407 protein-coding genes, 1 tRNA gene, 2 other RNA genes and 11 pseudogenes (2 of these 421 only partly in view) are annotated in these 457,419 nt (G+C 63.4%); 231 read left to right on the top strand and 190 right to left on the bottom strand.

Annotated elements, in window-relative coordinates:
- From IVB54_RS09760 to IVB54_RS09780, 5 genes are all read right to left on the bottom strand, one after another.
- On the bottom strand, positions 1-758 hold the 5' portion of the coding sequence (locus IVB54_RS09760; RefSeq protein ID WP_085385377.1) for an ABC transporter substrate-binding protein. 292 nt of this gene lie to the left of the window's left edge; the window shows 758 of its 1,050 coding nt (coding positions 1-758); its start codon is at positions 756-758; the stop codon falls past the left edge of the window.
- Positions 759-845: 87 nt separating this feature from the next.
- Positions 846-1,985 (bottom strand): ABC transporter ATP-binding protein, encoded by a 1,140-nt coding sequence (locus IVB54_RS09765; protein WP_085385378.1) that lies wholly within the window; start codon positions 1,983-1,985, stop codon positions 846-848.
- Positions 1,986-2,120: 135 nt separating this feature from the next.
- Positions 2,121-3,689 carry a DUF4403 family protein gene (locus IVB54_RS09770; protein WP_085349121.1) on the bottom strand — a complete coding sequence of 523 codons (1,569 nt, stop codon included), beginning with the start codon at positions 3,687-3,689 and terminating at the stop codon, positions 2,121-2,123.
- Between the two features lie 137 nt (positions 3,690-3,826).
- A complete protein-coding gene (locus IVB54_RS09775; RefSeq protein WP_247777176.1) occupies positions 3,827-4,465 on the bottom strand; it encodes a PQQ-binding-like beta-propeller repeat protein in 639 nt (212 codons plus the stop codon).
- A 30-nt stretch (positions 4,466-4,495) separates the two neighbouring features.
- A complete protein-coding gene (locus tag IVB54_RS09780) occupies positions 4,496-5,716 on the bottom strand; it encodes a helix-turn-helix domain-containing protein (protein WP_085385380.1) in 1,221 nt (406 codons plus the stop codon).
- A 147-nt stretch (positions 5,717-5,863) separates the two neighbouring features.
- Here IVB54_RS09780 and IVB54_RS09785 point away from each other — a divergent pair, with 147 nt between their 5' ends.
- Positions 5,864-6,658, top strand: coding sequence for a DUF899 domain-containing protein (locus tag IVB54_RS09785; RefSeq protein ID WP_085385381.1), 795 nt, complete (start codon positions 5,864-5,866; stop codon positions 6,656-6,658).
- Complete coding sequence (locus IVB54_RS09790) at positions 6,651-6,944, top strand: hypothetical protein (protein WP_039798961.1); 294 nt, start codon at positions 6,651-6,653, stop codon at positions 6,942-6,944. Before IVB54_RS09785 ends, IVB54_RS09790 begins: the two co-directional genes overlap by 8 nt.
- On the opposite strand, the gene IVB54_RS09795 is transcribed toward IVB54_RS09790, so the two are convergent.
- Entirely contained in the window at positions 6,920-7,330 is a 411-nt protein-coding gene (locus IVB54_RS09795) for a c-type cytochrome (protein WP_039799008.1), read from the bottom strand. The genes IVB54_RS09790 and IVB54_RS09795 overlap by 25 nt on opposite strands.
- 113 nt (positions 7,331-7,443) lie before the next feature.
- Entirely contained in the window at positions 7,444-8,151 is a 708-nt protein-coding gene (locus tag IVB54_RS09800; RefSeq protein ID WP_085385382.1) for a L,D-transpeptidase, read from the bottom strand.
- 273 nt (positions 8,152-8,424) lie between these two features.
- Between IVB54_RS09800 and IVB54_RS09805 the strand changes: the two genes are divergently transcribed.
- The 3 genes from IVB54_RS09805 to IVB54_RS09815 all read left to right on the top strand — a co-directional run bounded on the left by IVB54_RS09805 (position 8,425) and on the right by IVB54_RS09815 (position 10,981).
- A complete protein-coding gene (locus tag IVB54_RS09805; protein ID WP_247777177.1) occupies positions 8,425-9,477 on the top strand; it encodes a glycosyltransferase family 1 protein in 1,053 nt (350 codons plus the stop codon).
- Positions 9,478-9,507: 30 nt separating this feature from the next.
- The gene (locus tag IVB54_RS09810; RefSeq protein WP_085349115.1) at positions 9,508-10,197 is read left to right on the top strand and encodes a methyltransferase domain-containing protein; all 690 of its coding nucleotides are present in this window, start codon (positions 9,508-9,510) and stop codon (positions 10,195-10,197) included.
- A gap of 124 nt (positions 10,198-10,321) precedes the next feature.
- Positions 10,322-10,981 (top strand): hypothetical protein, encoded by a 660-nt coding sequence (locus tag IVB54_RS09815; protein ID WP_085349114.1) that lies wholly within the window; start codon positions 10,322-10,324, stop codon positions 10,979-10,981.
- A 221-nt stretch (positions 10,982-11,202) separates the two neighbouring features.
- Here the strand turns inward: IVB54_RS09815 and IVB54_RS09820 are convergent, their stop codons facing one another.
- Positions 11,203-12,867 carry an aminotransferase class III-fold pyridoxal phosphate-dependent enzyme gene (locus tag IVB54_RS09820; RefSeq protein ID WP_026232679.1) on the bottom strand — a complete coding sequence of 555 codons (1,665 nt, stop codon included), beginning with the start codon at positions 12,865-12,867 and terminating at the stop codon, positions 11,203-11,205.
- 35 nt (positions 12,868-12,902) lie between these two features.
- On the opposite strand from IVB54_RS09820, the gene asd reads away from it, so the two are divergent.
- The 11 genes from asd to IVB54_RS09875 all read left to right on the top strand — a co-directional run bounded on the left by asd (position 12,903) and on the right by IVB54_RS09875 (position 20,176).
- A complete protein-coding gene (gene asd / locus IVB54_RS09825; RefSeq protein WP_247294936.1) occupies positions 12,903-13,766 on the top strand; it encodes an archaetidylserine decarboxylase in 864 nt (287 codons plus the stop codon).
- A gap of 67 nt (positions 13,767-13,833) precedes the next feature.
- Positions 13,834-14,400 carry an NUDIX hydrolase gene (locus IVB54_RS09830; RefSeq protein ID WP_247294934.1) on the top strand — a complete coding sequence of 189 codons (567 nt, stop codon included), beginning with the start codon at positions 13,834-13,836 and terminating at the stop codon, positions 14,398-14,400.
- Positions 14,401-14,714: 314 nt separating this feature from the next.
- Positions 14,715-15,581 (top strand): hypothetical protein, encoded by an 867-nt coding sequence (locus IVB54_RS09835; protein ID WP_247777178.1) that lies wholly within the window; start codon positions 14,715-14,717, stop codon positions 15,579-15,581.
- Positions 15,562-15,912: a hypothetical protein gene (locus tag IVB54_RS09840; RefSeq protein WP_247777179.1), complete on the top strand. Its 351-nt coding sequence runs from the start codon at positions 15,562-15,564 to the stop codon at positions 15,910-15,912. The genes IVB54_RS09835 and IVB54_RS09840 overlap by 20 nt, the downstream gene beginning before the upstream one ends.
- 182 nt (positions 15,913-16,094) lie before the next feature.
- Positions 16,095-16,409: a hypothetical protein gene (locus tag IVB54_RS09845; protein WP_247563867.1), complete on the top strand. Its 315-nt coding sequence runs from the start codon at positions 16,095-16,097 to the stop codon at positions 16,407-16,409.
- 95 nt (positions 16,410-16,504) lie between these two features.
- Complete coding sequence (locus IVB54_RS09850) at positions 16,505-16,744, top strand: hypothetical protein (RefSeq protein ID WP_247563866.1); 240 nt, start codon at positions 16,505-16,507, stop codon at positions 16,742-16,744.
- 147 nt (positions 16,745-16,891) lie between these two features.
- Positions 16,892-17,140, top strand: coding sequence for a hypothetical protein (locus IVB54_RS09855; protein ID WP_247563865.1), 249 nt, complete (start codon positions 16,892-16,894; stop codon positions 17,138-17,140).
- Positions 17,141-17,195: 55 nt separating this feature from the next.
- On the top strand, positions 17,196-18,068 hold the full coding sequence (locus IVB54_RS09860) for a toprim domain-containing protein (protein ID WP_247777180.1): 873 nt from the start codon (positions 17,196-17,198) through the stop codon (positions 18,066-18,068).
- Positions 17,972-19,420, top strand: coding sequence for a phage/plasmid primase, P4 family (locus IVB54_RS09865; RefSeq protein ID WP_247777181.1), 1,449 nt, complete (start codon positions 17,972-17,974; stop codon positions 19,418-19,420). Before IVB54_RS09860 ends, IVB54_RS09865 begins: the two co-directional genes overlap by 97 nt.
- 268 nt (positions 19,421-19,688) lie before the next feature.
- Positions 19,689-19,832 carry a hypothetical protein gene (locus IVB54_RS09870; RefSeq protein WP_247777182.1) on the top strand — a complete coding sequence of 48 codons (144 nt, stop codon included), beginning with the start codon at positions 19,689-19,691 and terminating at the stop codon, positions 19,830-19,832.
- Positions 19,829-20,176, top strand: coding sequence for a hypothetical protein (locus tag IVB54_RS09875; protein WP_247457363.1), 348 nt, complete (start codon positions 19,829-19,831; stop codon positions 20,174-20,176). The genes IVB54_RS09870 and IVB54_RS09875 overlap by 4 nt, the downstream gene beginning before the upstream one ends.
- A 65-nt stretch (positions 20,177-20,241) precedes the next feature.
- Here IVB54_RS09875 and IVB54_RS09880 read toward each other — a convergent pair whose 3' ends face one another.
- Entirely contained in the window at positions 20,242-20,796 is a 555-nt protein-coding gene (locus IVB54_RS09880) for a pilus assembly protein N-terminal domain-containing protein (protein ID WP_247777183.1), read from the bottom strand.
- A 299-nt stretch (positions 20,797-21,095) separates the two neighbouring features.
- Here IVB54_RS09880 and IVB54_RS09885 point away from each other — a divergent pair, with 299 nt between their 5' ends.
- The 3 genes from IVB54_RS09885 to IVB54_RS09895 are packed head-to-tail and all read left to right on the top strand — an operon-like array spanning position 21,096 to position 22,691.
- A complete protein-coding gene (locus tag IVB54_RS09885) occupies positions 21,096-21,659 on the top strand; it encodes a hypothetical protein (protein ID WP_247777184.1) in 564 nt (187 codons plus the stop codon).
- Positions 21,656-21,868 carry a hypothetical protein gene (locus IVB54_RS09890; protein ID WP_247563728.1) on the top strand — a complete coding sequence of 71 codons (213 nt, stop codon included), beginning with the start codon at positions 21,656-21,658 and terminating at the stop codon, positions 21,866-21,868. Before IVB54_RS09885 ends, IVB54_RS09890 begins: the two co-directional genes overlap by 4 nt.
- Positions 21,834-22,691, top strand: coding sequence for a hypothetical protein (locus IVB54_RS09895; protein WP_247563727.1), 858 nt, complete (start codon positions 21,834-21,836; stop codon positions 22,689-22,691). The genes IVB54_RS09890 and IVB54_RS09895 overlap by 35 nt, the downstream gene beginning before the upstream one ends.
- 233 nt (positions 22,692-22,924) lie before the next feature.
- Here the strand turns inward: IVB54_RS09895 and IVB54_RS09900 are convergent, their stop codons facing one another.
- From IVB54_RS09900 to IVB54_RS09910, 3 genes are read right to left on the bottom strand one after another with little or no spacing between them, the layout of a single operon-like run.
- Entirely contained in the window at positions 22,925-23,785 is an 861-nt protein-coding gene (locus tag IVB54_RS09900; protein WP_247777185.1) for a hypothetical protein, read from the bottom strand.
- A gap of 49 nt (positions 23,786-23,834) precedes the next feature.
- The gene (locus IVB54_RS09905) at positions 23,835-24,008 is read right to left on the bottom strand and encodes a hypothetical protein (RefSeq protein WP_247563166.1); all 174 of its coding nucleotides are present in this window, start codon (positions 24,006-24,008) and stop codon (positions 23,835-23,837) included.
- An 18-nt stretch (positions 24,009-24,026) separates the two neighbouring features.
- Positions 24,027-24,446, bottom strand: a complete 420-nt coding sequence (locus IVB54_RS09910) for a hypothetical protein (RefSeq protein WP_247563165.1) — start codon at positions 24,444-24,446, stop codon at positions 24,027-24,029.
- Between the two features lie 294 nt (positions 24,447-24,740).
- On the opposite strand from IVB54_RS09910, the gene IVB54_RS09915 reads away from it, so the two are divergent.
- Positions 24,741-25,745 (top strand): DUF4268 domain-containing protein, encoded by a 1,005-nt coding sequence (locus IVB54_RS09915; protein WP_247563164.1) that lies wholly within the window; start codon positions 24,741-24,743, stop codon positions 25,743-25,745.
- Positions 25,746-25,777: 32 nt separating this feature from the next.
- Here the strand turns inward: IVB54_RS09915 and IVB54_RS41600 are convergent, their stop codons facing one another.
- The 4 genes from IVB54_RS41600 to IVB54_RS09930 form a co-directional block, all read right to left on the bottom strand.
- The gene (locus IVB54_RS41600) at positions 25,778-26,161 is read right to left on the bottom strand and encodes a hypothetical protein (RefSeq protein WP_346658846.1); all 384 of its coding nucleotides are present in this window, start codon (positions 26,159-26,161) and stop codon (positions 25,778-25,780) included.
- Positions 26,148-26,357 (bottom strand): hypothetical protein, encoded by a 210-nt coding sequence (locus IVB54_RS41605; protein WP_346658847.1) that lies wholly within the window; start codon positions 26,355-26,357, stop codon positions 26,148-26,150. The genes IVB54_RS41600 and IVB54_RS41605 overlap by 14 nt, the downstream gene beginning before the upstream one ends.
- A gap of 152 nt (positions 26,358-26,509) precedes the next feature.
- Entirely contained in the window at positions 26,510-27,019 is a 510-nt protein-coding gene (locus IVB54_RS09925; RefSeq protein ID WP_247563163.1) for a DUF4411 family protein, read from the bottom strand.
- Positions 27,020-27,022: 3 nt separating this feature from the next.
- Positions 27,023-28,225: an ImmA/IrrE family metallo-endopeptidase gene (locus tag IVB54_RS09930; protein ID WP_247563162.1), complete on the bottom strand. Its 1,203-nt coding sequence runs from the start codon at positions 28,223-28,225 to the stop codon at positions 27,023-27,025.
- Between the two features lie 1,446 nt (positions 28,226-29,671).
- On the opposite strand from IVB54_RS09930, the gene IVB54_RS09935 reads away from it, so the two are divergent.
- On the top strand, positions 29,672-31,486 hold the full coding sequence (locus IVB54_RS09935; protein WP_247777186.1) for an Ig-like domain-containing protein: 1,815 nt from the start codon (positions 29,672-29,674) through the stop codon (positions 31,484-31,486).
- Between the two features lie 390 nt (positions 31,487-31,876).
- Positions 31,877-33,910 carry a hypothetical protein gene (locus IVB54_RS09940; protein ID WP_247777187.1) on the top strand — a complete coding sequence of 678 codons (2,034 nt, stop codon included), beginning with the start codon at positions 31,877-31,879 and terminating at the stop codon, positions 33,908-33,910.
- Between the two features lie 296 nt (positions 33,911-34,206).
- On the opposite strand, the gene IVB54_RS09945 is transcribed toward IVB54_RS09940, so the two are convergent.
- Together IVB54_RS09945 and IVB54_RS09950 are read right to left on the bottom strand one after the other, a co-directional pair.
- Positions 34,207-35,592: a FecR domain-containing protein gene (locus IVB54_RS09945; protein WP_094183504.1), complete on the bottom strand. Its 1,386-nt coding sequence runs from the start codon at positions 35,590-35,592 to the stop codon at positions 34,207-34,209.
- A 289-nt stretch (positions 35,593-35,881) separates the two neighbouring features.
- The gene (locus tag IVB54_RS09950) at positions 35,882-36,652 is read right to left on the bottom strand and encodes a DUF2147 domain-containing protein (RefSeq protein WP_247294890.1); all 771 of its coding nucleotides are present in this window, start codon (positions 36,650-36,652) and stop codon (positions 35,882-35,884) included.
- Between the two features lie 193 nt (positions 36,653-36,845).
- On the opposite strand from IVB54_RS09950, the gene IVB54_RS09955 reads away from it, so the two are divergent.
- From IVB54_RS09955 to IVB54_RS09995, 9 genes are all read left to right on the top strand, one after another.
- Positions 36,846-37,694 carry a DUF2147 domain-containing protein gene (locus IVB54_RS09955; protein ID WP_247294888.1) on the top strand — a complete coding sequence of 283 codons (849 nt, stop codon included), beginning with the start codon at positions 36,846-36,848 and terminating at the stop codon, positions 37,692-37,694.
- A 305-nt stretch (positions 37,695-37,999) separates the two neighbouring features.
- Positions 38,000-39,205 carry an extensin family protein gene (locus IVB54_RS09960; RefSeq protein WP_247294886.1) on the top strand — a complete coding sequence of 402 codons (1,206 nt, stop codon included), beginning with the start codon at positions 38,000-38,002 and terminating at the stop codon, positions 39,203-39,205.
- A 320-nt stretch (positions 39,206-39,525) separates the two neighbouring features.
- Complete coding sequence (locus IVB54_RS09965; protein WP_085361423.1) at positions 39,526-40,824, top strand: M20 family metallopeptidase; 1,299 nt, start codon at positions 39,526-39,528, stop codon at positions 40,822-40,824.
- On the top strand, positions 40,821-41,660 hold the full coding sequence (locus tag IVB54_RS09970) for an ABC transporter permease subunit (RefSeq protein WP_085361422.1): 840 nt from the start codon (positions 40,821-40,823) through the stop codon (positions 41,658-41,660). Before IVB54_RS09965 ends, IVB54_RS09970 begins: the two co-directional genes overlap by 4 nt.
- A 29-nt stretch (positions 41,661-41,689) precedes the next feature.
- Complete coding sequence (locus IVB54_RS09975; protein WP_085361535.1) at positions 41,690-42,700, top strand: ABC transporter substrate-binding protein; 1,011 nt, start codon at positions 41,690-41,692, stop codon at positions 42,698-42,700.
- A 62-nt stretch (positions 42,701-42,762) separates the two neighbouring features.
- Entirely contained in the window at positions 42,763-44,157 is a 1,395-nt protein-coding gene (locus IVB54_RS09980; protein ID WP_247294884.1) for an amidase family protein, read from the top strand.
- A gap of 32 nt (positions 44,158-44,189) precedes the next feature.
- Positions 44,190-44,918 carry a Crp/Fnr family transcriptional regulator gene (locus tag IVB54_RS09985; protein ID WP_018454215.1) on the top strand — a complete coding sequence of 243 codons (729 nt, stop codon included), beginning with the start codon at positions 44,190-44,192 and terminating at the stop codon, positions 44,916-44,918.
- A gap of 285 nt (positions 44,919-45,203) precedes the next feature.
- On the top strand, positions 45,204-45,392 hold the full coding sequence (locus tag IVB54_RS09990) for a hypothetical protein (protein ID WP_085385390.1): 189 nt from the start codon (positions 45,204-45,206) through the stop codon (positions 45,390-45,392).
- 227 nt (positions 45,393-45,619) lie between these two features.
- The gene (locus tag IVB54_RS09995; protein WP_085361420.1) at positions 45,620-46,405 is read left to right on the top strand and encodes a potassium channel family protein; all 786 of its coding nucleotides are present in this window, start codon (positions 45,620-45,622) and stop codon (positions 46,403-46,405) included.
- 152 nt (positions 46,406-46,557) lie between these two features.
- On the opposite strand, the gene IVB54_RS10000 is transcribed toward IVB54_RS09995, so the two are convergent.
- Positions 46,558-46,893, bottom strand: coding sequence for a DUF6665 family protein (locus IVB54_RS10000; protein ID WP_247777188.1), 336 nt, complete (start codon positions 46,891-46,893; stop codon positions 46,558-46,560).
- A gap of 53 nt (positions 46,894-46,946) precedes the next feature.
- Complete coding sequence (locus IVB54_RS10005; protein WP_085361418.1) at positions 46,947-47,582, bottom strand: TetR/AcrR family transcriptional regulator; 636 nt, start codon at positions 47,580-47,582, stop codon at positions 46,947-46,949.
- Positions 47,583-47,775: 193 nt separating this feature from the next.
- On the opposite strand from IVB54_RS10005, the gene IVB54_RS10010 reads away from it, so the two are divergent.
- The 5 genes from IVB54_RS10010 (at position 47,776) to IVB54_RS10030 (ending at position 55,732) form a co-directional block, all read left to right on the top strand.
- On the top strand, positions 47,776-49,092 hold the full coding sequence (locus tag IVB54_RS10010) for an HlyD family secretion protein (protein ID WP_085361417.1): 1,317 nt from the start codon (positions 47,776-47,778) through the stop codon (positions 49,090-49,092).
- A 25-nt stretch (positions 49,093-49,117) separates the two neighbouring features.
- Complete coding sequence (locus IVB54_RS10015; protein WP_085349098.1) at positions 49,118-50,704, top strand: DHA2 family efflux MFS transporter permease subunit; 1,587 nt, start codon at positions 49,118-49,120, stop codon at positions 50,702-50,704.
- A 326-nt stretch (positions 50,705-51,030) separates the two neighbouring features.
- Positions 51,031-52,830: an ABC transporter ATP-binding protein gene (locus IVB54_RS10020; protein WP_247294880.1), complete on the top strand. Its 1,800-nt coding sequence runs from the start codon at positions 51,031-51,033 to the stop codon at positions 52,828-52,830.
- 64 nt (positions 52,831-52,894) lie between these two features.
- Positions 52,895-54,301 (top strand): MATE family efflux transporter, encoded by a 1,407-nt coding sequence (locus tag IVB54_RS10025; RefSeq protein WP_247294878.1) that lies wholly within the window; start codon positions 52,895-52,897, stop codon positions 54,299-54,301.
- Between the two features lie 69 nt (positions 54,302-54,370).
- Complete coding sequence (locus tag IVB54_RS10030) at positions 54,371-55,732, top strand: O-antigen ligase family protein (protein ID WP_247777189.1); 1,362 nt, start codon at positions 54,371-54,373, stop codon at positions 55,730-55,732.
- Here IVB54_RS10030 and IVB54_RS10035 read toward each other — a convergent pair.
- Positions 55,636-56,379 (bottom strand): sulfite exporter TauE/SafE family protein, encoded by a 744-nt coding sequence (locus IVB54_RS10035; protein WP_085349094.1) that lies wholly within the window; start codon positions 56,377-56,379, stop codon positions 55,636-55,638. The two genes, IVB54_RS10030 and IVB54_RS10035, sit on opposite strands and share 97 nt — an antisense overlap.
- A gap of 230 nt (positions 56,380-56,609) precedes the next feature.
- Between IVB54_RS10035 and IVB54_RS10040 the strand changes: the two genes are divergently transcribed.
- Positions 56,610-56,867, top strand: coding sequence for a hypothetical protein (locus IVB54_RS10040; protein WP_018454225.1), 258 nt, complete (start codon positions 56,610-56,612; stop codon positions 56,865-56,867).
- 7 nt (positions 56,868-56,874) lie between these two features.
- Here the strand turns inward: IVB54_RS10040 and IVB54_RS10045 are convergent, their stop codons facing one another.
- Positions 56,875-58,245, bottom strand: coding sequence for a PLP-dependent aminotransferase family protein (locus tag IVB54_RS10045; protein ID WP_247294875.1), 1,371 nt, complete (start codon positions 58,243-58,245; stop codon positions 56,875-56,877).
- A gap of 79 nt (positions 58,246-58,324) precedes the next feature.
- On the opposite strand from IVB54_RS10045, the gene IVB54_RS10050 reads away from it, so the two are divergent.
- Positions 58,325-58,759 (top strand): DUF983 domain-containing protein, encoded by a 435-nt coding sequence (locus IVB54_RS10050; RefSeq protein WP_231190417.1) that lies wholly within the window; start codon positions 58,325-58,327, stop codon positions 58,757-58,759.
- Positions 58,760-58,831: 72 nt separating this feature from the next.
- Positions 58,832-59,545: an alpha/beta hydrolase gene (locus IVB54_RS10055; protein ID WP_247294873.1), complete on the top strand. Its 714-nt coding sequence runs from the start codon at positions 58,832-58,834 to the stop codon at positions 59,543-59,545.
- A gap of 55 nt (positions 59,546-59,600) precedes the next feature.
- Here the strand turns inward: IVB54_RS10055 and rnpB are convergent.
- An RNA gene (gene rnpB / locus IVB54_RS10060) (RNase P RNA component class A) lies at positions 59,601-60,080 on the bottom strand.
- A gap of 149 nt (positions 60,081-60,229) precedes the next feature.
- Here rnpB and IVB54_RS10065 point away from each other — a divergent pair.
- Both IVB54_RS10065 and IVB54_RS10070 read left to right on the top strand, forming a co-directional pair.
- Complete coding sequence (locus IVB54_RS10065) at positions 60,230-60,583, top strand: YciI family protein (RefSeq protein WP_018454229.1); 354 nt, start codon at positions 60,230-60,232, stop codon at positions 60,581-60,583.
- 22 nt (positions 60,584-60,605) lie between these two features.
- Entirely contained in the window at positions 60,606-61,838 is a 1,233-nt protein-coding gene (locus tag IVB54_RS10070) for an RNA polymerase sigma factor (RefSeq protein WP_247294871.1), read from the top strand.
- Positions 61,839-61,958: 120 nt separating this feature from the next.
- Here IVB54_RS10070 and IVB54_RS10075 read toward each other — a convergent pair whose 3' ends face one another.
- Positions 61,959-62,741, bottom strand: a complete 783-nt coding sequence (locus tag IVB54_RS10075; RefSeq protein WP_085349089.1) for an N-acetylmuramoyl-L-alanine amidase — start codon at positions 62,739-62,741, stop codon at positions 61,959-61,961.
- A 523-nt stretch (positions 62,742-63,264) separates the two neighbouring features.
- Between IVB54_RS10075 and rsmH the strand changes: the two genes are divergently transcribed.
- The 19 genes from rsmH to ligA all read left to right on the top strand — a co-directional run bounded on the left by rsmH (position 63,265) and on the right by ligA (position 89,146).
- Complete coding sequence (gene rsmH / locus IVB54_RS10080; protein WP_162496556.1) at positions 63,265-64,254, top strand: 16S rRNA (cytosine(1402)-N(4))-methyltransferase RsmH; 990 nt, start codon at positions 63,265-63,267, stop codon at positions 64,252-64,254.
- 3 nt (positions 64,255-64,257) lie between these two features.
- Positions 64,258-64,650 (top strand): hypothetical protein, encoded by a 393-nt coding sequence (locus IVB54_RS10085; protein ID WP_247294869.1) that lies wholly within the window; start codon positions 64,258-64,260, stop codon positions 64,648-64,650.
- Positions 64,647-66,401, top strand: a complete 1,755-nt coding sequence (locus IVB54_RS10090) for a penicillin-binding protein 2 (RefSeq protein ID WP_166517606.1) — start codon at positions 64,647-64,649, stop codon at positions 66,399-66,401. The genes IVB54_RS10085 and IVB54_RS10090 overlap by 4 nt, the downstream gene beginning before the upstream one ends.
- 84 nt (positions 66,402-66,485) lie before the next feature.
- Entirely contained in the window at positions 66,486-67,958 is a 1,473-nt protein-coding gene (locus IVB54_RS10095; RefSeq protein WP_247337756.1) for a UDP-N-acetylmuramoyl-L-alanyl-D-glutamate--2,6-diaminopimelate ligase, read from the top strand.
- Positions 67,955-69,334 (top strand): UDP-N-acetylmuramoyl-tripeptide--D-alanyl-D-alanine ligase, encoded by a 1,380-nt coding sequence (murF, locus tag IVB54_RS10100; protein ID WP_204512073.1) that lies wholly within the window; start codon positions 67,955-67,957, stop codon positions 69,332-69,334. Before IVB54_RS10095 ends, murF begins: the two co-directional genes overlap by 4 nt.
- Positions 69,335-69,497: 163 nt before the next feature.
- Positions 69,498-70,601: a phospho-N-acetylmuramoyl-pentapeptide-transferase gene (gene mraY, locus IVB54_RS10105; protein WP_007600847.1), complete on the top strand. Its 1,104-nt coding sequence runs from the start codon at positions 69,498-69,500 to the stop codon at positions 70,599-70,601.
- 7 nt (positions 70,602-70,608) lie between these two features.
- Positions 70,609-72,009, top strand: a complete 1,401-nt coding sequence (murD, locus tag IVB54_RS10110) for a UDP-N-acetylmuramoyl-L-alanine--D-glutamate ligase (protein ID WP_018454237.1) — start codon at positions 70,609-70,611, stop codon at positions 72,007-72,009.
- 238 nt (positions 72,010-72,247) lie between these two features.
- The gene (gene ftsW, locus IVB54_RS10115) at positions 72,248-73,399 is read left to right on the top strand and encodes a putative lipid II flippase FtsW (protein WP_018454238.1); all 1,152 of its coding nucleotides are present in this window, start codon (positions 72,248-72,250) and stop codon (positions 73,397-73,399) included.
- Between the two features lie 111 nt (positions 73,400-73,510).
- Entirely contained in the window at positions 73,511-74,611 is a 1,101-nt protein-coding gene (murG, locus tag IVB54_RS10120) for an undecaprenyldiphospho-muramoylpentapeptide beta-N-acetylglucosaminyltransferase (protein WP_085349085.1), read from the top strand.
- Positions 74,612-74,749: 138 nt separating this feature from the next.
- Positions 74,750-76,153 (top strand): UDP-N-acetylmuramate--L-alanine ligase, encoded by a 1,404-nt coding sequence (gene murC / locus IVB54_RS10125; protein WP_204513990.1) that lies wholly within the window; start codon positions 74,750-74,752, stop codon positions 76,151-76,153.
- Between the two features lie 4 nt (positions 76,154-76,157).
- Positions 76,158-77,078 (top strand): UDP-N-acetylmuramate dehydrogenase, encoded by a 921-nt coding sequence (murB, locus tag IVB54_RS10130; protein WP_247294863.1) that lies wholly within the window; start codon positions 76,158-76,160, stop codon positions 77,076-77,078.
- Positions 77,079-77,100: 22 nt separating this feature from the next.
- Positions 77,101-78,087 (top strand): D-alanine--D-alanine ligase, encoded by a 987-nt coding sequence (locus IVB54_RS10135; protein WP_085349138.1) that lies wholly within the window; start codon positions 77,101-77,103, stop codon positions 78,085-78,087.
- Between the two features lie 350 nt (positions 78,088-78,437).
- Entirely contained in the window at positions 78,438-79,466 is a 1,029-nt protein-coding gene (locus IVB54_RS10140; protein WP_026232695.1) for a cell division protein FtsQ/DivIB, read from the top strand.
- Entirely contained in the window at positions 79,463-80,785 is a 1,323-nt protein-coding gene (gene ftsA / locus IVB54_RS10145; RefSeq protein WP_018454244.1) for a cell division protein FtsA, read from the top strand. Before IVB54_RS10140 ends, ftsA begins: the two co-directional genes overlap by 4 nt.
- 87 nt (positions 80,786-80,872) lie before the next feature.
- Positions 80,873-82,678 carry a cell division protein FtsZ gene (gene ftsZ / locus IVB54_RS10150; RefSeq protein WP_018454245.1) on the top strand — a complete coding sequence of 602 codons (1,806 nt, stop codon included), beginning with the start codon at positions 80,873-80,875 and terminating at the stop codon, positions 82,676-82,678.
- 357 nt (positions 82,679-83,035) lie between these two features.
- The gene (lpxC, locus tag IVB54_RS10155; protein ID WP_247294861.1) at positions 83,036-83,998 is read left to right on the top strand and encodes a UDP-3-O-acyl-N-acetylglucosamine deacetylase; all 963 of its coding nucleotides are present in this window, start codon (positions 83,036-83,038) and stop codon (positions 83,996-83,998) included.
- A gap of 295 nt (positions 83,999-84,293) precedes the next feature.
- The gene (locus IVB54_RS10160) at positions 84,294-85,199 is read left to right on the top strand and encodes an outer membrane protein assembly factor BamD (RefSeq protein ID WP_026232697.1); all 906 of its coding nucleotides are present in this window, start codon (positions 84,294-84,296) and stop codon (positions 85,197-85,199) included.
- Between the two features lie 13 nt (positions 85,200-85,212).
- The gene (gene recN, locus IVB54_RS10165) at positions 85,213-86,886 is read left to right on the top strand and encodes a DNA repair protein RecN (RefSeq protein ID WP_247294859.1); all 1,674 of its coding nucleotides are present in this window, start codon (positions 85,213-85,215) and stop codon (positions 86,884-86,886) included.
- Between the two features lie 106 nt (positions 86,887-86,992).
- On the top strand, positions 86,993-89,146 hold the full coding sequence (gene ligA, locus IVB54_RS10170) for an NAD-dependent DNA ligase LigA (protein WP_247361177.1): 2,154 nt from the start codon (positions 86,993-86,995) through the stop codon (positions 89,144-89,146).
- 174 nt (positions 89,147-89,320) lie between these two features.
- Here ligA and IVB54_RS10175 read toward each other — a convergent pair whose 3' ends face one another.
- Complete coding sequence (locus IVB54_RS10175; protein ID WP_247361203.1) at positions 89,321-90,595, bottom strand: multidrug effflux MFS transporter; 1,275 nt, start codon at positions 90,593-90,595, stop codon at positions 89,321-89,323.
- Between the two features lie 382 nt (positions 90,596-90,977).
- Positions 90,978-92,807, bottom strand: a complete 1,830-nt coding sequence (locus tag IVB54_RS10180) for an aminopeptidase P family protein (RefSeq protein WP_247361205.1) — start codon at positions 92,805-92,807, stop codon at positions 90,978-90,980.
- 188 nt (positions 92,808-92,995) lie between these two features.
- Here IVB54_RS10180 and IVB54_RS10185 point away from each other — a divergent pair, with 188 nt between their 5' ends.
- Positions 92,996-93,175: a hypothetical protein gene (locus tag IVB54_RS10185; protein WP_018454252.1), complete on the top strand. Its 180-nt coding sequence runs from the start codon at positions 92,996-92,998 to the stop codon at positions 93,173-93,175.
- A gap of 24 nt (positions 93,176-93,199) precedes the next feature.
- Here IVB54_RS10185 and IVB54_RS10190 read toward each other — a convergent pair whose 3' ends face one another.
- On the bottom strand, positions 93,200-94,087 hold the full coding sequence (locus tag IVB54_RS10190) for a 50S ribosomal protein L11 methyltransferase (RefSeq protein ID WP_018454253.1): 888 nt from the start codon (positions 94,085-94,087) through the stop codon (positions 93,200-93,202).
- Between the two features lie 153 nt (positions 94,088-94,240).
- On the opposite strand from IVB54_RS10190, the gene IVB54_RS10195 reads away from it, so the two are divergent.
- Complete coding sequence (locus IVB54_RS10195; protein ID WP_018454254.1) at positions 94,241-94,405, top strand: Flp family type IVb pilin; 165 nt, start codon at positions 94,241-94,243, stop codon at positions 94,403-94,405.
- 275 nt (positions 94,406-94,680) lie between these two features.
- On the opposite strand, the gene IVB54_RS10200 is transcribed toward IVB54_RS10195, so the two are convergent.
- On the bottom strand, positions 94,681-96,291 hold the full coding sequence (locus IVB54_RS10200; RefSeq protein ID WP_085385411.1) for an NAD(P)/FAD-dependent oxidoreductase: 1,611 nt from the start codon (positions 96,289-96,291) through the stop codon (positions 94,681-94,683).
- Positions 96,292-96,459: 168 nt separating this feature from the next.
- Between IVB54_RS10200 and IVB54_RS10205 the strand changes: the two genes are divergently transcribed.
- Entirely contained in the window at positions 96,460-98,739 is a 2,280-nt protein-coding gene (locus IVB54_RS10205) for a fused MFS/spermidine synthase (protein ID WP_018454256.1), read from the top strand.
- A 9-nt stretch (positions 98,740-98,748) separates the two neighbouring features.
- Here the strand turns inward: IVB54_RS10205 and IVB54_RS10210 are convergent, their stop codons facing one another.
- On the bottom strand, positions 98,749-99,696 hold the full coding sequence (locus tag IVB54_RS10210) for a glycerophosphodiester phosphodiesterase (protein WP_247294849.1): 948 nt from the start codon (positions 99,694-99,696) through the stop codon (positions 98,749-98,751).
- Between the two features lie 220 nt (positions 99,697-99,916).
- On the opposite strand from IVB54_RS10210, the gene IVB54_RS10215 reads away from it, so the two are divergent.
- The 3 genes from IVB54_RS10215 to IVB54_RS10225 are packed head-to-tail and all read left to right on the top strand — an operon-like array spanning position 99,917 to position 103,292.
- A complete protein-coding gene (locus IVB54_RS10215; RefSeq protein WP_244561297.1) occupies positions 99,917-100,876 on the top strand; it encodes a fatty acid desaturase in 960 nt (319 codons plus the stop codon).
- Positions 100,877-100,921: 45 nt separating this feature from the next.
- Positions 100,922-102,304: an MBOAT family O-acyltransferase gene (locus IVB54_RS10220; protein WP_247294845.1), complete on the top strand. Its 1,383-nt coding sequence runs from the start codon at positions 100,922-100,924 to the stop codon at positions 102,302-102,304.
- Between the two features lie 25 nt (positions 102,305-102,329).
- Positions 102,330-103,292, top strand: a complete 963-nt coding sequence (locus IVB54_RS10225) for a hypothetical protein (RefSeq protein ID WP_018454260.1) — start codon at positions 102,330-102,332, stop codon at positions 103,290-103,292.
- A gap of 6 nt (positions 103,293-103,298) precedes the next feature.
- On the opposite strand, the gene IVB54_RS10230 is transcribed toward IVB54_RS10225, so the two are convergent.
- Genes IVB54_RS10230 through IVB54_RS10240 form a run of 3 tightly spaced genes read right to left on the bottom strand, consistent with a single transcriptional unit; the run spans position 103,299 to position 106,310 of the window.
- Positions 103,299-104,999 (bottom strand): fatty acyl-AMP ligase, encoded by a 1,701-nt coding sequence (locus IVB54_RS10230; protein ID WP_247337760.1) that lies wholly within the window; start codon positions 104,997-104,999, stop codon positions 103,299-103,301.
- Positions 105,000-105,023: 24 nt separating this feature from the next.
- On the bottom strand, positions 105,024-105,443 hold the full coding sequence (locus tag IVB54_RS10235) for an acyl carrier protein (RefSeq protein WP_247777190.1): 420 nt from the start codon (positions 105,441-105,443) through the stop codon (positions 105,024-105,026).
- Between the two features lie 60 nt (positions 105,444-105,503).
- Positions 105,504-106,310: a L,D-transpeptidase gene (locus tag IVB54_RS10240; RefSeq protein ID WP_085349071.1), complete on the bottom strand. Its 807-nt coding sequence runs from the start codon at positions 106,308-106,310 to the stop codon at positions 105,504-105,506.
- 305 nt (positions 106,311-106,615) lie between these two features.
- Between IVB54_RS10240 and IVB54_RS10245 the strand changes: the two genes are divergently transcribed.
- Positions 106,616-106,939, top strand: a complete 324-nt coding sequence (locus IVB54_RS10245; protein ID WP_085349135.1) for a hypothetical protein — start codon at positions 106,616-106,618, stop codon at positions 106,937-106,939.
- Positions 106,940-106,987: 48 nt separating this feature from the next.
- Here IVB54_RS10245 and IVB54_RS10250 read toward each other — a convergent pair whose 3' ends face one another.
- Both IVB54_RS10250 and IVB54_RS10255 read right to left on the bottom strand, forming a co-directional pair.
- Positions 106,988-107,749: an ABC transporter permease gene (locus tag IVB54_RS10250; protein ID WP_018454266.1), complete on the bottom strand. Its 762-nt coding sequence runs from the start codon at positions 107,747-107,749 to the stop codon at positions 106,988-106,990.
- On the bottom strand, positions 107,746-108,669 hold the full coding sequence (locus IVB54_RS10255; RefSeq protein WP_018454267.1) for an ABC transporter ATP-binding protein: 924 nt from the start codon (positions 108,667-108,669) through the stop codon (positions 107,746-107,748). Before IVB54_RS10255 ends, IVB54_RS10250 begins: the two co-directional genes overlap by 4 nt.
- Before the next feature lie 280 nt (positions 108,670-108,949).
- On the opposite strand from IVB54_RS10255, the gene IVB54_RS10260 reads away from it, so the two are divergent.
- Both IVB54_RS10260 and IVB54_RS10265 read left to right on the top strand, forming a co-directional pair.
- Positions 108,950-109,663, top strand: a complete 714-nt coding sequence (locus IVB54_RS10260) for a hypothetical protein (RefSeq protein WP_247361207.1) — start codon at positions 108,950-108,952, stop codon at positions 109,661-109,663.
- 413 nt (positions 109,664-110,076) lie between these two features.
- Positions 110,077-111,066 (top strand): putative zinc-binding metallopeptidase, encoded by a 990-nt coding sequence (locus IVB54_RS10265; protein ID WP_204512061.1) that lies wholly within the window; start codon positions 110,077-110,079, stop codon positions 111,064-111,066.
- Positions 111,067-111,088: 22 nt separating this feature from the next.
- Here IVB54_RS10265 and IVB54_RS10270 read toward each other — a convergent pair whose 3' ends face one another.
- Positions 111,089-111,940 carry an alpha/beta hydrolase gene (locus IVB54_RS10270; RefSeq protein ID WP_247777191.1) on the bottom strand — a complete coding sequence of 284 codons (852 nt, stop codon included), beginning with the start codon at positions 111,938-111,940 and terminating at the stop codon, positions 111,089-111,091.
- 124 nt (positions 111,941-112,064) lie between these two features.
- Between IVB54_RS10270 and IVB54_RS10275 the strand changes: the two genes are divergently transcribed.
- The gene (locus IVB54_RS10275) at positions 112,065-112,682 is read left to right on the top strand and encodes an ABATE domain-containing protein (protein ID WP_247777502.1); all 618 of its coding nucleotides are present in this window, start codon (positions 112,065-112,067) and stop codon (positions 112,680-112,682) included.
- A 128-nt stretch (positions 112,683-112,810) separates the two neighbouring features.
- Positions 112,811-113,743: a LysM peptidoglycan-binding domain-containing protein gene (locus tag IVB54_RS10280; protein ID WP_247294832.1), complete on the top strand. Its 933-nt coding sequence runs from the start codon at positions 112,811-112,813 to the stop codon at positions 113,741-113,743.
- Positions 113,744-114,079: 336 nt separating this feature from the next.
- On the opposite strand, the gene IVB54_RS10285 is transcribed toward IVB54_RS10280, so the two are convergent.
- The 4 genes from IVB54_RS10285 to IVB54_RS10300 form a co-directional block, all read right to left on the bottom strand.
- Complete coding sequence (locus IVB54_RS10285) at positions 114,080-114,319, bottom strand: hypothetical protein (RefSeq protein WP_018454273.1); 240 nt, start codon at positions 114,317-114,319, stop codon at positions 114,080-114,082.
- 26 nt (positions 114,320-114,345) lie between these two features.
- A complete protein-coding gene (locus tag IVB54_RS10290; RefSeq protein ID WP_018454274.1) occupies positions 114,346-114,663 on the bottom strand; it encodes a hypothetical protein in 318 nt (105 codons plus the stop codon).
- Between the two features lie 117 nt (positions 114,664-114,780).
- Positions 114,781-115,236 carry an Hsp20 family protein gene (locus tag IVB54_RS10295; RefSeq protein WP_247295145.1) on the bottom strand — a complete coding sequence of 152 codons (456 nt, stop codon included), beginning with the start codon at positions 115,234-115,236 and terminating at the stop codon, positions 114,781-114,783.
- A gap of 199 nt (positions 115,237-115,435) precedes the next feature.
- The gene (locus IVB54_RS10300) at positions 115,436-116,509 is read right to left on the bottom strand and encodes a tartrate dehydrogenase (RefSeq protein WP_247294829.1); all 1,074 of its coding nucleotides are present in this window, start codon (positions 116,507-116,509) and stop codon (positions 115,436-115,438) included.
- A gap of 133 nt (positions 116,510-116,642) precedes the next feature.
- On the opposite strand from IVB54_RS10300, the gene IVB54_RS10305 reads away from it, so the two are divergent.
- Both IVB54_RS10305 and IVB54_RS10310 read left to right on the top strand, forming a co-directional pair.
- Positions 116,643-117,560, top strand: a complete 918-nt coding sequence (locus IVB54_RS10305) for a LysR family transcriptional regulator (protein ID WP_018454277.1) — start codon at positions 116,643-116,645, stop codon at positions 117,558-117,560.
- Positions 117,561-117,597: 37 nt separating this feature from the next.
- On the top strand, positions 117,598-118,422 hold the full coding sequence (locus IVB54_RS10310; protein WP_247294827.1) for an aspartate dehydrogenase: 825 nt from the start codon (positions 117,598-117,600) through the stop codon (positions 118,420-118,422).
- Between the two features lie 3 nt (positions 118,423-118,425).
- On the opposite strand, the gene IVB54_RS10315 is transcribed toward IVB54_RS10310, so the two are convergent.
- From IVB54_RS10315 to IVB54_RS10355, 9 genes are all read right to left on the bottom strand, one after another.
- Positions 118,426-119,730 (bottom strand): sorbosone dehydrogenase family protein, encoded by a 1,305-nt coding sequence (locus IVB54_RS10315; RefSeq protein ID WP_018454279.1) that lies wholly within the window; start codon positions 119,728-119,730, stop codon positions 118,426-118,428.
- Positions 119,731-119,872: 142 nt separating this feature from the next.
- Positions 119,873-120,082 (bottom strand): hypothetical protein, encoded by a 210-nt coding sequence (locus tag IVB54_RS10320; protein ID WP_018454280.1) that lies wholly within the window; start codon positions 120,080-120,082, stop codon positions 119,873-119,875.
- Positions 120,083-120,206: 124 nt separating this feature from the next.
- Positions 120,207-120,833 carry an isoprenylcysteine carboxylmethyltransferase family protein gene (locus tag IVB54_RS10325; protein WP_007600907.1) on the bottom strand — a complete coding sequence of 209 codons (627 nt, stop codon included), beginning with the start codon at positions 120,831-120,833 and terminating at the stop codon, positions 120,207-120,209.
- Between the two features lie 30 nt (positions 120,834-120,863).
- Positions 120,864-121,895 carry an NAD-dependent epimerase/dehydratase family protein gene (locus IVB54_RS10330; protein ID WP_018454281.1) on the bottom strand — a complete coding sequence of 344 codons (1,032 nt, stop codon included), beginning with the start codon at positions 121,893-121,895 and terminating at the stop codon, positions 120,864-120,866.
- 29 nt (positions 121,896-121,924) lie between these two features.
- The gene (locus IVB54_RS10335; protein WP_018454282.1) at positions 121,925-122,461 is read right to left on the bottom strand and encodes an Mpo1-like protein; all 537 of its coding nucleotides are present in this window, start codon (positions 122,459-122,461) and stop codon (positions 121,925-121,927) included.
- Positions 122,462-122,615: 154 nt separating this feature from the next.
- Complete coding sequence (locus IVB54_RS10340) at positions 122,616-123,287, bottom strand: OmpA family protein (RefSeq protein ID WP_018454283.1); 672 nt, start codon at positions 123,285-123,287, stop codon at positions 122,616-122,618.
- A complete protein-coding gene (locus IVB54_RS10345) occupies positions 123,287-123,703 on the bottom strand; it encodes a hypothetical protein (protein WP_018454284.1) in 417 nt (138 codons plus the stop codon). Before IVB54_RS10345 ends, IVB54_RS10340 begins: the two co-directional genes overlap by 1 nt.
- Before the next feature lie 88 nt (positions 123,704-123,791).
- Positions 123,792-124,082, bottom strand: a complete 291-nt coding sequence (locus IVB54_RS10350) for a type II toxin-antitoxin system HicB family antitoxin (RefSeq protein ID WP_018454285.1) — start codon at positions 124,080-124,082, stop codon at positions 123,792-123,794.
- A 7-nt stretch (positions 124,083-124,089) separates the two neighbouring features.
- On the bottom strand, positions 124,090-126,729 hold the full coding sequence (locus tag IVB54_RS10355) for a UvrD-helicase domain-containing protein (RefSeq protein WP_085385100.1): 2,640 nt from the start codon (positions 126,727-126,729) through the stop codon (positions 124,090-124,092).
- Positions 126,730-126,970: 241 nt separating this feature from the next.
- Here IVB54_RS10355 and IVB54_RS10360 point away from each other — a divergent pair, with 241 nt between their 5' ends.
- A complete protein-coding gene (locus IVB54_RS10360; RefSeq protein ID WP_007600914.1) occupies positions 126,971-127,144 on the top strand; it encodes a DUF1328 domain-containing protein in 174 nt (57 codons plus the stop codon).
- A gap of 5 nt (positions 127,145-127,149) precedes the next feature.
- On the opposite strand, the gene IVB54_RS10365 is transcribed toward IVB54_RS10360, so the two are convergent.
- The gene (locus tag IVB54_RS10365; RefSeq protein ID WP_085385101.1) at positions 127,150-127,656 is read right to left on the bottom strand and encodes a thioesterase family protein; all 507 of its coding nucleotides are present in this window, start codon (positions 127,654-127,656) and stop codon (positions 127,150-127,152) included.
- A gap of 87 nt (positions 127,657-127,743) precedes the next feature.
- On the opposite strand from IVB54_RS10365, the gene IVB54_RS10370 reads away from it, so the two are divergent.
- Positions 127,744-129,168 (top strand): FAD-linked oxidase C-terminal domain-containing protein, encoded by a 1,425-nt coding sequence (locus IVB54_RS10370; protein ID WP_085350292.1) that lies wholly within the window; start codon positions 127,744-127,746, stop codon positions 129,166-129,168.
- Between the two features lie 50 nt (positions 129,169-129,218).
- Entirely contained in the window at positions 129,219-129,581 is a 363-nt protein-coding gene (locus tag IVB54_RS10375; RefSeq protein ID WP_026232706.1) for a hypothetical protein, read from the top strand.
- A gap of 6 nt (positions 129,582-129,587) precedes the next feature.
- On the opposite strand, the gene IVB54_RS10380 is transcribed toward IVB54_RS10375, so the two are convergent.
- The 4 genes from IVB54_RS10380 to IVB54_RS10395 form a co-directional block, all read right to left on the bottom strand.
- The gene (locus IVB54_RS10380; RefSeq protein ID WP_018454290.1) at positions 129,588-131,255 is read right to left on the bottom strand and encodes a SulP family inorganic anion transporter; all 1,668 of its coding nucleotides are present in this window, start codon (positions 131,253-131,255) and stop codon (positions 129,588-129,590) included.
- Positions 131,256-131,417: 162 nt separating this feature from the next.
- Positions 131,418-131,684: a hypothetical protein gene (locus IVB54_RS10385; RefSeq protein WP_018454291.1), complete on the bottom strand. Its 267-nt coding sequence runs from the start codon at positions 131,682-131,684 to the stop codon at positions 131,418-131,420.
- Positions 131,678-131,959 carry a hypothetical protein gene (locus tag IVB54_RS10390; protein WP_143273231.1) on the bottom strand — a complete coding sequence of 94 codons (282 nt, stop codon included), beginning with the start codon at positions 131,957-131,959 and terminating at the stop codon, positions 131,678-131,680. The genes IVB54_RS10385 and IVB54_RS10390 overlap by 7 nt, the downstream gene beginning before the upstream one ends.
- A 90-nt stretch (positions 131,960-132,049) precedes the next feature.
- Complete coding sequence (locus IVB54_RS10395) at positions 132,050-132,379, bottom strand: hypothetical protein (protein WP_018454292.1); 330 nt, start codon at positions 132,377-132,379, stop codon at positions 132,050-132,052.
- Between the two features lie 171 nt (positions 132,380-132,550).
- On the opposite strand from IVB54_RS10395, the gene IVB54_RS10400 reads away from it, so the two are divergent.
- Both IVB54_RS10400 and IVB54_RS10405 read left to right on the top strand, forming a co-directional pair.
- On the top strand, positions 132,551-133,261 hold the full coding sequence (locus IVB54_RS10400; RefSeq protein WP_018454293.1) for a response regulator: 711 nt from the start codon (positions 132,551-132,553) through the stop codon (positions 133,259-133,261).
- A gap of 18 nt (positions 133,262-133,279) precedes the next feature.
- The gene (locus IVB54_RS10405) at positions 133,280-134,626 is read left to right on the top strand and encodes an ATP-binding protein (RefSeq protein WP_018454294.1); all 1,347 of its coding nucleotides are present in this window, start codon (positions 133,280-133,282) and stop codon (positions 134,624-134,626) included.
- On the opposite strand, the gene IVB54_RS10410 is transcribed toward IVB54_RS10405, so the two are convergent.
- Positions 134,620-136,116 (bottom strand): caspase family protein, encoded by a 1,497-nt coding sequence (locus IVB54_RS10410; protein ID WP_018454295.1) that lies wholly within the window; start codon positions 136,114-136,116, stop codon positions 134,620-134,622. The two genes, IVB54_RS10405 and IVB54_RS10410, sit on opposite strands and share 7 nt — an antisense overlap.
- A 43-nt stretch (positions 136,117-136,159) precedes the next feature.
- A complete protein-coding gene (locus tag IVB54_RS10415; protein WP_026232707.1) occupies positions 136,160-136,474 on the bottom strand; it encodes a hypothetical protein in 315 nt (104 codons plus the stop codon).
- 68 nt (positions 136,475-136,542) lie between these two features.
- Between IVB54_RS10415 and IVB54_RS10420 the strand changes: the two genes are divergently transcribed.
- From IVB54_RS10420 to IVB54_RS10430, 3 genes are read left to right on the top strand one after another with little or no spacing between them, the layout of a single operon-like run.
- The gene (locus IVB54_RS10420) at positions 136,543-137,574 is read left to right on the top strand and encodes a TRAP transporter substrate-binding protein (RefSeq protein ID WP_085350285.1); all 1,032 of its coding nucleotides are present in this window, start codon (positions 136,543-136,545) and stop codon (positions 137,572-137,574) included.
- Positions 137,575-137,581: 7 nt separating this feature from the next.
- Complete coding sequence (locus IVB54_RS10425) at positions 137,582-139,459, top strand: TRAP transporter large permease subunit (RefSeq protein WP_018454298.1); 1,878 nt, start codon at positions 137,582-137,584, stop codon at positions 139,457-139,459.
- Positions 139,460-139,471: 12 nt separating this feature from the next.
- The gene (locus IVB54_RS10430) at positions 139,472-140,449 is read left to right on the top strand and encodes a hydroxyacid dehydrogenase (protein ID WP_018454299.1); all 978 of its coding nucleotides are present in this window, start codon (positions 139,472-139,474) and stop codon (positions 140,447-140,449) included.
- Positions 140,450-140,455: 6 nt separating this feature from the next.
- Here IVB54_RS10430 and IVB54_RS10435 read toward each other — a convergent pair whose 3' ends face one another.
- Positions 140,456-141,589, bottom strand: coding sequence for an ABC transporter substrate-binding protein (locus IVB54_RS10435; RefSeq protein WP_018454300.1), 1,134 nt, complete (start codon positions 141,587-141,589; stop codon positions 140,456-140,458).
- Positions 141,590-141,938: 349 nt separating this feature from the next.
- Between IVB54_RS10435 and IVB54_RS10440 the strand changes: the two genes are divergently transcribed.
- The 3 genes and pseudogenes from IVB54_RS10440 (at position 141,939) to IVB54_RS10450 (ending at position 148,458) form a co-directional block, all read left to right on the top strand.
- On the top strand, positions 141,939-144,329 hold the full coding sequence (locus IVB54_RS10440) for an EAL domain-containing protein (protein ID WP_247376513.1): 2,391 nt from the start codon (positions 141,939-141,941) through the stop codon (positions 144,327-144,329).
- Positions 144,330-144,429: 100 nt separating this feature from the next.
- Positions 144,430-145,722, top strand: a complete 1,293-nt coding sequence (locus tag IVB54_RS10445) for an MFS transporter (RefSeq protein ID WP_018454302.1) — start codon at positions 144,430-144,432, stop codon at positions 145,720-145,722.
- A gap of 151 nt (positions 145,723-145,873) precedes the next feature.
- Positions 145,874-148,458 (top strand): annotated as a pseudogene (locus IVB54_RS10450) (EAL domain-containing protein).
- A 65-nt stretch (positions 148,459-148,523) separates the two neighbouring features.
- Here IVB54_RS10450 and IVB54_RS10455 read toward each other — a convergent pair.
- Positions 148,524-148,808 (bottom strand): hypothetical protein, encoded by a 285-nt coding sequence (locus IVB54_RS10455; RefSeq protein ID WP_143273233.1) that lies wholly within the window; start codon positions 148,806-148,808, stop codon positions 148,524-148,526.
- Between the two features lie 417 nt (positions 148,809-149,225).
- Between IVB54_RS10455 and IVB54_RS10460 the strand changes: the two genes are divergently transcribed.
- From IVB54_RS10460 to IVB54_RS10475, 4 genes are read left to right on the top strand one after another with little or no spacing between them, the layout of a single operon-like run.
- On the top strand, positions 149,226-149,417 hold the full coding sequence (locus tag IVB54_RS10460) for a hypothetical protein (RefSeq protein ID WP_018454304.1): 192 nt from the start codon (positions 149,226-149,228) through the stop codon (positions 149,415-149,417).
- A 24-nt stretch (positions 149,418-149,441) separates the two neighbouring features.
- Positions 149,442-150,407, top strand: a complete 966-nt coding sequence (locus IVB54_RS10465; RefSeq protein WP_018454305.1) for a class I mannose-6-phosphate isomerase — start codon at positions 149,442-149,444, stop codon at positions 150,405-150,407.
- Positions 150,395-152,671 carry a glycosyltransferase family 4 protein gene (locus IVB54_RS10470; protein WP_018454306.1) on the top strand — a complete coding sequence of 759 codons (2,277 nt, stop codon included), beginning with the start codon at positions 150,395-150,397 and terminating at the stop codon, positions 152,669-152,671. Before IVB54_RS10465 ends, IVB54_RS10470 begins: the two co-directional genes overlap by 13 nt.
- Before the next feature lie 44 nt (positions 152,672-152,715).
- Positions 152,716-154,020, top strand: coding sequence for a glycoside hydrolase family 130 protein (locus IVB54_RS10475; RefSeq protein WP_026232711.1), 1,305 nt, complete (start codon positions 152,716-152,718; stop codon positions 154,018-154,020).
- A gap of 95 nt (positions 154,021-154,115) precedes the next feature.
- On the opposite strand, the gene IVB54_RS10480 is transcribed toward IVB54_RS10475, so the two are convergent.
- Entirely contained in the window at positions 154,116-154,919 is an 804-nt protein-coding gene (locus IVB54_RS10480; RefSeq protein ID WP_247777192.1) for an isocitrate lyase/phosphoenolpyruvate mutase family protein, read from the bottom strand.
- Positions 154,920-154,975: 56 nt separating this feature from the next.
- A complete protein-coding gene (locus tag IVB54_RS10485) occupies positions 154,976-155,884 on the bottom strand; it encodes an alpha/beta hydrolase (protein ID WP_026232712.1) in 909 nt (302 codons plus the stop codon).
- Between the two features lie 120 nt (positions 155,885-156,004).
- Between IVB54_RS10485 and IVB54_RS10490 the strand changes: the two genes are divergently transcribed.
- Both IVB54_RS10490 and IVB54_RS10495 read left to right on the top strand, forming a co-directional pair.
- Positions 156,005-156,493 (top strand): MarR family winged helix-turn-helix transcriptional regulator, encoded by a 489-nt coding sequence (locus IVB54_RS10490; protein ID WP_231190451.1) that lies wholly within the window; start codon positions 156,005-156,007, stop codon positions 156,491-156,493.
- Between the two features lie 114 nt (positions 156,494-156,607).
- Positions 156,608-157,063 (top strand): hypothetical protein, encoded by a 456-nt coding sequence (locus IVB54_RS10495; RefSeq protein WP_026232713.1) that lies wholly within the window; start codon positions 156,608-156,610, stop codon positions 157,061-157,063.
- A 76-nt stretch (positions 157,064-157,139) separates the two neighbouring features.
- On the opposite strand, the gene IVB54_RS10500 is transcribed toward IVB54_RS10495, so the two are convergent.
- From IVB54_RS10500 to IVB54_RS10515, 4 genes are all read right to left on the bottom strand, one after another.
- Entirely contained in the window at positions 157,140-157,562 is a 423-nt protein-coding gene (locus tag IVB54_RS10500; protein ID WP_018454312.1) for a hypothetical protein, read from the bottom strand.
- A gap of 22 nt (positions 157,563-157,584) precedes the next feature.
- The gene (locus IVB54_RS10505; protein ID WP_026232714.1) at positions 157,585-157,938 is read right to left on the bottom strand and encodes a hypothetical protein; all 354 of its coding nucleotides are present in this window, start codon (positions 157,936-157,938) and stop codon (positions 157,585-157,587) included.
- A 59-nt stretch (positions 157,939-157,997) separates the two neighbouring features.
- Complete coding sequence (locus tag IVB54_RS10510) at positions 157,998-158,522, bottom strand: hypothetical protein (protein WP_247777193.1); 525 nt, start codon at positions 158,520-158,522, stop codon at positions 157,998-158,000.
- A 187-nt stretch (positions 158,523-158,709) separates the two neighbouring features.
- Positions 158,710-159,321, bottom strand: a complete 612-nt coding sequence (locus IVB54_RS10515; RefSeq protein WP_018454315.1) for a TetR/AcrR family transcriptional regulator — start codon at positions 159,319-159,321, stop codon at positions 158,710-158,712.
- A gap of 127 nt (positions 159,322-159,448) precedes the next feature.
- Between IVB54_RS10515 and IVB54_RS10520 the strand changes: the two genes are divergently transcribed.
- The 5 genes from IVB54_RS10520 to IVB54_RS10540 all read left to right on the top strand — a co-directional run bounded on the left by IVB54_RS10520 (position 159,449) and on the right by IVB54_RS10540 (position 166,942).
- A complete protein-coding gene (locus tag IVB54_RS10520; RefSeq protein ID WP_018454316.1) occupies positions 159,449-160,678 on the top strand; it encodes a cytochrome P450 in 1,230 nt (409 codons plus the stop codon).
- 139 nt (positions 160,679-160,817) lie between these two features.
- Entirely contained in the window at positions 160,818-164,441 is a 3,624-nt protein-coding gene (locus tag IVB54_RS10525; protein WP_247777194.1) for an AsmA-like C-terminal region-containing protein, read from the top strand.
- Positions 164,442-164,767: 326 nt separating this feature from the next.
- On the top strand, positions 164,768-165,886 hold the full coding sequence (locus tag IVB54_RS10530) for a DUF2336 domain-containing protein (protein WP_247777195.1): 1,119 nt from the start codon (positions 164,768-164,770) through the stop codon (positions 165,884-165,886).
- Between the two features lie 58 nt (positions 165,887-165,944).
- Complete coding sequence (locus IVB54_RS10535; protein ID WP_018454319.1) at positions 165,945-166,187, top strand: hypothetical protein; 243 nt, start codon at positions 165,945-165,947, stop codon at positions 166,185-166,187.
- A gap of 269 nt (positions 166,188-166,456) precedes the next feature.
- The gene (locus tag IVB54_RS10540; protein WP_085360657.1) at positions 166,457-166,942 is read left to right on the top strand and encodes a DUF417 family protein; all 486 of its coding nucleotides are present in this window, start codon (positions 166,457-166,459) and stop codon (positions 166,940-166,942) included.
- Between the two features lie 15 nt (positions 166,943-166,957).
- Here IVB54_RS10540 and IVB54_RS10545 read toward each other — a convergent pair whose 3' ends face one another.
- The gene (locus tag IVB54_RS10545; protein ID WP_018454321.1) at positions 166,958-167,455 is read right to left on the bottom strand and encodes a GNAT family N-acetyltransferase; all 498 of its coding nucleotides are present in this window, start codon (positions 167,453-167,455) and stop codon (positions 166,958-166,960) included.
- A 143-nt stretch (positions 167,456-167,598) separates the two neighbouring features.
- Here IVB54_RS10545 and IVB54_RS41610 point away from each other — a divergent pair, with 143 nt between their 5' ends.
- The 3 genes from IVB54_RS41610 (at position 167,599) to IVB54_RS10555 (ending at position 170,754) form a co-directional block, all read left to right on the top strand.
- On the top strand, positions 167,599-167,763 hold the full coding sequence (locus IVB54_RS41610; protein WP_346658848.1) for a hypothetical protein: 165 nt from the start codon (positions 167,599-167,601) through the stop codon (positions 167,761-167,763).
- Between the two features lie 29 nt (positions 167,764-167,792).
- Entirely contained in the window at positions 167,793-168,773 is a 981-nt protein-coding gene (locus IVB54_RS10550; RefSeq protein ID WP_346658849.1) for a GAF domain-containing sensor histidine kinase, read from the top strand.
- Between the two features lie 319 nt (positions 168,774-169,092).
- Positions 169,093-170,754 carry a hypothetical protein gene (locus tag IVB54_RS10555; protein WP_247777196.1) on the top strand — a complete coding sequence of 554 codons (1,662 nt, stop codon included), beginning with the start codon at positions 169,093-169,095 and terminating at the stop codon, positions 170,752-170,754.
- Between the two features lie 169 nt (positions 170,755-170,923).
- Here the strand turns inward: IVB54_RS10555 and IVB54_RS10560 are convergent, their stop codons facing one another.
- The 7 genes from IVB54_RS10560 to ssrA form a co-directional block, all read right to left on the bottom strand.
- Complete coding sequence (locus tag IVB54_RS10560; protein ID WP_018454324.1) at positions 170,924-172,795, bottom strand: ferrous iron transporter B; 1,872 nt, start codon at positions 172,793-172,795, stop codon at positions 170,924-170,926.
- 20 nt (positions 172,796-172,815) lie between these two features.
- Positions 172,816-173,091, bottom strand: a complete 276-nt coding sequence (locus IVB54_RS10565) for a FeoA family protein (RefSeq protein WP_018454325.1) — start codon at positions 173,089-173,091, stop codon at positions 172,816-172,818.
- Between the two features lie 140 nt (positions 173,092-173,231).
- Positions 173,232-173,486: a ribbon-helix-helix domain-containing protein gene (locus tag IVB54_RS10570; RefSeq protein WP_018454326.1), complete on the bottom strand. Its 255-nt coding sequence runs from the start codon at positions 173,484-173,486 to the stop codon at positions 173,232-173,234.
- Positions 173,483-173,671 (bottom strand): DUF4169 family protein, encoded by a 189-nt coding sequence (locus IVB54_RS10575; RefSeq protein WP_018454327.1) that lies wholly within the window; start codon positions 173,669-173,671, stop codon positions 173,483-173,485. The genes IVB54_RS10570 and IVB54_RS10575 overlap by 4 nt, the downstream gene beginning before the upstream one ends.
- Positions 173,672-173,947: 276 nt before the next feature.
- Positions 173,948-175,393, bottom strand: coding sequence for a class II fumarate hydratase (gene fumC / locus IVB54_RS10580; RefSeq protein WP_244561280.1), 1,446 nt, complete (start codon positions 175,391-175,393; stop codon positions 173,948-173,950).
- A gap of 99 nt (positions 175,394-175,492) precedes the next feature.
- Complete coding sequence (locus tag IVB54_RS10585; protein WP_018454329.1) at positions 175,493-176,008, bottom strand: ClpXP protease specificity-enhancing factor SspB; 516 nt, start codon at positions 176,006-176,008, stop codon at positions 175,493-175,495.
- A 114-nt stretch (positions 176,009-176,122) separates the two neighbouring features.
- Positions 176,123-176,489, bottom strand: a transfer-messenger RNA (tmRNA) gene (ssrA, locus tag IVB54_RS10590).
- Between the two features lie 84 nt (positions 176,490-176,573).
- On the opposite strand from ssrA, the gene IVB54_RS10595 reads away from it, so the two are divergent.
- The 11 genes from IVB54_RS10595 to IVB54_RS10645 all read left to right on the top strand — a co-directional run bounded on the left by IVB54_RS10595 (position 176,574) and on the right by IVB54_RS10645 (position 186,272).
- Entirely contained in the window at positions 176,574-177,191 is a 618-nt protein-coding gene (locus IVB54_RS10595; protein ID WP_018454330.1) for a chromate transporter, read from the top strand.
- Positions 177,188-177,718: a chromate transporter gene (locus IVB54_RS10600; RefSeq protein ID WP_018454331.1), complete on the top strand. Its 531-nt coding sequence runs from the start codon at positions 177,188-177,190 to the stop codon at positions 177,716-177,718. Before IVB54_RS10595 ends, IVB54_RS10600 begins: the two co-directional genes overlap by 4 nt.
- Before the next feature lie 95 nt (positions 177,719-177,813).
- Positions 177,814-178,575, top strand: a complete 762-nt coding sequence (locus tag IVB54_RS10605; protein ID WP_018454332.1) for a tripartite tricarboxylate transporter TctB family protein — start codon at positions 177,814-177,816, stop codon at positions 178,573-178,575.
- A gap of 7 nt (positions 178,576-178,582) precedes the next feature.
- Positions 178,583-180,148: a tripartite tricarboxylate transporter permease gene (locus IVB54_RS10610; RefSeq protein WP_247777197.1), complete on the top strand. Its 1,566-nt coding sequence runs from the start codon at positions 178,583-178,585 to the stop codon at positions 180,146-180,148.
- Positions 180,149-180,369: 221 nt separating this feature from the next.
- The gene (locus IVB54_RS10615) at positions 180,370-181,164 is read left to right on the top strand and encodes a thymidylate synthase (protein WP_007613362.1); all 795 of its coding nucleotides are present in this window, start codon (positions 180,370-180,372) and stop codon (positions 181,162-181,164) included.
- Between the two features lie 5 nt (positions 181,165-181,169).
- Positions 181,170-181,655, top strand: a complete 486-nt coding sequence (locus IVB54_RS10620) for a GNAT family N-acetyltransferase (RefSeq protein WP_018454334.1) — start codon at positions 181,170-181,172, stop codon at positions 181,653-181,655.
- Positions 181,655-182,164, top strand: coding sequence for a dihydrofolate reductase (locus tag IVB54_RS10625; protein ID WP_018454335.1), 510 nt, complete (start codon positions 181,655-181,657; stop codon positions 182,162-182,164). Before IVB54_RS10620 ends, IVB54_RS10625 begins: the two co-directional genes overlap by 1 nt.
- A 153-nt stretch (positions 182,165-182,317) precedes the next feature.
- Positions 182,318-183,454 carry an FtsH protease activity modulator HflK gene (hflK, locus tag IVB54_RS10630; RefSeq protein ID WP_007600977.1) on the top strand — a complete coding sequence of 379 codons (1,137 nt, stop codon included), beginning with the start codon at positions 182,318-182,320 and terminating at the stop codon, positions 183,452-183,454.
- Positions 183,451-184,347 (top strand): protease modulator HflC, encoded by an 897-nt coding sequence (locus tag IVB54_RS10635; RefSeq protein ID WP_018454336.1) that lies wholly within the window; start codon positions 183,451-183,453, stop codon positions 184,345-184,347. The genes hflK and IVB54_RS10635 overlap by 4 nt, the downstream gene beginning before the upstream one ends.
- A 71-nt stretch (positions 184,348-184,418) precedes the next feature.
- Complete coding sequence (locus IVB54_RS10640) at positions 184,419-184,625, top strand: DUF2065 domain-containing protein (RefSeq protein ID WP_018454337.1); 207 nt, start codon at positions 184,419-184,421, stop codon at positions 184,623-184,625.
- Between the two features lie 144 nt (positions 184,626-184,769).
- Positions 184,770-186,272 carry a Do family serine endopeptidase gene (locus IVB54_RS10645; protein WP_018454338.1) on the top strand — a complete coding sequence of 501 codons (1,503 nt, stop codon included), beginning with the start codon at positions 184,770-184,772 and terminating at the stop codon, positions 186,270-186,272.
- A gap of 122 nt (positions 186,273-186,394) precedes the next feature.
- On the opposite strand, the gene serB is transcribed toward IVB54_RS10645, so the two are convergent.
- Complete coding sequence (gene serB, locus IVB54_RS10650; RefSeq protein WP_247777198.1) at positions 186,395-187,300, bottom strand: phosphoserine phosphatase SerB; 906 nt, start codon at positions 187,298-187,300, stop codon at positions 186,395-186,397.
- Between the two features lie 11 nt (positions 187,301-187,311).
- Here serB and miaA point away from each other — a divergent pair, with 11 nt between their 5' ends.
- The 11 genes from miaA to IVB54_RS10705 all read left to right on the top strand — a co-directional run bounded on the left by miaA (position 187,312) and on the right by IVB54_RS10705 (position 198,966).
- Positions 187,312-188,268, top strand: a complete 957-nt coding sequence (miaA, locus tag IVB54_RS10655) for a tRNA (adenosine(37)-N6)-dimethylallyltransferase MiaA (RefSeq protein ID WP_018454340.1) — start codon at positions 187,312-187,314, stop codon at positions 188,266-188,268.
- A gap of 330 nt (positions 188,269-188,598) precedes the next feature.
- A complete protein-coding gene (locus tag IVB54_RS10660; protein ID WP_018454341.1) occupies positions 188,599-190,374 on the top strand; it encodes an acetolactate synthase 3 large subunit in 1,776 nt (591 codons plus the stop codon).
- A 5-nt stretch (positions 190,375-190,379) separates the two neighbouring features.
- Complete coding sequence (locus IVB54_RS10665) at positions 190,380-191,363, top strand: threonine dehydratase (RefSeq protein ID WP_026232715.1); 984 nt, start codon at positions 190,380-190,382, stop codon at positions 191,361-191,363.
- Positions 191,364-191,386: 23 nt separating this feature from the next.
- Entirely contained in the window at positions 191,387-191,929 is a 543-nt protein-coding gene (gene ilvN, locus IVB54_RS10670) for an acetolactate synthase small subunit (RefSeq protein ID WP_007613340.1), read from the top strand.
- A gap of 3 nt (positions 191,930-191,932) precedes the next feature.
- Positions 191,933-192,622: a class I SAM-dependent methyltransferase gene (locus tag IVB54_RS10675; protein WP_007613338.1), complete on the top strand. Its 690-nt coding sequence runs from the start codon at positions 191,933-191,935 to the stop codon at positions 192,620-192,622.
- A 69-nt stretch (positions 192,623-192,691) separates the two neighbouring features.
- Positions 192,692-193,567, top strand: a complete 876-nt coding sequence (locus tag IVB54_RS10680) for an EamA family transporter (protein ID WP_247777199.1) — start codon at positions 192,692-192,694, stop codon at positions 193,565-193,567.
- 7 nt (positions 193,568-193,574) lie between these two features.
- Positions 193,575-194,177: a LysE family translocator gene (locus IVB54_RS10685; protein ID WP_018454344.1), complete on the top strand. Its 603-nt coding sequence runs from the start codon at positions 193,575-193,577 to the stop codon at positions 194,175-194,177.
- A 147-nt stretch (positions 194,178-194,324) separates the two neighbouring features.
- Entirely contained in the window at positions 194,325-195,344 is a 1,020-nt protein-coding gene (gene ilvC, locus IVB54_RS10690) for a ketol-acid reductoisomerase (protein ID WP_007600992.1), read from the top strand.
- Between the two features lie 472 nt (positions 195,345-195,816).
- Positions 195,817-196,668: an SDR family oxidoreductase gene (locus tag IVB54_RS10695; RefSeq protein ID WP_018454345.1), complete on the top strand. Its 852-nt coding sequence runs from the start codon at positions 195,817-195,819 to the stop codon at positions 196,666-196,668.
- 62 nt (positions 196,669-196,730) lie between these two features.
- Positions 196,731-197,021, top strand: a complete 291-nt coding sequence (locus IVB54_RS10700; RefSeq protein WP_018454346.1) for a DUF1330 domain-containing protein — start codon at positions 196,731-196,733, stop codon at positions 197,019-197,021.
- A 232-nt stretch (positions 197,022-197,253) separates the two neighbouring features.
- Positions 197,254-198,966 (top strand): sulfatase-like hydrolase/transferase, encoded by a 1,713-nt coding sequence (locus IVB54_RS10705; protein WP_018454347.1) that lies wholly within the window; start codon positions 197,254-197,256, stop codon positions 198,964-198,966.
- A gap of 56 nt (positions 198,967-199,022) precedes the next feature.
- Here IVB54_RS10705 and IVB54_RS10710 read toward each other — a convergent pair whose 3' ends face one another.
- Positions 199,023-200,582 (bottom strand): glycine betaine ABC transporter substrate-binding protein, encoded by a 1,560-nt coding sequence (locus tag IVB54_RS10710; RefSeq protein ID WP_018454348.1) that lies wholly within the window; start codon positions 200,580-200,582, stop codon positions 199,023-199,025.
- Positions 200,579-201,361 carry an ABC transporter ATP-binding protein gene (locus IVB54_RS10715; RefSeq protein WP_018454349.1) on the bottom strand — a complete coding sequence of 261 codons (783 nt, stop codon included), beginning with the start codon at positions 201,359-201,361 and terminating at the stop codon, positions 200,579-200,581. Before IVB54_RS10715 ends, IVB54_RS10710 begins: the two co-directional genes overlap by 4 nt.
- A gap of 146 nt (positions 201,362-201,507) precedes the next feature.
- On the opposite strand from IVB54_RS10715, the gene IVB54_RS10720 reads away from it, so the two are divergent.
- Positions 201,508-202,326, top strand: coding sequence for an ABC transporter ATP-binding protein (locus IVB54_RS10720; RefSeq protein WP_026232716.1), 819 nt, complete (start codon positions 201,508-201,510; stop codon positions 202,324-202,326).
- Positions 202,326-203,111 (top strand): ABC transporter permease, encoded by a 786-nt coding sequence (locus IVB54_RS10725; RefSeq protein WP_018454351.1) that lies wholly within the window; start codon positions 202,326-202,328, stop codon positions 203,109-203,111. The genes IVB54_RS10720 and IVB54_RS10725 overlap by 1 nt, the downstream gene beginning before the upstream one ends.
- Before the next feature lie 45 nt (positions 203,112-203,156).
- Here IVB54_RS10725 and IVB54_RS10730 read toward each other — a convergent pair whose 3' ends face one another.
- Positions 203,157-203,606, bottom strand: coding sequence for a cupin domain-containing protein (locus IVB54_RS10730; RefSeq protein WP_247777200.1), 450 nt, complete (start codon positions 203,604-203,606; stop codon positions 203,157-203,159).
- Between the two features lie 138 nt (positions 203,607-203,744).
- Here IVB54_RS10730 and IVB54_RS10735 point away from each other — a divergent pair, with 138 nt between their 5' ends.
- From IVB54_RS10735 to IVB54_RS10775, 9 genes are all read left to right on the top strand, one after another.
- Positions 203,745-204,770, top strand: a complete 1,026-nt coding sequence (locus tag IVB54_RS10735) for an ABC transporter substrate-binding protein (RefSeq protein ID WP_018454353.1) — start codon at positions 203,745-203,747, stop codon at positions 204,768-204,770.
- Positions 204,771-204,799: 29 nt separating this feature from the next.
- A complete protein-coding gene (locus IVB54_RS10740) occupies positions 204,800-205,504 on the top strand; it encodes a hypothetical protein (protein WP_018454354.1) in 705 nt (234 codons plus the stop codon).
- A gap of 95 nt (positions 205,505-205,599) precedes the next feature.
- The gene (locus tag IVB54_RS10745; protein WP_247777201.1) at positions 205,600-206,922 is read left to right on the top strand and encodes an ABC transporter substrate-binding protein; all 1,323 of its coding nucleotides are present in this window, start codon (positions 205,600-205,602) and stop codon (positions 206,920-206,922) included.
- A gap of 31 nt (positions 206,923-206,953) precedes the next feature.
- Positions 206,954-207,724: an ABC transporter ATP-binding protein gene (locus IVB54_RS10750; RefSeq protein ID WP_018454356.1), complete on the top strand. Its 771-nt coding sequence runs from the start codon at positions 206,954-206,956 to the stop codon at positions 207,722-207,724.
- The gene (locus IVB54_RS10755) at positions 207,724-208,428 is read left to right on the top strand and encodes an ABC transporter ATP-binding protein (protein WP_247777202.1); all 705 of its coding nucleotides are present in this window, start codon (positions 207,724-207,726) and stop codon (positions 208,426-208,428) included. The genes IVB54_RS10750 and IVB54_RS10755 overlap by 1 nt, the downstream gene beginning before the upstream one ends.
- A 13-nt stretch (positions 208,429-208,441) precedes the next feature.
- Entirely contained in the window at positions 208,442-209,323 is an 882-nt protein-coding gene (locus tag IVB54_RS10760; RefSeq protein WP_018454358.1) for a branched-chain amino acid ABC transporter permease, read from the top strand.
- Positions 209,320-210,339: a branched-chain amino acid ABC transporter permease gene (locus IVB54_RS10765; RefSeq protein ID WP_026232717.1), complete on the top strand. Its 1,020-nt coding sequence runs from the start codon at positions 209,320-209,322 to the stop codon at positions 210,337-210,339. Before IVB54_RS10760 ends, IVB54_RS10765 begins: the two co-directional genes overlap by 4 nt.
- Positions 210,299-211,258, top strand: coding sequence for a polyphosphate kinase 2 family protein (locus IVB54_RS10770; protein ID WP_018454360.1), 960 nt, complete (start codon positions 210,299-210,301; stop codon positions 211,256-211,258). Before IVB54_RS10765 ends, IVB54_RS10770 begins: the two co-directional genes overlap by 41 nt.
- Positions 211,259-212,298: 1,040 nt before the next feature.
- Positions 212,299-214,620 carry a mechanosensitive ion channel domain-containing protein gene (locus tag IVB54_RS10775; protein WP_018454361.1) on the top strand — a complete coding sequence of 774 codons (2,322 nt, stop codon included), beginning with the start codon at positions 212,299-212,301 and terminating at the stop codon, positions 214,618-214,620.
- A gap of 334 nt (positions 214,621-214,954) precedes the next feature.
- Here IVB54_RS10775 and IVB54_RS10780 read toward each other — a convergent pair whose 3' ends face one another.
- Complete coding sequence (locus IVB54_RS10780; protein WP_018454362.1) at positions 214,955-215,674, bottom strand: hypothetical protein; 720 nt, start codon at positions 215,672-215,674, stop codon at positions 214,955-214,957.
- A gap of 106 nt (positions 215,675-215,780) precedes the next feature.
- Positions 215,781-216,755, bottom strand: a complete 975-nt coding sequence (locus tag IVB54_RS10785; RefSeq protein WP_247361229.1) for a zinc-dependent alcohol dehydrogenase family protein — start codon at positions 216,753-216,755, stop codon at positions 215,781-215,783.
- A gap of 126 nt (positions 216,756-216,881) precedes the next feature.
- On the opposite strand from IVB54_RS10785, the gene IVB54_RS10790 reads away from it, so the two are divergent.
- A complete protein-coding gene (locus IVB54_RS10790) occupies positions 216,882-217,355 on the top strand; it encodes a helix-turn-helix domain-containing protein (RefSeq protein ID WP_018454364.1) in 474 nt (157 codons plus the stop codon).
- A 316-nt stretch (positions 217,356-217,671) separates the two neighbouring features.
- Here IVB54_RS10790 and IVB54_RS10795 read toward each other — a convergent pair whose 3' ends face one another.
- The gene (locus IVB54_RS10795) at positions 217,672-219,021 is read right to left on the bottom strand and encodes an IS701 family transposase (RefSeq protein ID WP_247767993.1); all 1,350 of its coding nucleotides are present in this window, start codon (positions 219,019-219,021) and stop codon (positions 217,672-217,674) included.
- A gap of 170 nt (positions 219,022-219,191) precedes the next feature.
- Here IVB54_RS10795 and IVB54_RS10800 point away from each other — a divergent pair, with 170 nt between their 5' ends.
- The 9 genes from IVB54_RS10800 to IVB54_RS10840 all read left to right on the top strand — a co-directional run bounded on the left by IVB54_RS10800 (position 219,192) and on the right by IVB54_RS10840 (position 229,324).
- Positions 219,192-220,187 carry a tripartite tricarboxylate transporter substrate-binding protein gene (locus tag IVB54_RS10800; protein ID WP_085350245.1) on the top strand — a complete coding sequence of 332 codons (996 nt, stop codon included), beginning with the start codon at positions 219,192-219,194 and terminating at the stop codon, positions 220,185-220,187.
- A gap of 313 nt (positions 220,188-220,500) precedes the next feature.
- Positions 220,501-222,153 (top strand): NAD-dependent malic enzyme, encoded by a 1,653-nt coding sequence (locus tag IVB54_RS10805; RefSeq protein ID WP_083926483.1) that lies wholly within the window; start codon positions 220,501-220,503, stop codon positions 222,151-222,153.
- A gap of 261 nt (positions 222,154-222,414) precedes the next feature.
- The gene (locus IVB54_RS10810; RefSeq protein ID WP_018457458.1) at positions 222,415-222,807 is read left to right on the top strand and encodes a BlaI/MecI/CopY family transcriptional regulator; all 393 of its coding nucleotides are present in this window, start codon (positions 222,415-222,417) and stop codon (positions 222,805-222,807) included.
- Positions 222,804-225,320, top strand: a complete 2,517-nt coding sequence (locus IVB54_RS10815) for a M56 family metallopeptidase (RefSeq protein WP_018457459.1) — start codon at positions 222,804-222,806, stop codon at positions 225,318-225,320. The genes IVB54_RS10810 and IVB54_RS10815 overlap by 4 nt, the downstream gene beginning before the upstream one ends.
- A 171-nt stretch (positions 225,321-225,491) precedes the next feature.
- Complete coding sequence (locus tag IVB54_RS10820; protein WP_247777203.1) at positions 225,492-226,943, top strand: DUF1800 family protein; 1,452 nt, start codon at positions 225,492-225,494, stop codon at positions 226,941-226,943.
- A 2-nt stretch (positions 226,944-226,945) separates the two neighbouring features.
- The gene (locus IVB54_RS10825) at positions 226,946-228,196 is read left to right on the top strand and encodes a DUF1501 domain-containing protein (RefSeq protein ID WP_247777204.1); all 1,251 of its coding nucleotides are present in this window, start codon (positions 226,946-226,948) and stop codon (positions 228,194-228,196) included.
- Between the two features lie 30 nt (positions 228,197-228,226).
- Positions 228,227-228,448: a hypothetical protein gene (locus IVB54_RS10830; RefSeq protein WP_026233375.1), complete on the top strand. Its 222-nt coding sequence runs from the start codon at positions 228,227-228,229 to the stop codon at positions 228,446-228,448.
- A 93-nt stretch (positions 228,449-228,541) separates the two neighbouring features.
- A complete protein-coding gene (locus IVB54_RS10835) occupies positions 228,542-229,057 on the top strand; it encodes a septal ring lytic transglycosylase RlpA family protein (protein ID WP_018457463.1) in 516 nt (171 codons plus the stop codon).
- A gap of 111 nt (positions 229,058-229,168) precedes the next feature.
- On the top strand, positions 229,169-229,324 hold the full coding sequence (locus IVB54_RS10840) for a hypothetical protein (RefSeq protein ID WP_018457464.1): 156 nt from the start codon (positions 229,169-229,171) through the stop codon (positions 229,322-229,324).
- Positions 229,325-229,343: 19 nt separating this feature from the next.
- On the opposite strand, the gene IVB54_RS10845 is transcribed toward IVB54_RS10840, so the two are convergent.
- The 3 genes from IVB54_RS10845 to IVB54_RS10855 form a co-directional block, all read right to left on the bottom strand.
- Complete coding sequence (locus IVB54_RS10845) at positions 229,344-229,649, bottom strand: hypothetical protein (RefSeq protein WP_018457465.1); 306 nt, start codon at positions 229,647-229,649, stop codon at positions 229,344-229,346.
- A gap of 88 nt (positions 229,650-229,737) precedes the next feature.
- Positions 229,738-230,010, bottom strand: a complete 273-nt coding sequence (locus IVB54_RS10850) for a hypothetical protein (RefSeq protein WP_018457466.1) — start codon at positions 230,008-230,010, stop codon at positions 229,738-229,740.
- Between the two features lie 128 nt (positions 230,011-230,138).
- Positions 230,139-232,829, bottom strand: coding sequence for an alpha/beta hydrolase fold domain-containing protein (locus IVB54_RS10855; protein ID WP_026233376.1), 2,691 nt, complete (start codon positions 232,827-232,829; stop codon positions 230,139-230,141).
- A 191-nt stretch (positions 232,830-233,020) separates the two neighbouring features.
- On the opposite strand from IVB54_RS10855, the gene IVB54_RS10860 reads away from it, so the two are divergent.
- Positions 233,021-233,266 (top strand): hypothetical protein, encoded by a 246-nt coding sequence (locus IVB54_RS10860; RefSeq protein WP_018457468.1) that lies wholly within the window; start codon positions 233,021-233,023, stop codon positions 233,264-233,266.
- A gap of 81 nt (positions 233,267-233,347) precedes the next feature.
- Positions 233,348-234,808 (top strand): carboxylesterase family protein, encoded by a 1,461-nt coding sequence (locus IVB54_RS10865; protein ID WP_247361233.1) that lies wholly within the window; start codon positions 233,348-233,350, stop codon positions 234,806-234,808.
- Between the two features lie 15 nt (positions 234,809-234,823).
- Here IVB54_RS10865 and IVB54_RS10870 read toward each other — a convergent pair whose 3' ends face one another.
- A complete protein-coding gene (locus IVB54_RS10870) occupies positions 234,824-235,003 on the bottom strand; it encodes a hypothetical protein (RefSeq protein ID WP_007601069.1) in 180 nt (59 codons plus the stop codon).
- 158 nt (positions 235,004-235,161) lie between these two features.
- On the opposite strand from IVB54_RS10870, the gene IVB54_RS10875 reads away from it, so the two are divergent.
- A complete protein-coding gene (locus tag IVB54_RS10875) occupies positions 235,162-235,959 on the top strand; it encodes a class III extradiol ring-cleavage dioxygenase (protein WP_247294809.1) in 798 nt (265 codons plus the stop codon).
- Between the two features lie 44 nt (positions 235,960-236,003).
- On the opposite strand, the gene IVB54_RS10880 is transcribed toward IVB54_RS10875, so the two are convergent.
- Genes IVB54_RS10880 through glgC form a run of 3 tightly spaced genes read right to left on the bottom strand, consistent with a single transcriptional unit; the run spans position 236,004 to position 239,015 of the window.
- Positions 236,004-236,264, bottom strand: a complete 261-nt coding sequence (locus IVB54_RS10880) for a SemiSWEET transporter (protein WP_018457471.1) — start codon at positions 236,262-236,264, stop codon at positions 236,004-236,006.
- A 37-nt stretch (positions 236,265-236,301) separates the two neighbouring features.
- The gene (glgA, locus tag IVB54_RS10885) at positions 236,302-237,756 is read right to left on the bottom strand and encodes a glycogen synthase GlgA (protein ID WP_018457472.1); all 1,455 of its coding nucleotides are present in this window, start codon (positions 237,754-237,756) and stop codon (positions 236,302-236,304) included.
- The gene (gene glgC / locus IVB54_RS10890) at positions 237,753-239,015 is read right to left on the bottom strand and encodes a glucose-1-phosphate adenylyltransferase (protein ID WP_007613273.1); all 1,263 of its coding nucleotides are present in this window, start codon (positions 239,013-239,015) and stop codon (positions 237,753-237,755) included. Before glgC ends, glgA begins: the two co-directional genes overlap by 4 nt.
- Positions 239,016-239,350: 335 nt before the next feature.
- On the opposite strand from glgC, the gene IVB54_RS10895 reads away from it, so the two are divergent.
- A complete protein-coding gene (locus IVB54_RS10895; RefSeq protein WP_018457473.1) occupies positions 239,351-239,782 on the top strand; it encodes a hypothetical protein in 432 nt (143 codons plus the stop codon).
- A gap of 204 nt (positions 239,783-239,986) precedes the next feature.
- On the opposite strand, the gene IVB54_RS10900 is transcribed toward IVB54_RS10895, so the two are convergent.
- Positions 239,987-240,166 (bottom strand): hypothetical protein, encoded by a 180-nt coding sequence (locus IVB54_RS10900; RefSeq protein WP_018457475.1) that lies wholly within the window; start codon positions 240,164-240,166, stop codon positions 239,987-239,989.
- Positions 240,167-240,368: 202 nt separating this feature from the next.
- Between IVB54_RS10900 and IVB54_RS10905 the strand changes: the two genes are divergently transcribed.
- Entirely contained in the window at positions 240,369-243,440 is a 3,072-nt protein-coding gene (locus IVB54_RS10905) for an AAA family ATPase (protein WP_247294805.1), read from the top strand.
- A gap of 5 nt (positions 243,441-243,445) precedes the next feature.
- On the opposite strand, the gene IVB54_RS10910 is transcribed toward IVB54_RS10905, so the two are convergent.
- Both IVB54_RS10910 and IVB54_RS10915 read right to left on the bottom strand, forming a co-directional pair.
- Complete coding sequence (locus tag IVB54_RS10910) at positions 243,446-244,540, bottom strand: catalase family protein (protein WP_026233377.1); 1,095 nt, start codon at positions 244,538-244,540, stop codon at positions 243,446-243,448.
- Between the two features lie 381 nt (positions 244,541-244,921).
- Positions 244,922-245,902 carry an ABC transporter substrate-binding protein gene (locus tag IVB54_RS10915; RefSeq protein ID WP_247777205.1) on the bottom strand — a complete coding sequence of 327 codons (981 nt, stop codon included), beginning with the start codon at positions 245,900-245,902 and terminating at the stop codon, positions 244,922-244,924.
- 475 nt (positions 245,903-246,377) lie between these two features.
- Here IVB54_RS10915 and IVB54_RS10920 point away from each other — a divergent pair, with 475 nt between their 5' ends.
- The 8 genes from IVB54_RS10920 to IVB54_RS10955 all read left to right on the top strand — a co-directional run bounded on the left by IVB54_RS10920 (position 246,378) and on the right by IVB54_RS10955 (position 254,449).
- Positions 246,378-247,481, top strand: coding sequence for an ABC transporter substrate-binding protein (locus IVB54_RS10920; protein ID WP_085360713.1), 1,104 nt, complete (start codon positions 246,378-246,380; stop codon positions 247,479-247,481).
- Complete coding sequence (locus IVB54_RS10925) at positions 247,459-248,481, top strand: ABC transporter permease subunit (protein WP_247777206.1); 1,023 nt, start codon at positions 247,459-247,461, stop codon at positions 248,479-248,481. The genes IVB54_RS10920 and IVB54_RS10925 overlap by 23 nt, the downstream gene beginning before the upstream one ends.
- Positions 248,475-249,275: an ABC transporter ATP-binding protein gene (locus tag IVB54_RS10930; RefSeq protein WP_018457482.1), complete on the top strand. Its 801-nt coding sequence runs from the start codon at positions 248,475-248,477 to the stop codon at positions 249,273-249,275. Before IVB54_RS10925 ends, IVB54_RS10930 begins: the two co-directional genes overlap by 7 nt.
- Positions 249,269-250,441: an acyl-CoA dehydrogenase family protein gene (locus IVB54_RS10935; RefSeq protein WP_247777207.1), complete on the top strand. Its 1,173-nt coding sequence runs from the start codon at positions 249,269-249,271 to the stop codon at positions 250,439-250,441. Before IVB54_RS10930 ends, IVB54_RS10935 begins: the two co-directional genes overlap by 7 nt.
- Positions 250,442-250,470: 29 nt before the next feature.
- Entirely contained in the window at positions 250,471-251,571 is a 1,101-nt protein-coding gene (locus IVB54_RS10940) for an LLM class flavin-dependent oxidoreductase (RefSeq protein ID WP_018457484.1), read from the top strand.
- 405 nt (positions 251,572-251,976) lie between these two features.
- Positions 251,977-252,822 carry a CmcJ/NvfI family oxidoreductase gene (locus IVB54_RS10945; protein WP_247294798.1) on the top strand — a complete coding sequence of 282 codons (846 nt, stop codon included), beginning with the start codon at positions 251,977-251,979 and terminating at the stop codon, positions 252,820-252,822.
- A 103-nt stretch (positions 252,823-252,925) separates the two neighbouring features.
- The gene (locus tag IVB54_RS10950) at positions 252,926-253,237 is read left to right on the top strand and encodes a septal ring lytic transglycosylase RlpA family protein (protein WP_026233379.1); all 312 of its coding nucleotides are present in this window, start codon (positions 252,926-252,928) and stop codon (positions 253,235-253,237) included.
- Between the two features lie 42 nt (positions 253,238-253,279).
- Positions 253,280-254,449, top strand: a complete 1,170-nt coding sequence (locus IVB54_RS10955; RefSeq protein ID WP_247777208.1) for a Gfo/Idh/MocA family oxidoreductase — start codon at positions 253,280-253,282, stop codon at positions 254,447-254,449.
- Positions 254,450-254,719: 270 nt separating this feature from the next.
- Here the strand turns inward: IVB54_RS10955 and IVB54_RS10960 are convergent, their stop codons facing one another.
- The 10 genes from IVB54_RS10960 to IVB54_RS11005 form a co-directional block, all read right to left on the bottom strand.
- Positions 254,720-256,030, bottom strand: coding sequence for an ABC transporter substrate-binding protein (locus tag IVB54_RS10960; RefSeq protein ID WP_018457488.1), 1,311 nt, complete (start codon positions 256,028-256,030; stop codon positions 254,720-254,722).
- 153 nt (positions 256,031-256,183) lie between these two features.
- Positions 256,184-258,697 carry an excinuclease ABC subunit UvrA gene (uvrA, locus tag IVB54_RS10965; protein ID WP_026233381.1) on the bottom strand — a complete coding sequence of 838 codons (2,514 nt, stop codon included), beginning with the start codon at positions 258,695-258,697 and terminating at the stop codon, positions 256,184-256,186.
- Positions 258,698-258,872: 175 nt separating this feature from the next.
- A complete protein-coding gene (locus IVB54_RS10970) occupies positions 258,873-260,114 on the bottom strand; it encodes an ABC transporter substrate-binding protein (protein ID WP_026233382.1) in 1,242 nt (413 codons plus the stop codon).
- Positions 260,115-260,155: 41 nt separating this feature from the next.
- Positions 260,156-261,637: an ATP-binding cassette domain-containing protein gene (locus IVB54_RS10975; RefSeq protein WP_026233383.1), complete on the bottom strand. Its 1,482-nt coding sequence runs from the start codon at positions 261,635-261,637 to the stop codon at positions 260,156-260,158.
- The gene (locus IVB54_RS10980) at positions 261,637-262,563 is read right to left on the bottom strand and encodes a branched-chain amino acid ABC transporter permease (protein WP_018457492.1); all 927 of its coding nucleotides are present in this window, start codon (positions 262,561-262,563) and stop codon (positions 261,637-261,639) included. Before IVB54_RS10980 ends, IVB54_RS10975 begins: the two co-directional genes overlap by 1 nt.
- Position 262,564: 1 nt before the next feature.
- Positions 262,565-263,440 (bottom strand): branched-chain amino acid ABC transporter permease, encoded by an 876-nt coding sequence (locus tag IVB54_RS10985; RefSeq protein ID WP_018457493.1) that lies wholly within the window; start codon positions 263,438-263,440, stop codon positions 262,565-262,567.
- A 104-nt stretch (positions 263,441-263,544) separates the two neighbouring features.
- The gene (locus IVB54_RS10990; RefSeq protein WP_026233384.1) at positions 263,545-264,786 is read right to left on the bottom strand and encodes an ABC transporter substrate-binding protein; all 1,242 of its coding nucleotides are present in this window, start codon (positions 264,784-264,786) and stop codon (positions 263,545-263,547) included.
- A 250-nt stretch (positions 264,787-265,036) separates the two neighbouring features.
- Positions 265,037-266,140 (bottom strand): FAD-dependent oxidoreductase, encoded by a 1,104-nt coding sequence (locus IVB54_RS10995; protein ID WP_018457495.1) that lies wholly within the window; start codon positions 266,138-266,140, stop codon positions 265,037-265,039.
- Between the two features lie 10 nt (positions 266,141-266,150).
- A complete protein-coding gene (locus IVB54_RS11000) occupies positions 266,151-267,335 on the bottom strand; it encodes a hypothetical protein (protein ID WP_247294795.1) in 1,185 nt (394 codons plus the stop codon).
- Between the two features lie 198 nt (positions 267,336-267,533).
- The gene (locus tag IVB54_RS11005) at positions 267,534-268,754 is read right to left on the bottom strand and encodes an SMP-30/gluconolactonase/LRE family protein (RefSeq protein WP_018457497.1); all 1,221 of its coding nucleotides are present in this window, start codon (positions 268,752-268,754) and stop codon (positions 267,534-267,536) included.
- Between the two features lie 276 nt (positions 268,755-269,030).
- On the opposite strand from IVB54_RS11005, the gene IVB54_RS11010 reads away from it, so the two are divergent.
- The 5 genes from IVB54_RS11010 (at position 269,031) to IVB54_RS11030 (ending at position 273,554) form a co-directional block, all read left to right on the top strand.
- On the top strand, positions 269,031-269,294 hold the full coding sequence (locus tag IVB54_RS11010; protein WP_018457498.1) for a hypothetical protein: 264 nt from the start codon (positions 269,031-269,033) through the stop codon (positions 269,292-269,294).
- Positions 269,295-269,723: 429 nt separating this feature from the next.
- Complete coding sequence (locus IVB54_RS11015) at positions 269,724-271,286, top strand: 2-isopropylmalate synthase (protein ID WP_018457500.1); 1,563 nt, start codon at positions 269,724-269,726, stop codon at positions 271,284-271,286.
- A 170-nt stretch (positions 271,287-271,456) separates the two neighbouring features.
- Positions 271,457-272,461, top strand: a complete 1,005-nt coding sequence (locus IVB54_RS11020) for a TRAP transporter substrate-binding protein (RefSeq protein WP_018457501.1) — start codon at positions 271,457-271,459, stop codon at positions 272,459-272,461.
- Between the two features lie 193 nt (positions 272,462-272,654).
- Positions 272,655-273,278 carry a Spy/CpxP family protein refolding chaperone gene (locus IVB54_RS11025; protein ID WP_018457502.1) on the top strand — a complete coding sequence of 208 codons (624 nt, stop codon included), beginning with the start codon at positions 272,655-272,657 and terminating at the stop codon, positions 273,276-273,278.
- A gap of 200 nt (positions 273,279-273,478) precedes the next feature.
- Positions 273,479-273,554: transfer RNA gene (locus tag IVB54_RS11030), tRNA-Lys, on the top strand.
- Positions 273,555-273,615: 61 nt separating this feature from the next.
- Here IVB54_RS11030 and IVB54_RS11035 read toward each other — a convergent pair.
- Positions 273,616-274,638, bottom strand: coding sequence for a tyrosine-type recombinase/integrase (locus tag IVB54_RS11035; RefSeq protein WP_247294793.1), 1,023 nt, complete (start codon positions 274,636-274,638; stop codon positions 273,616-273,618).
- 706 nt (positions 274,639-275,344) lie between these two features.
- Between IVB54_RS11035 and IVB54_RS41615 the strand changes: the two are divergent.
- A pseudogene (locus tag IVB54_RS41615) lies at positions 275,345-276,724 on the top strand (adenylate/guanylate cyclase domain-containing protein); the annotation flags it as partial.
- A 971-nt stretch (positions 276,725-277,695) separates the two neighbouring features.
- Here IVB54_RS41615 and istB read toward each other — a convergent pair.
- The 4 genes and pseudogenes from istB to IVB54_RS11065 all read right to left on the bottom strand — a co-directional run bounded on the left by istB (position 277,696) and on the right by IVB54_RS11065 (position 283,120).
- A complete protein-coding gene (gene istB, locus IVB54_RS11045) occupies positions 277,696-278,559 on the bottom strand; it encodes an IS21-like element helper ATPase IstB (protein ID WP_346658833.1) in 864 nt (287 codons plus the stop codon).
- Between the two features lie 8 nt (positions 278,560-278,567).
- Positions 278,568-280,058: pseudogene (gene istA / locus IVB54_RS11050) on the bottom strand (IS21 family transposase); the annotation flags it as partial.
- Positions 280,059-281,121: 1,063 nt separating this feature from the next.
- Positions 281,122-281,337, bottom strand: a complete 216-nt coding sequence (locus IVB54_RS11055; RefSeq protein WP_247294782.1) for a hypothetical protein — start codon at positions 281,335-281,337, stop codon at positions 281,122-281,124.
- 1,384 nt (positions 281,338-282,721) lie between these two features.
- Positions 282,722-283,120, bottom strand: a complete 399-nt coding sequence (locus IVB54_RS11065) for a hypothetical protein (RefSeq protein ID WP_247777210.1) — start codon at positions 283,118-283,120, stop codon at positions 282,722-282,724.
- 1,080 nt (positions 283,121-284,200) lie between these two features.
- Here IVB54_RS11065 and IVB54_RS11070 point away from each other — a divergent pair.
- A complete protein-coding gene (locus IVB54_RS11070) occupies positions 284,201-284,371 on the top strand; it encodes a hypothetical protein (RefSeq protein ID WP_018460462.1) in 171 nt (56 codons plus the stop codon).
- Positions 284,372-285,089: 718 nt separating this feature from the next.
- Here IVB54_RS11070 and IVB54_RS11075 read toward each other — a convergent pair.
- From IVB54_RS11075 to IVB54_RS11095, 5 genes and pseudogenes are all read right to left on the bottom strand, one after another.
- Positions 285,090-285,336 (bottom strand): annotated as a pseudogene (locus tag IVB54_RS11075) (DNA polymerase IV); the annotation flags it as partial.
- A 471-nt stretch (positions 285,337-285,807) separates the two neighbouring features.
- Positions 285,808-286,020, bottom strand: a complete 213-nt coding sequence (locus tag IVB54_RS11080) for a hypothetical protein (protein WP_204512002.1) — start codon at positions 286,018-286,020, stop codon at positions 285,808-285,810.
- Between the two features lie 480 nt (positions 286,021-286,500).
- Positions 286,501-287,112, bottom strand: a complete 612-nt coding sequence (locus IVB54_RS11085) for a response regulator (RefSeq protein WP_276577066.1) — start codon at positions 287,110-287,112, stop codon at positions 286,501-286,503.
- Positions 287,031-288,245: a hypothetical protein gene (locus IVB54_RS11090; RefSeq protein WP_247777211.1), complete on the bottom strand. Its 1,215-nt coding sequence runs from the start codon at positions 288,243-288,245 to the stop codon at positions 287,031-287,033. The genes IVB54_RS11085 and IVB54_RS11090 overlap by 82 nt, the downstream gene beginning before the upstream one ends.
- A gap of 5 nt (positions 288,246-288,250) precedes the next feature.
- Positions 288,251-289,408, bottom strand: coding sequence for an FIST N-terminal domain-containing protein (locus IVB54_RS11095; RefSeq protein ID WP_247299815.1), 1,158 nt, complete (start codon positions 289,406-289,408; stop codon positions 288,251-288,253).
- A 414-nt stretch (positions 289,409-289,822) separates the two neighbouring features.
- On the opposite strand from IVB54_RS11095, the gene IVB54_RS11100 reads away from it, so the two are divergent.
- Positions 289,823-291,268, top strand: coding sequence for an IS1182 family transposase (locus IVB54_RS11100; RefSeq protein WP_085348205.1), 1,446 nt, complete (start codon positions 289,823-289,825; stop codon positions 291,266-291,268).
- Between the two features lie 406 nt (positions 291,269-291,674).
- Here IVB54_RS11100 and IVB54_RS11105 read toward each other — a convergent pair whose 3' ends face one another.
- A complete protein-coding gene (locus IVB54_RS11105; protein ID WP_247299817.1) occupies positions 291,675-293,888 on the bottom strand; it encodes a VCBS domain-containing protein in 2,214 nt (737 codons plus the stop codon).
- 295 nt (positions 293,889-294,183) lie between these two features.
- On the opposite strand from IVB54_RS11105, the gene IVB54_RS11110 reads away from it, so the two are divergent.
- The gene (locus IVB54_RS11110) at positions 294,184-294,804 is read left to right on the top strand and encodes a FecR family protein (RefSeq protein WP_026234035.1); all 621 of its coding nucleotides are present in this window, start codon (positions 294,184-294,186) and stop codon (positions 294,802-294,804) included.
- Between the two features lie 23 nt (positions 294,805-294,827).
- Entirely contained in the window at positions 294,828-295,625 is a 798-nt protein-coding gene (locus IVB54_RS11115) for a tetratricopeptide repeat protein (protein ID WP_247777212.1), read from the top strand.
- 749 nt (positions 295,626-296,374) lie between these two features.
- Here IVB54_RS11115 and IVB54_RS11120 read toward each other — a convergent pair.
- The 4 genes from IVB54_RS11120 to IVB54_RS11140 form a co-directional block, all read right to left on the bottom strand.
- Complete coding sequence (locus IVB54_RS11120) at positions 296,375-297,514, bottom strand: FAD-dependent oxidoreductase (RefSeq protein ID WP_083926610.1); 1,140 nt, start codon at positions 297,512-297,514, stop codon at positions 296,375-296,377.
- Positions 297,515-297,716: 202 nt separating this feature from the next.
- On the bottom strand, positions 297,717-298,502 hold the full coding sequence (locus tag IVB54_RS11125) for a hypothetical protein (protein WP_026234034.1): 786 nt from the start codon (positions 298,500-298,502) through the stop codon (positions 297,717-297,719).
- A gap of 1,301 nt (positions 298,503-299,803) precedes the next feature.
- On the bottom strand, positions 299,804-300,043 hold the full coding sequence (locus IVB54_RS11135) for a hypothetical protein (RefSeq protein WP_143274137.1): 240 nt from the start codon (positions 300,041-300,043) through the stop codon (positions 299,804-299,806).
- Between the two features lie 184 nt (positions 300,044-300,227).
- Positions 300,228-300,740: a septal ring lytic transglycosylase RlpA family protein gene (locus IVB54_RS11140; protein WP_083926609.1), complete on the bottom strand. Its 513-nt coding sequence runs from the start codon at positions 300,738-300,740 to the stop codon at positions 300,228-300,230.
- Positions 300,741-303,316: 2,576 nt separating this feature from the next.
- Between IVB54_RS11140 and IVB54_RS11145 the strand changes: the two genes are divergently transcribed.
- Positions 303,317-303,856, top strand: a complete 540-nt coding sequence (locus IVB54_RS11145) for a hypothetical protein (RefSeq protein ID WP_198293420.1) — start codon at positions 303,317-303,319, stop codon at positions 303,854-303,856.
- A gap of 298 nt (positions 303,857-304,154) precedes the next feature.
- Here the strand turns inward: IVB54_RS11145 and IVB54_RS11150 are convergent, their stop codons facing one another.
- Positions 304,155-304,607, bottom strand: coding sequence for a lipocalin-like domain-containing protein (locus tag IVB54_RS11150; RefSeq protein ID WP_247777213.1), 453 nt, complete (start codon positions 304,605-304,607; stop codon positions 304,155-304,157).
- A 775-nt stretch (positions 304,608-305,382) separates the two neighbouring features.
- Entirely contained in the window at positions 305,383-305,688 is a 306-nt protein-coding gene (locus IVB54_RS11155; RefSeq protein WP_018460443.1) for a phage integrase N-terminal SAM-like domain-containing protein, read from the bottom strand.
- 831 nt (positions 305,689-306,519) lie between these two features.
- Between IVB54_RS11155 and IVB54_RS11160 the strand changes: the two genes are divergently transcribed.
- Positions 306,520-307,530 carry a PAS domain-containing protein gene (locus IVB54_RS11160; RefSeq protein WP_039801407.1) on the top strand — a complete coding sequence of 337 codons (1,011 nt, stop codon included), beginning with the start codon at positions 306,520-306,522 and terminating at the stop codon, positions 307,528-307,530.
- 70 nt (positions 307,531-307,600) lie between these two features.
- On the opposite strand, the gene IVB54_RS11165 is transcribed toward IVB54_RS11160, so the two are convergent.
- Positions 307,601-307,828 carry a hypothetical protein gene (locus tag IVB54_RS11165; protein WP_143273025.1) on the bottom strand — a complete coding sequence of 76 codons (228 nt, stop codon included), beginning with the start codon at positions 307,826-307,828 and terminating at the stop codon, positions 307,601-307,603.
- 119 nt (positions 307,829-307,947) lie between these two features.
- Between IVB54_RS11165 and IVB54_RS11170 the strand changes: the two genes are divergently transcribed.
- On the top strand, positions 307,948-310,056 hold the full coding sequence (locus tag IVB54_RS11170) for a methyl-accepting chemotaxis protein (RefSeq protein ID WP_018460439.1): 2,109 nt from the start codon (positions 307,948-307,950) through the stop codon (positions 310,054-310,056).
- 1,655 nt (positions 310,057-311,711) lie between these two features.
- Here IVB54_RS11170 and IVB54_RS11180 read toward each other — a convergent pair.
- Together IVB54_RS11180 and IVB54_RS11185 are read right to left on the bottom strand one after the other, a co-directional pair.
- Entirely contained in the window at positions 311,712-314,111 is a 2,400-nt protein-coding gene (locus IVB54_RS11180; RefSeq protein ID WP_247777504.1) for an EAL domain-containing protein, read from the bottom strand.
- An 846-nt stretch (positions 314,112-314,957) separates the two neighbouring features.
- Positions 314,958-315,716, bottom strand: a pseudogene (locus tag IVB54_RS11185) (IS110 family transposase); the annotation flags it as partial.
- 253 nt (positions 315,717-315,969) lie between these two features.
- Between IVB54_RS11185 and IVB54_RS11190 the strand changes: the two are divergent.
- Positions 315,970-316,626, top strand: a complete 657-nt coding sequence (locus IVB54_RS11190) for a Crp/Fnr family transcriptional regulator (protein ID WP_240543263.1) — start codon at positions 315,970-315,972, stop codon at positions 316,624-316,626.
- A 1,575-nt stretch (positions 316,627-318,201) separates the two neighbouring features.
- On the opposite strand, the gene ligD is transcribed toward IVB54_RS11190, so the two are convergent.
- From ligD to IVB54_RS11215, 5 genes and pseudogenes are all read right to left on the bottom strand, one after another.
- Positions 318,202-320,019, bottom strand: a complete 1,818-nt coding sequence (ligD, locus tag IVB54_RS11195; RefSeq protein ID WP_018460435.1) for a DNA ligase D — start codon at positions 320,017-320,019, stop codon at positions 318,202-318,204.
- Positions 320,020-320,251: 232 nt separating this feature from the next.
- Positions 320,252-320,878 carry an NYN domain-containing protein gene (locus IVB54_RS11200; RefSeq protein ID WP_018460434.1) on the bottom strand — a complete coding sequence of 209 codons (627 nt, stop codon included), beginning with the start codon at positions 320,876-320,878 and terminating at the stop codon, positions 320,252-320,254.
- 514 nt (positions 320,879-321,392) lie between these two features.
- Positions 321,393-321,770 carry an ATP-binding protein gene (locus IVB54_RS11205; protein ID WP_051113081.1) on the bottom strand — a complete coding sequence of 126 codons (378 nt, stop codon included), beginning with the start codon at positions 321,768-321,770 and terminating at the stop codon, positions 321,393-321,395.
- The gene (locus tag IVB54_RS11210) at positions 321,767-322,354 is read right to left on the bottom strand and encodes a histidine kinase dimerization/phosphoacceptor domain -containing protein (protein WP_051113080.1); all 588 of its coding nucleotides are present in this window, start codon (positions 322,352-322,354) and stop codon (positions 321,767-321,769) included. The genes IVB54_RS11205 and IVB54_RS11210 overlap by 4 nt, the downstream gene beginning before the upstream one ends.
- Positions 322,355-322,445: 91 nt before the next feature.
- Positions 322,446-323,135 (bottom strand): annotated as a pseudogene (locus tag IVB54_RS11215) (Hsp70 family protein); the annotation flags it as partial.
- Between IVB54_RS11215 and IVB54_RS11220 the strand changes: the two are divergent.
- Positions 323,131-323,637, top strand: a complete 507-nt coding sequence (locus IVB54_RS11220) for a hypothetical protein (protein ID WP_083926605.1) — start codon at positions 323,131-323,133, stop codon at positions 323,635-323,637. The pseudogene IVB54_RS11215 and the gene IVB54_RS11220 overlap by 5 nt on opposite strands.
- Before the next feature lie 1,446 nt (positions 323,638-325,083).
- On the opposite strand, the gene IVB54_RS11225 is transcribed toward IVB54_RS11220, so the two are convergent.
- Positions 325,084-326,064, bottom strand: a complete 981-nt coding sequence (locus IVB54_RS11225; protein WP_247777215.1) for a LysR family transcriptional regulator — start codon at positions 326,062-326,064, stop codon at positions 325,084-325,086.
- Positions 326,065-326,166: 102 nt separating this feature from the next.
- Between IVB54_RS11225 and IVB54_RS11230 the strand changes: the two genes are divergently transcribed.
- From IVB54_RS11230 to IVB54_RS11285, 12 genes and pseudogenes are all read left to right on the top strand, one after another.
- Positions 326,167-327,111 carry a ketopantoate reductase family protein gene (locus IVB54_RS11230; RefSeq protein WP_026234030.1) on the top strand — a complete coding sequence of 315 codons (945 nt, stop codon included), beginning with the start codon at positions 326,167-326,169 and terminating at the stop codon, positions 327,109-327,111.
- A 4-nt stretch (positions 327,112-327,115) separates the two neighbouring features.
- A complete protein-coding gene (locus IVB54_RS11235; RefSeq protein ID WP_026234029.1) occupies positions 327,116-327,502 on the top strand; it encodes a VOC family protein in 387 nt (128 codons plus the stop codon).
- Positions 327,503-327,515: 13 nt separating this feature from the next.
- The gene (locus tag IVB54_RS11240; protein ID WP_018460428.1) at positions 327,516-327,986 is read left to right on the top strand and encodes a MaoC/PaaZ C-terminal domain-containing protein; all 471 of its coding nucleotides are present in this window, start codon (positions 327,516-327,518) and stop codon (positions 327,984-327,986) included.
- Entirely contained in the window at positions 327,983-329,209 is a 1,227-nt protein-coding gene (locus IVB54_RS11245) for a CoA transferase (protein WP_018460427.1), read from the top strand. The genes IVB54_RS11240 and IVB54_RS11245 overlap by 4 nt, the downstream gene beginning before the upstream one ends.
- A 3-nt stretch (positions 329,210-329,212) precedes the next feature.
- Positions 329,213-330,040, top strand: a complete 828-nt coding sequence (aroE, locus tag IVB54_RS11250) for a shikimate dehydrogenase (RefSeq protein WP_018460426.1) — start codon at positions 329,213-329,215, stop codon at positions 330,038-330,040.
- Between the two features lie 15 nt (positions 330,041-330,055).
- Complete coding sequence (locus IVB54_RS11255) at positions 330,056-330,910, top strand: shikimate dehydrogenase (RefSeq protein WP_247777216.1); 855 nt, start codon at positions 330,056-330,058, stop codon at positions 330,908-330,910.
- 51 nt (positions 330,911-330,961) lie between these two features.
- Complete coding sequence (locus tag IVB54_RS11260) at positions 330,962-331,630, top strand: amino acid ABC transporter permease (RefSeq protein ID WP_007601261.1); 669 nt, start codon at positions 330,962-330,964, stop codon at positions 331,628-331,630.
- A 12-nt stretch (positions 331,631-331,642) separates the two neighbouring features.
- Entirely contained in the window at positions 331,643-332,299 is a 657-nt protein-coding gene (locus tag IVB54_RS11265) for an amino acid ABC transporter permease (RefSeq protein ID WP_018460423.1), read from the top strand.
- Between the two features lie 51 nt (positions 332,300-332,350).
- Entirely contained in the window at positions 332,351-333,178 is an 828-nt protein-coding gene (locus IVB54_RS11270; protein ID WP_247777217.1) for a transporter substrate-binding domain-containing protein, read from the top strand.
- A 62-nt stretch (positions 333,179-333,240) separates the two neighbouring features.
- Positions 333,241-333,987: an amino acid ABC transporter ATP-binding protein gene (locus tag IVB54_RS11275; RefSeq protein WP_247361252.1), complete on the top strand. Its 747-nt coding sequence runs from the start codon at positions 333,241-333,243 to the stop codon at positions 333,985-333,987.
- 13 nt (positions 333,988-334,000) lie between these two features.
- On the top strand, positions 334,001-334,447 hold the full coding sequence (gene aroQ, locus IVB54_RS11280) for a type II 3-dehydroquinate dehydratase (protein ID WP_018460420.1): 447 nt from the start codon (positions 334,001-334,003) through the stop codon (positions 334,445-334,447).
- Positions 334,448-334,453: 6 nt separating this feature from the next.
- Positions 334,454-335,482, top strand: a pseudogene (locus tag IVB54_RS11285) (Gfo/Idh/MocA family oxidoreductase).
- 1,319 nt (positions 335,483-336,801) lie between these two features.
- On the opposite strand, the pseudogene IVB54_RS11290 reads toward IVB54_RS11285, so the two are convergent.
- Positions 336,802-337,995: pseudogene (locus IVB54_RS11290) on the bottom strand (IS256 family transposase).
- A gap of 265 nt (positions 337,996-338,260) precedes the next feature.
- On the opposite strand from IVB54_RS11290, the gene IVB54_RS11295 reads away from it, so the two are divergent.
- The 5 genes from IVB54_RS11295 to IVB54_RS11315 are packed head-to-tail and all read left to right on the top strand — an operon-like array spanning position 338,261 to position 342,884.
- Complete coding sequence (locus tag IVB54_RS11295; protein WP_018460419.1) at positions 338,261-339,562, top strand: ABC transporter substrate-binding protein; 1,302 nt, start codon at positions 338,261-338,263, stop codon at positions 339,560-339,562.
- Positions 339,563-339,617: 55 nt separating this feature from the next.
- A complete protein-coding gene (locus tag IVB54_RS11300) occupies positions 339,618-340,517 on the top strand; it encodes a branched-chain amino acid ABC transporter permease (RefSeq protein ID WP_018460418.1) in 900 nt (299 codons plus the stop codon).
- On the top strand, positions 340,517-341,473 hold the full coding sequence (locus IVB54_RS11305) for a branched-chain amino acid ABC transporter permease (RefSeq protein ID WP_085359164.1): 957 nt from the start codon (positions 340,517-340,519) through the stop codon (positions 341,471-341,473). Before IVB54_RS11300 ends, IVB54_RS11305 begins: the two co-directional genes overlap by 1 nt.
- Positions 341,473-342,216, top strand: coding sequence for an ATP-binding cassette domain-containing protein (locus tag IVB54_RS11310; protein WP_018460416.1), 744 nt, complete (start codon positions 341,473-341,475; stop codon positions 342,214-342,216). Before IVB54_RS11305 ends, IVB54_RS11310 begins: the two co-directional genes overlap by 1 nt.
- Before the next feature lie 5 nt (positions 342,217-342,221).
- The gene (locus IVB54_RS11315) at positions 342,222-342,884 is read left to right on the top strand and encodes an ATP-binding cassette domain-containing protein (RefSeq protein WP_039801403.1); all 663 of its coding nucleotides are present in this window, start codon (positions 342,222-342,224) and stop codon (positions 342,882-342,884) included.
- Positions 342,885-342,935: 51 nt separating this feature from the next.
- On the opposite strand, the gene IVB54_RS11320 is transcribed toward IVB54_RS11315, so the two are convergent.
- The gene (locus IVB54_RS11320) at positions 342,936-343,412 is read right to left on the bottom strand and encodes a hypothetical protein (RefSeq protein WP_247361257.1); all 477 of its coding nucleotides are present in this window, start codon (positions 343,410-343,412) and stop codon (positions 342,936-342,938) included.
- A 1,185-nt stretch (positions 343,413-344,597) separates the two neighbouring features.
- Positions 344,598-346,004: a DHA2 family efflux MFS transporter permease subunit gene (locus IVB54_RS11325; RefSeq protein WP_018460412.1), complete on the bottom strand. Its 1,407-nt coding sequence runs from the start codon at positions 346,002-346,004 to the stop codon at positions 344,598-344,600.
- Between the two features lie 197 nt (positions 346,005-346,201).
- On the opposite strand from IVB54_RS11325, the gene IVB54_RS11330 reads away from it, so the two are divergent.
- The 5 genes from IVB54_RS11330 (at position 346,202) to IVB54_RS11350 (ending at position 350,932) form a co-directional block, all read left to right on the top strand.
- Positions 346,202-346,510: a hypothetical protein gene (locus IVB54_RS11330; RefSeq protein ID WP_026234026.1), complete on the top strand. Its 309-nt coding sequence runs from the start codon at positions 346,202-346,204 to the stop codon at positions 346,508-346,510.
- Between the two features lie 20 nt (positions 346,511-346,530).
- Positions 346,531-347,418 carry a sigma-70 family RNA polymerase sigma factor gene (locus tag IVB54_RS11335; protein ID WP_018460410.1) on the top strand — a complete coding sequence of 296 codons (888 nt, stop codon included), beginning with the start codon at positions 346,531-346,533 and terminating at the stop codon, positions 347,416-347,418.
- Between the two features lie 1,011 nt (positions 347,419-348,429).
- Positions 348,430-348,624 carry a hypothetical protein gene (locus IVB54_RS11340; protein WP_018460409.1) on the top strand — a complete coding sequence of 65 codons (195 nt, stop codon included), beginning with the start codon at positions 348,430-348,432 and terminating at the stop codon, positions 348,622-348,624.
- Complete coding sequence (locus IVB54_RS11345) at positions 348,596-349,048, top strand: hypothetical protein (protein ID WP_051113078.1); 453 nt, start codon at positions 348,596-348,598, stop codon at positions 349,046-349,048. The genes IVB54_RS11340 and IVB54_RS11345 overlap by 29 nt, the downstream gene beginning before the upstream one ends.
- Positions 349,049-349,105: 57 nt before the next feature.
- Positions 349,106-350,932, top strand: a complete 1,827-nt coding sequence (locus IVB54_RS11350; RefSeq protein WP_026234024.1) for an SDR family oxidoreductase — start codon at positions 349,106-349,108, stop codon at positions 350,930-350,932.
- On the opposite strand, the gene IVB54_RS11355 is transcribed toward IVB54_RS11350, so the two are convergent.
- The 12 genes from IVB54_RS11355 to IVB54_RS41440 form a co-directional block, all read right to left on the bottom strand.
- Complete coding sequence (locus IVB54_RS11355) at positions 350,892-353,270, bottom strand: glucose/quinate/shikimate family membrane-bound PQQ-dependent dehydrogenase (RefSeq protein ID WP_018460406.1); 2,379 nt, start codon at positions 353,268-353,270, stop codon at positions 350,892-350,894. The genes IVB54_RS11350 and IVB54_RS11355 overlap by 41 nt on opposite strands.
- A gap of 26 nt (positions 353,271-353,296) precedes the next feature.
- On the bottom strand, positions 353,297-353,665 hold the full coding sequence (locus IVB54_RS11360; RefSeq protein ID WP_018460405.1) for a c-type cytochrome: 369 nt from the start codon (positions 353,663-353,665) through the stop codon (positions 353,297-353,299).
- A 16-nt stretch (positions 353,666-353,681) separates the two neighbouring features.
- Positions 353,682-354,317: a cytochrome c gene (locus tag IVB54_RS11365; protein ID WP_026234023.1), complete on the bottom strand. Its 636-nt coding sequence runs from the start codon at positions 354,315-354,317 to the stop codon at positions 353,682-353,684.
- Positions 354,317-355,156, bottom strand: a complete 840-nt coding sequence (locus tag IVB54_RS11370) for a substrate-binding domain-containing protein (RefSeq protein WP_018460403.1) — start codon at positions 355,154-355,156, stop codon at positions 354,317-354,319. The genes IVB54_RS11365 and IVB54_RS11370 overlap by 1 nt, the downstream gene beginning before the upstream one ends.
- Positions 355,140-356,996 carry a PQQ-dependent dehydrogenase, methanol/ethanol family gene (locus IVB54_RS11375; protein ID WP_256465322.1) on the bottom strand — a complete coding sequence of 619 codons (1,857 nt, stop codon included), beginning with the start codon at positions 356,994-356,996 and terminating at the stop codon, positions 355,140-355,142. The genes IVB54_RS11370 and IVB54_RS11375 overlap by 17 nt, the downstream gene beginning before the upstream one ends.
- A 111-nt stretch (positions 356,997-357,107) precedes the next feature.
- On the bottom strand, positions 357,108-357,896 hold the full coding sequence (locus IVB54_RS11380; protein ID WP_026234021.1) for a heme-binding protein: 789 nt from the start codon (positions 357,894-357,896) through the stop codon (positions 357,108-357,110).
- Positions 357,897-357,954: 58 nt separating this feature from the next.
- Positions 357,955-358,893: a cytochrome c oxidase assembly protein gene (locus IVB54_RS11385; RefSeq protein WP_018460400.1), complete on the bottom strand. Its 939-nt coding sequence runs from the start codon at positions 358,891-358,893 to the stop codon at positions 357,955-357,957.
- On the bottom strand, positions 358,881-359,234 hold the full coding sequence (locus IVB54_RS11390; protein ID WP_018460399.1) for a hypothetical protein: 354 nt from the start codon (positions 359,232-359,234) through the stop codon (positions 358,881-358,883). Before IVB54_RS11390 ends, IVB54_RS11385 begins: the two co-directional genes overlap by 13 nt.
- Positions 359,231-359,830 carry a cytochrome c oxidase subunit 3 gene (locus IVB54_RS11395; RefSeq protein ID WP_018460398.1) on the bottom strand — a complete coding sequence of 200 codons (600 nt, stop codon included), beginning with the start codon at positions 359,828-359,830 and terminating at the stop codon, positions 359,231-359,233. The genes IVB54_RS11390 and IVB54_RS11395 overlap by 4 nt, the downstream gene beginning before the upstream one ends.
- Entirely contained in the window at positions 359,827-361,740 is a 1,914-nt protein-coding gene (gene ctaD / locus IVB54_RS11400) for a cytochrome c oxidase subunit I (protein ID WP_018460397.1), read from the bottom strand. The genes IVB54_RS11395 and ctaD overlap by 4 nt, the downstream gene beginning before the upstream one ends.
- On the bottom strand, positions 361,737-362,747 hold the full coding sequence (gene coxB, locus IVB54_RS11405; RefSeq protein WP_018460396.1) for a cytochrome c oxidase subunit II: 1,011 nt from the start codon (positions 362,745-362,747) through the stop codon (positions 361,737-361,739). Before coxB ends, ctaD begins: the two co-directional genes overlap by 4 nt.
- A gap of 112 nt (positions 362,748-362,859) precedes the next feature.
- Positions 362,860-362,982, bottom strand: a complete 123-nt coding sequence (locus tag IVB54_RS41440; RefSeq protein ID WP_018460395.1) for a hypothetical protein — start codon at positions 362,980-362,982, stop codon at positions 362,860-362,862.
- A 129-nt stretch (positions 362,983-363,111) separates the two neighbouring features.
- Here IVB54_RS41440 and IVB54_RS11410 point away from each other — a divergent pair, with 129 nt between their 5' ends.
- Both IVB54_RS11410 and IVB54_RS11415 read left to right on the top strand, forming a co-directional pair.
- Complete coding sequence (locus tag IVB54_RS11410) at positions 363,112-363,330, top strand: hypothetical protein (RefSeq protein ID WP_247777218.1); 219 nt, start codon at positions 363,112-363,114, stop codon at positions 363,328-363,330.
- Between the two features lie 14 nt (positions 363,331-363,344).
- Positions 363,345-363,812, top strand: a complete 468-nt coding sequence (locus tag IVB54_RS11415) for a metallophosphoesterase family protein (RefSeq protein WP_026234020.1) — start codon at positions 363,345-363,347, stop codon at positions 363,810-363,812.
- A 20-nt stretch (positions 363,813-363,832) separates the two neighbouring features.
- On the opposite strand, the gene IVB54_RS11420 is transcribed toward IVB54_RS11415, so the two are convergent.
- Entirely contained in the window at positions 363,833-364,021 is a 189-nt protein-coding gene (locus tag IVB54_RS11420; protein WP_083926604.1) for a hypothetical protein, read from the bottom strand.
- A 270-nt stretch (positions 364,022-364,291) separates the two neighbouring features.
- Between IVB54_RS11420 and IVB54_RS11425 the strand changes: the two genes are divergently transcribed.
- Positions 364,292-364,465, top strand: coding sequence for a hypothetical protein (locus IVB54_RS11425; protein ID WP_162847264.1), 174 nt, complete (start codon positions 364,292-364,294; stop codon positions 364,463-364,465).
- Positions 364,466-364,666, top strand: a complete 201-nt coding sequence (locus IVB54_RS11430) for a hypothetical protein (RefSeq protein ID WP_083926603.1) — start codon at positions 364,466-364,468, stop codon at positions 364,664-364,666.
- A 503-nt stretch (positions 364,667-365,169) separates the two neighbouring features.
- On the opposite strand, the gene IVB54_RS11435 is transcribed toward IVB54_RS11430, so the two are convergent.
- On the bottom strand, positions 365,170-365,385 hold the full coding sequence (locus tag IVB54_RS11435) for a hypothetical protein (protein WP_018460391.1): 216 nt from the start codon (positions 365,383-365,385) through the stop codon (positions 365,170-365,172).
- A gap of 423 nt (positions 365,386-365,808) precedes the next feature.
- Here IVB54_RS11435 and IVB54_RS11440 point away from each other — a divergent pair, with 423 nt between their 5' ends.
- The 5 genes from IVB54_RS11440 (at position 365,809) to IVB54_RS11460 (ending at position 368,692) form a co-directional block, all read left to right on the top strand.
- Positions 365,809-366,318: a DUF2243 domain-containing protein gene (locus tag IVB54_RS11440; protein ID WP_204511969.1), complete on the top strand. Its 510-nt coding sequence runs from the start codon at positions 365,809-365,811 to the stop codon at positions 366,316-366,318.
- Positions 366,290-366,454 carry a hypothetical protein gene (locus IVB54_RS11445; RefSeq protein WP_157643156.1) on the top strand — a complete coding sequence of 55 codons (165 nt, stop codon included), beginning with the start codon at positions 366,290-366,292 and terminating at the stop codon, positions 366,452-366,454. Before IVB54_RS11440 ends, IVB54_RS11445 begins: the two co-directional genes overlap by 29 nt.
- A gap of 38 nt (positions 366,455-366,492) precedes the next feature.
- Positions 366,493-367,278 (top strand): succinate dehydrogenase iron-sulfur subunit, encoded by a 786-nt coding sequence (locus tag IVB54_RS11450; RefSeq protein ID WP_018460386.1) that lies wholly within the window; start codon positions 366,493-366,495, stop codon positions 367,276-367,278.
- Between the two features lie 73 nt (positions 367,279-367,351).
- The gene (locus IVB54_RS11455) at positions 367,352-367,831 is read left to right on the top strand and encodes an NUDIX hydrolase (protein ID WP_018460385.1); all 480 of its coding nucleotides are present in this window, start codon (positions 367,352-367,354) and stop codon (positions 367,829-367,831) included.
- On the top strand, positions 367,832-368,692 hold the full coding sequence (locus IVB54_RS11460; protein WP_018460384.1) for an SIR2 family protein: 861 nt from the start codon (positions 367,832-367,834) through the stop codon (positions 368,690-368,692).
- Positions 368,693-368,801: 109 nt separating this feature from the next.
- Here the strand turns inward: IVB54_RS11460 and IVB54_RS11465 are convergent, their stop codons facing one another.
- The 4 genes from IVB54_RS11465 to IVB54_RS11480 all read right to left on the bottom strand — a co-directional run bounded on the left by IVB54_RS11465 (position 368,802) and on the right by IVB54_RS11480 (position 371,116).
- Positions 368,802-369,038 (bottom strand): DUF3551 domain-containing protein, encoded by a 237-nt coding sequence (locus IVB54_RS11465; protein WP_083926601.1) that lies wholly within the window; start codon positions 369,036-369,038, stop codon positions 368,802-368,804.
- A 182-nt stretch (positions 369,039-369,220) separates the two neighbouring features.
- Positions 369,221-369,556, bottom strand: a complete 336-nt coding sequence (locus tag IVB54_RS11470) for a hypothetical protein (RefSeq protein ID WP_143273835.1) — start codon at positions 369,554-369,556, stop codon at positions 369,221-369,223.
- Positions 369,557-369,629: 73 nt separating this feature from the next.
- A complete protein-coding gene (locus tag IVB54_RS11475) occupies positions 369,630-370,499 on the bottom strand; it encodes an MBL fold metallo-hydrolase (RefSeq protein WP_026234018.1) in 870 nt (289 codons plus the stop codon).
- A 29-nt stretch (positions 370,500-370,528) separates the two neighbouring features.
- Positions 370,529-371,116: an NADH-quinone oxidoreductase subunit B gene (locus IVB54_RS11480; RefSeq protein ID WP_088930861.1), complete on the bottom strand. Its 588-nt coding sequence runs from the start codon at positions 371,114-371,116 to the stop codon at positions 370,529-370,531.
- 224 nt (positions 371,117-371,340) lie between these two features.
- Here IVB54_RS11480 and IVB54_RS11485 point away from each other — a divergent pair, with 224 nt between their 5' ends.
- Positions 371,341-371,838 (top strand): ferritin-like domain-containing protein, encoded by a 498-nt coding sequence (locus IVB54_RS11485; RefSeq protein ID WP_026234016.1) that lies wholly within the window; start codon positions 371,341-371,343, stop codon positions 371,836-371,838.
- 107 nt (positions 371,839-371,945) lie between these two features.
- Positions 371,946-372,206: a hypothetical protein gene (locus IVB54_RS11490; protein ID WP_018460379.1), complete on the top strand. Its 261-nt coding sequence runs from the start codon at positions 371,946-371,948 to the stop codon at positions 372,204-372,206.
- Between the two features lie 43 nt (positions 372,207-372,249).
- Here the strand turns inward: IVB54_RS11490 and IVB54_RS11495 are convergent, their stop codons facing one another.
- The 15 genes from IVB54_RS11495 to IVB54_RS11565 form a co-directional block, all read right to left on the bottom strand.
- A complete protein-coding gene (locus IVB54_RS11495) occupies positions 372,250-373,317 on the bottom strand; it encodes a UDP-glucuronic acid decarboxylase family protein (protein ID WP_018460378.1) in 1,068 nt (355 codons plus the stop codon).
- A 10-nt stretch (positions 373,318-373,327) separates the two neighbouring features.
- Positions 373,328-374,452 carry a glycosyltransferase gene (locus tag IVB54_RS11500; RefSeq protein WP_018460377.1) on the bottom strand — a complete coding sequence of 375 codons (1,125 nt, stop codon included), beginning with the start codon at positions 374,450-374,452 and terminating at the stop codon, positions 373,328-373,330.
- A complete protein-coding gene (locus tag IVB54_RS11505; protein WP_204511967.1) occupies positions 374,449-375,537 on the bottom strand; it encodes a glycosyltransferase in 1,089 nt (362 codons plus the stop codon). Before IVB54_RS11505 ends, IVB54_RS11500 begins: the two co-directional genes overlap by 4 nt.
- Positions 375,534-376,664, bottom strand: coding sequence for a glycosyltransferase (locus tag IVB54_RS11510; protein WP_247777219.1), 1,131 nt, complete (start codon positions 376,662-376,664; stop codon positions 375,534-375,536). The genes IVB54_RS11505 and IVB54_RS11510 overlap by 4 nt, the downstream gene beginning before the upstream one ends.
- Positions 376,661-377,764, bottom strand: a complete 1,104-nt coding sequence (locus IVB54_RS11515; RefSeq protein WP_018460374.1) for a glycosyltransferase family 4 protein — start codon at positions 377,762-377,764, stop codon at positions 376,661-376,663. Before IVB54_RS11515 ends, IVB54_RS11510 begins: the two co-directional genes overlap by 4 nt.
- Entirely contained in the window at positions 377,761-379,047 is a 1,287-nt protein-coding gene (locus IVB54_RS11520) for a TIGR04295 family B12-binding domain-containing radical SAM protein (RefSeq protein WP_018460373.1), read from the bottom strand. The genes IVB54_RS11515 and IVB54_RS11520 overlap by 4 nt, the downstream gene beginning before the upstream one ends.
- The gene (locus IVB54_RS11525) at positions 379,044-380,108 is read right to left on the bottom strand and encodes a GDP-mannose 4,6-dehydratase (RefSeq protein ID WP_018460372.1); all 1,065 of its coding nucleotides are present in this window, start codon (positions 380,106-380,108) and stop codon (positions 379,044-379,046) included. Before IVB54_RS11525 ends, IVB54_RS11520 begins: the two co-directional genes overlap by 4 nt.
- The gene (locus tag IVB54_RS11530) at positions 380,108-381,220 is read right to left on the bottom strand and encodes an NAD-dependent epimerase/dehydratase family protein (RefSeq protein WP_026234015.1); all 1,113 of its coding nucleotides are present in this window, start codon (positions 381,218-381,220) and stop codon (positions 380,108-380,110) included. The genes IVB54_RS11525 and IVB54_RS11530 overlap by 1 nt, the downstream gene beginning before the upstream one ends.
- A gap of 209 nt (positions 381,221-381,429) precedes the next feature.
- Positions 381,430-382,635, bottom strand: a complete 1,206-nt coding sequence (locus IVB54_RS11535; protein ID WP_204511965.1) for a phosphopentomutase — start codon at positions 382,633-382,635, stop codon at positions 381,430-381,432.
- The gene (locus tag IVB54_RS11540; RefSeq protein ID WP_018460369.1) at positions 382,623-383,576 is read right to left on the bottom strand and encodes a beta-xylosidase; all 954 of its coding nucleotides are present in this window, start codon (positions 383,574-383,576) and stop codon (positions 382,623-382,625) included. The genes IVB54_RS11535 and IVB54_RS11540 overlap by 13 nt, the downstream gene beginning before the upstream one ends.
- Positions 383,573-384,340 carry a TIGR04290 family methyltransferase gene (locus tag IVB54_RS11545; protein ID WP_018460368.1) on the bottom strand — a complete coding sequence of 256 codons (768 nt, stop codon included), beginning with the start codon at positions 384,338-384,340 and terminating at the stop codon, positions 383,573-383,575. The genes IVB54_RS11540 and IVB54_RS11545 overlap by 4 nt, the downstream gene beginning before the upstream one ends.
- A complete protein-coding gene (locus tag IVB54_RS11550; protein ID WP_018460367.1) occupies positions 384,337-385,146 on the bottom strand; it encodes a nucleotidyltransferase family protein in 810 nt (269 codons plus the stop codon). The genes IVB54_RS11545 and IVB54_RS11550 overlap by 4 nt, the downstream gene beginning before the upstream one ends.
- Positions 385,147-385,148: 2 nt before the next feature.
- A complete protein-coding gene (locus tag IVB54_RS11555) occupies positions 385,149-386,252 on the bottom strand; it encodes a glycosyltransferase (RefSeq protein ID WP_018460366.1) in 1,104 nt (367 codons plus the stop codon).
- Complete coding sequence (locus tag IVB54_RS11560) at positions 386,249-386,848, bottom strand: histidine phosphatase family protein (RefSeq protein WP_247777220.1); 600 nt, start codon at positions 386,846-386,848, stop codon at positions 386,249-386,251. The genes IVB54_RS11555 and IVB54_RS11560 overlap by 4 nt, the downstream gene beginning before the upstream one ends.
- A complete protein-coding gene (locus tag IVB54_RS11565) occupies positions 386,848-387,948 on the bottom strand; it encodes an inositol-3-phosphate synthase (RefSeq protein WP_026234013.1) in 1,101 nt (366 codons plus the stop codon). The genes IVB54_RS11560 and IVB54_RS11565 overlap by 1 nt, the downstream gene beginning before the upstream one ends.
- A 354-nt stretch (positions 387,949-388,302) precedes the next feature.
- On the opposite strand from IVB54_RS11565, the gene IVB54_RS11570 reads away from it, so the two are divergent.
- Together IVB54_RS11570 and IVB54_RS11575 are read left to right on the top strand one after the other, a co-directional pair.
- Entirely contained in the window at positions 388,303-388,590 is a 288-nt protein-coding gene (locus tag IVB54_RS11570) for a hypothetical protein (protein ID WP_018460363.1), read from the top strand.
- 12 nt (positions 388,591-388,602) lie between these two features.
- Entirely contained in the window at positions 388,603-389,565 is a 963-nt protein-coding gene (locus IVB54_RS11575; protein ID WP_245288576.1) for a hypothetical protein, read from the top strand.
- Here IVB54_RS11575 and IVB54_RS11580 read toward each other — a convergent pair.
- Positions 389,540-390,322 (bottom strand): Crp/Fnr family transcriptional regulator, encoded by a 783-nt coding sequence (locus IVB54_RS11580; RefSeq protein ID WP_085348983.1) that lies wholly within the window; start codon positions 390,320-390,322, stop codon positions 389,540-389,542. The genes IVB54_RS11575 and IVB54_RS11580 overlap by 26 nt on opposite strands.
- Before the next feature lie 574 nt (positions 390,323-390,896).
- Positions 390,897-391,904 (bottom strand): cupin domain-containing protein, encoded by a 1,008-nt coding sequence (locus IVB54_RS11585; RefSeq protein WP_198293418.1) that lies wholly within the window; start codon positions 391,902-391,904, stop codon positions 390,897-390,899.
- A 209-nt stretch (positions 391,905-392,113) separates the two neighbouring features.
- Between IVB54_RS11585 and IVB54_RS11590 the strand changes: the two genes are divergently transcribed.
- The 5 genes from IVB54_RS11590 to IVB54_RS11610 all read left to right on the top strand — a co-directional run bounded on the left by IVB54_RS11590 (position 392,114) and on the right by IVB54_RS11610 (position 396,786).
- Complete coding sequence (locus tag IVB54_RS11590) at positions 392,114-392,671, top strand: methyltransferase domain-containing protein (protein ID WP_247295128.1); 558 nt, start codon at positions 392,114-392,116, stop codon at positions 392,669-392,671.
- Between the two features lie 51 nt (positions 392,672-392,722).
- Positions 392,723-393,313 (top strand): hypothetical protein, encoded by a 591-nt coding sequence (locus IVB54_RS11595; protein WP_247777221.1) that lies wholly within the window; start codon positions 392,723-392,725, stop codon positions 393,311-393,313.
- A complete protein-coding gene (gene mddA, locus IVB54_RS11600; RefSeq protein WP_345946484.1) occupies positions 393,304-393,906 on the top strand; it encodes a methanethiol S-methyltransferase in 603 nt (200 codons plus the stop codon). Before IVB54_RS11595 ends, mddA begins: the two co-directional genes overlap by 10 nt.
- Before the next feature lie 316 nt (positions 393,907-394,222).
- Positions 394,223-395,398, top strand: a complete 1,176-nt coding sequence (locus IVB54_RS11605; RefSeq protein WP_018460355.1) for a helix-turn-helix transcriptional regulator — start codon at positions 394,223-394,225, stop codon at positions 395,396-395,398.
- Positions 395,399-395,577: 179 nt separating this feature from the next.
- Positions 395,578-396,786, top strand: coding sequence for a multidrug effflux MFS transporter (locus tag IVB54_RS11610; protein WP_026234011.1), 1,209 nt, complete (start codon positions 395,578-395,580; stop codon positions 396,784-396,786).
- A 69-nt stretch (positions 396,787-396,855) separates the two neighbouring features.
- On the opposite strand, the gene IVB54_RS11615 is transcribed toward IVB54_RS11610, so the two are convergent.
- On the bottom strand, positions 396,856-397,248 hold the full coding sequence (locus IVB54_RS11615; protein WP_018460353.1) for a RidA family protein: 393 nt from the start codon (positions 397,246-397,248) through the stop codon (positions 396,856-396,858).
- A gap of 285 nt (positions 397,249-397,533) precedes the next feature.
- Here IVB54_RS11615 and IVB54_RS11620 point away from each other — a divergent pair, with 285 nt between their 5' ends.
- Positions 397,534-399,855, top strand: coding sequence for a molybdopterin guanine dinucleotide-containing S/N-oxide reductase (locus tag IVB54_RS11620; RefSeq protein ID WP_018460352.1), 2,322 nt, complete (start codon positions 397,534-397,536; stop codon positions 399,853-399,855).
- An 83-nt stretch (positions 399,856-399,938) separates the two neighbouring features.
- Here IVB54_RS11620 and IVB54_RS11625 read toward each other — a convergent pair whose 3' ends face one another.
- Positions 399,939-400,922 carry an AraC family transcriptional regulator gene (locus tag IVB54_RS11625; RefSeq protein WP_018460351.1) on the bottom strand — a complete coding sequence of 328 codons (984 nt, stop codon included), beginning with the start codon at positions 400,920-400,922 and terminating at the stop codon, positions 399,939-399,941.
- A gap of 354 nt (positions 400,923-401,276) precedes the next feature.
- Here IVB54_RS11625 and IVB54_RS11630 point away from each other — a divergent pair, with 354 nt between their 5' ends.
- A complete protein-coding gene (locus IVB54_RS11630) occupies positions 401,277-404,159 on the top strand; it encodes a winged helix-turn-helix domain-containing protein (protein WP_247375515.1) in 2,883 nt (960 codons plus the stop codon).
- A gap of 49 nt (positions 404,160-404,208) precedes the next feature.
- Here the strand turns inward: IVB54_RS11630 and IVB54_RS11635 are convergent, their stop codons facing one another.
- From IVB54_RS11635 to IVB54_RS11650, 4 genes are all read right to left on the bottom strand, one after another.
- Positions 404,209-405,165 (bottom strand): alpha/beta fold hydrolase, encoded by a 957-nt coding sequence (locus tag IVB54_RS11635; protein WP_026234009.1) that lies wholly within the window; start codon positions 405,163-405,165, stop codon positions 404,209-404,211.
- 122 nt (positions 405,166-405,287) lie between these two features.
- Complete coding sequence (locus IVB54_RS11640; protein ID WP_085384006.1) at positions 405,288-405,989, bottom strand: type 1 glutamine amidotransferase domain-containing protein; 702 nt, start codon at positions 405,987-405,989, stop codon at positions 405,288-405,290.
- 184 nt (positions 405,990-406,173) lie between these two features.
- The gene (locus IVB54_RS11645; protein ID WP_085348991.1) at positions 406,174-406,881 is read right to left on the bottom strand and encodes a hypothetical protein; all 708 of its coding nucleotides are present in this window, start codon (positions 406,879-406,881) and stop codon (positions 406,174-406,176) included.
- 118 nt (positions 406,882-406,999) lie between these two features.
- Positions 407,000-409,843, bottom strand: a complete 2,844-nt coding sequence (locus IVB54_RS11650) for a winged helix-turn-helix domain-containing protein (RefSeq protein ID WP_018460345.1) — start codon at positions 409,841-409,843, stop codon at positions 407,000-407,002.
- A gap of 331 nt (positions 409,844-410,174) precedes the next feature.
- On the opposite strand from IVB54_RS11650, the pseudogene IVB54_RS11655 reads away from it, so the two are divergent.
- The 6 genes and pseudogenes from IVB54_RS11655 (at position 410,175) to msrA (ending at position 415,410) form a co-directional block, all read left to right on the top strand.
- Positions 410,175-410,845: pseudogene (locus tag IVB54_RS11655) on the top strand (sensor histidine kinase).
- Positions 410,846-410,878: 33 nt separating this feature from the next.
- Positions 410,879-411,604, top strand: a complete 726-nt coding sequence (locus tag IVB54_RS11660; protein ID WP_018460343.1) for a VOC family protein — start codon at positions 410,879-410,881, stop codon at positions 411,602-411,604.
- A 264-nt stretch (positions 411,605-411,868) separates the two neighbouring features.
- Positions 411,869-413,182: an epoxide hydrolase family protein gene (locus IVB54_RS11665; RefSeq protein WP_018460342.1), complete on the top strand. Its 1,314-nt coding sequence runs from the start codon at positions 411,869-411,871 to the stop codon at positions 413,180-413,182.
- Positions 413,183-413,244: 62 nt separating this feature from the next.
- Positions 413,245-414,092: pseudogene (locus tag IVB54_RS11670) on the top strand (enoyl-CoA hydratase/isomerase family protein).
- Between the two features lie 207 nt (positions 414,093-414,299).
- Entirely contained in the window at positions 414,300-414,722 is a 423-nt protein-coding gene (locus tag IVB54_RS11675; RefSeq protein ID WP_018460340.1) for an OsmC family protein, read from the top strand.
- Positions 414,723-414,894: 172 nt separating this feature from the next.
- Positions 414,895-415,410, top strand: a complete 516-nt coding sequence (gene msrA / locus IVB54_RS11680) for a peptide-methionine (S)-S-oxide reductase MsrA (RefSeq protein ID WP_026234007.1) — start codon at positions 414,895-414,897, stop codon at positions 415,408-415,410.
- 49 nt (positions 415,411-415,459) lie between these two features.
- Here the strand turns inward: msrA and IVB54_RS11685 are convergent, their stop codons facing one another.
- Positions 415,460-416,188 (bottom strand): TetR/AcrR family transcriptional regulator, encoded by a 729-nt coding sequence (locus IVB54_RS11685; protein WP_245288575.1) that lies wholly within the window; start codon positions 416,186-416,188, stop codon positions 415,460-415,462.
- Between the two features lie 47 nt (positions 416,189-416,235).
- Here IVB54_RS11685 and IVB54_RS11690 point away from each other — a divergent pair, with 47 nt between their 5' ends.
- The 3 genes from IVB54_RS11690 to IVB54_RS11700 all read left to right on the top strand — a co-directional run bounded on the left by IVB54_RS11690 (position 416,236) and on the right by IVB54_RS11700 (position 419,906).
- Positions 416,236-417,381: an HlyD family secretion protein gene (locus IVB54_RS11690; protein WP_247777222.1), complete on the top strand. Its 1,146-nt coding sequence runs from the start codon at positions 416,236-416,238 to the stop codon at positions 417,379-417,381.
- Positions 417,378-418,874 carry an MDR family MFS transporter gene (locus IVB54_RS11695; RefSeq protein ID WP_085361028.1) on the top strand — a complete coding sequence of 499 codons (1,497 nt, stop codon included), beginning with the start codon at positions 417,378-417,380 and terminating at the stop codon, positions 418,872-418,874. Before IVB54_RS11690 ends, IVB54_RS11695 begins: the two co-directional genes overlap by 4 nt.
- A 93-nt stretch (positions 418,875-418,967) precedes the next feature.
- On the top strand, positions 418,968-419,906 hold the full coding sequence (locus IVB54_RS11700; RefSeq protein ID WP_026234005.1) for an aldo/keto reductase: 939 nt from the start codon (positions 418,968-418,970) through the stop codon (positions 419,904-419,906).
- Between the two features lie 23 nt (positions 419,907-419,929).
- Here IVB54_RS11700 and IVB54_RS11705 read toward each other — a convergent pair whose 3' ends face one another.
- A complete protein-coding gene (locus IVB54_RS11705) occupies positions 419,930-422,770 on the bottom strand; it encodes a winged helix-turn-helix domain-containing protein (RefSeq protein ID WP_247295119.1) in 2,841 nt (946 codons plus the stop codon).
- A 287-nt stretch (positions 422,771-423,057) separates the two neighbouring features.
- Here IVB54_RS11705 and IVB54_RS11710 point away from each other — a divergent pair, with 287 nt between their 5' ends.
- A complete protein-coding gene (locus IVB54_RS11710; RefSeq protein WP_018460333.1) occupies positions 423,058-424,047 on the top strand; it encodes a tripartite tricarboxylate transporter substrate binding protein in 990 nt (329 codons plus the stop codon).
- A 6-nt stretch (positions 424,048-424,053) separates the two neighbouring features.
- Here IVB54_RS11710 and IVB54_RS11715 read toward each other — a convergent pair whose 3' ends face one another.
- The 7 genes from IVB54_RS11715 to IVB54_RS11745 form a co-directional block, all read right to left on the bottom strand.
- On the bottom strand, positions 424,054-425,193 hold the full coding sequence (locus IVB54_RS11715; protein ID WP_247777223.1) for an MFS transporter: 1,140 nt from the start codon (positions 425,191-425,193) through the stop codon (positions 424,054-424,056).
- Positions 425,194-426,054: 861 nt separating this feature from the next.
- Complete coding sequence (locus IVB54_RS11720; RefSeq protein WP_018460331.1) at positions 426,055-427,287, bottom strand: Zn-dependent hydrolase; 1,233 nt, start codon at positions 427,285-427,287, stop codon at positions 426,055-426,057.
- Complete coding sequence (locus IVB54_RS11725) at positions 427,280-428,065, bottom strand: ABC transporter ATP-binding protein (RefSeq protein ID WP_018460330.1); 786 nt, start codon at positions 428,063-428,065, stop codon at positions 427,280-427,282. The genes IVB54_RS11720 and IVB54_RS11725 overlap by 8 nt, the downstream gene beginning before the upstream one ends.
- On the bottom strand, positions 428,062-428,835 hold the full coding sequence (locus IVB54_RS11730; protein ID WP_007601313.1) for an ABC transporter permease: 774 nt from the start codon (positions 428,833-428,835) through the stop codon (positions 428,062-428,064). The genes IVB54_RS11725 and IVB54_RS11730 overlap by 4 nt, the downstream gene beginning before the upstream one ends.
- A gap of 73 nt (positions 428,836-428,908) precedes the next feature.
- A complete protein-coding gene (locus tag IVB54_RS11735) occupies positions 428,909-429,853 on the bottom strand; it encodes an ABC transporter substrate-binding protein (RefSeq protein ID WP_026234003.1) in 945 nt (314 codons plus the stop codon).
- 106 nt (positions 429,854-429,959) lie between these two features.
- Complete coding sequence (gene hutC / locus IVB54_RS11740; protein WP_018460328.1) at positions 429,960-430,688, bottom strand: histidine utilization repressor; 729 nt, start codon at positions 430,686-430,688, stop codon at positions 429,960-429,962.
- A complete protein-coding gene (locus tag IVB54_RS11745) occupies positions 430,685-432,043 on the bottom strand; it encodes a formimidoylglutamate deiminase (protein WP_247777224.1) in 1,359 nt (452 codons plus the stop codon). Before IVB54_RS11745 ends, hutC begins: the two co-directional genes overlap by 4 nt.
- 84 nt (positions 432,044-432,127) lie before the next feature.
- On the opposite strand from IVB54_RS11745, the gene hutI reads away from it, so the two are divergent.
- From hutI to hutU, 3 genes are read left to right on the top strand one after another with little or no spacing between them, the layout of a single operon-like run.
- The gene (hutI, locus tag IVB54_RS11750) at positions 432,128-433,342 is read left to right on the top strand and encodes an imidazolonepropionase (protein WP_018460326.1); all 1,215 of its coding nucleotides are present in this window, start codon (positions 432,128-432,130) and stop codon (positions 433,340-433,342) included.
- Positions 433,342-434,898 carry a histidine ammonia-lyase gene (gene hutH / locus IVB54_RS11755; RefSeq protein WP_247777225.1) on the top strand — a complete coding sequence of 519 codons (1,557 nt, stop codon included), beginning with the start codon at positions 433,342-433,344 and terminating at the stop codon, positions 434,896-434,898. The genes hutI and hutH overlap by 1 nt, the downstream gene beginning before the upstream one ends.
- A gap of 13 nt (positions 434,899-434,911) precedes the next feature.
- Positions 434,912-436,579, top strand: a complete 1,668-nt coding sequence (hutU, locus tag IVB54_RS11760; protein WP_026234001.1) for a urocanate hydratase — start codon at positions 434,912-434,914, stop codon at positions 436,577-436,579.
- A gap of 7 nt (positions 436,580-436,586) precedes the next feature.
- Here hutU and IVB54_RS11765 read toward each other — a convergent pair whose 3' ends face one another.
- On the bottom strand, positions 436,587-436,862 hold the full coding sequence (locus IVB54_RS11765; RefSeq protein ID WP_083926599.1) for a hypothetical protein: 276 nt from the start codon (positions 436,860-436,862) through the stop codon (positions 436,587-436,589).
- On the opposite strand from IVB54_RS11765, the gene IVB54_RS11770 reads away from it, so the two are divergent.
- Positions 436,855-438,171: an alpha/beta hydrolase-fold protein gene (locus tag IVB54_RS11770; protein WP_247295114.1), complete on the top strand. Its 1,317-nt coding sequence runs from the start codon at positions 436,855-436,857 to the stop codon at positions 438,169-438,171. The genes IVB54_RS11765 and IVB54_RS11770 overlap by 8 nt on opposite strands.
- 11 nt (positions 438,172-438,182) lie before the next feature.
- Here IVB54_RS11770 and IVB54_RS11775 read toward each other — a convergent pair.
- From IVB54_RS11775 to IVB54_RS11785, 3 genes and pseudogenes are all read right to left on the bottom strand, one after another.
- Positions 438,183-438,447, bottom strand: a pseudogene (locus tag IVB54_RS11775) (TonB-dependent receptor plug domain-containing protein).
- A 62-nt stretch (positions 438,448-438,509) separates the two neighbouring features.
- Positions 438,510-439,556: a hypothetical protein gene (locus IVB54_RS11780; RefSeq protein WP_247777226.1), complete on the bottom strand. Its 1,047-nt coding sequence runs from the start codon at positions 439,554-439,556 to the stop codon at positions 438,510-438,512.
- A 313-nt stretch (positions 439,557-439,869) separates the two neighbouring features.
- The gene (locus IVB54_RS11785; RefSeq protein WP_018460320.1) at positions 439,870-440,154 is read right to left on the bottom strand and encodes a hypothetical protein; all 285 of its coding nucleotides are present in this window, start codon (positions 440,152-440,154) and stop codon (positions 439,870-439,872) included.
- A 172-nt stretch (positions 440,155-440,326) separates the two neighbouring features.
- On the opposite strand from IVB54_RS11785, the gene IVB54_RS11790 reads away from it, so the two are divergent.
- Positions 440,327-441,136, top strand: coding sequence for a substrate-binding domain-containing protein (locus IVB54_RS11790; protein WP_026234000.1), 810 nt, complete (start codon positions 440,327-440,329; stop codon positions 441,134-441,136).
- On the opposite strand, the gene IVB54_RS11795 is transcribed toward IVB54_RS11790, so the two are convergent.
- Both IVB54_RS11795 and hisC read right to left on the bottom strand, forming a co-directional pair.
- On the bottom strand, positions 441,110-441,808 hold the full coding sequence (locus IVB54_RS11795) for an ABC transporter permease (protein ID WP_018460318.1): 699 nt from the start codon (positions 441,806-441,808) through the stop codon (positions 441,110-441,112). The two genes, IVB54_RS11790 and IVB54_RS11795, sit on opposite strands and share 27 nt — an antisense overlap.
- A 217-nt stretch (positions 441,809-442,025) precedes the next feature.
- The gene (hisC, locus tag IVB54_RS11800) at positions 442,026-443,078 is read right to left on the bottom strand and encodes a histidinol-phosphate transaminase (protein ID WP_026233999.1); all 1,053 of its coding nucleotides are present in this window, start codon (positions 443,076-443,078) and stop codon (positions 442,026-442,028) included.
- Positions 443,079-443,300: 222 nt separating this feature from the next.
- On the opposite strand from hisC, the gene IVB54_RS11805 reads away from it, so the two are divergent.
- The 5 genes from IVB54_RS11805 (at position 443,301) to IVB54_RS11825 (ending at position 449,255) form a co-directional block, all read left to right on the top strand.
- Entirely contained in the window at positions 443,301-444,779 is a 1,479-nt protein-coding gene (locus IVB54_RS11805; RefSeq protein ID WP_026233998.1) for an FAD-binding oxidoreductase, read from the top strand.
- A gap of 258 nt (positions 444,780-445,037) precedes the next feature.
- Positions 445,038-445,889: a 3-hydroxybutyryl-CoA dehydrogenase gene (locus IVB54_RS11810; protein ID WP_018460315.1), complete on the top strand. Its 852-nt coding sequence runs from the start codon at positions 445,038-445,040 to the stop codon at positions 445,887-445,889.
- Positions 445,890-446,028: 139 nt separating this feature from the next.
- The gene (locus IVB54_RS11815) at positions 446,029-446,493 is read left to right on the top strand and encodes a group III truncated hemoglobin (RefSeq protein WP_247295107.1); all 465 of its coding nucleotides are present in this window, start codon (positions 446,029-446,031) and stop codon (positions 446,491-446,493) included.
- A 264-nt stretch (positions 446,494-446,757) separates the two neighbouring features.
- Entirely contained in the window at positions 446,758-447,411 is a 654-nt protein-coding gene (locus tag IVB54_RS11820; RefSeq protein ID WP_018460312.1) for a Rieske (2Fe-2S) protein, read from the top strand.
- Positions 447,412-447,527: 116 nt separating this feature from the next.
- Positions 447,528-449,255: a methanol/ethanol family PQQ-dependent dehydrogenase gene (locus IVB54_RS11825; RefSeq protein ID WP_018460311.1), complete on the top strand. Its 1,728-nt coding sequence runs from the start codon at positions 447,528-447,530 to the stop codon at positions 449,253-449,255.
- Between the two features lie 306 nt (positions 449,256-449,561).
- Here the strand turns inward: IVB54_RS11825 and IVB54_RS11830 are convergent, their stop codons facing one another.
- From IVB54_RS11830 to xoxF5, 7 genes are all read right to left on the bottom strand, one after another.
- A complete protein-coding gene (locus IVB54_RS11830) occupies positions 449,562-449,822 on the bottom strand; it encodes a hypothetical protein (protein ID WP_018460310.1) in 261 nt (86 codons plus the stop codon).
- Between the two features lie 57 nt (positions 449,823-449,879).
- Positions 449,880-452,192 carry a molybdopterin cofactor-binding domain-containing protein gene (locus tag IVB54_RS11835; RefSeq protein ID WP_085384846.1) on the bottom strand — a complete coding sequence of 771 codons (2,313 nt, stop codon included), beginning with the start codon at positions 452,190-452,192 and terminating at the stop codon, positions 449,880-449,882.
- A 1-nt stretch (position 452,193) separates the two neighbouring features.
- Positions 452,194-452,646, bottom strand: a complete 453-nt coding sequence (locus tag IVB54_RS11840; protein WP_007601363.1) for a (2Fe-2S)-binding protein — start codon at positions 452,644-452,646, stop codon at positions 452,194-452,196.
- Positions 452,647-453,288: 642 nt separating this feature from the next.
- Complete coding sequence (gene gfa / locus IVB54_RS11845; protein ID WP_018460308.1) at positions 453,289-453,852, bottom strand: S-(hydroxymethyl)glutathione synthase; 564 nt, start codon at positions 453,850-453,852, stop codon at positions 453,289-453,291.
- 33 nt (positions 453,853-453,885) lie between these two features.
- Positions 453,886-454,995, bottom strand: a complete 1,110-nt coding sequence (locus IVB54_RS11850; RefSeq protein ID WP_018460307.1) for an S-(hydroxymethyl)glutathione dehydrogenase/class III alcohol dehydrogenase — start codon at positions 454,993-454,995, stop codon at positions 453,886-453,888.
- A gap of 61 nt (positions 454,996-455,056) precedes the next feature.
- Positions 455,057-455,545, bottom strand: coding sequence for a c-type cytochrome, methanol metabolism-related (locus IVB54_RS11855; protein WP_007601366.1), 489 nt, complete (start codon positions 455,543-455,545; stop codon positions 455,057-455,059).
- A gap of 109 nt (positions 455,546-455,654) precedes the next feature.
- A protein-coding gene (gene xoxF5, locus IVB54_RS11860; RefSeq protein ID WP_018460306.1) for a lanthanide-dependent methanol dehydrogenase XoxF5 crosses the window boundary here: on the bottom strand, positions 455,655-457,419 show its 3' portion. It continues 41 nt past the right edge of the window; the window shows 1,765 of its 1,806 coding nt (coding positions 42-1,806); its start codon lies off the right edge, out of view; the stop codon is at positions 455,655-455,657.

Here is a 457,419-nt window from a genome sequence, read left to right on the forward strand (position 1 = left end):
CCGTCCCAGACCATGCCAAAATTCTTCTTCTCGTTCTTGTTCGCGGTGTCGATGCGGCCATTGTAGACCGAGGTCATTGCCACCTCGCCGGAGGCGAGCAATTGCGGCGGCTGAGCGCCGGCCTTCCACCAGACGATGTCGCCCTTGATGGTGTCCAGCTTCTTGAACGCGCGCTCGACGCCCTCGTCGGTCGCCAGCACCTTGTAGACGTCCTTTGGCGCGACGCCGTCGGCCATGAGGGCGATCTCCAGCGTGGTCTTCGGCCCCTGACGCAGGGCACGCTTGCCCGGGATCTTCTTGGTGTCGAAGAAGTCGGCCCAGCCCTTCGGGGCCTCCTTGAGCTTGTCCTTGTCGTAGCCGAGAACGAAATCGTAGAGGATGGCGCCGACGCCGCAAGGATTGACCGACGGTGGGATATAGGCGGCCTCGCCGCCGATCTTCGAATAGTCGAGCTTTTCGAACAGGCCTTCCTCGCAGCCAACCGCCAGCTCGTCGCTCTCGACCTGGACGACGTCCCAGGTGGCGGCACCACCCTGCACCTTGGCGCGCAACACGCCGACGCCGCCGTCCCAGGACTCGTCATTCAAGGGAACACCGGTCGCTTTCTTGAACGGCTCGAAATAGACCTTCTTCTGGGCATCCTGATAGGCGCCGCCCCACGACACAACGGTGAGGTCACGCGCCTGCGCGACCGTGGCCAGCGTCGCGCTGGCGGTGAATGCCGCGGCCAAACCCAGAATAATCTTGCGCTTCAGCATGGTCTTTGTTCCTTCTTCTTCACGTGACTTGCGTTGAGCTTGGTTGGTCCAGGTCCGCCCACCTTGGAGCGATGCTGCATGGTCGGATCAGACGGGATCGAGGGCCAGGCAGTCCTCCGGGCGGAAGGTGATGAACACGTCATCGCCAGGTCTCAGGCTGCCAGCTGTAAGGCTGCCAGCTCTCAGGCTGTCGTGTGTCCCCGGCTGAAGCTTGACCATGAACTCCTTGTTGTCGGCGACGTCGAGCACGGCCAGCGCGTGGTCGCCGAGGTAGATGGTGTTCTGCACCTTGGCCGGCAGTCGGTTCGGTTCGTCGCTGGAGATGCCATCCGGGATGATGGCGATCCGCTCCGGCCGCACCGACAGCGAGGTCGATGCGCCCGCGCCTGATACGTTGACCGCTCGTGCGGTCACGGCGCCGCCGCCCGCCAGCACAACGCGGCAATATTGTTTCTCGACCGTCTCGACGGTGCCGGACAGCACGTTGTTCTCGCCGATGAAATGGGCGACGAAGCTGTTCACCGGATGCTCATACAGCGCGTCGGGCCTGTCGATCTGCTGCACGATGCCATCGTTGAACACGGCGATGCGGTCCGACATGGTGAGCGCTTCACTTTGATCGTGGGTGACATAGACGACGGTGATGCCCATGGTCTCGTGCAGCTGCTTGATCTCCAGTTGCATCTGCTCCCGCAGGCGCTTGTCTAGGGCGCCCAGCGGCTCGTCCATCAGCACGAGTTGCGGATTGAAAACCAGCGCGCGGGCCAGCGCCACGCGCTGCTGTTGACCGCCGGACAGCTGCCCGGGCCGCCGCTGCGCCAGAGTTTCCATCTTGATCATGCGCAATGCCGCTTTGACACGATCCTGCGCTTCGGCCTTGTTCGTGTTGCGAACGGAGAGCGGGAAGGCGATATTCTCCGCAATCGTCAGGTGCGGAAACAGGGCATAATTCTGGAACACCATGCCGATGTCGCGCTTGTGTGCCGGCACGTTCTTGATCGGTCGGTCCGCGAGGAAGATCTCGCCATGGGTCGGAACCTCGAAACCCGCCAGCATCATCAGGGTGGTCGTCTTGCCCGAGCCCGACGGACCAAGCAGGGTGACGAACTCGCCCTTCCTGATGTCGAGATCGAGGTTTTTCACCACGAGGTGCTCGCCATCATAGGTCTTCTGAATGCCGGAAAAGCGCACCAGCGCCGGCGCAGGCGTAACCATGCCGGCTTCCATGTCGTCCTCGCGTTGTCAGCCACAGTGCTGTCAGCACCCCGTCCCCGGGGTGCGAGGAACAGCTTAGCATCGTCCGACCAGATTGCCAGCGGCGCAAGCGACTGCGCGCACGGACCCGTCGGGAAAAGGGGCGCGCTACATCCCCGACAGCTTCGTCACGGATACATTCAGCGAGCCCCCGGCTTCCGCGATCACGCGCAGCGTCTTGGAGTCGAAGGCGATGTCGGCGAGGCTCAGGCTGTCGATCTTCGCTTCGACCTTGATGCCATCCTCGTTCTTCTGATAGTCGGCGATCGCGGCGGCGATCTTCTCGCGTGCGTTGGCGGCAATCGGCTTCAGATCGACCGTCGCTTTCTGCACCAGCGCCTGCTGCATCTGCGGCACCACCGCGCGCGCCGCGGCACCCAGCAGGCCGAAGGCCGCCTCGGATTCCACGGCGAGCTGGATGTCGGCGAGCCGCAGCGTCTGCTGCGCCTGGTCGAGCATCGGCCGGCCCCAGATGTGCACGGTCGCTTCGGCGCCGAGACCAAGCCAGCTCTTCTTCTCCTTGGCGCGCACCAGCAGCGAGATCAGGAGGCGCTCGCCCGACGGGATCACGTTGACGCTCTTGACGGTGACATCGACCGGGCCGGAGCCGTCCTCGGGATAGGTGTGGCCGACCATCTGCGCCGCGATGAGCTTGTTGATCTCGGTGAAGGGCACGTCGATCGGCACGCCAATGTTCACACCGGTGCCGGTCGGCGGCACGATCGAGATCTTGTCGGGGAACGGGCAGTCGGGCTTGGTCGGCGTCGAGATCACGCGCGTCTCGAGCTCGAGGCCAAGCAGCAGCGTCACGTTCTGTGCGTCGACGCGCGGCTGTGCCGCGATGGCGCGGGTCGGCTTCATCTCGAGCCAAAGCGGCGGCAGCGCGGCGGAAGACCCCGAGCCTTGCAGCGGGATCGAGCGGCAGGCCTTGGCCCATTGCAGCTTCGCGTTGTCCCGCAAGGTCGGATCGTTGCGCATGCGTTCGGAGACGGCGTTGATCTGTTCGCCGACGGTCTTGTCGATCAGCGGCTTCACCTGGGCAGGCACGTTGACCTTGGCGCCCGAAATGTTGAGGTTGGTATCGCCAAGATTGACCTGGGCGCCGAGATTGGGCTCGAGATGCCAGTTGGCGGCGAGCTTCGGCCGCGAGGTAACGACGACGTTGCCCTTGATCTCGGCGCTGGCGTTCAAATTCTTGATGTTGACCGCGCCGATCTGTTTCGCGGCATTGCCGCCGAGCACGCTGCCGAGCGCCTCGCCGAGCGCGCCGGTGGCTTTCGACGACAGCGAGCCCGTCACGTTCAGCTTGCCCGTGAGCGGCGTCGAGATCGTCAGCACGTCCTTGTCGCCGGCAGTCGCCATCGGTCCGCGTACCGCCGACCAGCCGATGTCGGCGTTCTCCAGGATTTGCGAGATCGGGTTCTCGGCCTTGCCGGCGAAATTGCGCGGAGCGGCCTTCTCGGCCTGCTCGCGGATCGCCGACAGCGCGATGGCGACCGGCGCCACCACGATCGAGCTCTTCGAGACCGGCGGCAGCGGCGGCAATTGCGCGACCGGCGGCGCGGAATTCGTCGCCCGCGGCGACAGCCAGTCCATCGCCTTCAGGCTGATGAAAAACGACGCCGCGAGCACCGCGACGGCGATCAGGACAGTTTTCAAGTTCAGCGTCAGTCGCATCAATCCCCCAGGCCGCCCCGGGGCAGAAGTCTACAGGGCAGGCAAGGAGGGCGCTAGAGCCCACCGATGGGGTGGAATTGGGGCAAACATATTAACGGCCGCGAACGCACCGTTGCCGCGCATTCGTCCTCGCGTACCTAGCCGCGCTTCGGACGGCGCACCGCCCTCACATTGCCGCGATCTCCGCCACCGCAGAAGAAACGGTCGCCGCCATCGGACTCCAATCCTGACACCATCGTCCCGGCGGGCAGGTCGAGCTGCTCCAGCACCTTGCCCGTCTCGGGGTCGATCCGCCTGATGTCGCTGTCCTCGCCTTCCCAGGTGCCGTGCCAGAGCTCGCCGTCGACCCAGGTCACGCCGGTGACGAAGCGCTTGCTTTCGATGGTGCGGAGAATTTTTCCCGTCTGGGGATCGACCTGATGGATCTTGCGCTCCCGATACTGTCCGACCCAGAGCGAGCCCTCGGCCCAGGCCAGTCCGGAATCGCCGCCGCCGCCGGGTGCCGGGATGGTGGCGAGCACCTTGCCGGTCACAGCGTCGATCTTCTGGATGCGGTCCTCGGCGATCTGGAACAGGTGGCGGCCGTCGAACGCCGTTCCCGCATGCGCGGCGACATCGATGGAGCGGGTGATCTTGCCATCGCCCGGGTCGACCGCGTTCAATCTGTCGCCGGATGCGAACCACATAAGGCTGCCGTCATAGGTGACGCCGTGCACGGCTTCGACGCCTGCATAGGGCCCGTATTCCCTGACGATCTCGGCGGCTGAACGTTTCATCTGCTCGGTCCCTGCGGTGTGAATCCCACTTTACGTCTTCATGAGCGGTCCGGGGAGTAACAAGCCTGTCGGGAAACCCGGCACGGGCGGCGTCATCCAGCGCCGCGCCCGTCCGTGTCCGAAGGACTGCACCTTGTTCGATCGCGCCAGCTCTTCGAGGGCCCGTTGCACGGTGCGCGCGCTCGTTCCCAGCGCCAGCGCGAGCGCCGAACTCGACCAGGGCTCGCCATCAGAGAGGAAGGCGAGCACATTGGCGTGCTTCTCCTCGACGGGCCGTGCGAGGACGAGAACCTGCCGCGTGTTGCGCGGCGTCAGCGCAAAACCTTGCCTGGTCGCGCTGACGTCGGCCAGAGGCTTGAGCTTGGTGCGGAGCCGCCCGATTTCGACGCGCAGCCGGGCGCGATGCGATTCATCGACGTGCCTTGCCTGAAACGCTCCCGTGATCAACCCTTCCCGCGAGACATCGGCCGGCCAGGCCTGCGCCAGGATGCGCGCGAGTGCGAACAGCACCGGCCGCGTTCCGAGCGGCACGAGGATGCCTCGCCTGCGAACCGCGTGATGGAACGTGTCCACCACGAGCGCCTCCGATGTCACGAGGTCCTCGACCTCCTCGAGCAGTAGCGGCCGTTCGTGCCCGCGCGTGATCAAGCGCGCTGCGGGCGTGTCGAGCACGCGGCTCGTGCCTTCGACCTCGGCCGCAAGCGCGGGAATGCCGGCCTGTCGTGCTGCGCTCGCCGCGCGCCCGAGCGCCGCGCGCGCGTCTTTCGTTCTGAGCCGCCGGATCGCGATGCCGGCAATCACGAGTTCGCGGCCGACCTGCGCAGCCGGGGGCAGCGGCGTGGACTTGATGTCGGCCAGCGTGCGTTCGGCCTCGTCAAGGCGCCCGAGAAGGAGAAGTCGGCGCGCCTCGATGTGACCCGCATGGGCCGCGTTGGCGAGGTCACCGTGGCTTGCGAGCGTCGCCCGCGCGGCCACGAGCGTGTTGGCCGGCCAATTCAGGTCGCGCGAGACGAGTGCGATCTCGGCCTCCGCGACGACGCATCTTGCCCGCGCGACCGCCTCTCTCGGGCCGAAGGCACGTGCGGCGCTGCGCAGCAGCGTCTTCGCCTTGGCGAGATCGCCGAGTTGCGCCATCGCGATGCCGCGCAGCGCCAGCGAAGGTGCATCGTTGCGCAGCGCAACGCGGTTCAGCGCGCCGAGCGGATCGCCGGCTTGGAGCGCGCGCGCCGCGGCCGTGATCAGCGACTCCATTCAAATCCCGCCACACTTGTTACTCCCACCACGCAACCGTCCGGTGCGAGAGATCGTTGACGGCCGACAATGTGCGGCGAGGGGCGAGCGGTTCCGCATCTTGCATAGCGAGATACGGAACGGCCGCCCGGGAAAAGTTGGAGAGCCATGATGACATCAGCTGACAACGCAGGAAATAACGGACAAGCCGCCATGCAAACACCGCCGGTGGTGTCGCCGCAGGACTGGGAGGCCGCCCGTCAGCAACTGCTCGTGAAGGAAAAGGCGCATACCCGTGCCCGCGATGCCCTGGCGGCCGAGCGCCGGCGCATGCCGTGGATGGAAGTGACCAAAACCTATGCGTTCGAGGGGCCGGGCGGCAAGGTCAGTCTGCACGACCTGTTCCAGGGCCGGCGGCAGCTGATCGTCTACCGTGCGTTCTTCGAGCCGGGCGTGTTCGGCTGGCCGGATCATGCCTGCCGCGGCTGCTCCATGGTGGCCGACCAGGTCGCGCATGTCGCGCACCTCAATGCCCGCGACACCACGCTGGTGTTCGCCTCGCGCGCACCGCAGGCCGATATCAGCAGGCTGAAGCAGCGGATGGGCTGGACCATGCCATGGGTCACCGTCACCGACAGTTTCGATGCGGATTTCGGCGTCGACGAGTGGCACGGGACCAACGTGTTCTTCCGCGACGGCGACCGGATCTTCCGCACCTATTTCGTCAAGAGCCGGGGCGACGAGCAGATGGGCGGCACCTGGAATTACCTCGACATCACGCCGCTGGGACGGCAGGAGGTCTGGGAGGATTCGCCGAAAGGCTATCCGCAGACGCCGACCTACAAATGGTGGAACTGGCACGACAGCTACACCGAAGGTGCGGCGCCCGACAAGAGATGGGTCGAGATCTCGACCGCGGGCGAGAAGGCTTTTCGCGAGGAGGCGGCTGAAGGACGTGACTAGTCCCGTCAGCGCAATGGCCGGCGCGAGCCGCAACGGTGTGGTGGCTGCGCGCCACCTCGCCAGATGGTTGGGGCTGGCGGCGACGCCGACCTTCGCGATCATGGCCGTACTGACGGCCATGCTTGATGGCCCGGCGGACATGCTGTGTGGCTCCGGACATGGGGCGATGCTCGGCGGGATGGTGCCGATGTATCTGCTGATGAGCGCGTTTCATTCGGCGGCGTGGCTGAGGCTGATCGCAGATCGGCGGGGCCGGTGGCCCTACTGCGAAGCCGCCTGCAAATAGGCAACGATCTTGCCCGCTTCCTCCGCCGAGACGCCGCCATAGGGCTGCATCTTGTTGCCGGAGACGACCTCGTCCGGCTTGAGCATGAAGCGGGTGAGTTTGTCCTGGTCCCAGACGAAGCCGGCTTCCTTCATCGACGAAGAATAGTTGTAGTTCGGCAGCGCGCCGGCCTTGCGTCCGACGATTTTGTTGAGGTTGGGGCCCAGACGATTGTCGCCCTCTTTCACCGAGTGGCAGGTGCGGCAGGAATTGTTGAAGGCTTGCTGGGCTGCATCGTCGCTCCCCGGCTGCTGTGCGCGCGAGGTGGGCACGGTCAGCAGCAGTGCCACGGCGGCAGCGATCGCGCGCAGGCATTTGCCTTGCGGCGTTTGCGGACGTGATTGCATTCGCGCCGCCATCGGGGATCGCGCCGCAGCACGCGCGCGCATCGGTATGCAGAGGGCCAACGAAAACGGCCCCGGTGGGTTCCGGGGCCGCTTGCGTCACAATGTCCTGTCGCTTACCGCGTTGCGGCTCCGAGTTCTGCGCGGCGCTCCGTCATCGGCAGCACGATCACCTTGGTGCCGACGTTGACGCGGGAGTACAGGTCCGCGACATCGTCATTGGTCAGGCGGATGCAGCCGGAGGAGACGTGCTTGCCGATGGTGTCGGGTGCGTTGGTGCCGTGGATGCGGTAGATGGTGCCGCCGAGATACATGGCGCGGGCGCCGAGCGGATTGCCGGGACCGCCGGCCATGTGGCGCGGCAGATAGGGTTGGCGGGCGATCATCTCCGGCGGCGGGGTCCAATCCGGCCACTCCGCCTTCTTGGTCACCGACTGGGTGCCGGACCAGGTGAAACCGTCGCGGCCGACGCCGATGCCGTAGCGCATCGCCTGGCCATTGCCGAGCACGAGATAGAGATAGGTGTTGGGCGTATCGATGATGATGGTGCCCGGCGCCTCACGCGTCGCATAGGAGACGGTCTGGCGGCGGAAGCGGGCCGGCGTTTCGACCGCGTCCTGCTCCTCGGACGGCGCGGCCCGATAGGGCGTCGCTTGATAAGGCTGGTACGGCTGCGGCGCTGCGATCGGCGGCAGCGGCTGGAAGAAGGGGAAGAGCTGCACAGGCGCGGCCTTGGCCGGGCCGGCGAACGCGATCGCGGTGACAGCCACTGCGCCAAACGCAACGGCGCGCGAATAAGTCTTCAACGTCTCCAGATTGATCATCGGTCGCCCCTGTTTGCGCGGTGTTTCTTGGTCACCCGGCACCGTTGCGGTGCTCTGTTGCCTAGATCACTAACGGCAAGAAGTTTCGGGACGTTTGCGCGGAAAACCGAAAACGGTTTCATGGCGGAAAGGATTGTTTCATGACGGTTTCGTGGCTGCGCGGACCCGTTAACGAACAAAACAGCGGGCCGACACTTCCATGACGTCACACGCCTGAAATATCCGTGGTTGATGGTCCTAAGCCGAGAATCATAAAAATCTCGGGATTTCCCCATGCGGGTATTAATCGCGACTGACGCCTGGCATCCGCAGGTCAACGGTGTGGTGCGGACGCTGACCTCGCTGGCTGGCGCGGCCAAGGCATTGGATGTCGAGATCGACTTCCTGACGCCGGACGGCTTTCGGTCATGGCCGTTGCCGACCTATCCGGGGCTGCGCATTGCGCTGCCGAGCGGCAGGGAGATTGGGCGGCGGATCGAGAGGGCGGCGCCGGAGGCGCTGCACATCGCGACCGAAGGGCCGATCGGCTGGGCGGCGCGGGCTTATTGCCGTCGCAACCGGCTCGCCTTCACCACCTCCTACACCACGCGCTTTCCCGAATACGTCTCGGTGCGAACCGGCATCCCCGCGAGCGTCGGCTACGCCGTGCTGCGCCACTTCCACGATGCCGCCGCCATGACGATGGTCGCGACGCCCTCGCTGCGGCAGGAGCTGTCCGAGCGCGGTTTCAAGCGGCTCGGCTTCTGGACCCGCGGCGTGAACACCGAGCTGTTTCATCCGGACTCTCCAGCCAAGCTCGATCTGCCCGGGCCGATCTTCATGACGATGGGCCGCGTGGCGGTGGAGAAGAACCTCGAGGCTTTCCTCTCGCTCGACCTGCCCGGCACCAAGGTCGTCATCGGCGACGGTCCGCAGAAGGCCGGCCTTGAAAAGAAATTTCCCGACGTGGTCTTCCTCGGCGAGAAGAAGGGCGCTGACCTCACCGCGCACCTCGCCGCCGCTGACGTGTTCGTGTTTCCGAGCCTGACCGACACGTTCGGCGTGGTGCAGCTCAAAGCGCTCGCCTGCGGCACGCCGGTTGCGGCGTTTCCGGTGACGGGACCGAAGGACGTCATCGCAGATCATCCGATCGGCGCGATCGACCACGATTTGCGCGAAGCGTGCCTGCGCGCACTGACCATGTCGCGCGAGACCTGCCGCAACTTCGCGCTGGAGCGCTCCTGGGAAAACAGCGCGCGCCAATTCGTCGGCAACCTCACTTCACTTCAGCCCAGCCGCGTCTTGCGCGCCTCGCCTCGCATGGCGCGGCGGCCGGTGCGCGGCTGATCCCGTTCGACCACAGCGAGAACCTCATCGATGGCTAAGATCATGAACCTTGACGGCACCCAGCAGCTCGACCTCACCCGTGGCACGGTCGAGCAGGCCTATGATCGTTGGGCACCGGTCTACGACCTCGTGTTCGGAGGCGTGTTCGCAAAAGGCCGGCAGGCCGCGATCGCGGCCACCAACAAGATCGGCGGCCGGGTGCTCGAGGTCGGCGTCGGCACCGGCATCTCGCTGCCGCTCTACGCGCCGCATCTGCGCATCTTCGGCACCGACATCTCGGAGGCGATGCTCGACAAGGCGCGCCAGCGCGTCGTCGAGGGCGGCCTAGAGAACGTCGAAGGCCTCGCGGTGATGGATGCCGAGAAGCTCGAATTCCCCGACAACTCCTTCGACGTCGTGATGGCGCAATACGTCGTCACCGCCGTGCCGAATCCGGAAGTTGCGCTTGACGAATTCGCCCGCGTGCTGCGCCCGGGCGGGGAGCTGATCATCCTCACCCGCGTCAGCGCCGATACCGGCATGCGCCGCTTCATCGAGCAGAAGCTGCAGCCGGTGGTACGTCCGCTCGGTTTCCGCACCGCCGAGTTCGCCTGGTCGCGTTATGCCAAATGGCTGGCCGGTGCCGACGGCATCGAGCTCGCCGAGCGCCGCCTGATCCCGCCGCTCGGTCATTTCTCGCTGGTGCGATTCCGCAAGATCGACGTCGCCAAGGCGGCTTGATCCAAGCTCACGTAACCCGTGCGTCATCGCGCCGCTGCGCATCGTCACATGACAAAATGATGATGTCACACGGCCTACATCGAATCCCTGTAAATCCTGAACCCGAAAGCATTTGGGGGAGAGCATGATCAAGAACTATCTCGAGCAGCTGCGGATCCAGCGCTGGGACGACCATCGCTACTATCACCACAGCCGCATCAATCAGAGCCTGCACTTTGTCAGCGCGCTGAGCTTCCTGTTCGCCTATGTCTGGCTGTTCGTCGACCCCATGGTCTCCGCGCTGGTGGGCTGGCTGGTCTCGATGACCTCGCGCCAGGCCGGCCACTTCTTCTTCGAGCCGCATGGCTACGACCAGATCAACCAGGCGACGCACGAGCACAAGGAAGAGATCAAGGTCGGCTACAACCTTCGGCGCAAGGTGGTGCTGATGTCGATCTGGGCGCTGTCGCCGGTGGTGCTGTTGGTCGATCCGACTCTGTTCGGACTGTTCACGCCTTGGGCGGGCGCGACCGACTTCATGCGGCAAGTGGCCAAGATCTGGCTCGTCGTCGGCGGCGGCGGTCTCATGTTCCGCACGGTGCACCTGTTCTTCATCCGCGACGTCGAGACCGGTCTCGTCTGGATGACGAAGATCCTGACCGACCCCTTCCACGATTTGATGCTCTACCGCAACGCGCCGCTGGCGCTGATGCGTGGCGAGCTGATGGATCCCGGCCTGCATCTCAAGCCCGAGCACACGCTGGGCCTCATCGGTGAGCCCACGCTCGAAGAGCAGCACGCCTGAGCGCGCCGTTCTCACCAAGGCCTCCGATGTCTGATGGTTGCGTCATGCCCGGGCTCGTCCCGCCTGCGCGGCCGAAGCCGCTTCGGCGAGGCGAAGGCCCGGGCATCCACGTCTTGGAGGTCTCGCGCGGAGACGCGTGGCTGGCCGGGCATAGGCGAGCGGAAGCGACGCCGTCCTTCGGACGGCTGTGCCCGGCCATGACGCCGTTGGAGGAACCAGCCTCAGCGCCCGAAGCGCTTGGCCAGCATCTCTTTCAGGATCTGCCGCTTGATGGTCTTGTTGGTGAGGACGCCATCGTGCCACCAGAAGCCGTCGGCCTTCATCTTCTCGGCCGCGCGGACGAAACGCTCGGCGACCTCGGTGAAATCGGCGTCGGTGTAGTTCAGGCTGAAGATCAGCCTGCCGGTGCCGACCCAGCTCAAGGACAGGCCTTCAGCGCGCAGGTAATATTGCAGCATCCAGTTGTAGCGGGACGGCGTGGTGTATTTCACCGTCCAGATCGACGAGAAGTTTGCGAACCGCACCGGCAGGTCGGCATCGCTCATCATTTGGTTGAGCTTTTGCGCGCGGCCGTTCCAGGTCTCGTCCAGTCCGTCATAGACGGCGCGGAAATTCGGGCTGGCGAGCCGGCTCAGAAACTCGTCCATCGCCGTCATGACGTAGGGGTGCGAGTTGAAGGTGCCGCGGGCGAAGCAGACGTCGGCGGGGCGGTCGTCGCGGAAGCGGCGCATCAGCTCGCGTTTGCCGCAGACCACGCCGACCGGCAGGCCGCCGGCGAGGCTCTTGCCGTAGGTCACCATGTCGGCCTTGACGCCAAAGTATTCCTGGGCGCCGCCGGCAGCGAGACGGAAGCCGACGAAGACCTCGTCGAAGATCAGCACGATGTCGCGCTCAGTGCAGACCTCGCGCAGCTGCTTGAGCCATTCGGTGTAGGCCGCGCGGTCGAAATTACCGCCCCGGGAGGAATCGACCAGCGAGGAATCGCCGGGCGCGTTGCCGTTCGGATGCAGGCCCTGCAGTGGATTGACCAGCACGCAGGCGATGTCCTTGCGCGTGCGCAGCACGTGCAGCGTCTTCTCCGACATCTCGGCGAGGGTGTAGGTCTCGTGCGCGGGAATCGGATTGCCGACGCCGGGCTGCACGTCGCCCCACCAGCCGTGATAGGCGCCGGCGAAACGGACCAGATGCGTGCGCCTGGTGTGGTAGCGCGCGAGCCGCACTGCCTGCATCACGGCCTCGGTGCCGGACATATGGAAGGACACTTCGTCGAGGCCCGAGATCTGGCACAGCCGCGCCACGTTCTCGAGGATGACGGGATGGTAGGGTCCGAGTACCGGTCCGAGCGCGTGCGCCCGCTTCTCGGAGCCTTCGATGCACTCCTTGTAGAAGTCGTTGCCGAAGATGTTGACACCGTAGGACCCCGTGAGGTCGTAGGAGGTGTTGCCGTCGACATCCGTGACGGTGACGCCGCGCGAGGACTCCACGAAGGTCGAGGTGCCCAAATGCTCGCGAACGAGACGCGAGAACTGGAAAGGCACGCGGTAGGTCTCGGTGAAGTGCAGGTCGGAGATCTTTTCCGCCGCTTCCTTCGTCATCGCGCGGCCCTTGGGGTAGCGCTCGGCGTAAAGGCTTGCGAGGCGGAAGAAGCCGTCCCTGCGCAGGCCTGCGATGTTCGCCGGCGCGCCGTCGCAGGCAAAGTAGGCATCGCCTTCGAATTCGTAGAACGGAAGCAGCTTTGCCACCCGGCGCGACATCTTGGAGTGTCCGGCGAGCGAGCGGTGCTTGGCGCGGGACAATTCGATCCGCGCCTTGATCTTCGGGAAGGCGGCGGCAGCAGACGCTGCGGCGGCCACGGACAAAGAAAGAATCGGGAGTGTCGTTTCCATGACAACAAGCGCTAATACTGCGAGCTGACAGATTCATGACAGTCAAAGCCCTCATCGCCTCTTTCACCCAGCAGGAAGACCTCAACTTCCTGTTGACCAACCGCATCCCGCGCGCCGCGTTGACCCGGTTCATGGGCTGGTTCTCCAAGATCGAGAACCCGCTGGTGCGGGACGGCTCCATCGCGCTGTGGAAGCTGTTCTCCGACCTCGATCTGTCGGAGGCACGCAAAACCCATTTCCGGAGCCTGCACGACTGCTTCACCCGGGAGCTCAAGCCGGGCCTGCGGCCCTTTGATCCGGACCCGTCCATTGTCGCGAGTCCGTCCGACGGCATCGTCGGCGCCCATGGCCGGATCGCCGATACCGAGCTGTTCCAGGTCAAGGGCGCGCCGTACTCGCTGCTCGATTTGCTCGGCGATTCCGTGCTGGTCGACCAGCACCGCAACGGGTCCTTCGTCACGCTGCGGCTGACCTCAAGCATGTATCACCGCTTCCACGCGCCTTATGACGCACATATCGAGCGCGTCACGCTGATCCATGGCGATGTCTGGAACGTCAACCCGATCGCGCTGAAGCGCGTCGAGCGCCTGTTCTGCAAGAACGAGCGCGCGGTGATCCGCACGCATCTATCAACTGGCGAGGCCGTGACGCTGGTGCCGGTCGCCGCGATCCTGGTGGCAAGCATCCGCCTGCACTTCCTCGACATGGTGCTGAATGCGCAGGCCAGGGGGCCGGTCAATTTTCCCTGCGACGTCAACGTGAGCAAGGGCGAGGAGCTCGGCTGGTTCGAGCACGGCTCGACCATCATCATTCTCGCGCCCGGCGATTTCACCTTCTGCGACGGCATCGCCGAAGGCACGCGCATTCGCGCAGGTCAAGCGTTGCTGAGAAAAAACTAGCCTTCAATCCGCCGCGGCGGCCGCTTATATCGTCGGTGGGGACGTTTCTACGACGACGGATTGGGTGATGGCACGGGCGCCGGTCATGGCGGCGGGTGGTATTGTGCTGCAGCGAGGTGCGTCGCCGCTGATTGCCGTCGTGCGCCAGCGCAAGCGCAACGAATGGGTTTTGCCCAAGGGCAAGCTCGACGACGGCGAGACGCCGAAGCAAGCTGCGCATCGCGAAGTGCGGGAAGAGACCGGCCACGACGTCGCCATCCACGAATTTTTGGGTACGCTCGTCTATCAGTCAGGTGGCCGCTCCAAGGTCGTGCATTTCTGGCGCATGGAGGCCGGGGGCGGTCCCGTCCGCAAGCTGATGAACGACATCAAGGCGGTCGACTGGCTGCCCCTGGAAGACGCGCTCGCGCGCCTGTCGCGCGAGTATGAGCGCGTGTTCCTGACCCAGGTTGGCCCGATCGCGCTCGCGGCGGCGGGGCTTGCATCTTCGCCTGCGCCCGAGCCGCCACCGCTGGCGACCGACGATGTCGATGCGGCTTTGCAGACACTGACACCGGCTGAAGCAGCCTCGGTGGGCGAGTTGCGGCACGGCCTGTTGCAGAAGATGAAAGCCTGGCTACGCGGAGAGGCGTGAGTTTTCTTCACCTCGCCCCGCGTTGACGGTGCACCCTCGCCCCTTGTGGGAGAGGGTGGCTCGCCGCGAAGCGGCGAGGCGGGTGAGGGGTCTCTCTCCACGCGTGAAGCTGTCGATGAGTTTTCGCCGATAGAACCCCTCATCCGGCGCTTCGCGCCACCTTCTCCCACAAGGGGAGAAAATGCACTCCATACAGCTCTATACAGCTCCACGCAACTCCACTAAGTGATTGTTATTGCTGATTTTATACCTACTGAGCTACAGTGGGCGCCATACTCCTCCACCCCCACCGTGGGGACATTTTGAGGGACACCATGGCCCGCCGGACACGTTCTGCATTTCTGGAAAACCGTACTGCACGCCTGAAGCTCGCGACACGTAAGAAGCCGTATACGGCGCAGATAGCGCCTGGCATCTTTCTCGCCTATCGCCGTAACGCAGGCCCCGGCACATGGTCAGTGAAGTGCAGCCGCTGGCTGAAGCGCTTCGCGCTCGCCGACGACCACGAGGATGCCAACGGCGAAAGCGTCATGACCTATTGGCAGGCGCTGGAGCGAGCCAAGAGGTTGGCGCGCGCAGGCGAAGGCAACAGCGAACAGCCGATCAGTGTTGCCGCGGCTATTGACGCCTATGAGGCCGACCTCGAAATGCGTGGTGGACGCAAATACAATGCGACCCAACTCCGCTTGCACCTGACCGATGCCTTCAAGAGCAAGACCGTTGCATTGCTGGCGGAGCGCGAGTTGCGCGACTGGCGTGCCGGTCTGGTGAAGATGGGAATGAAGCCGTCGTCAGCCGATCGCATCGGGCGTTCGCTGAAGGCCGCGCTCGCGCTTGCCGCGCGCAACGACAAGCGCATCAGTAACACGACCCCGTGGCAGAACGGATTGAAGAAGCTGCCCGACAGCGAGGTCGCGCGCAATGTCATTCTGCCGGATCACACAGTCGCGGCATTGGTTCGCGCGTCCTATGATGAGGACGCCGACTACGGCCTCCTGATTGACGTTTTGGCCGAGACCGGCGCTCGCGAAAGTCAGGTGTTCAAGCTAACGCCGGCCGATTTGCAGGATCATCTGACGGCGCCGCGGCTGATGATGCCAACCAGCCGCAAGGGTAAGAGCCGCAAGATCGAGCACCGGCCCTTTGGCGATCTCGCTTCGCTTGGCGGAGGTGCTGCGTAAGCAGGCGACCGGTCGCCCGGCGAATGGGCCGCTGTTCGATAAGATATGGAACTTGGCGACGACGTTCCGTCCGATTGTCGAACGTCTCGGACTTGGTCCGGAGACGACGCCGTATGCCTTGAGGCATTCATCGATCGTCCGGCAGCTGCTGAAAGGCGTGCCGACCCGCGTGGTCGCCGCGCACCATGACACGAGCGTCCAGATGGTCGAGAAGAACTACAGCCGCTACATTATCGGCGATCCGAGCGAGGCGCTTACGCGAGCAACGCTGATCGATTTTGGGGCGTGGTCTGGCTCGGTAGTGGTCGATCCGACTATCCGATTGGCGTAATAACGCGCGCTGCTGACCAACTCACGAAGTGTTTTCAAACCACCTACACGGGCGAAATACAACTGCCATAGGTAGGAACGGTTCCGCTCTAGCTTTGGTGTGTCTGGACTTCGCTCTGCTAATGAATTTACCATTGCCGGAGGCCCTGTACATGCGGCCCTCGAATTTGGTGGATCGGCCTTATGTCGAAGAAGGTTGTAACGATAGATGCTGCGCGTTTGGCGCCGCACAGAGACCTGACTAGTACCGCAGAGGCGTGGTTGCGCGCTGACGACGACATCACAACGAAACCCCAACAGCGCAGCAAGGACGGCAGGCAAGTCAAGGTCGTCAAAGAATTGCTACCGAAAGCATTTCCGCCCGATGGCTATCCGCCAGACAAAACGACGCTCCAAGCAATTCAAAACCGTTTGCGACCTTTGGTGAAAAAAGGCTCAAACGTGCCCTCAACTGACAGCATCGCACGCGCGCTCGGCCGCCGAAACCGCCGCGACTGACAATACGCAAACACGCATGCGTGTTTGCGTGCTCGCTTGGAAGCCCACGCCCGCTCATTGTCCTCCATATCGCTTCTCGATCATGGAGGACAAGGATGGCTCGCCCTGAAGTTATTGGCCGCAAGGCCGATCCCACGCCGCACCCGGACGCTTACAGCGTGCGTGAATTCTGCGCGCGTCATCGCATCAGCTCCCAGCTGTTCTACAAGTTGAAGCCTTTGGGTCTTATGCCCGTCACGTTCAACGTCGGCACGCGCGTGTTGGTTTCGCGCGAAGCGGCTGCGGCGTGGCGTCGTGCGCGCGAGCAGGCGTCAGAAGTGACCGCAATCGCCTAGCCAGAATTGAAAAACGGCCCGTTGCCGCGGGCCGCTCTCATCTCCAACCAAGCAATCAACCAGCCAAGGTAAATCCTCGGAAAGGAAGCCACATCTATGCCGACCACCCCCTTCAAAGTCAATCGCAGCCTGCATCGGTAGCGCCGTATGAGGTCGCATGGGAACGAAATTCTTCGCGGCGCCGTCGCGCTCCTGAAGGCTGAGGGCGCGACCAACATCTCGCATCGCCTGGGCGGCAAGCACATCAAGCTCACCGCGAACTATCGCGGTTCGCCCATCCGCACGACGTTGGCCGTGACACCGAGCGATTGGCGTGCCGGTCGTAACACTATGGCTGTTCTGAAGCGGCAGCTCCGCGCTGCCGAGGCGGCCAACAGCATGAACGGACCGAACTAGCACACAACGCATCCGCCGCCCACTGAGGGCGGCGCTTTTCGCGAAGGCAACAGGCGTGAAACCTGACATCCGTTATATCGCGCACGTCTTGGGTGGCGACGTCACCGGGCGCAACAAATGCAATGTGCCTGGCCCCGGTCACAGCAAGCAGGACCGCTCGCTGTCGATCGCGCTCAAGTCGAGCGCGCCCGGCGGCTTCGTGGTGTTCAGCCACGCCGGTGATGGCTGGAAGGAATGCCGGGACTACGTGGGCAGCATGCTCGGCCTCGCTGATGACTGGCGCCACGACCACTCGCGCTCGCGCGCTTCCGTCACGTCCGACGATCACGAGCGCAAGAAGAAGCTGGCTCTGAAAATCTGGTCGGAGGCGCGCGATCCGCGTGGGACCATCGTTGAGCGCTATCTGCGCGAACACCGCGGGCTTATCCTGCCCGACGGTGTCGCTGGTTCAGCCATCCGGTACCACGCTGGGCTCTATTTCGATGCCGACACACGCCATTGCGGCATGGTCTGTCTGCTCCGCGACATCCTGAGCAATGAACCCTGCGGGATCCATCGCACCTTCTTGAACCAACAGACTGGCGAAAAGATCGACCGCAAGATGCTCGGTATCGCCAAGGGTGCAGCCATCAAGCTCGATGCAGAGGCTTCAACAACGTTGACCATCGGCGAAGGCGTCGAAACCGCGCTGGCCGCGCGTGACGCCGGCTTCGCGCCCGCATGGGCATTGGGATCGAGCGGCGCCGTGCGGCACTTCCCGGTGCTGCCGCATCTGCGCGAGTTGACCATTTTGCAGGAGAACGATGCGACCAGCCGTCGTGACGTGAAAAGTTGCGCTCGCTCCTATCTCCAGCGTGGCCGCGCAGTCAACCTCGTCGAGCCCACGGTCGGCAACGACTTCAACGATTGCTGGAAAGCGCGCGCATGAATTCCCCCTACGTCGTGCGTCACCTGACACCCAACGACACCGTCACCGAAGATAGCGCTGCCCAGCAGTTCGTTGCACTGCATGGCGACAAGCTGCGCTACTGCCATTCTCACGGCAAGTGGCTCCGCTGGAATGGCTCTTATTGGGAAATCAACAACACTAGCCTTGCCTTCCACTGGGCGCGTGAACTGGCACGGCAGCTTGCCGAGGACCAGGATGCGCGCAAGCGCTACAAGCTCAGCGCGACCGGCTTCACCGGTGGCGTCGAACGGTTTGCAAGGTGCGATCCCAACATCGCGGTCACCCAGGATTTTTGGGATCGCGACCCGTGGCTTCTCGGCACACCGGGCGGCACGGTTGATCTGCGCACCGGGGTGTTGCGCCCGGCCGCGCCCGATAACGGCATCACCAAGGTCACGGCGGTGACGCCGCACTCCAGCGGCTGTCCGCGTTGGCTCCGCTTTCTCGTCGAGACGACCGGAGACGACGGCGAGCTGATCCGCTTTCTCCAGCAGTGGTGCGGCTATTGTCTGACTGGCATCACGCGCGAGCACGCGCTGGTCTTCGTGTACGGCCCCGGCGGCAACGGTAAGTCTGTCTATCTCAACACCATCACCACGATCTTGAAGGACTACTCGGCCACGTCCGCTATGGAGACGTTCACCGCCTCGACCAGCGACAAGCACCCGACCGACCTCGCCATGCTGGCCGGATCACGACTTGTCACCGCGAGCGAGACCGAGGAGGGCCGCGCATGGGCTGAGGCGCGTATCAAGGCACTGACCGGCGGTGATCCGATCACCGCACGGTTCATGCGGCGCGACTTCTTCACCTACGTGCCGACGTTCAAACTGATCGTGATCGGAAATCACAAGCCCGTCCTGCACAATGTTGATGAGGCGGCCAAGCGCCGCTTCAACATCGTGCCGTTCACCTTGAAGCCCGCCAAGCCGGATCGTGAGCTTGAGCAGAAGCTCATGCAGGAGGCCCCTGGCATCCTCCAGTGGATGATCGAGGGCTGCCTGGACTGGCAGCAGAACGGGCTGATCCGCCCGAAGTGCGTGATCGACGCCACCGCGGAATATTTCAGTGATCAGGACCTGTTCGATCATTGGAGGCAGGAGGAATGCATCTGCGAGCCGGGTAACATGGACAGGTCCGTGGCCAGCAGCATTCTCTTCAAGTCGTGGTCCGACTACGCCAAGGCGGCGGGTCACAAGCCCGGCACCAGCTCGACCTTCAAGGACAACCTGACGGCCGCTGGGTTCAAGTTCTACCGCGGCGAGAAAGCGCGAGAATTCTTCGGGATCAGCTTGCGCCCGAAGCCGGCGTTCGGTGGGGACTACGCATGAGGAAATGGGCGGCTGACGCGGCTGACGGCGCTGACGCATTTTTCGGTTCAACGCTTACGCGCGCGCGCGTGTGGAGGGCTAATCCGAAAAATGCGTCAGCCCCGTCAGAGCCGTCAGGAGGGCTCGCTTACTTCATGGAGAAGCAATGAATGCCGCCGAGCGCCGGGTCCTTCTGCCGCCCGCGCACCATGCGGGTGGCGCCCGCGCTCGGGGGGTAGCTAGGGCCAGCAATTTTCAAGGGGGTTACAACAACAAAGGATGCAAATGCATGGAACTCCCGTTCATCGGGGCGGCTGATCTGCTGGAATTCGACCGGACAACGCCCGTCCGCGCCCTCCGGGACCTTCTGGCCGCGATTGGGGGTCGCGTGATCGACGGCACCCCGTTGCTTCGTCCCGGATACGACCAATGATCGCCGACATCGAACACGCCGCCTTGCTTGAACAGATTGCTGCTGAGCTGCGCGAGCGCCCCCATCAACGCAACTGGATTGCTCAATTCCGCGATTGCGACGCGCTGCCGCTGTCGAGAGCTGCTGACATGGCAGGCGCCGACCCCGAGACCATCCGCCGCTGGTGTATCGCGACAGAGTACACCGACCACCCCCTCGGCTACTTGGTCGGCGGGATGTGGCTGGTGGACATGCCAGAGCTGATGCGCCAGCTTGAGACCCGCCGTGGCAAGCGTGCGCGCGAGGCCGCCGAGGCTCGCTTAGAGAAGTATAGGGAAGAGCAGACCACCAAATTGCTGGGGTGAGCGATTACGGCGATCAGGGCACGTAGCGCCCTTTGAGCTGTCTGGGTTAGGGCGACGCGTTCAGATCAACGGTTTCGCTGTTCGATGATCTGATCCGGCTCTCTTTGCCTGTTTATCAGTGAAGGATAACAACCGGGTGCGCAGTCCATAACTTCGCGAACACCCTTAGCACGTAATATAACCACCTGGTTACCGATAGCGACGTTAGCGTCGTATAGCAGCCTTTTCTTAGAGGCCAACTCGCCGTCCGACCGAACAGCTTGCAAATCCGCCGCCGCTAGACCTTCCAAGACCCCATAAACGATCACCCGCGTTATGCCCGCTTGCTTCGGCCGCAGAATAACGGTCGTGGGATCATCCCGGTTAGGCATCGCATCAAGTACATTCGGATCATCAACCTTGATTTCCGCTACCCGTATATCAAACCGGAGGTAACTATCCTGCCCGGCGGGGAGGAGCGCATAGTCTGCCGGACTTCCAGCGTGGGGGGTCGGCGACTTAGGCGCCTCTCTGATATTTGTCTCCGACAGGTTCGGCTTTGCAAGTTCTTGTGCCTGACTTGTCGAGCTGAAGAGAACTGATGCGATGGCAAGCGCAGAGAATGCGGGCAAGCGGATCATTGCACACCTAAAATATATAACCAAAGTTAAACTATAAAATTAGAATATCTATTTAATTTGTCAGAAGTCAATTCATTAATTCGCGCCAACCCGATTTCCGAAGTCAAAGGGTTAATCGCTCTCGCCGATTTCGCTCAGCGCTGTCCGTATCTCGGCGACACCGCTCTGCAACAGTTGCCGAACCGCGCCAAGTACAGCCCCGAGACGTGGAGCACGCCGCACCGAATGTGGCGCGCGCCGCACCTGAGTGACCCCAAATCACTTAGTATCTCACCATGACATTCTTCAAGCGAAAGACAATGATCGAACAACTCGAAGCCGAACTGGCGGCGCTGCGCGCACGCGAGGATAGCTTGACCAATCGCCATGCTGCTGCCGAAACGGCACTCAGTGGCGCCAAAGCAACGCTCCAGCGTCACCATCTCGACGCCCATCTCGACGCCGACGAGAAGGCTCGCGCGAAGCTGGAGACCGCCATCGCCGCCTGCGTTTTGACGTGTGACGGCTACTCCGATGCACTCGCGGAGGTGCAGACGATGATCGCTGCCGCCGAGCAGAAGCTCGCGAGGGAGCGCGCTATCGTCGAACGCAAGGCCGCGAGCGAAAACTTGATGCGTGATCTCGATGCGGTTGAGCGGGCTCTGCCGGATTATCTGGCGGCTGGCAAGCGCTTTACTGACGCCTTGGAGAGAGTTCACTTTCACTACGAGAGCGGCGCAATGGCGCTGTTTATCGGCAACACAGCGACGCAGGTCGAAGTCGCGGCTGGTTTCGCGCTCGTTGAGCTGCGCGGCATGGTGGACGCGATCCGCGACGGCGTTGCGCCTATCCCGGCGGCCAAGCCTGAGGTGCCGCGCCTGTGACCGTGAAAGCCGCACCTCCCGGCTGGGAGCCTCACCAGATCACCCATCGAATTGATGGCTGGGTCATCGATCCACAAAATAAGGATCGCATCCTGGCCGCCGTCGCCGAGATGATCGCCCGCGCGATGCCGCAGCGTGGTGACGGCGTTGTCGCCGCCAGCCGAGCGCGTATGCTTGCGCGTCATAAGAAGGTTCTCGGCTATGTCTAAAGGAAATCCGGCCCTGGGAGGCAACGCGCAACCTGCGACCTCCCCCGGCGGCACGGGCGTCGCTGCTAACGTCGAGGTCGGCGACAATGGCGGCGAGCCCGATGCGGAAGGCGACGAGTATGACAGGCTCCTCGTCGTGCTCGGCCGCACTTACGACCAGGACTGCCGGATTGCCATTCACGAGAGCGGCCACATCGTCGCTGCGCGCTTGCTCGGGCATCCGTTGGGTGGTGCGACGGTGGACCCGGGTTCGGACTATGAAGGTCGCGTCTGGGGCGAGCATCACATGGAAGCATTTGCGGAAGATCCCTACGATGCCTTCGATGTTCGGGAGGCCATCGCTCCTGCGATGCCCAAGCCGGGCGAGAATATCAGTTCGGTTTCGGATGTCTTTGCGAGCGTGTACGGCCATTGTATCGAGCTGACAGCCGGCCGGGCTGCTGAGCGTATGTTGCTGGGTGATAACGAGAGCCGGTCTGCTCTCGATGACCTCCGGCAGGCGCGTGAGCTGGCCCTGCTGTTCTGCAAGAGCGAGGAGGCCATCGAGACATTCATCGCGCATTGCGACGTCGCCGCGCGCGACTTGCTGATGCCCTATGGCGATGTCGTGATCGCGCTCTCCCTCGTGTTGCGGATCAAACGCACACTCGATGGCGCCGAGATCGACAAGATCATTTGGGATGTGGAGACGCGCAAGGCATTGGCGATTGAGCATCGGCGGCGTGCCGAGTGGCGCAAGGCCGAGGTGGAGGCCGAGCGGTTTCGGGCGCAATGTGTTCCGATCGCTGCCGCGGCCGCGCCACTTTCTGCACCGGATCAGTAGCGGTAGTCAGTGACACCAACGATCAGATGGCACGGCGGATGTAACCGGCCTGACGATCTTGAAGGCCCCGACGCGCAACATCGTCGGGGCCTTTGTTGTTGTGCTGATTGCGGGGGCGATCGATGCGGATAGAGCCGGATCGCATCTGGCAGTGCGCTGGCGCCGTCAGGCAGGGGGATGTTGCTCTTGATCCACGCCGACAATTGCAAGCCCGGCGCCGGAGGCGGCGTTTATTAGAATTTGGGTTGCGGGTTGATCGCGCGCTGAGCATCGAGCCCGGCGTCGCGTTTAGCGTTTGCTACGACGGTATCTCTCTTCTTTAATTCCTCATCCACGAGTTTCAAGATGTATTCGTTTGGAGCATTCGGTATAGTCGGATAATTCAGTGTAAGTTCGAGCGCGAGCCCATCGCTACGCCATTGCGCTATTAAACCGCCAACGGCCACAACCATTTTTGTGGTGCCCCACATCGTGGTGAATGGTTCGAGCCGTGAAGTTGATGCATGAGCTATTTCCGCGGACCAGTCCGCCTTGATTGGTGTCATCTTGAATTGCTCGGACACGATCGAGATCATTTCGCGCGGGGGAGTACCGCTTTGAAATTTATGCTCGATCTCGCAAATGAGCGGAGGCTCCAAGGCTTTAGTAAATACTAGCGATGGCCGTTTGCCCGGTGTGATTACGACATTCGCCTCTCTCTCAGTCATTCCTAGTCTAATGCCTTGGATGTCGGTTTTTCTGGATGGTTCTTGAGGCACGACGCTCATTTTGACGCGACAAGATATATAGGCGTCGCGGGTTGGACGGGTTATCACCTCAGGTTTCGTGCTTTGAATGTCCGCAGCCGAAATTTCACCAAGAACGGTATCGGATACGCACTTGCAAATATTATCGGTGTCGGTTTGTGCCATTGAGCCGGTCTGTTGTGCGACGGCCGCTCTACACGCGTTTTGAATTACTAGTGAAACCTCCGACGATTGCGCCATGGTTGAAATTGTAAGCGTGATGGTGCCCGCCAGAGCGGCCGCCCGGACCGGGCACGCAAGTTTTGCAATTCGTCGCGCCTCGGGTTGGTTGCGCTTTCTCTCGGTCATGTCCGTTCCCTTTAAGCGAGCCTCCAAGGACGTGCGCGCATGGCCGGGGCTATGGCTCCCGTTTGTCGGCGAATTCCCGCGCGGCTAAGCAAAGTTCCAGCTCTCTTAGCTGCTCGATCAGCAGTTCTACAATCTCATGGCAGTCAGATTGCGTCAGTGAAAGCACGCCGCGCCGCGTCAGTTGGTCTTGGAGGATCGTCGCCATCATGGCTTTAACGCTCATGGGGACCTCGACCGAAAATCAGATCGTCATCAAATTCAATCCGGAGTAGATGCTAAAGGTAGCGGACGCGCAATGTCCGTAAGAGTACGGCAACGCGAGACGGCAAATCCTTTCGCGCTGCACAAACGGATAATGTGTCGTGGGCGCGCTTTTTCGCCGCGCCAGTGGCGTGAGCTGGCGCTGCTGTCTGCCGCAACAGGGAAGCCAGAAACCTTCATCGCACGTGTCGCCGCACGCGACCTGTTGATGCCCTATGGTGACGTTTGTGATGGTGCTGTCGATCGTGCTGCGGATCAAGCGCACGCTGGACGGCGCTGAGATCGACAAGTCCTCTGGGACCTTGAGAACCGCAAGGCGGTGGCAGCCGAGCATCGGCGGCGTGCTGAGCGGCGCAAGGCCGAGGTGGCTGCCAGCCGCTTTCGGGCTGAATGTGATCACACCAATGTCTGAGACGCTGACGGCGCTTAGCTAGAGCAAAGCGCATGATGCTGGCGCCGTAGGCCGATGCCTGCGGCTGCACACAATACGTTTTACCACCTTTCTCACTTTCGCGTCTTTTTGTATAAGCTGCCGGTGTTGAATTCCAGCAGGCGGCGCGCAATGTTTAAAGTTAATAAGAGCAAGAATTCTATCGAGCCTCTTAGGTCCGAGACATTCGCCGAGTTGGGGTTTCGAGAAAGGCAACACTTACAAGAATGGATCGCAAAGGAGCCTTCGTGCCTAGGCGAAGAGTTGCTGATCATTCAGAAAGAGTTCGGCGGGTTTACCGATACTAACGAGCGTCTGGACCTTCTCGCCATTGATAAGCAGGGCTCGCTCGTTCTGATCGAGAACAAGTTGGACGACACGGGCCGCGATGTAACGTGGCAAGCGCTTAAATATGCCTCCTACTGCTCAAGCCTCTCTAAAGAGAATATTAGATCAGTCTTCCAAGCGTATCTCGACCGGAGCAGTCCTGGAGAGGATGCGAAAGAGGTCCTGACCGAGTTTCTTGATGCTGATGAATACGATGAGATTACGGTCAACAAAGGATCTACCCAGCGCATCATTCTCATAGCAGCAAATTTCCGCAAGGAGGTCACATCGACAATTCTGTGGCTGCTGAACTTCAAGATGCGCCTCCAGTGTTTCCGAGTTACACCATGGCAATCAGGTGAAGACATATTCTTGGACGTCGATCAGATCATTCCGACCAAGGATGCCGAAGAGTACATGATCGGCCTTGCCGGTAAGTCACTGGATGAGGTCGAGGCTACTGTCGGTGTCAAAGAGCGCAACAAAGCTAGGCGGCAATTTTGGACAGAATTGCTTAGGGCTGCCGGATTAACGATACCGCGTTTTGTGAACATCTCGCCTAATGATGCCCACTACGTATCCGCCGGCTCCGGATTGGGTGGGGTGCCGTACAACTTCGTGATCGCTAGGTCGTTTGGGCGGGTAGAGCTTTATATTGATCACGGTGAAAGAGAGCAGAACAAGGCGATATTTGACGAGCTGCACGCGCAAAAAGCCGCGATCGACAGTGCTTTCGGCGGGACCCTCGTATGGGAAAGACTAGATAAAAAGCGCGCATCGAGGATCAAGTGGGAAACCCCAGGCGATCCGTTCGATGCGGCGCAACGTCCTGCACTCATGTCTTTGATGATCGATGCGATGGGCCGCTTGGAGAATGCTCTCGGACAGCCGCTCGCGCGAGTTCAAGCGCGGCTCCGTGCTAAATCGGCAAGAGACGAGTAGTCGAGCCGCCGACCGTGGTGCGGGCTGTCGACTCAAAATAGGTCGCACCGATCCATCGCCGGGTGACTACGGTTCTTCACTTTGACCCAGTACTTGCTCCGGCCGGCCTGATAAGGCCGATCGCGACGCTTTGACACCAATCCCTCAAGTCCAAGATTGCAGGCCGCTCGAAAAAGATCAGGCCCAAGCTCACCGCGTTCGAAGGGATTGACGAACACACCTTCGGGACGGCGTGCCAACAGGCGCTCCAAGTTCGCCTTCCGCATGGACAAGGGGAGCATGCGGAGATCGTCACCGCCTTCGGCGAGAGTATCGAAGGCGCAGAACTGCACTTCGTGATCGTGCTTGCGTGAGTGCAACGCGTTGAAGTCGGACACGCCATCGACGCCGAGCACCACCGCCTCACCATCGATCACAAAGTGGCGTTGCCGGATCTGGCGCGCCGTTTCCGCCGATCCAGGGGAAGCGCTTCGTCCAGTCCTGGCCATTTTTGGTGAGCAGGCGCACGCGATCGCCGTCCCGGATGATTTGCAAGCGGTAGCCGTCATACTTGATCTCGTGGATCCAATCATGCCCGGCGGGAACCAGCTTGGCCTTGGTCGGCAGGGCCAATTCTGAAAACATGCCCGCCCATCTATGTCGGGGTCGGAAAAACTACGAGTCCTTGACGGCCAGCTCCGCGCGGCGGCTTGGATCTCCCAGCTCTTCGCGGAGGCGCCGTTATGCGTTTCTCCCCGTCGATTGTTCCGTATCGGACGAGGACGTCAGACCCCTAACGCGACACGCCAAGACGTTGAGAAATCCAGCGCTCTGATCAACCCGAAGCTGTCCATCGGGCGAACGCCCAATTGATTGCAAACGTCCGGCACCTTCCGGTTGGCGCGCTGTTTGCTAGCTTTGGAGACTTCGCCTGTCACCACGCATCGTTGGTCGGGCGCTCGTAGCGCGTGAGCGATGAGGAAAGGGTCTCTGCCGATTATCTCGATTTCCTGATCGGACAGATCGGGCGCATAGCCTTCCTCGATCACGCGACGCAGCAAATCCACATCGACGTCTTCATCCAACGTGAGCGCATCCAGATGGTCCCTCTGTGAGATCCACTCAGAAACGTGGTCGGTGCCCTCTCTGATCTCTTCGACCACTTCGATTGGTATCTTCAAGTTACCTTGCGCGGCTTGGTGCAGCAGCCAATCCCAAAACTCGGGGACGCGATCTAGCGGGTAGTAATCGCGATTGGCTGTGATGAGGGTGTTGGCGTCGAGCAGGTGTAACAATCGTCACCCCTGCGCCGCGTTGATACCTGCCCCGACCACTCCATAGACGTTGGATGCTTTGACGCCGAGAACCTTCCCCGCCTTTGTGGGAGATAGGACCCGTTCGGCAAGCATGCGGCCCGTGAAGTTTACGAGAGCTTCGCCAAGTCTATGTCGTCGCACCACATAATAATTCGGACCGCCTTCGCGCTCGCGATTGCGCTCGCGTTCGTTCGCACGAGCGGCCTTCCATTGACTTCGAAAGAACGCGGTCAGGCGGCTCCACAGTTCGCGGTCGATGATGCCTTCTCGCAGAAGCTTGTAGGATACCATGGACCGGCTGATATTTCGCAGTTCTGCGAAGTCGCCTATTCTTGCCACGACCGTCTCGAAACGTTCGCCTCGCAGGTTCAACGCCTCGAGTTCGCCGGAAGGAAGCAGGAAGCGGCCTGCAACGTCGTTGCAAAACTGCTCGACGGCGCTTTCTGCGAAGGCGCCGCTCACGCCGGTCGCTCCCAGCCAGATGTGGCAGAGTTCGTGAAGGAGGGTGAACGCCCACGCCGTTGTCGCATCTTGATCGTTGATCACGACAAAGGGCGCGATGTCGTCGGCCAGGGCAAAGCCACGGAAGGTCTCGACGTCGAGGCTCGTGTGGTGGCTGCCGAGATTGCCGATCAATAAGACGTAGATGCCTGCCTGCTCGGCTTGGTCGCGCAGATAGGTGAAGCCGCCCGGCTGCCGGTTGGTGCCGCGTCGATAGCGATCCAGATCGAGGTGGAGCGTTTCGACAATCGAGCGCAGAACGGCTTCGGCACCTTGGCGCATCGTCATCGAACCGACGAAGGGCAGGGGGACGGCTTCCTCTTCGTCTACCAAAGCCTCGCGGACTATCTGCTGCCGAGCACGGACGTCCCGGATGAGGGCGTCGACCAAGGCGTCTTGAGCGATCGAGTGCTCGGGAGGGAGCGTTCGAAAGTCTTCGCCCCGCTCAGCCCGCCTCGGCGGCTCGGCCATGTAGAACGAAAGCAAGGGTCGGCGATATTGCTTGGCCATGCGGACAAGAAGGGGCCGGGTCGGCTCGCGTTCACCGGCCTCGTACTCAGCCAGACGATCTGCCCCCGTCAAACCACGCGCGTCGGCGAGGGCGAGCTTTGCAGCCGCCTCTTCCGTCGAGAGACCGGCGGTCTCTCGCGCCCATTTGAGGATTTCTGGGTTCACGCTCGGCATGGTCTCGACAATGACAGATTTCCGGTCGCTTTGGGATCAAAATCCAAGCATCGGCAACGAAAGCTGCGCCCCGGTCCCAGGAGGGGACGACCCCGCCGAGCCAGCCCTATAGAGGCCAGCCATCAAGCATTCGCGTCGCCTGCTGGTCGTTCAAGGACAAGGAGCGGCCGTTCAAGCTGCGCCCCAGCCTGAACCTGCAGTCATCAGCGGGTATAAGCGCTCACTCGTCAGATTCTGGAAGCGTAAGGGCGATGGGATTTTCACGGCGAAGGAAGCCAAGGCTCTAGCTGGTCCTGCGAGAGTCGCTATCCATTGAACGGCATATTTGTGTGGGAGCAATTTGAATCCGTGCATTTGCCAAGGTTGGTGCTGCCTGCGTCGAATGAACGTTTTTCAGCTGAGGGAACGCCGGACTGGTACGGGAAGTTCTAGCGCCGGCCGCGCGCGAGCATCATCTCTGTTCTTGGTGGTAAGATTCCATGCACATCATGAAGACAAACAGGAGCGCCGGCCTTGTGCTCTTCCGGTCGCTGTTCTGGTACGACCAGGGCAAGCACCACTAGCTTCGCCAGCAGCCACGACTGTCACGATCACCAATGCGCAAAAAGCGGTGACTCTCATTTGCTTCCTCCCTCTTCTTCGTCAGCTGTCGCAGCCTTGTACTTTGTCGCCCGAAGGACATCCCTGCTCGTGGTTCTGAGACCTTGGACAGCGCGATGCATCTTTATCGGCCATTCGCACCTCCTCTCACCCAAAACAATAGTGGACTACTCCCTTGCGCCCCAGGCCGAAAGAGAGTCAATATGGGACAAGCGCGAGATGAGCGCCCGAGAGCTGCCCACAAAACGGCGAGGCACCGAACTCCCCGTTCCCTCAACTGGCAGCATCGATGCCATCGGCAGGCTCGCAGAGTCGGCGCTGGATTTTGCGCCGCTGCGGCTAAATCAACATTAGGTATTCGTTAGGGCGGCTTTTCCTCAGAGCGGCAACGACCCTGTGCGGCTCAATGAGAGCGAGCAACTTTCTATGTAAACTTGGAAGAAACGCCGGTGTGAACGAGGACCCCCCCCTAGAGATGCGGCTTCAACGATAGCACGAAGCAGTAGTCTCGCTGAAGTTTCTCGGCAACGAAACTCAAAATTTCATTCTGGGAGGAGATCCGAAAGAGCGTGAGGATAATTACTGCCGAAGTAGCACTCGCAGCAGTAATCGTGCTTCTGGAAAATGGCCAAGTCTGGGCACAAAAAAAGGATCAGAGTTTGCCGCGAATGCGTTAGCCACCCGCAACCAAGAACCCGTAAAGCTGCGCAGGAGCTAAGGCGCCGTGCATGAAAACGGGCAGGTACGTCGGCCCAGAGAGCGGCAGCGACTACGGGTCTGCGGCGAAGAGATAGCGGGGCTTGGTACATTGCTTCGGTGCTCCCTGTGAGGTCTTTGGAGGGCAAGATGTCAATCAACTACACTCTCACAATCTCCGATCCCAACAACTCATTGGGCGCTAATTCGTCACTAGTGGCCAAAGACATCGACTATGTCATGTCTTACCTGGGCCAGTACATTGTCTTTCAAGCGCCCCTTGATTTACAGATTGTCGTAAAGCCGTCATCCGAAAATCCGTTCAACACGGATGGCCTGTTGCCAAGCATACCTGCTTGGGTGACGTTTAACGGACAAGAGACCCTCGCGGCGATGGTGAAGGGGCAAACCGGCATCGATCCGAATGAGGGGTTGCCAGACGGCGGCTTCACGATCTACCTGGGCAACGATGGAACAATTAGAAATTATGGCGACCCCGTATGGTTCGACCCAAACCCGCAGCTCGGAATCGTCCCCGATATTCCAAATGGCAGCGATGACTTTATATCCATCGCGACACATGAAATCATTCATTGTTTAGGATTTGCAACTTGGCCTGAGGTAAACGCGCCCTGGAATCAACACACGGTTCAGCAGAACGGTGTCTGGTATTACTCAAGTCCAACAGTAGACCATATACTCGGCGGAAAGCTTCCGCTTGATCCCAATGAGATTCCCGGAAAAGCTGGCGACCACATTGGAAACACGTCAATTGCCTATCAGCCCATCACATCGGATCTAATGTACGAATGGGGAAATTACCAAAACAATCGTTTTGATATAGGACAGCTTGATCTTTCGGTCCTCCAGGATCTTGGATGGACAATCCAACACTATCAAACATTACCGCTTGTTGATCCTTTAGATAACTATAACCACCTCGGCACTAAGGAAAACGACACTATTTTTCCTACCAAATTTTCCAGCACGATAGCCGCGTGCGCTGGAGATGACACTGTTATTTTGCCATTTGGCTCAGGGAATGGAAATTACGTTATCGATGGCGGGCCGGGGGCCGATACGGTGGTATTGCCGGCACCATCGACGCAATTCAATGTTGTGAGTTACCAAGGCGACTTTTTGTTACAAAGCAAAGATGGTTCGGACGGAGTTTCCCTTCTCCACGACGTCGAGTGCATCCAGTTCAGCGACCAGATTATAAGCTTGCAAAGTCCCGTCGTCGCGGTAGCCGACGAGATCGGCGTTGCCAAGGGTTCAACGCTTTCGGTCGCGGCCGCGGCTGGCGTGCTTGCCAACGACACCGATCCCGATATTCACGACTACTTGGTCGTCAGTGCGGTGAATGGATCGGCAGAGGGCGTTGGGCATGCAGTCAAAGGAGCCTATGGCTCCCTGACCCTCAATGCCGACGGAAGCTATATATACGCCGCCAATAAGGGTGCTCTGCCCTCACATATAGTGGCTCAGGAAACTTTCACTTTCGTGGTCTCTGACGGACAGGGTGAATCCGATACCTCCACACTGAGTGTCGTCGTGTTTAACCCAGGCGTAATCTATCAGTCGGGCACGAACACCACGCTCATTGGAGCCGCCGACAGTAAAAACGTACTCGATGGATCAGCCGGGCATGATGTGCTGATCGGCGGCAGTGCGCCGGACGTCTTGATCGGAGGCAACGGCGACACGCTGACAGGCGGCCCAGGTCCGGATACGTTCCTTTTCCGCCCCAACTTCGGAACGAATGTTGTTACGGACTTCAATATCAACAATGAGTCTCTTCAGTTCGAGAAATCGATCTTCGCGAGCGTCAGCGATTTACTAAATCACTCCGCCGTTGGCAGCGCCGGCGTTATCATAAATGACGGACATGGAGACACGATCACGCTCACTGGTGTGACGCTCTCAGAGATGCAGGCACATCACAACAATTTCCATTTGGTATGAGTATTCTAGCATCGCTAAAGCGACCGGTCCCGCGCCTGTTCCGTCATGGTCTGGCTCTTAAGTGCCAGCTGAACTTGCGTGATATATTCGCCACTGGTCTCACCTATGCACGTGGTTGGTATCTTCTGAGTTTTAGATTCAGCACAGGAGGCGACCATATTTTCTGAGTCGTTGCGCGCCATGCAATCCTTCGTCAATGATGAGAATCTTGTGCGATATCGCAAACTCAACATCGTTGCCGAGGCTGATCCGTCGCGCAACGAGGCACGATACCAAAGTCAAAACCAATGAGAGCACCATATCGGTTGGCGAGCCGAAGAGGCGGGATAGCATCAGAGTGAACGAGCGAAGTCGCAACGAGGCGTTTTTTATTTGAACAGGAGATTGGCTATGGCTAAACTCATTACGAAGCTTGAGAAGCTGATCGACAAACTGCAAAATGAAATCGATGACCTTATTGATTCGCCCCGGCTTCAGAAAGTAATCGATCACGCGCAAGTCAAAATCGACAATGTTGTCGCGAAGATCGAAAATACAAAACCGCTTCCGCTTTCTCTAGCAGACAACATTTCCTTGGCAGAGGCGCTCATTCAAGAGCAATATATCGTCGGCAATCGTACTGCGGACTCTAAACATCTTACTGATCATGATTCCTTGGTTTACGACATTGCCAGAGCGGTGGCAGGACTGACTTCGACGTTCAACTATACGATTGATCAATCACCGGGAGACATCACCTTCGGCTTTGTCAACAAAGCATTTCCAACACTTCCCGAAAACTCTCTGTTTCTCGATCAATGCGTGGCGCTTGTACAAGCGCTGGACAAAGAAGTCGGACCAGCAACACACATAGAGAATCCGGTAACACACGCAGTGATTCAAGAAGGATGGCATCCTTCTACACCAGTCGTTAAGGACGGTACAGTCGTTGCCAATCTTCATTCGGGCGATCCAATCGCCACATTCGACGCCGATGGCCACTACGACTCAAATCATGCCGCCATCTTTTTGGGCACTGGAACATTGAGCTATCCTGGCAGTGCTCCGGTCAATGGATTTTTCGTTCTTGATCAGTACAACGTGGAGCATGGTACGTCTCCAAACATTGTTCTGTATCCAGAAGGGACAGATTTAAACGTTAGAGTGTACGAACCGGCAGAGATACGCTTCATCGAAAATTCTGCGGCGTCACATTATTTTTTAATCGACACGAAATACGTAGCACCACCGCCTCCACCGCCGCCGCCTCCATCACTCCATGCTGGGAATCTTCTGTTCTCCGACAATTTCGACAACTACACGTATACGCTTTACTCGATTCCAATCAGTTCTCTCGAAAGCAATCGTCTACAATCCAATCCTTGGGGTGGGAATGCAATCGGTCAGGTGTTCAATGACGACATCACTGTCGGGTCTACGCACGCCACCAGTGGAGATTATTATCTGAACACCACGTCAATTTCTCTCAAAGCTGGCGAGCCTTTTTATCCATTTGATATGGATATGGGGAAAGCGTTCTCCGATCCAACAGGTGGTCAGGCCGTACTGACGGTCGATGTTGCTTCGCAAAGCGTCTTCGGTGATTACGTGGGCCAATCGATTCACTATCAAACTGATCCTTTGGACACGTTGATCTTCAAGATCGACGGTCACAAGATCGGCGAGGTTCATCCGACCGATGACACCAATTTTCACCCGTATCAGTTTGTGTTTGATACTGGATCACCCGGTTCACCACACACTCTCGAAATTCAGCATGTGTCCAACACGCCGGGTGTCAATCACGTCGGCTTTGCGGTGGACACACTCCACATCAACGATTGGACGACGGACCCCGCCAATCTTCCACCACCGCCGCCACCACCCCCATCTTCACCTGCTCTGTTGTTCTCAGAAAACTTCGACAACTTTGGTCAGACGGTATCTGCGCCTTATGTGGCCGATCTTGCTGGGAACGAATGGCGGGGTTTTGCTAGCTCTACAGCCGTATTAACTGAAACCGTACTACAGCCGAAGGATTCGTCTTTGGATTTTTATTTGAACACCAGAGACGCTCAAGACCACGAGATAAACATTTGGCACGACTTTGTAGACCCGACTCTTGGCAAGGCTCTGCTGAGTTTTGATTTCGCGGTTCAACCGGGTATGGATACAAGCATCATTCGCAATCTAGAAGTCTTTATTGACGGCAATGAGGTTGCTGACCGTATAGCGATGATTCCTGCTGCGGGTCAGCCAAGCGGCTGGCAGCATATGGATATCATCATCGATATCGACGCTGCCAATTCCAGATATGTTGGACGTGACCCTGCCAATACCGAACATGCCATTACCATTTGGGATCGCAGCCACGTTCCGGCTAACACCGTCATGCCGGTTGGCTTTGCCATCGACAACATTCAGATTCACGATTTGATCGTTTAGGACGGCACACGCTCCCGGTGCTGGCTTCGGTCAGCACCGTCTTACTCAACCCGGCGCGATACGCTGACCGGGCCGCTTGCGCCGGAGCTGGGCATTACACACTTATTTTTTTGGCGGTGCGGCGGCGACCCCCTCGCACATTCCGAAGTGCGCGCCGGCTGGCGAGCAATAGACATTGAGAGGCGCGCAGGGAACCTCGTGCCAGGGACACTATACAGACACCGGCTTCCGTTTCCCCTGCTGTCTCAATAGGTTATACAGAGCTACCTTCTCCCACAAGGGGAGAAGGAAGAAAGTCACCGCCGCTCCTTCTCCTTCGGAACTGGCGCTGGCCGTCGCGGCGCTGCGGGGCGTTGTGCGGCGGGGAGGCGCTGCTGGAATCCGCCCGGGCGTTGCAGGCCCGGCTGTTGAGCAGCGGGCGGCTGGCCGGGTTGCATGCCGGTGCGCGGCAGTTGCGGCTGCGGACCGGGCTGCTGTTGCGTTCCGCCCGGCTGCGGCGGCGCGACTCCGCCGGGCTGCGTCGGACTCTGTCCACCGCGTCGCGGCCGGGTTTGCGGGGTGCCGTCAGGCTGCGTGCCTTGACCGGCGCGCGGTGGGCCTGCCGGACGTCCCGCGCCTTGTTTCTGGCCTTGTTGCTGCTGACCCTGACCTACGCGCGGCGTACCGGGCTGCACGGCGCCACCTTGGCCCGGCGCTTGGCCCTGCCGCTGCGGCTGTTGCGGCTGTTGTCCTGGCGCCGTGTTCGGCCGCAATTGTTGCTGTTGCGGCGGCTGGAACGGCCGCGGAATGCGCGGGCTCGCGGTCGGATTGGCGCGGCGGAAGTCGCGCTGCTCGGTGACGATCTGCCGGCCCGTGGTTTGCGCCAGATGCACCTGGCTGACGAAGCCGCGGTCGCGCGCGATCTGCTGTGCGGGAATCGTGATCGGCACCGCGGCAAAGCGCATGACGCCGGCCGCGGCTGCGCCCGGCCGGATCGCAAAACCGCTCGCGCCTTGCGTCAGCGCGCCGAGCCGGGTCCCACTTGTGCGGTCGTCGACGTCGATGTGTCCGACCCGGCCATCGGCGTCGGGATAGAGCTTGATGTTGACGTTGTTGGTCTTGTTCGCGGCCGCGCCTTCCGGCACCTCGACCACGCCCGTGGTGCCGCGGATGCCGAGCGTGGCCGTCGGCGTCGTGATCTTCATGTCGCCGGTCTTTGCCACCGCCGCCGCGACGAAGGCGACCGTGCCCTTGCCGATGTCGAAGATGCCTGCGTTGTGCTTGCCGCCGTCCTCATAGACGTAAGTGTCGATGGTGATCTTCGTGCTGGCGGAGAGGTTGAACGTGGTCGCGTCGTCGAAGGTGATGCCGAGCGATGAGTTCGACGAAGTCTGCACGACGTCGTTGAGATAGATGTCGTCGCGCACGCGCAGCGGATAGGAATTTTTGTCGCGGATCACGGTCGCGATGCCCGTCACCGTCGCAACGTTGCCGATCGGCTCGACGGCAGCGGGCTGCGCCTCGGTCGCGGGAGCGGGTGAAGCCGATGGCGTCGGCGAAGGGGCGGGCGACGGCTGCGCTTCTGGCTGCGCCTGCGCAAGCTCGATCGCATCGAATCCGAACGCAACGCTCGCGCCGGCCGGCGGCGACGCCAGCAGCACAAGCGCGAACATGAAGCGGCGCCAGGCCACGGTAAGAGTCACGAAGAATCCCGGTGAGAGATCGACCGATATCAGCCGCGTACAGCTGAACGGCGGATGAATGTCTATCGCACGGAGGCGGTGAACGTTCAAACGGTACGCGATGCTAGCTTGCGGCCAAGCCTCTCCACCGTCATGGCCGGGCTTGCCCCGGCCATCCACGCCTTGAAGCGCGGGACTAAGAACGTGGATGCCCGGGCCTTCGCCTCGCCGAAGCGGCTTCGGCCGCGCAGGCGGGACAAGCCCGGGCATGACGAAGAATGTGCATGTGTTGGAGACGACGCCTGCGGCGTCAGCTCACGCGCTTCCAGGTCTGGCCGCCGCAGAACATGCCGCCGAAGGCGCAGCCCTGCACGCGCATTGCATTCGGGCCCTTCATCGCGATCGTCGAGTCGTAATTGCGGCCGGAGTCGGGATCGTGGATACGGCCGCTCCACTTCGCGCCGTCGGGCTTCATGTTGATCAGGATGCGCTCGTTGGTCTTTGCGGCGTAGCCGCAGAGATTGACGCCGCACTGTTCGACGCGGACATTGCCCTTGTTCTCTTCGGTGGCCCAGACGCCGATCGGTGTGTTGGCAACCGCGACAGGCGCGGCGGGCACCGGGGCCGGAGCAACCGCGACCGGCGCGGGCGCAGGAGTGGGAGCCGCAACGGGCGCGGTCTGCGTCGTGGCGTCGTAACCGACGGACGGAACAGCGGCAACCGTCGTGCTCGGTGCTGCGATAGCGGGCGCTGCCGGCGCAGTCGCCTGCACCGGGGGCTGCTGCACGGGATGCTGCTGCACCGGAGCCGGCGCGGGCTGCGCGGTCGTGGCAGGAGCCGGCGTGGTGTCGACGTCATCGTCTTTGGAGCCAAGGCCCTTGAGGTTGATGTTGTTCAGCTTGATCGGCTTGTCCGAGAGGCCCGGCGCGATGATGGTCACGCAATTGAGCGAGGCGCAGTTGCGTGGCGTCTCGATGCGGATGTTCTGGCCTTCGATCTGGAACGAGATCGCATTGCCGGCATGCGCGGCGGCGGTGGACGCGAGGAAGAGGGCGGTGGCGGCGATGGTGAGCTTGTTCATGACAACCTCCGAAGATGTGTGGTCCCGATGGGACTGAAGTCGCGGGTGGATGAAGCGTGGTTCGACCCTACGCCGGGCTGGCCGGACGTTCTGTGATAGACGTCACAACGGCTCGCCGCGGCTGGGTGACGCAGCGCACATTCGGTCGCGATTCCATTTGCGTAACGTCGTCGCCACACAGAGGGAGGCGCCGATGACGCGGCTTGTGACTTCGCTTGGCACATTGATCGCGCTGCTGGCGATTGCGCCCGCAGCCGAGGCCGGGTCTTACGCGTTCTCGATTGCCGGTCATCGATTTCAGGTCGAGGCGCCCAGGAATTGCCGATCGGCTTCCTGTGTCTCGGTTTCCTCCCATCGCAGCTTTCGGCCTGACGTCGACACGACGCCAGCCCCTGCGCCGGTGCTTCCGCCGCCGCAGCCGCTCTATCCCGTGGCTCCGGTCAGGCCAGCGCAAGCGATTGCGGTCGCGCCTGCGACGGCGCAGACGGCTCCTGTCCTTGCCTCAACGACCTCGCAGCCAATTGTCCTGCCGCAGGCGCCAAGCTCCAATCCGCCACGGGTGGAGCTACCGCAGACGGATCCGCCGAAGACCGTCGCGCTCGATCCGCCGCGCATGGAGGCACTCGTCGTCGCGCCAAGGCCGCAGCTCGAGCAGGCCGTGACGAGCCCTGAGCGCGGCGACGACGAACTCTCCTATTTGCCGCTCGGCGAATGGGAGAGCGCAGGCGCCAAGGGCACGGTCCGCATCGAACGCTGCGGTCCTGCACTGTGCGGCTTCGCGCTGACTGAAGCATCGACCAGGGGCGAGAGCGTGCTCGTCAACATGAAGCCGAAAACGCACGACGTCTGGACCGGCAACATCTACAGCCGCTCCAGCGGCAGTACCTATTATGCGAGGATGACGCTGAAGAGCTCCGGCAAGCTTCACGTCGAAGCCTGCGCACTGGGCCATTTCTGGTGTTCCGGCAACGACTGGACGCGAGCCGAAGAGCGGCCGGAGAAGCTGATCACGACGTCGCGGCAGTGGAGCGCGCGGTCGTAAGGGAAGCGTTCGATACCTCCGGCTGAAGCCGCTAGATCATGCCTAGCACGATGGCACCGACAAAGGCCATGGCGAGGTACGCGGTGATAACGCTCAGTCTCCCGGCGAACGTCATGAGGTCGCTCCCGCTGTCGCGCCGCCTTGCGCGAGAGGATCACGGTTAACAGAGAGTCTCTTTTCGAAAAAGTCAGCCTTGCTGTCGCTCGTCACCGGCAGCGCTCCTGCTGGCGCCGGCCGACATGGTTAAAGAACACTGAAATCAACACGTTGAAGAGTCTTTAAGTAAATTCACCGAACGTGCGTGCATGACGCGCGGAGTTCGTTTGTATCTCGTCGGCTCCATCGTCCTTGTTTCGTTAGCGGGTTGCGGACGCGGCGTCTTCCAGGCCGAACGTGAACCGTGGCGGGCCGAGGCCGAAGCCGCATGCCTGAAATCAGGCGCGGTGAAAGAAGGGCCGGATCTCGTCCGTATCGAGCCGATTTCCGGGCCGGGCATGTGCGGCGCGGAGTTTCCGCTCAAAGTCGCCGCCCTCGGCGAAGGCTCGAGCAGCTACGGCTTTGCCGACGAGGAATTGCGACCGCCCGGTAGCGTCGGCAACCAGCCGCGCTGGCCGGTGACGCAGCCCCGATCGAATTACCCGCAGAGCCAGAACTATCCGGCATCGTCCTATCCACAACGCTCAAACTATCCCGAGACCGCGGTGCGCCAGCCCTCCGGCTATGGCGCTTCCCCTGGTCCAATGCCTCTGAATGCGCCCGGTGTGGCGCAGCAGGAAGACGAGATCGATCTGCCGCCTGAGGGCACCGATGCCGCGGGCGCGTCGCGCTACATGAATGCACCGAGCTATCCGGCGCGGCCGGCGCCGTACTCGCAGGCGCCTGCGCAGCAACCGCTGCCGCGTCTTGGTCCGGCACAGGGCAATCCCGTCACCGCCGTCGGCCCTGTTGCGATCAAGCCGGTTGCGACGCTGGCCTGTCCGATCGTATCCGAGCTCGACCGCTGGCTTGCCGATACCGTGCAGCCCTCGGCGATGCGCTGGTTCGGCACCCGCGTCGCGGAGATCAAGCAGATCTCCGCCTATTCCTGCCGCGGCATGAACGGCAATTCGCATGCCCATATTTCAGAGCACGCCTTCGGCAACGCGCTCGACATCGCCGCCTTCGTGCTCGCCGACGGCCGCCGCGTCACCGTGAAGGATGGCTGGCGCGGCATGCCGGAAGAGCAGGGCTTCCTGCGCGACGTGCAGTCGGGCGCGTGCGTGCATTTCACCACGGTGCTGGCGCCGGGCTCGAACGTCTATCATTACGATCACATCCACGTCGATCTGATGCGCCGCGCCAACCGCCGGCTGATCTGCCAGCCCGCCGCCGTCTCCGGCGAAGAGGTCGCCGGGCGGGCGCAGCAGCGCAACCCTTACGCCAGCAGGCGCGATCCCACCATCACCGGCTCGCTGGGTACGCGCAAGAGCACGCTGCGCAAGCACGAAGAGGACGAGTACGCCGACGATTGAGGCGCGCGTGCGACCCGTAGCCTGGATGGAGCTAAGCGCATTCCGGGGACGGCGTTCCCGCATCCCGCTGCGCTCCATGCGGGCTACGACCCCAGGCCGGCCCGCCTCGCGCTGAGCCCTGCCTGTTCAGTCGACGCCGCGTCTTTGGCAGAGCGCATCTCGGGCGCAAAAATTTGCGCACGCGCAAACCTCGCCTAAGCCATTGAAATCATCGATACAATCCTGCCGCGACGGGCTTTTCCCGCAGTTGGCACGGTCGCTGCAATGAGGAGGCCGCCACGAAGCGGCGCTGCCGGCGCCGTGAGCCAGCGGATCCCGTCATGCAGATGCCTGTCAGCCCTCCTTATTCGGATCTCGAACAGCGCGTGCTGTCGCGCATCACGGAGGAGCGCTGGCTTGAACTGGCATCCGAGCTGATCCGCACCGGCCAGCCCCGTTCCGGCAATCCGCTGGATCCCGATTTGCCGCCCGCCGAGGAAGAGGCGATCTCGATGCTGGTCGCGGGCAAGCTCGAAGCGCTCGGCATGGAGGTCACCAAGCACAGCGCGCAGCCGCACCGGCCGAACGTGCTGGGCGTGCTCAAGGGACGGGACGGCGCCCCCTCGCTCATTCTCAACGACCATCTCGACACCTATCCGGCCGTCGAGCCCGAGAAATGGCACATGACGGATTTCGATCCGTTCAAGGCGACGCGCCACGGCGATCTGCTCTATGCGCGCGGCACGTCCGACACGCGCGGAAACCTCGCGGCATCGTTGCTGGCAGTGCAGGCCCTGACCGAAGCGGGCGTGAAGTTCGATGGCACCCTGATGTGCTGCTACACCGTCGATGAGGAGCGGAACGGCACCGAAGGCTCCATCTACATGCTCAACAAGGTTGGCCTGACCGCCGACTACGAGATCACCGCCGAGCCGACCGCCTGGGGCGACGTCAACAAGGATTGGGGCATGAACCTATCGGTGGCCAATTCCGGCCACTGCCTGATCGAGCTCACCGTTCACGGCATCAAGTCGCACATCTGGCGACCGGACATCAGCGTCAACGCCATCATGGAAGCGGCAAAGCTGTTGCCGAGGTTGAAGGACATGGCGTTCACCCATGTCCACAGCAAGTTCATGGGGCATACGCCGCCCTGCTGCGCCGTGGTGCGGATTCGGTCCGGCCTGCCCGGCGAGATGCAGTTCTCCCCGGATGCCTGCACCATCACGCTCGCCGTGGTCGGCATCGTGCCGGGCATGACGCTATCGAGCGTGATTGCGGACATCGAGCGTCTCGGACGGGACACTTTTGCGGGCGTGAACGACGTCAAGGTCGAGGTGCGCCAGGTGCCGGGCTCGCTGTTCGTCAACGCGACCGAACCGGTGCCGGTCGAGGAGGAGCCCTGCCGCTCCTTGCGCGCGGTTTACCGGCGTCTGATGGGCCGCGAGCCCGGGGTCAACCGCAAGAATGCCTTCAACGACACGATCCGCTTCCGCGAAGCCGGAATCAATGCGGTGACGTTCGGTCCCGGAGAAGACGGTTGGGCCGTCGACAACGAGAACATCTCGATCACCAAGTCGGTGATGGCGACGCGGATCTACGCGCTGACCATCATGCAGATCCTAGGAGTGCGGACATGAGCGTCGAGGCGACCCACATGACGATTCCAATCTCGCCGGATCGCACCCGACGCGGCAGCTTCCGGCTGCGGCTTCCGAAGGTCTCGCGATCGGTGCTGCTCTCGACGCTGACCGTGGCCGTGCTGCTGGCCGGCTGGGCCATCGTCACGGAGATGGGCTGGGCCAACGAGCTGTTCCTGCCGAAGCCGCAGGCGGTCTGGGCCGCGTTCGTCAAGACGATGACGAAGGGATATCAGGGCGCGACCCTGCTTCAGCATCTCGGCGCAAGCCTCTATCGCATCCTCACGGCCTTCACGCTGGCCTGCCTGATCGGCATCCCGCTCGGCGTCCTCATGGGCGTGTCGCGCAACGCGCGCGCGCTGCTCAATCCGCTGATCGAGTTCTACCGGCCACTGCCGCCGCTCGGACTTTATACGCTGCTGGTGATGTGGCTCGGCATCGGTGAGAGCTCGAAGCTGTCGCTGCTGTTTCTTGCCGGCTTGCCGGGCATCGTCATCTCGACGATCCAGGCCGTCACCAGCGTGGACCCGGTCTATGTGCGCGCCGCCCAGTCGCTCGGCGCGACCCGGCGCCATTTGCTGTTTCACGTCTATTTGCCGGCGGCGGGACCGCTGATTCTGGCCGGCATGCGCATCTCGCTTGGATTCACCTACACCGTTCTCGTCGCCGCCGAAATCGTCGCGGCCTCCGCCGGCATCGGCTGGATGATCTGGGACGCGGCAAAATTCCTGCTCTCCGACGTCGTGATCATGGGGCTGATCGTCCTCGGTCTCACCGGCGTCGTGCTCGACCTCTTTATGCGCGGCATCGCGAAACTGTTGATGCCGTGGGCCTGAATCCAATTCTGATCGTAGGGGAGACCTCCATGATGAAGAGACTGATTGCGACGCTCGCGGTTACCACGTTGGCGCTCACGGCCGCAGTCCGCGCCGAGGACAAGCCGGCGAAGGTGACCGTCGGCTATCTGAACCTGGTCAATGCGCAGCTGGTCACCAAGCATCTTGGCCTGCTCGCCAAGGAGATGCCGGGCGTCGACATCAAATACGTCAAGATCGGTGGCGGCGGTGACATGCTGCGCGCGATCGCCGGCAGCGACGTCGATTTCGGCGGTCTTGGCAACCCGCCGACCGCGATCGGCGCGACCCGCGCCCTGCCGATCAAGGGCATCCTGGTGATCAACATGCTTGACTACGTCGAGTCGATGGTGGTTCGCGCCGACAAGAACATCACCTCGCTCAAGGACCTCAAGGGCAAGACGGTGGCGGCGCCGTTCGGCTCCACGACGCACTACCTCCTGCTCCAGGCGCTCAAGGAGGAGGGTGTCGATCCCGCCTCGATGAAGATTCTGGACCTCGCGCCGGCGGACATCGCGGCGGCCTGGCTTCGCGGCGACATCGACGCGGCCTGGTTCTGGGAGCCGAATCTCGGCAAGGCCGTGAAGAACGGCGGCAAGATCCTCGTCACCTCGGGCGAGATGGCCAAGCGCGGCTACCCGACCTGGGACATCGGCGTCGTCATGAACGCGTTCGCGGAGAAGTATCCGTCCTACGTCGACAAATTCATCAAGGCCGAATGCGAAGGCATCGATTTCTGGCTGAAGAACCCGGAGAAGACTGCCGAAATGATCGCGGAAGAGCTTTCGCTGCCTCTCGAGGACGCGCAGCGAATGATGAAGGGCACCGGGATGATCCCCTGCAGCACGCAGCTCACGGAGGAGTATCTCGGCACATCCGCGAAAAAGGGCAAGTTCGTCGACACGCTGATCTCGACCGCCGATTTCCTGGTGAAGCAGGAGCGCCTGCCGAAGCTGCTGCCGCGCGCCGACTTCGAAGCCTTCATCCAGCCCGCCTATCTGGAGAAGGTGATCGGCCGCTAGGGTCGGTGCCGGCGGGCTTGCCTCGCCGGCACATTGTCAATTCCTGCAAGCACGTGACCGACATGAATCTCGCACCTCGCCACCTCCGCGCCGCCTATCGCAGCGGCGAGCTCAAGCCGTCCGATGTCGCCGCGCACGTGTTGTCGCGCCTCGATGACGCCGACCAGAGCGGCGTCTGGATCTCGACGGCAAATCCGCAAGGCGTCATGGCGAAGGCCCGCGCGCTCGATGCCCGCATTGGCGAGATCGGCGAGCTGCCGCTCTACGGCCTTGTGTTCTCGGTCAAGGATTGTATCGATGTGGCCGACGAGCAAACCACCTCGGCCTGCCCGGAATTCGCCTACACCGCGAAAGACACGAGCCCGGTTGTCGCCGACGCCATCGCCGCCGGCGCGATCTATCTCGGCAAAACCAATATGGATCAGTTCGCGACCGGCCTCGTCGGCGTGCGCTCGCCCTATGGCATCGCCCGCAACCCGCACAACCCCGACTACATCCCCGGCGGCTCCAGCTCGGGCGCAGCGGTATCGGTCGCGACGGGCACCTCGTCCTTTGCGTTCGGCACCGATACCGGCGGATCGGGCAGGGTGCCGGCGTCCTATTGTGGCGTGACCGGCTTCAAGCCGGCGCCCGGCGCCTTCAGTCAGCGCGGCATGGTCTACGCGTGCCGTAGTTTCGATACCATCTCGCTCTACACGTGCGATCCCCGCGATGGCCACGAGATCTATCGCGTGTTGGCGCGGCGCGATGTCGAGGACTGTTTTTCACCGGTGGATTCCGCCGGATGGACGGAGCAGGCATCTCCGGCGCGGCCGCTCAACATCGCAACGCCGCGTCCGGATCAGCTCAGGTTCTTCGGCAATGCGGAAACGGAGGCGCTGTTCGGCGATGGACTCCGCAAGCTGCGGCAGCTCGATCTGTCGGTCGCATTGGTCGATTTCGCGCCGTTCATCTCGGTCAACGATTTGATGTTTTTCGGACCTTTCCTCGCCGAGCGGGACGTGTCGGTCGGCGCATTCCTCGACGCCAACCCGGAGGCGGGCGTGAAGATCGTGCGCGACCTCGTCATCGGCAGCCGCAAGTTCACGGCGGCCGACGCCTATCGTGCGCTCTACAAGGTCAAGGAGGTCCAGCGGTCGCTGCGCGATTTCTGGCAAGTTCATGATGCGCTGGTCGTGCCGACGGTCGGCACCGTGCTGAGCATCGACGACGTCGCGCGCGATCCGCTGACGGCCAACTTCAACAACGGCTATTACACCAACTACGCCAACCCGCTTGGGCTGGCCGCCATCGCCGTTCCGAACGCCGTCACCGCAGCCGGCGTGCCCTATGGCATCACGTTCCTGGCGCCGGCCGGCCGGGAGCGCCTGCTCACCGATCTGGCTTGCGCTTTCATGGGGGCTTCGGCCGAGCCAGAACATCTGCGCCGCGTTGCAATCCGAGCGGAGACCTCCTAGCCTTCGAGCCGTCACTCGAAGGGAGACCGATCGTGGGGCGCAGCGATGCGCATGAGGTGGCCGATCCAGTTGAGCCGCGCGCCGACCTGCCACGGCCCGGGACCGGACGTTATGTGCTGAAGGCGTTGGACAAGCCCGATCTGGAGCTGGTGATGCGAACCGGCAGGCTCGCGACCTACCAGAACCGCGAATATCTGCTGCGGGAGGGCGAGCCCGCAAACGGCATCCACATCATCCTGAACGGGATCGTCGAAAGCACCCATGCCGGCACGCAGGGGCGCGAACTGATGCTGTCGACCTGGGAGGCCGACGACTTCGTCGGCGCGCCCTATATCCTCGGCGATCACCGCCACAGCTGGTCGGCCCGCGCGCTCGGGCGCGTCGAAGCACTGCATCTCGACCAGGATGCGGTCCGCCGGTTGATCGCGCAGTCGCCGCCGTTCGCAGTCGCGCTGATCGAGTGCCTCGGCTTCAAGGGCGAGACCTATTCGATGCTGGCGCAGACGCTGGCCGGGCAGAAGGCGGCGGAACGGTTGGTGCTGCTGCTGGTCAAGCTGTGCGAGAACGCAGCCCAGGACGAGAGCGGCCCGATCTCGCTCGGTCGCATCACGCAGGCCAATCTCGCGCGCATGATCGGCGCGACGCGCCAATCGATCAGCCTGATCCTCAGCCGCCTCCAGAACGACGGCATCATCTGGACCGGCCCGACCAAGATGGTCGTCAACGATCTCGCTGCGTTGAGGAAGCAGGTGGCGGACTAGGCGTGAACCAATAAGGTCAGCTTACCGACGCAACGGAAGTCTCCGCCTTGAGCATGATGGGCGCTTGTGACCGGAGCGCACATGCTGTTTGTAATCTTCGATAGTCCTTTAGCGCACAGGGACTGCGCGGCTCGTCTGACATCAGCTTTGGGCCAGCAAACGCACTAGCTTCAACCGAACTGGAACAATCTCCAAGCGATCCGGTTGAAGTTTATTATGGCCAATCTGGGACAGGCACGGATTAGTCCTGGAGAAGCGTGTTGTTTATCAGGAAAGGTGCTTCACATGGATGACGAACGAAAATCATCAAAAGCTGGGGAACGCGCCGCTGAAGGCCTGCGCGAGGCGGCTGCTAAGGACGAAGCGAAAAACGAGAGCAAGACGGGACACGATTTAGCGAAGGGCGCTGACCGCTTCGAAGAACGCTCCAAAAGCTCGGATGGAAGAAGCGCGGAAGAGAAACAAAAAGGGTGAATGTCTACAGCAGATCCGGCGCTGCGTTTCAGTGGAAGAAAGCAGGCGAACTTGGAGCCGATAGCATCGAGGTTGTGCCGACGACAATCCATCCCGGTAACAGCCACCTGACGCTGGTGCTGCGGACTGTCACGGAAGCGTCAACTAGCTCGAACTCGTCGCACTGACTTAGATCTCCCAGGGTGCGAGGGTTGTCCCAGCTGCAATCATCTGTGCAAACTGCGAGCATGGCAGCTGTGAACCACACCTCCCTGAGAAGCCGCGTCCGTCGCCTCTACGAGGGTACAACGCCCAGCGCCGTTGGTTTCCGCTATGCTTTGCTCGCGTTTGATGTTGTGACCATACTGTTCATCATCGGAACGTCGTTCCTGCACCCCAGTGAGATCATCGAAACCTTCGACCTGCTATTCGGCGCAATGATATTGGCCGATTTTTCAGCACGGCTACTCGCCCACCGGCATCCGCTTCGAAAGTTCGGCCGCCTCTCGACATGGGCTGACATGGTCGCCATCGTTTCATTCCTGGCGCCCCTCGCTGGCGAGGCTGGCGGCTTTCTGCGGATTTTGCGGACGCTGGGAATGCTCCGTGACTACCAGATGCTCGCCAGGTTGCGCATGGATTCGTCGTTCTTCCGTCGCAACGAGGAGGTCATCTTTGCCGTCACCAATCTTGCGGTTTTCATATTTGTCATGACGGGGATAGTTTACGAGACCCAGAAGTTTCGCAACGATCAGATTCGGAATTATGCTGACGCCCTGTATTTCACTGTGACCGCGCTGACGACGACTGGCTTTGGCGATATCACCCTGCCAGGCACAATAGGTCGTTTGATAACCGTCGTGATCATGATTTTCGGCGTAACCCTGTTCTTCAATCTTGCGCGCGCATTGTTGAGTCCGAACAAGGTCAGATTTCCTTGCCCAACTTGCGGACTGCAGCGGCATGAGAGCGATGCCGTGCATTGCAAAGCATGCGGCGCAGTTCTCAATATTCCCGATGAAGGTTTGGCGTAGCTGTTGCTACCTCGGCGATCGAAACGTATTGCCATCATCAGAATCTGTGCCCAAGCGGCCATTCGACCATGGCCTCTTTCTAGGCGCTCGCAGCCATCGCAATCGTTGCCGTGGTAACGGCCGGCCTTGTCTAGCGCCCCGTAGAAATCATTTCAGGCCGGCTTCGACGCTGCCGGCACCAGCCCCATGCAGCACTGCACCTCGGCCGGGACATTGTAGGTCCGCATGATGTGGCGGCTGTCGCGCAAGCCGGATGCCTCACGCTGCACCACCAACATCCAGAGCGCGTGGCCGGCTTCCATCACCAGCTTGCGTCGGGCCGGCTGCATCGCGGCCGGCACCTCGGGGAGGGCATGGGCGGCGTCGAACTCGCGCAGGCGCTCCAGCGCCTGTTCGAGCGTGCGGCCCATCCGTCCGAGCGCGGAGGCCTGTTCCTGGACAATCTCGTAATGGAGGATATCGACGGGCGGGCGGAGATCACGGGACATGAGCCCGAATATAATGCCGCCGGAGCGGCCTGCAACGCAGGCCCGCCTTGCCGCTACTTCGCCCGATACGCTGCCAGGAACATCCGCGTCGCGCTGTCGACGACTTCGCTCATGCGCTCTTCCGACGGTGCGGGCGCGGCCTGGAAGACGAAGGGCAGGAACAGCGAGGCCTTGCACAGTTCCATGAACTGCGACGCCGCCAGATCGCAATCGTCGATATCGAGATCGCCGGCGGCGGCGTGGGCTTTGAGATAGTCGGAGAGGCGGTTGATCGACTTGTCCAGCACCCGCGCATAGTAGCGGCGGCCGAGATCGGGCATGCGCTCGGCGATCGCCATCACGGTGCGGATCGCCGATCCGCCGCCGGGCCGGCACAGCAGACGGTTGTAGGCCCGGCCGAAATCCTTCAGCGTGGTTTCAACATCGCGTGCCGGATCGAAATTGAACGCGACCTGCCCGTGCTGGAGCGCCTCCTGCTCGAGGATGGCTTCGAACAGCGCGCATTTGTCGGCGAAGTAGACGTAAAGCGTGCCCTTGGAGACCTGCGCAGCGCGGGCGATCTCGCCCATGCTGGCACCGTCAAACCCGAGATCCATGAACACCTTGCGGGCCCCGTCCAGGATCTGGCGGCGTTTGGAGCTGTCCTCCTCCTGGACGACGTGGAGATGTTCGCGGCCGGGTACAATCATTGGTTCAGGGTCTCGGAAAGTTTTTGCATCGGTCCAGGGTGATGAAACCGAAATAAAGGATTCGGGCCGGTAGGGTCCGTTCGGGTATTATCTATATTGACCGAACCGTTCGGTCAATGATATTTGGGATGGGTGAGAGGGAACCGGCCGTAGGGCGGGTTGTCCCTCATCGCGCTTTTTTGGGGAGGCCTCCATGGCCGTAGTGAGAGACCAGGCTGCGCGCGTCCTTCGCCCGGACGCCGTGGAGACGCCGGCGCCCGCGGGTGGTGACGCTGCCACCGAGACGTCTGTGGCTCTCGCCGAGCAGTTGCGCTCTCATGTGGCCGAGGAAACCAAGCGCCGTCCCAGCGAGGCGCCGGAGAAGCCCGTGACCGACAAGCCGGCCGCAGCCCCAGACGCGCCCGCCGCCGGCGCGCCGAAGTCCGGCAAGCGCAAATTCGTGATGATGGGAGTAGGGCTCGTGCTGGCGCTCGCGGCCGCGAGCTATGCCGGCTATTACACGCTGGTCGGCCGCTTCTACGTCGCGACCGACGACGCCTATGTCCGCGCCAACAACACCATGCTGGGCGCGCGCGTTGCTGGCCACGTCTCCTCGATCCTCGCCGGCGACAACACGACGGTGCGCGCCGGCGACATCGTCTTCCGCGTCGACGACGGCGACTACAAGATCGCCGTCGACGCCGCCGCGACCAGGATCGCGACCCAGCAGGCCACCATCGATCGCATCGGCCGCCAGGTCGCGGCGCTCGACAGCCAGGTCGCGCAGGCCAGGGCGCAACTCGTCTCCGCCGAAGCCGGCCTCAAGCGCGCCGACCTCGATTATGAGCGCCAGCAGGCGCTGAGCAACAAGGGTTTTGCCTCGCGCGCCACCTTCGAGAGCTCCGAAGCCGGACGCGACCAGGGCGCCGCCGCGGTCAAGGCTGCGCAGGCCGCCTACGACGTCGCGCTCAGCAATGTCGACGTCGCCAAGGCGCAGCAGGCCGAAGCGCAGGCGCAACTCGCCGAGCTCAAGACCACGCTGGCCAAGGCCGAGCGCGATCTCGCCTTCACCGCGGTGCGCGCGCCGGTCGACGGCACGTTCTCGAACCGCCTCGTCAGTGCCGGCGATTTCGTCGCGGTTGGCCAGCGGCTCGGCAACGTCGTGCCGCTCGATAACGTCTATATCGACGCCAATTTCAAGGAGACCCAGCTCAAGCGCATCCGCCCCGGCCAGCCTGTGACGATCAAGGTCGATGCCTACGGCATGCGCAAGTTCTCCGGTGTCGTCGACAGCATCGCAGCGGGCGCGGGCTCGGTGTTCACGCTGCTGCCGCCTGACAATGCCACCGGCAACTTCACCAAGATCGTGCAGCGCGTGCCGGTCCGCATCCGCGTGCCGAAGTCGGTCGCGAAGCAAAACCTGCTCCGCGCCGGCATGTCGGTCACTGCAACGGTCGACACCAACAAGGGCGCGGCCGACGCCGACAGCGAGGTCGATCTCGACGACGCCACCATGATCCATCCGCAGTAGCGCGCCTGCGCCGCGAGGTCAGACCATGGCGAACGCCACGACCGCTTCACCTGCCATGATGGCGGACCCCGCTTCGGAGCGCATCGCGCCGAAGCGGCTGTTCGCTTTCATCATCATGGTGTTCGGGATGTTCATGTCGATCCTGGACATCCAGATCGTCTCGGCGTCCCTGAGTGAAATCCAGGCCGGCCTGTCGGCAAGCTCTAGCGAGGTCTCCTGGGTCCAGACCGCCTATCTGATCGCCGAAGTGATCGCGATCCCGCTGTCGGGATTCTTGTCGCGCGCCTTCGGCACGCGGCTGTTGTTCGCAATCTCGGCGGCAGGCTTTACCGCATCGAGCCTGCTCTGCGGCTTCGCCACCACCATCGAGGAGATGATCCTCTGGCGCGCGCTGCAAGGTTTTCTCGGCGCCGGCATGATCCCGACGGTGTTCGCCTCGGCCTACACCGTTTTCCCACGCACCAAATTCCACATCGTCGGTCCCATCATCGGGCTCGTCGCAACGCTGGCTCCGACCATCGGGCCAACTGTCGGCGGCTACATCACCGACCTGATGTCCTGGAACTGGCTGTTCTTCATCAACATCGTGCCTGGCATCGGCATCACCATCGGCGTGCTGGCGCTGGTCGATTTCGACGAGCCGCATTTCGAGTTGCTCGACCGTTTCGACTGGTGGGGGCTGCTGTTCATGGCCGGCTTCCTCGGCACGCTGGAATACGTGCTGGAGGAAGGCCCGCAATATGAATGGATGCAGGACCCCTCGGTCGCGATCTGCGCCTGGATCTGCGGCATCTCGGCGATCGCCTTCTTCTGGCGCGTCTTCACGGCGGCCGAGCCGATCGTCAATCTACGCACCTTTTCCAACCGCAATTTCGCGATCGGCTGCGTCCTTCAGTTCTGCATCGGCATCGGCCTCTACGGCCTGACCTACATCTATCCGCGCTACCTCGCCGAAGTGCGTGGCTACAGCGCACTGATGATCGGCGAGACCATGTTCGTCTCGGGCATCACCATGTTCCTGATCGCGCCGGTGGTCGGGCGTCTCATGGCGAAGTACGACATGCGCTACATGATCGCGTTCGGGCTCGTCGTGTTCGCGCTCGGCTCCTACCAGATGACCTGGATCACGCGCGACTACGATTTCTATGAGTTGCTGATTCCGCAGATCCTGCGCGGCATCGGCATGATGTTCGCGATGGTGCCGACCAACAACATCGCGCTCGGCACGCTGGCGCCCGACCGGGTGAAGAACGCCTCGGGCCTCTTCAACCTGATGCGCAATCTCGGCGGTGCCGTAGGTCTCGCCGTCATCAACACCGTGCTCAATGACCGCACCGATCTGCACATTACGCGCCTGCAGGAGCGTGTGACCTGGGGCAACGCGACCGCGACCGAAACCCTGACCATGTTCATGCAGAAGTTTCAGGGGCTTGGCGATTCCACGCTGATGGCGATGAAGCAGCTCAGCCAGCTCGTGCATCGCCAGGCCGTGGTGATGGGCTTCGGCGATGCTTTCTTCATCCTGACGCTGTTCTATCTCGGCCTCACCCTGCTCGTCACACTGTTGAAGAGGCCGGCCTCGCCGTTCGGCGCCAGCGGCGACGCGCACTAATTTGCAACACTCGTGCGTGATCTCGCGCGAGCCCCGTTGCAAATCACCACTGACACATCTATAAAGCGCACCTCATTCCATCGAACCGGGAGGATTTGCATGATTTCGTCGCATTCGCAGATCGCACGCCCGCGCTCGATGATGTTCTGGCTCGGTATGTGCTCGGCCTCCTAGAGGCCTCTTCCGCCAGCTTCGATTGGGCTCCTGGTCCCGATCGCCCCGCTTCCCAAGTCAAAACCAACTTTAAGTGACGCCGTCTCGGCCCTCGCGGCCGGCCTGCGTCCATCAATGGAGCCGGCCCGCGCCATAAGCGGCCGGATGATGCCATGACCGCTCTGTCAAAAAGGCCCGCGGCGATACGCGTGGTGCTGCCCTTCGTGTTCCGGCACTGGCTGAAGCAGCCGGGGCGTACCCTCATCGTCGCCGGCGGCTTGTTGGGTGCGACCATCGCCGACCTGTTCATGCCGGTCTTCTCCGGACATCTGGTCGACGCCCTGACGCGCGGCCCATCCGATTCCGCCGCGCGGCACGCGGCGCTGATGGCATTGGGCGGTATCGTGGCGCTGGGCGCAGCCTCCATGGTGCTGCGGCTGACCGGCCTCCAGGCCATCGTGCCGTTCTCGCTGAAGATCATGTCCGAGGTCGCGCAGGAAGCCTTCATGCGCGTGCAACGGTTCTCGACCGACTGGCACGCCAACTCCTTTGCGGGATCCACGGTGCGCAAGGTCACCCGCGGCATGTGGGCGCTCGACCTGTTGAACGACACCATCTTGATGGCGCTGGCGCCGTCGCTGCTGGTGCTGATCGGGTCGATGATCCTGCTCGGCCTGCACTGGGCCTCGCTTGGCGCGGTGATCGCGCTGGGCGCGCTGGCCTATGTCACGATGACGGTGCTGTTCTCGACGCGCTACATCGCGCCGGCCGCGCGCATCTCCAATGCCTGGGACACCAAGGTCGGCGGCACGCTGGCGGATGCGTTGACCTGCAACGCGGTGGTGAAATCGTTCGGCGCGGAAGCGCGCGAGGATGCGCGGCTTGCCCGTGTCGTCAACCGCTGGCGCGTGCGCGTGCGGCGGACCTGGCTGCGCTACAACTACACCAATCTGGCGCAGCTCTCGGTGCTGCTGGCCCTGCGTGCCTCCGTGATCGGCGGCGCCGTGCTGCTGTGGATGTCGGGGCGAGCCTCGCCCGGCGACGTCACCTATGTGCTGACGAGCTACTACGTCATCCATGCCTATTTGCGCGACGTCGGAATGCACATCAACAACCTGCAGCGCTCGGTCAATGACATGGAGGAGCTGGTGGCGATCCACGACGAGCCGATCGGGATTACGGATGCGACGGACGCGCGGCCGATTGCGATCGAGCGCGGCGAGCTCGTGTTCGACGACGTCACGTTCCATTATGGCGGCCATCATGCGCCGCTCTATGATGGACTGTCGGTCACGATCCGCGCCGGCGAACGCGTCGGTCTCGTCGGCCGCTCCGGCTCCGGCAAGACCACCTTCGTCAAGCTGGTGCAGCGGCTCTACGACGTCACCGGCGGCCGCGTTCTGATCGATGGGCAAGACATCGCCAAGGCCACGCAGCATTCGCTGCGCAGCCAGATCGCGGTCGTGCAGCAGGACCCGATCCTGTTCCACCGCTCGCTCGCCGAGAACATCGCCTATGGCCGGCCCGGCGCCAGCCTGGAGGCGATCGAGCAGGCGGCACGGCTGGCCAACGCGCATGACTTCATCCTGCGCCTGCCCAAGGGCTACGGCACGCTGGTCGGTGAACGCGGCGTCAAGCTCTCCGGCGGCGAGCGGCAGCGCGTGGCGCTGGCGCGCGCCTTCCTGGCGGACGCGCCGGTGCTGATCCTGGACGAAGCGACCTCGAGCCTCGATTCGGAATCCGAGGCGCTGATCCAGCAGGCGATGGAGCGGCTGATGCGAGGCCGCACCTCGATCGTGATCGCGCACCGGCTCTCGACGGTGAAGAGCCTCGATCGCATCCTGGTGTTCGACCGCGGCGAGATCGTCGAGCAAGGCACGCATGCCAAGCTCGCGGCCAGGCCCGGCGGCATCTATCGCGGCCTGTTCGAGCGCCAGGTGGTGGAGCTCGGACAGATCGCAGCAGCGGAATGAGTGGCGCGCGGCCGGCGGACCAATGTCGGCCGCGTCGCCAAGGAATCGGTCAAGGATGGGTGAAATGAAAGACCTGACCAACGGCTCCGTCGCGAAGCACATTCTGGGCATGGCACCGCCGATCATGGTCGGTATGGTCACGATCATGCTTTGCCAGCTGGTCGATCTGTACTTCGTCTCGGGCTTGGGCGATGCCGCGGTCGCGGGCGTGGCGGCGGCCGGCAATGCCGGCTTTCTCATCAACGCGCTGATGCAGGTGCTCGGCGTCGGCGCGGTGTCGTTGATCGCGCATGCCGTGGGACGCAAGGATCGGCCGGATGCCAATTTGATCTTCAATCAGGCGATCGTGCTGTCGGTGCTGTTCGGACTGTTGACCCTGGTCGCAGGCGCGGCGCTGTCGCGCGCCTACATGCATGCGATCGCCGCGGACGAAGCCACGATCGAGGCGGGGGCCACGTATCTGCTGTGGTTCATGCCGGCGCTCGCGTTGCAATTCGCGAGCCAGGTGATGGGATCCGCGCTGCGCGCTACCGGCATCGTGCGTCCCACGATGCTGGTGCAGGCGCTTGCGGTGGCCATCAACATCGCGCTGGCGCCGGTTCTGATCGCGGGCTTGGGCACGGGCCATGCGCTCGGCGTTGCCGGTGCGGGGCTGGCGAGCTCGATCGCGGTGTTGATCGGCGTCGTGACGCTGCTTGCGCATTTTCGTAAGGTCGAACGCTATGTCGCCTTCAATCCGGCGCAGTGGCGTCCGCAGGCGCAGCATCTGAGGCGCATCCTCAATGTCGGCCTGCCTGCCGGCGGCGAGTTCGCGATGATGTTCATCCTCATGGCGGTGGTCTATTTCGTGCTGCGCGATTTCGGTGCGGCGGCGCAGGCCGGTTTCGGGATCGGACAACGGGTCCTGGGCCTGATCCAGATGCCGGCGCTTGCAGTTGCGCTCGCCGCTGGGCCAATCGCCGGCCAGAACATGGGCGCCGGAAAAGGCGAGCGCGTGCGCGAAACCTTCGTCAAGGCGGCGCTGATCACCAGTGTCGTGATGATAGGCTTCATGTGCCTCGCGCAGTTGAAGCCGCAGCTCCTGCTCTCGGGGTTCTCGAACGACCGGGAAACCATGGAGATCGCGTTCCTGTTCCTGCGGATCATCTCGCTCAACATGGTGGCGCAGGGCGTGATCTTCACCTGCTCGAGCATGTTCCAGGGCCTCGGCAATACCAAGCCGGTGCTGTGGAGTTCGGCAACGCGCGTGCTCACCTATTCGCTGCCGGCGATCTGGCTGTCGACGCGGCCGGGCTTCCGGATCGAGCACGTCTGGTACCTGTCGATCGCGACAACCACGCTGCAGGCGGCCCTGAGCTTGTGGCTGCTACGGCGTGAATTCAGGAAGCGCCTTGCCACGCTCCGGCATGAGAAGTCCCCGGAGCCGGCTGCGCCCAAGCGCGTGGCGTCTCCTGTACGCGCGCCAGCGTAGCGATCGCTTGTCCCCGCCCCACGGCTCCGGCAAACTTGCCGCGCCGTGGGGATCGGCTGCAGGGGCCAAATGACCGAGGTGTTGAACGAGCAGCGGCCCAATTCCTGGCTCGCCGCGATCTGGGCGGCACGCTATCGCACGCCAGCCCGCTCCGTCGCGCTGATCGCGTTGCTGTTGCCGTGGACCACGACCGGGCTCATTTTCGCGCTCATTCCCTGGCTGATCGCGTTCGCGTTCCTCGACCTTCGCGAATTTCCGCGTTCGCTGCTTCGGGCAATCTGCCTGCTGCCGATTGCGCTGGTCCTACTCGCCGCCATCGGCACGCTCTGGTCGGATGCGCCGTGGCCGGACCGAATCCATGCGATCGGCCCGGCGGCGAAGCTGCTGGTAATTCCGCTTCTGATCTACCAGTTCGAGCGTTGGCCGTTTGGCGGCTGGGTGTTTTCCGCGTTCCTGGTATCCTGCACGGCACTGATGCTCTATTCCTTCGCCGTCGCCGTCGATCCCGCATTGTCGCTGAAACTCTATCTGTCGCGCGGGCCCTACAAGGTCGAAAGCGGGATCGCGGTGCGCAATTATATCGACCAGAGCCAGGAGTTCGCGCTCTGTGCGATCGCGCTGGTCTACCCGATCGTGTCGCTGCTGCGACGAGGCCGCTACCGCGTCGCGGCGCTGTTCGTGGCGCTCGCGATCGGATTCCTCGCCAACATGATGTTCGTCGTGGTCTCGCGGACAGCGCTGGTGACGCTGCCGATCCTGATCGTGGTCTTCGCGCTTTTGCATTTGCGCCGCCGCACCGCACTCTTCGCCGTCGGCGCGATGGGGCTGTTGGCCGTGCTGCTGTGGACCGCCTCGCCGCGTCTGCGCGCAACAGTCGCCAAATTCAACGGAGACTATGAGGTCAGCATCGCCGGCAATGATGTCAGCGGCATGGGGTCACGACTGGAGTTTTGGCGCAAATCGCTGGCGTTCACCGCGGACGCGCCGCTGCTCGGTCACGGCACCGGGGCGATCCGCGGCCTGTTCGCGCGCGCGGCTGTCGGCGAGAGCGGGGTTCGAGCGGAAATCGTCGGTGATCCGCACAACCAGACGCTCAATGTCGCCGTGCAGTGGGGCGCGTCGGGCGTCGTGATCCTCTATGCGCTCTGGTTCACGCACCTCTCGCTGTTTCGCGGAGAGGGGCTGGCCTGCTGGGTCGGCCTTCTGGTCGTGGTGCAGAACATGCTGTCCTCGCTGCTCAACTCGCATCTGTTCGATTTCGCCGAGGGCTGGATCTACGTGCTTGGCGTCGGCATTGCCGGCGGCATGGCGCTCGCCGCGAAGACAATACGGAGTCAGTGCGTGCCCAAACTGTTCCAGACCAGGCCGAGGCCCGACAGGAACAACAGACCGAGCACGACATCGCCGAAATGCTTGTCGCTCAGCGCATGATAGACGCGCGCGCCGGCCCATGCGCCGATCAGCGTGCCCGGAAATGCGATCACTGCGAGCCAGACCACCTTGAACGCGACGAGGCCCGAGGCGGTCTGCAACACCAAGGCGGCGCCGAGCACGGTGAAATTGAAGAGCTGGAAGATGCCGCGCCGCTCGTGCTTGTTCCAGCCTCGGATGTTTGCCCACAGGATCGGAAGTGGCCCCGACAGTCCGGCAAGGCCACCCAAGATGCCGCCGGCAAAACCGATCGCGCCGTCGGCAATGCGGCCGCCGAACGTGACGGCGAGCGGCCGCTTGTTCAGATAGAGAGCCGTCGAAAAAACAAGGATCAGCACGCCGACGCTCAGCTTGAACACTTTTGGATCGGCGGAGGCGACCAGCATGGTGCCCAGCGGCACGCCGATCAGTCCTCCAATCAGGAACGGCCAGACCAGCGAGAGATCAAAACTCTTCCACATCGACGGCAGCGTCGAGCTCTGCGCGATCACCGAGCAGATCAGCACCAGGGGCACCGCGAGAGAGGGCGGCAGCACGTAGAGCCAGATGCCGAGCGCCATCAGCGCCGTGCCGAAACCGGCAAGGCCCGAGACGAAGCCCCCGGCCAGTGCGCCGAGCAGCAGCAGCCCGTAGGTGAGTATTTCCAACAGATTGTCCCTGTTATCTTGACGATCCCGAACTGTTGATCGCCATCGCTCGCATAGCACAGCTGCGGCCATGCAGGTCAATTTCAAAACCGCACGCAAGCGTGATCCCCAGCAGCGGGCGTTCGCGAAAGACAGGCCTACATGACGCTCGTACTTCAAACTGGGGGCCCGCTCGACGCCATCATGCGGTTCGATCGGCCAGTCTCCCGAATGAGATATGGAGAAGGACGATGACCCGCACGAAGATTGCCGTCGCGGCCGCACTAGTGTCGGCGGCGGCCTTGATGCCGACCATGGCGCAGGCCCAGTTTTCCGAGCCTGCGGCCTATCAGGCTGCCCATCCCGACCGCGACGTTCTGAATGGCGGCCAGCTCACGCCCGCCGCGCGCGGGGCTCTCGGCCAGCCGAGCGATGCCTACGCATCGCAAGCTTATCCATCGGCTGTTGCGCCGGTCGTGCGCTCCCACCATCGCCGGCAGCATCGATAGGTATTTGCTAGACGATCTGCCGGGTGTCGGCGGGCCTGTGCAGCGCGCTCATGAGGATGCGCAGCGCCTCCGTCAATTCCGCCCGGTTGCGCGCCGCGCCTAGCGAGACGCGTGCCGCGTGTGGTGCGGTCCCGTCGACGGTGAAGGCCTCGCCGGCGACGACTGCCAGTCCATTCCGCAGCAGATGCGCCGCGACATCGGGACGGTCCTCCGGCAGCCGCAGCCACAGATGATGCGCGGCGGGCTTGGCCTGGAACTCAAATCCCTTGAGCGCCCGTTGCGCGAGCTGCTGGCGGCCGATCGCCTCGCTTCTGATGGCGGTGATGATGCGGTCGGCGATCCCGGTCTCGATCCAATGCGTCACCAGCGCGACCATCAGCGGCGCCGGCATCTGCACCGTCGCCTGCAAAGAGCTACGCATCTCCCGCTGCGAGCTGCCGTCGGGCGTCACCAGATAGGCGACCCGTAGTGCGGGCGCCATACATTTTGACAGCGTGGTCGCGAGATATGTCTGATCCGGAATGAGATTGGCGATCGGCGATGCCGAGCGATCGAGCAGCCCGTAGGCATCGTCCTCGATCAGAATCGTATCGGCATCGTTGATGATTTTGGCGATGGCGCTGCGGCGCTCGGGGAGAAGCGTCGCGGTGGTCGGATTGTGCAGCGTCGGAATGAGATAGACCGCTTTCGGTCTATGCGTGCGGCAAGCCTTTGCCAGCGCCTCTGGCAGGATGCCGCCGTCATCCATCGCGACGCCGACGAGTCTGACGCCGAGGCGCGCGGCGGCGGCCCTGATGCCGGGGAAGGTGAGGGCTTCCGTCAGCACGATGTCGCCGGGCCGGGCGACGTGGGCGAGCAGGTTGAACAGGATCGTCTGTGCGCCGGGAAAGATCACGAGCCTGTCGGCATGCGCATGCGGCACGCGGGGGCGCATCCATCGCGCCGCGACCTCGCGCTCGTGTGCGCTGCCGCCGGGCGGCTGGTAGTTGAGATGCGCGGTCAGGCCCGATTGCGCGCGGATGGCTTCCATCCCGGCGATGATGCGCTCGTCGAGCTGCGCTTCGAGAGGTTGCGGCGGCACGTTCATCGAGAGGTCGATCGCGACGGGATGCGGCAGATCGACCACGCGGCGCGCGCTGGTCTCCGACACGAACGAGCCCTGGCCGACCCGGGCCTCCATGATGCCGCGGCGCCGCGCCTCGGTGTAGGCGCGTGTCACCGTGGTGAGGTCGATGCCGAGCGCCTTTGCCAGCGCCCGCTGCGTCGGCAATTGCTGGCCGCGCACCAGCCGGCCGGCGGCGATGTCGGCCTCCATGGCTTCGACGATGCGCTGATAGCGCGGCCCGCTCAGCTCCGAAATTGTAGGGGTCCAATCCATGCAATGAAGGCCCATATCCTTTGAATGTATGGATACAAGATATTATTGTATGGATCCTAGAAAAGGAAGAGGTGGGGTCATGGCAACCGGTTCAGTCTCTCTGGCAAAGGCGATGTGGCGCGGATTTCGCGGCAAGTGCCCGAACTGCGGCGAAGGCCATGCGTTCGGCCGTTTCCTGAAGGTGGCAGATACCTGCGACCATTGCGGCGAGGAGCTGTTCCACCAGCGCGCCGACGATTTCCCGGCCTATCTCGTGATGGTCGTCGTCGGCCATCTCGTGGTGCCGGCAATCCTCGCGGTCGAAACCGCCTATGCGCCGGCCGTCTGGCTGCAACTGGTGGTGTGGCTGCCGGTGACGTTGTTCGCTTCGCTCGCGCTGTTGCAGCCGACCAAGGGTGCCATCGTCGGGCTGCAATGGCAGATCGGCATGCATGGTTTTGAGGCGGGCAAGCTGCGGCGCGAAGCTGGTCGGCCTGCAGCCGTCCTCGTGAAGGTGAACGCGCGCGCGGCTTAAGGGGCCGTAGCGTTTACATCGCGGGACCGGCCGCTACACTCCATCGTACAAACAAGAACGATGGAAACGCCGATGGCCGCACGCTCAAAAACCTTCCTGCTTTGTCACGGCGCGTGGTCCGGCGGGTGGGCCTGGAAGAAGATGCATCCGTTGACGGCAAAGGCCGGCCATCGCCTCATTGCGCCGACCTATACCGGGCTCGGCGAGCGCGCGCATCTGGCCAGTCCCGCGATCGATCTCGACACGCACATCCAGGACATTCTCAACGTCATCAGGTTCGAGGATCTCGAGGACATCGTGCTCCTCGGCCACAGCTATGGCGGCATGGTCGCCACCGGTGTCGCCGATCGCGCGCGCGAGCGGGTGACGCAATTGATCTATCTCGACGCCTTCGTGCCGCGTGACGGCCAATCGCTGTTCGATCTCCACGAGGGCGGGCGCGAGCCGATGCGCAAGGCTGCAAGCTCAGGCGACGGCTACCGCATCCCGCCGAACCCGCCGCCGCCGGACACGCCGCCGGCCGATCTCGACTGGCTCAACGCCCGCCGGATCAACATGCCGATCAAATGTTTCGAGACGAAGCTGAAACTCGAACATGGCGAGCCGGCGATGCCGCGCAGCTACATCTATTGCACGCGCATTCCGCCGGGCGACGTGTTCGGGCAGTTCGCGAAGCGCACCAAGACCGAGGATGGCTGGCGCACTTTCGAACTCGATGCGAGCCATGCGCCGAATGTGACAGCGCCGGAGGCGCTGATGGGTGTGTTGCAAGAGATCGTCGGATAGCAAGCCCCCAAATGGTGAGGGGCCCGATGCAGTCAGCATCGAACCCCTCGTTGAAGATATCAGCCGGCCTCTAAGCCGGGTTCTGTAGGGCACCGTCCGCTTGCGCGAACGATACGTGACGGCCATTCCTCTGGGACCATGTTTGCACATGGCCTCGAGCAACCTACCCGGACGGCGGGCCTGACATCGCCCCGCGGCGTTATCGCTTTCGCGAACACTCCGCTATGCCGTCCCTATTCGGTTTTGCTCCCGGTGGGGTTTACCATGCCGGCTCCGTTGCCGCAGCCGCGGTGCGCTCTTACCGCACCTTTTCACCCTTACCTGCCTACGCAGCTTGCGCTGCTACGGCACGGCAGGCCCGAGGGCTTGCCGCGCCAAAGCCCCGAAGGGGCGACGGCGGGCGGTTCGTTCTCTGTGGCACTTTCCCTGGGGTCGCCCCCGCCGGACGTTATCCGGCACCGTATGTCAAGGGAGCCCGGACTTTCCTCCCCGGCGGCCTTTCGGCACTTGCCGGAGCGGCCGTCCGGCCGACTGACGGCTTACGCATGAAGCATTTGTGTCGGTTCCGCAAGCCGATATCGCCATGCACGGTTCGCCCGAAATAATTTATCCTGAAGATGTCGTTGGGCGCGTGTCCCGTTCGACTGGATGTCGGCGATCCAGCCGTGCAGCAGGAGTTAAGCGATGCAGTATTTGCTGATGATCTACCAGAACGAAGCCGAGTACGCGAATATGCGTCCGGCGGCCGGCCAGCAGATGACGGCGGAATATCAGACCTTCACGCAAGGCATCATCCAGAGCGGCAATTTCAAGGCCGGCGACCGTTTGCAGCCGACCACGACTGCAACGACCGTCCGCGTGCGCGACGGCAAGACGCTGACGACCGACGGCCCGTTTGCCGAAACACGCGAGCAGCTCGGCGGCTATTACCTGGTGGAGGCCAAGGATCTCGATGCTGCGATCGAGATCGCGTCGCGGATTCCGTCGGCGCGTATCGGCTCGATCGAGGTGCGGCCGATCTGGGTCTACGACAAGTGACGGCGCCGTCGCGCATCGGCGCATGACGCTGTCCGAGATCGACAAGATCTTCCGCGACGAGGCGGGGCGGGCGCTGGCCACGCTGATCCGCCTCGTCGGCGATTTCGATCTCGCCGAGGACGCGCTCCAGGACGCCTTTGCGGTGGCACTGGCGCGCTGGCCGGCGTGCGAGGTCCCCGACAATCCGCGTGCCTGGCTGGTCAATGTCGCCAGGCACAAGGCGATCGACCGTATCAGGCGCCAGGCCGTTTTCCGCGGCAAGGAGCAGGCGCTCGTGCACGAGCTCGAGCTGAACGCGCAGGCGCCCGCCGAGCCGCCGGCAATGCTCGACGACGACATGCTGCGGCTGATCTTCACCTGCTGCCATCCTGCGTTCGCGCCCGAAGTCCAGGTCGCGCTGACACTGCGCACCGTCTGCGGGCTCTCCACGGCGCAGGTCGCGCGCGCCTTCCTCGTCAGCGAGGAGGCGATGGCGCAGCGTCTCGTCCGCGCCAAGCAGAAGATCAGGCTCGCCGGCATTCCCTATGAGGTCCCCGAGCGCGACACGCTGGTGCCGCGGCTCGATGGTGTGCTTGCCGTGATCTATCTCGTCTTCACCGAAGGCTACGTGGCGACGTCCGGTGCGGATTTGATGCGACCCGATCTTGCCGCCGAGGCGATCCGGCTTGGCCGCTTGCTCGACCGGCTGCTACCCGATCGAGCCGGGATCAAGGGCCTGCTGGCGCTGATGCTGCTGCACGATGCGCGCCGCGCAGGGCGCCAGACCGCCGCCGGCGACATCGTGCTGCTGGAAGAGCAGGATCGTTCGCAGTGGGACCATGCACAGATCGAGGAGGGTCTGCGCCTGGTGGACGACGCACTGCGCGTGCCCGGCCGGCCGCAGCCGTATGCAGTACAAGCCGCGATCGCTGCGCTGCATGCGCGTGCGCCGAGCTACGAGCAGACAGACTGGCCGCAGATTGCCGGGCTCTATGAAGTGCTGCTGCGGATCAATCCGTCGCCGGTGATCGAACTCAACCACGCGGCGGCGGTGTCGATGGTCGATGGGCCCGCGCGCGCGCTCGATCTCGTGGATGCGACCGCCGCACGCGGCGCGCTTCATGGCTATGAGCTGCTGCCAGCGGTGCGGGCGGATTTGTTGCGGCGGCTTGGCCGGAAGGAGGAGGCGCGCGAGGCCTATCGCGCTGCGACGGAGGCGACGCAGTTAGAGCCGCTGCGACGGCTTTATGCGCGAAGGATGAGGGAGATGAACTGAGTTTCCGTCATGGCGGGGCTTGTCCCGGCCATCCACGTTCTTCCGGCGCGACAAAGACGTGGATGCCCGGGACAAGCCCGGGCATGACGGAGCAAGAGGTCACGTTCTCGAAGACGTCAGCTACTTCGTCACGATGGTCGTTGTCTCCTGAGGGAGACTCCCCAACAGCGCCTGCAAGGTCGAGAGCGTCGAGTGATCCGCGACCCCATCCAGTCGCGCCGGGCGGAAATGGCGCTGGAACGCGGTGACGACTTCCATGGTCGCGGCGTCGTATTTGCCGGTGAGGGGAACGCCGTAGCCGTATCTGGCGAGCGCTTGCTGCAGGCTCAGCACCTCATCGCTGATGGTGCCGAGCATCAGGCTTTCGCCGCGCACCACCGGCGCGGGCGTGACCCAGTGTCCGACGCCGGAATTGGCCAGCGAATGCCACGGAAATTTTTCGCCGGGATCTTTCTTGCGCGCCGGCGCCACGTCGGAATGGCCGAGCACCCGGTGCGCGGGCACCTTGCGGCGGAGCATGATGCCGCGGCACAGCGCGATCACGGCGGCGATCTGGCGCAGCGGAAACTCCGGATAGCCCCAATCGTGGCCGCGATTGACGATCTCGATCCCGATCGAGCAGGAATTGATGTCGTCCTCGCCGGACCAGGACGAGACGCCGGCATGCCAGGCGCGCCTGGCCTCCGGCACGCATTGCACGATGCGGCCGTCTTCCAGCACGACATAATGTGCCGATACCTCTGTGCCCGCGGAGCAGAGCCGCGCCAGCGCACCTTCGACGTCGGGCATGCCGGTGTAGTGCAGCACAATCATATCGGGTTGGCGGCCCTTGTTGCGGTCGCCATGGTTCGGTGAGGGGATGATGTCGGAGACGATCGAGGAATCCGGCTCGAACGTCCGCATGTTCGCGGCCGCTTTGGGAACCGGCAGAACGCGTTGACGCTTCGAATCAGATCCAGACGGCGTGGACGAACCGGACGACATAAATAGCTCGAGACAGACAGAGAGTGGGCCAAGCCCTTTTCTTTACTATTCCTTTACCCTCCACCGTGCGCAACCGCGCGACGAGGTTAACGGATGCATTTTGGCGCATGTGTGTGGATGAAGCATCACCGCCGCGTCAGCTTTTCGACTTGTCGCGAGCCGATCAACGCTTTCTTAACGCTAAGGGCCGTTACTGAGAGATGAAGAGCCGACCCGCGTCCGGAGGCGGCCAAAGCGTATTTTGGCTCGAAATCCCATGGCTGCCCGACAAATTCCAAGGGGAATACTGGGTTGGTGGCCCGGGACGACCGGGCACGGTAACCATATCGGACGGGGGTTGGGTCGTGGAACCGCCGCGACGCGGAATCATTCGAGGCGTTATGAGCTTGTTCGTCCCCGATCTCACTTGGGAGTCCGGCGGGGCGATCGGCAGGCCTGGCGCATGAGCTCGGCTCCGCACATCCCCGTTCTTGGCCGCGAGGCCATCGACCACCTCGCCCCGCGCGAAGGCGGCCTTTATATCGACGCGACCTTTGGTGCCGGCGGCTACAGCCGCGCGATCCTCGACGTGCCGGGAACTCAGGTGATTGCCATTGATCGCGACCGTACTGCGATCGAGGGCGGCGCCGAGCTCGTCGCATGCTCGGCGGGCAGGCTGACCCTCGTTGAAGATCGTTTCTCCAACCTCGCCGAGGTCTGCGCGGCTCAAGGCATCGATGGCGTCGACGGCGTCGTGATGGACGTCGGGGTATCCTCGATGCAGCTCGACCAGGCCGGCCGCGGCTTCTCGTTCCGCCTCGATGGTCCGCTCGACATGCGGATGGGGCAGGCAGGCCCGACTGCGGCCGATGTCGTGGCGCGCGCCTCGGAAGGCGATCTCGCCGACATCATTTATCTTCTCGGCGAAGAGCGGCAGTCGCGCCGGATCGCCCGCGCTATCGTCGCGGACCGTCAGGAGACGCCGTTCACGACCACGCGCGCGCTCGCCGAGCTCGTCGGCAGGGTGGTTCGGTCCAAGCCCGGCGATATTCACCCGGCGACGCGGACGTTCCAGGCCCTGCGCATCTTCGTCAACGAAGAGCTCGAGGAACTCCAGAGCGCGCTCATCGCTGCCGAGCGCGTGCTCAAGCCCGGTGGTCGCCTCGTTGTCGTCTCGTTCCATTCGCTGGAAGACCGCATCGTCAAGAATTTCCTTAGCCTGCGCAGCAAGACGGGTGGCGGCTCACGCCATTTGCCGGAAGTGTCGCAGGCGGTGCCGAGCTTCCAGCTGCTGACGCGGCGGCCGGTGATCGCGGGCGAAGACGAGGTCGCGCATAACCCGCGCGCGCGGTCGGCAAAACTGCGCGCCGGCGAGCGCACCTCGGCGCCTGCGCATGATGATCGCGAGCAATCGTCATGGCCAAAACTCTCCGACGTCATGAGGGGTGGCTAGCGCATGCGCTTCATCCACCTCCTCGTCATCGGCGCGCTGATCTTCGCGGCAGCCTATGTCTATAGGATCAAGATGGACTCCACGGCGCGCACCGAAAAGGTGCTGCGGCTGCATGCGGAGATCCGCGAGCAGCGCGATGCGATCGCGGCGCTGCGCTCCGAATGGGCCAAGCTCGATGCGCCCCTGCGCCTGCAAGGCCTGTCCGACCGGCATCTGCAGCTCAAGCCGGTCAACGGCACGCAATATGATTCACTGAAGAATTTGCCCGAGCGTCCGCTGCGGATGTTCAGGCCGGGCGAGCCGGATCCGATCGGCGCCATGCTCAACACCATCGAAGCCGCCAGCGATCCCGATAATGTGACGGGCTCCGTGCCTCAGCCCGAGGACAAGCCATGAGTGCTGTGACCCCGGCCAAACCTGCAGAAAAGCCCGCTGAGCCCTGGCGGCAGCGGCTGATCCGCAGCCTGCTGTACGGGCGCAACGTCGATCGCGCGGCCAAGGCGCGGGCGCGCGTCGGCCTGGCGATGCTCGCCTTCGGCGCGGTCTACGCCCTGATCGGCGGCCGGCTCGTGATGTTCGCGATCGGCGCCGACGCCCATGGCGCACGCCGCGCCGCGGCGCAGGAGGTGGTCGCGACCGCGCGGCCCGACATCGTCGACCGCAACGGCGCGATTCTCGCGACCGACGTCAAGGCCTCGAGCCTGTTCGGCGAGCCGCGCCGCATCATCGACAAGGACGAGGCAATCGAACTTCTGACCGCCACGGTGCCCGACCTCGACGAGGCCGAGGTGCGCGAGCGCCTGAAGACGCGCAAGGGCTTCGTCTGGCTCAAGCGCGAGATTACGGCGAAGCAGCAGCAGGACATCCACAAGCTCGGCATTCCCGGCATCGGTTTCCTGCGCGAGAACAAGCGCGTCTATCCGACCGGCAACGAGGTCGCCCACCTCATTGGTCTCGTCAACATCGACAACCAGGGCATCGCCGGCATGGAGAAGTGGCTCGACAATCAGGGGCTCGCCGATCTCCACCGCGCGGGCTTTGCCACCGACCGGCTGCAAAAGCCGATCGAGCTATCGGTGGATCTGCGGGTCGAGCACGCACTGCGTGACGAGCTGCTGAAGGCCAAGGAGAAATACCACACCAAGGCTGCCTCCGGCATCGTCTCCAACGTCAAGACCGGCGAGATCGTGGCGATGGTCTCCCTTCCGGACTTCGATCCCAACAATCCGAAGGAAGCGCACGATCCCGACCGCATCAATCGCCTGACCACCGGCGTTTACGAGATGGGCTCGACCTTCAAGGCGTTCACGCTGGCGATGGCGCTCGATTCCGGCAAGATCAATCTGAACACATCGTGGGATGCACGCGGAAACCTGCACTACGGCAAGTTCACCATCCACGACAGCCATCCGCTCGGACGCTTCATCAACACCAAGGAAGTGTTCACCTTCTCGTCCAACATCGGCGCGGCGCGGATCGCGCTCGGCCAGGGCGTCGAGGCCCACAAGGCATTCCTCGGCAAGATGGGCCAGTTGACGCGGCTGCGCACCGAACTGCCGGAAAGCGCGGCTCCGCTGATTCCGCGCCGCTGGGGCGAGCTGAACACGGTCACCATCGCTTTCGGCCAGGGCATGTCGGTGGCGCCGCTGCAGGCGGTGATGGGCATCAACGCGCTGGTGAACGGCGGCTATTTGATTCCGCCGACCTTCATGAAGCGCAGCGAGTCCGAAGCGGCGGCGATGGCCAAGCGCGTCATCAGGACGGAGACCAGCGACAAGATGCGGTTCCTGATGCGGCTCAATGCCGAAATCGGCACCGCCAAGACCGCCGACGTCAAGGGTTACTATGTTGGCGGCAAGACCGGCACGTCGGAGAAGGTCATCAACGGCCGCTATGCCAAGAAGCGCGTGCTCAACTCCTTCACCGCGATCATGCCCTGCGACGATCCGAAATATCAGATCCTGATCATGCTGGACGAGCCCCAGGCGATTCCCGAAACGAAAGGTTTCATCACCTCGGGCTGGAACGCGGTGCCGACCGGCGGCAAGGTGATCGAGCGGATCGCGCCGCTATTGGGCGTCGAACCGCGGTTCGACCTGCCGCCGTCCGAGCGCCTTATTCTTGCAGCATCCAGGACAACCCAGTAATCAACCGGGTGGGCCGTTGCCGCTGCTGAGTCGGGATTTCCCTGCAGATTCGGCAATCCGGTCCGGCATGTCGACTGGAAGACCATGAAGCTGCGCGACCTCCTCGATCAGGACGTTCAGGGCAATGATGCCGCAATCGAGCCCGCGGTCGCGGCGCTCGACGTGACCGGCGGCGCCCTCGACAGCCGCGCGGTCAAGCCCGGCGATCTCTTCTTCGCACTTGCGGGCAGCAAGACCGACGGTGCGCGCTTCATCGATGCCGCGATTGCCGCCGGCGCGGTGGCGGTCGTCGGCGACCATGCCCCTGATGGCTGCAAGGTGCCGTTCATCACAGTCGCGAATCCGCGCCGCGCGCTGGCGCTGGCCGCGGCAAAATTTTTTCCCGCGCAGCCCGCGACAATTGCGGCGGTGACCGGCACCAGCGGCAAGACCTCGGTCGCCGCATTCACCCGGCAGATCTGGGAGCGGCTCGGGCACGCCTCCGCCAGCATCGGAACCATCGGGCTCGTTTCCCCGAAGCGTACCGTCTACGGCTCGCTGACGACGCCCGATCCGATCGCACTGCACCGGCAGCTCGACGAGATCGCACGCGAGGGCGTCACGCATCTCGCCTTCGAGGCCTCTTCTCACGGGCTCGACCAATATCGCCTCGACGGCGTGCGCGTGTCCGCGGGCGGCTTCACCAATCTCTCGCGCGACCATATGGATTACCATCCGACCGTCGCGCATTACCTCGCGGCCAAGCTCAGGCTGTTCCGCGAACTTGTCCCGCCGGGGGGCGCGGCCGTGATCTCCGCCGATCATGATTGCTCGGCGGAGGCGATCAGTGCTGCGAATTCGCGCGGCTTGCGCGTGATGGCAGTCGGTCGCAACGGCGACGGGGCGGGCGAGGGCATTCGTCTCGCCGGTGCGGAGGTCGAAGGATTTTCGCAAGTGCTCGCGCTCGAACATCGCGGCAAGCGGTATACGATCCGGCTGCCGCTGGTCGGCGAGTTCCAGATCGAGAATGCGCTGGTGTCAGCTGGCCTCGCCATCGGCACCGGCGGCGACGCCGCGGACGTGTTCGCGAGCCTCGAACATCTCGAAGGCGCCAAAGGTCGGTTGGAGCGCGTCGGCGAGCGCAACGGTGCGCCGATCTTCGTCGACTATGCGCACAAGCCCGATGCGCTGGCGAAGGCGCTGCAGGCGCTGCGTCCCTACGCCAGGCGCAGGCTGGTCGTCGTGTTCGGCGCCGGCGGCGACCGCGATGCCGGCAAGCGTCCGATCATGGGCGAGATCGCCGCCGGCAACGCCGACGGTGTCATCATCACCGACGACAATCCGCGCAGCGAGAAGCCGGAATCGATCCGCGCCGAAATTCTCGCCGCCGCCAAGGGCGCCCGCGAAATCGGCGACCGGGCCGCGGCGATCCGCACCGCGATCGCCGAATTGGAAGATGGCGATGCGCTGCTCATCGCCGGCAAGGGCCACGAGACCGGGCAGATCGTCGGCGGAGAGGTTTTGCCCTTCAGTGATCACGAGGCGGTCGCCGCCGCATTAGCGTCGAGGATTGCATGAGCGCGCCCATATGGACGGTGGCCGAAGTGGCGCGCGCGCTGGGCGCCGCCGGATCGTTCCCGGACACGCCGATCGACTTCGTCACCCAGGACAGCCGGCTGGCGAAGCCGGGCAGCCTGTTCGTCGCGCTGAGCGGCACGCCAAGCGGCGGCTTCATTTCGGCCTTCGCCAGCGCGCGTGACGGCTGGGAGTTCGCGGACAAGGCGGAAGCCTCGGGCGCGGTCGCGATGATCGTGCCGCACGAGATCGCGGGCATCCGCATTCCCCAGATCGTCGTCAAGGACACGCTGATCGACGGCCTCTGGGGCCTTGCGCGCGCGGCACGCGCGCGCTTCAACGGGCCGGTGATCGGGCTCACCGGCAGCGCGGGCAAAACCAGCACCAAGGAATTCCTCGCGGCCTATCCCAATGCCTATGCCAGCCCGTCGAGCTTCAATAATTTCTGGGGCGTGCCGCTGACGCTGTGCAATGCGCGCCCCGATGCCAGTCTCTGGGTCGTCGAGATGGGCATGAACCAGGCGGGCGAAATCGCGCGGCTTAGCGAACTGACGCGGCCGACGGTGGCGCTCGTCGTCAACGTCCAGCCGGTGCATCTGGAGAAGCTCGGCTCGCTCGAAGCCATCCGTCGCGAGAAGGTGTCGATTGCACTCGGCCTGCCCGCGGAAGGCGTGCTGGTGCTGCCCGCCGGGATCAAGGCGCCGGACTGGAAGGGCAAGGTCATACGCTTCGGCGAGAAAGCCGAGGTGCATGAAGTCGCGCACGCGCCGCACGGCGACAGCTGGCAGGTCGTGGCCGCGCTCGGCAAGAAGGAGATCGCGTTCAGCCTGACGCCGGGCGCGCCGCATCGCGTTCAGAATGCGCTGGCCGCGCTCGCATCGATCCGTGCGACCAACCTCGATGCGGCGACGCTTGCGATCAAGCTCGACCGGGTCGGTATCATGAGCGGCCGTGGCGTCGAGCAGGCGGCCGGTGGCGTCACCGTGATCGACGACAGCTTCAACGGTAATCCGGCCAGCGTGGCTGCCGCGCTGCAAAGCTTGCAGGCGCGCAACACGACCGGTGGCCGCCGCATTGCCGTGCTCGGCGACATGCTGGAGCTGGGCGACGGCGCACCAACCTATCACATCGACCTCGCCAGGCATCTCGACGGCATCGACGGCGTCTATTGCGTCGGACCCCTGATGCGTCACCTGTTCGAGGTGCTTCCAGCCGGCAAGGGTCTCGGTTGGCACGACGACCCCGTCACGCTGAAGCCGGGGGAGGTCGCAAATCTGCTGAGGGCAGGCGATGTCGTGGTTGTCAAGGGCAGCAAGAAGATGTTCTGGGTCAACAAGTTTGTGCCGGGCCTAGTGGCCGCCTTGCAGGCAAGGGCGTAAACTGCTTGGAAGGCGCTGTTCCCGAATCCCCCCTTTCCGGCGCGAAGCCGTTCGTTTTCTTTAGAGGTCGCCCGACCCGATGATGAAGACCAGCGAATGCGCGTGAGGCAGGTTGACAAGGCCAAGATCAAGGCGCGTGCAAAGGCGCCATAGGACCGTCTGAATGTTTTACTGGCTGATCGAGCTCTCCAACACATTTCCGGGCTTCGGTGCCGTTCGCACCTTCCTGAACGTCTTCCGCTACATCACCTTCCGCACCGGCGGCGCCGTCGTCACCGGCGCGCTGTTCGTATTCCTGTTCGGACCCTGGATCATCGACCATCTGCGCATCCGGCAAGGCAAGGGCCAGCCGATCCGGGCCGATGGTCCGCAATCGCATCTCGCCAAGAAAGGCACGCCCACCATGGGCGGGCTGATGATCTTGTCCGGTCTCACGGTCGGCACGGTGCTGTGGGCCAATCCGCTCAACCCTTACGTCTGGATCGTGCTGGCGGTGACGCTTGGCTTCGGCTTCGTCGGCTTCTATGACGATTATCTCAAGGTGACGAAGCAGACCACGACCGGGTTCGGCAGCAAGCTTCGCCTGCTGATCGAGGCGGCGATCGCGCTGGTGGCCTGCTACGCGCTGGTGCGGCTGAACCGCGATCCCGCGTCGACCGCGCTGACGATTCCTTTCCTGAAGGACACCGTGCTGCATTTCGGCTGGTTCTTCGTCGTGTTCGGCGCCTTCGTCATCGTTGGCGCCGGCAACGCGGTGAACCTGACCGACGGTCTCGACGGCCTTGCCATCGTGCCGGTGATGATCGCGACTGCGAGCTTTGCCATGATCGCCTATCTCGCCGGCAACGCGGTGTTCGCCGATTATCTCCAGATCAAATATGTCGCCGGCACCGGCGAGCTCGCCGTGCTCTGCGGCGCGCTGCTGGGTGCGGGCCTGGGCTTCCTCTGGTTCAACGCGCCGCCGGCCTCGATCTTCATGGGCGACACCGGCTCGCTCGCGCTCGGCGGCATGCTGGGCGCGATCGCAGTGGCGGTGAAGCACGAGATCGTGCTCGCGGTGATCGGCGGCCTGTTCGTGCTGGAGGCAGTCTCCGTCATCGTGCAGGTGGTGTCGTTCAAGATGACGGGAAAACGCATCTTCCGGATGGCGCCGATCCATCACCATTTCGAGCAACTCGGCTGGACCGAGCCCCAGATCGTGATCCGGTTCTGGATCATCTCGGTGATGCTGGCGCTCGCTGGCCTATCCACGCTGAAGCTGCGGTGAACGATCGATGATCCCCGTCACGTCCTTTGCCGGCAAGACGGTCGCGGTGTTCGGCCTCGGCGGCTCGGGACTCGCCTCCTGTCACGCGTTGAAAGCGGGCGGCGCCGAGGTGATCGCCGCCGACGACAGCGCCGAGAATGTCGCCAAGGCCGCGCAAGCGGGCTTCATCACGGCTGATTTGCGCAACGTCTCATGGGCGAATTTCGCCGCGCTGGTGCTCGCGCCCGGTGTGCCGATGACCCACCCAGTCCCGCATTGGAGCGTGCTGAAGGCGCGCGAGGCCGCTATCGAGGTGATCGGCGACATCGAGCTGTTCTGCCGCGAAAGGCGCCGGCACGCGCCGGATGCGCCGTTCGTCGCCATCACCGGCACCAATGGCAAATCGACGACGACGGCTTTGATCGCGCATCTCACCAAGGTCGCCGGCTATGACACCCAGATGGGCGGAAATATCGGCACCGCAATCCTGTCGCTGGAGCCGCCGGGCATGGGCCGCGTCCACGTCATCGAGATGTCGTCCTATCAGATCGACCTCACGCCTTCACTCGATCCCTCCGTCGGCATTCTGCTCAATGTCAGCGAAGACCACATCGATCGCCACGGCACCATCGCGCATTACGCCGCGGTGAAGGAGCGACTCGTTGCCGGTGTGCAGGCCGGCGGCACCGCGATCGTCGGCGTCGACGACGGCTTTTGCCGCGATATCGCCGACCGGCTCGATCGCGCCGGCAAGAACGTGGTGCGGATCTCCGTCAAGAATCCGCTGGCCAGCGGCATCCATGTCGAGCACGGCCATATCGTGCGCAATTCGGGCGGCGCGCGCAGTGAAATCGCGGCGCTCGGCGGCATCGGTTCTCTGCGCGGCTTGCACAATGCGCAGAACGCGGCGTGCGCGGCAGCCGCCGCGCTCGCGATGGGCATCGGCCTCGACGTCTTGCAGAACGGCCTGCGCAGCTTCCCCGGCCTTGCGCATCGCATGGAGCAGGTCGGCCGCCGCGGCAACGTGCTGTTCGTCAACGATTCCAAGGGCACCAATGCCGACGCCACCGCGCATGCGCTGTCGTCCTTTTCGGACATCTTCTGGATCGCGGGCGGCAAGCCGAAGGCCGGCGGAATCACCGGCCTCACCGGCTACTTCCCGCGCATCCGAAAAGCCTATCTGATCGGCGAGGCCGCGCAGGAATTTTCGGGCACGCTCGGCACGAAGGTGCCGCACGAGATCAGCCAGACCCTCGACGTCGCCGTCGAGCAAGCCGCATGCGATGCGGAGGCGTCAGGCATCGCTGACGCGGTCGTCCTGCTGTCGCCCGCCTGCGCCTCCTTCGACCAGTATCGCAACTTCGAAATTCGCGGCACCAGGTTCCGCGAGCTGGTGCAGGCGCTGCCGGGCATGAAGCCGGTGGTGTAGGGACGCTGCTGGTTGTTGCTCCGCTGTCGTCGCCCGGCTTGACCGGGTGATCCAGTACGCCGCGGCTGTGGTTATGAACCCTCGACGTCTCTGGAATACTGGATGCCCCGCTTTCGCGGGGCATGACGGGCATTTGAGGTAAGCGCTCGCCTTCATCTCCAATCATCCCCGTTTCCTTAACCCCCCGGTAACCAACCTCGGCGACCAATGGACCGACCTCTGTCCGAAAGCGGCCGCCATGCTCTCCCGTGAAGAACGCACCCCCTTTTCCGAGTGGTGGTGGACCGTCGACAAGCCGCTGATGGGTGCCATCCTGGCGCTGATGCTGACCGGCGTGATCCTGTCGCTGGCGGCGAGCCCGCCGGTTGCGACCCGCATCGGGCTCGATCCCTTCCACTTCTTCAGCCGGCACGTGCTATTCCTGGTGCCGTCCTGCATCGTGCTGCTCGGGGTGTCCTTCCTGTCGCCGCGGGCGATCCGTCGCTCGGCGCTGATCATCTTTGCGGTCAGCATCGTCCTGATCGTGCTGACGCTCGCGATCGGCCCCGAAGTAAAGGGCTCGCGGCGCTGGATCACGCTACTCGGCCTCAATATCCAGGCCTCCGAGATCGCAAAACCGTCGTTCGTCGTCATGGCCGCCTGGCTGTTCGCGGAATCCACTAGGCGGCCAGAAATGCCGGCGACCTCGATGGCGCTGGTGCTGCTCTTGATGCTGGTCTCGCTGCTGGTGATGGAGCCCGACTTCGGCCAGACCATGCTGATCCTGATGGTGTGGGGCTCGCTGTTCTTCATCGCGGGCATGCGGATGATCTGGGTGTTCGGGCTCGCCGGCCTCGGCGCCGCCGGACTGTTCAGCGCCTATCTTTTTGTTCCCCACGTCGCCGGCCGCATCAAGCGCTTCATGAATCCGGCCTCGGGCGACACCTTCCAGGTCGATACCGCCATGGAGGCCTTCTACAATGGCGGCTGGTTCGGCCTCGGACCGGGCGAGGGCATCGCCAAGCGCAGCCTGCCCGACAGCCACACCGATTTCGTGTTCGCGGTTGCCGCCGAAGAGTTCGGCATCATCCTGTGCCTCGCGATGCTGGCACTGTTTGCTTTCGTCGTCATCCGGACGCTGTCGCGCGCCTATGCCAACGAGGACATGTTCTCGCGCTTCGCGGCCTCGGGCTTGGCGATCCTGTTCGGCGTGCAGGCCGCCATCAACATGTCGGTCAATCTCCAGCTCATCCCCGCCAAGGGCATGACGCTGCCCTTCATCTCCTATGGTGGCTCCTCGATCGTGTCGCTGGCCTATGGTGTCGGCATGATGCTCGCGCTGACGCGGCTGCGCCCGCGCACCGAAGTCGAGGCGAGCGGCCACGCCGAGGCGATGCGCAGCTACGCATAGTTTTTCGTCATTGCGAGCGAAGCGAAGCAATCCAGAATCTCTCCGCGGTGGCAGTCTGGATTGCTTCGCTGCGCTCGCAATGACGAAAGAGTCCTTGTAAAACTCGCCACCATGGACACCTCCCCCCTGATTCTTCTCGCCGCGGGCGGCACCGGCGGCCATCTGTTTCCGGCCGAGGCGCTCGGCGTCGAGCTGATCCGGCGCGGCTTCCGCGTCCGCCTCGTCACGGACGAGCGCGCGCTGCGCTACAGCGGACTGTTCACCAAGGACATGATCGACGTCGTCTCGAGCGAGACTGCGCGCGGACGCAATCCGCTGCAGCTCGCCTATGCCGGCCTGACGCTCGCGGCCGGCACGCTGTCCGCCTACAGCCTGATCAAGCGACTGAAGCCGGTCGCCGTCGTCGGCTTCGGCGGCTATCCGACGCTGCCGCCGCTGGTCGCCGCAAAATTCGCCGGCGTGCCCGGCATCATCCATGACGCCAATGCGGTGCTCGGCCGCGCCAACCGGTTCCTGTCGAGCCGCGTCCAAGCCATCGCGACGTCGTTGCCCGGCGTGCTCGATCGCGATCCGGCGCTATCAGGCAAGACCACGACGGTCGGCACGCCGATGCGTCCGGCGATCCTCGCCGCAGCTGGCGTGCCATATGCTGCGCCTGAAGTGAACGGTCCGCTGCGCCTGCTCGTCGTCGGCGGCAGCCAGGGCGCGCGCATCATGGCCGACATCGTGCCGGGCGCGATCGAGCGCCTCGAGCCTGCGCTGTGGAGCCGGCTCGTCCTCACCCAGCAGGTGCGCGACGAGGATATGGCGCGCGTGCGTGCGGTCTACGACAGACTGAAGATCAAGGCCGAGCTCGCGCCGTTTTTCACCGATCTTCCGGCACGGCTGGCCTCCAACCATCTGGTGGTGTCGCGCTCAGGCGCCGGCACCGTGGCGGAACTTGCCGCGATCGGGCGGCCCTCGATCCTGGTGCCGCTGCCGGGCGCGATCGACCAGGACCAGTTCGCCAATGCCGGCGTGCTGGCCAAGGTCGACGGTGCGATCCGCATTCCGCAGACCGAGTTTTCCTCCGATCGCCTCGCCGCCGAGATCTCCGCCTTCGCCGCCGAGCCCGCGCGTCTTGCCGCCATGGCGCAGGCCGCCCGCGGCGCCGGCCGGCTCGACGCAGCGGAGCGGCTGGCCGATCTGGTGGCCAAAATCGCGGGAATCTGACGCGAAATCGGCCGGAATTCCTACTTTTGCCGTCATGGCCGGGCTTGTCCCGGCCATCCACGTCTTGCAAGAAGTGGTAAGGATTCGTGGATGCCCGGGACGAGCCCGGGCATGACGAAGGGAACTGCGGGATACACCATGAGACTGCCGCGCGAGATCGGACCTATCCACTTCGTCGGGATCGGCGGGATAGGCATGAGCGGAATCGCCGAGGTGCTGCTCAATCTCGGCTATTCCGTGCAGGGTTCGGACGCCTCCGACAATTACAATCTCGACCGCCTGCGCAAGAACGGTGCGAGGGTCTCGGTCGGCCACAAGGCGGAGAACGTCGACGGGGCCGAGGTCGTCGTGGTTTCTACCGCGATCAAGCGCGACAATCCGGAACTGACGGCGGCGCGCGAACGGCGCATCCCCGTGGTGCGCCGCGCCGAGATGCTGGCCGAGCTCATGCGGCTGAAGAGCTGCGTCGCCATCGCCGGCACCCACGGCAAGACCACCACGACCACGATGGTCGCGACGCTGCTCGACGCCGGCGGCCTCGATCCCACCGTGATCAACGGCGGCATCATCAATGCCTACGGCTCCAATGCGCGTCTCGGTGCGGGTGACTGGATGGTGGTCGAAGCGGACGAGAGCGACGGCACGTTCCTGAAGCTGCCGACCGAGGTCGCGATCGTCACCAATGTCGATCCCGAGCATCTCGATCACTTCAAGACCTTCGAGGCGGTGCAGGACGCCTTCCGCCATTTCGTCGAGAACCTGCCGTTCTATGGCTTCGCCGTGATGTGCATCGATCATCCCGTGGTGCAAACCCTTGTCGGCAAGATCGAGGATCGACGCATCATCACCTATGGTGAGAATCCGCAGGCCGATGTGCGCTTCGTCGACCTGACCCCGGCGGGCGGCGGATCGAAGTTCAAGGTTGCCTTCCGCGATCGCAAGACGGGCGCCGTGCACGAGATCTCCGATCTCATGCTGCCGATGCCGGGGCGCCACAATGCCTCCAACGCGACCGCCGCGATTGCGGTCGCGCGCGAGCTCGGCGTGTCGGACGAGGCGATCCGCAAGGCGATCGCCGGCTTCGGCGGCGTCAAGCGCCGCTTCACCAAGACCGGCGAGTGGAACGGCGTCACCGTCATCGACGACTACGGCCATCATCCGGTCGAGATCGCGGCGGTGCTGAAGGCGGCGCGGGAATCCACCAACGGTAAGATCGTCGCGGTGGTGCAGCCGCATCGCTACACCCGCCTGCAGTCGCTGTTCGAGGAATTCTGCACCTGCTTCAACGATGCGGATGCGGTGATCGTCGCCGAGGTCTATGCTGCGGGCGAGACGCCGATCGAAGGCATCGATCGCGACCATTTCGCCGCGGGCCTGCGCGCCCACGGCCACCGCGAGGTGATCCCGCTGCCCGCGGCGTCCGATCTCGCTGGCATCGTCAAGGGCGTGGCGAAGTCCGGCGATCTCGTCGTGTGTCTGGGCGCCGGCAACATCACGCAATGGGCGTATGCCTTGCCCGGCGAATTGAAGGCGCTGGGGTAGCGCAGTGAGCTTCCCCGACATCACACCCGACCTCAAAGCCGTGATGCCCGATCTTCGCGGCCGGCTGCTGGCGAACCAGTCGCTCGCCGAGCTCACCTGGTTTCGCGTCGGAGGTCCCGCGCAGGTGCTGTTCACGCCGACGGATGAGGACGATCTCTCTTATTTCCTCGCGCATCTCGCAAGCGACATTCCCGTCTATGTCGTCGGCGTCGGCTCCAACCTGATCGTGCGCGACGGCGGCATGGCGGGCGTGGTGATCCGGCTTGCGCCGCGCGCCTTTGGCGAGGCGAGCGCGAGCGGCGATGTCGTCACCGCGGGCGCAGCCGCGCTCGACAAGCGCGTGGCGGAAGTCGCCGCGTCGGCCAATATCGGCGGGCTCGAATTTTACTTCGGCATTCCCGGCACGATCGGCGGCGCGCTGCGCATGAATGCGGGCGCCAATGGCGGCGAGACCAAGGACGTGTTGATCGAGGCGCGTGGCGTCGGGCGCGACGGCACGAAGCACATCTTCTCCAATGCCGACATGAAGTTTGTCTACCGCAACAGCGGCGTCGATGCCTCCATCATCTTCACCTCCGCGCGGTTCTGCGGCGAGCTCAGGGATGCCGAGGCGATCCGCGCGCGCATGGCGGAAGTGCAAACCCATCGCGAGACCGCGCAGCCGATCCGCGAAAAGACCGGCGGCTCGACCTTCAAGAATCCGCCCGGCCATTCCGCCTGGAAGCTGGTCGATGCCGCCGGCTGCCGCGGTTTGCGCGTCGGCGGTGCAGAAGTCTCCGAGATGCACTGCAATTTCCTGATCAACACGGGCAATGCCACCGCGCACGATATCGAGACGCTGGGCGAGACCGTACGTGAACGGGTGAAGGCAAATTCCGGAATTGAGCTACACTGGGAAATCAAGCGGATCGGAATTCCCGGCTAATTTGGACAAGCGACGAGAGAACATGCGCATCACCATCCTCTTCGGCGGCTCCAACCGCGAACGTCTGGTTTCCGTCGCCTCAGCCCAGGCGCTGCATCAGGCGCTGCCCGAGGCCGATCTCTGGTGGTGGGACGTCGAGGACAAGGTGCATGTCGTGCAGTCCAAACAGCTGCTCGAACATGCCCGCCCGTTCGAGGACGAGTTCAAGCCGGGCACGTCGGGCATTCCGTTGGAGCAGGCGCTCGACCAGGCCAGGGCGGAGGACCGCGTGCTGGTGCTCGGCCTGCATGGCGGGCGTGCCGAGAACGGCGAATTGCAGGTGATGTGCGAAGCGCGCGGCGTGCCGTTCACCGGATCGGGCTCGGCCTCCTCGCATCTCGCGTTCGACAAGATCGCGGCCAAGCATTTCGCCGCGCTCGGCGGCGTGACGCCGCCGGCCAACATTGCGCTGGACCAGATCGACGAGGCCTTCGCCGAATACGGCCGGCTGATCGCAAAGCCCGCCAGGGATGGCTCGAGCTACGGCCTGATCTTCGTCAACGCCAAGCAGGATCTCGTCGCCGTTCGCAATGCGGCCAAGCACGAAGAGTACGTGATCGAGCCCTACATCTCCGGCGTCGAGGCGACCTGCGGCGTGCTGGAGCGGCCGGACGGCTCGATCATCTCGCTGCCGCCGATCGAGATCATTCCGGGCGAGGGCAGTTTCGACTACGCGGCGAAATATCTTTTGAAGTCGACCCAAGAGATCTGTCCCGGCCGTTTCGCACCCGAAATCACCGCGGCGCTGAAGCACCAGGCGATGCTGGCGCACCGGGCGATGTCGTGTACCGGCTATTCCCGTTCGGACTTCATCGTCTCGGACAAGGGGCTGGTCTATCTCGAAACCAACACGCTGCCCGGCCTGACCAAGTCCTCGCTCTACCCCAAGGCGCTGAAGGCCGAGAGCATCGAGTTCGTCGACTTCCTGCGCGGCCTGATCGAGCTCGCTGTGGCCGGTGTGCGAAAATAATTAGGACTGGTTAACGGCCGAACTGGCGAAACGGCCGGTTTTGGAACCCAAAACCGGTAAAATGCCGGATATTGCGGCATAAATGCCTCACAGGCCTGGGCAAAAAGCTCACGTCGTTAACGAACTTTACCTTTTGTTTACCAGGACGTCCGAAGGTTAACGCTGGCGGCGCATATGACGCTTTGGCTGCCGGCGCGTGGACCGTTGCGGGTGTTGTCACCCCCAGCGAACGCTCTGAAGGGGAGAGGTTTTCTTCTGCTGAAGACCAGCACCCGGCCCGGCAAGTCCGAGACGTCATGTTCGCCAGGACCCGCGCGATGTCGCGGGCAAACTGTTGACGAGCTCGTGCAATGGATGGAGCAGGAAGCCTCACTCGGTCGCTTTTCAGATCGCTGAGGCCCCAAGCTGACCTGAAGGCGGCCGCTATCGGAGCGGTCGTGCTTCTGCGCGAGTGGGTGCAGGACAAGCGTCAGGAAAGAGTTCTCGGCGCCCGTGCTGCCGCCAAGGAAAAGACCAGGGCCAAAGCCATCGTCGAGCGCGAGCCGCCGCCGCGGTTGGTCGCGCTGGTCGAGCGCTATCTGCCGCGCCGGGTCGGGATCAGCATGACGGTGCTGCTCCTGATCGGAAGCTGCGGCTTCGGTATCGTCAAGGGCGGCCATCTCCAGGATTTCATCACGGCGGTCAACGACACCCGCAACGCGCTGGCCAATTCCGCCGGCTTCCGCATCACCTCCGTCGTGATCAACGGTCGCAAGCAGCTCAGCCAGGACGAGATCCTCGCGATCGGCGGCGTCAGCGGCCGATCCTCGCTGCTGTTTCTCGACGCCGACGCCGTGCGCGACAAGCTCAAGGCCAATCCCTGGATCGCGGATGCGACCGTGCTGAAGCTCTATCCGGGCCAGCTCATGATCGAGCTCACCGAGCGCAAGGCGTTCGCGCTGTGGCAGGAGGCCGGCCGGCTCTCCGTCATCGCCGATGACGGCGCCGTGCTCGAACCCTACGTCTCGCGCCGCTTCCTGTCGCTGCCGCTCGTGGTCGGCAAGGGCGCCGAGACGCAGGCCCGCGATTTCCTCGCTTTGCTGGCGCGCTATCCGCAGGTCAATTCCATTACCAAGGCCGCGATCTTCGTCGGTGAGCGGCGCTGGAACCTGAGGCTCAAGGACGGCCTCGACATCCGCCTGCCCGAACAGGACGTCGGCAACGCGCTTGCGATGCTGTCCAGGCTCGACAAGGAGGATAGGCTGTTCTCCCGCGACATCGTCGCCGTCGACCTGCGCCTGCCCGATCGGCTCGTCGTGCAGCTGTCCGAGGACGCCGCCAAGGCGCGCGACGATTTGTTCAAGGACAAGAAGAAGAAAAAGGCCGGGGACGCTGCATGACCGGTCTTGATCGCACCCAGACACCGAAGACACGCCCGATGCCGCACAAGCGCGGCGGCCTCGTCGCCTGCCTCGACATCGGCACCAGCAAGATCGCCTGCATGATCGCGCGGCTGAAGCCGTCGGCGCCGAGCGAAGCCCTGCGCGACCGGACCCATGCGGTGGAGCTGATCGGCTACAGCCAGATTCAGTCGCGCGGCATGAAGGCCGGCGCCGTGATCGATCTCGGCGAATGCGAGCAGGCGGTGCGACAGGCCGTCGGGCTTGCAGAGAAAATGGCCAAGGTGCGGGTCGAGTCCGTGCTGCTGTCGGTCTCCGGCGGCCGGCTCTCCGGTCAGCTGGTCGAAGCTGCGGCCGACATCCGCGGCGGCGCCGTGACACCGGCCGATGTCAGCCGCGTCACCTCCACCGGCATGCGCCACGCCACCGGCGAAGGCCGCACCGTGCTGCACGCGCTGCCGGTCGGCTACACGCTTGACGGCGTCAAAGGTATCCGCGACCCCCGCGGCATGGTTGCGCATCAGTTCGGCATCGACATGAATGTCGTCACCTGCGACGCCACGGTGGCGCGGAACCTGATGCTGGCGGTCGAACGCTGCCACATCAACGTCGAAGCAATGGCGGCAAGCCCCTATGTGGCAGGCCTGTCGGTGCTGACCGACGACGAGGCCGATCTCGGCGCCGCCGTGGTCGAAATGGGCGCGGGCACCACCACGATCGCGGTCTTTTCCGGCGGCCACTTCGTGCATGCCGCGGGTTTTGCGGTCGGCGGGCAACACATCACGATGGATCTGGCGCGCGGACTCTCCGCGACCATTGCCGATGCCGAGCGAATCAAGACGTTATACGGGACCGTCATCACCGGCGGATCGGACTCGCGTGAGCTGATGTCTGTACCGACAGCCGGTGACGAGCAGGATCTGCCGCAGATCGTCTCCCGCGCTACCATCGCCAACATCGTCAAGCATCGTGCCGAGGAAGTCTTCGAAATGGTTCGGGACAAGCTGAAGGACTCGCCCTTCGCCTCGGAGCCGAACGGCCGCGTCGTGCTCTCGGGCGGGGCCTCGCAGCTCACGGGTCTCGTTGAGCTCGGAACGCAGATTCTCGGCCGGCCCGTGCGGGTCGGACGTCCGCTCGGTTTCGGCCGGCTGCCCAACGAGGCGAAGAACGCCGCCTTCGCGGTGCCGGCCGGACTGCTCGTCTACCCGCAATATGTTCACCACGAACATGTCGAACCGCGGCATACGCGGCAGCAGGTCAGGACGGGGACCGGCGGGTATTTCGGAAAGGTCGGACGATGGCTACGCGAGGGCTTCTGATGACTCCTTCCCGCAATATTCGATTTTCACCAACTCCCGCGGCCGCCGGCCGGGGCGAACCCACGCGCGCGTGATCGAGAGGCAAACATGACCATCAGCATCAATGTTCCTGATATTCACGAACTGAAGCCCCGCATCACCGTGTTCGGCGTCGGCGGCGCCGGTGGTAACGCCGTCAACAACATGATCACGGCGGGCCTCCAGGGCGTCGACTTCGTGGTCGCCAACACCGACGCGCAGGCGCTGACGATGTCGAAGGCGCAGCGCATCGTGCAGATGGGCACGGCGGCCACGCAAGGGTTGGGCGCAGGTTCGCAGCCGGTGGTCGGCGCGGCCGCGGCCGAAGAAGTCATGGACGAACTCCGTGACCATCTCTCGGGCGCCAACATGGTGTTCGTCACCGCCGGCATGGGCGGCGGCACCGGCACCGGCGCAGCTCCCGTGATCGCCAAGATCGCGCGCGAGATGGGCATCCTCACCGTCGGCGTCGTGACCAAGCCCTTCCACTTCGAGGGCGGCCGCCGCATGCGCACCGCGGAAGCGGGCATCAATGAGCTGCACAAGGTCGTTGATACGCTGCTGATCATCCCGAACCAGAACCTGTTCCGGGTCGCGAACGAGAAGACCACCTTCGCCGACGCCTTCGCGATGGCCGACCAGGTGCTCTATTCGGGCGTTGCCTGCATCACCGACCTGATGGTCAAGGAAGGCCTGATCAATCTCGACTTCGCCGACGTCCGCGCCGTCATGCGCGAGATGGGCAAGGCGATGATGGGCACGGGCGAAGCCTCCGGCGACAAGCGCGCGCTGACCGCCGCCGAAGCCGCGATCGCCAACCCGCTGATCGACGATAGCTCGATGAAGGGCGCCAAGGGCCTCCTGATCTCCATCACCGGCGGCAAGGATCTCACCCTGTTCGAGGTCGACGAAGCTGCGACCCGCATCCGCGAGGAAGTCGACCAGGACGCCAACATCATCGTCGGCGCCACCTTCGACGAGGCCCTCGATGGCCTGATCCGCGTCTCGGTCGTCGCCACCGGCATCGAACAGGCCGCGATCGCGCGCAACAGCCAGGCCACCAGCGCTCCCGTGGCGAATCCTGCTCCGCAGGCGCAGCAGGCTCCCGCCGCTCCCGCCGCGGCTGCCGAGAGCCGTCTTGCCGATCTGACCGCGCGGCTGCGCGCTGACAATCAGCGCATGGCCGAGCGCGCCCAGAAGTTCGAAGGACAGACCCCGGCCACAGGAACGGGCCAATTTGCCGCCGCTCCCACGGCTCCGCGTCCGAACGTCGAGCGCGCTGCGCTTGCCGCCATCGCCGCCGCCGTTGCGGACGTTCCGCAGGCTCCCGCGCCGATGCAGACCTATGGCGACGTTACCGTGCGCCCGATCGCGCAGAAGCCCACGCTGTTCCCCGAGCCCGAGCAGGCGCCGATGGCCATGCAAGAGCCGATGACGCCGGAAACCTTCATCCCTCCGCAGGCCGAGCGTGCACCGGTCCGCACACCGCGGATGCCGCGGATCGAGGAACTTCCGATGCCCGCCCAGGCCGAGCTTCGCCAGGCCCGCGGCGAGGTCGAGGAGGAGACCCCGCAAAAGACCCGGCTGTCGCTGCTGCAGCGCCTCGCCAATGTCGGCCTCGGCCGTCGTGACGAGGAGACCGAGGCGCCGATCGCGGCCCGCACCGCCGGTCCCGCGATGCCGCCACTGCCCGATCGCCGCCCCCAGAAGACCGTGGCGCAGCAAATCGCTTCTACCGAGCCGGTGTCTGAGTATGCCCGTCGTCCCGCGCCGCAGGGCCTGGACATGCACGGCCGTCCCGCGCCTGTTGCCCCAGCGCCACAGGGAGATGACCATCTTGATATCCCGGCCTTCCTGCGGCGGCAGGCGACCTGAGGATTGTTACAATAAGGCAGACGAAAAAAGGTCCCGGGGGGAAGCTTGCCGGGACCTTTTCTTTTGCCCCGTGCATATCCGGATTGCGTGGCCAAGCAACTGATTTTAAATCATTAATTACGTATTCGATGGTTCAGTAAAACTACCGAAAACGGTCCCGAACTCCGGTCCAATTTGGTTAAGCCTTGGCGCGAATACGGCGGGTTTGGGGTAACAATCAGTAAAAAAGCGTGAGTTGGCGCTGTTTGGGGCAGTGACTATGGTTTGCCGTGACTTGGGGATACGGATTCGGAACAGCGGTCTAGGCCGCAGTCGGGTTCAGTATAAGTCGCGATGGTCGTAGTGGGGCGGTTCCTGATGAAATTTAGCCGGCAAACAACGCTTCGTGCGCAAGCCAGTGTGGCAGGCGTCGGCGTTCATTCCGGTCTTCCTGTCACGCTCGCGCTTGGACCCGCGCCTGTCGACGCGGGATTTGTTTTTATCCGCACCGGGCTCGAGGGAAGCGACCGCGAAGTTCAGGCCACCGCCGAGCAGGTGATCGCGACGGATTTCGCCACCGTCCTCGGTGATCGCAACGGTCCGCTGGTTTCCACCGCCGAGCATGTCCTTGCTGCGCTGCGGGGAATGGGCGTCGACAACGCCATCATCGAGATCGATGGGCCGGAAGTGCCGATCATGGACGGCAGCGCGGCAGCCTTCGTTGCGGCGATCGACCAGGCCGGCATCGTGACCCAGCCGGCGCAGCGCCGCTTCATCCAGGTTTTGAAGCCGATCTCGGTCAAGATCGGCGACTCCTTCGGTGAGATCAGGCCCTATGCCGACGGGTTCCGCGCCGAGGTCGAGATCGACTTCACCAATCCTGTCATCGGCCAGCAGAGCTATGCCTTCGACCTCAACCCGGAGCGTTTCCGCCGCGAAGTCGGCCGGGCCCGGACTTTCGGTCTGATGTGCGACGTCGCGCGGCTCTGGAGCGCCGGCTACGCGCTCGGTGCCTCATTCGACAACACCGTCGTGTTCGACGAGGAGCGGCTGCTCAACACCGAGGGCCTGCGCTACGCCGACGAATGCGCCCGCCACAAGGTGCTGGACGTGATCGGCGACCTCGCGCTGGCGGGTCTGCCGCTGCTCGGCGCCTACCGCTCGGTACGTGGCGGCCACAAGCTCAACCACGCCGTTCTGACCGCGCTGCTCGCCGACCGCACCGCTTGGCGGGTGGTCGAGGGCGAGGCAGCCCGCCGCACCACGCGTCCGGTGGCCGAAACCGGTCGCGGCATCGTCGGTGGCCGGATCGCCGCGGTCTACGGGCCGGACGTTTCCTGAAGAGAGACGTTTCCTGCAGCGGACGTTTCCTAGACGAGAGACGCGTCCTGAAGAGACCCGTCGCCGCGGGCGTTTGGCGGCGGCTTTCCCCGGGAAACTCCTGGTAACGATGATCGGCTAGGATTGCGGCGCCTCGCCTTAATCCGGGCGGAATGCCTGCCTATCCGGTTGGTTGAAGATCGTTTTTCGGTTACACCGGCGTGGTCGCACGGCAGGCACCACGGCTATATTTCGCGCCCAGGACGGGGTTCATGGGCTGGCGGACACCGCACCACAGGGCGTCAGGGCAATACTCATGTCGGCACAGCGTATGACGCGCGGATATCTTCAAGTCCCGTCTCGAGAAGTCTCGTCTCGAGCCCGTGGGCTGCTTCAGGTTGTCGCCCTCTTCGTGCTCGCGCTGCCGCTGGCCGGCTGCGGCACCGGCGCGCTTTGGGACAAGTTCACCGCCAAGGACGACACCTTCGTCGAGGAGCCCGCCGACAAGATCTACAATGAGGGCCTGTACCTCATGAACGAGAAGAAGGACATGAAGGCGGCGAACAAGAAGTTCGAAGAGGTCGACCGCCAGCATCCTTATTCCGACTGGGCCCGCAAATCATTGCTGATGTCGGCCTACGCGTCCTACCAGGGCGGGGATTATGACAATTGTATCGGCGCGGCCACCCGCTACGTCACGCTGCATCCCGGCAGCCCGGATGCGGCCTACGCGCAATATCTGATCGCCGCCTCGCATTACGACCAGATTCCGGACATCAGCCGCGACCAGACCCGCACCGAGAAGGCGATCGCCTCGCTGGAAGAGGTGGTGCGCAAATATCCGACCTCCGAATATGCGACCTCGGCCAAGGCCAAGATCGAAGGTGCGCGCGACCAGCTCGCCGGCAAGGAAATGAACGTCGGCCGCTATTACGCGCAGAAGCGCGACTACACGGCGGCGATCAACCGGTACAAGGCCGTGGTGACGCAGTACCAGACCACCCGCCATGTCGAGGAGGCGCTGTACCGCCTGACCGAGGCCTATATGGCGATCGGCATCGTTGGCGAGGCCCAGACGGCCGCCGCCGTGCTCGGGCACAATTTTCCTGATAGTCGCTGGTACAAGGACGCCTATAATCTTGTAAAATCAGGCGGTCTCGAACCGAGCGAGAATCAGGGGTCCTGGATTAGCAAGACCTTCAAGAAAATGGGTCTCGGCTAGGAAATAGAATTCCATGCTGGCGCGTCTGTCGATCCGTGACATCGTCCTGATCGAACGGCTCGATATCGAATTCGCACCGGGCCTCGCGGTTTTGACCGGCGAGACCGGTGCGGGCAAATCCATCCTGCTCGATGCCTTTGCGTTGGCGCTCGGCGGCCGCGGCGATGCCGGCCTCGTGCGGCATGGGGCGGAGCAGGGGCAGGTCACTGCCGTATTCGATATCCCAAAAAACCATCCCGCGGCCAAAATCCTCGCGGAGAACGGGCTGGACGATACCGGCGAGATGATTCTCCGCCGGGTCCAGCTCGCCGACGGCCGCACCCGCGCCTTCATCAACGACCAGGCGATCAGCGTGCAGACGCTGAAGGCGGTCGGGGCTGCCCTGGTCGAGATCCACGGCCAGCACGACGAGCGCGCGCTGGTCGATGCCGCCACCCACCGCCGCCTGCTCGACGCCTTCGCCGGTCTCGAAAAGGACGTCTCGGCGGTCGAGGCGCTCTGGGACGCACGCCGCACCGCCAACACCGCGCTGGAGGAGCATCGCGCCGGCATGGAGCGCGCCGCGCGCGAAGCCGATTACCTCCGCCACGCCTCCGACGAATTGAAGCAGCTCGCGCCCAAGGACGGCGAGGAGACCTCGCTGGCCTCCCGTCGGACCACGATGATGCAGGGCGAGAAGATCGCCTCCGACCTGCGCGAGGCGCAGGAGGCGGTCGGCGGCCACCATTCGCCGGTCGCCTCGCTGTCGGCCGCCGTGCGGCGGCTGGAGCGTCGCGGCGTCAACTCGCCGGCGCTGGTCGAACCCGCGGTGAGGGCGATCGACATCGCCATCAACGCGCTGGAGGAAGCCGACCAGCATCTTCAGGCGGCGCTTGCCGCAACCGATTTTGATCCCTCGGAGCTCGAACGCATCGAGGAGCGCCTGTTCGCGTTGCGCGCCGCCTCGCGCAAATATTCGACGCCGGTCGACGGGCTCGCCGCGCTGGCCGCAAGATACGCCGCCGATGTCGTTCTGATCGATGCCGGCGCCTCACGGCTGAAGAAGCTGGAGCAGGCCGCGATCGAGGCCGATGCGCGCTATGCGGCGGCTGCGAAGAAGCTGTCGATGGCGCGGCAGAAATCGGCGGAGAAGCTCAACAAGGCCGTCAATGCCGAGCTCGCGCCGCTCAAGCTCGAGCGCGCAAAGTTCATGACCCAGGTCGAGACCGACGAGGCAGCTCCGGGCCCGCAAGGGTTCGACCGCGTCGAGTTCTGGGTGCAGACCAACCCGGGCACCAAGCCGGGGCCGCTGATGAAGGTCGCCTCCGGCGGCGAGCTGTCGCGTTTCCTGCTGGCGCTGAAGGTCGTGCTGTCCGACCGCGGTTCGGCGCCGACCTTGGTCTTCGACGAGATCGACACCGGTGTCGGCGGCGCGGTCGCGGACGCCATCGGCGGACGGCTGGCGCGGCTCGCCGGCAAGGTCCAGGTGATGGCCGTCACCCACGCCCCGCAGGTCGCCGCCCGTGCCGACCAGCATTTGCTGATCTCAAAGGACGCACTGGACAAGGGCAAGCGCGTTGCGACCCGCGTCAATGCGCTTGCCGCCGACCACCGCCGCGAGGAGATCGCGCGGATGCTCGCCGGTGCCGAGATCACCGCCGAGGCGAGGGCTGCCGCGGACCGTCTGCTCAAGGCGGCGACGGCTTGATTTCGTGTCCCGGACGCGCGCAACCGCAGGGCCCTAAACGTTGAGTCCGGGGTACGAAACTGTAACCGCCTTTACCCTCCTGCCCGCTCCATCGTATCCAAGCACCATGGCCAGAGCAGCAAAATCGAAACCAACACCGCTTCGCGAAGTCGCCGACCTCACCAAGGCGCAGGCCAAGGTCGAGCACATGCGGCTCGCGCTCGAGATCGAGGGGCATAACGAACGCTACTACCAGGACGACGCGCCCACCGTCACCGACGCCGAGTATGACGCGCTACGCCAGCGCTTCAACGCGATCGAGAAGCGCTTTCCGGAATTCGTCAGCGCGGACTCTCCGTCGCAGAAAGTCGGTGCTGCACCATCAGGCCGCTTCAAGAAGGTGCGGCATGCCGTCCCCATGTTGTCGCTCGACAACGCCTTTGCGGAAGAGGATCTGCGCGACTTCGTCGGCCGCATCGTGCGCTTCCTGAAGCTCGACGACGACAAGATCGATTTTTCCGCCGAGCCGAAGATCGACGGCCTCTCGATGTCGCTGCGCTACGAGGGCGGTGAACTCGTCACCGCGGCGACTCGCGGCGACGGCGCGGTCGGCGAGGACGTCACCGCCAACATCCGCACGCTCGAAGACGTGCCGAAGAGGCTGAAGGGCCGCAACGTCCCCGACATCTGCGAGGTGCGCGGCGAGGTCTACATGACCAAGAAGGCGTTTCTGGCGCTCAACGAGCGGCAGAAGGCGGAAGGCAGCACCATCTTCGCCAATCCACGCAACTCGGCCGCGGGCTCGCTCCGGCAGAAGGATCCGACCATCACCGCCTCGCGCCCCCTCGGCTTCTTCGCCTATGCCTGGGGCGAGATGAGCGCGATGCCAGAGGGCACGCAGAGCGGCATGATCGGCTGGTTCGAGCGCTGCGGCTTCAGGACTAACCCGCTGACCAAGCTCTGTCACTCCGTCGAGGAACTGCTGGCGTTTCATCGTGCGATCGAGGAACAGCGCGCAAAACTCGACTACGACATCGACGGCGTCGTCTACAAGGTTGACCGCATCGATTGGCAGGAACGGCTCGGCTTCGTCTCGCGCACGCCGCGCTGGGGCATCGCGCACAAATTCCCGGCCGAGCGCGCCACGACGGTGCTGCGCGACATCGAGATCCAGGTCGGCCGCACCGGCTCGTTCACGCCGGTGGGCAAGCTCGAACCGGTCGGCGTCGGCGGCGTGATCGTGCAGAACGTCACGCTGCACAACGAGGACTACATCAAGGGCATCGGCAACAAGGGCGAAGTGCTGCGCGAGGGCCGCGACATCAGGATCGGCGACACCGTCGTGATCCAGCGCGCCGGCGACGTCATCCCGCAGGTGGTCGACGTCGTCCTCGACAAGCGGCCGAAGGCTGCCAGGGAATTCCAGTTTCCGAAGAAGTGCCCGTGCCCGTTGCACACCGATGTCACGCGCGAGGAGACGGCGGCGGGCGAAGAGGGCTCACGCGCTCGCTGCACCGGCGAGTTCGCCTGCCCCTATCAGAAGATCGAGCATCTGAAGCTGTTCGTGTCGCGGCGCGCCTTCGACATCGACGGTCTTGGCGAGAAGCAGCTCCAGTACTTCTTCGACGAAGGTTTTGTGAAGGAGCCAGCCGACATCTTCACGCTGGAAAAGCGCAACGCAAAGCTCAAGCTGGAGGACATCGAGGGTTACGGCGCAACCTCGGTGCGCAATCTGTTCGGCGCGATCGAGAGCCGTCGCAAGATCGCGCTGGAGCGTTTTATCTACGCGCTCGGCATGCGCCATATCGGCGAGACCACGGCGCTGGCGCTGGCCCGCGGCTACGGCTCCTGGGACGCCTTCCACGATGCCAGCCTGAAGGTCGCCAAGGGCGACGAGGAGGCGATGGCCGAGATGGACGCGCTCGACCAGATCGGCGAGACCGTGATCAAGAGCATCGCCGATTATTTCGGCGAGAGCCACAATCGCGGCATCGTCGAGCGGCTCACCAGGGAGGTCGAGATCATCGACGCGGAGAAGCCGAAGAGCAACTCCGCCGTCGCCGGCAAGACCGTGGTGTTCACGGGCTCGCTGGAGAAGATGACGCGCGACGAGGCCAAGGCCACCGCTGAGCGGTTAGGCGCAAAAGTGTCCGGCTCGGTGTCCAAGAAAACCGATCTCGTCGTCGCAGGCCCCGGCGCAGGTTCGAAGCTCGCGGAGGCCAACAAGCATGGCGTCAAGGTGCTGACCGAGGACGAGTGGCTGCAGCTGATCGGGGAGTGACTCTTCCCTTCTCCCCTTGTGGGAGAAGGTGGCGCGTAGCGCCGGATGAGGGGTTCTATTCTCGAGTTCAAGCTTTGAGAGGGGACCCGCGCGGAGAGAGACCCCTCATCCGGCGCGCTACGCGCGCCACCTTCTCCCACAAGGGGAGAAGGAAGAAGGCCTCACCGCGCCCGATCACATCATCCCGCTCTCTTCCTCTTCCGCCTGCTCGATCAGCGTCTCGCTCATCATGACCTCGCGGCGGGGGACGACGAAGATCATCGTGCAGGCGCAGAGCAGGGAGATCGCCAGTACCGCGGCGGTGAGCGGCAGCGTGGTCGCGGAATGGCCGCCGAGATAGGCGGCGAATTGCGACATCAGCGCGCCGATGCCTTGCTGGAGAAAGCCCATCGCACCTGATGCGGTGCCGGCGGCCTCGGGACGGATGCTGATCGCGCCGGCGGCCGAGTTCGCCATCACGAAGGCATTGCCGACCATCACGATCATCTGCGTGCCGAACAGCCAGGCGGGCGCCTCGTTCCAGCCGGTGAAGCTCCAGAGCAGGTTCAACAGGCTGCCGCAAAGCTGAAGCGCGAGGCCGAACCAGATCAACTTCTCCAGCGAGTGCCTGGGCGCGAAGCGCACGCAGAGCAGATTGCCGACGAGATAGGCAAAACCCGTCGTCGCGAACCACGCGCCGTATTCGGCGCTCGTCCTGCCCATCTGCGTCACCACGATATAGGGGCCGCCGCCGGCGAAGGTGAAGATGATCTGCGAGGCCAGCACCTGGCACATCACGTAGCCGACGAAGGCGCGGTTGCGGATCAGGATGCCGACATCGCCGCGAAAGCCGCTGCCGGCGGCGCGATCTCGGCGCGTCTCGGGCAGCGCGAATGCGATGCCGACGGCGACAATGATCGCGGCGACGGTGATGGCGTAGAAGATCGCGCGCCAGCCGAACGCTGTCTCGATCAGGCCGCCGCTGAGCGGAGAGACCATCTGCCCGATCATCAGCGCCGCGACCACGAGGCTGATCATCGAGGCGACGCGGTCGCGCTCGTAGATGTCGCGGATGATGGCGCGGCTCACCACCATGCCCGCGGCGCCGCCCAACGCCTGGAAAAAGCGCGCGGCGATCAGCTGCGGCAGGGTTTCCGCGAAGATGCAGGCGGCGCTGGCGACCACCATCAGCGCCAGTCCTCCGAGCAGCACCGGTCGCCGCCCGAAACGGTCCGACAGCGGGCCCATGATGAGTTGCGACAGCGCGATGCCGACCATGTACAGCGACACCGTCATCTGCGCGACCGAGATGTCGCTGCCAAAGGTCGTCGCCAGCACCGGCAGCGCCGGAACCAGCATGTAAAGCGAGATCGGCGCGATGCCGGTCATGACGACGAGCAGCAGCAACACCACGCGCGAGGTCGCGAGGTTCTTCGCCGTGTCCGGCGGCTTGCTGATCATGCCGTGCATGCGTGTCCGTCTCGTAGAAATTCGAATCGGACTGTAGCGCGCTCGCGCAAGACGCATATCGGCGTTTCGGAATGCGGCTATACGGATTCCGGGACGGTTATGATGAGGGCGCCATAGCGCCGCTTGGGCGCGTTGCTCGCGTCAAAAAGTCGGTGTCATCGCCGGCTTGACCGGGCGATCCAGTACGCCGCGGCTTCTTCGCATGCGTTTCCTGTCTCTGGAATGCTGGATTCCCCGCCTGCCGCCTTCGCTAAAGCTTCGGCGCCCCTAGACCTCACCCCGGCGAAGCCTTGGCGTAGCCGGGTCGCGGGGCATGACAGCTGTGGTGGAGAAGCAGCCTTGCGCAAAGCGCGTGGAGCCATGCGGCTTTGCGACGACGCGCTTACGCCTTCAACTCCGCCGTGGCCTGGTCCAGCCAGGCCTTGGTCGTCTCGTCCAGCGCCGGCCGCACCTCGGCCCTGACGCGCGCGTGGTAGGCGTTGAGCCAGTCGAGCTCGTCCTTGCTGAGCATGCCGACATCGATCAGCCGGCGGTCGATCGGCGCCAGGGTCAGCGTCTCGAACGCGTTCATCGATTTTTCCGCGCCCTTGATATCGGCTTCGACCACCAGTTCGAGGTTCTCGATGCGGATGCCGAAACCGTCTGTCTTGTAGTAGCCGGGCTCGTTGGACAGGATCATGCCGCGCTTCAGCGGCGTAGTGCCGAGCTTCGAGATTCGCGCCGGCCCCTCATGCACGCTCAGATAGCTGCCGACGCCGTGGCCGGTGCCATGCTCGAAATCGACGCCGGCGGCCCAGAGATATTGCCGTGCGAGTGTGTCGAGCTGCGCGCCGGTGGCGCCGTCGGGAAAGATCGCCCGCGCAATCGCGATGTGGCCGCGCAGCACACGCGTGAAGCGGTCGCGCATCTCGTCGGTCGGCTCGCCCACGGCCATGGTGCGGGTGACGTCGGTGGTGCCGTCTTCGTATTGTGCACCTGAATCGATCAGCAGCAGATCGCCGTGGACGATCCGCCGGTTGCTCTTGCGGGTGACGCGGTAGTGCACGATCGCGCCATTCGGGCCGGTGCCCGATATGGTCGGGAACGACACATCTTTGAGCGCGCCGGTGTCGCGGCGGAATGTCTCCAGCGCCTCGACCGCGTCGATCTCGGTGAGCTTGCCGCTTGCCGCCTCGCGGTCGATAAAGGCGAGGAAGCGTGCCAGCGCCACGGCGTCGCGCCGGTGCGCCGATTGCGTGCCCTTGATCTCGGTCGTGTTCTTGACCGCCTTGAGCAGCGCGATCGGATCGCTGCCGCGCACCGGCTTGCCGCCGGCGCCCGTGATCAGCCGGCTGAGGGCGTCGGCCGCGGTCGCATTGTCGAGCGCGATCGATCCGCCGCTCTTGGCGAGCGCCATCAGCGTCGGCGCCATCGCATCGGGCTCGCGCACGTCGGCGGACTGCTCGAGATGGTCGCGGGTCAGATTTGAGAGCTTGCGGTGATCGATGAAGATGGTGGGACGGCCGTCCTTCGGCACCAGCGCATAGGACAGCGGCAGCGGCGTATGCGCGACGTCGGCGCCGCGGATGTTGAAGGTCCAGGCCACGGCATGGCTGTCGGACAGCACCAACGCATCGACGCCGAGCTTGCCGATCTCGCTCCTGATCTGCGTCAGCTTCTCGGCTTCAGTCACGCCGGCATGTTGCATTCCGTGCACCGTGACCGGCGCAATCGGCGGCTGTGGCCGGTCTTGCCAGATCGCATCGACCGGATTGCTGTCGACGGCGACCAGTTCGGCACCGGCCTTGGTGCAGGCGGCGGCCAAACGCTCGGCTGCTGCAAAAGTGTGCAGCCACGGATCAAATCCTAGGCGGTCGCCGGCCTTCAGGTGTGCCGACATCCAGCTTTCCGGCGGGGGATCGATCAGAGATTCCACGGCCCAGGCCCTTGAATCGACCTGCTTGGCCGCCTGGATCGTGTAGCGGCCGTCGACGAAGACCGCGGCCTCGTGCGTCAGCACCACCGCCAGTCCCGCCGAGCCCGTAAAACCGGTCAGCCAGGCGAGACGTTCTTCGGACGGCGGCACGTACTCATTCTGCTGCTGATCGGCGCGTGGAATCACGAAACCGGTCAGCTTGCGGCGGGCGAGTTCTTCACGGAGCGCGGCCAGCCGGGCTGTCAATGCGACGCCGGCCTCGGGCTCCTCGAATGTCTGGAAATGCGCTTCGAACATGGTGGATCACTTTAGGATCATGCGGATCAGTCCGCAATGTAGACGCATTTGAGGTCGCATCTGGCATGGACTGTGCTTGAACAAGTTCCATTCGAATTGAGTGGAGTACAGGATGCGGCAGTTGCGCTTCGTCCAGATGACAGGGAAATTCGAGCAAGTTGTTCATCTCAACGACGAGGGGACACTCGATGCCAGCGTTCACGTTTGAAAAGATTACGCCGCCGGTGCGCCGCGCCCCGGCTGCGGCAACACCGAAGAAACCGCGCGGCCTGATCAGCCAGATGATCGACCGTTTCGCCGAACGCCGCGCGAGGCGCGCCTCGCAGGCCGAGCGCGCGATGCGCCGGGACGAAGAGACGGCAAAGTAGCGGCATCTACGGCAGCAGCCGTACTCACCCCATCTTCCGCAGCAACAGGCTGCTCCATCCCTGGATTCGCATGTGCTTCAGAGGCACGAGGCCGCGCGCGCGGTAGGCGGCGATCACGGCGGGGACCTGGGGCGTCAACAGGCCGGAGAGGATGACGCGCCCGCCAGGGGCGAGGTGGCGCGTCATCGGGCCCGCCAATTGCCGTAACGGATTGGCAAGGATGTTGGCCAGCACCAGGTCGAACGGGCCGCGTCTGCCGAAATCAGCCGCCGCGAAGCCGATGGCGCGGATCACTCGCACATGGTGACCGACCTCGTTCAACACGGCGTTCTCGGCTGCCACCTTGACCGAGGCCGGGTCGATGTCGGAGGCCAGCACCGCGCGATGCAGCGCTTTCGCCGCCGCTATCCCGAGCACGCCGGTCCCGGTACCGAGGTCGAGCACGCGGTCCGGCCGGGTGCGTTTCAGGACATGGTCAAGCAGGAGTAAACAGCCGCGTGTGGTGCCGTGATGGCCAGTGCCGAAGGCGAGAGCCGCCTCGATCTCGATGGCGAGCTTGTTCGGGGCCACGCGGTCGCGGTCATGGCTGCCGTGGACGACGAAGCGCCCGGCCGGCACCGGGACGAGATCTTCCAGGCTCGACTTGACCCAGTCCCTGGCTTCGACGGTGTCGAAGGCCAGCGTGTCCGCGATCTCATTTCCTGCTGATGTTGCAACGAGTTCGCGCAGCCACGCCCGGTCCGGCGCGTGGGCGAAATGCAGCGCGACGTCCCACTGTCCGTTCGGCTGCTCGAAGGCGGCGACCGCCGCATCATCCTCGAAGAACATTTCGGTGAGGACGTCGACAATGCGCCTTGCGGCGATCTCGCTGCCGATCGAAAAATTGGCGCGATGGGTGGGGGCAGGCTGCATCTCAGGGTTCCGTCCGGTTCAATTTTTGGAACTTTTGTTCCCGATTTTTCTAATAACTTGCATTTATGAGGTTAACCCGACCGCAGGTTGTGCCACGTAGATTTGCGGGTGTTGGGCAACCCACACAGCTTGAAATGGAAAAGGAGGCGAGACTTGAAGCGCATGATTTTGAAATTCTGGACCGACGATTCAGGTGCAACCGCAATCGAGTACGGCCTGATCGCAGCCGGCATCGCGCTGGCGATCATCACCGTCGTGAACGGACTGGGCACCACCATGAACGACAAGTTCACTTCGATTAGCAGCTCCTTAAAGTAATTTCCGCCTCCCATTCCCGGCGGGGCAATTCTCCATACGACTGCTTTCGAGCCGCGCCCGCCGGGGGAATTGCCCCCTGGCGGGCGAAGTCGTTTTGGGGAGAGGTTTTCACAGAATGCCCACAGGCTACCCGCTGGTTTGTCCGGACTTTGTCCACGGATTATCCCGCCGCTCATTCCCGGATTTTCCACCGATTTGTAGCAGGCTTTGAAGGGGCATAACCCACCGCCCTTTCACAGCTTTGCCAACAGTCTGTCCACAGCCCATCCACAGGCTTATCCACGGCTTCCGAACAACGACCGGTGATCCCTCAGGATTGCCTGGGCGGCGTTGTGGCCAGGCGCGCCGGTGACGCCGCCGCCGGGGTGGGCGCCGGAGCCGCAATGATAGAGGCCCTTCACGGGCCCGCGATAATCGGCGTGGCCCAGCATCGGCCGCGCCGAAAACAGCTGGTTCAGCGTCAGCGCGCCGTGGAAGATGTCGCCGCCGAGCAGGCCGAACTGCCGTTCGAGGTCGAGCGGTGACAGGATCTGGCGGCCGAGCACGCTTGTCGCAAAACCCGGCGCGTATTTGTCCACCGTCGCGATCATGAGGTCGGCAACCTCGTCGCGATGGTCGTCCCACGACTTCCCATCGGGAAGCTCCGGCGCGACGTGCTGGCAGAACAGGCTTGCGACGTGGTGTCCTGCGGGCGCGAGCGTGTCGTCGAGCGTCGAGGGGATCAGCATTTCCACGACCGGCTCCCGGCTCCAGCCGTGCGCGCGGGCATCGAAAAAGGCGCGGTCCATGTAGCCGAGATCAGGGGCCAGGATAATGCCGGAGGTGAGATGATCGCCGTCGCCCGGCAGCGCCGTGAAGGAGGGCAGGCGGTCCAGCGCCACGTTCATGCGGAAGGTGCCGGAGCCGTTCTTCCAGTGCCGGATGCGGGCGAGGAAGTCTTGGGGAAGCGCATCGGCGGCGACCAGCCGCGTGTAGAGCAGTTTCGGATTGACGTTGGCTGCGACATATTTCGCGCGGATGGTCGTACCGTTCTCCAGCGCCACGCCGACCGCGCGATCGCGCTCGACGATGACCTCGCGCACGCCTGCATCGGTGTCGATCACAACGCCGCGGTCGCGTGCGGCGCGCGCCATGGCCTGCGTGATCGCACCCATGCCGCCGATGGCGTGACCCCAGACGCCCTTCTTGCCGTTCACCTCGCCGAAGGCGTGATGCAGCATCACATAGGCCGAGCCCGCGGCGTAGGGGCTGGCATAATTGCCGACGATGGCATCGAAGCCGAACAGCGCCTTGACCAGATCATGCTCGAAACGTTCGTCCAGCATCTCGCCGGCCGAGCGGGTGAAGAGATCGAGCAGGCTGCGGCTCTGCTCCAGCGACAGCCCGCGCAGGATGTTGGCGCTCTGGAATGCGTTCACGGCTTCGCGGATCGAGGCCGTGCCGAAACCATCGAGCAGGTTTGGCGGCGCGCGCAGCACGAATTGCCGAAGCACGTCGGCGATATCTTCCAGTTCGCGCGAAAACCCGTCGAGTGCATTTGCGTCATGCGGGCTCAGCCGGGCGACGGACGCCTGCGTCCGCCCCTCGCCGGTGAGAAGATAGCTGCCGTCGGGGGCGGGCAGAAAATTCTGCGCGCGCCGTTCGACGATGCGCAGGCCCTGTTCGGCCAGCTTCAAGTCACGGATCACCAGCGGATTGAGCAGGCTCACGGTGTAGGCCGCGACCGAATTGCGGAAGCCGGGATGAAATTCCTCCGTGACCGCGGCCCCGCCGACCACCTTGCGGCGCTCGACCACGCGCACGCGCAAGCCGGCCATCGCGAGATAGGCCGCGCAGGTGAGGCCGTTATGGCCAGCGCCGATGATGATGACGTCGGTTTCGATCATGAAGGGGTCAGCTGTTCCACGCCCATTCCGGGATGGTCTGAACGACCGGGCTCGGGACATCTGTATATCAAGCATTCCCCGCTGCAACATCACGAGACCCTTTATTGCCCGTTCAGGCGCCTTGTGCTCCATTGCGCGCGCCCGGCGCCCGCCGGGGCTGGAGCTTCCATGGATTCGATCGTGCAACCCGCCGCCACGGAGCAGCCGTCCTCGTCACGCAACCGGCTGCTGCTGACGGTCTACACCGCCGCGATCTTCGTCAGCGCGCTGTTGCTGTTCTCGGTGCAGCCGCTGTTCACGAAAATGGTCCTGCCGCGGCTCGGCGGCTCGCCGGCGGTGTGGTCGGTGGCGATGGTGTTCTTCCAGTCGCTGCTGCTGGCGGGCTACGCCTATGCGCATTTGTTGATGCAGGTGAGGAACCGCATCGTTCCGGTGGTGGTGCATCTCCTGCTGCTGATCACGGCGTTCGTCACGTTGCCGCTCGGCATCGCCTCGGCCTATGGCGATCCGCCCGCTTCGGGCTACGCGATCTGGCTGCTCGGTCTGTTCGTGATCTCGATCGGGCTGCCGTTCTTCGCGCTTGCCGCCAACAATCCGTTGCTGCAGGCCTGGTTCGTCCGCACCGGGCATCCTGCCGGACACGATCCCTATTTCCTCTATGCGTCCTCCAACATCGGCAGCTTCCTCGCCCTGCTGTCCTATCCGTTCCTGCTGGAGCCGATGTTCACGCTGCACACGCAGAACCGGCTCTGGACCGGCGGTTACGGCATTCTGATCGTCCTGATCGCCGCCTGCGGCGTGCTGCTGTTGCGCTCGCCGAAACTGGCCATGGTCGATGCGCGAACCGAGGATTTGAATGCGCCGGCGCCCGGTCTCATGACGCGGCTGCGCTGGATATTCCTCGCCGGAGTGCCGTCCGGCCTGCTCATCGCCGTCACCGCGCACATCTCGACCGATGTTGCGGCAGCGCCGCTGCTGTGGGTGCTGCCGCTGTCGCTGTATCTCCTGACCTGGGTGGTGGTGTTCCAGTCGCGGCCGTTACTGCCGCACAAATGGATGCTGATGCTCCAGCCGGTCGCGATCGCGGGCGTCGTCTTCCTGCTGGCGTTCGGCGGCGAACAGAACCTGCTGCTGACGCTCGGCGGTCATCAATTGTGCTTCTTCGTCATCGCGATGGCCTGCCACGGCGAATTGGCGCGAACCCGGCCGGCCGCCAAATATCTCACCGGATTCTATGTCGCGCTATCGTTCGGCGGCATGGTCGGCGGCCTGTTCGCAGGGCTCCTTGCGCCGTTCACATTCTCCTGGATCGCCGAATATCCGATCCTGGTTGCGCTTGCCGCGCTGTGCCGGCCGCCCGCGAACGAGCGGCTGGCGGGCATCGTCAAATGGTACTGGCTGGCGCTTGCCGCGCTCGCCGTCGTGCTCGTTGTGCCGTCCACCACGACGGGCGGGCTATCGACCTGGTTCGAGGATCACCGGGTCTGGATGGCCGGCGGCGTCGGCGTGCTCGCCGCGCTGCTGGCGCTGGCGGTCAACGCCGGCCGCTGGAAGATATTCGCCACCGTCGCGCTCGCGCTGGCGTTGATCCGGGTTTATCCGGCGGACGAAGGCCGCGTCACCACGGTGCGCAGCTTCTTCGGCGTGCACAAGATCGTGGTGACGCCCGGCGGCTATTTCCACGTGCTGATGCACGGCACCACGATTCACGGCGCCGAGCGCTTCCTCAACAATGACGGCACGCCGGTCACCGGCCGGCCGGAGCCGATCACCTACTATCACAAGGACGGCGGCATCGGTCAGGCCGTGACCGCGATGCGCGAGCGCAAGGGCGCGCCGCTGAAGGTCGCGGCGATCGGCGTCGGATCGGGCACGCTCGCCTGCGCCGCCGAGCCCGGCGAGAGCTGGACATTCTTCGAGATCGATCAGTCCATGGTCGACGCGGCAAGCGATCCGAAGAATTTCCGCTACATCTCGAGCTGCATGCCGGGCCTGAAGCCGGTGATCGGCGATGCCCGCCTCACCTTCGCGAAGGAGCCGGACGGTGCCTATGATCTCATCATCGTCGATGCCTATTCGTCGGATGCGATCCCGATCCATCTTGCGACCGAAGAGGCGATGAAGATCTACAAGGACAAGCTCGCTCCGCACGGCGCCGTGGTGATGCACGTCTCCAACCGCCACCTCGATCTCGAGACGGTCGTGGTCGGTATCGCCGATGCCAACGATCTCAAGAGCTGGGTCTACAACGAGGATTCCGGGCGCGATGGTGACTACATCTTCTCGACCGACGTCGTCATCTCCGCCCGCGAGGATGCCGACGTCGGCAGGCTCGCATCGTCGAAAACATGGGAGCAGACCGAAGCCGACGACCGGGTGCGGGTCTGGACCGACGATTACTCCAACATTTTGGGCGCGCTGTACCGGCGCTTGCGGGACGGGGAGTAGGGCCCGCTTCTACGGCTCCACCGGCGTCCCCGCGGGCAACGCGATTGCCTTCTCGCCAGCGACCTGCCGCAACAAATCGGGCCTGTCGGAGATGATCCCGTCGACGCCGATCTCGATCATGCGCGCCATGTCTTCGGGTTTGTTGACCGTCCAGACCACGACATGCAGCCCGAGCGCATGGGCCTCGGCGATCAGTGCCGCGGTCACATCGCCGAAATAGGGTGACCAGACCGCGCCGCCCGCCGCCTTGATGGTCCGCGGCAGCGACCCGCCGTGATCGGCCGGGCTGAAGCCCGCCGTCCAATTGGTCGCCTTGTCCAGCGCCACCGTCTGGCCCGAGCCGCGCTGGAGCGTCAGGTACACCGTCGGCATCTTTGGTGCCCGCTGCTGGACGAGCAGCAGGGTCCGCCAGTCGAACGACTGGATCATGACGCGGTCGGAGAATTTCTCGGCTTCGATCACGCCGAGCAGTTTGGTGACGAAAGATTGCGGATCGAGCGTCTCGTCCGGATGGTTCGGATCGATCTTGGTCTCGATGTTGAAGCGCACGCGCGTATTGCCGGATTTGCGCACCAGCGCGAACAGCTCGCTCAAGGTCGGAATACGGGTCCCGGGCATGGCGCGCTGGTCGGGGAATTGCTTCGCGTAAGGGCTGTCTGGCCGGATCTGGCCGACGTCATAGGTCCTGACGTCGGCGAGCCGCAGTTTCACGAAGGGCGTGCCGGGAGGCGTGACGTAGGCGCCGCTCGCATCCCGCGTGATATCAGGATTGAGCCCGCGCTCATGCGAGACGACGACTTCGCCGTCGGCGGTGATGCCGACATCGAGCTCCAGCGTGTCCACGCCGATCGACAGCGCGTTGGCGAAGGCCGGAAGCGTGTTTTCCGGCAGCAGTGCCCGCCCGCCGCGATGGGCCTCGAGGTCGAAAGCCGAATCAAATGCCGAATCGAATCCCATGGCCGGTCCCGCAATGAGAAGTGACAGTACGGTCAAGATCGTCGCAGCACGTGACGGCATGGTGGCTCATGGGGCAAGGGGAAAGGGGCGATATTTCAACGCGTTTGGCGCGTCCGTCCTATTGTATAGGCTTTCCTGGCTGTTGAAACCTTGGGCGGTGGCTTGGGTTGCGCCCGCCGCGGGGGTATGTACTCATAGTCGGTGCCCTGGAATCCCGCCCGTGCAGCAGCAACGCGATCATCGAATTATCCGCAGCCGGCATTTTCGCCGGATGCAGCGCCGGCATTTCATGATCTTCGACGTTTTGCCCTTCGTCGGCACGCTGCTGGCGCTGGTCCTTCTGTTCTACCGCCCGATCGGCGCGATGGAGCTTGGCCTGTTCGTCGGCTTCTGGCTGGTCACCGGCCTCGGCCTTACCGTCGGCTATCACCGGCTCTTCACCCACCGCGCCTTCGCGACCTCCACGGCGATGAGTGCGATCCTGGTCGTGATGGGATCGATGGCCGGCCGCGGCCCCATGCTGTCCTGGGCGGCAATGCACCGCCGGCACCACGAATTGTCCGATCACGACGGCGATCTGCATTCGCCGCGGCTGCACGGCGAGGGCGCATTCGGCCGCCTGCGCGGCTTCCTGCACGCGCATTTGACCTGGATGATCGCGCACGATTATCCCAATGTTGCGCACTATGTCCCGGACCTGATGGCGGATCGCAGGCTGGTTGCCGTCAACAGCTACTATTACAGTTGGGTCGGTCTCGGCCTGGTGCTGCCGGCCGCGATCGGCGGCCTCGCCACCATGAGCCCGTGGGGCGCACTGACCGGCTTGCTCTGGGGCGGCGTGGTGCGCATGTTCGTGGTCGAGCAGACCATGTCGGCCATCAACTCCGTCATGCACAGCTTTGGCGCGCAGCCGTTCGTCACCCGCGACGACAACAGCCGCAATCTCGGCGTGGTGGCCTGGCTTGCCTGGGGCGAGGGCTGGCACAACAACCACCACGCCTTTCCCTATTCCGCGGCCTTCGGCTTGCGCTGGTTCGAGTTCGATCCGGGCTTTGTCTTCATCCGGGCGCTGGAAGCGCTGGGACTGGCCTGGGACGTCAAGGTGCCGAGCGAGGAGAAGATTGCGCGACGCATGCTGCGGCAGCCGGGTGACGCTGCGCCCGACCTCGAAACGGGCTGAGCATCATCCGCCGGCTCACGCCGGCGATGGCGCGGCTGTGAACCGATGCTGTTCAACGACTATCCCTTTCTCCTGGTCTTCCTGCCCGCGGCGCTGCTGATCTATCGCTTGGCCGATCCCTATCCGGGCTTGCGTATCGGCGTGCAGGTCGCGCTGTCGCTCGCCTTCTATGCCTGGGGCAGCCCGTCCTTCATCCTGCTCCTGATCGGCTCGATCGCGATCAACTGGCTCGCCTCGGTTGCCTATGGGCGCGTGAAATGGCCGGCGCTGCTGACGCTGGTGATCGGGCTCGATCTCGCGGTGCTGGCCCTGTTCAAATACGCCAACTTCGTTCTCGCTAATCTGGGTCTCGTGCTCGGTACGACGCTGCCGGTGCTCGACGTCGGGCTGCCGCTCGGCATCTCCTTCTTCACCTTCCATCACATCATGTATCTGGTCGACCTGAAGCGCGGCAGGGCGCCGCTCTATGCGTTCGACCGCTATGCGCTCTACATCGCCTTCTTCCCGCAGGCGATCGCCGGCCCCCTGGCGCGCTGGTCGGAGGTGATGCATCAGTTCGGCAGGCAGGTCTACGTTCCGGGCTGGCAGCGTCAGTTCTGCATCGCCACCTGCTTCATCGCGATCGGCCTGTTCGAGAAAATCGTGATCGCCGACGGCCTCGCGCATCTGCTCGATCCCATCTACGCGCAGGCCGCGAACGGGCCGCTCGCGGGCGGTGACGCCTGGCTCGCCTTCTGCTTCTCCTTCCAGATCCTGTTCGATTTCTCCGGCTATTCCGACGTCGCGATCGGCCTCGGCCTGCTGTTCGGCGTGCAGCTGCCGTACAATTTCGATGCGCCGCTGCGCTCGACCAACATCCAGGATTTCTGGCAGCGCTGGCACATCACCCTGATGCTGTTCCTGCGCGATTACGTGTTTTATCCGCTGGTCAATCTGCGCCTGCTGCCGCGGCGCTGGCTGCCGGTGCAGTTTTTCGGCGCGATGATGATCACGATGGCGCTGTGTGGCCTCTGGCACGGCGCGAGCTGGACCTTCGTGCTGTGGGGCGTGCTGCACGGGCTTGCGCTGGTCGCCTGCACGCTGTGGCGTCGCTATGGCCCGGAGTTCCCGTCATGGCTCGGCTGGGCGCTTACCGTGCTGTTCGTGCTCGCGACCGGCGTGATCTTTCGTGCAGGATCGGTGGAGGCGGCCTGGCATGTCTTCGCCGGACTGGCTTCGCGGCTCCCGCTCGAGCGCGGAAAGCATTTGTGGCCGCTAATCGCAGCGCCGCTGTTCGCCTTCCTGCTGCCGGCGAGCCAGGACATCGTGGCGGTGCTCACGCGCCGTCCCAATCCGTGGCTCGCGGGTCTGCTCGGTCTTGGGCTATTCGCATTGCTGCTTCACATGGGTGGTCGGGATCTCCATGAGTTCGTCTACTTCAAGTTCTGAGACCGATCCCGGCTGGGGCCGGAGCTTGCTGGCGTGTCTGGGCACGCTGATCGGGGCTGCGCTGCTGGTGCTCGCACTGATGGTGGCGGTCGATCCCTATGACAGCGGCAAGCTCGGCCTGCTTGGCATCGACGGCGTCGATAATCGTCTGACCAAAATCACGGCCGCGAGCCGCGCGCGGGATCCGGATTTCAATGCCGCGATCCTGGGTAATTCGACGGCGCAGATGATCGAGCCGGCGGAATTGTCGCGCGCAACCGGCCTGCGATTCGTGCAGCTCTACATGACCGGTGCGTTCCCCCGCCAGGAACTCGCGGTGCTGGACTTCTTCCTGCGGAATCACCGGGAGGTCGGCGCACTGGTGATCGTGACTGACCCTGGCTGGTGCACGCATGCACGGGCGAAGGAGGAGGGCGGCGTCCCATTCCCCGACTGGCTCTATGACAGAACCGTCGTCACTTACGCTGCACGCCTGATCTCCTGGCAGGCCATCGAGCACGCCTTTCAACGCATCAGCATCGGCCTTGGCCGGCGACCAAGGATGAACCCCGACGGCTTTGTCAGCTACGAGGACATCTGGCCGCCGGGCCAATTCAAAGAAGTCGGCTGGCCCAGGGATCCGGCGCCGGCCTCGTCTGCCGAGATGCGGGCGACATTTCCCGAGATCGCTGCGCTGGCAGATATCGTCAGGGCATTGCCGGCCGATGTGCCCGTCGTCATCATCGTGCCGCCGACCTTGGCGACCACCGTGCCGAAGCCCGGTACGGAAGCCGCCTTGGAGCGCAGCGCCTGCGATGCCGCGCTGAAGAAAGTGGTCGCGGGCCGACCGCGCAGCAATTTCATCAGCTATCGCGTCGACAACGATCTCACGCGCGACCGCGCCAATTTTGCCGACTTCATCCATTATCGCCCAATTCTCGCGCGCAAGATCGAGCAGGGGATCGATGCGAGCCTGCGCGATGGGGAGAGCGCGAAGATCGATTTCTGAATCGTCTCAGCCGAGCTGTTCGAACCCGCCATCGAGCCAGAGCTTGCGTGCCAGCTTGCGCTGGATCTTGCCGCTGGTGGTCTTCGGCAGCGTGCCGGGCCGGATCAGCGCGATGTGACGCGCGGAGAGTTCGTGGTTGTCGGCGACGGCCTCGCGAATTCGGCCCTTGATCGCTTCGGTGTCGATCGAGTGGCGCGCGGTGCGCTCGATTTCCTGGACGATGACGAGCATTTCTTCGCCGGTCTCGTCCGGCACCGAGAACGCCGCGCCGCAGTTTTCGCGCAAAGCTCCATTGAGCGATTGCACCGTGCGCTCCACGTCCTGCGGATAATGGTTGATGCCACGGATGATGATGAGGTCCTTGATCCGTCCCGTGACGAACAATTCGCCTGTGACGTCGATGAAGCCGAGGTCGCCGGTGCGCAGCCACGCTCCGTCTTCGCCGGCAATCTGCGCATTGAGCCCCTCGCGCGTCGCCTCGTCGTTGCGCCAATAGGCGCGGGCAATATTGGCCCCACTCACCCATATCTCACCGACGCGGTCCGCGGGCAGCCGCGTGCGGTTGTCCGCGTCCACGATGGCGATCCGTTCGCCGGTGAGCGGGCGCCCGCAGCCGACGGCGACCTGTGTATCTTCGGCGTCGGAAGGCGCCTGCGCCGCATGCGCCTGCAGCGCCGTGCGGCTCACGCTGCGTGTGACATGACCGCCGCCACGGCGTCCGCCGGAAATCAGGAGCGTCGCTTCCGCCATTCCGTAGGCGGGATACATTGCGCGCGGATCGAAGCCGTGGGGCGCAAATGTCTGGATGAACCGCTCGATGGTTTCCGCATGCACCGGTTCTGCGCCGTTCAGTGCGATCCTGAGCGAGGACAGCTCGATGCCTTCCATCTGGTCGGCGCGATAGCGGCTGACGCAGAAATCGAAGCCGAAGTTCGGGCTGCATGCCACTTCCGCGCGATAACGCGCGATCGCGCGCAGCCAGCCGAGCGGCCGCTGCATGAACGCGTTCGGCGCCATCAGTACGCAGGTCGCGCCGACATAGAGCGCTTGCAGCGCGTTCAGGATCAGCCCCATGTCGTGATAGAGCGGCACCCAATTGACGTAAGTCGATTGCCGGCTGTTGCCGAGCGCGAGCCGGATCATCTCGAGATTGGCGAGCAGATTGGCGTGGCTCACCATTACGCCTTTGGGCGCGGACGTCGAGCCGGAGGTGTATTGCAGGAAGGCGATGTCGTCCGGCGCCGGCTCGGGTAGTTCGATTGTCTCACCTTCGGCCGCGGCGAGATCGACCTCGATCCAGCGAATGTGCTCATGCGCGAAGCGTGCCCGCAAATCACCGCGGAGCGCGACGGCCGAATTGGTCAGCGCCACCGCCGGCGTGCAATTGGCGAGGATCGCGGCGCTGGCATCGCGCGCTCCGTTTCGCCGCGGCATCATCATCGGCACGGCGATGATGCCGGCCATCAGACAGCCGAAGAACGCCACCATGAATTCGATGCCGGGCGGAAACACCAGGATGGCGCGATCGCCGGGACGCGCGGCCACGGTCAGTCGCGACGCGAGCGCGCCCGCGGCATCGTGCAGCTGTCGAAAGCTGAGGACAGCGTCCTCCGTCCCGCGATCGGAGACGAAGACATAGGCGCGGTCGTCGGCCTGCTCCGCCGCACGCCGGGCCAGCAATGCCACGAGCGAGCGGAAGGTTTCCATGGGTTGCGCCGACTTCAACCGCCCTCAGGCGGCGGGGCGGATTGCGCGCTTGTCGGCGAGAAACTGCGACAACGCCTCAACGGTCGGATGGTCGTAGAAGTCGTCCGTCGACAGCTCGAGGTCGAGCTTCTCCTCGAGTTCCATCATCAGGTAGACCAGCATCGCCGAATCGAGGCCGAGGCGGCTGAATTTCGTGCCGATATCGACGCGGTCGCTCGAAATTCGCAGGATATTTGCCAGGGCGGTAACGCAGAAATCCGAAATCTGCTCGCGTGTCATGTCATGTCCCAGAAACAATGGGAACGACAATAGGGGCGACCCCCTGGTTGTCAATTTGGTCGGAACGCCGCTGCGTTGAAGGTTGTGGACTGTTGCTTCCTTGCGTCGGCCGGTGCCCAATCCGTGCACAAGGCTGGCGTTATTTCCTGCGGTCGATTGCGGCAAGCGCCCGTCGCGGCAGCGGCTTTCTGATTCGCTGGCGCGGCAACGCCGCGTCCAGATAGGTCAGTTCTGGTAGTAATAGCCACGCGGTTGGTAAACCTGCCGGGGCTGCGGCTGATAGTAGGTGCCCTGCTGGCCGTAGCCCTGATTGTAGTATTGCTGCGGCTGCGGCTGATAGACCTGTGCGTCATAGAGCGGGCGGCTGCCGCGCGGCGCGGGGTAGCGCGCGCCGGTGTCGCTGCCGTCGGCCGGATAGATGTAGTTGTCGTCTTGCGGCATGTAGCGGCGGGCAGGTGCGGCCTGAGGCGTCAGGTTCACGGGATCGCCTGATGTGGCGTACTGCTCTTCGGCGGGCTGCGGCGCGCGGGCCACTGCCGTGGGATTGCGGCCACGCGGATTGCGGGCGAGCGCCACCTGCGCCGAGCCGGTCAGCGTTACCGTGGTGTTGAGCACGCCCTGCTGCTGCACCAGCGCGTAGAGCGTGGTGGCATTCTGGCGCGACAGCCGCACGCAGCCATGCGAGGCGGGCGTGCCGAGCCGGCCGACCGAGTCGGTGCCGTGGATGGCGTGCCCGACCTTGGTGAAGAAGATCGCGTGCGGCATCGGCGCGTCGTCGAATTCCTTGGAATAGTGATCCTCTTCCATGCGGAAGGCGCGGAACGCGCCGTTCGGCGTCTCCCGCGAGGGGATGCCTGTCGACACCGGCCAGTGGTAGCGCGCGACGCCGTCGACGGCGACGGTCATCTGCTGATTGTCCTTGTCGACGGTGATGTCGACCTTGGCCTGCGCGGCGCCCGCGCTCAAAAGCATCAGGGAGGTGAAAGCAATAAAAAACGAACGCATCTGACTCGTGGCCTCCGGCCTGTTCATACTAGGCGCCGCGGCTCTCCGTCCCCCGGCGTGCATTATGCCTGCAATCGCGCTTTCGTTCCAGCGGCCTGCAAAGCAAACCTTATTGCCATCGTTAACGGGACGCCCGGCGTAAGCAAGGCCGCTTTGTGCCGCAAAGCGAGCGGCAGCGCTGACATTTTCGCGAGCGGGAGATGCGTTCACAACGCCGACAATTCATCACAATGGTGCAACCATCCGGGGCGCAACCATTTGGCCGCATCGGCGTTGACGATCGCTGCCTCGACCGGCCGCTTCCGCGGCCGGTTTTACCTTTGGGAATGAAGATGAACAAAGTCTGCGTCGCCGCCGCTTCTCGGCCGGCTGGTCTGCCTTTCCGTGTGCTCTTCGCTGGCGCCGCCGTTCTGGCCGCGCTGTCCTGCGTCCCCCAGCCTGGCCATGCCCAAGGCATCGTTCGGGGCGCCCAGGAAGGTTCTTACGAAGGCAACCGGATCGCCGGCCCCGTCGGCGGCGTGGTTGGGGGCGCGGTCGGCGCCGGTGTCGGCGGTGCCGTCGGCGCGGTCGAGGGGGTGTTCGGCATTCCCCATCGCGGCCACCGTCGGTGTCGCGGCTATTACGACGGATACAACCGCTTCCACTGCTATCGGTAGAGCTTGCGATTCCGGGGCGCGCGCGTGCCCCCCGGAATGACGGCCGGATCAGTTCTTCAACCGATATCCCGTGCGGAAAATCCACCAGATCACGACCAGGCAGATCACCAGGAACGCCGTTGTCATGCCGATGCTGACGGCCATGCTGACGTCCGCGATCTCGTAGAAGCTCCAGCGGAAGCCGGAGATCAGATAGACGACCGGATTGAGCAGCGCCACCGTGCGCCAGGCGGGCGGCAGCATGTCGATGGAATAGAAGCTGCCGCCGAGGAAGGTCAACGGCGTCACCACCAGCATCGGGATCATCTGCAGCTTTTCGAATCCGTCGGCCCAGATGCCGATGATGAAGCCGAACAGGCTGAACGTCACCGCCGTCAGCACAAGGAAGGCCAGCATCCAGACCGGATGATGGATGTGCAGCGGCACGAACAGGCCAGCCGTGGCGAGGATGATCAGGCCGAGGATGATCGATTTGGTCGCGGCCGCGCCGACATAGCCGAGCACGATCTCGAAATAGGAGATCGGCGCCGACAGGATCTCGTAGATCGTGCCGGTGAATTTCGGGAAGTAGATGCCGAACGAGGCGTTGGCGATGCTCTGCGTCAGCACCGAGAGCATGATCAGGCCCGGCACGATGAAGGTGCCGTAGCTGACGCCCTCGACCTGGCTGATGCGCGAGCCGATCGCGGCGCCGAACACCACGAAATACAGCGAGGTCGAGACCACCGGCGAGACGATGCTTTGCAGCAGCGTGCGCCAGGTGCGCGCCATTTCGAACAGGTAGATGGCGCGGACAGCGCGGTAGTTCATGACGCCCTCACGAGATCGACGAAGATGTCCTCGAGCGACGATTGCGTCGTGTCGAGATCGTTGAAGCGGATGCCGGCTGTACGGAGATCGCCGAGCAGGCTGGTGATGCCGGTGCGCTCGCCCTTGGTGTCGTAGTCGTAGACCAGCGTCGCGCCGCCGTCGCAGAGGTCGAGCTCGTAATGCCTGAGGCTCTCCGGCAGCGCATCGAGCTTGCCTTGCAGATGCAGCGTCAGCCGCTTCTTGCCGAGCTTCTGCATCAAGGTGGCCTTGTCCTCGATCAGCACGATCTCGCCCTTGTTGATGACGCCGATGCGGTCGGCCATCTCCTCGGCTTCCTCGATGTAATGCGTGGTCAGGATGATGGTGACGCCGGATTGCTGGAGCGTGCGCACCACCTCCCACATGCCCTTGCGCAGTTCGACGTCGACCCCGGCGGTCGGCTCGTCCAGGAACAGGATCTGCGGCTCGTGCGACAGCGCTTTGGCGATCATCACGCGACGCTTCATGCCGCCGGAGAGCGTGATGATCTTGCTGTCCTTCTTGTCCCACAGCGAGAGGTCTTTCAGCACCTTCTCGATATGATCGGGGTTCTTCGGCTTGCCGAACAGCCCGCGGGAGAAGCTCACGGTCGCCCACACGCTCTCGAAGGCATCGGTGTGCAATTCCTGCGGCACCAGCCCGATCAGCGAGCGCGCCTTGCGATAGGAGGTCTGGATGTTCTCGCCGCCGACGAGGACCTTGCCTTCGCTCGGATTGGCAATGCCGCAGATGATCGAGATCAGCGTGGTCTTGCCGGCGCCGTTGGGGCCGAGCAAGGCGAAGATTTCGCCGCGCGTGATGTCAAGATTGACGTTCTTGAGCGCCTTGAAGCCGGACCCATAGGTCTTCGACAAATTGGCGACGGAAATGATGGAGGACATGATGGCCGCAAGTCTGAGGGGCTAAGGCTGGGGAGGGGAGGCTGGAACCTACCGGGAGGGGCGGGTCAGCGGAGCCCTGACATAGGAAGGCCCTTGCGCGGCTGCAATTAGCGGGAGAAAAATGGCCTCGAAACAGCTCCTTCCGTGGCAGGTTTCGGGCAAGTGTTGCGCGATGGTCACGGCTTGATGCTAAGATCGTCGTTCACGCGGCTCTTTGTTGCGTCTGCGAGCAGGCCATGGCTACGATTCCGGCCGAAGCATATTCCCAGGGAAAAGATCGATGAGACCGAACGGCCGTCACACCGCTGGCGTCAGCCAGTTGTCCGCCCTCCGTGCCTGGGCGATGGGCCTGCTCCTGCTGTCAGCTGTTGCCATCAGCCCGACCACCGCCACGGCGGCGCCAAGCCAGGCTGCCGTCGCGACCACGCATGTCTACCTGCTCCGCGGCGTGCTCAACATCTTCTCGCTCGGGCTCGACACGATCGGCGCCCGGCTCCAGGCGCAGGGCATCCCGGTGACCGTGGCGAATTTCGTGTCCTGGTCCTCGCTCGCGGATGAGGCCGCGACCGCCTACAAGGCCGGCCGGCTCAAGACCATCGTACTGGTCGGGCACTCCTCCGGCGCGACTGCGCTGCCAGACATGATCGCCAAGCTCAACCGTCTCGGCGTGCCCGTGAAACTCGCGATCGGGCTCGACTCCGTGTTCAAGACCAAGCTGTCGACCGGCGCGGAGCGCTACATCAACATCTATATCGGCGACGGCCCCGGCGAGCCGGTGAAGCGCGCGGACGGTTTTCGCGGCAAGCTCGACAATGTCGACGTCCGCGGCTCCGGCGTCGGCCACATCTCGATCGACAAGAACGAAGCGATCCAGCGCCGCGTGATTGCCGAGATCGACGCCGCAATCATGCGATCGCGCGCACCGGCTCCGGTTGCCGAACCCGGCGCGCCCAGGTCGGCGCGCTCGGCGGCGGCAACGGCTCCCCGGAATTAAGCCGTTCGCCGCAAGCAGGTGAATTGACAATGCCGCCGTCACGCCGACGGCGGCATTGTCGTATCTGCACAAGCCAAGCTCGATCACCCGCCGGTCGAGGAAGGGAACTCGGCGTACGATCTGGTGTTGTTACAGCATGACAAGCGGACGAAACGTCGGCCCCATGGCGGTTCAGCCCGAGCGGACGTGGGCCGGTCGGCCTGTTTCCGAAAATGTCCTTGAGAAAAAGCCGCAGCCTCAATCGAGCCAGTTGAGCGCGACGCGAGCCGGCTTGTTAAGACAGCACGCGCTGCGGACGCAGCGTGCGTTGCTCGCCGGCAACAGCGACGGTCGCAAGAGTTCCTCGAAGTGCAAGAGTTCCTCGAATTGACAGGCCGGCCTTCCGGTGTGCCGTCTGTCTAGGGCCAGTCCACGTGAAGATCTTTCAGTGCCCGTCATGCCGCCATCCTGTCTCGTTCGAGCACATCGCGTGCGCGAATTGCAGCACTGAGCTGGCGTTCGACTCCTCGCGCATCGAGATGACTAGGCTTGCATCCCATCAATCTTGCCGTAACCGCGAGATCATCGGCTGCAACTGGTGTGTCGAGGGCGCGGACTGGTATTGCGGCTCGTGCCGCCTCACGCGCACAATTCCAAACCTCGGCAGCACCAGAAACATCATGCTCTGGCGCCTTATGGAGGAAGCCAAGCGCCGTCTTCTCTATGATCTCAGTCGCCTCAAGCTTCCGCTCGCATCGCGCAACGGCGCAGAATTGGCTTTCGACATTCTTTCGGACGAGGTCGGTCCGATCGTGACGGGGCATCTCTCGGGCCTGATCACGCTCAACCTTGCGGAGGCCGACGATGTCGAACGAGAATCTCGCCGCGTGGCGTTCCGGGAGCCGTACCGCACGCTGCTCGGGCATTTCCGGCACGAGATCGGTCACTTCTATTGGGACCTGCTCGTCGACGGCACGACATTCCAGGCCCCGTTCAAGCTGATCTTCGGTGACCAGGCGCAGGACTATCAGGCCGCGATCAACTCCTATTACAGCCGCGCCGATCGTTCATACGACCGAAGCGGCTTCATCAGCGAGTACGCCACGTCCCACCCCTGGGAGGATTGGGCGGAAACGTTCGCGCATTTCCTGCATATCGTGTCGACGCTCGACTCGCTCGCAGGTTTGCCGTTGGCGCTGGACGAGCGCGCCCGGCAGACCCTGACGGATCCCTATCTCGAGAGCGACTTCGAGGCACTCCTGGCACTGTGGATGCCGCTTGCTCGCAGCATCAACGAACTCAACCGCTCGCTCGGGATGAGCGATGCATATCCCTTCGACATATCGCCGGCGGTCAAAGGCAAGCTGCATCTCGTCCATATGGCGATCAGCGCATTCCGCGCTCAGCAGAGCCTGGCGGCGTAACTTTCGCGGAGGACAGCCCCCGTTACGTCAGGAAGGTACGAATGCTGTCCGCGATTTCCTTCGCGTGCGTCTCCAGCGCGAAATGACCGGTGTCAAAGAACTGCACCACGGCGTTCGGATTATCGCGCTTGAACGCTTCGGCGCCGGGCGGAATAAAGAATGGGTCGTTCTTGCCCCAGACCGCGAGGAACGGCGGCGTGTGCTTGCAGAAATAGTCCTGGAAGGCCGGATAGAGCGCGACGTTGCTCTTGTAGTCGCCGAACAGGTCGAGCTGCACGTCGTCCGAGCCCGGGCGCGCAAGGTAGAAATTGTCGAGGTTCTGGCCGTCCGGTGACACGGTCATCGGATCGGGGACGCCATGCGTGTACTGCCAGCGCGTCGCTTCCGGCGTGAGGAGCGCGCGTAGCGCGTCGCGATTGGCCGGCGACGGATCCTGCCAATAGGTCTTGAGCGGAGTCCAGTCGTCGCTGAGCCCTTCCTCGTAGGCGTTGCCGTTCTGTGAGATGATTGCCGTGATCCGCTCGGGGTGACTGAGCGCAAGCCGGAAACCAGTCGGCGCGCCGTAATCGAAAACGTAGACCGCGAAACGGTCGAAGCCGATCATTTCGGTGAAGCGTTCGATCACGCGCGCGAAATTGTCGAACGTGTAACGGAAGCTTTCGCGCGAAGGCATGTCGGATTGGCCGAAGCCGGGAAGGTCGGGCGCCACGATATGAAACCTGTCCGCCAGCAGCGGAATGAAGTCACGAAACATGTGGCCTGCGCTGGGGAAGCCGTGCAGCAGCAGGAGTTTTGGCGCTCCGACACGACCGGCCTCGCGATAGGACACCTTGAAGCCCTCGACATCCGCGGTGCGGTACGCGATTGCGGCCATGACATTCTCCATCTTAGTAACCACTAAATTGCCTACTAAGAGGTTACGTCTCCTTACCGTAACTTGTCAACGCCGTTCTATCAGGTTATCTGAGTCCATGCTCCCGACCGGCCAAGGACCGCTCATGGACCGCCCGCCCGCCATGTTCATCGCCGACTCTCTCGGCCTCGACTTCCTCAACTCGGTGGCGACGCCGCTCGATACGCCGGTCGACTGGATCGATGATGGTCATGGCCTGATCGACTGGCTGGCGCAGGCGAAGCTGGTGCCCGCGGATGATCTGCACGCGCTGACGGCGCGCGCCACGCCGGACGAGCTGGACAAGGTTGCGGATCAGGCGCGCGCCTTGCGCGAATGGTTCAGGGGCTTCGTGCGCAAGCATGCAGGCCGACCGCTCACGACGGATGCATTGCGCGAACTCGATCCGTTGAACAGCCTGCTGGAGCGCGACGAAGCGTTCAGCCGGATCGAGCCGGGCCATGCCGATCGCGGCGCTCTGGCATTGCGAATGAGGCGGCGCTGGCGATCGCCGGAGGCGCTATTGCTGCCGGTTGGCGAGGCCATGGCGAAGTTCGTTTGCGACGAGGATTTTTCGAACGTCAAGGCGTGCGAGGGGCACAACTGCACCATGCTGTTCGCTGACCACACGCGCAGACGCGCGCGACGATGGTGCATCATGGCGGTCTGCGGCAACCGCGCGAAACAGGCCGCACACCGCAGCAGGCTCAAGAGCATGCAGTGATTGGGGGGCGAGATGCTGGAATGAGCGCGGATCGAGCCCCGGTTCCGTGCCCCAAATTCCGCCCAATCGACCGTCACTAAGCGCCTTTGGGGGAGGCTGCAGCCTCCCGGAGTGGGACTGCTGGACTGATGATCGATTTGAGGCGACTTCTCGCGCTGGCAGCCGTTGCGCTGCTCGCCTTGAGCACCGGGACGACCGCTGCCTCACCTGCCAAGACGAAGCCCGCCGCGGCCGCACCCGCCGCGCCGCCGCCCCCACCGTTCGAGCCATTGCCGCCGCCGAAGATCTACCTGTTCCGTGGCGCCATGGGGCCGTTCTTCTCCACCGGCATGGACCGGCTCGAAGAGAAGCTGACGCAGGCCGGCTTTTCGGCCAACGTCTATGAATTCACCATCTGCCGATGGATCGGCGATCGTGCGATCTCCAGCTACAAGGAAGCGCCGGCGCCGATCGTGCTGATGGGGCATTCGATGGGCGGGCTTTGCTCGATCGTCATCTCCGAGATGGCGGCCAAGGAGAACATCCCGATCAGCCTCGTCATCACCATCGATCCCGCGCATGCGACCGGCGACGTGCCGCTCAATGTCGAGCGCTTCATCAACATCTATCTCTCCGACAGCGTGCTTGGCGGCGGCAACGTGGTCGCGGTGCCGGGCTATCGCGGTCACTATGCGAGCTATGACCTGAAGGAGAACGCGCGGGTCAGCCACATCAACATCGAGAAGTCCGACGACATCCACCGTCAGATCGTCGACATGGTCACGCAGTTGCCGCGCATTCCGCCCCAGACGCAGGTGGATGCCGTGCCGCTGCGTTATCTCGTGCCGGCGAATACGCTCGTCGAATTGTGGGACAGTGGCGTGCGGCTACCGGTGCGCCGCGGCGACACTATGGAGAGCATCGCGGCAGCCAATCGCGTGCCGCTGTGGTCGCTGGCGCAGAGCAACTCGCTGCCGGAGAACGCGACGCTCACCCCCGGCCAGTCCATCATCGTTCCACGCCACCTGACGCCGCCGGAGCCGACAGCCGCTATGGCGAACCCGCCGCCGGGACGGCGGTAAGCAGTCAGCAACGGAGATGGTCGGGATGGGCTGATGCAGGCACCATCCCTCGCGGCACCTGTCATTCACGCATCTTGTGCCGCGGCAGCCATCTTGATGCGGGTGTCGCCAAGGAGGAGCGAGCCGTGGCGGAAGCCCGGCCCGCCGGGCGATAGGGCGCGGCGAGAAGCATCATAAACAAGGCCCTGTCAGCCGCATATTTGGCAGCGGGTCGGCCATTTTCGAAGCCGTGCATGACCAGGCGTCCTTCCGTCGTGCAGACACGCCATCGCCATGTCCTTCGACCGCACTTCTTCAGGAACACTTCGAATGTCGGGAGGTGTTCGGGCATGTCGATCACCCGTGCCGGCTTGCCGTCAGGCGCGTGGTGGCGTTCCCCATCGCCCGGCTCGGAGCCTGAAAGGTGAGCGGAAAGGCGGAGACGGCGAGCTTCTCGATCGCCGAGCGCTCCTCGGACACACGTCTCTCGATGAACCGCCGTTCGAACTCGGTCAGCTCGGTCTTGAGCAACCGCTGATAGCGGCTGATGTTGCTGCGGTGGCCGCGCAACAAGGCCAGCTCTTCATCAAGCATCATCGCAATCCCCGTTGAGCTGTCGTTGCCTAGGCTGCGAGGCCGGTTCGTTCGACGGATCGCGTGCGGACCGGCTTGCCGCCCGGAGGGCCCTTCGGATGGTGGTCGAGGCTCGCGAGCGCTTCCAGAATTTCGTCGATGGTGACGGCTTTGTCCGAGCCGGGCAGCTCCCGCAATGTCGGGCTCGAGGCGACACTGGCTGCGTCCGAAGCCCAGGACGCTAGGATCGCGCGCTTCTCGCCGATCGACAAAGTTGGATCGGCTATGACGTCGCGGGGATGATCATAGACGGAGCCAGGGTGCAATATCGCGTTCAGATCGATGATGTTGTCGGCATGATCGAGCATGAGAGGTCCTCCTCCTTTCTCTAAAACCTCTGACTTGCATTCGGGTACGCGATCGAAGGCCATGGCCCATCCCGCCCGACGATCGGGCGGGATCACCGGGCCTCCGACAGACCGAATTCAGGCGGCTTTGCCCTCGAGTTGATGCACGTTGCCGGACGGCGCGGCATTGATCGCAATCCGCCGCGGCTTCATGGCTTCAGGGATTTCCCGGACCAGTTCGATCTTGAGCAGGCCGTTTTCGAACGAGGCGCTGTGCACCTGAACATATTCGGCCAGGTTAAACTGCCGCTTGAACGGCCGCGCGGAAATGCCCCGGTAGAGATACTCGCGTTCAGTTCTGTCCGGCTTGTTTCCCTCGACGGTCACCGCGTTCTGCTCGGCCGTCACCGCGACCTCGTTGGGTGAGAAGCCCGCAATCGCAAGCGAAATCTGGTAGCGATCCTCGCCGAGACGTTCGATGTTGTAGGGAGGATAGTTGTCCTCGCCGGCACGCTGTGCCGTTTCAACGAGGTCGAAAAGGCGGTCGAAACCAACGGTCGAACGCCACAAGGGAGAGAAGTCGTAAGCGCGCATAGCCAGATCCTCCAAGGAGCAAAATGGATACGAACGACACCGGACACGACCGGTGCCCGTCTCAGCTTCCCGACCCACCAGGCGTCGGGAACGCCACCTCTCGGCGGCAGCGGAAAAATAAAAAAAGCCCGTTTTGGTTTCAAGAGGGGGGCTCAAAATTTTTCGGAAACCCTGGCGCCTCCCGCTGACGTAGCTCGGATTACACGTTCGATCCGTGGATCGCTTCGATCACGGCATCGGTCACGTCCTTCGTCCTCGCCTTGCCGCCGACATCGGGCGTCAGCACGCCGGCCGCGCAGACGCGCTCCACCGCGGCCATCAACCGCACCGCCGCGTCCTTCTCGCCCAGATGCTCCAGCATCTGTGCGCCGGTCCAGAACGTCGCGACCGGATTGGCGATGCCCTTGCCGGTGATGTCGAAGGCCGAGCCGTGGATCGGCTCGAACATCGAGGGGAAGCGGCGCTGCGGGTCGATATTGGCGGTTGGCGCGACGCCGAGGCTGCCCGCCAGCGCCCCGGCGAGGTCGGAGAGGACGTCGGCGTGCAAATTGGTCGCGACAATGGTGTCGAGGCTCTTCGGATGCAGCGTCATGCGCACCGTCATGGCGTCGACCAGCATCTTGTCCCAGGTCACATCGGGGAATTCGGCCGCGACTTCGGCTGCGATCTCGTCCCACATCACCATGCCATGGCGCTGCGCGTTCGACTTGGTCACCACGGTCAGGAACTTGCGCGGGCGCGACCGCGCCAGCTCGAATGCATAGCGCATGATCCGCGTCACGCCGACGCGGGTGAACACCGCGACCTCGGTGCCGACCTCTTCGGGGAGACCCCTGTGGGCGCGGCCGCCCATGCCGGCATATTCGCCCTCGGAATTCTCGCGCACGATCACCCAGTCGAGGTCGCCGACGCCGACATTGCGCAGCGGCGAGGCGACGCCCGGCAAGATCTTGGTCGGCCGCACATTGGCGTATTGGTCAAAGCCCTGGCAGATCGGCAGCCGCAGGCCCCACAGCGTGATGTGATCGGGCACGTCGGGCGCACCGACCGCGCCGAAATAGATCGCGTCGAATTTCTTGAGCTCCGCGAGACCGTCGGCCGGCATCATCACGCCGTGCTTCTTGTAATAGTCCGAACCCCAGTCGAAGGTCTTGATGTTGAAGGCGAGGTCACCGCTGCGGTTGGCCAGCGCCTCCAGCACGCGGACGCCGGCGGAGATGACCTCGGGGCCGATGCCGTCCGCGGGGATCGCTGCAATCGAATGGGTGCGCATGAAGGGCTCCGTCCAGATGTCGGTGGGGTTGCGTGACACGAGCGAACCTAGGCGGGGAGGGGCAGGGACTCAATCGGCGCTGGTTTATACAAAAAAATGATATAATCCCGTCACGGGATCAGAGGACAGCGAGATGGAATTGCATCAGTTGCGATGCTTCGTGGCGGCGGCCGAGCAGCTGCATTTCGGCCGCGCAGCGCAGCATCTCCAGATGCTGCCCTCCGCACTCGGCCGCCAGATCAGGCTGCTGGAGCAGGATCTGGGCACGCGGCTGTTCGCGCGGACGACGCGTGCGGTGTCGCTGACGGAAGATGGCGTGACGCTGCTGCGTGATGCCCGTGCCATCCTCGCCCGCGTCGAGGCGGTCGAGACCAACCTGCGCAATCGCGCGCGCGCGGGGGCTGCTCGAAAACTCCGGGTCGGCGCCATCGACAGTGCCGCGGCGGGGCTGTTACCGGCGCTGCTGCGCGATTTTCGCGCAAAGCATCCCGATATCGCAGTGCAGCTCCTGGAAGAGAAGACCGTCCGGCTGCTGCCAAAGATCCTGACCGGCGCGCTCGATCTTGCCTTCGTGCGTCCACCGGCTCAGCGGGACAAGCGGCTCGAATTCCGCGATCTGCTGCAGGAAACAGCCATCGTGGCCTTCCCGCAGCGCCACGCGCTGGCCAAACGCAAGTCGATCACGCCGGCGGAGATCGCCGAGGAGGCGATGCTGGTGCCGGATCGTCGCTCGCGGCCGCACAGCCACGACCTCACGATAAGACTATTCGAGCAGGCAGGCCTCACGCCGCGCGTCGTGCAGGTCGCCGACGAGAAGCAGACCATCATCAATCTCGTCGCAACCAGGCTCGGGGTCGCGATCGTGCCGCGCTGGACCATGCGGATGGCGGTGTCAGGCGTGCGCTTCGTGCCGCTGCGGCCAAAGCAGATCGGGCCCGTCGGCCGGCTGCCGCTCGCTGCCGCATGGCTGCGCGGCTCGCGCGACCCCGCCCGCGACGCAATGCTCTCCGTGCTCGAGACGCGCCTGCGCAGCTATGCGCGCGACGCCTGAGGCGCTATGACATCGACTTGGCGAGAGGGGTGATGCGATGGCTGAACGGACAGCTTCGAACGAATTGCGGGTTGCCGTCGCGGGGCTCGGCTCGATCGGCACCAAGATCGCCGCCGCGCTCGATCAGGGCATCGAGGGATTGACGCTCTCCGCCGTGGCGGTGCGCGATCCTGCAAAGCATCAGAAATTGCTCGGCAGCCTGCGTCGTCCGCCATCCCTACTGCCGCTCGACCAGCTCGGCGACGCCGCCGATATCGTGGTGGAGTGCGCGCCGAGCAGCCAACTCCGCGCGATCGTCGAGCCCGCGGTGAAACGCGGCAGGGCCGCGGTCGTTGTCAGCGTCGGTGGGCTGCTCGACAATTTTGATCTCGTCGATCTCGCCCGGGCCAATGGCGGCCGCATCCTCGTGCCGACCGGCGCGCTGATCGGGCTCGACGCCGTCAACGCCGCCGCGATCGGCACAATTCACTCGGTGAAGATGGTGACGCGCAAGCCGATCGACGGCTTGAAGGGCGCGCCGTTCATCGTCCAGAACAACATCGATATCGACAATCTGCGCGAGCCGCTCAAGCTGTTCGAGGGGACCGCGCGAGAGGCAGCGAAAGGCTTTCCGGCCAATCTCAACGTCGCGGTCGCGCTGTCGCTCGCGGGCGTCGGGCCGGATCGCACCCAGGTGCAAATCTGGGCCGACCCGACCGTGACGCGCAATGTTCATCGCATCGAGGTCGAGTCGGATTCCGCGCGCTTCTCGATGTCAATCGAGAACGTCCCCTCCGAGAATCCCAAGACCGGGTTGATCACGGCACTGTCGGTGATCGCGCTGCTCCGCAAGCAGCGCACCACGCTTAGCGTTGGAACATAACCTTCAAGCGCCCGTCACGCGCCAGATCACGTTGCCGACGTCGTCGGCCATCAGCAGCGATTTCTTGTCGGGACCGATCACGACGCCGACCGGACGGCCGTAGGATTCTTTCTCGTCCGGCGCGAGGAAGCCGGACAGGATGTCGCGTGCTGGACCCGAAGGCTTTCCGTTCTCGAACGGGATGAACACCAGCTTGTAGCCGGACAGCGTGCTGCGATTCCACGAGCCGTGCTGGCCGATCGCCATGCCGTCGGGGAAGCCCGGCAGCGTGCCCGCGGGCATCCAGCACAGGCCGAGCGAGGCGGTGTGGCCGCCGAGCGCGTAGTCAGGCGTGAGTGCCTTGGCGACCATCGCCGGATCCTGCGGCACGCGGTCATCCACCGTCTTGCCCCAGTAGCAATAGGGCCAGCCGTAGAAACCGCCGTCGCGCACCGAGGTCAGATAGTCCGGCGGCGTTTCGTCGCCGAGGCCGTCGCGCTCGTTGACGACGGTCCAGAGCACACCGGTCGTCGGCTCCCAGGCGAGACCAACCGGGTTGCGCAGGCCGGCGGCGAAGATGCGGTGCGTACCGGCGACGAGGTCGAGCTCGTAGACCGCGGCGCGGCCTTCCTCGACCTCCATGCCCATCTCGCCGATGTTGCTGAGCGAGCCGACGCCGGCATAGAGTTTCTTGCCGTCGGGGCTTGCGAGCAGGCTGCGGGTCCAGTGGCCGCTCGGCTTGAAAGTGGTGAGGCGCTTGCCCGGCGCGGTGATGCGATCGGCATTCGCCACGTACGGGAAGGCCATCACGCCGTCGGTGTTGCCGACATAGAAGGTGTCGCCGACCAGCGCCATGCCGAACGGCTGGCTGAGGTTTTCCATGAACGCGCCGCGATACTCCGCGACGCCGTCGCCATCCTTGTCGCGCAGCAGCGTGATGCGGTTGGCGCTGACGCCGAGCGCGGCGGCGCGCCGCATCGTCGCTTGCATTGCGTAGTGAAACACGGACCGCGGCGCCCCCGCGATCTGCGTCGCCTCCGCGATCAGCACGTCGCCATTGGGCAGCACCTCGATCCAGCGCGGATGGTCGAGGCCGGTCGCGAACGCATTGACCTTGAGCCCGGGTGCGACCGTCGGCTTCTGTCCTTCGCTCCAGCCCCGCGCCGTCGGCATCTTCAGTGTCGGAATGGCGCCTTGCGGTTTTGCTTCGGGAATCGCGGGCGACTGGCCCCAGGCCGGCGCAGGCACGGTGCCTGACAGCTTCCGCCATTGCAGCGCGATGCCGCCGAGAAGCGCAACGAACTGCGCAAAGATGCTGGAAAACGTCATGAGAAGCCCCTGTTTGCGGGCGCATCCAACGGGCTGGCGGGGCAGACGTCAACCTGTGCGATGGGCCGCGGGGCTCTATTCCCGTGGAATGGCAGCCGTTCGAATTTGCATGGGACGAATGCCGGCAAGCGGGGCCCGGAGATCAGTGGCCGATCTGCCGCTCTGCCCGGCGCGCCGCGCGAAAATCATCCAGATGATGGATGTTCGGCGCGAGCGCGGCCTCCCTGGACAGGAGATGATAGACACGCGCCACGGTGCGCTGCTTCTGCTTCGGCCGCCCCGGCGGCAGCGCCCGCGCCTTGCGGACGGCGGCGATCGCGTGCTCGCGAAAATAATCGTAGGCGTCGGACATGGCTCGATGCTCTGCGGTCAGTGGCAGGTATCGAGAGGCTAACGGGCTGGAGGGAAGGCAGTTCCTCTCGCTGTCGTCCGGCGAAGGCCGGGACGACAGCGAATGTGGGGCGCGTCCGCCGCTCTCAGCGCGGCGACAGGAACGGGATGATCATCGGCACGCGGCGGCAATAGGCGCCGTAGGCGTCTTCGCCGAGCTCCTTGGACAGGAACACTTCTTCCATCCGGCCCTTCTGCCACATGCCGAGCGAGATCAGGATCGCGCCGAGCATCGCGGTCACCGTGCCGACCGCGATGCCCGTCACCAGCATGCCGAGGATCAGGCCGGTGTAGATCGGATGGCGTACGATGCCGTACGGGCCGGTGTCGATGACGCGGTGGTCTTGCTTGTGGGTGATGGTGTTGGACCAGAATTGTCCGAGATGCAGCCGTCCCCACCAGGTGAAGGAGATCCCGGCCAGCACGATCAGCGCCACCACGTAGACAGCTGTATTGCTGAACACCCAGAGCGGCTTCTCGCCGAGCACTTCCGCGGTCCATGGCGTGAACAGGATGCCGCCGACCAGGATCGGGATGCGATAGCGGCCGGACTCCAGCGTCATTACCTGCTTCTGGGTGCGGCCCTGCCAGAACGAGGCGCCGACCCAGCTTGCGAGCCAGGCGAGCCAGATCAGGGCGAGCAGTTGCGTCGGCCAAGTCGTGGTCCAACCACCCCAGGCGACAGAGAGAAGCTTGCTGAAATCGAAGGACATGCGGAAAGGTTCTTTGGGTTGGGCGGCAGCTCAGCTGGCGCGCGAGGAGAGCGCGTGATGCTCGATGGCGCCGGAGGCAAGCGCGCCGCCGCGGGCGAGAAGATGGGTGATGGTTTCGCGCAGGACCGGCTCGATCGGGCGCGGCGCGTAGCCGAGTTCGGTGCGCGCCTTGCTGATCGAGAGGTCGCTCGCGGCGAGCGCAATGCGCACGCCCTCGGCGGTGCCGTTGGGCGGCCTGCGCGTGATGCGGTCAGAGAGATATTCAAGCATGATGCCGGACAGCTCGGCCATCTTGCCGGGAACGACGACCGGGAATTGCCGGCGGCCGCTCATCGCGGACATCATCCGCAGAATCTGGCCGAGCCTGACGCAGTCGCCGCCGAGGATGTAGCGCTGGCCGTTACGCCCGCGTTCCATGGTCAGCACGAGGCCCATGGCAACGTCGCGAACGTCGACGAGATTGACCGGGAAGTCGAGATGCGGCTGCACTTTCTTCTGCAGGAAGTACCACAGCATCGCAGTCGGCGGCGTCAGATTGTGGTCGGCAGCACCGATCGGCATGGTCGGGGTGCCGATCACCAGCGGAAAACCTTCAGCTGCGGCCTTCGCGGCGCAATGCTCGGCCAGCGATTTCGACCGCGTGTAGGCGCCCGGCATCGCATCGGCCGGCTGCAGCGCCTCTTCGGCGGGAACACCGTTGAGGTCGGAATAGGGGAATAGGATCGATTCCGTCGAGCAGTGCAGAAAGCGCGAGACCCCGCGCTTCATCGCGGCCGCGAGCACGATCTCGGTGCCGCGGCAATTGACGTCGTGAAAGGCCTGCTTGTCGGCGACCCACATGCCGGGCAGGCCCGCGAGGTGATAGACCTGATCGACCCCAGCAATCGCGGCATCGACCGCGGCACCGTCGAGCACCGAGCCTTGGGCATATTCAACGTCGGCATACGGCGCGGCAGGCGCACGGACGTCGAGAACACGCACCCGCTGCCCACGGGCGCGGAGCGCTTCTACAAGATGATGTCCGATGAAGCCGCTGCCACCGGTAACCAGTACGAGAGCCATGCAGTAGGTTTGCTGTTTCGCGTCTAGAACTATCGGGTTGAAAGGGAATTGGTCGGAGCAGGCGCCAGAATCGCGGCAAGGTCGCGACGGAAGCCCAATGCAATGAATAATTTTGCCATGACAAACATCGGTCCAAGCAGAAAATGCGTGGGGTGGTCGACCATCGACGGCTGCCGCTCCTCGAAAACCTTGTGACCGACGATTTGCGACGCGACGCCGAGCCCGATCAGCACCACAAAAATCGACCACATCATGACGATCGAGACCTGATTGCCAATCGCGGTTGCGACCGAAAGCAGCACGATCATCGAGGCGAGGATGCCGAGCCCGATCCCGGCGTCCAGCATCAGCCAGTAGGCCAGCACCGGCAGGGCAAGAACCATGGCCAGGCTGACCTCGATCCCGAACACCGGGAAATGGACCAGCGTCAGCGGCAGCACGGCGCCGGTGAAGAGCAGGAGGATGCCGACCACGTGCATCGCGCAGTTCCAGGGATCGCGATGATATTCGACGTAGTCGGCCAGCTGACGTTGAAAATAACTGGCCATCTCGGTCTCGTGCAGCATGGGGTCGGGCAGGGCGAAAAAAGCCTATAGCACCTGATAGGGCGGTGCACAAACCGGCGTAATTGTCGCGCGAAACCGCGCTGTTGCGCTGTGAGACAGGTCACAAAAGAAACGTGACTTCAAAGGGTTGCGTCAGACGCCGTGGCGCGTCCGCTCAGCGCTTCTTGGCGGGCTTTTTCGCTGCAGGCGCAGGTGTCGCAGCCGGATGCGCAGGCGCTTCCTCCGGTACCTTGGCGTAGGTCAGGATTTGCAACTGGGCGTTGGCGGCTGAGGTCGGCCTGGCCCGGTCGAGAAACTGCTCCTCGCCGAGGCCGATCGGATGCAGCCGCTTGGTCGAGATCTTGAACGTGTTCACCAGCACGTCGCGTATCGCGTCCGCCCGGCGCTGGCTCAGGATCGCGTTGGCCTCGCGCGTCTTCGCGTTGGATTCGACATGGCCGACGATCAGGAACGTGTAGGGCAGCAGCGAGGCATGGACCAGCGCATCGGCGAGGCGGCCGACGGTCTGGTAGGACGCCGGCTGGATGATCGGCGTGTCGGCGTCGAACTGGATCTGCGCAGTGAAGGTCGGCAGATTGACCAGATCAGGCGCGATCAGCGGCCGGTTCACCGGACCGGGATCGTTCTTGATCCTGGCCTTGGCCCGCTCCATCACCTGCAGCTTCAGCGCGGGGAGATCGATCTCGGCGGCTTGTTCGAAATGGTTGAGCTTGCCGACGATGTCGTCGCGGGTTGGCGGCGCCGTCTGCGCTTCCGCTGTGCCCGCGAGCAAAGCGAGGCCGAGCGCGATGCATATTCCGGCGGTGGAAAGCCTCGTCGCTGGCATCACCGATACCCCGCGTCGTCAACGGCCTTCAGGCAATTGTTGCTGATGCCCTTGGGCGTCGAGACCAGGCAGGGGACCGCCTTGCTGGTCTCCTTGGTCGAGCCGCCGCAGACCTTGACGATCTCGCGCTGGCAGACGTTCGCCACGGTGACACGGGCTGCGACGCGCTTCTGGATGGCGTCGAAGGCACCGAGATAATCGCTCTGGCACTGCTGCGAGAGCACGTCGCGGTTGCGCGAGAGGCACTCCTTCAGGCGGGTCGAATCCGGGTTGACGCCGCGGCAATTGGCGACGATTTCCGCGCCGCAACTTTTCGCCAGCAGCCCGATCGCATCGCCAAAGCTCATGGTCTCCGCCGCCGCAAGCGACGGCATACCCAATGCCAGCAAGATCAGTGTGATGGAGCCCCGGACCATGGCCGCATCTGATACGGGGAAGTTCACGGTGGTCAAGGGCTGTTCGGACCTGAACTGTCGAGAGTCCGACCAGTGCGGCGAACAGTCCTCACTCCGTGGCCTCAGTGAGGGGTGGCCATTCGATCAGGGCGACCGTGTGCTTCCCGAGCTCGTCGGCGACATCAGGGTCGGCCTTGAGCTCGTCCAATGTCCGCGGCGGGGGAAGCTGGCGGCCGTCCGCGGTCAGTTCCTGTGCATAGAACGCGAGTGCCTCGGGCGCATTCTCCAGGGCCTCATCGACGTCGTCGCCGCCGGAAATGCAGCCGGGCAGGTCCGGAAACCACACGCCGACGGCTTCGTCCGGGCCGGCGTCCTCGATGATGGCGATGTAGTGCGGCATGCAGGCCTCACGCCCGCTGCACAAAACTGTCCACGACCTTCTTCTCCCCCGCCTTGTCGAAGGCGATGGTGAGCTTGTTGCCGTCGATCTTGGTGACGCGGCCATAGCCGAATTTCTGGTGGAAGACGCGGTCGGAGAGGGAGAATTCCGAGGTCGTGCCGGTGGATTTGGCCACCAGCTCGCCCTCGATCGTCAGCGGCCCGCGGCGGCGCGAGGAGAAGCTGCCGAAATCGGGCGAGGACGACTGGGACGAAAACGACGAGGCCTGTTCCTCGAAACTGCCGCGGCCGCCATTGCCGCCGCCACCGCCGCCGCGATTGCGATTGGCCTGGGCGCGCTGCCAGCCCGGGGTCGAATAGGTGGAGCCGAACGCTTCCATGTCGTCGAAGCGGGAGGCGCCGTAGCCGCCGGTGCCGCCCCAGGCCGAGCCGCCCTTGGATTCCGTGATCTCGACATTGGCCGCGGGCAGTTCGTCGAGAAAGCGCGAGGGGATCGTGGTCGACCAGGTGCCGTGGATCCGGCGGTTGGTGGCAAAATAGATTTTGGCGCGGCGGCGGGCCCGGGTCAGGCCGACATGACCGAGCCGGCGCTCTTCCTCGAGGCCGGCGCGGCCCTGTTCGTCCAACGTGCGCTGGCTCGGAAACAGGCCTTCCTCCCAGCCGGGCAGGAACACGTTGTCGAATTCCAGCCCCTTGGCCGAATGCAGCGTCATCAGCGACACCGCGTCCTCGTCGGCGCCGCTGTCGCGGTCCATCACCAGTGAGATGTGCTCCAAAAACCCTTGCAGGTTCTCGAACTCCTCCATCGAGCGCACCAGCTCCTTGAGGTTTTCGAGCCGACCCGCGGCGTCCGCCGAACGGTCCTTCTGCCACATCTCGGTGTAGCCGCTCTCGTCGAGCACGATCTCGGCGAGCTCGGTGTGCGAGGTGACCTCGCGCTGGGCGCGCCAGCGGTCGAACTGGGCGACGACGTCGCGCAAGGAGCCGCGCGCCTTCGGCTTCAGCTCATCGGTCTCGACCACCGCGCGCGCCGCCTCGAACAGCGGGATGCGGCGCTTGCGGGCGTGATCGTGCAGCATCTGCACGGTGGCATCGCCCAGGCCGCGCTTGGGCGTGTTGACGATGCGCTCGAAGGCGAGATCGTCGGCCGGTGAATTGATGACGCGGAGATAAGCCAGCGCATCGCGGATCTCGGCGCGCTCGTAGAAGCGCGGGCCGCCGATGACGCGATAGGGCAGGCCGAGCGTGACGAAGCGGTCCTCGAACTCGCGCATCTGGTAGGAGGCGCGCACCAGAATCGCGATCTCGTTGAGCTTGTCGCCCTGGCGCTGGATCTGCTCGATCTCCTCGCCGATGCCGCGGGCTTCCTCTTCCGAATCCCAAGAGCCTGTTACCGTGACCTTCTCGCCGTCCTGGTCCTCGGTGCGCAGCGTCTTGCCGAGCCGGCCCTCGTTGTGGGCGATCAGGTGCGAGGCGGCGGCGAGGATGTGGCCCGTCGAGCGGTAGTTGCGCTCGAGGCGGATGACCTTGGCGCCGGGGAAATCATGGTCGAAGCGCAGGATGTTGTCGACCTCCGCGCCGCGCCAGCCATAGATCGACTGGTCGTCGTCGCCGACGCAGCAGATGTTTTTGACGTGGCGCGTCTGCTCCTTCTCCCCGCTTGCGGGGTCGCGACGAGCTTCGCTCACGCTGAGAAGGTCAGGATGAGGGGCTGCCTCCACGAGCTCAGCTTGCTGAGAGTCCCCCTCACCCGGATCGCTCGGGCGCGCAATTGCGCTGCCGGGCGATCCGACCTCTCCCCGCACGCGGGGAGAGGCAAAAGAAGTCGGCGCTTGGGACAGCAGCCGCAGCCACAGATATTGAGCGACGTTGGTGTCTTGATACTCATCGACCAGGATGAATTTGAAGCGCTGCTGGTACTGCCGCAGGATATCCGGGTGCTCGCGGAAGATGCGGATGTCCTCGAGCAGCAGATCGCCGAAATCGGCGGCGTTCAGGATCTTCAGCCGCTCCTGGTAGCTCGCATAGAGCTTGCCGCCCTTGCCGTTGGCGAACACGGCGGCTTCGCCCGACGGCACCTGCGACGGCGTCAGGCCGCGGTTCTTCCAGCCGTCGATCAGCCCGGCCAGCATGCGCGCCGGCCAGCGCTTGTCGTCGATATTGTCGGCTTGCAGAAGCTGCTTGAGCAGTCGGACCTGATCGTCGACGTCGAGCACGGTGAAGTTCGACTTGAGCTGCGCCAGCTCGGCGTGGGTGCGCAGGATGCGCCCGCCGATGGAGTGGAAGGTGCCGAGCCACGGCATGCCTTCGACGGCATGGCCGAGCATCTGACCGAGCCGATGTTTCATTTCGCGCGCGGCCTTGTTGGTGAAGGTCACCGACAGGATTTCGGATGGGCGGGCGCGGCCCTGGCTCAGGATGTGGGCGATGCGCGTGGTCAGCACGCGGGTCTTGCCGGTGCCGGCGCCGGCCAGCACCAGAACCGGCCCGTCCAGCGTCTCCACAGCCTCGCGCTGCTCCGGATTGAGCCCGGACAGGTATTGCGGGCCTACCGAGGCGCGCGCACGCGCGGCGATGCCGCCGGCTGCGGGCTGGTGGTCGGGGACGCTCTGGGACGTGATCTTGCTCGGCTCGGTCATGCGAATCATTTGCCCCACGTTGGCACCGCGGGGTGGTGAAAGGGGAGCCTTCTTAACAGGGATTGGTCCCTATATGGGGCCGCGGACAGGGGTTTTCCACGTGCGCCGAAAGCCAATTTGTTCCTGTCGGTCAGGCGAATTTCCGGCTTCAGCGGCCCGGAACCATTGTTCCGAGTTGGCGATTGGTTCTGCAAGTGAGGCGCGTCAGCCGCGCCGATCGCAGACAGACATCGAAACAGAGGTTCGGATCATGCTTAGCTGGGTAGTTACGTTTCTGGTTATCGCCCTGATCGCCGGTATCCTGGGCTTTGGCGGCCTCGCCGGCGCGTCGATCGAAATCGCCAAGATCATCTTCTTCATCGCAGTCGTGTTGTTCCTGGTCTCGGCCGTTGTCGGACTGGCACGGGGTCGTAACAGGGTTTAGCGCGCTTACCGCTTCGAGGGCATCGCCACGTTCCGGCCGATGCCCTCGGGCCGCGGGACGGCGCTGTGGGCCTTGACCACCGCTGCGATGCGCTCACGGATGTCTGGGGGAAAAGCCGCCACCTTTCGTGAGCCCATGTCGATGTGAAGCGACATGTTTTCCGATGTGGCGGACAGCCATCCTTCGGTCGCGTGCCGCAGCTCCTGGAAGGTGTGCAGCCGCTTGTCGTCGGCTTCCAGCAGCCAGACCGAGACCTGCACGAGATCGTCGAGATGGATTTCGCGCAAATACCGCACGTGGCATTCGGCGGTGAAGGTCGAGCCGCCGCGCTCCTTCATGTAGCCCGGTCCGATCCCGAGCGTCAGCCACATCTGGTCGATCGCGCGGTCGAACATCACGTTGTAATAGGCCATGTTGAGGTGGCCGTTGTAGTCGATCCATTGCGGCTCGATCTGCATGATTGACGAGCGGAACGGCACGCCCTCGATCGTTGTGGCAGCAGTCTCCGGCATGTGTCCTTCCCCAGCTATGCGTCCGGTCGCTTGACTTGACCGGTGAGATGTCCTTTGCCACGGTTCGTCTCGTCGGGAGGAACGTCCGTGGGTACGACCATCACCAATAATCCGCCGCGGCCGGCGCCGAAAGCCCTCGCGAGCGCGCTGGAGCAACTTGCCGCGCGGTTCGGCAACCGCCTCATCACCTCGCAAGCCGTCCGCGAGCAGCACGGCCATACCACCACATGGATCGTGAACCAGCCGCCGGACGGCGTGGTGATGGCGCAGGAGACTGCCGACATCCAGGACGTGGTGCGGATCTGCGCGAAAAACGGCGTGCCTGTCATCGCCTTCGGCACCGGCACCTCGCTCGAGGGCCAGGTCAACGCACCCGCCGGCGGAATTTGCATCGACCTGCGCGACATGAACAAGGTGCTCGCGGTGCATGCCGAGGACCTCGACTGCGTGATCCAGCCCGGGGTGACCCGCAAGGCGCTCAACGAGCATCTGCGCGACCAGGGCCTGTTCTTCCCGATCGACCCCGGCGCGGACGCTTCCCTCGGTGGCATGGCCTCGACCCGCGCTTCCGGCACCAATGCGGTGCGCTACGGCACCATGCGCGACAGTGTGCTGGCGCTGAAAGTGGTCCGCGGCGACGGCGAGATCATCACGACCGGCACGCGTGCGAAGAAATCATCCGCCGGCTACGACCTGACGCATCTGTTCGTCGGCGCCGAGGGCACGCTCGGCATCATCTCGGAGCTGACCATCCGCCTGCGCGGCATCCCCGATACGATCGCGGCCGGAGCGGTGTCGTTCGAGACCGTGCACGGGGCGTGTCAGGCCGTGATCCTGGCGATCCAGACCGGCATTCCCGTGGCGCGCATCGAGCTGCTCAACGCCGCGCAGGTGCGGGCCTGCAACGCCTATTCGAAGTTGACCCTGCCCGAAACGCCGCTGCTGCTGATGGAATTCCACGGCAGCGAGATCGAGGTCGCCGAACAGTCCAAGGCCTTCGGCGAGATCGCCAGGGATTGCGGCGGCGGCGACTTCTCCTGGACCACCAAGCCGGAGGATCGCACAAAGCTGTGGCAGGCGCGGCACGACGCCTATTGGTCGGTGAAAGCGCTGCGGCCCGGCGACAGCATCGGGGTGGTCGCGACCGACGTCTGCGTGCCGATCTCGCGGCTTGCCGAATGCGTCGGCGAGACCGAGGAAGATCTCAAGCGCCTCAACCTGTTGTCGCCGATCGTCGGCCATGTCGGCGACGGCAATTTCCACTGCTCGCTGGTCTGCGACACCAACGATGCCGACGAGATGGCGCGCGGCGAGGAGTTCATGCATCGGCTGGTCGAGCGCGCGCAGGCGATGGACGGCACCTGCACCGGCGAGCACGGCATCGGTCAGGGCAAGCAGAAATACCTCAAGGCGGAGCTCGGCCCCGAGGCGATCGACGCGATGCGGGCGCTGAAAAAGGCGCTCGATCCGCAGAACATCTTCAATCCCGGGAAGATCGTACCGGAGGCGTAGCGCGCGGCGTGGCCGCCGTTTATGCTCGCTCCCTCACCACGGAGCAGGCAATGCAGTGGTTCGCGCGCAAGACGCGTCAGGACGTCTGGGACGAAGCGATCGAACGGCCGCTCGGCGACATCGAGGCCGCCGAGCGCATCCGTGCGATCTGTGACGCCGCTGCGGCGAGCGCGGCAGGTAGCGCGCGCAGCGACAAGCGCGACAGCGAGCGCTACGAGCGCGCGGCGAAAGTCGCGATGGAAATCGCGATGAAGATCTCGGATGGACTGATGCGCGACGACGCAGTCCGTCGCATCGTCGATCTCTGCATGAAGGCGAACGACCTCAAGACGGCGCAAATCCTGTTTCGCGCGATCCATGCCAGCTGGATCCGCGAAACGATCCAGCGCGATCACCCGCCATTGGCGCAGTGAGCCCAGTTATCGCGCCAACTTCCGCACGGCCTCGTCGACGCTGTGGAAGACACGCTCTCTCGGCAGGGCGTCGAACAATCTAAACCGCTCGAACGCGTCCTGCGCGCGCACTGATTCCAGCCGGGCCAGCGCGACGGTGACGCCCTGTTCGCTGCACGCCCTGAACACGTCCAGCAGGATCTGCGCGGCGGTGAAGTCGATCTCGACCATGCCGCTCGCCTCCAGCACCAGCAGCTGTGGCGGCATCGTGCCGAGCACCTTGATCACGTCGCTGCGAAAGCCGGGCGCGTTGAGGAAGGACAGCGGCGCCTGCAGCCCGAGCACGGCGACGCCGGCGATGCGCTCGCCGGCGATGTGCGGATGTGCCGGCCACCAGATCGTGGTGCCCGGCACGCGCTCGAACTCGACCAGCCGCGCGCGCGTCGTGCTCCAGATGCCGTGCAGCAGCGACAGCACGATGCCGAGGAACGCGCCTTGCTGGATCGGCAGCACGATGATCAGCGCGGCGGTGGCGGCGATCAGCAGGAATTCGCTGGGGGATTGGCGATAGATCGTGACGATCTGCTTCACGCGGATGATGCGCAGCGCGACGAACAGCAGGATGCCGCCGAGGGCTGCGTCTGGAACGTGCTGCAGCAATCCCGTTCCAAACGCGAGCAGCGCCAGCACGATCGCAGCGGCGGCGAGACCCGCGAGCTGCGATTGTCCGCCGGTCTCGGCGACAATGCCCGTCCGCGGCGGGCTGGCGTTGACCGGAAACGCGCCGAACAGGCCCGACAGTACGCAGCCTACGCCCGCGCCGAGAAAATCGCGATCGACATCGGCCGGCTTGTCGGGATCGGACGGGAATGAGCGCGTCGTCGCCGCGGTCTGCACCATCACCACGACCGTGATGACAAAGGCGAGCGGCACGAGGCGGACCCATTGCTCCGGTGCAAGCTCGGGGAAGGTCGGCCGCGGCAGCGTCCCCGGCACGAGGCCTACGACATTGACGCCCTTGCTCTCGAGGCCGAGCGCGATCGTGGCCAGGGTCGCGGCGACGAGCCCGATCAGCGCGCCCGGAATTTTTGCGCTGATCTTCTCGGCGACGAAGACCACGGCCAGCACACCGAAGCCGATGCATAGCGTGAAGGGATTGGTGCGGCCGAGCTCGCTTGCGAGCACACCGATGCGATCGAGCGTCGGCCCGTTCGGCGAGTCCAGGCCCAGCACGCCCGGTAATTGCGACACGATGATGTGGACGGAGATGCCGGCGAGGAAACCGACCATGACGGGCACGGACAAGAGATTGGCGATGCCGCCGAGGCGGAAGGCGCCGCCGGCCAGCATCATTGCGCCGACCATCAGTGCCAGCGCGATCGCGAGGCCCTGATACTCAGGCGAGCCGGCGGCGGCCAGCGCCGCCAGCCCGCCGGCGAAGATCGGCGTGATCGTGGAATCGGCGCCGCAGGACAGGAAGCGGTTTCCGCCGAGCATCGCAAAGCCGAGCGATCCCGCCATGAAGGCGAAGAAGCCGATCTGCGGCGCGAAGCCGCCGAGCCGCGCCGTGGCCATCTGCTCTGGGATCGCGATTGCCGCGAGCGTCAGGCCGGCCATCAAATCGCCCGGCAGCGAATAGGACGCGAGTGAGCGAAACAGCGGCCATGATGTTGCGGTGTGAGCGTCCTGCGCCATCAGCAGCGAATCCCCGAAGTGTTCCGTTGGTCGACCAGACCACAGCTGCCGGTCGTCGGCAAACATGGGGTTGCCGGCCTCGCCTGTATATCGTGCGACACCGCAGGGCTCGCGGCACTTATCGCGTCTGCGAGCCCCACGCGCACTCCCGCGAGGCACGCCCTATGGCTTCGACGCCTGCGCCTGCTTCAGCGCGCTCTTGCAGCCATCCGACAGCTGGTTGAAATGCTCGATCATGCACTGCTTGACGCGGCCGCCTCCCGGCATGATGCCGGAGCACAGCGCGCGCATGTCCGCGGTGCACGCTTGGCGTATCTCCTGTCGCGGTTGCTGGGCGGACGCGGCGCCCGCGGACGATATCGCGACCAACGCGGCGATGATGGCCGCGATCGCGCGTCGCAGCTCCCGTAGCTGTACAGGTCTCACCATGCGCAGACCCTCCGCACGCCGAATGGCGTGCTGGTCCACCAACAGGCCCCAGGATAGGGAGGCGCCGCATAGGCATAGGGTGGATGGGCGTAGGGCACGATGGTCCGCCGGCACAGGCCGTTGGCCGTCAGGTGCCAGCCGGGTCCGCAGCCGCCGCTGACTTCGGTGAGGCCGTCGGACATGCCGGGGTGAGGGCTGGGGGTGAAGGCTAGCGCGGTCGAACCTGCGGCCAGTGCGGCTGCCGCGGCCGACGCCAAGATCGTCAATCGTCGCATTCGAGATATCCATGCTTGCAAGGTGGAGGAAGGCAGTCCGCGGCCAGTGTTCTGACCCCGGCCGGAATTCACGGTCGTGCGGCGCGAGGGTCAGTACCGGTATCCGTAATAGGGATGAGTCCCGACCGTGCCGCTGCGCGTCACGCTGTTGCCGTTCGGACCCGTCGTGGTGCGCGTGTAGTCGAATGCATGCGGAGCGACGCGCGTGATGCTGCCGCTGCGTGCGATCGTGCCGCCATAAGGTCCCGTCACCGAAGCCGAACGCGAGCAGGTTCCGCCGGCGCATCCGCCGCTGGCGCTGCCGTAGTAGGTACCTCGCCAAGTCGTGACGCCGCCGCTGCGAACCCAGGCGTTTGCACCGGAGGCTCCCGTGAGGGCCAGCACCGTTGCGAGTGATAGCGAAGCCAGAATGGGTTTCATCGGATACTCCTGTTTGTGAGGACGCGCCGGAACGAGACCGGTCGCCGCATGGGGCCAATCTCGCCTCGATCTTTTGCCGTGATATTGCCGGCGAGGCCGGAAGTGTAACGTTTTGTAACGAGTGACGGGGTCGCCACATTCCTGCCAGCGGGCTGCTCGATAGAGGCCGCGATGGACACTCGGACGATCATGATCGTGGAGGACGACCGCGAGATCCGCGCGCTCTTGGCGGACCTGCTGACGCGGGAGGGCTATGCGCCGGTTTGCGTCGAGAACGGCGCGGCGATGGACCGGGCGCTGATGCAGGCATGCCCGGATCTCATCGTGCTTGACATCATGCTGCCGGGCGAGGACGGACTGTCGATCTGCCAGCGCCTGCGCAGCAAGAGCCGCACGCCGATCCTGATGCTGACGGCCAAGGCCGACGATGTCGACCGCATCATCGGCCTGGAGCTCGGCGCCGACGATTATCTGCCGAAGCCTTTCAATCCTCGGGAATTGCTGGCGCGCATCAAGGCCGTCTTGCGGCGTGTGGACGGCCCGCTGCAGATGCCGCCGCCGCGGCGAATTGCTTTCGGCAGGCTGGTGGCCGATCTCGACGGGCGCAGCCTGACCAACGACCAGAACCGTGTCGTCGAGTTGACGGCAGCGGAGTTTGATCTGCTGGCATGTTTCCTCGAACGGCCCAAGCGGGTGCTGTCCCGCGACCAGTTGCTCGACTGGACACGCGGCCGGACCGCGGATCCGTTCGACCGCGTCATTGACGTGTCGGTTAGCCGGCTGCGCCGCAAGCTCGTCGCCGCGGATCCCAAGGCTGCGTTCTCGATCAGGACCGTGCGCAATGGCGGCTATCTCTTCAGTGCTGACGTTCGCCCGCTCTGAGCACGGAGCCTGTGCGGAATGAGCAGGCTTCACATCGCCGCCCGCCTCGGCCTTATCGTCGTCGGCGCCATCATTCTCGTGCAGTTGCTGTCGGTCGCCATCTATTTGGTGGAGCAGCGCGGCCGCGGCGAGCCGTCCGGATTTGCCGCTTTGCTCGCGCAGGTCGCCGCCTTGGCGGAGGCGATCGACAGGGTCCCGCGCGACGATCGCGACCTGGTGCTGCGCGCGGCCACGACGGCGCGATTTAAGCCGGTCGTGCGTCAGGACGTGCCGCCCAACCCGTTGCATGGCCGTTTCCTGGGCAGCGCGGAGCAACGGTTGCGCGCGCTGAGCGGTGTGCCAGCGGAGCGGCTGGTCGCACTGTCCTTCGTCAACGTCAGGGACGGCCAACAGGTGGCCCGCTTGCGTGATCTCGTCACCTCGCGCCTGCAAGCTGTCATTGAACTTGCTGGCGGCGGCTATCTGGTGATCGAGACCGCAGGTGAGCTCAGCCTTCGCCTGCTCGGCATTCCTGTCGGCCTGCTGGCCGGAATTCTCGGCTTCGTCGTCGCTTTGGCGGCCTTGCTCGCGGTCCGCCACGAGACCAGGCCGCTGTCCGAGTTGACCGTCGCCATCGAGCGCTTCGGCGCTGCCATGGAGACCATGCCGGTCAGCGAGCGGGGTGCTCCCGACGTCCGGGCGCTGATCCGCGCCGTCAACGCCATGCAGGCGAACATCGCCGAACTGCTGCGCAGCCGCACCCTCGTGCTCGGCGCGATCAGCCATGATCTGCGCACTTATGTCACGCGGCTGCGGCTACGTCTCGAGCTGCTGCCCGAAAGCGTGCAGCGGGACAAGGCAACCGTCGATCTCGACGACATGCAATCGCTGATGGATGATGCGCTCGCCTTTGTCCGCGCCTCGTTCGCAGGCCCGTCGGCGGAAACCGTCGATCTTGCCCGCGTCGCGCGGACCGAGTACGAAGCGCGCAAGGGCGCCTGCGCAGCGCTGACGCTCACCTGCGAAGATCCGGCTCTCCTCATCCGCGGCTCGGCTGCGGGCATGGCTCGGGTCGTTGCCAATCTCGTCAACAACGCGATCCTCTATGGTGGCGCCGCGGACATCTCGTTGTACGCCGAGACCGATGTGATCGAACTCCTGGTCGAGGACCGCGGGCCGGGAATCCCGGTTGACGAACGCACCCGCGTATTCGATCCATTCTACCGGCTGGAGACCTCGCGCAGCCGCGAGAGCGGCGGCGCAGGATTGGGACTCACAATCGTGAGGCAAGTTGTCGAAAGCAACGGCGGCACGGTCGCCATTGAGGATCGTCCCGGTGGCGGCACCCGTGTCCGCGTCCGGCTGCCGCGCGAGCGGTCTCAGTAACGGCTGCGGTAGCCATCGCCGTGTCCCGGGCCGCCGTAGTTGCCGCCTCGACCGCCCATGCCCATGCCAATTCCGATGCCTATTCCGACACCTAAGGCTTCTGGCGGCGGGCCGCGATCCGGTGGCGGCGCGCGCTCGTAGATCACCTCATCAGGCGGCGGCCGGCGCGGCCTGGGCGGCGTGTCGACCACCTTGCGCTTCGGCGGTGTGTCGTCGACGCGCTTCTTGATCACAGGCGCGATCGTCGGGTTGATCGGCGAAGCCGGTGGTGTGGGCGTCGAGCACGGGCAGGTCGGGGCCATCGCGACGGCGACCGGGGCAGGAGCGGCCGCGACCGCGGCAGGCAAGACGTAGTTGCGGTTCTGCACGCGGAGCAGCAGCCGGCGTGCGGTCGCGGCCAGATCGCTGTTGTCCCAGTTCGCCAGATACGCCTCGAACGAGGCGCGGGTGTTGATCGCGGTGGCGCGCTCCCACGCCAGCATCTGGCGCCGGCGCTCCACAATCGTGCGCAGCCGCGGCGTACGGGTATCCTGAGCGTACAACTCGATATAGGCCTGATACGCCGGCACGGTGTCGTCGGTGATCACTATCTCATAGGCGACCATGGCCGGCTTGCCCTGCAAATCCTTGCGCCAGTCCTCGAGGCTGCGCGTGCCGCTCGCAAGTGCCATGGAGGATGCGCCAGGAAGCGCAGTCTGACTGCCGCTGCTGTCGCCGCCGAAGAACTTGAAGTCAGTCGTCAGCGACGAGCTTTCCCAGGGGATCTGGCGTCCGTCGGTCGATTGCGCCACGGCGACGCGAATGCGCTTGAACACTTCCTCGATCGGCAGATTGGGCTGCTTGGCGACGGTCAGCGCCGCGGTGGTATAGGGGCTGTCGATGCCGGAGCCATCCTCGGCTTCGGAGCCCGGCGAGGTCGAATAGGAAATGAAGGAGCCCGGCGCGCCGGCCTTGGTGTCGACGATCGCAAGCCCGTGTCCGGCGCCGCTGAGCGCAGGGAAGGGATTGTTGCGGCAGGCATCGAGCATGAAGATGCGCGCCCGCGTCGGCAGTGCGCCGAGCGTGTTGAGCAAATCGTTCAGTCGCACACCCTGCAGCGGAATGTCGGCTTCGCGCTTGGGGTCGAGATCGACGGGAACGAGATAGTTCTCGCCGTCGATCTGGAGGCCGTGGCCGGCATAGAACACCAGCGCGACGGTGTCGGCGCCGCTGGCGCTGACCTTGCCGGCGAAATCCGAGATCGCCTGACGCATATCGTTTTGCGCCAGATTGGATGCCGTGGTGACGGTGAAGCCGGCATTGCCGAGCAGCTCCGTCATGCCCTTGGCGTCGTTGGCTGCGTTGGGGAGTTCCGGCACGGTGCGATAGGCCGATTGGCCGATCACCAGTGCGAGCCGCGCTTCGGCCGCGGCCCCCGTCGGCATCGTCAATTGCGTGAGCGCGAGAAGAGCGGATGCAAGAAACAAATTGCGAAAGACTGGACGGCGCATGGTGTCACCTCCATCGGCAATGCGCGCGATGATGTCACCTTTTCTAGGTGGCCGCCATGCGTCTGTCTGTGCACTGGATCACGTTGAGCTGCGGCAAAATGGGGCAGAAGGTCTGCCAGAGCTGGTGCGGCATCGTTCTGGCGCCATCCATGTGAATTGCGCATTGATCCATGCGCCAATTGGATCGATGCCCAACGCTGCGCGAAAGCATCTTCTCGCGCATCGGCCCCATGCCGATCTGATCGAGAATCCCGCAAAAACATGGCTGTTTTGCCGCGCGCTGATGCCGTTGATCCTCGCGACACGCCGCTTTGCAACGGCCGGCCGCAAGCCTTGCCTGCGCCGTCGCTTTGGCCATACAGTCCGCGCAACGGGCTGCGGCAACGACCGTTGCTCGAAAAACAATAATTGGGGAGAAACCGCATTATGTCCATCGTGCCCGTGAACCGTCGCGCGTTCATCAAGTCGTCGACGGGACTTGCTGCCGGCCTCGTGCTTTCCCCCGCACTCATCGGCCGCGCCGAAGCCGCGACGCTGAAGCTGAAATGCTCCTCGTCGCTGCCGAACGATCCCAAATTCGCCAACGGCCGGGTCTACTACGACAATCTGGTGAAGAACCTGAAGGCGAACGGCCTCGGTGAGCAGGTCGAGGTCGCGTTCTTTCCCGACAACCAATTGGGTCAGGAAATCGACGTCATCAACTCAGTGAAGCTCGGCGTCATCGACCTCATGGTGTCGGGCTCCTCGATCTCGGCGAATCTGGTGCCGCTGGTCGGCACCTACGACCTCGGCTTTCTGTTCTCGAGCTTTCCGCAGCAGACCAAGGCGTTCGACGCTGGCGCGGCCAAGCCGATCGAGGACGCGCTGCTCAAGGGCAGCAACATCCGCATCATCGCCTGGGCCTATAATTTCGGTTCACGCAGCGTACTTGCGAGGAAGCCGGTGAAGACGCCGGAAGATCTCGCCGGTCTCAAGATCCGCACGCTGCCAAATCCCGTCATCACGGAATGCCTGCGCCTGATGGGAGCCGCCGCGACGCCGCTGGCGTTCGGCGAAATCTACACGGCATTGCAGGCCGGCGTGCTGGACGGGCTAGAGCACGACCCGCCGACCATCCTGGCCAGCAAGTTCTTCGAAACGGCGAAATTCTATGCATTGACGCAGCACAATTTCTCGCCGCTCGCGATCTATTTCAGCGACACGACCTACAATCGCATGGATCCGAAGCTGCGCGAGGGATTTCTCGATGCCGCGAAGAAGGCTGCGGCCGACACGCGGACCCACGGGCTCGCCGTCGAGAAGGAAGCGCTGTCGGCCTTGACCGAAAAGGGCGTGACGGTGGCCGAATGCGACCGCGAGGCGTTCAAAAAGCGCGTCGCGCCGCAGATCGAGAACTTCATGAAGGCGCGGCCGGAATCCAAGGCCGTGATCGACATCATCCGCGCCACGCAGGCCTGACGTGGCAATGACAGCTGCCGTACCTCTCTCGGGCGGCCGCCACGGGAGCATCGCCCTGCTGCTTCGCTTCAGCGACGCGATCGCGGCCATCCTGCTGGCCACGGATCTCGTCGTCGTCTGCGGTTCCGTGCTGCTGCGCTTCTGCTTCAACGCGCCGGTGGAGTGGTCCGACGACGTCGCGCGCGGACTGATGGTCGGATCGGCCTTCTTCGGCGCGGCGAGCGCGCTCGCGCGCGGCGAGAATGTCGGCGTCTCTTTCTTCCGCGATCTGGCTCCGGTACGGCTGCGCGCGCTGGTCGACGCCGCGAGCGCGCTGCTGGTGGTGCTGATTTCGGGCTACGTCGCCTACAACGCCATCAAGCTCGGCTCGCTGACGGCGGGCCAGACCACCGGATCCGGCCTGCCGCTGGAGCTGACCTTCTACCCGATGGGCGCCGGCGCGCTGTTCATGACGGTGTTTGCGATCGACCAGCTCTGCGCCAGGCCGCTCCCTGACATCGTCAGAGGCCTCGTCGCGATTGCCGTCGTGACCGGCCTTTATCTCGCCTGGGATTATCTGTCGCCCGCCACGGTGCCGTCGGCGGGCACGCTGATGCTGATCGGTTTCTTTGCGACGTTGGTCGGTGGCTTGCCGATCGGCTTTGCACTGGCGCTGGCCGCGCTGATCTTCATCTGGGTCGAGGGCGCGCTGCCCGGCGTGATCTTCGCCCAGCAGATGGCGCGCGGCATCGACAATTTCGTGCTGCTCGCGATTCCGTTCTTCATTCTCGTCGGCTACCTCATGGAAGCCAACGGCATGTCGGTGCGGCTGATCGAGCTGTTGCAGCGCGGGGTCGGCCGCATGCGCGGCGGTTTGAACGTCGTGATGGTGGCCTCGATGGTGCTGTTCTCCGGCATTTCCGGCTCGAAGATGGCCGACGTCGCCGCGGTCGGCTCCGTGCTGATTCCGGCCGCGCGCCGCTCCAAGCAGAATCCGGGCGGCGCCGTGGCGCTGCTCGCAGCCTCCGCGGTGATGGCGGAGACTATTCCGCCCTGCATCAACCTGATCATCCTGGGCTTCGTCGCGAACCTGTCGATCGGTGGTCTGTTCGTCGCAGGGCTGTTGCCCGCGGCGCTGATGGCGCTGGCCTTGATCGCCGTCTCCATCATCTTCGGCAAGACTCCAATTGAGACTCCAACTGAGTCTCCAGCTGATGCCGAGGTCATCGCGCCGCAGATGCCGGTGTCGGGCCTGTGGAGCGGCGCGATCGCCTCGTTCGGCCTGATCTTCATGATCTTCTTCGGCTTCAAGAGCGGCTTTGCCACCGCCACGGAAATCTCGGCCTTCGCCGTGGCTTATGCACTCGTCGTCGGCAGCGTGGTGTTCCGCGAACTCAGCTTCACATCGGCTGCGCACAGCTTCGTCCAGGGAGCGACGCGCGCGGGGCTCGTGCTGTTCATCGTTGCCGCAGCGCAATCGCTGGCGTTCACGCTGACCCTGCAGCAGGTGCCGCATGCGGTCGGCGATTTCATGCTGGGATTGTCCAAGACCAGCGGCACCTGGCTGTTCATCCTGCTCGCGATCGGCGTGCTGATCGTGATGGGCTCGGTGCTGGAGGGGGCGGCCGCGCTGATCATCTTCGGGCCGCTGCTGCTGCCGGTGGCCGTGCAGCTCGGCATCGATCCCCTGCATTTCGGGGTGGTGCTTGTGATCGCGATGGGCATCGGCCTGTTCGCGCCGCCGCTCGGGCTCGGGCTTTACGGCGCCTGCCTGATCGGCAATGTGCCGATCGAGCAGACGGTGAAGCCGATCATGGGCTATCTCGGCCTGTTGTTCCTTTGCCTGCTCGTGATCGCGTTCGTGCCATGGCTCAGCACGGCATTGCCGCGCGCGTTCGGCTATTGAGGGAGTATCGCCGTGAAAGTCCTGCTGGCCCACACGCCGGAGATGCGCCGCAATTACTACGGCGATCGCAGCCTGAACGGCTTGCGCGCGACCGCCGAGGTGATCCTGCACGAGAGCGATGAGACGCTGGTCTCAGCCAGCCTCGTGCGCGCTGCGCAAGATGTCGACATCATCGTGGCCGATCGCATGACCGAGGGACGCGGCGAGATCTTTGCGCAACTGCCGCGCCTGCGCGCCTTCGTCCGCTGCGCCGTCGACATCCGCAACGTCGATGTCGAGGCGGCCTCGAACGCCGGCGTGCTCGTGACCCGCGCCGGGCCTGGCTTCGTGCAAGCCGTTGCCGAGCTCGCGGTTGGCTTCATGGTCGATCTCTCCCGCGGCGTATCGCGAGCGACGGCCGATTATCACGCCGGCCGCAAGCCGGAAGCGCGGATGGGCCGTCAACTCGCCGGCAGCAAGATCGGCATCATTGGCTATGGCAGCATCGGGCGCTATCTCGGGGAAATCGCCAAGGTGATGCGCATGGAAGTGCTGGTCGCAGATCCCTTTGCGACCGTGACCGACGGTGCCATCCGGCAGGTCAGCCTCGACGAGCTCCTCGCCGCGTCCGACTATGTCGTCTGCCTTGCCATCGCCAACGAGCAGACCGAAAATCTGATCGGCGAGGCGGCGCTGGCGCGGATGCAGAAGCATGCGGTCTTCATCAATCTCTCCCGCGGCAACCTGGTCGACGAAGCGGCGCTGGCGAAGGCGTTGCTTGAAAATCGAATCGCGGGTGCCGCGATGGATGTGGGCCGCGCGCCCGACCAGATGCCAAGCCCGGAGCTTGCGAAGCTTCCCAACGTCATCGCCACGCCCCATGTCGGCGGCCTGACGCCGCAGGCGATCGAATATCAGTCGCTGGAAACCGTGCGGCAGGTCGAAGCGATCGTCAAAGGCGAGATCCCGCAAGGCGCCGTCAACGCCGACCGCTGGACGCGGCGGCCGTGATCTGCTCTATAGCCGGTCCACAGCTTTGAACGTCCCGTCCTTCTGGATCACCGTCAAAAACACCTTCGGCGGCGCGTCGAGCATGCGCATGCCGACGGTGATGGTGCTGCCGCTGATGTCGAAGCGGCCGACATCGTTGATGGTGCGCAGCAGGCTCGCGCGCGTCGGTTGCGGTCCGGCTTGTTCCAGCGCCGCGGCCGCGAGACGGCCGGCGATATAGCCTTCGAGCGCCACGAAATTCGGTGTCAGCGCCGGGTCGAACGCCGTCTGCGCCGCCTGGTAGTCGGCGACCAGCTTAAGCGAGCGGTCCCAGGGAAACGGCACGACCTGCGTGACGACGACGCCTTCGCCCTCGGGGCCGAGCTCCTTGGCGAGCGCAACGGCGCCGACAAAGGAGATGTTGACGAAGGTCGGATTGGCGCCGCTGCGGTGCGCGAGCTTGATGAACTCGGCGCAGGGACCGTAGGTCCCGACCATGACGATCGCCTCGGGTTCGACGCGCTTGATCGTGCGCCAGGCCGACGCGACGGCGCGGGTGTTGCGCTCGAAGGTGCCTTCGGCGGCGAGCTCGAGGCCGCGCCTGGCAAGCGCGCGCTTCACGCCGGAAAGACCGTCGCGCCCGAACGAGTCGTCCTGGTAGAAAATGGCGATGCGGGTGAAATGGCGATCCTCGGTGAGATGCTTGACCCACGCCTCGGCCTCGGCGCCATAGCTTGCACGGATGTTGACCACGTTCGCAAGCTCGAAGTCGCGCAAGAATTCAGCGCCGCTGAAGGGACCGATGAAGGGCACGTTCCTGGCGCTGGTGATCGGTATCGTCGCCACCGCGGTCGGCGTGCCCACCGCGCCGATCAGCGCGAACACCTTCTCGTCCTCGATCAGCCGCAGCGTCTGCGCCAGCGAGCGGTCGGGGTCGTAGCCGTCGTCACGGCTGATGAGCTGGAGCTTGCGGCCGTGGACGCCGCCTTTGGCGTTGATCTCGGTGAAGGCTGCGACAATGCCCTGCCGCATGCGCTGTCCGAGTGTGGAGGAGGGACCCTCGAGCGCTGCGGCTTGGCCGAACAGGATCGCATCCTCGCTGACGCCGATCTCGTCGGCTTTCGCCGGCAGCATGATTGCTGCCAGGACGGCGACGGTCATGACGATGCATGTCGCAGATCGAGATCGATACATCAGAAAAGTCTTGCTGGGTGCGGTGAGTAGCTTCGTGAAAGCTATCGCCACGGGATGAATCGGCGATGTATCGACGGCTCCGTACTACTCCGGGGAAAACCGGCAACTTGCTTCGACAGAGCCCGCATCATCCTGCACTTCATTAACTAAACCGGGTAATGCGGAAAAGCCGGGTTCCGAAATTGTGCAGTTCTTAACCGCGGTCCTGTTCCGATAGTGGCTCCGGCGGCTCAACCAGAGGTTCGGTTGAGCGGGACAGGGGACGGCGGTTTTTGGAATGGGCGGTCGGGATCAGAACGATCAGGATCGGGGGCGTATGACCGGATGGTGGCGTGCCGCGCCGCTGCTCGGGCTCTATCGCCCTGCGCTCGTCGCAGTCGGCGTCGGTCTTCTGTTCTCGGTCGTGGCTGCAGCCGCCGTGGCGCGATGGGAAGGCCGCGTCAACAAGATCGAGTTCGAGAACGCGGCCGAGACCGAAGTGATCGTCATGCAGAACGGCATGAGCGAGTACATCTCCAGGCTCGTCGCGCTGCGCACGCTGTTCGAATCGACCAATCAGGAGATCACCCGCAGCGAATTCGAGACCTTCAGCGCCCGCCTGTTCGAGCGCCATCCCGGCATGCTGCGCATCTCCTGGGTGCCGCGGGTGAACCGCAAGGAGCGCGCCGAATACGAGGCCGCGGCGATCACGGACGGCGTGTCCGGCTATCGCATCAAGTCGCTCCAGGGCGATGCGTTCGCGACCGCGCCGCAGAGCGACGAATATTTTCCGGTGTTCTACTCGACCCAGCCGAAGACGTCTCCAGTCTACGGAATGGACTACGCGACCGTTCCGGAGCGCCGCGCGGTCCTCGAGCGCGCGCGCGACACCGACCGGATAGGGGCCATTCGCACCCGCCTCTACGAGCCGAAGGAGGGCGGCCGGTTGCCCGACGTCCTCGTCGCCATTCCCGTCTACGCCAAGGGAACGTCGCGCGACGCGGTCGTGGACCGGCGCCGCAATCTCGCCGGCTTCGTCGTCGGCGTCTTCGACCTGCCGCTGCTGATCCAGTCCATTCGCGTGACCACCGGGGCAAGCCCCGCGGTCAGCGTCAACGTCTATCCGCCGTTCGCGGGTCAGATCGTCGGCCTGGAGCAAATGCTGCCGGATTACTCGTCGGCCGCGACGGCGCCGCAGACGATGCGGGACGTCGCGCTAGCCCTGCACTGGTCGGGCAATCTCAAGATCGGCGACACCGATTGGCAGGTGCGGGCGGTTCCGGCTGCCGGCGGTCCGCTGGAGACGACTTACGATCGCGCGGGTGCGGTGCTGATCGTCGGCATGCTGCTGACGCTGTCGCTTTCGACCTATCTCATGCTCGCAACCCGCAATTCGCAGCGGCTGTCACTGGCGAACCGGCGGGTGCTCGAACTCGCCCAGACCGACATCCTGACCGGATTGCCGAACCGCGCTTTCTTCCTGGCCCGGCTCGACGAGCTCAAGGGCCGTTTGAAGGACGCCGGTCCGACCTTCTCGATCCTGATGCTCGACCTCGACCGCTTCAAGAACGTCAACGACTCGCTCGGTCACGGTGCCGGCGATGCGCTGCTGCGTCAGGTCGCACAGCGGCTGAAATCCGCTTTGCGCACCAGCGACGTGCTGGCCCGGCTCGGCGGCGACGAATTCGCCATCATCCAGGAAGCTTGCGAGGATCAGCGCGTCTGCTCGACCGAACTGGCGGGGCGGATCGCCAAGCTCGTGGCCGAGCCGTTCCTTCTTCCCGGACACCGCGTCGAGATCGGTACCAGCATCGGCATTGCGATCGCGCCCGATCATGGCAGCGATCAGGAGCAGCTGCTGAAGAAGGCGGACCTGGCGCTCTACCGCTCGAAATCGTCGGGCCGCAACTGCTTCACCATCTACGACAAGGCGATGTCGGCCGAGCTCGAGGCGCGCAGCACGCTGGAAGGCGATCTGCGCGACGCCATCGCGCGGTGCCAGCTCGAGGTGCACTACCAGCCGTTCGTCGACGCCCTCAGCGGCACGCGGCGCGGCTTCGAGGCGTTGGTGCGCTGGCGGCATCCGACGCGCGGCTTGATTGCGCCGGACCAGTTCATCCCGCTTGCGGAGGAGACCGGGCTGATCGTGCCGCTCGGCGAGTTTGTGCTGCGGCGCGCCTGCGCGGACGCGGCCGGCTGGCCGTCCGATCTTGCGGTCGCCGTCAACCTGTCGCCGATCCAGTTCAAGGAGGCCGAGCTGTTCGAGATGATCAGCGCGGCGCTCGCCGATTCCGGATTGCCGCCGCCGCGGCTGGAGATCGAGATCACGGAATCCGTGCTGCTGGAGCGTGGCGTCGAGAACCACGCCTTCATGGAGCGGCTGAAGAGCATCGGCATCGCGCTCGCACTCGACGATTTCGGCACCGGCTATTCGTCGCTCAGCTATCTGACCGCTTTCCCGTTCGACAAGATCAAGATCGACAAATCGTTCATCCGGAACCTCACGCATCAGCCGCGCAGCTCCGCCATCATCTCCTCGATCGTGACGTTGGCGCGCGGGCTGGACATGTCGGTCACCGCCGAGGGCGTCGAGACCCGCGAGGAGTACGAGCGGCTGAAGGCGCTCGGCGTCAATTTCGCGCAAGGCTATCTGTTCGGCCGCCCGCAGCCGATCGAACGGATCCTGTTCGACGCGCCCGCCAAATCGTCGCAACGCGACGCGGCCTGAGGGCGGCCGCCCAAGGATCGCTCAATGAGGCATGCGCGAAAAGCGCTTGACCCGGGCAGTCCTGGATGGTCGGAAGGACCGTCCAGGGATGAAACACACAATGCGGCTTCCGTTCTTCTACGGCTGGGTCGTGGTCGCGGTGACCTTCGTCACCATGGCCATCGGCGTCAACGCGCGCACCGCCTTCTCGCTGTTCTTCCCTCCCATCATCTCCGAATTCGGCTGGGAGCGCGGCGTCACCGCGGGCGCCTTCTCCTTCGGCTTCGTGGTGTCGGGCATGGTCAGCCCGCTGATCGGCCGGCTGATGGACCGCGCCGGCCCGCGCGCGGTGATGGAGCTCGGCGTCGTTCTGATGGGCGGCGGATTGCTGCTCGCGCCGCTCACGAGCCAGCCATGGCATCTCTATGTCACCATCGGCGTCATGGTCGGCGCCGGTTCGGTGTGTCTCGGCTATTCCGGGCAGTCGTTGTTCCTGCCGAACTGGTTTATCCGCACGCGCGGCCTCGCCATCGGCATCGCCTTCGCCGGGGTCGGCATCGGCTCGGTCACGCTGCTGCCATGGGTGCAACACATGATCGAAGGGACCGGCTGGCGCACCGCCTGCACGGCGATGGGCCTGATGATCCTGATCGTGCTGGCGCCGATCAATCTGTTCCTGCATCGACGTCCCGAGGATATCGGCCTTCGGCCTGACGGCGATGCGGCCCCGGCCGCAGGCGCCGCAAAACCCGCCTCCAACGTCGTCGATCCCGTCTGGGCCGGGACCGAATGGACACTCCGGAAAGCGGTCGCCACGACACGGTTCTGGTGGATCGCGCTCGGCTATTTCTGCGGCCTCTACATCTGGTACGCGGTGCAGGTGCACCAGACCAAATTCCTGCTCGACATCGGCTTCAGCCCGGGTGTCGCGGTGTGGGCACTCGGCATCGTCAGCCTGCTCGGCATTCCCGGCCAGATCCTGCTCGGCCATGTCTCCGACCGGATCGGGCGGGAATGGGTGTGGGCGATCAGCTGCGCGGGTTTTGCGATCTCTTTCGCGGCGCTGATGGCCCTGAAATTCCAGCCGTCATTGTGGCTGGTCTACCTCATGGTGTTCACGCAAGGCGCGCTCGGTTACGGCCTGACCTCGATCATGGGCGCAGTGGTGTTCGAGATTTTTCAGGGCAAGCACCAGGGCAGCATTTTCGGCACGATCATGCTGGCGGCATTGGCCGGCGGCGCTGCCGGTCCCTGGGTCACCGGCTTGCTTTACGATCGGGTCGGCGACTACACGCTGGCCTTTGGCGTCGCCATCATCGTGAGCGGATTGTCGGCGCTCTCGATCTGGCAAGCTGCGCCCCGCAAGGTGCGCGCCGTTGCCGGCAAGCTTCAGGTGGAAACCGGCGCCGAATAGGTTCTGTGCGCGCCCAATTACCTTCGTTTCTTTCGCGGAATGTTAATCATGTCGCGTCTTGGCGCGGTGCGAGGGGACTGCAAAAAGGACTTGGACACCATGGTGGCGCTAGCGTCGGTTGCATATTTTCCCGATGCCTCCGGGTCTAGCGATGTCCGCCTCCGATTGTGCCATGACAGAAACTCCGGAAGTGCTGTTGGCCGCGCTCGAACGCGCCGACGAGGGCATCGTCATCGTCGACAGCGCGCATCGCATCACGCATTTCAATGCCGGTGCGGAGCGGATTTGGAAACTCGCACGCGCTGATGTGCTCGGTCACGACGCCGAAATTCTCACCCTCAAATGCCTTCAGGCCGATCCGGTTGCAGAATTCCGTGACGAGATCAGCCTCGTGCGAAACGACGGCAGCCGCATCCGGGCGGCCATCTCGCTTTCATCCATTGCAAGTGAAGGCATCACCTATCGCATCGTGTTCGCGCGCGACGTCACCGCGAATGCCGAACGCCGCGCCAGGATCGGGCTTCTCCACGCCGTCTCCGACCAGACCAACCGCGCGGTGCTCATCACCGACACCGACCAGAGCATCGTCTACGTCAATGCCGCCTTCACGACGCTGTTCGGCTACACCAGCGAGGAAGCCGAGGGCCGCCGTGCCAGGGGCCTGCTCGCCGGCCGCCACACCGATCGCAAGGCCGTTGCGAAGCTCGTCAAGCGCCTGATGGAGGGTGGCCACCGCGGCGAGGTCGAGATGCTCGCCTATGACAAGGACGGCGAGGAGATCTGGGTCTGCGCCCGCATCGATGCCTTCCGCGACAGGAGGGCCAGGTCAAGCACATCTTCGCGCTGCTCGAGGATATCACCGAGACCAAGCAGCTGCGCTCGCTGCAGCAGCTCATCATGGGCGCGCTCGCCGACGAGGTTCCGATCGGCGAGATTGCCGACCGGCTGTGCCGCCGTGTCGAGCAGATCGCGCCCGACGTCGTCTGTTCGCTGCTTCATATCGATGCCGCGGGCCTGATCCATCCGCTCGGCGGCCCAAGTCTGCCCGAGGACTATTCCCGCGCACTGGACGGCGTTGCCATCGGCCCCAATGTCGGCTCGTGCGGAACCGCGGCCTTCTACGGCGAGCCGGTGCTGGCGACGGATCTGGAGACCGATCCGCGCTGGCGGCCGTACAAGGCGATGCCGCTCGCGATTGGCCTGCGCGCATGCTGGTCGACGCCGGTCAAGGCCAAGGACGGACGGGTCATCGCCACGTTCGCCTTCTACTACCGGGAGCCGCGCGCGCCGAGCAATTGGCATCGGCGCATCGTCGAGGCCTGCGTCAATCTCGGCGCTTTCGCGATCGAGCGCAAGGAAGCGCGCGCCGAGATCGCGCGGCTCGCCTATCACGATATCCTCACGGGCCTGCCGAACCGCGCGCAATTGCGGCGCCTGATCACCACCGCCATCGATGCCTGCCCGACCGGCAGCCACGTCGCGCTGGCCTTCCTCGACGTCGATCATTTCAAGGACGTCAACGACACACTCGGTCATGCCGCCGGCGACGAGCTCCTGATCCAGCTCGCGCAGCGCCTGCGCGAGCAGATCGGGCCCGAGGACATGCTGGGGCGACTCGGCGGCGACGAGTTCGTGATCCTGCTGCCGCAGCGCAACGCCGAGGGTGCCGAGCGCGTCGCGGCCGGAATCACCGAAGCGCTGGCCGCGCCGCTGCGGCTCGGCTCCAGGCAACTGCAGATGTCGGCGAGCATCGGCGTCAGCCTCTATCCCGATCACGCCACCGACATCGACACCCTGATGCAGCAGGCGGACGCGGCCATGTACATGGCCAAGCAGGCCGGCCGCTCGACCCATCGCCTGTTCAGCGCCGAGATGAACGGGCTCACCGAGCAGCGGCTGGCCTTGATTGCGGCGCTGCGCCGCGCCATCGCCGAGGGCACGCTGACCCTCCGCTATCAGCCGCAGATCCGCAGCTGCGACGGCGCGATCCATGGCGTCGAGGCGCTGGCGCGCTGGCACGATGCCGAGCTTGGCGACGTCTCGCCGGCAAAATTCATCCCACTCGCCGAAGAGTGCGGCCTGATCGAGCAGATCGGCCTGTGGTCCGTGCGCGAGGCCTGCCGGCAGATGGCGAGCTGGCGCCGCGCTGGGCTGAACATTCCATCCGTGTCGGTGAACCTGTCGCCGATCAATTTCCGCAACGTCACGCTGGCCGCGCGGCTCAAGGATATCCTCGCCGAATACGATCTGGCGGCGGATGCGCTGATGCTCGAGATCACCGAGGGCGCGTTCATGCAGGACAGCGTCGCCGCGCTCGAGACGATGAACGCGATCCGGGAGCTCGGCGTCGGGCTTTCCGTGGACGATTTCGGCACCGGCTATTCCAGCCTCAGCCGGCTCGCCCATCTGCCGATCCGCGAGCTCAAGATCGACCGCAGCTTCATGCGCGACATCGAGCGTGACGCTGGCGCGCTCGCGATCGCCACCGCTGTGGTGCGCGTCGGGCAGGGCCTCGGCATGACTGTCGTCGGGGAAGGAGTTGAGACCGAGGCGCAGCGCAAGGTGCTGGCCGAGCTCGGCTGCGACGTCGTGCAAGGCTTCCTCTACGCGCCCGCGCTCGCGCCCCTAGCGTTCGAGCGCTGGCTGATCGAGCACTGCGCCGAGCAGGCGCGGGCGATGCTCGCTCGTCTCGACATTGCACCGGCCGGCGCGACCGCGGTGAAGCGGTCGGCGTAGGGCGTCTACTCTCGGAGCCGCCACGGCAGCAACGACCGGCTAGTCATCGAAATCAACGAAACGCGTTACTTCGATCGTGTCTGGTTTGATTTTGCTCGGCATTGACGCGGCAATGCATAGTGAACGGTCAGCAGGCTTTCGTTCCTGTCATCGAAAATCAAATGATCGGTCAAGGCCATTTCCGCGCGCATCGCGTTGCAGCAGAAGATCATCCATCGATTGAACGTGGGCAGCTGGCTCATGGAGCGGTAAAGCTCGCCACACTCGATGGTCAGGTTCGGCCGGCCTTGCGCGTTCGCCAATTCGAGCCGGGATCGAATCTCTTGCCGGAAACGATCCGTTGAAACCATGCGACATCCGATTGCCGAAAACCCTTCTGAGAGGGGGATCAGCCGGCCAATAATGAAATCGAGCGAGGAACCCCGTCAACTCAGACGCCAGGCCGCGTGACCATAGAGCAATGCCAACACAAAGATACAGCTAATAAAGCCGATCGGATTGATGCGCTCGTCTCGCTATTGGGTGACGGCGTTCCTATATGCTCGAGATCACCGCCCGCCCTTGGCAGTTATCGGTGACTGAGAGCATTTCGCTCCCGCCTCAACCACGCAGGCGGTCGCATGTCCGATATCCCAAAATACAAATCTCCTGGACCGATTGGTATCTCGGGTGCCGGTGCGGGTCGCTGCGTCGGCCTGCATGCAGCGGAATCCATTTTCAATTGATCTGCGGCAGCGATCTCGCACGCAGATCGTCAGGAGGTTTACGTGGCAAACACAGCAACGATCCGAAATTCGAACGGACTTCCGGCCACATTCACGGGATCGAAGACCGGGCAGGACGACGCTCCGTTTGTCTTCGTCAAGGTCGGCGATGAAGAGCGCCGCATGCGAAGGGCCGAATGGGATGCGCTTCCGCCCTGGACCGGTCCGCGCCCGGCACGAACAGCCAACGACTGATCGCACAGCCTTGGGGAGGCCCGCTTGACGGTCGAACATGCCATCGTGCGAACCAAGCCGAAGCCCTGGGGCAGTCTCGATCTGCGGCCCTGGAGTGAGACGTCGACGAGCGACGGGCCGATCGGGGAATTGTGGTTCGAGCGCCCGGGTCTTGCTGCGCCCAAGACGACGTTGCTGCTCAAAATGCTCTTCACCACCGAGCCGCTGTCGATTCAAGTTCATCCGGATGATGCGTTCGCGCGTTCGATCGGGCTTGCCAATGGCAAGACCGAAGCCTGGTATATCGTCTCCGCGATCCCCGGCGCCCGGGTCGCGGTGGGATTGAACCATTTGCGCTCCGCCGCGGAGTTGCGAACCGCGATCACTGATGGCTCGATCGCCGATATCGTGGATTGGCAGCCGGTTCATCCAGGCGACGTCATTCTCATTCCTGCTGGAACGATCCACGCGATCGGCGCCGGCATCGTGCTCGTGGAAATCCAGCAGCACAGCGACGCCACGTTCCGGCTGTTCGACTATGGACGAGCGCGCGAACTGCACATCGACCATGCCGTCGCGGTGGCGACGGCAGGCCCACGCCAGATTCAATCGCCGTCCGAACGCCTGAGCGGCGCGCGAACGGTCCTCACGGTCAATTCCTATTTTGCGCTGGAGCAGACGGACCTTGCTCCTGGCTCCGTTTGGATGCTCGACGCACCGAAAGAGACCTGGCTGCTGGCGATAGAAGGCCAGGCCCAACTCGGCTCGACGAGGCTGGCGCCGGGGGACGCGATCTTCCTGGAAGCCGACCATGCGGAAATCGAGGTCGGTGCGAGCGGCTTGAAAGCGCTGCTGGCCTATCCCGGCCCGAAGATAAACCCTGCTGCGCTAACAGAGCGCAGTGCCGCGAGCGCCAGTCTCGCACCGCACGCCTTTCCCGGCACCCTGGTCCCGTCTCCCTTCGAGACCGCCACGCTCAAACAATCGGAGACGCCAAATTGGCTGCCGTAAATCGTATCGCATTCATCGGCAATTCGCTTCCCCGCCGCTGCGGCATCGCGACCTTCACTACTGACTTGCAGAGCGCCGTTGCGGCGTCCCGGAGTGATCTGGAGACGGTCATCGTCGCGATGACCGATCACGGCCAGGTCTACGATTATCCTACCACCGTGGGCCTGGAGATCGACGACGACAGGCAAGATGATTATGTCCGTGCGGCTGCCTATCTGAACAGCGGCGGCTTCGAGGCCGTTTCGCTGCAACACGAATTCGGAATTTTCGGCGGCGAAGCCGGAGGCCAGATCATGGCGCTTCTGTCGCGCCTGACCATACCGATCGTGACAACCCTGCATACGGTCTTGTCCGAGCCGACAGAGGCTCAGCGCGACGTCATCACGCGCATCGTCGAGTGCTCGTCCAAGATCGTCGTGATGGCTGAAAAAGGTCGGGAATTGTTGCGCTCCGTCTATCACATGGCTGACGAGAAGATCGAGATCATCCCGCATGGCATCCCGGAATTTGCGTTCGTCGAACCCGACGCGGCCAAGGCTGCGCTCGGATTCAGCAACAAGTCGGTCATCCTGACCTTCGGATTGCTGTCGCCGAACAAGGGTATCGAAGTCATGATCGATGCGATGCCTTCGATTCTGAAGACCCGACCCGACGCCGTTTACGTCGTCCTCGGTGCGACGCATCCCAACCTCGTGCGCGACCGTGGCGAAGCTTATCGTGAGTCCCTGATGGCGCACGCGCGCCAGGCTGGCGTCGAGGATCACGTCGTGTTCCTCGATCAGTTCGTCGACAAGAAAACGCTGCTCGATTTCATCTCGATGTCTGACGTCTACGTGACGCCGTACCTCAGTGAGGCCCAGATGACCTCGGGCACGCTGGCCTACAGTTTTGGCCTCGGTAAAGCCGTGGTGTCCACCCCGTATTGGCATGCCCGTGAACTATTGGCCGAGGGCCGCGGCATCCTGGTTCCGTTTGGCGACGCGGCAGCGCTCGGCATTGAAATCGCCAAGTTGCTCACCAACGACGTGCTTCGGCAGGCGATGCGCAAGCGCGCCTATTCGAGCAGCCGCGCGATGACATGGGAAAGAACCGCCGAGCGCTATATGTCGGTCTTCGAGAACGCCGGCCGCCGGCATCGGCTCAAGACCATCGCGCGTATGGATACTGGCACGCTGCTGCGCGACAGCCGCGCCCCGCCGGAAATGCAGCTCGGCCATTTCCTGTCGATGTGCGACGACACGGGACTGTTTCAGCATGCCGTTCATAGCGTGCCGGATCGTGCCCACGGCTATTGCGTCGACGACAACGCCCGGGCGCTGCTCGTGGCCTGTGCGCTCAACAATCCGGGTGAAGAGCGGCTGCCGGATGCGCTGACGGCACGATTTGCCGCTTTCGTCCAGCACGCCTGGAATCCGGATACACGACGATTTCGCAATTTCATGGGCTTCAACCGCTGCTGGTTGGAGGACAAGGGGTCGGAGGACAGTCACGGACGTACGCTCTGGGCCTTGGGGGTGTGCGCGTTGACCGACGCCAGCTCGTCGCGGCGCTCATGGGCCGGGGCCTTGTTTTCCGAAGCAATGGCGACAGTGGAAGATTTTCGTTCGCCCCGTGCGTGGGCGTTCGTATTGCTGGGCCTCGATGCTTACTGCTCGGCTGTCCCGGGCGATGTCCAGGCGACCCGCCTGCGTGCCGTGCTTGCCGATCGCTTGATCTTGATCTTCGACACCGTGGCAACCGGCGATTGGGTCTGGTTCGAGGACGGGTTGGCCTATGATAACGCGCGCTTGCCCCAGGCGCTGATCATAACCGGTCTTGCCAGCAAGACATCGCGCTATGTCAATATCGGGCTGGAGTCGTTGCGCTGGCTTGTGAAGCGGCAAACCTCAGCGAAAGGCCAATTCCGCCCGATCGGCACGGCGGGGTTTGGCGATCGACGCCAGCCGTCGCAAGCCTTCGACCAGCAGCCGCTGGAGGCCGCGGCGACCATCGCGGCATGCCTCGCCGCGTGGCGGGCCGATCACGATGTCGAGTGGAAAGCCGAAGCCGCGCGGGTCTTCGCGTGGTTTCTGGGCAGCAACGACCTGTCGGCCTCGCTGGTCGATCTGGAGACCGGAAGCTGCCGGGATGGCCTGCATCCCGATCGTCCCAATGAGAACCGGGGAGGGGAATCCGTGGTGTCTTATTTGCTTGGGCTTTCCGAGATTCGGCAAATTGCCCGCCTGAGCGAAAGCCGGGCCAAGCCTGCTCCTCTCGTCGCTTGACGGAGCAGGATTACGATTTCCTCCTTCAACCCATCGAGGCCGTCTTGTCGCAATCTCCCTTCCTCAAACGTCAAGCCCTTCAGCTGCGGCCTGATCCGACCCGTGTCATCGTTCGGCCTTTCAAGCCGGCAACAGAGCCGCGCGACCTCAATCCGACGGACAAGACCCGCGCCAACCATATCGTCGAACGGGTCCTCGCGCTCGATGCCGAGACGGCTGACCGGCAATTGGCCGACGTTCTGGAGAATTTCCTCGGCCGTCACCGCAACCTGTTGCAGATATTCGAGACACGCGCCGCGGAAATGGAAGAGGCGCTGGCCGACCATGCTGTATTCACGCAGGTGCAGCGCCAACTCGCGGGCGCCTATTTTCTCAACGAATATTCGTTCGAGGCCTCGGCATTGTTCAATCCGAGTATCGTGCCGCATCCCGATCAATCCGGAACGCCGGAAGGCAGCCTTCGCTTCATCCTAAGTCTTCGTGCCGTCGGCGAGGGTCACGTGTCGTCCCTGACATTTCGCTCGGGGCTTATTGCGGCAGACGGGACCGTGACCATCGACCCGACGGCGCGCCTTGCATCCAGCCCCGATCTCGTCAAGCTGACATCGGGCGCCGGCGGCGACGAGATTGATGTTACATTTGCGGCCGGCCAGGATCTGAGCGAGCGGGTGATTTTCCCGGTCACTGAAGCGCAGTCGAACGGGATCGAGGACGCCCGCTTTGTGCATTTCAGCAACGCCGGCGAGACGATCTACTACGCGACCTACACCGCTTATAGCGGACGGGCGATCCGGTCGGAGCTGATCGAGACGTCCGACTTTGTATCGTTCCGGCTATCGACCCTGAAGGGCAGTGCCGCGCGCAACAAGGGCATGGCGTTATTCCCGCGCAAGATCGGGGGCAGATATGCAATGATCGCGCGCCAGGATAACGAGAACCTCTATCTGATCTTTTCCGACGATCTCCAGACGTGGGATGGCGGCCAGCCGATTCTGAAGCCGCGATACCCCTGGGAATTCGTGCAGATCGGCAATTGCGGATCACCCATCGAGCTCGACGTCGGGTGGCTGCTGCTGACGCACGGCGTCGGACCTTTGCGAAAATATTCGATCGGGGCCGCGCTGCTGGACAAGAACGACCCTTCGAAGGTGCTCGGCCGCCTGCGCGAGCCACTATTGCGCCCGGACCCTTCCGAACGCGAAGGATATGTTCCAAACGTCGTCTACACTTGCGGCGCGATGCGCCACCACGACAAGATCATCTTCCCCTACGCGGTCTCCGACAGCTACTGCAATGTCGCGACAATCGAGATCGGATCCTTGATCGCGGCCATGGACAGGAGCGCATAGGAACTGCGCTGACCGTTCTCGACATCCATCCGGTGGATTGGAAAAGCGTGAAGCGGTCGGCGCAGAACACTGCGTCGAGCTGGTGATATCCGGGCTCAGGCATCCGGTTGCAGGAACGTGCCGTACTGCTTGGTCGCGGCGACCGCGGCCGCGGCCTGTCCGATCATCCGCATCGCGGCCATCATCGGCCACGGCCCGAGGCTGACCCGCCGAACGCCGACGCGAGCCAGATGCGGAAGTGCGGGAACGCCTTGTGTCACCATGATGTTGACCGGCAGAGGCGTGAGCTGAACCAACTTTTCAATGAGAGCGAGATCGGTGAGGCCGGGGACGAAAATTCCGTCGGCGCCGGCCTCGGCATAGACCTTCGCCCGCCTTGCCGCTTCGTTCATGCACTCGTCCGGCGATCCGAATTTCAGCAGGAACGGATCTGTTCTCGCATTGATGAACAGCTGAACTCCAAGATCTTTCGCGGCGTCGCGCACGGCCTTGATCTTGGCGGCATGGAGTTCGGGATTGACCAGTTGCCGCTTTCCCCCCGATAGCCCGTCCTCGATATTGATGCCGACGGCGCCGGCTTTCAAAATCTCGGTCGCCGATCTGGCGGCGGCCTCCGGGGTGTCGCCATATCCTGCCTCCAGATCGATTGAGACTGGAACTGACACGGCCGCAGTCATCCGCGATACGAGGCCGGTCACCATGTCGAACGGGACATTTTCTCCGTCGGCGTATCCAAGTGCGGAGGCGACCGCGCCGCTGCTGGTCGCGATGGCCGGAGCGGTCTTCGCGATGGCTTTGGCGGTGGCGGCGTCCCAGGCGTTGAACAGGACGAGCGGATCGCCCTTCCTGTGAAGGGCATGAAAGGTCTCGGCATATTGATGTTGTGTCTTGGCGTCCATTGCGCGCACTCCAGATTAGAAAATCGAAGGATGTTGTGGGCCACCGCCCTCTGCGTTCAGTCAGGCGCGTGCGTCTTGAACCAGTCCATGATCAGGCCGGTGACTTCTTCCTCACGCTCGAGGTGCGGGAAGTGCCCGACATCGGGCAGGACAATCCGCTTGTGCGGCCCCTTGAACAGCGGCTCCTCCTTGACCGAGTACCTCGCTGTCGGATCGTTGCTGCCATAGATCGTCAGCGTCGGCGTGTGCATGTCATTGATCGGCAGCCGGCCCGTGAGCCCCGCATCGGTCAGGCCTCCGTAATATTTCAGCGCCGCGGCCATCGTGCCGGGCGAGCTGAGTGTCTCCTTGATCGAACGGATGTGCTCGGCATTGTTGAATGTCGGTGACCACAGCTTCCAGAGATAGTCGACAAAGGGGAGGCCCTCGGTATTGACCGCGGATTCGGCGCCGGGCAGCTGGAAAAAATAGACGTGGAAGACGGCTCGAACGAGCTCCGGATCCCGTCTGATGCTCGAAATTGTAATCGGGTGCGCGGTGTTCATGACCACGGCGGCCTTGATTGCCGATGGCGCCGTGGCCAGCGCCTGAAAGGTCGACGTGCCGCCCCAATCCATGCCGACGACGCGTGCCTGTCCGTCGTCGCTCAGCGCCGCGATGAGGGCTTCGAGATCCTTGCCCAGTGCGATCGGATCGAAAATGCCGTCCGCCGGAATCTCGGTCGGCGCATAGCCACGCAGGAACGGCGCGACGGCACGATACCCGGCATCCGCGAAGACCTGCAGCTGCTTTCGATACGACCAGGCATTGTCGGGAAAGCCGTGCAGGAACATGACCAGGGGGCCATCGCCCTGTTCGAGATAGGCGAAGCGCACGCCGTTGGCCTGCACGTATTTCAAGGCGGGTTCGGTGCCCCTGGTATCCGCTTGGGCATTCGCTTGTCGTGCCGCGCTCCGAGTATTCATCGTCATTCTCCATGTGATCGAGCCCCGCGATCCAAATTATGTGCGGAGCGCACATATCGTCAAGTTGTTTTTTGTGCGCTCCGCACATATTGTCGGTGTATGGAAATTGGAATCGCAAATTTGCTGGGGGCGCTTTCGCTCGCCGTCATGGATCGGATCGAGCAGGGCGCGCGCGAGGTCATCGGCCGCGGTGGCGAGACCCCTGCGGCACTGGTCGTCATCGGCTATGGCCAGGGCATGACCAACGACAAGCTGCGGCGGATCCTTGGCCTGTCGCATTCAGGAACGGTCCGGCTGGTGGACCGTCTGGTGTCGGATCGGCTGGTCGAACGTCGGCCCGGACAGGACGGCCGCGAGGTTGCCTTGCACCTGACGGCGAAGGGCGCCGCAACCCGCAACGATTTGATGACTTCGCGGATTTCGGCCGTCGCGTCGCTTCTGGATGTACTGTCGCCGGCTGAAACGAAGCGCCTTGAAACGCTGCTCCATGAGTTGTTGGCTCGGCAGGATACCTCCGAGATGGATCGCTTCACGATCTGCCGCATGTGCGACGACAGCGCTTGTACGAATTGCCCCTTGCCCACGGACAAGGGCAAACGCGCTCGCTAGCGGGCGCGCTCGAGACTATCATCCGGCTTGGGCGCAACGCGCGTTCACATCGCGGAAAGGAACGTCCGGCGTTTCCCCACGTTGTCGGCCCACCAGCACAAGCCGGTCCATACGATGAAGAAGATCGCCACCATCCTTGTCATGCTCTGTGCCTTTCCGGCGGCCGCCCGCGCGGACAGCTGGAGTGGCTATCGCATTCCCGAGACCGGGACCAGCGTCGATATCCCTTCGTCCATCTTCACCGAGCAAGCCGGCCGGCCCGACGGCTATGGCATGCAGTACCGGACCAGCGACGGCCGTGCGGATTTGACGGTGCAGGCCGTTCCCAATGACGGCAGCTCACCGGCCGCTTTCCTGGCGCGGAAGAATCCGCCGCCCGGCATCACCTACAAGCGCATCACGCCGCGCTTCTTCGTGGTCTCCAGCACCCGGGGCGGCAAGATCTGGTACGACCGCTGCAACTTTGGCCGCCGCTACGTGCATTGCGTGCTGATCAACTATCCGGCCGCCGAGAAGCGGCAGTGGGATGCACTCGTGACCCGCGTCAGCCGCACGCTGAGCGGCGGTTGATCCGTTCACCAACGAAAAACCTGCTCACAAAGAAAAACTGCCCGCAGGTTGCGGGCAGCAGTCTCGTGAGGATGGTTCAGCGCACGTTGGTCGATGTCGTCGACATGGTCGGCTTGGAGCCCGGCACGTGCGACATGGTCTTGGTGGTCGACCCGACCTCCTCGCCCGCCTTGACTTTCGTGCGGGTGTGGGAGCGGCTGAACGTACCACCCTCATGCGCCTGCGCGCGCGCATTGGAATTGAGCACCGGACCGTTGCCCTTGTTCATGCTGGTGCCGGACTGCGCCTTGCCGTTGGCAGACGCGGCGCTGCCGCCCGCTGCAATCGACGAGCCGGTCTGTCCGGAGCCCGACGTCGACGTGCCGCCGGTGCCGAGCGTGCTGGCCGAGGTGCCGCCGGCCGCGGCCGAGCCCCCGGTGCCGCCGGTCATGCTGGTTTGCGCCGACAACGGCGAGGCGGCGGCGAGCAGAAGTGCGACCGACGAGGTCGCGATCAACATTCTCATCTGTGAAATCCTTTTGCTAGGGCGACGATGTCGAGATGGTGCAGCCGTTGACCGTGACGGTGCTCGCGCTGGTCGAACCCGGGCCGCCGGCCGTCGAGGACGAACTCGACACGTTGCCGCCACCGGCCTGGACGTGCACCGACGATCCGCCGGCCGAGCTAGAGCTCGACAGCGAGCCGCTCGATGAGGTCGAGCCGGTGGTGCCCGAACCCGATGACCCCAGCGCGGTAATGCTGCCGTCGGGATGTTTTTCCACCGTGACCCGGCAGGTCTCGCCGGACGCGGTCTTGCCGGTTTTCTGCATGGTTTCCCCCGCAGCGGCGCTGCTCATCAAAGTCAAAACTGCGATCGCAACGATTGGTCTGTTCATGCCAGTCCTCCTCAGGAAGGACGAAGGAGCGGCATTGCTGCCGCTCCGCCGGCCGGATGTCAGTCCTTGTCCTTCTTCATCTCGTCCTTGTGGTGGCCTTTGCCCTTTTCCATGCCCATGTCGCTGGCATGTCCCGCGGAGGAGCCGGCCGCTCCCACGGTCGAGCCGCTCTTGCCGCCGCCGGCCGACGAGCCGCCCGTGCCGACTGTCGATGCCGAGTTGGAGCCGGAGCCTGCCGCAGAGCCGCCGGTGCCGACGCTGGACGAACTCTTGCCGCCACCCGCCGACGAACCACCGGTGCCGAGCGTCGAGGCCGAGCCTGAGCCTGCGGCGGAGCCGCCGGTGCCGATCGACGAACTGCTGGTGCCGCCGCCCGCCGACGAGCCGCCGGTGCCAAGCGTCGAGGCCGAGCCCGATCCGCTGCCCGAACCCGCCGATGAACCGCCCGTGCCTACGGTCGAGTTGCTGGTGCCACCGCCGGCTGACGACCCGCCAGTGCCGACCGTCGAACTCGACTGCGCCACGGCGAGCGCGGTACCGGCCAGCAGCGCAGCTGCGGCCGCAGACAATTTCAGAATCCTCATCGCTGTCTCCTCGAATGATCAAATTGCCAAAACAGGCACGGGATAAAGTGGCAAGCTGCAGAAACGTTCCTTGGATCGGTATGAGGATGTGGAAAATGCGCGCGAGAATTGCGACGAGGTTCCAGCGGCGCGGCGCGCCGATGCCGAGCGGGAACAGCGAAGCGCGACGATCTGAAGAAAACAAACGCTACTTCAACGACAATCCCGTCCTGCGCCGCAGATCCGTGATCGCGCGCAGAAAACTGTCGGCCGGCGTCGTCTCCGGATCGATCAGGCGGTGCAGGCGAAAGCCGTCTTCCAATGCCAGCACGACGGAGGCCATCCAGGGGGGATTGAGCGTGTCGCCCTTCGCGTTGCTCTTCAGCGTTGCCTCGATGATGTCGGCGACCAGCTTGCGCCGCGCGCGCAGGCGCTTTGCAAGCTCCGGTCGGCGCTTCTCGGCGCGGGCGACAAACAGGATCATCTCCATGTGGAGCAGCGGCGAGCGGCCGAGCGGATCCTGCCTTGTGCGATCCATCGCCTTCAGCGCCGCGATGAAGTCGTCGAGATTGTCGTGCTGCGCGAGGATGTCCATGTTGCGCCGGATCGACTGCGCGACATGCTCCTCGAGCATGGCGATAATCAGCTCGTCCTTGCTCTTGAAGTTGGAATAGAACGCGCCGCGGCTAAATCCGGCCGCCGCCGCGATCGCCTCGATGCTGGCGCCGCCGATGCCGTCCTGCTCGAACACGCGCGCCGCCGCCTCGAACAGCCTGTCGCGCGTGTCGTCCCTGGTCGGCCTGGTTCTCACCCTTGACATCGGGGCAGTTTAGGGCAAAATGCAACTCGATACAACAATGTATCGAGTTGATAATTCCGGGATGGTTACGCTGCGCAAGAGGGGCTGCGGCGTATGCGATTCATGCGGCAACCGATATGAGGTCACCATGAACGAGCACGTGCAGGGCACCGGCGGTCCGCTGTTCAACCCGCTGTCGCCGGACTTCATCCGCGATCCCTATCCGCATTATGACCGGCTCCGCGCGATCTACCCGATTCACGTGACGCCGTTCGGCCAGTTCGTCGCCAGCCGCCATGCCGATGTCAGCCTCGTGATGCGCGACAAGCGTTTTGGCAAGGATTTCGTCGAGCGCTCCAAGCGCCGCTATAGCGAGAAGATCATGGAGGAGCCGGTCTTCCGCAGCATGAGCCACTGGATGCTGCAGGCCGATCCGCCTGACCACACCCGCCTGCGCGGCCTCGTCGTGAAGGCCTTCACCGCCCGCCGCGTCGAGGACATGCGGCCACGCATCCAGGAGATCGTCGACCAGACCATCGATGCCGTGATCGACCGCGGCCACATGGACCTGATCGAAGACTTCGCCTTCCGCCTGCCTGTCACCATCATCTGCGACATGCTCGGCATCCCCGAGGACCATCGCGAGACTTTCTATAACAGCTCGCGCGATGGCGGACGGCTGCTCGATCCCGTGCCGCTGTCGCCGGAGGAGATCGCCAAGGGCAACGCCGGCAACATGATGGCGCAGATGTATTTCCAGCAGCTGTTCGAGCTTCGTCGCAAAAATCCCGGCGACGATCTCATTACCCAGCTGGTGCAGGCCGAGGAAGACGGCAACAAGCTCACCAACGAGGAACTGACCGCCAACATCATCCTGTTGTTCGGCGCCGGCCACGAGACCACGGTCAATCTGATCGGCAACGGCCTGCTGGCGCTGCATCGCAATCCGGACCAGCTCGCGCTTTTGAAGGCGCGGCCGGACCTGATGGTGGGCGCGATCGAGGAGTTTCTGCGCTACGATTCCTCGGTGCAGATGACCGGGCGGGTCGCGCTGGAGGATATCGACGATCTCGGCGGCGCCAAGATCCCCAAGGGCGAGACCGTGCTCTGCCTGCTGGGCTCGGCCAACCGCGACCCGGCGGTCTATCCTGACCGCCCCGACCGGCTCGACGTCACCCGCCAGAATGTGAGGCCGCTGTCGTTCGGCGGTGGCATCCATTTCTGCCTGGGGGCCCAATTGGCCCGCCTCGAGGCCGAGATCGCCATCGCCACGCTGTTGCGTCGGCTGCCCGACCTGCGCATCGACGACGTCGAAAACCCCGAATGGCGGCCGACCTTCGTGCTGCGCGGCCTGAAGCGGCTGCCTGCGAGCTGGTGATGGCTGCCGGCGTTAACCTCCGCGCGCAACAGTCGCTGTGACTTCGCCACACTTCCCCCTATATAAGGGGCTGTTCCGGTACGTCTGAGGCCCTGCGGCTCAGGCAAGGCCCGCATCCGGTTTGGCCGAGGGGAGACCCGTGCAGACGACGCTGCTCGGATTGGCGATTGCCTTTATCTTAGCGCTGCTGGCCGCTCTGATCGGACCGTACTTCGTCGACTGGAACCAGTTCAGGCCCCAGTTCGAAGCAGAGGCCGGCAGGATCATCGGCGTGCCGGTGCGGGTGGCGGGCGAGCTCGACGCGCGGCTGTTGCCGGCGCCGACGCTGCGGCTGCGCGCGGTCACCTTCGGCGGCAACAACGATCTCGGCCGCCTGCGCGCCGACAAGCTCGATGTCGAATTCAGCCTGAGCTCGCTGATGCGCGGCGAATGGCGCGCCACCGAGCTTTCGGTCAATGGCATGGCGGTCGATCTCGGCCTCGACGCGCGCGGGCGGGTCGATCTGCCGTCCACCGCGAGCGGGAGCTTCAATCTGGCATCGCTGGCGATCGAGCGGCTGAATCTCACCGGTCGCATCGCCCTGCATGATGCCGCCAGCCATTCGACACTGGAGCTCAACGACATCGCTTTCTCCGGCGATGTGCGCTCGCTGGCCGGCTCGGTCCGGGGCGACGGCAGTTTTGCCCTCAGCGGCGTGCGCTATCCGTTCCGCGTCTCCTCCGGCCCGAGCGCCGACGGCAATGCCACCCGCCTCCACCTCAACATCGATCCCGGCGAGCGCGCGATCCTCGCCGATCTCGAAGGCGTGCTCGCCTTCGACAACCGCCTGCCGAAATTCGAGGGCGCGCTGACGTTCGCCGTGCCGGCGCCGAAGAAGCCGGGCGAGGCGGGGCCGATGCCCTGGAAGCTCACGACGAAACTCAAGGCTGATCCGGCCGGCGCCAAGTTCGAGCAGGTCGACGCCAGCTTCGGGTCCGAAGACTCCGCGCTGAAGCTCGGCGGCGTCGGCGATATCAGGTTCGGGGCTTCGCCGCTGCTGCGTGCGGTGCTGTCGGCGCGCCAGGTCGATGCCGACAAGCTGACCGGCAAGGACGAGCCGCAGCGCATCCTTCCGGCGCTCCGCGCAGGCCTCGCCGCAATCCCGCAGGCGCCGATCCCGGCACAGATCGAGTTCAACTCCGACCAGATCATGCTCGGCGCACGGCCGCTCCAGAACATCACGGCCGAGCTTGCGACCGACGGACGATCCTGGACCTTCCAGCGGCTCGAGCTGCGCGCGCCGGGACAGACGCAGCTCTCGCTCAACGGCGCGACGCCCGGCGCCGACAGCTTCAGCGGCCGTCTCAGCGTCGATTCCTCCGATCCCGATACGCTAGTGGCCTGGCTCCAGGGCCGCAGCGAGGTCAACCGCCGCAGCACGCGGCCGCTGCGCCTTGCCGGTGACGTGACCATCGCCGCCAACCATTTCGCCATCGACAGGCTGAAGGCCGAGATCGACGGCGGCGCGGTCGAAGGCCGCATCGCTTTCGTCCAGACCGGCGCGAGCAAGGGCTCGCGGATCGACGCGGAGCTCAAGGCCGACCGCCTTGACCTCGATGCGGCCGCAAGTTTTGTGCGCGCGCTTTCGGGACCGCAGGGCGAATGGCCGGAGGAAGCGAAGCTGTCGCTCGATATCGGCCGCGCGATCTCGGCCGGGCAGGAGCTGCGGCCGTTCACCGCGAAACTCGGCTACGGCCCCGCATCGCTCTCGCTGGAGCAGTTGCGGTTCGGCCAGGCCAGTGGCGTGACCACGGAAGCAAGTGGCAGCTTCGACCGCGCCAAGGCCACGGGCAAGCTCGCGCTGAAATCCTCCGCCAATTCGCTGCGCGATCTCACTGCACTGCTCGAGCCGTTTGCGCCATCGGTGCGCGCGCGCTTCGACGCCATCCCGTCGCTGCCGGCTGCGACCCGCCTGAAGCTCGACCTCAGCCTCGACAAGAACGCCGAGCACGCCGATCGCAACGACGCGCGCGCTGTCCTCGAACTCGACGCGCCGCAGCTCAAGGCCACCGCGACGCTGGCTGCGCAGACGCCGGTGGCCGCCGTCAACGGCATCGACGTCGACCGCTTGCGCAACAGCGACTTCACGCTGGACTCGAAAGTCGCGACACCGCAAGCCAGTGCACTGCTGGCGTTGCTCGGGCTCGATCGCGTGGTGGCCGCAGGCGAGGGCGCTTCGCAGTTCGAAGGCCGCTTGAGCGGCGCGTGGCGCCATCAGCTGCAATTGAATGCCAAGCTTAGCGGCGGCGGGCTGGATGCGGACGCACAAGGCAACGTCGAATTGTCGGAGCCGAAAGGCAGCGTAAATTTGCGCGTGCGCAACGCCAATCTGGGGCCGCTGTTCGGGACCAGCCCGGCCGATAAATCGGTGCAGAGCGTCAATCTGTCCTCGCGCGTCGGCCTCTCCGGCAACCGCCTGATCTTCAACGATCTCGAGAGCACCCTGGCCGGCTCGCATTTGCGCGGTCATCTGGCGGTGACGCTCGATCAGGAGAAGACCGTCGACGGCGAAGTCGGCCTCGATACGCTCGACCTCGTGCCCGCGCTCGCGATGGCCATCGGCGCGGCCGGACACGATGCCAATGCGCCGCTGAGTGCCGGGCTTCTCGGCGGCTGGCGCGGCCGCGTCGCCTTCCAGGCGTTGCACGGCACGTTGCCCGGCGGCATCGAGCTGCGCCCCTTCGGCGGTACGGTCCGGAGCGACGGTCAGTCGCTCGCGCTCGACGCAATGAAGGGCGGCGTCGGCGGCGGCGAGATGTCGGCGAGCCTTGATGCGCGCAATGGCGCCAATGGTCTGACGCTCAACGCGCGCATCGAGCTCGGCAATGTCGACGCGGCGGCGCTGCGCTACCGCGACCTCGCGCTGCCGAAGGGACGAGCCTCGGCGCAGATGGCGCTGACCAGCCAGGGCCGTAGCGTCGCGGCGCTCACCGGTGCGCTCGCCGGCAACGGTACGGTGACGCTCGAATCCGCTGAAATCTCCGGCCTCAATCCACGCGCCTTCGAAATCGCCATCCGCGCCAGCGACGGCGGCCAAATTGCCGACGACAATCGGCTGCGGCAGCTGGTCGAGCCCGCGCTGTCGGCGGGTCCGATTGCAGTGGCCTCGGCGCAGATCCCGTTCACGATCCGGGACGGGCGCCTGCGCGTCGGCGCAACGTCGCTAGAGGCGAAGAACGCGCGTGCCATCGTCTCCGGCGGTTACGACATCCCCGCCGACCAGGCCGACATCCGTGCCAGCCTGACGCCGATCATGACCGGGCTCTCCGGCGCGCCGCCCGAAATCCAGCTGTTCGCGGCCGGTCCCCCCGACAGGCTCAATCGCACCGTCGATCTTGGGCCGCTGTCGTCGTGGCTCGCGGTACGCACGATCGATCGCGAGACGCGCCGGCTGGACGCCATCGAGCGCGGCGAGCCGCCGCCGGCCACCGCCGCGTTGCCGACGCTGGTGTCGCCCGAACCGGCGCCGGAGCCGTCGCTCACGGATGTGCCGATGCCCGGCCGCGATCCGCGCCGTGCGCCGCCGCCGAAGCCCAAGTCCGATATCAGGGTTGCGCCGACGCCAAAGGCGCCGCAGGCCGCTCCCGCGGCACCAAGCCCGCCGCTTGCAAGCACGCAGATCGCGCCGCTGCCTCCGCCGATCGACGTCAGGCCGGCCCCGGGCCCGCCGCCCGCAAAGCCCAAGCCAAAGCCGCCGCTGGTGCTGACGCCGTCAAATCCGTAGGCGATAGTCCGTCATGCCCGGGCTTGTCCCGGGCATCCACGTTCTCCGTCCCAGGCGGTGAGACGTGGATGGCCGGGACAAGCCCGGCCATGACGCCGGAGAGACACCCTCACCCCAACCCTCTCCCGCAAGCGGGAGAGGGGGCGCAGCTTCCTCGTGACGTACCGGTAAACTCATTCTCTCGCTTTTTATCGAATTTTCCGCGGCAAAACTGATCTGCCGACTTTACCGGATTCTCGCGTTTGTTCCCTAGCCTCTGTTCCCAGAGGAACTCGGCGTCCTGCCGGCACAAGCAGGATGGCCAGCCAAGAACTGGGGTCATCGGGATGAACGGCGCGACAACACTTCTGCAGGATCTGGACGACGCAATCGCACGCGGCACCGACGAAAGCCGGACCAAGGCGTTGTGGCATGCGACCGACATTCTGATCACCGGTCGCTACAGCGACGACGAGATCAGCACGTTCGGCGAAGTCATCGGCCGGCTCGCCGACGAGATCGAGGTCGCCGCACGGGTGCAGCTCTCCGAGGTGATGGCAGCCTGCGATCACGCTCCGCTCAATGTCATTGCGCAACTCGCGATCGCCGACGAAATCGAGGTCGCCGGTCCCGTGCTGCGCGATTCCAATCGTATCGACGAGAAGCTGCTGGTCGAGAGCGCCATGACCAAGAGCCAGTCGCATCTGCTCGCGATCGCCCAGCGCAAGTCGATCGGCGAGGCCGTCACCGACGTGCTGGTCAAGCGCGGCGACCAGGAGGTCGTGACGTCGGTCGCCAAAAACGAGGGCGCGCGCTTTTCAGGTTCGGGTCTGCTCCACATGGTCCGCCGCGCCGAGGGTGACTCGATTCTCGCCGAGCAGCTTGGCCTGCGCAAGGACGTGCCGCGTCACATCTTCCAGCAACTGATCTCGAAGGCGTCGGAGGACGTCCGTCGCCGGCTCGAGCACGAGCGCCCGGAAATGATGGCGCAGATCCAGAGCTCGGTAAGCGACGTCACCGGCGATCTGCAGTCCAAGTTCGGCCCGTCCTCGCGCAGCTATTTCGTTGCCAAGCGCGTGGTGACGACGCAGTACCGGCAGGGCAACCTCAACCAGGACTCGATCTCGAACTATGCTCGCCAGCACCGGTCCGACGAGGTGCAGATCGGCGTGTCGCTGTTGTCGTCGCTGCCGGTCGACGTGATCGAGCGTGCGATGATGGACCGCAATCGCGAGATGATCCTGGTGCTGTGCAAGGCGCTCGACTTCTCCTGGGACACCACCATGTCGCTGCTGTTCCTCGGCGCCAAGGATCATCTGATCACGGCGCGCGAGCTCCACGACAACGAGCGCGATTTCGGCAAGCTCAAGATCGAGACCTCGCGCAGCGTCTTGAAGTTCTACCAATCGCGCAAGACCGGCACCGATCCCGTCACGGGTCGTCAGCCCGAGCTGCAGGTGCACTGAGCGGTACACCGAACAGGTACACCGAGCATCATCCGGGAATTGGCAGGGAGTATTTTCAATGTTGCCTCAATTCGGCACCGCAGTTCGCAAGAAGAACCTCAACAACGCCGCAGCCGGCGAGATCGGCGGCGGAGCAGCGGACCAGGCCTCGGTCGATGCGGCATGGCTCGTGCTGGAAGCCGCCAACGACCTCGGCGACCATGCCGCGATCGAGGCTTGCCGCCGCGTCATCGACGCCGAGCTGAACGGCACGGCGGCCGGCAGCGCGGATGTCGATCTCGTGCTCGGGTATTTCAGGTAGACTCCGCGGGCGTCCGCTCCATCCGCGCGATAGCGGCTGTTTCCACACCGTCATTGCGAGCGCAGGGCACCGCCGTCGCTCCTTCAACGGCACATTAACGCGCCGACAGCCCCAGACCGGGCGGCCATCCCGCGAACACGCGCATCGCACGCAGCTGTGATCTCCGGAACCGGCCGACGCGGGTAACGACCGAAGCTCCCCTTCGTACAGCCTTCAGCGAGCGTAGTCTCGCAGAGCTGATGGATGTGAAACCGGGGAGACATGGTCGGATGAAAGAGTTCAACGTCGCTGAGGTCGGGGGCGGTTCCTATCGTCCTCTTGCCATTCTGCGCTGGGTCATGGTGATCATCTTCGTATCGTTTGGCATGCAGAAATTCACGCCGCAATCTGCGCAGGGCATCGCGCAGTTCATCAGCAACAGCCCGTTCATCTCCTGGCTGTCGGTGTTCGGCCTGAGGGGAGAGGCCTATGTCCTCGGTGTCGCTGAATTCGTGATTGCGGCGCTGCTCGCGGCAGGCAGCTTCAGCCCGGTTTCGTCCGCCCTCGGTTCATTCATGGGCATGGTGACCTTTGCGATCACCTGGTCGTTCTTCTTCACGACGCCCGGTGTGGTCAAATGGAGCCTTTCATCCGATCCGATGGCGTGGAATCTGACCGGCGAATTTCTGTTCAAGGACATCGTCCTGCTGTGCGTTTGCGCGGTGTTGTTTCTGGCCTCCCTGCCGCAATCGGTTGTCCGGCTGCGCACCGGGTGATCGTCAGGCCGTCTCTCACCGCCGGATCCGGTAGAGGACGCCGTTCTCGCCGTGACGGAACGTGGTTCGCTCGAGGAGATAGTTGGACTTCTCCAGAACTCGGCGCGATGCGCCATTGCCGACATAGACCAGGCCAATGAGGGACGGCAGCTCATGGTGTAACAGTCCAATATCGGTGAGTGCGGTCGCGGTCTCGCTTGCAAGGCCACGGCCCCAGAATTCGCGCTTGAACGCGTAGGCAATCTCGATCTCGTCGACATCGTCCACGAGGATATGCCTGATGCCCGCTCGCCCGGCGAATGCCCCGTCTTTCGTTCGCAGCACCCACAGACCGAAGCCATGCTGATCCCAATGCGCCATATTGGCGTCGAGATAGGTCTTCGTCTTCTCCGCCGAACGGACGCCGCCGAGATAGCGCGAAACCTCGGCATCGAGATGCAACGCGACGAGGTCGGCGAGATGATTTTCACGAAGCCTTTCGGCGCTGAGCCTCGCCGTTCTGAAATGTTCCATTGGGAACAGATAGCCGCTTCCGAGGTGGGGCGTCGAGTAACATTGACGCGGAATGACTTGGCTGGCAGTGCTTTTCACCGTTGCAAGGACGCGCTTTCAGTTGGGCGGCCGGCCCGGGGCGAATGTTCCCAAGCGGAGTGGCAATGGATTTCGAGCGCGACATAGCCAAGATCAGCGGGATCGCTGCGGTCTCGACCATCCTCGACGTGGTCAGCCGGACCACCGGCATGGGGTTTACGGCCGTTGCCCGCGTCACCGAGGACAGGTGGATCACATGTGCCTCGCGTGACGAACTTGGTTTGGGCTGAAACCCGGTGACGAGCTCAAGGTCGAGACCATGATCTGCCATGAGATCCGGCAGAGCCGCGAGGCGGTCGTCATCGAGAATGTCAGCAAAGACGCCGGCTACTGCAAGCATCACACGCCTGCACAATATGGCTTCCAAAGCTACATCTCCGTGCCGATCATTCTGCCCGACGGTTCATTCTTCGGAACTCTTTGTGCGATCGATCCGAAGCCGCGCAAGCTTCGGACTCCCGAAGTCATCGGCATGTTCAAGCTTTTTGCCGAGCTGATCGCGTCTCATCTCGACGCGGCCGAGCGCGTCGAACTGATCGAGAACAGGCTCGCGCTGGAACAACGCAATGCGGAACTGCGCGAGCAGTTCATCGCCGTGCTCGGTCACGACCTCCGAAACCCTCTTGCCTCGATCCAGGGCGGCCTGCGGCTTCTGAACAAGAAGGTCGATGACGAGGGGAAGAACTGGATCAACCTCCTGCAGGGAAGCGTGGGCCGGATGGCGGGCCTGATCGACAATGTCATGGACTTCGCCCGCGCGCGGCTCGGCGCCGGGATGCAGCTCAAGTTGAAAGAACAGCCACTCGAGCCTGTCATCAGGCAAATCGTCGCGGAGTTCGAGAACGTGCACCCGGATCGCGTCATCGAAACGGTCGTCAACGTTCCGGGACCTGTGAGAATCGACGCCGACCGCATAGGTCAGATGCTGTCCAATCTTCTCGGCAACGCGATTTCCTATGGCGCCGCCGACAAGCCGATCAGGGTGCTGGCGCAGACGACCGGCGCTGGCTTTGATCTCAGCGTTGCCAACAAAGGCGCGCCAATTCCGGCTGATGCGATCCCGCGCCTTTTCACTGCGTTCGATCGCGGCGACGTTCTGCCGAACCAGAAAGGGCTTGGGCTCGGACTGTACATTGCCCAAGAGATCGCGCGCGCCCATGGCGGGTTGATCGTCGCGTCGTCGATGCGAGATGAAACGGTGTTCACCGCGACGTTTCCGGCGAGCCCGGCCCGCGGCTGAGAAGGCGTGCTACGCCGGCCTAGCTTGCCGTCACGAAGCGTCGCGCCAATTCTCCGACAATACCATCATGCGCCTGTTTTGCGCGACGGTGCAACCGGCGAACAGCTGATAGCGCTGATTGTGCGAGGCTCTTTCCGGATGCGGTCCGGCGATTTTCTTGCGGGCAAGGCATTGTGCCTCTTCAGAGAGAGAGCTGCACGAAAACGTCCAGAGGATGTGAATTGGTTCACACACACGTGGTCGCTCCGGATTTACGGTACGCCTAATTCCGCGTAGAGCGGCCCGTTCGAACTATCTCGCTCAAGAGGGAGTTCAGGCTATGGCTAGCATCGTGTTGGGAATTGTCATTTCCAGTTTACTATCGACACAAGCCTCCGCAGATCAGGTCCGTGACGCCGCGTCCGACCTGGTTCCTTCGCTGGTGCGCTGGTCCATCACGTTGTTGGGCCTGGTGGTGGCAGGCCGGTTGGCCTGGCAGGCTTTTGGCCGCGCGGTCAACATTGCCGAAGTCCCGACTTTCCCGCGATACATGACGACCCGGCAGCAGTATCGATTGGGCGGGTTCATCTTTGTCGTATTCTCATGCGGCTTCTTCCTTCTTCTCATCCATGAGAACCGCGACGTCATTGCCCTGGCGCCGCTGGTTCCTGCATTTCCAGTAGCCTTCATAGAGGCTGCGAAAAGTCAGTCTGCTCCGTACCTGACCGTCGTCGCCGCAATGGGGATCGTGTATCTGTTCCTCCTGACGAAGGAGGCTCAATGGAACGTCCTGCTGATGGTGCGCGATGTGATCCAGAGCTGGATCAGCGTGCCTCAGCTCGCGAAGCAGATCATGGCGCAAATCCGCTTTTCGCTGCGTGTGCCGCAGGAGGTGCTCTCGAAAGTCATCGCGAATTCTCCAGATGTCGTCGATCAGGACTTCCGCAAGGATCCGAACACCCCGGATCGGATGTGGGCGGAAATCTGTTACATGAAATGGTGGCTGACGCAGGGACGCGACACCGGAGATGACGCCACCTTCTTCACCGAGGACAGCTTTGGTTTCGACAAGCTGATGGCAGACTTCCAGCAGGGGGCGCCGACGATGAGCCAGTGGAAGGCTGGGACGTTGACGGGCCTTGCTGCGCCCCAGGCCACGCAACTGATCAAGGACCTCTACAACCGATTTGCCCGGCTTGTCGCGTGTTACCTGATCTATCGCAACGGCTCCCGCATCGACCTGCGCAATGAGGCCAGCAAATTCGGCATCGAAATCGATGCGCCCATTCACGACAATCCGCTACGGTACTGGATCGTCTATATCATTGCCTTGATCTGCTCCGTTTATCTGGGCGTGACCATTTCGGCCGTGATTTATGACGTGCTGCAAGGCAGAGGCGTCGTCTGGGCGCAGGACCCCAATCGCTCGATTGCATGGGTCATGTATTCGCTTTGCAATTATGGATTGGCAATCGTCGTCGTTCTCTTGCTTCGATTTGCGATGTCATCTCTGGGAAGCGATTCAGATCAGTCCCACCTCACCACTTATTGCTGGAGCTTCCTGGTCGCGCTCGCCGTAGGGCCCGCTGGTCTGACGTTGGCCGTGCATAACTTTGGCGAGGGCAATTTGCGGGAAATGTCCCTTGCCAGCCTTTACTTTGCGATGTTGCGGTGGGGCCTCGGGCCGGCGCTCGTGACAGTCTATATTTCGTACTATCTCGACAGGCAGAGCTGCTCCGATCTGCCGGACATCGACAATTCGATGCGAACGGTCGCGTGGCGGCTGTTCAATTGCTTCGGCTTTGCGGCAACCAATGTGTTCTTGCTTCTGCCCCAACTGCTGTCGCTGATGGCACAGGAGGGGGCAATCTGGGAAACCAATAAGCTGCGCTTCATTGCGGCTGGGACGACGTTCTGCCTGGCATTCGGCCTCGCATTGGCCGCGCAGTTCGCGCTCAAGAAGGAGCGGATTGGAACGGTGCTGGCGCATAAACCGGCTTGACGCCAGATATGGTCGGTCGTGGCGATGATGGCATCATGCTCCTGTTTTGCCCGACGGAGCAACTGGCGCAGCCCTGCGGCCGGACGATTTTCGCACAAGTGTAAGTCATTGATTTCACAACACCCGTCTACTGTGCATGGGGTTGTTTTCGCAGTTTTTTGTTTGGGGCCTACCCCGCCCCGAACGCGACCGCGACATTGTAGGTCAGAAGGCTCGCGGCATAGGCCAGCACCAGCATGTAGAAGAAGGTGACGGCCATCCAGGTCCAGCTTCCGGTCTCGCGCCGGATCACGGCCAGCGTCGATGCGCATTGCGGGGCAAAGATGTACCAGGCAAGCATCGACAGCGCGGTCGCGAGCGACCATTTCGTCGCCAGCACCTGGCCGATCTGCTCGGCCGCTTCCTTGCCGCCTTCGATCGCATAGACGGTGCCGAGCGCCGCGACCGCGACCTCGCGCGCCGCCATGCCGGGGATCAGCGCGACCGCGATCTGCCAATTGAAGCCGACCGGCGCCAGCAGCGGCTCGAGTGCCTTGCCGATGATCGCAGCGAGGCTGAAATCGATCGCCGGTTCGGTGGCGCCTGCGGGCGGCTGCGGGAACGAGGCCAGGAACCAGATCAGCACCATCATCGAGAAGATCGTGGTGCCGGCGCGGTGCAGGAACATCTTGGCCCGCGTGTAGACGCCGATCGCGATCGATTTCAGCCGCGGCATCTTGTAGTCCGGCAGCTCCAGCATGAACGGCGCCGGCGCATAGTCGCGCAGCATGAAGAATTTGATGAGAAACGAGACCAGCAGCGCGCTGATGATGCCGGCAGCGTAGAGGCCGAACATCACGAGGCCCTGGAGGTTGATGAAGCCCCAGACGTCTTTGGCCGGAATGAAGGCGGAGATGATCAGCGTGTAGACGGGAATGCGCGCCGAGCAGGTCATCAGCGGCGCGATCAGGATCGTGGTCAGCCGGTCGCGCTTGTTGTCGATCACGCGCGTCGCCATGATGCCGGGGATGGCGCAGGCGAAGCTCGACAGCAGCGGAATGAAGGCGCGGCCGTGCAGGCCGGCGCCGCCCATGATGCGGTCCATCAGGAACGCGGCGCGCGCCATGTAGCCGAAATCTTCCAGCAGCAGGATAAACAGGAAGATGATGATAATCTGCGGAAGGAACACGATGACGCTGCCGACGCCTGAGATCACGCCGTTCTGAAGGAAGCTCTGCAGCAGGCCGGCGGGTAAGGTCGCGTGCACGAACTCGCCGAGGGAGTCGAAGCCGGAATTGAGCAACTCCATCAGCGGCTGCGCCCAGGCGAACACCGCCTGGAACATCACGAACAGGATCGCCGCGAGCACGATCAGCCCCCCGACGGGATGCAGCACGACCGCGTCGATCCGCGCCGTCCAGGTGTCGGGCCGGCTGGGCAGGCTGACGCAGTCGGCGATGATGCGGTCGGCTTCGCGCTGGGTGGCGCGCAAGTCGGCCACGCTGAGCGCCCGCCAATTGTTCTCTCCCGGCTCGGCGGCGAGCTTTGCCGAAATCTCGTCGGTCAGCGACAGCAGGTCGGCCGTGCCGCCCTTGCGCACCGCGATCGAGGTGACCACGGGCACGCCGAGCTCCTTGGCGAGCCGCTCGACGTCGACAGTGATGCCGCGGCGGGTCGCGATGTCGAACATGTTGAGCACGAGGATCATCGGCCGGCCGGTGCGCTTGAGCTCCAGCAGCAGGCGGATGGTCAGGCGCAGATTGGTCGAGTCCGCCACGCACAGCACGAGGTCGGGCACGATCTCGCCGGTGGCCTTGCCGAGCACGAAGTCCCGGGTGATCTCCTCGTCCGGGCTCCGTCCGCGCAGCGAATAGGTGCCCGGCAGGTCGACCACGGAGACCTGGCGTCCCAAGGGCGTGACGAAGAAGCCTTCCTTGCGCTCGACGGTGACGCCGGGATAGTTCGCGACCTTCTGCCGGCTGCCGGTCAGCGCATTGAACAGCGAGGTCTTGCCGCTGTTTGGCGTGCCGACCAGGGCGAGATGCAGCAGGGGTGCTTCCATGGAATTGGGGTCCGGTCGCTTCAGGCGACGATAATGGCCATGGCTTCGCGACGGCGGACCGCGATGGTGATGCTGTCGACCCGCACGGCGATCGGGTCGCGGCCGACCAACCCCTCGTGCAGGATCTCGACCCGCGCGCCCTCGACGAAGCCGAGCTCGATCAGCCGACTCTCGAGTTCGATGTCCGAGAGTGCCGAGCCTGCGTCCTTGGGGGAAAGGTGCTGGATGACGCCGGTATAGCCGCGCTGGGCCAGGCCCAGCGGCATCTGCGGACGCGTATCATGGATGTCGGTCATGCCCTGTATTTTCAACGCAGGGCATCGAGGTCAAGCGCGCTCGGTCGCTGAAACTGCACCTTAGAGTGATTTTAAAGTACCAGCTTCGTGACAGAAGCGATCGGCGCCAGGATCGGCATCAAGGATCGGCGCAAAGACGGCTACTGGGCCGGGACCTTTTCCGCCTGGATGGCGGCCATGGCGCGGCTCTTGAAGTAGTCGAGCACGAACAGGCGGATCGCCGAGGACAGATTGCCCTGCTGGCGGTTGCTGTCGATCTCGCCGACCAGCTCGGACAGCGTCATGTTGCGCAGGCCCGAGATCTCCTTCATGCCGTTCCAGAACGCCTCTTCCAGGCTGACACTGGTCTTGTGGCCGGCGACGACGATCGACCGTTTCACGACGGGCGACTTCATGGCTGCTCCTCGCAATCGATCCGGTGCTGGTCCAGGTGCGTCTTCGCCTGATCCGCGCGCGTCTCCTCCGCCGACCGCTCCGCCTTCGTGCGGCCGAACTTCGTTCGGTTGGCGTCCGCCTGCTTCGCCGTGGCTTCCCGCTCGGCGCGCTTCCGGAAACGATTCAGGTTGATGACGTTCGCCATGTCGCGTCTCCATCATCCGATCCTCCGTGGGCAGGATGAAACATTCAGAAACTGTGCGCCGAATTGCGCCCGATGAGACTTGATCGCCATTCGCTTGTCCTCGTCAATCGACCCTTGGGCCATCAAACGATGAATTCCGCCCCGTGGGGGCGGAGGGGCTACGTAACACGCAATCCCGCCGCGACATTGACGGTAATCAAATCCCGTCCTTTAAGCCCTACATTTAATGGAGCTAGGGGCTCCGTATCATTACGGATGGCTATCGGAATTCGGAATTTATCCCGGGCTGGTCATCTTCTCGGGGCGCACCAGGCGGTCGAATTCCTCGCTTGAGACGAAGCCAAGCCGCAGCGCCTCTTCCTTCAGGGTGGTGCCGTTGGCATGCGCCGTCTTGGCCACCTTGGCCGCGTTGTCGTAGCCGATCTTGGGAGCGAGCGCCGTCACCAGCATCAGCGAGCGCTGCATCAGTTCCTTGATGCGCTTCTCGTCGGCGCGGATGCCGCTGACGCAATGCTCGGTGAAGGAGCGCGCGGCGTCCGCCATCAGCCGGATCGAGTGCAGCATGTTGTAGGCCAGTACGGGCTTATAGACGTTGAGCTCGAAATGGCCCTGGCTGCCGGCGACCGTGATCGCGGTGTGATTGCCGAACACCTGGCAGCACACCATCGTCATCGCCTCGCACTGCGTCGGATTGACCTTGCCCGGCATGATCGAGGAGCCCGGCTCGTTCTCCGGCAGCATGAGTTCGCCGAGGCCCGAACGCGGACCCGATCCGAGCAGGCGGATGTCGTTGGCGATCTTGAACAGGCCTGTCGCGACCGAATTGATGGCGCCGTGCGCCGATACATAGGCGTCGTTCGAAGCCAGCGCCTCAAATTTGTTGGCCGCGCTGGTGAACGGCAGCTTGGTAATCCCGGCAACGTGCTTTGCGAACAGTTTTGCAAAGCGCGGCTTCGAATTGAGGCCGGTGCCGACGGCGGTGCCGCCCTGCGCCAGCGGATAGAGCTCCTTCACCGCGACCTTGAGCCGGGCGATGCCGCTTTCGACCTGTGCGGCATAGCCGGAAAATTCCTGGCCGAGCGTCAACGGCGTCGCGTCCTGGGTGTGGGTGCGGCCGATCTTGACGATCTTTGCGAACTCCTTCTCCTTCTTGCGCAGTGCACGCAGCAATTCGCCAAGGGCAGGGACCAGATCGGCGGTAATGCGGCTTGCCGCCGCGATATGCATCGCGGTCGGGAACGAGTCGTTCGACGACTGGCTCATGTTGACGTGATCGTTGGGATGCACCGGCTTCTTGGCGCCAAGCTCGCCGCCCAGGATCTCATTGGCGCGGTTGGCGATGACCTCGTTGAGATTCATGTTGCTCTGGGTGCCCGAGCCGGTCTGCCACACCACCAGCGGAAAATGATCGTCCAGCTTGCCCTCGATCACCTCGCGCGCAGCGCGGATGATGGCGTTGGCGCGGCGCTGGTCGAGCAAACCGAGCTCCTGGTTGGACTGCGCTGCGGCGAGCTTGACGATGCCGAGCGCATGCACGAGCGAGATCGGCATGCGATCGATGCCGATGCGAAAATTCTGGCGCGAGCGTTCGGTCTGCGCGCCCCAATAACGATCGGCGAGGACCTCGATCGGGCCGAAGCTGTCGGTCTCGGTGCGGGTCGCCGGGCGCGAGGAGCCGTCGGTCTTCGAGGGGGAAGTCTTCGAGAGGGAAGTTTTGGCCATGAGCACATCCATTCCGCCGCGCGAAATGCCGCGCGGCCTCATCATGTGCCTCTATATAGGGAGTTTGGCCGCCTGCGACGGGCGCCGACCCGATCTAGATCATTTCTTGCGGAAACGATCCAATCGCACGACTTCGGCGCCGCCCTGGTTCGGAGCCGCCGGCTCCTCAGTGCCTTCCGCAGGGTCAGTGGCAGGGGCCACCGCGACCGCGGACGGGGCGGGAGCGGCCGGCAAGGTCTCGGCCGAGACGTCGGCGACATCGGAGGTGTCGAACTGGAGGCCGAATTTCACGGACGGATCAAGGAAGCTCTTGATGGCGCTGAACGGCACGATCAGCCGCTCCGGAATGCCGCCGAAAGACAGGCCGACCTCGAAGCGGTCCTCGAGCACGGTCAAATCCCAGAACTGGTGCTGCAGGATGATCGTCATCTCTTCTGGATATTGGGCCAGCAGCCGCGACGACAGCTTCACGCCCTCCGCCTTCGACACGAAGGTGATGAAGAAATGATGCTCGCCGGGTAGTCCCTGGGACGCGGCGTCGGTCAGCACCTTGCGCAACACGCCGCGCAGCGCGTCGCGGGCCAGCACATCGTATCGGATATGATCGGTCGCCATGGTGGTCCTGTTGCATTCCAGGAGCTGGGCCCTGCCGGCCCGACTCGCCAAGTCGCAATAGTACCGCGCCTGACGGGTCAGCAGGAGTCCCCGCGGGGTAGGAAATAAGAGGTAAGTGGAGGCTTCTGTTGCCAGGTGCCTCCGAACCCCGCCTAACGGAGCTTAACCCGTTAGGACTTCAGAATGGTCTTTCAAACTGCGTTACGCAGCCTGAGCAACCGGAGCAAAGTTGTCGTTGGCAACTATTGCATAGCCCGATAACGGCGGAACAATACCGGGAAAAAGAACGCCCTTTACGCCCTCGTCGATCCTATTTCGCCCCCGCCAAAGCCCGCTTTCAGGGCCAGCCCGCTGGTGGGCTTTGGTGGAGGCGCCGGGTACCGCCCCCGGGTCCGAATGGTTTATTGCGACGACCGTTTATTTCCATAGCCGGCGAACCGGCACTCCCAATATAGGGGGCAAACGTTTCAAATAACAGGTGTTTCGAGGGATCATTCCGAGGTTCCCTCTGGATAGGTTCCCGGCAGGCTTGGCCGCCTGCCGGCCGGCGTTCTAAGCTCCTGACATGTCCGAGGATTCCGCACCGGTCGCGCAACAACCAGTTCAAGAGCCGGACGGTCCAGCCACCAGCGCCGTTCCGCCGGGCTTGCTCGCGCTGTTCCTCGCCTTCGCCAGGATGTCGCTGGCGGGCTTCGGAGGGGTTTTGGTATTCGCCCGGCAGGCCATCGTCGAGCAGCACCGCTGGATGACGGCGGACGAGTTCAACGAGACTTTTGCGCTCTGCCATTTCCTGCCCGGGCCCAACATCGTCAATCTCTCGATGGTGTTCGGCGCGCGGCTGCGCGGGATCGCCGGCGGCATTGCCGCCTTTGCAGGGCTGTTGCTGCCGCCCACGCTGATCATGACGGTGCTCGCGATCATCTACGCCCGGTTCGGCGATGTGGACGTGCTGCGCCGCATCCTCGCGGGCATTTCCTGTGCGGCCGTCGGCCTCTTGATCGCGGTGGTCTTCCGGATGATGACGCCGCTGCTCAAGCGGCTGGACGCCTTGGCGCTCATCCTGATGCTGGGCGTGTTCCTCGCCATCGGCGTCCTTCGCCTGCCGCTCCAGGCCGTGCTTTTGGTCGCGATCCCCGTCAGCGTCGGCGCCACTTTCCTGATGCGGCGGAAGGTAGCAGCATGAACGCGGAGAACCCGATCTGGGGGCTGATCTCGACCTTCGGTCTGATGTCGCTGTTCGCGGTCGGCGGTGCCGCGGCGGCGGTGCCCGAGATGCACCGCATCGCGGTCGATGTGCATCACTGGATGACCGACAAGCAGTTCGCCGATGCCTATGCGATCGCGCAGCTCTCACCAGGTCCGAATGTGCTTATCGTCACGTTGATCGGCTATGCTGTCGCCGGCATCCCCGGCGCCCTGGCGGCGACTTTGGCCATGTGCCTGCCCACCGCGTTGCTTGCCTATTATGTCAGCCGGCTCCTCAACCGGCCGAACCAATCGCGCTGGCCCGGGCTGATCCAGGCTGCACTGGTTCCGCTCTCGATCGGCCTGATGGCGGCGAGCGCCCTGATCCTCGCCGAGTCGACCGATCGTACGCTTGCTGCGCTGCTTCTGACCGCGACGGTTGCAGTGGTCGCATCCGTCTCGCGCATCAATCCACTATGGATTTTGCTCGTCGGGGGCTTGTTGGGTTTTGCTGGCATTGTGTAATGAAAATGGCTAGGCAGGGATCCGGGCGGGGGCATCGATTTCCAGCCGATTAGAACAACAGTGCTCGTGGCTTACGGGTCGCGGAGGAGACATGCATGGCCGATACGATGGGCCACTCGGCGACAGCCAACCGAAACACCTCGGTGGTGATCAGCTTTTGTCTGCTGGCCATAGCGCCGCAGATTTTCGAATTCATCTGGTCGTTCGGGACGATCTTTGGCTGGGGCGCTGGACGCGGGCCGGCCGCCGTCGTCATCAGCCACGCGACTGCGCTGCTCGCGGGGGCGCCCGGCGCGTTGCTCGGGGCGGTCGGCGGTGACACCAAGAAGGCGTCATCCGATGTGCTGCTGGCGCTGATCTATTCCTATCCGATCTTTGCGGTGGCGATTCTCACGTTCTTCATGACGATCAGGTCCGCGCAGGACTATGTCGGCGGAATCGTGCTGATGGCGCTCGCCTTGTTCGCACTGTGGGCCTCTAGCGATTTGCAGGGGATGCGGGGCTTCTCCTTTGGCGCCGGCACGGCGCCGCGGATGTTTGGCGGGCTCCTCGTCGCACTTGGCGCCGGCATCGCGTTGACGGGGCTGCTGACCGACGGGCCCAGCATGGCGCACTATGCCTGGCGTGGGCCGCTCTTCGTGATGTTCTCGATCGTCTTCTTCGCGCTGGCGATTCGTCCGCTTGGGGTGGTGGTAACGGCGTTCGCAAGCTTCATGATCGCGGCGATGGGTACGCATGAGACACGCTGGGTCGAAGCGCTCATTGTCGGCGCCTGCCTGACGCTCGGCTGCGCGCTGCTCTTCCCCTACGTGCTAGGCCTGCCGATGCCGATGTTCCCGCGCTTCCTGGTTCAGTGAGGGTGTGATGTTCGATCTCTTCCACAATCTGGGCCTTGGTTTCGGTGTGGTGTTTCAGATCTCCTGGTGGTCACCCTGGTGGCTCTACGGTCTGTCGCTCCCGATCTCGATCAATATTCTCATGTGCCTGATTGGCGCATTGGTTGGCACACTGGTCGGCGTGCTGCCCGGTATCGGCACCGTCGCAACCGTGGCGATGCTCCTGCCGATCACGTTCGGATTGCCGCCGGTCGGCGCGCTGATCATGCTCGCCGGCATCTATTATGGTGCCCAGTACGGCGGCTCCACCACCTCGATCCTGGTCAATATTCCCGGTGAGGCGACGTCGGTCGTTACCGCCATCGACGGTCACCAGATGGCGAAGCAAGGCCGTGCCGGCCCGGCGCTGGCGATCGCGGCGATCGGCTCGTTCTTCGCCGGATGCGTTGCGACCGTGCTCATCGCCGTGCTCGGTGCGCCGCTGACCAAGCTCGCTCTGGCGTTCGGCCCGGCGGAATATTTCTCGCTGATGGTGCTCGGCCTGATCTTTGCGGTGGTGCTGGCCAAGGGCTCGGTCCTGAAAGCGATCGCGATGATCGTGTTCGGCCTGATGCTGTCGATGGTCGGCTCCGACATCGAGACCGGCGCCTCGCGCATTGCGTTCAACATTCCGGAGCTTGCCGACGGTCTCGGCTTTGCGACGGTGGCGATGGGCGTGTTCGGCTTCGCCGAGATCATCCGCAACCTCGACGCCGGCGCCGAGATGAACCGCGACCTCGTGCAGCAGAAGATCACCGGCCTGATGCCGACCAGGAAAGACCTGATCGACTCGGCGCCTGCGATCCTGCGCGGCACCGTGCTCGGATCGATCCTCGGTATCCTGCCGGGCGGCGGCGCGGTCATCGCGTCCTTTGCGTCCTACACGCTCGAGAAGAAGATCGCCAAGAACCCGTCGCGGTTCGGCCGCGGTGCGATCGAAGGCGTGGCGGCGCCGGAAAGCGCCAACAATGCCGCGGCGCAGACCTCCTTCATCCCGCTGCTGACACTCGGCATCCCGCCCAATGCCGTGATGGCGCTGATGGTGGGCGCGATGACCATCCACGGCATCGTGCCCGGTCCGCAGGTGATGCAGAAGCAGCCGGAGCTGGTTTGGGGCATGATCGCCTCGATGTGGATTGGCAATCTGATGCTGATCATCATCAACCTGCCGCTGGTCGGAATCTGGGTGCGGCTGTTGCGCGTCCCTTACCGGCTGATGTTCCCCTCGATCGTGATCTTCTGCGCGATCGGCATCTACTCGGTGAACAACGCGCCGGTCGACGTCATCCTGGCAGGCGTGTTCGGTCTGGTCGGCTACTGGCTGATCAAGCACGATTTCGAGCCGGCGCCGCTGCTGCTCGGCATGGTGCTCGGACCGCTGATGGAAGAGAACCTGCGCCGCGCGCTGCTGATCTCGCGCGGCGACTGGAGCGTGTTCCTGACGCGTCCGCTGTCGGCCGTGCTGCTCGGCATCGCCGCTTTCCTCCTGGTGCTCACGGTGCTGCCGGCGTTGCGTGCCAAGCGCGACGAGGTGTTCACCGAATCCGAAAACTAGGGGCGCCGCCAGCGTCGGCGCGCCGTGACCCGAACCCAAGCCGGCAAGTTGGCCAGCAGGATCAATCTGATAGACAAGGGGCGGGACGCTGAGTTCCGCCCCTTGTCGTTTGCACCGGGAGCGCTCACTTTTCCGGGTATAATGCGCATGGATGGCGAATCGCCGCTGTCGCAGCGCGGGGGCGGCCGCTAAGTTCGCCGCCTCCCCAAAGGCTCACGCACATGCACCAGTATCAGGACCTGCTCGAGCGGATTCTTTCAGACGGCGCCGAAAAGACCGACCGGACCGGCACCGGCACGCTGTCGGTGTTCGGCCATCAGATGCGCTTCAACCTGTCCGCCGGTTTTCCGATGCTGACGACAAAGCGCCTGCCGCTGAAGGCGATCGTGCACGAACTGTTGTGGTTCCTGAAAGGCGATACCAACATCAAATATCTGCGCGACAACGGCGTCACCATCTGGGACGAGTGGGCCGACGCCAACGGCGATCTTGGCCCCGTCTACGGCCACCAGTGGCGCTCCTGGCCCGCGCCGGACGGACGCAGCATCGATCAGATCGCGAATGTGATCGACATGATCAAGCGCAACCCGGACTCGCGCCGCCTGATCGTCTCGGCCTGGAATCCGGCCGAGGTCGACAAGATGGCGTTGCCGCCGTGCCACTGCCTGTTCCAGTTCTATGTCGCCAACGGCAAGCTGTCGTGCCAGCTCTATCAGCGTTCGGCCGACGTGTTCCTCGGCGTCCCCTTCAACATCGCCTCCTACGCACTGCTCACCATGATGGTGGCGCAGGTCACGGGCTTGAAGCCCGGCGACTTCGTGCATTCGTTCGGTGACACCCATCTCTATTCCAACCATCTGGAGCAGGCGAAGCTCCAGCTCACGCGCGCACCGCGCGCGCTGCCGGTGATGCGGATCAACCCCGACGTGAAGGACATCTTCTCCTTCCGTTACGAGGACTTCGAGCTCGTCGGCTACGATCCGCATCCGCACATCAAGGCCGCGGTCGCGGTCTGAAGTCGATGCAGCTCAACATCCGCCGTGTGCGTCCCGGTGAGGCCGGGCTGGTTCTCGCTTTCATCCGCGAGCTCGCCGAGTACGAAAAACTTTCGCACGAGGTCGAGGCGACCGAGGCTGACATCGCCGACGCACTGTTCGGCGAACGACCGCAACTCCATTGCGCTCTCGCCGAGTGGAACGGCGAGCCGGTCGGCTTCGCGGTGTGGTTTGCGAATTTTTCGACGTTCAGCGGCCGCCACGGCATCTATCTCGAAGATTTGTATGTGCGGCCATCGCATCGGGGCAGGGGCCTCGGCAAGGCTCTGCTCGTGCACCTCGCCAGGGAATGCGTCGAGAACGGCTGGTCCCGGCTGCAATGGGCGGTGCTTGACTGGAACGCGCCGTCGATCGCGTTCTACAAATCGCTCGGTGCCATCATGCTGGAGGACTGGACGCTGTGCCGCGTCACCGGTCCGGCGCTGACGCGGCTTGCCGGGAGCGCGACCTGATGGAGATCGTCTTCGTCGTCGCGATCGCGGAGAACGGCGTCATCGGGGCCGGCAACGCAATGCCGTGGCGAATGAAATCCGACATGGCGCGCTTCAAGGCGCTCACGATCGGCAAGCCCGTGATCATGGGCCGCAGGACCTTCGAATCCCTGCCCCGGCCGCTTCCCGGCCGCACCAACATCGTCGTCACGCGCGATGCGGATTATCGCGCCGCCGGCGCCATCGTGACGACATCGACTGCCGCCGCAGACGCCATCGCGCGCGGCGATGCCCTGCGGCGTTCGGTCGCCGAGATCGCCGTGATTGGCGGCGCCGAAATCTTTCGGCAATGGCTCGATCGCGCCGATCGCCTCGAGATCACCGAAGTGCATGCCCGGCCCGAAGGCGACACGCATTTCGACATCGACAGGGCAGAGTGGGATGAGGTTGAACGCATCCGTCATCCTGCCGGACCCCACGACAGCGCCGACTACTCCTATGTGACATATCGTCGGCGGGCAGGCCATTAACCGCATTTGCCAATGTTAACATTGACTTTTCTGCCCCCAAGCTTAGCTCGGAGGGCGGCGAGGGCTGCGTTGTAAGGGACCTGCCTGTCCCCTATAAAGCCGGACCGGACAAAGCGGGCGGGGGCAATTTCACCCTGCCGAGGAGAGCGTCGAATGCCGTGGAAGAATCAGGGCGGTGGCCCATGGGGCTCGGGTCCGAAGGGACCATGGGGCAACGGCCCGCAACCGGTCGGGCCAAGGCCGCCGGATCTGGAAGATCTTCTGCGGCGCGGCCAGGATCGCCTCCAGCAGATCATGCCGGGTGGCTATTTCTCCGGCATCGGCATCACGCTGATCGTGCTGCTCATCGTCGCGTTCTGGCTGCTGTCGGGCTTCTTCCGGGTGCAGTCCGAAGAGCTCGGCGTCGTGCTGCGCTTCGGCAAGCATGTCCGCACCGTGGAGCCCGGCCTGAACTACCATCTGCCCTATCCAATCGAGACCGTGCTGCTGCCAAAGGCCTTGCGCGTTTCCACCATCTCCATCGGCATGACGCTGATCGACGACCCGGCGCGGCGCGGCCGCTCCATTCGTGACGTGCCGGAAGAGAGCCTGATGCTGACCGGCGACGAGAACATCGTCGACGTCGACTTCACCGTGCTCTGGCGCATCAAGCCCAACGGCGTCGGCGATTTCCTCTTCAACATCCAGAATCCCGAAGGCACCGTGAAGGCGGTCGCCGAGAGCGCGATGCGCGAGGTGATCGGCCGCTCGCAGATCCAGCCGATCCTGACCGGCGCGCGCAACGTTACCGAACAAGGCGTGCAGGAACTAATCCAGAAGACCCTGGACAGCTACGGCGCCGGCATTCAGATCAGCCAGGTGCAGATGCAGAAGGTCGACCCGCCGGCGCAGGTGATCGACGCCTTCCGCGACGTCCAGGCGGCGCGCGCCAATCTCGAGCAGCTGCAGAACGAGGCGCAGACGTATGCCAACCAGGTCGTGCCGCAGGCACGCGGGCGTGCGGCGCAGATCATGCAGGCCGCCGAAGGCTACAGGGAGCAGACCGTCGCCGAGGCCAAGGGCCAGAGCTCGCGCTTCCTGAAGGTTTACGAGGAATACAAGAAGGCGCCCGACGTGACGCGTGAACGGATTTATCTGGAGACGATGGAGCGCGTGCTCGGCGGTTCGGAAAAGCTCATTTATGACGGCGGCCAGTCGGGCCAGGGCGTCGTGCCTTATCTGCCGCTCAGCGAGTTGACGGCCAAGCGGCCGCCTGCAACCGGCCAGCAGACGACCGGAGGCAACCGATGAGATCTCCGGTCACAGGTATCGTCACGCTGCTCGGCCTCCTGCTCGTCGTGATCGTGGGCTACATGTCCCTGTTCACGGTGGCGCAGACCGAGCAGACCATCGTGCTGCAGTTCGGCAAGCCCGTCGATGTCGTTACCGCTCCCGGCCTGCACTTCAAGGCGCCGTGGAATTCGGTGATCAACATCGACAAGCGCATCCTCGATCTGGAGAACCCGTCGCAGGAAGCGATCGCGTCCGACCAGAAGCGGCTCGTGGTCGACGCCTTCGCGCGTTACCGCATCAAGGACGCGCTCCGCTTCTATCAGAGCATCGGCTCGATCCAGGCCGCCAACATCCAGCTCACCACGCTCTTGAACGCTGCGCTGCGCCGCGTGCTCGGCGAGGTCACCTTCATCAACGTGGTCCGCGACGACCGCGAGAAGCTGATGCAGCGCATCCGCGATCAGCTCGACCACGAGGCCGACGGCTACGGCATCCAGGTCGTCGACGTCCGGATCCGCCGCGCCGATCTGCCGGAGCAGAACAGCCAGGCGGTCTATCAGCGCATGAAGACGGAACGCGAGCGCGAAGCCGCCGAGTTCCGCGCGCAGGGCGGCCAGAAGGCCCAGGAGATCCGCTCCAAGGCCGACCGCGAGGCGACTGTGATCGAGGCGGATGCAAGGTCGCTGGCCGAGCAGACGCGCGGCGTCGGCGATGCCGAGCGCAACCGTCTGTTCGCCGAAGCCTACGGCCAGGACGCGGATTTCTTCGCCTTCTACCGTTCGATGGCGGCCTATGAGACCGGGCTGCGCGCGAACGACACCCGCTTCCTGCTGCGCCCGGACTCGGATTTCTTCCGGTTCTTTGGTAACCCGTCCGGCAAGACGGCGACCACGACGCCAGCGAAGCCGTAAGTGAGACAAGGGCGGCAAGTCTGGCCGCCCTTCGTCCAGACAAGAACAGCACAACGGGAGGTTCCAATCCGATGAGGTCCATTGCGTTCGCCGACTTCCTCATCGGTTTGGGCATCCTGTTCGTGCTGGAAGGCTTGATGTTCGCGGCAAGTCCGGCCTGGATGCGCAAGGCCATGAAAAGCGCGATGGCCACGCCGGATAACGTCCTGCGGGCGGTCGGCATTGGTTCGGCCGTGGCCGGCCTGGTCCTGATCTGGGTTATGCGACGTCCAATTTAGCCGTCGCACCAACGCCAAAGTGAAGGCGAGGGACCGGTTTTCGCCTTATTATCCGGGTCTTGAGGCCCGTTAAGGTCCGCGCTTGCGCCGTCCCCCCGTTCGAGCGCAGTCTTGACGTCGAATCCTTGTTTCCTGGAGATCACAATGACCGCTGCCACCATTGCCCCGACCCGTTTGCGCTTAGGGCTGGCCGCGCTCGCCGTTGGCGCTTTCAGCGCACTCGGCACACCGGCCTATGCGCGCGGACCGGATGGCATCGCCGACGTCGCCGAGAAGGTGATTGACGCGGTCGTCAACATCTCGACCTCGCAGACCGTCGAAGCCAAGGGCGGGGGCGGCGGCAGCAATGCCATGCCGCAACTGCCGCCCGGTTCGCCCTTCGAGGAGTTCTTCGACGACTTCTTCAAGAACCGCAAGGGTCCCGGCGGCGGCAGCAAGGGCGGCGAGAACAGCCCGGCGCCGCGCAAGACCAACTCGCTCGGAAGTGGCTTCATCATCGACACGTCAGGCGTCGTCGTCACCAACAACCATGTCATCGCGGACGCCGATGAGATTAACGTCATTCTCAACGACGGGACCAAGATCAAGGCCGAACTGGTCGGAGTCGACAAGAAGACCGACCTTGCCGTGCTCAAGTTCAAGCCGTCGAAGCCGCTGGTGTCGGTGAAGTTCGGTGATTCCGACAAGCTGCGCCTCGGCGACTGGGTCGTCGCGATCGGCAATCCTTTCAGCCTCGGCGGCACCGTGACGGCCGGTATCGTTTCGGCGAAGAACCGTGACATCTCCTCAGGTCCCTACGACAGCTACATTCAGACCGACGCCTCCATCAACCGCGGAAATTCCGGCGGTCCGCTGTTCAACCTCGATGGCGACGTCATCGGCGTCAACACGCTGATCATCTCGCCGTCCGGCGGCTCGATCGGCATCGGCTTCGCCGTACCGTCGAAGACGGTGGCGGGTGTCGTCGACCAGCTCCGCCAGTTCGGCGAATTGCGCCGCGGCTGGCTTGGCGTGCGCATCCAGAGCGTCACCGACGAGATCGCCGAGAGCCTCAACATCAAGCCGCCGCGCGGCGCGCTGGTTGCCGGTGTCGACGACAAGGGCCCGGCCAAACCGGCCGGCATCGAGCCCGGCGACGTCGTCGTCAAGTTCGACGGCAAGGACGTCAAGGACCCGAAGGATCTGTCTCGCGTGGTCGCCGACACGGCGGTCGGCAAGGAGGTCGACGTCGTCATCATCCGCAAGAGCCAGGAGGAAACCAAGAAGGTCACGCTCGGCCGGTTGCAGGATGCCGACAAGGTGCAGGCCGCGGTGAAGACCGACGAGCCTCCGCCTGAAAAGACCGTGACACAGAAGGCGCTCGGCCTCGATCTCGCCGCGCTGAGCAAGGACCTGCGTGCGCGCTACAAGATCAAGGACAGCGTCAAGGGCGTGGTCGTCACCAATGTCGACGCCAATTCGGATGCCGCCGAGAAGCGCCTCTCGGCCGGCGACGTCATTGTCGAGGTGGCGCAGGAGGCCGTCTCCAGCGGCGCCGACATCCAGAAACGGGTCGACCAGCTCAAGAAGGACGGCAAGAAATCGGTGCTGCTGCTGGTGTCGAACGCCGACGGCGAGCTGCGTTTTGTCGCGCTGAGCGTGCAGTAAGAGCGCTCGCTTTCACCTCTCGTCATGGCCGGGCTTGACCCGGCCGTCCACGCCTTGCCATGCGGACGAGCGTAACGTGGATGCCCGGGACAAGCCCGGGCATGACGGCGGAGAGGAGGAGGCTACGCCTCCACGAACTCCTCGCGCCGATACCCCTGCGCGTACAGCAGCGCGGTGAGATCGCCATGATCGATCCGCGCCGCCGCAGCGGCGGCCACCGCGGGCTTGGCGTGATACGCCACGCCCAGCCCCGCCGCCTGGATCATCGCGAGATCATTGGCGCCGTCGCCGACCGCCAGCGAGTCGATGTCGTCGAGATCGAACGATTCCATCAGATCCACCAGCGTCGCGAGCTTTGCCGCGCGCCCCAAAATCGGCTCCTTCACCTCGCCAGTGAACTTGCCGTCGCGGACGACGAGCTCGTTGGCGCGGTTCTCCTGGAAACCGATCCTGGTGGCGACCGCGCTGGTGAAAAGCGTGAAGCCGCCGGAGACGAGGCAGGCATAGGCGCCATGGGCGCGCATGGTCGCGACCAGTTCGCGGCCACCCGGCGTCAGCGTAATGCGCTTGGCCAGCACCTCGTCGACGGCACTGGCGGGAAGGTCCTTGAGCAGCGCGACGCGCTCGCGCAGCGCCGGCTCGAACTCGATGTCGCCGCGCATCGCGCGCTCGGTGATGGCGGCCACATGGGCCTTCACCCCGACGAAATCGGCGAGCTCGTCGATGCATTCCTGACCGATCATGGTGGAATCCATGTCGGCGAGAAAAAGCTTCTTGCGCCGGAAGCCGACTGGCTGCACCACGATGTCGATGGGCAGGTCGCCGCGAAGCTCGCGGAGCCGCTGCTCGATGGCGTGACGGTCGCCTTCGAGGTTACTGTCGGCGCCGAACGGGATGTCGACTGCAACCCCGTCGAACAGCCAGTGCGCGGGAGCTGCCTGAGGCAGCACGGCGCGGGCGCCGTCGACGATGGTCGAGTCGAGCGCGGGATTATTCGGGTTGCAGATCAGCGTGGCAACGAGGGACATTTGAGGTTTTCGTGAGCGAGGGGCAAGTCGGCAGAAGGCATGTTGGCAAGGCGGTGCTTATCGCAGGCCCGACCGCCAGCGGCAAGTCGGCGCTGGCGCTCGAGCTTGCGCTCGCTGCGGGCGGGGTCGTGATCAATGCCGATTCCATGCAGGTCTACCGTGACCTCCGCATCATCACCGCGCGCCCCACCCTTGGCGACGAGGCGCAGGTGCCTCATCGCCTGTACGGCCATGTCGATGCGGCCGTGAATTTTTCAGCCGGTGCCTGGGTGGGCGACGCGGCCAAGGCGCTCGAAGCGGCGAAAGCCGAAGGGCGCCTGCCGATCTTCATCGGCGGCACCGGGCTCTATTTCAAGGCGCTCACGGCGGGCCTTTCCGTGGTGCCACCGATCCCTCTCGAGGTGCGCGAGGACGTCCGGGCGCGGCTGGAGCGGAACGGCGTCGAAGCGCTGCACGACGAACTCGCAGCCTCCGATCCGCGGGCGGCCGAGCGCTTGAACCGTCGCGATCGCACGCGCATTGCGCGCGCGCTCGAAGTGGTCGAAGCCACCGGCCGTTCGCTGCTGGACTGGCATCATGAGGGCCAGCCGCCGCTCTTGCCCAAGGACAGTTTTCGGGCGGTGTTCCTCGCGCCCGAGCGCGACGAGCTCTATGCGCGCATCGACGCCCGCTTCGACGCCATGTTGGGTGCCGGCGCGCTAGAGGAGGCGGTGCGTCTCGCCGCCCGAAACCTCGATCCGCTGCTGCCGGCGATGAAGGCTCATGGCGTGCCGGCGCTAATCCGGCATCTGCGCGGTGAGCTCAGCCTGGAGCAGGCGGCGACCATCGGCCGCGCCGACACCCGCCACTACGCCAAGCGGCAGTTCACCTGGTTCCGGCACCAATTGCCCGAATTCGAGTGGGTGAAGCCGGGGGAGATTCGGGGCTGGCTGGCGGCGATCGTGAACGCGGCGCGGGACCAAGGCTGACACGCTTTTGTGCCTCGGCTCCCGAATTTACCTCTCGCCCAACCCCGGGAACACCGCTACACTGCCAAAATCGCGCGGGAACGGCCGCATTGCCTTGACATCGGGGCGCTGGCCGCTATGTTTCGCGCAACCTTTGGGAAGCCGGGCACCTGCCATGCGTAACATTATTACCAAACTCCTTATCGCCGTCGTACCCAGGCACACCGCCGGGGGTGGCTAGCTGCCATCCACATGACAGGCGGTGTGCATGGGCCCTCTTCGGGGCCTTTTTTATTTCCGAAAACCCGACACGAACGAAGCCGCTGACAACAGCGCATCCGGAGCAAGCCAATGAGCGACAAGAGCCACGATCCGAACCAGATGACCGGCGCCGCGATGATCGTCCGCGCGCTCATCGATCATGGCGTGACCGACATTTTCGGCTACCCCGGCGGCGCGGTGCTCCCGATCTACGACGAGATCTTCCAGCAAAGCGAGGTCCAGCACATCCTGGTTCGGCATGAGCAGGGCGCGGGCCACGCCGCCGAGGGCTATGCGCGTTCGACCGGCAGGCCGGGCGTTGCACTGGTGACCTCCGGCCCCGGCGCCACCAACATGGTGACGCCGCTCACCGACGCGCTGATGGACTCGATCCCGCTGGTCTGCATCTCCGGCCAAGTGCCGACGCACCTGATCGGCAACGACGCGTTCCAGGAATGCGACACCGTCGGCATCACGCGCCCCTGCACCAAGCACAACTGGCTGGTGCGCGACGTCAACGATCTCGCAAAGGTGCTGCACGAGGCGTTTTACGTTGCGACCACGGGTCGGCCGGGCCCGGTGCTCGTCGACGTGCCCAAGGACGTGCAGTTCGCGACCGGCACCTATCATCCGCCGCGCAAATCCGACGTGCATCGCTCCTACGCGCCGCGCGTGAAGGGCGATGCGACGCAAATCCGCAAGGCCGTCGCGCTGCTCGCAGGCGCCAAGCGCCCCGTGATCTATAGCGGCGGCGGCGTGATCAATTCCGGTCCCGAGGCGACCAGGCTGCTGCGCGAGCTGGTCGAGGTCACCGGCTTTCCGATCACCTCCACCCTGATGGGCCTCGGCGCATATCCCGCCTCGGGCAAGAGCTGGCTCGGCATGCTCGGCATGCACGGCACCTATGAAGCCAACATGACCATGCATGATTGCGACGTCATGCTGTGCGTCGGCGCGCGCTTCGACGACCGCATCACCGGCCGCGTCGATGCGTTCTCGCCGGGGTCGAAGAAGATCCACATCGACATCGACCCGTCTTCGATCAACAAGAACATCCGCGTCGACGTGCCGATCATCGGCGACTGCGGCAACATCCTCGGCGACATTCTCCAGGTGTTCAAGGCGGAGGCGAAGAAGCCCGACATCAAGGCCTGGTGGCAGCAGATCGCGCAGTGGCGCGCCCGCAACTCGCTCTATTTCAGGAAGAGCAACGACGTCATCCTGCCGCAGCATGCGATCCAGAGCCTGTTCGAGGCGACGCGCGGCAAGGACACCTACATCACCACCGAGGTCGGTCAGCATCAGATGTGGGCCGCGCAGTTCTACGGCTTCGAGGAGCCGCATCGTTGGATGACCTCGGGCGGTCTCGGCACCATGGGCTACGGCCTGCCGGCCGCGGTTGGCGTGCAGGTTGCCCATCCCGACAGCCTCGTCATCGACATCGCGGGTGATGCCTCGGTGCAGATGACGATGCAGGAGATGTCGACGGCTGTGCAGTACGAGCTGCCGATCAAGATCTTCATCCTGAACAACCAGTACATGGGCATGGTGCGGCAGTGGCAGCAGCTGCTCCATGGCAACCGCCTGTCGCATTCCTATTCGGAGGCGATGCCGGACTTCGTCAAGCTCGCGGAAGCCTACGGCGGCGTCGGCCTCCAGGTGCACAAGCCCGGTGATCTCGACGGCGCCATCCAGGAGATGATCTCGGTCAAGCGCCCGGTGCTGTTCGACTGCCGCGTCGCGTCGCTGGAAAACTGTTTCCCGATGATCCCCTCCGGCAAGGCGCACAACGAGATGCTGTTGCCGGAGCAGGCCAACGACGAAGCCACCGCGAAGGCGTTCGCCGGCGGTAAGGCGCTGGTGTGAGCGTGATGTTCGACCTGAACGAGCTCGAACGCGCACATGCGATCGTGGGGCAGGCGGTGCCGGCAACGCCGGCGCACGCCTGGCCGCTGCTCGCCGAGCGGCTCGGCACGCAGGTCGTGGTCAAGCACGAGAATCACACGCCGACGGGCGCCTTCAAGGTGCGCGGCGGGTTGGTCTATCTCGATCGGCTGAAGCGCGAACGGCCGAACATTCCGGGCATCATCTCGGCGACGCGCGGCAATCATGGCCAGAGCCTCGCCTTTGCGGCGAGCCGCCATGGCGTAACTGCCGTGATCTATGTGCCGCGCGGCAATTCGGTCGAGAAGAACCGCGCGATGAAGGCGTTCGGCGCCGAACTCGTTGAGCACGGCGAGGACTTTCAGGCCGCACGCGAGGAAGCCGGACGCCACGCGCAGTTCGCCGGGCTGCACATGGTGCCGTCGTTCCATACGGACCTGGTGCTGGGCGTGGCGACCTATGCGCTCGAATTGTTCCGGGCCGCGCCCGATCTCGACATCCTCTATGTGCCGATCGGGCAAGGCTCGGGGATCTGCGGCTGTATCATGGCGCGCGATCTGCTCGGCCTGAAGACCGAGATCGTGGGCGTGCAGTCGACCGAGGCGCCGTCCTACGCGCTGTCGTTCGCGGCGGGTCAGGTGGTGACCACCGAGACCAGCAACACGCTCGCGGACGGCATGGCGACGCGGATTCCCGATCCGGAAGCGCTCGCGGTCATCCTCAAGGGCGCCTCGCGTATCGTCCAGGTGACGGACGATGAAATCGCGCTCGCGATCCATGCGCTCTGGACCGACACGCACAATCTCGCCGAAGGCGCCGGCGCCGCCGCGCTCGCCGCGGCGCTTCAGGACAAGACAGGATTGTCGGGCAAGCGCGTCGGTCTCGTGCTGTCCGGCGGCAATATCGATTTCGATCTGTTCCGCGGTTGGGTCGGGACGGATGCGCCGGTCGCTCATCAGGCGACGGCGTAACGACGAGAATGAAGGGGACGACAATGAACCAGCCCGCATCTGCCTATTTCATCGAGGAGCGCCACGACCCGAACGAGACGCATACGCTTTCGGTGCTCGTGCAGAACGAGCCCGGCGTGCTCGCGCGCGTCATCGGCCTGTTCTCGGGGCGCGGCTACAACATCGAGAGCCTCACGGTCTCGGAGACCGAGAGCCAGAAGCATCTCTCGCGCATCACTATCGTCACCACGGGTACGCCCATGGTGATCGAGCAGATAAAGCATCAGCTCGACCGCATGATCCCGGTCTATCGCGTCGTCGACATGACGCTGACCAAGCGCTCGATCGAGCGCGAGCTGGCGATGGTCAAGGTACGCGGGCAGGGCGAGCATCGCGTCGAGGCGCTGCGGCTGGCGGACGCGTTCCGCGCCCGCGTGATCGATGCCACCACCGAGAGCTTCGTGTTCGAGATCACAGGCAATACAGACAAGATCAATCAGTTTATCGACCTGATGCGTCCGCTTGGCCTTGTCGAAGTGTCGCGCACCGGTGTTGCCGCGATTGGTCGCGGGCCTGAGGGAATGTGAGCCATGCTGGCGCGCGACTGGTATTACAACGAGCGGAACCGGATGGGGATCGGGCCTGCAGTGGCCTCGATCTACGACAGTCATGACGATGCCGATCTACGGGCGCGCGCCGCGCTGAAAATGCTCGGCGTCCAGCGCGGCTGGCGCATTGCCGATATCGGTTGCGGCAACGGCGTGCTCGCGACCGAGGCGGCGCTGATGGGCGCCGAGGTCGATGCCATCGACATCTCGCCCGCGATGCTGGCGCTCGCCGAGATCTACGCGCGCGACCGCAAGGCGCCCGTGCGCACGCAGTCCGCCGGCCTGCTCAGCTTCGCCTACCGGCCGGAATCCTATGACCTGATCGTCAGCGAGTTCACGCTGCACCATCTGCCGGATTTCTGGAAGGCGGTAGCCATGTCGCGGATCTATCGCGCGCTCAAGCCCGGTGCCACTTTCTATTTGCGCGACATCGTCTACGCCTCGATGCCCGATGCCGTCGAGCGCGACGTTGACCAATGGGCCGACTTTGAGATCAAGAACCACGATGTCCCGCGTGAAAGCGTCGTCACCCACATGCGCGACGAGTATTCCACTTTCGGCTGGGTCATGGAGCGGATGCTGACCGACGTCGGCTTCACGCTGGTCTCGGCCGATTACCACGCCCCGATGCACGGCACCTATCTGCTGCGGAAACCCAATTCCTCCACGTAACGGCCGGCGAGCAAGGCTCGACCAGAACAACAAACAGGGCTGCACGACAGGGCAGAACCGGGAACGACAATGAAGCCGGCCGACATCCTCATCGCCATCCTGGTGGCGGTCATCTGGGGGCTTGCCTTCGTGGCGAGCCGGATCGCGCTCGACGAATTTTCGCCGGAGCTGATGACGGCGATGCGCTTCACCATTGCCGCGGTGCCGTGCCTATTCATCCGCAAGCCCAAAGTCGCCTGGTCGCTCCTGATCGCGATCAGCTTCACGCTCTTTCTCGGCCAATTTCTGAGCCAGGCCTATGGCATCGCCCATGGCGTGCCGGTGGGGCTGACCAGCGTCGTCGTGCAGAGCCAGGCGCTGTTCACGATCGGCTTTGCCGCGATCGCATTCGGTGAGCGGCCGACGCCGGTGCAGACGCTGGGCATCGTCATCGCAGCCATCGGCCTTTTGATGATCTGCGGCACGGTCCGCTATGATTTCAGCGTCGGTGCCTTCGCCGTGCTGATGATCGCGCCGGTCAGCTTTGCGGTCGGCAATGTCCTGCTGCGCGGCGCCCGCGGCGTGCCGATGTTCGATCTGTTCGCCTGGTTGTGCCTCGCCACCGCGGTGCCGCTGTTCGCGCTCACGCTGGTCGTCAACGGACCAACGCCGACCTGGCAGTCGCTGATCCACATGTCGCTCACCGGCCTCATTTGCCTGCTGTTGATCGGCGGCATCTCCACCAGCATCGCCTATTGGCTGTGGGGCCGGCTGCTACGTGACTATCCCCCTGCGCAAGTGGTGCCGTTCGCGCTGCTGGTGCCGTTCGTCGGCTCGGCTGCGTCCAGCATCGTGTTCGGCGAGCGGTTCGGCCCGCTGCGTCTCGCCGGCATGCTCACCGTGATCGGCGGTATCGCGGTGATGGTGCTCGCGAAGCGTCCGCAAGTCCTGCCGAAGACCGCGTGAGGTGACTATGGCCTATTCGCTCTTCTATGCCTTCCTCGCCTTTATGGTCGTGATGTATTTCACGCCCGGGCCGAACAACATCATGCTGCTGGCCTCGGGCCTGACCTACGGCTTTCGGCGCACCATCCCCCACATCGCCGGTATCGTCATCGGCTTTGCTTTCATGATCGCCGCCGTGGGTCTCGGGCTCGGCACAGTGTTTCTGGCCTATCCGATCCTTCAGACCATCCTGAAATACGCCGGCGCGGTCTATCTGATTTACCTTGCCGCCGTGATTGCTTTGTCCGGCCCGACCACGCCGGACGGCGAGACCGGCCGCGGCCCGATGACCTTCTGGGGCGCGGCGATGTTCCAGTGGATCAACGCCAAGGGCTGGGTGATCGTGATCGGCACAATCACCGCCTACGCGGCGATTGCCCGATTCCCCATCAATATCGCGATCCAGACCCTGGTCAGCCTACTCGTCGGCGCGGTCTCGACCGTGGTCTGGGTCCTGTTCGGCACTGCACTACGGCCGGTGCTGACCTCCGAGCGGCTGGTCCGCGCCTTCAACATCCTGATGGCGATCCTGCTGCTGGCGTCTCTCTACCCCGTCGTTATGGATGCATGATGCCTCAGCTTTCCATGCAGAAACGGGTTTCCCAGGGGGCCGAAAATGCTCTAGACAGCCCCCGAAATCCGCAAATTTCACCGTCCGAGACCTGACCGACAAGACCTGACCAACGGCCGATTCCGGCCCCTGAACGAGGAAACGACCATGCGTGTTTATTACGATCGCGACGCCGACCTGAACCTGATCAAGGGCAAGAAGGTCGTCATCGTCGGCTATGGCAGCCAGGGCCACGCCCATGCGCTGAACCTGAAGGATTCCGGCGTCAAGGACGTGGCGATTGCGCTCCGCAAGGGTTCGGCCTCGGCCAAGAAGGCGGAAGCTGCCGGCTTCAAGGTGATGGAAGTCGCCGAGGCCGCCAAATGGGCCGACCTGGTCATGATGCTGACCCCGGACGAGCTCCAGGGCGACATTTACCGCGAGCACCTGCACGACAACATGAAGAAGGGCGCCGCCCTCGTCTTCGCGCACGGTCTCAACGTCCACTTCAACCTGCTCGACCCGCGCGCCGATCTCGACGTTCTGATGATCGCGCCGAAGGGCCCCGGCCACACGGTGCGTTCGGAATACCAGCGTGGCGGCGGCGTGCCCTGCCTGATCGCGATCGCCAAGGACGTCTCGGGTAACGCCCACGACCTCGGCCTGTCCTACGCCTCCGCCGTCGGCGGCGGCCGTGCTGGCATCATCGAGACCACTTTCAAGGAAGAATGCGAGACCGACCTGTTCGGCGAGCAGGTCGTGCTCTGCGGCGGCCTGGTCGAGCTGATCAAGGGCGGCTACGAGACGCTGGTCGAAGCCGGCTACGCCCCGGAGATGGCCTATTTCGAGTGCCTGCACGAAGTGAAGCTGATCGTCGACCTGATCTATGAAGGCGGCATCGCCAACATGAACTACTCGATCTCCAACACCGCGGAGTACGGTGAGTACGTCACCGGCCCGCGCATCGTCACCGACGAGACCAAGAAGGAGATGAAGCGGGTTCTGAACGACATCCAGTCCGGCAAGTTCGCCCGCGACTGGATGCTCGAGAACAAGGTCAACCAGACCTCGTTCAAGGCGACCCGCGCCAAGCTCGCCGAGCACCCGATCGAGGAAGTCGGCGCCAAGCTGCGCGACATGATGCCCTGGATCAAGAAGGGCGCGCTGGTCGACAAGTCGAAGAACTAAGCGGCCGTTCGGATGCGGCGTATCGGTTGCGCCGCATCCGGACACGCGAGCGAAAACACAAGCTTCGCTCGCCAAACCAATTCTTAAATCTTCGCGATTATATTCGAGCGAGATCGCAACCAGCGGTCTCGCTCTTTTCGTCTCGCGCGAAGCATTGCTGCTTCATTCAAATTCTTCGCGAGCTGAAGTGCTCCCTGAGCATGAAGAACTGACGCTTAAACCACATTCTTGGTCTCGCGTTGTTTTCGGAATTTCTCAGAAGCTCCCGATCCTCAAAAGCCCAGCGTCTTCAGGGTCAAGGATTCGGCTCTTCATCCATACCTTCAGGATGCAATCAATCGCACGTCGCGAGGTTCGCACCTCGCCTTCAACTTAAGAACTGACACCCGCGGCGTCTCCTTGAGCGGTGGACGGCATTGCGCCCCGGCACCTTTCGCCTGCATGATCGCGGGAGCTCTTGGGGAGGAAGATCATGCGATCCGTCGTCGTCACCGGCGCGTCCACCGGCATCGGCTGGGCCATTGCGAAGTTTCTGATCGGGCGCGGCTATCGTGTTTTCGGTAGTGTCCGCAAGCAGGCCGATGCGGATCGGCTCATGGGTGAATTCGGTACGAACTTCACGGCGCTGCTGTTCGACGTCACCGACGAGGCGGCGGTCCTCGCGGCTGCGCGAAAAGTCCGCGAGGCGCTGGGCGGCGAGACGCTGGCCGGTCTCGTCAACAACGCCGGCGTCGCGGTCGCCGGTCCCGTGCTCGAATTGTCGGTCGACGACTTTCGCCGGCAGATGGAGATCAACGTCATCGGCCCGGTCATCGCGACGCAGGCCTTTGGGCCGCTGCTGGGCGCCGACCCGTCGCTGGAGGGACCGAAGGGCCGGATCGTGATGATCAGCTCGGTCGCGGGCAAGAACGGCAATCCGTTGTCGGCGCCTTACTGCACCTCCAAGCATGCCATCGAAGGTCTGTCGGAGAGCTTGCGCCGCGAATTGATGCTGTTTGGCATCGACGTCATTATCGTCGCACCCGGCGCCGTCAAGACGCCGATCTGGAGCAAGGCCGAGCAGATCGATCTTTCGGTCTACCAGAACTCGCCTTATCTGCCGGCGCTGAACAAGGTCATGGCGTTCATGATGAAGCTCGGCGAGACCGGGCTGCCGGCCGAGCGGATTGCCGAGGTCGTTTTCGAGGCGCTCACCGCCGAGAGGCCCAAGGTTCGCTACCAGATCACGCCGGACCGGATGCGGCATTTGATGACGGCCACGCTGCCCAAGCGTGTGGTCGACCGCATCATCGCCAAGCGGCTCGGGCTGCTGCCGCAGGGCTGAGCCTCCGAGGTGAGACCATTGCCGGACAGGTGATCAATTTCCGATCGTGGGAGCGTCTTGAGATGCCGGCTTATGTGATTTTCGACGTCGAGATCAGGGATTTGCAGCAGTACCAAAGCTTCATGTTGGGCGTGAAGCCCGCCCTGGAGGCCGCTGGAGCTCGATATCTGGCGCGAGGGGGCGCCCACAAGGTCTACGAGGGAGACTGGCAGCCCCGCAGGATCGTTCTGCTGGAATTCCCATCCGTCGCAGCCTGGGAGGCATTTTACACAGGCGCGACCTACCAGGGTCTCAAAGCGGTCCGGGACGCTTGCAGTTCTGCCCGCCTGGTCAGCGTCGAAGGCCTCGACTAGACGGCAAGTCGGTTCTGCACTGCGGGATTTGCCCTAGGGACGAATTGGGCCCGGAGACCGATCGGCTTCCGCTAACATTAAGCGAAGGTCGGACCGCGACACGCGTTGCTTGTCCGTGACCGTTCAATTACAGTTTTATGACACGGTGCAGGCCTTCCGGCTGCGCCGAACGCCGCAGGCCCGGTCAGCCGGCTCGGCATCACCGTGCCGGACCAGCAGTTGCGTGTCGTCGATGGCGTCCGCGCCCAATCCAGGTCCTTCTGCCACGACCGCCGTGCTGGCAAGCGTCGCTGCGCTCGGCATCTGGCGGCTGCTCGCGGTTGCAGCGCCGCATCTCGCGGCGCTCGTCCTGATGTACGAGACCGAGACGGATTTCGGCGCACGGCTCTCCTTCGTGCTGGCCTGGGGCATCCTCAACTTCTTCTGGATCGCGCTGCTGCGGCGGCCGGCGCTCTCGGGTGCGCTGTCGCTGACTATGGTCGTGGTGCTGGTGCTGCTGTCACGGCTGAAGCACGACGTCGTGCAGATGACGGCCAACTTCATCGACCTGATGATGATCGACCGCGACACGGTGGCGTTCCTGTTCACGATCTTCCCGAATTTGCGCTGGTCGGTGATCGGGGCCGGCCTGGTCACGCTGCCGCTGATGTATGCGCTGTGGTGGCTCGACCCATTCCGCATCCGTAGGCTACCGGCGCTCGCCTCGATGCTCGCCTGCCTCGCCGCGCTGGTCGGCTATTCGCTCCACCATCCGGACGAGGCTTGGCGCGGCTATTACGACGACGGCTATCTCTCGAAGTTCTTCCGCTCCGGCGTCAGCGCGGTCTCCGACTTCGCGCAATACGGCTTCATGGAGTCGGCCGCTTCGACCAACGAACGGCTCAACATGCCGCTGGTCGATGCCTGCCATCCTGCCGGCCGGCGGCCGAACATCATCATGGTCCATGATGAATCGAGCTTCGACATCCGCGCCGCGCAGGGCATCAAGGTGCCGGCCGGCTACGGCAGCCATTTCAAATCCTGGGACGGCAAGGAGCGCGCGTTCCTGGCCGAGAGCAATGGCGGGCCGAGCTGGTTCACCGAATACAACGTGCTCGCGGGGTTGTCGTCGCGCTCGTTCGGCCGCTTCGCCTATTTCGTGACGCGCATTGCAACAGGCCGTGTCGAGCGCGGCCTGCCGCTGGCGCTGCGCCGCTGCGGCTACGACACGATGTCGCTGTACCCCGCCTATGGCGGCTTCATGGCCGCGCGCAGCTTTCAGGTGACGACCGGCATCGAACGCTTTCTCGACTCCAAGGATCTCGGCGCCAAGGATGTCGAGCCGGATAGCTTCTTCTACGACAAGGCGCTCCGGCTGATGGGCGAGCGGACGCCGAACAAGCCGCTGTTCACCTTCATCTATCTCGGCGCCAATCATTTCCCCTGGGAGACGCGCTTCCGCCCGGATCTGCTGCCGAACTGGCGCGCACCGGGCAATGTGCCGTCCATCGACGAGTACCTGCGGCGGCAGGCGATGAGCGCCGAGCAGTACAACGCTTTCCTCGCGGGCTTGAAGAAGAAATTTCCCGGCGAACCCTTCCTGATCGTGCGCTACGGCGATCATCAGCCGGAATTCGCGCCCGGTATCCTCGAGCCCGGGCTCGACGAGGGCGCTCTCGGCAAGAAGCTCGACGCCTACGACGCACGTCTCTACGCGACTTACTACGCGATCGACGCCGTCAATTTCGAGCCGGTGAAAAGCGAGGCCGTGATGGACACGGTCGACGGCCCGTATCTGCCGCTGGTTATCCAGGAAGCCGCCGGCATCCCGCTCGATCCGTCCTTCGCCGAGCAGAAGGAGATCATGCTCCGCTGCAAGGGCATATTCTACGGATGCAAGGACGGGGCCGAAGCGCGCCGGCTTAACCGGCTGCTGATCGATGCGGGGATGATCAGGGGGCTGTAGCGTCTCTCCAACGTCGTCCTGGCGAAGGCCAGGACGACATCGAACGAATGGCGCGGCTACCGCCCACCCACCTTCTCCCACAGCCATTTCGCCACTGCATCCGGCGACGAATTCGCGTCATTGCCGGCGGCGCGCAAATTAGCTTCGCGCATGGTCGCGATGTCGATCTTGCCGAGCAGCGGCTTCACCGCGGCCCGCAGCCGTTCGTCGCCGGCGCGCTTTGGGGCCAGCAGCAGGATCGCATCGTAGGGCGGGATCGCGTGCCTGGGATCGTCGAGCGCAACGAGATCGTATTTTGCGATCAACCCGTCGCTGGTGTAGCCGGCGATGACATCGACCTCGCCGCTGGCGACGGCCGCATACATGAAGTCCGGCTGCATCTGGCGCTGGGCGCGGAACGAGAGGCCATAGGCCTTTTGCAGCGCCGCCCATTCGGGTCGCGAGAAAAACTCATAGTCGCCGGCGATCGACAGGGTCGAAGCATGCGCGGCGAGATCGGCGATGGTGCGGATGCCAAGCGCCTCGGCGCGCTTCTTCGGGATCACCAGCGCATAGGCGTTCTCGAAACCGAGCTCGCCGAGCAGGGTGATGTTCTCCTTCGCAAGCGTTGTCTGCAGCTCCGCCAACAGCTCCGCGCGCGGCTTGATGTCCGTGCGGTGAAGCTGATTGGCCCAGAGCGTGCCGGAATAATCGACGTAGAGATCGATATCGCCGGCTTTCAACGCCTCGAAGATCACGCTTGAGCCGAGACCGGAGCGTGCGACGGCGGCGAGACCGGCGGCCTGAAGCCGGTCCCGCATCAGCGCCGACAGCACATACTGCTCGGCGAACGTCTTGGCGCCGACGACATAGTTCTGTGACGAGCGCCCCATCGTCGGCACCAATGTTGCGGCGACCAGTGCCGCGATCCCGGCCGCGCCAAGCGCCGCACGCACGCGGCTGCGCCAGCGCAGGCCGCTCTCGACCAGGCCGAGCAGTTGATCGACGGCGAGCGCCAGCAGGGCCGAGGCAAAGCAGCCGAACAGCACGAACACCCAGTTCTGGGTCTGGAGCCCGGCAAAGATGTAATTGCCGAGGCTGGTCTGCCCGATCGGGGTCGACAGCGTCGCGGTGCCGATCACCCACACCGCGGCGGTGCGGATCCCCGCCATCATGACCGGCAGCGCCAGCGGCAGTTCGACCATCACCAGCGACTGCCGCGCGGTCATTCCGACGCCTTTGGCAGCCTCTATCAGCGCGGGATCGATGCCGTTGAGGCCGGTGATGCCATTGCGCAGCACCGGCAGCATCGAATAGAGCGCCAGCGCCAGCATCGCCGGCAGGAAGCCGAAAGCGGAGAAGGAGACGCCGAACCAGGCCAGCGCCACGGAGGCCGCGAGCAGCAGGAGCGGATAGAACAGCGCGAGCAGCGCCAGCCCGGGCACCGTCTGCACGATGCTGGCGAGCGCGAGCAGCACAGCGCGCGGCGTGGGACGGTTGCGCGTCAGAATCGCCAGCGGCAGGCTGACGATCAGGCCGAGCGCAAGCGCGGCGAGACTCACCCGCACGTGGTTGCCGAGATAGTCGGGCAAATGCGCCAGCGCTTCGCCCCAACGCGGATCCGTGAAAAGGCTCATGCCGCCCCGCCCTTTAGCAGCAGCGCGTTCAATCGCTCGACCTGGCGTCGCGGCGTCCGCAGCAGCTCCAGCACGTAGGCGTCGCTGCTTTTCGAGAGCTCCACTGGCGTGCCCTGCGCCAGCAGCTTCCCGCTGCGCATCACCGCGATGCGGTCGGCGAGCAGGATCGCTTCCGTCATGTCGTGGGTGATCATCACGGTGGTCAGGCCGAGCTTGCGGTGCAGCTCGCGAAAATCGTCGCCGAGCGCATCGCGGGTAAGGGGATCGAGCGCGCCGAATGGCTCATCCATCAGCACGATGCGGGGCCTTGCCGCAAGCGCCCGCGCCACGCCGACACGCTGGCGCTGGCCGCCCGAGAGCGCATCCGGCAACCGCCCGCGATGGGCGGCCCGGTCGAGCTGCACGAGCTCGAGCAACTCATCGACCCGTGTTGCGATATCCGCTGCCGAGACGCCGAGCAGCTTCGGCGTGATCCCGATATTGTCGGCGACGCTCAGATGCGGGAACAGTCCGCCGCTCTGGAAAACGTAGCCGATGCGGCGCCGCAGCGCGACCGGATCGACGGATTGCACGTCGTCGCCCTCGACCGTGATCGTGCCCCCATCCGCCTCGATCAGGCGGTTGGCGAGCCGCAGCAGCGTCGTCTTGCCCGAACCCGAGCCGCCGACGACGGCTACAAATTCGCCTTCGGCGATGTCGAGTGACACATCGTCCACGGCCTTGAGCGCGCCGAAGCTCTTGGTGACGTGGGCATAGCCAATCATCGGCCTGGACGGCATCGGGCGGGGCTCACTGCGCTGACCCGCCCCAGGGAAGGGAGGGGGAAGGGAGGGGATGACAAGGCCCATGCGTAGCACGCTTGGCGGCTTGATTGAACTTGGTCGCGCGAGCGGCTAAGGCATCGGGCCAAGTTCGGAGGAAGCATATGATAACGCCTACGGCAGTGGCGCTGGAAGATGCCAAGGTCGCGTTCCAGTTGGGGGACGGGCGGGTCTATACGGCGGTGGAGAAGGCGCATCTGACGGTGGCGCAGGGCGAGTTCGTCGCCATCGTCGGCCCGACCGGCTGCGGGAAATCAACACTGCTCAACGTCGCGGCCGGGCTGCTGAAGCCGGCTGCGGGGAGCGTCAGGATATTCGACCAGCCACTTGCCGGGCTGAACCGGGACGCCGGCTACCTGTTCCAGGCCGATGCGCTGTTCCCCTGGAAGACCGCGCTCGACAACGTCGCGATCGGGCTCGAAGTCAGCGGCACGCCGCGCAGCGAGGCACTGCCGCGGGCGCAGAAATGGCTGACCTCGGTCGGCTTGGGTGCCTTCGCCAACCGCTATCCGCACATGCTCTCGGGCGGCCAGCGCAAGCGCGTGGCGCTGGCGCAGGTGCTGATCCGCGATCCAAAGATCCTGCTGATGGATGAGCCGTTCGGACCGCTGGATGCACAGACCCGGCAGGTGATGGGCAACCTGTTGCTCGACCTCTGGAACGCTGACCGCAAGGCCGTGCTGTTCGTCACCCATGATCTGGAAGAGGCGATCGCGCTCGCCGACCGCGTCGTGATCATGTCGGCGGGGCCGTCCTCCCGCATCATCGGCGACTGGCGCGTGAGCCTGCCGCGCCCGCGCGACATTTTCGAAGTGCGGCTGGACAAGGAATTCCATGCGCTTCATCGCGAGATCTGGAGCGTGCTCAAGGACGAGGTCATGAAGGGCTATGCGCAGTCCACGCAAGCGGCGGAGGCGGTCTGATGTCGCGCGTCACGCTGCTTACGCTGCAAGTGCTGGTCGCGGTGGTCTGCCTCGCGCTGTGGCAATTGCTGTCGACCGTGCCCGTGTTCGGCAAGATCCTGCTGCCGCCGTTCTTCTTCTCCAATCCGGTCGATGTCTTCGCCCAGATCGTCAAATGGTTCTCGTCCGGTGTGATCTGGAAGCATCTCGGCATCACGCTGACGGAATCGATCCTGGCCTTCGTGATCGGATCGGCCGGCGGTGTGCTGATCGGCTTCTGGTTCGCGCGCCAGCCGCTGGTCGCCGCGGTGTTCGATCCCTACGTCAAGATGGTCAACGCTCTGCCGCGTGTGGTGCTGGCGCCGATCTTCGCGCTGTGGCTTGGGCTGGGCATCTGGTCCAAGGTCGCGCTCGGCGTGACGCTGGTGTTCTTCATCGTGTTCTTCAACGTCTATCAGGGCGTCAAGGAGGTCAGCCGCACCGTGCTGGACAACGGCCGCATGCTCGGCATGAGCGAGCGGCAGCTGATGCAGCACGTCTATTGGCCTTCGGCGCTGTCGTGGATGTTCTCCTCGCTGCACACGTCGGTCGGTTTTGCCGTGGTCGGTGCCGTCGTCGGCGAGTATCTGGGATCGGCGGCGGGGCTCGGCTACCTCATTCAGCAGGCCGAGGGCATATTCGACGTCGCCGGCGTCTTCGCCGGCATGTTCGTGCTGTCGGCCTTCGTCATCCTGATCGATTTTGGCGTGACATTGGTGGAGCGGAGACTGCTGGTCTGGCGCCCGACCGTGGACGGGCGTGGCTAAGCCGCGAGGGGCCCGCGCACCGCGCGAGCCCCGGATCGCGAAAGCTCAATCCAGCAGCTTGGTGTCATCGGGGGCCTGCGGCGGCGTCTTGATCGCGATCGCCTTGACCTGTCCGCTGATCGGCTTGGTGCCGCCATGCGGCGTCCCCTTCGGGATGATGACGAGGTCGCCCGGCTTCACCGTGACCTCCTTGTCGCCGAACCAGATCGTGCCGGTGCCCTCTAAGATGTACTGGATCTCGTTGGTGTTGGGATGCATGTGCTTGGGCACATTGCCGACCTGGATCGAGATGGTGGCGCCATCGGCGCTTGCGAACGTCTTGGAGCGGTAGCCGACGGCGTTGGCATTCCCGAGCGCGTCGCCCTCCATCTCGCCGGTGTGGATGATCTGCGGAGGGATGTTCTCCGCGGCCACCGCCGGCCGCAGCAGGTGGGTTGCGCCGCATCCGGCGGCAAAAGCGGTGGCGATCGACAGTCCGATTGCAAGGCGATTCATGGATGATCCTCCCCATCAAGAATTGTTCTTGTGGGCTTCATGCTATTGCGCCGAAAGGCCGATGGCCAGCGCCTTCGGTCCTGCTTCTCAAGCCAGCCCGGCTGCTTTATGGTGCCGCCAGCCGAACGGAGGAAACCAATGAAGAACACGATAGCCAGGCTCGCGGGCGCGCTGCTCGCGCTGACGCTCACCACCGGTCTTGCCGCGGCGCAAAGCAAGGTCACGATCGCGATCGGCGGCGGCTCCTGTTTGTGCTATTTGCCGACGGTGCTGGCAAAGCAGCTCGGCGAATACGACAAGGCGGGTCTCGACGTTGAGCTCGTGGACCTCAAGGGCGGCTCGGACGCGCTCAAGGCCGTGCTCGGCGGCAGCGCCGACGTGGTCTCCGGCTATTTCGACCATTGCGTCAACCTCGCGGCCAAGAAGCAGGAGCTTCAGGCCTTCGTGGTCTATGACCGTTATCCCGGCCTCGTGCTGGTGGTTTCGCCGTCGCACACCAACGAGATCAAGTCGATCAAGGACCTCGCCGGCAAGAAGGTCGGCGTCAGCGCGCCCGGCTCCTCCACTGACTTCTTCCTGAAGTATATGCTGAAGAAGAATGGCGTCGATCCCGCCAGCACCGCCGTGATCGGCGTTGGCCTCGGCGCCACTGCGGTCGCCGCCATGGAGCAGGGCCAGATCGATGCGGCCGTGATGCTCGATCCCTCCGTGACCGTGCTCCAGGGCAGCCACAAGGATCTGCGCATCCTCTCGGACACCCGCACGCAAAAGGATACACTTGAGACGTTCGGCGGCGAATATCCGGGCGGCGCGCTGTACTCGACCGCGGCCTGGGTCGCCGGCCACGAGAAGGAGACGCAGGCGCTGACCAACGCGATCCTGGGCACGCTCGCCTGGATCCACTCGCACTCGCCCGAGGAGATCATGGCGAAGATGCCGGAGGAGACGGTTGGCAAGAACAAGGACCTCTATCTCGCGGCACTGAAGAACACGATCCCAATGTTCTCCGAGACCGGCAAGATGGACCCGAAGGGCGCCGACGCCGTGCTCGCGGTGTTCAGCGTTGGATCGCCCGAGGTCGCCAACGCCAAGATCGACGTCAGCAAGACCTTCACCAACAAGTATGTCGAGCAGGCCAAGAAGACCACGGGAAGCGTCAAATAACTGACGCGAAGGTGTGGTCATCAGGCGTCATGACGTCACCAATCATTCATCGGGTCACGACGCTTGAACTTGCCGTGCGGCCGATCGTCTGGGCGTTCGCGGAGGAGCGGCGCGCCGAGATCGCCACGCATTTCGCCGAGAAGCAGCGCGAGCGGCCAAAGATCTGGAACGGTCGCGTCCTGCTCGGGCGTGATGCAACGTTCGCCGACGGGCATCTTTCTGCGACCTATTTCGAGACCGATTTCGCGAGCTTCCTCGCCTGGCGCGATTGGGGTTTTCCCGACAAGGCCGTGTTCAACGGTTTTGGCATGGGCGCGTTGCGCGCCTCCGACGGCGCCTTCGTCATGGGTGAGATGGCGCAGCACACCGCCAATGCGGGCCGGATTTATTTCCCGTCCGGTACGCCCGATCTCGAAGACGTCAGGGGCCACACGCTGGACATTCCCGGCAGCGTGATCCGCGAACTCGAGGAAGAGACCGGCCTGACCGCCGCCGACTATCGGGTCGAGCCGGACTGGCACTGCGTCGTCACCGGCCCGACGATTGCGATGTTGCAAATCGTCAACCTGGACATGCCGGGTGATGTGGCGCGTGCGCGGATCGAAGCCAATCTGGCGGACGAGGCCGAGCCAGAGCTCTCGGCCATTCATCTCGTGCGCGGGGTGAGCGATCTCACGCCGTCCATGCCGCGATTTGTCACGGCCTTCGTCGAGCAGCAGTTCGCGTTGCGCTGATGCGCGAGGCTTGACATCGCTGCGCTCAGCCCATGTGATGGGCGAAAATATAAAACCAAAAAGAATGCAATGCACAATCGTCCAGGGAGGTTTTGATGCGCGTGCGCATGGCTGCCCGTTTGGTACGTGGGCTGTTGGTCGCGGTATCGGCGACAGGCTTGGCGCTGTCCGCCCAGGCCCAGGATCAAGGCAAAGAGAAGAAGATCAAGATCGGCGTCGTTTTCGATCTGACCGGGCCTCTCGCCGGCGGTGGCTCTGAACTCGGCTATATCGGCGCAAAGATCATTCTCGACCATTTCGCCAAGACCGGCGTCGAGGGTTACAAGATCGAAGCGGTCTATGCCGATGCGCAAAGCAAGCCCGACATCGCGATCAACGAATCCATCCGCCTGCTCGAGCAGGAAAAGGTCGACACGGTGCTCGGCTTCTTCTCCTCGGCGCAATGTGTGCCGGTCGCGGCCCGCGTCGAGCAGCTCAAGAAGTTCATGTGGATGACGACTTGCATCTCGTCGGCCGTGTTCAACGAGAAGGGTTACAAATACGTCTTCCGCCCGCAGGCGAGCGGCGACCAGTTCGGCATGATGACCATGGATTTCATCGCGCAGAATGCCAAGGCGAAGTTCGACAAGGAGCCGAAGGATCTGCGCGTCGCCATCATTCACGAAGACGGCGCCTATGGCGTCGACGTGTCCAGGGGCAACGAGGCCGGCGCGAAGAAGGCGGGATTCAACGTCGTGATGAAGGAGGGTTATTCAGCCACCGCGCCTGACCTCTCCGCGCTGGTGACCAAGCTGAAGCGCGCCAAGCCTGATGTCATTTTCCACACTGGCTACAACCCTGATATCACGCTGTTGCTGCGTCAGGCGCGCGAGCAGGGGCTGAAGTTCGGCGCGCTGATGGGGCACGGCGCGGGTTACGGCGTCTATGAAAAACTGAAGGAAGGCATGGGAGCCGATGCCACCTACATCTTCAACACAGACCCGATCTCGATCTGGCTTGCCAACCAGAAGACCATGGATCCCAAGCTCCCGCCTGTGATCAAGATGGTTGGCGAGGAATTCGACAAGATCCGGCCCGGCGTCGCGATCCGCTCGGCGCATGTCGGCATCGGTGCGTCCAACACCTATGTGTTCATGAATGACGTGCTGCCGCGCGCGATCAAGAAGTATGGCGGGGTCGATCCGGATGCGCTGCGCAAGGCTGCCCTCGATACTGATATTCCCGAAGGGGGCACCATGCTCGGCTTCGGCGTGAAGTTTTACGGCGAGGGCACGCCGATGGCCGGGCAGAACGAGCGCTCGTTCCCGGTCGTGATCCAGTACATCGACGACAAGTCCTCCGTGGTGTGGCCCAAGAGTCAGGCGCAGCGCGAGGCTGTGCTGCCGCTGCCGAAGGGCACCACCTACAGCAATCAGTAGCGCAAATGCGCGCAGAGAGGAGAGCGGGACGGTGCTGGAAGTCAGCGGGCTGGTGAAGCGGTTTGGTGGCTTCACCGCCGTCAACAATGTGTCGTTCAAAGTCGATCAGGGCGAGATCCTCGGCCTGATCGGCCCCAACGGCTCGGGCAAGAGCACGATCTTCAATATGCTCTCGGGTACACTGGCGCCGACGTCCGGTTCGATCCTGTTCGACGGCTCCGAGATCGCGGGCCTTCCGCCGCACCGGATCATCAACAGCGGCATCGGCCGCACCTTCCAGATCCCGCGACCATTCCGCCGCCTGACGATCTTCGAGAACGTCGCGCTCGCCGGATTCTATGGCCAGGGCCGCCACAGCCGTGCCAGGGCCGAGGAGGCGGCCGAGCGCTCGCTGGCGATGGTCGGCTTGCCGACCGATCGCCATGCCAGCGTCGACGGCCTCGGCGCAGCCGGCCTGAAAAAGCTCGAACTGGCGAAAGCACTCGCCACCGCGCCCAAACTTCTGCTGGCCGATGAGAGCCTCGGCGGCCTCGACGAGGCCGAGATGGGGCAGGCGGCTAACATGCTCCGCAACATCCGCGACGAGCTCGGCATTACCATCATCTGGGTCGAGCACATCATGGGCGTGCTGATGCGCGTCGTCGATCGCGTCATGGTGCTCGATCACGGCGAGAAGATCTCGGAAGGTTTGCCGAGTGCCGTTGCCGGCGATCCCCGTGTCATCGAGGTCTATCTCGGCACCGATGCCGAGACCACGCAGGCTGCTGCCGCCGCAGCGCGCCGCCGCGCGGGGGTGCAGTGATGTTGGAGCTCCGCGGCGTCAATGCCGGCTATGGTACCTTCCAGGCACTGTTCGACGTCGATCTCGACGTGAGGGCGGGTGAGGCCGTCGGCGTCATCGGTCCCAACGGGGCCGGCAAGACCACCCTGATGCGCGTCATCTCCGGCCTGATCCGCCCCTCGCGTGGGGCGATCAGAATGGAAACCGTCGACGTCGTGGCCACGCCGCCGCACAAGATCGTCAGCCTCGGGATCGCGCATGTGCCGGAGAACCGGCGGCTGTTTCCGCAGCTCTCGGTCGACGACAATCTCAAGATGGGCGCCTTCATGCAGGAGGCGCGCGGCCACTATGCCGAGCGGCTGGACGTGGTGTTCGAGCTGTTTCCGCGCCTGAAGGAGCGCCGCCACCAGATGGCGGGCACCATGTCCGGCGGCGAGCAGCAGATGTGCGCGATCGGCCGCGCGCTGATGTCGAATCCAAAGCTGCTGCTGCTCGACGAGCCGTCGGCGGGGCTCGCGCCGGTCGTGGTGCAGCAGGTGTTCGAGCTGGTGAAGCGGATCCGCGCCAGCGGGCTGACCGTGCTGATCGTCGAGCAGAATGTGCAGCAGGTGCTGAAAGTGGTCGATCGCGCCTATCTGATCGAGGCGGGTACGATCAGGTCCTCAGGCACCTCGGCCGAGATGCTGGCGAGCGACACGGTCAAGGAAGCGTATCTCGGGGTGTGAGGTTCATGCAGGCATGCAAGCATTTCTGGACATTTTCGACATCTACCTGCTGGAGGCCGTGATCAACGGCATCCTGCTCGGCGGCGTGCTGGCGTTGCTCGCGCTCGGGCTCAATTTGATCTTCGGCGTCATCGACGTGACCTGGATCTGCTACGCAGAGCTGGTGATGATCGGCATGTACGCCATGTACTTCCTGGTGCAGTATTACGGCATCAGCTATTTCGTCGCCGCGCCGCTCACCATCCTGCTGGTCGCGGTGCTCGGCGCGGCGCTGCATTACCTCGTGATCGCGCCGCTGCTCACGGCGCCGCCAATCAACCAGTTGCTGGCGACCGGCGGGGTGCTGTTCGTGCTGCAGAGCTTTGCCACGGTCGCCTTCGGCATCGACTTCCGTAACCTCGGCATCCGCCTGCCGGTGCTCGCCTTCGGCGACATGAATTTCAGCTACGCGCGACTGCTGTCCTTCCTGGCCGCGCTGGTCGGCATGGTCGCGGTCTATCTGTTCATGACGCGGACCTTCACAGGGACCGCGATCCGGGCGATCTCGCAGGACCGGCAGATCATGGCGCTGATGGGCGTCGACACGAAGCGGATCTATCTCATTACCTCTGCGATCGGCGGGGGGCTGGCCGGGCTCGCAGCATGCCTGCTGGTTCTGCAATATGACGTGCATCCCTTCGTCGGCCTGTCGTTCGGCCCGATCACCTTCCTGATCTGCGTGCTCGGGGGCCTCGGCAATTTCATCGGCGGCTTCATCGCCGCCTTCGTGTTCGCCGAGATCATCTCGCTCGGCGGCCTGTTCTCCGATCTCGAATGGGGCTATGTGCTTGCCTTCGCGTTCTTCATCGTCATGATGTTCATCCGGCCCGCGGGCCTGCTCGCGAGGCGCCGATGATGGGGCGGGGACGGCTTGCAGCCTGGGGGATCGGATTGGCGGCGCTGGTCGCGCTGCCTTTCGTCTATCGCGATCCCTATCATCTGCACATCCTGGTGCTGATCCTGATCTGGTCGTTCGCCTATACGTCCTGGTCGATGATGGGGCGGTTCGGCCTCGTCTCGCTCGGCCACGGCGGTTTCATGGGAATCGGCGCGTATGTCACCGCGCTACTCTGGAATCACCTGGGCTGGTCGCCCTGGATCGGCATCCCCATCGGCATGGTCGCGGCCGGCGCGCTGGCGCTGATCGTCGGCTATCCCTGTTTCCGCTTCCGCATCACCGGGCACTATTTCGTGCTGGTGACGCTCGCGCTCTCCGGCATCGTGCTCCAGGTCATTACGGCGACGCGCGACTACACCGGCGGCTCGCTCGGCTACACGCCGAACCGGGCCGCGGGCAACAAGCTCTGGTCGCTGCAATTCGACGACAAGATCACCTGGTACCTGATCGCGCTCGGGGTCTGGCTTTTCGGCATCGTGGTCTGGCACTGGGTCGACCGCAGCATGGCCCGCTATGCGCTGGAGGCGATCTCGGAGGACGAGGACGCCGCGGCCGCCGCCGGCGTCGACGTCACCGCGGAGAAGCTGAAGATCACGCTGCTCAGCGCGCTGATGACGGCATTGGCCGGCGCGCTCTACTGCCAGTACCAGATGTTCATCACGCCTGATACCGTCAGCGGCATCGCGGTGTCGCTCCAGATGGTGTTCGCGGCCATCGTCGGCGGCCTGTTCGTCTCGCTCGGCCCGACCTTCGGCGCTATCATCACGATTATGCTGGCCGAGACCCTGCGCATCGGCTTCGGCACCAAGGCGGTCGGCTGGGACAATCTCGTCTACGGCGTGTTGCTCGTGCTTTTCATCATATTCCTTCCCAAGGGTATCCTTGGTAGCTTGCTCGACCGATTGAAGCCGCAACGCAAGGTGTCCCGCGCTCATGAGCAAGAAGTCGTCCAAATCGCTCGCCCAGGAACTTGACCGCTACATCACGCCGTTCCGCTACGATGGTTCGGGCAAGTTTCATCTCAAGGATCACAAGACCAACGAGAAGGGCGACCTCGACAAGGAGAAGGCCCAGGAGATTCTCGATGCCAACATGAAGCGGCTGATCGCGTTTCAGGAGAAGCTCTACGCCCAGGACCGCTGGTCGGTACTGATCGTGTTCCAGGCGATGGACGCCGGCGGCAAGGATTCCGCGATCAAGGCGATCTTCGAGGGGATCAATCCGCAGGGCTGCGAGGTCAGTGCCTTCAAGGCGCCGAGCAGCAAGGAGCTCGATCACGATTTCCTCTGGCGCCACGTGGTCGCGCTGCCGGAGCGCGGGCATATCGGCATCTTCAACCGCTCCCATTACGAGGAATGCCTGGTGACGCGCGTGCATCCGGAGGTCCTCGCCAAGGAGAAGCTGCCGTCAATGCTCGTCACCAAGAACATCTGGAAGGAGCGGTTCGAGGACATCTGTGCGTGGGAGCGCTATCTCGCGCGCAACGGCACCGTGGTGCTGAAGTTCTTCCTCAACCTGTCCAAAGACGAGCAGCGCGAGCGCTTCCTCGACCGGCTGGAGGATCCGTCCAAGCAGTGGAAGTTCTCCATGGACGACATTAAGGAGCGCGCGCTGTGGCCGCGCTACCAGGCGGTCTATCAGGACATCGTCCGGCACACGGCAACGCCTCATGCGCCGTGGTATGTCGTGCCGGCCGACCACAAATGGTTCGCGCGCGTCGTGATCGGGTCGGCCATCGTCGCGGCGCTCGAAAAGCTCGATCTGCGCTTCCCTCGCGCCGACAAGGCCTCGGCGGGTGAATTCGACGAGGTGCGCAAGGCGCTGGAGAAGGAGGAGAAGGCGGGCAAGAAACAAAAACGCGAAAACAACCCCATGCACAGTAGCCGGGGATAACGAAATCAATGACTTGAAGGTCAGCGCGAGCGCTTGCGGATTTAACGAAATCGTTTGACTCGTCGGGCAAAACAGGGGCATGATGTGATCATCCCCAAATTCCTCAGTACTCGCGTCCACCGGTAGCAGAAGCGTTCTACATTGGCGGGAAGGGCGGCCTCGCAATTCGCCCACTTCTCGCATTTCGCTGCAAGCGAATCCGTCGCAGTCAGATGGAACGCGCCCTCAAATGTGATTTGCGCGCCGTTGATCTTGCTTGACAGTTCTTCGTCACGGGAGGACCATCTCAATGGTCGCAAACAAGCGACGCGCAACGTCCACATCAAGAGCAAGGGGAGGTCTATGACACCACCTCCGCAGATCCAGCCGCGTTAAGTGCGATGGAGCTCGTTCGGACTATCGCATAGCGGCAGAAAACCGCGAACGGCACGCCGGGCCAAGGTTTAGAGGGCTGCATCAGTGTGGCATAGCCCCTACCTGCCCGGCGCTGTATTGTGCATCACATCGATTGCACACCGATCCACGTCGGAGGGCCGTGACGCGGCCGCCGTGCTTTTGACATCGTGCTTCTCTCTTCCTCCTCCTCACGGCCGTCATTCCGGGCCGACTCCCGGAATGACGGAGGGCTGTCGCATATCAGGGCTGTCGCATATGACGTCTCAGCGGCGCCTGAGCGAGCGCCTCGTCCTTCGAGACGCCGCGTTCTGCGGCTCCTCAGGATGAGGCTCAGCTGCATCCATCTGCGTTGAAATGTTGCCGCATATTCATCCCTCATCCTGAGGGCTCGCCGCAGGCGGGCGTCTCGAAGAATGGCCGCGGTTGAGCTTCCAGCCGCGTGCCTGCATTCCGATCGCTGCACGTCCTGCCTTGAGACCGCGGTTCCCGTTTACTGCACCGCGGCAAATGCCAAGAGAATGTCGCCTCATTGGCCAACTTCCGACACAGCGCCCGGGCGAATAGCGTCGATCCGACATGATGCATGTGCTTCGGCGGTGACGGGCCCGACGTCGCCGTCGCATTCATTTTCCCAGGGATCCCTCGTGTCGCATAAGCTTGCCTCCGCGCTTCTCGCCGCGCTCTTGATCGCGATCTCATCTCTCTCCTGCGCCCGCGCCGCGCCGCCGACGAGTAGCGCTGCCGCGTTGTCGCCCGATGAGGCCAAGCGCGCGCTGGAAACGCTGCAGGACGACAAGAAGCGCGCGCAGATGATCGACACGCTGCGCGCGATCGCCAATGCGTCCGGTGCACAGCAGCCCGCGCCCGAGCCAAAATCGCCGATCCCGCTCGCGGCCGACGGCCTCGGTGCGCAGCTCATGCTCACCGTGTCCGAGGAAATCGGCGAGATTTCGCGAGACGTCGCCGATATGGCCAGGACGCTCACGCACTTCCCGGCGTTCTATTACTGGATCGTGCGGACCGCGAACGATCCCGCGGCCTACAATCTCCTGATCGAGATCGCCTGGAAGCTTGCGCTGGTGTTCGGCTGCGCCTTCTGCGCCGAATGGGTGATCTTCCGTCTGATCCGCCGCCCCGTCGTGTTCCTGGAAGGGCGCATGCCGCAAACGGCGCGTCTGCCGGTGCAGGTGTTGCCCATTGCCGATCCGCCGTCATCCGTGGCCGATGTCACCCCGGCGCCCGAACTGCACATGCGCCGCCACAGCCTGGCGCGGGCCTGGCAAATCATGCTGCGGCTGCCGCTCGTGCTGGGACGCTTCCTGCTCGAGCTGCTACCCGTGTTGGTCTTTGTCGGCGTCGCCACGGCGCTGCTCGGCACCGAGATCGGCGGGCCCACCACCGTCCGTCTCGTGATCCTCGCCGTCGTCAACGCCTATGCGTTCTCGCGCGGGCTCTTCTGTGTGGTCCGTGTGCTGGCGGGACCGTTCGGCTTGTTTCCGGTCAAGGCCGAAACCGCCGCCTATATCGAGATCTGGGCGCGCCGTATCGTCGGTGTCGGCGTCTCCGGCATCGCCTTTGCGAATGTCGCGCTGCTGCTCGGCCTGCATCGCGGCGGCTACGCCGCGCTCCTGCGCATGGTGATGCTGGTCGTGCATCTCTTCATCGTCGTCATCATCCTGCAATGCCGCCGCCAGGTCGCCGAAGCGATCCGCGCGCCGGCCGACCGGCAGGGGATCGCGGCGCGACTGCGCAACCGCATCGCGGGCGGCTGGCACTATCTCGCCATCGCGCTCGACCTTGCGCTGTGGGCCGTGTGGGCGCTGAACATTCGCAACGGCTATTCGTTGCTGCTGCAATATTTCGTCGGCACCATCGCGGTGGCGCTGATCACGCGTGTCGCCATCATGCTGACGCTGGGCCTGATCGACCGCGGCTTCCGCATCAAGCCCGAGATCCTCCAGCGCTTTCCGGGCCTCGAGATCCGCGCCAACCGCTACCTGCCGCTGCTGCGCAAGATCGTATCCGGCGTGATCGCCTTCATCGGCCTGGTGGCCGTGCTCGAAGTCTGGGGCGTCGACGCCATCGTATGGTTTTATGGGGGCCAGATCGGCAGCCGGCTGATCTCGGCGGTGGTGACGATCGGACTTGCCGTGTTCATCGCAGCTGCGATCTGGGAAGCCAGCAACGCGCTGCTGGACCGCCAGATCAATACGCTGTCGCGCGATGGGCACTATGCCCGGGCCGCGCGGCTGCGGACCTTTCAGCCGATGCTGCGCACGGCCTTGCTGTGCGTGATCGCCACTGTCGTCGGGCTCACGGCGCTCAGCGAGATCGGCGTCAACGTCGCGCCGCTGCTGGCGGGCGCCGGCATCGTCGGCATCGCCATCGGCTTCGGCTCGCAGAAGCTGGTGCAGGATCTCATCACCGGCCTGTTCCTGCTGCTGGAGAACACCGTCCAGGTCGGCGACAGCGTCAGCGTGTCCGGGCTATCGGGCGTGGTCGAGAACGTCTCGATCCGCACGATCAGGCTTCGTGCCGGCGACGGTGCCGTGCACATCGTGCCGTTCAGCGCGGTCACGACTATCACCAATGCCAGCCGCGGCGCCGGCAATGCGTCCGTCAGCGTCAACGTCGCCTACAAGGAGGATACCGACCGCGCCGGCCAGATCCTCAAGGACATCGTCGACGAGATGCGCCGCGAGGTGGAATTCCGCAGTCTGATCCGCGGCGATCTCGAGCTCTGGGGCATCGACAAGGTCGACGGCGCCATGGTGTCGATCGTCGGCCAGATCCGCTGCACCGAGGCCGGCCGCTGGCCGGTGCAGCGCGAATTCAACCGCCGCATGAAGCAGCGTTTCCAGCACAACGGCATCGAGGTCGCATCCGCCACCCAGACCATCCTGATGCACATCGCGCCGCCGGCTGATGGCGCCGCTCATCTGACGCCAAGGCGAGCGGTCGGCTAGAGAGTCTGTCCATAAACGTCGGCTTGCCAATCGAAAGCGGAAGTGTCCGACCTTACGTGTGATCGGCGGCTCGTGATCCAAACCGGAAGTCGGCATGCCAACGATAACTCAGAACAGAGGAGGTGGCGCCTTTTGGCCCCGCCTTGCCCTTAAGTTCGTTTGTGTCCACGCCATGAACGTACTCGCGCGTGTCCTTCAAACGTTTTTCTTGGATGTACGCGCTCCTCAAGTCGATTGTGTCTACCCCAATCGCCGATGACACCCACGGCGCGCGCCATGGGGCAGTCGGGGGGTACCCATTTGCTTGCGTGCTTCCTGCCGTCTGAATGCTTTTTTAAGTCAAAGCAATTGCAGAGATATCGATACCGACGAGGACAGATTCGGTATTTATACTTCCGTCCGGGTTTCTCCTGAACGCGCGCCGTTTGGTTGGCATCATAATCCCTTGAATGTTCTTGTACTCGGACATGTAGTGCGCGGCTGGAGCACCACCTGCCACGAGTGTGGTATAATCCAAACGAGCGATGAGCCCGTTTTCATCGACGTGGAATATCTGGTCCGGACAGTGAGTTCCAACCTTCTCGGGAAAAGTGATCTTGAGCCGCCGGCGTACCGTGCCTTGGTCGGTCGCCGGGTCTATCTCTTCCGCTTTGGCACTCTCAGTGACAAACATAAATGGAGTATTCAGATAATTCCAAAGTGCATACCCGGTAAAGTAAGCCAGATGCAGCCTATCCCACGTCGTCTGAAGAGTATGTCCTTCAAACGCATTTCTTGGATGTACGCGCTCCTCGATAAGCTTCCCGTCGATTGTCTCTAGCCGAACACGATCCGGTTCGTAGATGCTTTGCACGCCTTCTTCGGTAAAGTGCGTAAAGCAAGTTCGCTGTTCTTTCGTTTGCGCCTTCAATTGAACATTTTCGAAGACACCATCCCATCCCTTTCTAGTCCAGTGCGAACCATGCATCGAGAGGTTCACGTCGATCGCGTTGAATTTTCGCCATCGTTCAAGAGTTCCGTGAGACTCAAGCACCAGATCTAAAAGAGCAGTCATGTGTCCTCCGGTTCGCCCTATTGGAATTAGGGCCATCGCTTTCGATATCGCACTAGCTGCGGTTTCAGGCGCTTAGAATTCAGGGCGCCTGACCGTTGATCATCCATTAGTTGGGTTTCAGAAGGACTTTCCCGCCTTTTTGCGCATGCGCCATGGCCTGAGTTGCCTGCTCGAGCGAATAAACGCCGGCGACCGGAACGTGCAGTTTGCCTTCGGCGATCAGTCGCTCGGCTGTCCGCGTATGAGCCGCAAGCTTTTCGTGTGCATCTCGAAAGCGCGGAAATCCCAGCCAAAACCCTTCCAGGGTCATCTGCTTGAAAATGATGTTCAGAGGACTCATGGCCGCGGGCTTTCCGCTGACGCCGCCATAGACGACCATCTTGGTGTTCGACGCGAGGCAAGACGCTACCGAGTGCGAGGACTCGCCACCCACGCCGTCGATGCCCAGCTTGATTTTAGCCTTGCCGGTCGCCGCTGCGACCTGCTTCACAACGTCGGGTCCATCGACAAGGACGACGTCAGCTCCGGCTGACTTCAGCTCATCCACCAGCTCGGGTCTGCGCACGAGGCTTACCGAGCGCAGTCCGAACTCCTTTGCAAACGCAATGACGCTGCGTCCCACACCGGAATTGCCGGCGTTCTGGATGACCCAGTCGTCCTTGCCGAGTTCGACATACTCGGTTAGGAGCAATGCCGCTGTGAGCGGATTGATCCGAAGCATTGACATCTGTTGGGGATCGGCTTGCTCAGACAAGACGATGAGATCGGTGGCCGGCACCGTGATGGCCTGTCTCCACACGGGAAGCCCGATCGGAATGGCCACACGATCGCCAGTCCTTACATTTTTAACCGAGGCTCCTAAGGCGACAACGCGGCCAATAGCTTCGTTCCCGAGCGGCGCGGGCGGCTGCGGCCTGATCGCATACATGCCACGGATCATCAGAAGTTCAGCAAGTCCGATCGCTGAGTATTCGACCGCGACCGTGGCTTCATTTGCTGCCGGCGGTGGGGGTGGATCGCTTTCGACAACTTCAACCACCTCGGTGGGTTTGCCAAACTTAGACATTTGCAGAAACTTCATTGTCCCCTCCGCGAGAGCTGTATGGCTCATTCCGCCAAGTAATCTTACGGTTCCCTGACCGCTCGACGCCAAACCATGCTAAGTTCATATAACGAACTGTCATTAACGTCAACCTGTGTATGAAAAATGAACTCAGAAAAAGCGCATTCGCCCGAGCTGGATCTTCGCTTGATGTTGGAGCTAAAAAACAACTGCTCCATCAAGCGAACGCTCGAGATTGTTGGTGAAACCTGGACCTTGTTGATCTTGCGCGAGGCCTCATGGGGGGTTCGCCGCTTCCAGGACTTTCAAACGTTTTTGGGCATACCAAGAGCGGTGCTGTCTGAGCGCCTGGAAAAACTTGTTGAGTACGGAATCTTTGAAAAAACTCCTTACAAGGAGCCGGGGGCGCGAAAGCGCTATCAATACGAACCCACCAAAGCCGGCATCAAGCTATTGCCTGTGCTGATGGCATTGAGCCAATGGGGAGATGAGCATCTCGGCAAAGGATCTGCCCGCATGATCGACAAAGCGACTCGGGAAGAAGTGTTTCTGAAGGTCGTCAGCAAAAACGGCGACCATGTCCCAGTGGAGCGGGTGCGACCAGTAGTGCGGAGGTAATCACACGTTTGTGGTCAATAATGTTGATCGGCTTGCTGAAAGTAAGAAAGAAGTTCTTGAGCGATTGAGCAGGCGGGGTCCCATCGTGCGATTTGCCGAGCCTGCGGATCATCGGTCGGACACGCGCCAATGAAGCACTAACGCCAGCTGAGCGGGCCCCACGCGATTTCCACACATGGCCCAACTCGGACCTAGGGTGAGGTGCGCCAACGCGGCCGGTATCGGAGGCAGAGTGGACCTCAGACGAAGTGCAGCGCGAGTTTATGAGTACATGTCCTAACACTACTTTGGCAGAATGTGTTTTCGCCGCTGTTTTTCAAGGATTTGCTTTCGGCAATGTGGGCACTGCTGGGGCGGCGGCCGAAGGATGAGATCGACGATGGCGTGACGTACGGCGGGCATAGTCGGTTGAGGCGGAGGCCCGTTGATTCTTTTTTTTTCGCCCCGCGTTTGCGAGGCGACGATGTTGCAGGAAGGCGTAGGCAATCATTGTCATAAGGGCGTGGCGATGAAGACCTTGCCATGATCGCCCTTCGAAGTGATCAAGTCCAAGTTCCTCCTTCAACTGTTGATGCGCCTGCTCACAAATCCACCGTCCCTTGATGGTGGCGGCCAGCGTGCGCAGATCCGTCGTCGCCGGAAGATTGGCGAGATAGTATTTCTTCTCCCCGGAGGCACGTTGCTCGCCAATGAGCCAGGCTTCGTCGCCTGGGAGATGCTGCTGACCTTTATCCCATATCCGCTGCGGAGGGCCGTCGGCGGTGCGGACACGGAGAGCAGCAAATCGGGCTTTGAGCCGACCTTTCGTCCCGCTGCGCCAACTCACGGTTTTCCATTTGGCGCTGGCCAGCATTTGTTCTGCCGCAATCGATAAGATATCGGGCACGTGGTGCTTTCGTGGTTTGCCACGGGCTTTGGTGATCGGCCAAATGAGCTTCACATCGACCGGATACACTTTCTGGTGCCGAGGGATACCGACCGCCCAGGCCAGCCCGCGCTCTGTTAGCCCTTGTCGAAACGGCGCGCTGAGGCCGTATCCTGCATCCGCCAGCACACATCCAAAGCGTATGTTGGCTGCCATCGCGCGGTCAATCTCGGCCAAAGCGATCTCCGGCTTGGACCGCGGCGTTCGGTGTTCGACTGGCACGCGAGCGCGCTTCAAGCGAGGCATGTCGCTTGTCCAGCTGTCAGGCAGAAAGAGACGTAACGCGACCATCACGGGCACTTCCCCGCGCGCAAGCGTTAAAGACACCAGCGTTTGGCAATTTGCAGTTTTACCGAGAGCCGACGCGTATTGAGCCGCAACACCGACCGATCGCTCACCCTTTTTCGGCAGTGAGGTGTCATCAATAACCAGCACCGCATCCCTGCCGCCGACAAGTCGGTCCGCCTGGTTGAGCAGCTCTGTCTCTAGCGGCGTCGCGTTCCAGACGCCGTCCGCAATGAAATGGTGCAACTGGTCGTAGTTGCTCGTGGCAAGGCGTTCCGCCATCGGCTGAACGCTCTTGCGATCGCCAGGACCGATCAATCCCGCAACATATAGAGGACACATCCGCTGTCGGGTCTTATGACCCAGCCGGTCCAAGAACGGCATCAGCCAGCGTTCGAGTTCGTCTTCCCATCCCGGCATGGTCAGCCCTCCAAGAGCCGACCACCCATGAATCATTGAACAATTGATTCGGGAATCCTATAAATCGCGGCAAAATCAACAATCTGCCAAAGTAGTGCTAAGCTGTCCGACATCATTTTCAGCTTGCCTCGGCCCGCGCCGCAGCGTTCACTCCGGCTCCAGCCTGCTGACAACATGCGGGCGACAAAAAGCGTGGGGGGAGACTGATGCGGGGGCTGTGGGCCGGATTGCATAATCATGCGATCGTCATTGCTGGGCTGATCGCCTATGGGTTGATCGCGCCGCTAAGCGCCCAGCCGTTTCCGTCGCGGCCGATCACCCTCGTGGTGCCGTTCGCGGCGGGCGGTCCGACCGATACGCTGGCGCGCATCCTGTCCGAACGCATCGCCGCTGAATTGCACACGTCGATCGTGGTGGAGAACATCGCCGGCGCCTCCGGCAGCATCGCCGGCGCCCGCGTCGCGCGCGCAACGCCTGATGGCACCACGATCACGATCGGCCATTGGGGCACGCATGTGCTCAACGGCGCGATCTTCAAGCTGCCATACGACGTGATCGCCGATTTCGAGCCGGTCGCGACGATCGCGATGGGCACGCAGCTCATCGTCGGCCGGAAGACGCTCGAAGCCAACACTCTGAAAGAGATGATCGCGTGGCTGAAGGCCAACCCCGGCAAGGTGACTGCCGGCACGGCCGGCGCCGGCACGGGGGCCCACGTCGCCGGTGTCTTCTTCAAGGAGAGGACCGGCACCGACTTCCAGTTCGTGCCGTATCGCGGCGCGGGGCCCGCCATGATCGACCTCGTGGCCGGGCAGATCGACATCATGTTCGATCAGGCCTCGAACTCGCTGCCGCACTACAAGAACGGTGCGATCAAGGCGTTCGCGGTGACGTCGCCGACGCGGCTCGCCTCCGCGCCCGATATCCCGACGGTCGACGAGGCGGGGTTGCCCGGTCTCTACATCTCCTACTGGCACGGCATCTGGGCACCGAAGAACACGCCGAAGGAGATCGTCACAAAGCTCAACGCGGCCATTGTCACCGTGCTTGCCGATCCCACCGTCAAGCAGCGGTTTGGCGAATTGGGGCAGGAGATTCCTCCGCCCGATCAGCAGACGCCCGCAGCGCTCGGAGCCTTCCAGAAGGCCGAGACCGAGAAATGGTGGCCGATCGTGAAGGCCGCCGACATCAAGGCGGAATAATACCACTGCCTCATCCTGAGGAGCCCGCGGAGCGGGTGTCTCGAAGGATGCGCCGCAAGCGAGAGCAGGGCCTGCGTGGTTCGCCCGGCGATGCAAAGCATCGTCCGGAGACGCGCGTTCCGCGCTCCTCACCATGAGGAGAACGACAGCCTCGCGGCGTTAACCTTTTCGTGCGCACGACGACCGGTCTGTCACCAAAACCTCGCTGCGGTGCGGGATCACAATGCTTGCCGCAGTTTTCTGCGTCCTTGATCTCAGGTGAGTGCTGGCCGACAATGCTCGCCCTTCAATAAGAAACTCCCTGGGGGAATTCGTGAATAGACCTGCTCGGGTCAGCGCCCATTCGACATCGTCCGATTCCGTGCACGGCATGGCGCTGCTGCGCGATCCCCTGCTCAACAAGGGCACCGCCTTCTCCGCGCAGGAGCGCGACGATCTCGGCCTGCGCGGCCTGCTGCCGCCTTGCGTGCTGACGATGGAGACCCAGGTCGAGCGCGTGCTGGTCAATCTGCGCACGCTGCCGACCGATCTCGAGAAATATGTCGCGCTGAATGCCTTGCACGACCGCAACGAGGCGCTGTTCTTCCGCGTCGTCGTCGACAATATCGACGAGATTCAACCGATCATCTACACGCCGACGGTCGGGCTCGCCTGCCAGAAATACGGCCTGATTTTCCAGCGGCCACGCGGCATGTTCATCTCCTCGCGCGATCGCGGCCAGATCGCCGAGATCCTGAAGAACTGGCCCTATCCGGCCAAGCTGATCGTCGTCACCGATGGCGAGCGCATCCTCGGCCTCGGCGATCTCGGCGCCAACGGAATGGGCATTCCGGTCGGAAAGCTCTCGCTCTATTCGGCCTGCGCCGGCGTGCATCCCGAAACGTGCCTGCCGATCGTGCTCGACGTCGGCACCAACAACGAAGAGCTCCTGAAGGACCCGTATTATCTCGGCCTGCGCGAGCGGCGGCTCACGGGCGAGGCCTATGACAGCTTCGTCGACGAGTTCATGGTCGCCGCGCGAAAGACCTTTCCGGGTGTGCTGATCCAGTTCGAGGATTTCGCCAACCACTCGGCGTTCAAGCTGCTGCACAAATACCGCGATGAGGCCTGCGTCTTCAACGACGACATCCAGGGCACGGCTGCGGTGGCGCTCGCCGGCCTGTTTTCGGCGCTGCGCGTCAACGGCGGCAAGCTGAAGGACCAGCGCATCCTGTTCCTCGGCGCCGGCGAGGCCGCGACCGGCATCGCCGATCTCGTGACGTCCGCGATGATGGCGGAAGGTGCCTCTGAAGCCGAGGCGCTTCGGCGCAACTGGCTGGTGGATTCCCGCGGCCTCGTCGTTGGCGCCCGCCAAGGCCTGTCCGGTCACAAGCTCCGTTATGCCCATGCCGGTCAGGCGCCGATCGCCGATTTCCTCACCGCGATCAGGACGCTGAAGCCGACCGCCATCATCGGTGTTGCCGCGGTCGGTGGCGCCTTCACGCCCGACGTGCTCAAGGCGATGGCCGAGCTCAACGAGCAGCCGATCGTGTTCGCGCTCTCCAATCCGACTTCGAAGGCCGAATGTTCGGCGGAGGACGCCTACCGCTACACCGGAGGCCGCGCGCTGTTTGCCTGCGGCAGTCCGTATGACCCCGTCAAGCTCAACGGCCGAACCTTCGTGCCGCGCCAGGGCAACAACTCCTACATCTTCCCGGGCGTCGGCCTCGGCGTCATCGCCAGCCGCTCGCGGCTGGTCACGGACGAGATGTTCATGGCGGCCGCCCATACGCTCGCCGATTGCGTCGGCAAGGACGATCTCGCGCAAGGCAGCCTCTACCCGGCGCTGCCACGCATCCGCGAAGTCTCGGTGCGTATCGCCGCCGCCGTCGCCGATGTCGCCTTTCAGCGCGGGCTCGCGGACGGACCCGCGCCGAACGACGTGAAGGGACTGGTTCAGTCCCAGATGTACGAGCCGCAGTACTGAGGCCTCCGCCTCGTCATGGCCGGGCATAGCCGTCCGAAGGACGGCGTCGCTTCCGCTCGCCTATGTCCCGGCCATCCACGCCTCGCCGGATGGTACGAAGAACGTGGATGCCCCGGACAAGCCCGGGCCCGACGACCGCTTGAAGCAAGCCACGTTAGGTCAGCACAGCGATACCATTTCAGGTAGAAACCCGGTTGCGCGGCGCGGCCGTATATGCGACGCTCTGTAGCGTTACAAGAAATTCAATCAAGGTAAGCCGCCATGGACGATCGTTTGCCCGAACTGGGCGACCTCGAGCACGAGGTCATGCAACTGGTTTGGGCCCATGGTCCTGTGACGGCCGAAATTGTGCGCGAGAAGCTGTCGCGTCGGCTGAAGGAATCGACAGTCCGCACGGTGCTGCGCCGGCTGGAAGAAAAGGGCTATGCTCGGCACACGGTGGACGGACGCACCTATGTCTACCACGCAGCCGAAGAGCGCGCGCGGGTTGCGGCCAAGGCGGTGCAGCGCATCGTCGACTGGTTCTGCAACGGCTCGATGGAGGAGGTCCTCGTCGGCATGGTCGACAATGCGATGCTCGATCAGCAGCAGTTGCGCACACTGGCCGACCAGGTGGCCAAGGCGAAGAAGGCGAGGGGAGTGAAGAAAGAATGATCGCAACTCTGGCGGAGGCGGCGCTGCGCTCCCTTGTGCTGGGAGGCGTCGTCTGGTTCGGCCTCAACCTGTTTCGCGTGCGCAATCCGCACGTCCACATGACGGCGTGGGTCGTCGTGCTGCTGGCGTCGCTGGCGATGCCGTTCGTGATGCATTGGCCGACGGTCACGATCACCCGGCTGCCATCGCCGGTATCGGTGCCGGCTGATGTCATGCCAGTTGATATCTCGACGTTCGAGATGCCGCAGCCCATGCAGCCGATGACGCCCGGCGCGGCGATTCCGCCGTCGAAGAACGGCGTCTCAATCAATTGGTGGCTGATCGCTACCGTCATCCATGCCGGCGTCGCCAGCCTGTTGCTGCTGCGGCTGGCCATCGGCCTCTGTCTGACCTGGCGCCTCGCGCGCGCGGCAAGGCCGATCAACGGTCCGCGCATGGTCGACGCCGATGTGCGCGTCAGCCGCGACGTCGGCGGTCCCGTCACGTTTGGCTCGACCATTCTGGTGCCGCCGCAATTTTCCGGCTGGGACGCCAAGAAGCGCCTCGCGGTGCTCGCGCATGAGGGCGCGCATGTCGCCAACCGCGATTTCTATATACTCCTGCTCGCCTCCCTCAATCGCGCGGTGTTCTGGTTCAGCCCGTTCTCGTGGTGGCAGCTCGCGCGTCTGGCCGAACTTGCCGAGATCATCAGCGACGCCGAGGCCATCGAGGTGATCGACGACCGGCTGTCCTATGCGGAAATCCTGCTTGATTTTGCAAGCACGGTAAACCCGCGGCCGGTCGAGCTCGCGATGGCGCGGGCCTCGACCGTGCGCGCCCGCGTCGAGCGCATCATCGCGGCCGCCGCGATGCCCGTCGCGGTCGGCTGGCGCAAGCGGGCGTGGATCGCGGCTGCGATCGTCCCGGCCGTGATCGTGTCCGCCGGCATGATCGCCTATCGCACGCCGGAGCCTGCGCCGCTCGCCGCGGATAGTGGAGAGGTGCCGGCCCAGCATTACCGCCCCTTCGTCAATTTCTACGCCATGGGTCCGACCTCGGTGTTCGCGATCTTCCGCGACGGCGACGAGGTCTACGGCCAGCTCACCGGGCAGCGCAAATTGCGCCTGACGGTCGGCACTGACGGCATCGCATCCTACCCCGCCTCGTCCGGTGAGATCACGTTCCCGCTCGATGCGGAGCGCCGCTCCGCCGAGCTGATGCTGCGCATGAATGGACGCGACATCCGCGCACTTCTCGTTGCCGAGATGCCGACGGCGGCCACCGATTCCGGATCACTCGATCAATATGTGGGCTGGTACAGGATCGCACCGAACCGCGTGCTCACGGTGGACCGCGACGGGGATCGGCTCCAGGTGCAGGAAACCGTACAGGGCCGGGCTGCGCTCCTCGCTGAGGGGGCCGACGCCTTCTCGATCCGTGGCGACAATCTGCTGGTTTTCCTGCGCGACGAGCAGGCCAGGGTCTCGCGCGTGCTGGTCCAGAACGCGGTGTTCGGCGCCCGCCTCGCACCGCGGATCGATGCGGCCGCGGCGCAGGCGATCGAGGCCGACTTCGCGCGTCGCGTTGCGGAAGTCCCCGATCGTTTCCGCGAGCAGGTCCCGGTCGCCGGCGGCAAGGAGATGATCCTGCGCGGGATCGAGGATCTGCGCAGCGGCACGCCGAACTACGACCGGATGAGCGCACCGCTCGCCGCCAAGGTCCACCGCCAGGTCGACGAGTTGCACGCGACCTTCGTCGCCCTCGGTCCGGTGGAGTCGCTGTTCTTCCGCGGCGTCGGACCGGGCGGCTACGACATCTATGGTGCGAAATTCGAGAACGGCACGGCGGAATTCCGCCTGCTGCTCGAGCCAGACGGCAAGGCCGGCGACGTCATCTTCCGGGCCGACGGCAATGATGAGCTCGGCGGCATCGTCACGTGCGCCGAGGAGGCGAATGTGCGCGGCCGCGCCGGCACTTCGCCGATCCGGATCATGGTCTACAACGAGATGGGCGAGGACATCCGCGTCTTCAATCTCGATGCCGACGGCAATCGCAAGGCCCAGAGCGTGGTCCGGCCCAACATGAGCTGGGCGGCCACGACCACGGTGAACAATCCCTGGGTGATCGCCGACAAGTCCGGACGGTGCCTCGAGGTGCTGATGCCGGGTCGGCAGACGCGCTTCCACAATGTCGAGGCTTCCAACATGGGCGCGAAGCCGGGGCGCGCCGCCCGCCGCGCCGTTCCGATCGCCAATGGCGAGGATATGCTGCGCCGCTATATCGCTGATGTCGGCAAGGGCCAGCCGGACTACGAGCACATGACGTCGGAAGTCGCCGACATCACGCGGCAGCAGCTTCCGTTCGACCAGGCGATCCTGGCGAAGCTCGGCGCGCTGCGTGCGGTCTCGTTCCGCGGCGTCACCGCGCTCGACAGCGACATCTACATCGCCCAGTTCGCCAACGGCTCGGCGGAATGGCGGATCGGCGTCAGGAACGGCACGATCACCAAGATCGCGCTCGGGCCGAATTTCTAGGAGCGTTGCGGCCGTCCATCAGTCACGCCGGATGGGCGGCTCGCGATATCGGACGGGACAGCGCAATCTCTGCTTGCGGGCCAGCACCGCAAATGCTACGATATGTAGCATTACGGTTCGTAGCCTTGCGCGGCGTGCCGCTGGCAGGCTCGAGAAAATCAGGCGTTCGCGATGACCAATTCCGCAAAGGCCGAAGCTGTGCTGGCGCTTCATCGCTTCGGGATGGGGCCGCGACCGGGATCGATCGCCGCCGTCGGCACCGACCCGCGCGGCGCACTGATCGCCGATCTCGACCGGCCGCTCACGCTGACCGCCGCCGCCGTCCTTCCCACCAGCGCAAAGGCCTATCGCACCGTTGCCGACGCCAATGCGCGGCGCGCGGCTAGGGCCAAGCAGGCGCAGCAGCAGGCCAAGAGGCAGCAGACGGCGTCCGCGCCGACAATGTCGGAAGACCAGACGCAAGGGCAGGGTGCGGACAAGGACGCCGCCGAGATGGCGGCCAAGCAGGCGGCCGAGGCCGTGCCCGATCCCGGGCGTCCGATCTATTTGCAGGAAGCCAAGCTGCGCACGGAAGCCGCGCTTGCCGCCGAGATCGGCTTCGCCGAGCGGCTGGTGTGGTTCTGGTCCAACCATTTCTGCATCTCGGCCAACAAGATCCAGAGCATGTCCGGCGCCTATGAGCGCGAAGCCGTTCGCGCCAATATGCTCGGCCGCTTCGTCGATCTCCTGTTGGCCGTCGAGGGCCATCCGGCGATGCTGTTCTATCTCGACAATCTCGGCTCGATGGGTGCGAACTCGATCGCCGGCATCAACCGCAGCCGCGGCCTCAACGAGAACATCGCGCGCGAGATCATGGAGCTGCATACGCTCGGCGTGCGCGCCGGCTACACCCAGGACGACGTCATCAGCTTCGCCAATGTGTTGACGGGATGGACGCTGGTGCCGCCCGGCGACAATCCCGAGCACGGTGGCGAGTTCACCTTCAATCGGCGGCTGCACGAGCCCGGCGGGCAAACCGTGCTCGGCAAGCGCTACGAGCAGGAGGATGCCGAGCAGGGCCGCGCGGTGCTGCGCGATCTCGCCGCGCATCCGGCGACCGCAACCCATATCGCGACCAAGCTCGCGCGCCATTTCGTCGCCGACGAGCCGCCGCCTGTGCTGATCGAGCAGATGGCGAAGACTTTTCGCGACACCGAGGGCGATCTTAAGCAGGTCGCGATCGCGATGGTGTCCTCGGACGAGGCCTGGCGCGGGCCGCCGTCGAAGCTCAAGCGTCCCAGCGAGTGGGGCGTTGGCATGGTGCGCGCGACCGGCGCCACGACGGTCGATCCAGTCCGCTTCACCGGCGGGCTGGAGCTGCTCGGCGAGGCGCTGTGGCGTCCATCCGCGCCCAAGGGCTATCCGGACGACGAGGCGAGCTGGATCGACGGCGTCGGCCGGCGGCTCGACATCGCCAACAATTTTGCCGAGCGCCTCGCCGGTACGGCTGATCCGCAGGCGATCATCGAGGACGTCTTCGCATCGGAGATATCACCCGAGGTGAAGCAGGCCGTCGGCCGCGCCGAGAGCCGGCAGCAGGCGCTCGCGCTGTTGTTCATGTCGGCGGATTTCCAGAGGAGGTGACCATGGGCTTTGACCATCATCTGCCCACGCGGCGCGAGCTTCTGGTCGGCTCCGGCGCGCTGTTCACGTGGAGCCAGATGCCGCGGATCGCGCGTGCCGAAGGGCGCGATCCGCGCCTGCTGGTCATTGTGCTGCGCGGTGCGCTCGACGGCCTTGGCGCGGTTGCGCCGGTCGGCGATCCCGACTGGATCTCCTTGCGCGGCGATCGTGCGCTGGTGCTGGACGGCAAGCCGCCCGCGCTGCCGCTCGATGCCTTCTTCGCGCTCAATCCGGCGATGCCGAATCTGCATCGGCTCTACAAGAGCGGCAAGGCTGCGATCGTCCATGCCGCCGCGACGCCCTATCGCGAGCGTTCGCATTTCGACGGCCAGGACGTGCTGGAAAGCGGGCTCGTCAAGCCGGGCATGACCAGCTCGGGATGGCTCAACCGCGCGCTGCTCGCGCTGGAATCCAGCGGGCGTGTCGACCCGCGCGGCAGCCGCGCGCTCGGCATCGGCTCCGTGACGCCGCTGGTGGTGCGCGGTTCGGCGCCCGTCATGACATGGGTGCCGCAGAGATTGTTGCCGGCGAGCGAGGACACGCAGAACCGCCTGCTCGATCTCTACCAGCACACCGATCCGAAGCTTGCGACCGTGCTCCAGGCCCGCATGAGGCTCGCTTCGCTCGGCGGCGCACCAGGCGCGGGCGATCCGATGTCCGACGATCCGACCTTGCCGCCGCCCGGCATCGCGCGCGTGCGCGCCTATTTCGCCGAAGCCGCCGGCACGGCCGCGCGCTATCTCGCCAAGCCTGACGGCCCGCGTGTCGGCGCCATGGGCTTCGTCGGCTGGGATACGCACATCGCCGAGGGCGTGGCCTCGGGCCAGCTCTACAATCTGCTCGGTGCTCTCGACGGCGCCTTTGCCGCGATCGAGAGCAATATGGGCGAAGCGTGGCGCGAAACAGTCGTGGCCGTCGTCACCGAGTTCGGGCGAACCGCGCGCATCAACGGTACGCAGGGTACCGACCACGGCACGGGCACGGTCGCTTTCCTGATCGGCGGCGGGCTCAACGGTGGTCGCGTGATCGCGGACTGGCCCGGTCTGAAGCCGGCGCAACTCTTCGAGGATCGCGATCTCAAGCCGACCACGGATTTGCGCGCGGTGCTGAAAGGCCTGCTGAGGGATCATCTGCGCGTCGAGGAGAAGGTGCTCGCAGAAGCCGTCTTCCCGGGCAGCGCCGACGTCGAACCGATGGGAGGCCTCGTCGGCTGACGACGCGGCTCTCGCAACCGGATCGGGTTCATGATGTGCACGCTGACACAACGGGAGCTCGACTTTCTCGCCAGCTTGAAGACCGGCTGGCAGCGGCTCTATCGGCGCGAGCTCGCGCGGCTCTCGAGGAGCGGCGCCGAACCTGACGAGGTTCCGCCGGAGACGCGCCCGATCTGGCGCGTCGTATCGGGCTTATCCCACGAGCCTGTCTCGATTCAGGACAAGCCAGTGTGGTGGAATCGCCACAGCTAACCCGAAACGGCTGCGGCCTCAGGCGCGCTTTCGTTCCGACAAGGTTCTGCCCTCATTGCCCACCGAAACTCGGGGCCATTCGGAGGGCGCATCATGTCTTGCTTTGCACGTGCCGAAAATGCCCGGATTTCGCCGGCAAGCCTGTGCCGGATCCTGCTCGCCACCATCGGCGCGGCGTCGCTTGCGGCGTGTGCGCAATCGCCGGTCGGCCACCAGAAGGCCGATCTCGGCACCCACCGCCAGGCCGCTGTCGAACGACCGCACAGGGTGGCGGCGCTGCATCCGCGTCCGATCAGCCGGGCGCGCATCCCCGACGGTGATGCAAAGCAGAGCGTCTCCCACGGCGTCGCCAGTTTCTATTCGGACACGGAGACGGCGAGCGGCGAGAGGTTCGACAAGAACGAATTGACCGCGGCCCATCCCAGCCTGCCGTTCGGCACCAAGCTGCGCGTCACCGATGTCTCATCCGGCCGCTTCGTCACCGTCAGGATCAACGATCGCGGGCCGTATGTTCGCGGACGCGTGGTCGACGTCTCTCCCTCCGCGGCGGAGGCGCTCGGCATGGTCGACAAGGGTGTCACCAATGTCCGGCTCGACGTGGTGCAATAATTTGCGGCTGCATCGATCCGAAGCGCTGTGCTTAACCGGCTGTTAGCCGCCTCAAGCCACCATGGATACCCAATCATTCGGGACTAGATCTAAGCTCTTGGGAGGCGGCGTTTGACCACGATCCAGTATCTCGAAGATCAGGCCGCACGCGCCGAGCGGCTGGCCAAACGGATCACGGATACATTGACGATCGAAAAGCTCCTGACCTTCGCGCACGAACGCCGCCGCGAGATCGAGGTCATCGCCGGCAAGTACCGGCGCGCCTGATTCTCATCCCCATGCGCGCTCAGCTGTGGCTTTCGACGAAGTCGCTGAGATAGTCCGGCAGCGTCATGCCATCAATGTCACAGCGCGCCCGGATCTCGCCGGCGACATCGGTCGAGATGTCCTTCATCCAGTGCTCCAGCGTGTTGAACGAGATGACCTTGATGGGGTCGTTGAAGCAGCCAGCGACGAGCTCGCCGATCGTGGCGTCGAGATCGCTTCGCTCGACGCGAATTTCGGTCGCCTTGTCGAGGCGGTCGATCACCACGAACAGGGTCTGGTCTGCGCCATAGGGCACGACAGGGGCTGGCACGCCGGCTTCAAGCATGTGAGGCACTCACGCCTTCGCTTCCGATCACCATCAACGGGAAAAACCGGCAGAAGGTTCCCGCGCTCAGCCGGTGCTTCTGCGAGGATCAGAGAAATTCGCGCAGCCGCGCCAGCTCCGTGATGTGCTCGGGCGAGAGAATGTCCGTGACCAGCGGCGGTTGCGCGATGGTGCGGATCTCATAGAGATGCCTGGTCGCCGCCGGCTTCGCCATGAACGCCGAGATGCATTCGTCGAGCGTACCCTCGATCACCTGGTAGGACGCTCGGTCCGACCGTCGCTGGTTCGCAAGCGACGGCCATTTATGCAGCACCGCAAGGACACCAAAGTCGACCTTTGAATCCCCAACCACGTCCCCCATCGTCCCGCCTCACGCAAAAAGACCCCGGCACACGATCGTGCGTACCGGGGCCTACACCCATTACTGCATCTCAATGCCTCAGCACCAAACGCGATGACCGGGAAATAGTTCCCGGCAAATGTTTGCTTTCAGCTCGCGGCCGCCGCGATTTTATGGCCCGGGCTGGTGTGCCCGTGGCTGGTCTCATCGCCGCGACCAACTTCGGGCGGAAGCCCGGCAAAGCGCCGCAAGGCCTCGGCCATCTGCACCCGGCTCGGCGCGCCGGTGATGATCACGTCCACCATCGTGAAGGACGAATGGAAATGGCCACGCGCCTTGAGTTGCTCGACCGGGACGCCGGCGGCTGCCATCGCCTCGGCATAGGCGATGCCTTCGTCGCGCAGGGGATCGAATTCGCAGGTGACGACGAAGGCCGGCGGTAGCCTTTCGACCTTGCCGCGGAGCGGCGAGGCGCGTGGATCGGTGCGGTCGGTCGGCGAGCAGTAGAGGTCCCAGAACCAGTACATCAGCGAGCGCGTCAGGAAATAGCCGGTCGCATTGTCGTTGTAGGAGGGGCGGTCGAAGGTGCAGTCGGTGACCGGGCAGATCAGGAGTTGGCCCGCGATCTCAGGGCCGCCGCGATCGCGCGCAAGCTGGCAGGTGACGGCGGCGATGTTGCCGCCGGCGCTCCAGCCCGCGACCAGCACCGGGCCCGGCCTGCCGCCGAGCTCGGCGGCGTGCTCGGCGATCCAGCGCGTCGCCGCATAGCCGTCTTCGGCCGCGGCCGGGAAACGATGCTCGGGCGCATGACGATAGCCGACGCTGACCAGCATCATGCCGGTCCGCCGCACCATGTCGCGGCAGAACGGCTCGTCCGACTGCTCGTCGCCGAGCACCCAGCCGCCGCCGTGGAAATAGACCACCACCGGATGCGGCCCCGGCGTTGCCGGCCGGTATACCCGGTAAGGCAGCGGACCGTCGGCGCCTGTCAGGGTGCCGTCGACGATCTCGCCGATCGGCCGTCCCGCCGGGCGGCCCTTGTTGAACTCGTCGACGAAGGCGCGGGCGCCGAGGGCGCCCATCGACTCGATCGGCGGCAGGTTGAGTGACGCCAGCAGGTTCAGCACCAGCCGCACGTCCGGCTGCAGCCGCACCACCTCGCCGTCATTGCATTGCGCGGCGACGTCGGGGCCGGTCAGCTTGAAGCCGAGCATGCCGCGGCTGACCACCTCGTCGCAGATGCTGCGATAGGGACCGACGCCGCCGGTATAGGGCATCAGGCCCTGCACCTTGCCGGGCACGTTGGCGCCCGTGTACCAGGTGTTGGCGAGCCGGTGCAGCGTCACCATCGAGCAATCGGCCATGTGCCTGTTCCAGCCGGCTTGCGCCGTCTCGGTCGGCTCGATCGTGGTGAAGCCGCCGTCGCGCAATGCTTTGAGCCGGTCGACGACCCAGTCGACATGCTGCTCGATTGACACCGCCATGTTCGACAGCACCGACGGGCTGCCGGGACCGGTGATCATGAAGAAGTTCGGGAAGCCTGCGACGGTGAGGCCGAGATAGGTCTGCGGCCCCTGCGCCCAGACGTCGGTGAGCGACTTGCCGCCACGTCCGGTGATCGGATGCACGGCGCGGATCGCGCCGGTCATGGCGTCGAAGCCGGTCGCGAACACGATCACGTCCACGTCGACGCTGCGCTTGGCCGTCGTGATCCCACTTGCGGTGATCGCCTTGATCGGCTCCTGACGCAGATTGACCAGCGTGACGTTCGGCCGGTTGTAGGTCGCGTAATAGTTGGTATCGAGGCAGGGGCGTTTGGCGCCGAACGGATGATCGTCCGGCATCAGCGCCGCGGCGGTCTCGGGGTCTTTGACGGCGGCGCGGATCTTCTCGCGGATCAGGTCCTGGACGATCTTGTTGCCGTCGATGTCGACCGCCTGGTCGGCCCAGAGCTGGGTCAGGATGTGGACGAGGTCGCCGGCCGCCCAAGCGCGTTCGAACCGCTCACGACGCTCGGCATCGCTTAATTGCCAGCTAACGACCGTCTGCTGCGGATAGGGCACGCCGGCCATCGACTGGCGCGCCTGCTCGCGATAGGCCGCGCGATCGCCTTGCAGCAGGCTCATGCGATCGGACGGCGCGGGACCGTTGTGCGCCGGAAGCGCGAAATTCGGGGTGCGCTGGAACACGGTCAGGTGCGCAGCCTGCTCGGCGATCAGCGGGATCGACTGAATGGCCGACGATCCCGTGCCGATCACCGCGACGCGCTTGCCGCCGAGATGGACGCCGTCATGCGGCCAGCGTCCGGTGAAATAGACCTCGCCCTTGAAGTCCTTCACGCCGTCGATCTCCGGCGGCTTGGGCGCCGAGAGGCAGCCGGTGGCCATGATGTAATGGCGGCAGGAGACCGGCGGGCCATTATCGGTGGTGAGCTGCCAGCGCTCGATCGCCTCGTCCCATTTCGCTTCCGTGACCTTGGTCTTGAAGCGGATGTCACGCCTGAGATCGTAGCGGTCGGCGACGAAGCCGAGATAGCGCAGGATCTCGGGCTGGGTCGCATATTTCTCCGACCAGGTCCATGCGGTCTCGAGGTCGGGATCGAAGGTGTAGCTGTAATCAATGGTCTGGATGTCGCAGCGCGCCCCGGGATATCGGTTCCAGTACCAGGTGCCGCCGACGTCGCCGGCTTCTTCGAGGCCGACCGCCGTCAGGCCGGCCTTGCGTAGCCGATGCAGAAGATAGAGGCCGGCAAATCCGGCACCGACCACGGCAACATCGACCTGCTGGCTGGTTCCGCGCCCCGTGTCCGAGGCACGTGCAGCAACCATTGCATCAGGCATGGCATTTCCTCCCGTGTGTTTTGTTTTGCCCGCAGGCTATCGCTGCAGGTTCGGCTTGTCATCACGGCATGTGCAATCTTCGGTAGCCATTTGCGGCGTCATCATGGCCGCGTGAATGTTGCGGCGGCACACGCATCGCGATGCACAAGGGCCGTGATTTCCCGGGCTAATCAGGGTCGATCCACCTGTGTATGCTCTTGTTTTTGCCACGCGTGCAAACGGGCGTCATGACAGAGTTGAGTGAGCGGACCAAAGCGAACATGGACGTCGTCCTGGAGGAGACGTGCCGCCAACTGCCTCACGGCGGCGATCACGACAGCCGCAGGTTCATCGCCGAGCGGCTGATCGAGGCGGCGCGGTCCGGTCACTCCACGCTCGGCGAGCTCGGCATCATCGCACGGCACGCACTGGCGGAGCTTGCCGCCAAGCGGAGCTAGGCGCAGCCGCGGCGCTTGCTTCGCGGCGGGCCACGGACATAACCTGCCCAAAATCCTTCCGCGCGTCGAGATGCTCCGAAGATGCGGTCCGTGTTCGAGCTTTTTGCGACGTCACTCGTCCTCTGTTGCGCCGGCTCGGTCGTGGCCCAGCCGGTCGGCCAGTTTCCATTTGCGCTGACGCGCGAAGGACAGATGCTTGGCGCCGTCGAAGGCGAGGTGGCCTCGTTCAAGGGGCTGGCCTATGTGGCCGCGCCGCTCGGACCGCTGCGCTGGCGTCCGCCGCAGGCTGCACCCGAGAGTTCGGAGATGCGCACCGCCTATGCCTATGGCGCGCCGTGTCTTCAGCCCTCGCTGCCGGGATCGAGCGAGGATTGCCTCACGCTGAACGTGTTTCGTCCGTTCGGGGTCGACGGCCCGCTACCGGTGATGATGTTCATCCACGACGGCGCTTTCGTCAGCGGCACCGCGAATGATCCGCTGTTCGACGGTGCCAGGCTCGCGCAAGCCGGCCTCATCGTGGTGACCGTGAATTTTCGCCTCGGCGCGTTCGGCTGGCTCAGCGATCCCGCGCTGTCGGAAGGCGGCTCCGGCAATTTCGGCCTGATGGACCAGATCGCGGCGCTGCATTGGGTGCACGACAACATCGCGGCCTTCGGCGGTGATCCCACCAACGTCACCTTGTTCGGCAGTGGCGCAGGCGCAACGTCGATCGCGCTGCTGATGCTGTCGGAGCAATCGCGCGATCTCTTCCAGAAAGCCATTCTGCAATCGATCCCCGGCCGTGCGCGCCTGCGTTCGGCACAAGAGGCCGAAATTGTGGGGCGGCAATTCGTGGCGGTGCTGGGGCGACAGGCCGATTTACGTACAGCCGAACCGCAACGCCTGCTTGCCGTCGAAAAACATTTCCTGGAAAAATCGCCGCGCAGCTTCGCGCCGACGATCGATGGGAGTCTGGTGAGCGAGGAGGTCGCCGCGGGCTTCGCAGCTGGACATGAGAGCCGCATCCCCTTGATCATCGGCTCGAACGACGACGAGACCGGTTTCGACGGCGAGCTGGATATCCGGGAAGAGCTGGCATCGTCAGGCACCACCAGCGATGAGCTGCGCAGGCTCTATCCCGATCTCGCCAGACCTTCGGACCGCGCGGCAAGGTTCTACACCGACAGGGTCTTCTCCGAGCCAGTGAGACTGCTGGCGCGCCTGCATGCCGCCAGCGGTGCGCCGACCTTTCGCTATCGCTTCACCTATGTGCCGGAGGCACGGCGCGCAAACCCCGAGGGCGGTCACGGGCGGGAATTGCAGTTCATCTTCGGCGTCGAAGGCATGCCCGGTGCAGGCATCTTGTCAGGAGCCGATCGCGAGGTCGCAAATCGCATGCGCGCCTACTGGATCAATTTCGCCAGGAGCGGCGATCCCAACGGTGCGGACCTGCCGCATTGGGATTCGGCCGCAGGCAGCGATCGCCTGCTGCTGATCGCGAACGATGGCATCGCGAGCGGAGACGACCCCTGGTCGGAGCGTCTGGACCGGTTCGCGCATTAGAGGGATGAGTTGGACTTAAGCCGCGAGCTCGACGCGCGGCGCCGGGCTTAGCCGGTCTTCCTCCAGATAATCCATCGCGCCGTCTTTCTCGACGGCGTAGAACTGCTGGCCTTCCTTCGACTTGTAGGCGGCGCGAACGACGCCGCGGCGGCCCTTGTCACTGTTGACGACATCCCCCAACGCAAACTTCTTCATTTCACGTCCCTGGCTGCTGGCCGACTCCTTCGGCTACGCCCGGGATTCTGGGCAGCAAATCGTTAACGTCTTGCTAACCATACGGGTTTGCCTATGCTCGCGGCCGATCGCGCGGGCAACTCGCACGCGCATGTTGCCAACGAAACGAGCCTTCGCCCATGGTGCGATTTCCCACCTTCTTCCTGTCGCATGGCGGCGGTCCGTGGCCGTTCATGGAAGACAGGCGGGTGCAATACGCGAAAACCGCCGAGGCGTTCGGCCGGCTGCCACAGCTCTTGCCGGAGAGGCCCAAGGCCGTGCTCGTCATATCAGGACATTGGGAGGCTGACGCCTTCACCGTGTCGACTTCCGCGCATCCGCCGATGGTGTACGATTATCACGGTTTCCCCGAGCACACCTATCACCTCAAATACCCGGCGCCGGGGCGGCCCGAGCTCGCCGCGGAGGTAAAGGCGCTGCTCACGCGCGCGGGTGTTGATTGCCGGGAGGATCCCAACCAGGGGTTCGATCACGGCACCTTCGTGCCGCTCGGGCTGATGTATCCGAACGCCGACATGCCGATCGTGCTGCTGTCGCTGAGATCGAGTTACGATCCGGCCGAGCACATCAGGATGGGGCAGGCGATTGCCTCCCTACGCGACGAAGGCATTCTGATCGTCGGCAGCGGACTCACCTATCACAACATGCGCGGGTTCGGCCGTGCCGAATCGAAGCCGGTCTCGTATGATTTCGAGGCTTACCTGAACGAGGCGATCAGCCACAAGGACGCGGCGCGGCGCAACGCGATGCTGGTTGACTGGGAGAACGCGCCGAGTGCGCGCCTGGCCCATCCGCGCGAAGATCATCTGCTGCCGCTGATGGTGGCCGCCGGCGCCGCCGTCAGCGACACGGGCAAGCGCGTCTTCGTCGACGAGGTCGCGAATGTCGCGATGGCGTCGTATGTGTTTGGCGGGTGATCTTCTCCTCTTCCCGCAAGCGAGGAGAGGTGAAGAAGAGTGGCTCACCCGTATTTCAGCTTCATGAACAGGATGCCGCCGGCGAGCACCATGGTGATGGCGTTCGCGGCGACGAGGGGCGCATCGCCCGACAGCAGGCCATAGACGAGCCAGAGCGCCAGCCCAAGCACCATGACCAGGAACATGCCGAGCGAAATATCGCCGGTGGAGCGGGTCTTCCACACTTTGATGGCTTGCGGCGCGTAGGCCACGGTGGTGCAGGTCGCGGCGGCAAAGCCGATCAGCTTGATCAAGAACGGGTCCATGGCGGCTCTATAGCATTGATTCGAGGATGGTCGCGCCTCAGGCGCGCGCGGTCATGAGGCCGCGATAGAGCGCGGCATAGTCACCGGCGCGGTTGCGCCAGGACACGTCGGTCGCAAGGCCGCTCAGTTGCAGCCGGCGCCAGGTCAGCTTGTCGTGGAAGGCGATGTTGGCCTTGCGCAGCGTGCCGGCGAGGGCATCCGCGGTGACGGGTGCGAACTTGAAGCCGGTGGCATCGCGGCCTGATTTATCGGCCTCGCCGATATCGACGATGGTATCCTCGAGGCCGCCGACCCGCGAGACGATGGGCACGGCGCCGTAGCGCAACGCGCAGAGCTGGGTCAGGCCGCATGGCTCGAACCGCGAGGGCACGATGAGCGCGTCCGAGCCGGCCTGGATCAGATGCGCCATGATCTCGTCGTAGCCGATCACGACCCCGATCCGGCCAGGGTTCGCGCGCGCTACGGCCTGATAGCGATCCTGGAGATCGCGATCGCCGCTGCCGAGCAAAGCGAGCTGCATGCCTTCGCGCAAAATGGTCGGAATGGCTTCGAGCAGGAGATCGAGCCCCTTCTGCCACGACAGGCGGCTGATGACGCCGAGCAATGGCGCTTCGTCCGAGGAATCCAGATTGAACTGTTGCTGAAGCACCGCCTTGTTCGCGGCCCGGAACGTGAGGTCCTCCGCGCCGAAGCGGTAGGCGATGTGCGGATCTTCTTGCGGATTCCAAACGGATACATCGATGCCGTTGAGGATTCCGCTCAGCGCGTTCGCGCGGGCGCGAAGCAGGCCGCCGAACCCCATGCCGCCCTCGTCGGTCTGGATCTCCTGCGCATAGGTCGGCGAGACCGTGGTGATGCGATCGGCGAATTGCAGGCCGGCCTTCAAGAAACTGATGCCGCCGAAATATTCGAGGTCGTTGACGCCGTAGGCGCGCCACGGCAGGCCAATCGAACCAATCAGCTCGGGCACGAACTTGCCCTGATAGGCCATGTTGTGGATGGTCATCACGGTGGCCGGCCGCGGCCGATTGTCATAGTGCAGATAGGCCGGCGCGAGCCCGGCCTGCCAGTCATGGGCATGCACCACGTCGGGCACGAAGGCGGGAACGAGGCCGTGGCCGATATCGGCCGCGATGCGCGAGAGCGCGGCGAACCGCACGCCATTGTCCGGCCAGTCGACGCCTTCGGGCGTCACGTAGGGGTTGCCAGGCCGTGCGTAGAGATGCGGCACGTCGAGCACGAACAGATCGAGGCCGTCATGCGAGCCGGCGAGCAGACGTCCGGGTCCGCCGAAATAATCCGGCCAGCGCCGGATTTCGTCGGCTCCCCCCAGCACCCGCATCACGTCAGGATAGCCTGGCATCAAGGTGCGCATCTCGACGCCATGCGCCTTGAGCGCAATCGGCAGCGCGCCCGCGACATCGGCGAGACCGCCAGTCTTGACGATGGGATAGACTTCAGAGGCGACCGCGAGGACGCGAACAGGCGTCATGTATTGAGCCTGTCGAGCATCGGCTGGGTGATGAGCGAAATGCCCTGCTCGGTGGTGCGGAAGCGTCTTGCGTCCAGCTCGGGATCTTCGCCGACGACGAGCCCTTCCGGGATCTCGACGCCGCGATCGATCACGACGTTCTTCAGGCGCGCGCCGCGGCCGACATTGACATAGGGCATGATCACGGCGTTCTCGACATTGGCGTAGGAGTTGACGCGCACGCCGGTGAACAGCAGTGAGCGCCGCAGCGAGGCGCCGGAAATGATGCAGCCGCCCGAGACCAGCGAGCTCACGGCCTGGCCGCGCCGGCTCTCCTCGTCGTGGACGAATTTTGCCGGTGGTGTGATCTCGGAATAGGACCAGATCGGCCAGGCGCTGTCGAACAAATCGAGCTCGGGCACTACGTCGGTGAGGTCGATATTGGCGGCCCAATAGGCGTCGACCGTGCCGACGTCGCGCCAATAGGCGCGGGGGTCGCTGCCCGAGCGAACGCAGGAGGTCGAATACTGGTGCGCCATGGCGCGGCCGTTCTTGACGAGGTAGGGGATGATGTCCTTGCCGAAATCGTGGTTGGAATTCGGATCCTCGGCGTCGCGCTTGAGCTCTTCGAACAGGAATTTTGCGTCGAACACGTAGATGCCCATGCTGGCGAGCGAAACGTCCGGCTTGCCCGGCATCGGCGGCGGATCTTTCGGCTTTTCCAGGAACTCTTTGATCCAGCCGTTCTCGTCGATATGCATGATGCCGAAGCCGGAAGATTCCTGGCGCGGCATCTCCAGGCAGCCGACGGTGACGTCGGCGCCGCTGTCGACGTGCTGGCGCAGCATCACCTCGTAATCCATTTTATAGATATGGTCGCCGGCGAGAACGACGATGAAGCGGCAGGCGTGGGATTCGATGATGTCGATGTTCTGGTAGACTGCATCGGCCGTGCCGACATACCACATGTTTTCGGAGACGCGCTGGCTCGCCGGGAGGATGTCGAAGCTCTCGTTGCGCTCGGGGCGGAAGAAGTTCCAGCCCATCTGAAGGTGCCGGATCAGGCTGTGCGCCTTGTACTGGGTGGCGACGGCGATGCGGCGGATGCCCGAGTTCACCGCGTTCGACAGCGCGAAATCGATGATGCGGGATTTTCCGCCGAAATAGACCGCAGGCTTGGCGCGACGGTCGGTCAGCTCCAGCAGCCGGCTGCCGCGTCCGCCGGCCAGGACAAACGCCAGCGCCTGACGGGCAAGCGGCTCGGGTCTCGCGGCACTCATGTCATCCTCCCACAACTCTTGCGCTCGCGAGAAGCCTCCCGGCCGCGCTCATTTGGAACCGATAGTAACGGCACGAATAGTAAATCGGGAAGGTGGTTGTTGGTTGCGAATGCGCCGGAAGCTTAATGCTTTGCCGCCGTGATCGGGCCCCAGGCACCGTCCTGCCGGTGTCACTCGCGGCAAGGTTGTCGAGCCCGTCAGGTACCGGTTGATCAGAATGGAGGCATGCGTCTTGTGCGGTGCACGCAAAACTCGAGGCTTTGACCTCGCGCCAGGATGCCCGATGATGGCGCTGCGATCCATGTCCAAGCCAAACGTCAGAAAGGAGTAAGACGATGAGGGTCTGGAAAACGGCAGTCGCCGGTTCGCTCGCCGCCGCGGTCATGGCGGGGGGGATTCAGCAGGCGGCGGCGGCTCCGCTGCCCACCAATGTCGCAACCATGAAGGCCGCCGTCGGCGACGATGTCACGCAGGTGCACTGGCGCGGCCGAGGTTTTGGATGGGGTCTCGGCGGCCTTGCCGCTGGCGCGATCATCGCAGGTGCCATCGCCAGCAGCGCGCCCTATGGCTATGGCTACTATGGCGGCGGGCCCTATTATGGCGGCTACGGATACCCGGGCTACGGCTATGGTTATGCGCCGGCCTATTACGGCTATGGTCCGGCCTATGCTTATCCGCGCTACTATCGGCCTTACCGCCCGTATTTCGGCCCTCGTTACGGCTACTACCGGCCGTATTACCGGCACTATCACCGCGCGTATTGGTGATCGATCAAACGGGCGGACCCGCTCGCCGCAGGGCGACGACGCTGAAGAGGTTTGAGGGCCGCTGAATGCAAGCGGCCCGATCGGCTTGCGCGCGCTGAACCCGGTGATGCGGCACGACGAGCCGGCCATGCCCGCCCACGACAATCCCGATGCAGATCGCGACGATGATCGCGATCTCGATGCACCATTCGAGCGGTCCCGAGCTCATGGCAGCGCGATGGCGTTGGCGAGATCGAACTCGGACAGGCCCGGGCCGCCGCACGCAAGGTAGATGGCGACGAGGAAGATGCGGCTGAGGACGGTGAGGCCCAATATGACCCTGATGTCGTAATGGCGAATGGCAAAAGCGAGAGGCGAGATCGCCAGATGTTTTAGAATGCTCATGGCCAACTCCTTGCCAAAATTCAGGCATCGACTGCCTGCCGACTGAAATGACAGCGTGATGAAAAGGCCGTCCGACGCCTTGCCGGCGTCTCTGAAATGGACAGGCCAATGCTAGTGCCGGCGCAGGGCGCAGGTCTTTATCGCGTCCTTACATTTGGCTGAGCTTTCCCTTAAGATGGGCGAGCATCCGGGGGTCTGAGCCGTGCGTAGAGACGCGCTTGCCTTTGGTGAATTCCGCCTCGACCGTGCCAACGCGCTGTTGTGGCGAGGCGGGGAGCGGATCGCGCTGGCGCCGAAGCCGTTCGAGGTTCTTTGCTATCTCGTCGGTCGGCCCGGTGAGCTCGTCACCAAGGAAGAGTTGCTCGACGCGGTCTGGTCCGATCTGCACGTCAGCGAGTCGAGCCTCGCCGTTGCCGTGAACGCGCTACGCTCGGTGCTCGGCGACGACAGGCAGTCCCCCAATTACATCGAGACGGTCACGCGGCGCGGCTATCGTTTCATTGCGCCGGTCGCGACCGCCGACTTGCCTGCGATCGAGCGGGCGCCCGAAGAAGAGACCGCTTCCGTCACGGAGCAGGTCGTCGATCGACGCCGGCACTGGAGAGTCGGGCGCACCGGGGCACTCGACACGCTGGAGAAGGCATTGCAACTCGCTCGCACCGGACAGCGTCAGGTCGTCTTCATCACCGGCGAGGCCGGGATCGGCAAGACCACCCTCTTGCAAATGACGCTCGACAGGATGAACCAGCAGGGACTGGGCGTGCTGCATTGTAGCTGCAACGAGTTGTTCGGCACCCATGAGGCCTTTCTTCCGCTGATCGGAGCGCTGAACGAGTGCTGCCGTCGCACCGATGGAGCATCGCTGCTGACGTCCATCCGCGAGCACGCGCCGACCTGGCTCGCGCAGATGCCCGGTTTCCTCGGCGAAGCAGAGCGGGCCACATTCCAGCATGAGGTCTTTGGCGCAACGCGGGAGCGCATGCTGCGCGAATTTTCCGATCTCATGGAACATCTCGCTGTCACGCGACCATGGGTGATCATCCTGGAAGATCTGCATTGGAGCGACTTTGCCACCGTGGATGTGCTCTCCCGGCTGGCGCGGCGGGATCGGAGGGCTTCTATCCTCGTGCTCGCCACCTACCGGCCGATGGAAGTCGCCGTCGGCGGACATCCTATCCGTGCCGTTCATCAGGACTTGCGGATTCACGGACACGCCACCGAGCTCGCGCTCGATCGACTGACCGGCACCGACGTCGAACGCTATCTGTCCCTGCGCTTCAACTCGGCCGATTTTGCCAGAGAGCTGGTCGAGCGCATCTTCGCGCGAACCGGCGGGCATCCTCTGTTCGTGTCGTCTCTGCTCGATCATCTCGTGGCGCAGGGTGCACTGGTCGAGCACGAATTGGGCTGGCGGCTGGTCAGCGAAGACGCGGCCTCGCATGACAGCATGCCGCGCGATCTGGAAGGAATGATCAAGCAGCAGATCGATCACCTCACCGAAGACGAGCGCTGCCTGCTCGAGGTCGCCAGTGCGGCGGGAGCGGAGTTTTCCGCGCTCCATATCGCCGGTGCGCTGGACCGTCCCGTGCTGGATGTCGAGCAGATGTGCGAGGACCTGGCACGGACCGATCGCATTATCGTCGGGGCCGGCATGACCGAGTGGCCGAACGGAAGCGTCTCCGGTCGCTATGCGTTCCAGCACGCGCTTTACCAGGAGATCCTCTACCAGCGGCTCGCACCAGCGCGCTGCGCGAAAACCCATGCGCTGCTTGGGGCGGGGCTCGAGCAGGGCTATGGGCCGCAGGCTGCGGAGATCGCCGCCGTTGTCGCGCGCCATTTCGAACTGGGCCGTGATTTCCCGAAAGCGATGCATTATCTGGGCGCGGCGGCCGAGGGCTCGGCGCGAAGGTTCAGCACGCGCGAGGCCGCCAATTACCTGTCCCGCGCCTTGGAGCTGGTGCCGCATCTGCCGCCGGAATTTCGGGTGACGACACGTCTGAAGTTGCTGCTTCAGCGCGCCTGGGCCTGGCGGGCCAGTGGAGATTTCCTGAATTCCCTGCAGGATCTCAGCGCTATCGTGGCGCACGCGGCGGAGAACGGGCACGTGCGCGAAGAGGTGAACGCGCTGGTCGATCTCAGCAGATTCTGTCTTTACGTCGATCGGCGCCAGAGCCTGCCTGTTGCGGAACAGGCCCTTATCAAAAGCAGGGCGATCGACGACGCCGCATTCAGCGCTCTGGTCCAGGGCAACGTTGCCAATCTGAAGCTGATGCTCCGCGGCTGGGATCGTGAGAATGCGGACCTTGCCGAGCGTGCGTCAGCACTGATCACCGGAGAGCAGGATCTGAGCATGCGGCTGCGACGCTGCTCGATGGAAATGGTGCTGGAGTTTCTGCGCGCGAATTATCCGGCCTGCTGCGATGCGACGACCAGGGGAAAGGAGCTCGCCCGCCTGGTCGGTGACGTCTATCTGTTCGTGCTTTATGAATCGGTCGAGGCGTTTGCCCAGATTTATCTCGGCGAATGGGGCCAGGCGCAACGAAACCTCGTCTCCGCGTTGGCTATCTCGGAGCGGAATGCAAATCCGCAGGCCGTCGCGCTGTGTCATCTCGCGATCGGATGGCTGTACTCCGAGGCGGAGGAATATGGCAGCGCGTCACGGCGTGCGGAGGATGCGCTCGGCCCGATGATCGAGGCCAATCCGTTCACCTTCTTCGTTGGCAGGAATCTGCTGGCGCGAGCTTATGTCAGGATGGGCGACCTGGCTCGGGCGCGGCAGCATCTCGATGCGATGGAGCGGCGAATGGAGGTCGACCGGGTGCCGATGGAGTCGCTGGTCATCCCCCATTATCTGCTGACTTGCTGCGACTATTGGATCGCGATCGGCGATCTGGACCGTGCCCAGGGCTCGGCCAGCCAGTTTCACGAGGTGACGAGCGCGGCACCTGACCGGCCGTTTCTCGCGCTGTGCTACGAGGCCATGGCGAGAATTGCGATGCTGAAGCACGATGCGCAACTCGCCGGCGGGCATCTGTCGGCGGCCATGTCGATCCTCCGCCATGCCAGGTTGCCGCATGCCACCTGGCGGGTTTACCGCACGACCGCGGGGCTCTATGAGAGCCTCGGACAAGCGCAAAGGGCTGCCAAGTGGCGGGACCGCTCCTGCCAGGTGATCGCATCGCTGGCAGAGACGCTTGATCCCAATGATCCGCTGCGCTCGGCATCCTTTTTCGACGCAGGCCGGGACACCGGGCCCGATATTGCGGGACGCTGATCGGCTCAATCCGGCAGGTCCGCGATCTCTCGCGGTTCGCCGGGCCGTTGCTTGACCTTGAATTGATTCTGCTGCTGCCGCAGCGTGCGGGAGGCACGGTAGGCATCCCTGCGCAATCGCATGATCGAGCCGAGCGGCTGATGCGCGGCGAGACATCGCCATGGATCGAACGAAAGCACCTCGTCGGAATAGACGCGACGCGCGGGGCTGTCGGCGGTCTGGCGCGGAAGCGTGATCTTGCCGAGTGCTTGCGGCGGCGCGACGTCTTCAGGCCAGTCGATCGAGGCATCTTCGATCGGTGTTCGCTCGAGGTCGGTGCAGAGCTGGGCGAATAATTCGTACTCGGCCGCATTATCCTTGAAGAAGGCAACGACGCTGTTCAGCACGGCATCATCGGCATCGTGGCAGGGTCGGCCGGTGAGTTGGCGAACCGACGCCGACATCGGCATCAGGCGAAGCCTTGCGATATAATCGCCAAACCGCAATGCACCCTCGGTGTGAAAGGTCTCTCCGAGGATGTTGCTGCCGGCATCACCGAGCGCTTTCAAGACGATCGGGATCGGAATGCCTGTTCTGTCCGATGCGGCGACCAGGGCGCGCGCCAAAAAGCCTATGGGTCCGTACGCCAGATCAGGCAGGAACAGGGTGTGCTCGACCTTGTGCTGTGCGCGCATATAGGCCATCGCATCCGCGAAATAGCTGGGGTGATTGACGAGCAGGAGATCCTGGTTCGTCGAATCGTCGTCGCCGAGCGCCTTAGCCCCCGTCACACCCAAAACCTTGATGGCAAACCCTCGCGGCGAACGTACACGATCGCTCCTGTTGAATGCGGTGGAGAGGCGGACGATGATCGGGAAGTGGCCAGCCTGCTTGAACAGGCCTTGGCGCAGATGATCCGGCAAATTGTCGTAGACGATCAGCTCGCCCCGGAGATAGCCGGCGCCCTTGGCGTGCTGCTGCCGGGTCCCATGCTTGTTTTTGCGAAAAGTGCGATCACTCGTTCGCGAAATCGAAGCAACGATCTCCTCGACCGCCGCCGCTTCCTCCGGCAGGATGTGTTCGACGGACGGATCGTAACGAAGATACTGATCGGCTGACATGGCGCTGATCTCCAGCCCGAAGGTCGCCTTCCCATTGCAAGCGTCGACGGCCGCAGGGCGGATCACTGTAAGCCCGTCCAGTCGGGATCGGCAACCCGAGAGCGAGTTGTGATTGCCTGGACAAGCCGCGGGATGAGGCATCCTGTTACCGACGCGATCACACGGTCGATGCTAGGCCAGCGGCGTCTCGTAAGTCCTTATGGGTTCCTTATGTTGTCCTGATTTTTTCCTTAAGGCCGGGCCGGCGAGCGGGGGTCCTGGCTGGCGTCTAAAGCGACAGCCACACGATCAGGCTCATGCAGGCCAAATGCGCGAGTAAGATCGCGGCGAGATGCAGCGGGCCAGCGTTGAGACGGAGCCCGCGCATCCCGCCGCCTCCGCCTAGTTCGATCCCGCGGCCGCAGCGGTGAAGCTGCGGTCGACGGCTTTGCTGACGTCGAGCTTCTTCGGCAGGATGCCGTAGCGCGTCGAGCGGTCGGAGGCTTCCTGCACCTCCTTCACGACGTTCTCGTCGATCGGAATCGGGCTGGTGCGCTGCGCGGTGTAGGCCGAGAGCAGCACATCCTCCGGCACCTTGGTCAACTCGGCCGTGCTCTTGGCGTACTCGCCGAGATGATCCAGCGACCACAGCCGCGCCTTGTTCAGCCGCTGCACGAGGTCCTGCACCGCTGCGCGCTTGGTGGCGATGGCGTTGTCGGAAGCGACGATGAAGGTGATGGTTGGCGTCAGGCCCTCGCCATTGGCGATGACGCGGGCCTTGTCCTTGAGCGTCGCGAACGAGACGTAGGGCTCCCACACCGCCCAGGCGTCGATCGAGCCCGCAACCAGCGCGATCTTGGCGTCGACCGGGCCGAGCGGCGCGAAGGTCGCGTCCTCCAGCCTGATCTGCGCCTTCTCCAGCGTGGCGTCGATCAGAAACTGGCCCCAGCCGCTGCGCGTGCCGGCGAGGCGTTTTCCCTTGAGGTCGGCGGCCGATTTGATCGGGGAATCCTGGCGCACGAGGATGGCTTGTGTCTTGGCATCCGACCTTGTGCCGCCGATCGCCTTGATCGGCGCGCCGGCCGCGTAGACGGAAAGGAACGAAAGGTCGCCGGTATAGCCGACGTCGAGCGCGCCGGCGTTGAGCGCCTCCAGGATTGGAGCTGCCGCGGGGAATTCCGACCACTCGATCTTGTAAGGCAGATCCTTCGCGTAGCCCGAGATCTCGAGCAGCGAACGATTGCCGCCCTTCTGGTCGCCGACCCGCAGCACGACGGCATCGGCTGCGAACGACGCCGCGGCCGTCGACAGGGTGATGGCGGCGGCAAGCAGCGATGCAGCGAGCCGGCGCGCGATGGAATGATCGAGGGAGTTGATGCTCATGTGGCCTGTCTTGTTGCTTTGCCCACGACGCGTGAGCGAACGATGCATCGAGACGATCAAGTCTATGGCCGCATGATGCGCGGTCAATGAAATGGCTAACCGTATTGCGCGCGCGATCGGCAAGGACGTTTCAGCGAGGCGCCGATTTCGAGAACGTGCGGTATGCGCCACTGATGCTGCGCAAAAATGAAGCAGGAGAGGGAGTAGCCCCGTGCTCCGTCAATCGATCCATCGGCGGAAATCCTTTCGTCGTCCTCGCACGCACCGGTGGAGAGAATGACTTCGCTTCGTGCCACATTCGAAATTCCATTTCATTGACGATACGGCGAACGCGCCGCATGATTTGCGCATCGCATCAAGGCACCGAGCAGGCGCCGGCGAAAAGATTTTCTCTCGACGCAGGTCCGCACGGAACAGGCGCAACGCAAGCTGTTGTGCCGATGGCGGAGCCGTGCCAGCGCAGGAGTGGAGACGGATGAACGACGACGACAAGCGCGACGGATCGAGGCTCGACCGGCGCCATTTGCTCCAGGCGGGATTAGCTGCGGCATTCGCTGCGCCGCTCGGTGCCTTCGGTGCGGCACAGGCCTTTGCGCCGCGGACAATCGCGCCCGGCGTCGATCTCTCGGAGTTTCCGCTGTGCCGGACTGCGTCGGATGTGCCCGCGCTCACCGGCGCGCCGCGCAAGCTCAAGCTATCCTGGAACGCGGGCGCGGTCTGTCTCGCCCCGGTGCCGGTCGCCATCGAGCACGGCTTGTTCCAGAAGCATAATCTCGACATCGAGCTCATCAATTATTCCGGTTCGACCGACCAGCTGCTCGAGGCCATCGCAACCGGCAAGAGCGATGCCGGTCTCGGCATGGCGCTGCGCTGGCTAAAGCCGCTGGAGCAGGGCTTTGACGTCAAGATTGCCGCCGGCACCCACGGTGGCTGCATGCGGGTCCTGACCCGCGCCGATTCCAGCGTGAGCAAGCTTGCCGATCTCAAGGGCAAGATCGTCGCGGTCGGTGATCTCGGCGGCCCAGACAAGAATTTCTTCTCCATTCAGCTCGCCAAGCTCGGTATCGATCCGAACAAGGATGTCGACTGGCGCGCCTATCCCGGCAACCTTCTCAACGTCGCCGTCGAGAAGGGCGAGGTGCAGGCATTCCTGTCGTCCGACCCGCTGGGTTATCTCTGGCTCAAGGACAGCCAGTACAAGGAGGTCGCCTCCAATCTCGATGGCGAGTATCGCGACAAGAGCTGCTGCATCCTCGGCCTGCGCGGCAGCCTGGTGCGCGAGGAGCCGCTGGTCGCGCGCGCCCTGACGCAGGCGCTGCTTGATGCCGCGATGTTCACCGCGCAAAATCCGTCTGTGACGGCGAAATCGTTCCAGCCTTACGCGCCGAAGACGGCGTCGCTCACGGATATCGAGGGCATGGTGCGCTACCACACTCATCACCATCACCCCGTCGGCGAAGTGCTAAAGCGCGAGCTCAAGGCCTATGCCGACGATCTCAAGAGCGTGCAGGTGTTCAAGCAGAGCACCGATACGGCCAGATTCGCGGAGCGCATCTATGTCGACGTATTCGCTGTCTGACGGCCTTGCCTCCGGCGCGCCGCGCCTCTCGCGCGCACCCTGGCTGACGAGCTGGGTCCGGGACTCCGGTGCCGGCATTCTCGCCAGCGTGGCGTGGATTGCCTTCGGCCTGTCCTGCCTGTGGTGGGAGGACGTCGGCGACTGGTCGCGGACCCATTCGCTCGGCATTGCCGCGTTTGTCATCGCAGCGATCGCGTTGTTCGGGACGGTCGGCGCCGATTACCTCGGTTCGACGGGCCGGGCCTTGCGCCAGCGCGCGCCGTGGCTCGTCGTGCTCGGCGTTGTCCTGACCCTGTGGGAAGTCGCGACGGCAAAATTCGCCTGGCTACCGTTGCCGTTCTTTCCGCCGCCGCAATCGATCATCGAGGTCTACACCGACGATCTGCCAAAACTGCTCGACAGCGTGTTCGCCTCGGTCAAGCTCCAGCTCGGCGGCTATCTGATCGGCGCGACGGTCGGCTTCCTGACCGGCGTCTCGATCGGCTGGTCGCGCGCGGTCGGCTATTGGGTGCATCCGGTGCTGCGCTTCATCGGCCCGTTGCCGGCGACCGCCTGGCTGCCGATCGCCTTCTTCACCTTTCCGTCGAGCTGGAGCGCATCGAGCTTTCTGATCGCGCTGGCAACCGGCTTCCCGGTCACCGTGCTGACTTGGTCGGGTGTCGCGAGCGTGAGCAACGCATATTACGACGTCGCGCGGACGCTCGGGGCGAAGCCTTCCTTCCTGGTGCTGAAGGTCGCGATCCCCGCGGCCTTGCCGCACCTTTTCGTGGGCCTGTTCATGGGGCTCGGCTCGTCCTTTGCCGTGCTCGTCGTCGCCGAGATGATCGGCGTCAAGGCAGGGCTCGGCTGGTACCTGCAATGGGCGCAGGGCTGGGCCGCCTATGCCAACATGTATGCGGCGCTGATCGTGATGTCGTTGCTCTGCTCCGGCGCGATCACGCTGCTGTTTGCGATCCGCGATCGCCTGCTGGTTTGGCAAAAGGGGACAGTGAAATGGTAGCCGCAACCGCACTGGCTGACTTCGACGCTCACCCGGCGGCCGGTGCCGCGCTCGACATCGAGCAGGTCAGCCACGCCTTCGACATCGACGGCGCCGAGCTGCCGGTGCTCAGCGACGTCAGCATCTCCGTCGAGCCGGGCGAGTTCGTTGCGCTGCTCGGCCCCTCCGGCTGCGGCAAGTCCACGCTGCTGCGCCTCGTCGCAGGCCTCGACAAGCCCCGGTCCGGAACGCTGCGCGAGGACGAGGCGCGCATCACGCGACCGCACCCGTCGCGCGTCGTCGTGTTCCAGGATCCCACCTTGTTTCCTTGGCGCACGGTCTGGGACAACGTCGCGCTCGGGTTGGAGGCGCAGGGCATCTTGAAGAGCCAGCGTCATCGCGTCGATGCCGCGCTCGATCTCGTCGGGCTATCGTCCTTCCGCAATGCCTATCCGCACCAGCTCTCGGGCGGCATGGCGCAGCGCGTCGCGCTGGCCCGCGCACTGGTCAATGATCCCAAAATCCTCATCCTCGACGAACCGCTCGGTAAGCTCGACTCGCTGACCCGCATCACCATGCAGGCCGAGCTGGTCTCACTGTGGCAGCGCAAGGGTTTTACCACGCTGCTGGTGACGCATGACGCCGAGGAGGCGCTGGTGCTCGCCAACCGCGTCATCGTGTTCAGCGACCGCCCGGCGCGTGTGAAGGCAGACATCCGTGTCGACCGGTCCTATCCGCGCCATCGCGGCGATCCGTATCTGGTGGATTTGCGCCGCCAGATCCTTGGCCTGCTCGGATTGGACGCCACATGGTGACTTCGATCGCCAAGGGCCGCGCGGCGCATCACGAGCCCGACTACATCGCACGTGCCGAGGCGCTGGCCGAGGCTTTCGCCGCCCGCGCGGCCGAGCACGATCGCACCGGCAGCTTCCCGTTCGAGAACTTTCGCGAGCTTTCCGAAGCAGGCCTGCTGTCGCTGACGGTGCCTGCCGCCCATGGCGGGGCCGGAGCTGGCGCACGATACGCCGCCCGCGTCCTCGGCATCATCGGCAAGGCCGATCCGTCGACAGCGCTGGTGCTGTCGATGCACTACATCAACCATCTGGTGATGGCACGGAGCCCGACCTGGCCGGCGCGGCTGTCGCGCAAGCTCGCGCGCGAGAGCGTCGAAGGCCTTGCGCTCGTCAATGCGCTCCGCGTCGAGCCCCAACTGGGCTCGCCTGCGCGCGGCGGCCTGCCCGCGACCATTGCACGTCGGACCGAGACCGGCTGGCGGCTCTCGGGGCACAAGATCTATTCGACGGGATCGCCGATCCTGAAATGGTATCTGGTCTGGGCGCGGACGGACGAAGCCGAGCCGCGCGTTGGACAGTTCCTGGTGCCGGCGGGCCTGCCAGGCACGCGCATCGTCGAGACATGGGATCATCACGGCCTGCGGGCCAGCGGCAGCCACGACGTCATCTTCGAGGACGTCGTGATACCCCTCGATGCCGAGATCGATGTGCGCGAGCCGGCGGACTGGCGCGCACCTGATGTGGCGCAGGCGACGGTCCACACGATCTTTGTCGCCGCGATCTATGACGGCGTTGCGCGGGCTGCACGCGACTGGCTGGTCGGGTTCCTGAAGCAGCGGGTCCCTGCCAGCCTGGGCGCGCCGCTTGCGACCTTGCCGCGGGCGCAGGAGATCCTTGGCGCGATCGAGGCGCGGCTCATCGTCAATGCACGGCTGATCGCATCCTTTGCCGGTGATTTCGATGACGGTGTCGCGCTTTCCGCGGCCGAGTCCAACGTCATCAAGCTGGCCGTCACCAATAACGCCGTCGCCGCGGTCGAGAATGCCTTGTCGCTGACCGGCAATCACGGCCTGTCCCGCGCCAATCCGCTGGAGCGGCACTATCGCGACGTCCTGTGCGGTCGCGTGCACACGCCGCAGGACGATTCCACGCGCACCGGCCTCGGCCGTGCCGCATTGGGCCTCTAGCCTGCCGCCAAACATTCAGGGAGAACATCATGTCGGTCGAGTTCATCGGCTTTATCGCCAACAGCAATGCTTCCGAGACCATCGTACGCCAGGGCCCGGTGCTCGATGCCGCCTATATCGAGACGGTGGCGAAGGCGCATGAGCTCGCGGGTTTCGATCGTGCGCTGCTGGCGTTCCATTCAACCACGCCCGATGCGCTCCAGGTCGCACAGCATGTGCTGACCATCACCAAATCGTTGAAAGTGATGATCGCGCAGCGACCGGGCTTTACCGCGCCGACGCTGCTCGCGCGGCAGCTTGCGACGCTTGACCAACTCTATGGAGGCCGCGTCTCGCTCCACGTCATCACCGGCGGCAATGCAGCCGAGCTTAGGCAGGACGGCAATACGCTCGACGACAAGGACGAGCGTTACGCCCGCACCAGCGAGTTTCTCGACGTGGTGAAGCTGGAATGGACCAGCGAGAAGCCGTTCAACTACAGCGGAAAGTACTACAACGTCGAGAACGGTTTTTCGCAGGTGAAGCCGCTGCAGAAGGCCGGCATCTACACCTTCGTCGGTGGTGGCTCTGACGCTGCGATCGACGTCGCGGGCAAGCATGCCGACACCTTTGCGCTGTGGGGTGAATCCTATGCGCAGGTGCGCGACGTCACCTCGCGGGTTCACAATGCGGCCGTCAGGCAGGGCCGTCGGACGCCGCGCTTCAGCCTCTCGGTGCGGCCGATCATCGCTCCGACCGAGAAGCAGGCCTGGGAAAAGGCGGACGAGATTCTTGCGCGCGCCACCGCGCTCCAGGACAAGACCGGCTATCGCAAGCCCGCCGACGGCCATGCCACCGCTGGCGCGCGGCGTCTGCTCTCGCTCGCCGACCAGGGCAGCCGCATCGACAAGCGGCTGTGGACCGAGATCGCAAAGCTCACCGGCGCCAACAGCAACACCACCGCGCTGGTCGGCACGCCCGAGCAGGTCGCCGAGGTCTTCGGCGACTATTGCGACCTCGGCGTCAGCCATTTCCTGATCCGCGGCTTCGATCCGCTTCCCGATGCCATCGAGTATGGCCGTGAGCTGATCCCGCTGACGCGCGAGCTGATCGCCAAGCGCCAGCCTGTTCGCGGCGAGGCGGCGGAATGATCCGTCTCATGCTGGCCGACGCGATAATGTTCGGCTGGTCGCGGACGAGCAGAGCGAAATCGACCTCTACCTTCACTGGGGTCTGATCAAGCAGAAGCTCGAGGCGGCCGAGATCGCTACTGCGCAGAGCCGGGACCCATGCCGCACAGATGCTCCCGGTGAGATAGGCCCCGGCTCAGCAGCGTACCACTGCGTGATGCGCTGCGTCCGGGGCACGAGATCTCAAAAGGCTCTCAAGCATCCGTGAAGCGGGCAGGGCGCATTCCAACCCGGCCGGATTTCGCGATGCGTTTGTTCTGCGTTTCATGCCAGCGACAGCACTCGCATTGCTATTTGCACCAACTCCCTTGCAGTACGCCCGGTGTCTTCAAAAATCATCCAGACGACCACATCGGGAGACCGGCCATGGGCCTGCAAGAAACAAAAATCGAATCGCTTCCCTTCGTCACCGCTGAACTCAATTACCTCGCGCCGGTTTCGGGCAAGCCGCGCACTTACGCCTTCGATCCACCGCCTGGCGAGCCCAAAAGCACGTCATTGCCGGAGCCGCATCAGGTACCGATCTTCGATGCCCGGCTGATCGCACAAAACATCTCGCTCGACCGCGAAGGCTTTGCGCTGGTGCGGCATCCACATCAGGTGAAGGACTTCTCTAATGAGGAGGAAATCAAGGCGGTCTACTATCCCGCCGTCGAGGCCTTCCTGCGCGCAACGCTGAAAGCCGACCGCGTCGTCATCTTCGACCATACCGTGCGCAGGCGCGTTGAGGGTGCCGCGGACATCCGCGACGGTGGCCCGCGTCAGCCGGCAACGCGCGTCCACGTGGATCAGACCGCCGTCTCAGGCGCCAACCGCGTGCGCGAGCATCTGCCCGACGAGGCCGAAGAGTTGCTGAAGGGCCGCGTCCAGGTGATCAATCTGTGGCGGCCGATCCGCGGTCCTTTGCGAGATTCGCCGCTGGCGATGGCCGACGGCACGACGGTTGCGCCCGACGATCTCGTCGCCTCGGATCTGATCTATCCCAACCGTCGCGGCGAAATCTATTCGGTGAAATACAATCCGAACCATCGCTGGTTCTATTTCCCCGAGATGACGGCGGACGAAGCACTGCTGCTCAAGTGCTACGATTCCGCAACCGATGGCCGCACCCGCTTCGGGCCGCACGCCGCGTTCGTCGATCCGACCACGCCGGCCGATGCCGCGCCGCGCGAGAGCATCGAGGTTCGGACGCTCGTATTCCACAAACAGTAACAGAACTGTGATGGCACTGCCGGGCGCGGCCCGGCAGTGGCTCAGGAACCCACGGGAACCGACAAACGTTTGCGCCCGGGGCAGGCCAACCCGGAGGGGTGCCGTGCGAGCGCAGACCACGTTATTTTCTTGCCTTGCTACGTTTTCGCTTTCTGCAGTTTCCTTTGCCCAGGCCGAAAGCGGGCTTGCCTCCTATTACAGCTACGGAAAAGCCGGGAAAGGTGAGCTGACCTGCGCGCACCGGACGCGTCCGTTCGGAAGCGTGCTGAGGGTGTCCTACGGCAGCCGCTCGATTCAGTGCCGCGTCAACGATCGCGGCCCCTTCATCCGCGGCCGCATCGTCGATCTCTCGGTGCCGGCTGCCAAGGCGCTGGGCATGATGAGCGCCGGCGTGGTGCGGGTCTCGGTGGAATAGACCTGCCAGCACGCTATAGTGCCGCCCAAAGCGGGGGGCGCTATGGCCAGGATCAGGGTGGGACTCGTCGGCTGCGGCTTCGTGTCGGAGCTGCATATGTATGCGTTCCGGCGCGTCTACGGGGTGGATGTCGAGGTCGCGGCGGTCGCTGCGCGCGGCGACCATGTCGTCGAATTCGCCGGCCGCCACCAGATCCAACGGGTCTATCGCAGCTTCGCCGAGCTGATCGCAGACCGCGAGCTCGATGTCATCGACATCTGCACGCCGCCCAATCTTCATGCGGGGATGATCGTCGCCGCCATGCAGGCCGGCAAGGATGTGATCTGCGAAAAGCCGTTCGCCGGCTATTTCGGCCGCGACGGCGACCGGCAGCCGATCGGCAGGCATGTGGCGAAGGCGCTGATGTATGAGCGCGTGCTGGAAGAGATGGACGCCACGCGTGCCGCGATCGAGCGCACCGGAAAGCTCTTCATGTATGCCGAGGACTGGATCTACGCGCCGGCCGTGACCAAGACCGCGGAGATTCTGAGAGCGACCAAGGACAAAATCCTGTTCATGAAGGGCGAGGAGAGCCATTCCGGATCGCATGCGGCCCATGCCGCGCAATGGGCGATGACCGGGGGCGGCTCGCTGATCCGGATGGGCTGCCATCCGCTCTCGGCGGTGCTGTATCTCAAGCAGGTCGAGGCCAAGGCGCGCGGTGAAACCATCCGCGTCGCCAGCGTCAGCGGCGATGTCGGCAATGTCACGGCCATCCTCAAGCCGGAGGAGCGCACCTACATCAAGGCCAATCCTGTCGACGTCGAGGATTGGGGCACGCTGACCGCGACGTTTTCGGACGGCACCAAGGCCACCGTGTTCTCCGGCGACATGATCATGGGCGGCGTGCGCAATCTGATCGAGACCTACACGTCAGGCGGCTCGCTGTTCGCCAACATCACGCCGAATGATCATCTGATGAGCTACCAGACCTCCGAGGAGAAACTCGCCTCCGTCTACATCACCGAGAAGGTCGACCGCAAAACCGGCTGGCAATATGTCTGCCTCGAAGAGGAGTGGACGCGCGGCTATCTCCAGGAGATCCAGGACTTCATGGAATGCGCCGCGACGGGACGGCAGCCGCTGTCGGACCTCGCGCTGGCGTACGAGACAATCAAGGTGAACTACGCGGGATACTGGGCGGCGGAGGAGGGACGAAGGGTGATGATGTAGGGCGTGATGAACTCACTGAGCTAGCCGCAGGCACGGTGCCAATCCTTCTCCCCTTGCGGGAGAAGGTGGCATAGGCGGCCTTCGGCCGCCGTTCTCAAGAACGCCGAAGCGTAGCTTCGGCTATAGCGCCGGATGAGGGGTTCTCTCCGCGGTTTAAAATGAGAGAGGTTTGCTCGCGGAGGCAACCCTCACCCGTCTCGCCGTTTCGCGGCGAGCCACCCTCTCCCGCAAGCAAGGGGAAAGGGTGCACCGTCGGCGCGGCGCGTAGCCTCACGTCCCGTAGGTCGAGCCCTTCGGCAGCGGAAACACCGGGTCCCGCGTCCGGATGTTCGTCGGCCACACCACCGAGATGTGTTCGCCGGCATTCTGCATCACCACCGGGGTCGAGCGCTCGTTCTGGCCGGACATCGGCGTGCCCGGCGGGAAGAATTTCACGCCATAGCCCTGGATGGTGCCGCCGGCTGGAATGTCGACGTCGAGCGCGGCCTTGCGAATGGCCTCGGGCTCGAAGCTGCCGTACTTCTCCTTGGCGACCGGCAGCACGTTGTTGAGCAAGATCCAGGTCTGGTTGAAACCCATCGAGCAATGCGGCGGCACGTCGGTGGCGCTGGTCTTGGCCTGGTAGCGCGAGACCATGGTCTTGGTCAGGTCGCCGATTCCAGGCGCGAGCTTGGAGGCATCGAGCAGTTGCGCCGGCACCGGATCGATGTTGCAGAAATTGTCGATGTCGGGGCCGAAGGTCGCGCGCAGCTTGTCGAGCTGGCTGTAGCCGGCGCCCGCGCCGAACAGCATCTTGAAGCGCAATCCGCTCTCGCGGGCCTGGCGCAGGAACAGGGTGATGTCGGGGTTGTAGCCGGCGTGCGAGATCACATCGACCTTGGCGCGCTTGAGCTTGGTCACGAGCACCGAGAGATCGGGCGCGGAAGCCGAATAGCCTTCGCGCATCACCACCTGGATGCCCGCCTGCTTGGCATAGGCCTCGTCGGCCGCCGCGACGCCGACGCCGTAAGGGCCGTCCTCGTGGATCAGCGCGACCTTGACGTCCTTCGGGTCCATGCCGAGCTTGCCTTGCGCGTGCTCGGCGACGAAGCCCGCGAAGGCCTGGCCGTACTGATCGGAATGGATCTGCGCGCGAAACACATATTGCAGGTTCTTGTCCTTGAACACGGCGGTCGAGACCGCGGTGGTGATCCAGAGGATCTTCTTCTGCTGCTCGACCTTCGCCGCCATCGGCACCGCATGCGCGCTGGAATAGACGCCGTTGATGATGTCGATCTTTTCCTGGCTGATCAGCCGCTCGGCCTCGTTGATGGCGACGTCGGCCTTGCTCTGAGAGTCCGCCGCGACCGGCACGATCTTGGTCTTGCCGCCGATGCCGCCCTTTTCGTTGACGAGGTCGATGGCGATCTGCGCGCCGACCGAGGAGGCGACCGAGCCGCCGGCGGCAAACGGACCGGTGAGGTCGTAGATCAAGCCGATGCGCAAATTCTCGGCTTGCGCCTGGGCCCGTGTCCAATCGAGGCTGAGTGCGGCGGCGGCAGCCGCCGAGCTCTTCAGCAGCTGCCTGCGTGAAGTGGGCATCCTATCCTCCCTCAAAGATCGTCTTATGATTTGGTCTTGTTATTCTTTTTCGAAGTATGGGGAGCGGGGCGGCGGAAAGTCAACATGGCGAAAGTCGGGGTCCGGTCTCCGCGACGCAGAACGCAATTGCGAAATGGGTGATGAGCGCGCCCGTTACTGTTTCAAGCGACGGGCAAGATAGCCAGCGGTCTTCCCGCCGGCCGCGGCGACCTCTCGCGGCGTCCCCGACGACACGATACGGCCGCCTTCCTCGCCGGCGCCGGGACCGAGGTCGATGATCCAGTCGCTATGAGAGACGACATCCATGTCGTGCTCGACCACGACCACGCTGTTGCCGGCGTCCACGATGCGCTCGAGTTGGGCGATCAGCCGCTCGACATCCCTGGGATGAAGACCGGTGGTCGGCTCGTCCAGGACATAGAGCGTGTGACCGCGTTGCGGCCGCATGAGCTCGGTCGCAAGCTTGATGCGCTGGGCTTCCCCGCCCGACAATTCGGTGGCGGACTGACCGAGACGAATATAGCCGAGCCCGACCTCGCGGACGACCGATAGGGACCGGTTGAGGGTTGGATCTTCGTGGAAGAATTCGAACGCTTCGTCGACGCGCATCGCCAGCACATCCGCGATGGATTTTCCGCGGATCTTCACCTCCAGCGTCTTGTCATTGTAGCGCGCGCCCTTGCAGGTCGGGCAGGGCGCATAGACGCTGGGAAGAAACAGAAGCTCGACGCAGACAAATCCTTCGCCTTCGCAGGTGCTGCATCGGCCCTTCGCGACATTGAAGGAAAAGCGCCCGGCATCGTAGCGGCGGGACTTTGCCTGCGGCGTCACGGCGAACAGCTTCCGGACGTGGTCGAACAGGCCGGTATAGGTTGCAAGGTTGGATCGCGGCGTGCGGCCGATCGGCCTCTGATCCACCACGACGAGACGATCGACCTGGTCGAGGCCGGCGACGATCTCGCCGCCCAATGTCTCGACCGTGGGTGCCAGGCTATCGTCGTCCGCGTCCGCAGCCCGTGCATGGCCGAGATGCTCCGCCATGGCATCGACGAGGAATTGGCTGATCAGGCTCGATTTGCCGGAGCCCGACACGCCGGTCACGCTGGCGAGAACGCCGAGCGGGATATCGACGTCGAGGCCGCGGAGATTATTCCGGGTCACACCCCGGACTTTCAGATGCGCCTTCGGCTGGCGGCGGACCATCGGCAGCGGCTTTCGTGGATGCGCGAGATAATGGGCGGTTCGCGATTGCGCGACCTGCCCGAGTCCTGAGGGCGGTCCGCTATAGAGGATGTTCCCGCCGCCTTCGCCGGCATCAGGCCCGACATCCACCAGCCAGTCGGCATGCTTGATCACCTCGATCTCGTGCTCGACCACGAAGATCGAATTGCCCGCGTGTTTCAGCCGGTCCAGCGCCCGCAGCAGCGCCTCGGTGTCGGCGGGATGCAGACCTGCCGACGGTTCGTCGAGCACATAGACGACGCCGAACAGGTTGGAGCGAACCTGGGTCGCAAGCCGCAGCCGCTGCAACTCGCCGGGCGACAGCGTTGGCGTGCTGCGCTCGCAGGCGAGATAGCCGAGGCCGAGGTCGAGCAGGACGGCCAGCCGCGCCGACAGATCCTCGCAGATGCGCCTGGCGACGATGGTTTTCTCCGATGCTCCGACGGTCGAAGTCTCCGCGAAAGGGTTCATCACCTCCTGCAGCTTCTCGAGCGGCAGATGAGACATCTCGGCGATATCAAGTCCGGCGAATTTGACCTTGAGTGCCTCGGGCTTCAATCGCGTGCCATGGCAGGTCGGGCAGTCCTGGGTGATCATGAATTGCGCGACGCGGCGCTTCATCATCGCACTCTCGGACTTGGCAAAGGTCTGCATCACGTAGCGCTTGGCGCCGGTGAACGTGCCCTGATAGCTCGGCTCCTCCTTGCGGCGCAGGGCCCGTTTGACCTCGGCCAAGTCGTAACCGGCATAGACCGGAACGGTCGGCTGCTCCTCCGTGAACAGGATCCAGTCGCGGTCCTTCCTGGGCAGCTCACGCCAGGGCTTGTCCACGTCGTAGCCCAGCGTGGTCAGGATGTCCCGGAGGTTCTGCCCCTGCCAGGCACTCGGCCACGCCGCGACGGCGCGCTCGCGAATGGTGAGGGTGTCGTCGGGCACCATGGACTTCTCGGTGACGTCGAGCATCCTGCCGATACCGTGACAGGTCGGGCAGGCTCCTTCCGGCGTGTTCGGCGAGAACGATTCCGCATAGAGCATCCTTTGTCCGCGCGGGTATTCGCCGGCACGGGAATAGAGCATCCTGAGCAGGTTCGAGATGGTCGTCACGCTGCCCACGGACGACCTCGTCGTCGGCGCGCCGCGCTGCTGCTGGAGCGCTACGGCGGGCGGCAGGCCTTCGATGTCGTCCACCTCAGGGATCTGCATCTGGTGGAAGAGGCGCCGCGCGTAAGGCGACACCGATTCCAGATATCGCCGTTGCGCCTCGGCGTAGACCGTTCCGAAGGCGAGCGAGGATTTTCCGGAGCCCGACACGCCGGTGAACACGACGAGGGCGTTGCGCGGAATACTGACGTCGACGTTCCTGAGATTGTGCTCACGCGCGCCCCGCACGCGAACGAAGCCGTCATCCTGCATCAGGTCATCGGGGTGTCTTGATCGGTCGTCCATCTCGCTGCTCCGGCCCACGCATGGGAGATAACGGCAGGATCGCAGGATGGGTCCACAGATGCCAGCGCATCGGTTGCGTTCTGCACAAAGCGAAGGCCCGCCGCGATTGAAGCGACGGGCCATGCAAGGGCGATGGGGCGCTCGGGACGGGGCCCTGGTGCCCCAGCGTGGCGTGTTACTGCGACAGCTTCACGAAGCTCGGAAACTTCAGCTTGCCCTCCGCGATCTTCTCGGGCCAGACCACGACCTGCTTGGAGTCCTGCCACTGGAAGACCAGACCGGATACGGTCGTGGGACCGGACTTGATGCCGTGGGTGAACTCGTCGTCCTTGCCGTAGAACTGGATGCGGCCGATCGTGCCCTCGTAGTCGGTCTTTTCGAGCTCAGCGACCATCTTGTCCGGATCGGTCGAGCCGGCGCGCTTGATCGCCTCCGTGATGAAGTAGACTTCGTCATAGGCGGTGTAGCCGGTGTAGGCCGGCGGCGAGCCGAACTTGGCCTTGAAGGCGGCCGCGAACGGCTTCGTCTTGGAGGTCACGGCGACGTCGGGCGTTGCGACCGCCAGCGACGGCACGCCGTCGGCGGCGCCATTGGTGTCCTTCCAGAAGGTCGGGCTCAGCGCCTGCGCGCTGATGCCGAACATCGGGACCGGCACCTGCTGGTTCTTCCACTGCACCGTCGGCTGCACGCCGACATGCGAGATGCCGGTGACGATCACGTCCGGCTTCTTGGCCTCGATATTGTTGAAGATCGGCGTGAAGTCGGTGGTATCGGGCGAGAACCGCACGTGCTCGACGACCTTGAGGCCTGCTTTCGGAAGACAGGCTTCGTAGCCGACGTCGAGCGGCTTGGTCCAGGCGGCGTCCTCGCTCATGATCGCGGCCGTCTTGAACTTGAGCTTCTCGACCAGCAGATCCTTGGCGGCGTCGCAGACGAGCTGCGCTTGTGCGGCCGAGGTCAGATAGCCGTGGAAGGTGTATTTGTTCTTTTCGTAGTCGTTATGGATCGCCTTGGTGATCTCGTTCGAGGCCGCGCCGGGGGTGATCAGCGGCATCTTCAGCCGCGCTGCCCAGGGCTCGAGCGCCAGCACGACCTCGCTGATATAGCTCGCGATCACGGCGGAGACTTTGTCCTCGCTCACCGCGCGCTGGAACGCGCGCACCGAGTCCGCCGAGGAGCTCTTGTTGTCGTAGGTCACGATCTCGATCTTGCGGCCGAGAATGCCACCCTTGGCGTTGATCTCGTCGGCGGCGATCTGCGCGCCGCCGGGCGTCGCGGCACCAGCGATCGACTGCACCTCGGCGATGACGCCGATCTTGATAGGATCGTTCGACTGCGCATAGGCGGGAGCAGCAAGGCACAGCGCCAGCGCGGAGGCGAGGAGGAAGCTGCCGCTCAAACTCTTCGATGGTCGCATGGTCGTTTCCTTTTGCTTGTTTTGTTGTTGGTATGGGCGAACTAGAGAAAATCGGCGCCAGCCTCCGCGGCGAAGCGGCCCGGATCGCCCTCCCAGACGATCCTCGCATGCTCGAGCACATAGACGCGGTCGGCATGCGGAAGCGCGAAGGTCACGTTCTGCTCGCCGAGCAGCACCGTAATCGACGTCGTCTGCCGCAGCCTCGTTAGGGCCTTGGACAGGAGTTCGAGGATGACGGGGGCGAGACCCAGCGTCGGTTCATCCAGGATCAGGATCTGCGGCTGCATCATCAGCGCGCGGCCGATCGCAAGCATCTGCTGCTCGCCGCCGGAGAGCGTTTGCGCCATCTGGCCCTGACGCTCTTTCAGGATCGGGAATAGCTCGAACAGCCAGGCGAGCTGTGCCGCGCGCTTGTCGTCGGCCAGATGTTGCCCGCCGAGATCGAGGTTTTCGCGCACGCTCATCTCGCCGAACAGCTCGCGCGATTCCGGGCACTGCACGAGGCCGCTGCGGGCGATCTTCGCCGGCGTCGTGCCGCGCAGCTTCTCGCCGTTGCGCACGATCTCGCCGCTATAAGGCAGGAAGCCCGAGATGGTGTTGAACAATGTGGTCTTGCCGGCGCCGTTGAGACCGACGATCGAGACGAACTCGCCCTCATGGACGTGGATCGAGACGTTCTCCAGCGCCTGCGCCTTGCCGTAGAACACGCTGACATTCTCGACCTGGAGCAGCGGCACCTTGTCCTTGAAGCTGGTCTCGGGCCGCGCATGGGTCTCGATGGCGCCGCCGAGATAGACCCGCCGCACCGTCTCGTTCTTCATGACGTCCTCGGCCTTGCCGGTGACGATCTCCTCGCCGAGATACATCGCGAGCACGCGGTCGACCAACGCCGCGACGCTCTTGACGTTGTGGTCGACCAGCATCACCGCGCGGCCCTCGTCGCGGAAACTGCGGATCAGGTCGGAAAACATTTCGACCTCGGCCCGCGTCAGCCCGGCAAAGGGCTCGTCCACCAGCACGACCTTGGGATCGCGCGCGATAGCCTTGGCCAGCTCGAGCCGGCGCAGGTCGGCGAAGGGCAGCGTCGGCGGGCGGCGGTTCATCACGTTGCCGAGCCCGACGCGATCGGCGATCCATTTGGCGCGCTCGAGCAGCGCCTTGTCCGGAAACAGCATGAACAGGCTGTCCGGCAGCAGCGCGACCATGATGTTCTCCAGCACAGTCTGCCGGTTCAGCGGTCGCGAATGCTGGAACACCATGCCAAAGCCCTTGCGCGCGATCTTGTGCGCCGGCAAGCCCGCGACGTTCTCGCCCTCGAATACGACTTCGCCTGATGTCGGGCGCTCGATGCCCATGACGCTCTTCATCGCGGTCGATTTGCCCGAGCCGTTCGGGCCGATCAGGCCAAAGATCTCGCCGCTATTGACCTCGAAGCCCAGGTTCTTCACCGCCGTCAATCCGCCGAAGCGCTTGGTCAGGCCGCGGACTTCGAGCACGGCCCGGTTTGAAGATCGCATATCCATCACGAGCGCGCCTCACGCGAGAGGGCCGCTCCGAGGAAGCCGCCGGGGAAAAACAGCACGACGAGCAGCGCGACGGCCGAGACGATGAAGGTCGCAAGCTCGCCGGTGGGCCTGAGGAACTCGCCGGCGACGATCAGGAAGATCGCGCCGAGTGCCGCGCCAAGCACGGTGCGCCGGCCGCCGAGCACGGCTGAGACGATCACGTTGACGCCGACCGCGACGTCGACGACGGTGCCGACCGAGGCGGTGCCGAAGTAGAACACCAGCAGCGCGCCTGATAACCCCGAGAAGAACGCACTGACGATGAAGGCGGCGAGCTTGTGCTTGACGATGTTGAAGCCGAGCGCGCCGGCCTGGACCGGGTCCTGGCCGCTGGCTTGCAGCACCAGGCCAACAGGCGATTGCGACAGGCCATAGAGAATGGCCGCCGAGATCGTCATGAAGCCGAGCGCGATCCAGTAATTGACGCCGGCGTTGATGGAGATGACGTCGGGAATGGTCAGCCCGATCTCGCCACCGGTGAGGTCGGCAAACACCACGATGAAATTCTGCAGCATCAGCACCGCGACCAGCGTGGTCAGGCCGAAATACGGTCCGCGCACCCGAAGCGCCGGCAACGCCAGCACGAGGCCGGCGATGACGGAGGCGAGCGCGCCGAGCACGATGCAAGCGTAAACCGACCAGCCGAACTGGGCATTCAGGATGCCGGCGGTGTAGGCGCCGACGCCGATCAGGAAGGTCGGCCCGAAATTGACCTCGCCGGCGAAGCCGAACAGCAGGTCCCACGCCATTGCGAACACGCCGAAATAGAAGGCGACGGTGAGAAGCCCGAGCACGTAGCCGGAGACGTAGAGCGGCAGCGTCGCCGCGATGACGACGAGCGCGAATGAGATGAAGAACAGGCGTGTCGTAAAGAAGCTGGCCATCTCAGCGCCTCCCCAGAAGGCCCTGGGGCCGGATGTACATCACGAACACGAGCAGCAGCAGCGCCGGAATGGTGCGGTAGGCCGGCGAGACCAGATAGGCCGTGAGCGTTTCGAGATAGCCGACCACGAAGGCTGCGATCAGCGAGCCGGAGACGCTGCCGAGCCCGCCGAGCACGACGATCGAGAACGCGCTCGCGGTCAGCGGTCCGACGCTGTAGGAGCTGACGCCGAGAAACATTCCGAGCAGCACGCCGGCGATGCCGGCGAGGATGCCGTAGATCGCCCACACCACGACGTAGATGTTGGTGAGCTCGAGGCCGAGCAGGGTGACGCCGCGTGGGTTCATCGAGGCCGCCAGCACCGCCTTACCGGTGCGGGTGCGGTTCACCAGGAGCCACAACAGAGCGATGACGAAGCAGCACACGATCGCGGTAAAGATCTCGTTCCTGGGCGTGCGGACGCCGAGAATCTCGACCACGCCCTCGACGATCGGCAGCACGGTCTTGGCGTTGTTGGTGAACAAATAAGCGATCACCTCCTGGATCATGATCCCCCATAGCAGCGTGCCGGTGAGGACGAAGATCTCCTTCTCTTCATTCGGGATGCGCCGGGAATCCTGGATCGGCTTCACCACCGCGAAATAGGTCGCAAAGGATGTAAGGAGGGCGACACCGACGCCGATCAGTGCGCCGGCATAGGTGCCGACATTCAGGATGCTGGCGGCAGCCCAGGCCGCCACCGCTGCCGCCACCATGATGGCCCCGTGGGAGAGGTTGAGGACGCCGGAGACGCCGAAGATCAGCGTGAAGCCGGTGGCACCGAGAGCATAGAGAGCGCTGATGGCAAAGCCATCGATCAGAATCTGGAAAGCACGCATCTAGGGTTGGCAATCCGATTTATGAGAGACGATGTTGCTGGAGCAACGTGCTGCGGGGGCCGCATGTGGAAGCTCCCGGGAGCTGGTCCCGGGAGCGTGTCCTGCTAGTTCGAGAGCTTGATGAAGCTCGGGAACTTGACGTCGACCTTGGCGACTTCCTTGGGCCAGACCGCGCTCTGCTTGCCGTCCTGCCATTGCAGCATCAGCCCGGTGATCAGGCCCTTGCCGTATTTGATCGAGTGCGTGAACGGATCGTCCTTGCCGTAGAACTGGACACGGCCGATCGTGCCTTCCCAGTCGGTCGTCTCCAGAGCGGCGACCAGCTTGTCGGCGTCGGTCGAGCCCGCGCGCTTCACCGCATCGGCGATGTAGTAGACCTCGTCATAGGCGGTGTAGCCGGCATAGGAGGGATAGTTGCCGAACTTCTTCTTGAAGGCTTCGGCGAACGGCACTGATTTCGGCGTCACCGCGACGCCTGGGCCGGAGACGCCCTGGTAGAGTACGCCCTCGGCCGCCTGATTGGTGTCCTTGCCGAAGGTCTCGTTGGTGGCCTGCGAGGAGATGCCGAACATCGGGATCGGCACCTGCTGGTTCTTCCACTGCACCGTCGGCTGCACGCCGACATGGGAGATCCCGGTGATGATCACGTCGGGCTTGGAGCCTTCGATCTTGTTGAAGATCGGCGTGAAGTCGGTGGTATCGGGCGAGAAGCGGATGTGGTCGAGCACCTTCAGCCCGATCTTGGGCAGGCATTCCTCGTAGCCGATGTCGAGCGGCTTGGTCCAGGCGGCGTCCTCGCTCATGATGACCGCGGTCTTCATGTGCATCTTGTCGACGAGCAGGTCCTTGGCGCCGTCGCAGACGGAAAGCGCCAGCGCGGCGGAGGTCAGATAGCCGTGGAAGGTGTACTTGTTCTTCTCGTAGTCGGCATGGACGCTCTTGCTGATCTCGTTGGAGGCGGCACCGGGCGTGACGAACGGCGTCTTCAGCCGCGAGGCCCAGGGCTCCAGTGCCAGCACGACTTCGCTGATGTAGCTGGCGATGACCGCATTGACCTTGTCCTCGTTCACCGCGCGCTGGAAGGCGCGCACTGAATCTGCCGAGGAGGAATGATTGTCGTAAGAGACGATCTCGATCTTGCGGCCGTCGACGCCGCCATTGGCGTTTATCTCGTCGGCGGCGAGCTGTGCCGCCTGGGGGATGGAGGCGCCGGCAATCGCCTGCGCTTCCGCGATCACGCCGATCCTGATCGGGTCGGCCGCAAGCGCCGCGCCTGACGTCATCAACACAGCGGCCGCGGCGGTACCGAGTGCTATTCGCAACGCAACAGAGAGCGGTTTCTTCATCTTGTTCTCTCCCTTAACAGGCCTCTTATGAGCCATTATGCCGCGACTATACCGGCGGAGACATTCTCGGCAAGTGAAACCGCGTTCAGGATTGTGAGGCACGAACTAAAGTCTAGCGCTGGGCAATAGCGGGCAGGAAAGCTGTCGGACCCGTTTCACGCGGAGGCATGCAGATTTCGTCGGTAGGCATGCGCAGCTATCGCGGGCGCACAGCAACCGGAACGCTGAATTGCGATGCCGTCGCGTCGGCTCAGCGCGCTTGCAGCAGCGATGGATCGAGCGGCGCGAGCCGGGCCGGATCGAATGGCGAGATGTCGACGTTGCGCGTCGCACCCTCCGCGATCAGTTGCGCCATGACCTCGCCCGTGGCGGGCGCATTCAGGATGCCCCATACATTGTGCCCCGTCGCAACATACAGACCTTCACTTCGCGGCACCTTGCCGATCAGCGGCAGGCCGTCCTGTGTCACCGGCCGGAAGCAGGCTTGTTGCGCAATGATCCTCTCGGAGCGGAACAGCGGCGACAGCCGCTCGGACATGGTTTGCAGGCGCGCGATCGCGTCCTTGTCCGGCGTCACGGCCGCCGGATCGAGCGGAAGCGGCGCGATGTCGGAGAGAGCGGTGATATGCGTGCTGCCGTCGGCGCGAGGAAAGACCTCGATCGACACGGCACTGCCATTCTCTTCATACTCCAGGAACAGCGCATCGGCCGGCGCATCCGTGCCGGTGTCGTACACGATGCTCGGGCTGCGCTGGCCGTAGACGGCGGGCAGGCTCATCCATTGCGCCGCGAGCAGCGACCATGGTCCCATCGCGATCACGACGGCGTCCGCCTCGACGATGCCGCCGTCGACCTCGACGCCCGTCGCGGTGGTGCCGTTCGCATCGCGCATGATGCCGGTCACCTGGCCGGGACGAAACTCGGCGCCTTCCGCGAGCGCCGCGTTCATCACGGCTGCGGTGAATTTTTTGGGGTGAACGATCGCGGCGGTCTCCATCGTGCCGATGCGCTGGGCGATGATGACGCCGTTGCTGAGCCAGCCGAGCGCGGACGGTGCATCCCGGCGCGGGTGGCCATCGGCGGCAACGAAGCCGCTATAAGCGGTCATCGGGCGATAGCCCCAATCGCCTGCGATCTGTTCCGGCAGCTGCGCATGGATCGCAAAGCTCCGTCGCGCCAGCGCATCGAGCGGCGAGCCCTCGCACCAGTCGCGCGCGAGGAAGCCGCCCGCCTTGCCTGACGCCGCGGCCGCGACGCCCGCCCGCTCCACGACGACGATTTCGATGCCACGGCGGCGGAGAAACCAGGCGATGCAGGCGCCGATCACGCCGCCGCCGCAGATCACAACGCGCATGAATGCTCCCTTACACAATGAAATCCTTCGCATGGAGATCCGCGGTATGGATTCCCGCCAGCGTAATCGTATCGGTCGCCGTCAGGTGGATCACCGCGTTTCCTGTGCTGTCATCGCTGATCAGGCTTTTCAGCGCCGCCCAGTCTGCGAAGCCGTAATCGTGCAAATTGATCAAATCATGCTCTCGCGCCGTGCTGCCGACAGCCTTGTTGCCCTGGTCGAAATCGTTGATCACGTCCAGGCCCGAATTTTTGTCGAAGACGAATCTGTCGTCGTTCGGTCCGCCCCAGAGCTGGTCATTTCCGCCACCGCCATTCAACATGTCCTTGCCGCCGGTGATCGAGCCGGCTGTGAACGGAGCGTAGGTCTGTGCGTCGCCATACAGGAAATCGTCGCGGCTGCTGCCGAGGAGGATATCATCTCCGCCATGCGCATTGCCTGACATGTTCGAGGCGTCTCCGACGAGCACGATGGACGTGGAGTCCGGGTTGCCGTCGACGGTCGCGATCAGGATATCGTTGCCGCCACGGGTATCGTCGCTCATGTAGCCGGCGTCTCCGACCAGAGACGCGCCGCCGGATCGGGCTGGGGCACCGACGGTGTAGATGAGCATGTCGTTGCCGCCGTGCGCATCGCCGCTCATGGAGACGAGGGCATCGCCGGAGATTGAAGCGCCGCCGTAACTGCCGCCCTGGGTCACGCTGAGGATATCATTGCCGCCACGCGCGTGATCGCTCATGGAACTGCCGGAATCTCCGCCGAACGTGCCGGACGATCTGTTTCCCATCGATGCAATGACGACGTCATTGCCGCCCCCCGTGTCGGCTGACATGGCGGTTTCGGCATCGCCAAAAATGCCGAGAGACGCGTAGATCGATGTCGATGCATCGACATGAAGTACATCGTTGCCGCCATGGGCGTCGCCGGACATCGCCTGCGCATCGCCGTCCAGGAACACGTAGTCCCCGAAGCCTGTGACGGTCGCGGCGAGATGGTCGCCTCCTCCGTGAGAATGTCCTTGGAGGGTCTGGTCGTCGCCAACGAATATCAGGACCGCGTTGCCACCGTCGACGGTCGCGATCATCTTGTCGCTGCCGCCGCGGCCTCCGTTCGGAAGGCCCGGGTCTCCGAACTCCGTCACGAATTGCTGGTTCCCCACGCTGACGATGATGGTGTCGTTCGGCATACGGCGCATCGCGCAACTCCCGGTTCAAGTCGGGCGCGAGAACGAAGAGCATCATGCCTTTGCACCGCGCTGCGGCCTTGCCGCGCGATTCAATCTTCGTTGGATTAATGGCGGAGATTTGCCCGCGGCGTAATTTGATTGCGATCAGGGAACCGCGGGCGCCGGCGATCCACGCCGACGCCCGTGCTTGCGATCTTGCGCGCGGGCTCAGCCCGGTCCGGCGCCTTGCGTGGCCGTGTACACCGCATAGAGCGATTGGCTCGCCGCCATGAACAGGCGATTGCGCTTGGGGCCGCCGAAGCAGACGTTGCCGCACACTTCGGGCAACCGGATGCGGCCGAGCAGCTTGCCCTCCGGCGACCACGTCGTCACGCCGCTGTAGCCGACGGCGCGGCCGGCATTGCTGGAGGCCCAGACATTGCCGTTGACGTCGCAGCGCACGCCGTCCGGTCCGCACTTCACACCGTCAATCACGCACTCGCTGAACCGCTTGTGGTTGGTGAGCTTGTTGTCGGCGCCGACGTCGAACACGAATATTTCGCCCTTGCCGCCGGGGCCGGTGTCGCCGGGTCCCTTGCCAGTCGAGACGACGTAGAGCTTCTTGAAGTCCGGCGAGAAGCACAGCCCGTTGGGATCGGGCACCTGCTCCTCGGTGACGACGAGATCGACACGGCCGCTAGGGTCGATGCGATAGCAATTGGTCGGAAGCTCGCGCTTGCCCGGTGCGAAGCCGGCCGGCTGTCCAATCCGAGGATTGAGCTTGCCGCCGGAATTGCTCGGACCGCCCACGGCATCGGGCTCACCTTCGTAGAGCTGGCCGCCATAGGGCGGATCGGTGAACCAGTAGCTGCCGTCAGGATGCGCGACGACGTCGTTCGGCGAGTTCAGCTTCTTGCCGTTGTAATTGTCGCAAAGCACGGTCGCGGTGCCGTCATGTTCATAACGCGTCACCCGCCGGGTCAAATGTTCGCAGGAAAGTTGACGGCCCTGGAAATCGAACGAGTTGCCGTTGGAATTGTTGGACGGCGAGCGGAACACGCTGACGCGACCGTCGTCTTCGCTCCAGCGCATCTGCCTGTTGTTGGGAATGTCGCTCCATAGCAGATAGCGGCCCTGTGCACTCCACGCCGGGCCTTCAGCCCACAGCAAACCCGTATAGAGACGCTTGATCGCAGTGTTGGGCTGCGCGAGATCGTTGAAGGACGGATCGACTGTGACGACATCGGGGTCCCAGAAATAGGTGGTCGGCGCGCCGTTGGGACCGAAATCGCGTGGCGGGGTGGTAATCGTCGTCGGCGGTGCGGCTGGTCCGGTCTGGGCCAGCGCGGAGCCGGCGCCGGCAAAAGTGGCGGCGCCGAGCGCAAACCCCTGAACGAGCGTTCGTCGTGAAAGCGCAGCATCCTGGTCACGCTGCTTTTGGCGTGTCATCGCGTCCTCCCGGTCATGTTCGGCTAGCCGGTTGATCCGGCCGAGCAGGGCAAGGTTAGTCCGGTCCGATGACGGTTGCGAGGGGGAGGTACGCATCCTCAGCGAGATCGGGGCGGCAAAGCGCTGCAACGTCGAACATGGAAACGACAAATTCATCAGGCGTGACGGGGTTTACCGGAGCTGTCTTCGGGACATTGCCAAGCAGGGGAATGTCAAGCCTTGACCTCCTGCGCGATGCTGGCAGAACGTCATTCGGGGCGTAAGTCGGAGTTTACTGTGGTCGCTGTCGTCGTACTGGTTTTGCTGCTCGGGATTGCATTTGCGGCCGGCTATTTCACCCGCGACTACGTCTCCCGAAAAAGACGAGCCGAGGCGCGCCGCTGGCGTGAGTACAGCGAGCCGGATTGGCTCAGTGCCAACGCACCAGCCAACACCAACGATATCGCGATCGCTGGCACGGCTACGCCGGTTGCCACCAGCGAGCTCGGTCAGATGCTGAACCGCTGGGAGAGCAGGGCTCGCGCTCGCCGCTCGGCATAGCTTGACCGCCTTGCCGGCGTTCGGTCGGCCAAACAATTGGCACCGGTCACGCATCCGGCGCTGCGATCATGTCAGCCCTTCTGTCCATCTTTTGGCGTTGCGGTTGCTGCCATTTCTCGTCTAGAAACGACGCATCGAGCCTCCCGGCAACCAACCGTCAACGGTTTTGACCGAGGATTTGAGGGCTCAAAGGGTCCGGTAATGCTGATTCGCGGCCAAATCGATGGGATTTCGGGGGAGGTGGCTCTTGCCGCCGCCGCGATCCCGGCCGCGCTGCTGCCTACCCTCCTGATTGGCGGGCTTCTTCTTACTTGCCCCTGAGGGCCGGCTGGGCGCCATGCGCCTGGGCGCTCAGGGGTTGGTCGAGATCACCGGACACCTCAAGCGCCCAGAAGACTGACGGCGCAAAAAGCTCAAAAGGAAATTCAAATGGCCCCCGTGAACAAGTCCGATAAGGACCGCGTCATCATTTTCGACACCACCCTGCGCGACGGCGAGCAGTGCCCCGGCGCCACCATGACCTTCGAGGAGAAGCTCGAGGTCGCCGAGATGCTGGACGATATGGGCGTCGACGTCATCGAGGCCGGCTTCCCCATTACCTCGGAAGGCGACTTCCAGGCGGTCAGCGAGATCGCCCGCCGCTCCAAGAACGCCGTCATCGCCGGTCTGTCGCGTGCCCATCCGGCCGACATCGACCGCTGCGCAGAAGCGGTGAAATTCGCCAAGCGTGGCCGCGTCCACACCGTGATCGCGACGTCGCCGCTGCATATGCGGGTGAAGCTGAACAAGACCCCGGAGCAGGTGCTCGAGACCTCGGTGGCCATGGTCGCGCGCGCCCGCAACCAGATCGACGACGTCGAATGGTCGGCCGAAGACGGCACCCGCAGCGAGATGGACTATCTGTGCCGCATCGTCGAAGCCGTCATCAAGGCTGGCGCCACCACGGTGAACATTCCTGATACCGTCGGTTACACCACGCCCGACGAATACACCCACTTCATGAAGACGCTGATCGAGCGCGTGCCGAACTCGGACAAGGCGGTGTTCTCCGTGCACTGCCATAACGACCTCGGCATGGCGGTGGCGAACTCGCTGGCAGGCGTCATTGGCGGCGCGCGCCAGGTCGAGTGCACCATCAACGGCATCGGCGAGCGTGCCGGCAACGCCGCGCTGGAAGAGATCGTGATGGCGATCAACGTGCGCAACGACAAATTCCCTTTCTGGAATAAGATCGACACGACGCAGCTGACCCGCGCCTCGAAGGTGGTGTCGGCGGCGACCTCGTTCCCGGTGCAGTACAACAAGGCCATCGTCGGCCGCAACGCGTTCGCGCATGAGAGCGGCATCCATCAGGATGGCGTGCTGAAGGACGCTTCCACTTACGAGATCATGCGGCCCGAGATGGTCGGCCTCAAGCAGTCCTCGCTGGTGCTGGGCAAGCATTCCGGCCGCCACGCCTTCGTGCACAAGCTGGAGGAGATGGGCTACAAGCTCGGTCCGAACCAGCTGGAAGATGCGTTCACGCGGATGAAGGCGCTGGCCGACCGCAAGAAGGACATCTACGACGAGGACATCGAGGCGCTGGTCGACGAGGAGATGGCGGCTTCGCACGACCGCATCAAGCTGACCTCGCTGACCGTGATCGCCGGTACCCATGGCCCGCAGCGCGCGACGATGAAGCTCGATGTCGACGGCCAGATCAAGATCGAGGAGGCCGAAGGCAACGGGCCGGTCGATGCCGTGTTCAACTGCATCAAGCGCCTGGTGCCGCACGAAGCCAAGCTCGAGCTGTACCAGGTCCACGCCGTGACCCAAGGCACCGACGCGCAGGCCGAAGTCTCGGTGCGGCTGTCGCACGAGGGACGCGCGATGACCGCGCGCGCGGCGGATCCGGATACGCTGGTGGCCTCAGCAAAGGCCTATCTCGGCGCGCTCAACAAGATCGTCATGAAACGCCAGCGCGACACCGTAACGACCGCGGCGGCGAGCTGAGGTGGCTACTACCGCCTCTTCCGGAAGCGGGAGAGGCGGTGCTTGCGGCGTTCACCATGAATGGCTGCCCTGCTAACGACCAATAGCAGCTGGTGATGTCGACCTGTATTGATGCTGACGGCATAGGCCACCCGCGCGCCCGGTGGCCCAAATAACAACAGGGAGAGATTATGCGCACCTTCGCGATCGCTGCGTCCATCGCGGTCCTGGCACTTGGCTTGACCGGGCCGGCATCGGCCCAGTCGCCCATCATCATCAAGTTCAGCCACGTGGTGGCCACCGACACGCCGAAGGGCAAGGCGTCGGAGAAATTCAAGGAGCTCGCCGATAAGTACACCGGCGGCAAGGTCAAGGTCGAGATCTACCCGAACTCGACGCTTTACAAGGACAAGGAAGAACTCGAGGCGCTCCAGCTCGGCAGCGTGCAGATGCTGGCGCCGTCCAATTCCAAGTTCGGCCCGCTCGGCATCCGCGAGTTCGAGGTATTCGATCTCCCCTACATCCTGCCTGATCTGAAGACGCTGCGGAAGGTGACGGAAGGTCCGCTCGGTGCCAGGCTGCTCAAGCTGCTCGAACCGAAGGGCATCACCGGCCTCGCCTATTGGGACAACGGCTTCAAGCAGATGAGCGCCAACAAGAAGCTGGTGACGCCGGCCGACTATCAGGGCGTCAAGTTCCGCATCCAGTCCTCGCGCGTGCTCCAGGCCCAGTTCAAGGCGCTCGGCTCGCTGCCGCAGGTGATGGCGTTCGGCGAAGTCTACCAGGCGCTGCAGACCGGCGTCGTCGACGGGCAGGAGAACACCTGGTCGAACATCTATACCCAGAAGATGCACGAGGTGCAGAAGTACATCACCGAGAGCAACCACGGCTACATCGGCTACGTCGTGATCGTGAACAAGAAGTTCTGGGACGATTTGCCGGCCGACATCCGCGACCAGCTGACGAAGGCGATGAAGGAAGCGACCGACTTCAACAATACGCAGTCGCAGAAGGAGAACGAGGACGCGCTCGCCGAGATCAGGAAGAGCGGCAAGAGCGAGATCATCAAGCTCACGCCGGAGCAGGACGAGGCGATGCGCAAGGCCATGGAGCCGGTCTACAAGGACGCCGCAGGCCGCGTCGGCCAGCCGCTGATCGACGAGTTCCAGAAGGAAGCGAAGAGCACGACGAACTGATTTGAACGGAGGTTGAAAGGGGCTTCCGTGCCTGGCGCGGAAGCCCCTTTTGTTGCGAATGATTCCGATTGCGACTGAACTAAAATTCAGGAGCGTTACATCTTGGAAAGGACTCGCTCCCTGTCCAAGTTGTAAGTTGCGCGTAAGCCGCGCTGCGCTCATCCTCACGACATCCTTCCAGAGGAGAGTTCGCATGAGGAAATTCACCATCGCCGCCATCGCCGTGCTCAGCATCGCCGGCTCGGGCGCGGTCTATGCCCAGTATCATCGCCCGTGGATGCACGAGCACATGCGCCACATCCGCATGAACCCGGAAGACCGCGCCGCCATGGTCGACGCGCGGATCGCTGCCGTCCATGCCGGGCTGAAGCTCAACGCCGACCAGGAAAAGCTGTGGCCGCCGGTCGAGGCCGCCGTGCGCGACTTCGCCAAGCTGCGCATCGACCGCGCCAATGCGCGGATGAATGCCGGAGCCGGCGATGCCGGCAAGGACGCTAACAAGGACGCCGTCAGGCCGGAGGATCCGGTCGCCCGCCTGCGTCAGCGCGCCGAGGACATGGGGGCAACGTCGGCGGCCCTGAAGAAGATCGCCGATGCCGCCGATCCGCTCTACAAGACCCTCGACGAGGGCCAGAAGCGGCGCCTCGCCGTGCTGACCCGTCACCGCGGCCCGTTCGGCGGCGGCGAAGACGGCCCGCGCCGCCACTTCATGGAGCGTGGCATGGACCGCATGATGGAGCGCGGCATGGACCACTTCCACCGCGACCGTTTCGACCGCGACGATGGCCCGGACCGGGACCGCGAGGGCCGGCTCTGAGCCTACAAGGGTTGCCGCGATCAACCCTGGCGAAGCCGCTGGAATCCAGCGGCTTTTCGCTTTTTTGGGGGATGTGGGCACGCCCTTGGCGTACCCTTGGCGTACCCTTGGCATACCCTTGGAAAACTTACGTGCCATCGCTTGCCAGACCCGGATCGCTTTGCTAAACGACCGGCCTCGCAAGGCTTTAACCGCCTTTCGGGCGCATAGCTCAGTTGGTAGAGCAGCTGACTCTTAATCAGCGGGTCCCAGGTTCGAGCCCTGGTGCGCCCACCATATAATTCAAACACTTTGCGGGCTGAGCAAACGGCAAAACCAGCGCCGTTTACACCACCGTTTACAGTTTTGTTCTCGCTTCGAGCTTCACCACCGCAGCTTCAGCGAGCTGAATGTCGCGACCGAGGTAGTGCGCATCGAGAATGGCCTCGACGTCTTTCAACGAATGACCTGTGACGGCTGCGATCTGTGGCACGCTGGCGCCTGCGATTGCGAGGCGCACCACTGCCGTGCCGCGCAGGTCGTGAAAGGTCAGTTCACCCATACCGGCGCGCTCACATGCCCTTCCCCAGGACGTGCGAAAGCCGTCCGACGTCCATGGCCGACCGAGCGTGTTGGTCAGGATCAGGGGGCCTCGGCGCTCGGTGATATCGAGAAGGGTTCGCAAAGGCGCGCCGGCTGGCATCGCGACGCGCCGCCCGCCTTTAGACTGGCGCAGGCGAATGTAGGGGTTCTCGTAGGCGGACCAGGGCAGTCGCAGCAAGTCGCCTTGGCGCTGGCCACTCCACAACGCCAGGACTAAGGCGGGCTGGATCTCGCTAAAGGCGATCGCAAGAACCGCTGCGATGTCCTGCTCGGTCCAAATCTTGTCTCTGCGGTCTGCTACGTAGAGGCGGCCCCCGCGCTCGCATGGGTTGGTCGCGATGATGCCGCGGTCTTTTGCGAACGACATGATCCGCGCCAACGTGGTCCAGGCGTAGTCCGCCTTACGTGGTGTCTCGGCGAACAGGTCGCGCCAGGCCTTGAACTCACCACGCACTCGACGATCGGCCAGAGCTGCCACCGGCAGGTCGCCGAATTCATCTTCGATCAGCTTAATGTAGGCGAGGTACGCACGACGGGTCGATGCCGCTAGTCCGGTGAACTCTGGTGCGGCCTTGTACTGCGCAACGATCGTCATGAAGGTGCCGGCGCGGGGCTGCCGAAGGCTCGCATGCGCATCGTGATACTCTCGAACGAAGTCTGGCGCACCGGGCTGCGCATGGATGGCGGGGCCCCCACGCCATGCGTAGCAATGTACTTTCGTCTCGCCATTTGCGAGCCGTCTCTTGACCTTATGAATTCCTTTCAGAACGACGCGCACGGTTCATCCTCCATTCGTCCAAGGCCGCACCCTCTGTCTCGCAGTTTTTGGCGTCGCCTACGCCGCTCAGGGTCTGTCGCTCGGCACGGATATGCTGGGCCCATTTCCTCTGCGAGGAACTGGAGCCTTACTTTGGCTACGACAACACCACTAGGGCGACCGATAGGAAGGTTTTCTTCTTCACCCTAGTCGACATCAACTGTGCGAGGTCGCTGAACGAACGCAAGGTCGATCTGAAGCCGATAGCGTGCAAGCTGCAGCGGGGGCTAGCCGACTGCATCGGCCGCCAGGATCGTCGTCAGCCGTCGATTTGGCCGCTCTATCGCCAAATCTCCCTCCTGGCTCGGTCGGACCCAGTCTACGCATTTAGCTCCAGGTGCCAAGGGATTCGGTGATGAGGGGGAGCTGTTCGGTATGAGGGCTTCTGGTCCCTTAACGAGGCATGCATTGATTGCCCGCTTATGGCCCGTTAGCGAAGTACCGGCACATCTCGACTAGGTCCGCTTAATGAGGCATGGCGGACCAGATTTGCTTAGGTTGAGTTCTTCGCACTTTGACCCCTAACAGACATCGCGCCCAGCGGCGTTCACTTTTCGCCTGGGCCACTGTGTTACATTGGGCAAGACGTCCGGCGCTTCGGTCGACAGATGTGCCTTCGCAAGCCTCTCCAATGTGCTATTCTCATCGTATAAGCCATAGGTATACCATGGCAGGTATTGCAGAGTGGCTAGCATCGATCGGTTTGGGCGAGTACGCCGAGCGATTCCGCGAAAACGCCATCGACCTCTCGGTCGTTCGCGATCTCACGGAGCAGGATTTAAAGGATTTGGGCGTCCTGCTTGGGCATCGCCGCAAGATGCTGCGCGCGATCGTAGAACTTCAGAGAGAGGTCCTGCGAACGCCTCAAGCGGGCGCTAAGCCGGCCTCGACGGATCACGCCGGCCGGCGTCAGCTTACAATCATGTTTTGCGATTTGGTCGGCTCGTCGGCACTTGCGGCCCGCCTTGATCTGGAGGACCTGCGGGCCGTAATGGGCACCTATCACCGCTGCATCGCGGAGGTTGTTGCCAGGAATGAAGGGGTTATCGCGCGGTACATGGGAGATGGCGTGCTCGCCTATTTCGGTTATCCCCAGGCCCACGAGGATGATGCCGAACAAGCGACACGCGCCGGGCTGGCGCTGGTCGATGCCGTAGCTAGCCTCCGGACAGAACCCGCCACCGAGCTGCAGGTTCGCGTTGGCATCGCTACCGGTATGGTGGTCGTGGGCGATTTGACCGGCGAAGGTTCAGCTCAAGAGCAGACGGTCATTGGCGAGACGCCAAACTTGGCTGCGCGCCTGCAGACCTTCGCCAATCCCGGTACCGTGCTGATTTCCGAAAGTACGCACCGGCTCACTGATGGGCATTTCGAGTTCCGCAATCTCGGCCCTGTCGCGCTTAAAGGATGGGCCGAGCCAATGCCAGCCTGGCAGGTACTGGGAACAACCGAAGTGGAAAGCCGCTTCGAGGCACAGCACAAATCTCGATTGGCGCCGCCAATCGGGCGTGACGAGGAAATCGAGATGCTCTTGCGTCGCTGGCAGCACGCCAGGCGTAGCGAAGGTTGCGCGGTGATGCTCACCGGAGAGCCCGGTATCGGCAAGTCGCACATTGCGCTGGCGCTTGAGGAGCGGCTCCAAGGCGAACCGCATATAACGGTGCGCCAGTTCTGCTCGGCGCACCACACCAACAGTGCGCTGTATCCTTTCACCCGCCAGCTCGAACGCGCTGCCCGGTTCGAGCGGGGCGACCCGCCCGCAGAGAAGTTCGCTAAGCTCGAGGCTCTGCTCGTGCGGGCTGATGCCGACCGCGTGTTGCTACCTCTGGCCAACCTTCTGTCCCTTCCACCGAGTAACCGCTACCGTATGCCAGAGCTGAGCCCGCAGAAGCGCAAGGAGCTAACGTTAGCGGCGTTTTTGTCCCAGCTAACTGGCTTGGCCGCAAGACAGCCGGTGTTCGTCATTGTAGAGGATGTCCATTGGGCAGATCCGACGTCGCTGGAGCTGCTCACGATGACCTTGGAACACCTACCCCGGCTTCGGGGGCTGCTGCTCATCACGGCGAGGCCAGAGTTCACTCCGCCGTGGCCAGGTCATGCGCATGTGACGACGATCTCGCTCACGCGGCTGAACCGACGCAACGGGGCGGCGTTAATCGAGCGCGTCACCGCTGGCAAGACGCTCCCGGAAGAGGTAATGGACCAGATCCTCGCCCGCACCGATGGCGTGCCCCTATTCGTGGAGGAACTGACCAAGACGGTGCTCGAAACCGGGCTATTAAATGAACAGGACGATCACTACGTCCTCAACCGTCCTCTCCCCCCGATGGCGATTCCAACGAGTTTGCACGCATCGCTGATGGCAAGGCTCGATCGATTGGCTCCAGTGAGGGAGGTGGCTCAGATCGGCGCTGTGGTGGGTCGCGAGTTCTCCTACGAACTGCTGAGCACCGTAGCCGGGTTGTCAAAAGAGAGACTTGAGGAGGCGCTTGCTCAGTTGGTTCGCTCGGAGTTGATATTCTGCCGGGGCGAGATACCGCAGGCAATCTATACCTTCAAGCACGCGCTTGTGCGGGACGCTGCCTACTCGGGACTCCTGAAGAGCCGACGCGCAGCGCTGCATGCTGCGATCGCGGGTGCCTTCGAGCAACGGTTCCCGGACCTTGTGGAGACTCAACCCGAAACTCTTGCGCATCATCTGACAGAGGCCGGCCTGTTTCAAAAGGCGGAGGCATATTGGCTGCAGGCAGGCAAGAAGGCCGCCATGCGCTCGGCCAACCTTGAAGCCATCGCACACTTGCAGCGGGGTATCGAGGCCTCGGGCCATCTGCCAGAAGGCGCCGGAAAGGATAAGCTGGAACTTGCCTTCCACTTCGCCCTTGGGCCCTGCCTGATCGCTACGCAAGGGCCAGCCTCGAACAAGGCGATGGCAACCTTTGCCCGCGCGCGCGAGCTGTGCGAGCGCCTGGGAGACCCTCCCGAGCAACTCCAGGTGATGTTCTGGTTGACCACTGCGTGTCAATCGGCGTTCAAATTTGACCCCGTATCGGCGTCCAATTTTGACCCCTTCGAGCGGCGGGTTTTGGCGGTAGCGCTCGCACCGTCGGAGCTGGTCGGGGTTGCGGAGACGGTGCGAGCGCGGGTTGCGTGATCGTCGTCGCGGCTTTTGAAGCGCCAGCTGTCGTTGCCGGTCTCGACGATGTCGCAATGGTGGGTCAGGCGATCTAGAAGCGCGGTGGTCATTTTGGCGTCGCCGAAGACGCTGGGCCATTCACCGAACGCGAGATTGGTGGTGACGACGATGGACGTGCGCTCGTAGAGCCGGCTGACGAGGTGGAACAGGAGCTGGCCGCCGGATTGGGCGAACGGTAGATAACCGAGTTCGTCGAGGACGATGAAGTCCATCCGGGTCAAATGCTCGGCAATCCGACCTTGCCGTCCATTGCGGGTCTCGATCTCCAGACGGTTGACGAGGTCGACCACGTTGTAGAAGCGGCCGCGGGCACCGGATCGGATGCAGCTTCTGGCGATTGCGATGGCCATATGTGTTTTGCCGGTGCCGGTACCGCCGATCAGCACGGCGTTACGTTGCTGGGCGATGAAGCCGCCGCCGGCGAGATCATTGACCAGCGTCTGGTTGATGGGTGTGCCTTCGAACTGGAAGTCCTCGAGATCCTTGGCCAGCGGCAGCTTGGCGATGGTGAGCTGGTACTTAATCGAGCGGGCCTGCTTCTCGTTGATCTCGGCGTTGAGCAGGTCGCCGACAATGCGCTGGGGTTCGTGCTGGCGTTTGACAGCGGTCGCCATGATCTCGTCGAAGGCAGCCTTCATGCCGTAGAGTTTGAGCTCGCCCATGAGGTCGAAGAGTTGAGTACGTTCCATCAGATGGTTCTCCTGAGGTTGTCGTAACGGGCACAGTCGGCGATCGGGGCGTGGCGCAATGTCAGTGCGGCCGGGGTGAGAATGTTGGCTGGCGGCGCAGGATCACGCTGGCGGGCCAGGATGTTGAGCACGACATCGGCGGAATGAACGCCGTGAGCGATCGCCTCGGCGCAGGCTGCTTCGACGGCCGGCAAGCCGTCGGTCAGAACCGCGTTGAGGATATCGACCATCTGCCGGTTGCCATCGTCGGCACTGGTAAGCTTACGCCGCACACGTTCGATCGCAGCCGGAAGCACCCAGTCCTTGAAGGGAGCGCCGTTGCGCAAGGCACCGGGTTTGCGAGCCAGTACCGGCACGTAATGCCAGGGATCATAGGTCGTCTCGCCGCGGCCGAACGAGCGAGCATGCTCGGCAACGATGCGTCCGTCCTGACGGATCACAATGCGGTCGGCGTAGGCGTGAACCTCGACAGGCCGCCCGACAGCGTTGGCCGTGACCGAGTATTTATTGTTGTCGAACCGCACCAGACAGGTCGTCGAGACCGATGCCGGCACCGCGTGGAATCCGTCGAACCGGCCGGCATAGGGAACGAGCTTCGGCCGCTCGGCTTCGAACACCTCCCAGACCGTCTGTTCGGCCAGTTCTGGATGCCGGTGCGCCTTGGCGTAGGCGATGCACTTGTCCAGCAGCCACGCGTTCAACTCGTCGAGGGTTTTGAACCGCAGCCGCGGCGTGAAGAAGCGCTCCCGGACAAGCCCAACCTGGTTCTCGACCTGGCCCTTCTCCCAACCCGACGCTGGCGTGCAGGCAACCGGATCGACCAGGTAGTGGCTGCACATCTGCATGAAGCGGCGATTGTAGAGACGCCCTTTGCCGACGAAGATCGTCTCCACCGCCGTCTTCATGTTGTCGTAGATGCCGCGCACGCAGGTGCCCTTGAACAGGGCGAACGCCCGGTCGTGGGCGTCGAACACCATCTCCTGTGTCTCGCGCGGATAGCAACGCACGAACAGCATCCGGCTGTGGCAGAGCCGGACATGGGCGGCCTTCACCATCACCGTCACGCCATTGAGCAGGACGACCTCGTGGCTCCAGTCAAACTGGTAAGCTTCTCCGGGCGCAAAGCTAAGCGGGACGTAGGCAGCGGCCGTGGATTGTCCGCGCTCCTTGCTCCATCGCCTGGCGTAGCGCCGCACGGCGTCGTAACCGCCGTCATAGCCGCGCTCACGCAGCTCCTCGAACATCCGGATCAATGTCAGTTGCTCGCGAGCGGACTTGCCCGCGTTCCCTGACAACAACCCGTCGAGTTCTGCTGCCCATCGTCCCAGCTTCGGCCGCGGCTGGACAACACGCTCGTACTCGAATGAGGTCTCTCCCGATCTCAGCACCTTCCGGACTGTGTTCCGCGACACCTTCAGGTCACGGGCGATCTCCTTGATCGTCTTGCCCTTGATGAAGTGCTCGCGCCGTATCCGGGCGATTGTCTCCACGATCAGCATCCCCGACCACCTGCTTCATGACGAAGCAGGCAGCGCAACAGACCAACCTGTAGGGGGTCAATTTTGGACGCCGATCCCCCGGCTTAGGGGGTCAATATTGCAGGCCGAATGACAAAAATGCGAGGGGTACGCGGATATGTCAGTTGGCCGAGGTTTGCATCCAGCCTAGGCCAATGCTACGGGTTTACCAGCGTCCCCTCGTCGGAAACGCGCCACGCTGCCAAGCCGAAACATAGCGTTAGCATCAAGTTGGCCAGCAAGAGCAGGACCGAGGCAAAGTGGCTCACACGCGCCTCGGGAACAGAACGTCCCTCCAGTCCGGAGACAGGTGGATGATTCGAAAAATGCAGCTGTGCTGACCTGGTTGTAGTTTGTAAAAATGCTGGATCAACAGCTTCGAACGGGGAGCGCATCCATCGAGCGGTTCGTGGGGAGCCGGGGACTTCGCGCCGCGCTGATCGTAGCTAAGAGGCACGGCAGGAGTTATGATCTGTTCCTTCTCGCTCGGGTCATTCGCTTCGAAGGAGTCTGGCGTGATAAAAATCTTACAAGGAATGCTCCTCGCGACCACGGTTCTGGCTGCTGCTAGTGGGGCGCACGCAGCGGGTGGCTGTGGCGAGGGCTGTCATAGGACAACCGGTGGCGCATGTGTCGTCGACGGCTGGGGCACGGGAGCCAAGGTTCGGAACGAATGCCCGGCGACCGCTCGCCCCCGTCCACCCTGCGGCGGCGGGGATTTCATCTGGGACCGCACCAAACAGGCATGCTTCCAAAATAACCGCACCTGGTTCTGATCTCGCGCCCCATTCAGGCGGGCTCTACACAGCGCAATCTGATCTCAGTGCGATGGCCTCAGAGCGGGTGACAACGAGTTCAGACGGGAACAGCTTGGCCCTTATCTCGGCCAGTGCGTTGCTTCATGGCCCGCTGTCGGCGCCGGCGCTGACGGGCTCGGTTCACGTGCTTCGGATCAGGTGCGGACCTCCAGGCACGGGAGCCGGATAGGGCTGGACTGCTATGATGGTTGTGCGGCCCTGCCGCTGGCTTACAGCTCAACTGCGGACTAGCCGTCTTGGCAGGGAATACCGAAGTTGTCACAAGCGAGAGCGAATGACTCTTTTGCTTTTGTATCCTCGAAGCAAAAGCGAGTGCCGACCTCTGCCTGATCGATCCACCAATCGACGTTACTGCCTTTTGCGATGCGGGAGGCTTCGTCGCGTAACAGGTCCAGTTGTCTTCCCGCAGCACGAACAATCAGGCAATTTTTCTCTTTGGGCATAATACCTTCTCCAATGGCACAGGACGCGAAGTCATTGGTACTAAGAGCCGTGATCACGAAGGCCGCAGCAGGGGGACTGCTGCTGCGGCCCGCGCGGTCAAAAATTCCGGGTCAAAAACGACTAGGTGAAATATGCAGCCAGCCCCGGTGCGATGATCGTACCGCAGCATCTCTGGCTCGCAATATGATCAGTTTCACAATCGGCAGAAGGCTTAACGTGCATCAGTGCCCCGGCTCTCAGGTCCATGGGGATCGGGAACATTCGGCAATCTGGGTGCGTTCGCCTCCAGCTCCGGGCGATGTCTCGGAGCGGACGCGTAGAACTTCCGGCCTCAGGAATCATCTGCCTGGGGCCGCTTTTTCCAGGACCGTCTTGGCGCCCAGTTTGATTTAGCGGTCGCCTATGTCAATTTGGCAGATGAAAGGGTGGCGGTCGGAAGCTATCCGGGATATGTTGGCAGCGGAAGCTGGCGCACTGAGAGACGACCCCGGCTTGGGGGCTTGAGGGTTGATGCCGGGGCCGCTCCGCCAGCTCGAAGAAGAGAGCTAACAAAACCTGCAATTTTTCCTCTGCGCGTTCGTTCCTCCAACGAGCGCTCGATCTCGCAAACTGCGGCGGCTTGCCGGTGCTAAAATCCGGTCTGACCTGAGCCCCTCGGTTGCCGCATCCGGCGCATACACAACGCGCCTCGATATCAGACAGGCGAACATCGTCCGACCAGCGAGCGGCGCTGAGTGCAACGTTGTGGCCGGAGTGGCAGCAGACCAGGACACCGCGTAGGCCCATCTCGCGCATCTCGCCGAAGGTGATCTTGAGCGCTCGGCCGTTGGCGTGTGGCGTCTAGCAGGAGGGGACATGCCACCATCAAAGCGGAAGTACCTCGCAACCTATTGAATGCTCCGACGTAGCCGCCCTAACCGGGCCGCTTTTTCGTTGTGTCGGCTCGGTTTGACCCGACGGGGGGCACTTCCCCATCTAGCCATTCCTGCTCCTCGGCTAAAGCTCGCCACGCCTCTTCCATGCGCCGGTACCGCTTGTAAGCCGGACTATTCTTAGATGGTTCCCCTTCAGCGAGCGTTGCGCAGTTGTCTGCGTTCTCTTTGTAAATCTCTGATGGCTTCATCATCGGCCTCCTGCGTAATGCTTAGGAGAGGAGTCTGAAAGAAATGTGGTTTCGCCCGTCCCAGTTCGAGACGTGAAAGTAACCGGCTAGAAAGCTTCAGCCGTTGTAAAGGCATCGCATTGGGGGATCACAAGGTTCTACCCCGACTGTCAGGACGGCCGGGCTGTGAAGGACGAACACGGGGAGGAAGACCCGAGCGCCGCAGAAGTAAAGCATGAGTCGTTTCTGGTGGTCGCAACGAACTGCTCCGCGAAGGAGCGCTAGCGCTTCGATTTACTCTTGCTCTTCTTCGCGGTCTTCTTAGACGCAGAATTCTTGGTCGCCTTCTGTGGTGCGGCTTTCTTTGCAGCCTCCTTGGGTGGCGTTTTAGCCGGCTTCTTGGCAGACTTCTTCGCCGCGGATACGGTCTTCTTTGTACGAGCAGCTGCGACCCGTCTGTTAGCTCTCATAGGGGCAGGAACGCGCTTCTTCTTCCGAGTGATGATCGGCGGCGGAACAGCGGCAGCATCGGTCGCTTCAGGAATGTAGACTTGCTCGTTGGTCACTCCGGCAACCGCTTCTGGATCGGGCTTCATAGCATCCGCGGCTGCAGTCGAGGCGGTGTCCACGATCGCTTTTACAGTGTCTGAAATTCGTTCGACTATTGATTTTTTAGCCATGGGAGGCTCCCTGAGTCGGGGCAGGATATCTCATTTTTGCGTCGGGAGGGATTGGTGCCGTTCTGGCATCTCCGAGGATTCATTCGAAAGAGGGAAGCGGGATTTAGCGCCCGTTCTATCAAATGATACACCAGCTAGTTATTGCCGGAAGCAAGATGGCAACGGCGCGCTGCTTCGGTGGCACGTCGGGCGGCCCCGGCGCGTCCGGCGCCAGCCCCGGGACGACCGGGGTCGTTCCCCGTGCGCAGCGCGGACCAAAAATTGTGGCTGGTCGACGATCGAATGCCGGATGCGCGGCAAATTCGTACGGCCATTACCTCAGCGGCATCTCCGCTTCGCACGGCCGAAACTAGGCTCAAGGCCGCAACGAAGACGGACCCGGCATAGATAAAGAGGCAGATCAAGAACGCCGCCACAATGCTCACGAGCCATCTTATGGACCGGCAAATCAGGGTGGAAAGGGCATTATTCCAAGATGCGATCGGCAAGGACCTTTGACGCCTCTTGCGCGGCTGTCACCATGGATCGATCTGTTCGTCAAGGTCGCGCTTGGAGCGGCTCAGGGGGAAGCCCATCATCCATCGGGGAATGGCTCAAGCAAGGTCCGATCGATTTGGTTGTCGTTGTCAGGAGGGCTGAGAGCTCCTGCGTTCCAGCTTGGTGGCGTGAGGCGGCGGAATGGGACAGAGAGGGCGCTCGGTTTGCGACTTCGAAGGCGGCGCGAAGTAGGGCGTGTGAAGCGAAATGGGGGCACACCGCGGGCGTGACGCTCTGCTTCGTCGACCAGACCTCGAAGATCTTCCAATTCTGAGAGCTGAGAAGTGAGTTCGCTAAGTTGTTCGACGTAAAGGATTGCGCGAGAGCCTCGCATAAATGTCCTCCCCAGCACAAAAAAGGCACTATCAGGACGGCGTCAGAGCAAAAGATCGCGAGTAGTAAAAGTAAAAGACTACCACAGGTAAAATAGCTGACTGATTCGTCAGGCTCACTGCGTCAGGGTGTCGCGCTTGAGCCGCGGTCCGGTCGTTGGGCCGTCCGCCGGCCGGCACGAGCTGCTCGGTCCGAACGACCGGGATTTCGTTGCCCGTCGTCGTACTGATCGCTTGCGATCTGCTCGATGGTCTACCGATGCCTTTTGACCGTGCCGGCAATATCATTCGGATCGGCGCGGTCGGCGGCGGCACGTTCGCGCAAGGCTGTCCATTCGACCCTGCAACCAATACGGTCCTCGGCGCCGAACATCGTGAATAGAGCTTCAGGCGCCCCTCAGCGAAATCGCCGGATGGGTCAGGGGTAGGGGTATTTCGAACTCCGGACTCGGGGCCGCGAGATGCCAAGTATCGACTCCGCCCGTCGATCCTATTTTGCTCTTTCAGGGGATAGCCGGCCAAGGTTGTGGCGCCATCTCTCAGGAGAATGCGATACAATCGAAGCGGGAATCAGCTCAACTAGGTCCGACGGAATATTGCGATGACCAGAACTTTTCCTGCCGTCGGCCTATTTGCTGGACCGACGTTGGCGCAAGAAGGGCGACTGCCTTTCTGTGCCGAGCAACAGTCGTAGAAGCTCCTGCAGCTCCACTGATTGCTGCACGAGGCATCGGTGAGCGGCGAAGATCCGCTCACCGTGCTTCCGGGGTGCTTCCGGCGCGAATTTTGCGGAGAGCACGATGGAGGTAAGTGTTTGAATTAGCTGGTGCTGCCAGACAGGATTGAACTATGATCACAATCCTGCTTTTCATTGATTTTATTGATGTTTTCGGTCCGGCGATCTGTTTTTGTGTGGCACTCTTGCGTGGCGCCGTAGCACTGAAATTAGCTTAGAGCAGCCGCGATTGCATCACCTTTATTCACGTCGAATGTGACATGAGCAGTCTCGGCGCGAAGGTCGATCTCAGGACACCTGATGGCCCTCCCGCTGCATCGAACCCGCGCGGCTGCCTAGGGAAGTTAGTGGCTTCCATCGACTATCAGATCGGCAGGCCAAACTGCGGCTCTGCCAAGCCCTCCCCTTGCAGCGAGGAGAGTGAGACGTCCAACAGCCGGACCAGCCTGGGAAGCGGCATCGCGTTTTGAAGCAGTGCGATGGACAGCGCTCGAGGTCGTCTCTGCTCGAGACCACCACGGAGACAGACCGCTGCGGGTGATGATCCCGAAGTCCTTGAACTTTATCTTCAGCGTGTCCGTCCGGCCCGGTGCGCCCTTGTCCTCGCAGTGGGGCTTAGACTGATCCCGGATACGCAATCAGCGGGCCCGTACTCGCCGAACAGGCCGAAAGGCTTGCCACGGAAGCCTCCGCAGGATCATATTCGAAGTTCTCCTGAGTTAGCCAGCGCGTCGAATCCCTTCAGCTAAATTCTCTGCACGGCTCCTGCGTCTCGAACCCGATGCCGCGCTCCATTCCCGCCTGTCCGGGTTGCAAGAAGCCGAAAGTTGCAATTGCAACGCGCCCTCGACGTGGCGCTGCTTCAAATGCGAATCCGCCGGCTGATTCCGCTCTGTGCCTCCGGCATCGCACCCTCTCCCCCGGCGTTCCTGGAGAGTGCTGCTTTCAGCATATTCTCAATTCTCATTTTCGATTTCTTCGAGGGGCACTGCTGGCACTCTTGATTCCCGGCCGAGTTCGTGGAGCGGGTGAGAGTGATCTCATCACAAACGGCCTTTGAGGTGGCTGCTGGCGCCGGTGCCTCAGGCCTCGCCCGGTCCGGAGAAGATCGATGGCGGTGGCGTTGTGCGCGGCCCCGGGAGCGGCCGCTCGCTTGCTCCGGACCGGGACGCCGGCTTGCCCTTCGCATCGTATCGCTTGGCGAGATCCAGCAACCGACGGCGGGTGAACGGATCGGCCTTCGGGGCGATGGCGCGGACCCGCTGCGCGAGACCCTGGTAGAATTCCTGCTCCATGACGCACCTCGCAACATCACTGCTCTCAGTTGAGTAGGCTACGGTTGCGAAGTCAAGAAGAGCCGACGCACCCGCGCAACTTTCTGCGACCGACTTGAGATCGCAGTGGCGAAGGACGTTGATGGGCAGCGCGGGGAATCAGATGGCAGTGTCCTATCCATTCCGGAAGGCTTGCCCGGCCGGCCGATAACGGCTGCTTCCGATGAAACCGTGAAGGGGAGGCTGCGGTTCAGCGGATTAGACTCGCACTGAAAATGCAAGCGCCATTTCAGAACTGGCCTGGCTTCAAACAGATACGTCTCGCGTAAGTCGTTGCGCATGCAACCCCGAAATTATTGGACGAATGATGGCGAATATTTATGTCTCGCGATTCCGCAGAGGATTTGAGCATTCCGGCATCTGGAAAACGATCAACTTCGGGAGGAGAAGGACGGCACCCATCCGAAGGCCGGCAAATGAATAGCCTCGATCCGATTTCAGTCATGTTTGTTCGTCAAGAATTCTTCGTACTTTCTCCGCCAGACCGCGAAAGGTAAATGGCTTGCTCAACAAGTTGACCCCCGCATCAAGTCGACCGTTGTGGACTATCGCATTCCGTGTGTAGCCCGTCGTGAACAGCACCTTGATCATTGGATGCAACCTTCTAGCCCGATCTGCGATGTTACGTCCGTGAAGGCCATCCGGGAGCACGACGTCGGTGAAGAGAAGATCGATGGTGCGAGATGATTCAAGGAAAGCAATCGCTGATGCCGCGTCGGCTGCTTCGAAAACTTGATATCCGAGATCGCGGAGCACACCGGATGAATACGCGCGCAAATCGTCATGATCTTCCACAACGAGGATGGCCTCATTCCCCCGTAACATTGTTGCTGTCGGAATACTGCGATCTTCCTGCTTGTCGGGTTCAGTCTTGGACCGAGGAAGATAGAGTTTGACCGTCGTGCCATGCCCCGGTTCGCTATAAATCCTAATGTGGCCACCCGTCTGTCGCACGAACCCGTAAACTTGACTTAGCCCCAGCCCAGTTCCTTTGCCGACCTCCTTAGTCGTGAAGAACGGCTCGAACACGCGATCCAGGGTTGCCTTATCCATTCCGGTTCCAGTGTCGGTGACAGCAACCAAAACGTATTGGCCGGGAGGCACGGGTTCTGGGAGCGCGGCAACATACTCATCATCCAGCCAGGTGTTGCCGGTCTCGATTGTAAGTCGTCCGCCGCCGGGCATTGCATCCCGCGCGTAACCGCCAGATTGAGGATGCCATGTTCTAGTTCCGATGCGTCAGCAAAGGCGCTCCACAAACCGGCATTGCCAACTATCTCGATCCTGATTTGCTCTCCTAAAGTGCTCTTGAGCAGTTCGCTCATTCCCCCGAGCAAGCGATCTACATCAATGGACTTTGGATCCAGCGGTTGGCGACGTGAAAAAGCTAGCAAGCGGGCGGTGAGTGTGGCCGCGCGCTGGGATGCATGATGCGCCATCGCCTGCGCTCGCATGATGCGCCCAAACTGTGGCGCATCGGACATGCTTGCGATCTGCCGTCCGATCGTATCAAGACCACCCATGATCACCGTAAGCAGGTTGTTAAAGTCGTGTGCAACACCGCCGGTAAGCTGACCGATGGCCTCAAGCTTTTGAGCTTGGCGCAGCGCTGCTTCGGCCTCCGTTCGACGCGCGATTTCTTCCGCTACACGCTGTTCCAGCGTCGCATTGAGTTGCTGTAGCTTTAAGGACGTAGCGGACACATCTTTACGCGCACCATCGAGTGCTCTCGCAAGATGCGTTGCGTGAGTAGCCGCCTCCGTGGCAGAACTTGCGCGCGCTAGGGCCATATGAACCCGCGCTTCAGTCTTTAGTAGTTCAATTAAAAGCGGAAGGCTCGATTCGATATCATTCCAAGGGATAGACAAGTTCCTGCCGACAAATACCAGGATTGCCGCAGGGGTCGAACGAGCGACCGCGGGAACGAGCGTGTTAGCGTCGGGAAATGCTACCTCTCCGAAGAACTCACAGCAGCTTGATGCTTGCTTCAAAAACGCTCGCCAAGACGGGCCGCCAGGCAGGCGCTGGTCAAATCCCTGAGCTGGCGTAAAACTCCCCGTTTCTTCATCCTTCAAGAAAATGAGGAAAGCATCGCCTCCCATAAACTTGGCTAATCGCGCGGCAGCTTCTCGCCTCCCGTTGGCGTTGGCAAAACCACTTAAAAGATGAGCCCCGTCATCCTTCAAGTGACCTACTCGGGAAATACGCAAACGACTGCAGTGCAGTTGTGAAAGCCACTGAACTGCCCCTCCGCTCGGGCGATTTGACCGTGGGTGTTACACCCCGTCAACGGCACTTCCGAAAATCGTTCTTGCAGGCTTGAGAGTTCCAACCCGAACTCGTCTCCCATACGGAGGCGAGTAGCGACGCAATCAAAGAAAAGGGCCGCCGCTGGGGGGCCGCCTAATGCATCCAAAGCAGCATTTGCAGCCTGCTTCGCGGCAGAAACTGCGGATGCCGTGCTAGTCTTCATAATTCTTACAACTGAACCAACGGGGACCTCAGCGGCGCACACAACTGCGCCTTCCTCATCCACAGCCAGAGGAACACGCAAGCGATGTTCAGCTCCGCTATCAACCCCAATAATATTGTGCAGGAAGAATGGTAACGGTTCTTTCCGATCCAAGTTCTGATGAGTCTCTTCCGCGTGTTCTACGAATGCTTCGATCGCTGGAAACCCATCAAGGCTTATCACTTTCATGCCGTCGCTCGCCGTGACGCGATAGGCTCGGGACGCAGGTTTCCAGCCGTGACTAACACCCACGCCGATCGGCTTCGAGGAGAGAATCTCCAATGCCACCGCGGCGTCGGACAAAACTTCTTCTCCACAAAATACAGTGGTCTTTTGAAATTGAGCGTTGTCCCCCGCTCCTCCACCAAAAAACTGATACTGACCGGCTGTAGCTAACGTCAACTGATCTACTAAAATATCAGCATGCCCAGCTAGAGCATCAGCTAGAACGAGAGCAGCCCGAAACGGAAATCGTCCGGGCGGTGTTGGTGTAAACCTCGAAACTATCTCCTGGGCTGCCGCAGTGGCATCCATCGCGAGGTTACGTCCAACACTATGTGAGAAGACCACATCGTCGCCCACCAACCCCAGTGCACACGCCAAGCCTTGACCACTGCTCACATTCGTAAACTCGCCGGCAGATGAAGCTCCAACAACGATGGTATCGGGCAGCTCCTTTTTTATGGCAGAAAGTATCGCTCCGTGGTCATGCTGAGGAGCTGCAAATAACACCAAGGCAGCAGGCGGTGTGCTTAGGGATCTTCGTATTTCGGTGGCCAGAAATTCGCCTGCAGTCGAGCTATCGCTCGAATCCGTCGAGACTACCGACGCTTTCATTGTTTCCCCCACTTAGACAACAGCAGTAAACAACCTCCGAAAGGATAAGTTCCAAGTAGCTCGAAAATATCAAGGGGCCTCGAGGCGGCAAAGTGACGTAAACCTTTTGGGGCTTTTACTCTGCAATCTGCCAATTCTCACCGTCGGTAATCAAAGGTTTAAAGCGAAGTTGGTTCGGGGTGTCGTAACGCTTTAGTCGGGACGCTTTCCTTCTGGCGACCCAAAGCGGACAGCTATCCGCGATCGAGCCGTGGTCGGCTGGACCTTTTTTCGGAGCGGCGGCCTGATGCGAATGTCTGCTGTCGGGCCGACGAGAAGTGGTCAACCGAACGGCCGACCGACGCGATTGACCCTGGCTGTGTGAAAAGCCACGAGTCGGCTACTATTCCTCCGCTTCCTGATTGGAGGATACGGATGGGACGCTTCGTTGAAGGCGCGGACAGATCCCAGCTGACGCTCTTACCGGACTGCCTGGAGGATTGGGTAAGCGAGGACAACGCGGTCCATGTGATCGATGCGTTCGTCGAGGCGCTCGACCTGCATGGACTGGGGTTTGAGCGTGTGATCGCCAAGGAGACGGGTCGGCCCTCCTATCATCCGGCAGTTCTTCTGAGGCTTTACATCTACGGTTATCTCAATCGGGTGCAATCCAGTCGCCGCCTGGAACGTGAGGCTTGCCGCAATATCGAGGTGATGTGGCTGATCGGGCGCCTGGCTCCCGATCACAAGACAATCGCGGACTTTCGGAAGGACAATGGCGTGGCGATCCGGAAGGTTTGCGCGAAGTTCGTTGCCCTATGCCGGCAAATGGGCCTGTTGCAGACCCCAAGCGTCGCCATCGACGGCAGCAAGTTCAAGGCGGTGAACAACCGAGACCGCAACTTCACGCATGCCAAGATGGCGAGGCGGATGGCGCAGATCGAGGAAAGCGTCGGTCGATATCTGCGTCAACTCGATAGTGCCGATCGCCAGGAGCCATCGGAAGCGATCAGCATCAAGACGACGAGGATCAAGGAAAAGATCACTCGGCTGAAGCAGGAGATGAGCCGCCTCGAAGTGCTTGATGCGCAGATGCGCAACGCACCGGATCAACAGATATCGCTCACCGATCCGGATGCCCGTTCTATGGCCACCAGTGGACGCGGATCGGGCGTCGTCGGCTACAATGTCCAGGTCGCGGTGGACACCGAACACCATCTGATCGTTACGCATGAGGTCGTAAACGTCGGCAACGACCGTGGGCAGCTTGCTCGGATGTCGAAGCAAGCCAAAGAAGTGCTCGAAGCGGACAAACTCGAGGCAGTCGCCGACCGTGGCTACTTCGATGGAGAAGAGATATTAGCCTGCGAACAGGCTGGCGTTACAGTCACCTTGCCCAAGCCCATGACGTCGAACGCCAAGGCGGAGGGCCGGTTCGGCAAACAGGACTTCGCCTACCTGCCCGATGAGGACGTCTACCGCTGCCCATCCGGCCAGCTGCTGCCCCATCACTACACCAACATCGAGCACGGAATGACGCTGCGCCGTTACTGGTCGACAGCAGCGTGCCAGGGCTGCGCGATCAAGAGCCAATGCACGCCGTCAAAGGAGCGCCGCATAACGCGCTGGGAGCATGAGTATGTGATCGAGGAGGTTCAGAGACGGCTGGATTCCAATCCCGACGCCATGCGGACGCGGCGCGAGACGGTCGAGCATCCCTTCGGCACGATCAAAGCCCGTATGGGTGCGACACACTTCCTGATGAAGCGCCTACGGAATGTAGCCGCTGAGATGGCCTTGCACGTCCTGGCCTATAACCTCACTCGGGTGATGAACATCGTCGGCAAACCGAGCCTGATTGCAGCTATCCGAGCGACCTGAAGGCGGGAAGTGCGTCCAAAAGCGACGCCGCGCGTCCCAATAACCACCTCAGCCGGTTACATAGACGATCCGACGCGAAAACATCGGCGGCCTGCAACGATTGTCGACCACGGCCGCCTTTGAGCTGTGTTTCCACACAACCAAGACCCGAAGCGGACATCGCGAATCCTGCAAGTGCTGCTCCTGTCGCCTTTCCGAGTATGATTTTGGAGGTTACAATGACTCATTATTATCGTGCCTCGGAGCGGAAATGAAGTAGCGCCCCTTCATGGCTCTTGATGGCCGTGCAGCTTCTTGATGGCCGTGCAGCTGATGGCGGTGCGGGTCCATGAATGTGATCGGCGCAGCCATGGGAGCGCCCCGGAAAACGCCAATCAGCCGGACGCGACGAAGGCGTCGGCGGCTCTCAGAGGATCAGATCGTGTTGGAAGGGTAGCTGTCCGCCCTTGCCAGCAGCCTCCCCGTCGAAACGCCAACCCTCCGGCGCCTCATCGGCCGGATGGGGCCATGCGGCCGCGGCGGAATCGTACTCCGGATTGAGCGCGGCGACGGGTACCGAGGAAGTGACCGCCGGGGGCGTCGAGCTGGCATGCTGCTGTTCCGCACCCGCCTCGAAATGGAACGCGGGCTCGGCCCGGTTGTCAAAGCCTTGGTCGTCGGCGCCCTGAATGACCACGGTCACGATCTGCGGCGTGCCGTCGATCGTGGTCACGGTGAAGGTGTCGGTCAGCGCGTCACAAGACCTCAAGGCCTGGACCGCGGGATTGTCGGGGTTGAGGACATATGTCCACGTGCCGCAGGTCGTCATCGTGAAACTGCCGTAGCCGTGGTCGCTCGCCTGCGGACATGTCGTGGCCGTGAAGGTGTCGTCGGGATTGTCGACGTCCCGCTCGGACAAGGTGCCGCTGGCGCTTGGCGGGGGTTCGCAGGAATTGCTTGGCTCGGTCACGCGTCCGCAAATATCGCCGCAGACGACCGCGGCGTCGTTGGCGCCCTCGATGGTGACCGTCACCGTCTGTGCCGTACCGTCCGCGGCCCTCACGGTGAAATCGTCAGTCAGCGATTGACCTGCGTTCAGCGCCTGCACCGCGCAGTTGCCGTTGTCGAGCGCGAAGGTCCAGTGCCCATCCGCGGTCATGGTGAAGCTGCCGTAACCGTGGTCGCTCGGCTCCGGACATTTGACGGGATCGAACGCGTTCGACGGGCCGTCGACGTCGGTGGCGGTCAAAAGGCCGCACGCGGTTGGGACGCCCTGCGCGGAATTGTCGGCTCCGCCTGCTTCGACCACGCGACCATGCGTGTCCCCGGAGATGACGGCCGGATCGTCGGCGCCTTGGATGGTCATCGTGACGACCTGCGGCGTGCCGCCGATGGTGGTCACGGTGAAGGTGTCTGTCAGGGTCTGGCCCGCCGTTAGCGCCAGCACCGCGGCGCTGGCGGAATCCAGCGCATAGGTCCAGTGCCCGTCGGACGTCATCGTAAAGCTGCCATAGCCTTTGTCGCTGGCATGCGGAGAACTCACCGCCGTAAACGTGTTGGCCGGATCGTCGACATCGGTGTCGGCGAGTTTGCCGGTCGCGGTTGGGACGTGGTGCGCCATGGCCGCCGCCGCGATTGCGGCGGCAGTCATGGCGATCGTGGCGACGGATCCGCCGGTCTCGCCGCTTATCGCTGCCGCGTCGTCGGTGCCGGCGATGTCGATCGTGAAGGTTTGGCTTGCCGAGGCAAAGTCGTCGGACGCCGTGATCGTGAAGCTGTCGGCGTTCGGCGCCTTCAACGCGTTGATAGCGTCGTTGTTCGGTACGTAGGCGTAGGCGCCGGTCCCGCTGTTCAAGTACAGGATTCCGAAGGAGCCGGCCTTCTCGACGTCGTAGCTTGCGCCCGCGACGGTGAAAGCGCCGATCGCGCCGCCCGCGATGCCGAAGGTCGGGGTCGTGCCGGAGCCGAAGCTCGTGGCCGAGAAGCTGCCGCTGCTCGCCGAGAACTCATCGAACGCGACTGTGTCGATCTCGACGGGGCCCGACCCGAGCGTCAGTGTCGGTGGCGAATGGATCAACGGCCCATCCGGCACGAAGCTGGCCGGCACCACCAGCCCGGGAAGGGCATGTTGTGGATTGGGCCCGTCCGGCGCGTGGAAATCGATCGGCTGCAGCGTCTGATCGACCGCTTCGCCCGGAGGCGTGCCGGATCCGGACGGCCCATGGTCCTTCGAGTAGTTGTCGAGCACGTCCTGCTGCCGGCTCTGCAGGTCCTCCATCCGCGAAGCGTTGTTGGCGACCTGCGCGAAGCTGACGGACGATCCGGTCTTGCTGAGGATGACCGTCTGCCCGGGATCGTCCACGATGATGTGGCGCGGCACCGCCTCCTTCGTGATGAGTTCGAAGGTGCCATGCTCGAAGCCCTTGTAGGTGATGGAGGCATCGTCGAACAACGCGAGATCGGGATCGGCGGCCCACGCTTCTTTCAGCGCCGTCAGGATCAACGGGACGAAAGACAGCGCTCCGGCCCATCCGAGTCTCGCGACAACCGCCGACTCTACAGCGCGCCCGCCGCGGACGGACGACGGACTGCGTTGGTTCTGCGCCGGCCAAAGACCGGTGAAGACACGTGCGAGCGACATCTTGAACGCCTCGCATGCTGCCCGCTTCCGCCGAAGCGGCCGGACCCATGGATCGCGTGTGAGTCCACCCGCCGAGGTGTCCGGTTTTGCGCATCAGACTACGCTTTGTCATCCCGAGACCCCTTCACGAAATGTTGACTGAGTGCGCGCAAATGCGCTCTTTTGTTGGCGCTGAGCGGTCGGGACCATCGTCCGTTGCGACTAAAGAGTGGCGGTCGCAACATGCGGTATGGTGCGCCGGGCGCGCTCTGGCATCATTCCGCCGAAGCGGGCACTTCACGGACGGGAGCGACGCATGCACGGACTAAGGACGGTCGCAGGACTTCTCTGCCTTTTGCTCGTTGCAGTGGCGTATCCGCCTGCGCCGCTTCGGGCGCAGGACGTCAAGCCAATCGGCAAGGTCGTGACCGTCGCTGGCAAGGCAGTGATCGAGCATATCGATGCCGCGGTTGTGCAGGCGAGACTGTCCGAGAACGGGGCCAGCGCGAAGGTCGGCGATCCAGTCTATCGGGGCGACGTCGTCAGGACGGGCGCCGACGGGCGCCTCGGTATCAATTTCGCCGACGGCAGCTCCTTCAGCCTGTCGAGTAACGCCAGCATGGAAATGAGCGAGTTCGTCTACGATCCGGACGGCAAGGACAATTCAACCCTGATCAGCCTGACCAGAGGCACCTTCACCTTCGTCGCCGGCAGCGTCGCCAAGACCGGGAGCATGAAGGTGGACACGCCGGTGGCGACGTTGGGGATCCGGGGCACCACGCCCCACATCGAGATTTCGGACGACGGCACGGTCAAGTTCGCCACCCTGATCGAGGAGGGCAAGGATGCGGTCATGAAGCGGAAGGCCGGTCCGACCGTTGCGCCTCCCCGGCAGCGGAGGGCCGACCGCGCTCTCGGCATCTGCCGGGGATGCTGAAGGTCTTCGGGACGGCGCCAGTTATGATCCTGCTGCTGGCCGCCCCCGCGTCGGCGCAGAAGCCGGAAGGTCAATTCCGGAACGTCGAGCTCTGCAACGCCGCTTCGTCCTCCGACCGGAGGATCGAGGCCTGCTCTGCCTTCATCGCAGCCGGCCGTGGCGGGCCACAGGCCTTGGCCATCGCCCACAACAACCGCGGCATCGCCTACGCAGCGAAGGTCGACTACGACCGCGCTGTCGCCGACTTCGAGGCGGCCATAGGCATCGATCCGACCTTCGCCAAGCCCGTCAACAACCGCGGCGCGGCGAGACTGAGGACAGGCGACTACGACGCCGCGATGGAGGATTTCGACCGAGCCATCGCCCTCCAGCCGGCATACCCCGGCGCCTTCGTCAACCGCGCCCAGGCCTGGCTGAAGAAGGGCGATCTCGTACGCGCCGAAAGCGACTACACCGCCGCGACTCGTCTGAACGCCGACATGGAAGTGGCTTGGAGCGGCCTTTGCTGGATCCGGGCGAGCACGGGCGACCCGCAAGGCGCGGTGGAAGCCTGCGACAAGGCGATCGGGTCGGGCGCGCATACGGCTGCGACCTACGATTCCCGCGCGCTCGCCCACCTCAAGGCTGGACGGACCGATGCGGCCATCGCCGACTACGACGCCGCGCTACGCATCGACCCCACGCTCGCCGCCGCGCTGTACGGTCGCGGCCGGGCAAAGATCCGCCGCGGCGAGACGGCTTCGGGAGAAGCCGATGTCGCGGCCGCGAAAGCTGTCCGGGGCGACATCGCCGAGGAATTCGCGCGCTACGGCGTACCGTAGTCCGTCCTCAACGCGTGCCCGTCGGAGAATGCCATCTCTCCCCTACCGAGAGAACCTGAGCTGCAGCAGTCGAGCAGTTTTTTTATTGATTTTTCCCCCAGCGAGCGATACCCGAAAAATGCTAAACGGTTCTGCTTCCTACAAAACCGATAAGCAGACGTACGAAACAGAGCCAGATGGCGAACTCATCAGCTTTCGAGTCAAAACGGGGTCAGTTGATCGACTGATAAGCTTTCATACGAAGCGGAGTCAGCTGGCCAACTGATAAGGTAATACGCAAAACCTTATCAGTGCTCCGCTGGTCCGGAATGTGGACGAGTACGTATCCCGCCTACCCGAGGATCACCGCTCCTCCAAACGGGAATGACCAAGGCGTTGAGGATTCTAAAATTTTCGGTGGGGTGAGGCGCGGTTGACGTGACTAACTACGGTTACAAGCTACAGGATTTGCTCGCCGCTGCGAGACCACCGCGGCACGTCCGGCCGACGAGCGTGCAGGTCGGCGGAAGGCCGGGATGTGAATCGGCATCGAAGCATGCCCCCTCCAATGTGATGTGAATCAGAGACTTATCGTGCCGATCAGCCTCGGGCCACGCCGATTCACACCACGGCTCAAGGCTCAATTCGCGCTTCAATAGTCTTCGCGCGCGAATTCGGAGGTCCCGCGCCGAAGCTCGCCGGCGCAGAACATATCGGCCAGTGACACCGCTAGGGTAACGTAGCCGATCCGGCCACGCCGCGATATCCGCTCAGGCGAATTGAGAATATCGGGAAAGCTGAAAGAAGGACTCCGCTTCGTAGGACGGATCGGTGGCCAGTCGGGCAAGCCTTTGCCCGATGGCAGGCGCGAACTTCGCACCGTGGCCTGAACACGCGGAGCAGACGATTAGGCGGGAATCCGGCCAGCGATCGATGATGAATTCCTCGCCCGCATCGGGCAGGCGGTCGGCGGGCACGGTGTTGGTGTAGAGGCAGACGTCTCGATCGATGATTGGCCCGGCCGCGCCCGGGACAAGGGCCGCCAACGCATCGCCGACCGGGCGGAGTTCGGCCTCGGTGGCCTGCGGACCCCAGTCGTCGGGGCCGACCACGGGCCCGTGGTTGTGAGGCGCCGCTTTGACGCCGCGCTGTTCGAAGTCCGGAAAGCCGTAGACCACGTCGTTCGGACCTCGGTCCAGAATGAAGATCGGGAAACGACCGAGCGCCACAGTGTCAGGGCGGGTCGGCTTGAACCAGCCGACCGCCTGTCGGGTCACGTTGAGCAGCGCGCCCAGTGTCGGGAGTGCGCGACCGAGCCATGGACCCAGCGCCAGAATCGCGCGCTCGGCGAAGAACTCTTCGGTCACCGTGCGGATCGATACGCCGTCGTGGTGCGGCGTGAAGCTCGCGCGTTCCGGAATCACACGGTTGCCGGCGCGTGAGCGCATCAGTCTCATGACGACACCGGTCCGCAGTATCGCGCCACCGTCTTGTACTACGACGTCCCAGTCGTCGGGCAGGGCGAAAGCCGGAAATTCCTTGTTCGCTACGGTCGCGGTCAACATCGGATCAGGGCGCCCTTTCGCGATCGCGGCCGCGCGTGACGACGCCACCATCGCAGAGCCGGGGAGGCCTGCCTCCAAAACAGGGGTTTCCGTCAGAACCGTTTGACGGCTTTCGGCCTGCAGCCGGATCCAACCGGCATGAGCCTCGTCGCTCAGGCTGGTGTAGTTGGGGTTTTCGAAATTGAAGCGACGGAAAATTCGACATGAACCATGTGACGAGCCTCGATCCGAACCGGGTCCGACAGGGTCGAAGCCGAGCGCATCGACGCCGGCATCCAACAATGAGTTGAGCGCTGCTCCGCCCATGAGTCCTAGACCCAGCACGGCGACTTCGCATTTTCGCATGAAGGCCTCGCGAGCGATGCTACGACTCGCCGATCATCCTGATGATTTCGCGGGTTTACAAGGTCTACGGGAGGGCGATTACGTAGCGAAAGGGACCGCGGGGCGACAGCGGGCCAGATCCGAAAGTCTGAATAGGAGCCGCAGTCAACGGCGCCCGTCTCCATAGCTTTAGTTTCGGCCGCAGGAGCAGGTCGGTCGCGGCTTAGCGCGACCATGGCCACGATAACGACGGTTGCGGTTTTATAGCTTGCGGTCTGGCAATTGGCGCCGGCTTTGGCGCCTGGGCAACATTGGCCGACTGCCGTGGACGCGGCAATGGTACTTCCTGCATGACCTGTGGCTTTTCTGGGATTGCGTTCGTACCTTCAGGCATCATCTCCTTTGGTGCTGAGGCGTTCGCCGTGGCGCGGGCGAGTTGCTCCTGGTTTGCGTTGAGGCGATCGGTGAGCGTTTGACTTTCGCGGGCCATCTGGATCTGGATCCCTTTGACATCGTCGATGACACGGCTGTTACGTGCGAGTTCTTCCTGGCCTGTCTTGAGTTGGCGCGCCACATTTTCATTGTCGTGGACCAATTTCTCTTGCGTCACGTTAAGCTGTTCGACTGCTTGCCTCAAGGCAGCGAGATCGCGCGTCATCGACTGCAGCTGCTGCGTCAAGTCGGAAACCAGGGCGATTGCAGACGGCGCCGCGTCTTTCGGCGCCGCAGCATCTCGGGGGCCCCGCGTCAGGGGTGCAGGGTCCGAAGGGGCCCTCATCGCCGGTTGTGCGGAGGACGACCACCACCACCAAGCAGCAAAGGACACAGCCAACAGAGAGCAGACGAAGGCCACGTGGGGCTGTTTCGTCGGTTGATGGTTCGTTGCCGGTGCGCGAGACGTCTCCATGGTCGGCTGGACCGAGGCACCGTCTTCCGCCTTGCGCGTCAGGTGCGAAAGCTCCTCCGCGATCTGCCGTTCCGCGACGCTGTCGTCCCGCGTGGAAGCCATTTGGTGCTCCATGTGAACCCTTGACGATGGTGCTGACTTTCGTTGTTTAGCACAGTTTTAGCCTGTGCGCTCGGGCCCAGCGCTGCGCGCGAAGGCGCCGTCGGCAAATGAGTCCGATCGCCGAAAGTTCGAGGCTGATCGAGGCAGGAAAAAGCGCCTAAACTCCAGAGCGGCGTGTGCTTATGCCGATGTATGACGTCGAATGGCAGGCTCGCGTGTCTTGCAGCGGGCGCACTCAACCTCCAGCCAGGCGAGTCCGCCACTAAGCATTGATCGATCGTCGGGCAGGGCTGCGCAGGGCCCCCGTAGCATTCCATGCGGACGGACCAGGCTTCCGCCTCCGCCCGTCGGCTTCTCGAACGGCCTCCTGGGCGCGCTCGCGGGCTCCTTGCGCATCATCATCGCGCCCATAATCCGGCCGCTCCAGACTACCTCTCCACACTTTTCGCGGAGGATTCCGCAGGTGGCTTGTGAGGCTAACCGTCAGCCGGGAGCCCCACACCTCACTTCGGGTCAAGCGCGACTGAGCCTAGCGGCTCCCGCGATCTAATGTGTCAACGTGGCTCGAACCGTAGAAGTGACAAGCTCCGCGCGGAAAAAACGCAGAGCGCTTTCGCGGAAGGGGGCGAGCTACTGGTCCCTGGTTCTCGCCGCGCCGAGGATATCCACTCCTCCGAACTCTGGGCGCTAAGCTTTCGCGAAGACGTTCATTTTTCGCAAACCGTGGACGGCTCTAGAAATAAGCTACAGTAAGGAACTACGGTAACTCGGCTAAATGGCGATACGTGATGCCACTAGTGGACATCCGCCTGCAAGGATTTGAACTTCTTTGTCCTGCTGGGCTCTTCCGACTTCGACGGGCATAGTGTCCTTTGGCACGCCTCGTGCCGCTCAACTGCGAATACTTTCTGCACACGCCGGTTTCGATTGTAGCTTCTAAAATCTTCCTTGCAGTCGCTCTTCGTCGCGTTCGTGCTCGGAAGGTCGATCCCCCGCGGATTTAAGAGAGCTGCCAGCCTGCACGCAGGATGCAAGTTAGATCAAGATTTCAGAGCTCGCTGGGCGTCACCGATCTCGCAATTTCGCCTACGTGAACGGGCGCGGGAGCAGTTGGATCATCGCGGCCAACCGGGCTCAGGCCATGGCATGTAAAGACGCAGCCCTGCCGGGAAAGGCATCGATGAGCTGCAGCCGCGCCCTCTCATGCTGTGAGATAACGGCCGGCACGATCCAGACCTACAAGGCCGGCACGTAGGGCAGGGGGCTCCGGCTAATCGTCGAAGCACGGTCCGCATTGCAAGTTAGACGGGCAGCCGAAGCCAAAGGTCGTTGCTGGACAGCGTACCGGCCGGCGTGGCTATCTCCATATCGACGACGCGAAATGAGCCGGGTTGATCATCATACAGGTAACGAAGATGCCAGACGGAGCCAAGTTCTGGTGTAATGGCGAAGTCATCTAAGGCACTCGCGACGTATCGAACGGCATCGCGATGTGCTATCGGCGCGGAGAACATCGTGTCCGTCAGCGTGGCGAGGCTCATACCCTCCAGGAGCATGGTTCGCGCGACTTCGTCTCCGTGGACGAGCCTGAGGACGGATACGAGGGCCGCGATAGCGTCAGGGTTCTTTAGAGACACGGCAGATTCGTTTCAGGCCAAAAGGCGGACTATTGACGTAAGGGCGCGTGGGCGGCGGTCGCGTGTTTTCGCAGGGCATGGTCGTCCGCTACAACACCTCAGCACGAACCTGAGCCACGCCACGATTCGTAATCCCCAAGCTGCGCGCAGCCGCCAGCGAGAGGTCGAGGACGCGGCCACGGACCCATGGTCCGCGGTCGGTGATACGAACCACCACCGACTTGTTCGTCTCAAGATCAATGACGCGGACTCTCGTGCCGAACGGCAGACGGCGATGCGCCGCGGTTAGTAGATTCCGATCAAACGATGAACCGCTCGCTGTCTTGCCTTTGGAATACGAATAGTAGGAGGCTTTTCCGGAAATAACTCGATTGAAAGATTGAGCGCCTGAACGATCTTTCAGGGGCTCTTGTCCGCTCGGGCGTTGCGCTTGCGGCTCCTCCTTCTTTGTCTTATCGAGTCCTTCAGGAGCGGGCTCGGCGTGAGCGTCTGGCACGATGGACCATCTATCATTGAATGTTTGCCCAACGGCTGGGGCGGCGTGAAGCCCCGTCCAGATTGAGACCGCTGCAATCACGATCATTCCAGAAAGCGGACGCATGATCGACCTCACTACAAATCACCAGACTGACAAACAATGCAAACTCGTAAGGCGCGTTCCGGCACATCGGGATTCATGTGTAGAGAGGTGATCTGATACCGATTTGAATGTGTTGCATGGCGAAGAGTGGAAGCAGTGCAACAAGCAGATGGTCCGCTGCAGCGCATTCACGAGAACCGGCGAGCCGTTCTAGAGCTCGACGCTTTGCGAAGCAGCGTCAACCTGGCCTGGCGTGCAGGCGGTTCAGTGGCGTGAATCTCTTCGCCTGATTATAGAGACGAGCAGGACATTGAACGGGCCACGGGCAGCTCGTGGGGCGAGATGCCGCGAGCCGCCTAAGAAGCTCCGCGCGTTATCCAGCCTCGCTCCCAGTGGATCGCAACCGTACACGGCTCTTCTGTGTTATTCCAATCGCCGGCAGTTTGCGTCTTTCGCGCTTCTTCAGCGAAACTGCCTCGGAGCAATTGCTATGAACATAAATCTCCGAAACGAACTCGCGAAGTTGTTGGATGACGTCCAAATAACGCCAGAAAATGTCGGACCTCAGCAGTTGGCTACCACTTCTCCCACAGGAATGCATGCGCGAAGGAGGCCGGTGACATAGGGACTGCTCTCAGCTGGCGCATGCGCTCTGGTTCCACTGGCGTTTAACGTGGCCGCTGTCCTCTCTCCTCACTAAAACGGTTGAGCAAAGAACCAAAGGCCGCCTCAGTTGGCGGCCTTTTTACAAGTAGGGTACGCCAGTTTACGTGAACGAAACCTCTGATCAGTAGCGCCGATAGTACCGATGGGCATAAGGCCGACGAACGACGACTACGCCGCGGCGATAGGCAGGACGATAGACCGGGCGGGTTCGGACGCATCCGTGCCGGCCGCAAACCAGAGCTACCGTCTCAACGTTCGCGATGTTTGATTGTCCCAACGGAGCAACGGGCATTGCCGATGCCGTTGCAATTGAGAATGCCGCCCCACCGAGAACGGTTATTGCGGCAAGTGTAAGTTTGTATTTCATCCATGCTACTCCGGCGGAGCCCATCCCCGCTGACCAACCTTAGACGTTCCTTCCTGAACCTCGGATGACCACGCCGCAGCTTTCGCGCGCGCCCTGGCTGGCTGTATGTTTCGGCACAATTGGGCCACGCGCGAGGGGTTGTTCTCTCGATCCTATCCGCCGGGCGGCCGCGCGGTGGCTCTGCGACATGGCTTGCCAATGAAGTTCACGCTGGCGCGCCGATCACCTCGTATTCGAAGCCGACGCCCTCCCGATCGTTCTCATCAATCCAAGCCTGCGCCACCTCCTCTGTAGCGAACCACTTTCGGCGGGGGCGAGGCGCGCCATTACAGATCCTCGCGCAAGGAGGATCTTGTGAATGCAGCGCGCGTCGCGCGGAACGGCCCCGACCCCTGCGCAAGCATGGCTCACCGGGGAAGGGGCGCCCCGGTCCCCATTGCGGAACGAACTCCAACCGAAACGGATATTCGGGTATTCGGGTCCGTAGGCGCCGGTTGGTTCCTAAGCCATAGGTCGATCTTGGGAGCCTCGTAAATTGTTCTAGAGTACTGCGATGGCTGGCAAGAGAACGTCCGAAAGAGAGTTCCTGCCCTCCTAAACCAAACAGGCGAGGTGGAGGCGCGGCAGGTTGTCCAAGAGCAAGTCTCGATCACCAGCCGGCGCTCGTCAAAGGTTCGAAAGTAAGATGAAACGAAGGCCGTCACAGTTGGCGGAGTCGTATTGTAGCTTCCGGCACTTGGGAACTGCCATGCGGTACGTTGCGTATGTGGTCGATTTATCCGGCGTTGCTCGGGCGGTTTATCAAGACAGTCCGACGGATGAAGGCGCCAGAACGCGAGCAGAGAAATTTCTCGATACGTACCCCGCCGTAGAGGTGTGGGATGGTCCTCGCAGAATTGCCCGGCTGGTGCGTGAGAGCTCGGGCTGACCGGTCGAGAAAAAGCGAGAGCTACGCCGGGTTGGTTCGGATCTGCTTACGATCATGAATTGACATTTCGCCGCGGCTCGTGGCTTCCAAAATCTTCATGGCGCGCAGGAACGAGCGGTTCGACTTTTAATTGTTGCCCAAGCAACCGTCCAGGTGCGGGAACCTCGTGGCATTAACATCGACGCGCGTGTTATGACGACTGTTCAAACGGCCTTGCTATTGCGGCCGCAGTGCACGCTCTGCACTAGATCGTGGGCGGTAATCGACACATCAAGCATCAGAGGGCACGGCGGATGTAACCGGCTCGACGATCTTAAGGGCCCGACGTGGAATGCGTCGGGGCCGTTTGTTAGGGCTCCATCTACACCGGCAGCCGCTCAGGGGCGCGAAGCGGAAATTATATCGCTTCGATCCGAGCGTTGCCGGTGGTCACCCCGGAGCAGACTTGACAAGTCGGACGAGTGCAAGGCTCTCTCTCTCTCTCTCTCTCTGCGAGTTAATCAGATAGCGTCGCAACGTCTGGCCGTGAGGGTTGACGATATTGGACCGCGATCGCTGTTAACCTTGGCCGCTTTTCGGCCAAATTGTTGTTTGTTGCTTGGTACTCGGGGCAGGACCTCATTTTGGAGCCCTGCAATGTTCAAGCAAGTATTTTCTGCGTGTCTCTTCGTTGTCCTCAGCTCGATCTGTTCGGAAGCAAGACCCTACCGCATCGGCCACGCGCCCGAATGCAACGTGATCATGCCATGTGACTTCTCGTCCGCGCAGACGCGCGGCGAACGAATTTCGCAATATTCACTGCAGGCGTATCGTCCCAAACAACTCGTAGTAACCGCAGCCAACAGCTTGGCGATGAGTGTCCCTGCTGAGAGCCGGATCGCCGGGGGTCGGCCGCCCGGCTGCCCGGCGGCATTCTGTGGTTGTGGCGCAGCGCTGCGCGTGTTTGGTCGTGTGGTGCCTGAACTAAACCTCGCAGCCAACTGGCTACGCTTTCCGCGTACGTCGCCGTCGCCCGGAATGGTCGCGGCACGCCGTGGGCACGTCTTCGTACTAGAACAGCATCTCAGAGGCGACATTTGGATGGCGTATGACGCCAACTCAGGCGGACACGCGACAAGGATGCACGCGCGATCGTTGCGCGGCTATACAGTTGTCAATCCACACGTTGCGGCCTGAAAGAGCGCGCGCCAGTTGGTGTACCGGTTTGTCGCTACCCGAACGTCAGCGCGTGTGCCCACGACCGCCGCCTGTGGCGCACTGGAAGGGACGGCCCCCGACCGCCAGCCCCCGTGTTGGTCGGGGCCGATTTTCGTCTGGTGCCCAACGCTCTGACACCATCTGACGAGAACCAGCCGGTTGGTTTTCCGGTTTTTTACAGAGTGGCGTTATGTCGCGTGCGATTGCCACCGTTCAAATTCGACTGGGGCGCCGCTACGCGCTTCCAAGTGGTTCGCAGCGTCATACCGTTTGGAGTTCAGGGATTGTCGAATTTTAGTTCGTCTGAGTTTAGCAAAGTAATCGTTCTTTTCTGATTGGGAATGGCGGCGACATTCGCGGAGGTGCTGGCTGCAAGGTTGACCATCATACCTTTTGTATTTTCGTCAACCGAGTATGTGCCGTAATAGGCAAATGCTTGACGCCACGATACTTTGCGCCTCCTCGGGCGTCGCCTTGGCTCGGTCATTAGCCGCAATCTTTGGAATTTCCGCGCGCGATTGGAAAGCGAGAAATGGCCATCATCTGAGAAAATCATCACACCCTTTGGGGAAGGACCGAAGGGTTCGCCTATTTGGCCGTCGTCCATTTCACTGGTAACAGCGACTAGCGTCCACGCACCAACAAGCTGTTCCTTAGCCGACTTCTCTTGCGCGAATGCTGCGCCCGACAGGGCAAGCCCAAGCCCGATAGCAACAATGGCTTTGTTCATTATGTCCTCCACCACAAAATTTAATTGTTCAACTACGGTCACGTGAGATCAAGGTCGGCGTGAGCTTCGGGGTCAAAATCGGCGATGAAAACCCACACGATGCCATTCCGATCTAACCTGGACAGCGGGCCCACCCACAGACACAGACTAGCCGCAGTACCCACGTGCCAACCGCCAACCCAGCAGGAATGCCGGCTGATCTCCTACCCAGATGTGTGTCTCGGGATCATCGACCTGCGGCGGAGAGCGGGTCGGCCCACCCGTAAATTTCCCAAGTGCCGCGCCTGCCCCTGATCTGGTACGACGGCCCCAGCTCACCGGAATGAGGCGCATTCGGCCAAATGGATGATCTCGCAATGCTTCTCGCCGAGCTGGAGCGGTGCAAGGCAGAGTTCGAGCACCTGCAAACGGAGCTGAATTCCCCAAGGGGCGCCGGCCCAGTACAGCCAACAACGCTCCAAGATCTGGCGCGCCGGATGAGCGAGATCGCGGCCCGTCTTGAAGCTGCAACGCGCGCGATCTCAAAGGGACCTGCCAGCGGAATACATTGAGCAGTTCCGTAGCGCCCTAGCGAGCCGGCCATCTCCGGTTTGAAGCCAGAACGGACTTGTCCACTTCGCGGAGTACATGGTCTAGTTCGCCATTGGCCGTTGCTCAAGCACCGCAACTCTCCGGCTTGCGCAGGATCAAAACGGACAGCCCCGTTCTCACTAGCCTCACACCTAGCCGAACAACCTGCGGTTCAGTCTGCTGAGGTTATGGGCGCCCAATTGACCTACCCCGATGGAGCGCCGCGCCTGTTACGCCAGTACTCTCGCAATGGCATCCCGCAAGGTTTGCCGTGCGAACGGCTTGCGCAAATAGGCGACGCACCCGGCGTCCACCGCCTCAGGGCCTCGGTCAGATGCAGCTGGAACGCGCGCAGCTCTTCCGCCGTCGCACTGTCGGGGGGAGGGCTGAGGAAAACCCTAAGCCTCTTGACGGCGCGGATGTACTCGCGTTGCGTATCGGGTACGAACCTGCGCATGTTCATGTCGTCGAGCATGCGTTGGCGCAGCGGGCTGATGGGCTTCTCGCTCATTGGGGGCTCCTGTCTTGAGGTTGGAGTGCTTGACCCCTCGATCCTGCAGACGGAGCGCCCGCCCGTCACCTGTGCTCGTTCAAACGGTTACAGCGGTAGACGTGATCGGCGGACCGCGCCGCCAGCCCTCCCGCGAGAGCGGGTTCGTTCTTTGACCCGAAGCCGAAGTTATCAGTCAGCCTTTCATGCCATCCAGACCGGGATAATCTTTGTAAATGTTTTCCTGAAGCACGGAGTCTATTCCGAGAGATGATATCGCCGACCGATGTCCTCAATCTCAGAAACTCAGCTACTGGAGATTCTTGGGCGAGCGTGAGCGCCAGGGATAACTCTCCATGATCCGATCTACGTGCTGTTTAAATCGTGTGGCTGATTTCGCGTCCATAGACCATCTCGCGGCAACAGGGCCTGCCTGGTAAGAGGCCCCTCCAAATATCTAGAGCGCTACTCTACCGCTTGGCCCAAATGCGAAGTGCACGACGTCCGCTATTTGAGTCGCTATCGGGGGAAAAGAGGACGTCGCACACAATCCGCGGGTCTTACTGTGCTAGAAATCCGAATGCGACAACCAGTGCCACCATGCTCGAGAAAATCAGCAGTGCCGGAAGGGATTTTCGGGTCATTGGCCTCGTCGAATGGCGCGCAGCCGATTGGCCGGGTTGAGGTGTAGGCGGTCTCTAGGACCGCACGACGTTGCCCTCTCTCGTTGGCGTTGCCCGTGGAGAGACGTTCCACCGGCCTGCGACCGTATGGCCGGGTTCACTCAAACATCAGTGTTGAATTGTTCTGCAATTGAGAGTTGAATGTTTGTATTTGAGAACGGGGGTTAATTTGCTGCAGCTGGAGGCACATCTCGGTATATCCGATGTGCTTCGTTTGATTGAAGAAAAGCTGGGAGCAGGTGTCTGGCGCTGTGATGCAGCCGGCCAGATGCAATGGTCGCGTGGCTTTTTTAGGCTGCTCGGATTGGATCCGCATGCGGTGTCGCCGTCATACACCGAAATCCAACGAAGGATTCATCCGGACGATCGCGGTCCGACTCGCGGTCCCAGCGAGTTGATGATAGATCGGACGTTGCTCGACGGTGAATTTCGCATCATTCGGCCCAATGGCGCTTTGCGCTGGATTAACTGCCATACCGAAGTGCTACTGAATAGCGCAGGTGAGCCGGAATGTATTTTGGGGATCGCTCTCGACATTACAGCGCAACGTCGGTTGGTCCAGACGCTGCGAAGTGACGCCGAGCGCTACAGCGCTTTGACCCAGGTGGTAGGCGGTCTGCTGTGGATCGGTAGTTCCGACGGTCGAATCACGGCACTGCCGAATGGCGAGAAGACACCAGAGGCGCATCGGTTGCTTGGCAAAGGCTGGGCTGATCTTCTTCACGAAGACGAGCGTGAGGCGGCCTTGAGAAGCTGGACGGCCTCGGTCGAGACCGGACGGCGGTACAGCGTCGAGCATCGCCTGCGAGAGCCCGACAATACATATCGGTGGTATCATTGTACGGCCGTGCCTGTCACCAATGCGGACGGCAGCATCCAGGAATGGATGGGTCTCTCCATTGACGTGCATCAGGAAAAGCTCTCCGTTCAACACGCGGCAACATCGCAGCTTACGGGCGCGCAACTGCGCGCAGCCCGCGGCATCCTAAATTGGTCTGTGAAACAATTGGCCGCGCGAACGGGGATTTCGTCCGCCATCATTCGTCGGCTTGAAGAGTACGATGATGCTCCCCCAATGTCGGACGAGACGACGGAGATTCTTCGTCGCGTCTTTTCGGATGCGGGAATCGAGTTCTTGTTCCCGTCTGTCGGCGAGCCTGCAGTTCGGCCGCGACGATGATTTGAGACAAGTTGTCGCAAGCTGGCTATCTCACTTTCCATAGGTAGCTTTGGAAGGACCGTCTTGGGGCTCAGTTTTTGGGTTGCTCGCGCATTTCGCGGCCGGGCGAACCAAAAATTTGCGAAATGCGCCGAGCTAATTTCGTCATACGCGCTGAAGCAGCAATTTTTGCGCGCGTGAGGAAAATCAGGGTCGATTTCTTCTTAACCAACTCGCAGCCAATTGTCTTCACCATGGTCTGCACGCTCAAGTAGGGACGGGAAACCTGAGCTACTGTTTTATTATCGAGTGACCCCACGAGGGATCTTTTTGCCATCTGACCTAAAAGCCGCCGTCGGTTGCGGCGACTAAGCGCGTCACATCCAAATCCATTCTTGCCAATCTTTTTAAGGGTCCAATGACCCGCGGAGTGTTGCCATGCCCTTCAAACTCAAACTTCGGATTCGTGGCCGGCTGATTTCGGGATTTCTTTCCGTATGCGCGATCATCGCGCTTTCAGTCGGATACACCGTGTTTGCGGTCGGCGGGATTTCCACGACCGTCGATCGCATGGTGAACCTGCGGACACCCGTCGCGCTCGCGAGCACAGAGCTGGTCGGCAATCTCTATTCCACACTGGCGACATTGCGTGGCTATCTCTTGACCGGAAATCCGCAAGGCAAGCTAGATCGGGCCGCGATGTGGAAGGAAATGGATGCCACAGTTGCCGGCTTCGATGAGAAGGCGGTACATTTTACCAACCCGGAGAACAGCCGAAAATGGGCCGAGGCCAAGGCGCTGCTCGCAGAGTTCCGAGCTGCCCAAGACAAAGCCGAAGCCGTCGCGTTCACTTCCGATGCATATCCAGCGACAAAGCTACTTGTGACCGAAGCCGGTCCGCGCACCGAAACAATGTTTTCCGAGATCACCAAGATGATCAACGAGGAGGAGGGCCAGGAGGCGACGGCGGAGCGTAAGAGATTGCTGAAAGCAATGGCGGACACGCGCGGCAATTTTGCCGCTGCCACCGCTCAACTTCGCATGTACCTCCTGTCGGGCGAAAAGAACGACAAGGAGAAATTCTTCAAGCCGTGGGAGCTCTCTGAAAAAGGCTATACCGCCGTGAGTGCGAAGAAGGACCTGCTTACGCCGTCTCAGCTGCTCTCTTTCGAGAAGATCACGAAGGCGCGGGGCGAATTTGTTCTCCTTTACGAGAAGATGTTCGCGTTCCGGGAGTCAGCGGACTGGAATGCACCCGTGCATATTCTCATAACGGAAGCGGCGCCGCGCGCGGTGAAGATTCTCGATCTGCTCGACGGGCCGAAGGGCGCCGACGGCACCCGCTCTGGAGGCATCAAGACGAACCAGAACAGCATGCTTGCCGAGGAAAGCCATCAGGTGCAGACGAGCATATCCTTCCTGAGGCTGGTCCTGTGGGGCTTGCTTGCGGCAGGACTGGGCCTCGGGGCCGCCATTGCGCTGCTGACCGCTCGCGCGATCGCCCTCCCGATCCAGGGGATGACCGCCGCCATGGGCAGGCTCGCGAGCGGCGATACGTCGACCTCGATCCCAGGTGTCGGCCGCGCTGACGAGGTCGGCGAGATGGCCGAGGCGGTTCAGGTCTTCAAAGACAATATGTTCGAAACCGACCGGCTGCGGGCCGAACAGGCGCAATCAGAGGCCCGTGCGGCCGCCCAGCGCAAGACGGACATGCACCAGCTCGCTGGACGCTTTGAGGATGCGGTCGGAGAAATCATCCAGACGCTCTCATCATCCTCGACCGAGCTCGAAGCGGCGGCCAAGACCCTGAGCAGGACAGCCGAGAGCACCCAGCAGCGCTCTAGCATGGTCGTTGCGGCTTCCGAGGAAGCCTCGAGCAACGTTCAATCGGTTGCCTGCGCCACCGAAGAGATGAGCTCATCAGTCGTCGAAATCAGCCGCCAAGTGCAGGACGCAGCCAGGATTGCCGGCGCAGCGGTGGATCAGGCACAGAAAACCAACGATCGCGTCAACAAGCTGTCACAGGCGGCAACTCGTATCGGCGACGTGGTCGAACTGATCAATACGATCGCGGGGCAGACCAACCTTTTGGCGCTGAACGCAACGATCGAAGCGGCGCGGGCCGGCGAGGCCGGACGCGGCTTCGCTGTCGTTGCCTCCGAAGTCAAGGCGCTCGCCGAACAGACTGCCAAGGCGACTGGGGAGATCAGCCACCAGATCGCCGATATACAGGCCGCCACCCAGGATTCCGTCGTCGCGATCAAGGAAATCAGCGGCACGATCGGTCGGATCTCAGAAATCTCTTCCGCCATTGCAGCCGCGGTGGAAGAACAGGGAATGGCTACGCAGGAGATATCGCGCAACGTCCAACAGGCCGCGCAAGGTACCCACGAGGTCGCCTCCAACATCACGGAGGTGCAGCAAGGGGCCACGGAAACCGGCTCTGCCTCTAGTCAGGTGCTTGCCTCGGCGCAAACGCTGTCGAACGACAGCGCGCGGCTAAAGACAGAGGTCGAGAAGTTCCTGATCACTGTGCGCGCAGCTTGAGGTGCTTCCATGACAAGTACCTCAACATCAGCGAGTCACGCTGGAAGTGTCCCAGCGAGGATCCGTGATGGAGCGTCCGAGCCGGTGGCTGCCAACATCATCCCGCTGCCATTTAGTCGAGAGCGATACCTGATCGTCCAGACCAGAACGGACTAAGTTGCTGCGACGGAAGGTCAATGTCGTTATCGAATGTCTTAGAGTTCTCAATGGCCTGCTTGAAGATGTGGATAACGGATCGATACGTGAGGAATTTCAGTCTCGGGTAGCGCGGCTGAACGAGCTGCTCGTGCTTCGGCTTGATCAGCTATCCGCCGCGGATCGCTTGCTGCAGGAGATGCTCCCTTATGCCTGACACGGGACGGATTGTACTGCAGCGCGTACGTTCGTCCTTCAATACTTCGAAGCAGGTGTCGGTGACCACGCAGCCACATCTTGTCCCGTCGCGCGGAATCGGCCGCACGACCGCTCTGACCCGTTACAGCAATAGCGGCGACGCGAGCGATCGATTAGCTAATGCGACGGTAGGTCCCGCGGTCGCGATATCTCCCTTCACCAATGCAAGCGGTGTGACCGATGTGCAACGAGCGCGTAGCTTCACCACAGCTATGTCGGCAACCGAACAATCCGGCTCACGAGTACGCGGTAGCATCCGCGCGACCAATTACTGAGGGCCTGCGGATGAACTTTTCAAGCTCGGAAGATCAGACGTTATTGTCTCTTTGGGAAAGTGTGCGGCGGCAAGTGTTGGCTGATCGCGCGAATGGCGGCCGCTCCCGCATTGTTGGTGACAATCTTCGCAACTATGCTGAGTTGCTCCGTTCGGAAATAGATCGGCGTGAGCTCAAGTACACCTCGATCAATTCAACTGAATGAAGAGGATGCTGCCGGGGGCACTCTAAAATGAGAGACATCCGTGAGCAGTTGGACAGACTCCGCAACGATGCCGCCGACTGCAAATCGATCAGCGATCTAGCCACTGATCTGCGAAAACGAGAATTGTTCGCGAGGCTTGCCGATCATCTGAGCGCGTTGGCTTCAGAGGTCGAACGCGCTACGGCTGTGACAGTCTCTGGCACCCCACCAGAGCTATCACCGCAACATCGGCAATGTTGGGATGCTGCAGCAGGCAGGTTTCGACCTCGGCCGGGTAAATATTCTCTCCGCCGCGGGATGTCCTCGAGGCGGCCCGTGACACGCAAGTAGCCGCGCTTATCCAGCGTCCCGAGGTCGCCCGTGCGCAGCCATCCGTCAGCCGTGATGGCCGGACGCGCATTCTCCGGCGCGTCGAGATAGCCGATTGTGGGTCTGATATCCACGGACTTGAATTACGCCCTAAGTGCCGGTCGGCAAAATACGAAGATCCATCGGAACCGCAACGCGCACTTCCGACGTTCCAGAGCGCTTTCCCGCGGTCCGGACGAACTCAGTCTCCGGATGTCGACGCTCGTCTGCGCGACAATCGGGCTGAGCTCGGTCTGACCGAAGACAGTAAGGACCGGAAGGTCGAGCGCTACCCTCACGCGGCGATGGATCTCGGGAGAGACCAGTGCACCTCAGACAACGCGACGTGCAGCGACGATCCCGACCGTCTCAGGCGTGCCCGCCGGACTTACCGCGCTGTGCCTCGGTGCCGCGATGGCATTCTGATAATTTCGTTAAGCCAACGCTCGGAGCCGCGGCCCTTCCAGCATCAGTGCCACGTCGCAGGCAGGCCGCGGCTTGCTGAACAGATAGCCCTGTGCCTGGGTGCAGCCCTCGCGCCGGAGCAACTCGAGCTGCGCGTCGTTCTCGACCCCTTCCGCGGTCGTGACGATGCCGAGGCTGCGGCCGAGGCCGGTCACGGCGCGGATGATCGCCATGGAATCGGCGCGGGTTGCCAGCTCGGAGACGAAAGAGCGGTCGATCTTGATCTTGTCGAAGGGGAAGCTGCGCAAATAGCTTAGCGACGAATAGCCGGTGCCGAAATCGTCGAGCGAGATACCCACGCCCATGGCGCGCAGCTCATGCAACGTGGTCAGCGTCGCCTCACCGTTTTGCAGCAGCACGGATTCAGTGATCTCCAGCTCGAGACGACGGGCTTCCAGTCCCGCCTCCTCCAGCGCCGCGGTCACGGATGCGATCAGGTTCGGACTCTTGAACTGCACCGGCGACAAATTGACGGCGACGTCAATATCGTCGGGCCAGGTCGCCGCGTCGGCGCAGGCGCTGCGCAGCACGAACTCGCCGAGCTGGATGATGAGACCTGTCTCCTCCGCCAATGGAATGAAGTTGATCGGCGCGATCAGGCCACGCTGCGGATGTGACCAGCGCAGCAACGCCTCGAAGGCGACGACGCGGTTGGTGGCGACGTCGCGGATCGGCTGGTAGTGCACCTCGAATTCGTTCCGTTGCAGCGCCGCGCGCAGATCCATTTCCAGCAGCCGCCGCGCCTGCGCGCGCGCATCCATGCCGGTCTCGAAGAAGCGATAGGTGCCGCGACCGTCCGCCTTGGCGCGGTACAGCGCAAGGTCTGCATTCTTCAACAGCTCGTCCGGATGGCTGCCGTCCTGCGGCGACAGCGAGATGCCGATCGAGACGCCGATCACGATCTGATGGTGGTCGATCTCGTAAGGCGCCGAGATCGCCTCGACGAGACGGCCGGCCAGGAACCTTGCAGCGGTTTCCTCGGAGCGCCCGATCAGGACCACGGCGAACTCGTCGCCGCCAAGCCGGGCCACGGTGTCGCTCTCGCCGACGGTCGCCTCCAATCTGCGCCCGACCTCCTTCAGCAAGGCATCACCGATGGGATGGCCGAGCGAGTCATTGATGTCCTTGAAGTGGTCAAGATCGAGGCAGAGAACGGCGAGTTGGTCGCCTGAATTGGTCCGGCGCAGCCCATGCTCGAGCTGCTCGTGGAATAGGATGCGGTTGGGCAGGCCGGTCAGCGCGTCGTGGCGGGCCATATGGGAGATCCTCGCCTGCGCCTCCAGCCACTCGGTGATGTCCTCGAAGGTCGCGACCCAGCCGCCACCCTGCATCGGCTGGTTGACGACCCGGATGGAGCGGCCGAACCTGGTCACGATGTCGGTCGTGGTGCGGCTCTCGCGCGCGTCGGCGACGAGGCGGGCGAAGAATTCGCCAGCATCGCCTTGCCACTGGCCCTTGGCCTGCTCCTCCCGCAGCACGTCGACCAGCAGCCGGCCGGTGAGCAGGATGTCGGTGCGGCCGAGCATCGCGGCATAACGCTCGTTGAACAGGATGATCTTGCCGTCCGCGTCGAACATGCAGAGCCCCTGCGACATGTTCTCGAGCGCCGTGTCCAGCACCCTCTGCTGGCGGCCCAATTCCACCTTGGCCCGCCGATCGAGCAGCGCGGCGACCAATGCGATCACGATGATCGCAGCCGCAGCACTCGCGGTCAGAACCGACAGCGACGTCGGCGGGATCGACAGGCCGCTGATCGGCAGCGTCGGATCCGGCGTCAGCTGCACCGCGCCCATCGCCGTAAAATGATGCGAGACGATGGCGACCGTCAGCAGCACCGCAGCACCGAGCGTGCCGGACAAGTTGTCTCGCCGTTCAGCGACATGGAGCGCGAATGCGCCGAAAACCACCCCGAGCAGGATCGAAGCGGCCACCGTGCCCGTCGCCCAGCTGACGCGCGCAGGGATCTCGAGCGCCATCATGCCGGTATAGTGCATCGCCGCCACACCGCCGCCGACGATCGCCCCGCCAAGAGCGACGAGGCCCGGTCGCATGGTCGAGACCGCAACGCTCAAGCCAACAAAGGTGATGGCGATGGCGAAGATTAGCGACAACAGCGTCACCGGAACATTATAGGCGCCGCTGGCGCCCGGTCCGTAGGCCAGCATCGCGATGAAATGCGTCGCCCAGATGCCGCAGCCGGCAACGACTGCATCGAGCGCCAGCCACACCAGGCGGCCCGATCCTTGCGTCGCGCGCGCCCGGTGAAACAGGCTGATCGCAGCCGTACTTGCGAGCAGGCAGAGCGCGCCCCCAAGCGCGACCAGTCGCCAATCGTGTTCATCGGTCAGACAGTAGAGCACTTGATACATCAGCATCCCCCAAGGCCTGCGATCACCAGAGCGGGGAAGTGGTGGATTTTAGGTAACGAAGGAGGACCGGCTTGCCGGATGGTGAACAGAGGCTTCCAGAATCAACCATTCGTTGTCAGTCGAACGACATTCGTCAAACTTCTTTCAACGGGCGATGGGCTTTGCCTGGACAATCAATCTTGACGCGCAAGCAGCAGCGCCGGTTTGCAGAGGGGACGGCGCATCATTGTTACGAGCAGGCTCTCGTCCATGGTGCCTCGCAAATAGAACGGCCACCGCGGAGCAACGCGAAGGCCGCTGCTGGGTTGCCTAGAGCTGACAAGGGCGTTTCCAACCTCCACCCGAGGGGTGAAACGAACTGGATATTTCGGGTTATATTCGTCGCGCTCCGCCGAAGGGCGACAACATTTGGGATGTTGCCGAGAGGGCGCGGACGAATGGCAGAGTGCCGAAGGTACGCCGCAGAGAGTAACGCCACCTCAGTTGCCGGGCTCCTGCGCGATGGCGGAGAGTGCCCCGGCTTCAGCTTGGCTCTGAGGCGGATGGCCGGAGCCGCCTCCGCCGGCTCGGCGGCGGGCCGGCACGGATTAGCTTTCTGCTGATTTTCCATGTTCCCGTAGTACGTGAGATATTGCATACTTTTCCCGATTTGAGACTGCTGCTTTTCCCTTGAGGCTTTTGCAATGTCGAACAGAATAATCGAAGATGATCTGGAGATGCTGCGCCTGATCAAGGCATTCCAGAAAATAACTGACCAGGACACCCGGCGAATGATCCTTCTCTACGTCGAGGAGCAGCTCGAAAAGCGCCAAGCGAAGGTACCGGAAAGCCCTTCGCGCTAACGCGCCAGGCGCCGAAGTCGCGGCCTTTCGAGAACACGTCTCCAGTGCCGATGGCAGCCACCATCGCGCTCGAGATGATCGGGCCAATGCCGGGCACCGTCATCAGTCGCTCGCAGCTTTTGTCTTGACGGGGCAATGCTTCGATCTCGCTGGAGAGGTCCTCGATACGCTCATCCAGCCGGCGCCAGTCGCCCGCCAGATCCTCAATGATGCGCAACATGCGAGGCGAGAGCACATCGGTGCGCGTCGCGAGGATACTCGGCAACTCGGACCGCAGGCAGCGCAGGCCTTGCCGCACGGCGATGCCCCGCTCCAGCAGGAACGCACGGATCTGATTGATGACGCCGGTGCGCTGACCGACTAATCGCTCGCGCACGCGGTGCAGCGCATGCAGGTCGAGCTGGTCGGCGGTCTTGGTTGCGGCGAACTTCATGGTCGGGCGTTGGACCGCCTCGGCGATGGCTTCCGCATCTCGGAAGTCGTTCTTCTGTCCCTTCGAATAGGGGCGCACGTATTTCGCCGGCATCAAGCGGGCGTCGTGGCCAAGCGTTTGCAGCTTGCGACTGAGGTGATGCGCGCCGACGCAGGCCTCCATGCCGATCAAGCACGGCGGCAGGTTGGCGAGCCGGGTTTCCACCTGGCCGCGCGACCACTTCTGCCGCAGCACGATGCCGCCGCGCTGATTCTGGCCAATGATGTGGAACGAGTTCTTGCCGATATCGATGCCGATGACGGCGGGCGAAGCGTCGAGTTTCTGAGACATGGCGTGCTCCTTGTCTTGGGCGCCCTTGCCAGCTTCTCGTACCGCCAGGGCCGCAGCACGGCCGGACCATTCCATTAGCGGAAGTTCGAGCCGAGGCACGCGGAAAACAAATGGTCAGTAAATTGGAACCTGCCTCCTGGGCGAGGGTTTGAGCCGCGTTGTTTCTGCGTGCTTGAGAGGAATACCGGCGATTTCGCTCCAGAATGGCCTTGGGAATAGGCTGCTGGCGGCAACGCCGCCAGCGGACCTTAACTTGCTCGCGCCCTACACCCAGAAAACGTCGTTCGACCTTGATACTGTACTGGTGCGAACGGGAGATGAGTTCAAGCTGGTCTATTTCCCCCTCAGCGGGGCCATAGCGTTCCTAGTTGAAATGTCGGACGGACGCATTGTCGCGTCAACTCTCATGGGCTCGGAAGGGGCGGTCGGCGCTCTCTCCGTCCTAAGTCCCTCACGCTCCCCAGTCACAGCAACTGCCTACGTCCTTGGAGCCGCGCTCCAGGTCCCTGTTTCGCAATTGCAGCTTGCTTATGAGCAAAGCGACACGATCAGGCGTGTTCTACGGCTCCATCTCCGCACACAATTGTTGCAGCTTAACAACGCGGCAGCTTGCAACGCGGTGCATCCGGTGGAGTGCCGCATGGCTCGATGGTTGCTTGAGATTCACGACCACACCGCAGAGAGCGGAATCCAGCTAACGCATGAGGCGCTCGCACAACTTCTCGGGGTCCGCCGAACGACCGTGACGCTAACGATGGGCAGACTTCAGGCCGCGGGCGGCGTCTTATCGGACCGACGCGGAATGCTAGACATCGACCGAAGGCGGCTCGAGAAGATCGCTTGCGAGTGCTACGCCGTGATGCGACACAGAATCAAGCGCATGTATGACAAGGAGCTGGTGGCCGCCTGATCCGCGAAAGTGAGCCGCCGCTCTTTGTTTGACTGGACCTTCGTGCTTGCCTGCGGCTCAGTAACGGCCGACGGTCGCGGTCTAGCGATAAGTAGCTCACGTTCACCACGCCCCGACAAGCATTAGACCGATAATGGTCAAACACGAGACGCAAGCCACCGTTACAGTGTAGCATTCTGGGGTGTTCATAGTTGCCTCCCGAGCTGTTGCCTGTCACTGCTGCGCCGGGAGAGGCCGCCTGTCTCGGGGCCGCTGTTCGGCACGCCTGTGACCGGTTCGGTGCGGTGTGTTGGTCCTGTCGTCGCTGCTGTGATCCGCAGGATTGTAATCCCACATGTCTGGAGCTTCAGGGCGTTCAGCTGGGATCAGAAGCTGCTTTCGCATTTCAGCGAGGCAGGCGCGGCAATATTCACGATAGAGCAGGTCGAATATGGCGGGCATCGTCACCCCCACCGTTTGAGTGTCAGTGTCAGATCTTTCCACCGCGATCTTCGCGTGATTGTAGCCACTTCAGACGGCTCTTCGATGTGAGCCCGTTCGCAGACTGCACCAGTTCCAAGCTCAACAGCCGATTGGTTGACCTGATTGTCTGCCCGAAAAAACAAAGTCACGCTAACACAGACTATAGCAACTCATTGTTTCAGGAAAACTTCGTCAAACAACTCCAGGGCGCCGAACGCCAACGAAAATCCAACCACAGCGCGAATAACTTTACCACTGAGTGAGAGCAACATTCGTTGCAAGCCGACCGAGTATGAGGACAGCATTCTTCCACGCGTTGGCCGACGGCGGCTTCGTAGCCAGCGGCACGCGTGACGCCGCGCTCACCACCGCCTCGGCAGAAGTGAAGTGTATCAGCGGCTGGTCCGGCGTGGCGACGTCGTTTTCCGACGTGAGCCGGTGCTATGCCGGGCAGGGCGTCGTTCCTCGACTTCCGGTGTTGGCCCATCTGCGACCTCGGAGCCCACCCGCTCTTTGGCCGATGTTGGCGGCAAACCGGACATCAGGCGGCCGCCGCTTCATGAGTACGTGCCCTAGTACGGCGCCGGCGAAATAGTTTGAGCTTGTGCATGTGAAACTTGGGGCGTGCCGATTACGGCCGATTGCGGCACGTGCAATGGGACACCGGCCCCGGCTGTTTCTCCCAACCTGGCTGGGGCCTACGCGCCCTTCAGAAAACTGTCAGCACTGTTGGCTGTTTATTTCGAGCGACGCCGTAACGCAGTTCGCTATATGGTTTCGTTCCCGTTTTTTACATCACCGACTGCCGGGCGATCATAAGAAAGCTGCTCCGCAAGTTTATGCTTTGGACTTTGCCGTCGTCGCCGGGTGTTCCGGGATTTTTGTATGAAATACATATTCATCGCGGTCGGCTGCTGGCTGCTGCTGAACCTGCTCTACATTCTCATAGTCACTCCGCCACGTAGGTCGCTCTGGCCTAGACAGCTCGCTCGCACCATTGCTGCGGTCAAGCGACTCATGCAACGCGGACGGCAGCCACCTACCTGAAGGGAGTGAACTTGGGAGTTTTGTGGCGCCATTCCACCCATAGATCGAATGCATCCGACATACGGCTCACCTCCTTGGCTTGACGCGAAATGGACTGTCGATGGAGAAGGCGTCCGGCGCGATCCCGCTCTCGATGCGCTTCCAGGTCACGGGCGCTGCGATCGGAAATCCCTCGCGCGCTCGCGGGGAATAGGTGCCGATCGCCGTCGTCCCGCGGCCATTGCGCAGATAATCGAGGAAGATGCGGCCGCGACGTTTTGATTGCGCAGACAGAAGGTAGCGGTCTGGATGACGCGCTGCGAGCGCGGAGACGAGCTGATGCGCGATCCGATGCGCCTTGTCGTGCAGCATCGGCTGAGCCAGTGGCGCCATCAGATGAATTCCTTTGCCGCCCGTGAGCTTGGGCCAGGTCTCGAAACCCTCGCACTTCATCAGCGTGCGCAGATCGAGCGCGGTCTCCACGACGGCCTCCCAGCCGACGCCCTCGCCGGGATCGAGATCGATCACGATACGGTCGGCATGTTCGAAGTCCTCGACGGTCGCATTCCACGGGTGCAGCTCGACAGCGCCGATCTCGACGAGACCAAAGAGGCCATCGAGGCTGTCGACCCACAGGCGCGTTCCCTGGCCGCCCTCCCGCTTCTGAATACGAAGCTGGTGCACGGCCGCCGGAATGTCCTTCGGCAGCGGCCCCTTGTGGTAGAAGGTGGTGCCTTGCACGTGGCGCACCAGCTTGAGCGGGCGATGGCCGAGGTGCGGGAGGGCCTTCTTCCACACCCTGCGCCAGTAGTCGGCGAGTTCTTCTTTGGACGGTGCAACGGCTTCGGGCAGAAGCTGCAGGATGTTCTCTCTGGGGACGCCGAGCTTCGGGCGGCCGGCCGCGCAGGGCACGAGGCGCGGCGCCTTGACCTTGCGCACCGCAAGATCATCGCGAAAGCCTTTGAACACGGCCTCGCGAAGCAGGCCATCATCGGTAAGCGCGCCATACCGGACCTCGATTTCGAGGATCGGATCGACCCAGGTCGCCTTCGGCTTTTTGACTGGCACGTCCAGGGGAGACGTCTTGCGGATCAACGGATCGAGCCGCTCGCGCAATTCGCGCGCGGTCGTCTCGGTGTAGCCGGTCCGCACCTTGCCGGCATAGAGCAGCTTGCCGTTCTCGCGCCGGCCGACGTAAAGCGAGGCCACTTTCCGGGGGCGCGCCCCTAACTTCTCCACGAACGCGACGATCGGAAAGGCGTCGCTCTTCTTGCACTTGAGCTTGATCCAGCTCTCCTGTCGGCCCGAGCGATAGGGCTCGCCGAGCCGCTTGCCGATCAGGCCTTCCAGCCCCAGCTGGCACCCTTTTTCGAAGATTACGTTGCCGTCGCCCGCAAGCGCCTCGACGTACATGAACGTCTCGGGCGCGTCCTTCAGAAGCCGCTGCAGCAACCGCTTGCGCTCTTCGTACACGACGCCACGCAGGTCATAGCCGTCGAGGTACAAGAGATCGAAGGCGTGATAGCGCACGCGCTCGCTTTGCTTCGGGCCGAGCTCTCGCCTGAGCTGCTGGAAATCCGGCAGGCCGCCACTGCCGTACACCACGGCCTCGCCGTCGATGACCAAGCTGTTTGCTTTGAGTTTGGCCGCGCCCACCGCGATCGAGGAGAACTGTTCCGTCCAGTCCAGGCCGGTCTTCGAATAGACCTTGGCGTCCTCATCTCCCCGGTGCAGTTGAGCGCGGTAGCCGTCGGCCTTGATCTCGTAGACCCAGTCCTTGCCGCGCGGCGGATTCTCGCGCAGCGTGGGATCACACGGCTCGATGTAACCAGGAATCGCAACTTTGGTGGCGCCATGGACACGCGATACTCCCCAACGAGACTGACGCAACGCCACGGCACACATGGCGATTCAACGCCGTCGCGCTGATTCGTTCCGTTCCGCGGAGGCCGCTTGACGGCCTCGCCAGCGCGGCAGGTCGAGGAGGCCAAATCCGACGAAACCGGGTGGTCGCGCTACGTCTGCACCAGGATATTCCACTTGCGCGTCGGTCTCCCGACAGGAGCACCGGGCCTTCGGCGGAGCTCATGATCGTACCGGCAGGCCGAACCCGCGCCCCGAGCAGGTGCGCTCGATGTTACGGGATGAGTTCGTCGGGCTCTGGACGCGGCGCCGCCGTGTCGGCGCGCAGCGGCGGGCCACGAACATCGCCGCGCTCGCGGGGTGGTGGGCGCGTGGACAGGTCCCGGCCGATCGCGGCTCGCAGCTCCATCAGGTCGGTGAACACGTCCGCCTGCCGCCGGAGTTCGTCCGCGATCATCGGCGGCTGGGTCGCCATGGTCGACACCACGCTCACCCGTACGCCTCGGCGCTGCACCGCCTCCACCAGCGAACGGAAAGTGCCGTCGCCCGAAAACAGAACCATTTCGTCGACGTCGCCGGCCATCTCCATGGCATGCACCGCGAGTTCGACGTCCATATTGCCTTTGACCTTGCGCCGTCCGAACGAGTCGACGAACTCCTTTGTCGGTTTGGTCACGACGGTGTAGCCGTTGTAGTCAAGCCAATCGAGCAACGGCCGGATCGAGGAGAATTCCTGATCCTCGATGACAGCCGAGTAGTAGAAGGCGCGGAGCAGGATACCTCGGCTCTGGAATTCCTGCAGAAGGCGCTTGTAGTCGATGTCGAAGCCAAGGCTTCGGGAGGTGGCATGAAGATTGGCGCCATCGATGAACAGGGCAATCTTGCTGGGCGAGGACGACATGTTGGCAGGCCCGAATGATCCCGGCGGAAGCACCGCTCCCGCTTGGCGGATGGTTTGCTCAAAGATGGAGTTTGGGCACGGGGCGGCCTTGGCCCGCCGCTCACTCGCATTCTGCGTTGCGGCAAGAACGTGAGCTCCGACGGAGCAAGGCTATATCCAAGAATTCGAGCTTTCAAATCCTTTTTCATGAACAGTTGAACCAGGAGCCTGCTGCAAAGACAATGCAGTAGGGGACGCCGTGAATGCCGCACGAATTGCCGCTCTTCGAAATCCACCTCAGGCGGCGCCGCCGGGCATGCAGATGGTGTCTCTGCACGACTGATGGGCAAACCATCATGCAAGGCTCGGAAGCCAACCGGCCGGCTGCCCGGTACCAGGCCAATCGGGCGCTCTTTCTGATGCTGCTCGCTTCCGGGAGTCGCTCGGCAGGCCGCGAAGACCCGTCGCGGAGTCGCTCGCGCCGAAGCGCCTGATCACCCGGGAAATTGCCCGCAAGCGGGCCGACAGCTCGTTATCACGCAATCGCCCGTCGAGCGACGTTCATCGTCACTTGAACGCCCTTGTTCGGCGCGGACTCGACCTTGAAGTCCGGTTTCGCGTTTTCCCGCAAGGTCTGCACGATCAGCGCGCCGATCTTTCCCGGGATCGGCCATGTAATGCCCTCAGGCAACCCGACTCCGTCGTCCGCGATGACCACGCGATACCGGTCTTCGCTCTGGCGCAGACATTCGATCGTGATCACGCCGTGGCCGCGGCCTTCGAAGGCATATTTGAAGGAGTTGGTCAGCACCTCGTTCACAACGAGCCCCACCGACCGCGCGGTGTTGACCGAAACCGGGGCATACTCCGTCTTCTGCTCGAGCCGAATTCCCTGGACGGCGCAGGTGTTCATGACCGCGGCGGCGATCTGGCTGAGGTAATGGCCCAGATCGACCTCGTCGCCGGCGGCCTCGTTCGACAGGCCTGATAGGGCAGATGCAGGGATTCGATGCGGCCGGCCAGCGTGTGCAAGTCGACCCTCTCGCCCCGTCTTTCGTTGCGTGCTTCGAGCCGTATGAGGGCGACGATCAACTGAAGATTGTTCTTCACGCGGTGCTGCAGCTCGCGCAGCAGGATGTCCTTGTCGCGGATCCGGCGCGCATACTCCTCACGCTCGGCACGCGCCCTGTCGGTGATGTCGATCAGCGCCGCGATGCGATAGTTCTCGGTCCCGTCCTCGTTTTGAATGAGACCGGAGAAGGCCTCGACCAGGAGCGGTCTAGGCCGCTCCGCCCGGAAGGTGCCGAGAAACTCTCCTCCGTCCTTCAGCACGGCCAGATCCAGCGAGACGTTCGGATCGCTTTCGTCCGTGAACCCGGCCAGGATCGACCAGCCCTTGCCGGCGCAGTCTTTCGCGTCCTGGCCGAAGAGCGTTTCGAATTCCTTGTTCGCGTAGCAGATGCGCTGGTCGCCGCGGAAGAATTTCGAGACTGGCATCCTGCTCGATGGACGGCGCATTGGTATGATGCGCTCATCGTCAACATGGCCCTACCACCCTGCTGGACGTCTTCGAGGGCCACAGCATCTCGGGTGGAATTCCTACGAGGTCGAATTGCCCCAACAGCTTGTTGTCGGCCGCCAGCTCGCGTTCGCCCTGGAACACACGTACCGTGACGGCATTCTGATTGTCCTCTGCCGTCGAGAACACCTGGCTGCGTTTTGCGGGAATTGTGGTGTTGCGGTTGATCAGCTTCGTCATCACGCCGCCGAGCGTCTCGATACCCAGGGACAGGGGAGTGACGTCGAGCAGCAGCACGTCCTTCACGTCACCCTGCAGCACGCCGGCTTGAATGGCGGCCCCGATGGCCACGACCTCGTCGGGGTTGACGCCCTTATGCGGCTCGCGCCCGAACAAGGCCTGGACGGTCTCCTGCACCTTGGGCATGCGGGTCTGGCCGCCAACCAGCACGACTTCATCGATCTGACCAGGCTCCAGACCGGCGTCCTTCAGGGCAGCCCGGCATGGTGGAATGGTTTTCTGGATGAGGTCGTCGACGATCGCCTCCAGCTTGGCTCGCGTCAGCCTGATGTTGAGGTGCTTGGGTCCGTGCTGGTCCGCGGTGATGAACGGGAGATTGACATCTGTCTCTGTGCTACTCGACAGCTCGATTTTGGCCTTCTCCGCAGCGTCCTTGAGACGCTGTAACGCCAGGCGGTCGTTCCGCAGCTCGATGCCACTTTCTTTCCTGAATTCATCTGCGAGGTAATCGATAATGCGCTTGACGCCCCTGTGCTGGAACTCCTCGATCTCTTGCTCGCGGCACGAGCGGCATCGGCCTCGCCGGCGCGATGAGGACGGCGCGCCGCCGATCGCGCACGCCCAGACTGTCTCCCAGCCCTACATTGTCGCGCTGATGACCGAAGCGGCCGCACTGAAGTCCACGGACAAGGTGCTCGAAATTGGAACCGGTTCAGGCGCGCGGAGCTCAGTGAACTGCGCGGATCGGACGGCGGACGGGCTTCCGCATCACGCAGCCCGTGCACTTTCTCCGGGTCTTGCAGAGCATACGGTCGGAAGCTTGGACAAGGGAGCCGTGCCGCCGTCGAGATCGATCAGCGCATCAATGGCCTCATTGAGCTCCGAGGCCGCATCCGACTGCATGCCTTGCTTCGCGGACGCTACGAGGCGGTATGCGTCTAACGCCCACCGGCGGAGCAGATCTCGCTTCTGCTCCTCGCATAATGTCGGGTCGCGCAGAACCTCGCTCGGTCGCGTATAGCGATCGCAAGTTCGACCTGCACGCTCTCCTCGGCCGCTAGGCCTTTTGCGGCCGCAGGTTGAGGTGGCTTTCTGGCGACGGCACTCGCCGAAGCGCGTAGCGCGTCTTGCCGGTCGCCACACCCACTGCCGGATTGTCTGACATTTGGGATCTTGTTCGGCATAGAATCCTCCCGATACAGCGGGAGCAGGGGTCAAATGGTATCAGTCCCAATACACCTCCAATGGCGTTGCGCCGCTGGGTGTCTGAGCCAAACGCCGGCGAAGGGCGACAAGCAACTAGTGAGCAGCCAAGGAATTTCAAGAAGGACACCAAGCCTCATTACTCCACAAGATTTCCGAAGCCTGAGGAGTTTGCCTGCAGAAACTTCTCGGGAGCGGGTTGGCTATGCCGTCAGCCGCCGTGCCTTTTGGATGAGCAACTGCCGCAGGCGTTGAGGGGTCAGGCATCCCCACAGGTCCGTCGTCCCCAACATGATTGGGCTGCCATCCAGGACCTCTGAGGGCGCGTCCGCAGCGAGCGGCCCCTTCAGCCGCCGTGCGGCGGAGCCGTCTGCGAGTTGGCCCCGAATCCACCTAGGATCACGCGGGGGCGGGCGCCCCCTGCGCACCGGCAAATGATGGGTCCGCGATCCAGCCAAAGGTCACTCCTCATACTCTTGAATCGGTGTCGCCGTAGGCGGGTGCTCGCCGACGCCCCCGTTACTACCCCCAACTTGTATCGTTGTGTTGGGCAAGAGCGAAACGCCCGGGCGGCCGGCAGGCACGGCGAGGATCGCAGGATACGTGAGGTGTAACTTAGCGTGCGATAAATTCGCATCTAGAATTTGCGCGGGTTGTCGTTCTAGGTCCTCGTTTGTCTCAGCCACAACACACAGTTCGTACGCGCGGTGCCGATTACTGTTCTCGGCCACGAATTCGGATCGGAGTCCGAGTCCCTCCCGCCATGCCAGATTGAACAGCCGACGGCATTAGGGACGACAAGGTGGGTGCAACGGACCAAGACAATCGATTGGCGGCGCGTCTTGCGCATTGTCTCACGGACGTGTATTACAGCCTCAGCAAGGCAGCGTGAAAAGCACGATTTTTCATAGGGTTACGTAGGAGTCTTCGGAGGTTCGATCCCTCCCGCCCCAGCCAGATGTCAAGCTGTTGAGTTCATTCGGTAAGCAGTTTCACTTTGGGCGCGTTTGGAAACACAGATTTTAAGGCTCGGTCCAGAATCGAACTAAACGGCGTGGCCATGCTGGCTTATCTCCGAGGCTTCCATCCGAACATATACCGTGGAAGCTGGGCGGGCAGGTGTTTTGCCCTCATCGTAGAATAGGGTGCTACGGCGAACGAAGCGGACAACCGGTCCAGATGCGCATGTGCGGAATTGCAGCCGTGCCGCAGTCGGCCCGGCCGGTGGCCTCGGGCGCGGTCGTTGCCCCGCTACCGGGGACCATTACGACTGCAAATCGCGTGGCCTTCGTTTCCTTGGCCGACCGGAACGATATAGACCCCGCACTTCCTGCTGTTGAAAGAGCTCCGCGCAGACGCCACGCAGCCATTGGCTTGCCGGGTCATGATGGAAGCGGGCGTGCCAGTATTGCTTCACCGTAAATCCGGCGATTGCCAGCGGGCAGTCGAGCACGCGCAGTCCGTAATAGTGAGCCAGCGTTTCACCAATGTGCCTTGGAAGGGTGGCGATCAGGTCAGTCGTCCCGACGATTGCAGGCAACCCCAAAAAGCCGGGTAGCTCCAGCCCAACGTCTAGGACTAATTTCTGCTCCTGCAGCGCACCGGCGAGCAACTGATGCCCGGTGCCGGAGCGAATGAGGACGTGTGCCTCACGCCTGAAATCCTTTGCCGTGATGCGGTCGCGGATCCGGGCATGTTTCGCGCTCGCCAGGCAGACCCAATCCTGCGGAAACAGTGCCTGTTGGAAGTGTCCCGCGTCGAGATCCGAGATGTAGCCGAGCGCCAGATCGGCCTTTCCGGACTGCAGCATTCTTGGGGTGTCGGGGCCGATCTGTGTCGCCTCGATACGAACGCCAGGCGCAACGCGACGGACCTGAGCGAGAATGGAGGGAAGCAGCGTGACGTGACTTCCATCCGTCATGCAAATGGCGAAACGGCGTTTCGCGGTTGTCGGATCGAAGTCGCTGCGAAGCTCGGCCAGGCGACGCAGCATCTCCAGCGCCTGCCTCGCCGTGCCGATCAGAGCCTCCGCGCGCGGCGTCGGCAGCATGCCGTCTGCTGACCGGACGAAGAGCGGATCGTCTAATTCCTTTCGCAGACGGGCCAGCCAGATCGAAATGGTCGGCTGACTTTGACCGAGCTTCTCGGCTGCCTTGGTGACGCTACCCGTTGCGAACAATGCGTCGAACAGCCTGAGCAGGCGCGGGTCCAGCAGGTTGGTCTCGATGGGATCCTGGTGCTTCATTGCGATTCACAATAATTGCTATAAAGATCATAATATATGTAAATATCGAGCGGCCGGCTACCGTGCTTCCAACGCCGAGAATGGCGCGGGAGAAGCGTTCGGATGAGGATCTGCTTTATCGGAGCGGGAGCCTTGGGCTCGACCATCGGCGGTACGCTGGCGCGCGGCGGGGCCGAGGTCTGGCTGATCGATCCGTTCCAGGCTCATGTCGACGCTATCAATGCCGGCGGCCTACGGGTGCTCGAAGTTGGCGCCGAGACCGTTGTGAAGGTCACTGCGTGCACTTCCGCGACCCAGGTTGGCGTAGAGGCAGACCTCGTCATTGTCCTCGTCAAATCCTACCACACGCGGGATGCCATCCGTGCCGCGGCGCCGATCATCGGGCCGCGGACGGTCGTGATGTCGCTTCAGAACGGTCTTGGTCACGAGGACATCCTGTCGGAGGAGGTTGGTCGTGACCGGGTCATGGCGGGCAAGACCTACGTCGGCGGTGTGCTGCTCGGCCCTGGTCATGTTCGTTCCGGGGTCCTCGGCAAGGAGACCATCATCGGCGAGCTTGACGGTCGCTTGACGGAACGTGCGCAGCTAATCTCCGGGACTTTTAATCGCGCCGGAATTCTCACGCGGCTCAGCGACAACATCTTGGGCACGATGTGGGACAAGTTGTTCATCAACGTCGCCGGAGGAGGAATTACCGCCGTTACCGGGCTGACTTATGGCGGCCTGTATTCGCTGCCAGTTCTGGAAGATTGCGCGCTGGCCGCAATCTCGGAGGGCATCGCGGTTGCGCAAGCTGCCGGCGTGAAGATCTCGATTACCGATCCGCGACGCGCCTGGACGATGGCGTCCGCCGGACTTCCGCCCGAGTTCAAGACGTCGATGCTGCAGAGCTTGCAGTCCGGCAATCTGACCGAGGTTGACTACATCCACGGCTCCGTCGTGCGTTGGGGCGCCAGGCTCAACGTGCCGACCCCCGTCAATTCCACCCTCGTCGCGCTGGTCAAAGGCATCGAATACGCCCGCAGCGACTATCCTGGAAGGTCTTGAGACAATGTCATTGCCCCGCGCTTATGTCGAACACGTCGCGATCCGTGTGCCGGACGTTGATCGTCACGTCGACTTCTTTCGTGAGGTGCTTGGTCTCGCCAATCGCGATGAGCAACCCGCCGATGGTACGCGCCCGCGTCAGGTTTGGGTGCTCGGAAGCGTGCAACTCATTGAAGATCCGAATTTCGTCGGACCAGAGGGGCGTCTCGCCCATCTCGGCATCATGGTCGACGATTACGAAGGTGTACTCACCCGTGCCGCCGCCTGGGGCGCCAAGGCGTTGCCCGCCGGGCCGAACTGGCTCGAGCTGCCGGGCGGGCTCAACGTCGAAATCTTGCAAGCCAGCGCAGGCGCCGTGGAAGCCGCCCTGGCGATCAATCCCCGTGCCTAGAGGAAGACGCGATATGACAGATGAGCGCTACTGGGACGATGCCAAGGTCGGCGATGAATGCGTTACGCCACCGGTGACGGTCACAGAAGGAATGGTAAATGCCTACGCCGAACTGACGGGCGATTTCACGCCGGTCCATGTCGACGAGGAGTACGCGAAGACAACGCCGTTCGGCACGCGCGTCGCGCACGGGCTGTTTGGTCTGTCGCTGGCCGACGGTTTGAAGACCCGTGCCTACTACCGCTTCCTCCCGGGAATGTCGCTGGGCTGGACGTGGGATTTCAAGCTGCCGATCAAGCTCGGGGACACCGTGCACGTGAAGTTCCGCGTGGGTTCAATGCGCGAGACAAAGCGGGACGGGTGGGGCATCGTGGTGCTGCCCTCGGAGCTGATTAATCAGCGCGGCGAAGTGGTGCAGCTCGGTGAGCATCGGCTGATGATTCCGATGCGCCCGAAGACCGGCGTCGCGGGAGAGCGCGCATGACCGCGCAAGATCTGCCGCTCAAAGGCGTCCGCGTCATCGACTACAGCCATTTCCTGGCCGGCCCGTTCATGGGCCGTTGCCTCGCCGCGATGGGCGCGGAGGTCATCAAGGTGGAGCGTCCAAAGGGCGGCGACGCAGGCCGGGCCCATGGATATTTCAAGGACGAACAATCCGGCTACTTCCTACAGCAGAATATGGGGAAGCAGGGACTTTGCATCGACCTGCGCGACAAGCGTGGTCTCGACATGATGATGAAGCTGGTCGACACAGCCGATGTCTTCATCGAGAATTACCGACCCGGCGCACTCGAACGTCTCGGGCTTGGTTACAAAGCGCTATCGGGGCGGAATCCGAAGCTGATCTATTGCTCGGTCTCCGCCTATGGTCACACCGGTCCCTATGCCGATCGTCCGGGCTTCGGCCTGATCGCAGAGGCGATGTCGGGGGCCCTGGCGCAATTGGGCAATCCCGGCGAAGCGCCGCCACTGCTGCGGATGCCGCTGGCCGATATGTACACTGGCATTCATGGCGTCGCTGCTATCAATGCGGCGCTGGTTGGCCGTGCGTCGTCCGGGCGCGGCCAACATATCGATCTGGCGCTGTACGATTGCATGGTCTCGATGCACGACTATGCGGTTCAGCGTTACTTCCTCTCGGGCGGCGCTGACCTGCCGAAGCAAACCGGCAGCGGACAGCCGGACTCGACCGTTTACGGGGTCTTTCCGGCCAAGGACGGCAATCTTGTCATCGCTGCGCAAGTCGATGATGCGTGGCGACGATTGGCGAGCCTGATTGGAGGAGACACGCTGGCATTGGACGAGCGTTTCGCCAAGCCCGCCGCGCGGAACGCCCATTATGCTGAAGCCATGGAGATTGTGCGCAACTGGACGCTATCACAGCCGTCTCGGGATGCGTGTCTTGCGGCACTCGAGGAAGCAGGTGTGCCGTCCGCTCCCGTGCAGACCATCGAAGAGGTCGCGAGGGATCCGCAGATCCATGCGCGCGGCATGCTGGTCGAGCAGGAGCATCCGGTGCTCGGCAAGGTAACGCTGCCGAACCTGCCGTTCCGGTTCTCCGATTGCGACACTACGGTGCGTACTCCGGCGCCACTGCTTGGGCAGGACAATCGCCGCATTGCCGCATCGCTGGGACTGTCGGCCGAAGCCGTCGACGCGATGGTGCGCGACGGCGTGCTTTACAACGAAGCTGCAGTGCGGGAGTGAGCGATGAGCGATCGTTATGCGGTGATTGGCAATCCGATCGGCTTCAGCAAATCACCCTTGATCCATGGCACTTTCGCCAGAATGACGGGACAGGATCTCGTCTATGAGGCGATCGAGGGACCTATCGATGGCTTCAGCCGACGGGTCGACCAATTCCGGACAGAGGGTGCCAAGGGGCTGAACATCACCGCCCCTTTCAAGCTCGATGCCTTCGCTTATGCAAATGAGCTTTCAGAGAGCGCCAGACGGGCAGGTGCCGCAAACTGCCTGAAATTCGAGGGCGACCGGATCATCGCCGAAAATTTCGACGGGGTAGGGCTGGTGCAGGACATCACTGCCAATCTCGGCGTCAAAATGGCCGGTCGGCGCGTCCTGATGCTCGGCGCCGGGGGAGCGGCGCGTGGCGCGTTGCTGCCTTTCCTGCGCCAGCAACCGTCCGAGTTGGTTCTCGTCAATCGAACGCTGTCCAAAGCCGTGGCATTGGCCGAAGAGTTTGCCGGCTGTGGTCCCCTGATGGTGAGCGGCTACGCTGAACTGGCGGACCTTGCCGAGGGCTATGACGTCGTGGTCAACGCGACCTCTGCCAGCCTGCGAGGTGAAATGCCGCCGCTTCCGGGGAATGTCTTCCAGGGCGCGGAGCTGGCGTACGAACTTGCCTATGGCAAAGGATTGACTCGCTTTCTGCAAGCGGCCCGCGCCGAAGGCGTGGCCAAACTGGCTGACGGCGTCGGCATGCTGGTCGAGCAGGCGGCGGAAGCCTTCGTCTGGTGGCGCGGCGTGCGACCGAGCACGGCCCAGGTCATCGCCGAATTGACTGTTCCATTGAGCTGACGGACGACGCCGACAATGCATCGCAAACCCGGCTTTCTCGTCGGCCTGATCGGCAGCGGCATCTCGGCGTCTCGCACGCCGCCCATGCACGAAGCGGCCGCCGACGCCGCTGGCATCCGCTATCTCTACAAGAAGATCGATCTGACCGAGTTGAACCTCGGCGTCGAAGCATTGCCGGAATTGCTCACGGCCGCAAGGCGGATGGGCTTTGACGGTTTGAACGTAACCCATCCCTGCAAGCAGGCGATCCTTCCACTGCTGGACGAGCTTTCGCCCGACGCCGAGGCGCTTGGTGCGGTGAACACCGTGGTCGTCAGGAACGGCCGAATGACCGGCCACAACACCGACTGGTTCGGCTTCGCGGAGAATTTCCGCCGCAACATGCAAGGTGCACCACTTGGTCGCGTCGTGCAATTCGGCGCAGGCGGCGCCGGTGCGGCGGTTGCTTTCGCGCTGATGAAGCTTGGCGTGCAGGAACTGACCATCATAGACGTCCACCTGGCCAAGGCGCAGAGCGTGGTCGACGGCTTGTCCGCTCGATTTGTAGAAGGGCGCTTGAGGGTCGGCCAGGATGTTGCCGCCGCCGTGGCGGCCGCAGACGGAATTGTCAACGCGACGCCGATCGGCATGGACAAATATCCGGGAACGCCGCTGCCGCTGGCGATGCTGTGTTCCGGTCTCTGGGTTGCCGAGATCATCTACTTCCCGCTGGAGACCGCGCTGCTGCGCGCGGCGCGGGCCCTCGGCTGCCGCACGGTCGATGGTGGCGGAATGGCTATCTTCCAGGGCACCGAAGCGTTCCGCCTGTTCACGGGCGTCTCGCCTGATCCAGACGTCTTCTTCGCAACTTTCGCATCCCTGGGAGGGTGACACCCGGCCGATGGGCGAGCGGCACGCACAACGCCCGAGAGGAAACGCAAGATGGGCTACACGCTCGATTTCTCGGTGGTTTGGCACGCAATGCCCGCGTTGCTGTGGGGTTGCGTGGGGACGTTGGGTTTGGCGCTTGCTGGCATGACGCTCGCAATGATCATCGGCGTCGCGGGCGTCGCGGCCCGCGATGCGAAGGCGGCCTGGTTGCGCGCCATCGTGATCGGCTTCGTCGAAATCGTGCGCAACACGCCGTTCCTGGTGCAGATCTTCTTTCTGTTCTTTGCACTGCCGCTCGTCGGGGTAAAGCTCAATCCGACCGCCACGGCCATTATCGCACTCGGCGTCAACGGAGGCGCGTACGCCATCGAGATCATCCGCGGCGGCGTGCAATCGATTCACAAAGGGCAAATCGAGGCTGGCTACGCGCTCGGACTGCACAAAGGGCAGGTATTCCGTTCCATCGTACTCAAGCCCGCGCTTCGCGCGATCTATCCCTCGCTCACGGGACAGTTCATCATGCTGACGCTGACCTCGTCGATCTGTTCGGCTGTGTCGGCTTACGAATTGACGTCGGTCGCGCAGCGAATCGAAAGCGACACATTCCGCAGCTTCGAGGTCTATTTTTTCGTCACTTTCCTCTACCTCGCGATCTCCTGGCTGCTGATGGCGGGCTTCGCAATCATCTCTCACCGCTTCTTCTCATATCCGACGCGCTGAGGAGCACAGATCATGACACCGCATTTCGGCGTTCCCGAGTTCGGCTTCCTCCTGCGTGGTCTGCAATGGACGGTACTCCTGACGCTGGTTGCATTCGTCGGTGGCTGTACCGCCGGCCTGGTCGTCGCATTGTTGCGCACCTGCGGTCGCACGACCGTGGAATGGATAGTTCGGATCTATATCGGAATCTTCCAGGGGACACCGCTGCTGCTGCAACTGTTCGTGGTGTATTACGGCTTGGCGCTCCTCGGATTGAAGCTGTCAGCATTCGTTGCGGTCGCGATTGGGTTCACCGTCAACGCCTCGGCTTTTCTGGGCGAGATCTGGCGCGGCGCAATCCAGGCCGTGCCTCGCGGTCAGACCGAGGCCGCGATGGCGCTCGGTCTACACTATTCCGCGCGCATGCGCGACATCGTGCTGCCGCAAGCCATTCGCATCGCGCTGCCGGCGACCATTGGCTATCTCGTGCAGCTCATCAAGGGTACCTCGCTCGCTGCCATCGTCGGCTTCATCGAACTCGCCCGCGCCGGTCAAATCGTGTCGAACCAGACCTACCAGCCGTTGCTCGTCTTCGGTGTGGTCGGCGCGATGTATTTCATCCTCTGCTGGCCACTCTCGTGGTGGGGCAGTCGGATGGAGGCCAGGCTCGCCCTGGCCGGTCAAAGGTAGGTTCGGCGCACCTACTCAATCAAACACAGCCATCACCAGGAGGAGATACTCATGTTGTTTTCGCTCAATCGCCGCCAACTCGACGTTACGCTGCTGACGCTGTCGGCCATCGTTGTCGCAGGCGGCTCGCAGGCGGGCACTCTGGAGGACGTGAAGAAGAAGGGCGTCGTCGTCATCGGCATTCAGGGCGATAATCCGCCCTGGGGCTATGTCGATAGCTCAGGAAAGCAGGATGGGATCGATGCCGACATGGGGCGTGCCTTCGCTGAATATCTCGGCGTGAAGGCCGAGTTCGTCCCGCTGGCGGTGGCCAATCGTATTCCGGCGCTGACCACAGGCCGCGTAGACATTCTGTTCGCGACCATGGCCATGCTGCCCGAGCGTGCGAAGGTGGTACAATATTCCAAACCCTATGTTGCCAATGAGATTACACTTGTCGCTGCCCAGGCAACGCCGATCAACAGTAACGCCGATATGGGGAAGTACGTTATCGGCGTCCCACGCTCCTCCACGCAGGACACCCAGGTAACCAATAATGCTCCTGCGGGCGCCGAAATCCGCAGGTTTGATGATGACGCGGCCACGATCCAGGCACTGCTCTCGGGTCAGGTGCAGGCGGTCGGGGCAAACAGCTTCTACCCGCAGCGTCTGAACGCTGCAAAGCCGGAACTTGGGTTCGAGCCCAAGCTTCACTTCACCGCCTTGTACAACGGGGCCTGCACGCGCCTCGGAGAGAAGGAGTGGAACGAGACGGCGAACAAATTCGTCGACCAGATCAAGTCCAATGGCAAATTGGCCGCTTTCTACGCCAAGTGGATGAAGGCGCCCGTGCCGGTCTTCCCCGACTCGGTCCCCGGCGTTCCGTTCACAGTTCAATAGTCACTGCAAGCGGCCGACGCGCTGGGCGCGTTGGCCGCCGTCCGATAACGGAGGCCGAATCCATGCAGGACCAGATCCTGATCGAAATGAAGGGCGTGCAGAAATGGTACGGCGGGTATCAGGCTCTCCGCAACGTTGACCTCACTGTGCGCAGAGGGGAAAAGATCGTGCTTTGCGGTCCGTCCGGTTCGGGCAAGTCGACGCTGATACGCTGTATCAACCGCCTGGAGGCAATCCAGCAGGGCAGTATCGTGGTGAACGGTCATCGGTTTGACGACAGCATCAAAGCCATCGATGTCGTACGCCAGGACGTCGGCATGGTCTTTCAGAGCTTCAACCTTTTTCCGCATATGACGGTCTTGCAGAACTGCATGCTCGCGCCCATTCGCGCGCGCCGCATCAGCAAGACCGAAGCGGAGGCGAGCGCGCGAAAATATCTCGAGCGGGTGCGCATTGGCGAGCAGGCCGAGAAGTATCCGGCGCAACTCTCGGGCGGTCAGCAGCAACGTGTCGCGATCGCGCGTGCTCTCTGCATGCAGCCCAAGGTCATGTTGTTTGATGAACCGACTTCGGCTCTCGATCCGGAAATGGTCAAGGAAGTGCTCGACACGATGATTGGCCTCGCCAACGACGGCATGATCATGATTTGCGTCACCCATGAAATGGGTTTTGCCCGCCAGGTTGCCGACCGTGTCATCTTCATGGCTGAAGGGCAGATCATCGAAGAAGGTGTGCCCGACGCTTTCTTCCGCAATCCGCAGCACGCTCGCACCAAGCAGTTCCTTGGCGAGATCCTCGCCCATCACTGAACGGAGTTATTCCATGAGCCGTCTTGTCTACGTCCTCAACGGGCCAAATCTCAATTTGCTTGGCAAGCGTCAGCCCCACATCTATGGCCACGAGACGCTTGCGGATGTGGAGCGAGATTGTCGGGGGCTAGCCACGGAGCTGGCTCTGGAGATGCGCTTTCACCAGTCGAACAGGGAATACGAGCTGATCGACTGGATCCACGAGGCGCGCGAGACGGCTGTCGGCATCGTCATGAATCCCGCGGCTTTCACCCATACCTCGGTCGCCATCCTAGACGCTTTGAACACGTTCGAGGGGACAGTAATCGAGGTGCACATTTCCAATGTGCACAAGCGCGAGGAATTCCGCCACCGCTCGTTCGTTTCCAAACGAGCTGATGGCGTTATTGCAGGCTTCGGCACTCAGGGTTATCTGCTCGGTTTGCGTCGGTTGGCCAAGCTGCTCGATGAGAAGGGATAGAATCGTATGAGTGCACCCGTCCGCCTGACGGTCATGGGAGCGGGTCTCATCGGCAAGCGACACATTGAACATATTCTCGCGCGGCCGGAGGCGGTCTTATCGTCAATCGTCGATCCGATGCCGGTTGCACGGGAGTTGGCGGTATCGCTCAAGGTGGACTGGTTTTCGTCCGTTCAGGACATGATCTCTGAAAACCGGCCGGAGGGGGTGGTTGTCGCCACCCCCAACCAGATGCACGTGGCCAACGGCATGGATTGTATCGCTGCGGGCATCCCGGCGCTGATCGAGAAGCCGTTAGCGGATGATATCGTGGCGGCACAGACGTTGGTCGAAGCATCCGAGCGGGCGGGCGTGCCGCTGCTAACCGGCCACCACCGTCGCCACAACCCGATGATCCAGCGCGCCAAGGCGGAGATCGACAGCGGCAGGCTCGGTCAGATCGTGTCAGTGCATGGCATGTTCTGGCTGATCAAGCCGGACGATTATTTTGAAGTGCCCTGGCGCGGCGAGAAAGGAGCGGGTCCCGCTTTCGTGAATCTCATCCACGATGTCGACCTGCTGCGGTACCTGTGCGGGGATATCGTGGCGGTACAGGCTGCCCAATCCAATCGGCTGCGTGGAAATGCGGTCGAAGAGACCGCGGTGATCATCCTGCACTTCGCGTCCGGCGCGCTGGGAACGGTCAATGTCTCCGATACCATCCAGTCGCCTTGGAGCTGGGAATTCACCACCGGAGAGAATCCGGCCTACAGCATACGCTGGAGACCTGCTACCAGATCGGCGGCACGAGGGCATCGCTGGCCATTCCGCAACTCGATCTGTGGCATCACCCGAGCAAGGCCAGCTGGTGGGATCGAGCGCGAGCGGCTGAGGTTCGAGAAAGAAGACCCGCTTGGCCTGCAGATCGCAAATTTCTGTGGCGTTATCCGCGGCACGGCCACGCCTGTGGTGAGCGGGCGCGAAGGGCTAAAAACGCTCAGGGTGATCGACGCGGTCAAGCGCGCAGCGGAAACCGGAGATCTCGTGTCGTTTTGACTCTGGTAAGCACAGGTGTCTACGCTGAAGTATCGATATTTTATTTGGCGAACCATCAAGGTGCCGCTGATAGACAATGCTGGGAGCACTATGATCCTGCGACGAAGGCCCGTTTTCGGCCGGATAAACCCAGTGGTGCGATTGGTAAGTCATTGATTGTTCTCTACCCGTCGCTATCTCTTAATCAGCGGGTCCCAGGTTCGAGCCCTGGTGCGCCCACCAAATAAATCAAGACCTTAGCAAGAGAAACCGTTTGAGACCGACGGACTAAAACGGTTTTTCAAACGGTGTTCTTGACGGCCAGCCGGCGAGTCCACTCTCGGCATTGTGATCTACTCTGTCCGTCTGGACGGAGGCCAAGGCGACTCGAAGGCCGTCCGGCAGAACCACTTCCTTGATGTTGTATGTAGATCAGAGCCGCCCGACATAGCCGGCATTCTCCACTTCTGTTCAATTTCATCAGCGACGCATTGGGTAGCCGCGCAGCGCCTCCACCGAAATAGTGCTTGAAGTCGATGTGAACTCTTATGTTGTCTGGCCAATAAGCCGCCATGCGGTCATAGAGGAGAACCGATCCGGTCTCGAAGCGCCGATAGACCGATTTGTGCATCGGCGATTTTGATTCCGCCATTCGGAGGTTCGATCTCTCCCGCCGCAGCCAAGCAGTCACTCAATTATAGAGAGTGGGACCGTATTGGCTGAAAGTGCCGCATTTTACGGGATTTTTGTGCGGCTCTCTAAAGTCTCTGCTCCTCTGAAACCGGCAACCTTGGCGAGAAGTCGTCGAAAGTCTCCAGCCCAAACCGCAGAAATTACCTTTTTCCGTGGAGACGATTGGCAGAGACCGGTTCGATCACCACTGGACAGTGGGGGTGGCAGTGAATTTTGACGGTTTCAAACCGCTCGACGACTATTGGCTCTGCGATGGCGATAGCTATTCTGCAGAAGCGGAAAACGGAACTCGAAATTGCTAAACGGCTCTGTCGAACGATTGCTATCGCATGCGCGGCAGGGCTCACAGGGGACAGTGGTGATGCGACAGCGCGTTCGCTTTGAAAGCGAGTGCAACCACACCCTTTAAATTGATCACTTCTCTCTCCAGAGGCATACGTAGCCAAGCGCGCATTCACGCTTCGCAGTCGATAACCGCTCCGAGTGGGGGCAAGTGGGACGGTCGGTAAGGTTCATGAGCATACTGAACCAATCTCATTATATACTGTCGAGCCGCGGAAGCCCTTCCCACCAGCACCGATCGTGTCCCGTGGCGTGGTGTAGCTGGCGGCGGGTCACCGCGTTCGCCGGCTGGAGAGCCGGGCTGGTCAGCTGGCGATAGCCGTGATGCTGACGCTCGGATCATCGCTCAACGGCGCGATGGTTTCCAGTGCCATGTAGCGGGCACGCTGGACGGCCCATTCATCATTCTGTTCGAGCAGGATCGCGCCGATGAGGCGAGTGATGGCGTCATCGTTGGGGAAGATGCCGACCACCTCGGTCCGCCGTTTGATCTCGCCGTTGAGACGCTCGATCGGGTTGGTCGAGTGCAGCTTGGTCCGATGCTGTGCGGAAAGGTCATGTAGGCGAGCACATCGGTCTCGGCCTCGTCGAGGAAGCCGGCAAGTTTGGGCAGCTTGGGGCGGAGCTGGTCGGCGACCTTGCGCCACTGGGTTCGCGCGGCCTCGGCGTCGTCCTGGGCAAACGCTGTGGCGATGAAGGCGGAGACGACGCGCCGCCCGCTCTTGCCGGCATGCGCCAGCGCGTTGCGCATGAAGTGGACGCGGCAACGCTGCCAGCTGGCATCGAGCACCTTGGCCACGGTGGGCTTGATGCCTTCGTGGGCGTCGGACACGACCAGCTTGACGCCGCGCAGGCCGCGGCGGGCGAGCTGGCGCAGGAACGCCGTCCAGAACGTCTCGGCCTCGGAAGGGCCGATGCCAATGCGGAGGACCTCGCGTCGGCCGTCGCTATTGACGCCAACCGCGACAATCACCGCGACTGAGACGATGCGGCCATTCTGGCGCACCTTCACGTAGGTGGCGTCGATCCACAGATACGGCCAGTCGCCCTCGATCGGACGGGCGAGGAAGGCCTTCACCTTGTCATCGATCTCGCCGCACAGCCGGCTGACCTCGCTCTTGGAGATGCCGGTCATGCCCATGGCCTGGACGAGGTCGTCCACCGAGCGGGTCGAGACGCCCTGCACATAGGCTTCCTGCACCACGGCGGTGAGCGCCTTCTCGGCCATGCGTCGCGGCTCCAGGAAGCCCGGGAAGTAGGAGCCTCGCGCAGCTTGGGAATGTGCAGCTCAACCGCGCCGGCGCGGGTCTCCCAGATCCGGTCGCGGTAGCCGTTGCGCTGGGCCAGGCGTTCGGGGCTCTTCTCTTCGTAGGCCGCCCCGGTCTGGCCTTCCACAGCTCCATCAGGCGCTGGGCGGCAAAGCCGATCATCTCGCGCAGCAGATCGGCGTCGGGGGTCTTCTCTACGAGCGTGCGCAGGTTCATCATGTCTTCGGTCATCGGTGGTTCCTCGGTTGCGTTGGCGTGTCGCAACCCGATCCTACCGGAGAACTGCCGGTGACCACCGCAAAGCTGCCCGCCCGCTACGGCGCTATTTGAAGGCGCGCATCCGGGCGGCTTTGCTCTACCGAGCTACACCACCACCGGGGACACGACCCCAGCAACTAGTAAGTGCTGGCAATATTTCAGAATTATAAGTAGCGTCGCGGCAAGAAAAATCGCGATGGCCGCCCGGTCAACGCAAGTTAAAAATGGGGAGATTCAAATGCTTTTGCTGAAAGCCGCAGTTGCAGCCGGTCTAGTCATCACAGCTTTTACGGGCGCTGCGCTTGCGCAGAGCAAGCCGCCGGAAATCAAGATCGGTATCACCACTTTCCTGTCGGGACCGGCTTCCGTATTCGGCGTACCGGCAAAGGCCGCGGCCGAGATGATTGCAGAAGACCTCAACAAGAAGGGCGGAATCGGCGGTGTACCGGTAAAACTGTCTTTCATCGATGAAGGCGCCGGCGGCGAGGCATTGGTCTCGAACTACCGGCGCATGGTGCAAGACGAAAAGGTCGACGTGACTTTCGCCTCCATCTCCTCGGGCAGCTGCAATCAGCTTGTCCCGGTCGCCGAAGACCTCAAAGTCATGAACTTTATGTGGGATTGCGGTGCGGCTTCTATTCTGGAGACGAAGAAATATCGCTACAATTTCCGCACGCAGGCTAACGGCACGCCGGAGATGCTGGCGGTGCTCGTCTATCTCCTTAAGACAAAGCCCGACTTTAAGACCATCGCGGTCGTCAATCAGGACTACGCGTGGGGCCGCGAAAGCTGGGAAATCTTCTCCACCGCATTGAAGGCGCTGAAGCCCGACGTTCAGGTGTTGGCGGAGCTTTTTCCGAAGTTCGGTGCGCCGGACTATTCCACCGAAGTTTCGCGCTTACTGGCATTGCGGCCGGATGTCGTTCTAACCACCTCCTGGGGCGGCGATCTCGACACGCTGGTCCGTCAGGCCGGTCAACGCGGCCTGCTGCAACAGTCGACCTTCGTGTTGGGCATCGGCGAATCCTCGATCCAGCGACTGGGCAAGGATCTGCCGGAAGGCCTGATCGTCGGCGCGCGTGGCGATCATTGGTTCCTGCATCCTGAAAAGAAGAACGATCCGGCCTTCAAGGCGTTTGCCGAGGCATTCAAGGCAAAGACCGGCGCCTGGCCGATTTACCCCGTCTACCACATGGCGCAGGCTTTCACGGCGCTGCAAGCTGCCTATGACAAGGCGATCAAGGCCAATGGCGGCAACTGGCCGACACGGGAGCAGGTCGTAGACGCAACCTCCGGCACCGAGTTCGCGACCGGTTTCGGCCGGCCGATCACGCTGAGGCCCGAGGACAACCAAGGTCTGGAAGCGCAGCTCGTCGGCGTCACCAAGTCTTTCCCGGGCTATGACTTCAAACTGCTCGACAACATGATGATCTTTGATCCGAAGGTGATCACCAATCCGGCGGGCGTGCGCTCGGTCGAGTGGCTGAAGACGCTCAAGCCGGAATTCGTTAAAATGGACGTTCCGACCTTCAAGCAGTAGGCCAGATCATCGTCCTCCGGGCAAAAACCGCAGGACGGCTTTCCTGAAGGTCTCCATGAATTCGACTCTCGCCATATTGGCCGTCCTTGACGGGATCAGTTACGCCGCCTTGGTGTTCCTGGTTTCCGTCGGGCTGAGCCTGATTTTCGGTGTGCTTCGCGTGGTGAATGTCGCGCACGGGTCGCTTTATGCCTTTGGCGCCTATCTCGCCGCGACGTTGAGCCTCGTGATTGCGCAGGTGTCGCCGTGGCTTACCTATCCCGCATTGCTGGTTGCCTCCATCGTCATAGGGTTTGTGTGCGGCGGTTTCATCGAGCGCTTCCTGTTGCGGCCGCTTTACGGACGAGACGACGTGTTGCAGCTCCTGATCACCTTCGCGGCCTTCATGATCATGGACAATCTGCAGCGTCTGATCTGGGGCGTGCAGCCCATCTTCGCTGCTGAGCCCTTGAAGCTGTTGCCGAACATCAGCGTATTCGGCGTGAACTATACGTCCTACCAGGTCGTCCTGCTTCCAGGCGTGGCAGTCGCGACGCTGTTCGGACTGCGTTACTTCTTGCGGAAAACTCTTGCGGGAGCCGTGATTCTAGCAGTAACCGAGGATCGGGAGGCGTCAACCGCCATCGGCATCGACGCCCAACGCGTCTACTCTATTACGTTCATCATCGGGGCGAGCCTGGCGGCGCTCGGCGGCGCGCTTGCTTCGCCGACCACGTCGCTGGTGCCCGGCATGGGCGCGGACATGATCGTGCTCTCGTTCGCGGTGGCAGCCACTGCGGGTCTGGGGCAGATCGAGGGCACCGCCCTTACGGCCCTTATGATCGGTTTGACGCGCGCCTTCGTCATCTATCTGCAGCCGGAGTTCGAAGTTCTCGTACCCTATCTGCTGATGGTACTGGTGCTTCTGGTGCGTCCGTTCGGACTGTTCGGTACGGTGCAGATGAGAAAAATCTGATGGCGGGCCGTATCAAGCCGATCACGGCAGTCGCAATCATCTTGTTTCTGGCCAGCGCGGTACTGCCGCTCTTCGTCGCGAGCTGGGCGACGTTATTCGCGCTCATCCTCGCCAAGGGCATCGTGGTGCTCGGCATCGTCCTGTTGCTGCAGGCGGGACAAGTATCGTTCGGACACGCGATGTTCTTCGCCACCGGCGCCTATACCGCGGCGTTCTGGGGCAAGTACATCGGCGGCGGCGATATCCTGATCTTTCTCGCGCTGGGAGGCATAACCTCTACCGTTTTTGGCCTGATCGTCGGCCTGTTCGTGGTTCGCTACAGGGAAATTTTCTTTGGAATGCTGAACCTGGCATTCTCCATGGTCTTGTGGTCGCTGCTCGAGAAAATGTTCCACTACACTAACGGCGCGGACGGCATCCGGGTCGCCCGTCCTGGCTTGTTTGGGTTTTCGTTCACGCCGGAGACGTTCCAATACGTTATTCTCTACGTGAGCCTTTTGGTCGCGATTGCTGCCTTCTACGGCGTGCAACGCTATCTCGACAGCCCGCTCGGTCACATGTTGCGGGCAATGAAATCTAACGAAACCAGGCTCGAATATCTTGGCATGTCGGCGCGGCGCGTGCTGCTCATCGGCTACGTGTTCTCCGCATTTCTCGGCGGCATAGGCGGCACTCTGGTATCGATCATTCAGCAGATCGCGACCCCCGAATTCGGCTTCTGGACCAAGTCCGGCGAGTTCGTGTTCATCGCGATCCTCGGTGGCAGCGCCCATGCTTTCGGTGCGTTTGCAGGCGCGGCGATGTTCGAATGCGTACGGTTCTATGCCGCGGCGCATCTGGCGGATTCTTGGCAGCTCATTCTCGGCGTCGTGCTGGTCGTCATCATTCTTTACGCGCCGAACGGCCTTATCGGCCTCCGCCAGCGCTACGGTCAATCCGGGCGGGGAGGGCATTAATGGCCAACGTCCTGCTTTCTGCCAAGAACATCAAGATCCGGTTCGGCGGCGTCATCGCCGCCGATGGCATCGACCTCGACGTCCTGGAAGGCGAAAACCTTGCCATCATCGGGCCGAACGGGGCCGGCAAGACGACGTTCCTCAACATCTCGACCGGTTATCTTCGGCCGCAAGCCGGCACCGTTACCTTTCTCGGCCACGACATCACCGCGCAGCTGCCACGTACGATCACCAGGCTCGGCATTGCCCGCGCCTTCCAGATACCACAGCTGTTCCTCGACCAGACCGTGATGGAGAACATGTTGATCGCGGCCGCCTCCCTGCGAGGCCGTCCGTCTGGTTTCCAGGCTCTTTCTCTCATGCCGGAAGTGCCGGAAATGAAGCGGCTGCTGGATCTCGTCGGTGTCAAATCGTATGCGGAACGAACGGCGCGCGAACTGCCCGAAGGGCAACGCAAGCTGGTCGATATTGCACTCGCGCTCGCGCTGAAGCCAAAGCTCCTCCTGATGGATGAGCCGACTTCGGGCGTCGCGTCATCAGAGAAACTCACCATCATGGACATTCTAACCACGGCGCTGGCAAAGGAGAAAGTCACCTCGGTCTTCGTCGAGCACGACATGGATATGGTGGAGCGCTATGCCAACCGCGTCGCCGTGTGGAATGTCGGCAAGATCCAGATGGTTGGGACGCCGGCTGAGGTTCTGGCGGACCCGAAGGTCCGGGAACAGGTGATCGGGATATGACACCGATGCTGAGTTTCGAGAATGTCAACGTCGCGATTGCTGACGCGCCTGTGTTGCGAAATGTGAGTTTCTCGCTGCTGCCGGGTGTGAGCGCAGCGCTTATCGGGCGAAACGGCGCCGGCAAGACCACGACCGTGCGCACTATCATGGGCTTCACAAAAGCGAGCGGCACCGTTCGTCTGGGCGGCGAAGATCTTGGAGCGATCGCGCCGCATCGCCGGCCGTCGCTGGGTCTTGGCTACGCGCCTGAGGACCGGCGTCTGTTTTCCGCCTTCACCGTCGAAGAAAATATTTTGCTTCCCGGTCGTGTCGCCAAGCTGAATCCGGACGAGACGCGGCGGCGGCTGGAGCGAGCGTATTCGGTGCTGCCGGAACTCAAAGAGCTTGCCAAACGTCCGGCGGGATCGGTCTCGGGCGGCCAAGGCAAGATGGTGGCGCTTGGGAGGGCGCTTATGCTTGGTACCCGGCTGCTTATCCTGGATGAGCCATTTCAGGGTCTCGCGCCTGTGTTAGCGCAGCGATATGCGGAAGCACTCCGGCGGCTTCGTTTGCAGGATAAGGACATTACGCTGCTGATCACCGAGTCGAATCCAAAGCTGCTCGAAACCTTTGCCGACGTGACGCTTACCATTGAAAGAGGTGAGATCGAGGCCCGCCAAGCTAATTGAAGACGCGGTGGAGGAGCCGCCGGCCTAAGCAGACCTCGGCGGTTTACCGATTCAGCGTCCGCTCTGCCACGTGATCGTGGCACTCTGTTTCGACCGTTCCTCGTAATCGTCGCGATTCAGATCGACCGTCGTTGGATTTCGGGCACGTCGGCTTAGTGCAGGTGTTTTAGTTTGTCCGCAGGGGCTGGCCGTCACATGGTCGCGGCCCGCTTCAGCCGCCCAGTTGAACAACCCCGAGGCGGCCTTGCGCATATGAGGTGCGTTGCTGACGGAGGGCTTGCCGAACTTGCCCGCGACGATGTCATTCGAGAGTGTCGCGATGTCATGCTTCGTCACCCGGCGCTGACGCACCATGAATTCATGGAAATGGTCGAGATTATCCGCGCTCTCGGCAATTCGTATCGCCTGGCTGCACTGGAGCCAGGAAGCGGCTTTCTCTACGGACGCTTCACCTTCAATTTCTGCCGGGTCGTTGTGTCGTGTGTCGAGCGGTAGGCGGCACTTCGGTGGCGCCCGGGTGTCGAGCATCTACGGCAGCGACCGTTTGCTGTGCGTGCCCATTATGGTTCAACCCGTGCAGACCATCGTGCGAGGCCCATGAACTGCCTCACGCGAAGGATCGGATCAGATATCGCAGGTCTGGTTGGTGTGGGGAAAGACGGTAGCACCCTAGTGACTCGAACCCCCGACAGATCACCGCATAATCTAATACGCTTACCCTCGCAGGCCTCGGCTGCTCCGCCGCAAGTCCAAGATCCCACTGACGCGCCGAGCGCCGTTCTCCCTCGCCGCCGCCGCAACGAAATCGCAACGAATTGGGTGAAACGAGCGTGAACAAAAACGGGACGGAAGCACCTGCCGATGAGAGAAAGATCAACAACTTAGAAGATGTTCACTGCGTTCGGGACGCAGCGGTCGCAGGTACAGAAGGCGCCGCCGAGCAATTTACATTTCGTCTGTAACCTGTTGATTTCGATAGTGCTGTTGTGACGGCGTTTTACAGCTAAGTAGCTGAAAGTTATTGTGAAAGATGAGACTCTTAATCTGCGGGTTCCAGGTTCGAGCCCTGGTGCGCCCACCAAGCATAAGCCCTCTTCTTCAAGAACTGACGAGAAGGGTCGCTGAGAACAAAACGGGTCTCGTGCGACGTTTTGTTGTCGGCGTTTTTGCGGTCGGATTGCTGCGAGACTTTCCTTTGTTTCTGCCCCGTCGCCGCAGGGGACCGCTGCTGCAGAATCGGTTGGTATCGTCACAGGATGCTGCCCAACGGGCTAGATGACCCCGTCTTTGCGCATTCGTTCCAGCTCGGGCTCCTGGAGCCCGAGAAGATCACCGAGTATCTCTCGGTTTCGTGCCTCGATAGCTTCGCCAACCAGAGAATTTCTCCAAGGCGTCGCGGCCCCGTGCGCATTCGCTTGTTCGCCGGGGCAGGTGATCGAGGAGCGACGTCAAGGCGCTGCCGGGGGGCGTCGCCGCGGTCGATGTCGACGCGGCCACAGGGCCAACCGGGATCGTTACCCGCGAAGAGCTCCAGCGCGAGTCCGATCGCGCAGCCGGCATCGTCCGCAAGGCCGCCGCGCCCTGACAGTGCCTTGGGCGCGGCGGCGGCGTGGTCGAAACTGCAACCGGTATTCTACCTGCTAGCCGATCATTGAAGGCCAGCACTTGGTCGCGAAGCGATCATCTCGCCTCCGGCTTTGATGGCTGTCAGTGTCACGCATCTTGCGGCGCGGCTGCTCCGGCGGTCCGCCGCCGTGCCGGCAGGAAACACCCCGCAATCGCGCCGGCCAGTGACAGCGTCGCGGCGAGGCTCATCGCCGCGGCAAATCCGCTCTCGAAATGCGCGGCCGAATCGACCCCGCCATGCGCCGAGAAGTTCGCCACCAGCGCGGCGATACCGAACATGCCGCCGAGGAAGCGGCCCATGTTGAAGATGCCGGACGCCTTGCCCATTTCGGCCACCGCGACCGAGCTCAGGATGGCGTTCTGTGCTGCCGGCATCGCCATCGAGACGCCGACGCCGGCCAGCACCAGCGGCGCGACCAGGGCGGAGTAGGTAACCGCAGAGCTCACGAGCTCCGCGATCCAGCCAAGTCCGATCGCCTGCATCAGCAATCCCGTCACCACTAGCGGCCGCTCGCCGAACCTGTTGACGACCGCGCCGGCGATCGGGGCGGTGACGAACAGCGTCGCGGTCCAGGGCAGCAGGCGAAGTCCGGCGCCGAAGGCGTCGAAGCCCAGCGCGGTCTGGAGGAACTGCGGCAGCAGGAACAAGACGCCGTACATCGCGGCGTAGAACAGCACGCTGGCGGACATGCCGGAGGCAAGCGCCCGCGATGCAAACAGCCGCATCGGCACCATTGGCGCGGTCGCGCGCAATTCCCAGAGAACGAAGCCGGCTGTGAACACCAGGCCTGCCATCAGCGCGGCCATGATTTCGGCGCTCGCCCAACCCACGGCGTTGCCGCGCAACAGACTCCACACCCACGCCAGCGCCGCAAGCGCGACAAGCGCCAGTCCGGGGATGTCCAATGCGGCGGCCGGGCCGAAGCTTTCGCGCAAGCGTGCCAGTACCAGGGCGATCGCGATCAGGCCGATCGGCAGGTTGATCCAGAACACCCAGCGCCAGCCGAAATGTTCGGTAATGAAGCCGCCGATGGCGGGACCGATGATCAGCGCGCAGCCGGTGATGCTGGCGAAAATGCCGAGCGCGCGAGCGCGCTCCTCGCGGCCGAACGTGCCGCTCAGGATCGCCATTGCCAGCGGCATCACCAGCGCGGCGCCGGCGCCCTGCAGCGCGCGGGCGGCGATCAGCGCGGTGGCATTGCCTGCGAGCGCACAGGCCGCCGATGCAACGACGAACAGGGCGAGCCCGGCCGCGAACATCCGGCGGCGACCGAAGCGGTCGCCGAGTGCGGAGCCGGTCAGGAGCAGCACGGCAAAGGTCAGATTGAAGGCGTTGACGGTCCATTGCAGCGTCTCGACCGGGCTGCCGAATTCGGCGCGGATGGTCGCGAATGCTGTCGTGATGATCATGGCATCGAGCGCCATCATGAAGGATGCCAGCGCGGTGACGCCGAGCACCCAGTTCTGCGCGGCGCGATTGATCGGGGTCTGCATCGCCCTGTCTCCGTGTGTCGCGCCAGCCTGTCGCGGCGCGTTCTGCGGGCTAGACGAGGGCTGAGCGGCAAAGGATGCGCCCAATAATAATTTGTTCCGGGCCGCATCCTTCGCCTGCCGGCAAACGTCCTAGGGGTGATGCGGCCATTTGCCCGATTTTGAGCGAACCAGGTCGCGACATCAGCAAGGAGCGCGCGATGAGAAGGACGTTGATCAGGTACAAGGCCAGGCCGGAGCTGGCCGATCGGAATGCCGAGCTGGTTTCGGCCGTATTTGCCGAATTGAAGGCGGCCGGCCCGGACGGCGTGCGCTACCTGACGCTACGGCTGGAGGACGACACCTTCATCCATCTTGTCGAGGCCGCGGCCGAAAACGGCTCGAGCCCGATTCCGAAACTCAAGGCATTTCAGACGTTCCAGGACGGCATCCGCGACCGCTGCGCGGAGCCGCCGCTGGTTCGTGATGTGAGGATCGTCGGCAACTATCGTATGCTGGACGAGTCCTGAACAAGCGAAGCGGAGGAGCAATGGCGCCAGACCCGCTGGCCACCATCGATACCGAGGCCCTGCTGGCGCGGATGCGGCCGAAACTGCATCGCTACTGCGCCCGCATGGTCGGCTCGGTCATCGACGGTGAGGATGTGTTGCAGGATGCGCTGATCAAGGCGATGGAAGCGCTGCAATCGGTCACGCCCGTCAATACGGAGGGCTGGCTGTTTCGCATCGCGCACAACACCGCGCTGGATTTCCTGCGTCGCCGCAACCGGCAGGAGGCGCTGCACTCGGCTGAAGAGGTGGAGATGATTGCCGACCAGCTCGATGATGTGGAAAGCCGCCAGATCGCCGCGACCAGCCTTCGCACCTTCATGCGGCTGCCGGTGGCGCAGCGCTCCAGCGTGATCCTGATGGACGTGCTCGGCTGCTCGCTTGCCGAGGTCTGCGACATCATGGATTTCAGCCTGCCGGCGGTGAAGGCCGCGCTGCATCGCGGACGCACGCAGCTGCGGGAGTTCGCCGGAGAGCCCGACGATGTGCCGCAGCCGGGCCTGTCGGAAGCAGATCGCACGCGACTCAACGCCTATGTCGGCCATTTCAATGCCCGCGACTTCGACGCGATCCGCGCCATGATCGCCGACGACGTCAGGCTCGAGCTCGTCAACCGTACCAGGCTGAAAGGCAAGGCCGAGGTGTCGAACTATTTCGGCAATTATTCGAAGAACAGCGACTGGCACCTGGTGACGGGGCAGGTCGAGGGACGTCCCGCGATCCTCGTGTTCGATCCGAATAAGCCGGCCGGGCGGGCGAAATATTTCATGCTTCTCGACTGGTCCGCCGGCAAGCTCGCCACCATCAGGGATTTTCGTCACGCAGCCTATGTTATTGATGGTGCGGAGTGCGTGGTGGATAGAGGGTGAACTCGCCTTCTCCATCGGAGCAGGCGCGTCGCTTGACTAGAAGGCCGTGGCAGGTTGAATGGGAGGACTGCCCGTCGGGCAAAACACCCGCCATCCCGTCAACCCCTCTCCACAAATATATTCCGCTTTACCGAAATTCGGAAACGGCGTATGTGTTGGCCATCCCGGCTCATCCTTGAGGGGCGATCTTGTGGTCGTCATGTTCGCGAGCCGGGCTTGCGGTGGACGCGGCAGCGTTCGGGTGCGAGAGGCCAAGGGCAGGGCGGATTGCTCTCCGTGAGCCCAAGGCTGCGTTCCGACGAGCGGCGCTGCTAGGCTTCGTCTCGTCTGTAAGTTTCCGGCTCCGTCGACAGGGCTGGAAAAACTGCGGCGAAATGGCGAGCCGTGCGTACGGCAAAAACCGTGTGGTCCTGGCCATCGTTGCTACGGTCAAGCCCTGGCGAATGCGGCATCTGCGTCAACCGGCGCGGTGCCGGTGACTTTCGCTGGGACGAGGGAGGCCAGAACGAACTCGGCTCCCGGGAGAGCACGGCATAAGCCGTCCAACCATCGCGCAGGGAAGGCCGAGTGATTGGCTACACCTGTATGCTGCTGTGCGGTTTCCTTGCGCTACATTTTCGCGCAGCGGACCGCGGGCGCCAGCCGGCACCCGGCCTTCCCTGCGCCCTCTTGGACAAGAGGGTGAAGCGACGAAGCAAAGCTCGGGCGGAATCAGCCGCGAGGATGCGAAGCTGCGCGGTTCGCCATCACGCATGCCGAACTACAGTCGCAACCAGGAGGACGAGGACCGCGAAAACGACAATCTCCATGGCATGCGAACGATTGGCCGACGACGGAGGTTCCCCGATTTCACGAGCAATGCCGAGCAGGAGCCCGCAAGGTCGCGCACAGCAGGCCCAAGACATCGCCAAGCCGGCAGTGGCCAGGCAGCGAAATTTTAAGATCATTAACAATGTTGAATCCCTGGCCGGAGCGATTGCCCTACCGTGAACCTTTCCGCCGGGGCTTTCCATGATCGATACCGCGACCAAGGCGTTGTTGCGCACCGTTCTCGACGAGGTGTGTGAAGCTGTTCCACGCTGTGAGATCGGCGCCAGGACTCGCGTAGCCTCGAAGCTTCTGGAGACTGCAAGCAGGGGCGACATCTCTGCGGATCGTCTCAAACTAGCGGCCCGCAATGCCCTTTCAGAAGTCCCGACGATGTGATGATGGTCATGTGGGGGCAGGGGTGAATTTCCACGTGACGGTCCTCAAGATCCTGGTGAGCTACCCGGATGGGTTCGCGGCCATGGAGGATCTCAAGCGGGATATGGCCATTCTGGCGACCAGCGGTCGCGACTGGACCGAGCGCACCCGGCGGCTCGCCGGGCGGGTGCCGGGGCTGGACATCTTTTCGCAAGGGCTGATCGACCGGACAAATGGCGGGTGGCGCATCACGGCCAAGGGCCGCGCCGTGCTCGGTCTGATGGAAGCTCGTCCGGACCAAGCGCCGATTGCCACCCAACAACCTCCCTCAGAACCAGAGCTTGCCCCGGCGATCTCGCGGCACATTCCGGCGGAGAGGATCCGAGGACGACTCGCCGCGCGCCGTCGCCGACGCAATGCCCGCATGCAGGCTCGGGCGTCCTAGCGAGGAACGAGCGTCGCTCCCGAAGCTTGAGCAAACGCCTTGTGATGGAAGACGCTCATGCAAAGTTCCGACGCTACCTTGTCGACGGCCCGTTTGTCGCGAGCGACGGACGATATCTGGGTCGTGGACGATGCCCCGATCAGCGCTGCCGGTCTGAAACTTCCGGTGCGTATGACCGTCATTCGGCTCTCGAACGGCGATCTTGTGCTGCATTCGCCGGTGAGACATTCGCCGACTCTCCGCGGTGAGTTGGAGCGGCTAGGGCCGATAAGGTACTTGCTCGCGCCGAATATCGCGCACTGGATGTTCCTGTCCGACTGGCAGAGAGAGCTGCCACAGGTGACGACTTTCGCGGCGCGCGGCCTTTCGGCGCGTCGGCAAGTTCGAGCAGCACGGATCCACATCGACCGCGAGCTTGGAGAGGCGACGCCTGAGGAATGGAGGGCCGACCTCGAAGCCGTCTCGGTGAACGCTCCGATGTTCTCCGAGATCGAGCTGTTCGACAAGCGCAGCCGGACACTGATCCTGACGGATCTGGTGCAAAATCTCGATCCCGATGATCTCAGCGCGTCAAACGAGGCCGCGGCAAACCTCCTCGGCATTTCCAAGCCAAACGGAACGGCGCCGGTCTATCTCCGACTGCTGCTGCGCCTCGGCGGCCGTTCCGTGCGGTCGGCAGCCGAGCGGCTCATACGGCTGTCGCCGGAGCGGGTGATCTTCGCGCATGGCGACTGGTTCGAAGCGGACGGAACCGAGCGTCTCCGGCGATCCCTGCACTGGCTGCTTCCGGCGGGCGGCTCCGGATCCGAGCCGCGGCAAATGACTGGCACGCGCGTCGTCATAACCGGTGCCTCGAGCGGAATCGGGCGTGCTGCGGCGCTGGCCTTCGCCGGAAAGGGCGCAAGCGTGGTCCTGGCGGCACGCCGTGCCGAAGTCCTGACGAGCCTCGCTGCAGAATGCGAGGCGCTCGGAGGCCGCGCATTGGCAATCCCGACCGATGTCACCGATGCCGAGGCGGTGCAGCGGCTGGCCCGAGAGGCGGAAGACGCGCTCGGTGGCATCGACGTCTGGATCAACAACGCCGGCACCGGCGTTTTCGGGGCCTATCAGGACGCGGATATCGCACTTCATCGCCGAACGATCGAGGTCAATCTCCTCGGCACGATGCATGGCGCTTTCGCGGTGCTTCCGATCTTCCTGCGCCAGAACCGCGGTATCTTGATCAACAACATCTCGCTCGGGGGCTGGGCTCCGACGCCTTTTGCTGCGGCCTACACAGCGAGCAAATTCGGCCTTCGGGGCTTCACCGCGAGCCTGCGTCAGGAGCTCAGGGCTCATCGCAACATCCATGTCTGCGGCGTCTTCCCGGCCATGGTCGACACGCCGGGCTTCGTCCACGGCGCCAACATGTCCGGCCGGACGCTCGATCCCGGTCCGCTGCTGTATCAGGCGGAGGACGTTGCCGAGACGTTCGTGAGCCTCGTCCGCGCACCCCAAGATGAGGTCGCCGTGGGCTGGCCGGCGCGTGCCGGCCAAATTGCCTACGCGATGGCTCCGCAGATTACCGAGAACATCCTGGGGGTTGCCTTCCGCTACCTGCTGTCGCGCGCGCGCCCGGCGAAGAGCAGCGAGGGCACCATGATCGAAGCTGGTCCGCAGGGCACGTCAATCGATGGCGGTTGGCTGTCACGCAAGCAGCTCCCACCTGCCGGGGTCATCAGTCAGGGGCTCGCGGCGCTGGGACTAGCTGCGGGCGTGGCTCTCCTGGCTTCAGCAGTTGCGCGTCGCGCTGGCAGATCGGGACAAGGCGTCGCCAAGCACAAGCATGTCCTGCCGAGGCAGATCACGGCAGCGCGTAGGCCCGCACGTAATCGCCGAGTTTAGTTCCGAACGAGCCGTGGCCGCCATCGACCGTGACGACATATTGCTTGCCGTTGGCCTCATAGGTCATCGGCGTCGACTGGCCGCCGGCAGGAAGGCGGTCCTGCCAAAGCCGTCTGCCATCGCGAACGTCGAACGCGCGGATGTAGTCATCCATCGTTCCCGTGATGAAGACGACGCCGCCCGCGGTGACGATCGGACCGCCCAGCATGGGAACGCCGAGCTTGAATGGCAGCGGCAGCGGGGCCTGATCGCGGATCGTGCCGATGCGATGCTGCCAGACCACCTTGTGCGACTTGAGATCGATCGCGGCGATGTTGCCCCATGGCGGGGCAAGGCAGGGGATGCCGAGCGGTGAGAGGAAAATGCCGAGGTCGACGCCATAGGGGGCGCCGTACATCGGCTGCACGCCGAGCTCGGTTCCCGGCGGATGCGCCGCGTTCGGCGCTGCCGGATTGTCTTTCCCGCGCGGCACGAGACGCGAGACGAAGGGAATCGATTGAGGGTTCGCGATCGCGATCAGGCGTTGCGGATCGACGGCAATGCCGCCCCATTCGAACATGCCGAAGTCTCCTGGAAACACCAGCGTGCCTTGTTCAGACGGCGGCGTGAACGGCCCCTCATAGCGCAGGCGCTTGAACTTGATCCGGCAGGCGAGTTGGTCGAACATCGTGCTGCCCCACATCTGCGCGTCGGTCAGCATGCCGGGCGGGCGAAAGCTCAACTCCGAGAAGGGCTGGGTCGGCGACAGCCGGTCTCCCTTCGCGGCGCCCTGCGGCACCGGCTTCTCCGGTGCGGGCACCAGCTGACGCCCGTCGCGGCGGTCGAGCACGAAGATGTCGCCGGTCTTTGCCGGGATGTAGATCGCAGGCGTCACGCCGCCGTTAAGGCGCAAATCGACCAGACTGGGCTGCGACGGCATATCCATGTCCCAGAGATCGTGGTGCACGTTCTGGAACGACCAACGCAGTTTCCCGGTCATGAGATCGAGGGCAATCAATGCCGAATCGTAGCGCTCGTTCTCGGGCGAACGGCCGCCGCCCCAAATATCCGGAGAACTCGAGCCGAGCGGCACATAGACCAGTCCGAGCTTCTCGTCGACCGCGGAAATGCTCCAGGAATTGGGTGAGCCGGCCGTGAAATGATGCGAGGCCGAGGGCATCTCGTTCGGATCGGAATTGCCGGCATCGAATGCCCAGATCAGCCGTCCTGAATAGATGTCGAAGCCGCGGATCACGCCCGACGGCACGCGATCGGAATAGTTGTCGATCACCGCTCCGCCGACGATCAGCAACTTGTCCGTGACGACGGGCGGCGAGGTGCCCTCGTAGAAGCCGAGTGTCTGGATCTCGCTGCCCTGCTTGAGATCGATCTGTCCCTGATTGCCAAAATCCTGGCAAGGCACGCCGCTCTGCGCATCGAGCGCGAACATCCGTCCGTCGTTGGTCGGTATGAAAATGCGCCCCGCACAATCGCTCGGGGCCGGCGTGCCGTCGGCAGTTATCGCGCCGGGCTTGGTCGCGTGATAGGACACGCCGCGGCAGGTCATGTGCTGGAAGGCCTTGTTGTGCTGCACCTGCGGATCGAACTTCCAGCGCAGTTTTCCGGTCGCGGCTTCGAGCGCGAACACGATCTGGTGCGGCGAGCAGGTGTAGAGCAGATCGCCCACCTTGAGCGGCGTCGCCTGGTTGGTGATCTCGTCGGGATCGTCCGGGCCCTTGTGATCGCCGGTGCGGAATTCCCAGGCGAGCTTGAGGTCCTTGACGTTGTCCTTGGTGATCTGGCTCAGCGACGAGAAGCGCGTACCGAAGCCGCTGCCGCCGTAGGCCGTCCAGTTCTGGCCGGCAGCGGGCTGGTCCGGTTCGGGAGACGCAATGGCCCCCGTTGTTTCGCCCTCAGGTATCGTGCCGGCAAGATCGCGGCGATCGCTCGTCAGGGACATGCCGACGACGATGGCTGCGGCGACCAACACAAGGCCAAGCGCCCATCGCGCTGCGCGCAAGCGAGGCGCCAGGCGGGAGGCAATGAAGGGCAGCATCAGCCACAGGCCAAGCGGCACGAGTACGTCGCCGCGCGGCGCCAGCGACCAGAAATCGAGGCCGGCCTCCCAGATCGCCCAGGCCATCGTTCCGGCCAGCAGCGCGGCATAAACCCAGAGCGCCTCGGCGCGGCGGCGCCCGAGCAGCCAGCTCGTGAGCAGAAGCATGATGCCCGCGATCAGATAGTAGACGGAGCCACCGAGGGCCTCGAGCCAGGCACCGCCAGCCAGGAGGCCCAGTCCCATGATAGCGACGAGCACAATGGTGATGGCCAGCAATGGCGCGTCACGGAGCCAATTCATTGAACGATGCATGGGAGGCATGATGGTCACTTCAGCGTATAGAGAAACGCCGCGATGTCCCGCGCGTCCTTCTGCGGGATGCCCATTCTCGGCATGGCATTGCCCGGCAACGCCCGCTGTGGATCCTCGATCCAATCAGCCATGTTGTCCGGCGAGTTCTGGATGTAGCCGGCGATGTAGGTCCGCGTGCCGATCCGATGCAAGGGTGGGCCGACATTGCCTTCGGCGCCGGCAATGCCGGGAATATCGTGACAGCCGCCGCAGTGATACTGCTTGACGAGGTCGGCGCCACGACGCGCGTCGCCGGTGAAGTTGTCCGGGCCCGCAGCCTTGCAGGCGGCGCCTGTGGTAGCCAGCAGCGCGGTGACTAGCAATCTCGTGATCGGATTTGCCATCGCTGCTTCCCGGCGATCAGGGCTTCTGGCCGAAATTGAAAGACTTGGTGGCAGACCAGGGATCGGTCGTCGAGACCTGCTCGCTCGGGACTTGCTCGACTTCGGGCGAAGGCAGATTCGCGGAAAAGGTTCGGCCCCATTGGTGGCTCGGCTCGTTGCTGATCTTGCCGATATAGGTGACGAGATCCCAGATCACGCTGTCGGGCAGCACGCCGCCCCAGGCCGGCATTCCATTCGGCCGCCCCTGGTAGATCGAGAGAAAAATGTTCTCTGGCTGCGAGCCGTAAGTAAAGTTGTTGTTGCTCAGTGCCGGACCCATGCCGCCGCCGCCATTTGGCGCGTGGCAGCCGACGCAGTTGAAGTTGACGTAGTAGGTCATCCCGCGCTGCTCCGCATTGGGATCGCCCTGCACAGGGTTCTTGATCTGCGGCGGGTCCGGCTGCGCGCCGGGATGGAGGTGACTGACGGGGACCTGCATGAAGACGCCGGGCCTGCCATTGCCGACGCTGCCACCGAAGTTCGGGCGCGGAGACAGCGTCGGCATCTGCGCCTCCTGCGACTGCGGCAAAGTCTGCTGGGCCAGTCCCGCACCATTCGGCACAACCGCCAGCAGCAACGACAGGGCGCTCGCGCGCAGCACTGGAGCAGACATCACTCATGTCCTCCCGATACCGTAACCGGTTGGTCCACCAGCGGAACGCCGTAACTGCGCAGCAGCGAGGTGATCTCGGACCGGTGCTCGTCGATGAATGCATTCAGTCGGTCGCGCAAGGCGTCGTCGCCTTTGCGCACGCCCATCGCGATGGCGAACTGGAACTGCTGAGGTGCAAAGCGCTCGTAATCCCGGATCGGCGTGACCGTCAGGGGGACGGGAGAGCGCTGGGCGAAATATCCGGCGAGCGGACCCCAGGCTGCGGCGACATCGAGGCTGCCGCTTTCGACGGCTTCGATCAGGCGCGCCGGCGGATCGGCCTGGCGATAATCACCGTAGATGGAGTAGCCGCGGACGTTGTCAACGATGCCCTGTTCGCCGAGCGCTTGCGCGGGCGGCGGATTGTTGCCGTCATCGCCGATCAGATGCACGCCGATCGCGAGGTGATGCAGGCGCGGGTCGAGCAGGGACGAAAGGTCGAGGTGCTGGTCCTGCCGCGTGACGAACACGTAGCTCGAGCGATAATACGGCTTCGTCGTCTCGACGAGATCATAGCCGGACGGCACGCCCATGACGACGTCGCATTTGCCGGCTTTCAGCGTGTTACGGATGAAGCCGCGGCGCTGCGCCCACCAGGTGTAGGAGACCTGCAGGCCGAAATGCTCGGCCACCATGGCCGCGAGCCTGTTCTCGAATCCTGCTTCGGCGCTGTTCGAGAAAGGCAGATTGTTGGGATCGGCACAGACGCGAAGCTCGCGATCCGACGCTGCCGCCGCCGTGGTTGCAAGCCCGACCAGAAAACCAAGAGCGATGCCGGGATAACTATTTCGAAGGCGCATGGCTGGTGTCCTCACCATTCGCGCCGCCGAGTTTGAAGACCAGCAGCTCACTCCCGCCCGCGGTGTAGAACGGCAAATCCTGGGTCGCACCGACAAAACCGAGCGCGCCGTTGCGCACCCGCGGATCGACCTCGGCGTTGGCCACCACACCCGGCCAGCCGCCGACGCCCGACAGGATCGCGATGTATTGCTGTCCGTCGGAGCCGCGATAGGAGATCGGCTGGCCAATGAATCCGGAGCCGGCGCGGAATTGCCAGAGGACATGCCCGTCCTTGGCATCCACGGCCTTGAACAGCCGATCCATGGTGCCGTAGAACGCGACGTCGCCTGCCGTAACCAGCGCGCCGCTCCAGACCGGCAGCTTCTCGTGGATCTCCCAGACCTTCTTGCGCGCGACGGGATCCCACGCCATGAATTCGCCGCGGTGGCCGCCGGGGCCGGCATACATGTCGACATCGGCGCCCACATAAGGTGTGCCTGCGATATAGCCGACCTGCGATGCCTTGAAATTCATGCAAAGATGCTGATGCGGCACGTAGAGCAGCTTGGTGCGGGGCGACCAGGCGGTTGGCTGCCAGTCCTTGGCGCCCGGCGCGGCCGGGCAGATGTTCTCGACGGTCTTGCCGGCGAGCGGCGTCTTCTCCTCGTTGGGGATGATCTTGCCGGTCTTGAGATCGACGCCGTTATAGGCATTGACGAATTCAAACGCGTCCGCCGAGATGACTTCGCCGGTCGCCCGATCCATCACGTACATATAGCCGTTGCGGCCCGGGTGGATCAGCATCTTGCGCGGCTTTCCATTCAGTTCGAGATCGACGAGCACATTCTCGTTGATCTCGTCGTGGTCGAACAGGTCGTGCGGGTTGATCTGGTAAGCCCATTTGGCGCGGCCGGTGTCGGGGTCGCGGGCAAAGATTGTGGTGCTCCAGAGATTGTCGCCGCTGCGCTGGTTGGCGTTCCATGGGCTCGGATTGGCTGTGCCGTAGTAGATCAGATTGAGTTCGGCATCGTAGGAGATCCATCCCCACATCGTGCCGCCGCCGACCTGCCAGCGGTCGGCCGGCCACGTCTTCACGCCGAGATCCTTGCCCTTGAGACTGTCGTAGAACGGCTTGAAGTCGTCGCCGATCAGCACGTCCTTGTCCGGGCCCGTGGCGTAGGCGCGCCACGCAATGGCCCCGGTGTTTTCATCGAGCGCGGTGACCCAGCCGCGCACGCCCATCTCGCCGCCGCTGTTGCCGACGAGCACCTTGCCCTTGACCACGACGGGAGCCATCGTGATGGTCTCGCCCTTGTTGATCTCCCCGAGCTTCGTATGCCACAGCTCCTTGCCGGTCTTGGCGTCGATCGCGACCGTGTGGTTATCAAGCGTGTTGAGGAAGACCTTGCCGTTGTCGAAGGCGAGTCCGCGATTGACGACGTCGCAGCAGGCAACGCCCGCGGCTGCCGGTTCAGGCTTTGGCGCGTAGGACCATTTCAATTCACCGCTCGTGGCATCGAGTGCGAACACACGGTTGGGGTAGGGGCCAGCATAAGGGCCGACCACATACATGGTGCCATCGACCACGAGCGGCGCCGCCTCCTGGCCGCGATCGGCACCGACCGAGAACGTCCATGCAAGCTGGAGGCGCGATGCATTGGACGTGTTGATCTGATCAAGGTTGCTATAGCGGGTGTTGGCGTAGTCGCGCGCCGCCATCGGCCACTGGCCGGGATCTTTCATGCGGCTGGCGAGATCGCTCTGTGCCGAGGCGGACGACAGCAACGCGCAGGACGCGCAAAGGGCACAAAGGAAGCCTGGAAGTCGGCCCAGCAAACGCGTGAGACCACGCACTAACATATGTAAAGATCTCCACGGCAGTGATGAGGCCGTGCGCCGTTGCAGGCCGGTTTACGAACCTACAAACGTTCCGACTTCGCTTGGTTCCAAAGAGGTGAGACCGACGACGAGCTATCTCACGACGTTGCCGGACACGCCGGCGCCGAGGTCAACTGCGATCTGATCTTCCTTGCCGTTACACTTGGGGTGGCCAAATCCAGACGGACTTTTGCCGTCGGGTCCGATGTCATAGATGATTGCGTCTTTCATGTTGGGGCTGACGCCGGCCGGCACGCGGTCGAGCCCGAGCTGGTGACGCACGCGCCAGGCCACGTTGTGATCGGCGCAGGAGCTGTCGCCGCTGACGCCCAGCGCGCCCGTGATGCCGTTGCCGTCATAGAGCGCCAACCCGCCTCCGAACACGATGGTGCCGCCGATCGGCTTGCCTACCATCGGATCCTGGGCCGTGCCGAAGTTGTCGGGAGATCCGGCGTACAAGGCTTCCGGAGACGGCGGGTTGCCGAGTGCCGCTCCGAACAGGAACCCGCCGGGCTGCGCACCGGCATAGAGATTGGCGGTCGCGATCGCCTTGTCCTTCAGGCTGAACGCATTTGCCGTATTGGCCTTCTCGGCCGCGATGGCCCGGCTGCCGAGCCACTGGTCGTCGACCTTGCCGCCGCTATAGGCAACTGCGCAGACGATGCCCTGCCGATTGACGACGGCAGCCCACTCGTTGTTGTCGAGACCGCCGTTGCTGGGGCCGCCGCCCGGCTTGACACTCTTCTTGAGGATATCGGCGAGCTTGTCATGGTCGACCGGGCACGACATCCCTGACTTGGGTTGGTCCTGCGCGCTCAAGACTGCAGGCACCAAGAATGCTGCGGTGATTGCCGTTAGCACCATGACGGATCGTTTTTCCATGTGGCCTCCGTGGAGTGTCGCAGTCGGCAGGCGAACGTTCGAACAGAAGTTGCGGTTCCTATGCAGCGTCGCTCAGCCCGGATGTTGAAGGGAGCGGCAGGCGGGAATGACCGCCGTTCGCAGTCAGCCAGCGGTGAGCAAAGAACAACGCGGCGCCGGTATAGAGTAGGCCCATGGGCACCCACATCAGGATGCCGGCGAGCTGCTGGTCCTCGAGTGCCGAGAGGCCGAATTCCCCGGCGAGGGCGCCCTGGCCTGGGATCCACAGCCGCGGCGACACGGTCAGCAGAGCTCCGAGCACGCCGGAATGCAAAATGGTGATGAAAAGGCACGCGACAGCGATGCCGTCGCGAATTCGAGTGCTACGGCCCTGACCGCGGCCATGCAGCAGCACCCACCAGAACAACAGCGCAGTCGCGAAGAAGCTGATGTGCTGGAGACGATGGATCGCCGTATTCTCGAGCGCCCACGCATATAAAGGCGGTGCATGCCAGACCCAGAGCGCTGCGCCGTGCAGGATGGTCGCGCTCATGGGGTGGCTTACAAAACGCCAGGGCCACGCCAATATCGGCAGATCGAGCATGCGGCCTGCCGCCGGGCGAAGCCGGGCCGGCAGGCTCCACAGCAGAGGACCATTGATCCGGGCGAACGCCATCAGCGGTGCCGCGACCACCATCAGCAGTTCGTGCTCGACCATGTGCGCGGTGAACAGACGCTCGCCGAGCCAGTGCAGCGGCGAGGTCACGGCAAGTGCGGCCACCAGCCATCCGGTCCAGAACGCGGCCACCTGGCGGAAGCTGACGCCACGGCCACCACCTGCATGATGCCAGAGCCGCTGCGTTCCGACATAGAAGCCGATACCGACGGCATAGAGCGGGGCCATGAGCCAGGGATCGTAGCTCCACAGCGAACCGGGATCGACATCCGATAGTCCGTGCGCATCGGCCGGCGCCGCGAGCAGCGCGAGCAGCAGTGCTGCAAAGCTCAGCGCAGGCATGGGCTGATCATGAGCGAGGCGGCGAACTGGTTCGCAATCACCAGCGCAAATAACACGCCGGAGCCGACGCCGAGCCAGGCCATGAACGTTCGTGGTCCGCCACCCCGCGCATCGGCCCATTCAGCCCCCGCGCCGCGCCGAACGGCGCGGGCCGAAATGACAGTGCCTGCCAGCGCGACGACAGCCAGAACCGCGCTCATGATCGCGCCGCTGAGCCTGGTCTGTTCGCAGGAGAAGTGCGCGAGCACGTAGACGCCCTGCAAGTTGATACCCCACGCGATGGGCCCGAGCGCAACGCCGGCCCAATAAAGCAGTCTGGAATGTCGATCGGCTGCGGTCATAGGCGTGGCACCCAATCGAGCAAGACATAGAGCGGCAGCCAGGCGAGCACGACGAAGTTCCAATAGAACACGTTGTCGGTCACGTCGCTGAACCGGCGCGGTTTCGCATGGCGCGTGAACATCAATACCGCCAGCACGACCGTGTCGCCGACATCGGTGGCAAGGTGGGTCGTGTGCAGCCCCAGAATGAGCCAAACAATGGAGCCGTAAGCTGAATTGTCCCAGCGGGTGTTGAGATGCGCGAACTCGAAGCCGCGCAGCACCAGCAGGGCAATGCCGATCAGGGCCATCACGATGAGTCCGGTCCGCACCTTCGCGAGATCCTGCCGGTGTGCGGCGCGGTTGGTGATCTCGTTCGGGATGATGCTCAGCAGATAGACCACGACTTCGGCTGTGCCTGGCCAGAGATCGGGCGGCGAGGCGCCGATCGGCCAGCTTGGGTTGACGGCGTAGAGATAGAGATAGGCACCGATGGCAATGGCAAAGCCCATACCTTCCAGCGCCATGAAGCCCATCGCGCCCCACCACGGTCCGCTGCGCGGGCCGTAGCCGTAAGTCGGCAGTTCAGCGACATTGCGGACGATGGTCTGTCTCACTCCTCGTCCTCCTTGCTGCCGCTCGGCCAGAACCAGCCGATCAAGGTGACGGCCATCGGCGGCGTGCCCCAGAGCACCGCCCAGGGCGTGAAGATCGAGCCGATGAAGAACACGGTCGTTGCGATAGCTGTGAGCAGTGGCCAGATGCTGGGTTCGGGCGAAGCCTCGCGGATCTGCGGCTCGGCTTCCGCGAGCGACGTCAGCAGGACCTCGCGCCGCTCGGCGCTCAGACCCGCGACCACGGGCAGGCTCTCGCTATCGGCCCACAGCGGATCGCGGTGCTTGACCACCGGAATGCGGTCGAAATTCTGCGGCGGGGGCGGCGATGACGTCGCCCATTCCAGCGTGGAGGCATCCCAGGGATTGTCGCCTGCGAGCGCGCCCTTACGCAAGCTGTAGACCACATTGACCAAAAGCAACGCGAAGCTGAGCGCGAAAATGAGAGCACCACCGCTGGACACGAGATTCAGGTGCGCCCAGTCCATGTCGGCGGTGTAGGTGTAGACCCGGCGCGGCATTCCGATCAGCCCGAGGATGTGCATCGGGAAGAAGGCGACGTTGAAGCCGATGAAGGCGAGCCAGAAATTCCAGCGCCCGAGTCGCTCGCTGAGCATGCGGCCGGCGATCTTGGGAAACCAGTAGTAGACCGCGCCGACCAGCGGGAACACAGCGCCGCCGATCAGGACATAATGGAAGTGGGCGACGACGAAATAGGTGTCGTGCACCTGGGTGTCGATCGGGACCGAGGCGACCATGACGCCGGACAGCCCGCCGAGCACGAAGATCACGATGAAGCCGATCACGAACAACAGCGGGGTCCGGTAGACCGGACGCCCGTCCCAGAGCGTTGCCAGCCAGCAGAAGATCTGCAGCCCGCTCGGCACCGCGATCAGCATACTGGAGGCTGTGAACAGGGCCGCGCCGAGTTGGGGCAGGCCCGTGACGAACATGTGGTGGACCCAGAGACCGAACGACAGGAAGCCGGTCGCGATCAACGAGAGGATCACCACGGGATAGCCGATCACCGGCCGTCGTGCGAACGTCGCGAGGATCGCCGAGACCATTCCCGTGCCCGGGATGAAGATGATGTAGACCTCGGGATGGCCGAAGAACCAGAACAGATGCTGCCAGAGCAGGGGATGTCCGCCCGAGGAGGAATCATAGAAGCGCGTGTTGACGAGGCGATCCAGGATCAGTGACGTCGATGCGACCATGATCGAGGGCATCGCGAACATCACAAGGAAGCTCGTCACCAGCATGGCCCAGACGAACAGGGGAATGCGGTCGAGCGTCATGCCGGGCGCGCGGAGCTTGAACACGGTCACGATGATTTCCACGGAGACGGCGAGCGCCGCGACCTCGGTGAAGGTGATCATTTGCGCCCAGACATCCGGGCGCTTTGTCGGCGTAAATTGCAGCGAGGAGAGCGGGACATAGGCAAACCAGCCAACGTCGGGGCCGACATTCAGCGCAAAGGAAATCCAGAGAAAGCAGCCGCCGAACAGAAACATCCAATAGCTGAAGGCGTTCAGTCGCGGAAAGGCGATGTTCCGCGTGCCGACCATCAACGGCACCAGATAAACGGCGAACGCCTCCATGACCGGCACGGCGAACAGGAACATCATCGTCGAGCCGTGCATCGTGAAGACCTGATTGTACTTGTCGGCGGAGAGAAACGTCTTCTCCGGCCCGGCCAGCTGAATGCGCATCAGGACCGCGAGGAGGCCGCCGAGGAGCAGGAATACGAACGCCGTGATGATGTAGCGGCGGCCGACCACCTTGTGGTCGACCGACGTCAGCGCGCCCATCCAGCCGGACGGCGTGCGCCACACTTTCTCCAGCTGTGTGGAAAGTCGAAGGCCGTTCAGGACGTCGTCCCGCAACTCATTTGGTTCAGCGGCGATGCTCACTTGAGCTGCTCCAGATAATGAATGATGGCGATCATTTCATCCGATTGCAGCGGCATCCTCGGCATGAGATTGCCGGGCTTGATGTGCTGGGGATCGGCGATCCAGGCGCCGAGCGTGGCCGAATTATTCGGCAACGTTCCCGCCGCGATGGTCGTGCGGCTGCCGATATGCGTGAGATCCGGGCCGAGCTGCCCGCCGGCCAGCGTGCCGCTAATGTTGTGGCACAAGGCGCATCCGCGCGCCCGGAACAGAGCCTCGCCCTGCTTGCCGAGCGGATCGGCAGGGCTGTTGGCGCTCTGGTTTTCATGGTGGCGCCAGCGGCCGAACTCGTCGGGTGACATCGCGATCACGGCAAATGCCATGTGGGCGTGCTGGATCCCGCAGAACTCGGCGCATTGCCCGCGATAGATGCCCGCGTTCTTCGCCGTGAATTGCAGCTCGTTCTTCTGCCCGGGGATCAAGTCCATTTTGCCGGTCAGGCTCGGCACCCAGAAGCTGTGGATCACGTCCGCCGATTCCAGCTCGACCTTCACCGGCTGGCCGGTCGGGATCCGGATCTCGTTGGCCGTCACGAAACTCTGCTGCGGACTGTCGGCCTCATAGCGGACCTCCCACCACCATTGGTGGCCGATGATCTTGAGGATGTGGGCTTTCTCGTCCTTGGCAAAGACGGTACGTTGTCCGGCATAGCTCACGAAGGAGAGACCGAGCACGACGGCGGTGGTCGCAATCCCAAGCGCGAGGATGACGCGCCCGGAGCATTCCTCGAAGGCTTGGTGAAGGTCAAGCGGCCGATCAGCCGAACGTTTTCGCCGCATCATTCCGATGCAGAGCGCGATCACGACGGCGGTCCAGACGACCGCCGACACAGCGAGGAAGATGAACAGCGTGTGCAAGATCTGGTCGGATTGCAGCCCTTGCGGATCGAGCGCCGATTGCCGGCCCGCACACGCCGTGAGCGGCCAGATCGTGCACAACACCAGAACCCTTCGCACCCAGACCTGCATTGACGCCTTGTCGCACTCCGCTTCACAGGCGGAACCGGGCAGGCCTACAAAGGTTCCTATCCGCTAATCGGAGCGATGGGCCGAAGAGGGATGTCCGACATCAATCATCGGGCTAGAATGGCCAGCCCTTCACGGCGATCACGATCGCCGCATCGCCAGCGGCCATCAGCAACAGGACGGCGAGACTGGCGATGATTGCGCCCGGCTGGGCAAGCACGCGCAACTCTCCGAGCATGTGTCGGCTCCAAAAAGCAGCAATGCCGCGATGACCCTGAGGGTTCCTGCGGACACGCCGGGCGTTGACGTGCGAGCGCCGGAACGAAGGCCCGAGATCGCGCGTTCCTGCGACGAATTGAGGGTTCACGTGCCGCGCTATCGTTTTGATCTGGTCGACTCCGAGACCGTCGCCGACGAGGGAGGAGCTGAATTGCCCGACGACATCGTGGCGCTGGACGTTGCCGAGGAGATCGCGAAGAGGCTCCTTGCGGAGCGTCCCGAACTCAGGAATCGTCATTTTTCCATCCTGGTCACGAACCAGCAGGGTGAGGAGATCGGGAAAGTGCCACTGGATGTCCTGCACTGAAGTCGCGGCCTGACATGGCGTTGAGGATCGGAGTGATCTCGGATACGCACGGCCTTCTCAGACCTGAGGCCGGACGCCGTCTTGCAGGGGTGTCGCATATCCTCCACGCTGGTGATATCGGCGCGCCGGAGGTTCTGGAGAGGCTTTGCCGAATAGCGCCCGTCACCGCCATCAGGGGAAACGTCGATGTCGGCAGTTGGGCGAGGCGCTATCCCGAAACCGAAACAGTGCACCTCGGCGCTCGTTGTTTCTACCTCCTTCACGATCTCAAGGCGCTCGCCATCGACCCCGCGGCAACCGGTGTGAACGTGGTGATATCAGGACATTCGCATCGGGTGCAGGTCAACACGATCAACGGAGTGCTTTTCCTGAATCCTGGAAGCGCCGGTCCAAGGCGATTCAACCTGCCGATCACGCTGGCAACGCTCGATCTCGATGAGGGCGGCGACCTGCGGCCCACCATCCATGAGCTCGACGCGTGAACGAAGCGCATGCGTAGCAGCTAGTGGGTATTCGACTTTTGCCATCGCTCCAGATCAATCGGGGGACGCTTTGGGTCGATCTGCTCCTTCTCGGGATTTCCCTGCCAAGGCTGGTCCGTCTGCCGGTGGGTTGGCAAATCCGTCTGCTGTCGCGGATCGTCGACCGGTGTTTCTCTCGGGTCGTTTTCAGGCGCTTTCGCTTTCGGCATAACTTGTCCTCTCTGCGATCTGTCGGTGTGGTGGCACGCGATCAACGTACGCCAGCGATCCCGCCATCATCAGCTTCCGGGTGCCGTCCTTCTCCGTTTCCCGCGATAGAGCCTGGACCATGAACAAAAAGCCTTCCGTATGAACTGCGGGGTCAACACGGGCAGGAATCGTTCGTTCCTAGGGGCATGCATCAGCATCGATCAGGAACGACCGCCGCCCCATCTCATTGCCAGCGCATGAGGTCGCGAGACCGAAACAAGGAGCATGCAATGTCCAAATTGCCCCCCATACCGCCAGAGCAGCGCAGCGACAAGGGACCCGGATCTGATCCCAGGATCGAGACGGATGAAAGAGTCCCCGACCGCGAGAACTTCGACACCCAGGGTCGTCACGGCAACATCAAGCAGAACACGACAAACCAAGGCTACCAGCAGGACCGATGAATGCCACACAAGAACTCAGACAGTGAACGCTTCGGTGGTCCGGGCTCCTCGCGGCAGGATCGCAAGCACCCCGAAAAGGGAGGTCGCGAGCATGAGCGCCCTGCGCCCGGAACGGCTACCAACGACCGCAAATCACACGTCTCGGGAGGCGGTGGTGAGCGCGATCAACATCACACGCACGACGATCGTGAGAGGAGCTGAGCAATGGCTAAGACAACTTCGAGCTTGATGCTGATCGCGTTCCTGGCGACCGCGTCGATAGGGGCCGCCTCGGCGCAGAGTGGCGGTGGCGGCGGTTCGGGAGGATCGGGCGGAGCAAGCGCGAGCAGCACGAGCGGCGGCACCGGCGGTGCCACAAGCCCTGGGTCGGCAGGCCTTGGGTCTGCAGGAGCTACAAACCAGACGGGCGGTGCATCGCCCAGCCTGGGCAATCCAGGCGACGCGGCCGCGGCTTCGCGTGGCACGACGGCTACCGGCACGAACACCGCTGGAACGGCCCAATCGAGCGGTGGCGGGCCGCGAGGATCGACCACCGTCGGGCGGGCCGGCAATCCCGCAGGGGGGACCAGCAGCGGACGGATTGACGGAACTGCGACACCCGGTCCGTCGATCCCGGGCGACGCCGAAATACGCTCGGAGAACTCTCAGGATTCCCACGTCGATCGAAAGATCAAGAGCATCTGCAAAGGCTGTTAGATCGGCGATCAGGACGCCGGGTTTTCCGGCGTCCAATCGAGGTCGTCCTCGCTTCGAGGTTCGGGGTCGGGCGAGCAGGGCTTGATCTTCAGGTCATCCTCGAGCCTGGGCTGACCCCCGCCGCTTTCGACCAGACCGGCGTCTTCGGCCTTTTTCAGGGTTTCCTCTTTGGTTGAAAACGTCCGGCTCAGTTTTTCGCCGTCCTTGAACAGGGCATACGCCATATTGGCTCCTCGCGATTGGAATCATCGAAGACTTTGACGTGGGCGGACACACACGGCCACCGTCGCGCCTTTGTCGCTTGGTGAAGCTCTAGCCGACTTCCCTGAGATTGCTCAGGATCGCCAGGTGACGCTGAATGATCGGCGGCGACATCTATGCGACCTGCTGTTCGCCGGGGTGCCATCTGATCGCAAATACGACGTGGAATCTCCAATGTTGGATTCACAAGACGCTGCGACCGTTTCGAACGTTCCTATCGCCGCCGTAAGCAGCCGGGCGATGCTCCACCTGATGTCGGCATCCTGGCACGAGCCCGCAGGTTAACGCAGGTTATTGGCACGGGAAGTGCGTCATGATCATAGGAACGGCAGCACTGAGGACGGTTTGTCCATCATCCAGATGCCGACCGGCGCACGAGCAAAATCATGCAACACAGAAATTCACGCAGCTTTCCGATTTCCGCGGGCGTCCTTCTCGGGCTTGGTCTGGGCGGGTTTTTTGACGGCATCGTGTTTCATCAGCTGCTGCAATGGCATCATATGTTAAGCGGCTGGTATCCGCTCAACTCCATCGACAACGTCAAGCTCAACACGACCTGGGACGGCATCTTCCACAGCGCCGCCTATGTTGTTGTGCTCCTCGGCCTGTATGTGCTGTGGCAACGGGCGCGCGGGTCTGACATCCACTGGTCGCGCGGCCAGTGTCTCGGCGCGGTGTTGCTCGGTTGGGGCATCTTCAATCTGGTTGAAGGCGTGGTTGACCATGAGGTGTTCAAGCTGCACCAGGTGAATGAGACCGTGCCTCACGAGCAGCGCATCTTCTGGGACATCGGCTTCCTGCTATGGGGTGCGGCCATGTTGGTCATCGGCGCCGCCATGACACGCGCCGGCACGCAAGGGAGGGTCCATGCGGAAAGCAGTCTACAGCCTCGCTAGAGAGACCTCGCCAGCTCTGGTCTATGCCATTTTTATATTGCTGCTGATGCTCGCTACAGCACCGGCCTTTCGCATCGTGCTGTTGGGTGTGTCGCTGGATGATCTTCTGCAACTACGCTGCTTCAATCCCGGCTGATGCGCGGTTATCACGCCTCATGTCTTCCCGGAGGTAACATGGTCGAGTTCAGGCTTCCGAAACACTCCCGCGTCGAAAAGGGAAGGATCTGGCCCAAGCCGGACAGCAAATCGTTGCGCGAATTCCAGGTCTATCGCTGGAATCCCGACGACGGACGCAATCCCCGGCTCGACACCTACTTCGTCGATATGAGCGATTGCGGGCCCATGGTTCTGGATGGTCTGATCTGGATCAAGAACAACATCGACTCCACGCTGACATTCAGGCGGTCCTGCCGCGAAGGCGTGTGCGGCTCCTGCTCGATGAATGTCGCCGGCCAGAACACGCTCGCCTGCACCAAGTCCATGAGCGAGGACGTTCCGAACGGCGAGCCGCTGCGCGTGCTGCCCTTGCCGCATCAGCCAGTGGTCAAGGACCTCGTTCCCGACCTGACGAATTTCTACGCACAGCTCGCATTGATCGAACCTTGGCTGCAAACCGTGTCACCCACACCACCGAAGGAATGGCGACAGAGCCATGAGGATCGGGCCAAGCTCGACGGGCTCTACGAGTGCATCCTCTGCGCCTGCTGCTCGACATCTTGTCCAAGCTACTGGTGGAATTCCGAGCGTTTCCTCGGCCCAGCGGCCCTGATCCAGGCGGCCCGCTGGGTCAATGACAGTCGCGACGAGGCGACGGGCGAGCGCCTCGACAAGCTCGAAGACCCCTTCAGGATTTATCGCTGTCACACCATCCTCAACTGCGCGAAGGCGTGTCCCAAGGGCTTGAATCCGGGCGAAGCCATTTCCGGATTGCGCCTCAAGATGGTCGAACGGAAGTTCTGATCGGGGACGGACACTCGCGCATAAAGGAACGATGGCTGCGGGGTAGGCTTATCGACCAAACTGGAGGCGCCTGATGGGCAAGAAACAATTCGCCGCGTTGCCGTTCATGCTGAACAATTCCGAATTGCGCGTGATGCTGATCACGACCAGGCGCAAGCGCAGGTGGAGTGTCCCGAAGGGATCGCCGATGCGCAAGACGGAGCCGCACCGTACGGCTGCGCTCGAGGCGTACGAGGAGGCCGGTCTCGTCGGCGTCACCGCAAAGCGCGCGCTGGGCTCCTTCAAGCATCGCAAGCGGAAGGGTGATCGCAAGCGGACCATGAACGTTGCCGTCTTTCCCATGAGGGTCCACGGGCAGGAGCGCTGGTGGCCGGAAAAGGGAGAGCGTGAAGCAATCTGGGTCTCGCCGAAGACGGCGGGCCGTCTGGTGCACAAGGCGCAGCTTCGTCGTCTAATCGCCCGCTTCGCGGCGCAGACGGAGAAGACCGCCCCCTCACCGCTGAGCGATGGCATGGCTCCAGGAACCCGCGTCTCGTCCAGTTATTCAAGGTAGATGAACCAGCAACCGACCGGACTCGCATTCGAGGAGCGACCGCCTCATGAGGTCTTGGCCGCGGCGATCAAGCGACGCTGCGCGATCCTGTTCGTCGGCGCCGGCGTCTCGATGGCTGTCGGCCTGCCGTCCTGGCAATCTCTGATCGACCATCTGCTGGATGACCTTGGACTTGAGCGCGACGTGATCGCTGGGATGCACGGCGGCTATCAGATGCTGGCGGAGTACTACCGGCTGAAGCGCGGCGGAATCGGCCCGCTCCGCAGCTGGCTCGACCGCAACTGGCGCGTCGACCCGGACAGGATCGCGGCCTCACGGCTCCACCGGCTGATCGTGGAGCTCGATTTTCCGACCATTTACACCACGAACTACGACCGCAACCTCGAGACGGCCTTCGAGGTCCTGGAAAAGCCCTATGCCAAGATCAGCAACGCAAAGGACATTGCAAGCGCCCGTTCCGGCGTCACGCACATCATCAAATTTCATGGCGACTTCGACGACGATGCCTCGCTCGTCTTGACCGAGACCGACTTCCTCAACCGGCTCGCGTTCGACTCGCCACTCGATATCCGGTTTCGCGCCGATGCCTTGGGCAGCACGCTGCTTTTCATCGGATACAGCATGTCCGATCCCAACATTCGGCTCCTGCTGCATCGGATTTGGCAGAGTTGGGATGAGTCCGGGCACCGCCAGGACCGACCGAGGTCCTTCGCGTTCGTCACGCAGCGCAATCCGGTGCAGGAGGCTGTATTGGCGAACTGGGGCATCACCACCATAGCGTCGCCTGACGGCGTCAGCCCAGATGATGGTGTCAGCCAGTTTTTGCTGGACATCCGCCGGCGTATCGAGCGAGAGAGCTAAAGCGGTCCCTGGCGCGCCTTGAGCGTTTGCTCTGCTGCCGCGGGGCCGCTCGGCTCAGCGGCGGGATCGGTCAGAAGGAGGATCGATGACCAGTCTGCACCTGGGCCGGTCACCGATATCCCCTATATCGCCGTGCATAGGCATAGCGAGGATTGACGCCGCAATAGGCGTGCGTTCCCGATGCAGTCGCCATGCACTGAGCGTAACTGGCGAACTGGCAGTTGCCCGGATAGCCCCAGACGCGGCCCTGAAGGCAGTAGCGGTCTTGTGCGACGGCCGCCGTTGGGGAGCCGAGGCCCGTCACGAGCGCGAGAGAGGCGGCGGCCAGGAGCAATCGATGCTTCATGGAAATCTCCATTTCAACATTGAACGTGCCTCGTGAAGCGGCGTTCCAAGTGCAACGTTTACCGACTCCTCTAATTGCGACCTGAACGCGATGCGGCCCCGGCGAGGAGAGGATCTCACCGAGGCCGCTCTCATGCGCGCAACAGCAAGGGCGCGCTTTGGAGGATTGCTAACCGCGAACCGCTAGCGACGCGGCGTGGCGCCGTTGGACGGTGGGGTCGTTTCGTTGCGCATGCCGGAAGGACTGGAAGCACCTTGTCCGCCCCGCTCGACATGGGTGATGCCGCCGCCGCCGCCGGTTCCGCCTGAGCCGCCATCTCCAGCTCCAGCACCGCCTGCGCCTGCGCCGCCAGCCCCGGCACCAGCGCCCGCGCCGCCGCCAGCACCGCCTCCGGCCCCACCACCGGCGCCGCCTGCGCCACCACCGGCGCCACCGCCAGCACCTTGCGCGAACGCTGCGCCGACTGAAGCGCCTGCAAGCATTGCTGCCGTAAAGATCGTCAGGATTGTCTTACGCATCTGTCTTCTCCTTGAGGTTTCGATGTCGGATCAATCATGTGAAGCATCCACCGTTCCTAGCCGTGCAGCGTGATCAAGCTCTGTCGTCGACGACTCCGCGTCGATATTGCGAAGGCACGGCAACTTCGTCGAACCGTTGGGCGAGAGCATCGAGAGCCGCGCGCATCTGCGGCCCCTGCATGGCCGCGCCGTGCCCCGTGACGACGATCTCCGGAGCGAGTGCGGCAAGTGCGCGCACCGATGTCTTGGCGCTTCCCCAATCGGGGGTGAAATACATCGGGGGCCCGTGCATCTCCGGCGTTTGCGTCACTGCGGCGTAGACGGATTCCTGCCGCGTCGTGATGAAGGCATCGCCGGCAATCAGCACGCGGTCGCGTTCGCGCCAGAGCGAGATATGCCCTGGGGTATGGCCGGGGGTATGGATCCACTGCCATTCCGGCATGAAGGGCACGCTGTGATCACAGGGAAGATCATAAAGGCGCGATGCGACATCCACCGGCTTTGTCGGGAAGAGCGGAGAGAGCCGAGCGAGCAGCCCGCCACCGACGCTGGGATCGGCCGACGGATAGGATTGGCTTCCGTCCAGATAGGGATGCTCGGCCGCATGGGCATAAACCGGCACGTGCCATTCATTCCGTAGCGTTTCGAGCACGCCGACGTGATCGAAGTGCCCATGCGTCATGACAATGCAGGAAGGCCGGCCGTTTCCTCCAAACCGGGCTTTCGCGGCGGAGCGGATGGCGCCAGCCGATCCGGGAATGCCGGCGTCCACCAGCACCCAATTGCCGTCGCCGGCGTTTTCGAGGCCAACGAAAATCACGTTGACGATCGCGAGCTGACGATAGGCGACGTCAGCGACGATCTGCCGCGTGTTGTCATTGCGGTCGAGGTCGGATTGCGCGTGCTCCGCGTCGGCGGAAGAGGGAAGCGGGATCTGCGTCATGTCCATTCAAGTCCGAGTTGGTCAGCTCACTAGCGCTCGATTGTGCCGATCCGCCGGATCTTCCTCTGAAGCAGCATCACGCCGTACAGCAGCGCCTCCGCGGTCGGCGGGCAGCCGGGCACGTAGATGTCGACCGGCACGACACGATCGCAGCCGCGCACGACCGAATACGAATAGTGGTAGTAACCACCGCCATTAGCGCACGACCCCATCGAGATGACGTAGCGTGGCTCGGGCATCTGGTCGTAGATCTTGCGAAACGCCGGCGCCATCTTGTTGGTGAGCGTGCCCGCGACGATGATCACATCCGACTGGCGCGGCGATGCGCGCGGCGCGAAGCCGAAGCGTTCGGCGTCGTAGCGCGGCATCGACATCTGCATCATTTCGACCGCGCAGCAGGCGAGCCCGAACGTCATCCACATCAGCGACCCGGTTCGCGCCCAGGTGATCAGCTCCTCCGCGCTCGCCGTGAAGAAGCCCTTGTCCGCAAGATCGTCGCGGATCGTCATGAAGAACGGATCGGAAGTGTTGTCGGGCCGTCTCTCGCCCGGACGGCCAAGTGCAGGCCGGCCAAGCGGAGGGCTTGGGTTGCTAATTTGCGGAGAGCTGTTTGTCATTTTGTTCCTGAGCGCTGCGGCCGTTTGCCGATGCGACCACGCTCCGGAAACCCGTCGGCTGTATGCAGCGTTCCTGCGGCGGTAGAGGATTTGTGTTCTGTTATCGCAGGTTAGCCTCGGGTCCGGCGGCCGGAACCCAGCGTCGGCGTCACGGATCACTCTAGGAACGATCCACCGAAACTGCGGTTGGCGGCGACAAGGCCGGTGAAATGGAGGAACATGAAATGACGAACGCAGCCCGCGATACATTCGTGGTTGGATTACGCAATGCGCATGCGATGGAAGTGCAGGCGCGAGAGTTGATGGAACGTCAGTCGGAACGATTGGACGAATATCCCGAGGTCAAGGCCAAGGTTGCCGCCCACCTTCAGGAAACCAACGAGCAGCTGAAGCGGCTGGAGAGATGCCTGGAAGCCTGCGGGGAGAGCACCTCCAGCCTCAAGGATACGACGCAATCCATGATGGCGAACATGCAAGCCATGGCACACTCTGTCGCCGGCGACGAGATTCTCAAGAACACATTCGCCAACAATGCCTTCGAGAATTTCGAGATTGCTGCATACAAGTCTTTGCTCGCCCTCTGCGGCGCCGCTGGGTTCGCGGAGGCCAAGGAGCCTCTTGAGACGTCGCTGAAGGAGGAGCAGCGCATGGCCGCCTGGATCGACTCGAACGTCGAGAAGGTGACAATGGAATATCTGGCGCATCAGCGCCAGGCGGCCTGATCGCACTCCACACCCACCACGGCGAGACCGGCGGCTTCGGCCGCCGAGTCCGCCTGCGGTCATATCGGCTCGCAGGACCGGAACCCTCTTATCCACGTTTGGCTGTAATGGCGCACATCATTTTCAGCGACTACCGTAGTCCCGCTGCCGAACAGGCCTATGAGATCGCGTGGGACTTTCTGGCCCGCAGCGGGGCGATCCACGATGAGTTCGAGGCGTGCGTGTTTCTGGCCCAGCGCATCACCATGATGGTCGAGGAAGGCCAGGAAAACCGGATCCGGATGGCCAATCGCGCGATCTCCGAATACCAGTACCATCTCGAGAACTTCTGCAAGCGGGCCCGTGGCGCGGCTGCTACACGGGCTTGAGAGTTCGCGCGGGTTCCGCGCGTTCCTCGGCTCGTTCTGCCGTTTACTGCCCATCGGCGATCGTTAGCTGTCCGCGTGCCCCGGTACGTCCGCTCCTGCGCGGTGCAATGGCCGGAACAAGTGCCGGCGCTTCCCCGGCCATGCGCATGGCGAAATAGGCGATCGTCGCCTTGAGACCGTCTTTGAGCGCCACGCGCGGGCGCCATCCCAGCGCTCGAACGGCTGTGTCGATCACCGGTTTGCGGCGCTTTGGATCGTCCTTCGGCAACTCCTCGAATCGGAGCGGCGAGATTGACTCCGTATACGCCAGCACGTCCCGCGCAATAGCCTCGATGGTGACCTCGTGGGGATTGCCCAGATTGCACGGACCAGTAATCGAGGATGGACTCTCCATGAGCAGCTGGAGGCCGCGCACGAGATCGTCGACGAAGCAGAAGCTCCTGGTCTGCGTACCACCTCCATAGATCGTGATCGGCTCTCCGCGAAGCGCCTGCACGATGAAGTTGGAGACCACGCGTCCGTCATTCTCCAGCATACGGGGTCCGTAGGTGTTGAAGATGCGCGCGACCTTGATTTCGACGCCGTACATGCGATGGTAATCGAACATCAGCGTTTCCGCGGCCCGCTTGCCCTCGTCGTAGCAGGCCCGGGGCCCGATCGGATTGACGTTGCCGAGATAGGTTTCCGGCTGGGGATGCACTTCGGGATCGCCGTAGACCTCGCTGGTCGATGCCTGCAGCACCCGGGCGCCTTTCCGTTGCGCGAGCTCCAGCATGTTGATGGTGCCGAGCACGCAGGTCTTCATCGTGCCGACTGGATCCTTCTGGTAATGCCTGGGTGAGGCTGGGCAGGCAAGGCTGTAGATCCGGTCGATGTCGCCCTCGATCTCGATGGGATCGCGCACGTCGTGTTCGATGAAGCGAAAATTCGGATGATTGAGCAGCGGGCGGATGTTGTCGATCCTTCCCGTAAACAGGTTGTCGAGGCAGATCACGGTATGACCGCGCTGCAAAAGCGCATCGCAGAGGTGGGATCCGATGAAGCCGGCGCCGCCGGCCACCAGAACGGTGGGAGAGCGGCGGGACGCGTTGATGCGGGTCTGAACTGTCATGTGCTGCCTTTCAGATTTGAGCGACCTGCATGGGACGCGAGGCGGGAAGTTGCGGGGCTTTCCGGCGGCGGCGGACCGACGCCTCGGCGTAGTAGGTCTCGACTTGCCGGGCGCGGTGGTCGGAGGTGTGGTCAGCCAGAACGCGGCGCCGTGCGTTTTCCGCGATCGTGCGCCTTTGCTCCTCGGGCATGTCGCGCAGGATCTCCACGACGTCGCGGGGGCTCGATGCGAGCAGGATTTCCCGGGAAGGCTCGAAGACGGTCTCGATTCCAGGCCACCGGTCCGAGATGACGGGCGTGCCGCACGCGGCCGCTTCGAACAACCGAACGCTAGGCGAGAAGCCGAGCGCGCGCATGTCGGCGCGGGTGGCGTTTAGCGTAAAGCGTTGCTCTGCGTAAAATCCCGGATGATGTTTGGGCGTGAGGTGCTCGATCCGGGCGACATTGGCGGGCCAGACCACCTCATCGGGATATTGCGCGCCGGCGACGACGAATTGCTCGCGTGAGAGAGTGCGAGCAGGGGCGAGCAGCAGCTGCTCCAGAACCGGCTGCCGGTCCTCGCTGTAGGTTCCGAGATAGCCAAGTGCCCATTTCTTCTCCGCGCGTTGCGGCGCGTAGATGTCGGTGTCGGCACTGCAATACAGCACCCGAGCCAGCGGACTGCCATAGTTCTCCTCGATCATGCCGGGCACCGGGCCGCCGGCAAAGGACAGGTAAAGGTCGAAGCGCGGGATCATCGCCGCGGACAGATAGTTCAGGCCCTGCTCGAGCTTCGCAAGCGTGACAGGCGTGTCAATGTCGTAGAAGGCAGTAATCCCCCGGGCGTGGGTCGTGATCCATTCGGAGATCGCGATGCCGTCGGGCACGTAGGAGCCGATGACCACCAGATCGGCATCCCGGATCATCTTTCCGAAACGCTGCGGGATGTCCTTCAAGGATTGGTAAAGCTCGACAGTCCAACCGGAAGGCTTGGCAAGATCACGATGCTCGCGATACCAGGGGACGTCGCGTTCCAGAAACGTGACGTGGTGACCTCGTCGTGCCAGGGCTTCGATCAGGGCGCGATAGGTCGTGGCATGACCGTTGCCCCAGGACGAAGTAACCGAAAGACCGACGACGACGATGGTGAGGTTCATTCTGCTGCCTCGATTCGCGAACTGCTTGCGGCAAAGAGATCGTTGAACTGGCGGGCGCGCTGCCGGTAGGTGTGATGGCTCAGAATGCGCGCACGAGCGCGCGCTGCGATCGCCTGAGCCCGCTCGGGGCGCAGTGCGGCAAGATGCTCTGCGACCTCCGCCCCGCTCGCGGCCACCAGCACCTCGCGATCTGGCTCGAGAAAATGATCAATGCCGTCCCACTGGTCGGTGATCAGGCAGGCTCCGGCACCGATGGCCTCGAACACGCGCGTTGGCGGCGAGAAGCCGTAGCGCGCCATGCTGTCGCGATTGACGTTCAGCGTAGCCAGACCGGAGCCGAAGAACGCGTTGTGGTCGCCGGTCCCGACATGCCCGACCTTATGCAGATTGGATGGCGTGTCTTTGGAGTCCCACCCCGATCCACCGAGCACGAACGTTTTGTCGGGCAATTGGCGCGCGACGTCGAGAAAGAACCGCTCGACGCGCTGCTCGCGGTCCGGGAGGCGGTTTGCCAGCAAGCTCAGATCGCACGTGAAGTGTGGATTGGGCGGCGCCGGAAAGTGCGTGGCGGGGTCGAGCGCATTGTAGATCGGCACGCAGTCTCGCGCGCCGATGCCGCGATAAGCGGATACGACAGCATCGCCGCCGCCATAGGTCAAAACCATGTCGTAGGATCGGATCGCATGGCGCAGATGATGGTCTGGATTGTCCGCCACGGACTCCAGCGTCGCGGGGGCATCGACGTCCCAGTAGATGCGCATTGCATTCGACGGAATGTCGGCGACCGCGTTCTCCAGCTCCCGATCGAAGACGCCGACGCCGCTGGCTTTGACCAGCATGTCGGTCGAGCGGGCGGCTTCCTCAAGCGAGCTACGCCAGCCCTCGGGCGTCGCGGCGTAGACCACCACCTTCGCCCAGTCGGGATCGTCGATGTCGCGATGGGCCTGGCGCTCGAAGGCATCGGGCTCGAAGAATGTGACGTCGTGGCCGAGGGCCGCAATCTCCTTCAGCATGCCGCGGTAATAGGTGGCGGCACCGTTCCAGTAGGATGAGACGAGGCTGGATCCGAAGAAGCAGATCTTCATGCGGAGGCTCCGATGTATCGCAGGGGCTGTGTCGCGTGGCTTGAAGCCCTGAGGTCCTGCACGATGCCGACAAGCTGCTCCGCCCGGTGACGGCAGGTGTGACGCTCCTTGATCGCTCGGAGTCCAGTCTCCACCGTGGCTGACCATAATTCCCGGTCATCGAGGAGCGCACGAAGCGCCCGCTTCATTGCGGTGCCGTCGGAGGCGCTGAGATAGGCACCTTCCGGGAACAGGCCTTCCGCGTCCGACCAGGGGGCCGAGACCATTGGAATGCCGCACGCCATCGCCTCGAAGATGCGAATGGTCGGAATGCCCGGTAGCAAGCGGACATAGGGACCGCGGGGGACGTGGACAGTCGCGCGTGCGCCGGCGAAAGCGATGGGAGCCCAGTGTGCGGGCAGCCAGCCGCCATACCGAATGCCCCCCGCCTGAATGGTCGCGAGGGCTGCGTCCGAATAGCGGACGCCATAGACGCCCGCGCGCAGCTTCAGCTCGGCCACGGGTTCGACCAGAAATTCGTTGAGCTCGGCGCTGCGTTCGCCGTCGCCCCAATTGCCGATCCAGACGACATCGTCGGTGCGCTCGATATGCGGCAGCGGATGATACAGGGCGATGTCGGCCGCCTCGTGCCAGGTGAAGGCTCGGTCCGCCCAGCCGAGCTTCAGATATATTTGGCGAAGGACCTCGCCGAAGGCGAGCACACCGTCGAAGCCGTCGAGGTCGAACTGCGCGAGTTCGTCCGGTGCGCTGACGGCGCGATGATGGGTGTCGTGGAACAGCAACGTGAAGGGCGCGCCGTGAGCCCGTCTCGATCCGATGTCTGCGATCAGATCAGGCGAATTCCATTCGTGGACGATGACGAGATCGGCGCCGCGCAATGCCTCATCGAGATCAAGGGAGGCGTCGTAGCGGCGGATGCCGATGCCGGGAAACAGCGTTGGAATATCCTCCATCGTCTGACTGCCACCCTCGCGGATCGCATTCAATCGGCTCCAGCCGTCGATCGGCTCGAACACGACGACCTCATGACCGAGCGCGTGAAGTTCGCGGGCATAACCGCGCAGGAAATGGGCATTGCCGTTGTTCCAGCAGGAGGTGAACGCGTGATAGAATAGAACGCATTTCATGCGCGTACCTCCATGGGGGCAGGCGCGTGATGGACGGCAAGCAGCTCCTCGTAGAGGCTGAGATAGGCGCTCGTGGTTCGGGTCAGCGAGTAGGTCAGGGAATGCTCAAAGGCGGCACGTTGCAGCCTCACCCGCTCGCGATCGTCGGTGCACAGACCTGCGAGCGCTCGATGCAGCGCCTTGCTGTCGGTGGGATCGACGAAGAGCGCGGCCCCGCTCCACAATTCCCTGAAAGTCGGAATGTTGGACAGGACGAGAGCGCATCCCGCCGCCGCGGCTTCCAGAACGGAGAGGCCGAACGGCTCATAGAGCGCGGGGCTGGCGAAGATGCCGGCCTGCCGCAAATGCGCGCGCATGACTTCGTGAGGCAAATGCCCGAGCCAGGTGATGGAAGCCGAAGGGCACTCATCCGCCGGGCCCGCGACCTGAACGGGCCAGTCCAGCCCAGGCGCCGCGGCCGCCAGGACCTCGATGTTCTTGGCGCGGTCCCAGAGCCGGCCCGCCGCAAAGATCACGTCTTGCTTCCGTCCCGCAAAGCCCTGAGGGCCAATTCCATTCCAGATCACGATGCCGCGCGAGCGAGGCCGATAAATTTCCGCAATGTCATCGTGGAAGGACTGGCTGGGACAAACCCAGGCCTGTGCCGTGTCGAGTGCGGCCGTTACCCGTTCGGTGTAGCTGCGCCATTTCGGTTCGCGGAGCCAGCTCGTATCGTGGCAGGCGTGCCCCCAGGAGTTGACGCAGGAATGCGCGACGACCATCACAGGAGCGCGCCAGGCGAAGGCCGCCTCGCGAAAACTATTGAGGTGAACGACGTCAGGCACGATTCCGGCCTCGAGCTTCGCAAGGACGCGCCTGGCCTGGACCAGATCTTGGCCTTCCGGATCCTGCCATTCGAGTGCAAGGTCCGTTTCGATCAGGCGGACCCGCGAACCACGCAGCATCTCTAGCTGGCCGGCCTGCGCGCGCGGGCCCATCGTCACCAGGGTAACGTCGGCGCCCTTCGAAGCAAGGGACGAAGCTAGAGAAGACGAGTAGGTCCAGACGCCTCCGACAGTATCGGTCGTCATCAGGATTCTGAGCTGCGAGCTGCGGCTCATGATGCCACCTGCAGTTCGAGAGCCTCGAGCGGGACCGGGCGATCGTTCTGCACGTCGCTGAACTGGTCGAACATCGCGAGATAGTGCCGGTGTGCGCGCTCCCAGGCGAAATCGTCGGGCTCGCCCCACAGCTTTCGATAATCCGGCGACCCGGGATAGGGATACAGCGGGACCGGATCGTTGGCCCAGATGCCGGCATCCTGCATGGTGCGACGCCAGCGCTGCACGATGGGGTCATCGTCCTCGGGGACTTCGATCAAATTGGCCTGGACGAAAGGAACGTGACGGCGCGCTTCGACCAGCCGTTCGGCAAGCTGGTCGGTCGTCATCTTGCAGTTCTTGGCGAGCGCGGCGCGACCCTCGACGGTGAGGCTTTCGATGCCGGCTTCAATCGAGACGCAGCCGGCGCGGCCGAGCAGAGCCAGCATGTCCGGCTTCCAAAGGTCGATGCGGGTCTGCACCCCGAACTTCAGTCCGCGTGTGGTCAGCCCTTCCAGCAGCTCCGCGTTCGGAAGGAAAATCTCGTCGATGAAATAGACATATTCGATGCCTTGACGGCGCAGACCGTCGATCTCTTCGAGAACGATAAGGGGGGGCCGCTTGCGGTAGGCGTTGCGAAAGTTCTCCTTGGCGCAGAACGTGCAGTTGTACGGACATCCCCTGGATGATTCGACCTCGGCGCCTGGCGCCTGCGGCTCGGCTTCGAAGCGGTGATGGTGATGGTGGTGTCGCCGGATCATCTCCTCCGGCCAGTCGAGCGGCGGCTGATCCTTGAACGCGACGGCCTGCGGGCCGCCATTGACGCGGAGCGATGCGCCATCGGCAAAGCACAAGCCCGGAAAGTCCCGTTCGCCATTGGCTAGACGCAGCAAGGACGCCTCGCACTCGCCCATCACGACGATGTCGGTGCCGAGCTTTCGAAGCGCCGCCCTTGGCACGGTCGAGCCATGGGGACCCACCGCGATGAGGATCGGAGCCAAGTCGCGCACCGCCATCGCAAGCTCCTGCGGAACGCGGAGCTCGGGAGGGGCGCAGCGCCAGAACAGATAGGTCGGCGCTGTCGTGATGACGATCTGGTCGGGGCCGAACGCGCGCAGCTCGGCTTCGATCTCGGTGAGAGAAAGGTCAAACATGTGGGCGTCGAGCAGCAGCGTCTTGTGCCCGGCCGCCTTCAGGTAGTGCTCGGAGATCCCGAGTTCGAGCGGAAGGTGAGGCGATCGGCAGCCGAAATAGATGCTGCCGCCAAAGTCCCAGTTTGGGTTGATGAGGGCAACACGCGTCATGCGAGCGCCTCGCGGTTGTCTTGTGACGATCCGAACCGGCCGGCCAGCCAGGTGTGAAGGGATCGGAGTCCGTCTGCGAATGAAATCTGAGGTGCCCAGCCGAGCGCGCTGGAGAGCGCGCGCGTGTCGGTCACGTACCAGGGCTGATCGCCGGGCCTCCAATCGGCAAAGCGATAGGCCACCTTGCGGCCGGTCAGATCGGTGATGCGGTCGATCAATTCCAGCAGACTGATCGCGTTGGCCGGACCACCGCCGAGATTGAATACGCGCCCACGGGCGAGCGCGATGCCATCGAGCACGGCGAGCCAGGCCGCGGCCGCGTCGGAGACGTGAAGCGCATCGCGGACCTGATGGCCGTCGCCATAGATCGTCAGCTCTTTGCTGCGGATAGCGCTGAGCAGGAAATGCGCGATCCAACCCTGATCCTCGGTGCCGAATTGACGGGGCCCGTAGATGCAGCTCATGCGCATTACCACGGTCTGGAGGCCGTAGACCCGCGCATAGTCGTGGACGTATTGATCCGCCGTTCCCTTGGAGCATCCATAGGGGCTGTAAAAGTCGAGCGGCGCATTTTCCGAGATGCCGGCCGCCAGCAGGCCGCTTTTCGGCGTGTAGCGGCGGCCGGTGAGCGCGATGTCGCCATCATCGATCAGGCGTCCGTAGACCTTGTTGGTCGAGGCGAACACGATCGGTGCGGCGTTGTTGTGGAGGCGCACGGCTTCGAGCACGTTCAATGTGCCACGCGCATTGATCTCGAAATCGGCGGCCGGATCGCTCACGCTGTCGGTGACGGCGACCTGGGCGGCCAAGTGCAGCACGGCGCGGGCTTCGCGTACGGCGTCGATCACCGGGATCGGCTCGCGAATGTCGGCCACGGTGATTGTGACCCGGTCGCCATGCCGGGACTTCAGCCACTGCGCATTCTCCCGCACGCCGGTGCGGGCGAGGTTATCCAGGATCAGCACCGGCTCGCCGCGCTCCGCGAGGCGGTCGGCGAGGTTGCAGCCGATAAACCCGCAGCCGCCGGTGATCAGGACGGGTCTGTTGTCTCGTTCACTCATCACGCGACCAATCCTCGTTGCTGCAGCTCCTTGGTGGCTCGCTCCGCCTGATCGTCGGCGATCTGGTCGGCGAGATATTCCGCCAGCTCTTCGAGCCCGTCCCTGAATGCGACGCGAGGCTCGAAGCCGAGCACGTCGCGGGATTTTCCCATATCGGCGAAGCAGTGCCGGATGTCCCCGGCGCGATATTTCCGCGTCAGCTCGGGCGCAATGTCGCGGCGCCCCATGACTTCGGCCAGATCCTCCGCGACCGACAAAATGGTGCGACTCTGACCAGAGCCGACGTTGAAGACGTCCTGCGCATGCTCCGCCTCCAGCGCCATCCGGCAGGCGCGGGCGACGTCATGGACATGGACGAAGTCGCGGCGCTGCCGGCCATCCTCGAACACGAGGGGAGGACGGCCGTTGAGCAGCCGGGCGGCGAAGATGGCCAGTACGCCGGTATACGGATTGGACAGGGCCTGACGTGGCCCGAACGCATTGAAGAAGCGTAGCGCCACCGTCGGAATGCCATACGCCTTGCCTGTGATCAGGCACATGCGCTCCTGCGCATATTTGTTGAGCGCATAGATCGAGCTCAGCGAAGGCTGCTTTGTCTCCGGCGTAGGGACGGGATCGAGCGGGTTGCCAGCGGCATCGCGCAGCTCCCAATCGCCGCGGCGAAGCTGCTCGACCGCCCGCTCCTCGCAGGCGACCACGCTCTGATCGGCGCTCCGGTAAAGGCCCTCGCCGTAAATACTCATGGACGAGGCCACCACGAGCCGCGCGACCGGGCGCTTGGATAGTGCTTGCAACAGCACGGCGGTACCGAGCTCGTTGGTTCTGACGTAGGGTTCGATGTCATACATGCTCTGGCCGACGCCGACCGCTGATGCGAGATGCAGGACCATGTCGGTGCCGCGCAACGCATGATCGACCGCGAGAGCGTCGGTGACGTCACCGACGACGAGCTCCGCGTCTTTGGCAAGATAGGCGGGACGCTGGCGGTTGCCTCCGTGGACCTGCGGCGAGAGATTGTCGAGCAGGCGGACTTCGTAGCCGGCCGCGAGCAGCGCGTCCGCTGCATGCGATCCGATGAATCCCGCACCTCCAGTGATCAATACTCGCGTCATTCACCGCTCCGTGCCGCCGTAAGATCGATCCTGCGGGATCAATCCGTGATGAGAATGAAAGCGCGCTGCTGTTCTGGTCGAGCGACCGGCGCGCCAGTCACATTTGGAAGTAGAAGCGGTGCAAGGAATGTTCGTTCCTGCGAAACCTACAAACGAAAATTTCTCTAACCTGGATCAATAACCCAGGTGAATCTGCGCGGTGCAGCAGGCTAAAAATACACGCCGTGACCCGGTGCCTGCAGCTCGAGATGGCTCGCGACCGTCGCGCCGATGTCCGCAAATCCGGCGCGCTTGCCGATCGGAGAAGTTAACCGCGCGCTCCACGCCAAAACCGGCACTTGTTCCCGCGTGTGATCGGTACCGCTCCAGGTCGGATCGCAACCATGATCAGCCGTGATGATCAGGAGATCATCCTCGCGCAGGCGGTTCAAAAGATCCGGAACTCGCGCATCGAAGGCTTCGAGCGCCGCTGCATAGCCTGCCACATCTCGGCGATGGCCGTACAGCGTGTCGAAATCGATGAAATTGGCGAACAACATCCCGCCCTCCGCGAGAGAGGCCAGCCCATCATACGTGGCATCGAACAGCGCTTGGTTGCCATCGCCGCGCAGGTTCCTCCCGGTGCCGCGATGGGCGAAGATGTCGTCGATCTTGCCGATCGTTACGATGTCACGGCCTGCGCTCTCGGCAAGATCGAGGATCGTTCGCTCCGGCGGGGGGACGGAGAAGTCCTTCCTGTGCGCTGTTCGCTTGAAGTCACCTACCGACGTGCCGATGAAGGGGCGTGCGATGACGCGCCCGATGTTGAGGGGGTCGACCAGTCGGCGTGCAACACGGCAGACCTCATAGAGGCGTTCGAGACCGAACGTCTCCTCGTGCGCTGCGATCTGAAACACGCTGTCGGCCGATGTATAGCAGATCGGTTCGCCCGTTCTGATGTGACGCTCGCCGAATTCGGCGATGATCTCCGTGCCGGAGGCGTGACAGTTCCCGAGGATGCCGGGCACTCGAGCCTGTTCGCACAGGCTCTCCGTCAGGTCGCGCGCGAAGCATGGCTTGGTTCTTGGAAAATAGCCCCAGTCGAATGGCACCGGCACGCCGGCGATCTCCCAATGGCCCGAGGGCGTGTCCTTGCCTTTGGAGATCTCGCTCGCGCAGCCAAATCGCGCATGCTCAGTTGGGCCATCGAGCCCCGGCGGCACGCGCCCGGTGGCGAGACGGCAAGCCTGGCCAAGGCCGAGCGCAACCAGATTGGGAAGCTGAAGCGGCCCCTCCCGGTGCGGTCCGTCGGCATTGCCGGCCATGCACATCTCGGCAATGTGGCCGACGGTATCGGCACCCTCGTCGCCGTAATTGATGGCATCGGGCGCGGCGCCGATCCCGACGGAGTCCATCACCAGGATCACGGCACGCATGTCGGCTCCGAGATGGCCGGGCGCGAAGACGCTGCGGACGGCGCGAGCCCGGTTTTCGCGCAATAGCGTTCGACCATCTGCGCGCAGAACTCGGCGAACTCGTTCACGTCGAGCGGCGGGCTGGTGTGATGAGGCTCGATACCCCGATGTTCCGGGGTGAAGCAGAAGGTCACCGTGACCTGAAACTCGGCCAGCGCGTCCATCTGCCGATCGAACCAGTCGAGCGCATTGGGACGGAAGCTGTCGGCCCAGGACAGGCCAGTCCTGAGATGCTGCACGCCCAGCCGGCGCATCCAGCGCACGGCGTCGTCGAGGCGGTGGTCCTCGAAGTGAAACCACTGGCACAGGCCCATCGCAGGTGCATATTGGGCGAACAGGTCCGCCGAGGCTTTCGGCGTTCCGTCCTCGCGTAGCAGGCCCATGTGAAAATGCCTGTAGTAGGATGAACCTTCAGCTTCCTTGTGCCGGGTCGTGGCCTCCCAACTCGAAGGCAGATCGTAGAGGCTGTACCAGTGAATGCGCGGAGCGCGGCCGATCAACAACTCCGCCGTTCGGGTCAGGCCCCAAGCCTGCACCTCCTCGGCGCCGAAAGACGAGACTCCCACCTCCGTGACCCAAACAGGCAGCGGGGTGACGGCCTTGATCTCGTCGATCTTGGCCGGCCATTCCGCGATCTGCCACAGGTTCCAGTCCAGCGGAAAGCCGTGCACGGCCACGACATCGACATGATCGAGTACGCCGCGCGCCTGCATGTTGCGCAGGAAGGACGGATCGATCGGCGATATGCCGCCAAGCACACGTGGGAGTGTGGGATGCGCGCTGCGGATCGCCTTTCCGGCAGCGAGCGACAGGCTCGCGAACATGGTCCAATCCGGATCGATCAGGATGTCCCAGTGCGACTTGTTGTTGGGCTCGTTCCAGATCTTGGCGGCTTCGATCATCGGCCAGTCTCCCGCGACGGATAAACCGGACCTTCCGCCTGCGGCCTTGTCACCCGTTTGCAGAGATAGACTTCCTCTTCCGGATGCGCCGCGATCGCAAAGCCGGCGCTGCGCAGCATGGCTTCGGCGCAGGCGCGGTTCGGCACCCACCAATTGGTGGGGTCGTCGGCATATTTGTTCTCGATGAAGTGCAGCTTTGGATAGCCCGGGGAATCGAACTGATCGGTGGTCCAGAAGTCATAGTTCTTGTCGAGGGAATCCACGCGGCTGTCGCCGCGCTGCATCGACTGGAACAGCAGGAGATCGTCAGCCACGTGCTCGTGGATCAGGTCGAGTGCCAGCAGAGGGTGCCGCAGGTGGTAGAGCACGCCCATGAAGATCACGAGATCGAATTTTTCGCGCAGCTGGCCGACATCATAGGCTGACATCTTGCGGAATTCGATCCTGAGCCCGTTCACCTCGGCCGCGAAGCGGGCTTGCGCGAGATATTCGTCGTCGGTGTCCAGGCCGAGGACGCGCTCGGCGCCGCGCCGCTTCATCTCCATGGCGTAGAAACCGGCATTGCAGCCGATATCGAGCACGGTCTTGCCTTCGAGGCGGTCCGGAATGATCCCGGAAAAGCGGCGCCATTTCACGTTGGGATAGTCGCCGAGAAAGTGTGAAGGCGCTGTCGGCACGCCGTTCAGGTCCAGATTGTGAAACCATGGCCCGAGCGCATCGACGCGCTGGCGGATTTCCTCGCGGGAGAGGGCGCCTCTGCTCATGCGGTCACTCCATTGTTCATTGCGGAGGCAGGGCGGATTGCCTCCGGCGAACCGCCGGCCAGCAGTCGAGAGCGTCCGTTCCCGGCGGAGCTTTCCGCGAGCAACGCCATTGCCGTCCGGTAGCCATCGATGGTGCCGACGTCGACATAGGATTCGCCGGCCTTGACGCCGAGACCCTGGCCGCCGCCCGCGATGTAGGCATTGACGAGCGTCCCGAAATATTCATCGCGGCGGTCGCGCTTCGTCCACAACGACTGAAGCTCGCGAAATCCGTGGCCGGACATCTTGAAGGCGCCCCATATCCATTTCGACACCGCATCCGGCTGCTTGACCTGGATCTCCGTGACGCGATCGCCGTCGAGCACGACGGCATCGAAGAACTCGGGATGTTCGACCGGAAACAGCAGAAACGACAGGTCGGCGGCCGGCAACGTCTGCAAGGCCGCCTTTGGGAACCATACGGTATCCGGAAGTCCGACCAGGACGTCTTCGTCGTGGCCAACGACCGTGCCCGCCCTGAACACGGCATCGCACAGCCCCGACGCATCGGGCTGCACGACATAGGCGAGCTGGGCGCTGCCATAATGATCGCCGAAATATTCGAGGATGTCCGATTTGCCGGGGGAGATCACGAAGCAGATCTTGTCGGCGCCCCCAAGGATCAGCCGCTCCAGCAGATATTCGGAGACGGCGCACGGACGGTCGATGCCGTCGTCCCGTTGGCTTCCGACCGGAAGCAACTCCTTGGAGAAGGCGAGCGGCTGGATGCGGCTGCCGCGGCCCGCGGCCGGAACGATGCCCCACATGATCAGGCCTCCTCGGGTTGCTGTCGGCGCGCGCCGAGCGATGCCGTCTGCTCGAGCAGCCAAATCAGTTCGGCTGCGCGCTTGTCGGATGTGTGCTGATCCATGGTCCGTTCATAGGCGCGCCCGGCAATGTGCTGAAGCTCGGCGTCGGCCATCGTCAACGCAGCAAGCGTGTCCTTCGCATCGCATGCGATCAGGATCTCCTGCCCAGGTACAAAGAATTCATCGAGTCCCGGCCAGTCGTCGCTGAGCAGCGGGGCCTTGCAGGCAGCGGCTTCGAACAGGCGGCCGGAGGGGCACCAGCCCATCTCGGCCATGGCGCGGCGCGTGACGTTGAGTGTCAGCCGGGATGACGCAAAGAACGCCGCGTGCTCCGACGGCGGCAAGTGCTGCACGAAGTAGATGTTTGGCGACCAGGGAAAATCTTCCGGATATTGTGCACCTCCAATCAGGAAGCGCAGATCCTGCCTGTTACGTGCGGGTTCGACGAACAGAGCCTCGAGTGCGCGCTGGCGATCCTGCGAATATGTGCCGAGATAGGACAGATCCGCACGGTAATGCGGCTGCGACGGCACCGGCCGATGGATGTCCGTATCGACGTGTCCGTAGAGCGGGCGGACGTTGCAGGCGCCGAGCCTGTCGCGAAATTCGTTGCAGATGCGGGAGCCGCCGGTGAAGCTCAGGACCAGGGCGAAATCCCGCAGGCCGCGCGGCCCGATATAGGGAACGGCCTCGCCGGCCATCAGCTTCGTCAGCGTGACCGGCGTGTCGAGGTCATAGAACACGGGCACCGCACGACCCTCGGACAGGACAAGCTCTGTCGCGGCGATCGCGTCGGGACAATAGGACGTTATGATCGCGACATCTGCATCACGGATTTCGCTCCGCGCCAAAGGCAGCACATCGTCCCAGTTCGAGAACAGTCGCAATTGCCCGCCGGGCAGTTCGTGCAAATCCCGCGCGCCCGCGTAGTAGGGCACGTCGCGCTCGAAAAAGACGACGCTGTGGCCGGCTCGCGCGAGATGCTTGCAAAGCCCTCGCCACAGGGTGGCGTGACCGTTGCCCCAGGACGAGGAAATTGTCAGGCCGAAAATGACGATCTTCACGCTGGCACCCGCTGATTGATCCCGGTGATCTTGAGTCCGCGATTGTCCACGCTGAGGGTGCTGACGCTGCCGGGGTCGATCTCGATCGAGAGGAAGTCGTCGAGCTCTTTCCGGGAATAGTGCAGCAGCGCCGCGCGGATCGGTTCGGCATGGCTGACGGCGACGACGACGGTGCCGCTACCATGATCGTTGCGCAGCTGCTCCAGATGGGCGACGACGCGCTTCTGAAGCGACTGCATGCTTTCGCCCCCCGGCGGGCGGTTCGTTCCGCGTTGTTCGTTCCAGCGCGACCAGCGGGGATCCCGGGCGAGCGCCTCGAACGACAGTCCGGTCCATTCGCCGTAGTCGAGCTCGTCGAGTGCCGGCACGATCTCGACCGGCAAGCCGAAGCGCGCCGCCAGGATGCAGGCCGACTGCATGCAGCGCCGCTGCGGGCTCGACTGAACCATGCTCGGCGGGGGCGTGAAAGTATCGGCGCATCGCGCGATTTCCTCGCAGCCGAGATCATCGAGCTCTACGCCCTTCATCCGGCCACAGAGCGTGCGGCCGAGCAGGGCATGATGCCCGTGGCGGATCAGATGAATGATCTTCGCCATCAGGTATACGCCTTGTCGTCGATGAAGGCGCGCGTTCGCCGTCCGGCCTCTTCGTCCGTGAACTGCTGAGGCGGCGACTTCATGAAATAGCTCGAGGGGCCCGTCAGCGCGCCGGCCTGCCCGCGGTCCATGGCGAGCTTGGCGCAGCGGACCGCGTCGATCACGACACCCGCCGAGTTCGGGGAGTCCCAGACTTCGAGCTTGACTTCCGCGCTCAAGGGAACACCGCCGAACGTGGTGCCCTCCAGGCGGATAAAGGCCAGCTTGCGGTCGGTCAGCCACGGCACATGGTCGCTCGGGCCGACATGGATATTATCGGCATCCATGGGCACGTCGAACTGGCTGGTTACGGCTTGGGTTTTGGAGATCTTCTTTGATGTCAGCCGCTCGCGCTCGAGCATGTTCTTGAAATCGGTGTTGCCGCCGATGTTGAGCTGGTAGGTTCTGTCCAGCCGTACGCCGCGTTCACGGAAGAGATTGGCGAGCACACGGTGCAGAATGGTGGCGCCGACCTGGCTCTTGATGTCGTCGCCGACGATCGGCAGGCCTGCATCCTCGAAACGCCGCCGCCAGTCGGGATTCGAGGCAATGAAGACGGGGATGCAATTGACGTAGCCGCAGCCGGCCTCGATCGCGCGCGCGGCGTAAAATTCGCTCGCACGCTGCGAGCCGACGGGAAGATAGGACACAAGCACGTCCGTGCGCGAGGTCGCGAGCACTTCGGAGACGTCGGCTTCCGGGACATCCGCAATCGGGACGTCGTCCTTTAGATAATGGCCGACACCGTCCATGACGGGGCCGCGTTGGACCATGACGCCGGTGGGGGCGACGTCGGAGAAGCGGTGCGTGTTGTTCGGCGCTGCGAAGATCGCCTCGGCCACGTCGCGTCCGACCTTGCCGGCATGGACGTCGAAGGCCGACGCGACCTGAATGTCGCTGATGTGGTAGCCGCCGAGATCGGCGTTCATCAGCCCAGGCACCGGTTCATTCGATTTGGCGTCCCGGTAATAGGAGAGCCCTTGAACGAAGGAGCTCGCACAATTGCCGACACCGACGATGCCGACGCGCACGCGCCGCCTGTCCTGAAGACGAGAATGCATGGCTAGAGGCCCTCCGGAAGACGTGCAGCGTTAAGGCATGCAGTGTTGAAGAGATGCAGTGTTGACGTAAGTACGTCGGCGAACGTGGGGAACGTATGTTCGTTCCTGAACTCACTGCACTATGTCCGCCTCACGTCGGATTCCGGCCGAAAAAATCTCGCGCGCTTAACCTGGGATAGAATCCCGGGCGGGTTGGTGGGAACGAAAAGCTTCCATGATGAAGATGAAGAAGATGATGTTTTGAGAGAGTCCGGCCTACGAAAGAACAAATGCTCGCGCCCGGCGTTCACGGCGAAACAGTCCGACGCGAGGGCCGATCCGTCGCTCGCTCCTTGTCAGCAATCGAGGTGTCACATGTCATCCAAATCACAAACCAGCGAAGCCCAGCAGACCACCAGCCATGATGTGATCCGGAAATGGGCGGAGGAGCGCGGCGGAAAGCCTGCAACGGTCAAGGCCACGGAGGAGGACGGACACGCCGGTATCCTGCGCATCGATTTCGATCCGCCCGACGAAGGTCTCGATCGGATCAGCTGGGACGAATTCTTCGCCAAGTTCGACGAGGCCGGCATTGCCTTCCTCCATCAGGACCAGACCAAGGATGGGAAGCCGAGCCGCTTTCACAAATTCGTACGGCGCTAGTTGGATCACCACGTGTCGGGCAGCTGGACCGAGGCGATGCGGGCAGGCGACTTCGAACGCGCCTGGGCAATCAATGACCGCGATCTGGCAATGCTTGCGTATCCACCCAAGCACACCGGGCCGCGTCACCTGCAGCGGATCTGGCGTGGTGAGGAACTGAGGGGCAAGGATGTGCTGGTCCGCTGCTACCACGGGCTCGGCGACACTATCCAGTTCCTGCGCTTCATGCGGCCGCTTCGTGACGTCGCGCGCCGCGTCACGGTCTGGTGCCAGGGCGAGCTTCTGCCGCTGGTCGAGCGAGCGGCTGGCGTCGATCGGGCCTTCGCGCTCCATGATGGTGCACCTGAGGTCGACTTCGAGGTCGATATCGAGATTATGGAGGTGCCGCATGCCATAAGGGCGAGGCGAGAGCAGGTCGAGATGCGCGCACCTTACCTGTCGTTGCCGACCAAGGTCGAACCAGCGCTCCCGCAAGACCGAGGTCTCGAACTCAGGGGCCTTGCCGTGGGCCTGGTTTGGGAAGTCGGCAATTGGGACAAGCGGAGGACCGTTCCGCCGTCCCTGTTGGGACATCTTGCCGTTCCCGGCGTGACGCTCTGCTCACTGCAACGCGGGGCCCGAACGTGCGAACTGGCCGAGATCGGCGCGAGGGACGTCAGCACGCCTGACGTTACGGTTCTCGGTCATCTCCTCCAGCGGCTCGATCTCGTCATTTGCGTCGACACTATGGTGGCCCATCTCGCGGGAGCACTCGGCTGTGAGGCGTGGGTCTTATTGCATGCGGATTGCGACTGGCGCTGGCCGGCATCCGAGGCCCATTCCCTTTGGTATCCGAGCCTGCGGCTGTTTCATCAGAGGACACCAGGCAACTGGGATAGCGTCCTTGAAGAGGTGCGGGAGGCCCTGATTGCACGCTCCGCAAGTTTCCAAGGTGTCGTCCGAAAGGAGCTCAAGCGAGCGCAAGGTCCGCCGTAAGTGGCCTGAGACGCGAGGACGACGCATCGTCGCGGCTGGACGAAATGCTCAGGTAAGTCGGATCGAATCTTGCGAGCCGCACGAGTCCCTGCCAGTCCGTGATCGTTACCGTCTTGCCCTGCCATTGCAGGAGATTGCATCGTCGCAGTTCCTGAATCGTGCGGTTGGCGTGGACCGGGGAGATGCTGCATGCTGCCGCAAGGTCCGATTGGGTGAAGGGTGACGGCAGTCTGAAATCTCTCGCCAAGCCGACGCTTTGCAGCCGGGTGGTGATCTCGCACAGCAGATGCGCCACGCGCGTCAATGCATCACGGCTACCCAGGTTCACTGTCCAGTTGCGCTGAATGGCGTGGGTGGTGAGCAGCATCAGCAGCAATGCGCGAGACATCGCGGGCGAACGCGCGGACAAATCGTGAAAGAAGCGGTGTGGCACGAGAGCGACGATGGCAGGGCCGAGCGCGATCAGGTTGCCGTCAACGCGAGGACGATAAAGCGTGTGTAGATCGGCGATGTCACCGGGAACATGGATTGACGTGATCTGCCCGTCCGCACTCTCTGCATCCTGCCACGACAGATATCCCTGAAGGAGCAGGCAGCACTGGGTGGCATCATCGCCATGCCGCAAAACGGCCTGACGCGAACCGAGATGCGCGATTGTGCTTGCCATGTCCGCGAGCAGGTGGAGATCGTCGGCCGTTACGGGAGTGAGGCTCGCCAACCGGTCGGCGAGCTTGGAGAACGCAAATCCTGCCTGCATTGGTCGCCTAATAACTCAGAACCCGTCCCCAATTTGATCGATGAGAACGACAGAGCGCATTAAACTTTGATAGTTTTACTCCATGCAGGTCATTGTTTGTCTGCCCAGCATGCGCCCAGAAGTGCGAGGGCGATCGGTCAAACGGTTCCGGAATAGTAGACGGCGCATGCGATCGTCCTCAAGGATCGGACGATTCGGGAACCGGAAGCGCGAGTCGCGCTCAGGCGAAGCATCTGTGTTTCTCGCGGCGGGATCCGCGGAGATCGCGCTAGTCATGCTCATACTGTTCCGAGAGAAACTGATTGATCGCGTCGAAGGCCTGCAACCGGTTCTTCTCCAGCAGGACCATGTGCGTGCCTTCGCCGATCTCGACCCGTCGCCGATATCGCGCGGGTTTGTGCGCACTGAAATTGGCGTGCGTGACGCGTGCCCGTGCTCCAGGTCCACGCCGAGGGCACTAGGACGTGCGTATCAGCTGGTCACATGCTCCGCTGTGCGAGATAGACAAGAGGTGCGATTCCGACCGTCCAGGGCCGGTTTGACCCGCTACGGCTCTCGCCGCGACGGCGACGCATCATTTCCTGATCGTCCCCCTATGGAGGCTCGTTCTGAAACTTGACGCTTGCGCAATCAATTGCGTTGTCAGCGTTGCCGCCATCGCGCAGGCGCCAGGCCGAATTCCCGGCTGAATGCTTCTCCGGATCCGTAACCCACTTCCTCTGCGATTTGGTCGATCGGCTTGCGTGTTTCTCGTAGGCTCACCTTGGCTGCCTGAAGCCGCCAGATGGTCAGATACCGGATTGGTGGCACCCCGATCAGGGTTGTGAAGCGGTCGACGAAGGCGCTCCGCGACATCGAGACTTCTCTCGCAAGGGACTTCCGCGGACCACGGCAGCCCGACGTTATGATGAATGGAGGCGAGCGCGCGTCCGATTTTCGGATCGGCAATCCCCTTCAGCCATCCTCCATCTTGATCGGTGTATGTCACGGAATATTGCCGCATCGCCTCTACGAACAGCAGTTCGGAAAGCCGAGACATCAGGTTTGACGAGGCGAACCTGCCGGCCGTCAGTTCGCCGGCTGCATATCGCACTGAAGCCTCGATCCAGTCGCGTGCGACCCCCTCGCGAATGTCGAGCTTCAGCACTCTTGGCAGGGCCGCGATCAACGGATTATAGGTTTCCTCGCTGCCGAGAAAACCGCACACGATTTGCGCCGGCTCACCGCCTCCGCCGTGCATAATTTTTGCCAGCCCCCCATCCGGTGACGGCTGAATGAGATGACGCGCGTTTGTCGGTACCAGACCCGCGTCGCTGGCGAGTGTATGAACATCGTTTCTGGGCAGCAGTACGATCTCGCCGGCCCGCACCTCGACTGTAGGTTCGCTGTCGACGCTGAGCAGAAATTTTCCGGCGATGACGAAGTGGTAAGCGATCAGCAGCGAGGGCTTGACCGCGAAGGTCACGCAGTCCTCAGCGACGATCTGCGTATGGACGCTCCACGGCGCGGTGAACCGCGCATCCAGAAAAATGCCGCCGGTCAGGCGAACCGATCGAAGCACTTCCGATAGCGGATCGATCATTAGGCTAATCTCAGATTTGGACGATCGGTCAACTGATCCGGCTGGGCGATCATTCACCGTGGCGGTCCCCGCGCTTATACGGGGCTCATGAATGAACTGCCAAGCAACCGATTCCTCCACGTTTCCTTGAGACGCTGTCCAGACGGTCAGGCGGACGCGGAACCGGTTGCGGAAGAATGGAAAAGCGGGACGCCACGACGGGGTTCTGGATGGCAACCAAGCAGACGGATATCCCGATCATGAGCATCGCGCAGGCTACCGCAACCGTCACGCCGTATATCGATTTCTGGAACGCTGTACTGGCTCCGAAATTCAATGCGTGGCGGCACATCCTCGCCGGCGGCCTTCACCTGCATAGCGCTAAAGTCTTCCCGTCGCTGCCGATCAGAGCCGGCGACAGGGCCCTGGATGTGGGATGTGGCTGGGGCGACACCGCAATTGAACTTGCGCGGCGCGTCGGACCGACCGGATCCGTCCTCGGCCTCGATTGCTGCAATGCCTTCCTCGACGTCGGCCGCGCAGATGCGAAGGAGGCAGGGGTGACCAATCTCAGCTTTCTCGAAGCGGATGTTCAGACCCATCCGTTCGAGCCGGTACATGATTTTTGCTTCTCTCGCTTTGGAACCCAGTTCTTCGAAAACCCAACGGCTGGCTTGAGCAACTTGCGATTTGCGCTCAAGCCGGGTGGACTGATGACGATGGTCGTCTGGCGCGAACGGGCGGACAATCCGTGGCTTACACTGTCGAAGGAGGTTCTGCTTCGCTAGCTGCCCCCCGTCAGGGAAGACGCTGCAACCTGCGGGCCCGGACCGTTTTCTATGACCGATCCCGAGGCCGTGACTCGGCAATTGATGATTGCCGGCTACGGCGGCATCAGGTTCGAACGGATCGATGCCGAAGTCTTGGTCGGGCGAGATCTTGACGAAGCGGTCGCGTTTCAGCTCGCGATCGGTCCCGCAGGGGAGGTTTATCGCGAAGCCGGTCCGAAGGCTGCTCGTTTGTTTGATACGCTGGTGGCGGCCTTGAAGGACGAGTTGAAACAATTCGTCCGCCCTGAAGGCGTGATGATGAATTCAAGCTCTTGGATGGTCACCGTGCAGAATCCGGGATCACCGCCGCGGCCCCGGGGTGACGTACCCGCGCCAGTCGCTGCTCGAAATGCTCTTCATTGTAAGCACCGCCGCAGCCGCCGCCGCTATCGGACGAATCGATGCAAAAAAAATGAACTCTCTGGGAGAAGATTGATGGCAGGTCTAGTTGCGGTCCTCTACGGCACTGCCGCTTACGGTGTCACGCTCGTCGCCTTGCTCTATCTCACTGGCTTCACCGGGAACCTGCTCCTCCAAAGTCTATCGATTCCGGGGCCATTGGTCCGGTTCTGGCAAGCATTGTTATCGATGTGCTGCTAATCGGAGTGTTCGCGATCCAGCACAGCGTGATGGCGCGTCAGGGCTTCAAGCGCTGGTGGACGCGAATCGTGCCGGCTTCGGTCGAGCGCAGCACCTACGTGCTGTTCGCCAGCTTTGCACTGCTGTTGCTGTACTGGCAGTGGCAGCCGATCCCCACGCCGGTCTGGACCGTGAACCACCCGGTCGCGGCGGGGGCGATCGACGCCGTCTTCTGGCTGGGTTGGGTCGTGCTGGTGGTCAGCACGTTTCTTCTCAATCATTTCGAGTTGTTCGGCCTCAGCCAGGTGTTCATGCACCTGTTCGGTAAACAACCGCCCGAAGCCAAATTCCGCACGCCGTTGCTCTACCGGTATGTCCGCCATCCGATCTATCTCGGCATCCTGCTCGCAGTCTGGGCCACGCCTGCGATGACGGTCGGTCATCTGGTCTATTCGCTTGGCATCACAGCCTACATCCTGATCGGCATTCAGTTGGAAGAGCACGATCTGATCCAGCAGTTCGGCAACCGGTATCGCCGCTACCGCCGTCACGCGGCCATGCTCGTCCCGCTTTCATGCCGAAGCTTCGCCGCGTCCCAGGACGCCGACATCTGACCCGAGACGCTCGTCAAGACAGGCCAATCAGTCCGCAAGCAGGGGTGGATTCAAGCGGCGCGGCGTCCGGTCGCAGCCGTATCGACACGGCCAGGGCGGCGTGCGCATCGCGTTCTGATCAACTCATTTCAACCTGCGGCGTCCGGCCAAGAGGATCACCGACCGCATGACCATCCTCCATTTGAAGGATGGCCGATATTCCCTGCGGCTCCGGTGGGACACGATCAAAATGATTTGAGCGCGATACCGGCTCGCTATCAGCGGAAAAGCTTAAAGTTGTCTCACAGCTATCCTCACACCGGGGGCGCGTCTTCGAATGAACAGGGTTTCACATCCGCGGTCGGTTTCGGAATCGTCGAAAGACAATTCAGATGATCAGCAGCAACTGAGCGACCTGATCAGCGTCATCTACGATGCCGCCATCGATCCCTCTCGTTGGGAAGACGCCATCGTCAGCATCGTGCAATTCGTTGGCGGCGCAGCAGGCGGGCTGTTCTGCAAGGACGTCGGTGTCCAGCACGCCACGGTGCCCCATCGCTTTGGATTTGACGTGCCGTTGCGGGTCGAACTCTTTCGGCAGATTTATTCCTCCGCGGAGGGGCACTTTCTCGGTGACCTCGAGCAGCCGATCGCGACGACCGATTTGATGTCTTTCGCAGCACTCACCCAGAGTGAACTATACCGGCAGTGGGCCGAGCCCCAGGGGCTTGTCGATTTTGTCAGCGCGGTTGTCGACAGGACCACGGTCAGCACAGCTATTTTCGGGGTCTTCCGCCACCGGCGAAATGGGCTCGTCGACGAGCACGCGCGCCGGCAAATGAGGCTGATCGCGCCGCATATCAGGCGTGCCGTCGTGATCGGCAAGATGTTCGAGTTCAAGGCCGCTGAACTCGCGACGTTCGTTGACACGCTGGACGGGCTCGGTGCTGGCATGTATCTCGTCGATCCCGGTGGACGTCTCATTCACGCCAATACGGCCGGCAATGCCATTCTCGACGCTCGTGATATTCTGAGTTCCGTGGGCGGGCGGCTGGTCGCCAGCGATCCTCAGGTCGACCGCACCCTGCGAGATGTCTTCGCCACCGCGGGGCAGGGCGATGCCGCACTTGGTATAAGGGGCATCGCGTTGCCGCTGACCGGCAGGGAGGGCGACCGCTATGTGGCCCATGCATTGCCCCTCACGTCAGGCGCGCGTCGGCGTGCTGGTATTGTTTACACCGCCACGGCGGCCTTGTTCGTTCGCAAGGCGTCGCTGGCGGTTGCTTCTATTCCCGGAGCCATCGGCAGCGCGTTCAAGCTGACGCCGACCGAACTCCGCGTGTTGCTGGCCATCGTCGAGGTCGGTGGCGTTCCTGAGGTCGCTATGGCGTTCGGGGTCGCCGATAGCACGGTTAGGACGCATGTCAGCCGGTTGTTTGAAAAAACAGGCACCGCGCGCCAGGCGGATCTCGTCAAGCTGGTTGCAGGCTATACGACGCCCCTGGCGGGATAGGAGAGAGGGCGCTCATTGCAGCACCCAGAAGCAGCAAATATTTGCGCGCTCCTCCCACATTCGCAGGACGACACCCAAGCAGTGGTTGTTCAGGATGGCATGCGTCCGGCCAGCATGCAGTGGGTAGGTGATCAGGCGTCCCTGCCTCGCCGCATCTGGACAGGACTTGGGAGCGCAGCATGTCCATTGAAGTCGAGGGCACGGTTTCTGCGGCGGGGCACGGACGTCAAGCAGGGGCGGCGGCGCGCAGAATAGTGATTTGTGCCCTGGCGGCGACAGGAATCCTTGCGACCAACATCTTCTTGCCTTCGCTGCCGGTCATCGCGGACGATTTGCATGTATCCAGCGCGGCGGTCACGTCGGCCTTCACGATCTTTCTGGCGATTTTCGCCATAGGGCAATTGATTGCCGGCCCGCTGTCGGACCGGTTCGGGCGACGCATGCCGATTCTGATAGGGCTCGGAATTTTCATCGCCGGTACGATCTGGTGCGCTTTCGCGCGCGATCTATCGAGCCTGCTGATCGGCCGATCAATGCAGGCTTGCGGCGCATGTGCGGCTTCGGTGCTTTCACGTGCGATCGCCCGGGATCTGTTCGATGGCCAGGCACTTGCAAAGGTCATGGCCTCGATCACCATGGCAACCGCGGCCGCCCCAGGCTTTTCACCGCTGCTGGGGAGTGCGCTCGATCTATTCTTTGGCTGGCGCTCGGAATTTGCCTTTGTCGCGGCCTTCGCGCTCTGCACGGCTTTGGCCTATGCGACCTTCGTCGGCGAAACCAATGACGGCGCGCGTCGTTCTCTGAATCCGCTCAAAATTGCCGGCTTCTATCTGGAGCTTGTTCGGGATCGCCGGTTCGTTGCGCCTGCTAGAACCGCTGGACTGGTGATGGCCGGTCTTTTCGCGATTTTCTCCAGCGCGCCGCGGGTGCTGCTCGAATCGTTTGGATTCTTGCCAATCAAACTTGGTGAGCTATTTGCGGGCGTGGTCTTCCTGGTGTTTGCGGCCGGCATGCTGGCGCCTAGGCTATCGGCGCGGGTTGGTTCCTGCCGTGCGACGTCGGTCGGCTTGGGACTAACCGTCCTCGGAGGCGCCGGGCTGCTTTGCGCGGTGCTGCTCGCGAACGGCGCGCTGCTGCCATTTCTGTTAGCGGCTTCCGTCTTTCTGTTCGGCGTGGGAATAGTGAGCCCGCTGTCGAGCGCGGCAGCGCTGTCGCCGTTTGGCAGCAAGGCCGGTATCGCCGCAGCCCTGTTCGGATTCTCGCAAATGGCGGGCGCTGCATGCGGTGCCTCTCTCGCGGCGATTGTCGCCAGCGATCCGGCCGTCGGGCTAGGAATCGTGCTGACAGTAACGTCGCTCGTGGCGGTTATCCTTCACGAGCGGCGCTAATCTGAGGTGGATCTTGCCGAGAACACAATGGGTTTGGTGTGAGGTTCTTTGCGGCGCCCTGGCATGCCACTATTGTCGAGCGGCGATGGCCGTGATCTCGAGTTTGACGCCGGGACCGAGATCCGCCACGCCGATTGCGGCGCGCGCCGGCAGATGAGCCTCTGCAAAATGCGCCTTCCAGGCCGCGTTGAAGTCTGCCTTCTCCTTGAGGCTCGTCATGTAGATGGTCACCTGCAAGACGTTGCTCAGATCGGATCCGAGGGTCTTGAGCAGCTGCGCCAACTGCCCGAGGACGTCATTTGCCTGGCCCGACATGTCGAGGCTCGTGTCCTCTGGGACGATTCCACCGATGTAGAGCACGCCATGATGCTCGACCACTTCGTGGAGCAGACCCTCGTAGGGCAAGACGCGCTTGATCATGATGGGACCGATGTTGTGTGTGACGGGCGGCATATCGCACATTTCAATGTCAGTGTCGTCGCAAAGAGATCTCGCGCCAAGTCTCACCGAAAGACGGACCGCGCGGCTCTGAATGCAACCGACTAAAGCGTTGAAAATAAAGCAAAATTGGACGAAAAATCGCCGCCGGGTCGTTCCTGCGAACGTTCGCCAATCTGTCCTTGCACGAGCGCCCGGCATTTTCGCCGGCCCTGACCCGACGACATCGAAGCGCGGATCGCTATACTGCGACGCGGATGACATCGGTGCGGCCGGGACAGTGCCGCGACCGGAACAAGGAATGCGACGATGGACGATACGATTGGCTTCCCCGACCCCGGCCTCGACCTGTCCGACGGCTTCAAGCCGCACACCTCGCATTGGGGCGTGTTCTCGGCACGTCAAGGCGAGGCCGGGCTCGAGGTCAGGGCCTATGCGGGCGATCCCGATCCGAACCGCATCATCGACAATTTTCCCGGCGCGCTACGCCATCAGGCGCGCATCACCCAGCCGGCGATCCGCCGCGGCTGGCTCGAACGCGGTCCGGGTCCGGACGATCGCCGCGGCCGCGATGAATTCGTATCCGTCAGCTGGGAAAAGGCGCTCGATCTGCTCGGCGACGAGCTGGCACGCATCCGTGATACGCGCGGCCCCGGCGCGGTGTTCGGCGGCTCCTATGGCTGGTCGAGCGCGGGCCGCTTCCACCACGCCCAGAGCCAGGTGCATCGCTTCCTCAACATCGCCTTGGGCGGCTATGTGCGCTCGGTGAACTCCTATTCCTCCGGCGCGTCCTCGGTGCTGCTGCCGCAGATCCTCTGCGGCTACGAGGATATCACCAAGCGCAATGTCACCTGGGAGCAGATCGCGGCTGATACCGACATCGTGCTGGCGTTCGGCGGCATGGCGCTGAAGAACTCGATGGTCGCAGGCGGCTCGATCAGCAAGCATGTCGAGCGCGGCGCGATGGAAGCTGCGCGCCGCCGCGGCTGCGCGTTCATCCTGGTCAGCCCGTTGCGCGAAGACCTGCCCGTCGAGGCCGGCGCCGAGTGGATGACCTGCGTGCCCGGGACCGACACCGCGCTGATGCTCGGCATCGTTCATACGCTGATCGCGGAGAACCTGCACGACCAGGCCTTCCTCGATCGCTACACCGAGGGCTGGCCGGTCTTCCTGCGCTATCTCACCGGCGAGAGCGACGGCCAACCCAAGCACGCCGAATGGGCCGCCGCGGTCTGCGGCGTCGACACCGACACAATCCGCAAGCTGGCGCGCCGGCTCGCCGGCAAGCGCGCGCTCATCACCGTCTCTCATTCGCTCCAGCGCGCCGAGCATGGCGAGCAGCCGGTGTGGATGGGCATGGTGCTGGCGGCAGCGCTCGGCCAGATCGGCCTCTCCGGCGGCGGCTACGCCTATTCGTTGGGGGCAATCGGCTATTACGGTCGCCGCGTCAACGACGTGCCGGGGCCGACATTAGGGCAGGGCCGCAACGCTGTCCGCGATTTCATTCCGGTGGCGCGCATCGCCGACATGCTGCTCAATCCCGGCAGCGCCTATCGCTACAACGGCGAGACGCGCACCTATCCGGATATCCGCCTTGTCTACTGGGCCGGCGGCAATCCCTTCCATCACCACCAGGACATCAACCGCCTGCGCAAGGCGTTTGCGAAAGTCGACACGCTGGTCGTGCACGAGCTCGCATGGACTGCCACGGCCCGGCATGCCGACATCGTGCTGCCCTCGACGATGACGCTCGAACGCGAAGACATCGGCTATTCCAGCAACGATCCCCTGATGGTCGCGATGCACCGGATCGCCGAGCCGTTCGGCCTTGCGCGCGACGACTACGAGATCTTCGCCGATCTTGCCGACCGTCTCGGTGCGCGCGAGCCCTTCACCGAGGGGCGGACGTCACGTCAGTGGCTGGAACATCTTTATGAGCCGACCCGCGCCTCGCTCGAAGCGCGCGGCCTGGAAGCGCCGAGCTTCGAAGAGTTCTGGCGGCGCGGCAGCCTGGTGGTGCCGCAGCAGCCCGACGACGGTGGCCGGCTGCGCCGCTTCCGCGACGATCCCGTCAATCATGCTTTGCCCACGCCGAGCGGTCGCATCGAAATATTCTCTGCCAAGATCGCAGGTCATGGTGATGCGGATTGCCCGGGCCATCCGGTCTGGCTGGAGAAGTCCGACACGCCCAAGCCGGGGGCGCCGTGCTTCCTGGTCGCCAACCAGCCCGTGACGCGTCTGCATAGCCAGCTCGATTTCGGCGGACATTCGCTTCAAAGCAAACATCGCGGCCGCGAGGTCGCGCGCATGAACCCGCAGGACGCAGACGCACGCGGGATCAAGCACGGCGACATCATCCGGCTGTTCAACGCGCGCGGCGCCTGTCTCGCCGCGGTCCACGTCACCGACGGCATCGCGCTCGGCGTGGTCCAGCTCCCGACCGGCGCCTGGTACGACCCGATGGACCCCGAAGACGACGCGCCGCTCTGCGTGCACGGCAATCCGAACGTGCTCACCCGCGACGTCGGCACGTCGTCCTTTGCGCAAGGCTGCACCGGTCAGCTCACGACAGTCGAGGTCGAGAAGTTCACCGGCAATCTGCCGCCGATCCGGGCTTTCGATCCGGTTTAAAAAAAAAGGGGCCGTCCTGTGTGGGTGCAGGGACGGCCCCGAGTGGCTCGCAGGCCCGGGAGGATGAGGGCGCGAGCGAATGCTTACGCGGCTGCGCTGATCCAGTCCCTCTCCGTAGCAGGACGACGCGGCGGGAGTGCTTGCACCTCTCGCCGTTCGCCCTTGCTGGCGAGGCGCCAGCGTGCCGGGGATTGATCGGTGATGCGCTTGAAGACAGTCGAAAAATGCGCCTGCGTGCTGAAGCCGACGGCGAGTGCGATCTCGGCCAGCGGCCGCTCGGTGGTCGCCAGCAACGTCTTGGCCTGCTCGATCCGGTGATTGAGCAGATATTCGCGGGGGCGATAACCGGTCGCGACGCGGAATTGCGCCGCAAAGTGCATTCTGGACAGGCCGGCGACATTGGCGAGCTCGGACAGGCTGATGCAGCGGTGGAAATGATCGGCGATATATTGCTCGACGCGCCGCAGCCGCCATTTCGGCAGGGCATTGACCTTGGCGCGTGGCAATTCCAGCCGCGCCAGATGCATCGCGAGGGTTTGGCCAATGCAGCGCGTGAACTCGTGGTCCGCGGCGTCGCCAAGTTCGATCAGCGCCTTGGCAAGCTCGGCCGCGAGCGGATCGCGCAACAGGACGAGATCATTCAAACCTTCAGTTCCGGAAAATTGTGCCGGAAATTGATCCGCGGAGATGTAAAAGTGCAAGAAGGCGCATGGCGACTGGAATTGTACGGCGAGGGGCTTTGACGGCGCGGTGAGATACAGTGTGCCCGCGGGCATGGTCCCGTCGAAAATGACCTGGCGATCCCGGGTCAGTTTCGCGCGCGTGGTCTTGAGGGCGATGCCGACGAAATAGCGATCCTCGGGCGTCGTCGCTTGGTGCGACGAGGTGCTCCGCGGGTCTTCCCATCGCGAGATCGCGATGTCCTCGGCCGCCGCTCCCGTGCGCGGATCGATCTGACGCCATTGACGCTCCCGAATGATCGCGTGTGTTGCCCGGGGGAACTCGCAATCCCCCGAGGTGCCCGGAAATTCAATCCAGGCATCACCTGCCTGCAAATTGGTCAACATCGTTCGTCCTCTCCGGGCGTTCTCCGCTGTTTGCAACCAGCAAACGCGCAAAGCCCACGTTTTCCATGGTGAGAGGATAGGCGTGAGCTGACCTGCAAGCTCGTTAGTGGTGATTAGGATGTGTTAGTTTTTGTGGGAGCGCATCAGGTGCGGCATCCCGTCTCAGGAAGCGTCGTTTTTGTACAGTTTATCAGACATTTGCGTATCCCCGACACGACTCAGGAGAGCACCGGTCATGGCGTGGAGATCGATGTGGAGGTGTGAGTTCTGTGGGTTGCCCTCGCTGGACCTCGCACTGGCGCCGGGTATAGTCGCGCCGCATTTCGCTGGAGCGGCCGTCAAGATGAGCCAAAAGTGATCGAGCTCTCGGCAGGACAGGGCCCCCGCGGCCGCGACGCCGCGGCGATCCCAGATTTCGATGCCGTCGCGTTCGGGCCATTTTCGCTGCGGTCGCGGCTGCTGGAGAAGGATGGCTTGCCGGTCAGGCTCGGCAGCCGTGCGATGGATATTTTGCGCCTGCTGGTCAGTCGCGCCGGCGAAGTGGTCCCGAAGAACGAAATTCTCGGCTATGCGTGGTCCGGACTTTCCGTCGAGGAGGTCAGCCTGCGCGTCCATGTCGCGGAGCTGCGCAAGGTGCTCGGCGACGGAAAGGATGGTGCCCGCTACATCACCAACATCCCGGGCCGGGGCTATTGCTTTGTCGCGCCCGTGCGGCGTGGCGGGCGCGCGGAGGTGGCTACACCGGCGTCGCGTGTGCCTGAAAGGGCCGCGCCGCCACCGTCGCTACCGCGCCGATTGGACCGGATGGTCGGGCGAGAGGACGCCGTGGCCGAGTTGGCAGCGCGCTTGCTCCGCGATCGCTTCGTCACGCTGCGAGGGCCGGGCGGCATCGGAAAGACCACCGTTGCGACTGCGCTCGCGCACGAGATGTGCGATAGCTTCGACGGCAACGTCCATTTCCTCGAATTCGGTCCGCTCAAGGACGGAGCGCTGGTCGCGAGCACGGTTGCAGCCGCGTTGGGCCTCGTCGTGCACCACGAGGACCCCTCGGCCAGCATCGTCAATTTCCTGCGCGGCCGCCGGCTGCTTCTCGTGCTCGACAGCTGCGAGCACGTCATCGAGGAGGTCGCGCGCCTTGCAGAAAACATCTACCGGGAGGCGCCTGGCATCGTCATCCTCGCAACCAGCCGCGAGTCGCTGCTGGTGGAAGGCGAGCAGATTTTCGAGCTCGTTTCGCTCCCCGGTCCGCCGCAGGGCACCCGCCTCAGTGCCGGCGAGGTGCTTGCTTATCCCGCCGTGCGCCTGTTCGTCGATCGCGCCGTCGCGGCGGGGCATCGCGACGACATCACCGACGAGGATGCCGAAGTCCTGGCCCGGATTTGCGGCAAGCTCGACGGCATCGCGCTGGCGATCGAGCTGGCTGCCGCACGTGTCGGTCTCTATGGACTGCGCGAGATGGCGGCGCTGCTCGACAACCGGCTGCAGCTCGAATGGCGCGGGCGGCGGACGGCGCCGCCGCGGCAGCAGACGCTCGGCGCTACGCTCGACTGGAGTTTCGGTCTGATCGGCGAGAGCGAGCGGATCGTATTTCAGCGCCTCGCCGTCTTCGCAGGTCACTTCACGTTGAGGGGCGCGATAGCAGTCGCGGCCGGGGCGGAGATGGCGGAGGATCGCGTCGTCGAGGCCCTGGAGCAACTCGTGGTGAAGTCGCTGGTTTCCACCCAGCCGGACGGCGCATCGCGGCGCTATCGCCTGCTCGACGCAACGCGTGCCTATGCCCTGCAGAAACTGGCCGACGGCGGACAGCTGGCGCAGATCGCGCATCGTCATGCTCTCTATGTTCAATGCACGCTCGAAGCGGGCATGAGGGACAAGGAGGGCGGCGATCATGCGTCACGTTTGCAGGAAAGCGCGAGCCTGCTCGCCGATGCCCGCGCTGCGCTGCAATGGGCTTATGCCAACGACGACGGCGCCGGCTTGCGCGTGCCGCTCGCCGGCAGCTGCACAAGGCTGTTCGTCGAACTCAATTTGCTGAACGAGGCCCGCATCTGGTCCGATCGCGCACTCGCAATGCTGGACGAGGCCGACCGGGGCGGCGCATGGGAGCTCGAACTTCAGTCGACGCTCGGTCACGCCTTGATGTTCACCGAACGTAACAGCGAGCAGGCGGAAGCGGCGCTCAGGCGCGGGCTGGAAATAGCGGAAGCGCTTTCCGATCACGCCAACACATTCAGGCTGTTGTCCCGGCTCAACATGTTCTACCGCCGGACCGGTCGCTATCGGCATCTGGTGCCGACTGCGCTTCACGCCGAGCGGATTGCCCGCGTCATCGGCGATACCGCGGGCATCGCCGGGAGCAAAGCGCTGCTCGGCGTGTCATATCACCTCGCCGGAGACCAGGCCGCGGCGCAGGCTCATCTCGACCAGGGCCTGCGAGACGACGCTGCGCTCCGCGGCACCCAACCCGGGCATTTCGCCTACTCACGCACACCGCAAATTCCGCTCGCGCGCGTGCTATGGCTGCGCGGCTTTCCCGATCGTGCGCTCGAATGCATCCGGCCGCTGGTCGGCGCTTCGGCGCCGCATGACGTGGTCATGCATTGTATCGCATTATGCTGGTCCGCTTCGGTATTCGGCTGGCTCGGCGACTGGTCGTCGGTCGAGGCGATGACCGGTCGTCTGACCGCGCATGCGAGCATGCACGGGCTCGTGCCTTACGAAGCCGTCGCGGCGGGTTTTCGGGCGCAGAGCATGATCGCTCGGGGCGAGGCGGCCGGCGGCGTCGACCTGATGCGGAGTGCGCTTCCACGCCTGCATGCCCACCGCTACGAACTCTATGCCTCGGCGTTCGCCGCGGATCTGTCTCGGGGCCTGGTCAGCTTGGGACAATTGACGGAAGGCATTCAGGTTCTTCACGAAACCATTCTGCGGGTCGAGCGGGAAGGCGGCGCGTTCGACATGCCCGAGCTGCTCCGTCTGCGGGGAGAGCTGGAGGTCCAGGGCGGCAATCCCGACGCGGCCGAGGCCGATCTTGTCGCCTCGATCTCGCTCGCCGAACAGCAGGGCGCGCTATCGTGGCGGCTGCGAGCCGAGATGTCGCTGGCGCGGCTTCGAACCCGGCAGCATGTGCAAAATCCGCTCGAACAGCTCGCTCAAACCTATGCCCGGTTCTCCGAAGGGTTCGAGACCGCCGATCTCATTGCAGCACGACGCATGTTGAACGAACCGGGGGCCTGAACAGTCGATACGACCGTCTCTTCTCGCTGCTGAGCGCGTCCATCAGCGCTCAACCCTTGTGTCCAGCCAGCTGCCCCAGGAAGTCGCGGACAAGCAAAGCGATCTCGTCGGTGGCTTCATCCAGCGCGAAGTGGCCGGCTTCGAGAATGTGAACCTCGGCATCCGGCACGTCGTCGCGATAGGCCGTCGCGCCTGCGACGGCGAATGACGGATCGTATTCGCCCCAGACCACCAGCGTCGGTGGCCGCGTCTGGCGCAACCAAGCCTGCCATTTCGGATAGGAGGCGACGTTGGTCCGGTAATCCAGGAACAGCGTGGTCTGAATCTCGGCCTGGCCGGGACGCGTCAGGAACGCGTATTCGTCGATCCAGGTGTCGGGGTCATAGCGCTCGGGACGCGGACTGGAGCCGAGATGCCGCTGACTCGTCGCCTCCAGGGACGTAAAGTTGGCCTTGAGCGCCTCGACCTCGTGCGCCGGGTCGGCCCAGTACTTCCTGCGCGCATTCCAGAGCGGGCTCAGCCCCTGCTCGTGCGAAACCGCGTTCTGGACGATGACACCGCGGACGCGTTCGGGATGCGCCAGCGCCATGCGGAAGCCGACAGGGCCTCCGTAGTCCTGCATGAACAGGACGTAGTCGGTGAGGCCGAGCTTCGTTGTGAGCTCGCCGATCACGGCGGCGATGTTGTCGAACGTATAGGTGAAGTCGCATGGCGGCGGCGCGCTGCTGTTGCCGAAGCCGGGATAGTCCGGCGCGATGAGATGATATTTGTCGGCGAGCAGCGGCATCAGCGGCTCCCACATCCGCGACGACGAGGGAAATCCGTGGAGCAGCAGCACCGTCGGAGCGTCGGTGGGCCCAGCCTCGCGGTAGAAAATCTCGAGACCCCGGATATCGGTCTTGTGATAGCTGATCGAGCGCCGGCTCGATCGCAGATCCTGTGCCGAGGCCTGCACGGTCGCGCAGGCCAAAGCGGCCGAGAGGGCAAGAGTGGCTGGGATGTTCATGTCATCGCTCCGAATCCGGCATGTGAAGTGAAGATGTGTCGCAAGTAGGGGACATCCGCTTGTGACGGCGGCGTCGAGAGGCACCATCGCGGGCGCCTCTCGCGATGTGCCGCATCTGGGCTTTACGACGCGCGCGCCAGCGGCTCGCCCTTCAGGGCGGCGAGCAGGGCCTGCGCGGCCGGACCCGAGGAGTGCGGGTTCTGGCCCGTGATCAAGAGGCCGTCGGTGACGACGTGAACGCCCCAGTTTGCCGTCTTCGAGAAGACGGCGCCAAGCTTCAGCATTTCGTCTTCGACCAGGAAAGGCACCACCTTGGTGAGGCCGACGTCCTCCTCTTCACCATTGGTGAAACCGGTCACCTCCTTGCCCTGAACCAGGGGCTTGCCGTCGGGCGTCTTGACGTGGCGCAGCGCACCAGTCGAATGGCAGACCACGGCGACTGTCTTGCCGGCGGCAAGGAAGGATTCGATGAGCTTGACCGAGTCCTTGTCCTCGGCGAGGTCCCACATCGGGCCGTGACCGCCGGGATAGAAGACGGTGTCGAAATCTTCCTGCTTGACGCTGTCGAGGCGAACCGTCTTGTCGAGTTGGGCTTCGGCGGCGACGTCGGCCTCGAAGCGTAGCGTCAGGTCGGTGCGGAATTCGCGCTCGTTGCTCTTGGGGTCAAGCGGCGGACGGCCGCCTTTCGGCGAGGCGAGGGTGATCTCGGCCCCGGAATCCCTGAAGATGAAATAGGGGGCGGCGAGCTCCTCGAGCCAGAAGCCCGTCTTGCGCCCGGTGTTGCCGAGCTGGTCGTGCGAGGTGATGACCATCAATATTTTCATGACCGTTCTCCTTGAGTGCGTTTGCTGCGATGACGCGCTCCATTGCGGTGGAGATGCGCGGAGCTGGGTCTCGTTCGAGCACGTCACGTCGTTCGTTGCTCGCGAACCCAATCTGCGCTCAAGGCCGACTGTTGGCTCGTTATGTATTGTTAGACGTTGAGAGTTGGAGATATCGCGCGGGCCGCTACTCGAAGACGGCGTCAAAGATCTCGACATCCATCAGCACGGGCTTGGCGACCACGGTTCCGTCGGGCCGCAGCGTCTGCGCGCGTCGGAGCGTCGGCACCACGATGCCGCCGAAGCTGTCATGGGCCCAGGAGTAATGCGCGACTTTCATTCCGAACAGATCGTGATCGGTCCGCCGTTGCAATGCGTTCTCGTCGAAATAGAAGATCTGTTCGGGCGCGAGCGTGATCAGGCTCGGTGGGAATTGCGCCCGCAGCCGCCGCCATGACTCGTTATTCTCCTGCCACGGCGGCAGCTCCTCCACCAAGACATCGGGATGGGCGAGCAGGAATGGATTGGTCAGATAATTCCAGATCGCGACGCCGCAGAAGAAGACGAGATGCAGCTCGCCCGCGAGCGCGGGCGAACCGGCCTCGGTGAACGCAAGACTCGGATTGCGCCAGGTCCGCAGAATCTCACCTTCGAGGCTTTCGATCGTGATCGCGTCCGGCTGAAACGAGCCGGAGTGTTCGCCTCCGGTGATGCCGGTGAAGCGGACCGATTGCGTGCGGGTCGAGCCCTCCGCCGTCACGTCCTTGAATTCGCTGGCATGTCCGGTGCTGGAGAACAGCGTTCCCGCGACGGAGAGGTGAAGCGTGAACCGGCTCAAGCTATTCCAGCGGGCCATTCCGCCGCTGGCATCAATTACATCGTCAAGAAGCGCCATGTCCCGCCATATCCACCATGAAGTGCCACCACCATGGCGGGGCGGATGCGGCTTGGCGTGTTAGAATTTGTTAGGAGTTGCGAGCGGATAGCCTTGCGGTATCTCATTGAAGATACTCTCAATTCAGCGCCGCAAGGAGCTCCCTGGCGGCGACGAGATCACGGGTCTGGAGGCCCTCCTGGTACCGCGCGACGAGGGGGGCGAGCAGGGCGCGTGCGTCGGCGGCTTTTCCGGCCCCGCGCCAAACCCGGCCGAGACTAATTGCCCCCCGCAGCTCCCAGCCGAGCGCGCTTTGGCGGCGTGACAGATCGAGCGAGTCCAGGAAGCAGCTTTCGGCTTCCGCGGCATTGCCCGACCGGGCGAGGATGTCGCCCTTGACCCTGAGCATCTCCGGCATGTCGAAGGATTCGCCATGATCGGGGATCTCTGCGATGGCATCGTTGATGGTCTGCAAGGCTTCGTCGGCCTGGTTCTGCGCCACAAGTCCCTCCGCGAGCGCGGTCGCAAACACCGTGGTCATGATCCGGTGTCGCGTCGCGTACAGCGTGGCCTGGCTGCGGCGGAGGTGCTCGATGCCGGCGGCGACGTCGCCGCGGCGAAGCAGCAGCTCACCCTTCTGGCCGATGCCGACCGCGTGATAGGGCCCGAGGAAGTGGCGCGCGGAATGATCGATCAGCCGCTCGATCAGGATTTCCGCATTGGCCAAGTCGCCGACCCAGAGGAACACGTAGATGGTCCAGATCAAGGAAATACCGAGAGTGAGCGGCTGTTCGAGCAGTTCGGCTTCGCGAACGGTGTATCTCGACGCCTCGATCGCACGATCGGGCCGGCCGGTGAGCCAAAGCCCGCGTGCCAGCGCCACCAGTGCGACGATGCGGTCGTCATAGCCGAGATGGCCGATATTCAGCCGCTGCGAGCCGGGATTATGCAACATCGCGCTCTCGCAGAGCTGCACCGCCTTGTCCTGGTTGCCGATCAAATGATGGGCGACGCCCAGCATCCATTCGACGTTCAGCGTGCTGGCGGGATCGTTCAGCTTCCGCGCGACGCTCTCGCCCTGTTCCCCGGTTCCGAGTGCTCCGTGAAAATCTCCGACCCTGGTGAGATAGATGTGCAATCCGCGGAGCAGCCAGAGCTGCCAGTGCAAATCCTGGAGCTCCTGGGCAAGCTGGAGACTGCGCGTGAATGCCGAGCGGACCGCTTCGGTATTGCCCTGCGTGAACATCGCGGAGACGCCGAGCGCGGCCTGCAAGATCATTTCATTGCGGCCATCCACCGCGCTCGCGTCGAGGGACGCCAGCGCCTGCTGGGTCCAGCGGTAGCATTCCGTCAGCAATGTCAGCTCAAGGAAGAATTGCGCCGCTGACGCCGCCAGATCCACGCCGATCGTTCGGTCCCCGCCGTCCGAAAAGCTCCAGGTCAGCGCGGCCCTGACGTTGGGCAGGTGGTCGGCATAAGGAAGGAAGCCGCCGGCGCTCTGCATGCCCGTGGATTTGACGGCGATGTCGCGCAGGAAGTCGCGGAAATATTCGGCATGGGCACGTGCGACGCGGTCCGCTTCGCCGTTCTCGACGAGCTTCTCCGCGACGAAGGCACGTGTGGTGTCGAGCAGGCGATAGCGCAGCCGCCGCTCCGCAGGCGAGGTCGCGATCAGCGATTTGGAAAGCAGATTGGAGATCGCCTCGGCGGCTTCTGCTTCGCCAATGCCCTGACAGGATGCGACCGCAAGCGCGGCTTCCAGGGTGAATGGCCCGACGAATGCCGACAATCCGCGCAGCGTTGCGCTTTCGGTTGCCGGCAGCAAATCATAGCTCCAGGCGAGTGCCGCACTCAGGGTGTGGTGCCGCGGCACAGCGGTGCGCCGCCCGCGCCACAGCAGCGAGAAACGGCTGTCGAGCAGAGAGGCCGTCCCAGCGATGCCATAGGCATTCACGCGCCCGGCCGCGAGCTCGATGGCGAGCGCGATGCCGTCCAGCCGACGGCAGATATCGGCGACGAGCGGCGCATCCTCTTCGCTGAGCTCGAATTCGCTCAGACTCTCTGCGATGCGTTCCACGAAGAGCTGAGTTGCAGGATAGGCAAGGATGTCGGCGATGCCGAGCCCGTCGCGCTGTGGCGGGCAATCCAATGGAAACAGCCGATGGACACGCTCACCTTCGGCGCGGAAAGATTCGCGGCTGGTGGCGAGAATATGCAGCTCGCCCGCTTCCCGGACGATGCGCTCGGCCAGGGGGGCGAGATCGTCGAGGATGTGCTCGCAACTGTCGAACACCAGCAACATCCGCCGGCTGCGCAGGAATGCCAGCAACCCCGGCATCGGGTCGTCGGAATTGACTGTCAGGCCCAGCGCGGCCGCAATCGTTCCCGTAACGAGCCGGGTCTCCCTCAGTGCGCCGAAATCGACAAAACACACTTGGCCGTCGAAGGCCTGGAACTCGCGATGCGCGACCGCCAGTGCGACCGAGGTCTTGCCGATCCCGCCGGGGCCCACGATCGTGACGAAGCGATGCAAGGCAAGCTCGGCGGAAATCTTCTCGACCGCATCGTCTCGCCCGATCATCTTCGCGAGCGGCGAGGGCAGCGAGCGCGGCGCAGCAACGGGCAGGCTGGTCCGGTTCTCCGATGGGGCGGCCCGGAGCAGCGCGGCCGTGAAGCAATAACCCCGTCCGGGGACGTTGACGACGTAGCGGGAGCCTTCGCCCGGATCGCCCAAGGCCTTGCGCAGCGTCGTGATGTGAAAGCGCAGGCTGCCTTCGTCCACATTCACGTCGGCCCAGACCCGCCGCATCAACTCACGCTTGTCCACGACCTCGCCCGCGCGCTCGGCGAGAAAAACGAGAATGTCGAGCGCACGGCCACCGAGGTGAACCGGGGCGCCGTCCTTCTCGAGCAGCCGCGTCTTTGCGAACAGCCGGAATGGCCCGAAAGCAATGGCCGAATCCTGGTCGTTAGTGTCCGGCACGGGCCAATCATTCCAGTGAGAGCTGAACTCTGCACTTTGATCTAGCAGAAGGGAACCCTGAGTAAACTGGCCGAAAGTGGCGAAATCGCGTGGAGGGTGCCGGCAATTGGCCGGTCGCGCGCGACGATCCGTCGCAAATTGTACTCAACGCGAGCCTCTTTCGAAGCGATCGGGACAACCCGGCAGTGTGCTTGACCGACCAGCTCACGTTCGGAGTGCCCGTCGTCGTACCCCATCATAACAGAATCTTGCAACGTCTAACGAGCAATGCGCGCGAACTGCATCCAGTATCTGTTCCGAGTTTGACGCTAATTCCAACGGGGAGGCTACGATGTCCGGTATCAATGCTCGGCCGAATGACGACGTCGTTCGATCTCAATTTGTGGCCAGTTTAGACGATCAGTCGCGTGACTGGGAGCTCGTGCTGCGGGAATCCCACCATCGGATGAAGAATACGCTGACGATACTCGGTGCGTCAGTCCGCCGCGATTTCACCAGAACGGGTACCAGGGATGTGTCGCTTGCAGCGGACCGGCTCGAGCGGCGCATTGTCGCCTTCGGCAGGCTCTATCAACTCTTGTCCGACAATGACGACCATACGGCGATCCCGGTGGCGGCCTTCTTCGAAAATCTGTGCGGAGCGATTTCCGAGGCCGTGCTGGAGCCGGCGGGCATCCGCTGCGAGGCTGCAATTGAAAGCGGCACGCTGCCGGCGTCGCAATGCCATCGGCTCGCGCTGATGCTGACGGAGCTGGTAACGAATGCGGCCAAGCATGCCTTCCCGAACAGGAATGACGCACTGATCCGCATCGAGACGGCCAATCGCGACGGCGCCTGGTTCTGCACGGTAATAGACAACGGGATCGGCGCGACGGGCCGCTTCAGGGCACCGGCAGCCGGATTCTCGAAGGACTCGCACGCAGCATTCACGCCCGGCTGCAGGGCGAGGCGGGAGAGGACGGCACACGCGTAACCATCGTGATGCCGATCGCAGCTGCTTGAAGCTCGTCTTAAATCCAACCCAGGGAGTTCGACATGGCCACTACCGAAATCGACCGCGACGCCGCGGCCAAGCCTTCCAACAAGCCTTCCAACAAGTCTGCCAACGAGCCTTCGGTATCGCGTAGCGTTGATCAGAGGCTCGAGGTGATCGTGATCCCCGTGTCCGATGTTGATCGCGCCAAGGCCTTCTACGCGCGTCTCGGTTGGCGACTGGACGCCGATTTTGCCTCTGGCGATGATTGGCGCGTGATCCAGTTCACGCCGCCAGGTTCGGCCTGCTCGGTGATTTTTGGCAGGAACGTGACGGCGGCAGCGCCGGGCTCGGTGCGAGGCCTCTACCTGATCGTCTCCGATCTGGAGGCGGCGCGAAAGGATCTGCTGGACCGCGGCGTCGAGGTCAGCGCTCCATTCCACGGTGCCGGCGATGTTCACGCGGGGACCGACGAGCCTTATCTCTCCGGCAGCGTTCGGGTGAGCGGTGCTGACCCGAAGCGCGGCAGCTACGGCTCATATGCGTCGTTCAGCGATCCCGACGGCAATGGCTGGTTGTTCCAGGAGGTCACGACGCGATTGCCGGGACGGATCGCGGGCGACGGCACGACATTCGCTTCGCAGGCTGCGCTGGCCGCAGCACTGCGCCGCGCGGCGGCGGCCCATGGCGAGCACGAAAAGCGGACCGGCGGGCACGACGAGAACTGGGCCGATTGGTACGCCGATTACATCGTCCGCGAACAGGCGGGCCAGCCGCTGCCATCCTGAGCTGGGCAGCACGGATTCTTCGACTGATGCAAGCCGACACGGCGCGCGATGACTGAGCTCATCGCGCGCCGTGTTGTTTTGGCGGCGCGCGTCGCGAGTCGACGATCGCTCTCCTCGGTGTCGCGCGGCTCGCAACGGCTAACGCGCTCTAACAACCCATAACGAGCAAATTGCCAGGGCCTGCGCCAATCTCTCGGCATGGCGAACCGAGGCGTTTATGTCAAATTCGGTCAGCGTCACCGACCAAAGCCAGGGAGATCGAACATGACCACGCAAGCACGTACCGACATTCTCAATCCAGACCGCCGTCAACTGTTGAGTCAAGCCGCGATGACCGCGGTCGCGGCAAGCGTGTCGAGCCTGCTGCCGCTGCATTCTGCGAAGGCCGGCGTGAGCGGGGCGGTCCGCCCGTTCCACGTCAGCGTGCCCGAGCAGGATCTGCTCGATCTCCGTCGCCGTCTCGCCGCGACGCGCTGGCCTGATCGTGAGATCGTTGCCGATCAATCGCAGGGCGTGCAACTGACGACGGTGCAGCAGCTCGTGAGCTACTGGCAGAACGACTACGACTGGCGCAAGATGGAGGCGCGGCTGAATGCCTTGCCGCAATTCGTCACCGAGATCGACGGCGTCGACATCCATTTCATTCACGTCCGCTCCAGGCACGAGAATGCCTTGCCGATGATCGTCACGCATGGCTGGCCCGGTTCGATCATCGAGCAGATGAAGATCGTCGGCCCGCTCACCGATCCCGCCGCACACGGCGCGACGGCGGCGGACGCTTTTGATCTCGTGATCCCTTCGCTCCCAGGCCACGGTTTCTCCGGCAAGCCGGCGGAGCTGGGCTGGGATCCCCAGCGCGTCGCGCGTGCCTGGATCGTGCTGATGAAGCGGCTCGGCTACAACCGCTATGTCGCGCAAGGCGGCGATTGGGGCAATGCCGTGACGGAGCAGATGGCAGTGATCGCGCCGCCGGAACTGCTCGGCATCCACACCAACATGCCCGCGACCGTTCCTGACGACATCGCCAAGGCGCTTCAGCCCGGCGGATCGCGGCCGTCGAACCTCTCGGCCGACGAGCGCTACGCTTACGATCAGCTCGATGACTTCTACAAGCACGGTCTCGGCTACGCGATCGAGATGTCCAACCGGCCGCAGACACTCTATGGCCTGGTGGATTCGCCGGCGGGCCTCGCGTCCTGGATGCTCGACCATGATGCGCGCAGCGCCGCAATGATCGCCCGGGTGTTCGACGGCAAGACGGAAGGGCTGTCGCGCGACGACGTGGTCGACAACATCGCGCTCTACTGGCTCACCAACACCGCGGTGTCGTCGGCGCGGCTGTACTGGGAGAACAAGCTGGTGTTCTTCGAGCCCAAGCACATCAAGATCCCGGTCGCCGTCAGCGTCTTCCCGGACGAGATCTACGCTGCGCCGCGCAGCTGGACCGAGAAGGCCTATCCGAGGCTGATGCACTACAACCGTCTCGACAAGGGCGGCCATTTCGCCGCCTGGGAGCAGCCCGCGTTGTTCTGCGCGGAAATGCGCACCGCCTTCCGACCGCTGCGTCAGTCGATCTGAGACCTGCGGGGACGCGCACTTCCGCGCGTTCCCTTCTTTCCCCACAGACCAGGAATCCAATCATGAACCGCCCCGAACGCACCTTCACGACCGACCAAATCCGCCTGGAACGTCGGCTGCCGTCGTATTGGCGTGTCACCTTCGACATGCCCCCAGTCAATATCTTCGGCCCCAAGCAGCTTCCGCTTCTTGATGACGTCGTCAAGGCGATCGAGACCGATCCTGAGGTGAAGGTCGTGGTGTTCGACAGCGCCGTCGAAGGCTTCTTCATCACGCATTACGACTTCCTCGCGCCGCTGGAGGATTCGCTTCGTATCCCGCCGGGGCCGACGGGCCTGCAGGCACTGCCCGACATGCTGGTGCGTCTCAGCCGCGCGCCGGTGGTTTCGATTGCCTCGATTAGGGGCCGTGCGACCGGCGTCGGCAGCGAACTGGCGCTGGCAAGTGATATGCGCTTTGCCAGCCGCGAAAAGGCGGTCCTGTCGCAATGGGAGGTCGGTGCGGGCCTGGTGCCCGGCGGCGGCCCGATGGCGCGGTTGCCGCGCCTGATGGGCCGCGGCCGCGCGCTCGAGGTTCTGCTTGGCGCCGACGATATCCACGGCGATCTCGCCGAACGTTACGGCTATGTGAACCGCTCGTTGCCGGATGCCGAGCTCGATGGCTTCGTCGAGGCGCTGGCCATGCGCATCGCGTCCTTCGACAAGGAGGCGATTGCCGAGACCAAGCGCCTCGTCGACGTTGGAGCCTGCCACCGGATATCGAGATCAAGCCGGAATGGGACGCGTTCCTGGCCTCGCTCAGCCGCCCGGCAAGCCAGAGCCGCATCAAGGCGCTGATGTCGCGCGGCTTCCACCGCGCCGGTGATGTCGAGAACCGGCTCGGCTTCCATGTCGGACAGATCGGTAGCTAAAGCGTTTTCAAGCGAAGTGGATACCGGTTCGCGTGAAGAAAACGCGTCAAAGGCAAGAATCAAGTTCCGTTCCGATTTTATCGGAACGGGATTTGGCGGAACTGCTGCGGCGCTCGGCCGGTTGGAACGGCGACAGGCAGTCGTGCCAATGTCGCTTTCGTACCGTACCGAGTGCCGGTGCTAAAAAAATCAACCAGGAGAATTGAGATGATCCGCAAGGCAACAGCAGTCTGGAAAGGCACCGGTCGCGATGGCACTGGTCAGTTATCGAGCGAATCCGGCGTGCTCGCCGCGACGCCTTATTCGTTCAAGACCCGCTTTGAGAACGAGAAGGGCACCAATCCCGAGGAATTGATCGCTGCGGCCCATGCCGGCTGCTTCACTATGGCGCTGGCCTTCGGCCTGCAACTCGCCGGCTTCACGCCGGACGAGCTCACGACTGAAGCTGCGGTCAGCCTCGAGCCGGAAGGCAAAGGCTTCAAGATCAGCAAATCGGCGCTGACGCTACGTGCCAAGGTGCCGAACCTCGACGACGCTGGTTTCGCCAAGATCGCGGGCGAGGCCGAGAAGAACTGTCCGGTGTCGAAGGTGCTCAACGCCGCAATCACGCTCGACGCGAAGCTGACGTAAGGCGCGCTCAATTTATGTCCATCTGGTTCTGCTTGGGGAAGCTGAGGTCGTCGAAGCTTTGGCCTCCACGAGAGGAACCGGATGGGCAAATGCCTGGCTTTCGACTGGGCCGCCGAAAGCATAGGATGCGACGGGTTCAGAACGGACAGACCGATCAATTGGGAGTGGAGATATGACAACGGAACGCGCAATTTTGGCCGGAGGCTGCTTCTGGGGCATGCAGGATCTGATCCGCAAGCAACCGGGCGTGGTCTCCACCCGCGTCGGCTATACCGGCGGCGCGGTGAAGAATGCCACCTACCGCAACCATGAAGGTCATGCCGAAGCGATCGAGATCACCTTCGATCCCGCCAAGACCAGCTTTCGGACCATGCTGGAGTTCTTCTTCCAGATCCACGATCCGACCACGCTCAACCGCCAGGGCAATGATTTGGGCACGAGCTATCGCTCGGCAATCTTCTATACCAGCGACGAGCAGAAGCGGATCGCCAAGGACACGATTGCAGACGTTGAGGCGTCCGGTCTCTGGCCTGGCAAGGTCGTGACCGAGGTCGCGCCCGCGGGCGAGTTCTGGGAAGCCGAGCCGGAGCATCAGGATTATCTCGAACGCTATCCGGACGGGTACACCTGCCACTTCATCCGCCCCGACTGGAAGTTGCCGCGGCGCGGGGCTGCCGCGGCAGGCTAAAGCTGGTCGTCGCTATTGCCGGGGAGAGCCATGGCTGAAATCCGCGAGATCATCGCCGGCATCCGCAGATCACATCGACCGCTTTTCGGGCCATCTCCCTCAGCTCGGAGCGGCGGGCGCCGGCACGGGCGCGAATGGCGATGGTGTGCATCGTGGCTGAAGCGAGAATGGCAAGCGCCGCCGGATCGGCGTCGCGCTTCAGTTCGCCCTTGTCCTGCGCGAGCCGGAAGCGGGCTTCGAAATCGGCATCTATCATGCGCAGTCCCGCCGCAACGCTGCTCCGGATCGCGGCATCTTCTGCGACTTCGGTCACCGCCGTCCCCACCACGAAGCAGCCGCGTGCGGCTCCCTTGCCGGAAAAGTAGATCGACAGCGCCGCGTCATAGGCCAGGATCAGCGCTTCGTCCAAGGGATGGTCCCCGGCGAGAGCCTCACGCGTCGCGGCAAGGCTGATCTCCCAATACCGCGCGAGGGCCTCGAGATAGAGCGCATGCTTGTTGCCGAACACCGCGTAGAGGCTCGGCGGACTCATCCCGGTCGCGGCAGCGACCTTGTCCAGGGAGGTACCGGAATAACCGGTCCTCCAGAACGTTTCCGTTGCCCGCTTCAAGGCCGTCTCTGCGTCGTAGGCCGGTGGGCGTCCCCGGCGCGCCGGGCTCGTTTCGCTCTTTTTCCGTGCCATATCGTCAGAACCCCGGTTGGCATGTTCCACACGCATATTTGTATGGATCGTTATAAAAATCAAGGTCGCGGACTTGATCGCCGCGTCGGGGTACAATATTTGTAACGAACGTTATTAAATAGATTGAACCCGAGGATCTTCCGATGCGTTTCGATTCCGCGCCAATCGCCGGCGGGCTCGGCGTTCGCAACAGCTTCCGCCCGAGCGACGCAGCCGCCCAATGGTTTGGGGCAGGGCTCGGCAAGCCGCTGCGACGGCCGCTGATGCTTGCGCTGCCGATGGCGGCGGCCGTGGTCGGCGCATTCATCTATCTGGCGCAGGAGCAATATGTCTCGACCGACGACGCCTTTGTGCGTGCCGCCAAGGTGACCATCAACGCGCGCGTTTCCGGCCAGGCGGTCGAGATAGCCGTGCGTGACAACGAGCGCGTCCGGCGGGGGCAGGTGCTGTTTCGCATCGACCCGGAGCCTTATCAAATTGCCGTCGACCAGGCCGAGGCGCGCCTCGGCAGTGCGCGGCTCCAGATCGAATCCCTCAAGGCGACCCACCGTCAGCAGCAGGCGGAGCTGCAGTCGGCCAAAGAGACGGCTACGTTCGACGAGCACGAATTCGACCGCAAGAGGATGCTGGTTGCCTCCGACTTCACGCCACGCGCGGTCTATGAACGGGCCGAGACGGATCTCAAGGTCGCTCGCCAGCGCGTGGCGTCGGTCGAGCAGCAGATCGCCACCACGATCGTCGCACTCAACGGCGAGCTTGAGGGTGATGTCGATCGCCATCCGGCAGTCCGCGCAGCCAAGGCACAATTCGACCGTGCGCGGCTGGATCTCTCCTACGCCACCGTGACGGCGCCGGACGACGGCATCGTGACCAAGGTCGACGATCTCCAGATTGGTGGCTTCGTCAATGCCGGGGCACCGACGTTCTCGTTGCTGTCGAGCCGGCACGTCTGGGTCGAGGCGAATTTTCGCGAGACCGGTCTCACTCATATGCGCCCTGGCCAGGAGGCGACGATCGACGTCGATGCCTATCCCGATCGCAAGTTCAAGGCACACATCGTCAGCATGAGTCCGGGGACCGGCTCGGACTTCTCGCTCCTGCCGCCCGAGAATGCGACGGGAAACTGGGTCAAGGTCGTCCAGCGATTGCCGGTGCGCTTGGAACTCGACGATCTCGATCCAAACCGGCCGCTGTTCTCAGGCATCAGCGTGACGGCGCGGGTCGATACAGGCCATCGCCGCAGCTGGGCGCATCTGCTCCAACCGGCGCTTGCGATGGAGGGCAAATGAGTACGCCCCTCCCATCGTCCACGGCGCCCGGCGGTCATCACGCGATCGCCGCGGCCGCCCTCATGGCGACCTACATGCAGGCCGTCAACATCTCGATACCGAACGCGGCGCTACCCCATATTCAGGCGACGCTCTCGATGGCCAATGACGAGGTCGGTTGGGTGTTTTCCTCGTATATCGCGGCGAGCGCCGTGACCATGTCGATCACGCAATGGCTGGCGGGACGCTACGGTCGGAAGGTGGTCTATCAGGCCGCCGTCACGATCTTCGTGTTGGGTCTCGCGCTCGACGCGCTGGCGACGACGTCGATTCAGTTCGTGCTGGCGCGAATCCTCCAGGGCGCGGCGAGCGGACCGCTGGCACCGCTCTCGCTGGCGATCCTGCTCGAGGCGACATCGCCGGTGCGACATGCGCGCATGAGCCTGGCGTGGACCGTCTGCTCCCTACTCGGCATCAGCAGTGGCCCGGCCATTGGCGGCTGGCTCAGCGAATATTACGGCTGGCCCTCGATCTTCTATTTCAGCCTGCCGATGACGGGCTTCATTTTCCTGACGATGGCTCAGCTGCTCCGCGAGAAGCGGGCGGAGCGGAGCCGGTCCTTCGACTTCTTCGGTCTGACGACGTTCTCCGTCGGCATGATCGGGTTGCAGATGTTGCTCGACCGCGGGGAGCGCCTCGAATGGTTCGCCTCGACGGAAATCTGGATCGAGGCGGGCGCCTCCGTGCTCGGCTTCTATCTCTTCATCGTGCACGTCATGACGACAAAGGAGCACTTTCTCCGCACGGCGCTGTTCAGGGACCGCAATCTCGTGCTCTCGACGGTCATCTCCTTCGCGCTTGGCTTCGTGCTGCTGCCGACCCTGGCCTTGACGTCCCCGATGCTGGAGGAATTGCTCAACTACCCCGTCGACACCACCGGATACATGACCGTTCCTCGCGGCGTCGCGCTGGTGGGGGCGCTGGTGCTGACGAGCCTGGTCCCGGCGCAGATCGACTACCGGCCGTTCCTCGTGGGTGGAATGACGCTGGTGGTCTATGCCAACTGGCTGATGCTTGGCTATTCACCGGCGATGGATTGGCGGCCGGTCGTCGAGGCCGGCCTGCTCCAGGGAGCGGGTCTCGGCATGTTGCTGCCCGCGCTCGCCAGGGCCGCGTTCGGCACGCTCGATCCGAAGCTCCGCCCGGAAGGCAGCGCGCTGATCAACCTGTCGCGCCTCTATGGCAGCACCATTGGCATCGCGGTCGTCCAGCTCTTCTTCTACGCCAACACGCAGGCTGTGCATGTCGCACTCGCAAAGAACCTCACGCCCTATCGTGTCGCCGCTTACGTCGGGGGCTCGGTCGGCAAGCCGGGTCTTGCGGCCCTCAACGGCATGGTCACGCGTCAGGCGGCGACCGTCGCGGTCATCGACCAGTTCGAGATCCTGATGTTCGCCATGCTCGTCATGATTCCGCTCGTGTTTTTTCTCCGTAAGCCGCGGCCTACCGGTTAACGCCTGGAGTCGTGGAATGACATCGCATCGTCAATTTCGAATACCTCGTCCCTTACTTTTGAGGGAGCTGAGGGCAAACAAAGGAGCATCAGCATGACAACGTCGGATTCGCTTCGTTATACGAGAATTCTAACTCATCAATCCGGGACGATTCCCGCGGTGGGATTTGGCACGCTCATTCCGGATCCGCTCGTGACCAGGCGGGCCACCAAGGCTGCATTGGAGGCCGGATTTCGACATCTTGATTGCGCGGAGCGCTATCGCAACGAAGAGGCGGTCGGCGATGCGCTGCGGGAGGCATTCAAGGCGGGGACGCTTCAGCGCAAGGACCTGTTCGTTACGACGAAGCTATGGAACACCAATCATCGGCCGGAACGGGTCAGGCCTGCCTTCGACGGCAGTCGCCGGCGGCTGCAACTCGACGAGATCGATTGCTACATCATCCATACGCCCTTTGCCTTTCAACCCGGCGACGAGCAGGACCCGAGGGATGAGCACGGTCGGGTCATCTATGATTCAGGGGTTACGCTGGCGGAGACATGGGGGGCGCTGGAGCGCCTCGTCGACGAGGGGCACTGCAAGTCGATCGGTCTGTCGGACATCACCCTGGACAAGCTGCGCGAGATCGTTTCGATCGCGCGGATCAGGCCCGCCATGGTGCAAGTCGAATCGCATCCGTATCTTCCCGAATGGGACCTGCTCGACTTCTGTCGAGAGCACGGGATTGTCTTGCAGGCGTTTGCAGCGCTGGGACACGCCATGAAGCCGAACGTGCTAGCCGATCCGGTGATCACTGCCATCGCGGAGCGCTTGCACAGGACGCCGGCTCAAATTGCGCTGGCGTGGGCGGTCCAGCGCGGCACCGCTTTCCTGACGACTTCGACCAATTCCCGGCGCATCCAGGAAAACTTCGATATTTCGGCCTTGCCCGAAGACGCCATGCGAGAGATGAGGGACCAGATTACGACAAACATCAGGTTCAACACGGTCGTCGAGACCGGCGTGCCCGGATTCATTCCGCGGGCCGGATGAATCGGCGCCGGTCAGCCGACTCGTCAAGCCCGGAGCTGCTCGATCAGATCGTGGGCGCTGCGGATCTCGGCAATGCCGGCGCCCTCGGTGAACGGCCCGCATGCGCGTTGCAGAATTGCCAAGGCCTCCGCGCTCTGGCCGGCCCCGATCATGTACCGCGCCAGGCTGACCGCGCTTCGCAGCTCCCAGAAAAGCGCGCCTTGCTGGACGGCAATGTCCATGGCCTCGCGAAAGCGCGCCTCGGCATCCTCTGAATGCCGGGCGTTCCTGAGCATCAACTCTCCCTTGATGCGGATCAGCTCCGGCAGATACCAGAGCTCCTGCCGGTCGTTGCAGCGGGTCAGGACATCCTCGATCACGTCGAGCCCGCGATCGACCTGGTCGGCCTCTCCGGAACACGCGGCGAGCTCGCCGAGCAAGGGCAGAAAGCGCGGCAGGAAGCGCGCATCGCCGGCGCGATTGAGCTCCTCGCGCAGCAGCGGCAGGCCGGTCGTGACGTCGCCGCGCCTGACCATGACTGCGGCGTTGAAGGCCCGTGCCCACAGGCCCCACAGCCGGATGGCGTGGCGCTCGGTGTGTTCGAGCAGCTCGATGCCGTGACGCTCGGCGGCGTCGAAATCGCCGGACCAGAAGGCGATCGGGCAGGCGGCTTGTCCGAGCACGCTGCAGAATGTCAGCGCGTGGCCGTTGGCGCGGCCTTCCTCGATGTTTCTGGCGGTGAGGGCCTGAGCCTGATCGGCCAGACCCTGAAGCCACAGGATGCGAGCTCGAAAATATTGCGTCGATATTCTCAGATCGAGCGGGAAGATTTTCGGCTTCTCCGCCAACACATGCAACGATGCATTGACCCGGTCGATGCGCAGCCGAGCCTCGTTCTGATCCCCGAGATAATGCAGCGCGACGGCCATCAGCCGGTCGCCCAGCATGACATCGGTCCTGTCGGGCGAGTTCGCGGCTGCGTTCGCAAAGCGATCGGCGAGCGCACGGGCCTTGCCGAACTGTCCGTTATTGAACTGGTCGATGCACAAGCCCCAGAGCGCGCGCAGCCGGAAATCCTTGTCGTCGAGCCTGTCAGCCAGCTCGAGGGTCGTCTCGAGGATCGGCCGCGCCTCGCGCGCGCGGCCCTCGCCATACATCAGCGACCATCCGAGCGCCGACAGCAGCTGCATGCGGATGCGGTCGTCGTCGGCGGTGTCTCCGAGCGCCGCGAGCGCCGTTCTGCTGCGCTCACGGCATTCCGCGAACAGCGAAAGACGCACCCACAGCGTGACTGCGGCCGACGTCAGCGCGATCCCGAGTTTCGGCTCGCCGTCGGGCCCGAAGGCCCAGTCCAACGCCGCGCGCACATTGTCCAGCTCCGCGCCATACATGCTCAGCCATTCGGGCAGCGGCGTCGAAATATCGGCCTCCGCGCGCTGGAATAAATCGCGAAAATGCTCGGCATGACGCCGCGCGAACTGCCCGGCTTCGCCGAGCTCGTTGAGTTTTCCGTATGCATAGGTGCGCGTGGTGTCGAGCAGCCGATAGCGCAGCGTCCGCGAGCCGGACGGCGAAATCAGAGACTTGGTCACCAGGCTGTCGATTGCTTCGAGGGTCTCGGAGGCGTTGAGGCCGTCACCCGACGCGACCGCCGCAGCCGCCTCCGGCGCGAAAGGCCCGGCGAAGACCGACAGGCGTCGCAGCGTTGCGCTCTCCGCGGCAGGCAGAAGGTCGTAGCTCCAGTCGAGCGCCGCAGCGAGTGTCTGGTGCCGCGGCACGGCGGTGCGTCGGCCGCGCCATTGCAGCGAAAAGCGGCTGTCGAGCAGGGATGCCGTGCCGGCGATGCCGTAAGCATTGACGCGGCCCGCCGCGAGCTCGATTGCCAGCGCGATGCCGTCGAGGCGCCGGCAGATGCTCGCGACGAGGGGGGCCTCTTCCGCGCTGAGCTGGAACGGGCCCGAGCTCTGCGCAATGCGCTCCACAAAGAGCTGAGCCGCAGGGTAGGCAAGGACCTCGTCGACAGCAAGCCCTTCGCGCTCGGGCGGACAGTCCAGCGGGAACAGCCGGAAAATTCGCTCGCCTTCGCTCCGGAACGACTCGCGGCTGGTTGCGAGAACACGAAGCTGCGGTGCTTCGCGAACGATGCGCTCGACCAGCGGCGCCAAATGATCCAGCACATGTTCGCAACCGTCGAAGATCAGCAGGGCCGGGTCGGTCTTCAGAAACGTCAGCAGGGCCGGCGTCGGATCCTCCGCGCTGATGGTCAGTCCGAGCGCCGAAGCAATGGTGGTCGCGATGTGACTGGCATCCCTCAGCGGACCGAAATCGACAAAGAAGACTCGCCCGCCGAAATCCTGGGAGCGGCGATGCCCGACGGTGACGGCGACCGAGGTCTTGCCGATGCCGCCCGGGCCGACGACGGTCATGAAGCGATAGAGCGAAAGTCCGTTCGAGATCTTCTCGATGACACCTTCCCGGCCGACCATCCTGGTGAGCTGAGCGGGCAAGGAGCGGGGAGGGGCGCTTTCGGCCGGGAGCGGGGCGGCCGGAGGAGCTGCTTGAGCGAACGAGGCGACAAAGCAATAGCCGCGGCCGGGCACGTTGACGACGTAACGCGCCGACTTGCCGGTGTCGCCGAGCGCCTTGCGTAGCGCTGCGACATGGAAGCGCAGGCTACCCTCGTCGACATTGACGCCGGCCCAGATGCGCTTGACCAGCTCTCTCTTGTCGACCACTTCTCCGGGGCGTCCGGCAAGGAAGATGAGAATGTCGAGCGCGCGGCCGCCGACATGAAGCGGCGAGCCCTCCTTCTCCAGGAGCCGGGACTTCGGAAACAGTCGAAATGGCCCAAAGGAAATGGCCGAATCTTCGCTACGATCTGGCACGCGCCATCGCCCCCTCGAAGGGAGTCAAAAGGTATTACTTTCTGATCTAACAGAACGAGGCGTACAGTAAACCGGTCGAAAGCAGTGGGCAGGGCTGACAGCCCTGCGCGGACGGATGGCTCGCCGAAATAATGCTTGTGAAATAAAGAGTTAGGCCGACATGACAATGCGATGACGCCGGGGCACGGCCGGATGGAGCATTGACTGTGATGCCGGATTGCTGCGATGGCATGGTCCGGGAGCCGGTCCCGCCACCACATTGACTGCCGACTTCCGGAATTTCCAGCATGGCCTCTTTCACGCGGCGACAATTGGTGCACGCGTTGTCGGGCGCAGCGGCGCTCGCCGCGCTTCCCCGCAGCGGACAAGCCGCCGACTATCCGTCTCGTCCCATTCGCCTGGTGATTCCCTACGGAGCCGGCGGATCGGGTGACCAGATCGCGCGCCCCTGGGTGGACAGGATGCCGTCGCTGCTCGGGCCGACCTTCGTCGAATATATCGGCGGCGCGGGCGGCGCCATCGGGACCGCGGCGGTCGCGCGCGAGGAGCCCGACGGCTATTCGCTGCTGCTCGGCAACGGCAGCACGCAGGTCATCATTCCCATGACGGCGGCAAATCCCGGATATTCCGTTGGCGATTTCCGCGCCATCTACCGGCTGATCAACAGCGCGCTGGTTTTCGCCGTCAATCCTTCGGTGCCTGCCGCAAACCTGCGCGAGTTGATCACCTATGCGAAAGCCAATCCAGGAAAGCTGTCCTATGGCACGCCGGGGATCGCCACCGGAAACCATCTGGTCGGCGAATCCTTCAAGCAGCAGGCCGGCGCGCTGGACATCGTCCACGTGCCCTATCGCGGCATCGCGCAGGCGACCAACGACCTCGTCAGCGGCCAGATATCGCTCGTCATTGCCGTCATGTCCGTTCAATTGCAGCAGCTGGCCCAAGCGGGAAGAGTCAGGCTGCTTGCGGTCACCACCGAAACGCGGCTGAGCGGCGCGCCGGAGATCCCGACCGCCGTCGAATCCGGCATGCCCGGCATCCGGTATGAGGGATGGTTCGGTCTGTTCGCACCCAAGGACACCGACGATGCGATCATCGACCGGATCGCGCAGGCGACGCGGCTCGCCATGGCCGATAGGGCGCTTCTGGCGAGCTATCGCGCCCAGGGCATGGAGCCGGACAACGATTCAAGCCCGGACAAATTCCAGCGCATCGTCGAGGCCACATCCGCAAGCCTCGCGCCCCTGATCAAATCGATCGGGCTGATCAATTTGTGAAGCCGCTCAGGCATCGGCGCGCGTGACAATGCGCGCCGTCAGCGTGACGAGGCCCATCAGCGCGGTCACGAGCCAGAACGCCACCGGCAATCCGCCAAGACGTGCGATGAAGCCGACACCGGCGGGGCCCACGAGAACGCCGGCGTAGCCGGCGGTCGTGATCGCCGCGACGGCGAGGCCCGTTGGCATCACCTTCTGCCTCGCCGCTCGGCGGAACAGCACCGGCACGAGGTTGGATGCGCCGAGGCCGATGAGTAGGAAGCCGCCTATGGCGACCGCCACGACGGGAGCGGTGAGCAGGACCACGAAACCCGCGATCGCAATCAGGCTGCCCCAGAACAATGTCGTGCGGTCTCCGATGCGCGCGACGACGGCGTCGCCGCCGAGCCGCCCAATCGTCATCGCGACCGAGAACACGATGTAGCCGATCCCGCCTTGCGCTTCGGAAACGAGACCCGCGCCGATGACGAGCAACGCGCCCCAATCGAGCATCGCGCCTTCGACGAGGAAGGTGATGGCGCAAAGCAGCGCGAGCAGGAGCACGGCGCCATGCGGCAGCACGAACAGCGGTCCTTCCTGCACCTGCACGGAGCGAAGCAGCCGCGGCCAGGCCCCAAGCATCGCGATCAGCATCAGGACGGAGCAGATCAGCGTGCAAGCGAGCGCGCCGAGTTGCAGCGAGAGCAGTGCGGTCATGAGCGCGGCCCCGGCGAAGCCGCCGATACTGAACAGCGCGTGGAAGCCGGACATCAGCGGACGTCCCGCGGCGCGCTCCACCTCAACCGCGTGGATGTTCATGGCGACATCGATGGAGCCGAGCGCGGCGCCGAATGCGAGGAGTGCCAGCGCCAGCATCGCGGGCGAGTTCGCGATTGTCAGCAGAGGCAGGACCAGGGCAAGACCGATCCCGCCCGCCATGATGATCGGCTTGCTGCCATAGCGCGCACTCAGCACGCCGGTCAGAAGCATCGCGACGACCGAGCCGATGCCGAGGCTGAGCAGGAGCAGTCCGAGGATGCCGTCGTCGACGGCGAGCCGCGCCTTCGCGAACGGCACCAGTGGTGCCCAACACGCCATGCCGAAACCCGCGACGAGGAAGGCAAGTCTGGTCGCAAGGCGTGTCGCTGGCCTGTCGGCAGAAGACATGGGAACTCCGGGAAGGGGGAATCAGGGCAGGGGCAATCGACAAGCCCCGCAATTGTCGCGTCTTTATGTCCGCGGCGGACTCGGATTGTCGCAGGCGGCCCCCGGGCGGCCGCAAGCGGACACCAGGCCTTTTGGCTCGTCACCGGCATCTCGGCGCGCCGGTGGGCTGCGCCGTCGGGCGAAACACCTTGACAGCCCGACCCGCACCGGTGTCAAGCCGCACTGATGAAAATATTCCGCTTTACCGAAATTCGGAAACGGCGTATGTGTTGGCCATCCCGGCTCATCCTTGAGGGGCGATCTTGTGGTCGTCATGTTCGCGAGCCGGGCTTGCGGTGGACGCGGCAGCGTTCGGGTGCGAGAGGCTAAGGGCAGGGCGGATTGCTCTCCGTGAGCCCAAGGCTTCGTGCCGACGAGCGGCGCTGCTAGGCTTCGTCTCGTCTGTAAGTTTCCGGCTCGGTCGACAGGGCTGGGAATACTGCGGCGAAATGGCGGGCCGTGCGTACGGCAAAACCGTGTGGTCCTGGCCGTCGTTGCTACGGTCAAGCTCTGGCGAATGCGGCATCTGCGTCAACCGGCGCGGTGCCGGTGACTTTCGTTGGGGCGAGGGAGGCCAAAGAGAACTCGGCTCCCGGGAGAGCACGGCATAAGCCGTCCAACCATCGCGCAGGGAAGGCCGAGTGATTGGCTACACCTGTATGCTGCTGTGCGGTTTTTCTGCGTGTGCTTTTCGCGCAGCGGACCGCGGGTGCCAGCCGGCACCCGGCCTTCCCTGCGCCCTCTTGGACAAGAGGGTGAAGCGACGAAGCAAAGCTCGGGCGAAACACGCCGCGAGGATGCGAAGCTGTGTCTGTAATCGTTCTAGCCGCCGAGTATCCGCTGGCAAGCGTCGACAAACACCTGGGCGCCGGTGACGATGTCGACGTCGGCGGTGTTCTCGGTCCAGTGATGACTGATGCCGCCGATCGACGGTACGAACAGCATGCCCGCGGGCATGATTGTCGCCAGCATCTGCGCGTCGTGGCCGGCGCCGCTGGGCATGCGGATGGACCGTCCGCCGGCCAGGGCCTTGCTCGCGGCTTCGATCGCGTCCTGGATGCCCGCGTTCATCATGGCCGGCGCACCGGTGCGCAGTTTGTCCACGGTGACGGTGCAGGGGCCGTTCGCGCTGACCTCGTCCGCCATGCTCCGCAGCAGTTCTTCCAGCCGTGCGACGACGGAAGGATCGTCGTCGCGGATCTGGAACAGCATTTCGGCCGCACCCGGAATGATGCTCGGTGCGCCCGGATCGAGCGTGATGCGGCCGGTGGTCCAGACCGTGCGCAGGCCGCAGCTCTCGGGGAAACGCTTGTCGATCGCGACGCAGAACTTTGCCAGCGCCAGCCCGGCATCCTTCCGTGCAGCCATGCGGGTCGTGCCGGCGTGATTCTGTTCACCGACGAAATTGATCTGGTATTGCCAGATGCCGACGATGGAGGTGACGACGCCGATCGCAAGGCGACCGCTTTCGAGCGTGTCGCCCTGCTCGATATGGGCTTCCAGATATCCGACGTGCCGGCCCGGCTCGGCGGCGATGCGTGGTCGTCCTGCGAGCCCCATGTCGGCAAGTGCGGCCCGCATGGTGCGGCCGCTGGTGCGGTCGCGTGCGGCATCGATGTCGGTCTCGGTCAATTGGCCGACATAGGAGCGCGAACCGAGAAAGTGTCCAAAGTGTCCTTCCTCGTCGCACCAGGCGGCAACCTCGACCGCGCCTTCGAGCGAGGGATCGGCATTGAGCACGCGGGCCGCTTCGAGCGCGTAGACGACCCCGAGCGGGCCGTCGAGCCAGCCGGCGTAGTTCTGGCTTTCGAGGTGCGATCCCGCGAGCAGCTTGGGTCCCGACTTTGCGCTGGTGCCAAAGACATTGCCGATGCCGTCGATCGCGGCGGAGAGGCCTGCGTCGGGCAGCTTCTGCACCAGCCAATCCAGCGAAAGCTTGTGCGGCTCGGAGAAGGTCGGCTTGTGCACGCCGGTCTTGTACGCGCCAATGGCACGGAGCGCATTGAGATCGGCGAGAACGCGCTCGCCGTTTGCGCGTGAAAAGGTGTTAGGCATGCTCGGCAACCTTCAACGCCTCGGTGCGGATCTCCTCGACCAGCCGTTCCTTCAACTGCACAAATTCGGGCGTGGTCTTGATCTTGTAGGAGCGCGGATGCGGCAGGTCCACATTGATCTCGGCCTTGATGCGGCCGGGACGCGCGCTCATGACGATGACGCGGCTGCCGAGGAAGATCGCTTCCTCGATGTCGTGGGTCACGAACAGCACGGTCTTCTGGTCGCGCTCCCAGATCCCGAGCAGCATTTCCTGCATCAGGGCTCTCGTCTGGTTGTCGAGCGCGCCGAAGGGCTCGTCGAGCAGCAGGATCTTGGGATCATTGGCGAGCGCGCGCGCGATCGCGGTGCGCTGCTGCATGCCGCCGGAGAGCTGCTTTGGCCAATGGTTCTCAAAGCCGGACAAACCGACCTGGCGGATGAAGGCATCGGCGACCTTGTTTCGCTCCACCTCGGGCACGCCGCGCTCGCGAAGGCCGAAGGCGATGTTCTCGCGCACCGTCAGCCAGGGAAACAGCGTGTAGGACTGGAACACCATGCCGCGGTCGGCGCCCGGGCCAGTCACCTCGCGTCCGTCGAGCACCACACGTCCGCCGGTCGGGCGATCGAGGCCGGCGACGATGCGAAGCAGCGTGGACTTGCCGCAGCCGGAAGGGCCGAGGATGGTGACGAAGTCGTTGTTGCCGATCACAAGGTCGGTCGGCTCCAGCGCCCTCGTTGGCGCGTTGCCGTGGCGCGCGGGAAAAGTTCGCGAGACCTGTTCGATCTTGAGGATCGTCATGCGAGCCTCCAGGGAAACAGCCACGCGTTGAACGCCTTGAACAGGAAGTCCGAGACGAGGCCGATCAGCCCGATCACGATGATGCCGAAGATGATCTGGCCGGTGTTGAGCAGCGCCTGGCTGTCGGTGATCATGTGGCCGATGCCGGAGGAGGAGCCGATCAGTTCGGCGACGATGACATAGGTCCAGGCCCAGCCCAGCACCAGCCGCAGGATCTCGGCGATCTCCGGCGCGGAAGAGGGCAACAGCACGCGGCGGATGATGCCGCGGTCGCTGGCTCCCAGCGTATAGGCCGCCTCGACCAGGTCGCGCCGCGTGGTGCCGACGGTCACCGCGATCATCAGGATGATCTGGAACACCGAGCCGATGAAGATGACGAGCAGCTTCTGCAGCTCGCCGATGCCTGCCCACAGGATCAGGAGGGGAATGAAGGCGGAGGCCGGCAAATAGCGCGCAAAGGAAACGAACGGTTCGAGGAAGGCCTCGACCGGCTTGTACGCGCCCATCAGCACGCCGAACGGCACCGCGATGATTGCGGCCAGCACGAAGCCGCCGACGACGCGCCAGATCGTCATGCCGATGTCGAACAGGAAGCCCTGTTTGATGATCAGATCGACGCCTTCCTGCACCATGGTCAGCGGGTTGGCGAGGAACACCTTCGACACATGGCCGCCGAAGGTCGCCCAGGACCAGAGGGCTACGAACACCACGAAGAACGCAAGGCCGTAAGCCACGCGCTGCCTTGACGTCACGGGATCGAGGGGACGCATCAAACTGTCTATCCGGGCGGTGAACAAGTTTGCCGGCCCCGCGGCGAGACGGGGCCGGCGGCTCCTGGGAGATTTACTTGATATAGCTGGCGTCGAAGAGATCCTCGACCTTCGGCGCGGCCTTGATGATCCCGATCTCGAGCAGGAGGTCGGCGGCCTCCTTGTTGAAGGTCAGGAAATCGCCGGCGAAGAATTTCTGGTTCGCGGCCTTGTCCTGCCAGCGCAGATATTTTGCCGAGTTGCCGAACGCCTCGCCGCTCTGCTTCACGTCGGCACCCATGATCTCGTAGGCCTTGGCCTGGTCCTTGGCGATCATGTCGAGGGCCTCGAAATAGCTGTCGGCGAGCGCCTTGGCGGCCTTCGGGTTCTCGGTGAGGAATTTCGGCGTGCAGCCGAACGTGTCCATGACCATCGGATAGTCGAGCGTGGTCGCGATGATCTTGCCCTTGTCGGGGGCGGCACGAACCGTCGACAGATACGGCTCATAGGTCATCGCGGCATCGTTCTGGCCGGAGACAAAGGCCTGTGCCGCCGCCGCCGGCTCGAGGTTCACGACAGTGACGTCCTTCACCGACAAGCCGTTCTTCTTGAGCATCCAGGCCAGCGCGAAATAGGGCGAGGTACCGGGCGCGGAAGCAGCAACCGTCTTGCCCTTCAGATCCTTGATCGCGGCAAGCTCGTTGCGCACGGCCATGCCGTCGGCGCCGTAGCTCTTGTCGAGCTGGAAGATCTGCTTGGTCGCGACGCCGTTGGCGTTCCAGGAGATCCAGGTCTCCACGGTGGTCGCCGCGCACTGGACGTCGCCGGACGCGATCGCGAGATGGCGATCCTTCTGCGGAATCTTCTTGATGGTGACGTCGAGGCCGTTCTTCTTGAAAATGCCGGCTTCCTTCGCCAGCGTCAGCGGCGCGAACCCGGTCCATCCGGAAATGCCGACGCCGACCTTGACGTCGTCGGCGAGCACGGGGGTGGAGACCGCAAGTGCAATGACTGCCGCAAATACTTTCGAACTACGCATGATTGTCGTCCTCTTGCCGATCGATGGATTGACGTCCTGTTGATCTTGGTCGGTCCTCGCGGACCGTTGCCCGAAGCTTTGCACGATTTGTGCCGACATCGTCCTCTCAGCCTCCCTTGAATCGGGCGACAAGGCGGTGAGAGTCACCGGGATAGAGCAGCCGCACGGCGGTGATCGTGCGCGCGCTGCGCCAGGTATAGCGGTCGATCACGAGGCAGGGCGCGCCGACGGCGATGTCGAGCGCTTCGGCCGTGCGATCGTCCGCAACGATAGCGCTGATCGTATGCTCGGCCTCTGTCCATGGCACATGGTGAAGCAGCCACGAGCCGGGCGGCTCACGCGAAAAATCCGCGGCCGCCGCATCCGGCACCGACGCGAGATCGATCAGCCGGTCCTCGACGGCGAACGGCACGTTGTCGGCGCTGTGGCGGCAGGTGATCGCGACGACCTTGCCGGCCTTCTTGACGCCGAGGCGGTCGCGGTCGGCAGCCGTTGCGGCGCGGAGCTTGCGGCCGATCAGCTCGTAGCCGTAAGCGCGCCCGAGCGCGGTGATCTCGGCGCGCATGTCGGCGATCTTGAGCACGGCGGATTGATGTTGCGGGCGTCGCACGAAGGAGCCGGCACGTCGCCGCCGCTCGATCAGGTCGGCTTGCGCGAGCTCCGACAGCGCCTTGTTCACGGTCATGCGCGAGCAGCCGTAACGCGCCACCAGTTCGTGCTCGAACGGGATGCGATGCCCGGGCGGCCACTCGCCGGTCAGAATGCGCTTCTCGATATCGGCGCGGATCCGCTTGTAGAGCGTCGGCTTGTCGCCGGCATCTGTGGCGAGGCTCATGCGACGAGCCTCCGCACCGATGCGTTGAAGTGTTCGCGCGCGGCCTGGCGCAGTCTGTGCCGCCCGCCTTCGACGACCTTGTCGCCGCCGGCCCAGACGCAATCGATCGCGCCGTTGCCCCCAGCGAAGATCCAGCCGTCGATGGCGGCATCGCGCGCGCGCCCCGCCAGCGAGGGATGCGTGATGTCGAGCGTGACGATGTCGGCGCGTGCACCTGGCGTCAGACCGACTGACATCTGGGCTAGTGCCCGCGCACCGCCTGCAAGCGCATGATCGAACAGGGCGCGTCCCGTCGAGCGGCCTGCGCCGGCAGAGAGCACGTTGCGTTCACGGTGCTTGAGCCGTTGGCCATATTCGAGCTGACGCAGCTCGTCGGCGACGCCGACCAGCACATTGGAATCCGTGCCGACGCCAAAGGCACCGCCGGTACCGACGAATTCGCGCGCCGGGAAAATGCCATCACCAAGGCTTGCCTCGGTGATGGGGCAGAGGCCGGCGACCGCACCGGTCCTAGCGAAGGCGCGGACTTCCTCGTCCGTGGTGTGGGTGGCGTGAATGAGGCACCAGCGTTGATCGACGGGTGCGTGCTCCAGCAACCATTGCACCGGACGTCGTCCGGACCACGCCAGGCAATCCTCGACTTCCTTCACCTGCTCGGCGGCATGAATGTGCACCGGGCCGCCCTCCGCGAGTGGAATGATCGGTGCAAGCTCGGCCGGCGTCACCGCGCGCAAACTGTGCGGCGCGATGCCGATATTCGCGCCCGGCAGTCGTTCAATCGCCTTGCGCGAGGCAGCCATCAGTGCGGAAAATTGATCAACCGTACAGATGAAGCGGCGCTGGCCGGCATGCGGTGCTGCGCCCCCAAATGAGCCATGCGCATAAAAACTCGGCAGCAGCGTCAGCGCAATACCCGAAGCTTCGGCGGCCTGCGCGATGCGTGCGGCCATTTCGCCGATGTCGGCGTAGGGCGAGCCGTCGCGATCATGATGCAGATAATGGAATTCGCCGACGCGGGTAAAACCCTGCTCCAACATCTCGACATAAAGCAGTGTCGCGACCGCTGCGACGTCGTCAGGCGTCATCGCCAGCGCGAAGCGGTACATCGTCTCGCGCCAGGTCCAGAAGGTGTCGGTGCTATCGCCGCGCAGTTCCGCGAGACCCGCCATGCCGCGCTGGAAAGCGTGGCTGTGCAGGCTCGCAAGTCCCGGAAACGCGATGTCGTGGCGTTCATCGCCGGAGACCGGCGCCATGCCCGGCGTCACCTCGGCGATCGCGCCGGCGGTGATCACCACCTGCACGTCATTGGCCCAGCCCGAGGGCAGGAGCGCGGAGGCGAAATGCAGTCGTGTCATGTTTCCATGCCGGCTGGACAGAACCGCGACACGATTATATGTCTAGACATATAAGTCAAGCATCCCACGCGAAGGGACAGTTGCATGGCAGAACGCTTCGACCGGATCTGGCATAACGCCCGGCTCGCCACGATGCGGGCCGATGGTCCCGATCTCGGTGAGATCGAGCACGGCGTGATCGCCGCGCGCGGCGGCCGTATCGCTTATGCGGGTTCGCAGACCGATTTTCCGGCGAGCGCCGATGCAGCCGACCGGATCGATTGCGGAGGGCGCTGGATCACGCCCGGTCTCGTCGACTGTCACACCCATCTGGTCTATGGCGGTAACCGCGCCCATGAGTTCGAGCTGCGCCTGAAGGGCGCGAGCTACGAAGAGATCGCGCGCGCCGGCGGCGGTATCGTCTCGACAGTGGCCGCGACGCGCAAGGCAAGCGAGGCCGAGCTCGTAGCACACGCGCTGCCGCGGCTCGATGCGCTGATTGCCGAGGGTGCCACCACGGTCGAGATCAAGTCCGGCTACGGCTTGGACACCGAGACCGAGATGCGGCAGCTGGCCGCCGCGCGAAGCCTGGGCCGTCAGCGGCCGGTCGCGATCCGCACGTCGTTTCTCGGCGCGCATGCGCTGCCGCCAGAGGCCGATGGCGACAAGGATCGCTACATCGATCTCGTCTGCAGGGAGATGTTGCCGGCGGTCGCGAAGGCGGGCCTCGCCGATGCCGTCGATGCCTTCATGGAGGGGATCGCATTTTCCGGCGAGCAGACGGGGCGGGTGTTCGAGACGGCGAGGCGGCTCGGACTTCCGGTTAAGCTGCATGCTGACCAGCTCTCGAACCTCGGCGGGGCTGCGCTCGCCGCAAAATTCTCGGCGCTCTCGGCCGATCACCTCGAGCACACCGACGAAGCCGGTGCAGCGGCGATAGCGAAGGCCGGAACGGTGGCCGTGCTTCTGCCCGGCGCCTTCTACTTCATCCGCGAGACGCAAAAACCGCCGGTCGAGGCGTTCCGCAAGCACGGCGTTGCCATGGCGCTCGCGACCGACTGCAATCCGGGCAGCTCGCCGCTGACCTCGCTGCTGCTCGCCATGAACATGGGCGCGACGCTGTTCCGGATGAATGTGGCCGAGTGCCTTGTGGGTGTCACCCGCGAAGGCGCGCGAGCGCTCGGCGTGCTCAATGATACCGGCACGTTAGAGGCCGGCAAATGGTGCGACCTTGCGATCTGGGACATCGATCGCCCCGCCGAGCTGGTGTACCGTATCGGCTTCAATCCGCTTCACCGCCGGGTGTGGAGGGGACAGTGATGGAGGAGAGCACAGCGATCGTCGTCAAGCCGGGAACGGTTAGCCTCGACGATCTCGCGCGCGTGCTCGAAGGCGCATCTGTCGTTCTCGATCCCTCGTTCTGGCCGCGCGTCGACGCGGCCGCGGGGATCGTTGCAAGGGCTGCGCGAGCCGACGTCCCCGTGTACGGGATCAACACCGGCTTCGGGAAGCTGGCGTCGAAGCGGATTCCACCTGACCAGACCGCGCTGCTCCAGCGCAATCTCATCGTCTCGCATTGCTGCGGCGTCGGTGCGGCGACGCCCGAGCCGATTGTCCGGCTGATGATGGCGCTGAAGATCATCTCGCTCGGGCGCGGTGCTTCCGGCGTGCGCCGCGAGGTGATCGAGCAGCTGCAGGCCATGCTGGCGCGGCGCGTCTCACCGCTGGTGCCGCAGCAGGGTTCGGTCGGTGCTTCTGGCGATCTCGCGCCGCTCGCGCATATGACCGCTGTGATGATCGGCGAAGGACAGGCGTTCGTCGACGGCAAGAGCGTATCAGGCAGCGACGCGCTCGCCGCAGCACGCCTACCGCCACTGACGCTCAGTCCCAAGGAAGGGCTCGCGCTGATCAACGGCACGCAATTCTCCACTGCCTACGCCGTCTCCGGCGTGCTGCGCGCATTTCGCCTGGCCCGCGCCGCGCTCGTCACCGGCGCGCTTTCGGTCGATGCCGCGATGGCTTCGACGGCGCCGTTCCGCCCCGAAATCCAGGCGCTGCGCGGCCATTCGGGACAGATCGCGGCCGCGGCAACCTTGATGGCGCTGCTCGACGGCAGCGACATCCGCCTGTCGCATCTCGAAGGCGACGAGCGCGTGCAGGACCCCTATTGCCTGCGCTGCCAGCCGCAGGTCGCAGGCGCGGCGCTCGACCTGATCCTGCAGGCGGCGCGGACGCTGATTATCGAGGCCAATGCCGTCACCGATAATCCGCTTGTCCTGGTCGAGACCGGCGAGATCGTCTCCGGCGGCAACTTCCATGCCGAACCGGTGGCTTTTGCCGCGGATACCATCGCGCTGGCGCTGTCGGAAATCGGTGCGATCAGCGAGCGGCGCATCGCGACGCTGGTCGATCCCGCGCTCAATTTCGGCCTGCCGCCGTTCCTCACTCCCGATCCCGGTATCAATTCCGGCTTCATGATCGCCGAGGTGACGGCGGCCGCACTCTATGCCGAGAACAAGCAGCGCGCGGCCGTGTGCTCGATCGATTCGACGCCGACCAGCGCCAACCAGGAAGACCATGTCTCGATGGCCGCGCATGCTGCACGGCGCCTGTCTGACATGGCGGACAATCTCGCCACCATCCTGGGCATTGAGCTGCTGGTCGCCGCCCAAGGCATCACGCTGCGCGCGCCGCATGCGACCAGCGCGCCGCTCGCCGCCGTCATCGCCGCACTGCGCGAGCAGGTGCCGCAGCTCGGCGCCGACCGCTACATGGCCGGCGATCTCGCCAGGGCTGCAGCGCTGGTCGAAGCCGACGCGCTGCCGGCTGCGGCGCTCGCCGTACTGTCAACTGACCCGTTTCCGACACTTGCCTGACGAGGTGTTCCGCATGAACCGCCGACTGGACAACGACCGCACCATCCGCGCGCCCCGCGGCAGCGAAATCAGCGCCAAGAGCTGGTTGACCGAAGCTCCCTTGCGCATGCTCATGAACAATCTCGATCCCGACGTTGCAGAACGTCCGAGCGAGCTCGTCGTCTATGGCGGCATCGGCCGCGCCGCGCGCGACTGGGAGAGCTTTGACCGGATCGTTGCTTCGCTGCGCGAGCTCGAGGACGACCAGACGCTGCTGGTCCAGTCCGGCAAGCCGGTTGGCGTGTTCCGCACTCATGCCGACGCGCCGCGCGTCCTGATCGCGAATTCCAACATCGTGCCGCACTGGGCGACGCTCGATCATTTCAACGAGCTCGATCGCAAGGGCCTGATGATGTACGGCCAGATGACGGCGGGTTCCTGGATCTATATCGGCAGCCAGGGCATCGTGCAGGGCACCTACGAAACCTTCGTTGAAGTTGGCCGCCGCCACTATGGCGGCAGCCTCGCCGGCAAATGGATTCTGACGGCCGGTCTCGGCGGCATGGGCGGCGCGCAGCCGCTGGCTGCGACCATGGCCGGGGCCTCGATGCTGGCGGTCGAATGCCAGCCGAGCCGCATCGAGATGCGTCTGCGCACCGGGTATCTCGATCGCCAGGCCGCAACGCTGGACGAGGCGCTTGCGATCATGGCCGACGCAGCGAAGACGAAGAAGGCGGTCTCGGTCGGCCTGCTCGGCAATGCCGCGGAGATTTTTCCCGAGCTGGTCCGCCGTGGCGTCAGGCCCGACATCGTCACCGATCAGACCAGCGCGCACGATCCGATCAACGGCTATTTGCCGAAGGGCTGGACGCTCGCCGAGTGGGAAGCCAAGCGCGCTGCCGACCCCAAGGCCGTGGAGCGCGCCTCGAAGACCTCGATGGTTGAGCACGTCCAGGCCATGCTGGATTTCCATGCACTGGGCATTCCGACCCTCGACTATGGCAACAATATTCGCCAGATGGCGCAGGACATGGGCCTGAAGAATGCCTTCGATTTTCCCGGCTTCGTTCCCGCCTATATCCGTCCCTTGTTCTGCCGCGGCGTCGGGCCGTTCCGCTGGGCCGCGCTGTCGGGCGATCCCGAGGACATCTTCAAGACCGACGCCAAGGTCAAGGAGCTGATGCCTGACGACAAGCATCTGCACAATTGGCTCGACATGGCCAGGGAGCGCATCAAGTTCCAGGGCCTGCCGGCGCGGATCTGCTGGGTCGGGCTCGGCGATCGCGATCGCCTGGGCCTTGCCTTCAATGAGATGGTGGCGCGCGGCGAATTGAAGGCACCCATCGTGATTGGCCGCGATCATCTCGACAGCGGTTCAGTGGCGAGCCCCAACCGCGAAACCGAAGCGATGAAGGACGGGTCGGACGCTGTGTCCGACTGGCCCTTGCTCAACGCCCTGCTCAATTGCGCCAGCGGCGCGACCTGGGTGTCGCTGCATCACGGTGGCGGCGTCGGCATCGGCTATTCCCAGCATGCCGGCATGGTGATCGTCGCCGACGGTACGCCGGAAGCGGCGAAGCGGATCGCGCGCGTGCTCTGGAACGACCCTGCCAGCGGCGTCATGCGCCACGCCGACGCGGGCTACGACACCGCGATCGACTGCGCCCGCGACAAAGGGCTCGACCTGCCGAGCCTGCGCTAGGCGCGACTTAGGCCACGACCCTGGCTTCGGCGCTGCCGAGGCGCTGGCGTTCCTTTGCGAGATACTCGTCGATCGCGTCGCCGTGCATGGGCTTTGCGAAGTAGTAGCCCTGGATGAAGTCGCATCCCAGCCGGCCTGGAGTAACCGTGCCTGCCCGTTTTGAGCATGGCGGCCATAGCCGCAACGCGGCCGGCTGAGGTTTGACCGCGCACAGTCGGCTCGTCATACTTTGCGCCAAGGCGAGCCAGAAAGACTCGTCGGTATCGGGAGCTGAAATGACCAAATCATTCTCCGTCCTTGCGGGGACGCTGATTTCCGTCGTCTCCTTCACTTCGATTGCCTTCTCGCAGCCGGCCTGCGTCACCCAGAACATGGCCGTGCCGCCTGGGGCCAACACCACCGACAAGGCGGGCCCGTTCTTCATTGATACGACGGGTCTTGACTTCAAGACGGCGCCTCCGACGCGCGATCCATCCAATCCCAATTATCCACGCGCCACAGAGCTTCCTGACGGAACGCTGCCGCCACCGGGTGCCGAGGGCAATTTCATCATCGGTCCCACCCACAATCCTGCGCCGGAGACGATCGCGAAGGAGGGCGTGCCGCGTGGGACGACAAAGTCCTTCACGCTGTCGTCGAAGGAGAGCACCATCTACAATCCTGGCCTGATCCGCGATGACGCCGCCGGCTGCACCAATTCCTCGATCATGACGACCGTCACGGCGCCGGACGACAAGTCGCACATGATCGTCACCACCAGCCATCCCGGCGTCTGGTCGCGCACCATCGACGTCTATGTGCCGGCGCAATATGTGCGCGGCAGCGAGGCGCCGTTCATCGTGGTCGGCGACGGCGGCTCCAACGCCTACAAGGACCTCGCCGTCACGCTCGACAATCTGATCGCGCAGCGCCGCGTGCCGCCGATGATCGCGATTCAGATCGGCAATGGCGGGCAGGACGCGCAGGGCAGTCAGCGTGGCCGCGAATATGACGCGGTGTCAGGTGCCTACGCGCAGTTCGTCGAGCGTGAAGTGCTGCCGCTGGTCGAAAAGAACGCCGATGTCAAGCTGACCAGAAATCCCGATGGGCGTGCGACCATGGGGCTGAGTTCGAGCGGTGTGGCCGCCTTCACCATGGCGTGGTTCTATCCGGATCTCTATCACCGCGTGCTGGCGTTCTCGCCGACCATGGTCAACCAGCAATGGCCGCACGACCCGTCGCTGCGCGGCGGTGCCTGGGAGTATCACAGCGCATGGACGGGGCCAGCCACACCCCATCTCATCTCCAAGGCGGGCGTGCTCACGCCGGCCGAGCCGCCCGGCCTGCCGCTGATCGTCGCCGCGCCGACCAAGCCGATCCGGTTCTGGTTCTTCGGCGGCGACCAGGACCTGTTCTATCCGAACCCCACCATTCCCGATGGCATGCACGACTGGACCCTCTCCAACGCGCTGATGGCCAAGGTGCTCGCGGAGAAGGGCTACCACTATCAGTTTCTGTTCGTCCGCAACGCCAAGCACGTCGACCGTCCCACGATCGCGCAGACGCTGCCGTCGGCGCTGGAGTGGGTCTGGAAGGGCTATCCTATCCCCTGAGCGAAAGTAGCCTAGCGCCCGATCGTCACGCCGGCGGTCGAGCGCATGGCGTCCTTGAGGCTCGTCGCGTTCTTGTCGTCGAGGACCTCTCGCGTCAGCACGGTGGTCTGGCCGGGCGTGTTGAGGATCGTCTCTCCGCGCGAAAAGGAGAGGCGGTCGGCCTTGTAGGGTGAGGCCTGATCGGTCGTGGGCATGGCGTTTACTGGATGCGGCGAAGGCTCCTTGCGAGACGCAGAGGACGACAATCACGACCAGTCGCAACGATCTTGCGGGCATGCGATCTCCCAAATTCAGGGCGTTAGCCTAGCATATGGGCTGCTCGTCACTGGAATAAAGGGTCAGGCGAGAGCGGCCTGGCGTTCCCGCATTAATTCGCGGACCGGATCGGGTTTCCCCGGCTCGGCGAGCCGTGTAAAACTGCGCTGGCTTGCATGCGCGGGGGCTTCGACAATCACGCCTTCGCAGACGATCTGTCCGCCGAGCATCCGGAATTCCAGCTTGTCGTAGCGCGGCATCGTCTCGCCGGGCGCGGGCGGCAGCAGCCCGACGCTGCCCTGGATGTTCAGCGTGGCATCATCGGCGCCGTGGAGGCGGGGATTCCACATCCTGATCCCGGTCTCCGCCCAGCGCTGCCGGATTAGCGCGGCGCGGTCGGCGGGCTCTGCGGCTCTCACGCGAGCTTTCGGTGCATACGGGATCTCCGGAGCCGGAGACACGAGGGCCGGAGCTGGCTCGATAGTTGTGACGACGCCGAGCGTCTCGGTGGAGTCTTCCGCGGCGCCGGGGGAAGGATCGCTCCCGATGGTATCCTCAGGGACATGCTCCGGCGAGATGTCGCGATCGGCGAACGCGACACACGTGTCGTCGAGAGTCGAGGAAGTATCCACGTCGACGACCAGAGCGATGGCGTCAACCGTGACGACCTCGACATCGACAGAAGAGGCCTTCTCCGCCACAACGGGCTCAACGTCGGCCGAAAGTTCGGAAGTTGGATCGCTGTTGATGATGAGTTCGGGGACGTCGACCGCTTCGCGCACGACGTCGATAGTCGCGACCGAAACTTCCACGACGATCGGCTCGACTTCCGTCGGCGTCTCCTGGGATGAATCGTCGCTGCCGCTGACATCGGCTGGCGTTTCCGACGGGCTCTCCGCGATGACAGGGCTGGAGGTGTTGTCTTCGGCGGCTGAAGCCGCGACCGGGACGTCGCAGTGCGACGTATCCGCGTTGATGCTGGTGTCGAGAGCCGGAGCCGTATCTGCAATTTCTGCAACAATGGCGGGTGAGGCGTCTACTGCGTCAGGCGTGACGTCGATGCTGCCACCGTGCGGCGCGGGGCGAAGCCGGGTGAACGCCCATTTCACCGCGGCGATGCGGCGCAGCAACGATATCAGTCTCGAAAGCACTGGGAGTTGTCCAAGAGGTACTCGGCTTGAGGCCATCGCTGATTCGCCAGCAATGTAAAAATCCCCGGCTGTCACACTGATGTCAATGTAGGTAGGACCAATTGCAGAACATCCACGCCTTCAGGGCGCGCGGCTGCGATTTAGCCGGCGTGACTGTAACCAAGGTGCAGCCCCGCCAATACGCTTCGTTCGACACCAACACCTTCGCACATGACATCGACAAGCTTTGACGGCACAAAGGTTCTGGAGAGGGGACGATCGCCCCTCTCCAGGATTTTCGATCGATACCGGCCTACTTTCCGGCGCCGGAGCCGGAGCCAGCGCCGCCGCCGGCCTGGCTGCCCATGTTATTGGTGTTGCTGCCGCCGGCCGACGGGGTCTGCTTGCCCTTGCTGTCGGCGGCCTCGTTCTGCATGTTCGACGACGCGCCGGTTGTCATGCCCTTGGTCGCGGGGCCCCGCGACGAAGGGCCAACGTCGCCCTGGCCGGATGCGCCTGGGGCGGGTTGTGTCTGCGCAAAGGCGCCGCCGGTCGCCAGCGCCATGATGCACGCGGATGCCAAAATGATCTTCTTCATCTGGTTTCCTCCTGGGTTGCCTTGACGACAACTTGCGCGCGGAGCGGACGTTCCTCACTTAGGAGCGCCGCGAGGCTCATGACCAAGCGCATTGCGGCGCTGTCGAGGTTCCCTGTACAGCTCTATCGACGGTAAAGTTTGGAACATCGAGCATCTTGTGTAAGGACGAGGCATGAAAAGGATAATGACTCTCGGAGCGGTTCTGCTCTGGTCCACCATCGCGTTCGCACAGGAGCGCACCATTACTGTGGCCTCGACGACGTCGACGGAACAGTCGGGGCTGTTCGGTTACTTGCTGCCGCTGTTCTCGAAGGCCAGAGACGTTGACGTGAAGGTCGTTGCCGTCGGTACGGGTCAGGCGCTCGACATCGGGCGGCGCGGCGATGCAGATGTCGTGTTCGTCCATGACAGGCCTGCCGAAGACAAGTTCATGTCCGAAGGCGAGGGCGTGAAGCGCTTCGACGTCATGTACAACGACTTCGTCATTGTCGGGCCGAAGAGCGATCCCGCCAAGATCGCCGGCGGCAAGGATGTGGCCGAGGCGCTGCGCAAGATCGCGGCCGTGAAGGCGCCGTTCATCTCGCGCGGCGACAAGTCCGGCACGCACGCGGCCGAACTGCGGCTGTGGAAGGAGGCAGGCATCGACCTCGGTGCCGCCAAGGACGGCTGGTATCGCGAGATTGGCCAGGGCATGGGTCCAGCACTGAACATGGCGTCGTCGTCGAACGCCTATCTGCTGTCGGACCGCGGCACCTGGTTGTCATTCAAGAACCGCGGCGACCTTGCCGTCCTCACCGAAGGCGACAAGCGGCTGTTCAACCAGTACGGCGTCATGCTGGTCAATCCGGCCAAGCATTCGAACGTGAAGGCGCGGGACGGGCAGGCCTTCGTCGACTGGCTGATCTCTCCTGGGGGGCAGGAGGCCATCGCGGGCTACAAGGTCGGGGGCGAGCAGCTATTTTTCCCCAACGCGTCCCACTAGCAGGAAGGCGACGGTCGACACTGCGACGCTGAGTGCGAGCAGGATCAGCCCGAGCCCGAGCGCCAGCGGCAGGTCGCCCTTGCTGGTCTCCAGCGCGATCGCGGTCGTCATCGTGCGCGTGAAACCGCGAATATTGCCACCGACGATGAGGATGGCGCCGACCTCGGCGATCGCGCGCCCGAAGGCTGCGAGAAAGGCCGTCAGCAGCGAGGTCCGGCCCAGCGCGAACAGCAAGCCGATGCTGCGTAGCGTTGACAGCCCGTCGATCCGTGCGAGGTCGCCATACTCCGCCCACAGCAGGCTCGCCGGCCGGTGCACCAGTGCGACCACGATCGGTGTGGCGAGCAGCGTCTGCGCGACCACCATGGCCGCCGGCGTGAACAACAGGCCGGCGGCCCCGAGCGGGCCCGAGCGCGACAGCAGAAGATAGAGCGCGAGCCCGACCACGACCGGCGGAAGGCCAAGCAAGGCATTGGTCAGGACGATGATGACCTGCCGCCCACGGAACCGGGTGATCGCAAGCAGCGCCCCGAACGGCGCCCCGATCAGAAGCGCGAGGATGCTGGCAGTCAGGCTGACGCGCACCGACAGCCCGACGATGCCCAAAAGCTCTGCGTCGGCCTCGCCGATCAGTGTGAATGCGGCGCCGATGGATCGCGCGAAGTCGTTCATCCGTGCCCGAGCTTCGGCGCCCGCCACGATGCCTCGGGTGCGCCGATTTCGGGACTGCGGGGGTGATTCACGTATATTTCCCTGAGGGCAGCGTCGTGCAAGGCAGCGGCGGAGCGGTTTGGTAACCCGAATTTGACCGGAAATCAAAGCCTTGCGCGGCATGGGTACGAGGTGGCGTTCGGCCTCATCTTTTGCCCGATGCGGGGACGGTCGGGGCTCAGATCAAGCCGCGCAGCACTTCAACGAGCCGGGCACACTCGGCCTCCGTTCCGATCGTGATGCGCAGAAAGTCCTCGATGCGCGGCTTTCCGAAATGCCGGACCAGAACGCCACGCTGGCGAAGCGCTGCCGCGAGATCTGCTCCGCTCCGGCTTCGATGGCGCGCGAAAACGAAGTTGGCGAGCGACGGCAGCACATCGAAGCCGAGTTGTCTGAGATCGCGGGCCAAGGTTTCGCGGCTTGCGATGATACGGGCACGGGTGTCTCGGAACCAGCCGTCGTCCTCGATCGCGGCGACGGCGCCGGCGATCGCGAGGCAATCGAGCGGATAGGAGTTGAAGCTGTCCTTCACCCGTTCCAGCGCTTCGATCAGCGGTCGTTGGCCGATGGCAAAACCAACCCGCAGGCCAGCGAGCGAGCGCGACTTCGAGAAAGTCTGGATAACCAGCAGATTGTCGTGGCGTGCAACCAGCGGCACGGCGCTCTCGGCGCCGAAATCGACATAGGCCTCGTCCACCACCACCAGCCGGTCCGGCTGTTCGGCGAGCAGCCATGCGATGGCGTCGCGCTGAAGGGCGATGCCGGTTGGAGCGTTCGGATTGCAGAGCAGGATGGCGCTCGATGGTCGCCTGTAGTCGGAGATATCGATCCTCATCGCAGCATCGAGCGGCACCTCGTCATGCGTTATTCCATAGAGGCCGCAATAGACAGGGTAGAAGCTGTAGGTGACGTCGGGGAATAGAAGCGGTGGTTCGTGCTTCAGAAGTGCCTGGAAGGTGTGGGCCAGCACCTCGTCGGAGCCGTTGCCGACGAACACTTGCTCGGGCGCCACATCGCAATGGGCCGCGATGGCCTCGCGCAGGCGCGTTGCGCGCGGATCGGGATAAAGGCGCAGCCGCTCCGCGGCCGATGCGATCGCCGCCAGCACGCGCGGCGAGGGCGGGTAGGGATTCTCGTTGGTATTGAGCTTGACGATGCCGTCCTGCTTGGTCTGCTCGCCGGGGACATAGGGCGAAAGCGTGTGGACGACTGGACTCCAGAAACGGCTCATGAGCTCCAATCCGAATTTGATCGGGGCACAGTAGGGTATGCGGGAGCCCGGTGGAAGTGCGCCTGCGTTCAGCATTGCAGGCAAATCCGCACGAGGCTTACTGCCGGAGACGTTCCCGCAAGCGCGACCCCTATGCTAGGGTCATTGCACCACCGCCCAGAATGAAAAAGAACGAAGGCCGGCGCGCCCCAAGGCGCGCAACGGCCGAAAAGAGAGGAACACATGCCGGGTGCAGCCCTTCCCACCGCCCCCTCGATTCCGAGCGCGCCGGTGACGTCAGCCGTTCTCGACCGCTTGCGGGCCATCGTCGGCGACAAAGGCCTGATCGTGGACGAGCAGGACAAGCTGCCCTTCGTGACCGACTGGCGCGGCACGCTGGCGGGGCAGGCCGCGGCGATCGTGCGTCCGGCCATCACCGCGGAAGTCTCCGCTGTCGTCAAGCTCTGCTACGACAACGGCATTGCCATCGTTCCGCAAGGTGGCAACACCGGCCTGATGGGCGGTGCCACGCCGTGGCCCATGCACCGCGGCATCGTGCTGTCGCTTGGTCGCATGAACCAGGTGCTGAATATCGATCCCGTCGGCTATGCTATGACTGTGGAGGCGGGCTGCATCCTCGAGACGCTTCAGGACACAGCCGCGCGCCACGACCGCCTCTTTCCGCTCAGCCTCGGTGCTCAGGGCTCGTGCATGATCGGAGGTAATCTGTCCACCAATGCCGGCGGCGTGCAGGTGCTGCGTTATGGCAATGCGCGAAATCTGGTGTTGGGTCTCGAGGTCGTGCTGGCTAACGGCGATATCTGGGACGGCCTGCGCGCACTCAAGAAGGACAACACCGGCTATGACCTCAAGCATCTGTTCATGGGCGCCGAAGGGACGCTCGGCATCATCACCAAGGCGGTGCTGAAACTCTGGCCGGCGCCGAAAGACGTGTGCACGGCATGGCTCGCAATTCGCGATCCCAAGGCAGCCATCGACCTTCTGTCGGAGGCGCATGCCGCTTCCGATGACAATGTCGGCTCCTGTGAGCTCATCAGCCGTGCGTGCACCGACATGGTGCTGCGCCACATTCCCGGCACCCAGGATCCCCTCAAGGCTGAGACGGAATGGTATCTCCTTCTCGAATGGTCATCGGCACGGCCACGGCAGGACGGAGGCACGGGCATGTCGGACAGGATGGAGCAGTTCTTGGCCGACCAACTCGAGACGGGCCGGGTGCTGGATGCGGTGATCGCGCAAACCGAAGCGCAGTCGCGCAACATGTGGCGGATTCGCGAGAGCGTGGCCGAGGCATCGCGCACCGAAGGTCCGGGCTTGAGCTACGACGTGTCGGTCGCGGTCTCCAGGATTCCCGAGTTCATCGACAGCGGTCTCGAGGCCGTACTCGCAATCCTGCCGGCGATCCGCCCCTATCCGCTCGGCCACATCGGAGACGGCAATGTGCACTTCTCCTTCATGGGCCCGAAGGGCATGGACCGCGATACGCTCTCCCAATATTCCGCGGCGATCACACGGGCCGTCAACGACCTCGTCACCTTCATGGGCGGCTCGATCTCGGCGGAACATGGCATCGGCATCGAAAAGCTCGACGAGCTCCAGCACTACCGTTCCCGGACCGAGCTCGACATCATGCGCACGATCAAGCGGGCGCTCGATCCCAAGAACATCATGAATCCGGGCAAGGTGCTTCGTCTCGGTTGAGCTGTGCCCACCTCAAGCCCGGTGCTCCCGAACGCTCGGCGCTCACGGAGACGGATGCCGCGGATAGGCCGGGCCAAACAGCCGGGGGCGTCAAATCATGCCGTGTGGCGGCCGAAAGGCGGCTTTATTCCCGCCTTGGATGCTTTAAGGAAGGGACAGGATCAGGTCGCACCCGCCCGGGGGCGGTGCTAGACCCTGATGCAGGAACAAAGGGGCGGGCCGGCATGGCACGTCCGCAAGGATGAAGGATTTGAGGCAATGATCCAAAGCGTTGGCATCATCGGGGCAGGCACCATGGGGAACGGCATCGCGCAGATCTGTGCCGCGGCCGGGCTTTCGGTCGTGATGGTCGATATTTCCGATGCGGCGGTGAACCGCGGGATTTCGACGGTTGGCGGCAGCCTCGAGCGCCTGGTCAAGAAGGAGAAGATGTCGGCGGGCGATCGCGACGCCACGCTCAAGCGCATCACCGGCACCACCGACCGCGCCAAGCTCGTCGATTGCGATCTCGTCATCGAGGCCGCGACCGAGAACGAGGAACTCAAGGTCAAGATCCTGAAGGATCTCTGTGCGACGCTGTCGCCACGCACGCTGCTCGCCACGAACACCTCGTCGATCTCGATCACGAAGCTCGCCGCGGCGACCGACCGTCCCGACCGATTCATCGGCATGCACTTCTTCAATCCGGTTCCAGTTATGGCGCTGCTGGAGCTCATCCGCGGCTTGCAGACCTCCGACGACACCCACGCCAAGGCGCTCGATTTGGCCAAGCGCGTCGGCAAGGTGGCGATCACGGCCAAGAACAGCCCGGGCTTTGCCGTCAACCGCATCCTTTGTCCGATGATCAACGAGGCGATCTTCGCGCTGCAGGAGGGGATTGCGACGGCGGAAGAGATCGATGCCGGCATGAAGCTCGGCTGCAACCATCCGATCGGCCCGTTGGCGCTCGCCGATCTCGTCGGGCTCGACACCATGTTGTCGGTGATGGAGGTCTTTTACAAAGGCTTCAACGACCCCAAATACCGTCCGGCCCCCTTGCTCAAGGAAATGGTCGATGCCGGCCATCTCGGCCGCAAGACGGGGCAGGGCTTTTATACCTACAGCGCCTGACAACGGCGCGGGCGGCGGGCGTTGAGTGTGCTCGCCGCCAGACCCCGCGATTTGCGCTGCGACAAAGACGCCGCGCGCAATCGGCCCGACAATGTCGAACGGGCGCCGTGCGGGAACAACGGAACGGATAACAAGGGACATGTCGGATCGACTGAAGGCCGAGCGCGAGGCTGCGACCGCGCGGCGGAATTTGCTGACCCAGGATGCAATCGAGCGCACGGGGATCACCGAAGAGATGATCGGGGAACTCGTGACCCGCTTCTACGGGCGCATCCGCGAGGATGAGCTGCTGGGGCCGGTGTTCGCGAACGTGCAGAATTGGGACGAGCATCTGGCCAAGCTCCGGGATTTCTGGTCGTCGGTCGTGCTGATGAGCGGCCGCTACCATGGTTCACCGATGCGGGCGCATATGCCACTGAACCTGATCGGGGATCATTTCGACCGCTGGCTCGATTTGTTCGAACAGACGGCACGCGAGGTCTGCCCGCCGCCGGCAGCCGCGCTCTTCATCGACAGGGCGCGCCGCATCGCCGACAGTTTTGAGATGGCGTCGGCAACGTTGGCCGGACGCATCGCTGCGCCGCGTCACGTGCTCCGCTCCTAGAACACAAAACGCCTGCCTGAGAAATGCGCAGCCGCGCTGATGGCGCTACGATGGCGCCGAGCGTCGGCGCATTGCACCAATACCGGCAGCATTGACCTGATCTGCAAAATCATCATGCCGGTCGCGTAGCGTGACGTTGCAATTAGAAAAATGCGCGTAAATGCGCGTGTTCTCGTTCAATCAGTGCGAGCATAACCATGTGATGCACTGCGGGAAAAAATCTTTGCCTTTTTTTCGGCAGAGTTCCAGCGCCTGCTTGCGGGCATGTCGCGTGCATCGTTCAACACATCCTCTTCATCCTCCGACAACACAGCGGAATCCGACGCTGACGCCTGCACGGAGCAAACCCGGCGGGCGCTGTTGATGAATGCGCTGGCCACCACGGCGTGCCTCGCCTGTTCCACGCAGGTCCACGCGGGCGAGGATGCGCCCGGCTCCGACGAACGGCCTCAGAAGGGCGATCTGCTCGTGTTCTCCGAAGGCGATCAGGAGGGAAAGCCCGTCACCGCGGCCGCTCTGTCGGCCGGCGGACCGCCGGTGCATGCCTGGCCGAAAGATCCGAAGACATCGGTCGTGCGCAGCGCCTCGCGCCTCAATGAGATTCTGATCATCCGCCTTGACCCCACCGAGCTCGACGAGCAGACGAAAGCGCGCGCTGTCGACGGCATCCTCGCCTATTCGGCAATCTGCTCGCATGCCGGCTGTCCTGTCACGGCCTGGGTGAAGAGCGATGTCGGCGACAAGGAAGTGCTCAAATGCATGTGCCACAACTCCGAATACGATCCTCGCGCGGGCGCGCAGGTCGTGTTCGGGCCGGCGCCGCGACGGCTCGCTGCGCTGCCGCTGGCGCTGGCTGACGGCTCGCTCAGCGTCGCCGGGAACTTCATCGGAAAGGTAGGTGGCGCGCAGCCGGGATGATGGGCGTGCGGGTTGTGCCCGCGTCACGAGAGGCCGCATCCGCCGATGGGCGGACGACGGGACGAACGACAAGAATTCAAAACAAGAATTCAAACGGATATAAAAGGGGAACGTCCATGACCAGGAAGCAATGGTTACTGTCCGGCTTTGTCGCCTTCACGTGTCTTGCATCGACCGCCGCCATGTCAGGCCCGATCGAGAACTACGCGCCGGTTACCGCGCAGCGGTTGGAAAACCCGGAGCCCGCCAACTGGATGCTTTACCGGCGGACCTATGACGGGCAGGGCTACAGCCCACTCGACCAGATCAACACCTCGAATGTGAAGAACCTCACCCCGGTCTGGACTTTCGCGACCGGCGTGGTCGAAGGTCACGAGGCGCCGCCGATCGTCAACAACGGCGTGATGTTCGTGGCGACCCCGATGGGCCAGGTGATCGCGCTGAACGCCAAGACCGGCGACGAATATTGGCGCTACAAGCGGCAGCTCCCCGACGACCTGTTCCAGTTGCATCCGACCAGTCGCGGCGTCGGCCTCTGGGAGGACAAGCTCTATCTGGCCACTACCGACGACCATGTCGTCGCGCTCGACGCCAAGACCGGCAAGGTGGTGTGGGACACCAAGGTTCAGGATTACAAGAAGGGCCAGTACATGACCCTGATGCCGCTGATCGTCGACGGCAAGGTCATCGTGGGCGGCTCCGGCGGCGAGTTCGGCGTGCGCGGCTATGTCGCCGCCTATGACGCCAAGGACGGCAAGGAGCTCTGGCGGACCTATACGATTCCGGGCGAAGGCGAACCCGGCCACGACACCTGGCAGGGCGAGGACTGGAAGAACGGCGGCGGCTCGGCCTGGATGACCGGCAATTACGACAAGGACACCAAGACGATCTATTGGGGCGTAGGCAACGCCGCGCCCTGGCCCGGCGAGATGCATCCGGGCGACAATCTCTATACCTCGTCGGTGCTCGCGCTCGATCCGAACACCGGCAAGATCAAGACCTATCATCAGTATCACCAGAACGATTCCTGGGATTGGGATGAGGTCGAAGCGCCGATGTTGATCGACCTGCAACGCGACGGTCGCAACATCAAGAGTCTGGTCCATCCGGGACGCGATGCGATCTTCTGGATACTCGAGCGCACGCCGACCAAGATCAACTACGTCGCCGGTTGGCCGTTCGTCTCCACCGACGTCTGGAAGGGCATCGACGCCGAGAGTGGCAGGCCGATCGTCGATCCCGCGCACAAGCCGATGGTCGGCAAGCGCGTGGAGTTCTGTCCGTCGCTGTGGGGCGGCAAGGATTGGCCCTCGGCGGCCTACAGCCAGAAGACCGGCCTCGTCTACGTGCCCGCCAACGAGAATTTCTGCGGCGGGTTCACCGGCGAGAAGGTTCCGCTCAAGCCCGGCGAACTCTGGCTCGGCACCAAGCCGGAGGACATCGGGCTGAAGACGAAGCCCGGGGCGGATCATTTCGGCGAGCTCCAGGCCTGGGACCCCGTTACGGGCAAGAAGATGTGGCAACACAACTTCCCGAAATCGCAGCTGTTCGGATCGGTGACGGCGACCGCGGGCGATCTCGTCTTCGTGGGCGGCACCAACGACCGCAACTTCCGCGCCTTCAACGCCAAGAGTGGCGAGCTGCTGTGGGAGCAGAAGACCAACTCCGGTATCATGGGCATGCCGGTGTCCTATGAGATCGACGGTACGCAATACATCGCGATCCAGTCGGGATGGGGCGTGGATGCGCAGCGCATCCAGGATGCCCTCGTGACCAACAATATCGGCATCGAAGCCAACGTGCCGCAGGGCGGCGTGATCTGGGTGTTCGCGCTGAAGAAATAGGCCCCGCTGGCGGATCGAAAGAAGCGGAGTGTCAGGGGGCAAATGCGGCGGACGGTAACGTCCGCCGCATTTTGCGTGGGCGTTGTCCCTTCTTCCCCTGCGGGAGAAGGTGGCGCGAAGCGCCGGATGAGGGGTTCTATCCGCGCGTCTCAATGTGCGGACCCGCGCAGGCATACCCCCCACCCACGCGTGATCGTGGCAACTGGCGTCGCTGCCCTCTCCCGCAAGGAAAGAGGGCACATCGATGCGCTTCGGCGAAGAAGTAGAGCCGATATTCGCGATGTCAAAACGCCGATGCTCAGATCGCTACTTCCCCTCGCGCTCGACCTTGTCCTTTTCCTTCTGGTTCATCTCGCGAACCTTGGGATCGGGATTGTGCTGTCCGGTAGTCTGGGTGGTCGAGGGCGGCGTGGCATTGGCGTTGGGCAGCGAGTTCTGGTCCGGCGTGCTGGGGCGCGTCGCCGTTGTCGGCGGCGTGGTGTTGCTCTGGGCGTATGCGCCAGTGGCCGTCAAAAGAAAGGCGCTCGACAGCAACGAGACTGCGAGCGCCTTTGGGATATGGGTCATCGATCTGCTCCTGTCAGATCGATGCAAACGGCGCGAGGCCGCCTTGTGTTCCCGCCTTTACGCTTCCAATTGCTTGCCGAGCGGAAGGCTGCGGATGCGCTTTCCGGTCGCGGCGAAGATGGCGTTCATCAGCGCCGGCGCGAATGGCGGGACGCCAGGCTCGCCCACGCCGCTCGGCGGCGTGTCGGGTCCTGGCGGCACGATGTAGACGTTGGTCACCGCAGGGGATTCGTCGATCCTGAGGACCTGGAAGTCGTCGAAGTTCTTCTGCTGCACCTTGCCGTCCTTGAAGGTGATCTCGCCGTATTTGGCGAGACTGAGCCCCATGATCGCCGCGCCCTCGATCTGGGAGGCGATGCGCTCGGGGTTGACATAGGTGCCGCAGTCGATGGCGGTGTCCACCCGCGGCACCGCCAGCTTGCCCTTGTCGTCGACGGCCACCTCGACGATGGTCGCGATATAGCTGACGAAGCTGCGGTGCACGGCGATGCCGAGGCCATGGCCCTTCGGCACTTGACGGCCCCATTCGCCCTTCTCGGCGACCAGCTCGACCACCTTGCGCAGGCGCGCGGTGTCGATCGGATAGCTGTCCAAGGGCTCGCCGTAGTTCCACATGTCCTTCACGGCGGGCTTGACGATGCGCGGGCTCCCGATCAGCGCGAGCAGCGTCTCCTTCTGGTCGCGGCCGGTCGCATGGGCGATCTCGCCCACCATCGACTGGACCGCGAAGGCGCGCGGGATGTTCGAGACCGAGCGGAACCAGCCGATGCGGGTGAACGCCGCGGCTTCCGGGTTCTCGCAGGAGATGTTAGCGATCTCGAACGGCATGTCGACGAGGCCCATGCCGAGCTCGAAGGGCGCCTCATGCTTTGCACCCGCCGCGAACGTCGAGGCGATGCTCGGGGCCACGCTGCGATGGCGCCAAGCGATCACCTTGCCGCTCTTGTCGAGCCCCGCCTCGATCCGTTCCACGGAGACCGTGTGCAGGAAATCGTGGCGGACGTCGTCCTCGCGCGTCCACTGCACCTTGACGGGTACGCCGAGCTCCTTCGACAGCAACGCGGCCTCGAGCGCAAAGTCGCATTTCGACTTGCGGCCGAAACCGCCGCCGAGCAGCGTGACGTTGACCGTGACATTGCCCTCGGGAATGCCGAGCGTCTTCGCGACGTCCTCGCGCGTACCGCCCGGGCTTTGCACCGGCGCCCAGATCTCCGCCTTGTCACCCTTGACGTCGGCGACCGCCACCGGCGGCTCCATGCTGACATGAGCAAGATGCGGCAGATAATATTCGCCGACGACGACCTTGTCGGCGCCCTTCAGAGCAGCCTCGGCATCGCCTTCCTGGCGCACCACAAGGCCCGGCTTGCGCGAGGCCTCCTCGAGCTCCTTGCGGTAGGCGACGGAATCGTATTTGCCGTTGGCGCCATCGTCCCAGGTCAGCTTCAGCGCGTCGCGACCCTTGATCGCCGCGCCGGTATTGCGCGCGATCACGGCAACGCCGCCGAGCGGCTGGAATTTCGACGGCCACGGCCAGCCGCGCACCTCCATCACCTTCTCCACGCCCGGGACCTTCAACGCCGCGTCCGGATCGAACGAGACCAACTTGCCGCCGGTCACCGGCGGGCGCGCGATCACGGCATACTTCATGCCAGGCAGCCGCACGTCGGCGCCGTAACGCGCTTTGCCGGTGGTGATGTCATGGAGATCGACGATGCCGATCTGGCCCTTGCCGAGATAGCGGAAGTCCTTGGGGTCCTTCAGCTTGAGCCCTTCGATGCTCGGGACCGACTCCTTGGCAGCGTCGGCTGCGAGCTCGCCGAACCCGAGCTTGCGGCTCGTCGCGCTGTGGACGACTTCGTGATTGACGGCCTTGACCTCGGTTGCCGGCACACCCCAGCGTTTCGCGGCGGCCTGCTCAAGCATGGTACGGGCGGAGGCACCGATCTGGCGCATCGGCATCAGATAATGCCGCGTGCTGCGCGAGCCGTCGGTGTCCTGGTTGCCGAACTTGACCTCGTCGCCATGGGCCTGTTCCACCTTGACCCGTGACCAGTCGGCTTCCATCTCCTCGGCCACGATCAGCGGCAGGCTGGTGCGCACGCCCGTTCCCATCTCGGCGCGGTGGGCGAGGATGGTGACGGTGCCGTCGGGCGCGACCGCGACGAATACGCGCGGATCGACCACGACGCCGTGCGGCATCTTGCCGGCGCCGGTCTCGTAGGCGAACGCCTGGCGCGACATCACGGGCGCCGCGAGCACAAAGCCGCCGGTGATGCCGAGCCCCTTCAGGATGCTGCGGCGCGAAACCTTCTCGACCTTGATGTTCTTCTCGAAGCCACGAAGCTTCTTCGGGTTGTCGATGAAATTCATGTCACACTCCCGTCGATGCGAGATGGACCGCATTCTCGATGCGCTGGTAGCAGCCGCAGCGGCAGATGTTGCCGGACATCGCCTCGCGGATCTGGTCGTGCGACGGCTTCGGGTTGTCCATCAGCAGCGCAGCCGCCTGCATGATCTGGCCCGCCTGGCAGAAGCCGCACTGGGGTACGTTGACCTGACGCCAGGCCTTCTGCACCGGGTGATCGCCGTTCGGATGCAGTCCCTCGATCGTCGTGATCTCGCGGCCGGCGACGTCGTTGATCGACGTGATGCAGGCGCGCACGGCTTCCTTGTCGACGATAACGGTGCAGGCGCCGCACAGGGCCTGGCCACAGCCGAACTTGGTGCCGGTCAGCCCGGCCTCGTCGCGCAGGAACCAGAGTAGCGGGAGATCCGGGTCGCCGTCCCAGCTCTGTTCCTGGCCATTGATCTTCACCTTGATCATGATCGTCCCTCGCTCTTCATAAGCTTGCCGATTTCAGATTTTCCAGATGCCGGTCGGTGGAACGCCCGCTGCGCGGCGTCGCGTTCCAGCCGTCCTCCCGCGCGGGCAGATCCCGGCAGGACTCAGAGGAATGCCAATGTCATGTCCGGATGTGCTCGATACCTCCCGTCGTGTTCTTGATTATTGAATTTCGCGCGGCATCGTCACGACGCGATCGTAGCAGGATCGCTTCGGTCTGGCGTTCACAGCCAAGTGTTTTCCAATCAGCTGTTCTCGACGGGAAAAGATTGCAACGAAGGTTTGTCAAAAGCAGGGCGCCCCATCGCGCCGCGCGCCTCTCGAGATGGGCGCACTAAAAAAAGAGCTTCGTCCGCCAGAAGACCTGTGCGGACGAAGCAGGATGCCTCAGTCGAGGGAGGGAGAAACGCAGGCCGCGGACTTCAAGCCGGAAGCCGGCGGCCCTGCGCAGTCATTCAGAGACCAGGACTGAGGGAGTTGACGGTCCCCACACAAGTGCAGTTGAAAAGCGGCGGCATCGCCGCGATTGTCCCGGGCCGGCTCCGTCCGCTCGCTGGGTGTGGTGGAACGCGAGCGGACGGGGCGCAGCAAACGTCAGGCGACCTTTGCTCAGGCGGCCTTTGCTTAAGCGGCCTTGGCTTTCGCCACGTGGGTCGCGATCGCGTCCATCAGCGCCGGTGACAGGCAGTCATAGGGCTCAAGTCCAAGCTCCTTGAACCGAGCCCGTATTCCGCCCATCTGCTCCGGCTTCACGCCCGATTCGATCACCGACGAGACGAAGGCGGCGAATTGCGGCGCCTGCGAACCCTGCTCCTGGAACAGTTCGGGGTGGATGAAGTCGAGGCCGTAGAACGGGTGATCCTTGTTCTCGATGCGGCCGTACATGTGCGTGCCGCAGGCCTTGCAGGCGTAGCGCTGGATCGTCGCCGATGGATCGACGATCTGGAGCTTGTCGCCGTTCTCGAGCACGGTGACGTTCTGGCGGGGTACCACGGCGACGACGGAGAAATTCGCCCCCTGCGGTTTCCAGCACTTGGTGCAGCCACAGGCGTGATTATGCGCGACGTCGCCCTTGACGGCGACCTTGACCTGATGGTCCTTGCATTTGCATGCGAGCGTGCCGCCGGCGAAGCTGCCGCTGCCCTGTTTGATGCCGTTATCGATCGAGGGATGGAGTGCAACAGTCATGGGTCGATCCTCCTTGGGGTGACGCTTTTCGAACTAGAACACGACGACTGAACGGATGGACTTGCCCTCATGCATCAGGTCGAAGCCTTTGTTGATGTCTTCGAGCTTGAGCGTGTGGGTAATCATCGGGTCGATCTGGATCTTTCCGTTCATGTACCAGTCGACGATCTTCGGCACGTCGGTGCGGCCCCGCGCGCCGCCGAAGGCGGTGCCGCGCCAGTTTCGCCCGGTGACGAGCTGGAACGGGCGGGTCGCGATCTCCTTGCCGGATTCGGCAACGCCGATGATGATCGAGGTGCCCCAGCCGCGATGGCAGGCTTCCAGCGCCTGGCGCATCACTGTGGTGTTGCCGGTGCAGTCGAAGGTATAGTCGGCGCCGCCGTCGGTCAGGGTCACGAGATGCGGGACGATGTCGCCGGTGATCTTCTTGGGATTGACGAAGTCGGTCATGCCGAACCGGCGTCCCCATTCCTCCTTGGAGTCGTTGATGTCGACGCCGATGATCTTGTCCGCGCCAGCCATCTTGGCGCCCTGGATCACGTTCAGGCCGATGCCGCCGAGGCCGAACACGACCACGTTGGAGCCCGGCTCGACCTTGGCGGTGTTAACGACGGCGCCGACGCCCGTGGTGACGCCGCAGCCGATGTAGCAGCTCTTGTCGAACGGCGCGTCCTCGCGGATCTTGGCGACCGCGATCTCCGGCAGCACGGTGAAGTTCGAGAAGGTCGAGCAGCCCATGTAGTGGTAGATCGGCTTGCCTTTGTAGGAGAATCGGCTGGTACCATCGGGCATCACGCCTTTGCCCTGCGTCGCGCGGATCGCGGTGCAGAGGTTGGTCTTCTGGCTGAGGCAGCTTTTGCATTGCCGGCATTCCGGCGTGTAGAGCGGGATGACATGGTCGCCCGGCTTCACCGAGGTCACGCCAGCACCGATCTCGCGGATGATGCCCGCGCCCTCATGGCCCAGGATCGACGGGAAAATTCCCTCGCTGTCGAAGCCGTCGAGCGTGTAGGCGTCGGTATGGCAGATGCCCGTCGCCTTGATCTCGACCAGGACTTCGCCGACCTTTGGTCCTTCCAGATCGACTTCGACGATCTCGAGCGGCTTCTTGGCTTCGAAAGCGACGGCGGCACGTGTCTTCATCTTAAGCTCCTTAAATTCCAGCAGGGCGCCCAGATCCAGGTCCTGGTCGGGCTCCGCACGTTCATTTCTTGCCCATGCACGAATCTTCGTTCTTGGTATAGGCGTCGTTCTTGTCCTCGTGCTTGCCGGGTCTTGTGCGGCCCCAGGCCTCGTTGGAGCGGGCGCGCAGGTAGACGTAGAGATCGTCCATGTAGCAGGCGACGTTCGGGTTATCGCCGAAGGCCGGCATCACGTTCTCTGCAGCAGTCGAGATGTTCTTGCGGCCGGAGGCGACGACGCCGAGAAAATCGGCATAGCTCATCGTCTTCAGCGAATCCTTCAACGCCGGGGCGTAGGTCGAGCCCATGCCGTCCGGGCCGTGACACACATGGCAATCCGAGTGATAGCGGCGGTATCCGGAATAGGTGTACCAGTCGACGGATCCGTCGGTGATCTTGTAGGTTGGGTTGCCTTCCTTGTCGGACCATTCGCCGGTTTCGTTCTGCTTGACGGCAGTCGGGTCACCTGATCCGTCAGCGACGGCAATTCCCCCGGACGCGACCAAGAACATCGCAGCAATGGCAGAGCAGATTTTACGCAAGAGATTTTCCTCGGAAGGCATTCGGTGAGACGAGCCGGCGCGTGGAGTTGATCCACGCGCCGGAGCGATGCTGAGAGGCCTAGTTGGGCAGCGAGAACACGGTCAGCGTACCGCCGAGTGCCGTGTAGTTGCTGAGCGCCGCGTAGCCACCGACGGCGCCGAGACCGGCGGTCGGATCGGTCAGGCCTGCCGCCAGACCGATGCCGGCCCAGCCGCCCACGCCGGAGAGCACTGCGACATACTGCTTGCCGCCGTTCTCATAGGTGGTGACGTTGCCGATGATGCCGGAGGGAGTCTTGAACTTGTAGAGCTCCTTGCCGGTCTTGGCGTCGACTGCCTTCAGGTAGCCTTCGAGCGTTCCGTAGAACACCACGTTGCCCGCGGTTGCGAGCGCACCCGACCAGACCGAGAACTGCTCCTTGTTCGACCAGACGATCTTGCCGGTCTTGCCGTCCCAGGCGATGAAGTTGCCCATGTGGGTTTCACCCTGTGGCGGATACATCGAGAGCGTTGCGCCCACGTAGGGCTGACCCGCGGTGTAGCTCACCTTGAACGGTTCGTAGTCCATGCAGACGTGGTTGGTCGGAACGTAGAACAGCTGCGTGTCCGGCGAGTAGGCTGCCGGCTGCTCGTCCTTGGTGCCGAGCGCGGCCGGGCAGATGCCCTTCACGTTGTGGTCCTCGCCCGCCTTGTCGGTCGAAGCTGCATCGAGCACCTTCGGGCGGCCGTAGGTCGGCGAGTTCTTGTCCATGTCGACGCCGGAGGTCCAGTTCACCTTCGGATCGTACTTTTCGGCGACCAGAAGCTCACCGGTGGCGCGATCGAGCGTGTAGCCGAGGCCGTTACGATCGAAATGCGTCAGCAGCTTGCGCGGCTGGCCGTTGATGGCCTGGTCCGAGAGGATCATCTCGTTGACGCCGTCATAGTCCCACTCGTCGTGGGGCGTCATCTGATAAACCCACTTGGCCTGGCCGGTGTCAGGGTTGCGAGCCCAGATCGTCATCGACCATTTGTTGTCGCCGGGACGCTGCTTCGGATTCCAGGTCGAGGGATTGCCCGACCCGTAATAGACGAGGTTCAGCTCGGGGTCGTAGGAGATCCAGCCCCAGGTGGCGCCGCCGCCGATCTTCCACTGATCGCCTTGCCAGGTCTTCAGGCTCGAGTCCTTGCCGACCGGCTTGCCGAGTGCGGTGGTCTTCTCTGCGTCGACCAGGATCTGATCGTCCGGTCCTTCAGAGTAGCCGCGCCAAGCCAGCTTGCCCGTCTTGATGTCGTAGGCGGTCATATGGGCTTGAACACCGAACTCGCCGCCGGAGATGCCGATCAGCACCTTGTCCTTGACGACCATGGGGGCCGAAGTACCGGTCTCGCCCTTGCTGGCGTCGCCGTTCTTCGCGGTCCATGCCACCTGACCGCTCTTGGCATCGAGCGCGACGAGCGTGGTGTCGGCCTGATGCAGGAAGATCTTGCCGTCGCCATAGGCCAGGCCGCGGTTGACCGTGTCGCAGCACATCACTGGGATTACGTTCGGATCCTGCTTCGGCTCGTACTTCCAGACGATCTTGTTCTCATTGGAAAGGTCAATAGCGTAGACCTTGTTTGGGAACGGCGTGTGGACGTACATCATGTTGCCGATGATCAGCGGGCCGCCTTCGTGGCCGCGCAGCACGCCGGTCGAGAAGGTCCAGGCGACCTGGAGCTTGCCTACGTTTTGTGCGTTGATCTGGTTCAGCTTGGAATAGCGGGTGTTGGCGTAGTCGCCGGTCGGCATCACCCAGTCTTTCGGGTTCTGCGACATCTTGAGCACTTCGTCGTTGGCCGACGCGCTGCCGACGGCGAGAGCC

This window comes from Bradyrhizobium sp. CW1, assembly GCF_023100665.1.
GTDB classification, from domain to species: Bacteria; Pseudomonadota; Alphaproteobacteria; order Rhizobiales; family Xanthobacteraceae; genus Bradyrhizobium; species Bradyrhizobium canariense_D.

What these genes read in the sequence shown, in the direction of transcription:
- IVB54_RS11055 (WP_247294782.1), bottom strand. Translation starts at nt 281,337, where the DNA reads ATGCCCAAAGAGAAAAATTGCCTGATTGTTCGTGCTGCGGGAAGACAA.
- hutU (WP_026234001.1), top strand. Translation starts at nt 434,912, where the DNA reads ATGAACCGCCGACTGGACAACGACCGCACCATCCGCGCGCCCCGCGGC.
- IVB54_RS10245 (WP_085349135.1), top strand. Translation starts at nt 106,616, where the DNA reads ATGAACAAAGTCTGCGTCGCCGCCGCTTCTCGGCCGGCTGGTCTGCCT.
- IVB54_RS10405 (WP_018454294.1), top strand. Translation starts at nt 133,280, where the DNA reads ATGAGCAGGCTTCACATCGCCGCCCGCCTCGGCCTTATCGTCGTCGGC.
- IVB54_RS10665 (WP_026232715.1), top strand. Translation starts at nt 190,380, where the DNA reads ATGTTCGACCTGAACGAGCTCGAACGCGCACATGCGATCGTGGGGCAG.
- IVB54_RS09975 (WP_085361535.1), top strand. Translation starts at nt 41,690, where the DNA reads ATGATGAAGAGACTGATTGCGACGCTCGCGGTTACCACGTTGGCGCTC.
- ilvC (WP_007600992.1), top strand. Translation starts at nt 194,325, where the DNA reads ATGCGTGTTTATTACGATCGCGACGCCGACCTGAACCTGATCAAGGGC.
- IVB54_RS10425 (WP_018454298.1), top strand. Translation starts at nt 137,582, where the DNA reads ATGACAGCTGCCGTACCTCTCTCGGGCGGCCGCCACGGGAGCATCGCC.
- IVB54_RS10220 (WP_247294845.1), top strand. Translation starts at nt 100,922, where the DNA reads ATGCTGTTCAACGACTATCCCTTTCTCCTGGTCTTCCTGCCCGCGGCG.
- IVB54_RS11305 (WP_085359164.1), top strand. Translation starts at nt 340,517, where the DNA reads ATGGCGGGCCGTATCAAGCCGATCACGGCAGTCGCAATCATCTTGTTT.
- IVB54_RS11135 (WP_143274137.1), bottom strand. Translation starts at nt 300,043, where the DNA reads ATGAGCCTCGCCACGCTGACGGACACGATGTTCTCCGCGCCGATAGCA.
- IVB54_RS10915 (WP_247777205.1), bottom strand. Translation starts at nt 245,902, where the DNA reads ATGAGCATCAACTCCCTCGATCATTCCATCGCGCGCCGGCTCGCTGCA.
- IVB54_RS10415 (WP_026232707.1), bottom strand. Translation starts at nt 136,474, where the DNA reads ATGGCCAAAGCGACGGCGCAGGCAAGGCTTGCGGCCGGCCGTTGCAAA.
- IVB54_RS10515 (WP_018454315.1), bottom strand. Translation starts at nt 159,321, where the DNA reads ATGTCAAGGGTGAGAACCAGGCCGACCAGGGACGACACGCGCGACAGG.
- IVB54_RS41610 (WP_346658848.1), top strand. Translation starts at nt 167,599, where the DNA reads ATGGATTTCGAGCGCGACATAGCCAAGATCAGCGGGATCGCTGCGGTC.
- IVB54_RS10560 (WP_018454324.1), bottom strand. Translation starts at nt 172,795, where the DNA reads ATGGAAGCACCCCTGCTGCATCTCGCCCTGGTCGGCACGCCAAACAGC.
- IVB54_RS09995 (WP_085361420.1), top strand. Translation starts at nt 45,620, where the DNA reads ATGGCAGCTGTGAACCACACCTCCCTGAGAAGCCGCGTCCGTCGCCTC.
- hflK (WP_007600977.1), top strand. Translation starts at nt 182,318, where the DNA reads ATGCCGTGGAAGAATCAGGGCGGTGGCCCATGGGGCTCGGGTCCGAAG.
- IVB54_RS11230 (WP_026234030.1), top strand. Translation starts at nt 326,167, where the DNA reads ATGAGGATCTGCTTTATCGGAGCGGGAGCCTTGGGCTCGACCATCGGC.
- uvrA (WP_026233381.1), bottom strand. Translation starts at nt 258,697, where the DNA reads ATGGACGACCGATCAAGACACCCCGATGACCTGATGCAGGATGACGGC.
- IVB54_RS10015 (WP_085349098.1), top strand. Translation starts at nt 49,118, where the DNA reads ATGGCGAACGCCACGACCGCTTCACCTGCCATGATGGCGGACCCCGCT.
- IVB54_RS11475 (WP_026234018.1), bottom strand. Translation starts at nt 370,499, where the DNA reads ATGACGCAGATCCCGCTTCCCTCTTCCGCCGACGCGGAGCACGCGCAA.
- IVB54_RS09855 (WP_247563865.1), top strand. Translation starts at nt 16,892, where the DNA reads ATGAGGTCGCATGGGAACGAAATTCTTCGCGGCGCCGTCGCGCTCCTG.
- IVB54_RS11245 (WP_018460427.1), top strand. Translation starts at nt 327,983, where the DNA reads ATGACCGCGCAAGATCTGCCGCTCAAAGGCGTCCGCGTCATCGACTAC.
- IVB54_RS10350 (WP_018454285.1), bottom strand. Translation starts at nt 124,082, where the DNA reads ATGCCGCACTACATCGCCATCATCGAGGACGCCGGCCCGGACGAAGCC.
- serB (WP_247777198.1), bottom strand. Translation starts at nt 187,300, where the DNA reads ATGTCCCTCGTTGCCACGCTGATCTGCAACCCGAATAATCCCGCGCTC.
- IVB54_RS10210 (WP_247294849.1), bottom strand. Translation starts at nt 99,696, where the DNA reads ATGGGATTCGATTCGGCATTTGATTCGGCTTTCGACCTCGAGGCCCAT.
- IVB54_RS10030 (WP_247777189.1), top strand. Translation starts at nt 54,371, where the DNA reads ATGACCGAGGTGTTGAACGAGCAGCGGCCCAATTCCTGGCTCGCCGCG.
- IVB54_RS11690 (WP_247777222.1), top strand. Translation starts at nt 416,236, where the DNA reads ATGCGTTTCGATTCCGCGCCAATCGCCGGCGGGCTCGGCGTTCGCAAC.
- IVB54_RS11180 (WP_247777504.1), bottom strand. Translation starts at nt 314,111, where the DNA reads ATGTATCAAGTGCTCTACTGTCTGACCGATGAACACGATTGGCGACTG.
- IVB54_RS11365 (WP_026234023.1), bottom strand. Translation starts at nt 354,317, where the DNA reads ATGTCTGCTCCAGTGCTGCGCGCGAGCGCCCTGTCGTTGCTGCTGGCG.
- IVB54_RS09845 (WP_247563867.1), top strand. Translation starts at nt 16,095, where the DNA reads ATGTCGAAGAAGGTTGTAACGATAGATGCTGCGCGTTTGGCGCCGCAC.
- IVB54_RS10090 (WP_166517606.1), top strand. Translation starts at nt 64,647, where the DNA reads ATGAGTGCTGTGACCCCGGCCAAACCTGCAGAAAAGCCCGCTGAGCCC.
- IVB54_RS10000 (WP_247777188.1), bottom strand. Translation starts at nt 46,893, where the DNA reads ATGTCCCGTGATCTCCGCCCGCCCGTCGATATCCTCCATTACGAGATT.
- IVB54_RS10735 (WP_018454353.1), top strand. Translation starts at nt 203,745, where the DNA reads ATGAAGAACACGATAGCCAGGCTCGCGGGCGCGCTGCTCGCGCTGACG.
- IVB54_RS10510 (WP_247777193.1), bottom strand. Translation starts at nt 158,522, where the DNA reads ATGAGGATTCTGAAATTGTCTGCGGCCGCAGCTGCGCTGCTGGCCGGT.
- IVB54_RS11335 (WP_018460410.1), top strand. Translation starts at nt 346,531, where the DNA reads ATGGCGCCAGACCCGCTGGCCACCATCGATACCGAGGCCCTGCTGGCG.
- IVB54_RS11330 (WP_026234026.1), top strand. Translation starts at nt 346,202, where the DNA reads ATGAGAAGGACGTTGATCAGGTACAAGGCCAGGCCGGAGCTGGCCGAT.
- IVB54_RS10330 (WP_018454281.1), bottom strand. Translation starts at nt 121,895, where the DNA reads ATGGCTCTCGTACTGGTTACCGGTGGCAGCGGCTTCATCGGACATCAT.
- IVB54_RS11605 (WP_018460355.1), top strand. Translation starts at nt 394,223, where the DNA reads ATGAACAGGGTTTCACATCCGCGGTCGGTTTCGGAATCGTCGAAAGAC.
- IVB54_RS09900 (WP_247777185.1), bottom strand. Translation starts at nt 23,785, where the DNA reads ATGACCGAGAGAAAGCGCAACCAACCCGAGGCGCGACGAATTGCAAAA.
- IVB54_RS10240 (WP_085349071.1), bottom strand. Translation starts at nt 106,310, where the DNA reads ATGAACAGGCCGGAGGCCACGAGTCAGATGCGTTCGTTTTTTATTGCT.
- IVB54_RS10945 (WP_247294798.1), top strand. Translation starts at nt 251,977, where the DNA reads ATGGGCCTGCAAGAAACAAAAATCGAATCGCTTCCCTTCGTCACCGCT.
- IVB54_RS09810 (WP_085349115.1), top strand. Translation starts at nt 9,508, where the DNA reads ATGGCTAAGATCATGAACCTTGACGGCACCCAGCAGCTCGACCTCACC.
- mraY (WP_007600847.1), top strand. Translation starts at nt 69,498, where the DNA reads ATGTTTTACTGGCTGATCGAGCTCTCCAACACATTTCCGGGCTTCGGT.
- IVB54_RS10285 (WP_018454273.1), bottom strand. Translation starts at nt 114,319, where the DNA reads ATGATGCTTGATGAAGAGCTGGCCTTGTTGCGCGGCCACCGCAGCAAC.
- IVB54_RS10740 (WP_018454354.1), top strand. Translation starts at nt 204,800, where the DNA reads ATGACGTCACCAATCATTCATCGGGTCACGACGCTTGAACTTGCCGTG.
- IVB54_RS10055 (WP_247294873.1), top strand. Translation starts at nt 58,832, where the DNA reads ATGGCCGCACGCTCAAAAACCTTCCTGCTTTGTCACGGCGCGTGGTCC.
- IVB54_RS11025 (WP_018457502.1), top strand. Translation starts at nt 272,655, where the DNA reads ATGAGGAAATTCACCATCGCCGCCATCGCCGTGCTCAGCATCGCCGGC.
- ligA (WP_247361177.1), top strand. Translation starts at nt 86,993, where the DNA reads ATGGCCAGAGCAGCAAAATCGAAACCAACACCGCTTCGCGAAGTCGCC.
- IVB54_RS10380 (WP_018454290.1), bottom strand. Translation starts at nt 131,255, where the DNA reads ATGGCGCAGGACGCTCACACCGCAACATCATGGCCGCTGTTTCGCTCA.
- IVB54_RS10755 (WP_247777202.1), top strand. Translation starts at nt 207,724, where the DNA reads ATGTTGGAGCTCCGCGGCGTCAATGCCGGCTATGGTACCTTCCAGGCA.
- IVB54_RS11310 (WP_018460416.1), top strand. Translation starts at nt 341,473, where the DNA reads ATGGCCAACGTCCTGCTTTCTGCCAAGAACATCAAGATCCGGTTCGGC.
- IVB54_RS10270 (WP_247777191.1), bottom strand. Translation starts at nt 111,940, where the DNA reads ATGGCCGCAATCGCGTACCGCACCGCGGATGTCGAGGGCTTCAAGGTG.
- IVB54_RS11225 (WP_247777215.1), bottom strand. Translation starts at nt 326,064, where the DNA reads ATGAAGCACCAGGATCCCATCGAGACCAACCTGCTGGACCCGCGCCTG.
- IVB54_RS11820 (WP_018460312.1), top strand. Translation starts at nt 446,758, where the DNA reads ATGTCGCGTGCATCGTTCAACACATCCTCTTCATCCTCCGACAACACA.
- IVB54_RS10335 (WP_018454282.1), bottom strand. Translation starts at nt 122,461, where the DNA reads ATGCTGCACGAGACCGAGATGGCCAGTTATTTTCAACGTCAGCTGGCC.
- IVB54_RS09885 (WP_247777184.1), top strand. Translation starts at nt 21,096, where the DNA reads ATGATCGAACAACTCGAAGCCGAACTGGCGGCGCTGCGCGCACGCGAG.
- IVB54_RS10780 (WP_018454362.1), bottom strand. Translation starts at nt 215,674, where the DNA reads ATGACTGCTCTTTTAGATCTGGTGCTTGAGTCTCACGGAACTCTTGAA.
- IVB54_RS10275 (WP_247777502.1), top strand. Translation starts at nt 112,065, where the DNA reads ATGGACCGCCCGCCCGCCATGTTCATCGCCGACTCTCTCGGCCTCGAC.
- IVB54_RS10255 (WP_018454267.1), bottom strand. Translation starts at nt 108,669, where the DNA reads ATGTCCTCCATCATTTCCGTCGCCAATTTGTCGAAGACCTATGGGTCC.
- IVB54_RS09875 (WP_247457363.1), top strand. Translation starts at nt 19,829, where the DNA reads ATGATCGCCGACATCGAACACGCCGCCTTGCTTGAACAGATTGCTGCT.
- IVB54_RS10050 (WP_231190417.1), top strand. Translation starts at nt 58,325, where the DNA reads ATGGCAACCGGTTCAGTCTCTCTGGCAAAGGCGATGTGGCGCGGATTT.
- IVB54_RS10685 (WP_018454344.1), top strand. Translation starts at nt 193,575, where the DNA reads ATGGCCTATTCGCTCTTCTATGCCTTCCTCGCCTTTATGGTCGTGATG.
- IVB54_RS10975 (WP_026233383.1), bottom strand. Translation starts at nt 261,637, where the DNA reads ATGGATATGCGATCTTCAAACCGGGCCGTGCTCGAAGTCCGCGGCCTG.
- IVB54_RS10020 (WP_247294880.1), top strand. Translation starts at nt 51,031, where the DNA reads ATGACCGCTCTGTCAAAAAGGCCCGCGGCGATACGCGTGGTGCTGCCC.
- IVB54_RS11150 (WP_247777213.1), bottom strand. Translation starts at nt 304,607, where the DNA reads ATGAACAAAGCCATTGTTGCTATCGGGCTTGGGCTTGCCCTGTCGGGC.
- IVB54_RS10985 (WP_018457493.1), bottom strand. Translation starts at nt 263,440, where the DNA reads ATGCGTGCTTTCCAGATTCTGATCGATGGCTTTGCCATCAGCGCTCTC.
- IVB54_RS11415 (WP_026234020.1), top strand. Translation starts at nt 363,345, where the DNA reads ATGGCGTTGAGGATCGGAGTGATCTCGGATACGCACGGCCTTCTCAGA.
- IVB54_RS10990 (WP_026233384.1), bottom strand. Translation starts at nt 264,786, where the DNA reads ATGAAGAAACCGCTCTCTGTTGCGTTGCGAATAGCACTCGGTACCGCC.
- IVB54_RS10935 (WP_247777207.1), top strand. Translation starts at nt 249,269, where the DNA reads ATGGTGACTTCGATCGCCAAGGGCCGCGCGGCGCATCACGAGCCCGAC.
- IVB54_RS11450 (WP_018460386.1), top strand. Translation starts at nt 366,493, where the DNA reads ATGGTCGAGTTCAGGCTTCCGAAACACTCCCGCGTCGAAAAGGGAAGG.
- IVB54_RS11210 (WP_051113080.1), bottom strand. Translation starts at nt 322,354, where the DNA reads ATGCCAGTCTCGAAATTCTTCCGCGGCGACCAGCGCATCTGCTACGCG.
- IVB54_RS10315 (WP_018454279.1), bottom strand. Translation starts at nt 119,730, where the DNA reads ATGACGTTTTCCAGCATCTTTGCGCAGTTCGTTGCGCTTCTCGGCGGC.
- IVB54_RS10005 (WP_085361418.1), bottom strand. Translation starts at nt 47,582, where the DNA reads ATGATTGTACCCGGCCGCGAACATCTCCACGTCGTCCAGGAGGAGGAC.
- IVB54_RS11255 (WP_247777216.1), top strand. Translation starts at nt 330,056, where the DNA reads ATGCATCGCAAACCCGGCTTTCTCGTCGGCCTGATCGGCAGCGGCATC.
- IVB54_RS10535 (WP_018454319.1), top strand. Translation starts at nt 165,945, where the DNA reads ATGTTGCCTCAATTCGGCACCGCAGTTCGCAAGAAGAACCTCAACAAC.
- IVB54_RS10925 (WP_247777206.1), top strand. Translation starts at nt 247,459, where the DNA reads ATGTCGACGTATTCGCTGTCTGACGGCCTTGCCTCCGGCGCGCCGCGC.
- IVB54_RS10570 (WP_018454326.1), bottom strand. Translation starts at nt 173,486, where the DNA reads ATGAAGTCGCCCGTCGTGAAACGGTCGATCGTCGTCGCCGGCCACAAG.
- IVB54_RS11020 (WP_018457501.1), top strand. Translation starts at nt 271,457, where the DNA reads ATGCGCACCTTCGCGATCGCTGCGTCCATCGCGGTCCTGGCACTTGGC.
- IVB54_RS11490 (WP_018460379.1), top strand. Translation starts at nt 371,946, where the DNA reads ATGGCGCACATCATTTTCAGCGACTACCGTAGTCCCGCTGCCGAACAG.
- IVB54_RS11580 (WP_085348983.1), bottom strand. Translation starts at nt 390,322, where the DNA reads ATGCAGGCAGGATTTGCGTTCTCCAAGCTCGCCGACCGGTTGGCGAGC.
- IVB54_RS11120 (WP_083926610.1), bottom strand. Translation starts at nt 297,514, where the DNA reads ATGCGAAAATGCGAAGTCGCCGTGCTGGGTCTAGGACTCATGGGCGGA.
- IVB54_RS11315 (WP_039801403.1), top strand. Translation starts at nt 342,222, where the DNA reads ATGCTGAGTTTCGAGAATGTCAACGTCGCGATTGCTGACGCGCCTGTG.
- IVB54_RS11625 (WP_018460351.1), bottom strand. Translation starts at nt 400,922, where the DNA reads ATGTTGACCAATTTGCAGGCAGGTGATGCCTGGATTGAATTTCCGGGC.
- IVB54_RS11110 (WP_026234035.1), top strand. Translation starts at nt 294,184, where the DNA reads ATGCACGGACTAAGGACGGTCGCAGGACTTCTCTGCCTTTTGCTCGTT.
- IVB54_RS10970 (WP_026233382.1), bottom strand. Translation starts at nt 260,114, where the DNA reads ATGCGACCATCGAAGAGTTTGAGCGGCAGCTTCCTCCTCGCCTCCGCG.
- IVB54_RS10325 (WP_007600907.1), bottom strand. Translation starts at nt 120,833, where the DNA reads ATGTCCTTCGATTTCAGCAAGCTTCTCTCTGTCGCCTGGGGTGGTTGG.
- IVB54_RS10675 (WP_007613338.1), top strand. Translation starts at nt 191,933, where the DNA reads ATGCTGGCGCGCGACTGGTATTACAACGAGCGGAACCGGATGGGGATC.
- IVB54_RS10260 (WP_247361207.1), top strand. Translation starts at nt 108,950, where the DNA reads ATGAGACCGAACGGCCGTCACACCGCTGGCGTCAGCCAGTTGTCCGCC.
- fumC (WP_244561280.1), bottom strand. Translation starts at nt 175,393, where the DNA reads ATGGCCAAAACTTCCCTCTCGAAGACTTCCCCCTCGAAGACCGACGGC.
- IVB54_RS11615 (WP_018460353.1), bottom strand. Translation starts at nt 397,248, where the DNA reads ATGTGCGATATGCCGCCCGTCACACACAACATCGGTCCCATCATGATC.
- IVB54_RS10480 (WP_247777192.1), bottom strand. Translation starts at nt 154,919, where the DNA reads ATGGACGCCAAGACACAACATCAATATGCCGAGACCTTTCATGCCCTT.
- IVB54_RS11270 (WP_247777217.1), top strand. Translation starts at nt 332,351, where the DNA reads ATGTTGTTTTCGCTCAATCGCCGCCAACTCGACGTTACGCTGCTGACG.
- rsmH (WP_162496556.1), top strand. Translation starts at nt 63,265, where the DNA reads ATGAGCTCGGCTCCGCACATCCCCGTTCTTGGCCGCGAGGCCATCGAC.
- IVB54_RS09775 (WP_247777176.1), bottom strand. Translation starts at nt 4,465, where the DNA reads ATGAAACGTTCAGCCGCCGAGATCGTCAGGGAATACGGGCCCTATGCA.
- IVB54_RS10645 (WP_018454338.1), top strand. Translation starts at nt 184,770, where the DNA reads ATGACCGCTGCCACCATTGCCCCGACCCGTTTGCGCTTAGGGCTGGCC.
- IVB54_RS10310 (WP_247294827.1), top strand. Translation starts at nt 117,598, where the DNA reads ATGGCTGAACGGACAGCTTCGAACGAATTGCGGGTTGCCGTCGCGGGG.
- ftsA (WP_018454244.1), top strand. Translation starts at nt 79,463, where the DNA reads ATGACCGGTCTTGATCGCACCCAGACACCGAAGACACGCCCGATGCCG.
- IVB54_RS10305 (WP_018454277.1), top strand. Translation starts at nt 116,643, where the DNA reads ATGGAATTGCATCAGTTGCGATGCTTCGTGGCGGCGGCCGAGCAGCTG.
- IVB54_RS11660 (WP_018460343.1), top strand. Translation starts at nt 410,879, where the DNA reads ATGGCCACTACCGAAATCGACCGCGACGCCGCGGCCAAGCCTTCCAAC.
- IVB54_RS10835 (WP_018457463.1), top strand. Translation starts at nt 228,542, where the DNA reads ATGTCTTGCTTTGCACGTGCCGAAAATGCCCGGATTTCGCCGGCAAGC.
- IVB54_RS10520 (WP_018454316.1), top strand. Translation starts at nt 159,449, where the DNA reads ATGAACGAGCACGTGCAGGGCACCGGCGGTCCGCTGTTCAACCCGCTG.
- IVB54_RS11645 (WP_085348991.1), bottom strand. Translation starts at nt 406,881, where the DNA reads ATGGCGCTTCTTGACGATGTAATTGATGCCAGCGGCGGAATGGCCCGC.
- IVB54_RS11430 (WP_083926603.1), top strand. Translation starts at nt 364,466, where the DNA reads ATGCCACACAAGAACTCAGACAGTGAACGCTTCGGTGGTCCGGGCTCC.
- IVB54_RS11530 (WP_026234015.1), bottom strand. Translation starts at nt 381,220, where the DNA reads ATGACGCGAGTATTGATCACTGGAGGTGCGGGATTCATCGGATCGCAT.
- IVB54_RS11445 (WP_157643156.1), top strand. Translation starts at nt 366,290, where the DNA reads ATGCGGAAAGCAGTCTACAGCCTCGCTAGAGAGACCTCGCCAGCTCTG.
- lpxC (WP_247294861.1), top strand. Translation starts at nt 83,036, where the DNA reads ATGAAATTTAGCCGGCAAACAACGCTTCGTGCGCAAGCCAGTGTGGCA.
- IVB54_RS11510 (WP_247777219.1), bottom strand. Translation starts at nt 376,664, where the DNA reads ATGAAATGCGTTCTATTCTATCACGCGTTCACCTCCTGCTGGAACAAC.
- IVB54_RS09980 (WP_247294884.1), top strand. Translation starts at nt 42,763, where the DNA reads ATGAATCTCGCACCTCGCCACCTCCGCGCCGCCTATCGCAGCGGCGAG.
- IVB54_RS10745 (WP_247777201.1), top strand. Translation starts at nt 205,600, where the DNA reads ATGCGCGTGCGCATGGCTGCCCGTTTGGTACGTGGGCTGTTGGTCGCG.
- IVB54_RS10930 (WP_018457482.1), top strand. Translation starts at nt 248,475, where the DNA reads ATGGTAGCCGCAACCGCACTGGCTGACTTCGACGCTCACCCGGCGGCC.
- IVB54_RS10160 (WP_026232697.1), top strand. Translation starts at nt 84,294, where the DNA reads ATGTCGGCACAGCGTATGACGCGCGGATATCTTCAAGTCCCGTCTCGA.
- IVB54_RS10435 (WP_018454300.1), bottom strand. Translation starts at nt 141,589, where the DNA reads ATGACCGTCGCCGTCCTGGCAGCAATCATGCTGCCGGCGAAAGCCGAC.
- IVB54_RS10290 (WP_018454274.1), bottom strand. Translation starts at nt 114,663, where the DNA reads ATGCTCGATCATGCCGACAACATCATCGATCTGAACGCGATATTGCAC.
- IVB54_RS10025 (WP_247294878.1), top strand. Translation starts at nt 52,895, where the DNA reads ATGAAAGACCTGACCAACGGCTCCGTCGCGAAGCACATTCTGGGCATG.
- IVB54_RS11345 (WP_051113078.1), top strand. Translation starts at nt 348,596, where the DNA reads ATGCCCTTTCAGAAGTCCCGACGATGTGATGATGGTCATGTGGGGGCA.
- IVB54_RS10180 (WP_247361205.1), bottom strand. Translation starts at nt 92,807, where the DNA reads ATGTTCGAAGCGCATTTCCAGACATTCGAGGAGCCCGAGGCCGGCGTC.
- IVB54_RS10800 (WP_085350245.1), top strand. Translation starts at nt 219,192, where the DNA reads ATGCGGGGGCTGTGGGCCGGATTGCATAATCATGCGATCGTCATTGCT.
- IVB54_RS10795 (WP_247767993.1), bottom strand. Translation starts at nt 219,021, where the DNA reads ATGATTCATGGGTGGTCGGCTCTTGGAGGGCTGACCATGCCGGGATGG.
- IVB54_RS11675 (WP_018460340.1), top strand. Translation starts at nt 414,300, where the DNA reads ATGATCCGCAAGGCAACAGCAGTCTGGAAAGGCACCGGTCGCGATGGC.
- IVB54_RS11525 (WP_018460372.1), bottom strand. Translation starts at nt 380,108, where the DNA reads ATGAGTGAACGAGACAACAGACCCGTCCTGATCACCGGCGGCTGCGGG.
- IVB54_RS10300 (WP_247294829.1), bottom strand. Translation starts at nt 116,509, where the DNA reads ATGCGCACCCATTCGATTGCAGCGATCCCCGCGGACGGCATCGGCCCC.
- IVB54_RS11300 (WP_018460418.1), top strand. Translation starts at nt 339,618, where the DNA reads ATGAATTCGACTCTCGCCATATTGGCCGTCCTTGACGGGATCAGTTAC.
- aroE (WP_018460426.1), top strand. Translation starts at nt 329,213, where the DNA reads ATGAGCGATCGTTATGCGGTGATTGGCAATCCGATCGGCTTCAGCAAA.
- IVB54_RS10505 (WP_026232714.1), bottom strand. Translation starts at nt 157,938, where the DNA reads ATGAACAGACCAATCGTTGCGATCGCAGTTTTGACTTTGATGAGCAGC.
- IVB54_RS10785 (WP_247361229.1), bottom strand. Translation starts at nt 216,755, where the DNA reads ATGAAGTTTCTGCAAATGTCTAAGTTTGGCAAACCCACCGAGGTGGTT.
- IVB54_RS10085 (WP_247294869.1), top strand. Translation starts at nt 64,258, where the DNA reads ATGCGCTTCATCCACCTCCTCGTCATCGGCGCGCTGATCTTCGCGGCA.
- IVB54_RS10640 (WP_018454337.1), top strand. Translation starts at nt 184,419, where the DNA reads ATGAGGTCCATTGCGTTCGCCGACTTCCTCATCGGTTTGGGCATCCTG.
- IVB54_RS11735 (WP_026234003.1), bottom strand. Translation starts at nt 429,853, where the DNA reads ATGCGTAGTTCGAAAGTATTTGCGGCAGTCATTGCACTTGCGGTCTCC.
- IVB54_RS11585 (WP_198293418.1), bottom strand. Translation starts at nt 391,904, where the DNA reads ATGATCGATCCGCTATCGGAAGTGCTTCGATCGGTTCGCCTGACCGGC.
- IVB54_RS10360 (WP_007600914.1), top strand. Translation starts at nt 126,971, where the DNA reads ATGCTTAGCTGGGTAGTTACGTTTCTGGTTATCGCCCTGATCGCCGGT.
- IVB54_RS11235 (WP_026234029.1), top strand. Translation starts at nt 327,116, where the DNA reads ATGTCATTGCCCCGCGCTTATGTCGAACACGTCGCGATCCGTGTGCCG.
- murD (WP_018454237.1), top strand. Translation starts at nt 70,609, where the DNA reads ATGATCCCCGTCACGTCCTTTGCCGGCAAGACGGTCGCGGTGTTCGGC.
- IVB54_RS10760 (WP_018454358.1), top strand. Translation starts at nt 208,442, where the DNA reads ATGCAAGCATTTCTGGACATTTTCGACATCTACCTGCTGGAGGCCGTG.
- istB (WP_346658833.1), bottom strand. Translation starts at nt 278,559, where the DNA reads ATGGAACGTACTCAACTCTTCGACCTCATGGGCGAGCTCAAACTCTAC.
- IVB54_RS11240 (WP_018460428.1), top strand. Translation starts at nt 327,516, where the DNA reads ATGACAGATGAGCGCTACTGGGACGATGCCAAGGTCGGCGATGAATGC.
- IVB54_RS11665 (WP_018460342.1), top strand. Translation starts at nt 411,869, where the DNA reads ATGACCACGCAAGCACGTACCGACATTCTCAATCCAGACCGCCGTCAA.
- IVB54_RS11385 (WP_018460400.1), bottom strand. Translation starts at nt 358,893, where the DNA reads ATGCCTGCGCTGAGCTTTGCAGCACTGCTGCTCGCGCTGCTCGCGGCG.
- IVB54_RS09905 (WP_247563166.1), bottom strand. Translation starts at nt 24,008, where the DNA reads ATGAGCGTTAAAGCCATGATGGCGACGATCCTCCAAGACCAACTGACG.
- IVB54_RS11340 (WP_018460409.1), top strand. Translation starts at nt 348,430, where the DNA reads ATGATCGATACCGCGACCAAGGCGTTGTTGCGCACCGTTCTCGACGAG.
- IVB54_RS09950 (WP_247294890.1), bottom strand. Translation starts at nt 36,652, where the DNA reads ATGAACAAGCTCACCATCGCCGCCACCGCCCTCTTCCTCGCGTCCACC.
- IVB54_RS10865 (WP_247361233.1), top strand. Translation starts at nt 233,348, where the DNA reads ATGCGGTCCGTGTTCGAGCTTTTTGCGACGTCACTCGTCCTCTGTTGC.
- IVB54_RS11115 (WP_247777212.1), top strand. Translation starts at nt 294,828, where the DNA reads ATGATCCTGCTGCTGGCCGCCCCCGCGTCGGCGCAGAAGCCGGAAGGT.
- IVB54_RS10440 (WP_247376513.1), top strand. Translation starts at nt 141,939, where the DNA reads ATGACCGGATGGTGGCGTGCCGCGCCGCTGCTCGGGCTCTATCGCCCT.
- IVB54_RS11855 (WP_007601366.1), bottom strand. Translation starts at nt 455,545, where the DNA reads ATGTTCTTGGTCGCGTCCGGGGGAATTGCCGTCGCTGACGGATCAGGT.
- IVB54_RS10340 (WP_018454283.1), bottom strand. Translation starts at nt 123,287, where the DNA reads ATGCCAGCGACGAGGCTTTCCACCGCCGGAATATGCATCGCGCTCGGC.
- IVB54_RS11825 (WP_018460311.1), top strand. Translation starts at nt 447,528, where the DNA reads ATGACCAGGAAGCAATGGTTACTGTCCGGCTTTGTCGCCTTCACGTGT.
- IVB54_RS10695 (WP_018454345.1), top strand. Translation starts at nt 195,817, where the DNA reads ATGCGATCCGTCGTCGTCACCGGCGCGTCCACCGGCATCGGCTGGGCC.
- IVB54_RS10600 (WP_018454331.1), top strand. Translation starts at nt 177,188, where the DNA reads ATGAACGCGGAGAACCCGATCTGGGGGCTGATCTCGACCTTCGGTCTG.
- IVB54_RS10445 (WP_018454302.1), top strand. Translation starts at nt 144,430, where the DNA reads ATGCGGCTTCCGTTCTTCTACGGCTGGGTCGTGGTCGCGGTGACCTTC.
- IVB54_RS11105 (WP_247299817.1), bottom strand. Translation starts at nt 293,888, where the DNA reads ATGTCGCTCGCACGTGTCTTCACCGGTCTTTGGCCGGCGCAGAACCAA.
- IVB54_RS10820 (WP_247777203.1), top strand. Translation starts at nt 225,492, where the DNA reads ATGACCAATTCCGCAAAGGCCGAAGCTGTGCTGGCGCTTCATCGCTTC.
- IVB54_RS11125 (WP_026234034.1), bottom strand. Translation starts at nt 298,502, where the DNA reads ATGGCTTCCACGCGGGACGACAGCGTCGCGGAACGGCAGATCGCGGAG.
- IVB54_RS11560 (WP_247777220.1), bottom strand. Translation starts at nt 386,848, where the DNA reads ATGGCGAAGATCATTCATCTGATCCGCCACGGGCATCATGCCCTGCTC.
- IVB54_RS10295 (WP_247295145.1), bottom strand. Translation starts at nt 115,236, where the DNA reads ATGCGCGCTTACGACTTCTCTCCCTTGTGGCGTTCGACCGTTGGTTTC.
- IVB54_RS10555 (WP_247777196.1), top strand. Translation starts at nt 169,093, where the DNA reads ATGGCTAGCATCGTGTTGGGAATTGTCATTTCCAGTTTACTATCGACA.
- asd (WP_247294936.1), top strand. Translation starts at nt 12,903, where the DNA reads ATGACAGTCAAAGCCCTCATCGCCTCTTTCACCCAGCAGGAAGACCTC.
- IVB54_RS11380 (WP_026234021.1), bottom strand. Translation starts at nt 357,896, where the DNA reads ATGGAAAAACGATCCGTCATGGTGCTAACGGCAATCACCGCAGCATTC.
- IVB54_RS11770 (WP_247295114.1), top strand. Translation starts at nt 436,855, where the DNA reads ATGACCAAATCATTCTCCGTCCTTGCGGGGACGCTGATTTCCGTCGTC.
- IVB54_RS10595 (WP_018454330.1), top strand. Translation starts at nt 176,574, where the DNA reads ATGTCCGAGGATTCCGCACCGGTCGCGCAACAACCAGTTCAAGAGCCG.
- IVB54_RS10205 (WP_018454256.1), top strand. Translation starts at nt 96,460, where the DNA reads ATGGATTCGATCGTGCAACCCGCCGCCACGGAGCAGCCGTCCTCGTCA.
- recN (WP_247294859.1), top strand. Translation starts at nt 85,213, where the DNA reads ATGCTGGCGCGTCTGTCGATCCGTGACATCGTCCTGATCGAACGGCTC.
- IVB54_RS11850 (WP_018460307.1), bottom strand. Translation starts at nt 454,995, where the DNA reads ATGAAGACACGTGCCGCCGTCGCTTTCGAAGCCAAGAAGCCGCTCGAG.
- murG (WP_085349085.1), top strand. Translation starts at nt 73,511, where the DNA reads ATGGACACCTCCCCCCTGATTCTTCTCGCCGCGGGCGGCACCGGCGGC.
- IVB54_RS11460 (WP_018460384.1), top strand. Translation starts at nt 367,832, where the DNA reads ATGAACCAGCAACCGACCGGACTCGCATTCGAGGAGCGACCGCCTCAT.
- murC (WP_204513990.1), top strand. Translation starts at nt 74,750, where the DNA reads ATGAGACTGCCGCGCGAGATCGGACCTATCCACTTCGTCGGGATCGGC.
- IVB54_RS11295 (WP_018460419.1), top strand. Translation starts at nt 338,261, where the DNA reads ATGCTTTTGCTGAAAGCCGCAGTTGCAGCCGGTCTAGTCATCACAGCT.
- IVB54_RS10730 (WP_247777200.1), bottom strand. Translation starts at nt 203,606, where the DNA reads ATGAATCGCCTTGCAATCGGACTGTCGATCGCCACCGCTTTTGCCGCC.
- IVB54_RS11745 (WP_247777224.1), bottom strand. Translation starts at nt 432,043, where the DNA reads ATGACACGACTGCATTTCGCCTCCGCGCTCCTGCCCTCGGGCTGGGCC.
- IVB54_RS11565 (WP_026234013.1), bottom strand. Translation starts at nt 387,948, where the DNA reads ATGCATTCTCGTCTTCAGGACAGGCGGCGCGTGCGCGTCGGCATCGTC.
- IVB54_RS10725 (WP_018454351.1), top strand. Translation starts at nt 202,326, where the DNA reads ATGTCGCGCGTCACGCTGCTTACGCTGCAAGTGCTGGTCGCGGTGGTC.
- IVB54_RS11320 (WP_247361257.1), bottom strand. Translation starts at nt 343,412, where the DNA reads ATGCTCGACACCCGGGCGCCACCGAAGTGCCGCCTACCGCTCGACACA.
- IVB54_RS11695 (WP_085361028.1), top strand. Translation starts at nt 417,378, where the DNA reads ATGAGTACGCCCCTCCCATCGTCCACGGCGCCCGGCGGTCATCACGCG.
- IVB54_RS09930 (WP_247563162.1), bottom strand. Translation starts at nt 28,225, where the DNA reads ATGCCGAGCGTGAACCCAGAAATCCTCAAATGGGCGCGAGAGACCGCC.
- msrA (WP_026234007.1), top strand. Translation starts at nt 414,895, where the DNA reads ATGACAACGGAACGCGCAATTTTGGCCGGAGGCTGCTTCTGGGGCATG.
- IVB54_RS10200 (WP_085385411.1), bottom strand. Translation starts at nt 96,291, where the DNA reads ATGATCGAAACCGACGTCATCATCATCGGCGCTGGCCATAACGGCCTC.
- IVB54_RS10410 (WP_018454295.1), bottom strand. Translation starts at nt 136,116, where the DNA reads ATGCGCCGTCCAGTCTTTCGCAATTTGTTTCTTGCATCCGCTCTTCTC.
- IVB54_RS11355 (WP_018460406.1), bottom strand. Translation starts at nt 353,270, where the DNA reads ATGAATTGGCTCCGTGACGCGCCATTGCTGGCCATCACCATTGTGCTC.
- IVB54_RS10400 (WP_018454293.1), top strand. Translation starts at nt 132,551, where the DNA reads ATGGACACTCGGACGATCATGATCGTGGAGGACGACCGCGAGATCCGC.
- IVB54_RS10075 (WP_085349089.1), bottom strand. Translation starts at nt 62,741, where the DNA reads ATGCGGACGTTCGAGCCGGATTCCTCGATCGTCTCCGACATCATCCCC.
- IVB54_RS09800 (WP_085385382.1), bottom strand. Translation starts at nt 8,151, where the DNA reads ATGATCAATCTGGAGACGTTGAAGACTTATTCGCGCGCCGTTGCGTTT.
- IVB54_RS10610 (WP_247777197.1), top strand. Translation starts at nt 178,583, where the DNA reads ATGTTCGATCTCTTCCACAATCTGGGCCTTGGTTTCGGTGTGGTGTTT.
- IVB54_RS11595 (WP_247777221.1), top strand. Translation starts at nt 392,723, where the DNA reads ATGACCGATCCCGAGGCCGTGACTCGGCAATTGATGATTGCCGGCTAC.
- IVB54_RS10185 (WP_018454252.1), top strand. Translation starts at nt 92,996, where the DNA reads ATGCCAGCGTTCACGTTTGAAAAGATTACGCCGCCGGTGCGCCGCGCC.
- IVB54_RS11700 (WP_026234005.1), top strand. Translation starts at nt 418,968, where the DNA reads ATGACAACGTCGGATTCGCTTCGTTATACGAGAATTCTAACTCATCAA.
- IVB54_RS10875 (WP_247294809.1), top strand. Translation starts at nt 235,162, where the DNA reads ATGGTGCGATTTCCCACCTTCTTCCTGTCGCATGGCGGCGGTCCGTGG.
- IVB54_RS10960 (WP_018457488.1), bottom strand. Translation starts at nt 256,030, where the DNA reads ATGCCCACTTCACGCAGGCAGCTGCTGAAGAGCTCGGCGGCTGCCGCC.
- IVB54_RS11015 (WP_018457500.1), top strand. Translation starts at nt 269,724, where the DNA reads ATGGCCCCCGTGAACAAGTCCGATAAGGACCGCGTCATCATTTTCGAC.
- IVB54_RS09990 (WP_085385390.1), top strand. Translation starts at nt 45,204, where the DNA reads ATGGATGACGAACGAAAATCATCAAAAGCTGGGGAACGCGCCGCTGAA.
- IVB54_RS11470 (WP_143273835.1), bottom strand. Translation starts at nt 369,556, where the DNA reads ATGCGTAAGACAATCCTGACGATCTTTACGGCAGCAATGCTTGCAGGC.
- IVB54_RS10135 (WP_085349138.1), top strand. Translation starts at nt 77,101, where the DNA reads ATGCGCATCACCATCCTCTTCGGCGGCTCCAACCGCGAACGTCTGGTT.
- IVB54_RS11065 (WP_247777210.1), bottom strand. Translation starts at nt 283,120, where the DNA reads ATGGCTAAAAAATCAATAGTCGAACGAATTTCAGACACTGTAAAAGCG.
- IVB54_RS10715 (WP_018454349.1), bottom strand. Translation starts at nt 201,361, where the DNA reads ATGCCGTCCAGGCCGATGATTGGCTATGCCCACGTCACCAAGAGCTTC.
- IVB54_RS10345 (WP_018454284.1), bottom strand. Translation starts at nt 123,703, where the DNA reads ATGGTCCGGGGCTCCATCACACTGATCTTGCTGGCATTGGGTATGCCG.
- IVB54_RS10455 (WP_143273233.1), bottom strand. Translation starts at nt 148,808, where the DNA reads ATGGTTTCAACGGATCGTTTCCGGCAAGAGATTCGATCCCGGCTCGAA.
- IVB54_RS10500 (WP_018454312.1), bottom strand. Translation starts at nt 157,562, where the DNA reads ATGTTGATCGCGACCTCGTCGGTCGCACTTCTGCTCGCCGCCGCCTCG.
- IVB54_RS10635 (WP_018454336.1), top strand. Translation starts at nt 183,451, where the DNA reads ATGAGATCTCCGGTCACAGGTATCGTCACGCTGCTCGGCCTCCTGCTC.
- IVB54_RS10855 (WP_026233376.1), bottom strand. Translation starts at nt 232,829, where the DNA reads ATGCCTGATGCAATGGTTGCTGCACGTGCCTCGGACACGGGGCGCGGA.
- IVB54_RS11350 (WP_026234024.1), top strand. Translation starts at nt 349,106, where the DNA reads ATGCAAAGTTCCGACGCTACCTTGTCGACGGCCCGTTTGTCGCGAGCG.
- IVB54_RS10660 (WP_018454341.1), top strand. Translation starts at nt 188,599, where the DNA reads ATGAGCGACAAGAGCCACGATCCGAACCAGATGACCGGCGCCGCGATG.
- IVB54_RS11000 (WP_247294795.1), bottom strand. Translation starts at nt 267,335, where the DNA reads ATGCGCCGTATGCCGAACGACACCATCATCGTCAGCGTGGGGAACCAG.
- IVB54_RS11570 (WP_018460363.1), top strand. Translation starts at nt 388,303, where the DNA reads ATGTCATCCAAATCACAAACCAGCGAAGCCCAGCAGACCACCAGCCAT.
- ligD (WP_018460435.1), bottom strand. Translation starts at nt 320,019, where the DNA reads ATGTGTGCCGTGGCGTTGCGTCAGTCTCGTTGGGGAGTATCGCGTGTC.
- IVB54_RS09830 (WP_247294934.1), top strand. Translation starts at nt 13,834, where the DNA reads ATGGCACGGGCGCCGGTCATGGCGGCGGGTGGTATTGTGCTGCAGCGA.
- IVB54_RS11360 (WP_018460405.1), bottom strand. Translation starts at nt 353,665, where the DNA reads ATGGCAAATCCGATCACGAGATTGCTAGTCACCGCGCTGCTGGCTACC.
- IVB54_RS11455 (WP_018460385.1), top strand. Translation starts at nt 367,352, where the DNA reads ATGGGCAAGAAACAATTCGCCGCGTTGCCGTTCATGCTGAACAATTCC.
- IVB54_RS11840 (WP_007601363.1), bottom strand. Translation starts at nt 452,646, where the DNA reads ATGATCAAGGTGAAGATCAATGGCCAGGAACAGAGCTGGGACGGCGAC.
- IVB54_RS11265 (WP_018460423.1), top strand. Translation starts at nt 331,643, where the DNA reads ATGACACCGCATTTCGGCGTTCCCGAGTTCGGCTTCCTCCTGCGTGGT.
- IVB54_RS10880 (WP_018457471.1), bottom strand. Translation starts at nt 236,264, where the DNA reads ATGGACCCGTTCTTGATCAAGCTGATCGGCTTTGCCGCCGCGACCTGC.
- IVB54_RS11795 (WP_018460318.1), bottom strand. Translation starts at nt 441,808, where the DNA reads ATGAACGACTTCGCGCGATCCATCGGCGCCGCATTCACACTGATCGGC.
- IVB54_RS10860 (WP_018457468.1), top strand. Translation starts at nt 233,021, where the DNA reads ATGCTCTTGTTTTTGCCACGCGTGCAAACGGGCGTCATGACAGAGTTG.
- IVB54_RS11390 (WP_018460399.1), bottom strand. Translation starts at nt 359,234, where the DNA reads ATGACCGCAGCCGATCGACATTCCAGACTGCTTTATTGGGCCGGCGTT.
- IVB54_RS10045 (WP_247294875.1), bottom strand. Translation starts at nt 58,245, where the DNA reads ATGGATTGGACCCCTACAATTTCGGAGCTGAGCGGGCCGCGCTATCAG.
- IVB54_RS09940 (WP_247777187.1), top strand. Translation starts at nt 31,877, where the DNA reads ATGGCTAAACTCATTACGAAGCTTGAGAAGCTGATCGACAAACTGCAA.
- IVB54_RS11620 (WP_018460352.1), top strand. Translation starts at nt 397,534, where the DNA reads ATGGACGATACGATTGGCTTCCCCGACCCCGGCCTCGACCTGTCCGAC.
- IVB54_RS11170 (WP_018460439.1), top strand. Translation starts at nt 307,948, where the DNA reads ATGCCCTTCAAACTCAAACTTCGGATTCGTGGCCGGCTGATTTCGGGA.
- ftsZ (WP_018454245.1), top strand. Translation starts at nt 80,873, where the DNA reads ATGACCATCAGCATCAATGTTCCTGATATTCACGAACTGAAGCCCCGC.
- IVB54_RS11205 (WP_051113081.1), bottom strand. Translation starts at nt 321,770, where the DNA reads ATGAACACCTGCGCCGTCCAGGGAATTCGGCTCGAGCAGAAGACGGAG.
- IVB54_RS10680 (WP_247777199.1), top strand. Translation starts at nt 192,692, where the DNA reads ATGAAGCCGGCCGACATCCTCATCGCCATCCTGGTGGCGGTCATCTGG.
- IVB54_RS10540 (WP_085360657.1), top strand. Translation starts at nt 166,457, where the DNA reads ATGAAAGAGTTCAACGTCGCTGAGGTCGGGGGCGGTTCCTATCGTCCT.
- IVB54_RS11715 (WP_247777223.1), bottom strand. Translation starts at nt 425,193, where the DNA reads ATGTCTTCTGCCGACAGGCCAGCGACACGCCTTGCGACCAGACTTGCC.
- IVB54_RS10530 (WP_247777195.1), top strand. Translation starts at nt 164,768, where the DNA reads ATGAACGGCGCGACAACACTTCTGCAGGATCTGGACGACGCAATCGCA.
- IVB54_RS10700 (WP_018454346.1), top strand. Translation starts at nt 196,731, where the DNA reads ATGCCGGCTTATGTGATTTTCGACGTCGAGATCAGGGATTTGCAGCAG.
- IVB54_RS11635 (WP_026234009.1), bottom strand. Translation starts at nt 405,165, where the DNA reads ATGAACATCCCAGCCACTCTTGCCCTCTCGGCCGCTTTGGCCTGCGCG.
- IVB54_RS10140 (WP_026232695.1), top strand. Translation starts at nt 78,438, where the DNA reads ATGGATGGAGCAGGAAGCCTCACTCGGTCGCTTTTCAGATCGCTGAGG.
- IVB54_RS10605 (WP_018454332.1), top strand. Translation starts at nt 177,814, where the DNA reads ATGGCCGATACGATGGGCCACTCGGCGACAGCCAACCGAAACACCTCG.
- hutC (WP_018460328.1), bottom strand. Translation starts at nt 430,688, where the DNA reads ATGAGCCTCGCCACAGATGCCGGCGACAAGCCGACGCTCTACAAGCGG.
- IVB54_RS11425 (WP_162847264.1), top strand. Translation starts at nt 364,292, where the DNA reads ATGTCCAAATTGCCCCCCATACCGCCAGAGCAGCGCAGCGACAAGGGA.
- hisC (WP_026233999.1), bottom strand. Translation starts at nt 443,078, where the DNA reads ATGAGCCGTTTCTGGAGTCCAGTCGTCCACACGCTTTCGCCCTATGTC.
- IVB54_RS10940 (WP_018457484.1), top strand. Translation starts at nt 250,471, where the DNA reads ATGTCGGTCGAGTTCATCGGCTTTATCGCCAACAGCAATGCTTCCGAG.
- IVB54_RS10095 (WP_247337756.1), top strand. Translation starts at nt 66,486, where the DNA reads ATGAAGCTGCGCGACCTCCTCGATCAGGACGTTCAGGGCAATGATGCC.
- IVB54_RS10575 (WP_018454327.1), bottom strand. Translation starts at nt 173,671, where the DNA reads ATGGCGAACGTCATCAACCTGAATCGTTTCCGGAAGCGCGCCGAGCGG.
- IVB54_RS11725 (WP_018460330.1), bottom strand. Translation starts at nt 428,065, where the DNA reads ATGACGATCCTCAAGATCGAACAGGTCTCGCGAACTTTTCCCGCGCGC.
- IVB54_RS10790 (WP_018454364.1), top strand. Translation starts at nt 216,882, where the DNA reads ATGAACTCAGAAAAAGCGCATTCGCCCGAGCTGGATCTTCGCTTGATG.
- IVB54_RS09815 (WP_085349114.1), top strand. Translation starts at nt 10,322, where the DNA reads ATGATCAAGAACTATCTCGAGCAGCTGCGGATCCAGCGCTGGGACGAC.
- IVB54_RS11520 (WP_018460373.1), bottom strand. Translation starts at nt 379,047, where the DNA reads ATGACGCGTGTTGCCCTCATCAACCCAAACTGGGACTTTGGCGGCAGC.
- IVB54_RS09870 (WP_247777182.1), top strand. Translation starts at nt 19,689, where the DNA reads ATGGAACTCCCGTTCATCGGGGCGGCTGATCTGCTGGAATTCGACCGG.
- IVB54_RS10320 (WP_018454280.1), bottom strand. Translation starts at nt 120,082, where the DNA reads ATGTCCGACGCCTACGATTATTTTCGCGAGCACGCGATCGCCGCCGTC.
- IVB54_RS09785 (WP_085385381.1), top strand. Translation starts at nt 5,864, where the DNA reads ATGATGACATCAGCTGACAACGCAGGAAATAACGGACAAGCCGCCATG.
- IVB54_RS11835 (WP_085384846.1), bottom strand. Translation starts at nt 452,192, where the DNA reads ATGAATTTCATCGACAACCCGAAGAAGCTTCGTGGCTTCGAGAAGAAC.
- IVB54_RS10770 (WP_018454360.1), top strand. Translation starts at nt 210,299, where the DNA reads ATGAGCAAGAAGTCGTCCAAATCGCTCGCCCAGGAACTTGACCGCTAC.
- IVB54_RS11815 (WP_247295107.1), top strand. Translation starts at nt 446,029, where the DNA reads ATGTCGGATCGACTGAAGGCCGAGCGCGAGGCTGCGACCGCGCGGCGG.
- IVB54_RS11005 (WP_018457497.1), bottom strand. Translation starts at nt 268,754, where the DNA reads ATGACACGCCAAAAGCAGCGTGACCAGGATGCTGCGCTTTCACGACGA.
- IVB54_RS11505 (WP_204511967.1), bottom strand. Translation starts at nt 375,537, where the DNA reads ATGAAGATCTGCTTCTTCGGATCCAGCCTCGTCTCATCCTACTGGAAC.
- IVB54_RS10010 (WP_085361417.1), top strand. Translation starts at nt 47,776, where the DNA reads ATGGCCGTAGTGAGAGACCAGGCTGCGCGCGTCCTTCGCCCGGACGCC.
- IVB54_RS11375 (WP_256465322.1), bottom strand. Translation starts at nt 356,996, where the DNA reads ATGTTAGTGCGTGGTCTCACGCGTTTGCTGGGCCGACTTCCAGGCTTC.
- IVB54_RS10485 (WP_026232712.1), bottom strand. Translation starts at nt 155,884, where the DNA reads ATGAATACTCGGAGCGCGGCACGACAAGCGAATGCCCAAGCGGATACC.
- IVB54_RS10705 (WP_018454347.1), top strand. Translation starts at nt 197,254, where the DNA reads ATGGCGTCCGCGCCCAATCCAGGTCCTTCTGCCACGACCGCCGTGCTG.
- IVB54_RS09795 (WP_039799008.1), bottom strand. Translation starts at nt 7,330, where the DNA reads ATGCAATCACGTCCGCAAACGCCGCAAGGCAAATGCCTGCGCGCGATC.
- IVB54_RS09820 (WP_026232679.1), bottom strand. Translation starts at nt 12,867, where the DNA reads ATGGAAACGACACTCCCGATTCTTTCTTTGTCCGTGGCCGCCGCAGCG.
- IVB54_RS11495 (WP_018460378.1), bottom strand. Translation starts at nt 373,317, where the DNA reads ATGACAGTTCAGACCCGCATCAACGCGTCCCGCCGCTCTCCCACCGTT.
- IVB54_RS10955 (WP_247777208.1), top strand. Translation starts at nt 253,280, where the DNA reads ATGGCCAGGATCAGGGTGGGACTCGTCGGCTGCGGCTTCGTGTCGGAG.
- IVB54_RS10620 (WP_018454334.1), top strand. Translation starts at nt 181,170, where the DNA reads ATGCAGCTCAACATCCGCCGTGTGCGTCCCGGTGAGGCCGGGCTGGTT.
- IVB54_RS09770 (WP_085349121.1), bottom strand. Translation starts at nt 3,689, where the DNA reads ATGCGACTGACGCTGAACTTGAAAACTGTCCTGATCGCCGTCGCGGTG.
- IVB54_RS10385 (WP_018454291.1), bottom strand. Translation starts at nt 131,684, where the DNA reads ATGGTGAGACCTGTACAGCTACGGGAGCTGCGACGCGCGATCGCGGCC.
- IVB54_RS11720 (WP_018460331.1), bottom strand. Translation starts at nt 427,287, where the DNA reads ATGCCTAACACCTTTTCACGCGCAAACGGCGAGCGCGTTCTCGCCGAT.
- IVB54_RS11140 (WP_083926609.1), bottom strand. Translation starts at nt 300,740, where the DNA reads ATGCGTCCGCTTTCTGGAATGATCGTGATTGCAGCGGTCTCAATCTGG.
- IVB54_RS10710 (WP_018454348.1), bottom strand. Translation starts at nt 200,582, where the DNA reads ATGAGCCTTTTCACGGATCCGCGTTGGGGCGAAGCGCTGGCGCATTTG.
- coxB (WP_018460396.1), bottom strand. Translation starts at nt 362,747, where the DNA reads ATGCAGGTCTGGGTGCGAAGGGTTCTGGTGTTGTGCACGATCTGGCCG.
- IVB54_RS10230 (WP_247337760.1), bottom strand. Translation starts at nt 104,999, where the DNA reads ATGGAAACCTTCCGCTCGCTCGTGGCATTGCTGGCCCGGCGTGCGGCG.
- IVB54_RS10495 (WP_026232713.1), top strand. Translation starts at nt 156,608, where the DNA reads ATGAAGAAGATCGCCACCATCCTTGTCATGCTCTGTGCCTTTCCGGCG.
- IVB54_RS10565 (WP_018454325.1), bottom strand. Translation starts at nt 173,091, where the DNA reads ATGACCGACATCCATGATACGCGTCCGCAGATGCCGCTGGGCCTGGCC.
- IVB54_RS11260 (WP_007601261.1), top strand. Translation starts at nt 330,962, where the DNA reads ATGGGCTACACGCTCGATTTCTCGGTGGTTTGGCACGCAATGCCCGCG.
- IVB54_RS11540 (WP_018460369.1), bottom strand. Translation starts at nt 383,576, where the DNA reads ATGATCGAAGCCGCCAAGATCTGGAACGAGCCCAACAACAAGTCGCAC.
- IVB54_RS11515 (WP_018460374.1), bottom strand. Translation starts at nt 377,764, where the DNA reads ATGAGCCGCAGCTCGCAGCTCAGAATCCTGATGACGACCGATACTGTC.
- IVB54_RS10040 (WP_018454225.1), top strand. Translation starts at nt 56,610, where the DNA reads ATGACCCGCACGAAGATTGCCGTCGCGGCCGCACTAGTGTCGGCGGCG.
- IVB54_RS11200 (WP_018460434.1), bottom strand. Translation starts at nt 320,878, where the DNA reads ATGTCGTCCTCGCCCAGCAAGATTGCCCTGTTCATCGATGGCGCCAAT.
- IVB54_RS09765 (WP_085385378.1), bottom strand. Translation starts at nt 1,985, where the DNA reads ATGGAAGCCGGCATGGTTACGCCTGCGCCGGCGCTGGTGCGCTTTTCC.
- IVB54_RS11420 (WP_083926604.1), bottom strand. Translation starts at nt 364,021, where the DNA reads ATGCCGAAAGCGAAAGCGCCTGAAAACGACCCGAGAGAAACACCGGTC.
- IVB54_RS09805 (WP_247777177.1), top strand. Translation starts at nt 8,425, where the DNA reads ATGCGGGTATTAATCGCGACTGACGCCTGGCATCCGCAGGTCAACGGT.
- IVB54_RS10810 (WP_018457458.1), top strand. Translation starts at nt 222,415, where the DNA reads ATGGACGATCGTTTGCCCGAACTGGGCGACCTCGAGCACGAGGTCATG.
- IVB54_RS11790 (WP_026234000.1), top strand. Translation starts at nt 440,327, where the DNA reads ATGAAAAGGATAATGACTCTCGGAGCGGTTCTGCTCTGGTCCACCATC.
- IVB54_RS11730 (WP_007601313.1), bottom strand. Translation starts at nt 428,835, where the DNA reads ATGCGTCCCCTCGATCCCGTGACGTCAAGGCAGCGCGTGGCTTACGGC.
- IVB54_RS10900 (WP_018457475.1), bottom strand. Translation starts at nt 240,166, where the DNA reads ATGAGCATTCTAAAACATCTGGCGATCTCGCCTCTCGCTTTTGCCATT.
- IVB54_RS10585 (WP_018454329.1), bottom strand. Translation starts at nt 176,008, where the DNA reads ATGGCGACCGATCATATCCGATACGATGTGCTGGCCCGCGACGCGCTG.
- IVB54_RS10175 (WP_247361203.1), bottom strand. Translation starts at nt 90,595, where the DNA reads ATGCACGGCATGATCAGCAAGCCGCCGGACACGGCGAAGAACCTCGCG.
- IVB54_RS41440 (WP_018460395.1), bottom strand. Translation starts at nt 362,982, where the DNA reads ATGCTCGGAGAGTTGCGCGTGCTTGCCCAGCCGGGCGCAATCATCGCC.
- IVB54_RS10280 (WP_247294832.1), top strand. Translation starts at nt 112,811, where the DNA reads ATGATCGATTTGAGGCGACTTCTCGCGCTGGCAGCCGTTGCGCTGCTC.
- IVB54_RS10550 (WP_346658849.1), top strand. Translation starts at nt 167,793, where the DNA reads ATGATCTGCCATGAGATCCGGCAGAGCCGCGAGGCGGTCGTCATCGAG.
- IVB54_RS10895 (WP_018457473.1), top strand. Translation starts at nt 239,351, where the DNA reads ATGAGGGTCTGGAAAACGGCAGTCGCCGGTTCGCTCGCCGCCGCGGTC.
- glgC (WP_007613273.1), bottom strand. Translation starts at nt 239,015, where the DNA reads ATGAGTGCCGCGAGACCCGAGCCGCTTGCCCGTCAGGCGCTGGCGTTT.
- IVB54_RS09955 (WP_247294888.1), top strand. Translation starts at nt 36,846, where the DNA reads ATGACGCGGCTTGTGACTTCGCTTGGCACATTGATCGCGCTGCTGGCG.
- IVB54_RS11085 (WP_276577066.1), bottom strand. Translation starts at nt 287,112, where the DNA reads ATGGATAAGGCAACCCTGGATCGCGTGTTCGAGCCGTTCTTCACGACT.
- IVB54_RS11435 (WP_018460391.1), bottom strand. Translation starts at nt 365,385, where the DNA reads ATGGCGTATGCCCTGTTCAAGGACGGCGAAAAACTGAGCCGGACGTTT.
- IVB54_RS10355 (WP_085385100.1), bottom strand. Translation starts at nt 126,729, where the DNA reads ATGATTCGCATGACCGAGCCGAGCAAGATCACGTCCCAGAGCGTCCCC.
- IVB54_RS10825 (WP_247777204.1), top strand. Translation starts at nt 226,946, where the DNA reads ATGGGCTTTGACCATCATCTGCCCACGCGGCGCGAGCTTCTGGTCGGC.
- IVB54_RS10920 (WP_085360713.1), top strand. Translation starts at nt 246,378, where the DNA reads ATGAACGACGACGACAAGCGCGACGGATCGAGGCTCGACCGGCGCCAT.
- IVB54_RS10980 (WP_018457492.1), bottom strand. Translation starts at nt 262,563, where the DNA reads ATGGCCAGCTTCTTTACGACACGCCTGTTCTTCATCTCATTCGCGCTC.
- IVB54_RS11440 (WP_204511969.1), top strand. Translation starts at nt 365,809, where the DNA reads ATGCAACACAGAAATTCACGCAGCTTTCCGATTTCCGCGGGCGTCCTT.
- IVB54_RS11805 (WP_026233998.1), top strand. Translation starts at nt 443,301, where the DNA reads ATGCCGGGTGCAGCCCTTCCCACCGCCCCCTCGATTCCGAGCGCGCCG.
- glgA (WP_018457472.1), bottom strand. Translation starts at nt 237,756, where the DNA reads ATGACGCCTGTTCGCGTCCTCGCGGTCGCCTCTGAAGTCTATCCCATC.
- IVB54_RS10765 (WP_026232717.1), top strand. Translation starts at nt 209,320, where the DNA reads ATGATGGGGCGGGGACGGCTTGCAGCCTGGGGGATCGGATTGGCGGCG.
- IVB54_RS09935 (WP_247777186.1), top strand. Translation starts at nt 29,672, where the DNA reads ATGTCAATCAACTACACTCTCACAATCTCCGATCCCAACAACTCATTG.
- ilvN (WP_007613340.1), top strand. Translation starts at nt 191,387, where the DNA reads ATGAACCAGCCCGCATCTGCCTATTTCATCGAGGAGCGCCACGACCCG.
- IVB54_RS09960 (WP_247294886.1), top strand. Translation starts at nt 38,000, where the DNA reads ATGACGCGCGGAGTTCGTTTGTATCTCGTCGGCTCCATCGTCCTTGTT.
- IVB54_RS11610 (WP_026234011.1), top strand. Translation starts at nt 395,578, where the DNA reads ATGTCCATTGAAGTCGAGGGCACGGTTTCTGCGGCGGGGCACGGACGT.
- IVB54_RS10545 (WP_018454321.1), bottom strand. Translation starts at nt 167,455, where the DNA reads ATGGAACATTTCAGAACGGCGAGGCTCAGCGCCGAAAGGCTTCGTGAA.
- IVB54_RS11535 (WP_204511965.1), bottom strand. Translation starts at nt 382,635, where the DNA reads ATGCGTGCCGTGATCCTGGTGATGGACTCCGTCGGGATCGGCGCCGCG.
- IVB54_RS11370 (WP_018460403.1), bottom strand. Translation starts at nt 355,156, where the DNA reads ATGCGCCTTCGAAATAGTTATCCCGGCATCGCTCTTGGTTTTCTGGTC.
- IVB54_RS10070 (WP_247294871.1), top strand. Translation starts at nt 60,606, where the DNA reads ATGACGCTGTCCGAGATCGACAAGATCTTCCGCGACGAGGCGGGGCGG.
- gfa (WP_018460308.1), bottom strand. Translation starts at nt 453,852, where the DNA reads ATGACTGTTGCACTCCATCCCTCGATCGATAACGGCATCAAACAGGGC.
- IVB54_RS10615 (WP_007613362.1), top strand. Translation starts at nt 180,370, where the DNA reads ATGCACCAGTATCAGGACCTGCTCGAGCGGATTCTTTCAGACGGCGCC.
- IVB54_RS10815 (WP_018457459.1), top strand. Translation starts at nt 222,804, where the DNA reads ATGATCGCAACTCTGGCGGAGGCGGCGCTGCGCTCCCTTGTGCTGGGA.
- IVB54_RS11500 (WP_018460377.1), bottom strand. Translation starts at nt 374,452, where the DNA reads ATGAACCTCACCATCGTCGTCGTCGGTCTTTCGGTTACTTCGTCCTGG.
- IVB54_RS09965 (WP_085361423.1), top strand. Translation starts at nt 39,526, where the DNA reads ATGCAGATGCCTGTCAGCCCTCCTTATTCGGATCTCGAACAGCGCGTG.
- hutH (WP_247777225.1), top strand. Translation starts at nt 433,342, where the DNA reads ATGGAGGAGAGCACAGCGATCGTCGTCAAGCCGGGAACGGTTAGCCTC.
- IVB54_RS10910 (WP_026233377.1), bottom strand. Translation starts at nt 244,540, where the DNA reads ATGTCAGCCGATCAGTATCTTCGTTACGATCCGTCCGTCGAACACATC.
- IVB54_RS09835 (WP_247777178.1), top strand. Translation starts at nt 14,715, where the DNA reads ATGGCCCGCCGGACACGTTCTGCATTTCTGGAAAACCGTACTGCACGC.
- IVB54_RS10065 (WP_018454229.1), top strand. Translation starts at nt 60,230, where the DNA reads ATGCAGTATTTGCTGATGATCTACCAGAACGAAGCCGAGTACGCGAAT.
- hutI (WP_018460326.1), top strand. Translation starts at nt 432,128, where the DNA reads ATGGCAGAACGCTTCGACCGGATCTGGCATAACGCCCGGCTCGCCACG.
- IVB54_RS10250 (WP_018454266.1), bottom strand. Translation starts at nt 107,749, where the DNA reads ATGAACTACCGCGCTGTCCGCGCCATCTACCTGTTCGAAATGGCGCGC.
- IVB54_RS11710 (WP_018460333.1), top strand. Translation starts at nt 423,058, where the DNA reads ATGGCCTCTTTCACGCGGCGACAATTGGTGCACGCGTTGTCGGGCGCA.
- IVB54_RS11785 (WP_018460320.1), bottom strand. Translation starts at nt 440,154, where the DNA reads ATGAAGAAGATCATTTTGGCATCCGCGTGCATCATGGCGCTGGCGACC.
- IVB54_RS10720 (WP_026232716.1), top strand. Translation starts at nt 201,508, where the DNA reads ATGATAACGCCTACGGCAGTGGCGCTGGAAGATGCCAAGGTCGCGTTC.
- IVB54_RS11145 (WP_198293420.1), top strand. Translation starts at nt 303,317, where the DNA reads ATGTTCAAGCAAGTATTTTCTGCGTGTCTCTTCGTTGTCCTCAGCTCG.
- IVB54_RS11640 (WP_085384006.1), bottom strand. Translation starts at nt 405,989, where the DNA reads ATGAAAATATTGATGGTCATCACCTCGCACGACCAGCTCGGCAACACC.
- IVB54_RS10845 (WP_018457465.1), bottom strand. Translation starts at nt 229,649, where the DNA reads ATGCTTGAAGCCGGCGTGCCAGCCCCTGTCGTGCCCTATGGCGCAGAC.
- IVB54_RS11810 (WP_018460315.1), top strand. Translation starts at nt 445,038, where the DNA reads ATGATCCAAAGCGTTGGCATCATCGGGGCAGGCACCATGGGGAACGGC.
- IVB54_RS10420 (WP_085350285.1), top strand. Translation starts at nt 136,543, where the DNA reads ATGTCCATCGTGCCCGTGAACCGTCGCGCGTTCATCAAGTCGTCGACG.
- IVB54_RS11325 (WP_018460412.1), bottom strand. Translation starts at nt 346,004, where the DNA reads ATGCAGACCCCGATCAATCGCGCCGCGCAGAACTGGGTGCTCGGCGTC.
- IVB54_RS10190 (WP_018454253.1), bottom strand. Translation starts at nt 94,087, where the DNA reads ATGCAGCCTGCCCCCACCCATCGCGCCAATTTTTCGATCGGCAGCGAG.
- IVB54_RS09880 (WP_247777183.1), bottom strand. Translation starts at nt 20,796, where the DNA reads ATGATCCGCTTGCCCGCATTCTCTGCGCTTGCCATCGCATCAGTTCTC.
- IVB54_RS11220 (WP_083926605.1), top strand. Translation starts at nt 323,131, where the DNA reads ATGCGCTTGACGCCCCTGTGCTGGAACTCCTCGATCTCTTGCTCGCGG.
- IVB54_RS09780 (WP_085385380.1), bottom strand. Translation starts at nt 5,716, where the DNA reads ATGGAGTCGCTGATCACGGCCGCGGCGCGCGCGCTCCAAGCCGGCGAT.
- IVB54_RS10365 (WP_085385101.1), bottom strand. Translation starts at nt 127,656, where the DNA reads ATGCCGGAGACTGCTGCCACAACGATCGAGGGCGTGCCGTTCCGCTCG.
- IVB54_RS10870 (WP_007601069.1), bottom strand. Translation starts at nt 235,003, where the DNA reads ATGAAGAAGTTTGCGTTGGGGGATGTCGTCAACAGTGACAAGGGCCGC.
- ftsW (WP_018454238.1), top strand. Translation starts at nt 72,248, where the DNA reads ATGCTCTCCCGTGAAGAACGCACCCCCTTTTCCGAGTGGTGGTGGACC.
- IVB54_RS11080 (WP_204512002.1), bottom strand. Translation starts at nt 286,020, where the DNA reads ATGGAGCAGGAATTCTACCAGGGTCTCGCGCAGCGGGTCCGCGCCATC.
- IVB54_RS11465 (WP_083926601.1), bottom strand. Translation starts at nt 369,038, where the DNA reads ATGAAGCATCGATTGCTCCTGGCCGCCGCCTCTCTCGCGCTCGTGACG.
- IVB54_RS11485 (WP_026234016.1), top strand. Translation starts at nt 371,341, where the DNA reads ATGACGAACGCAGCCCGCGATACATTCGTGGTTGGATTACGCAATGCG.
- IVB54_RS10995 (WP_018457495.1), bottom strand. Translation starts at nt 266,140, where the DNA reads ATGCGCGTTGTGATCTGCGGCGGCGGCGTGATCGGCGCCTGCATCGCC.
- IVB54_RS10375 (WP_026232706.1), top strand. Translation starts at nt 129,219, where the DNA reads ATGCAGTGGTTCGCGCGCAAGACGCGTCAGGACGTCTGGGACGAAGCG.
- murF (WP_204512073.1), top strand. Translation starts at nt 67,955, where the DNA reads ATGAGCGCGCCCATATGGACGGTGGCCGAAGTGGCGCGCGCGCTGGGC.
- IVB54_RS10625 (WP_018454335.1), top strand. Translation starts at nt 181,655, where the DNA reads ATGGAGATCGTCTTCGTCGTCGCGATCGCGGAGAACGGCGTCATCGGG.
- IVB54_RS11480 (WP_088930861.1), bottom strand. Translation starts at nt 371,116, where the DNA reads ATGACAAACAGCTCTCCGCAAATTAGCAACCCAAGCCCTCCGCTTGGC.
- IVB54_RS09970 (WP_085361422.1), top strand. Translation starts at nt 40,821, where the DNA reads ATGAGCGTCGAGGCGACCCACATGACGATTCCAATCTCGCCGGATCGC.
- IVB54_RS11550 (WP_018460367.1), bottom strand. Translation starts at nt 385,146, where the DNA reads ATGTGGGGCATCGTTCCGGCCGCGGGCCGCGGCAGCCGCATCCAGCCG.
- IVB54_RS11830 (WP_018460310.1), bottom strand. Translation starts at nt 449,822, where the DNA reads ATGACCCATATCCCAAAGGCGCTCGCAGTCTCGTTGCTGTCGAGCGCC.
- IVB54_RS11275 (WP_247361252.1), top strand. Translation starts at nt 333,241, where the DNA reads ATGCAGGACCAGATCCTGATCGAAATGAAGGGCGTGCAGAAATGGTAC.
- IVB54_RS10395 (WP_018454292.1), bottom strand. Translation starts at nt 132,379, where the DNA reads ATGAAACCCATTCTGGCTTCGCTATCACTCGCAACGGTGCTGGCCCTC.
- aroQ (WP_018460420.1), top strand. Translation starts at nt 334,001, where the DNA reads ATGAGCCGTCTTGTCTACGTCCTCAACGGGCCAAATCTCAATTTGCTT.
- IVB54_RS11590 (WP_247295128.1), top strand. Translation starts at nt 392,114, where the DNA reads ATGGCAACCAAGCAGACGGATATCCCGATCATGAGCATCGCGCAGGCT.
- IVB54_RS09850 (WP_247563866.1), top strand. Translation starts at nt 16,505, where the DNA reads ATGGCTCGCCCTGAAGTTATTGGCCGCAAGGCCGATCCCACGCCGCAC.
- IVB54_RS10830 (WP_026233375.1), top strand. Translation starts at nt 228,227, where the DNA reads ATGATGTGCACGCTGACACAACGGGAGCTCGACTTTCTCGCCAGCTTG.
- IVB54_RS11155 (WP_018460443.1), bottom strand. Translation starts at nt 305,688, where the DNA reads ATGAGCGAGAAGCCCATCAGCCCGCTGCGCCAACGCATGCTCGACGAC.
- IVB54_RS11095 (WP_247299815.1), bottom strand. Translation starts at nt 289,408, where the DNA reads ATGAAAGCGTCGGTAGTCTCGACGGATTCGAGCGATAGCTCGACTGCA.
- IVB54_RS11545 (WP_018460368.1), bottom strand. Translation starts at nt 384,340, where the DNA reads ATGAGCAGAGGCGCCCTCTCCCGCGAGGAAATCCGCCAGCGCGTCGAT.
- IVB54_RS10850 (WP_018457466.1), bottom strand. Translation starts at nt 230,010, where the DNA reads ATGGGGGACGTGGTTGGGGATTCAAAGGTCGACTTTGGTGTCCTTGCG.
- IVB54_RS10390 (WP_143273231.1), bottom strand. Translation starts at nt 131,959, where the DNA reads ATGCGACGATTGACGATCTTGGCGTCGGCCGCGGCAGCCGCACTGGCC.
- IVB54_RS11100 (WP_085348205.1), top strand. Translation starts at nt 289,823, where the DNA reads ATGGGACGCTTCGTTGAAGGCGCGGACAGATCCCAGCTGACGCTCTTA.